At 63.1% G+C, this 449,336-nt stretch carries 454 protein-coding genes, 2 tRNA genes, 5 pseudogenes and 1 riboswitch (1 of these 462 running past the window's edge); of the genes and pseudogenes, 194 read left to right on the top strand and 267 right to left on the bottom strand.

Annotated elements, in window-relative coordinates; genetic code table 11:
* Both KUL25_RS02305 and KUL25_RS02300 read left to right on the top strand, forming a co-directional pair.
* Positions 1–973: the 3' portion of a flotillin family protein gene (locus KUL25_RS02305; RefSeq protein WP_257891449.1), read on the top strand. It extends 734 nt beyond the left edge of the window; 973 of the gene's 1,707 nt are visible here — the last part of the coding sequence; its start codon lies beyond the left edge, outside the window; its stop codon occupies positions 971–973.
* The gene (locus KUL25_RS02300; protein WP_257891448.1) at positions 970–1,401 is read left to right on the top strand and encodes a cupin domain-containing protein; all 432 of its coding nucleotides are present in this window, start codon (positions 970–972) and stop codon (positions 1,399–1,401) included. Before KUL25_RS02305 ends, KUL25_RS02300 begins: the two co-directional genes overlap by 4 nt.
* 9 nt (positions 1,402–1,410) lie before the next feature.
* Here the strand turns inward: KUL25_RS02300 and KUL25_RS02295 are convergent, their stop codons facing one another.
* A complete protein-coding gene (locus KUL25_RS02295) occupies positions 1,411–2,547 on the bottom strand; it encodes an anhydro-N-acetylmuramic acid kinase (RefSeq protein ID WP_257891447.1) in 1,137 nt (378 codons plus the stop codon).
* Between the two features lie 58 nt (positions 2,548–2,605).
* Between KUL25_RS02295 and tyrS the strand changes: the two genes are divergently transcribed.
* Both tyrS and KUL25_RS02285 read left to right on the top strand, forming a co-directional pair.
* The gene (gene tyrS, locus KUL25_RS02290) at positions 2,606–3,859 is read left to right on the top strand and encodes a tyrosine--tRNA ligase (RefSeq protein WP_257891446.1); all 1,254 of its coding nucleotides are present in this window, start codon (positions 2,606–2,608) and stop codon (positions 3,857–3,859) included.
* Positions 3,860–3,917: 58 nt separating this feature from the next.
* A complete protein-coding gene (locus tag KUL25_RS02285; protein ID WP_257891445.1) occupies positions 3,918–4,862 on the top strand; it encodes a GNAT family N-acetyltransferase in 945 nt (314 codons plus the stop codon).
* Positions 4,863–4,964: 102 nt separating this feature from the next.
* Here the strand turns inward: KUL25_RS02285 and KUL25_RS02280 are convergent, their stop codons facing one another.
* From KUL25_RS02280 to KUL25_RS02270, 3 genes are all read right to left on the bottom strand, one after another.
* Positions 4,965–5,699 (bottom strand): hypothetical protein, encoded by a 735-nt coding sequence (locus KUL25_RS02280; protein ID WP_257891444.1) that lies wholly within the window; start codon positions 5,697–5,699, stop codon positions 4,965–4,967.
* A gap of 82 nt (positions 5,700–5,781) precedes the next feature.
* Entirely contained in the window at positions 5,782–6,513 is a 732-nt protein-coding gene (locus KUL25_RS02275) for a GNAT family N-acetyltransferase (RefSeq protein ID WP_257891443.1), read from the bottom strand.
* Positions 6,514–6,589: 76 nt separating this feature from the next.
* Complete coding sequence (locus KUL25_RS02270; protein ID WP_257891442.1) at positions 6,590–7,063, bottom strand: outer membrane protein assembly factor BamE; 474 nt, start codon at positions 7,061–7,063, stop codon at positions 6,590–6,592.
* Positions 7,064–7,272: 209 nt separating this feature from the next.
* On the opposite strand from KUL25_RS02270, the gene KUL25_RS02265 reads away from it, so the two are divergent.
* From KUL25_RS02265 to KUL25_RS02230, 8 genes are all read left to right on the top strand, one after another.
* Positions 7,273–7,821, top strand: a complete 549-nt coding sequence (locus tag KUL25_RS02265) for a YceD family protein (RefSeq protein ID WP_257891441.1) — start codon at positions 7,273–7,275, stop codon at positions 7,819–7,821.
* Positions 7,822–8,061: 240 nt separating this feature from the next.
* The gene (rpmF, locus tag KUL25_RS02260; RefSeq protein ID WP_082916384.1) at positions 8,062–8,268 is read left to right on the top strand and encodes a 50S ribosomal protein L32; all 207 of its coding nucleotides are present in this window, start codon (positions 8,062–8,064) and stop codon (positions 8,266–8,268) included.
* 31 nt (positions 8,269–8,299) lie between these two features.
* The gene (gene plsX / locus KUL25_RS02255; RefSeq protein WP_257891440.1) at positions 8,300–9,397 is read left to right on the top strand and encodes a phosphate acyltransferase PlsX; all 1,098 of its coding nucleotides are present in this window, start codon (positions 8,300–8,302) and stop codon (positions 9,395–9,397) included.
* Positions 9,394–10,386: a beta-ketoacyl-ACP synthase III gene (locus KUL25_RS02250; protein WP_257891439.1), complete on the top strand. Its 993-nt coding sequence runs from the start codon at positions 9,394–9,396 to the stop codon at positions 10,384–10,386. The genes plsX and KUL25_RS02250 overlap by 4 nt, the downstream gene beginning before the upstream one ends.
* 99 nt (positions 10,387–10,485) lie before the next feature.
* On the top strand, positions 10,486–10,788 hold the full coding sequence (gene ihfA, locus KUL25_RS02245) for an integration host factor subunit alpha (protein WP_068353431.1): 303 nt from the start codon (positions 10,486–10,488) through the stop codon (positions 10,786–10,788).
* A 141-nt stretch (positions 10,789–10,929) separates the two neighbouring features.
* Positions 10,930–11,802 carry a MerR family transcriptional regulator gene (locus KUL25_RS02240; protein ID WP_257891438.1) on the top strand — a complete coding sequence of 291 codons (873 nt, stop codon included), beginning with the start codon at positions 10,930–10,932 and terminating at the stop codon, positions 11,800–11,802.
* Positions 11,803–11,860: 58 nt separating this feature from the next.
* Positions 11,861–11,937, top strand: a tRNA-Pro gene (locus KUL25_RS02235).
* A gap of 73 nt (positions 11,938–12,010) precedes the next feature.
* On the top strand, positions 12,011–13,096 hold the full coding sequence (locus tag KUL25_RS02230; protein WP_257891437.1) for a 2'-deoxycytidine 5'-triphosphate deaminase: 1,086 nt from the start codon (positions 12,011–12,013) through the stop codon (positions 13,094–13,096).
* Positions 13,097–13,182: 86 nt separating this feature from the next.
* Here the strand turns inward: KUL25_RS02230 and KUL25_RS02225 are convergent, their stop codons facing one another.
* Complete coding sequence (locus KUL25_RS02225) at positions 13,183–13,989, bottom strand: heme-dependent oxidative N-demethylase family protein (RefSeq protein WP_257891436.1); 807 nt, start codon at positions 13,987–13,989, stop codon at positions 13,183–13,185.
* Positions 13,990–14,066: 77 nt separating this feature from the next.
* Here KUL25_RS02225 and dddP point away from each other — a divergent pair, with 77 nt between their 5' ends.
* Positions 14,067–15,392: a dimethylsulfonioproprionate lyase DddP gene (gene dddP, locus KUL25_RS02220; protein ID WP_257891435.1), complete on the top strand. Its 1,326-nt coding sequence runs from the start codon at positions 14,067–14,069 to the stop codon at positions 15,390–15,392.
* A 63-nt stretch (positions 15,393–15,455) separates the two neighbouring features.
* Here the strand turns inward: dddP and KUL25_RS02215 are convergent, their stop codons facing one another.
* Positions 15,456–16,334 (bottom strand): endonuclease/exonuclease/phosphatase family protein, encoded by an 879-nt coding sequence (locus KUL25_RS02215; protein WP_257891434.1) that lies wholly within the window; start codon positions 16,332–16,334, stop codon positions 15,456–15,458.
* A 145-nt stretch (positions 16,335–16,479) separates the two neighbouring features.
* Between KUL25_RS02215 and KUL25_RS02210 the strand changes: the two genes are divergently transcribed.
* Positions 16,480–17,712 carry a bifunctional alpha/beta hydrolase/OsmC family protein gene (locus KUL25_RS02210; protein ID WP_257891433.1) on the top strand — a complete coding sequence of 411 codons (1,233 nt, stop codon included), beginning with the start codon at positions 16,480–16,482 and terminating at the stop codon, positions 17,710–17,712.
* On the opposite strand, the gene KUL25_RS02205 is transcribed toward KUL25_RS02210, so the two are convergent.
* Positions 17,669–18,145, bottom strand: a complete 477-nt coding sequence (locus KUL25_RS02205; protein ID WP_068353421.1) for an Lrp/AsnC family transcriptional regulator — start codon at positions 18,143–18,145, stop codon at positions 17,669–17,671. The genes KUL25_RS02210 and KUL25_RS02205 overlap by 44 nt on opposite strands.
* A 140-nt stretch (positions 18,146–18,285) precedes the next feature.
* Between KUL25_RS02205 and cysG the strand changes: the two genes are divergently transcribed.
* The 6 genes from cysG (at position 18,286) to KUL25_RS02175 (ending at position 23,780) form a co-directional block, all read left to right on the top strand.
* Positions 18,286–19,680 carry a siroheme synthase CysG gene (gene cysG / locus KUL25_RS02200; RefSeq protein ID WP_257891432.1) on the top strand — a complete coding sequence of 465 codons (1,395 nt, stop codon included), beginning with the start codon at positions 18,286–18,288 and terminating at the stop codon, positions 19,678–19,680.
* Positions 19,680–19,976: a DUF2849 domain-containing protein gene (locus KUL25_RS02195; RefSeq protein ID WP_257891431.1), complete on the top strand. Its 297-nt coding sequence runs from the start codon at positions 19,680–19,682 to the stop codon at positions 19,974–19,976. Before cysG ends, KUL25_RS02195 begins: the two co-directional genes overlap by 1 nt.
* A 68-nt stretch (positions 19,977–20,044) precedes the next feature.
* Positions 20,045–21,706, top strand: coding sequence for a nitrite/sulfite reductase (locus tag KUL25_RS02190; protein ID WP_257891430.1), 1,662 nt, complete (start codon positions 20,045–20,047; stop codon positions 21,704–21,706).
* Complete coding sequence (locus KUL25_RS02185; protein WP_257891429.1) at positions 21,696–22,409, top strand: phosphoadenylyl-sulfate reductase; 714 nt, start codon at positions 21,696–21,698, stop codon at positions 22,407–22,409. Before KUL25_RS02190 ends, KUL25_RS02185 begins: the two co-directional genes overlap by 11 nt.
* A gap of 22 nt (positions 22,410–22,431) precedes the next feature.
* Complete coding sequence (locus KUL25_RS02180; protein WP_257891428.1) at positions 22,432–22,854, top strand: DUF934 domain-containing protein; 423 nt, start codon at positions 22,432–22,434, stop codon at positions 22,852–22,854.
* A 68-nt stretch (positions 22,855–22,922) separates the two neighbouring features.
* Complete coding sequence (locus KUL25_RS02175) at positions 22,923–23,780, top strand: ferredoxin--NADP reductase (protein WP_257891427.1); 858 nt, start codon at positions 22,923–22,925, stop codon at positions 23,778–23,780.
* A gap of 98 nt (positions 23,781–23,878) precedes the next feature.
* Here the strand turns inward: KUL25_RS02175 and KUL25_RS02170 are convergent, their stop codons facing one another.
* The gene (locus KUL25_RS02170) at positions 23,879–24,613 is read right to left on the bottom strand and encodes a hypothetical protein (RefSeq protein WP_257891426.1); all 735 of its coding nucleotides are present in this window, start codon (positions 24,611–24,613) and stop codon (positions 23,879–23,881) included.
* Between the two features lie 135 nt (positions 24,614–24,748).
* On the opposite strand from KUL25_RS02170, the gene infC reads away from it, so the two are divergent.
* Together infC and KUL25_RS02160 are read left to right on the top strand one after the other, a co-directional pair.
* Entirely contained in the window at positions 24,749–25,345 is a 597-nt protein-coding gene (infC, locus tag KUL25_RS02165; RefSeq protein ID WP_257891425.1) for a translation initiation factor IF-3, read from the top strand.
* 126 nt (positions 25,346–25,471) lie between these two features.
* A complete protein-coding gene (locus tag KUL25_RS02160; protein ID WP_257891424.1) occupies positions 25,472–25,732 on the top strand; it encodes a hypothetical protein in 261 nt (86 codons plus the stop codon).
* Positions 25,733–25,762: 30 nt separating this feature from the next.
* Here the strand turns inward: KUL25_RS02160 and KUL25_RS02155 are convergent, their stop codons facing one another.
* The 10 genes from KUL25_RS02155 to KUL25_RS02110 all read right to left on the bottom strand — a co-directional run bounded on the left by KUL25_RS02155 (position 25,763) and on the right by KUL25_RS02110 (position 36,368).
* Complete coding sequence (locus KUL25_RS02155) at positions 25,763–26,317, bottom strand: sugar O-acetyltransferase (protein ID WP_257891423.1); 555 nt, start codon at positions 26,315–26,317, stop codon at positions 25,763–25,765.
* A gap of 3 nt (positions 26,318–26,320) precedes the next feature.
* Positions 26,321–27,106, bottom strand: a complete 786-nt coding sequence (locus tag KUL25_RS02150; RefSeq protein ID WP_257891422.1) for an FAD binding domain-containing protein — start codon at positions 27,104–27,106, stop codon at positions 26,321–26,323.
* A gap of 89 nt (positions 27,107–27,195) precedes the next feature.
* On the bottom strand, positions 27,196–29,562 hold the full coding sequence (locus tag KUL25_RS02145) for a xanthine dehydrogenase family protein molybdopterin-binding subunit (protein ID WP_257891421.1): 2,367 nt from the start codon (positions 29,560–29,562) through the stop codon (positions 27,196–27,198).
* Between the two features lie 131 nt (positions 29,563–29,693).
* Positions 29,694–30,179: a (2Fe-2S)-binding protein gene (locus tag KUL25_RS02140; protein ID WP_257891420.1), complete on the bottom strand. Its 486-nt coding sequence runs from the start codon at positions 30,177–30,179 to the stop codon at positions 29,694–29,696.
* 164 nt (positions 30,180–30,343) lie between these two features.
* Positions 30,344–31,321, bottom strand: a complete 978-nt coding sequence (locus KUL25_RS02135; protein WP_257891419.1) for a molybdopterin-binding protein — start codon at positions 31,319–31,321, stop codon at positions 30,344–30,346.
* Positions 31,318–32,271, bottom strand: coding sequence for an XdhC family protein (locus tag KUL25_RS02130; protein ID WP_257891418.1), 954 nt, complete (start codon positions 32,269–32,271; stop codon positions 31,318–31,320). Before KUL25_RS02130 ends, KUL25_RS02135 begins: the two co-directional genes overlap by 4 nt.
* 105 nt (positions 32,272–32,376) lie before the next feature.
* Positions 32,377–33,633 carry a vWA domain-containing protein gene (locus tag KUL25_RS02125; protein WP_257891417.1) on the bottom strand — a complete coding sequence of 419 codons (1,257 nt, stop codon included), beginning with the start codon at positions 33,631–33,633 and terminating at the stop codon, positions 32,377–32,379.
* 110 nt (positions 33,634–33,743) lie between these two features.
* Entirely contained in the window at positions 33,744–34,631 is an 888-nt protein-coding gene (locus KUL25_RS02120; RefSeq protein WP_257891416.1) for a hypothetical protein, read from the bottom strand.
* A 261-nt stretch (positions 34,632–34,892) separates the two neighbouring features.
* The gene (locus tag KUL25_RS02115) at positions 34,893–35,306 is read right to left on the bottom strand and encodes a hypothetical protein (protein ID WP_257891415.1); all 414 of its coding nucleotides are present in this window, start codon (positions 35,304–35,306) and stop codon (positions 34,893–34,895) included.
* Between the two features lie 156 nt (positions 35,307–35,462).
* Entirely contained in the window at positions 35,463–36,368 is a 906-nt protein-coding gene (locus KUL25_RS02110; protein ID WP_257891414.1) for an AAA family ATPase, read from the bottom strand.
* A gap of 233 nt (positions 36,369–36,601) precedes the next feature.
* On the opposite strand from KUL25_RS02110, the gene KUL25_RS02105 reads away from it, so the two are divergent.
* Positions 36,602–37,486 (top strand): hypothetical protein, encoded by an 885-nt coding sequence (locus tag KUL25_RS02105; RefSeq protein WP_257891413.1) that lies wholly within the window; start codon positions 36,602–36,604, stop codon positions 37,484–37,486.
* Here the strand turns inward: KUL25_RS02105 and ureG are convergent.
* From ureG to KUL25_RS02035, 14 genes are all read right to left on the bottom strand, one after another.
* Positions 37,461–38,072 (bottom strand): urease accessory protein UreG, encoded by a 612-nt coding sequence (ureG, locus tag KUL25_RS02100; RefSeq protein ID WP_257891412.1) that lies wholly within the window; start codon positions 38,070–38,072, stop codon positions 37,461–37,463. The two genes, KUL25_RS02105 and ureG, sit on opposite strands and share 26 nt — an antisense overlap.
* 106 nt (positions 38,073–38,178) lie before the next feature.
* Complete coding sequence (locus tag KUL25_RS02095; protein ID WP_257891411.1) at positions 38,179–38,817, bottom strand: urease accessory protein UreF; 639 nt, start codon at positions 38,815–38,817, stop codon at positions 38,179–38,181.
* On the bottom strand, positions 38,814–39,323 hold the full coding sequence (locus KUL25_RS02090; protein WP_257891410.1) for an urease accessory protein UreE: 510 nt from the start codon (positions 39,321–39,323) through the stop codon (positions 38,814–38,816). The genes KUL25_RS02095 and KUL25_RS02090 overlap by 4 nt, the downstream gene beginning before the upstream one ends.
* A gap of 141 nt (positions 39,324–39,464) precedes the next feature.
* Positions 39,465–39,686, bottom strand: a complete 222-nt coding sequence (locus KUL25_RS02085) for a hypothetical protein (RefSeq protein WP_257891409.1) — start codon at positions 39,684–39,686, stop codon at positions 39,465–39,467.
* 150 nt (positions 39,687–39,836) lie between these two features.
* Positions 39,837–40,451, bottom strand: coding sequence for a hypothetical protein (locus KUL25_RS02080; protein WP_257891408.1), 615 nt, complete (start codon positions 40,449–40,451; stop codon positions 39,837–39,839).
* A 191-nt stretch (positions 40,452–40,642) separates the two neighbouring features.
* Positions 40,643–42,352, bottom strand: coding sequence for an urease subunit alpha (gene ureC / locus KUL25_RS02075; protein ID WP_257891407.1), 1,710 nt, complete (start codon positions 42,350–42,352; stop codon positions 40,643–40,645).
* Positions 42,353–42,769: 417 nt separating this feature from the next.
* Entirely contained in the window at positions 42,770–43,165 is a 396-nt protein-coding gene (locus tag KUL25_RS02070; protein ID WP_257891406.1) for a carboxymuconolactone decarboxylase family protein, read from the bottom strand.
* On the bottom strand, positions 43,165–43,989 hold the full coding sequence (locus tag KUL25_RS02065; RefSeq protein WP_257891405.1) for a cyclase family protein: 825 nt from the start codon (positions 43,987–43,989) through the stop codon (positions 43,165–43,167). The genes KUL25_RS02070 and KUL25_RS02065 overlap by 1 nt, the downstream gene beginning before the upstream one ends.
* A 50-nt stretch (positions 43,990–44,039) precedes the next feature.
* Positions 44,040–44,402 carry a lysozyme inhibitor LprI family protein gene (locus KUL25_RS02060; protein ID WP_257891404.1) on the bottom strand — a complete coding sequence of 121 codons (363 nt, stop codon included), beginning with the start codon at positions 44,400–44,402 and terminating at the stop codon, positions 44,040–44,042.
* Positions 44,399–44,704: an urease subunit beta gene (locus KUL25_RS02055; protein ID WP_257891403.1), complete on the bottom strand. Its 306-nt coding sequence runs from the start codon at positions 44,702–44,704 to the stop codon at positions 44,399–44,401. Before KUL25_RS02055 ends, KUL25_RS02060 begins: the two co-directional genes overlap by 4 nt.
* The gene (locus KUL25_RS02050) at positions 44,701–44,967 is read right to left on the bottom strand and encodes a hypothetical protein (RefSeq protein WP_257891402.1); all 267 of its coding nucleotides are present in this window, start codon (positions 44,965–44,967) and stop codon (positions 44,701–44,703) included. The genes KUL25_RS02055 and KUL25_RS02050 overlap by 4 nt, the downstream gene beginning before the upstream one ends.
* Before the next feature lie 26 nt (positions 44,968–44,993).
* Positions 44,994–45,296 (bottom strand): urease subunit gamma, encoded by a 303-nt coding sequence (locus KUL25_RS02045; protein WP_068353338.1) that lies wholly within the window; start codon positions 45,294–45,296, stop codon positions 44,994–44,996.
* 10 nt (positions 45,297–45,306) lie between these two features.
* Complete coding sequence (locus KUL25_RS02040) at positions 45,307–46,107, bottom strand: urease accessory protein UreD (RefSeq protein ID WP_257891401.1); 801 nt, start codon at positions 46,105–46,107, stop codon at positions 45,307–45,309.
* A 77-nt stretch (positions 46,108–46,184) separates the two neighbouring features.
* Positions 46,185–46,745, bottom strand: coding sequence for a hypothetical protein (locus KUL25_RS02035; protein WP_257891400.1), 561 nt, complete (start codon positions 46,743–46,745; stop codon positions 46,185–46,187).
* A gap of 52 nt (positions 46,746–46,797) precedes the next feature.
* Here KUL25_RS02035 and pyrC point away from each other — a divergent pair, with 52 nt between their 5' ends.
* The 3 genes from pyrC to KUL25_RS02020 all read left to right on the top strand — a co-directional run bounded on the left by pyrC (position 46,798) and on the right by KUL25_RS02020 (position 50,373).
* Positions 46,798–47,838 carry a dihydroorotase gene (gene pyrC / locus KUL25_RS02030; RefSeq protein WP_257891399.1) on the top strand — a complete coding sequence of 347 codons (1,041 nt, stop codon included), beginning with the start codon at positions 46,798–46,800 and terminating at the stop codon, positions 47,836–47,838.
* A gap of 88 nt (positions 47,839–47,926) precedes the next feature.
* Positions 47,927–48,607 (top strand): orotate phosphoribosyltransferase, encoded by a 681-nt coding sequence (locus KUL25_RS02025; protein ID WP_257891398.1) that lies wholly within the window; start codon positions 47,927–47,929, stop codon positions 48,605–48,607.
* A gap of 260 nt (positions 48,608–48,867) precedes the next feature.
* Positions 48,868–50,373: a replicative DNA helicase gene (locus KUL25_RS02020; RefSeq protein ID WP_257891397.1), complete on the top strand. Its 1,506-nt coding sequence runs from the start codon at positions 48,868–48,870 to the stop codon at positions 50,371–50,373.
* A 66-nt stretch (positions 50,374–50,439) separates the two neighbouring features.
* Here the strand turns inward: KUL25_RS02020 and KUL25_RS02015 are convergent, their stop codons facing one another.
* Positions 50,440–50,982 carry a hypothetical protein gene (locus tag KUL25_RS02015; protein WP_257891396.1) on the bottom strand — a complete coding sequence of 181 codons (543 nt, stop codon included), beginning with the start codon at positions 50,980–50,982 and terminating at the stop codon, positions 50,440–50,442.
* A gap of 315 nt (positions 50,983–51,297) precedes the next feature.
* Here KUL25_RS02015 and alr point away from each other — a divergent pair, with 315 nt between their 5' ends.
* From alr to KUL25_RS01985, 6 genes are all read left to right on the top strand, one after another.
* Positions 51,298–52,326: an alanine racemase gene (alr, locus tag KUL25_RS02010; protein WP_257891395.1), complete on the top strand. Its 1,029-nt coding sequence runs from the start codon at positions 51,298–51,300 to the stop codon at positions 52,324–52,326.
* A complete protein-coding gene (locus KUL25_RS02005; protein WP_257891394.1) occupies positions 52,323–53,105 on the top strand; it encodes an MlaE family ABC transporter permease in 783 nt (260 codons plus the stop codon). Before alr ends, KUL25_RS02005 begins: the two co-directional genes overlap by 4 nt.
* A gap of 112 nt (positions 53,106–53,217) precedes the next feature.
* Positions 53,218–53,961 (top strand): ABC transporter ATP-binding protein, encoded by a 744-nt coding sequence (locus KUL25_RS02000; RefSeq protein WP_257891393.1) that lies wholly within the window; start codon positions 53,218–53,220, stop codon positions 53,959–53,961.
* A gap of 42 nt (positions 53,962–54,003) precedes the next feature.
* A complete protein-coding gene (locus KUL25_RS01995; protein WP_257891392.1) occupies positions 54,004–54,432 on the top strand; it encodes a hypothetical protein in 429 nt (142 codons plus the stop codon).
* Positions 54,433–54,804 (top strand): hypothetical protein, encoded by a 372-nt coding sequence (locus tag KUL25_RS01990; protein WP_257891391.1) that lies wholly within the window; start codon positions 54,433–54,435, stop codon positions 54,802–54,804.
* Between the two features lie 146 nt (positions 54,805–54,950).
* Positions 54,951–55,400, top strand: a complete 450-nt coding sequence (locus KUL25_RS01985; RefSeq protein ID WP_257891390.1) for a paraquat-inducible protein A — start codon at positions 54,951–54,953, stop codon at positions 55,398–55,400.
* Positions 55,401–55,519: 119 nt separating this feature from the next.
* Here KUL25_RS01985 and KUL25_RS01980 read toward each other — a convergent pair whose 3' ends face one another.
* Positions 55,520–55,645 (bottom strand): hypothetical protein, encoded by a 126-nt coding sequence (locus KUL25_RS01980; RefSeq protein ID WP_257891389.1) that lies wholly within the window; start codon positions 55,643–55,645, stop codon positions 55,520–55,522.
* A 168-nt stretch (positions 55,646–55,813) separates the two neighbouring features.
* Positions 55,814–56,656 carry a hypothetical protein gene (locus tag KUL25_RS01975; protein WP_257891388.1) on the bottom strand — a complete coding sequence of 281 codons (843 nt, stop codon included), beginning with the start codon at positions 56,654–56,656 and terminating at the stop codon, positions 55,814–55,816.
* 395 nt (positions 56,657–57,051) lie between these two features.
* Between KUL25_RS01975 and radA the strand changes: the two genes are divergently transcribed.
* Together radA and KUL25_RS01965 are read left to right on the top strand one after the other, a co-directional pair.
* Positions 57,052–58,419, top strand: coding sequence for a DNA repair protein RadA (gene radA, locus KUL25_RS01970; protein WP_257891387.1), 1,368 nt, complete (start codon positions 57,052–57,054; stop codon positions 58,417–58,419).
* A 50-nt stretch (positions 58,420–58,469) separates the two neighbouring features.
* Positions 58,470–59,036 carry a CvpA family protein gene (locus KUL25_RS01965; RefSeq protein WP_257891386.1) on the top strand — a complete coding sequence of 189 codons (567 nt, stop codon included), beginning with the start codon at positions 58,470–58,472 and terminating at the stop codon, positions 59,034–59,036.
* 31 nt (positions 59,037–59,067) lie between these two features.
* On the opposite strand, the gene KUL25_RS01960 is transcribed toward KUL25_RS01965, so the two are convergent.
* Positions 59,068–59,523, bottom strand: a complete 456-nt coding sequence (locus tag KUL25_RS01960) for a hypothetical protein (protein ID WP_257891385.1) — start codon at positions 59,521–59,523, stop codon at positions 59,068–59,070.
* A 147-nt stretch (positions 59,524–59,670) separates the two neighbouring features.
* Between KUL25_RS01960 and purF the strand changes: the two genes are divergently transcribed.
* A complete protein-coding gene (purF, locus tag KUL25_RS01955; RefSeq protein WP_257891384.1) occupies positions 59,671–61,164 on the top strand; it encodes an amidophosphoribosyltransferase in 1,494 nt (497 codons plus the stop codon).
* The gene (locus tag KUL25_RS01950; RefSeq protein ID WP_257891383.1) at positions 61,161–61,772 is read left to right on the top strand and encodes a DUF2199 domain-containing protein; all 612 of its coding nucleotides are present in this window, start codon (positions 61,161–61,163) and stop codon (positions 61,770–61,772) included. The genes purF and KUL25_RS01950 overlap by 4 nt, the downstream gene beginning before the upstream one ends.
* Before the next feature lie 282 nt (positions 61,773–62,054).
* Here the strand turns inward: KUL25_RS01950 and KUL25_RS01945 are convergent, their stop codons facing one another.
* Positions 62,055–62,657: a biotin transporter BioY gene (locus tag KUL25_RS01945; protein WP_257891382.1), complete on the bottom strand. Its 603-nt coding sequence runs from the start codon at positions 62,655–62,657 to the stop codon at positions 62,055–62,057.
* Between the two features lie 102 nt (positions 62,658–62,759).
* On the opposite strand from KUL25_RS01945, the gene KUL25_RS01940 reads away from it, so the two are divergent.
* Positions 62,760–63,425: an SDR family NAD(P)-dependent oxidoreductase gene (locus KUL25_RS01940; protein WP_257891381.1), complete on the top strand. Its 666-nt coding sequence runs from the start codon at positions 62,760–62,762 to the stop codon at positions 63,423–63,425.
* Between the two features lie 108 nt (positions 63,426–63,533).
* Here the strand turns inward: KUL25_RS01940 and KUL25_RS01935 are convergent, their stop codons facing one another.
* Together KUL25_RS01935 and KUL25_RS01930 are read right to left on the bottom strand one after the other, a co-directional pair.
* Positions 63,534–63,971, bottom strand: coding sequence for a cell division protein ZapA (locus KUL25_RS01935; RefSeq protein WP_257891380.1), 438 nt, complete (start codon positions 63,969–63,971; stop codon positions 63,534–63,536).
* The gene (locus tag KUL25_RS01930; RefSeq protein ID WP_257891379.1) at positions 63,964–64,935 is read right to left on the bottom strand and encodes a coiled-coil domain-containing protein; all 972 of its coding nucleotides are present in this window, start codon (positions 64,933–64,935) and stop codon (positions 63,964–63,966) included. Before KUL25_RS01930 ends, KUL25_RS01935 begins: the two co-directional genes overlap by 8 nt.
* 318 nt (positions 64,936–65,253) lie before the next feature.
* Here KUL25_RS01930 and tkt point away from each other — a divergent pair, with 318 nt between their 5' ends.
* Positions 65,254–67,269, top strand: a complete 2,016-nt coding sequence (tkt, locus tag KUL25_RS01925) for a transketolase (protein WP_257891378.1) — start codon at positions 65,254–65,256, stop codon at positions 67,267–67,269.
* A gap of 237 nt (positions 67,270–67,506) precedes the next feature.
* On the opposite strand, the gene KUL25_RS01920 is transcribed toward tkt, so the two are convergent.
* On the bottom strand, positions 67,507–68,475 hold the full coding sequence (locus KUL25_RS01920) for a DUF808 domain-containing protein (protein WP_257891377.1): 969 nt from the start codon (positions 68,473–68,475) through the stop codon (positions 67,507–67,509).
* Between the two features lie 230 nt (positions 68,476–68,705).
* Here KUL25_RS01920 and gap (KUL25_RS01915) point away from each other — a divergent pair, with 230 nt between their 5' ends.
* Positions 68,706–69,710 carry a type I glyceraldehyde-3-phosphate dehydrogenase gene (gene gap / locus KUL25_RS01915; RefSeq protein WP_257891376.1) on the top strand — a complete coding sequence of 335 codons (1,005 nt, stop codon included), beginning with the start codon at positions 68,706–68,708 and terminating at the stop codon, positions 69,708–69,710.
* Positions 69,711–69,880: 170 nt separating this feature from the next.
* On the opposite strand, the gene KUL25_RS01910 is transcribed toward gap (KUL25_RS01915), so the two are convergent.
* On the bottom strand, positions 69,881–70,291 hold the full coding sequence (locus KUL25_RS01910) for a hypothetical protein (protein WP_257891375.1): 411 nt from the start codon (positions 70,289–70,291) through the stop codon (positions 69,881–69,883).
* Between the two features lie 226 nt (positions 70,292–70,517).
* Between KUL25_RS01910 and KUL25_RS01905 the strand changes: the two genes are divergently transcribed.
* The 9 genes from KUL25_RS01905 (at position 70,518) to KUL25_RS01865 (ending at position 78,980) form a co-directional block, all read left to right on the top strand.
* Positions 70,518–71,003, top strand: a complete 486-nt coding sequence (locus KUL25_RS01905; protein WP_257891374.1) for a cupin domain-containing protein — start codon at positions 70,518–70,520, stop codon at positions 71,001–71,003.
* Between the two features lie 38 nt (positions 71,004–71,041).
* Entirely contained in the window at positions 71,042–71,185 is a 144-nt protein-coding gene (locus tag KUL25_RS01900) for a hypothetical protein (protein ID WP_201178830.1), read from the top strand.
* 113 nt (positions 71,186–71,298) lie between these two features.
* On the top strand, positions 71,299–72,300 hold the full coding sequence (gap, locus tag KUL25_RS01895) for a type I glyceraldehyde-3-phosphate dehydrogenase (RefSeq protein ID WP_257891373.1): 1,002 nt from the start codon (positions 71,299–71,301) through the stop codon (positions 72,298–72,300).
* A 180-nt stretch (positions 72,301–72,480) separates the two neighbouring features.
* On the top strand, positions 72,481–73,671 hold the full coding sequence (locus KUL25_RS01890) for a phosphoglycerate kinase (RefSeq protein ID WP_257891372.1): 1,191 nt from the start codon (positions 72,481–72,483) through the stop codon (positions 73,669–73,671).
* A gap of 71 nt (positions 73,672–73,742) precedes the next feature.
* The gene (locus KUL25_RS01885) at positions 73,743–74,633 is read left to right on the top strand and encodes a fructose bisphosphate aldolase (RefSeq protein WP_257891371.1); all 891 of its coding nucleotides are present in this window, start codon (positions 73,743–73,745) and stop codon (positions 74,631–74,633) included.
* A gap of 158 nt (positions 74,634–74,791) precedes the next feature.
* Positions 74,792–75,085 (top strand): FtsB family cell division protein, encoded by a 294-nt coding sequence (locus KUL25_RS01880; RefSeq protein ID WP_068353237.1) that lies wholly within the window; start codon positions 74,792–74,794, stop codon positions 75,083–75,085.
* Between the two features lie 157 nt (positions 75,086–75,242).
* A complete protein-coding gene (gene pdhA, locus KUL25_RS01875) occupies positions 75,243–76,271 on the top strand; it encodes a pyruvate dehydrogenase (acetyl-transferring) E1 component subunit alpha (protein WP_068353234.1) in 1,029 nt (342 codons plus the stop codon).
* Positions 76,272–77,648, top strand: a complete 1,377-nt coding sequence (locus tag KUL25_RS01870) for a pyruvate dehydrogenase complex E1 component subunit beta (protein WP_257891370.1) — start codon at positions 76,272–76,274, stop codon at positions 77,646–77,648.
* A 12-nt stretch (positions 77,649–77,660) separates the two neighbouring features.
* Complete coding sequence (locus KUL25_RS01865; protein WP_257891369.1) at positions 77,661–78,980, top strand: pyruvate dehydrogenase complex dihydrolipoamide acetyltransferase; 1,320 nt, start codon at positions 77,661–77,663, stop codon at positions 78,978–78,980.
* 218 nt (positions 78,981–79,198) lie between these two features.
* Here the strand turns inward: KUL25_RS01865 and KUL25_RS01860 are convergent, their stop codons facing one another.
* From KUL25_RS01860 to polA, 4 genes are read right to left on the bottom strand one after another with little or no spacing between them, the layout of a single operon-like run.
* Positions 79,199–79,732, bottom strand: a complete 534-nt coding sequence (locus KUL25_RS01860; protein WP_282563136.1) for a pseudouridine synthase — start codon at positions 79,730–79,732, stop codon at positions 79,199–79,201.
* Complete coding sequence (locus tag KUL25_RS01855; protein WP_257891367.1) at positions 79,732–80,148, bottom strand: hypothetical protein; 417 nt, start codon at positions 80,146–80,148, stop codon at positions 79,732–79,734. The genes KUL25_RS01860 and KUL25_RS01855 overlap by 1 nt, the downstream gene beginning before the upstream one ends.
* Positions 80,148–80,516 (bottom strand): MmcQ/YjbR family DNA-binding protein, encoded by a 369-nt coding sequence (locus tag KUL25_RS01850; protein ID WP_257891366.1) that lies wholly within the window; start codon positions 80,514–80,516, stop codon positions 80,148–80,150. The genes KUL25_RS01855 and KUL25_RS01850 overlap by 1 nt, the downstream gene beginning before the upstream one ends.
* Before the next feature lies 1 nt (position 80,517).
* Positions 80,518–83,307, bottom strand: coding sequence for a DNA polymerase I (gene polA, locus KUL25_RS01845; RefSeq protein WP_257891365.1), 2,790 nt, complete (start codon positions 83,305–83,307; stop codon positions 80,518–80,520).
* Between the two features lie 87 nt (positions 83,308–83,394).
* Between polA and KUL25_RS01840 the strand changes: the two genes are divergently transcribed.
* Positions 83,395–83,748 (top strand): hypothetical protein, encoded by a 354-nt coding sequence (locus KUL25_RS01840; protein ID WP_257891364.1) that lies wholly within the window; start codon positions 83,395–83,397, stop codon positions 83,746–83,748.
* Positions 83,749–83,832: 84 nt separating this feature from the next.
* Here the strand turns inward: KUL25_RS01840 and KUL25_RS01835 are convergent, their stop codons facing one another.
* The 3 genes from KUL25_RS01835 to KUL25_RS01825 all read right to left on the bottom strand — a co-directional run bounded on the left by KUL25_RS01835 (position 83,833) and on the right by KUL25_RS01825 (position 86,052).
* The gene (locus KUL25_RS01835; protein ID WP_068353208.1) at positions 83,833–84,015 is read right to left on the bottom strand and encodes a zinc-finger domain-containing protein; all 183 of its coding nucleotides are present in this window, start codon (positions 84,013–84,015) and stop codon (positions 83,833–83,835) included.
* 69 nt (positions 84,016–84,084) lie between these two features.
* Entirely contained in the window at positions 84,085–84,459 is a 375-nt protein-coding gene (locus KUL25_RS01830; protein WP_257891363.1) for an HIT domain-containing protein, read from the bottom strand.
* A gap of 15 nt (positions 84,460–84,474) precedes the next feature.
* Positions 84,475–86,052, bottom strand: a complete 1,578-nt coding sequence (locus KUL25_RS01825) for a beta-1,6-N-acetylglucosaminyltransferase (protein ID WP_257891362.1) — start codon at positions 86,050–86,052, stop codon at positions 84,475–84,477.
* A 166-nt stretch (positions 86,053–86,218) separates the two neighbouring features.
* Here KUL25_RS01825 and KUL25_RS01820 point away from each other — a divergent pair, with 166 nt between their 5' ends.
* From KUL25_RS01820 to KUL25_RS01810, 3 genes are all read left to right on the top strand, one after another.
* Positions 86,219–87,037, top strand: coding sequence for a sulfotransferase family protein (locus KUL25_RS01820; RefSeq protein WP_257891361.1), 819 nt, complete (start codon positions 86,219–86,221; stop codon positions 87,035–87,037).
* Positions 87,038–87,174: 137 nt separating this feature from the next.
* Positions 87,175–88,395 carry a tetratricopeptide repeat protein gene (locus tag KUL25_RS01815; protein ID WP_257891360.1) on the top strand — a complete coding sequence of 407 codons (1,221 nt, stop codon included), beginning with the start codon at positions 87,175–87,177 and terminating at the stop codon, positions 88,393–88,395.
* Positions 88,396–88,397: 2 nt separating this feature from the next.
* Positions 88,398–89,228, top strand: coding sequence for a FecR family protein (locus tag KUL25_RS01810; RefSeq protein WP_257891359.1), 831 nt, complete (start codon positions 88,398–88,400; stop codon positions 89,226–89,228).
* Here the strand turns inward: KUL25_RS01810 and KUL25_RS01805 are convergent.
* Positions 89,225–91,432 (bottom strand): CHASE2 domain-containing protein, encoded by a 2,208-nt coding sequence (locus KUL25_RS01805; protein ID WP_257891358.1) that lies wholly within the window; start codon positions 91,430–91,432, stop codon positions 89,225–89,227. The two genes, KUL25_RS01810 and KUL25_RS01805, sit on opposite strands and share 4 nt — an antisense overlap.
* A 109-nt stretch (positions 91,433–91,541) precedes the next feature.
* Here KUL25_RS01805 and KUL25_RS01800 point away from each other — a divergent pair, with 109 nt between their 5' ends.
* Positions 91,542–92,315 (top strand): cyclic nucleotide-binding domain-containing protein, encoded by a 774-nt coding sequence (locus KUL25_RS01800; protein WP_257891357.1) that lies wholly within the window; start codon positions 91,542–91,544, stop codon positions 92,313–92,315.
* Positions 92,316–92,333: 18 nt separating this feature from the next.
* Here the strand turns inward: KUL25_RS01800 and KUL25_RS01795 are convergent, their stop codons facing one another.
* Genes KUL25_RS01795 through nth form a run of 4 tightly spaced genes read right to left on the bottom strand, consistent with a single transcriptional unit; the run spans position 92,334 to position 95,093 of the window.
* The gene (locus tag KUL25_RS01795) at positions 92,334–93,026 is read right to left on the bottom strand and encodes a cyclic nucleotide-binding domain-containing protein (RefSeq protein WP_257891356.1); all 693 of its coding nucleotides are present in this window, start codon (positions 93,024–93,026) and stop codon (positions 92,334–92,336) included.
* Between the two features lie 10 nt (positions 93,027–93,036).
* Positions 93,037–94,032 carry an adenosine kinase gene (locus KUL25_RS01790; RefSeq protein ID WP_257891355.1) on the bottom strand — a complete coding sequence of 332 codons (996 nt, stop codon included), beginning with the start codon at positions 94,030–94,032 and terminating at the stop codon, positions 93,037–93,039.
* A gap of 3 nt (positions 94,033–94,035) precedes the next feature.
* Positions 94,036–94,425, bottom strand: coding sequence for a RidA family protein (locus tag KUL25_RS01785; protein WP_257891354.1), 390 nt, complete (start codon positions 94,423–94,425; stop codon positions 94,036–94,038).
* Complete coding sequence (gene nth, locus KUL25_RS01780) at positions 94,422–95,093, bottom strand: endonuclease III (RefSeq protein ID WP_257891353.1); 672 nt, start codon at positions 95,091–95,093, stop codon at positions 94,422–94,424. The genes KUL25_RS01785 and nth overlap by 4 nt, the downstream gene beginning before the upstream one ends.
* A 118-nt stretch (positions 95,094–95,211) precedes the next feature.
* On the opposite strand from nth, the gene KUL25_RS01775 reads away from it, so the two are divergent.
* The 3 genes from KUL25_RS01775 to KUL25_RS01765 all read left to right on the top strand — a co-directional run bounded on the left by KUL25_RS01775 (position 95,212) and on the right by KUL25_RS01765 (position 97,794).
* On the top strand, positions 95,212–96,066 hold the full coding sequence (locus tag KUL25_RS01775; RefSeq protein ID WP_257891352.1) for a bifunctional helix-turn-helix domain-containing protein/methylated-DNA--[protein]-cysteine S-methyltransferase: 855 nt from the start codon (positions 95,212–95,214) through the stop codon (positions 96,064–96,066).
* 167 nt (positions 96,067–96,233) lie between these two features.
* Positions 96,234–96,893, top strand: a complete 660-nt coding sequence (locus tag KUL25_RS01770; RefSeq protein ID WP_257891351.1) for a YiaD family glycine zipper/OmpA-like lipoprotein — start codon at positions 96,234–96,236, stop codon at positions 96,891–96,893.
* Between the two features lie 133 nt (positions 96,894–97,026).
* Positions 97,027–97,794 (top strand): FadR/GntR family transcriptional regulator, encoded by a 768-nt coding sequence (locus KUL25_RS01765; protein WP_068353157.1) that lies wholly within the window; start codon positions 97,027–97,029, stop codon positions 97,792–97,794.
* Positions 97,795–97,880: 86 nt separating this feature from the next.
* On the opposite strand, the gene KUL25_RS01760 is transcribed toward KUL25_RS01765, so the two are convergent.
* Both KUL25_RS01760 and KUL25_RS01755 read right to left on the bottom strand, forming a co-directional pair.
* Positions 97,881–99,101 carry a mandelate racemase/muconate lactonizing enzyme family protein gene (locus KUL25_RS01760; RefSeq protein ID WP_257891350.1) on the bottom strand — a complete coding sequence of 407 codons (1,221 nt, stop codon included), beginning with the start codon at positions 99,099–99,101 and terminating at the stop codon, positions 97,881–97,883.
* 82 nt (positions 99,102–99,183) lie between these two features.
* On the bottom strand, positions 99,184–100,266 hold the full coding sequence (locus KUL25_RS01755; RefSeq protein ID WP_257891349.1) for a Zn-dependent alcohol dehydrogenase: 1,083 nt from the start codon (positions 100,264–100,266) through the stop codon (positions 99,184–99,186).
* Positions 100,267–100,397: 131 nt separating this feature from the next.
* Here KUL25_RS01755 and pcaD point away from each other — a divergent pair, with 131 nt between their 5' ends.
* The 3 genes from pcaD to KUL25_RS01740 all read left to right on the top strand — a co-directional run bounded on the left by pcaD (position 100,398) and on the right by KUL25_RS01740 (position 103,895).
* Positions 100,398–101,189: a 3-oxoadipate enol-lactonase gene (gene pcaD / locus KUL25_RS01750; RefSeq protein ID WP_257891348.1), complete on the top strand. Its 792-nt coding sequence runs from the start codon at positions 100,398–100,400 to the stop codon at positions 101,187–101,189.
* Positions 101,186–102,499, top strand: a complete 1,314-nt coding sequence (locus KUL25_RS01745) for a lyase family protein (protein ID WP_257891347.1) — start codon at positions 101,186–101,188, stop codon at positions 102,497–102,499. The genes pcaD and KUL25_RS01745 overlap by 4 nt, the downstream gene beginning before the upstream one ends.
* A gap of 154 nt (positions 102,500–102,653) precedes the next feature.
* Positions 102,654–103,895: a TCR/Tet family MFS transporter gene (locus KUL25_RS01740; RefSeq protein WP_257891346.1), complete on the top strand. Its 1,242-nt coding sequence runs from the start codon at positions 102,654–102,656 to the stop codon at positions 103,893–103,895.
* Here KUL25_RS01740 and KUL25_RS01735 read toward each other — a convergent pair.
* The 7 genes from KUL25_RS01735 to fabA form a co-directional block, all read right to left on the bottom strand.
* Positions 103,892–104,881, bottom strand: a complete 990-nt coding sequence (locus KUL25_RS01735) for a threonine ammonia-lyase (protein WP_257891345.1) — start codon at positions 104,879–104,881, stop codon at positions 103,892–103,894. The genes KUL25_RS01740 and KUL25_RS01735 overlap by 4 nt on opposite strands.
* The gene (locus KUL25_RS01730; protein ID WP_257891344.1) at positions 104,878–105,711 is read right to left on the bottom strand and encodes an alpha/beta fold hydrolase; all 834 of its coding nucleotides are present in this window, start codon (positions 105,709–105,711) and stop codon (positions 104,878–104,880) included. The genes KUL25_RS01735 and KUL25_RS01730 overlap by 4 nt, the downstream gene beginning before the upstream one ends.
* Entirely contained in the window at positions 105,711–106,397 is a 687-nt protein-coding gene (locus KUL25_RS01725) for a haloacid dehalogenase type II (protein WP_257891343.1), read from the bottom strand. Before KUL25_RS01725 ends, KUL25_RS01730 begins: the two co-directional genes overlap by 1 nt.
* 171 nt (positions 106,398–106,568) lie before the next feature.
* Entirely contained in the window at positions 106,569–107,357 is a 789-nt protein-coding gene (locus KUL25_RS01720) for an enoyl-ACP reductase FabI (protein WP_257891342.1), read from the bottom strand.
* A gap of 9 nt (positions 107,358–107,366) precedes the next feature.
* Positions 107,367–108,596 (bottom strand): beta-ketoacyl-ACP synthase II, encoded by a 1,230-nt coding sequence (locus tag KUL25_RS01715; protein ID WP_257891341.1) that lies wholly within the window; start codon positions 108,594–108,596, stop codon positions 107,367–107,369.
* Between the two features lie 93 nt (positions 108,597–108,689).
* Positions 108,690–109,364: a M50 family metallopeptidase gene (locus tag KUL25_RS01710; protein WP_257891340.1), complete on the bottom strand. Its 675-nt coding sequence runs from the start codon at positions 109,362–109,364 to the stop codon at positions 108,690–108,692.
* Positions 109,364–109,873, bottom strand: a complete 510-nt coding sequence (fabA, locus tag KUL25_RS01705) for a bifunctional 3-hydroxydecanoyl-ACP dehydratase/trans-2-decenoyl-ACP isomerase (protein WP_257894807.1) — start codon at positions 109,871–109,873, stop codon at positions 109,364–109,366. The genes KUL25_RS01710 and fabA overlap by 1 nt, the downstream gene beginning before the upstream one ends.
* A 247-nt stretch (positions 109,874–110,120) precedes the next feature.
* Between fabA and irrA the strand changes: the two genes are divergently transcribed.
* The 4 genes from irrA (at position 110,121) to KUL25_RS01685 (ending at position 114,498) form a co-directional block, all read left to right on the top strand.
* Positions 110,121–110,540, top strand: coding sequence for an iron response transcriptional regulator IrrA (irrA, locus tag KUL25_RS01700; protein ID WP_257891339.1), 420 nt, complete (start codon positions 110,121–110,123; stop codon positions 110,538–110,540).
* A gap of 8 nt (positions 110,541–110,548) precedes the next feature.
* Entirely contained in the window at positions 110,549–111,694 is a 1,146-nt protein-coding gene (locus KUL25_RS01695) for a sensor histidine kinase (RefSeq protein ID WP_257891338.1), read from the top strand.
* Positions 111,695–111,791: 97 nt separating this feature from the next.
* Positions 111,792–113,609, top strand: coding sequence for a translational GTPase TypA (gene typA, locus KUL25_RS01690; RefSeq protein WP_257891337.1), 1,818 nt, complete (start codon positions 111,792–111,794; stop codon positions 113,607–113,609).
* Positions 113,610–113,811: 202 nt separating this feature from the next.
* Positions 113,812–114,498, top strand: a complete 687-nt coding sequence (locus KUL25_RS01685; protein WP_257891336.1) for a hypothetical protein — start codon at positions 113,812–113,814, stop codon at positions 114,496–114,498.
* A 36-nt stretch (positions 114,499–114,534) separates the two neighbouring features.
* Here the strand turns inward: KUL25_RS01685 and KUL25_RS01680 are convergent, their stop codons facing one another.
* The 25 genes from KUL25_RS01680 to KUL25_RS01560 form a co-directional block, all read right to left on the bottom strand.
* Positions 114,535–114,960: a hypothetical protein gene (locus tag KUL25_RS01680; protein ID WP_257891335.1), complete on the bottom strand. Its 426-nt coding sequence runs from the start codon at positions 114,958–114,960 to the stop codon at positions 114,535–114,537.
* Between the two features lie 207 nt (positions 114,961–115,167).
* Positions 115,168–115,986 (bottom strand): serine O-acetyltransferase, encoded by an 819-nt coding sequence (gene cysE / locus KUL25_RS01675; protein WP_257891334.1) that lies wholly within the window; start codon positions 115,984–115,986, stop codon positions 115,168–115,170.
* Between the two features lie 91 nt (positions 115,987–116,077).
* Entirely contained in the window at positions 116,078–116,785 is a 708-nt protein-coding gene (locus KUL25_RS01670) for a DUF2793 domain-containing protein (protein ID WP_257891333.1), read from the bottom strand.
* Positions 116,778–121,223: a baseplate multidomain protein megatron gene (locus KUL25_RS01665; RefSeq protein WP_257891332.1), complete on the bottom strand. Its 4,446-nt coding sequence runs from the start codon at positions 121,221–121,223 to the stop codon at positions 116,778–116,780. Before KUL25_RS01665 ends, KUL25_RS01670 begins: the two co-directional genes overlap by 8 nt.
* A 1-nt stretch (position 121,224) precedes the next feature.
* A complete protein-coding gene (locus KUL25_RS01660) occupies positions 121,225–121,659 on the bottom strand; it encodes a C40 family peptidase (protein WP_257894806.1) in 435 nt (144 codons plus the stop codon).
* A complete protein-coding gene (locus KUL25_RS01655; RefSeq protein ID WP_257891331.1) occupies positions 121,656–122,534 on the bottom strand; it encodes a DUF2163 domain-containing protein in 879 nt (292 codons plus the stop codon). The genes KUL25_RS01660 and KUL25_RS01655 overlap by 4 nt, the downstream gene beginning before the upstream one ends.
* Positions 122,531–123,163 (bottom strand): DUF2460 domain-containing protein, encoded by a 633-nt coding sequence (locus KUL25_RS01650; protein ID WP_257891330.1) that lies wholly within the window; start codon positions 123,161–123,163, stop codon positions 122,531–122,533. Before KUL25_RS01650 ends, KUL25_RS01655 begins: the two co-directional genes overlap by 4 nt.
* Before the next feature lie 12 nt (positions 123,164–123,175).
* Positions 123,176–123,841, bottom strand: a complete 666-nt coding sequence (locus KUL25_RS01645) for a phage tail tape measure protein (protein ID WP_068353095.1) — start codon at positions 123,839–123,841, stop codon at positions 123,176–123,178.
* Positions 123,825–124,010: a phage tail assembly chaperone gene (locus tag KUL25_RS01640; protein ID WP_427854382.1), complete on the bottom strand. Its 186-nt coding sequence runs from the start codon at positions 124,008–124,010 to the stop codon at positions 123,825–123,827. The genes KUL25_RS01645 and KUL25_RS01640 overlap by 17 nt, the downstream gene beginning before the upstream one ends.
* A gap of 35 nt (positions 124,011–124,045) precedes the next feature.
* Positions 124,046–124,363 carry a gene transfer agent family protein gene (locus KUL25_RS01635; RefSeq protein ID WP_257891329.1) on the bottom strand — a complete coding sequence of 106 codons (318 nt, stop codon included), beginning with the start codon at positions 124,361–124,363 and terminating at the stop codon, positions 124,046–124,048.
* Between the two features lie 2 nt (positions 124,364–124,365).
* Complete coding sequence (locus KUL25_RS01630) at positions 124,366–124,779, bottom strand: phage major tail protein, TP901-1 family (protein ID WP_068353088.1); 414 nt, start codon at positions 124,777–124,779, stop codon at positions 124,366–124,368.
* Between the two features lie 40 nt (positions 124,780–124,819).
* Positions 124,820–125,230, bottom strand: coding sequence for a DUF3168 domain-containing protein (locus tag KUL25_RS01625; protein WP_257891328.1), 411 nt, complete (start codon positions 125,228–125,230; stop codon positions 124,820–124,822).
* A complete protein-coding gene (locus KUL25_RS01620) occupies positions 125,227–125,553 on the bottom strand; it encodes a phage head closure protein (protein ID WP_257891327.1) in 327 nt (108 codons plus the stop codon). The genes KUL25_RS01625 and KUL25_RS01620 overlap by 4 nt, the downstream gene beginning before the upstream one ends.
* Positions 125,550–126,137 carry a head-tail connector protein gene (locus KUL25_RS01615; RefSeq protein ID WP_257891326.1) on the bottom strand — a complete coding sequence of 196 codons (588 nt, stop codon included), beginning with the start codon at positions 126,135–126,137 and terminating at the stop codon, positions 125,550–125,552. Before KUL25_RS01615 ends, KUL25_RS01620 begins: the two co-directional genes overlap by 4 nt.
* Positions 126,138–126,304: 167 nt before the next feature.
* Complete coding sequence (locus tag KUL25_RS01610; RefSeq protein WP_257891325.1) at positions 126,305–127,486, bottom strand: phage major capsid protein; 1,182 nt, start codon at positions 127,484–127,486, stop codon at positions 126,305–126,307.
* Positions 127,487–127,534: 48 nt separating this feature from the next.
* Positions 127,535–128,086, bottom strand: coding sequence for an HK97 family phage prohead protease (locus KUL25_RS01605; RefSeq protein WP_257891324.1), 552 nt, complete (start codon positions 128,084–128,086; stop codon positions 127,535–127,537).
* Positions 128,087–128,095: 9 nt separating this feature from the next.
* Complete coding sequence (locus KUL25_RS01600; RefSeq protein ID WP_068353076.1) at positions 128,096–128,344, bottom strand: GTA head formation protein, RCAP_rcc01685 family; 249 nt, start codon at positions 128,342–128,344, stop codon at positions 128,096–128,098.
* Positions 128,341–129,501, bottom strand: a complete 1,161-nt coding sequence (locus KUL25_RS01595) for a phage portal protein (protein WP_257891323.1) — start codon at positions 129,499–129,501, stop codon at positions 128,341–128,343. The genes KUL25_RS01600 and KUL25_RS01595 overlap by 4 nt, the downstream gene beginning before the upstream one ends.
* Positions 129,502–129,590: 89 nt before the next feature.
* Positions 129,591–130,934 (bottom strand): DNA-packaging protein, encoded by a 1,344-nt coding sequence (locus KUL25_RS01590; RefSeq protein WP_257894805.1) that lies wholly within the window; start codon positions 130,932–130,934, stop codon positions 129,591–129,593.
* Positions 130,935–131,660: 726 nt separating this feature from the next.
* Positions 131,661–132,818, bottom strand: a complete 1,158-nt coding sequence (mltG, locus tag KUL25_RS01585) for an endolytic transglycosylase MltG (protein ID WP_257891322.1) — start codon at positions 132,816–132,818, stop codon at positions 131,661–131,663.
* Positions 132,819–132,824: 6 nt separating this feature from the next.
* A complete protein-coding gene (fabF, locus tag KUL25_RS01580; RefSeq protein WP_257891321.1) occupies positions 132,825–134,081 on the bottom strand; it encodes a beta-ketoacyl-ACP synthase II in 1,257 nt (418 codons plus the stop codon).
* A 253-nt stretch (positions 134,082–134,334) separates the two neighbouring features.
* Complete coding sequence (locus KUL25_RS01575) at positions 134,335–134,571, bottom strand: acyl carrier protein (RefSeq protein ID WP_068353065.1); 237 nt, start codon at positions 134,569–134,571, stop codon at positions 134,335–134,337.
* Between the two features lie 221 nt (positions 134,572–134,792).
* Complete coding sequence (gene fabG / locus KUL25_RS01570; protein WP_257891320.1) at positions 134,793–135,530, bottom strand: 3-oxoacyl-[acyl-carrier-protein] reductase; 738 nt, start codon at positions 135,528–135,530, stop codon at positions 134,793–134,795.
* 12 nt (positions 135,531–135,542) lie between these two features.
* On the bottom strand, positions 135,543–136,496 hold the full coding sequence (gene fabD / locus KUL25_RS01565; RefSeq protein WP_257891319.1) for an ACP S-malonyltransferase: 954 nt from the start codon (positions 136,494–136,496) through the stop codon (positions 135,543–135,545).
* A gap of 187 nt (positions 136,497–136,683) precedes the next feature.
* Positions 136,684–137,574 carry a Flp family type IVb pilin gene (locus KUL25_RS01560; RefSeq protein ID WP_257891318.1) on the bottom strand — a complete coding sequence of 297 codons (891 nt, stop codon included), beginning with the start codon at positions 137,572–137,574 and terminating at the stop codon, positions 136,684–136,686.
* Positions 137,575–137,948: 374 nt separating this feature from the next.
* On the opposite strand from KUL25_RS01560, the gene rpsF reads away from it, so the two are divergent.
* From rpsF to KUL25_RS01540, 4 genes are all read left to right on the top strand, one after another.
* On the top strand, positions 137,949–138,302 hold the full coding sequence (gene rpsF, locus KUL25_RS01555; protein ID WP_257891317.1) for a 30S ribosomal protein S6: 354 nt from the start codon (positions 137,949–137,951) through the stop codon (positions 138,300–138,302).
* A gap of 32 nt (positions 138,303–138,334) precedes the next feature.
* Positions 138,335–138,562: a 30S ribosomal protein S18 gene (gene rpsR / locus KUL25_RS01550; protein WP_011454743.1), complete on the top strand. Its 228-nt coding sequence runs from the start codon at positions 138,335–138,337 to the stop codon at positions 138,560–138,562.
* Positions 138,563–138,574: 12 nt separating this feature from the next.
* Positions 138,575–139,195 (top strand): 50S ribosomal protein L9, encoded by a 621-nt coding sequence (rplI, locus tag KUL25_RS01545; RefSeq protein WP_257891316.1) that lies wholly within the window; start codon positions 138,575–138,577, stop codon positions 139,193–139,195.
* 96 nt (positions 139,196–139,291) lie between these two features.
* Positions 139,292–140,497, top strand: coding sequence for a PQQ-dependent sugar dehydrogenase (locus KUL25_RS01540; protein WP_257891315.1), 1,206 nt, complete (start codon positions 139,292–139,294; stop codon positions 140,495–140,497).
* Between the two features lie 185 nt (positions 140,498–140,682).
* Here KUL25_RS01540 and KUL25_RS01535 read toward each other — a convergent pair whose 3' ends face one another.
* The 5 genes from KUL25_RS01535 to tig form a co-directional block, all read right to left on the bottom strand.
* A complete protein-coding gene (locus KUL25_RS01535) occupies positions 140,683–141,138 on the bottom strand; it encodes a hypothetical protein (RefSeq protein WP_257891314.1) in 456 nt (151 codons plus the stop codon).
* Between the two features lie 258 nt (positions 141,139–141,396).
* Complete coding sequence (locus tag KUL25_RS01530; protein WP_257891313.1) at positions 141,397–142,962, bottom strand: hypothetical protein; 1,566 nt, start codon at positions 142,960–142,962, stop codon at positions 141,397–141,399.
* A 225-nt stretch (positions 142,963–143,187) separates the two neighbouring features.
* Positions 143,188–143,715 carry a hypothetical protein gene (locus KUL25_RS01525; protein ID WP_257891312.1) on the bottom strand — a complete coding sequence of 176 codons (528 nt, stop codon included), beginning with the start codon at positions 143,713–143,715 and terminating at the stop codon, positions 143,188–143,190.
* A gap of 78 nt (positions 143,716–143,793) precedes the next feature.
* Complete coding sequence (locus KUL25_RS01520; protein WP_257891311.1) at positions 143,794–144,435, bottom strand: hypothetical protein; 642 nt, start codon at positions 144,433–144,435, stop codon at positions 143,794–143,796.
* A gap of 240 nt (positions 144,436–144,675) precedes the next feature.
* On the bottom strand, positions 144,676–146,001 hold the full coding sequence (tig, locus tag KUL25_RS01515; RefSeq protein ID WP_257891310.1) for a trigger factor: 1,326 nt from the start codon (positions 145,999–146,001) through the stop codon (positions 144,676–144,678).
* Positions 146,002–146,446: 445 nt separating this feature from the next.
* On the opposite strand from tig, the gene KUL25_RS01510 reads away from it, so the two are divergent.
* Complete coding sequence (locus tag KUL25_RS01510; RefSeq protein WP_257891309.1) at positions 146,447–148,474, top strand: protein kinase domain-containing protein; 2,028 nt, start codon at positions 146,447–146,449, stop codon at positions 148,472–148,474.
* A gap of 7 nt (positions 148,475–148,481) precedes the next feature.
* On the opposite strand, the gene KUL25_RS01505 is transcribed toward KUL25_RS01510, so the two are convergent.
* The 15 genes from KUL25_RS01505 to KUL25_RS01435 all read right to left on the bottom strand — a co-directional run bounded on the left by KUL25_RS01505 (position 148,482) and on the right by KUL25_RS01435 (position 164,276).
* Positions 148,482–149,132 carry a phosphatase domain-containing putative toxin gene (locus tag KUL25_RS01505; RefSeq protein ID WP_257891308.1) on the bottom strand — a complete coding sequence of 217 codons (651 nt, stop codon included), beginning with the start codon at positions 149,130–149,132 and terminating at the stop codon, positions 148,482–148,484.
* A gap of 130 nt (positions 149,133–149,262) precedes the next feature.
* A complete protein-coding gene (locus tag KUL25_RS01500) occupies positions 149,263–149,712 on the bottom strand; it encodes a hypothetical protein (protein ID WP_257891307.1) in 450 nt (149 codons plus the stop codon).
* A gap of 13 nt (positions 149,713–149,725) precedes the next feature.
* Positions 149,726–151,732 (bottom strand): FHA domain-containing protein, encoded by a 2,007-nt coding sequence (locus KUL25_RS01495; RefSeq protein ID WP_257891306.1) that lies wholly within the window; start codon positions 151,730–151,732, stop codon positions 149,726–149,728.
* 9 nt (positions 151,733–151,741) lie between these two features.
* Complete coding sequence (locus tag KUL25_RS01490; RefSeq protein WP_257891305.1) at positions 151,742–152,605, bottom strand: hypothetical protein; 864 nt, start codon at positions 152,603–152,605, stop codon at positions 151,742–151,744.
* Positions 152,595–153,224: a hypothetical protein gene (locus KUL25_RS01485; protein WP_257891304.1), complete on the bottom strand. Its 630-nt coding sequence runs from the start codon at positions 153,222–153,224 to the stop codon at positions 152,595–152,597. Before KUL25_RS01485 ends, KUL25_RS01490 begins: the two co-directional genes overlap by 11 nt.
* Before the next feature lie 63 nt (positions 153,225–153,287).
* Complete coding sequence (locus KUL25_RS01480) at positions 153,288–154,073, bottom strand: PP2C family protein-serine/threonine phosphatase (RefSeq protein WP_257891303.1); 786 nt, start codon at positions 154,071–154,073, stop codon at positions 153,288–153,290.
* The gene (locus KUL25_RS01475; RefSeq protein WP_257891302.1) at positions 154,070–154,630 is read right to left on the bottom strand and encodes an FHA domain-containing protein; all 561 of its coding nucleotides are present in this window, start codon (positions 154,628–154,630) and stop codon (positions 154,070–154,072) included. Before KUL25_RS01475 ends, KUL25_RS01480 begins: the two co-directional genes overlap by 4 nt.
* A 111-nt stretch (positions 154,631–154,741) precedes the next feature.
* Positions 154,742–155,299 (bottom strand): DUF3726 domain-containing protein, encoded by a 558-nt coding sequence (locus KUL25_RS01470; RefSeq protein WP_257891301.1) that lies wholly within the window; start codon positions 155,297–155,299, stop codon positions 154,742–154,744.
* Complete coding sequence (locus tag KUL25_RS01465) at positions 155,296–156,978, bottom strand: hypothetical protein (RefSeq protein WP_257894804.1); 1,683 nt, start codon at positions 156,976–156,978, stop codon at positions 155,296–155,298. The genes KUL25_RS01470 and KUL25_RS01465 overlap by 4 nt, the downstream gene beginning before the upstream one ends.
* The gene (locus KUL25_RS01460) at positions 156,978–157,949 is read right to left on the bottom strand and encodes a dipeptidase (RefSeq protein ID WP_257891300.1); all 972 of its coding nucleotides are present in this window, start codon (positions 157,947–157,949) and stop codon (positions 156,978–156,980) included. The genes KUL25_RS01465 and KUL25_RS01460 overlap by 1 nt, the downstream gene beginning before the upstream one ends.
* A gap of 100 nt (positions 157,950–158,049) precedes the next feature.
* Positions 158,050–159,594, bottom strand: a complete 1,545-nt coding sequence (locus KUL25_RS01455) for a trimethylamine methyltransferase family protein (protein ID WP_257891299.1) — start codon at positions 159,592–159,594, stop codon at positions 158,050–158,052.
* Positions 159,587–160,417 carry an isocitrate lyase/PEP mutase family protein gene (locus KUL25_RS01450; RefSeq protein WP_257891298.1) on the bottom strand — a complete coding sequence of 277 codons (831 nt, stop codon included), beginning with the start codon at positions 160,415–160,417 and terminating at the stop codon, positions 159,587–159,589. Before KUL25_RS01450 ends, KUL25_RS01455 begins: the two co-directional genes overlap by 8 nt.
* Positions 160,414–160,833, bottom strand: a complete 420-nt coding sequence (locus KUL25_RS01445) for a DUF2867 domain-containing protein (protein ID WP_257891297.1) — start codon at positions 160,831–160,833, stop codon at positions 160,414–160,416. Before KUL25_RS01445 ends, KUL25_RS01450 begins: the two co-directional genes overlap by 4 nt.
* Entirely contained in the window at positions 160,830–161,720 is an 891-nt protein-coding gene (locus KUL25_RS01440) for a homocysteine S-methyltransferase family protein (RefSeq protein WP_257891296.1), read from the bottom strand. Before KUL25_RS01440 ends, KUL25_RS01445 begins: the two co-directional genes overlap by 4 nt.
* A gap of 105 nt (positions 161,721–161,825) precedes the next feature.
* Positions 161,826–164,276, bottom strand: coding sequence for a GcvT family protein (locus KUL25_RS01435; RefSeq protein ID WP_257891295.1), 2,451 nt, complete (start codon positions 164,274–164,276; stop codon positions 161,826–161,828).
* A gap of 222 nt (positions 164,277–164,498) precedes the next feature.
* On the opposite strand from KUL25_RS01435, the gene KUL25_RS01430 reads away from it, so the two are divergent.
* Entirely contained in the window at positions 164,499–165,344 is an 846-nt protein-coding gene (locus tag KUL25_RS01430) for a LysR family transcriptional regulator (protein WP_257891294.1), read from the top strand.
* Positions 165,345–165,449: 105 nt separating this feature from the next.
* On the opposite strand, the gene KUL25_RS01425 is transcribed toward KUL25_RS01430, so the two are convergent.
* The 3 genes from KUL25_RS01425 to KUL25_RS01415 all read right to left on the bottom strand — a co-directional run bounded on the left by KUL25_RS01425 (position 165,450) and on the right by KUL25_RS01415 (position 168,271).
* Positions 165,450–166,394 carry an NAD(P)-dependent oxidoreductase gene (locus KUL25_RS01425; RefSeq protein ID WP_257891293.1) on the bottom strand — a complete coding sequence of 315 codons (945 nt, stop codon included), beginning with the start codon at positions 166,392–166,394 and terminating at the stop codon, positions 165,450–165,452.
* Between the two features lie 66 nt (positions 166,395–166,460).
* Entirely contained in the window at positions 166,461–167,189 is a 729-nt protein-coding gene (locus tag KUL25_RS01420) for a hypothetical protein (protein WP_257891292.1), read from the bottom strand.
* Entirely contained in the window at positions 167,189–168,271 is a 1,083-nt protein-coding gene (locus KUL25_RS01415) for an alcohol dehydrogenase family protein (protein WP_257891291.1), read from the bottom strand. The genes KUL25_RS01420 and KUL25_RS01415 overlap by 1 nt, the downstream gene beginning before the upstream one ends.
* Before the next feature lie 296 nt (positions 168,272–168,567).
* On the opposite strand from KUL25_RS01415, the gene KUL25_RS01410 reads away from it, so the two are divergent.
* The 7 genes from KUL25_RS01410 (at position 168,568) to KUL25_RS01380 (ending at position 174,451) form a co-directional block, all read left to right on the top strand.
* Complete coding sequence (locus tag KUL25_RS01410) at positions 168,568–170,280, top strand: BCCT family transporter (RefSeq protein ID WP_257891290.1); 1,713 nt, start codon at positions 168,568–168,570, stop codon at positions 170,278–170,280.
* A 75-nt stretch (positions 170,281–170,355) separates the two neighbouring features.
* Positions 170,356–170,733, top strand: a complete 378-nt coding sequence (locus KUL25_RS01405; RefSeq protein WP_257891289.1) for a carboxymuconolactone decarboxylase family protein — start codon at positions 170,356–170,358, stop codon at positions 170,731–170,733.
* 83 nt (positions 170,734–170,816) lie between these two features.
* Complete coding sequence (locus tag KUL25_RS01400; protein ID WP_257891288.1) at positions 170,817–172,313, top strand: FAD-binding oxidoreductase; 1,497 nt, start codon at positions 170,817–170,819, stop codon at positions 172,311–172,313.
* A complete protein-coding gene (locus KUL25_RS01395) occupies positions 172,310–172,714 on the top strand; it encodes a hypothetical protein (RefSeq protein WP_257891287.1) in 405 nt (134 codons plus the stop codon). The genes KUL25_RS01400 and KUL25_RS01395 overlap by 4 nt, the downstream gene beginning before the upstream one ends.
* The gene (locus KUL25_RS01390) at positions 172,711–173,760 is read left to right on the top strand and encodes a hypothetical protein (protein WP_257891286.1); all 1,050 of its coding nucleotides are present in this window, start codon (positions 172,711–172,713) and stop codon (positions 173,758–173,760) included. Before KUL25_RS01395 ends, KUL25_RS01390 begins: the two co-directional genes overlap by 4 nt.
* Positions 173,750–174,058, top strand: a complete 309-nt coding sequence (locus KUL25_RS01385) for a hypothetical protein (RefSeq protein ID WP_257891285.1) — start codon at positions 173,750–173,752, stop codon at positions 174,056–174,058. The genes KUL25_RS01390 and KUL25_RS01385 overlap by 11 nt, the downstream gene beginning before the upstream one ends.
* A gap of 9 nt (positions 174,059–174,067) precedes the next feature.
* Positions 174,068–174,451: a DUF1801 domain-containing protein gene (locus tag KUL25_RS01380; protein WP_257891284.1), complete on the top strand. Its 384-nt coding sequence runs from the start codon at positions 174,068–174,070 to the stop codon at positions 174,449–174,451.
* Between the two features lie 150 nt (positions 174,452–174,601).
* Here the strand turns inward: KUL25_RS01380 and katG are convergent, their stop codons facing one another.
* Positions 174,602–176,803, bottom strand: a complete 2,202-nt coding sequence (gene katG / locus KUL25_RS01375; protein WP_257891283.1) for a catalase/peroxidase HPI — start codon at positions 176,801–176,803, stop codon at positions 174,602–174,604.
* Between the two features lie 133 nt (positions 176,804–176,936).
* Here katG and KUL25_RS01370 point away from each other — a divergent pair, with 133 nt between their 5' ends.
* Positions 176,937–177,833, top strand: a complete 897-nt coding sequence (locus KUL25_RS01370) for a hydrogen peroxide-inducible genes activator (RefSeq protein ID WP_257891282.1) — start codon at positions 176,937–176,939, stop codon at positions 177,831–177,833.
* 18 nt (positions 177,834–177,851) lie between these two features.
* Here the strand turns inward: KUL25_RS01370 and KUL25_RS01365 are convergent, their stop codons facing one another.
* The 6 genes from KUL25_RS01365 to KUL25_RS01340 all read right to left on the bottom strand — a co-directional run bounded on the left by KUL25_RS01365 (position 177,852) and on the right by KUL25_RS01340 (position 183,185).
* Positions 177,852–178,502 carry a hypothetical protein gene (locus tag KUL25_RS01365; protein ID WP_257891281.1) on the bottom strand — a complete coding sequence of 217 codons (651 nt, stop codon included), beginning with the start codon at positions 178,500–178,502 and terminating at the stop codon, positions 177,852–177,854.
* Between the two features lie 69 nt (positions 178,503–178,571).
* On the bottom strand, positions 178,572–179,969 hold the full coding sequence (locus KUL25_RS01360) for a PucC family protein (protein WP_257891280.1): 1,398 nt from the start codon (positions 179,967–179,969) through the stop codon (positions 178,572–178,574).
* 134 nt (positions 179,970–180,103) lie between these two features.
* A complete protein-coding gene (locus KUL25_RS01355) occupies positions 180,104–180,430 on the bottom strand; it encodes a light-harvesting protein (RefSeq protein ID WP_257891279.1) in 327 nt (108 codons plus the stop codon).
* A gap of 15 nt (positions 180,431–180,445) precedes the next feature.
* Positions 180,446–180,601 carry a light-harvesting antenna LH1, beta subunit gene (gene pufB, locus KUL25_RS01350; RefSeq protein WP_068357824.1) on the bottom strand — a complete coding sequence of 52 codons (156 nt, stop codon included), beginning with the start codon at positions 180,599–180,601 and terminating at the stop codon, positions 180,446–180,448.
* A 704-nt stretch (positions 180,602–181,305) separates the two neighbouring features.
* Positions 181,306–182,790 (bottom strand): tetratricopeptide repeat protein, encoded by a 1,485-nt coding sequence (locus KUL25_RS01345; RefSeq protein WP_257891278.1) that lies wholly within the window; start codon positions 182,788–182,790, stop codon positions 181,306–181,308.
* Positions 182,791–182,933: 143 nt separating this feature from the next.
* Positions 182,934–183,185: a hypothetical protein gene (locus KUL25_RS01340; RefSeq protein WP_257891277.1), complete on the bottom strand. Its 252-nt coding sequence runs from the start codon at positions 183,183–183,185 to the stop codon at positions 182,934–182,936.
* Positions 183,186–183,233: 48 nt separating this feature from the next.
* On the opposite strand from KUL25_RS01340, the gene KUL25_RS01335 reads away from it, so the two are divergent.
* From KUL25_RS01335 to KUL25_RS01325, 3 genes are all read left to right on the top strand, one after another.
* A complete protein-coding gene (locus KUL25_RS01335) occupies positions 183,234–184,238 on the top strand; it encodes a phosphatase PAP2 family protein (protein ID WP_257891276.1) in 1,005 nt (334 codons plus the stop codon).
* Positions 184,239–184,273: 35 nt separating this feature from the next.
* A complete protein-coding gene (locus tag KUL25_RS01330; protein WP_257891275.1) occupies positions 184,274–186,325 on the top strand; it encodes a S8/S53 family peptidase in 2,052 nt (683 codons plus the stop codon).
* A gap of 153 nt (positions 186,326–186,478) precedes the next feature.
* Entirely contained in the window at positions 186,479–187,519 is a 1,041-nt protein-coding gene (locus tag KUL25_RS01325) for an aromatic ring-hydroxylating dioxygenase subunit alpha (RefSeq protein ID WP_257891274.1), read from the top strand.
* A 5-nt stretch (positions 187,520–187,524) separates the two neighbouring features.
* Here KUL25_RS01325 and KUL25_RS01320 read toward each other — a convergent pair whose 3' ends face one another.
* Genes KUL25_RS01320 through KUL25_RS01305 form a run of 4 tightly spaced genes read right to left on the bottom strand, consistent with a single transcriptional unit; the run spans position 187,525 to position 192,427 of the window.
* Positions 187,525–188,487 (bottom strand): ABC transporter permease, encoded by a 963-nt coding sequence (locus tag KUL25_RS01320; RefSeq protein ID WP_257891273.1) that lies wholly within the window; start codon positions 188,485–188,487, stop codon positions 187,525–187,527.
* On the bottom strand, positions 188,487–189,983 hold the full coding sequence (locus KUL25_RS01315) for a sugar ABC transporter ATP-binding protein (protein WP_257891272.1): 1,497 nt from the start codon (positions 189,981–189,983) through the stop codon (positions 188,487–188,489). Before KUL25_RS01315 ends, KUL25_RS01320 begins: the two co-directional genes overlap by 1 nt.
* Positions 189,984–190,022: 39 nt before the next feature.
* A complete protein-coding gene (locus tag KUL25_RS01310) occupies positions 190,023–190,931 on the bottom strand; it encodes a substrate-binding domain-containing protein (RefSeq protein WP_257891271.1) in 909 nt (302 codons plus the stop codon).
* Positions 190,932–190,960: 29 nt separating this feature from the next.
* Entirely contained in the window at positions 190,961–192,427 is a 1,467-nt protein-coding gene (locus tag KUL25_RS01305; RefSeq protein ID WP_257891270.1) for a xylulokinase, read from the bottom strand.
* A gap of 155 nt (positions 192,428–192,582) precedes the next feature.
* Between KUL25_RS01305 and KUL25_RS01300 the strand changes: the two genes are divergently transcribed.
* Positions 192,583–194,742, top strand: coding sequence for a DEAD/DEAH box helicase (locus tag KUL25_RS01300; RefSeq protein ID WP_257891269.1), 2,160 nt, complete (start codon positions 192,583–192,585; stop codon positions 194,740–194,742).
* Between the two features lie 42 nt (positions 194,743–194,784).
* Here the strand turns inward: KUL25_RS01300 and KUL25_RS01295 are convergent, their stop codons facing one another.
* From KUL25_RS01295 to KUL25_RS01255, 9 genes are all read right to left on the bottom strand, one after another.
* A complete protein-coding gene (locus tag KUL25_RS01295) occupies positions 194,785–195,039 on the bottom strand; it encodes a hypothetical protein (RefSeq protein ID WP_257891268.1) in 255 nt (84 codons plus the stop codon).
* On the bottom strand, positions 195,036–195,494 hold the full coding sequence (locus KUL25_RS01290; protein WP_257891267.1) for a hypothetical protein: 459 nt from the start codon (positions 195,492–195,494) through the stop codon (positions 195,036–195,038). Before KUL25_RS01290 ends, KUL25_RS01295 begins: the two co-directional genes overlap by 4 nt.
* Positions 195,495–195,497: 3 nt before the next feature.
* On the bottom strand, positions 195,498–196,490 hold the full coding sequence (locus KUL25_RS01285; RefSeq protein WP_257891266.1) for a fatty acid desaturase: 993 nt from the start codon (positions 196,488–196,490) through the stop codon (positions 195,498–195,500).
* 265 nt (positions 196,491–196,755) lie between these two features.
* Positions 196,756–197,679, bottom strand: coding sequence for a metal ABC transporter substrate-binding protein (locus KUL25_RS01280; protein WP_257891265.1), 924 nt, complete (start codon positions 197,677–197,679; stop codon positions 196,756–196,758).
* A 4-nt stretch (positions 197,680–197,683) separates the two neighbouring features.
* Positions 197,684–197,986 carry a type 2 periplasmic-binding domain-containing protein gene (locus KUL25_RS01275; protein WP_068363093.1) on the bottom strand — a complete coding sequence of 101 codons (303 nt, stop codon included), beginning with the start codon at positions 197,984–197,986 and terminating at the stop codon, positions 197,684–197,686.
* Between the two features lie 29 nt (positions 197,987–198,015).
* Positions 198,016–198,786 carry a DUF4198 domain-containing protein gene (locus tag KUL25_RS01270; protein WP_257891264.1) on the bottom strand — a complete coding sequence of 257 codons (771 nt, stop codon included), beginning with the start codon at positions 198,784–198,786 and terminating at the stop codon, positions 198,016–198,018.
* Positions 198,787–198,820: 34 nt separating this feature from the next.
* Complete coding sequence (locus tag KUL25_RS01265) at positions 198,821–199,978, bottom strand: ABC transporter permease (protein WP_257891263.1); 1,158 nt, start codon at positions 199,976–199,978, stop codon at positions 198,821–198,823.
* Complete coding sequence (locus KUL25_RS01260; protein WP_068363102.1) at positions 199,975–200,649, bottom strand: ABC transporter ATP-binding protein; 675 nt, start codon at positions 200,647–200,649, stop codon at positions 199,975–199,977. The genes KUL25_RS01265 and KUL25_RS01260 overlap by 4 nt, the downstream gene beginning before the upstream one ends.
* Positions 200,646–201,257 (bottom strand): hypothetical protein, encoded by a 612-nt coding sequence (locus KUL25_RS01255; RefSeq protein WP_257891262.1) that lies wholly within the window; start codon positions 201,255–201,257, stop codon positions 200,646–200,648. The genes KUL25_RS01260 and KUL25_RS01255 overlap by 4 nt, the downstream gene beginning before the upstream one ends.
* A gap of 255 nt (positions 201,258–201,512) precedes the next feature.
* Positions 201,513–201,626: riboswitch (TPP riboswitch) on the top strand.
* On the opposite strand from KUL25_RS01255, the gene KUL25_RS01250 reads away from it, so the two are divergent.
* From KUL25_RS01250 to KUL25_RS01235, 4 genes are all read left to right on the top strand, one after another.
* Entirely contained in the window at positions 201,621–202,229 is a 609-nt protein-coding gene (locus tag KUL25_RS01250; protein WP_257891261.1) for a YkoF family thiamine/hydroxymethylpyrimidine-binding protein, read from the top strand. (Overlaps the previous riboswitch by 6 nt.)
* A gap of 1 nt (position 202,230) precedes the next feature.
* Positions 202,231–203,019, top strand: a complete 789-nt coding sequence (locus KUL25_RS01245; protein WP_257891260.1) for an ABC transporter permease — start codon at positions 202,231–202,233, stop codon at positions 203,017–203,019.
* A 2-nt stretch (positions 203,020–203,021) separates the two neighbouring features.
* On the top strand, positions 203,022–203,771 hold the full coding sequence (locus KUL25_RS01240; RefSeq protein ID WP_257894803.1) for an ABC transporter ATP-binding protein: 750 nt from the start codon (positions 203,022–203,024) through the stop codon (positions 203,769–203,771).
* Entirely contained in the window at positions 203,768–204,754 is a 987-nt protein-coding gene (locus KUL25_RS01235; protein ID WP_257891259.1) for an ABC transporter substrate-binding protein, read from the top strand. Before KUL25_RS01240 ends, KUL25_RS01235 begins: the two co-directional genes overlap by 4 nt.
* A 308-nt stretch (positions 204,755–205,062) precedes the next feature.
* Here KUL25_RS01235 and KUL25_RS01230 read toward each other — a convergent pair.
* Positions 205,063–205,147: transfer RNA gene (locus KUL25_RS01230), tRNA-Leu, on the bottom strand.
* Between the two features lie 277 nt (positions 205,148–205,424).
* Between KUL25_RS01230 and KUL25_RS01225 the strand changes: the two genes are divergently transcribed.
* Positions 205,425–205,916, top strand: coding sequence for a Hint domain-containing protein (locus KUL25_RS01225; protein WP_257891258.1), 492 nt, complete (start codon positions 205,425–205,427; stop codon positions 205,914–205,916).
* An 80-nt stretch (positions 205,917–205,996) separates the two neighbouring features.
* Here KUL25_RS01225 and KUL25_RS01220 read toward each other — a convergent pair whose 3' ends face one another.
* Positions 205,997–207,589 carry an NAD(P)H-hydrate dehydratase gene (locus KUL25_RS01220; RefSeq protein WP_257891257.1) on the bottom strand — a complete coding sequence of 531 codons (1,593 nt, stop codon included), beginning with the start codon at positions 207,587–207,589 and terminating at the stop codon, positions 205,997–205,999.
* A gap of 174 nt (positions 207,590–207,763) precedes the next feature.
* On the opposite strand from KUL25_RS01220, the gene KUL25_RS01215 reads away from it, so the two are divergent.
* Both KUL25_RS01215 and glnA read left to right on the top strand, forming a co-directional pair.
* Positions 207,764–208,102 (top strand): P-II family nitrogen regulator, encoded by a 339-nt coding sequence (locus tag KUL25_RS01215; RefSeq protein ID WP_068358983.1) that lies wholly within the window; start codon positions 207,764–207,766, stop codon positions 208,100–208,102.
* 59 nt (positions 208,103–208,161) lie between these two features.
* Positions 208,162–209,568, top strand: a complete 1,407-nt coding sequence (gene glnA, locus KUL25_RS01210; protein ID WP_257891256.1) for a type I glutamate--ammonia ligase — start codon at positions 208,162–208,164, stop codon at positions 209,566–209,568.
* 116 nt (positions 209,569–209,684) lie between these two features.
* Here the strand turns inward: glnA and KUL25_RS01205 are convergent, their stop codons facing one another.
* The 10 genes from KUL25_RS01205 to KUL25_RS01160 all read right to left on the bottom strand — a co-directional run bounded on the left by KUL25_RS01205 (position 209,685) and on the right by KUL25_RS01160 (position 218,267).
* Entirely contained in the window at positions 209,685–209,879 is a 195-nt protein-coding gene (locus KUL25_RS01205; protein WP_257891255.1) for a hypothetical protein, read from the bottom strand.
* 162 nt (positions 209,880–210,041) lie between these two features.
* Complete coding sequence (locus tag KUL25_RS01200) at positions 210,042–210,944, bottom strand: hypothetical protein (RefSeq protein ID WP_257891254.1); 903 nt, start codon at positions 210,942–210,944, stop codon at positions 210,042–210,044.
* Between the two features lie 108 nt (positions 210,945–211,052).
* Positions 211,053–211,250, bottom strand: a complete 198-nt coding sequence (locus tag KUL25_RS01195) for a hypothetical protein (protein WP_068358889.1) — start codon at positions 211,248–211,250, stop codon at positions 211,053–211,055.
* A gap of 57 nt (positions 211,251–211,307) precedes the next feature.
* Positions 211,308–212,006, bottom strand: coding sequence for an SMC-Scp complex subunit ScpB (scpB, locus tag KUL25_RS01190; RefSeq protein ID WP_257891253.1), 699 nt, complete (start codon positions 212,004–212,006; stop codon positions 211,308–211,310).
* Positions 212,003–212,797 (bottom strand): segregation and condensation protein A, encoded by a 795-nt coding sequence (locus tag KUL25_RS01185; RefSeq protein ID WP_257891252.1) that lies wholly within the window; start codon positions 212,795–212,797, stop codon positions 212,003–212,005. Before KUL25_RS01185 ends, scpB begins: the two co-directional genes overlap by 4 nt.
* Positions 212,790–213,788, bottom strand: a complete 999-nt coding sequence (locus KUL25_RS01180; protein WP_257891251.1) for a glycoside hydrolase family 3 N-terminal domain-containing protein — start codon at positions 213,786–213,788, stop codon at positions 212,790–212,792. The genes KUL25_RS01185 and KUL25_RS01180 overlap by 8 nt, the downstream gene beginning before the upstream one ends.
* Position 213,789: 1 nt before the next feature.
* Positions 213,790–214,845 carry an SPOR domain-containing protein gene (locus tag KUL25_RS01175; RefSeq protein WP_257891250.1) on the bottom strand — a complete coding sequence of 352 codons (1,056 nt, stop codon included), beginning with the start codon at positions 214,843–214,845 and terminating at the stop codon, positions 213,790–213,792.
* Between the two features lie 78 nt (positions 214,846–214,923).
* Positions 214,924–216,651, bottom strand: coding sequence for an arginine--tRNA ligase (gene argS, locus KUL25_RS01170; RefSeq protein WP_257891249.1), 1,728 nt, complete (start codon positions 216,649–216,651; stop codon positions 214,924–214,926).
* A gap of 56 nt (positions 216,652–216,707) precedes the next feature.
* Positions 216,708–217,073 (bottom strand): hypothetical protein, encoded by a 366-nt coding sequence (locus tag KUL25_RS01165; protein ID WP_068358905.1) that lies wholly within the window; start codon positions 217,071–217,073, stop codon positions 216,708–216,710.
* A 21-nt stretch (positions 217,074–217,094) separates the two neighbouring features.
* Positions 217,095–218,267, bottom strand: a complete 1,173-nt coding sequence (locus tag KUL25_RS01160) for a deoxyguanosinetriphosphate triphosphohydrolase (protein ID WP_257891248.1) — start codon at positions 218,265–218,267, stop codon at positions 217,095–217,097.
* 112 nt (positions 218,268–218,379) lie between these two features.
* On the opposite strand from KUL25_RS01160, the gene KUL25_RS01155 reads away from it, so the two are divergent.
* The 3 genes from KUL25_RS01155 (at position 218,380) to KUL25_RS01145 (ending at position 221,002) form a co-directional block, all read left to right on the top strand.
* Entirely contained in the window at positions 218,380–218,709 is a 330-nt protein-coding gene (locus tag KUL25_RS01155; RefSeq protein ID WP_068358911.1) for a HesB/IscA family protein, read from the top strand.
* A 65-nt stretch (positions 218,710–218,774) separates the two neighbouring features.
* Positions 218,775–219,956, top strand: a complete 1,182-nt coding sequence (locus KUL25_RS01150; protein WP_257891247.1) for an acyl-CoA dehydrogenase family protein — start codon at positions 218,775–218,777, stop codon at positions 219,954–219,956.
* On the top strand, positions 219,953–221,002 hold the full coding sequence (locus KUL25_RS01145) for an acyl-CoA dehydrogenase family protein (RefSeq protein WP_257891246.1): 1,050 nt from the start codon (positions 219,953–219,955) through the stop codon (positions 221,000–221,002). The genes KUL25_RS01150 and KUL25_RS01145 overlap by 4 nt, the downstream gene beginning before the upstream one ends.
* Here KUL25_RS01145 and choV read toward each other — a convergent pair.
* From choV to choX, 4 genes are all read right to left on the bottom strand, one after another.
* On the bottom strand, positions 220,985–222,016 hold the full coding sequence (choV, locus tag KUL25_RS01140; RefSeq protein ID WP_257891245.1) for a choline ABC transporter ATP-binding protein: 1,032 nt from the start codon (positions 222,014–222,016) through the stop codon (positions 220,985–220,987). The genes KUL25_RS01145 and choV overlap by 18 nt on opposite strands.
* Positions 222,013–222,423 carry a GFA family protein gene (locus KUL25_RS01135; protein ID WP_257891244.1) on the bottom strand — a complete coding sequence of 137 codons (411 nt, stop codon included), beginning with the start codon at positions 222,421–222,423 and terminating at the stop codon, positions 222,013–222,015. Before KUL25_RS01135 ends, choV begins: the two co-directional genes overlap by 4 nt.
* Positions 222,420–223,316, bottom strand: coding sequence for a choline ABC transporter permease subunit (gene choW, locus KUL25_RS01130; protein ID WP_257894802.1), 897 nt, complete (start codon positions 223,314–223,316; stop codon positions 222,420–222,422). The genes KUL25_RS01135 and choW overlap by 4 nt, the downstream gene beginning before the upstream one ends.
* A gap of 182 nt (positions 223,317–223,498) precedes the next feature.
* The gene (choX, locus tag KUL25_RS01125; protein WP_257891243.1) at positions 223,499–224,443 is read right to left on the bottom strand and encodes a choline ABC transporter substrate-binding protein; all 945 of its coding nucleotides are present in this window, start codon (positions 224,441–224,443) and stop codon (positions 223,499–223,501) included.
* A 93-nt stretch (positions 224,444–224,536) separates the two neighbouring features.
* Here choX and betI point away from each other — a divergent pair, with 93 nt between their 5' ends.
* The 3 genes from betI (at position 224,537) to betA (ending at position 228,443) form a co-directional block, all read left to right on the top strand.
* Entirely contained in the window at positions 224,537–225,109 is a 573-nt protein-coding gene (betI, locus tag KUL25_RS01120; protein WP_257891242.1) for a choline-binding transcriptional repressor BetI, read from the top strand.
* 217 nt (positions 225,110–225,326) lie between these two features.
* On the top strand, positions 225,327–226,772 hold the full coding sequence (gene betB / locus KUL25_RS01115; RefSeq protein ID WP_427854381.1) for a betaine-aldehyde dehydrogenase: 1,446 nt from the start codon (positions 225,327–225,329) through the stop codon (positions 226,770–226,772).
* Positions 226,773–228,443 carry a choline dehydrogenase gene (gene betA / locus KUL25_RS01110; RefSeq protein WP_257891240.1) on the top strand — a complete coding sequence of 557 codons (1,671 nt, stop codon included), beginning with the start codon at positions 226,773–226,775 and terminating at the stop codon, positions 228,441–228,443.
* On the opposite strand, the gene KUL25_RS01105 is transcribed toward betA, so the two are convergent.
* Genes KUL25_RS01105 through KUL25_RS01095 form a run of 3 tightly spaced genes read right to left on the bottom strand, consistent with a single transcriptional unit; the run spans position 228,444 to position 231,136 of the window.
* Positions 228,444–229,661, bottom strand: coding sequence for a vWA domain-containing protein (locus KUL25_RS01105; protein WP_257891239.1), 1,218 nt, complete (start codon positions 229,659–229,661; stop codon positions 228,444–228,446).
* Positions 229,658–230,752, bottom strand: a complete 1,095-nt coding sequence (locus KUL25_RS01100; RefSeq protein WP_257891238.1) for an AAA family ATPase — start codon at positions 230,750–230,752, stop codon at positions 229,658–229,660. Before KUL25_RS01100 ends, KUL25_RS01105 begins: the two co-directional genes overlap by 4 nt.
* Before the next feature lie 3 nt (positions 230,753–230,755).
* Positions 230,756–231,136: a hypothetical protein gene (locus KUL25_RS01095; protein WP_257891237.1), complete on the bottom strand. Its 381-nt coding sequence runs from the start codon at positions 231,134–231,136 to the stop codon at positions 230,756–230,758.
* Positions 231,137–231,847: 711 nt separating this feature from the next.
* Here KUL25_RS01095 and hydA point away from each other — a divergent pair.
* The 14 genes from hydA to KUL25_RS01025 all read left to right on the top strand — a co-directional run bounded on the left by hydA (position 231,848) and on the right by KUL25_RS01025 (position 247,512).
* The gene (gene hydA / locus KUL25_RS01090; protein ID WP_257891236.1) at positions 231,848–233,227 is read left to right on the top strand and encodes a dihydropyrimidinase; all 1,380 of its coding nucleotides are present in this window, start codon (positions 231,848–231,850) and stop codon (positions 233,225–233,227) included.
* Entirely contained in the window at positions 233,228–233,623 is a 396-nt protein-coding gene (locus KUL25_RS01085; RefSeq protein WP_257891235.1) for a VOC family protein, read from the top strand.
* Positions 233,624–233,629: 6 nt separating this feature from the next.
* A complete protein-coding gene (locus KUL25_RS01080; RefSeq protein WP_257891234.1) occupies positions 233,630–234,316 on the top strand; it encodes an aspartate/glutamate racemase family protein in 687 nt (228 codons plus the stop codon).
* Positions 234,309–235,217: a dihydrodipicolinate synthase family protein gene (locus KUL25_RS01075; RefSeq protein ID WP_257891233.1), complete on the top strand. Its 909-nt coding sequence runs from the start codon at positions 234,309–234,311 to the stop codon at positions 235,215–235,217. Before KUL25_RS01080 ends, KUL25_RS01075 begins: the two co-directional genes overlap by 8 nt.
* A gap of 82 nt (positions 235,218–235,299) precedes the next feature.
* Positions 235,300–236,052, top strand: coding sequence for a glycosyltransferase family 2 protein (locus KUL25_RS01070; RefSeq protein WP_257891232.1), 753 nt, complete (start codon positions 235,300–235,302; stop codon positions 236,050–236,052).
* A 2-nt stretch (positions 236,053–236,054) separates the two neighbouring features.
* On the top strand, positions 236,055–236,387 hold the full coding sequence (locus KUL25_RS01065) for a lipid-A-disaccharide synthase N-terminal domain-containing protein (RefSeq protein WP_257891231.1): 333 nt from the start codon (positions 236,055–236,057) through the stop codon (positions 236,385–236,387).
* Positions 236,384–238,027 (top strand): ArnT family glycosyltransferase, encoded by a 1,644-nt coding sequence (locus tag KUL25_RS01060; protein WP_257891230.1) that lies wholly within the window; start codon positions 236,384–236,386, stop codon positions 238,025–238,027. The genes KUL25_RS01065 and KUL25_RS01060 overlap by 4 nt, the downstream gene beginning before the upstream one ends.
* 122 nt (positions 238,028–238,149) lie before the next feature.
* Complete coding sequence (locus KUL25_RS01055) at positions 238,150–240,552, top strand: GcvT family protein (RefSeq protein WP_257891229.1); 2,403 nt, start codon at positions 238,150–238,152, stop codon at positions 240,550–240,552.
* Positions 240,549–242,075 carry a trimethylamine methyltransferase family protein gene (locus KUL25_RS01050; RefSeq protein ID WP_257891228.1) on the top strand — a complete coding sequence of 509 codons (1,527 nt, stop codon included), beginning with the start codon at positions 240,549–240,551 and terminating at the stop codon, positions 242,073–242,075. Before KUL25_RS01055 ends, KUL25_RS01050 begins: the two co-directional genes overlap by 4 nt.
* A gap of 2 nt (positions 242,076–242,077) precedes the next feature.
* Positions 242,078–242,740, top strand: a complete 663-nt coding sequence (locus KUL25_RS01045; protein ID WP_257891227.1) for a TetR/AcrR family transcriptional regulator — start codon at positions 242,078–242,080, stop codon at positions 242,738–242,740.
* Positions 242,737–243,987 carry a sarcosine oxidase subunit beta family protein gene (locus KUL25_RS01040; protein ID WP_257891226.1) on the top strand — a complete coding sequence of 417 codons (1,251 nt, stop codon included), beginning with the start codon at positions 242,737–242,739 and terminating at the stop codon, positions 243,985–243,987. Before KUL25_RS01045 ends, KUL25_RS01040 begins: the two co-directional genes overlap by 4 nt.
* Positions 243,988–243,995: 8 nt before the next feature.
* Positions 243,996–244,244, top strand: a complete 249-nt coding sequence (locus KUL25_RS01035; RefSeq protein ID WP_257891225.1) for a sarcosine oxidase subunit delta — start codon at positions 243,996–243,998, stop codon at positions 244,242–244,244.
* Complete coding sequence (locus tag KUL25_RS01030; protein ID WP_257891224.1) at positions 244,241–247,021, top strand: 2Fe-2S iron-sulfur cluster-binding protein; 2,781 nt, start codon at positions 244,241–244,243, stop codon at positions 247,019–247,021. The genes KUL25_RS01035 and KUL25_RS01030 overlap by 4 nt, the downstream gene beginning before the upstream one ends.
* Entirely contained in the window at positions 247,021–247,512 is a 492-nt protein-coding gene (locus KUL25_RS01025) for a hypothetical protein (RefSeq protein ID WP_257891223.1), read from the top strand. Before KUL25_RS01030 ends, KUL25_RS01025 begins: the two co-directional genes overlap by 1 nt.
* Here the strand turns inward: KUL25_RS01025 and KUL25_RS01020 are convergent.
* The 8 genes from KUL25_RS01020 to KUL25_RS00985 form a co-directional block, all read right to left on the bottom strand.
* Positions 247,506–248,291 (bottom strand): creatininase family protein, encoded by a 786-nt coding sequence (locus KUL25_RS01020; protein WP_257891222.1) that lies wholly within the window; start codon positions 248,289–248,291, stop codon positions 247,506–247,508. The genes KUL25_RS01025 and KUL25_RS01020 overlap by 7 nt on opposite strands.
* The gene (locus KUL25_RS01015) at positions 248,288–248,917 is read right to left on the bottom strand and encodes an NAD(P)H-dependent oxidoreductase (protein ID WP_257891221.1); all 630 of its coding nucleotides are present in this window, start codon (positions 248,915–248,917) and stop codon (positions 248,288–248,290) included. The genes KUL25_RS01020 and KUL25_RS01015 overlap by 4 nt, the downstream gene beginning before the upstream one ends.
* A complete protein-coding gene (locus KUL25_RS01010; protein WP_257891220.1) occupies positions 248,918–249,499 on the bottom strand; it encodes an NAD(P)H-dependent oxidoreductase in 582 nt (193 codons plus the stop codon).
* Positions 249,500–250,906: an FAD-binding oxidoreductase gene (locus KUL25_RS01005; protein ID WP_257891219.1), complete on the bottom strand. Its 1,407-nt coding sequence runs from the start codon at positions 250,904–250,906 to the stop codon at positions 249,500–249,502.
* The gene (locus tag KUL25_RS01000; RefSeq protein ID WP_257891218.1) at positions 250,903–252,171 is read right to left on the bottom strand and encodes a cytosine deaminase; all 1,269 of its coding nucleotides are present in this window, start codon (positions 252,169–252,171) and stop codon (positions 250,903–250,905) included. The genes KUL25_RS01005 and KUL25_RS01000 overlap by 4 nt, the downstream gene beginning before the upstream one ends.
* A 2-nt stretch (positions 252,172–252,173) precedes the next feature.
* Positions 252,174–253,037, bottom strand: coding sequence for an ABC transporter permease (locus KUL25_RS00995; RefSeq protein ID WP_257891217.1), 864 nt, complete (start codon positions 253,035–253,037; stop codon positions 252,174–252,176).
* Entirely contained in the window at positions 253,037–253,777 is a 741-nt protein-coding gene (locus KUL25_RS00990; protein ID WP_257894801.1) for an ABC transporter ATP-binding protein, read from the bottom strand. The genes KUL25_RS00995 and KUL25_RS00990 overlap by 1 nt, the downstream gene beginning before the upstream one ends.
* A 120-nt stretch (positions 253,778–253,897) precedes the next feature.
* A complete protein-coding gene (locus KUL25_RS00985) occupies positions 253,898–254,896 on the bottom strand; it encodes an ABC transporter substrate-binding protein (RefSeq protein ID WP_257891216.1) in 999 nt (332 codons plus the stop codon).
* A gap of 223 nt (positions 254,897–255,119) precedes the next feature.
* Between KUL25_RS00985 and KUL25_RS00980 the strand changes: the two genes are divergently transcribed.
* Complete coding sequence (locus KUL25_RS00980; protein ID WP_257891215.1) at positions 255,120–255,509, top strand: RidA family protein; 390 nt, start codon at positions 255,120–255,122, stop codon at positions 255,507–255,509.
* On the opposite strand, the gene KUL25_RS00975 is transcribed toward KUL25_RS00980, so the two are convergent.
* The 10 genes from KUL25_RS00975 to KUL25_RS00930 form a co-directional block, all read right to left on the bottom strand.
* Positions 255,499–256,512, bottom strand: a complete 1,014-nt coding sequence (locus KUL25_RS00975; RefSeq protein ID WP_257891214.1) for a Gfo/Idh/MocA family protein — start codon at positions 256,510–256,512, stop codon at positions 255,499–255,501. The two genes, KUL25_RS00980 and KUL25_RS00975, sit on opposite strands and share 11 nt — an antisense overlap.
* An 87-nt stretch (positions 256,513–256,599) precedes the next feature.
* Positions 256,600–257,721: a Gfo/Idh/MocA family protein gene (locus KUL25_RS00970; protein WP_257891213.1), complete on the bottom strand. Its 1,122-nt coding sequence runs from the start codon at positions 257,719–257,721 to the stop codon at positions 256,600–256,602.
* Entirely contained in the window at positions 257,718–258,791 is a 1,074-nt protein-coding gene (locus KUL25_RS00965) for a Gfo/Idh/MocA family protein (RefSeq protein ID WP_257891212.1), read from the bottom strand. Before KUL25_RS00965 ends, KUL25_RS00970 begins: the two co-directional genes overlap by 4 nt.
* A gap of 2 nt (positions 258,792–258,793) precedes the next feature.
* Positions 258,794–259,822 carry an ABC transporter permease gene (locus tag KUL25_RS00960; protein WP_257891211.1) on the bottom strand — a complete coding sequence of 343 codons (1,029 nt, stop codon included), beginning with the start codon at positions 259,820–259,822 and terminating at the stop codon, positions 258,794–258,796.
* Positions 259,819–260,757: an ABC transporter permease gene (locus KUL25_RS00955; protein WP_257891210.1), complete on the bottom strand. Its 939-nt coding sequence runs from the start codon at positions 260,755–260,757 to the stop codon at positions 259,819–259,821. The genes KUL25_RS00960 and KUL25_RS00955 overlap by 4 nt, the downstream gene beginning before the upstream one ends.
* Positions 260,754–262,244, bottom strand: a complete 1,491-nt coding sequence (locus KUL25_RS00950; protein WP_257891209.1) for a sugar ABC transporter ATP-binding protein — start codon at positions 262,242–262,244, stop codon at positions 260,754–260,756. Before KUL25_RS00950 ends, KUL25_RS00955 begins: the two co-directional genes overlap by 4 nt.
* A gap of 110 nt (positions 262,245–262,354) precedes the next feature.
* Positions 262,355–263,377 carry an ABC transporter substrate-binding protein gene (locus KUL25_RS00945; protein ID WP_257891208.1) on the bottom strand — a complete coding sequence of 341 codons (1,023 nt, stop codon included), beginning with the start codon at positions 263,375–263,377 and terminating at the stop codon, positions 262,355–262,357.
* Between the two features lie 48 nt (positions 263,378–263,425).
* Positions 263,426–264,340, bottom strand: coding sequence for a sugar phosphate isomerase/epimerase family protein (locus KUL25_RS00940; RefSeq protein WP_257891207.1), 915 nt, complete (start codon positions 264,338–264,340; stop codon positions 263,426–263,428).
* Positions 264,341–264,342: 2 nt separating this feature from the next.
* Complete coding sequence (locus KUL25_RS00935; RefSeq protein WP_257891206.1) at positions 264,343–265,503, bottom strand: Gfo/Idh/MocA family protein; 1,161 nt, start codon at positions 265,501–265,503, stop codon at positions 264,343–264,345.
* A gap of 9 nt (positions 265,504–265,512) precedes the next feature.
* Positions 265,513–266,220: an SDR family NAD(P)-dependent oxidoreductase gene (locus KUL25_RS00930; RefSeq protein ID WP_257891205.1), complete on the bottom strand. Its 708-nt coding sequence runs from the start codon at positions 266,218–266,220 to the stop codon at positions 265,513–265,515.
* A 145-nt stretch (positions 266,221–266,365) separates the two neighbouring features.
* On the opposite strand from KUL25_RS00930, the gene KUL25_RS00925 reads away from it, so the two are divergent.
* Entirely contained in the window at positions 266,366–267,388 is a 1,023-nt protein-coding gene (locus KUL25_RS00925) for a LacI family DNA-binding transcriptional regulator (protein WP_257891204.1), read from the top strand.
* On the opposite strand, the gene KUL25_RS00920 is transcribed toward KUL25_RS00925, so the two are convergent.
* The 3 genes from KUL25_RS00920 to KUL25_RS00910 are packed head-to-tail and all read right to left on the bottom strand — an operon-like array spanning position 267,385 to position 269,516.
* Positions 267,385–268,107 carry an oxidoreductase gene (locus tag KUL25_RS00920; protein WP_257891203.1) on the bottom strand — a complete coding sequence of 241 codons (723 nt, stop codon included), beginning with the start codon at positions 268,105–268,107 and terminating at the stop codon, positions 267,385–267,387. The genes KUL25_RS00925 and KUL25_RS00920 overlap by 4 nt on opposite strands.
* Positions 268,104–268,415: a MocE family 2Fe-2S type ferredoxin gene (locus KUL25_RS00915; protein ID WP_257891202.1), complete on the bottom strand. Its 312-nt coding sequence runs from the start codon at positions 268,413–268,415 to the stop codon at positions 268,104–268,106. Before KUL25_RS00915 ends, KUL25_RS00920 begins: the two co-directional genes overlap by 4 nt.
* A complete protein-coding gene (locus tag KUL25_RS00910; RefSeq protein WP_257891201.1) occupies positions 268,416–269,516 on the bottom strand; it encodes a fatty acid desaturase family protein in 1,101 nt (366 codons plus the stop codon). It lies immediately after the preceding gene.
* 187 nt (positions 269,517–269,703) lie between these two features.
* Between KUL25_RS00910 and KUL25_RS00905 the strand changes: the two genes are divergently transcribed.
* Complete coding sequence (locus KUL25_RS00905) at positions 269,704–270,702, top strand: LacI family DNA-binding transcriptional regulator (RefSeq protein WP_257891200.1); 999 nt, start codon at positions 269,704–269,706, stop codon at positions 270,700–270,702.
* Positions 270,703–270,723: 21 nt separating this feature from the next.
* Here the strand turns inward: KUL25_RS00905 and KUL25_RS00900 are convergent, their stop codons facing one another.
* The 8 genes from KUL25_RS00900 to KUL25_RS00865 all read right to left on the bottom strand — a co-directional run bounded on the left by KUL25_RS00900 (position 270,724) and on the right by KUL25_RS00865 (position 280,173).
* Complete coding sequence (locus tag KUL25_RS00900; protein ID WP_257891199.1) at positions 270,724–271,677, bottom strand: dihydrodipicolinate synthase family protein; 954 nt, start codon at positions 271,675–271,677, stop codon at positions 270,724–270,726.
* Entirely contained in the window at positions 271,674–273,800 is a 2,127-nt protein-coding gene (locus KUL25_RS00895; RefSeq protein ID WP_257891198.1) for a xanthine dehydrogenase family protein molybdopterin-binding subunit, read from the bottom strand. Before KUL25_RS00895 ends, KUL25_RS00900 begins: the two co-directional genes overlap by 4 nt.
* Positions 273,801–273,893: 93 nt before the next feature.
* On the bottom strand, positions 273,894–275,156 hold the full coding sequence (locus KUL25_RS00890) for a TRAP transporter large permease (RefSeq protein WP_257891197.1): 1,263 nt from the start codon (positions 275,154–275,156) through the stop codon (positions 273,894–273,896).
* The gene (locus tag KUL25_RS00885) at positions 275,153–275,701 is read right to left on the bottom strand and encodes a TRAP transporter small permease (protein WP_257891196.1); all 549 of its coding nucleotides are present in this window, start codon (positions 275,699–275,701) and stop codon (positions 275,153–275,155) included. Before KUL25_RS00885 ends, KUL25_RS00890 begins: the two co-directional genes overlap by 4 nt.
* A gap of 75 nt (positions 275,702–275,776) precedes the next feature.
* Positions 275,777–276,760 (bottom strand): TRAP transporter substrate-binding protein, encoded by a 984-nt coding sequence (locus KUL25_RS00880; RefSeq protein WP_257891195.1) that lies wholly within the window; start codon positions 276,758–276,760, stop codon positions 275,777–275,779.
* Positions 276,761–276,856: 96 nt separating this feature from the next.
* Positions 276,857–277,399: a 3-hydroxyanthranilate 3,4-dioxygenase gene (locus KUL25_RS00875; RefSeq protein WP_257891194.1), complete on the bottom strand. Its 543-nt coding sequence runs from the start codon at positions 277,397–277,399 to the stop codon at positions 276,857–276,859.
* Between the two features lie 93 nt (positions 277,400–277,492).
* On the bottom strand, positions 277,493–278,863 hold the full coding sequence (locus KUL25_RS00870; RefSeq protein ID WP_257891193.1) for a glutamine synthetase family protein: 1,371 nt from the start codon (positions 278,861–278,863) through the stop codon (positions 277,493–277,495).
* Positions 278,860–280,173 (bottom strand): aromatic ring-hydroxylating dioxygenase subunit alpha, encoded by a 1,314-nt coding sequence (locus KUL25_RS00865; RefSeq protein WP_257891192.1) that lies wholly within the window; start codon positions 280,171–280,173, stop codon positions 278,860–278,862. Before KUL25_RS00865 ends, KUL25_RS00870 begins: the two co-directional genes overlap by 4 nt.
* Positions 280,174–280,387: 214 nt before the next feature.
* On the opposite strand from KUL25_RS00865, the gene KUL25_RS00860 reads away from it, so the two are divergent.
* From KUL25_RS00860 to KUL25_RS00810, 11 genes are all read left to right on the top strand, one after another.
* On the top strand, positions 280,388–283,177 hold the full coding sequence (locus KUL25_RS00860) for a molybdopterin oxidoreductase family protein (protein WP_257891191.1): 2,790 nt from the start codon (positions 280,388–280,390) through the stop codon (positions 283,175–283,177).
* A gap of 136 nt (positions 283,178–283,313) precedes the next feature.
* Positions 283,314–284,108, top strand: a complete 795-nt coding sequence (locus KUL25_RS00855; protein ID WP_257891190.1) for a 4Fe-4S dicluster domain-containing protein — start codon at positions 283,314–283,316, stop codon at positions 284,106–284,108.
* A 3-nt stretch (positions 284,109–284,111) separates the two neighbouring features.
* Positions 284,112–284,984, top strand: coding sequence for a dimethyl sulfoxide reductase anchor subunit family protein (locus KUL25_RS00850; protein ID WP_257891189.1), 873 nt, complete (start codon positions 284,112–284,114; stop codon positions 284,982–284,984).
* A gap of 54 nt (positions 284,985–285,038) precedes the next feature.
* Positions 285,039–285,584, top strand: a complete 546-nt coding sequence (locus tag KUL25_RS00845) for a YdeI/OmpD-associated family protein (RefSeq protein WP_257891188.1) — start codon at positions 285,039–285,041, stop codon at positions 285,582–285,584.
* A gap of 97 nt (positions 285,585–285,681) precedes the next feature.
* Complete coding sequence (gene hmgA / locus KUL25_RS00840; RefSeq protein ID WP_257891187.1) at positions 285,682–287,037, top strand: homogentisate 1,2-dioxygenase; 1,356 nt, start codon at positions 285,682–285,684, stop codon at positions 287,035–287,037.
* Positions 287,038–287,091: 54 nt separating this feature from the next.
* Positions 287,092–287,445: a DUF1428 domain-containing protein gene (locus KUL25_RS00835; RefSeq protein ID WP_257891186.1), complete on the top strand. Its 354-nt coding sequence runs from the start codon at positions 287,092–287,094 to the stop codon at positions 287,443–287,445.
* The gene (gene maiA / locus KUL25_RS00830) at positions 287,442–288,104 is read left to right on the top strand and encodes a maleylacetoacetate isomerase (RefSeq protein WP_257891185.1); all 663 of its coding nucleotides are present in this window, start codon (positions 287,442–287,444) and stop codon (positions 288,102–288,104) included. Before KUL25_RS00835 ends, maiA begins: the two co-directional genes overlap by 4 nt.
* A gap of 73 nt (positions 288,105–288,177) precedes the next feature.
* A complete protein-coding gene (gene fahA / locus KUL25_RS00825; protein ID WP_257891184.1) occupies positions 288,178–289,428 on the top strand; it encodes a fumarylacetoacetase in 1,251 nt (416 codons plus the stop codon).
* Positions 289,429–289,539: 111 nt separating this feature from the next.
* The gene (locus KUL25_RS00820; protein ID WP_257891183.1) at positions 289,540–290,490 is read left to right on the top strand and encodes an MBL fold metallo-hydrolase; all 951 of its coding nucleotides are present in this window, start codon (positions 289,540–289,542) and stop codon (positions 290,488–290,490) included.
* A 92-nt stretch (positions 290,491–290,582) separates the two neighbouring features.
* Positions 290,583–292,220 carry an FAD-dependent oxidoreductase gene (locus KUL25_RS00815; protein WP_257891182.1) on the top strand — a complete coding sequence of 546 codons (1,638 nt, stop codon included), beginning with the start codon at positions 290,583–290,585 and terminating at the stop codon, positions 292,218–292,220.
* Complete coding sequence (locus KUL25_RS00810; protein ID WP_257891181.1) at positions 292,217–292,405, top strand: DUF2783 domain-containing protein; 189 nt, start codon at positions 292,217–292,219, stop codon at positions 292,403–292,405. The genes KUL25_RS00815 and KUL25_RS00810 overlap by 4 nt, the downstream gene beginning before the upstream one ends.
* Positions 292,406–292,457: 52 nt before the next feature.
* Here KUL25_RS00810 and iolB read toward each other — a convergent pair whose 3' ends face one another.
* The 5 genes from iolB to KUL25_RS00785 form a co-directional block, all read right to left on the bottom strand.
* Positions 292,458–293,231, bottom strand: a complete 774-nt coding sequence (iolB, locus tag KUL25_RS00805) for a 5-deoxy-glucuronate isomerase (RefSeq protein WP_257891180.1) — start codon at positions 293,229–293,231, stop codon at positions 292,458–292,460.
* The gene (locus tag KUL25_RS00800; RefSeq protein ID WP_257891179.1) at positions 293,228–294,403 is read right to left on the bottom strand and encodes a phytanoyl-CoA dioxygenase family protein; all 1,176 of its coding nucleotides are present in this window, start codon (positions 294,401–294,403) and stop codon (positions 293,228–293,230) included. The genes iolB and KUL25_RS00800 overlap by 4 nt, the downstream gene beginning before the upstream one ends.
* Positions 294,403–295,203 (bottom strand): ATP-binding cassette domain-containing protein, encoded by an 801-nt coding sequence (locus KUL25_RS00795; RefSeq protein WP_257891178.1) that lies wholly within the window; start codon positions 295,201–295,203, stop codon positions 294,403–294,405. Before KUL25_RS00795 ends, KUL25_RS00800 begins: the two co-directional genes overlap by 1 nt.
* Complete coding sequence (locus KUL25_RS00790) at positions 295,203–296,333, bottom strand: ABC transporter permease (RefSeq protein ID WP_257891177.1); 1,131 nt, start codon at positions 296,331–296,333, stop codon at positions 295,203–295,205. The genes KUL25_RS00795 and KUL25_RS00790 overlap by 1 nt, the downstream gene beginning before the upstream one ends.
* 99 nt (positions 296,334–296,432) lie before the next feature.
* Complete coding sequence (locus tag KUL25_RS00785) at positions 296,433–297,380, bottom strand: sugar ABC transporter substrate-binding protein (RefSeq protein WP_257891176.1); 948 nt, start codon at positions 297,378–297,380, stop codon at positions 296,433–296,435.
* A gap of 192 nt (positions 297,381–297,572) precedes the next feature.
* Between KUL25_RS00785 and KUL25_RS00780 the strand changes: the two genes are divergently transcribed.
* The gene (locus tag KUL25_RS00780) at positions 297,573–298,571 is read left to right on the top strand and encodes a LacI family DNA-binding transcriptional regulator (RefSeq protein ID WP_257891175.1); all 999 of its coding nucleotides are present in this window, start codon (positions 297,573–297,575) and stop codon (positions 298,569–298,571) included.
* A 114-nt stretch (positions 298,572–298,685) separates the two neighbouring features.
* Here KUL25_RS00780 and KUL25_RS00775 read toward each other — a convergent pair whose 3' ends face one another.
* From KUL25_RS00775 to KUL25_RS00765, 3 genes are read right to left on the bottom strand one after another with little or no spacing between them, the layout of a single operon-like run.
* Positions 298,686–299,819: a Gfo/Idh/MocA family protein gene (locus KUL25_RS00775; RefSeq protein ID WP_257891174.1), complete on the bottom strand. Its 1,134-nt coding sequence runs from the start codon at positions 299,817–299,819 to the stop codon at positions 298,686–298,688.
* A gap of 12 nt (positions 299,820–299,831) precedes the next feature.
* Positions 299,832–300,725, bottom strand: a complete 894-nt coding sequence (locus tag KUL25_RS00770) for a sugar phosphate isomerase/epimerase (RefSeq protein ID WP_257891173.1) — start codon at positions 300,723–300,725, stop codon at positions 299,832–299,834.
* Positions 300,722–301,840: a Gfo/Idh/MocA family protein gene (locus KUL25_RS00765; RefSeq protein WP_257891172.1), complete on the bottom strand. Its 1,119-nt coding sequence runs from the start codon at positions 301,838–301,840 to the stop codon at positions 300,722–300,724. Before KUL25_RS00765 ends, KUL25_RS00770 begins: the two co-directional genes overlap by 4 nt.
* A gap of 120 nt (positions 301,841–301,960) precedes the next feature.
* Between KUL25_RS00765 and iolD the strand changes: the two genes are divergently transcribed.
* Genes iolD through iolG form a run of 5 tightly spaced genes read left to right on the top strand, consistent with a single transcriptional unit; the run spans position 301,961 to position 307,491 of the window.
* Complete coding sequence (gene iolD, locus KUL25_RS00760) at positions 301,961–303,832, top strand: 3D-(3,5/4)-trihydroxycyclohexane-1,2-dione acylhydrolase (decyclizing) (protein ID WP_257891171.1); 1,872 nt, start codon at positions 301,961–301,963, stop codon at positions 303,830–303,832.
* On the top strand, positions 303,832–304,812 hold the full coding sequence (gene iolC, locus KUL25_RS00755) for a 5-dehydro-2-deoxygluconokinase (RefSeq protein WP_257891170.1): 981 nt from the start codon (positions 303,832–303,834) through the stop codon (positions 304,810–304,812). The genes iolD and iolC overlap by 1 nt, the downstream gene beginning before the upstream one ends.
* 12 nt (positions 304,813–304,824) lie before the next feature.
* Complete coding sequence (locus KUL25_RS00750) at positions 304,825–305,664, top strand: 5-deoxy-glucuronate isomerase (protein ID WP_257891169.1); 840 nt, start codon at positions 304,825–304,827, stop codon at positions 305,662–305,664.
* The gene (locus KUL25_RS00745) at positions 305,661–306,512 is read left to right on the top strand and encodes a class II fructose-bisphosphate aldolase (RefSeq protein WP_257891168.1); all 852 of its coding nucleotides are present in this window, start codon (positions 305,661–305,663) and stop codon (positions 306,510–306,512) included. Before KUL25_RS00750 ends, KUL25_RS00745 begins: the two co-directional genes overlap by 4 nt.
* Positions 306,505–307,491 (top strand): inositol 2-dehydrogenase, encoded by a 987-nt coding sequence (gene iolG, locus KUL25_RS00740; protein WP_257891167.1) that lies wholly within the window; start codon positions 306,505–306,507, stop codon positions 307,489–307,491. The genes KUL25_RS00745 and iolG overlap by 8 nt, the downstream gene beginning before the upstream one ends.
* Here iolG and KUL25_RS00735 read toward each other — a convergent pair.
* The 6 genes from KUL25_RS00735 to KUL25_RS00710 form a co-directional block, all read right to left on the bottom strand.
* Positions 307,488–307,676, bottom strand: coding sequence for a hypothetical protein (locus KUL25_RS00735; protein ID WP_257891166.1), 189 nt, complete (start codon positions 307,674–307,676; stop codon positions 307,488–307,490). The genes iolG and KUL25_RS00735 overlap by 4 nt on opposite strands.
* 13 nt (positions 307,677–307,689) lie before the next feature.
* Complete coding sequence (locus KUL25_RS00730; protein ID WP_257891165.1) at positions 307,690–308,616, bottom strand: hypothetical protein; 927 nt, start codon at positions 308,614–308,616, stop codon at positions 307,690–307,692.
* The gene (locus tag KUL25_RS00725; protein WP_068356585.1) at positions 308,613–309,926 is read right to left on the bottom strand and encodes a TRAP transporter large permease; all 1,314 of its coding nucleotides are present in this window, start codon (positions 309,924–309,926) and stop codon (positions 308,613–308,615) included. The genes KUL25_RS00730 and KUL25_RS00725 overlap by 4 nt, the downstream gene beginning before the upstream one ends.
* 4 nt (positions 309,927–309,930) lie before the next feature.
* Positions 309,931–310,467 carry a TRAP transporter small permease gene (locus KUL25_RS00720; protein WP_257891164.1) on the bottom strand — a complete coding sequence of 179 codons (537 nt, stop codon included), beginning with the start codon at positions 310,465–310,467 and terminating at the stop codon, positions 309,931–309,933.
* Between the two features lie 71 nt (positions 310,468–310,538).
* The gene (locus KUL25_RS00715; protein WP_257891163.1) at positions 310,539–311,525 is read right to left on the bottom strand and encodes a TRAP transporter substrate-binding protein; all 987 of its coding nucleotides are present in this window, start codon (positions 311,523–311,525) and stop codon (positions 310,539–310,541) included.
* Positions 311,526–311,574: 49 nt separating this feature from the next.
* Positions 311,575–312,822 carry an NAD(P)/FAD-dependent oxidoreductase gene (locus KUL25_RS00710; protein ID WP_257891162.1) on the bottom strand — a complete coding sequence of 416 codons (1,248 nt, stop codon included), beginning with the start codon at positions 312,820–312,822 and terminating at the stop codon, positions 311,575–311,577.
* Positions 312,823–312,953: 131 nt separating this feature from the next.
* Between KUL25_RS00710 and KUL25_RS00705 the strand changes: the two genes are divergently transcribed.
* Positions 312,954–313,469, top strand: a complete 516-nt coding sequence (locus KUL25_RS00705) for a winged helix DNA-binding protein (protein WP_257891161.1) — start codon at positions 312,954–312,956, stop codon at positions 313,467–313,469.
* Between the two features lie 5 nt (positions 313,470–313,474).
* On the opposite strand, the gene KUL25_RS00700 is transcribed toward KUL25_RS00705, so the two are convergent.
* On the bottom strand, positions 313,475–314,590 hold the full coding sequence (locus KUL25_RS00700; RefSeq protein ID WP_257891160.1) for an enolase C-terminal domain-like protein: 1,116 nt from the start codon (positions 314,588–314,590) through the stop codon (positions 313,475–313,477).
* Positions 314,591–314,689: 99 nt separating this feature from the next.
* On the opposite strand from KUL25_RS00700, the gene KUL25_RS00695 reads away from it, so the two are divergent.
* Positions 314,690–315,628, top strand: coding sequence for a LysR family transcriptional regulator (locus KUL25_RS00695; RefSeq protein ID WP_257891159.1), 939 nt, complete (start codon positions 314,690–314,692; stop codon positions 315,626–315,628).
* Here the strand turns inward: KUL25_RS00695 and KUL25_RS00690 are convergent.
* Positions 315,573–317,264 carry a thiamine pyrophosphate-binding protein gene (locus tag KUL25_RS00690; RefSeq protein ID WP_257891158.1) on the bottom strand — a complete coding sequence of 564 codons (1,692 nt, stop codon included), beginning with the start codon at positions 317,262–317,264 and terminating at the stop codon, positions 315,573–315,575. The two genes, KUL25_RS00695 and KUL25_RS00690, sit on opposite strands and share 56 nt — an antisense overlap.
* An 80-nt stretch (positions 317,265–317,344) precedes the next feature.
* On the opposite strand from KUL25_RS00690, the gene KUL25_RS00685 reads away from it, so the two are divergent.
* Together KUL25_RS00685 and KUL25_RS00680 are read left to right on the top strand one after the other, a co-directional pair.
* Positions 317,345–318,010 (top strand): GntR family transcriptional regulator, encoded by a 666-nt coding sequence (locus KUL25_RS00685; RefSeq protein ID WP_257891157.1) that lies wholly within the window; start codon positions 317,345–317,347, stop codon positions 318,008–318,010.
* Entirely contained in the window at positions 318,007–318,741 is a 735-nt protein-coding gene (locus KUL25_RS00680; protein WP_257891156.1) for an aspartate/glutamate racemase family protein, read from the top strand. Before KUL25_RS00685 ends, KUL25_RS00680 begins: the two co-directional genes overlap by 4 nt.
* Here KUL25_RS00680 and KUL25_RS00675 read toward each other — a convergent pair.
* Genes KUL25_RS00675 through hisD form a run of 7 tightly spaced genes read right to left on the bottom strand, consistent with a single transcriptional unit; the run spans position 318,716 to position 324,431 of the window.
* Positions 318,716–319,837, bottom strand: coding sequence for an alpha-hydroxy acid oxidase (locus KUL25_RS00675; RefSeq protein WP_257891155.1), 1,122 nt, complete (start codon positions 319,835–319,837; stop codon positions 318,716–318,718). The genes KUL25_RS00680 and KUL25_RS00675 overlap by 26 nt on opposite strands.
* 1 nt (position 319,838) lies before the next feature.
* Positions 319,839–320,393 carry a sulfopyruvate decarboxylase subunit beta gene (gene comE / locus KUL25_RS00670; RefSeq protein ID WP_068356557.1) on the bottom strand — a complete coding sequence of 185 codons (555 nt, stop codon included), beginning with the start codon at positions 320,391–320,393 and terminating at the stop codon, positions 319,839–319,841.
* On the bottom strand, positions 320,390–320,896 hold the full coding sequence (comD, locus tag KUL25_RS00665) for a sulfopyruvate decarboxylase subunit alpha (protein WP_068356554.1): 507 nt from the start codon (positions 320,894–320,896) through the stop codon (positions 320,390–320,392). The genes comE and comD overlap by 4 nt, the downstream gene beginning before the upstream one ends.
* Positions 320,897–320,949: 53 nt before the next feature.
* Complete coding sequence (locus KUL25_RS00660) at positions 320,950–321,363, bottom strand: universal stress protein (protein WP_257891154.1); 414 nt, start codon at positions 321,361–321,363, stop codon at positions 320,950–320,952.
* Positions 321,364–321,386: 23 nt separating this feature from the next.
* On the bottom strand, positions 321,387–322,373 hold the full coding sequence (locus KUL25_RS00655) for an alcohol dehydrogenase catalytic domain-containing protein (protein WP_257891153.1): 987 nt from the start codon (positions 322,371–322,373) through the stop codon (positions 321,387–321,389).
* A complete protein-coding gene (locus tag KUL25_RS00650; RefSeq protein ID WP_257891152.1) occupies positions 322,370–323,131 on the bottom strand; it encodes an SDR family NAD(P)-dependent oxidoreductase in 762 nt (253 codons plus the stop codon). The genes KUL25_RS00655 and KUL25_RS00650 overlap by 4 nt, the downstream gene beginning before the upstream one ends.
* Positions 323,124–324,431: a histidinol dehydrogenase gene (gene hisD / locus KUL25_RS00645; RefSeq protein WP_257891151.1), complete on the bottom strand. Its 1,308-nt coding sequence runs from the start codon at positions 324,429–324,431 to the stop codon at positions 323,124–323,126. Before hisD ends, KUL25_RS00650 begins: the two co-directional genes overlap by 8 nt.
* A gap of 158 nt (positions 324,432–324,589) precedes the next feature.
* Here hisD and KUL25_RS00640 point away from each other — a divergent pair, with 158 nt between their 5' ends.
* Positions 324,590–325,612 (top strand): LacI family DNA-binding transcriptional regulator, encoded by a 1,023-nt coding sequence (locus KUL25_RS00640; protein ID WP_257891150.1) that lies wholly within the window; start codon positions 324,590–324,592, stop codon positions 325,610–325,612.
* Here KUL25_RS00640 and KUL25_RS00635 read toward each other — a convergent pair.
* From KUL25_RS00635 to KUL25_RS00625, 3 genes are all read right to left on the bottom strand, one after another.
* Entirely contained in the window at positions 325,609–326,004 is a 396-nt protein-coding gene (locus KUL25_RS00635) for an FGGY-family carbohydrate kinase (RefSeq protein ID WP_257891149.1), read from the bottom strand. The two genes, KUL25_RS00640 and KUL25_RS00635, sit on opposite strands and share 4 nt — an antisense overlap.
* On the bottom strand, positions 325,968–326,612 hold the full coding sequence (locus KUL25_RS00630; protein WP_257891148.1) for an HAD family hydrolase: 645 nt from the start codon (positions 326,610–326,612) through the stop codon (positions 325,968–325,970). Before KUL25_RS00630 ends, KUL25_RS00635 begins: the two co-directional genes overlap by 37 nt.
* A gap of 388 nt (positions 326,613–327,000) precedes the next feature.
* The gene (locus tag KUL25_RS00625; RefSeq protein ID WP_257891147.1) at positions 327,001–327,678 is read right to left on the bottom strand and encodes a GntR family transcriptional regulator; all 678 of its coding nucleotides are present in this window, start codon (positions 327,676–327,678) and stop codon (positions 327,001–327,003) included.
* A gap of 128 nt (positions 327,679–327,806) precedes the next feature.
* Between KUL25_RS00625 and KUL25_RS00620 the strand changes: the two genes are divergently transcribed.
* From KUL25_RS00620 to KUL25_RS00590, 7 genes are all read left to right on the top strand, one after another.
* Complete coding sequence (locus tag KUL25_RS00620) at positions 327,807–329,948, top strand: extracellular solute-binding protein (protein ID WP_257891146.1); 2,142 nt, start codon at positions 327,807–327,809, stop codon at positions 329,946–329,948.
* Positions 329,948–330,262, top strand: a complete 315-nt coding sequence (locus KUL25_RS00615) for a type 2 periplasmic-binding domain-containing protein (RefSeq protein WP_257891145.1) — start codon at positions 329,948–329,950, stop codon at positions 330,260–330,262. The genes KUL25_RS00620 and KUL25_RS00615 overlap by 1 nt, the downstream gene beginning before the upstream one ends.
* A gap of 72 nt (positions 330,263–330,334) precedes the next feature.
* A complete protein-coding gene (locus KUL25_RS00610) occupies positions 330,335–331,249 on the top strand; it encodes a carbohydrate ABC transporter permease (RefSeq protein ID WP_257891144.1) in 915 nt (304 codons plus the stop codon).
* Between the two features lie 3 nt (positions 331,250–331,252).
* Positions 331,253–331,984 (top strand): carbohydrate ABC transporter permease, encoded by a 732-nt coding sequence (locus KUL25_RS00605; protein WP_257891143.1) that lies wholly within the window; start codon positions 331,253–331,255, stop codon positions 331,982–331,984.
* Positions 331,985–332,026: 42 nt separating this feature from the next.
* Complete coding sequence (locus tag KUL25_RS00600) at positions 332,027–332,188, top strand: hypothetical protein (protein WP_257891142.1); 162 nt, start codon at positions 332,027–332,029, stop codon at positions 332,186–332,188.
* Positions 332,189–332,192: 4 nt separating this feature from the next.
* The gene (locus KUL25_RS00595; protein WP_257891141.1) at positions 332,193–333,347 is read left to right on the top strand and encodes a Tm-1-like ATP-binding domain-containing protein; all 1,155 of its coding nucleotides are present in this window, start codon (positions 332,193–332,195) and stop codon (positions 333,345–333,347) included.
* Positions 333,340–334,023: a class II aldolase/adducin family protein gene (locus KUL25_RS00590; protein ID WP_257891140.1), complete on the top strand. Its 684-nt coding sequence runs from the start codon at positions 333,340–333,342 to the stop codon at positions 334,021–334,023. The genes KUL25_RS00595 and KUL25_RS00590 overlap by 8 nt, the downstream gene beginning before the upstream one ends.
* A gap of 55 nt (positions 334,024–334,078) precedes the next feature.
* Here the strand turns inward: KUL25_RS00590 and KUL25_RS00585 are convergent, their stop codons facing one another.
* The 7 genes from KUL25_RS00585 to KUL25_RS00555 form a co-directional block, all read right to left on the bottom strand.
* The gene (locus KUL25_RS00585; protein WP_068356508.1) at positions 334,079–334,834 is read right to left on the bottom strand and encodes an ABC transporter ATP-binding protein; all 756 of its coding nucleotides are present in this window, start codon (positions 334,832–334,834) and stop codon (positions 334,079–334,081) included.
* 47 nt (positions 334,835–334,881) lie between these two features.
* Positions 334,882–335,640 carry an ABC transporter ATP-binding protein gene (locus KUL25_RS00580; RefSeq protein ID WP_257891139.1) on the bottom strand — a complete coding sequence of 253 codons (759 nt, stop codon included), beginning with the start codon at positions 335,638–335,640 and terminating at the stop codon, positions 334,882–334,884.
* Between the two features lie 12 nt (positions 335,641–335,652).
* Positions 335,653–336,855, bottom strand: coding sequence for a branched-chain amino acid ABC transporter permease (locus KUL25_RS00575; protein ID WP_257891138.1), 1,203 nt, complete (start codon positions 336,853–336,855; stop codon positions 335,653–335,655).
* 4 nt (positions 336,856–336,859) lie between these two features.
* Positions 336,860–337,891 (bottom strand): branched-chain amino acid ABC transporter permease, encoded by a 1,032-nt coding sequence (locus KUL25_RS00570; RefSeq protein ID WP_257891137.1) that lies wholly within the window; start codon positions 337,889–337,891, stop codon positions 336,860–336,862.
* Positions 337,892–337,993: 102 nt separating this feature from the next.
* Complete coding sequence (locus KUL25_RS00565; RefSeq protein ID WP_068356492.1) at positions 337,994–339,352, bottom strand: substrate-binding protein; 1,359 nt, start codon at positions 339,350–339,352, stop codon at positions 337,994–337,996.
* Positions 339,353–339,662: 310 nt separating this feature from the next.
* Entirely contained in the window at positions 339,663–340,337 is a 675-nt protein-coding gene (locus tag KUL25_RS00560) for a spermidine synthase (RefSeq protein ID WP_257891136.1), read from the bottom strand.
* 112 nt (positions 340,338–340,449) lie between these two features.
* On the bottom strand, positions 340,450–342,558 hold the full coding sequence (locus KUL25_RS00555; protein WP_257891135.1) for a GumC family protein: 2,109 nt from the start codon (positions 342,556–342,558) through the stop codon (positions 340,450–340,452).
* A 459-nt stretch (positions 342,559–343,017) separates the two neighbouring features.
* On the opposite strand from KUL25_RS00555, the gene KUL25_RS00550 reads away from it, so the two are divergent.
* The 5 genes from KUL25_RS00550 (at position 343,018) to nagA (ending at position 348,219) form a co-directional block, all read left to right on the top strand.
* Positions 343,018–344,271, top strand: coding sequence for an adenylate/guanylate cyclase domain-containing protein (locus KUL25_RS00550; RefSeq protein WP_257891134.1), 1,254 nt, complete (start codon positions 343,018–343,020; stop codon positions 344,269–344,271).
* 126 nt (positions 344,272–344,397) lie between these two features.
* On the top strand, positions 344,398–345,270 hold the full coding sequence (locus tag KUL25_RS00545; RefSeq protein WP_257891133.1) for a glucosamine kinase nucleotide-binding domain-containing protein: 873 nt from the start codon (positions 344,398–344,400) through the stop codon (positions 345,268–345,270).
* The gene (locus tag KUL25_RS00540) at positions 345,267–346,016 is read left to right on the top strand and encodes a GntR family transcriptional regulator (protein WP_257891132.1); all 750 of its coding nucleotides are present in this window, start codon (positions 345,267–345,269) and stop codon (positions 346,014–346,016) included. The genes KUL25_RS00545 and KUL25_RS00540 overlap by 4 nt, the downstream gene beginning before the upstream one ends.
* Positions 346,017–346,036: 20 nt before the next feature.
* Positions 346,037–347,068, top strand: a complete 1,032-nt coding sequence (locus KUL25_RS00535) for an SIS domain-containing protein (protein ID WP_257891131.1) — start codon at positions 346,037–346,039, stop codon at positions 347,066–347,068.
* Positions 347,065–348,219: an N-acetylglucosamine-6-phosphate deacetylase gene (gene nagA / locus KUL25_RS00530; RefSeq protein WP_257891130.1), complete on the top strand. Its 1,155-nt coding sequence runs from the start codon at positions 347,065–347,067 to the stop codon at positions 348,217–348,219. Before KUL25_RS00535 ends, nagA begins: the two co-directional genes overlap by 4 nt.
* A gap of 28 nt (positions 348,220–348,247) precedes the next feature.
* Here nagA and chrA read toward each other — a convergent pair whose 3' ends face one another.
* From chrA to KUL25_RS00510, 4 genes are all read right to left on the bottom strand, one after another.
* Positions 348,248–349,522, bottom strand: coding sequence for a chromate efflux transporter (chrA, locus tag KUL25_RS00525; protein WP_257891129.1), 1,275 nt, complete (start codon positions 349,520–349,522; stop codon positions 348,248–348,250).
* Positions 349,523–349,525: 3 nt separating this feature from the next.
* The gene (locus KUL25_RS00520; protein ID WP_257891128.1) at positions 349,526–350,359 is read right to left on the bottom strand and encodes a chromate resistance protein ChrB domain-containing protein; all 834 of its coding nucleotides are present in this window, start codon (positions 350,357–350,359) and stop codon (positions 349,526–349,528) included.
* A 154-nt stretch (positions 350,360–350,513) separates the two neighbouring features.
* Positions 350,514–352,472, bottom strand: coding sequence for a bifunctional 2',3'-cyclic-nucleotide 2'-phosphodiesterase/3'-nucleotidase (locus KUL25_RS00515; protein WP_257891127.1), 1,959 nt, complete (start codon positions 352,470–352,472; stop codon positions 350,514–350,516).
* Positions 352,473–352,647: 175 nt separating this feature from the next.
* Positions 352,648–353,073 (bottom strand): Lrp/AsnC family transcriptional regulator, encoded by a 426-nt coding sequence (locus KUL25_RS00510; protein WP_257891126.1) that lies wholly within the window; start codon positions 353,071–353,073, stop codon positions 352,648–352,650.
* 85 nt (positions 353,074–353,158) lie between these two features.
* Between KUL25_RS00510 and rocF the strand changes: the two genes are divergently transcribed.
* Together rocF and KUL25_RS00500 are read left to right on the top strand one after the other, a co-directional pair.
* On the top strand, positions 353,159–354,130 hold the full coding sequence (gene rocF / locus KUL25_RS00505) for an arginase (protein ID WP_257891125.1): 972 nt from the start codon (positions 353,159–353,161) through the stop codon (positions 354,128–354,130).
* A gap of 67 nt (positions 354,131–354,197) precedes the next feature.
* Positions 354,198–355,247, top strand: a complete 1,050-nt coding sequence (locus KUL25_RS00500) for an ornithine cyclodeaminase (RefSeq protein WP_257891124.1) — start codon at positions 354,198–354,200, stop codon at positions 355,245–355,247.
* Here the strand turns inward: KUL25_RS00500 and KUL25_RS00495 are convergent.
* Positions 355,244–355,489 (bottom strand): hypothetical protein, encoded by a 246-nt coding sequence (locus KUL25_RS00495; RefSeq protein WP_257891123.1) that lies wholly within the window; start codon positions 355,487–355,489, stop codon positions 355,244–355,246. The two genes, KUL25_RS00500 and KUL25_RS00495, sit on opposite strands and share 4 nt — an antisense overlap.
* Positions 355,490–355,655: 166 nt before the next feature.
* On the opposite strand from KUL25_RS00495, the pseudogene KUL25_RS00490 reads away from it, so the two are divergent.
* Positions 355,656–355,874, top strand: a pseudogene (locus tag KUL25_RS00490) (transposase); the annotation flags it as partial.
* A 23-nt stretch (positions 355,875–355,897) separates the two neighbouring features.
* On the opposite strand, the gene KUL25_RS00485 reads toward KUL25_RS00490, so the two are convergent.
* Positions 355,898–356,368 carry a GbsR/MarR family transcriptional regulator gene (locus KUL25_RS00485; protein WP_257891122.1) on the bottom strand — a complete coding sequence of 157 codons (471 nt, stop codon included), beginning with the start codon at positions 356,366–356,368 and terminating at the stop codon, positions 355,898–355,900.
* A gap of 102 nt (positions 356,369–356,470) precedes the next feature.
* Here KUL25_RS00485 and KUL25_RS00480 point away from each other — a divergent pair, with 102 nt between their 5' ends.
* The 3 genes from KUL25_RS00480 to KUL25_RS00470 are packed head-to-tail and all read left to right on the top strand — an operon-like array spanning position 356,471 to position 360,776.
* Positions 356,471–357,178, top strand: a complete 708-nt coding sequence (locus KUL25_RS00480; RefSeq protein ID WP_257891121.1) for an ABC transporter ATP-binding protein — start codon at positions 356,471–356,473, stop codon at positions 357,176–357,178.
* On the top strand, positions 357,175–359,538 hold the full coding sequence (locus KUL25_RS00475) for an ABC transporter permease (protein WP_257891120.1): 2,364 nt from the start codon (positions 357,175–357,177) through the stop codon (positions 359,536–359,538). Before KUL25_RS00480 ends, KUL25_RS00475 begins: the two co-directional genes overlap by 4 nt.
* Positions 359,539–359,543: 5 nt before the next feature.
* Positions 359,544–360,776 (top strand): efflux RND transporter periplasmic adaptor subunit, encoded by a 1,233-nt coding sequence (locus tag KUL25_RS00470; RefSeq protein ID WP_257891119.1) that lies wholly within the window; start codon positions 359,544–359,546, stop codon positions 360,774–360,776.
* A 35-nt stretch (positions 360,777–360,811) separates the two neighbouring features.
* Here the strand turns inward: KUL25_RS00470 and KUL25_RS00465 are convergent, their stop codons facing one another.
* Genes KUL25_RS00465 through KUL25_RS00405 form a run of 13 tightly spaced genes read right to left on the bottom strand, consistent with a single transcriptional unit; the run spans position 360,812 to position 374,207 of the window.
* Positions 360,812–362,485, bottom strand: a complete 1,674-nt coding sequence (locus KUL25_RS00465; RefSeq protein ID WP_257891118.1) for a M14 family metallopeptidase — start codon at positions 362,483–362,485, stop codon at positions 360,812–360,814.
* 13 nt (positions 362,486–362,498) lie between these two features.
* Complete coding sequence (locus tag KUL25_RS00460; protein ID WP_257891117.1) at positions 362,499–363,860, bottom strand: M20/M25/M40 family metallo-hydrolase; 1,362 nt, start codon at positions 363,858–363,860, stop codon at positions 362,499–362,501.
* On the bottom strand, positions 363,857–364,567 hold the full coding sequence (locus tag KUL25_RS00455) for an SDR family NAD(P)-dependent oxidoreductase (RefSeq protein WP_257891116.1): 711 nt from the start codon (positions 364,565–364,567) through the stop codon (positions 363,857–363,859). The genes KUL25_RS00460 and KUL25_RS00455 overlap by 4 nt, the downstream gene beginning before the upstream one ends.
* Entirely contained in the window at positions 364,567–365,649 is a 1,083-nt protein-coding gene (locus tag KUL25_RS00450) for a Gfo/Idh/MocA family protein (RefSeq protein ID WP_257891115.1), read from the bottom strand. Before KUL25_RS00450 ends, KUL25_RS00455 begins: the two co-directional genes overlap by 1 nt.
* Positions 365,646–366,686 carry a Gfo/Idh/MocA family protein gene (locus KUL25_RS00445; RefSeq protein WP_257891114.1) on the bottom strand — a complete coding sequence of 347 codons (1,041 nt, stop codon included), beginning with the start codon at positions 366,684–366,686 and terminating at the stop codon, positions 365,646–365,648. The genes KUL25_RS00450 and KUL25_RS00445 overlap by 4 nt, the downstream gene beginning before the upstream one ends.
* Entirely contained in the window at positions 366,683–367,606 is a 924-nt protein-coding gene (locus KUL25_RS00440) for an NAD-dependent epimerase/dehydratase family protein (RefSeq protein ID WP_257891113.1), read from the bottom strand. The genes KUL25_RS00445 and KUL25_RS00440 overlap by 4 nt, the downstream gene beginning before the upstream one ends.
* Positions 367,603–368,502 carry a dihydrodipicolinate synthase family protein gene (locus KUL25_RS00435; RefSeq protein WP_257891112.1) on the bottom strand — a complete coding sequence of 300 codons (900 nt, stop codon included), beginning with the start codon at positions 368,500–368,502 and terminating at the stop codon, positions 367,603–367,605. The genes KUL25_RS00440 and KUL25_RS00435 overlap by 4 nt, the downstream gene beginning before the upstream one ends.
* Before the next feature lie 36 nt (positions 368,503–368,538).
* Positions 368,539–369,024 (bottom strand): ureidoglycolate lyase, encoded by a 486-nt coding sequence (locus KUL25_RS00430; RefSeq protein ID WP_257891111.1) that lies wholly within the window; start codon positions 369,022–369,024, stop codon positions 368,539–368,541.
* The gene (locus tag KUL25_RS00425) at positions 369,021–369,932 is read right to left on the bottom strand and encodes a polysaccharide deacetylase family protein (protein WP_257891110.1); all 912 of its coding nucleotides are present in this window, start codon (positions 369,930–369,932) and stop codon (positions 369,021–369,023) included. The genes KUL25_RS00430 and KUL25_RS00425 overlap by 4 nt, the downstream gene beginning before the upstream one ends.
* A gap of 24 nt (positions 369,933–369,956) precedes the next feature.
* On the bottom strand, positions 369,957–370,955 hold the full coding sequence (locus KUL25_RS00420) for a succinylglutamate desuccinylase/aspartoacylase family protein (RefSeq protein ID WP_257891109.1): 999 nt from the start codon (positions 370,953–370,955) through the stop codon (positions 369,957–369,959).
* Positions 370,952–371,443, bottom strand: a complete 492-nt coding sequence (locus KUL25_RS00415) for a VOC family protein (RefSeq protein WP_257891108.1) — start codon at positions 371,441–371,443, stop codon at positions 370,952–370,954. The genes KUL25_RS00420 and KUL25_RS00415 overlap by 4 nt, the downstream gene beginning before the upstream one ends.
* Positions 371,444–371,455: 12 nt before the next feature.
* The gene (locus tag KUL25_RS00410; protein ID WP_257891107.1) at positions 371,456–372,658 is read right to left on the bottom strand and encodes a pyridoxal phosphate-dependent aminotransferase; all 1,203 of its coding nucleotides are present in this window, start codon (positions 372,656–372,658) and stop codon (positions 371,456–371,458) included.
* Between the two features lie 13 nt (positions 372,659–372,671).
* Complete coding sequence (locus KUL25_RS00405) at positions 372,672–374,207, bottom strand: carboxypeptidase M32 (protein ID WP_257891106.1); 1,536 nt, start codon at positions 374,205–374,207, stop codon at positions 372,672–372,674.
* Between the two features lie 214 nt (positions 374,208–374,421).
* Between KUL25_RS00405 and KUL25_RS00400 the strand changes: the two genes are divergently transcribed.
* The 10 genes from KUL25_RS00400 to KUL25_RS00355 are packed head-to-tail and all read left to right on the top strand — an operon-like array spanning position 374,422 to position 387,422.
* A complete protein-coding gene (locus KUL25_RS00400) occupies positions 374,422–375,285 on the top strand; it encodes a DUF4438 domain-containing protein (protein ID WP_257891105.1) in 864 nt (287 codons plus the stop codon).
* Between the two features lie 3 nt (positions 375,286–375,288).
* On the top strand, positions 375,289–376,167 hold the full coding sequence (locus KUL25_RS00395) for a DUF4438 domain-containing protein (protein WP_257891104.1): 879 nt from the start codon (positions 375,289–375,291) through the stop codon (positions 376,165–376,167).
* On the top strand, positions 376,164–377,264 hold the full coding sequence (locus tag KUL25_RS00390) for an Ldh family oxidoreductase (RefSeq protein ID WP_257891103.1): 1,101 nt from the start codon (positions 376,164–376,166) through the stop codon (positions 377,262–377,264). Before KUL25_RS00395 ends, KUL25_RS00390 begins: the two co-directional genes overlap by 4 nt.
* On the top strand, positions 377,261–378,427 hold the full coding sequence (locus tag KUL25_RS00385) for a M24 family metallopeptidase (protein ID WP_257891102.1): 1,167 nt from the start codon (positions 377,261–377,263) through the stop codon (positions 378,425–378,427). Before KUL25_RS00390 ends, KUL25_RS00385 begins: the two co-directional genes overlap by 4 nt.
* A 12-nt stretch (positions 378,428–378,439) precedes the next feature.
* On the top strand, positions 378,440–379,666 hold the full coding sequence (locus tag KUL25_RS00380) for a metal-dependent hydrolase family protein (protein WP_257891101.1): 1,227 nt from the start codon (positions 378,440–378,442) through the stop codon (positions 379,664–379,666).
* Positions 379,666–380,847: a pyridoxal phosphate-dependent aminotransferase gene (locus tag KUL25_RS00375; protein ID WP_257891100.1), complete on the top strand. Its 1,182-nt coding sequence runs from the start codon at positions 379,666–379,668 to the stop codon at positions 380,845–380,847. Before KUL25_RS00380 ends, KUL25_RS00375 begins: the two co-directional genes overlap by 1 nt.
* On the top strand, positions 380,844–382,274 hold the full coding sequence (locus KUL25_RS00370; protein ID WP_257891099.1) for a family 10 glycosylhydrolase: 1,431 nt from the start codon (positions 380,844–380,846) through the stop codon (positions 382,272–382,274). The genes KUL25_RS00375 and KUL25_RS00370 overlap by 4 nt, the downstream gene beginning before the upstream one ends.
* Entirely contained in the window at positions 382,271–383,659 is a 1,389-nt protein-coding gene (locus tag KUL25_RS00365; protein ID WP_257891098.1) for a dihydroorotase, read from the top strand. Before KUL25_RS00370 ends, KUL25_RS00365 begins: the two co-directional genes overlap by 4 nt.
* A gap of 59 nt (positions 383,660–383,718) precedes the next feature.
* Positions 383,719–385,539 (top strand): ABC transporter ATP-binding protein, encoded by a 1,821-nt coding sequence (locus KUL25_RS00360; RefSeq protein WP_257891097.1) that lies wholly within the window; start codon positions 383,719–383,721, stop codon positions 385,537–385,539.
* Positions 385,536–387,422, top strand: a complete 1,887-nt coding sequence (locus KUL25_RS00355; RefSeq protein WP_257891096.1) for an ABC transporter ATP-binding protein — start codon at positions 385,536–385,538, stop codon at positions 387,420–387,422. The genes KUL25_RS00360 and KUL25_RS00355 overlap by 4 nt, the downstream gene beginning before the upstream one ends.
* Here KUL25_RS00355 and KUL25_RS00350 read toward each other — a convergent pair.
* The gene (locus KUL25_RS00350) at positions 387,419–388,357 is read right to left on the bottom strand and encodes an ABC transporter permease (protein ID WP_257891095.1); all 939 of its coding nucleotides are present in this window, start codon (positions 388,355–388,357) and stop codon (positions 387,419–387,421) included. The genes KUL25_RS00355 and KUL25_RS00350 overlap by 4 nt on opposite strands.
* A gap of 11 nt (positions 388,358–388,368) precedes the next feature.
* Complete coding sequence (locus tag KUL25_RS00345) at positions 388,369–389,343, bottom strand: ABC transporter permease (protein WP_068356365.1); 975 nt, start codon at positions 389,341–389,343, stop codon at positions 388,369–388,371.
* Between the two features lie 334 nt (positions 389,344–389,677).
* On the opposite strand from KUL25_RS00345, the gene KUL25_RS00340 reads away from it, so the two are divergent.
* From KUL25_RS00340 to KUL25_RS00325, 4 genes are all read left to right on the top strand, one after another.
* Positions 389,678–390,700 carry an ABC transporter ATP-binding protein gene (locus tag KUL25_RS00340; protein WP_257891094.1) on the top strand — a complete coding sequence of 341 codons (1,023 nt, stop codon included), beginning with the start codon at positions 389,678–389,680 and terminating at the stop codon, positions 390,698–390,700.
* The gene (locus KUL25_RS00335) at positions 390,697–391,665 is read left to right on the top strand and encodes an ABC transporter ATP-binding protein (protein WP_257891093.1); all 969 of its coding nucleotides are present in this window, start codon (positions 390,697–390,699) and stop codon (positions 391,663–391,665) included. Before KUL25_RS00340 ends, KUL25_RS00335 begins: the two co-directional genes overlap by 4 nt.
* A 353-nt stretch (positions 391,666–392,018) precedes the next feature.
* Positions 392,019–392,711 carry a GntR family transcriptional regulator gene (locus tag KUL25_RS00330; RefSeq protein ID WP_257891092.1) on the top strand — a complete coding sequence of 231 codons (693 nt, stop codon included), beginning with the start codon at positions 392,019–392,021 and terminating at the stop codon, positions 392,709–392,711.
* 130 nt (positions 392,712–392,841) lie between these two features.
* Positions 392,842–394,392: an ABC transporter substrate-binding protein gene (locus KUL25_RS00325; protein ID WP_257891091.1), complete on the top strand. Its 1,551-nt coding sequence runs from the start codon at positions 392,842–392,844 to the stop codon at positions 394,390–394,392.
* Positions 394,393–394,478: 86 nt separating this feature from the next.
* On the opposite strand, the gene KUL25_RS00320 is transcribed toward KUL25_RS00325, so the two are convergent.
* The 3 genes from KUL25_RS00320 to KUL25_RS00310 are packed head-to-tail and all read right to left on the bottom strand — an operon-like array spanning position 394,479 to position 396,947.
* Positions 394,479–395,222 carry an SDR family NAD(P)-dependent oxidoreductase gene (locus tag KUL25_RS00320; protein ID WP_257891090.1) on the bottom strand — a complete coding sequence of 248 codons (744 nt, stop codon included), beginning with the start codon at positions 395,220–395,222 and terminating at the stop codon, positions 394,479–394,481.
* Positions 395,219–396,238, bottom strand: coding sequence for a ketopantoate reductase family protein (locus tag KUL25_RS00315; protein ID WP_257891089.1), 1,020 nt, complete (start codon positions 396,236–396,238; stop codon positions 395,219–395,221). The genes KUL25_RS00320 and KUL25_RS00315 overlap by 4 nt, the downstream gene beginning before the upstream one ends.
* On the bottom strand, positions 396,231–396,947 hold the full coding sequence (locus KUL25_RS00310) for a creatininase family protein (protein WP_257891088.1): 717 nt from the start codon (positions 396,945–396,947) through the stop codon (positions 396,231–396,233). Before KUL25_RS00310 ends, KUL25_RS00315 begins: the two co-directional genes overlap by 8 nt.
* A gap of 98 nt (positions 396,948–397,045) precedes the next feature.
* On the opposite strand from KUL25_RS00310, the gene KUL25_RS00305 reads away from it, so the two are divergent.
* Together KUL25_RS00305 and KUL25_RS00300 are read left to right on the top strand one after the other, a co-directional pair.
* Positions 397,046–398,080, top strand: coding sequence for a 2,5-dihydroxypyridine 5,6-dioxygenase NicX family protein (locus KUL25_RS00305; RefSeq protein ID WP_257891087.1), 1,035 nt, complete (start codon positions 397,046–397,048; stop codon positions 398,078–398,080).
* A 169-nt stretch (positions 398,081–398,249) separates the two neighbouring features.
* On the top strand, positions 398,250–398,711 hold the full coding sequence (locus KUL25_RS00300; RefSeq protein ID WP_257891086.1) for a hypothetical protein: 462 nt from the start codon (positions 398,250–398,252) through the stop codon (positions 398,709–398,711).
* Here the strand turns inward: KUL25_RS00300 and KUL25_RS00295 are convergent.
* The 7 genes from KUL25_RS00295 to KUL25_RS00265 form a co-directional block, all read right to left on the bottom strand.
* Positions 398,708–398,959 carry a hypothetical protein gene (locus KUL25_RS00295; protein ID WP_257891085.1) on the bottom strand — a complete coding sequence of 84 codons (252 nt, stop codon included), beginning with the start codon at positions 398,957–398,959 and terminating at the stop codon, positions 398,708–398,710. The genes KUL25_RS00300 and KUL25_RS00295 overlap by 4 nt on opposite strands.
* Positions 398,960–400,459, bottom strand: coding sequence for a hypothetical protein (locus KUL25_RS00290; RefSeq protein WP_257891084.1), 1,500 nt, complete (start codon positions 400,457–400,459; stop codon positions 398,960–398,962). It lies immediately after the preceding gene.
* Entirely contained in the window at positions 400,452–401,255 is an 804-nt protein-coding gene (locus KUL25_RS00285; RefSeq protein WP_257891083.1) for a SagB/ThcOx family dehydrogenase, read from the bottom strand. The genes KUL25_RS00290 and KUL25_RS00285 overlap by 8 nt, the downstream gene beginning before the upstream one ends.
* 8 nt (positions 401,256–401,263) lie before the next feature.
* Positions 401,264–402,589 carry a YcaO-like family protein gene (locus KUL25_RS00280; RefSeq protein WP_257891082.1) on the bottom strand — a complete coding sequence of 442 codons (1,326 nt, stop codon included), beginning with the start codon at positions 402,587–402,589 and terminating at the stop codon, positions 401,264–401,266.
* Positions 402,586–403,611 (bottom strand): TOMM precursor leader peptide-binding protein, encoded by a 1,026-nt coding sequence (locus KUL25_RS00275; RefSeq protein WP_257891081.1) that lies wholly within the window; start codon positions 403,609–403,611, stop codon positions 402,586–402,588. The genes KUL25_RS00280 and KUL25_RS00275 overlap by 4 nt, the downstream gene beginning before the upstream one ends.
* 69 nt (positions 403,612–403,680) lie before the next feature.
* Complete coding sequence (locus tag KUL25_RS00270; protein WP_068356320.1) at positions 403,681–404,130, bottom strand: hypothetical protein; 450 nt, start codon at positions 404,128–404,130, stop codon at positions 403,681–403,683.
* A 238-nt stretch (positions 404,131–404,368) separates the two neighbouring features.
* Positions 404,369–404,893 (bottom strand): TetR/AcrR family transcriptional regulator C-terminal domain-containing protein, encoded by a 525-nt coding sequence (locus KUL25_RS00265; RefSeq protein WP_257891080.1) that lies wholly within the window; start codon positions 404,891–404,893, stop codon positions 404,369–404,371.
* 178 nt (positions 404,894–405,071) lie between these two features.
* Here KUL25_RS00265 and KUL25_RS00260 point away from each other — a divergent pair, with 178 nt between their 5' ends.
* From KUL25_RS00260 to KUL25_RS00250, 3 genes are all read left to right on the top strand, one after another.
* Complete coding sequence (locus KUL25_RS00260; protein ID WP_257891079.1) at positions 405,072–405,404, top strand: hypothetical protein; 333 nt, start codon at positions 405,072–405,074, stop codon at positions 405,402–405,404.
* Positions 405,405–405,631: 227 nt separating this feature from the next.
* Positions 405,632–406,573 (top strand): efflux RND transporter permease subunit, encoded by a 942-nt coding sequence (locus KUL25_RS00255; protein WP_257891078.1) that lies wholly within the window; start codon positions 405,632–405,634, stop codon positions 406,571–406,573.
* Positions 406,560–406,829: a hypothetical protein gene (locus KUL25_RS00250; protein WP_257891077.1), complete on the top strand. Its 270-nt coding sequence runs from the start codon at positions 406,560–406,562 to the stop codon at positions 406,827–406,829. The genes KUL25_RS00255 and KUL25_RS00250 overlap by 14 nt, the downstream gene beginning before the upstream one ends.
* On the opposite strand, the gene KUL25_RS00245 is transcribed toward KUL25_RS00250, so the two are convergent.
* From KUL25_RS00245 to KUL25_RS00230, 4 genes are read right to left on the bottom strand one after another with little or no spacing between them, the layout of a single operon-like run.
* Entirely contained in the window at positions 406,826–407,659 is an 834-nt protein-coding gene (locus tag KUL25_RS00245) for a sulfite exporter TauE/SafE family protein (protein WP_257891076.1), read from the bottom strand. The genes KUL25_RS00250 and KUL25_RS00245 overlap by 4 nt on opposite strands.
* Before the next feature lies 1 nt (position 407,660).
* A complete protein-coding gene (locus KUL25_RS00240) occupies positions 407,661–408,530 on the bottom strand; it encodes an NAD(P)-dependent oxidoreductase (protein ID WP_257891075.1) in 870 nt (289 codons plus the stop codon).
* Positions 408,527–409,144 (bottom strand): RraA family protein, encoded by a 618-nt coding sequence (locus KUL25_RS00235; RefSeq protein WP_257891074.1) that lies wholly within the window; start codon positions 409,142–409,144, stop codon positions 408,527–408,529. Before KUL25_RS00235 ends, KUL25_RS00240 begins: the two co-directional genes overlap by 4 nt.
* A complete protein-coding gene (locus KUL25_RS00230) occupies positions 409,141–409,839 on the bottom strand; it encodes a fumarylacetoacetate hydrolase family protein (protein ID WP_257891073.1) in 699 nt (232 codons plus the stop codon). Before KUL25_RS00230 ends, KUL25_RS00235 begins: the two co-directional genes overlap by 4 nt.
* 229 nt (positions 409,840–410,068) lie before the next feature.
* Between KUL25_RS00230 and KUL25_RS00225 the strand changes: the two genes are divergently transcribed.
* Genes KUL25_RS00225 through KUL25_RS00210 form a run of 4 tightly spaced genes read left to right on the top strand, consistent with a single transcriptional unit; the run spans position 410,069 to position 413,466 of the window.
* A complete protein-coding gene (locus KUL25_RS00225) occupies positions 410,069–411,100 on the top strand; it encodes an ABC transporter substrate-binding protein (RefSeq protein WP_257891072.1) in 1,032 nt (343 codons plus the stop codon).
* Positions 411,101–411,105: 5 nt separating this feature from the next.
* Positions 411,106–411,918, top strand: coding sequence for an ABC transporter ATP-binding protein (locus KUL25_RS00220; RefSeq protein WP_257891071.1), 813 nt, complete (start codon positions 411,106–411,108; stop codon positions 411,916–411,918).
* Positions 411,915–412,775 carry an ABC transporter permease gene (locus tag KUL25_RS00215; protein ID WP_257891070.1) on the top strand — a complete coding sequence of 287 codons (861 nt, stop codon included), beginning with the start codon at positions 411,915–411,917 and terminating at the stop codon, positions 412,773–412,775. The genes KUL25_RS00220 and KUL25_RS00215 overlap by 4 nt, the downstream gene beginning before the upstream one ends.
* Before the next feature lies 1 nt (position 412,776).
* Complete coding sequence (locus KUL25_RS00210; RefSeq protein WP_257891069.1) at positions 412,777–413,466, top strand: GntR family transcriptional regulator; 690 nt, start codon at positions 412,777–412,779, stop codon at positions 413,464–413,466.
* Positions 413,467–413,650: 184 nt separating this feature from the next.
* Here the strand turns inward: KUL25_RS00210 and KUL25_RS00205 are convergent, their stop codons facing one another.
* Positions 413,651–414,847, bottom strand: a complete 1,197-nt coding sequence (locus KUL25_RS00205) for a DUF4331 family protein (RefSeq protein WP_257891068.1) — start codon at positions 414,845–414,847, stop codon at positions 413,651–413,653.
* A gap of 76 nt (positions 414,848–414,923) precedes the next feature.
* Positions 414,924–416,813: a di-heme-cytochrome C peroxidase gene (locus KUL25_RS00200; RefSeq protein WP_257891067.1), complete on the bottom strand. Its 1,890-nt coding sequence runs from the start codon at positions 416,811–416,813 to the stop codon at positions 414,924–414,926.
* A 435-nt stretch (positions 416,814–417,248) separates the two neighbouring features.
* Between KUL25_RS00200 and KUL25_RS00195 the strand changes: the two are divergent.
* The 3 genes and pseudogenes from KUL25_RS00195 to KUL25_RS00185 form a co-directional block, all read left to right on the top strand.
* Positions 417,249–417,461, top strand: a pseudogene (locus tag KUL25_RS00195) (transposase); the annotation flags it as partial.
* Between the two features lie 317 nt (positions 417,462–417,778).
* Positions 417,779–418,258, top strand: a complete 480-nt coding sequence (locus KUL25_RS00190) for a hypothetical protein (protein ID WP_257891066.1) — start codon at positions 417,779–417,781, stop codon at positions 418,256–418,258.
* A 69-nt stretch (positions 418,259–418,327) separates the two neighbouring features.
* Positions 418,328–418,636: pseudogene (locus KUL25_RS00185) on the top strand (transposase); the annotation flags it as partial.
* 971 nt (positions 418,637–419,607) lie between these two features.
* Here KUL25_RS00185 and KUL25_RS00180 read toward each other — a convergent pair.
* The 5 genes from KUL25_RS00180 to KUL25_RS00160 all read right to left on the bottom strand — a co-directional run bounded on the left by KUL25_RS00180 (position 419,608) and on the right by KUL25_RS00160 (position 423,882).
* Complete coding sequence (locus KUL25_RS00180; protein WP_257891065.1) at positions 419,608–419,898, bottom strand: copper-binding protein; 291 nt, start codon at positions 419,896–419,898, stop codon at positions 419,608–419,610.
* Between the two features lie 18 nt (positions 419,899–419,916).
* Entirely contained in the window at positions 419,917–420,348 is a 432-nt protein-coding gene (locus KUL25_RS00175; protein ID WP_257891064.1) for a cupredoxin domain-containing protein, read from the bottom strand.
* Positions 420,349–420,409: 61 nt separating this feature from the next.
* A complete protein-coding gene (locus KUL25_RS00170; RefSeq protein ID WP_257891063.1) occupies positions 420,410–421,750 on the bottom strand; it encodes a multicopper oxidase family protein in 1,341 nt (446 codons plus the stop codon).
* Positions 421,751–421,764: 14 nt separating this feature from the next.
* The gene (locus KUL25_RS00165) at positions 421,765–423,222 is read right to left on the bottom strand and encodes a TolC family protein (RefSeq protein WP_257891062.1); all 1,458 of its coding nucleotides are present in this window, start codon (positions 423,220–423,222) and stop codon (positions 421,765–421,767) included.
* Between the two features lie 303 nt (positions 423,223–423,525).
* A complete protein-coding gene (locus KUL25_RS00160; protein ID WP_257891061.1) occupies positions 423,526–423,882 on the bottom strand; it encodes a hypothetical protein in 357 nt (118 codons plus the stop codon).
* A 265-nt stretch (positions 423,883–424,147) separates the two neighbouring features.
* Here KUL25_RS00160 and KUL25_RS00155 point away from each other — a divergent pair, with 265 nt between their 5' ends.
* Complete coding sequence (locus KUL25_RS00155; RefSeq protein WP_257891060.1) at positions 424,148–424,795, top strand: hypothetical protein; 648 nt, start codon at positions 424,148–424,150, stop codon at positions 424,793–424,795.
* Positions 424,796–424,925: 130 nt separating this feature from the next.
* Positions 424,926–425,213, top strand: coding sequence for a hypothetical protein (locus KUL25_RS00150; protein ID WP_427854380.1), 288 nt, complete (start codon positions 424,926–424,928; stop codon positions 425,211–425,213).
* Positions 425,214–425,279: 66 nt separating this feature from the next.
* Here the strand turns inward: KUL25_RS00150 and KUL25_RS00145 are convergent, their stop codons facing one another.
* From KUL25_RS00145 to KUL25_RS00115, 7 genes are all read right to left on the bottom strand, one after another.
* A complete protein-coding gene (locus KUL25_RS00145; protein ID WP_257891059.1) occupies positions 425,280–425,945 on the bottom strand; it encodes a L,D-transpeptidase in 666 nt (221 codons plus the stop codon).
* 37 nt (positions 425,946–425,982) lie between these two features.
* Positions 425,983–426,711, bottom strand: coding sequence for a DsbA family protein (locus tag KUL25_RS00140; protein WP_257891058.1), 729 nt, complete (start codon positions 426,709–426,711; stop codon positions 425,983–425,985).
* A gap of 4 nt (positions 426,712–426,715) precedes the next feature.
* Positions 426,716–427,204 (bottom strand): c-type cytochrome, encoded by a 489-nt coding sequence (locus tag KUL25_RS00135; RefSeq protein WP_427854379.1) that lies wholly within the window; start codon positions 427,202–427,204, stop codon positions 426,716–426,718.
* Positions 427,204–428,598: a multicopper oxidase family protein gene (locus KUL25_RS00130; RefSeq protein WP_257891057.1), complete on the bottom strand. Its 1,395-nt coding sequence runs from the start codon at positions 428,596–428,598 to the stop codon at positions 427,204–427,206. The genes KUL25_RS00135 and KUL25_RS00130 overlap by 1 nt, the downstream gene beginning before the upstream one ends.
* Positions 428,599–428,642: 44 nt before the next feature.
* The gene (locus tag KUL25_RS00125) at positions 428,643–429,581 is read right to left on the bottom strand and encodes a c-type cytochrome (protein WP_257891056.1); all 939 of its coding nucleotides are present in this window, start codon (positions 429,579–429,581) and stop codon (positions 428,643–428,645) included.
* A gap of 2 nt (positions 429,582–429,583) precedes the next feature.
* The gene (locus KUL25_RS00120) at positions 429,584–430,183 is read right to left on the bottom strand and encodes a c-type cytochrome (protein ID WP_257891055.1); all 600 of its coding nucleotides are present in this window, start codon (positions 430,181–430,183) and stop codon (positions 429,584–429,586) included.
* A gap of 391 nt (positions 430,184–430,574) precedes the next feature.
* Positions 430,575–431,030: a c-type cytochrome gene (locus tag KUL25_RS00115; protein ID WP_257891054.1), complete on the bottom strand. Its 456-nt coding sequence runs from the start codon at positions 431,028–431,030 to the stop codon at positions 430,575–430,577.
* A gap of 166 nt (positions 431,031–431,196) precedes the next feature.
* On the opposite strand from KUL25_RS00115, the gene KUL25_RS00110 reads away from it, so the two are divergent.
* The gene (locus KUL25_RS00110) at positions 431,197–431,961 is read left to right on the top strand and encodes a DsbA family protein (RefSeq protein WP_257891053.1); all 765 of its coding nucleotides are present in this window, start codon (positions 431,197–431,199) and stop codon (positions 431,959–431,961) included.
* Entirely contained in the window at positions 431,955–434,093 is a 2,139-nt protein-coding gene (locus tag KUL25_RS00105; protein WP_257891052.1) for a protein-disulfide reductase DsbD family protein, read from the top strand. The genes KUL25_RS00110 and KUL25_RS00105 overlap by 7 nt, the downstream gene beginning before the upstream one ends.
* Positions 434,094–434,114: 21 nt before the next feature.
* Here KUL25_RS00105 and KUL25_RS00100 read toward each other — a convergent pair whose 3' ends face one another.
* From KUL25_RS00100 to KUL25_RS00090, 3 genes are read right to left on the bottom strand one after another with little or no spacing between them, the layout of a single operon-like run.
* Positions 434,115–434,339 (bottom strand): SHOCT domain-containing protein, encoded by a 225-nt coding sequence (locus KUL25_RS00100; RefSeq protein ID WP_257891051.1) that lies wholly within the window; start codon positions 434,337–434,339, stop codon positions 434,115–434,117.
* A 4-nt stretch (positions 434,340–434,343) separates the two neighbouring features.
* Positions 434,344–435,855, bottom strand: a complete 1,512-nt coding sequence (locus KUL25_RS00095) for an ATP-binding protein (protein ID WP_257891050.1) — start codon at positions 435,853–435,855, stop codon at positions 434,344–434,346.
* Entirely contained in the window at positions 435,852–436,577 is a 726-nt protein-coding gene (locus tag KUL25_RS00090) for a response regulator (protein WP_427854378.1), read from the bottom strand. Before KUL25_RS00090 ends, KUL25_RS00095 begins: the two co-directional genes overlap by 4 nt.
* A gap of 167 nt (positions 436,578–436,744) precedes the next feature.
* Here KUL25_RS00090 and KUL25_RS00085 point away from each other — a divergent pair, with 167 nt between their 5' ends.
* Positions 436,745–436,939 carry a hypothetical protein gene (locus KUL25_RS00085; RefSeq protein WP_257894922.1) on the top strand — a complete coding sequence of 65 codons (195 nt, stop codon included), beginning with the start codon at positions 436,745–436,747 and terminating at the stop codon, positions 436,937–436,939.
* Here KUL25_RS00085 and KUL25_RS00080 read toward each other — a convergent pair.
* Positions 436,906–437,232 (bottom strand): annotated as a pseudogene (locus tag KUL25_RS00080) (IS5 family transposase); the annotation flags it as partial. The gene KUL25_RS00085 and the pseudogene KUL25_RS00080 sit on opposite strands and share 34 nt — an antisense overlap.
* A 99-nt stretch (positions 437,233–437,331) precedes the next feature.
* Between KUL25_RS00080 and KUL25_RS00075 the strand changes: the two are divergent.
* Positions 437,332–437,646, top strand: a pseudogene (locus KUL25_RS00075) (transposase); the annotation flags it as partial.
* A 22-nt stretch (positions 437,647–437,668) separates the two neighbouring features.
* Here the strand turns inward: KUL25_RS00075 and KUL25_RS00070 are convergent.
* A complete protein-coding gene (locus tag KUL25_RS00070; protein WP_197919133.1) occupies positions 437,669–438,097 on the bottom strand; it encodes a MerR family transcriptional regulator in 429 nt (142 codons plus the stop codon).
* 207 nt (positions 438,098–438,304) lie between these two features.
* Between KUL25_RS00070 and KUL25_RS00065 the strand changes: the two genes are divergently transcribed.
* From KUL25_RS00065 to lnt, 10 genes are read left to right on the top strand one after another with little or no spacing between them, the layout of a single operon-like run.
* Positions 438,305–438,871 (top strand): SCO family protein, encoded by a 567-nt coding sequence (locus KUL25_RS00065; protein ID WP_257894798.1) that lies wholly within the window; start codon positions 438,305–438,307, stop codon positions 438,869–438,871.
* A gap of 5 nt (positions 438,872–438,876) precedes the next feature.
* Positions 438,877–439,299, top strand: coding sequence for a disulfide bond formation protein B (locus KUL25_RS00060; RefSeq protein ID WP_257891048.1), 423 nt, complete (start codon positions 438,877–438,879; stop codon positions 439,297–439,299).
* The gene (locus KUL25_RS00055) at positions 439,296–439,955 is read left to right on the top strand and encodes a DsbA family protein (protein ID WP_257891047.1); all 660 of its coding nucleotides are present in this window, start codon (positions 439,296–439,298) and stop codon (positions 439,953–439,955) included. The genes KUL25_RS00060 and KUL25_RS00055 overlap by 4 nt, the downstream gene beginning before the upstream one ends.
* Before the next feature lie 23 nt (positions 439,956–439,978).
* Complete coding sequence (locus KUL25_RS00050; RefSeq protein WP_008889344.1) at positions 439,979–440,446, top strand: copper chaperone PCu(A)C; 468 nt, start codon at positions 439,979–439,981, stop codon at positions 440,444–440,446.
* The gene (locus KUL25_RS00045; RefSeq protein WP_257891046.1) at positions 440,446–441,072 is read left to right on the top strand and encodes an SCO family protein; all 627 of its coding nucleotides are present in this window, start codon (positions 440,446–440,448) and stop codon (positions 441,070–441,072) included. The genes KUL25_RS00050 and KUL25_RS00045 overlap by 1 nt, the downstream gene beginning before the upstream one ends.
* Positions 441,069–442,442 (top strand): M23 family metallopeptidase, encoded by a 1,374-nt coding sequence (locus KUL25_RS00040; protein WP_257891045.1) that lies wholly within the window; start codon positions 441,069–441,071, stop codon positions 442,440–442,442. The genes KUL25_RS00045 and KUL25_RS00040 overlap by 4 nt, the downstream gene beginning before the upstream one ends.
* A 3-nt stretch (positions 442,443–442,445) precedes the next feature.
* Entirely contained in the window at positions 442,446–442,901 is a 456-nt protein-coding gene (locus KUL25_RS00035; protein ID WP_257891044.1) for a DUF411 domain-containing protein, read from the top strand.
* Positions 442,902–442,913: 12 nt separating this feature from the next.
* Complete coding sequence (locus KUL25_RS00030; protein ID WP_257891043.1) at positions 442,914–443,696, top strand: ZIP family metal transporter; 783 nt, start codon at positions 442,914–442,916, stop codon at positions 443,694–443,696.
* Between the two features lie 28 nt (positions 443,697–443,724).
* Positions 443,725–444,183: a signal peptidase II gene (gene lspA / locus KUL25_RS00025; protein WP_257891042.1), complete on the top strand. Its 459-nt coding sequence runs from the start codon at positions 443,725–443,727 to the stop codon at positions 444,181–444,183.
* Entirely contained in the window at positions 444,150–445,757 is a 1,608-nt protein-coding gene (gene lnt, locus KUL25_RS00020) for an apolipoprotein N-acyltransferase (RefSeq protein ID WP_257891041.1), read from the top strand. Before lspA ends, lnt begins: the two co-directional genes overlap by 34 nt.
* On the opposite strand, the gene KUL25_RS00015 is transcribed toward lnt, so the two are convergent.
* Together KUL25_RS00015 and KUL25_RS00010 are read right to left on the bottom strand one after the other, a co-directional pair.
* Complete coding sequence (locus KUL25_RS00015) at positions 445,738–446,250, bottom strand: L,D-transpeptidase family protein (protein ID WP_257891040.1); 513 nt, start codon at positions 446,248–446,250, stop codon at positions 445,738–445,740. The genes lnt and KUL25_RS00015 overlap by 20 nt on opposite strands.
* A gap of 62 nt (positions 446,251–446,312) precedes the next feature.
* On the bottom strand, positions 446,313–448,661 hold the full coding sequence (locus KUL25_RS00010) for a heavy metal translocating P-type ATPase (protein WP_257891039.1): 2,349 nt from the start codon (positions 448,659–448,661) through the stop codon (positions 446,313–446,315).
* A 162-nt stretch (positions 448,662–448,823) separates the two neighbouring features.
* On the opposite strand from KUL25_RS00010, the gene KUL25_RS00005 reads away from it, so the two are divergent.
* Complete coding sequence (locus KUL25_RS00005) at positions 448,824–449,108, top strand: hypothetical protein (protein WP_257891038.1); 285 nt, start codon at positions 448,824–448,826, stop codon at positions 449,106–449,108.
* Positions 449,109–449,336: the final 228 nt, after the last annotated feature.

Genomic DNA, 449,336 nt, shown 5'->3' with positions numbered 1-449,336 from the left:
CGCCATCGCCCAGGTGCAAGAGATCGAGACAATGAAGGCCGCCCAGGAGATGGAGATTGCGCTGCGCCGCGAGGATTCCCTGCGCGAAAGTGAGCGCGCCCGGATCGCCCGGGAAGAGCAGGTCCGCGCCACCGAGATCGCCCGCGAGAAGAACATCCGCGCTGCCGAGATCACCAAGGAGCGCGAGCTGGAAGTGGCCGAACAGGAACGCCAGATCATCATCCAGCAGAAGTCCGAGGAAGAAAGCCGCGCGCGCGCCTCTGCCGATCTGGCGCGGGCCGAGGCAACCAAGGCGACCGAGGCCGTGCAAACCGCCCGTGATGTGGCCGAGGCCGAACGGACCAAGCAGATCGCGCTGATCGAAGCCGCCCGCGAGGCCGAGCGGGAGGCCACCAAGATCCGCCTTGCCGCCGCCGCCGAGAAGGACGCCGCGCAAGACCGCGCCGACGCCCGCCGGGAAGAAGCCCAGGCCGAGGCCGACGCGATCTCGATCCGGGCCGAAGCCAAGAAGAAGGACATGCTGGCCGAAGCGGAAGGCACCCGCGCCATCACCGAGGCCGAGAATGCGCTGTCCGAGCAGATCGTTGCGATGAAGGTCGACATGGCCCGGATCGCGGCCCTGCCTGGCATCATGGAGCAGATGGTCAAGCCGGTGGAAAAGATCGGAGAGATCAAGATCCACCAGGTCGGTGGCCTGGGTGGCATGAACGGCGGCGGAGGCGGCGGCCAGTCGGGCGACAAGCCCGTTGTCAATCAGGCGCTCGATTCGATCATGGGCATGGCGGTGCAGATGCCCGCCCTGCGCAAGTTGGGCGACGAACTGGGTCTGAGCCTTGAGAATGGCGTGGAAGGTCTGGCCGACAGCGCCCTGAACGCGCGCCCGAAGTCCCCGGCCACGCCCCCGACGCCAGAGGCGATTGATCCGCCGGTCCAGACACCTCCGGCAGCCCAAGGCAATGGCGCGGCGGAATGACAGCAGACGAGATCATCGAAACGCTTGGCCTGGCCCCCCACCCCGAGGGGGGCCACTACCGCCAAACCTGGGTCGCCGACAATGCGACAACGAACGGGGGCCGCCCAAGCGGCACCTGCATCTACTTCCTGTTGAAGGGCGCAGAGGCCAGCCATTGGCACAGGGTCGATGCGACAGAGATCTGGCTGTACCATTCCGGCGCACCCCTGGTCCTGTCGATGGCCGCAACCGATGAAGGCCCCGCGCGCGATCACCTGCTGACCCCGGATCTGAGCCGGGGCGCGCCCCAATTGATCGTGCCGGAAGGCCATTGGCAGGCGGCGCGCACCACGGGCGACTACACGCTGGTCAGTTGCACCGTCTCGCCCGGGTTCCAGTTCGAGGGCTTCACCTTGGCGCGGGACGGCTTCGACATTCCCCGTGCCTAGGGGGAAGGATCAGGGGATGGCGGCAACACCCGGCCGTGATCTGCGCCCCCCGCCCACCACAGCCGCCACACCCGTCGTTCCCGGCGCCGAGGTCGGCAGGCCCCGCGCCACGCGCACCGCGAGATAGGCGAAGGCCTGCGCCTCCAGCGCGTCGCCGTTCAGGCCCACCTCTTCCACGACGCAAACCTTGCAGCCCAACGCCTCGGCCAGCATTCCCATCATCGTCGCGTTCTTGCGCCCGCCCCCCGCGACCAGCACCTGCCTTGGGCGCGCGGGCAAATACGGCAATCCCCGTGCCACAGCCCCGGCGGAAACCGCCGTCAGGGTCGCCGCCGCGTCAGCGTCGTTCAACCCGGCGACCGCGTCCAGCAGTCCCGAGAAGGCGTCGCGGTCCAGAGACTTCGGCGGCACCATATCGAACCAAGGCCCCTCCAGTGTCGCCTCCAGCACGCCCAGATCAATCTCGCCTTGCGCCGCAAGCGCGCCGTCCGCGTCAAAGGCCCCAAGGCCGCGCGCCGCCATCAGGTCATCGATCGGCGCATTGGCAGGCCCGGTATCGAAGGCGACGCATGCGCCGGGCAGCTCGGGCCCCTCAACACTTGGATCGACCCAGGTTATGTTGCCGACGCCACCAAGGTTCAGGAACGCCACCGGTCCCGTCGCCCCGATCCAGCGCGCACAGGCCCAATGGAAGAAGGGGGCCAGCGGCGCACCCTGCCCGCCCATGCCCATATCCGCACTGCGGAAATCCCAGATCACCTCGACCCCCAGCGCCGTCGCCAGCGCGGCGCCGTCCCCCGCCTGATGCGTGCGTAGCCCCGCCGGATCATGGGCCAGGGTCTGACCATGAAACCCCAGCAGTTCCACCGGCGGCAGATCCACCAGCGCCGCGATATGCGCAGCTTCAACCACCCGCGCGGCGGCCTCGGCCCGCGCCTCACCGGGCCAAGCCCCCATGGCGACGCGCAGGACCTCACGGTCTGCCGCTGAATAAGCCACGCTTCGCGCCTCTCCGAAATCCGTGATGCTGAGCCCATCGGTGCACACAACCGCCACATCGACGCCGTCGAAGGACGTGCCCGACATCGCGCCCGCCGCCCAAACCGCGCCCTGTTTCGCCCCGGGCCTCTTTTCCTTGCCTGCCATTCCCGCTAGACCCTCCCGGCCCCCTCTTGTTCGGGGCCAACTCTTGCGCGGACATCCCATGACCTACCAGCCCAAATCCGATTTCCTCCGTATCATTGTCGAGCGGGGGTTCCTTGCTGATTGCACCGACCTGCAAGGCCTTGACGAGCGCCTGCTTGAAGGGCCGATCACCGGCTACATCGGCTTTGACCTGACCGCGACCAGCCTGCATATCGGAAACCTCGTGCAGATCATGCTGCTGCGCTGGCTGCAAAAGACCGGGAACCGCCCGATCACGCTGATGGGCGGCGGCACCACCAAGGTCGGCGATCCTTCGGGCAAGGACGAGATGCGCAAGATCCTGTCGGTCGAGCAGATCAACGCCAACGCCGATGGCATCCGCACCGTCTTTGCCAACTACATTTCGTATGGCGACGGCCCCACGGACAGCCCGCTTGTTAACAATGCCGAATGGCTGGACAAGTTGGGCTACATCGACTTCCTGCGCGATATCGGCAAGCACTTCACCATCAACCGCCTTCTGGCCTTTGACAGCGTGAAATCCCGGCTGGACCGCGAGCAGGCGCTTAGCTTCATCGAGTTCAACTACATGCTGTTGCAGGCCTACGATTACCTCGAATTGTACCGCCGCCATGGCTGCGTGTTGCAGATGGGCGGATCGGATCAATGGGGCAACATCGTCTCGGGCGCGGACCTGATCCGGCGCGTGGATGCGGGCGAGGCCTTCGGGCTGACCACGCCGCTGGTGACGCGGGCGGACGGCAAGAAGATGGGCAAATCCGCCGATGGCGCCGTGTGGCTGAACGAGGACCGGATGTCGTCCTATGAGTTCTGGCAATGGTGGCGCAACGTGGACGATGCCGACGTAGCGAAGTTCCTGAAATTGTTCACGGAATTGGACGTGGCCGACTGTGATCGCCTGGGCGCGCTGGAAGGGGCCGAGATCAATTCGGCCAAGATCATTCTGGCCAATGAAGTCACGACCCTGTGCCACGGGGCCGAGGCGGCGGCCGCGGCGGAAGCGACGGCGAAAGAGGTCTTCGAGAAGGGCGGCACGGGCGATGATCTGCCCACGCTGACGCTGTCCGGCGACGACCTTGGCGACGGAATTTCCATCGTGCAGCTGATCACCCGGTCGGGCCTTGCGAAATCCGGCAAGGACGCCAAGCGCCTGATCGCCGAGGGCGGCGCGCGGATGAATGACGCCCCCATCACCGATGCCGGCCTGATGGTTGGCGCGGGCGATCTGGGTGCGCCGATCAAGCTGAGCGCTGGCAAGAAGCGCCATGCCCTGGTGATTTTGCAGGAATAAGGCACCGGACGGCGCGGCGTTAACCCTAGATTCAGGGATTCAGGGAAATGTTCATTCTATGTTCGATTTCTCGTCAGAACCTTTGCGCGCCGCCACGCCCCGGCAATTCGCCGTTCCCCAGCCCGGCGTTTTGACGACGGGCGCCGTGCCGTTGCAGCAAACCATGCTGTGGCTGGAAGCCACGCGCCTTCTGGGCAGTGACGCGGCGATGGTGGACATCGGCACGCGGCGCGCGCTGGTGTTGCGGCGCAAGCTGCCCGTCGTGGGTGACATGGCCCTGCTGTCGCGGGCCGAGTTGAAAGTATCGCGGGATGAGGCGATGGGATTGCGCGATCGCCTTCGCGCGCAGCACCTCGTGGTAAATGCAGAGACGGCTGCCGATGCGGACGCTTTGGCCGACGCCGGGTTTCATCGGATCTTCGCGCCGCGCGTGATGGCCGAGCTACCGCTTGACCCCTCCCCCGATGTCATGGCCGCACGGCTGAACCAGAAGTGGCGCAACAGGCTGCGCCATGGACAGGCTCAGGGCCTCGTGATCCGCCGCCGCCCCATGCCGCCTGACAAAAAGTTCTGGCTTTTCAAGGCAGAAGCCCTGCAATCCCTTCGCAAGTGGTATCAACCCCTCCCGCCCGAGATGATTGCGGCCATGGCCGCCTGCAAGCCCGGTGCCGTTCAGGTCTTCACCGCCTATCATCTGGGGCGTCGGGTTGCGGCGATGCTCTTCCTGCGCCATGGCAAGGACGCCACCTATCAGATCGGGTGGAGCACGCCGGAAGGGCGCAGGCTTTCGGCGGGACCCGCGTGCATGTGGCGCGCGATGGTAGAGTTGCAGGCGATGGGCGCAGAGCAGATTGACCTAGGTGCCGCAGACAAGGATCTTGCACCTGGCCTGGCGCATTTCAAACGCGGCACCGGGGCCGAGCTGCGCACCCTCGGGGGCACATGGATCGATACGACATGGACGCGCCGCAAGCACCAGCGGCGGCTGCGCCAAGCTGCCTGACGGCGGCCGGTCAGGCCACGCGGGGCCCACGGCGTCAGGGCCCCGCGCCGCTGTCAGCGCCCCCCAACACGGCGCGTGGCATTTACGGGAATGGCCGTGTGCTCACGCCCCGAAGTCCTGCACAAGGCTCAGGCCTGTTTCTTTGGTCAAGGCGTCAACCAAGGCCTCCACCTGTAGGTTGCGCGTATCCCCGGCAGCCGCCACCACATCGTCTTTGCGGCCCTCCCGGCCCGCCTTGACCATATCCGAAAAGCTCATGTTCCCCAGTATGACCTTGCGCGTCCCGCTTACATAGATGGTCTTGGCCGGATCCGGGTGCCGCAGCAAGATGACTTCCAACTCGAGCCCGTCGCCGTCGCCGTCCGGCGAACTGAGCCAAACGTAGCTTTGGTGAACGTCTGTGTATTCCGAAATCGGCGCGGTCCATGTCGCCGTGACGGAACCGGCGGTATCCGTGACCTCAACCCGGTCGGCAAATATCTGTGCGGTCCGCCGCCATTGCCGCGTGCCATCCTTGGCCCGAAACAGCGCGGGACCTGCAATGAAAGCCGCGATGACCAGCGGCAGGCCGATCCCCATGCCGGAATTCATCGTCACCCCGCCGTTGCGCAGCGCGCTGATCGCAACGATCAGCGAAAGCAGAACAAGCCCCGCACCAATGATCAGCGGCACCATCGCCCCGGTTGTCTTCCCCGATCCCGGCCGACCCACCCCGTATTGCGCCACAAAGGGCCGGGCGCTGGCCTCTGGCAGCAAGGTGCCGCCCACCAACGTGGGGGCAGAGGACCTGGCCAACAGGTCCATGACGGGGTTTTTGGGATCTGACGTTCGGGGCATGGGCTATTCTCCGCAAAAAGGGATCAAGACCTGAGCTATAGGCAACACCGTGGGGTCGGCCTAATGAGGAAATCCTCCACCCTTATCCCGCGACACTGCGCAACAAGCGCGCGCGTGTGGGCGGAACGGCGCGGATCTCCAGCCCCGTGAAGACATGCAGCGTCCCCATGTGCTGATCGATCACCGCATGGTCACTGACCCAGCCGCCCATCAGCAGATAGGTCCGCAGCAGCGGCGGCATTGCGGCCTGGGCGGCCTTGAGGTCCGGCTTGCGGCGCACCCGGCGGGCGAATTCGAACACCGTCGGGGCCTTGACCCGGGGCAGCCAGCGCTGCGGCGCCAAATGACGGTCCCGCAGAAGCGCGAAGGCATCATGGTAGGCACCGGCCTCGGTGCCCGGAAAGGAGGCGCATCCGAAAAGCATCTCGACGCCGTGGGCATCGACAAAGGCCGTCAACGCGCCCCAGGCGACGCGCAGGATATCGGCGTCGCGGCGCTCTGGATGGATGCAGAACCGCCCCATCTCGACCATCGGGCCCGCGAAATCCGCCAGCGCCGACAGATCGTAGAATTGGGCGGAATAGCTGCGCGCGATCTCGGCACCGCTGCGTAGGGGCAACAGGCGGAAGCAACAGACAAGCGCGCCATCGCGTTGGTCTTCGATCAAGACATGGGTGCACTCGGCGTCATGGGGATCAAGATCGATGCCGACCGCCGCGTGAAAAGCCAACGCCCGAAGGCGCTGCGCCGCCTCTCGGTCCGCATCCGTTGCCGCGGTCCGGGCCAGGTAACGGCCTTTGCGAAGGGTCAACATCGGCTCGTTCACAGCACCCGCCCCGCCAAATGATTACCCTCAAGATGGGCGCATCGGCGCTTCGCCACAAGCAAGATCAGTTGTCGGTTGCATCACCCAGACTGATCCGGCCGAAGTTCGACAGGATCGAGCGCAGGAACCCGATGTCGCGCACCGAGCTTTCGGTGACCCGGCGCGACAACTGCACGACCTGGCCGTCTTCCAGCCCGAAACGTTCGATATTCGTGACCCGGCCCGCATCGCTGAACGAGATCGCGACGATGTCGCGTTCGATCACCTCCGGGGCGTTGTAGGTGAAATTGCGCACGCGGTATTGGGTGTAGAACCACGCCTCATCGCGCATCACGCCGCCGGTGCCGGGGGCGCCCGCGATCTCGGCCACCTGCTCGCGTGAGCTGCCGATGCCGATTTCGTCAAGCAATTCGGGCGGCGGCACGTAGCCGTGGTTGGTGAAGGTGGCCGCGCAGGCGGTCAACCCGGCCGCAAGGGCCAAACCAAATCCAACGCGCCGGACTGCCGGGCGGATGGCGGAGAAGAAAGACTGACGCATCACGAATGGTCCTGCCTGAACATGCTCTGGTGGCCCCATTGGAGGCTCTGTTTTGCTCAAATCGCGCGGGGCGATCCAAACGGTGGCACCGTACACGACTTGCGAACGCACACGAAGCTGAATATCGGCTTAACGCAGGGGCGCGCTTGGGGCAAGCAAAGCGCCCTCCGGATCTGTTACCGCCCCACACTTATTGAGACGGAGGCCCGATGACCCCCCATGTACTGCCCCTTGCGCGGTTGAGCCGCGCCTCGGATACCGAATTTTCCATGGAGCCTGACGCAGAGACGCGCAAGCGGATCGCCGAGGCCCTGTCTCTGCGCGGCTTGAAGAAACTGCGCTTCACGGGGCGGCTGACGGCGGTTGGCAAATATGATTGGCACCTGCAAGGCCAGCTTGGGGCGACCGCGGTGCAGGAATGCGTCGTGACGTTGGAGCCAGTGACGACCCGCATCGATGTGGCGGTCGAGCGCAGCTACCTGGAAAACATGCCCGAGCCCACGGTGGAAGACTTTGAGATCCCAGAAGACGACACGGCCGAGCCCCTGCCCCAAACGCTTGACCTGCACGACCTGATGACCGAGGCGCTGGCCCTGGCCCTGCCCGATTACCCCCGCGCCGAAGGGGTCGCGTTGGGACAGGCGGTTTTCGCCGCCCCCGGCGTGAAACCGATGACCGATGAAGACGCCAAGCCCCTTGCCGGGCTGGCAGCGCTGCGCGATAAGCTGGCCAAGGATGAAAATGACCCTGAAAAGTAGGGGTAATTGCCCATCACCCATTGCCCCGAGAGGCCGCAGGGAATAGGGCTTGCATGGCTGCGGAATCGGAGTATGTTCCCGGCCTCATTCGCACCCCGGTTTCGATGTCGCCTGGGCCTTGCCGCGAAGCTTCGCGGTTGGTCTGAATTTGGCACCAAAGTGATCGGCACGCGAGACGAATTTTGATACGTGACGCAAGGCCCTGCAAGGGCGGCGCGGTCCTAAACCCGAGGTTGTGACATGGCTGTCCCCAAGAGTAAAATTACGCGGTCCCGCCGTGGTCAACGCCGCTCCCACGATGCGTTGGTTGCAGCAAACCCCAACGAATGCCCGTCCTGCGGCGAGCTGAAGCGTCCCCATCATGTCTGCCCTTCGTGCGGCGTGTACAACGAGCGTGAAGTTGTGGCTCAGGCCGACGAAGTCGATCTCGACGAAGACGCGGCCTAACTGCCGCCTGACCTAAGGCGGGCCGGATTACATGAGCGACGGTGCAGCGTTGACGGAAGATGCGGTGGTACACACCGTCTTGTCCATTGACGCGATGGGGGGCGATCTTGGCCCTACGTCCGTTGTTGCCGGCCTGTCGAAAGCTGCCGCCAAGAACCCGCAGTTGCGCTTCATCGTGCATGGCAACAGGCCCGAGATCGAGCGTCTGATCGCCAAGAAGCGCGGGTTGGCCGAGATCTGCGAGATCCGGCACGCCGAGGGCGTGGTCACGATGGACGCCAAGCCGTCCCACGTTATGCGCAATGGCAAAGACACCTCCATGTGGTCGACGATCGAGGCCGTGCGCGCCGGCGAGGCCTCTGTCGCCGTGTCCTGCGGCAACACCGGGGCCTTGATGGCGATCAGCACGATCCGTCTGCGCCGGTTGGAGGGCGTCAATCGCCCCGCGATTGCCTGTCTGTGGCCCTCACGCAACCCGTCGGGCTTCAATGTGATGCTGGATGTGGGCGCGGACATCCGCGCCGATGCCGAGGATTTGCTGCAATATGCGCTGATGGGGGCCAGCTACGCGCGCAACGGCCTGGACCTGCCCCGGCCCCGCATCGGGTTGCTGAATGTCGGCACCGAAGAGCACAAGGGCAAGGCCGAACTGAAGGTCGCCGCCGATCTGATCGCCCGCGCCGCCCCTGCCGCAGATTTTGAATTCGTGGGTTTCGTGGAGGGCGGTGACCTGCCCTCGGACCGCGTCGACGTCATCGTCACCGATGGGTTCACCGGCAACATCGCCCTGAAAACCGGCGAAGGCACCGCGCGCATGATCCGCGAGCGCCTGAGCGAGGCCTTCAAGAAGACCCCGTTCTCGCGCATTGCGGCGTTGCTGGCCTATACGTCCCTGCGGCGCCTGATCAAACGCATCGACCCCCGCCGGGTGAACGGCGGCGTGTTCCTGGGCCTGAACGGCACGGTGGTCAAATCCCACGGCTCGGCGGACGCCACGGGCGTCGCCGCGGCGATCAACCTTGCGGCACAGCTGTCGGCCACCGGGTTCCACAAAAGATTGGCGGCGCGCATCGCGCAGTCGGAAGCGGCGGCCAGTCTTGCCATACAGAAAGAGGAATTGCCTCAATGACACCGGGTCTTACGATACGGGCGGTTCCTGTTGGCATCGGCCATTACCTGCCCGAACGCATCGTCCCCAACGCCGAGTTCGAGGCGATGGAGGGTCTTGAGACCTCGGACGCCTGGATCAAGTCCCGCTCCGGGATCGAGCGGCGCCACTTCGCCGCCGAGGGTGAGACTACCAGCCAAATGGCGATTGCCGCCGCGACCAAGGCCTTGGCCCACGCGGGGCTGGAGGCGGATGACATCGACGCCGTCATCGTGGCCACATCGACCCCCGATCTGACGTTCCCCTCGGTCGCCACGATGGTGCAGGCGGGCCTCGGGATGGCGGGGGGATTCGCATTTGACGTGCAAGCGGTCTGCGCTGGATTCGTCTATGCGCTGGCCAACGCCGATGCGCTGATCGTCTCGGGCCAGGCCAAACGGGTGCTGGTCATCGGCGCGGAAACCTTCAGCCGGATCATGGATTGGACCGACCGCACCACCTGCGTCCTGTTCGGCGACGGCGCGGGCGCGCTGATCCTTGAGGCGCGCGAAAGTGCGGGCACGTCGGACGACCATGGCATCTTGTCGACGGACCTGCATTCCGACGGCAGCCACCGCGACCTGCTTTATGTGGATGGCGGTGTATCGAGCACCGGGACCGCCGGTGTCCTGCGCATGCAGGGCAAGGAGGTTTTCCGCCATGCCGTTGAAAAACTTACGAAAACTGCCGAAGCAGCCTTGGCGAAGGCGGGTGTGGGCATCGCGGATGTCGACTGGATCGTGCCCCATCAGGCCAACATTCGCATCATCACCGGGACGGTCAAGAAGTTCGGCCTGCCGATGGATAAGGTCATCGTGACGGTCCAGGATCACGGCAATACCTCTGCTGCCTCGATCCCCTTGGCGATGTCTGTGGGCGTGGGTGACGGGCGCATCAAATCGGGCGATTTGCTGGTGACGGAAGCCATTGGCGGGGGCCTTGCCTGGGGCGCCGTGGTGATGCGCTGGTAGGCGTTCAGGTGCCGGTGAAACGTCACCGCGCAACACACTGGATTGACTAAATAAACCGCATAATTCATCCTGTCTCTCAAACATGGGGGACGAAACAATATGTCGGCTAAGACTTTGACGCGTATGGACCTGAGCGAAGCGGTGTTCCGCGAAGTGGGCCTGTCGCGAAATGAAAGCTCGCAACTGGTCGAGCGTGTGCTGGAAATGATGTCGGACGCGTTGGTCGACGGTGAGCAGGTGAAGATCTCTTCCTTCGGGACGTTTTCGGTCCGCTCCAAGACGGCTCGCGTCGGCCGCAACCCCAAGACCGGTGAGGAAGTGCCGATCAGTCCGCGCCGCGTGCTGACGTTCCGGCCGTCACACCTGATGAAGGACCGTGTTGCCGCAGGCAACCGCAGCTAAAGGCTCGCCGCAGGCAACCGCAGCTAACGCCCGCGCCACGGCGCAAGACGACGCTGCATCGCCCCGCCAGAGGGTGAGCAGCCAGAGGCACAGACAATCGGCCCTCCGGCCAACGGGGGGCTTGAGCAGAGGACCGCACCCATGCCCAAATCCGCCCAAGCTTTCCGCACGATCCGAGAGGTCGCAGATTGGCTGGATGTTGCGGCCCATGTGCTGCGGTTCTGGGAATCGAAATTCAACCAGATCAAGCCCGTGAAACGCGCCGGGGGGCGGCGTTATTACCGCCCTGCCGATATGGAATTGGTGGGCGGAATCAAGGTGTTGCTCCATGATCGCGGCATGACCATTCGGGGCGTTCAGAAACTGATCGCCGATGAGGGCCTGGAGGCCGTGACCTCGCTGTCGCCTTCGATCGATGAATTGGTCGAAGATGCCGAGGTGGTCGAGCTGGACGCCTCTGATGTCTGGGATGAGGACGCTGCTGCCGAAAGCGAAGAGGCACAAGAGGCCGATGAGGCCGTTTCGATCGACGCGCCCGAGCCTGAACAATCCGCGCCCCCGGCCCCAGAACCGGACCACCCGATACCAGACCACCCGATATCGTCCGAGCCTGAAATCACGGCCCCCGAAGCGGCCCCGATCCCGGAAGACGCCCCCCTCCCGGACGCGGCTCCCGCCCCCGAGGAAGCCCCCGCCTTTGAAGAAGCCGCTGCCGTCGCCGAGGCCGCGCCGACACCCGAGGAAGACACCGAAGACACCCCCGCCGAGCCTGAGGCCGCACCGGTCAAGGCACCGCTGCCCACTGCCGCCCCCTCGCCCGAGCCGACAGCCCCGGCAATCGCATCGGCAGCGGTGGCGGTTCAGATTCCGCCCGCCGACCCCGCCGAAGGCGCCCTCGGCGCTCTCGCGGCCCTGTCTCAACTTCCCGGCCCGCAACGCGCCGTCCTGCGTCCGCAGATCATGGCGCTTGCCAAGCTCCGCGACCGGATGTCCTCCGGCGCGACCATCGGGTGAACGCAACTGCGAACAGCCCCTTGCGCCGCCCTCAGAAATCCTTAGAAGGGCCGTCAGTCGGGCTATGGCGCAGCCTGGTAGCGCGTCCGTCTGGGGGACGGAAGGTCGCAGGTTCGAGTCCTGCTAGCCCGACCATTTCTTCGCTCTACCTCCCTGCCACCTCTTGGAATTGTTGAACCCGCGTGGCCCGTGTATCAGCGGTGACACCATGACTGATTCCTTTTCCCCCACCGCCCCCCAGGGCGTCCTGCCCGATCACGCGATCTCCGCGATGATCGACGCGGGCGCGATTTACGCCACGCCCGCCATCCCCGATGGCCAGGTTCAGCCCGCCAGCCTTGATCTGCGCCTGGGGACCCGCGCCTACCGTGTCCGCGCCTCGTTTCTGACGGGCGCTGGCCGCACCGTGGCCGACCGCCTGCCCGAGTTCACCATGCACGAAATGGACCTGACCCCCGGCGCGGTGCTGGAGAAGGGCTGCGTCTACGTGGTGCCGCTGATGGAAGGCCTCGCCCTGCCCGAAGACATCACGGCAGTGTGCAACGCCAAGTCATCGACCGGTCGCGTGGATTGCCTGACCCGCGTGATCGCGGACGGCGGCGTGGAATTCGACCGCATCCCGGCGGGCTACAAGGGCCCGCTTTATGCCGAGATTTGCCCCCGCTCCTTCTCGGTAAAGATCGAGCCTGGCTTGCGCCTGAACCAGATCCGCTTCCGACGCGGCCAGGCGGTCCTGTCGGACGCGGCCCTGAAGGCGCGCCATGCCGACACCCCGCTGGTCGACCAAGAGCCGCTGATCGACGACGGCCTTGGCTTCTCTGTCGACCTCTCGCCCAAAGATACCACGCTTGTGGGCTACCGCGCCAAGCCGCACACCGGTGTCATCGACCTGACCCAGATCGGCACCCACAAAACGTCTGAGTTCTGGGAAGAAATCCACAGCGACAACGGCCAGATCATCCTCGACCCCGGCGCTTTCTACATTCTCGTCAGCCGCGAGGCCGTGACGATCCCGCCTGATTGCGCCGCTGAAATGGCACCGTATCTGGCCATGGTCGGCGAATTCCGCGTCCACTACGCAGGTTTTTTCGACCCCGGCTTCGGGCATGGCGTGCCTGCGCGCGGCGTCCTGGAAGTGCGCTGCCACGAGGCGCCTTTCGTGCTGGAACACGGCCAGACCGTCGGCCGCCTTGTCTACGAGACCATGGCCGCCGCCCCCACCCAGCTTTACGGCACCGGCATCGCGTCGAATTACCAGGGCCAGGGCCTGAAACTCTCCAAGCACTTCAAGTAGAGCGCTGCTCCCCGCTTCATCTTGCCAAATACAACTCATATCCCGCACCGGGCCACATGCGCGCGGCTTGGACGGGGCGCGAAACGTCACGCCCCCTCGCCCTGCTCCGCCAACCCCGCCCGCTGCGCCTGGGTCAGATCCTCCAGCCGCACGATGTAGGTGTGGATGGAGAAGACCACTGCCCGCGTCTCGACCAGGCGCAGCAACACCTGCTTTTCTGATCGCAAATACCCACCGCCCTCGTGATCGTCGCGCGGATCATCTTCCAGGCGCGGATGATACAAGTCCGGCTTTTGGTAGATCATCGCATTCTGCCGCCACAGGGGCGTGTCATCGCGCAGATTGTCGAAGAGCCGTTGCACGCGCCTGGCCATTTCCGCGTCGTAGGGGGCGACCGGATCATGGATCGCAGACAAAGGGCGCCCGATCTTCTGCGCCAGCGTCCAGGACGCCGGGAAACACAGTACCGCCGCCGTCAGCACGTGCTCATCGGCGCCTTCAGGCTTTTCCATCAGGCACAGATCCTGTTGCACCAATCGCGCCAAGGTCCCAAGCTTGTCGTGTGAATTCAGCGGCACGACGACGCCATCGGGGCGGGTGCACGTACCCTCAAGGCCCCCTGAGTGCCACGCGTACCAGGCACGCCCCGCAAGGGCATGAAGCACCTCTTCATACAACTCATCCACCGCCGCCTCGGACCCCGGAGAGGTCGCGATCACATCGCCGCGCCGCTCTGCCACCAAGCGATCACGCAGGGCCATTTGACCCGCAAATGCCTCATCGCGGGCCAACCACTCGTGATATCCCGCCAAGGGCTGAACGCCGGGCAACCGCCGCGTCGCCTCGGCCATCCAAGGGGCCGTGGGCAAGTGATCGTGGAAAACATGGTTCATTTCCGACCTTTTCGCGCCGCGATCTGACAGGCGGGCGCGCGTGTCCCGCGTAACGCTGATCCCAAGGGAGAGCGACCATGAACCAAGCCTATCGCCGCGACATCCGCAAGATCGACCCCACCAAAGGCGTCATGCTGCCCGATGGCACCCTCAACGACAATGATCGGATCGAGATCGGGCCCACGGCGCTGGCCTATGCCGAGTGGGAGGCCGCAGGCCTGATCCTGCCCAACCTTCAAACCATGCGCCAATTCCGGCTCGATCGTTTGGTGGGTCAATTGCAGGCCAATGACTACGGCGGCGTGCTGGTCTTCGACCCGCTCAACATTCGCTACGCCACCGACAGCACCAACATGCAGCTTTGGAACGCGCACAACCCCTTTCGCGCCTGCCTTGTCTGCGCCGATGGGCACATGGTTCTGTGGGAATACAAGAACGCGCCGTTTCTGGCCGATCACAACCCGCTGGTGCGCGAGGTCCTTTCCGGGGCGTCGATGTTCTACTTCTCCACCGGCGACCGGGGCGATGTCGCGGCCGAGAAGTTCAGCGGCCAGGTGGCCGAGATCATGGCGGCCCATGCGGGCAGTAACAAGCGCCTGGCGGTCGACAAGATCATGCTCCACGGCGCCCATGCGCTGGAGGCGCGCGGGTTCGACCTGAAGGACGGTGAGTTCATCACCGAGCACGCCCGCAAGATCAAAGGCCCTGACGAAATCCTCGCCATGCGCTGTGCCGTGGATGCCTGCGAAAAATCCCTCAAGGCGATGGAAGACGCCATCGCGCCCGGCAAATCCGAGGATGAGGTCTGGGCCGTCCTGCATGCCGAGAACATCAAACGCGGCGGCGAATGGATCGAGACGCGACTGTTTTCCAGCGGCCCGCGCACAAATCCATGGTTCCAGGAATGCGGCCCCCGCACGTTGTTGCCCAATGAAATCAGCGCCTTGGACACGGATCTGATCGGCTGCTACGGCATGTGTGTCGACATCTCGCGCACATGGTGGACCGGTCCCGACGCCCCGCGCCCCGACATGATCGCGGCCATGCAGCACGGCCACGCCCACATCATGGAGAACATGGCACTTCTGGCCCCCGGCGTCTCGATCAAGGAACTGGTTTTCGGCGGGCACCAGTTGGATCCGAAGTACGACAAGCGCAAGTATTCGTGCCGGATGCACGGTGTGGGCCTCTGCGATGAGTGGCCCCACGTCGCCTACGGTGATCACTTCAACGAGGCCGCTTTCGATTACGTACTGGAGCCCGGCATGATGCTGTGTGTGGAGGCCCTGATCGGCGAGGAAGGTGGCGATTTCTGCATCAAGCTGGAAGATCAGGTGCTGATCACCGAAGACGGCTACGAGAACCTGACGACCTATCCGTTCGACGCGGCGTTGATGGGGTAGACCGGGCCTTGGCCCGGGTTTGCGTCACGGGCCCCGGGCCTTGGCCCGGGTTTGGGTCACGGTCTACGGTGCGATTTCGAACATGCCGACAACGCCCATGTGGTCAGATCCCAATCGCGGGCGGACCGAATGAAGACCGCCCACACCGGGCAGAAGGACGTGGTCTATCGGTGGGGCAAGCCAGCCATCGAACAAGTGGATCGTGCCGCTGATCGGGCGCGGCACCTGAGAACCGCTCGCCTGCGCGAACTCTCGCAATACCCACGACCATGGCACCATGTTGAAGTCTCCGCCGATCAGGATCGGCCCTTCCAGCGCGGCGATCACAGGCACCAGCTCTTCTACTTGCGCTCGTTGCTCGTAGGGAAACGGCCAACGGAGGTGCACCGAGATTACCCAAAGCGGCCCCTGCGGCGTTAGCACCTGAAACCCCGCCATGCCATGCCCCTGAACGCAGAATTCACTGCCTTCCACAACCTCGTGGCGCGACAGCACGGCAACGCCACCGACAGAGGAATAGCCGCAATAATGCCGCGCGTAGTGGGACGGCAAGGCGCTCAAGACCTGCTGTCGGTTGTTAGCGTTCAGCTCTTGCAGGGTGATGTGATCGGGATCGATTTCAGCGATGTCGGCCAGGATTGCACCGGCGTTTGGAAGGGCGAACAACAGGTTTTTCTGGTAAATCGTCTGGGGCCGCACAAACGCGCTTGCGTGCAGCGCAGCCGGCGGGATGGGCGTCGCTCCCAAAAGCGCGATGCCCGCACCAATCGAGACAAGCATACCAAATCCGCGGGGTCGCACCAATATCATCACCACGGCGCAAGCCAGCAAAAGCCCCGCAATCCAATTGCGGAACACCGCCAGGGAATCGCCCAACGGATGCAGTGCCCCCAGATAGCTGCCCAACAGGACAAGCCCGCCCAACCCTGCGCAGACGCGCATGAAACCTCTGAAAAAACGCACGTTAACGCCCTTAACCAATCACACCTTCCGCACGTGGGTGCACGGCCCCGTGAAAACAATGACACAAGGGTTGCCGCAAGCGCACCTCTGCCCACATGGTCAAGGCAACAAGGGGACCCCGACCATGTCAACTGAACGTTTCACCTTTCCCGGCCACGCGGGCGACCTGCTGGCCGCGCGGCTCGACCTGCCGGATGGGCCACATCTGGCCACGGCGCTGCTGGCGCATTGCTTCACCTGCGGCAAGGATATCGCCGCCTCGCGCCGGATCGCGGCGCGTCTCAACGCCCATGGCATCGCGGTCCTGCGCTTCGATTTTACCGGTCTGGGCCATTCCGACGGAGAATTCGAGAACACGTCCTTCACCTCCAACGTTACCGATCTGATCGCCGCCGCCGATGCGCTGAGCGAACGCGGCATGGCCCCCTCCCTCATCATCGGCCACTCCCTTGGGGGCGCGGCGGTGCTGCGTGCGGCGGGACGGATCGCCTCGGCCAAGGCCGTCGTGACCATCGGCGCGCCCTTCGATCCGGCCCATGTCACGCATAATTTCGGCGACGCTTTGGCCACCATCGTGCGCGATGGCGTGGGCGATGTGCAACTTGGCGGGCGGTCCGTGCGCATCGGACGGGACTTCGTTAACGACGTTAACGAAGAGAAGCTGGCCAAAGATATTGCGACCCTGGGCAAGGCGCTGCTGGTCCTGCACGCCCCGCGCGACACCATCGTAGGCGTTGAAAACGCGGCAGAAATCTTTGTGGCCGCCAAACATCCCAAGAGTTTCGTCACCCTAGATGACGCCGACCACCTGATCACCCGGCCAGCGGACGCCGACTATGCCGCCGACGTCATTGCGTCCTGGGCGGGCAAATACCTGGACCTCAAGCACCCTGCCCCGCCCATCGGCGCGCCCGAGGGCGTGACCCGCACGTCAGAAGTGGACCCGGACGGTTTCTTGCAAGACATCAACGCCGGTCCCAAACACCATGTCCACGCGGACGAGCCTGAAAGCTACGGCGGGACGGATCGCGGTATGACCCCCTATCAATTTCTTGCCGCAGGCCTTGGGGCCTGCACCTCGATGACCATCCGGATGTACGCGCGACGCAAGAAATGGCCGCTGGATCACGTAGCGGTGGACGTGACCCACAACCGGGTGCATGCGCAAGATGCTGGTGTGGAAATCGGGCCGTTGGACCAATTCACCCGCACCATCACACTCACCGGCACCCTTGATGACGCGCAACGGGCGCGCCTGATGGAGATTGCCGACAAATGCCCGGTTCACCGATCACTGGAGGCGGGCGCGCATATCAAGACGGAACTGATGCCAGCGGCAGAAGCGGCGTTGACTTGATCTCCTCCATGCTCAGAAGGGCGGTGACGTTGTAGATCCGCACTTCCGAGATCAGCGCCTGGTAGAATTCGTCGTAGGCCCGCGCGTTCGCGACGCGCACTTTCAGGATGTAATCGATGTCGCCCGCAAGGCGGTGCGCCTCCATCACCTCGGCCCGTTCCTGAAGCGTTTTCAGGAACTTGTTCTGCCACTCCGCCTCATGTTCGGAGGTGCGGATCAGGACGAAAAAACAGGCCTCCAGCCCCAGCGCCTCGGCATCCAGCAGCACCGTCTGCTGGCCGATGATCCCCGCCTCCTTCATCTTGCGAATCCGTGACCACACCGGCGTCTTGGACGACCCCACATGTTTGGCGATTTCCTCCAGGGAACGGCTTGCATCCTCTTGCAGCGCGATGAGGATTTTCCGATCGAGGGCATCGATTTGGACAGGCATTCGGGGGGACTCCGATTTTGGGAACGGGGGTTCTGACCTGAACCGGATACAGAACATATGTCCCTTTCCACAAGTTCTATCTGCCACTTTGCAGGAAATTGTCCTACAACTGAAGGGCAATCAGCCTGTGAGGTTCTTCCATGCGCCACTTCCCCATCTTCCTTGACCTGCGCGGCCGTCGCGTTGTGCTGGCCGGTGGCGGGGATGCCGCCCTGGCGAAACTGCGCCTGATCCTGAAATCCGAAGCGCGCGTGACGGTCTTCGCCGCCGATCCCGCGCCCGAGATCGCGGATTGGGCGGCGGAGGGCAAGCTGCGCCTCGTGCCCCGCGCCTTCGCCCCCGGCGATGCGCTTTGCGCGGCGCTGGCCTATGCCGCCTCCGAAGACGCGCAGGAAGACGCGCGCGTCGCGGCGCTGGCCCGCGCGGATGGCGCATTGGTTAACATCGTTGATAATCTGGAAGGCTCAGCCTTTATTACCCCCGCGATCGTGGACCGTGACCCCGTCACCATCGCCATCGGCACCGAAGGCGCAGCCCCGGTCCTAGCGCGCCGGATCAAGGCCGATCTGGAAGCGGCGCTGCCGTCCTCCCTGGGCCTTCTCGCGCGCATCGGCCAAGGCTTCCGCACGGCGGCCAATGCCCTGCCGATGGGCCGCAAACGGCGTGAGTTCTGGGCGGACTACTACTTCAACAAGGGCCCGGAAGTCCTTGCGAAAGAGGGGAAAACCGGCGCCGAACTTGCCCTTGGCGATCTGTTGGTCAGCCATCTGCACAGTGACATGTCACCGGGCCGCGTGGATCTTGTGGGCGCAGGCCCCGGCGACCCCGACCTGCTCACGCTCAAGGCCCGCAAGCTGCTCGATCAAGCGGATGTGGTAATCTACGACCGCCTCGTCTCGGCGGAAATTCTGGAGCTGGCCCGGCGCGAAGCCACGATGGTTAACGTTGGTAAGAAAGGCTTCGGCCCCTCCACACGGCAAGAAGATATCGCCGCCGCGATGGTCGAACATGCGCAACGCGGTGCCCATGTGGTGCGCCTGAAATCCGGCGATCCGGGCGTCTATGGCCGCCTGGATGAAGAGATCGACGCGCTGGATGCCGCGGGCATCGATTGGGCGATTGTGCCGGGCATCACCGCCGCCAACGCCGCAAGCGCCCAAATCGGGCAAAGCCTGACGAAACGTGGACGTAACGGCGCGATGCGGTTCCTGACCGGCCATGACGTGAAGGGCTTTGCCGAACACGATTGGCGCGGCTTGGCCAAGCCCGGTCAGGTCGCCGCGATCTACATGGGCGCTGCGGGCGCACGGTTCCTGCAAGGCCGCCTGATGATGCACGGTGCCGCCCCCGACACCCCTGTGACCGCCGTGGAAAACGCATCGCGCACCGACAGTCGCGTGATCTCCTCCACCCTCTCGCGCCTGCCTGCTGATTTGGAGGCCGCGGCCCCCGACGGCCCCGTCATCCTGATGCTTGGCTTGGCGCCGCGCGCAGCCGTTGCTCAACTCCCTGCCCTGCAAGAGGAATTTGCCTGATGTCCCGTCAGTTCACCCCCAAAGTCGTCACCGCCAACGCGCTGTTGGAAGGCGACGTCGTCTACCTCACCAAGCAGGGCCATTGGACGCGCCAGCACGCCGAAGCTGACCTGATCGAGGACGCCGTCACCGCCGAAATCCGCCTTCTGGAGGCGCAGGCCCTCGCCCACGAAGTCGTGGGCCCCTACCTCGCCGATGCCGTTGCGGGCAAGAACGGCCCCGAACCGGTCCATTTCCGCGAAGCGTTCCGCACGCGCGGCCCGTCCAACTACGCCCACGGCAAACAGCCCGTGTAGTTACGGAAAAAAGACACTTTCTCGCACCCCGATTTGCCCCCGATACGCCCTGTCAAAGGAGCCCCGCCATGTACGCCTATACCGATTTCGACCGAGATTTCCTGGCCGAGCGTAACGCCCAGTTCCGCGCCCAGGTGGAACGCCGCATCGACGGCAGCTTGACCGAGGATGAGTTCAAACCCCTGCGCCTGATGAACGGTCTTTACCTGCAATTGCACGCCTATATGCTGCGCGTGGCGATCCCCTATGGCACTCTGAACGCTGGACAAATGCGGCAACTCGCGATGATCGCGGACCGTTGGGACAAGGGCTATGGCCACTTCACCACGCGCCAGAACATACAGTACAACTGGCCACAACTGCGCGACGTGCCCGACATGCTGGACGCACTGGGTGAGGTGGGGATGCATGCCATCCAGACCTCTGGCAACACGATCCGCAACGTCACCGCCGACCATTTCGCAGGCGCAGCCGCCGAAGAGGTCGCAGACCCCCGCCCCGTGGCCGAGTTGATCCGCCAATGGTCCACCGACCACCCGGAATTCCAGTTCCTGCCGCGCAAGTTCAAGGTCGCAGTGACGGGATCGGATCAGGACCGCGCGGTCACGGCGGCCCATGACATCGGGTTGCGACTGGTAGAACGCCACGGAAGACTTGGCGCGACGGTCCTGGTCGGTGGTGGCCTTGGGCGCACGCCGATGATTGGCAAGGTGCTGTCGGACTACGTGGCACTGGACGACTTGCTGCCGTATCTGGAGGCGGTCGTCGCGGTCTATAACCTGTTGGGACGGCGCGATAACAAGTACAAAGCGCGGATCAAGATCACCGTGCACGAGAACGGGATCGAGGAGATCCGCCGCTTGGTCGACGCCGAATTCGCGCCCCGGAAAGCCGCTTTCAACGGCGCCGACATGGCGCTGCTGGACAAGATCAAGGCGGATTTCGCCGCGCCTGATTTCACCCCCGGCGCAGGTGATTTCCAAGCCCACTACACCGACGATCCGGTCTTCCGTAGCTTCGTGGACACCAACACGGTTGCCCACAAGCACCGCGATTACGCCATCCTGACCGTGTCCCTGAAGGCTCACGGCGCGACACCGGGCGATGCCACCAGCGACCAGATGCGCGTTCTGGCGGATTTGGCCGAGACCTACGCCCATGACGAGTTGCGCATCTCGCACGAACAGAACGTGATCCTGCCCCATATGCCCAAGCGCCACCTGCGCGCGGTTTTTGACGCCCTGTCACAAGCGGGCCTTGGGACTGCGAATATCGGGCTGGCCTCCGACATCATCGCCTGCCCCGGCATGGATTATTGCGCGCTGGCCACGGCCCGTTCCATCCCTGTGGCGCAGGAAATTGCCACGCGTTTTGAAGAACTTAAGCTGGAACACGCGGTTGGGCCACTGAAGATCAAGATCTCGGGCTGCATCAATGCCTGCGGGCACCATCACGTGGGACACATCGGAATTCTCGGCCTCGATCGTGCGGGGGTCGAGAACTACCAGATCACCCTTGGCGGTGACGGCGGACCGGACGCCGTGATCGGCGAACGCGCCGGACCGGGATTTGCCTATGATGAAGTGGTCGATGCCGTTGAGCGGCTGGTGCGAGCCTATCTGGACCTGCGCGACCACGCTGATGAGACCTTTCTCGACACCTACAAGCGCTTGGGAGCAACGCCCTTCAAGGCCGCGCTCTACCCAGAGGTCAAAGCCCATGCCGCTTAAGGAACTGGCCGAACGCCGGGCACTGCTGCATCGCAAAAGCGAGGCCGACGCGGTGCTGCGCCATGCCGTAAGCGATCTGGCCATCGGCCCCATTGCGATGGTGTCCAGCTTCGGCGCGGACTCTGTGGTGCTGTTGCATATGCTCAGCCAGATCGCGCCCGCGACGCCGGTGCTGTTTGTCGACACCGAAATGCTGTTTGACGCGACCCTTACCTATCAGCGAGAGGTCGCCGAACACCTTGGCCTAAGCGATGTGCGCGTCGTCAAACCTGCCCGCGAAGCGTTGCTGGAACGGGACGTTGACGGTGTTCTGCACCATTTCGACCCGGACGCCTGCTGCGCCCTGCGCAAGACCGAGCCGCTGGAGCGCGCGTTGACTGGTTTTGGCGGCTGGATCACCGGGCGCAAGCGCATCCACGGCGGCGAACGGGCGTCCCTGCCGCTCTATGAGAAAAGCGGCTCGCGGATCAAGGTGAACCCCTTGGCGACTTGGACTCAGGCACGGGTGGCGGACTATATCACGCATCACGGCCTACCCCGACACCCCATGGTGGCAGGCGGTTTCCCCTCCATCGGGTGCCAGCCCTGCACGACGCCCGCCCAGTCCGATGAGGACCCGCGCGCCGGGCGTTGGCGCGGCCAGGCAAAGACCGAATGTGGCATTCATTTCAAGGACGGCGCCGTGATGCGGCGCGCGTCCTGACATCTCAACGAAAGGGCCGAACATGGGCCAGACGATTGTAACAGACACGGGCTTTGCGCCCGACGATTGGACCGGTCACGCCGCACCTTTGGTCGAGGGCGTCCCGGCAAATGGAACCGCGGTGGACATCGCGCCCTCGGACGATGTGGCGGTGCTGGCGGGAGTCTTGGCGCGCTTGACCTTTATCCGCGTAGCCTTCCCCTCCTCCGCCGATGGGCGCGGGTTCACCTTGGCCAAGCGCCTGCGCGCGATGGGCTACAGGGGACGTTTGCGCGCGGCGGGGCACGTTCTGGCGGACCAATACGCCATGGCGCGCCGCGCAGGTTTCGATGAGGTGGAAATCGACGCAGCACTTGCCGCCCGCCAACCAGAGGCGCAATGGCTGGCCCGCGCCGATTGGCATGCCCACGACTATCAGGCCCGCCTGCGCGGATCTGCGGCCTAAGCGGCCTTTCCCTGATCCAGATCAACGACTACGCTATAGGAGCAGGTGCACAAAGCGCCTGAACAAGGATGACCGAGCAGAGCCCCGTGACCCATACTGATGCCGCGCCCGTCAAGGCGACACCCACCCTTCCCGATGCGCAAACCGTGACCGAGGTGAAGCATTACACAGACCGCCTGTTCAGCTTCCGCTGCACGCGGCCCGCGTCGCTGCGCTTCCGCTCGGGCGAGTTCGTGATGATCGGCCTCATGGGCGAGCCGCACCCGGAGACGGGCAAGCAGAAACCGCTTCTGCGCGCGTATTCCATCGCGTCGCCAAGCTGGGATGAAGAGCTGGAGTTCTACTCCATCAAGGTGCCCGATGGCCCCCTGACATCTCGGCTGCAACACATTCAGGTCGGCGACCAGATCATCCTGCGGCCCAAACCCGTCGGCACCCTTGTCCACGACGCGTTGATCCCCGGCAAACGGCTGTGGTTCTTTGCCACCGGCACCGGGTTTGCCCCCTTCGCCAGCCTTCTGCGCGAGCCGCAGACCTATGAGGATTACGATGAGATCATCATCACCCACACCTGCCGCGAAGTGGGCGAGCTGACCTATGGCCGCGACCTGATCGAGGCGTTGCAGCATGATGATCTGCTCAACGAGGTTATCGGGGAAGGGTTCTGGAAGAAGATCAAATACTACCCCACGACCACCCGCGAGCAGAGCCCCAAGATGGGCCGCATCACCGATCTGATGCGCAGCGGAGAGGTTTTTGCGGACCTTGGCGTGCCGCCGCTGAACCCTGAAAGCGACCGCGCCATGATCTGTGGCAACCTCGCCTTCAACTTGGAACTGAAGGACATGTTTGAAGAGTACGGACTGGAAGAAGGCGCGAATTCCAAACCCGCACACTACGTGGTCGAAAAGGCGTTTCTGGATTAAAGCATCACTTTAACATCACCTCACAGGTGTCTGTCAGACATAGAAAAACCCCCGCTGGATCAGCGGGGGTTCTTTTGTCTCATCGATGGGCGTTTGGCTTATTCGAGGCCAAGCGCCGCGCGGGCCGCTTCAAGGGCGGAGCCCAGAAGCTCGGGGTTGTCACGGGCGCCCTCAAGGGCGGTCGTTACAGCCAGGCGCACCGGTGCAGAGATGTCGGCGTTCTCGACGGCAGCCAAGGCGGCGTCCATGTCGAAGCCGTCGGCCGAAAAGACGTCGGCCAGGTTGGGAGCCTCGGCAGCGGCTTCTGCGGCGGCGGCAGCTTCGGCGGCCTCATCAGCACCCTCAGCGGCTTGCACTGCGTCATCCACGGCCTCAGCAGCGGCTTCCGTCGCTTCTTCGGCGGCAGCAGCGGCAGCGGCAGCTTCCGCTTCGGCAGCAGCGGCGGCTTCTTCTGCGGCGGCAGCGGCTGCGGCAGCCTCGGCCTCAACAGCGGCGGCAGCTTCAGCAGCGGCGGCCTCTGCGGCTTCAGCAGCGGCGGCAGCTTCTGCTTCAACGGCGGCGGCGGCTTCTGCGGCCTCTGCTTCAGCGGCAGCAGCGGCTGCGGCAGCCTCATCAGCGGCCTCATCTGCAGCACCGGTCACCTCTTCAACGGCGCCTTCAACGGCCTCGGCAGCGCCTTCCACGACGTCGCCCGCAGAATCCGCTACGTCACCGGCTGCGTCGCCAATGGCCTCGACGGCCTCCTCTACGGAGGGCACATCGCCCCGCGTCAGGAAGTAGCCGCCCACGCCAAGGGCTGCGAGAATCACGATAATAATAAAAGCACGACTCATGTCAGTTCCCCACTGGGTCATTCAAAATTAACGCTTGGCGCATACCGCGCACGTCCGCCCCGCGCAATGGCACAGTTCGCAATTCATTCCCCATAAACCCCGTTTGGGCCGATATCCGCCTTGAAGAACAGGCCCGTGAAGGATATCTTTCAACATCGACTTGAAGGCTACAAAAGGACAAACGCCATAGCCCGCAGACCCCATAACGCGCCGCCGCAACGTGATACCGGCCCCCGCGTAAATGACCGAATTCGCTCTGACAGTGTTCGCCTGATTGGCGCGGAAGGTGAAAACCTCGGCGTCGTGACGCCCGAGCGCGCCATGGATCTGGCCGCCGAGGCCGACCTGGATCTTGTTGAAATTTCTCCGAACGCCGATCCGCCCGTGTGTAAGATCATGGACTTCGGCAAGTTCAAATACGAGACTCAGAAGCGAGAGGCCGAGGCTCGAAAAAAGCAAAAGACCATTGAAATCAAAGAGATCAAGATGCGTCCGGGAACGGACAACCACGATTTCGAGCGGAAGGTGACAGATGCCAAGAAGTTCCTGGAGAACGGCGACAAGGTCAAAGTGACCCTGCGGTTCCGGGGACGTGAGATGGCGCACCAGAACCTGGGCCGCGAGATGCTGGAAAAGGTCGTCGACGAGATCGAGGGCATCGGCAAGATCGAATCCATGCCCCGTATGGAAGGCCGCCAGATGGTCATGATGATCAACCCGGTCACCAAGTAACGCTTCGGGACCTGCGCCGGATAAGGCGCGGGTCCCCCACACGATCCAGGGCCAAACAACGGTCAAGGGCCAAACGGTCAAGGGCCACACGATCCAGAGCCACACGATCAGGCGAAAGTCATCAAGATGAAGACTGCTTCTTTCTCCCTTGCCCTCGCTCTGGTCGCATCCCCCGTCTTCGCCATCGACATGGGTTTTTCCGGCACCGTCAGTATGGGCCTGTTCGGCACGTCGTCGGGCAGCGAAACCGGCGTCACCCCCTATCTGGGGATAGAGGCCGAGGCCACGATCTCGTTCGGGATCGGGGATGATGCCCTTACCGTCGGGGTCATTCTGCCGATTGACGTCGACATCGTGGACGAGAGTTTCTTGCCGTCCCACCGCTAGGGCCAATTGACCGCCAGGGCCATCCCGCCGTTAAGTCGAGATCGCCCGAGCCGGATTGCCGACAACCGTTGTGCCCGCCGCCACGTCTTGCGTGACAACTGCGCCCGCGCCGATGATCGCGCCATCTCCGACGGTGACGCCCGGCAAAATGATCGCCCCGCCCCCGACCCATACATCGCGCCCCAAGGTGACCGGCAAAGCCCGTTCCATGCCCGCCGCGCGCTTCGTGACGTCGCGGTGGTGATCGGCGCAGTAGATCTGCACCGCCGGGCCAAGCATCGCGCCGTCGCCAATGGACACCGGGCCCGTATCCAGGATGACGCAGCCCGCGTTAAGGTACACGTTCCGGCCCAGGGCGATGTTGTGCCCGTAGGCGCAGTGAAACGGCGCCTCCATCAACGCCCCCGCGCCGACCTCTGCCAACAGGGCCGCCAGCAAGGGCGATAGGGCGCCCCGTGCGTCTGGAGGGGTGGTGTTGTGCTGAAAACAAGCGGCGCGCGCCGTGTCACGCATCGCGCCAAGCTCTGGATCAAGGCAGGTGTACCACGCGCCTTGATCCCGTTTTTCGCGTTCGCTCAGGGCCAATGCCTAGGCGGCCGCTTCGACCGCACGCCCCGTCAGGACCTTGACCAGATGCGCCCGGTACGCGGCCGTGCCATGCAAATCGGCGATCATGTCACCCTCTGGAACCGCCAGCGCATCAACCGCCGCCTTGGAGAAATCGCCCGAAAGCGCCGCTTCCGCCTCGGCCCAGCGGAACACGCCGTCACTGGACGCCCCGGTGACGGCCACGCGCACCCCGTCGCTGAACTTGGCCACGAAGACTCCAACCAGCGCAAATCGAGAGGCCGGCTGCACGAATTTCTGGTAGTTCGACGCCTCGGGGACCGGGAAGCGCACCTCGGTGATGATCTCTCCATCCTCCAACGCGGTCTCGAACATGCCTTGGAAGTAGTCATCGGCAGCGATCTCGCGGGTGTTGGTCACGATGGTCGCATTCGACGCAAGCGCCGCCGCAGGGTAGCAGGCCGATGGGTCGTTATTGGCCAGAGAGCCGCCGATGGTCCCACGATTGCGCACCGCCGGATCGCCAATGCGCCCCGCCAGCGAGGCCAGCCCCGGATAGCGCCCGTCCGCGGCCACCGCCGCGTGCGTCGTCGCGCCGCCGATACAGACACGGCCATCGTCGTCGCCACAGATCCCGACCATATCGGAGATGCCGTTAAGGCTGACCAGAACGTCCATCTGTGCCAGCCGTTGTTTCATGGTGGGGAGCAGCGTCTGCCCCCCACCCAGCGCTTGCGCCTCCTCCTGCGCGAGCGCCGATACCGCATCTGCGATGGTTGTGGGTTTGGTGAATTCGAAGTTGTACATGTTGACCTCCGTGAAGGGTCGCCCCTTCCCTGTTCTCTAAATATCCCGGGGGGTCCGGGGGGCTGGCCCCCCGGCGCCGACCGTATTGCTCACCCCTGCATCGCCGCCCATACGCGCGAGGGCGTCAGCGGCATATCGATATGGGTGACTTTGGTGTGGCCGGCCCGTTGCAGCGCGTCCACGACCGCGTTCACGATGGAGGGCGGCGATCCGATCGCACCCGCCTCGCCACAGCCCTTCACGCCCAATGGGTTATGCGTGCACGGCGTCTGGCTGGAGTGATCCACCTGGAACATCGGCACATCATCGGCGCGTGGCATGGTGTAATCCATGTAGCTTGCTGACAAAAGCTGGCCGTTTTCGTCGTAGCTGACGTTCTCCAACAGCGCTTGACCGATCCCTTGCGCAATCCCGCCATGGACCTGACCTTCCACGATCATCGGGTTGATTACGTTGCCGAAATCATCCGCCGCCGCGAAGGAACATACGGTGACTTTGCCGGTATCGGGGTCCACTTCAACTTCGCAGGCATAAGCGCCCGAGGGGTAGGTGAAGTTGTTGGGGTCGTAGAATGCGGTCTCTTCCAGGCCGGGCTCGATCTCTTCCAGCGGGTAGTTGTGCGGCACGTAAGCGGCCAGCGTCACATCGCCCCAAGCGACTGATTTATCGGTGCCCGCGACGCTGAATGCGCCGTCCTTCAACTCGATATCGCCTTCACCGGCTTCCAGCAGGTGAGCCGCGATCTTCTTGGCCTTGGCGATGATCTTCTCTGTCGCGCGCACCATGGCCGAGCCGCCGACGGCAATGGAGCGGGATCCATAAGTGCCCATACCCATCGGCGTATTCGCCGTGTCCCCGTGGACGATTTCCACCTGGTCCTCGGGAATACCGATCATGTCGGCCACGACCTGAGCAAAGGACGTCTCATGCCCCTGCCCGTGGCTGTGCGACCCGGTCATTACGACCAGACCGCCCGTGGCGTTCACACGCACGGTGGCGCTCTCGTACAAACCAGCCCGCGCGCCCAACTGCCCCACCAAGGCCGACGGCGCGATCCCGCAGGCCTCGATATAGCAGTTCACGCCAAGCCCGCGCAGCTTGCCGTTCTTGGCGGATTCCGCGCGCCGGGCTTCAAAGCCGTCACGGTCGATCATCTCCAAGAGCTTGGTCATCGTGCCTTCATAATCGCCGGTGTCATATTCCACCGCCACCGGGGTGGCGTAGGGGAACTCGGTGATGAAGTTCTGACGGCGCAGCTCGATCGGGTCGACGCCCAATTCCCGCGCCGCCTTGTCGATCACCCGCTCCAGCTGGTACGTCGCCTCCGGGCGTCCTGCGCCGCGATAGGCGTCGACGGGCACCGTGTTGGTGAAAACGGCCTTCACGTTCACGTAGATGTTGGGCGTCTTGTAGTTGCCCGCCATCAGCGTGCCGTGCAGCCACGTGGGGATGGACGGCGCAAAGGTCGACAGATACGCGCCCATGTTGGCGTAGGTATCGGTGCGAATGCCGGTGAAGTTGTTGTCCGCATCCAGCGCCAGCTCGATCTTGGTGACGTGATCGCGGCCATGGGCGTCGGTGATGAACGCCTCACTGCGCGAGGATGTCCACTTCACGGGGCGACGGCAGGCCTTGGCGGCAAAGGTGCAGAACGCTTCTTCCACATAGTGGAAGATTTTGGAGCCAAATCCGCCCCCCACATCGGGCGCCACAACGCGCAGCTTGTGTTCGGGGATGCCAAGCACGAAGGCCCCCATCAGCAAGCGGATTACGTGGGGGTTTTGCGAGGTCGTGTAGAGCGTGCTGTCATCGGTGCCCTGATTGTAATCCCCCACGGCGACCCGAGGCTCCATCGGGTTCGGCGACAGGCGGTTGTTCACCAACTCCAGCGTCGTGACATGGGCCGCCGCCTCGAAGGCGGCATCCACGGCGGGCTTGTTCTCTTCCACGAAGCCCCAATCGTAGCAAAGGTTCGATGTCAGATCGTCGTGAACCTTGGTGGCGCCGTCCTTGACGGCCTCCTTCATGTCCACTACAGCCGGAAGTTCTTCGATGTCCAGCACGATCGCTTCGGCCGCATTGCGCGCCTGCTCCAGGCTGTCGGCCACCACGGCGGCAATCGCGTCGCCCACGTAGCGCACCTTGCCCTGGGCCAGCACCGGATGCGCGGGTTCCTGCATCGGCTCGCCGTGCTTGTCGGTGATCTGCCAACCGCAAGGCACACCGCCCACGCCTTCGAAATCCGCACCGGTGAAAATGCGCACCACACCGGGCATGGCTGCCGCCGCGCTGGTGTCCACGTTGTTTAACCGACCGTGCGCCACGTCCGAGCGCAGGAAGTACACATAGGCCTGCCCGTGCAGGTTGATGTCGTCCGTATAGCGCCCCTGCCCGGTCAGAAACCGAACATCCTCGCGCCGCTTGCTACTTGCACCAATGCCATGATCTTTGGGCATGATCGTTCTCCCTTTCACCCCCGCCGCTCACCACCATAGGGAGCGCTCCGGGTCGACAGGGCCTCCCGCCCCATCCTTGTTCCTCAGATATGCAATTCCAACCGCCTGCCCTTGCGGGCACACGCCAGTTTTTATTCCGCCGCCATCGGCGCCACATCCTGCCCGGACGCTGCCATGATCGCCTTGACGATGTTGTGGTAGCCCGTGCAGCGGCAGATATTGCCCTCCAGGTACTCACGCACCTCGGCCTCGGACGGCTTGGGATTGTCCTTGAGAAGTGCTGCAGCCGACATCACCATGCCCGGCGTGCAGAACCCGCACTGAAGCCCGTGATGGTCCTGGAATGCCTGCTGGATCACGCCAAGCGAGCCATCGGCATTCGTCATGCCCTCGATCGTCTTGACCTCGGCCCCGTCGATATCCAGCACCAGCGTCGTGCAGCTTTTCACCGCCTCGCCGTTCACATGGACGACGCAGGCGCCACATTGGCTGGTGTCGCAGCCCACATGGGTGCCGGTCATCCGCTGGCCTTCGCGCAAGAATTCGCTTAGTAACGTGCGCCCTTCGACGTCCCCGGAAACGGCTTTGCCGTTCACCGTCATCGTAACCTGGGTCATGGAGTCCTCCCTTTGTGATTTTCTCCATCCAAGCACGGATTTGGTGATTCACAAACCCAAAGTTTCACTCCAATCACCCCTTTTCGGCGGCTCTGCGCATGCTGCAACTGCAGCATTTTCTGCAACCTTTCCAACGATGTGCAGGAAACGCTGGGAAACATCTCCTATCCCTCCCTTGGTCTTGGGCGGCTGGGGATCTCTTTCAATAGCCCTCCAACGCCCATGGCCGGGATATCGATATCTTCTGGGGCGACGCCGCAGATCATGCGCTCCAACACCCAATCCGCCCCATTCAGCGCGGGTGAGCGTGCGCAGCCCGGCAAGCCGATGACAACCTTGCTGCCAAGCCGCCCGATGAAAAGCAGATTACCCGGGTCCACCGGCATTCCGTAGTGCAGCACCTGCCCCCCCGCCACGCGTACAGCCGCAGGCGCGGTATCCGCGATATCCGACGTGGCCGAGCCTGTCAGGATCAGCAGCACCTCCCCCGACGCGGCGCGCAGGGCCGCCGCAATGTCCGCAACCTCATGGGGCACGACCACCCGTTCACTCAGGGCAACGCCAAACCGATCCAGCCGAACTTGCACCGCGTCCCGGCCCTTGTCCGAGCGCGCGGCACCGCCCACGCTTTCAATCAACGTGGCCGATGTGACCGAGGGCTCTCGCAGCCGTACTGCCGCGTGCGCTCGTGCGCAGGCCTCCGCCACATCTTCCTGGGCCACCGCGAATGGAATGATCTTCACTGTCACCGCCAGCCCCCGCGCGCCAAGCCGCGCCCAGGCGGCCACCGTCGCCACCGTGATCGCTGGGTTGACGCGGTTAACCGTTTCGATCGCCGGGACGTCCACCTCCACGATCCCCGCAGCACGTGCCCGCAGGTTCACCCGTCCGGTCGCGGCGCCATCGGCCAACAGCCCCGGCCCTCTCAACGCCTCCGCAATCTGCATCGCCGCCGCATCTTCATGGACGTCGCCCGGCGCCAACCGGGCGACCACCACCTCGGTCGCTCCGGCTTCCATCAGATCGGCGATATGCGCTGCCGTCAGCCATGTCCCCTTGGGGATTCGCCCCGCCGCGACCCTCTCGGAATGCGCCAGGATGGCCCCCTCGGCCTCGCCTACCGGAACCGGACCGAACTTCATCCTTTCCTCAGGACCTGTGTGACCTGCCCCATGATCGACACCGCGATCTCTCCGGGACCGCGCGATCCGATATCAAGGCCCACCGGTGCGTGAATGCGCCCGATCTCGGCCTCGGGAAACCCCGCCTCCTGCAACCGCGCCACACGCTTGGCGTGGGTCCGCTTGGACCCCAGGCACCCCAGGTAAAAGATGTCGGACCGCACTGCGCGCTCAATCGCCGGGTCATCCAGCTTCGGGTCGTGCGTCAGCGTCACAACGCAAGTGCGCGCGTCCAGCCCCAGGGCGTCCAACGCCTCGTCCGGCCAATCCTCGACAATCCGTTCGCCCGGAAACCGCGCTGCCGCCGCGAAGGCCGGTCGAGGGTCCACGATCACCGGATCGTACCCCGCAAGCCGCGCCATCGGCACCAGCGCCTGCGCCACATGGACCGCCCCGACGATGATCATCCGCAACGGCGGATTGTGGATATGTACGAACACATCCCCCTCCATCCCCGATTGATCGGCCCGGAACCGCTCTGCGTGCCCGTTTCGCACTACCTCGCGCTCGCCCGTTTCCACGTTCACGCAATAGGCCACCGCCTCGCGCGCCGCTCGGGAAGCCACGACCTCCTCCAGAAGCGCGCCCATCGCCGCGACCGGCTCCACCCACACACGGATACGCCCGCCGCAGGCCAAACCCACCGCGAAAGCCTCATCGTCCGACACTCCGAATTCCAGCATACGCCCGGCATCAGCCGCGCCCATCTCTATGGCCTCGACCACCACCGCGCCCTCGACACAGCCCCCCGAGACCGAGCCCGCCATTTCGCCATCGTTTGACACCACCAACTGCGCCCCGACGCCCCTCGGCGCCGAGCCCCAGGTCTCCACCACGGTGGCCAAGACCGCGCCCCGGCCCGCCCGGTGCCACTCCAACGCCACCTCCGGCATCCGTTCCAGATCATCCATCAAAAGCGCCTCCCTCACATCAGCCTAGCGGCCCGACACCTGCGCGCAACCCGCCCCATCTTTGTTCACCGAAAATGCCGGGGTCTGGGGCAGAGCCCCAGGAATTCACCCCGCGCGCAACGCTGCCATCAGCCGCGCCTTCTCTCCCGGATCATCGGGCCGGGCCACGGCTTCGGCCAATCCCGCCAAAGCCGCGATGTTGTGCCCCGCCCGGAAGCTGCCCACATGGGGCAACATCGCGCGAATACCGGCCGCTTTCGGCGCGAAACCGTCCCAGCGCAACAACGGATTGACCCAGATCACCCGGCGCGAGGACAGCGACAGCCGCTCCATTGCCGCCTCCAGCCGCTCCGGCTCGTCCCGATCCAGCCCGTCGGTGATCAGCAACACCACCGCGCCGCGCCCCAGGACGCGGCGGCTCCAGTCGCGGTTGAAGCTTTCCAGACAGGCCCCGATCCGCGTGCCGCCTTCCCAATCCTGCGCCTCGGCCCCGGCGGCGGTCAGCGCTGCGTCGACGTCTCGCGCGCCCATGTGGCGCGTGATGTTGGTCAGCCGCGTGCCAAAAGTGAACGCATGGACCTCGGCCCATCCCGCGCCCTTCTGGTTCGACACCGCATGGAGGAAATGCAGCACCGCGCGGGAATAGCTGCTCATCGAGCCGGAAATATCGCACAGCGCCACCAGTGACGGCCAACGCTCCCGCCGGGACTTGCGGGCGAATTCCACCACATCCCCCCCACGCCGCATCGCGATCCGCATCGTGCGCCGCCAATCGGCCTGCGCGCCCTGCACCGAGGCCACGGTCCGCCGCGACACCAGGGGCGGCACAGACAACGTCATCTGTGCGATCAGCCGCTTGGCCTCTGCCATCTCGGCCACGGACATCTGCTCGAAATCGAGCGTTTTCAGCCGCTCTTCGCGGGACATCGTCAGGGTCGCATCAACCTCGATCTCCGTGCCCGCCTCACCCTCAGGAAGATCCGGTGCATCGCGCTCCACCCCGTGCAACAGGGCCTCGGCGGCGCGCTTTTCGCCCGCTTTCAACTGCCGTTCTGCCGCCACGCCGCGTACGGCAGGCGTCAGCATTGACATCATGTGTTCCAGATACTGCGGATCGCGCCAATAGAGCCGGAACACCTGATCATAAATCGCCCGATGCTCGGGCCGGGCGGTGAAACAGGCGCGCAGGGTGTAGTAGAACTCTGCCTTCTCGCTGAACCCTACGGCGGCAACGGCCGAAATCGCATCGGCCACCCGCCCCGGCCCCGCAGGCAGCCCTGCCACCCGCAGCGCACGGGCGAAATGGGTGATGTTGCGGGTCAGTTGCGGGTTTTCGGGCAGCTCGAGGGGGGCGTGTTCCATGGTACTGAACAGAAAACGCCCCCGGCCTCGACGTCAAGACCGGGGGCGAGAAAGCCTCAGAAAGGACCTCGCGCTCAAGTAGCGAAGCTTTAGCGCACAGAGAGCATCGCTTATTCGTAGATCCACAACTCCGCCGGGTTGTTCGACGAGTTGTTGTAGGCGCCCGCCCAGATATCATACTGGCCCTGCAATACCGGAGAGAACGTCAGCGTCGAATTGAACGTGCCGTTGCTGTCGTCGTTGAAGAACCACTGGCCGTCGGGCGTGTTGATCAACAGGACCGTGTCCACCCGGTTTGATGTCAGTTGGAACGTCAGACGGTTGGTGCTCGACACGCCTTGATAGAAGAAGCGGAAGTCAGGCCGGGTGATCGTGTAGCCACGCCAACCGGTGCCGGGGAAGCAGTTGGTCAACGGAAAGCGCCCGCCCGCGGTGATCCGGGGCACCCGGTAGCTGCCCTGGCCCGCATACATCGTGGCCTGCCCGAACGCCGTACGCCCGATGGTGTAGTTGGGGCAACCGGAATAGCCGCCGCCCCCGCCGTGCACGAAAGCCCCGGGGCTGACGGCAGTCATGGCGCCGCCACCAGGCACCGGTTGCGGAACTGGTTGTGGTGTCGGTGTCGGCTGCTGGCCGTTGGCATAGATCCCGGCGAAATACCCCGCGCCCGAGCCGTAGTTGGAATTCGGGTTGGAGCAATCATTCCGATCCGAGCCCCATTCACAAAGGTTCAGGCCGTTGGGTTCATCGCAGTCACCATCGTTGGTGTAGGGACAGGCCGCCGGAACCGGTTGCGGGATCGGCTGTGGGATGGGGACCGGCACCGGCGCCGGGGTTTGCGCGACATAGGCTCCGGCGGAAAAACCCGCACCCGCGCCATAGTTGGCGTTGGGATTGGAGCAGTCGATCGGATCGGTGCCCCAGGCGCAGAGGTTCAAGCCGTTGGGTTCATCACAATCGCCGTCCCCTGCCCATGCCGCCGGGCACGGATTGCGCAACCCTTGCGCGCTCGCATCCTGTGCCCATCCGCCAACGGAAAGGCACGAGGCTACAATGACAAATTTTATAAAACTCAGTCGCATAATTGGTGTCCCTGTTTGCAGCGTTATTCCTGCGATTAACCGCGCTAGCGCGACGCGAGTCAAAGGAAACGTGCGTGGGGGACGATCATGGGGGGCACCGACAAGAACCAATGTGTCCGCGTCGGCGCCCATCTTGGCAGGGTGTCAGTCCATCAGGTCGATCTCATGAACCTCGGTTCACACATCGTCCGTCGGTTCAATCTGCGGATCCTCGGTTTCCGGCTCCTCCGGCTCGGGTTCCTCGGGATCTTCAATCTGTGTCTCCTCGGCCGGTTCTTCACACTCCTCACATGGAAGACCGCAAACGTACCCCGAATAGTTGTTGAAAACGGTGCCATCGGGGTAGATGCCCTGCGCCGCGATCCATTCCATCGCCGCAGCCCTGTTGAAGACGATGTCCTCTGTCAGGCCGTTTTCACCGAGAGAATGAAAGGTACGCGTGCCGTCCGCCTCGACGGTCAGAAGGCCCGGGCGGAATACGCCATCGGCCTCTTGGTCGCATCGACTGACCCCCACCGTATCCGCCATTATCGGCGCTGCGAGCAAAGCCAAGACGGCCGCCAGACCGGAAATCTTCAATTGGTGTCGCATGATCGGACTCCTTTCCGTTGCTATTGCTCAAGCATAGGTCAGGCGTCTGGAGCAAAATTGATCTGTGTCACTTCCGTGCGGCAGGAATTGTCAAAAAACCAGAAGACCCTGTGCCTTGCGGGACTGGTCCGTGAGCTCGGCTGCGCTTTTTGCGTCTCAGGCCGGGGTGCCGCTGCGCACCTCGTCCAGAATGCGCTTGGCCTCGGAGCCCTGCAACTTCTGGATGTCGTCCTGGTATTTCAGGATCGCCCCCAGCGTATCGGCGATCACTTCGGGGCTAAGCTCGATCACGTCGAGGGCCAACAGGCACTTCGCCCAATCCAGCGTCTCGGCCACGCCGGGGCGCTTGAACAGATCTTCCGTGCGCAGGCGTTGCACGAACGCCACGACCTCGCGGCTGAGGGTCTCGGCGGCCTCGGGCACGCGGGCGGCCAGGATTTCCATCTCGCGGGCCATGTCGGGATAGTCGACCCAATGATACAGGCACCGTCGCTTCAATGCGTCATGGACCTCGCGCGTGCGGTTGGACGTCAGAATCACGATCGGTGGCTCCGGCGCCTTGATCGTGCCCAACTCGGGTATCGTGACCTGAAAATCGCTCAGCGCCTCCAGAAGAAACGCTTCGAACGGCTCGTCCGTGCGGTCGATCTCGTCGATCAGCAGCACCGGCGCGCCTGCCGGGTCGGGCCGCATGGCTTGCAGCAAGGGACGCTCGATCAGGTAGTCGGCGGAAAACAATTCCGCCTGCAGTAGCTCTTTGTCGGCATTGCCCTCCGCTTCCGCCGTGCGGATCGCAATCATCTGTGCCGCGAAATTCCATTCGTAGACGGCGCTGGAGGCGTCCAGCCCTTCGTAGCATTGCAACCGGATCAGGCGCCGACCCAAAGCCGCCGAGATCGCCTTGGCGATTTCTGTCTTTCCGGTGCCGGCCTCCCCTTCAAGAAACAGGGGCCGTCCCAGTGTCAGCGCCAGAAACACGACCGTCGCCAGGGCGCGACCACAAACGTAGCCCTCCGCCGCCAGGGCCTCTTGCACATCATCGATGGATTGAAACGCTGCCATGTCACCTCCGCTCTTTCGCCCATCAAGGCCCCGCAGAGCGCCGGGGTCAAGCCACAGCCTCTCGATAGCCCCTCTTGCAACGAACCTTTGACCAACGGCTGTTAACCAAAAATTCACCATTTCCCACGGAATTGCCCGGCGTCTTTCGCATCCCCGCCACAGTCTTTCCCGATAGCAGTCCGCGTGGCACAGTCGCCACGTGCACCCTTACTTCAGTTCCCGAGTTCGCCGCCATGCCCGATACCCTCGCCCCCACAGATCCCCGCCACGCCTGGCTGCGCCATCTTGGGCGCATCGGGGCCGATCACGGGTTTTTCGACCGCCTTTCCGCGCGCCACATGGCGCTGTTTGTGGATGAAGGCGATACGCTGGTGCTCAGCTTCGACCGCGCGGATCGGACCTGGGATCAAGGCGACGCAGGCTTGCCGCTTGGCTTCGATTGCGTGCGCGCGCTGGAAGTATCTCTTCTGTCGATCCTGTCAATCGACCGAACATGGTTTCGGGACGCGGGGGTCGAGGATTTGTTGCAAACCCTCGCCAAAGAGGGTTTTTTCGACAGCTATGCGCAGGTGCTGATCCTCGCAACGGGTCCCGATTGCGGCCATGCCGCCGCGCGCGCAGCCCGTCATGTGCCCGGCGCGCGGGTTCTTCTCTCGCGCCCTGCCGCCGCAATCAGCGCCACCCACGCCCCGTTCGAGCGGCGTTTCACCGATGATCGCGCCAGCGATCCCGACACCCCACCGCCGCTGGGGCCCGAGGCGCTGCAAAGTGCTGCCACCACCACGATTCTCTTTGATCCCGCCCGCGCCCCCGAGGCCGCCCAGGCCGCCCTTTTCCGCGCGCCCGGCACCACGCGCATCGCCCTGCCTCACACCGGCCCGGCCCTCGACCGCGCCGTCGCGCGCGGCGAAGTGCTCGTGCCGCTGACCCGCCACTTGGCGGCAGACACGCTCACAGCGCAAACAACCCGAAAGGTCCTGCGCCCGATCCTGCGCCGTGATCACGGCTACCTGGCCCGCCTTGCCAAAGCCGCCGAGACATCCGGTCACCCGGAGCGCGCCGCAAGGATCACAACGACGGGATCACAGCGCCCTAAAGCCCGCCCGCGTCCTCGATAAATGCCACGATCTCTGCAACGCCCCGCGCGTCCCTCAGGCTAGCCATCACATAGGGTCGGCTGCCGCGCGCGACCTGTGTGTCGGCCTCCAACTGCGCCAGGTCCACCCCCACATGGGGCGCCAGGTCGACCTTGTTGACGATCAGAAGGTCCGAGCGCGTCAGCCCCGGTCCCTTCTTGCGCGGGATGTCCTGGCCCGCCGCGGTGTCGATCACGTAGATCGTAAGATCCGCCAGTTCCGGCGAAAAGGTCGCCGCCAGATTGTCCCCGCCACTCTCGATGAAGATCACATCGAGATCCGGCAGGCTCTTGCGAAACGCCGCCACCGCCGCGAGGTTGATCGAGGCATCTTCCCGGATCGCGGTGTGCGGGCAGCCTCCTGTCTCGACGCCCTTGATGCGCTCGGCGGGCAAGACCTGCGCGCGCAACAGGAACTCCGCATCCTCCGACGTGTAGATATCGTTGGTGATCACCGCGACCGAGTATTTCTGCGCCATGACCCGCGCCACTTCCGCCGTCAACGTCGTCTTTCCCGCGCCCACCGGCCCGCCAATCCCAACCCTCAAAGGCCCATTCACCGATCCCATTGCTCTCTCCAATCACCCTGAAATTGCGCGCGCGCCCGGCCCACAGTGCACCGCTCCGTGCTTCATCTTGCCCAATACAACTCAATCCCGCACGCTCCCCACGTGCTCACGTCCGAAAGATCCGCACGTCCAGCAACTCATGCTCCATCGCCGCCAGATCGGCTCCGAAGACCGCCTGCCCGATGTCGTCCAAACCGCAGCCCAAGGCTTCCTGCGCCAAGCTCGCGACGTCCTCCTGCAACCCCGCCAGGATCATCTGCCCCTCTGCCTGCCCAAGTGGCACGAAGCGCACAGCAGCCGAGACCAGGTTTCCCACGAACCCTTGCAAAAAATGCGCCACCACCACGTCTCTTGCCACGCCAAGCCGCGCCGCAGCCGCGCCGAAGGCAACCGGATAGGCCCGTGCCACGCCATCGCCCTGCCCCAGGGCCGCCAGCGTCGCGGCCAGTGCCGCGCCCTGGTCGCGGGTCTCTTCCCAGCGCTCGCGAGAGCCTACCAGGGCCCGCGCCCAGTCGTTCAGTCCCTCCAGGTCCGCGCCCTCCTCCATGGCCGCCACCACCAGGATCGCATCGGTGCGGCCCGCGCCGCGCCGCAAGACACCCCGGATCCACGCCGCCACGGCCACCCCGTCAGGGACACGGCCCGCAACAATCTCTGCCTCCAAGCCATGGGAATAGGCATAGGCCGAGACCGGAAAGGCCGGTGACAGCCATTGGCTCAGCCGCAAAAGCCCCAAGTCGCTCAATGCCCGTGCCTATGCTCGTGTTCATGGTCGTGCTCATGTCCGCGGGATTGCTCTTCGGGGCCATGGGAATGCCCATGGGTGCGTCCATGCCCGTAAGCGCCGCCCTCGGGGCGAAACGGCGCGTCGATGGCTTCCACCTCGGCACCCAGATGCGCCAGCATGTTCGCCAATACGTGATCTGCACGGATCAACAAATGATCCCCCGCCACCTCGCAGGGGGTATGGCGGTTGCCGATGTGCCAGGCCAGCCGCACCAGATTGCCCTTGATCCGCAATAGCGGCTCAGCCGCCGCAGCAACCTCGATCACGCCCGCTTCTACGCGCAACCCATCGCCCGGCTCCAATGAAACAGTCTGCGGCAGGTCAACCAGCACGTCGCCCCCGCCCTCAACAGCCAGCCGCTTTCGGCGCAGGAACCTGCCTTCATAGTCCAGCACGACCCGCGCAACAGCTTCACCCTGCCATGTGCCCGCCCGCACCACTTCTCCGGCCGTACCAAATCCCAAGTCTCGCCCTCCACGCCGCTTCGGCGTGACCAAAACCTGCGTGCCACCGGGTCACAATCCCTGGCCCGGCCCCAGACACAAAAAGCCCCGCCGGACCGAAGGGCCAGACGGGGCTTTTGCATGAAAGATAGGCAAAATGCCCTAAAGATAGGCACGCGCTGCATGGCGTACGAGCGTTTGGCGGGTCAGCCCGCGGGCCTCCAGTTGCGCGTCACTCAGGGCCGACAGATGCTCGATCTCCTGTGCGCAGGTGCGCGCCTTGGCGATTTCCGTGAACAGCGTGTCGAGGCGTGCGAACCACGTGCGACCCTGGGGTTTGACGGCGGCGGAGGTCGAGAAGACGTTGGTGGAAAATACGGCCATCTGAATGGCTCCTTCGGCTGTGGGTCCTGCTGATTACCTCCAATATAGGTCAGCAAATCAGACCTACGCCTGCCAATTCCACAACCCCGCCTTGCGCCTTGCGCAATGCCACATCCCAAGCGTCCCGCGCACGTTGCGCCGCCCCACAGGTCAATTCGCCTCTGCGCGCACCGCGACGTCTTCGTAAGTCGTCGGCCCTGCGGTGTCGGTGACAGCCACCAGAACCGCCGTCCCAAGATCAGGCAGATACATCATTTCCTCCGTATAAAGCGGCCCATCAACACCTGAGACGACCATGGTCGCCGGTAGCGCCGTCAGGGCACAGGTGCCCAAAGTCCACGTCGTGGCAACCTCCACCGTCAAAGCGCCGGACTCGCCATAACTGCCGGTCGCATCGGTGAACATATAGCCCCCTTCCCACGCGAGGCCCGGCGCTGGCATCGGCAGCGTCGAGAACTTGTCAGGGCGGGCGAACACCCCGCCCGAACCGGGCACAATCGCCCCCACCCCGTCGATGTCGCCGTACCAGACGATATAGACCCCATGGGCGAGGATCGAGCGGCTCGTCGGCTGGTTTTCGACCACATAGTCGATCTCGATCCGTTCGGCGTCGAGACGGCGGTGAACCTCATCGGCCCCGTCCGCGCCGATGAAGCGAATGCCCCCGCCGTCAAGATCGGCGGCGGTGGGACAGGCCAGCGTCGCGCTTGCGGTCAGGGCGTAAAGAAGCCCCGCGCCTTGGGCGGTTTGTGTTTGGGGTCGCATGGGTGTCTCTCTCCGTCGTGTCGAAAACTGCGGCTCTCTGCGGGACGGGCCCCTTTTGTGGGTGCCCCTTTGGGATGGCTCTTAGCCCCCCGCGCACGCCGACTCTCGTCATCAACGGCCTCAAGGGACATGATCGCGGCATCGGCCGCCAGTTTCCAACGCAGGGATCCAACGTATGGACGCGTACCGCCTCAAAACATGAAATACCGCTGTGCCATGGGCAGTTCTTGCGCGGGCTCGCATGTCAGGATTTCTCCGTTCGCGCGCACTTCGTAGGTTTCGGGATCGACATGGACCTCAGGCCGGAAAGCGTTGTGGATCATGTCGGATTTCTTCACGTGCCGGGTTCCTTGAACGGCGAGCGTCTCCTTGGCCAGCCCCAACGACGCGCCGATCCCCGCCGCCTGCGCCGCTTCGCTGACGAACAACACGGCCGAGCGTTCGACGGACCGCCCGAAGGCCCCGAACATGGGCCGTGAATAGACCGGCTGCGGCGTCGGGATGGAAGCATTCGGATCCCCCATCTGCGCCATCACAATGGTGCCGCCAATCAGTGACATCTCGGGCTTCACACCAAAGAACGCGGGGCTCCACAATACCAGATCGGCGCGCTTGCCTTCTTCGACGCTGCCGATCTCGCGCGACATCCCGTGCACGATCGCAGGGTTGATGGTGTATTTGGCGACATACCGCTTCACCCGGAAGTTATCGTTATCGCCTGCCTCTTCCGGCAGGCGCCCGCGCTGCTTGCGCATCTTGTCCGCCGTTTGCCACGTCCGGATGATCACCTCGCCCACGCGGCCCATGGCTTGGCTGTCGGACGCCATGACGCTGAATGCCCCCATGTCGTGCAGGATATCTTCTGCGGCGATGGTCTCCTTGCGGATGCGGGATTCCGCGAAGGCCACATCCTCGGGGATGGATTTGTCGAGGTGGTGACACACCATGAGCATATCCAGATGCTCCTCCAGAGTGTTGATCGTGTAGGGCATCGTGGGGTTGGTCGAGGACGGTAGGATATTGTCGTACCCCACCACCTTCATGATGTCGGGCGCATGGCCTCCGCCCGCGCCCTCGGTGTGAAACGCATGAATGGTGCGGTCGCCAATGGCGGCCAGCGTGTTTTCCACGAAACCGCTCTCATTCAGCGTATCGGTGTGGATCATCACCTGCACATCCATGTCGTCGGCCACCGACAGGCAGCAATCAATCGCGCCGGGCGTCGTCCCCCAGTCCTCGTGCAGTTTCATCGCGCAGGCGCCTGCGGTTACCATTTCCACCAGCGCCTCGGGCTGGCTGGCGTTGCCCTTGGCAGAGAGCCCGAAGTTCATCGGAAACGCATCAAGGCTTTGCAGCATCCGCCCGATGTGCCACGGCCCCGGCGTGCAGGTGGTGGCGAGCGTGCCGTGGGCCGGACCCGTGCCGCCACCAAGCTGCGTGGTAATGCCCGAGTGCAGCGCATCCTCGATCTGTTGCGGGCAGATGAAGTGGATATGGGCGTCAAAGCCCCCCGCCGTCAGGATGCGCCCCTCGCCCGCAATCGCCTCCGTTCCCGGCCCGATGATGATGTCTACATTGGGCTGCGTATCGGGATTGCCTGCCTTGCCGATCTTGTGGATGCGCCCGTCCTTGAGGCCCACGTCCGCCTTGTAGATACCACTATGGTCCACGATAAGCGCGTTGGTGATCACGGTATCCACGGCGCCATTTGCTCGGGTGACTTGGCTCTGCCCCATCCCGTCCCGGATCACCTTGCCGCCGCCGAACTTCACTTCCTCGCCATAGGTGGTGAGATCGCGTTCAACTTCGATGATCAGGTCGGTATCGGCCAGCCGCACGCGGTCGCCGGTCGTGGGGCCATACATGGCGGCGTAGTCATTGCGGGGGATTTGGGTGGGCATTTCGGAGAACCTTGTTTGAGGCTTGGAAAGAGTTTCAAAGCGGTGAAGGGACTACTTCGACATTGCGGAGCCAGATTGGCTCAACGAAGCTGGGGCACGAAAGCTGTAAATCGATAGTACGATTGCGAGGTCCGCCAAGGCTATATCCACGACACCACTCGCCATCCGGCCCAAGACGCCAGCTGCATCCGATTCCACAAACATGCAAATGCCCACGCATGATGGCGTATTCATCTGTGCGGTTTGGAGTTTCAAAGAGGTAACCAGAGCAAACGGCAAGAAGACCAGTCGCTCCCAGAACCATCCAACGCCCCGCCCGGCTCCAAGGCCGGGCAGCCCCCGACCGCCCCCCCGGGCGGGGGCTTCTCCCCCACCCGCGGTCGCGGGCAGCCCTCAGTTCTCTGCAAACGACGTTACTCACGCCTCGAACACCTCATCCACCGGCACTTGCAAGCCCGTCACAATCCCGTTCGTCTGCATCGCCATGCCGATCACGGCCAGCAGCTCTCCGTACATCTCATCCGTCATGCCCTTGGCCTTCGCCCCCGCCGTGTGGGAATGCACGCAATACGAGCACCCATTGGCCGTCGAGACCGCCACGTAGAGCATTTCCTTCACCAACGGGTCCAAAGCCCCCGGCGCCATGACGACCTTCAACCGCTCCCACGTGGCCTTCAACAGCGCCGGGTCATGGGCCAAAGCGCGCCAGAAGTTGTTGATGAAATCGGTGCCACGAACGGCCCGGATGTCGTTGAAGACGGCCAGCGCCTCGGCGCTGACCTCCTCGTCACTCAAAAGCGCAACGGTTCCCATCAGGCCAGCGCCATGACCCGCGCGGGCCCCCCGGTGCCGCCGCGCACCTTGGGTGCGCCGACCATCAGGGTCGCGCCTGCTGCGGGCAGCGCATCCAGCCCGGCCAGGCATTCAATCCCGTAGCGCCCCGCAGGCAGCCATGCATAATGCGTCGCGAAATCCGCCGACGGCCCATGGTCAAGCGATAGAGTATCGACGGCCATGCACACGGCTCCGGTTTCCTCCAGCAACATCTGGGTGGCCTCGATATGGAAACCTGGAAAATGCAGGCTGCCGCCGCGCGCCGCGTCCGCGCCGCGGAAGCCATCGGTGCCCACCTTGTCGGACCATCCCGAATTCATCGCCACTGCCGCGCCATCGGGGATCTCGCCGTGCTCTGCAATCCAGGCGCGCAGATCATCCGGGGTCACTTGCGTGTCCCGATCCTCCGAAGCGCGCGCGCGGATGTCGATGATGCACAACGGACAGGCGAGGTTTTCCACCGGGATTTCAGCCACGGATTGGCCGTCGGCGCTGAAGTGCAGCGGCGCGTCGATATGGGTGCCGGTATGCTCATTCACCGACAGGACATAAAGGTTGTAGCCATCGGCCGCAAAATCGAACTGCTTGTCATAGCTGATCCCGGGCACGCCGCCGAAGGTGGGGAAGTCCTCCGACAACTCATGGGTCAGGTCCACGATCATGCGGGCCGGCTGCGCCAACACGGGCCCGGTTGCCGCCCCCAACGTTGCCGCGCCCGCCGCAGCCGCGATCCCGCCCTTGAACAGCGAGCGGCGCGAGAGCATCCGCTCCTTCACGGAATTCATTACACAGATATCACACATAGCAATCTCCTTTGGGTTGTCCCGCTCGACGGGGCCTGAATGGCAGGGCCTCAATTCTGCAAATACGTCTCCAGATCGCGGGCGCGGCGCTCGGTCAGGCGCGCCAGGCAATCCAGCTCGATCATCGGCGCGATGGAGCCGCCCTGAAAGCGAGCGCTCTCCATGTCACAGGTCAGATCGCGGAAGGTGATCCAGGCGCGCTGCGCCGCGCGCAGGTTCTCTTCCTGCGCCCCGTCCAACGTCGCAATCACCTGCTGGTAGGCGTTGTTGAGCAGCCCGTCCCAGAACGCCAGATCGCGCCCGGCACATTGGGTCAACGCGCTTTGCGTCAGGGCCGCACGGTCGGTGCAATCCAGATCCTGCGCCGCCACCGGGGCGGACCAAAGCAGGGCTAAGACAAGGGCGATCCTCACAAATCACCCATGATCTGCTGATTGAACCCAAACACCCGTCGCCTGCCACCGTAGGGCACCAGATGCACCTCTCGGGTCTGGCCCGGTTCGAACCGCACAGCGGTTCCGGCGGCGATGTCAAGCCGTGTGCCCCGTGCTGCGGCACGGTCAAACGACAACGCGTTGTTGGCCTCTGCAAAATGGTAGTGGCTGCCCACCTGCACCGGCCTGTCGCCGGTATTGGCAACCTCCAGCGTCACCACCTCCGCGCCCGCGTTCAACTCGATCATGCCGTCTTCCGGCATCACTTCACCTGGTATCATTCCCTGTTCTCCCCCTTCGCCAACGCCACAATTCGTTTGCCGAACACCCCCAAAAGCGCCCCGGCAAGAAGCGCCAGAGACGAGCCGCCGCCCGTCAAGACGGCCGCGACCAGCAACAGCAGGACAAGCGTCAGCAAGTCGAACTCCGTCTCGGAAATCGGGATCTTCGCCAGCGCCACCTGCTCCATCGCGGCGCGCACATGAGGTTCCATGTATGGCGTCGCAAACCCCGCCAAAGCCCCAAGAACAAACGTGAAAATCATTGCATAGCCCTCATCTGCACGCCCCCCTACCGGATCGGGTGGTGAACCGTCACCAGTTTGGTTCCGTCGGGGAAGGTCGCTTCGACCTGCACGTCGTGGATCATCTCGGCAATCCCCTCCATGCATTCATCCGCCGAGATCACATGGGCCCCCGCCTCCATCAGATCCGCGACACTGCGCCCATCCCGCGCGCCCTCCACCACGTAATCGGTGATCAGTGCAATCGCCTCGGGGTGGTTCAACTTGCACCCGCGCGCCAACCGACCGCGCGCGACCATGGCGGCGAGGCTGATCAGAAGCTTGTCTTTTTCACGTGGCGTCAAATTCATTCGTGGTCCCTTATATCTGCCAAACCCGCGGCAGTGCCCCGCGTGTCACCTGTTCCACGGCCCGCGCGACCGCGCGCCGCAGCGGATAGGCCTGTGGCGCGCTGAACCGGGCCGTCAGCCGCCCGTCCCACGCGCTTGCCGCCGCGCGCACATCGTCGGGCAGAACCGCGCGCAGGGCGTCCAGGCGGTCTTCCGCATCGCGCGCCATCAGCGTCAGCGAGGCAATGGCCAAGGCCCCATTCAGCCCCGCCGCATTGTCCCCGGCCAGATCTTCCGGCCCCAGCGCGATCGCCTCCACCATCGCCAACCGCCCGCCCCGCGTTACCTGACGCAAGTCGTGCAGACGGATATCGTGTAGCACTTCGCCCATGGCGGCCCGGCCCAGAACAAGCGTTTCCAGCAGCACCAGCTCTGCATCCTCGGCCATGTCCACATCCAGGCGGCGCTCCAGCGCGGCACCCTCGAACAAGATCAGCTCTTGCGGCACCCAATGCAGGCAGGCCCCCGGTCCCACGCGCAACCGGGTCTCGACGATCCCCGGCGCGCCGATCGCGCGGTACGCGCGCTCTGCCGTCTGGGTCGTGGCAAGGCACGCCCCCGTCTCGACACACAGCGCATAGTCCAGCCGATCCCCGCCGGTTATGCCGCCCGCCGTGTTCAGGAACACGACCTCCGGCGCGCGTCCGAAGACACGCGGCATCAAGACCTTGGCCGAGCCGCTTTGGTGCAGATCGCGCAAGCGTCTGCCGTCCAGCCGAACAGAGGCCCGGCCATGGACCCGTTGATGAGAGGGCGCGGCAGCGTCAAACATAGTCGAAATCCTAGGCGTGCGCGCCCGGCACAGGCAAGCTTTCGCGCCGCAACAAAGCCCACCGCCCGGAGTTCTGCCTAATTTGCAGGCAGTTCACCCTCCCGCCCTTCGCGCTTTGCAAAGCCCTCCCAATCCAGGCGCGGGGGCGGGCCGGTCCGAGAGTAATATCGGTTGATCGCGACGCCAACGCCGGATCCCACCGCGCCGATCCAGACCGCGAAGAGAACACCAATGAAAGAGGTGGAGGCCAGGAACACCGCACCCATGATTGCCAAGGACACGCCAGCAACTGCCAGGCCGATCCATCGCGCCGCCAACTGTTCCCGGGCGTCCGGCCCGTCGCGCACGTCCAGATCAGGCCGTTGCCGCGCGGCCATCTCGGCAAAGGCGACCAACATCTGACGCCAGGCCGCCCGCTGTTTTCTCGGCCCCGTCCAGCGCAATTTGCGACGCTCGGTTTCACCAAAAAACAAGGTGAATTCCTCATTCGCCCCTTGCCGCGTCTGGTACCTGACGAAGCCTGCATCGGTCAGCCTGGACCAGGGAAAAACCGTTTCCCCGATCCAGATGCCCTGGGGGGACAACCGAACGGATTGCGTGCCGTCCAACAGCGAAACGCGCCATTCATAGAGCATCATTTGGGGCCTCTCCATCTTGTCGCGACCGCGCGCAGGGTGTAGCGCGGGGACCATGACCACAAGTATCACAATCCGCCGTCCCGACGACTGGCACCTGCATTTGCGCGACGACGCCATGATGCGCGCGGTGTTGCCGGAAACGACCCGCCATTTTGCGCGTGCGATCATCATGCCCAACCTCGTGCCGCCCGTGGTGACGGCCCGGGACGCCGCCGCCTACCGCGACAGGATCCTGGCCGCCCTGCCCCCGGGCGCGGACTTCCAGCCGCTGATGACCCTCTACCTTACAGAGCACACGGACCCCGACGACGTCGCCGCCGCCTTTGCCGAGGGCCTGATCCACGCTGTCAAACTCTACCCTGCCGGGGCCACGACGAACTCTGCCCTTGGCGTCAAGACACTCAAGAACGTCTACCCGGTGCTTGACCGCATGGTCCAGGTCGGCCTGCCACTGTGCATCCATGGAGAGGTCACGACCCACGATGTCGACATCTTTGATCGTGAACAGGCCTTCCTCGACCGCGTCCTGATACCGCTGCGCGCCGATATGCCGGCGCTGAAGGTCACGCTGGAACACATCACTACCGCCCAGGGCATCGACTATGTGGCCGAGGCCGATGGCGACATCGCCGGTACGATCACCACCCACCACCTGATGATCAACCGTAACCACATGCTGGTGGGCGGCATCCGCCCTCACTACTACTGCCTGCCGATCGTCAAACGCGCATCCCACCAACAGGCGCTGCGCCGCGCCGCCACCTCGGGCAACCCGCGCTTTTTCCTCGGCACGGATTCCGCGCCGCATCTGGACGGGGCCAAGGAATCGGCCTGCGGCTGCGCGGGTGTCTTCTCTGCCACCAACACGATGTCCTGCCTGGCCCATGTATTCGAGGAGGAGAACGCCCTCGACCAACTCGAAGCCTTCACCTCGCTCAACGGCCCCGCCCGCTACGGCCTCGCGCCGAACGAGGACACGATCACCCTCGAAAAGCGGCCCGAGCCAACGGCGTATCCTGCCAAATTCGACACCGATGATGGCCCCCTCACCCTTTTCGACCCCGCCACGCCACTTCACTGGCACGTCACCTAGACGCGCAAGGCCTCCCCTTCATCTTGCCAAGAAAACTCCCGCCGGAGGCTCCGACATCAGCCAAAGGCACCGCCCATAGGACACCGCCATGATCCCCGCCAGCTACCCCACCGACGCCACCATGGCCGCGATGACCGCGCGTATGCTGCTTGATATCAAAGCCGTGCATTTCAACACAGCCGAGCCGTTTACCCACGCCTCAGGCCTGCAAGCCCCCACTTATATCGATTGCCGCAAGCTGATCTCCTACCCGCGCATCCGGTCGACGGCGATGGATTTCCTGACCTGCAAGGTCATGCGCGACGCCGGGCTGGAGGCCTTCGATAATGTCGCGGGTGGCGAGACGGCTGGCATCCCCTTCGCCTCTTTCGTGGCCGAGCGGATGGCCCTGCCTATGTCCTACGTCCGCAAGAAGCCCAAGGGCTACGGCAAGACCGCCCAGATCGAAGGCGAGATGCCCGAGGGCGCCCGCGTCCTTCTTGTAGAAGATCTTACCACGGATGGCGGCTCCAAGTTGAAATTTGTCGATGCGATCCGCAACGCGGGCGCGCACTGTGCCCATACCGCCGTTGTCTTCTCCTACGGCAATCTGCCCGATACCGAGGCCAATCTGGCCGCCCACGGCCTGACGCTGCACGCCCTCACCACCTGGGCCGATGTCATCGCCGAGGCCCGGCGGGGCGGAGACTTCGATGAGGCCACCTTGACCGAGGTGGAGCGATTCTTGTCCGACCCCGGCGGCTGGCGCGCCGATCGTGGGCTCACCTGACGTTCACCCTGCGATGAATTATCTTTGTGCGTGGCGAATACGTCACGTTCGGCGCGCGCGACATCCATATCTTGCCGTGCGCGCGGCAGGCCTCACACGATGTGGGTGTCTCTATAGACAATCGTCCGGTTCAGACTTACTCACAGACTTACCCAGATTGACGGCCCCGCAAGGCCACCCGCTATACCCATCCCCAACGTCGCTCCGGGCCTCTCAGCTCGTTGAAGCGCCGCTCACGAAACAGCATCCGGGGGGAGCACATGAACGAAATCGCAGCCCTTAATCCGTCCCTTCCCGCAGTGCCCGACACCGCAGATCAGGCCTCCGTCCTGCCCCACAACATCGAGGCCGAGCAGCAGCTTCTGGGTGCGATCCTCACGTCCAACGACGTGCTCGACCGCGTGGATGATCTGGTGAAGCCCGATCACTTTCACGACCCCGTCCATGCCGAAATCTTCACGATGTCAGCCTCTCGCATCGCCAAAGGCCTGCAAACGGATGCCACGACCCTGAAGACCTTCGCGTCCGACATTCCCGGCCTGAAAGAGCTTGGTGGCCCCGAATACCTCATCAAACTGCAACTCTCGGCCATCGCTACCTCTGCCGCGCGCGACTACGCGCAGCTGATCCACGACCTTGCCGTGCGCCGCGAACTGATCGAGCTTGGCAACCGCGTCACCGACCGCGCCCGCGCCATGCGCGATGACGTCGCCCCCGACGATCAGATCGTCGAGGCGGAAAGCGAACTATTTGCGCTGGCCTCGACCGGGTCAACGAACAAGGGCTTCCAGTCCTTCCTGCATGCGCTCCACGACGCGGTGCATATGGCGAACGAGGCGTTCAACCGCCAAGGCGGGCTCGCGGGCGTCTCCACCGGCCTCACGGACCTCGACCGGATGCTCGGCGGCTTGCACAGATCGGACCTTTTGATCCTCGCGGGGCGCCCGTCGATGGGCAAGACCTCGCTTGCCACCAACGTGGCCTTCAACGTCGCCAAAGCCTACCGCGAGGGGGTGAAGGACGACGGCACCACCGGCACTGTCGACGGCGGTGTGGTGGGCTTCTTCAGCCTCGAGATGTCATCGGCCCAATTGGCGCAACGGATCCTGTCGGAGGCCGCAGAAGTCCCCTCGGAATTGATCCGAAAGGGCGACCTGAGCGAGCAGGAATTCCAACGCTACCTGAAGGCGGCGGGCGACCTGGAACGCTGCCCGCTTTATATCGACGACACGCCTGCGCTGCCGATCGCGCAGGTCGCGGCCCGTGCGCGCCGCTTGAAACGCTCGCCCAAGGGGCTCGACCTGCTGATCATCGACTACCTCCAACTGCTCAAGGGCTCGGGCAAATCCGACAATCGCGTAAATGAGGTTTCCGAGATCACCCAGGGCCTCAAGGCCATCGCCAAGGAATTGGACATTCCCGTCATTGCACTGTCGCAGCTGTCACGTCAGGTGGAAAGCCGCGAGGACAAGCGCCCGCAGCTCTCGGACCTCCGTGAATCCGGCTCGATCGAGCAGGACGCGGATGTCGTCATGTTCGTCTACCGAGGTGAATACTACAAAGAGCGAGAGAAACCCGGCGAGGAAAACCTGGAAGCCATGACCAAGTGGCAGCAGGATATGGAGCACCTCCACGGCAAGGCCGAGGTCATCATCGGCAAGCAACGCCACGGCCCCGTGGGCTCGGTGGAGTTGAGCTTCGAAGGCCAGTTCACCCGCTTCGGCAACCTCGCCAAGCCCTGGCAGGGCGAGCCCGAGGGATACTGACGCCCGGCATCTTCACAATGGGAGACGCTGCTTGGACAGCAGCCCCGTCTTCAGGTCGTTTTGGCGTCACGCCCGGCGGCGCTGCCGGACAGCAATTCCAAGCGCGCCCAAAGCCCCCAGCAAAAGGGGCAAGCCCGCAGGCACAGGCACGGCAGCCGGTGGGTTCAGCGCGTCGAAATGGAATACCGTCGGCGTGAAATTGGGGCCAAGCGCCCAGTTCCCCATCGGCGTCGTCGACGGCGCATGACCGGTCCCCGTCGCCCGCAACCCCGTGATCGTGCCATAGGCGAAGGCAAGGGTCGGGATATTGTTGATATAACTCGTCCCGGTGGTGGTGTCGCTGTAAATGCTGGTCCAGAGCCCGTCCAAAAGAACCTCCAGCTCGAAATCCACGGGGTAGAGCGCCCCGTTGTTGGTCGCGAAATAGCCCTGACTGGTGACGTTCACCAATGTGTCGGCCTCAAACCCCGTGAAATTGATCGTGGCGGTGGTGAATGCGTTAAGCCCACCTTCGTCGCCCCAATTCACCGACGTGGCTTGGGCAGGCGCAGACAGAACCCCTAGAAATAATGCCACCGCACCTGCGGTCGCTTTGAATAAATACGTCATATACATCACCTTGCTATGGGTGCTCGATTTACGACGTTTCTCGCCTGACCCACCATGGTTGCCGCGTGCACCCACAATGGACCGCCTCGGTTGCACTATACCGCACAAATCCACATCAGGATAGCATCTTGGCTTTGACCCGCGGCCCGGATCCCGCAAAGGGCTGTTGGATTCCGGCTTTTCACCAAGCGCGCGCCGGTCAAGGGGCACTGATCTGGCCAGCCGCAAGTTGTCACTCGGGCGCGGGCGTGCCATTGGTCGGACTTTCAAACGTCCTCTCTTGACCCGGCCCGGACAAACCCGCACGAACTGCCCATGGCTAGCGGAAACCTCACCATTGACCTGCGCGCGCTTGTCGCCAATTACCTCGCGCTCGCTGCAATGACTGCGGGCGAGACGGCCGCCGTGGTGAAAGCCGACGGCTATGGCCTCGGGGCCGCGCTTGTGGCCCAGACCCTTGCCAAGGCAGGCGCGCGACGGTTCTTCGTGGCCACCGCCGAAGAAGGTGCAACGCTTCGCCAAGCCCTTGGCAACACGCCCGAAATCAACGTCTTCTCCGGCCATATGGCGGGCGACACGGCCTTGATCCGCGACGCGTACCTTGTGCCCATGCTCAACTCACCCGCGCAGGTCCACCGCCACCAAGAAGCCTTGCCGGGCCACCCCTTTGGCGTGCAACTTGACAGCGGCATGCACCGCCTCGGTGTGCAGCCCGCCGATTGGCCCGCGCTCCGCGATGCGGCCCGGAATGCGACCCTGCTGATGTCCCATCTGGCCTGCGCGGATGAGCCTGATCACCCCCAGAACGCCGCGCAACTGGCGGCCTTCCACGCGCTTACCGCCGATAGCCAAAGCCCCAAATCCCTTGCCGCAACCGGGGGCACGCTTCTGGGCCGGCCCTATCACTTCGACCTGATTCGCCCGGGCATCGGCCTCTATGGTGGGCTGCCCTTCGCGCAGGCCCAACCCGTTGTCCGCCTGTCCCTGCCCGTGATCCAGATCCGCACCGCTGTACCCGGTGCCAAAGTTGGCTACGCGGCCTCCTACACCGCGCCCGGACCGCGACAGATCGCAACGCTTTCAAGCGGTTATGCCGATGGCCTGATCCGCGCCATGTCGTCTCGTGCCACCCTCTGGCACGGCGACACGCCCTGCCCTCTCGTTGGTCGCGTTTCCATGGATTTGCTGACGGTCGACGTCACTGATTGCGCCGAGCCGCCCGAGGTGCTCGACATCCTTGGTCCCCATCAAACCGTCGACCAATTGGCCGAGGCCGCTGGCACCATCGGCTATGAAATCCTCACCTCCCTTGGTCCCCGTTACCGCCGCGAGCTGATCCAATGACACTGCTCGCGCCGCTCGGCGCTTTTGGCCGCACCGTCCTTGGCATCCTCTCCAGCATCGGCCAGGTTGCCCTCTTTGCGCTGCAAGCCTTGCGCCACCTCGCCACGCCGCCGTTCTACCTGCGGGAGATGGCGCGCCAATTCCTCACCATAGGCTGGCTGTCCCTTCCCGTTGTGGGCCTGACGGCATTGTTCACCGGCGGGGCCCTCGCGCTGCAAATCTACGCCGGCGGCGCGCGGTTCAACGCCGAGGCCGTGGTTCCCCAAATCGTCGCCATCGGCATCGCGCGCGAGCTTGGCCCCGTTCTGGGCGGCCTCATGGTCGCAGGCCGCGTCGCCTCCGCCATCGCGGCGGAAATCGCCACGATGAAAGTGACCGAACAAATCGACGCCCTGCGCACCCTGTCCACGCATCCGATGAAATACCTCACCGCCCCGCGCCTTATCGCGGCAACGCTGTCCCTGCCCCTTCTGGTGGCTGTGGGGGATTCCATCGGCATCTTCGGCGGCTACCTCGTCTCCACCTCTCGCCTGGGCTTCAACGAGGCCGCATACCTCGCCAACACCTCCGATTTCCTGACGACGTGGGACATCACCTCGGGCCTTATCAAGGGCGCCGTCTTCGGCTTTCTCGTGGCCCTCATGGGCTGCTACCACGGCATGAATTCAGGCCGCGGCGCACGCGGCGTGGGCCGGGCCACGACGTCTGCCGTCGTCTCTGCCTCCATCCTCATCCTCGCCGCGAATTACCTCCTGACCGAAGCGTTCTTCTCCGCATGATCCAGACCACGCCGCCCCTTCCCCGCCCTGACGCGCGCCCGGCCCCCCGAGGTTGCGGCGGCAGGCAGGGGTGGGTGGATGGGACGCCCGCCGCCGCAGCCTGGCCAATCCCATGACGACACCGCCGAAAATCGCCCTGCGCGGCCTCAGCAAAAGCTTCGGCCCCAAGTCCGTCCTTGACGGCATCACGCTCGATATCGCCACGGGTGAAAGCCTCGTGGTCATCGGCGGCTCGGGCAGCGGGAAATCGGTACTGCTCAAATGCATCCTCGGGTTGATCACGCCCGACGCGGGCACGATCCAGATCGACGGTGCCGACAACACCGCCGACTTCCTCGACAAGTTCGGCATGCTGTTCCAGGGCGCCGCCCTGTTCGATTCCATGCCCGTCTGGCAAAACGTCGCCTTCCGCCTGTTGCAAACCCGCATGCCCCGCAAAGACGCCCGCGAGTTGGCGATCGAGAAACTTCGCCGCGTGGGCCTCAATCCCGATACCGCGGACCTTTACCCCTCAGAGCTTTCCGGTGGCATGCAGAAACGCGCCGGCCTGGCCCGCGCCATCGCCGCCTCCCCCGAGATCATCTTCTTCGATGAGCCGACCACCGGCCTCGATCCGATCATGTCCGGCGTCATCAACGACCTGGTGCGGGAAATCTCGACCGAGATGGGGGCGACGACCGTCACGATCACCCACGACATGTCATCCGTGCGCGCCATCGCAAGCACTGTCGCCATGCTCCACAACGGCAAGATCCGCTGGCACGGCCCCGTATCGGCCATCGACACCGCCGACGACCCATACTTGCACCAATTCATCTCCGGCAGCCCCACCGGCCCGATCGAGACCCTGCGCTGACACCCCCTTGCGCCCCCGCGCCGCCCGCGCCAAACCAAAGCCATGGAAACCGACCCCATCACCGGCTACGCTGACTTCGGCCTCGCCTTCAGCGGGCCACAATTTGCGCTGGTCCTCGTGGGCGCCGCCCTGATCCGCCTAATCCCCCTGCTCATCTTTGTCAGCGCGATCCTGAAGCTCCGTCGCTTTCCCGAACAGCGGCCCCTGCATTGGATCGTGCTTGTCGCAACGCTCCTCGTCGCGGCCCTCGGCCTGATCGAGACTCTTGCCCCCGGCGCTGTGCCCCAAAGCTGGCGCACCTCCGGCCTCTGGTCATTCCTTTGGATCTTCGCCGTTTCCTGGCTGGCGGTCAGCTGGACCCGCTCTGCGATCAAGACCGGGCTGCGCCCTCGCGGTCTCGACATTGCCACGCTCGTTGCTGCGGCCGCGCTGCTCGTCGCCCTCGCCCTTCCCCTTGCGGTGGTCTGGTAGATGACCGCCATCGCCCTGATCGAGGCCTTGGCCACCCTCCTCTGGAGCTACACCGCCCTGACCGGCACGGTTTGGGCCCTGCACCTGCGCGCGCTGCCAAAGGGGGCCCACATCGCCGCCGGGGTCGAGCTGCTTACCCACCTCGTTCCCGCCATGATCGTCCTTGTCGCCGTGGTTCTGATTGGCGCGCTCATCGGCCTGCCTAGCGTCGTGGCCTTCATCGCGATCCTGTTTCCTGCGGGCTGCGCCTATGGCACCCACATGGCCCTGGTGGAGGTCCGCGACGCGCCAAGCAGCCGTCGCGACCTGCCTCGTCTCGCCCTCACGGTGTTTGTCGCTGCGGCCATCGTCACCTACCGCCAACTGATCTGAACGCCCCACTTGTTCCACAAACATGCGCTATTGCTTCCTATGCCCCACCACTCCGGCGCCGTCCTTATGAAGGAACGCACCGCCAGATCCTTGAACCGTCTCAGCAAACCGCACAGATCCCGAACAGACTCCGAGAAAGGCCTGCCATGCCCAAAGCCCTGATTGCCGCCAACCTGTGCCTGCTGGTGCTGTTTCCGGTCTCGTGGATGGCGCCGCTGATGCGCGCGGGTTTGTTGCCGTTGTTCGGTCTGTCGGAAATTTCCATCCTGTCGGGCCTCGCAGCCCTTTGGGACGATGGGGAATATGCGCTGGCGGCCCTTGTGGCGGTTTTTGCGCTGGTCTCTCCGATGGTCAAGACGATCGTGCTGACCCTCATCCACCTGTCCCGCGCCCCCGCTCGGCTGCTGCCTGCGCTAGAGATTGCAGGCAAGCTGGCGATGGCGGATGTTTTCCTGATTGCCGTCTATATCACGCTCGCCAAGGGGCTGTCGGTGGGACGGGTCGAGACGGCGTGGGGGCTGTGGCTGTTTACGGGCAGCGTGCTGGTTTCCCTGGGCATTTCGATGCTGACGAAACGGGCCGTGATCAAGGGCTGAGAGGCGGTGAGCGGGGGTGCTCAAGCTTGAGCACCCCCTCATGGCATTGATATCACTCAACAAAAAGGTTAACGGGTTGCGCCGTTAACCATTTTCCCCGTCGTCAGACAGCGCCCAATTCAGAACGTGAGCGCCACCCGCAGGCCGCCCGAGACGGTGCGCATCTCACCGCCGAGGCCGCGAACCTCTACGCTGGTGTTGAGGCCAAGGCCCCGGCCCAGGTCCGTCTGGCCGCCGAATTCCACCCGACCGGTTCAGCCTTCGCCCGCCAACAGATCCTGGGTCAGCGCAAGGTTTGTGCCCCGGGTCAGGTGATCGGCGTGGAAGCCCGCGAAGTAGGATCCACCCTCGACATCAAGGCTGACCTCCATCCCGAGGGAGGCCTGCGTGAACCTCTGGGTCTGGGTCCCGCTTCACAGCAGCGTGCCGCTGGTTCCCGTCACCTCCGTATGGCCAAGCGAAATGCCCGCGATGACATGGGGCCCCAGCGCCACGTCGGCACCGATTTGCACGCCGCTGCCGCGCACATCCGGGGCGTTGCCGCGATGTTCGCCGTAAAAGCCCGTGATTTCCGCCCAGGTGTAGAGGTTGCCCGTGAGGCCCGGCATGGACCGGGTCGAGACCAGGACATCCGTGGTCCCCTGCACCCGCGTCAGCGACACCGCCGCGTTGCGCGTCGCCTGCGAGACGGGTGATGCGCCCTGCGTCGCAGAGGTGGCGGTTGAGACCACATGATGCGCGCTTTGATGGGCGAGGTATTGCACCAGCGCCTGCACGGCGCTTGGCGTGATGTTGACCGCACCATCCAAGGTGACGAAAACGCTGAATTGGTCCACGCCGTAGCAGTTGCCACTGGGATTCACGCAATTGGCAAAGACCACCAGGTTGAGCGCGTAGAGCCCATCATCGAGATCAAACGTGGTTGGCGTACTTCTTTCGAGGACCGCACTGGGGTCCGGATAAGGAGAGACGGCCGTTGTCAGCGTGTCGAAAACATCGTCGTTGGGGCCGGTCGCAAAGACCACGAAGGTGAGTTCCGGGGACGTGTCAAAGAAGCTGGTTTGTGCATACAGGCTATCGCTCGGTTTCAGGGTGAAGCCATGCCCGCCCCGAACCCAGACAAATTCTTGCGCGACACGGCCGAAGGGGACGAAGTTCGCGTCTGCGCCGAGCCCGATCGGGCCGGTTCGAATCGTGCTCCACAACGAATCGAACACGAATTCCGAGGGCCAGGCCAGTGCCGCGCTGCTTGCCATCTACGTCGCGGCCACTGCAACGCTTGCGCCGAGTTTTCTCATGGTTTCACATCCTCAATCATTGGGTGGGGGCCGCGCGAATGGGCCATCGTCGCGGCTGTGTTGGGGCACGCCTTTGGCGGCGCATCAAAGGGGGGGCGTCAGACCCTGAGGGTCATGCGCAGCGCGCATGGGCGATGTCGCCGGCGCGCTTGCCACCACGACCGCGCCGGCGGCGCGTTTGACGTGTTGCATCGTTAACCCCTGCGTCGTTGCCTGCTTTCTTATTGGCCCGGTGATCGCCATTGGCGCGGGCCAAAACAAGATCTGTCGGGGGCAATTTGACGGAGAAATGACAACAATTCCTGAACGCGCGCCCTATTCCCCTTCCCCGCGCCCTCGGCTAAACGCACCCCATGGCCAAACCTGTCACCCAATTCACCTGCTCGACCTGCGGCGCTGTCCACAAGAAGTGGTCGGGGCGCTGTGATGATTGCGGCGAGTGGAACACCATCCGCGAGGAGACGCCCCTTGGCACGGGCCCCGGCAAGGGGGCGTTGGGATCGGCCAAGGGCCGCAAGATGATCCTGAAGGATCTGCGCACCAAGGAAACGCCGCCGCCGCGTCAATCGGCGGGTGTGGCGGAGTTGGACCGGGTATTGGGCGGTGGCCTTGTCCCGGCCTCGGCCACGTTGGTGGGGGGCGATCCGGGCATCGGCAAATCCACGCTGCTGTTGCAGGCCGCCGCCGCCTTTGCGCGTCAGGGCCTGAAGGTGGTGTATGTGTCCGGCGAGGAAGCCACGGCGCAGGTGCGCATGCGCGCCGACCGTCTTGGGCTGTCTGATAGCGCCGTGATGCTCGCGTCCGAGACCAACCTGCGCGACATCATCACCACGCTGGAGGCCGAGCAACCTGATCTGGCCATCATCGATTCGATCCAGACGATGTGGCTCGACACCGTGGATTCTGCGCCGGGAAGCGTCAGCCAGGTGCGCGCGTCGTCCCACGAGTTGACGACTTTCGCCAAGCGGCGGGGCACGTCGGTGATGCTGGTGGGCCATGTCACCAAGGAAGGCCAGATCGCGGGCCCCCGCGTGGTGGAGCACATGGTCGACACGGTGCTGTATTTCGAGGGCGAGCGCGGCCACCAGTTCCGCATCCTGCGGTCGGTGAAGAACCGCTTCGGCCCCGCCGATGAGATCGGCGTGTTCGAGATGACGGGCCGGGGCCTGGCCGAGGTGTCCAACCCCTCTGCCCTGTTCCTTTCGGACCGTGAACAACCCGCGCCGGGGTCGGTGGTGTTTGCGGGCATCGAGGGCACGCGCCCGGTGTTGGTGGAGTTCCAGGCCCTTGTCGCGCCGTCGAACCTGAGCCAACCGCGCCGCGCGGTGGTGGGGTGGGACGGGTCGCGCCTGTCGATGATCCTGGCCGTGCTGGAGGCGCGTGCGGGCATCAGTTTCCAGGGCCTCGACGTCTATCTGAACATTGCAGGCGGCATGCGTATATCCGAGCCTGCCGCCGATCTGGCTGTGGCCGCCGCCCTGCTGTCGGCCCGCGAAGACAGCGCCTTGCCCGTTGAGACCGTGGTATTTGGGGAACTTTCGCTGTCTGGCGCGCTTCGTCCGGTGTCTCAGGCGGAAAATCGGTTGAAAGAAGCGGTGAAACTTGGTTTTTCAACTGCAATCGCGCCTGCGGGGTGTCGCATTACCGACAACGCGGGCGTAAACGTGAAGTCCTACTCGGACCTGCCCAGTTTCGTGGGCGACATCTTCGGGGCAGGCTGACACGCAAAAAAGGCCCCAAAAGCGGGACGAGTTGAGGTAAGAGGGCAAACATGGACGGATTTACCATTTTTGACGGGATCGTGGGCGGCGTGATCGTGATCTCTGCCATCCTCGCCTATGCGCGCGGCTTCATCCGCGAGGTCATGTCGATCGTCGGTTGGGTCGCGGCGGCATTCATCGCCTTCATCTTCGCCCCCAACGCCCTGCCGCTGATCTCGGAAATCCCGATGCTTGGCGATTTCATCGGTGAATCGCGCGAACTGGGGATCCTCGCCAGCTTCGCCATCGTTTTCGTGGTGGCCCTTGTGGTGGTCTCGATCTTCACGCCGCTGCTTTCATCGGTCGTGCAACGCTCGGCGCTTGGTGGGATCGACGCGGGGCTTGGTTTCCTGTTTGGCGTGGCGCGTGGCGTGTTGCTGGTCGTGGTGGCCCTGATCGCCTATGAGCGTATCGTGGGCGACGAGCCCATCGCCGCGATTTCGGACAGTCGCTCGGCCGCCGTTTTCGCCAATATGCAAGCCACGATCGAGGCGCAGATCCCGACCGATGTCCCCGGCTGGATCCTGGAGCGTTACGAGACCCTGATCGACGGCGCCGAGGTGCCTGCTGCCGAATAGGCACGGCGCAGCCTGCTGTGGCGCACGAGACCTAGCGCCCGGCGGATCGCCCGGCCAGACCGGCAAGCAGCAAAACGACTGCGCCGCCCAGGTACATCCACAGCCCCGCGCGGATGAAATCACCCAGCAAATCGTAGACCTGCCCGAGGTCTTGGAAGTTCACCGAAAACGGCAGGCCGAAGTCGGCGCGCACGTCCTCGGCGCGCAGATAGTAGTGCACGCCCAAAACCACCGGCGAGATCCCCGCCAGAAGCGCAAAGAACGAAGGCGTGCGCCCCAATACCGCCAACAAGGCCGAAACAGCCGCAAGGGCGAAGCCGGCCAGAAAGACCCGGGCCTGCCAGGACCCCTCGGTTACAAGGCTTTGCAAATCATCACCAATCAGCACCGACGGCGAAATCTCTTGCCCCGCGAACGGCGGCTCGACCCACGTCACGACGTAGCTTCCCGCCATCGCGACCCCGGCCAGTAAAATCAATAGACGCATGGATCTGCTCCGCCTGTTCTTGCTTTTGTTTGTGCGCCATCCTAGCGCAAATTCCCGCACCGGTCCATTTGAAGTATGATCGTTTCGTGACACCGCAGCAAAGGCGTCCTATGTGTCCCCTGACGCCAAGGACCAAGGATTCGCCCGATGGACGAGACAGTCTTCCCCGCCCCCGAATTTCCATGGCATCCCTTCGATGCGCGCGACGACGACAAGTTGCGCGAGGAATGTGGGGTCTTCGGTGTCATCGGTGTATCTGACGCTGCCAATTTCGTGGCCCTGGGGCTGCACGCCCTGCAACATCGCGGACAGGAAGCGGGTGGCATCGTCACCTATGATCCCGAGGCCGGTTTTTCCGAGGCCCGCCGCTTTGGCTACGTGCGCGACACCTTCACGTCTCAGAAGGTGATGGAAACGCTTCCCGGCTCCATCGGCATCGGCCATGTCCGCTATTCCACCGCCGGATCGAAGGGCGCCACCCAGATCCGCGACGTGCAACCCTTCTTCGGCCAGTTCTCCATGGGCGGGGCGGCGATTGCGCACAACGGCAACATCGTCAACGCCGATGAGTTGCGAAAGGAATTGATCGACCGCGGGTCGATCTTCCAATCCTCCAGTGACAGCGAATGCATCATCCACCTGATGGCGCGGTCCTTGCAACGCAACATCCCCGAGCGGATGAAAGACGGTCTGCGCCGGGTGGAAGGCGCGTTTTCCATCGTCGCCATGACCCGCACCAAGCTGATCGGGTGCCGCGATGCCCTTGGCGTGCGGCCGCTGGTGATCGGCAAGTTGGGCGAAGGCTATGTGCTGTCGTCCGAGACCTGCGCCCTCGACATCATCGGCGCAGAGCTGATCCGCGAGGTCGCCCCCGGCGAGATGGTGGTGATCACGGACAAAGGCATTGAATCCTCAAAACCGTTTGAGCAAAAGCGCCCCCGCTTCTGCATCTTCGAGCATGTCTATTTCTCGCGCCCCGACAGCATCATCGGCGGGCGATCTGTCTACGAGACGCGCCGTCAGATCGGGGTGGAACTGGCCAAGGAAGCGCCGGTGGACGCAGACCTTGTTTGCCCGGTGCCTGACTCAGGGACGCCCGCGGCGATTGGCTATAGCCAGGAAAGCGGCATTCCCTACGCGATGGGCATCATCCGCAACCAATACATGGGCCGCACGTTCATTGAGCCGTCCGAGCAGATCCGCAACATGGGTGTGCGCCTGAAGCTGAACGTCAACCGGGCCCTGATCAAGGGCAAGCGCGTGATCCTGGTGGATGACAGCGTCGTGCGCGGCACAACCAGCCGCAAGATCAAGGAGATGATCCTGGATGCGGGCGCGGCGGAGGTGCATTTCCGCATCGCCTCTCCGCCCACGGAATGGCCGTGTTTCTACGGTGTCGACACGCCCGAGCGGTCCAAGCTGCTCGCCGCGACAATGACGCCTGATGAAATGTGCAGCTACCTGGGCGTTGACAGCCTCAAGTTCATCTCGCTCGACGGTCTTTACCGCGCCGTGGGCGAGGCCAAGGGCCGCGACCCGGCCAAGCCCGCCTATTGTGACGCCTGTTTCTCGGGCGAATACCCCGTCACGCCGACGGACCAGATCGCGAAAGGGTTCGAACTGGTGGAGGCCGCGGAATGATCCGCAAGATCTTCCGCCGCTCCAAACCCGCCCGCGTCGTCCCCGAAGCGGAACTCGCCCGCCGATTGGTGGACCCCGACAATGTTTGTACCTGCTGCGGCACGGACGTGGTCGTGGCCAAGGCCGTGCGCCCCGAGGCGCCGTTCAGTTGGAAGAACCCGCCAGAGCCCGCCGAGGATGCGGCATTCGAGGCCGGCGGGATGGAATTGTTCACCGAGAACTACGCGCGGCGTGACGGCAACAACCTGTTGCGCGCTTACCTGCCCATCCCGGTCCAGGGGACCGAAGGCACCGTGTTCCTTGGTGTTTGGTGTTCTTTGAAGGCCGGTCTGCACGCGCGGTTTCGCTCTGCCCAGGTTCGCGGCGATGCCGACAAACTGGGTGAGATGCCCTCTTGGCTCTACACTCAATTGCCCCGCCTGACGGGCCCCCTGCTGACCGAGGGCGTGGTCGTACCCTACTCGGAGGGGCGCACGCCGCTTTATTGGATCACGACCCCCAAACACCCGTTCTACGCGGCGCAACAAGAGGGCCTGACCGCCACTCAAATCCTTGAAATTTACGAGAGTTTCGGCTGCGGCGACGTGGCCGACCACCTCAGGGCCTAGCTGCCCCCGAATTGCAGGATCAACCGCTGGGTCCCCGCATCGGTGCGCACGACGACGTAAAGCGGCGAGATCCGCCCCAGCAAATCGGTTTCGGACGGCAAGCGCCCCTCCGCCGTGCAGGTGCGCGAGGCGGCATCGACCTCCAGGCAAGGGCAGCAACAAGGGCAAGGATGCGCATGGGACGTGTCCTGTAAAAGGCCCCCCTGAAACGGAAGCGACCGGCCCCTTGATCGGGGGCCGGTCACACATCTTCAACGGCGGGAACCCGCCATTGCGGGGATGTCAGCGGCGCGCCAGCGCGGCCCAACCGCCGGTCACGACGAGGGCAGCCAGAATGGCCTTCACCGCGTCGCCGATCAGGAAGCTGGAGATGAAGTAGGTCCAGTAGTAGCCGAAGCCCTGGCCGACCCAACCGGCCTCGATGCCGGTGACGCTGGCAACGGCCATTGGCCAAGCAATGCCCGGCACGTAAAGCAGCGCCGAGATCACGATGCCCGCGACCGCCGTGCCGAGGAAACCGCGCGCCAGGCCGCGTTCAGCGGCGAAACCCGCCGCCCAGGCCATGGCCACGAAGCCCAGAAGGAAGCCCGCCGTGGGACCGGCGAAGGCCAGCGGTCCCATCATCGTGGAGGGCGTGAAGACCGGCAGACCCGCGAAGCCTTGCGCGAGGTAGGCCAGGACGGTGATCGCGCCCAGGCGTGAGCCGAACGAGAAGCCGACCGCCAGGATCGCCAGCGTTTGCAGCGACATCGGCACCGGGAACATCGGCACCGAGGTGCGCGCCGCCAGCGCGATCAGGATCGTGCCGCCAAGCACCAGCAGGGCTTTGCGTACAAGGCCCTCTTGCCCAAGCGTTGCGGAAAGTAGTGTTGCGTTGCCACCCATATCGGAAATCCCTTGTCCCGTGTCACTTGCAGGGCGCCACCGCCCGTTGCCGCAAAGGTATACCCCTTGCGCTTGGGCGCGCAAGCAGGCAACAGGCGCGCCATGACCGAAAAACTGCTCTCAGGAAAAATCGCACTCGTGACCGGTGCGTCCCGTGGCCTCGGTGCCGCCTCTGCCCTGTGGTTGGCCGAAAACGGCGCCCATGTGGTCGCCGTGGCGCGCACCATCGGCGGGTTGGAGGATCTGGACGACCGGATCAAGGCGGCGGGCGGGCAAGCCACGCTGGCGCCCATGGACCTGACCGATGACGGGGCCATCGCGCATCTGTGCCGCTCGGTCTACGACCGCTGGGGCCGCGCCGATATCTGGGTCCACACGGCGATCCATGTCAGCGCCTTGACCCCTGCGCCCCATGTGCAGGCCAAGGACCTGGACAAGGTCATCGCGACGAATATCCGGGGGATTTCCCGTCTGATCGCGAATGTAGAGCCGCTGATCACCCCGTCGGACGCCCCCACCGCGATCTTCTTCGATGACGATTGGGATGAGAAATACGCCAGCCCCTACGCCATGTCGAAGGCCGCGCAGCGGGCGCTGGTGCAAAGCTGGCAGGCCGAAACGGCCAAGGTCCCGACCGCAGTTCACCTGTTGCGGCCCAAGCCCATGCCCACCGCCGTGCGCGCGCGCTTCTACCCCGGCGAGGATCGCGCCCCACTGGCCGATCCCGCGCAAGAGGCCGGGCGGCTGTTGGGTTCCGTCTTTTCCTAGTTTTTCTTGCCCGCGAAGCGGGCCACCGCGCCCGAAGGGCGCAACCGCCGCGCGAAGCGCGCGCGGGCGACGCCGAAGGCGGCGCAATCCCGCTGATCTGCGATGTAATCAGTCCCCCGAAGGGGCCTCACCAGCGGCTTCCATCGCTTCCGCCATCGCCTCGGCCCGGGCCGCCAATTCGGCAAATCCGGCGCTCAGCTCTTCCGGGATCGCCACCGACGCCCCCTCGCCACCGCTTTGCTGCATCTCGGCAATCTTGCGGCCCCGGTCCGCCAACCGCTCTTCCGCCGAGCGCAGGGCCCGGTCCTGGGTCGCGATCTTGTCCTGCAACTCGCGCAGGTCATCCTCCAGCGCCGCCGTCTTGTCGGCCAGCATCAGGCCCGCCATCAACAGCATCCGCTCGGGCGGCATGCGCCCAATCTGCCCCAGGACCACCGCAGCTTCCGTATCCAGCATCTTTGCCGCCGAGCGCAGGAACGGCTCTTCACCATCCTGGCAGGCGACACTGAAGACGCGGGTGCCGATCTCGATTTCCACCTCAGGCATTGGGGCCTCCATCCACTGTTTCCGGCGCTGCCCTTTCCGAGGCCGCCATATCCAATCCGGCCTGCATTTCCTGCACGATCCGGTCCAGTTCCGCCGCGTCCGTGTCACGTAGCTGGCGCAGGGTCTCCACCTCGGCCAGCAAGCCCTGGTCAAGCAGCGTCGCGTCGACACTGGCCCCGCTTTGCAGCAACGACACCTGTGCCGCCAGATCCTCGGCCCGGGTCCGCATCAGGCGCAACTGGCGGCGCAGCGCCAAGATGCGCTCGTCAACGACCGCGCCGGTCGCTTCCTTGATCTCGTCCAGGGCATCCGTCGCGGCGTCGCAGGCCATGCGGGCCTGATCGCGCTCGGCGCGGGCGCGTTCCACCCGGCGGCCCATCACGGCCAGGGCCTTCTCCATATCTTCGGTCTCTGCTTCGGGTTCGGCGTCCATCCCAGATGCCGACGCGTCGGCGGCCTCTGCCTGAGCCGCCTCCAGCGCCGCCTGCAACTCGGCCAGGGCCGCGTCTTTCTCGGCCAGTTCATCCGCCCGCGCCGCAAGGTCCGCCTGCGCCATCCCGCGTGAGGCCTCTGCCGCCGCCAAGCGCTGTTCGAGTCCGGCGAGCGTGGCCGCATCGGTGCCCGGCGTCTGCGCCGCGTGCACCCGCGCTGTTTCAGCCTCCGCGCGTGCGACGTCGGTTTCGGCGCGCGCCGATGTGACCTCTTCCAGCGCGTCGCTCAGGGCGTCCTGGGTCTCGGCCAGCCGGGCCTCCAGCGCGCTCACCCGTTCTTCCGCCTCGGTGGCGCGGGTCTCTGCATCCTGAATTGCGGCTTCCGCCTCGGCCTGAGCGGCCGCGACATCGGCCGCCACATCCGGTCCAGACCCGGTGTCCGCCGCCGCCACGCCCGCCGCGATCCGGTCCAGGGCCTTTGACAAGCGCCGTTCCAGCGCGCTGAGTTGTTCAAAATCGGCTACGTCGCCCATGACTGCCGGTGCCCCCTCGTGGTCCACGCAAACGCGCGGTGTTTAGATTTCCCGACATCCCGCCCTGACGCGCTTGTCGCGCGTTCTATCGCAGATGTCGTGTGTCCTGCCTCTAACGTAAGCCTATTTGGGGGTCAAATGGCATCGGTTTGCAAGGTTTTCCGCGCCTCACCCGGCGATTTTGGCCAGATTCAGCCCGCCAAAGCCCCTCAATCACGCTCAAAACCCGTTCAGCGCCTTGCACTTCATCCGGCCTTTGATATCACGCCTGCAACCAACGCCCCAAGCACGACCATAGCTGCCACAAAGGATCCCTCGATGGATATCAAAGCCCTCGCCAGCGCCAATCCCGACCATTGGGCCCGCGCCGCCTGCATCCGCACCCTGACGCTGGACGCCGTGGCCGCCGCCAATTCCGGCCACTCCGGCATGCCGATGGGCATGGCCGATGTCGCCACGGTGCTGTTCGACAAGCACCTGTCGTTTGACGCCTCTGCCCCCGATTGGCCCAACCGCGACCGCTTCATCCTGTCGGCGGGCCATGGGTCGATGCTGATCTATTCGCTGCTGCATCTGACCGGCTACAAGGACATGACGCTGGAGCAGATCAAGAACTTCCGCCAGTTGGGCGCGATCACGGCGGGCCACCCGGAGTATGGCCACGTGAAAGGCGTGGAGACAACGACCGGCCCGCTGGGTCAGGGCATCGCCAATGCCGTGGGCTTCGCCATGGCCGAAGAGCATCTGCGCGCGGTCTGGGGCAAGAAGATCATCGACCACTACACCTATTGCATCGCCGGTGATGGCTGCCTGATGGAGGGTGTCAGCCAGGAGGCGCTGGCACTGGCCGGCCGCCAGGAGCTGTCGCGCCTGATCGTGATGTGGGACGACAACGGCATCACCATCGACGGTAACGTGTCGATGTCCGACCGCACCGACCAGAAGGCGCGCTTTGCGGCGTCGGGTTGGGATGTGTTTGAGTGTGACGGCCATGATCCCGCCGCCATCGACGCGGCGCTGACTGCCGCCAAGGCTTCCAGCGGTCCTGCGATGATCGCCTGCAAGACCCACATCGCCATCGGCTCCAGCGCGCAAGACACCGCCAAGGGCCACGGCGCGTTGACCGACGACAAGGTGGTTGCCGACACCAAGGCCGCCTATGGCTGGAGCCATGCGCCCTTCGAGATCCCGTCCGACCTGAAAGCATGGTGGGAAAGTGTCGGCGCCAAGGGGGCGGACGCCCGCACTGAGTGGGAGGCCCGCTTCGCCGCGCTTTCAGCCAACAAGCAGGCCGAGTTCACCCGCACCTTTGCCGGTGAGGCGCCCAAGAAGCTGTCGGCCACCATCAAGGCGCTGAAAAAACAGATGTCCGAAGAGCAGCCCAAGGTTGCGACCCGCAAGGCCAGCCAGATGGCGCTGGAGGTGATCAACACGATCGTGCCAGAGACCCTTGGCGGCTCGGCGGACCTGACCGGCTCCAACCTGACGAACACCGGCGGGCTTGGCGTCTTCTCGCCCGAGGATCGCAAGGGCCGCCACATCCACTACGGCATCCGCGAACACGCGATGGCGGCGGCGATGAACGGCATGGCGCTGCACGGCGGGGTGAAGCCCTATGGCGGCACCTTCTTCACCTTCACCGATTATGCACGCCCCGCAATGCGCCTGTCGGCCTTGATGAAGATCGCGCCGGTCTACGTGATGACCCATGACAGCATCGGTGTGGGCGAGGACGGCCCGACGCACCAGCCGGTGGAACACCTCGCCATGTTGCGCGCCACGCCCAACATGAACGTCTTCCGCCCGGCGGACGCGGTGGAAACGGCCGAGGCCTGGGAGCTGGCGCTGACGTCCACCACCACACCCTCCACCCTCGCGCTGAGCCGCCAGGGCCTGCCGACGGTGCGGACCGAGCACAAGACAAAGAACCTGACCGCCCAGGGCGCTTACGTTCTGGCCGACGCCGAGGGGAAACGTCAGGCGATCCTTATGGCCACCGGGTCCGAGGTTGCCATCGCCATGGCCGCGCGCGACTTGTTGCAGGCCGAGGGCATCGGCACCCGCGTTGTCTCCATGCCGTGCTGGGAACTGTTCGAAGAGCAGGAAGAGGGCTACCGCAAGCGCGTGCTTCCGGGCGGCCCGGTGCGTGTGGCGGTAGAGGCCGCGATCCGCTTCGGTTGGGATCGCTGGTTGTATGGTGAGCGCGGCAAGCGCGAAAAGGGCGGTTTTGTGGGGATGCACGACTTCGGTGCCTCCGCCCCCGCGGAAGAGCTTTACGCCCACTTCGGCATCACTGCCGAGGCGGTTGCCGCCAAGGTCAAGGCGCTGCTGTAAGCGACATGGCAAAAGAACCCGCCCGCTCCTTGCGCGTGGGCGGGCGGGTTTTTTCCTACCAGTTGCGGGTGGGAAGCGTCCGCCCCCGGCAGGGTCCAGACCGCCGGGGGCTTCGCTTAAATGGATCAAAAGCCAATCGGCTATTCGACCCTGCGTCGTGGTTAACACACAAATCTGAACAAATGATTAACCGCCTTGTTTTGAAGGGTCGCTATAGCTGCGCGTTGCCTCAAAGCCTTAATGGGCGGCATCCCCGCCCATGCCCACCGCGCGCATCGTGGGCGCGATCACATAGGTGACGACGGGGATGATCAGCATCCCCAGCACGATGCCGAAGACACCATCGATGGCGGCCTTCACCAGCCAGATGATCAAGCCACTCTCGCCGCCCACGGCGTGGGCGACCCCGTCGATCCAGTCTTCGGGGCCATGCCAACCCAGTTCGGCCAGGCTATGCACGATGATCGAGCCACCAACCCACAGCATCGCCGCCGTGCCGACAACCGTCAGGCCCGCCAAGAACCCCGGCATGCCGCGGACGATCAACTCGCCCGTCTGGCGCGTGACCCCGGCCCGACCGTTTGCGGCCATGTGCAGACCCACGTCATCGGCTTTCACGATCAGGGCGACGGCGCCGTAGACCAGCATGGTGATCCCGATTGCCACCACCGCAAGGGCACCGGCGCGGAACCAGATGTTGTCGGTCTCCAACGCGGCCAAGGCGATGGTCATGATCTCGGCCGACAGGATGAAGTCGGTCTTGATCGCGCCTTTGACCTTCTGCTCTTCCAGGTGGGCGCTGTCCTCATCCGACATCTTCTTCTGGGTCAGCTCCTCCACATCGTGGTGGGCGGGCGACAGCCAATGGTGGATCTTCTCGGCCCCCTCGAAACACAGATACGCCCCGCCAAGCATCAACAGCGGCGGGATCATCCACGGCGCGAAAGCCGACAGCAGCAGGGCCACCGGCAACAGGATGACCAGCTTGTTGAAGACGGAGGCGCGCGCGATTTTCCACACGATGGGCAGCTCTCGCTTGGCCTCGAACCCGTGGACGTATTTCGGCGTGACAGCAGCGTCGTCTATCACCGCGCCCGCCGCTTTCGCGCCCGCCTTGGCCGCCTGACCGATGACATCATCCACCGAGGCCGCCGCCACCTTCGCAATCGCTGCCACGTCATCCAGAAGGGCCAGAAGTCCGCTCATGTCAGTTCCTTAAAATCCGCGCGTTGAGCGCACCATACGTCAAAGGCCAACGGCGTCCACCCGTCGCGGGTTCCACAACGGTCCGGCGCGGGCCGCACACTTGTTAGCGCAACCACCCGATGTTTGCGCCAACGTTTCCGCTAACATGCGGAATTCAGGGCTCTTTCGGGTTCACACGCGGCGCTTGCCTGCCTATCCAAGGGCCAATAGCGACCAATAGGAGAGCGTCCATGACCATCACCCTCGGCATTAACGGTTTCGGCCGCATCGGACGTGCAACGCTGGCCTATATCGCCGAAAGCGCCCGCAATGACGTGCAGGTGGTGAAGATCAACGCAACCGGCCCGGTCGAAACCTCTGCCCATCTGCTGCGCTACGACTCGGTCCATGGCCGCTTCCCCGGGGAGGTTCGCGTTGACGGTGACACGATGGATCTGGGACGCGGGCCGATGAAGGTCTTCTCGACCTATGATCCGGCCGAGCTGGATTGGGAGGGGTGCGACGTGGTGCTGGAGTGCACCGGCAAGTTCAACGATGGGCTGAAATCAGCGGTGCATCTGGAGCGGGGCGCGAAGAAAGTGCTGATCTCGGCGCCCGCGAAAAACGTCGACCGCACGGTCGTTTACGGCGTGAACCACCGCGACATGCGCGCCGATGAGCGGATGATTTCCAACGGCTCGTGCACCACCAATTGCCTGGCCCCCCTTGTGAAGGTCCTGAACGAGGCCATCGGCGTGGAGCGCGGCATCATGACGACGATCCATTCCTACACCGGCGATCAGCCGACGCTGGACCGCCGCCACAACGACCTTTACCGCGCGCGCGCTGCTGCCATGGCGATGATCCCGACCTCGACGGGCGCGGCCAAGGCGCTGGCCGAAGTGCTGCCCGAGATGGAAGGCCGCCTGGATGGCACCGCCCTGCGGGTTCCCACGCCCAACGTCTCGGCCGTGGACCTGACGTTTGAAGCCGCCCGCCATGTCACGGTCGCCGACGTCAACGCAGTGGTGGCCGAAGCCGCCGCCGGTCACATGGGCGCGGTGATGTCCTATGATCCCGAGCCCAAGGTCTCGGTCGATTTCAACCACACGACCCATTCGTCGATCTTCGCCCCCGACCAGACCAAGGTCGTCGGCGGGCGCACCGTTCGGGTGCTGGCGTGGTATGACAACGAATGGGGTTTCTCGGCCCGGATGGCCGACGTGGCTGGCGCCATGGGCCGGTTGATGCACTAGATTATTGCGCTACCGCCCTTCGGGCTACTTGAGCGCGGGGTGCCTTTCTGCGCTACCGCCCTTCGGGCTACTTGAGCGCGGGGTGCCTTTCTGCGCTACCGCCCTTTGGGCTACTTGAGCGCGGAGTCTCTTTCTGCGCTACAGCCCTTCGGGCTGCTTGAGCGCGGAGATCAGACGACGGGAAGTCCCATCAGCAAACGCGATTTGGCGGGCGAAATGATCTCTGCGGTGATGCATTGAAGGCGTCCGGGCGATGTTTCGCGCACAATATAAGTGGCATCCACCGCGCTGATGACCGCGCCTTGATCATTAAGGTGGCGCCACGTCAGGAATGCCTGCCACCGGTCGTGGCGGTCTGTCATCACGTGGTGCATCTCCAACTCCGTCCGGCTGTAAGCCTCCACATCAAGGTTGCGGCGATAGGCGGTCAGCATGTCCAGAAGCAGCGGACGAGACCCGATGTGGATTTGCCTGTCGCCCACGTGGATCGTCGAGGGGATCGCAAGCGTATCGGCGCAGGCCTCCATATCACGAGCCGCAAAATCGGCGGCGTTCTTCTGGAAAAACTCTTTGACCGTCATTGGCGCTTCCTCTGGGTGTGTGTGAAGCGTGGCCCCCTTGCAAAAGTTGTGTGTAGCGTCAACGCAGGTGCAGGCAAAAAGTTCCCTGACGCAAAGGCACGCCGCGGCCCTGTGCGTTGCGGCCTTGTGCGTTGCGGCCCTGTGCGTCTGGGCCCTATGCGTCCCGGCCTTGTGCGTCTCGCGTCGCTGGACCAAGCTGCCAAGGTCCTGAACCCGGAGCGCCAAGATGACCGACATCTACCTGATCAAAGCCGCCGACATCGCCGCGATGGAGGGGGTGGCGAAGGTCCACTTCGTGAACCCCGCCGCAAAGCGGATCAACAAGTCACTCGGCGACGTAACCGGCCTGACCGGCCTTGGCATTCACCTGATCGAGGTTGCGCCCGGCGACGAGACCACCGAATACCACGTCCATCACCATGAAGATGAGGCCGTCTACATCCTGTCGGGCACCGGCACGGCAACGATCGGAGAGGAACATCACCCCATCGCGCCGGGCGATTTCATCGGCTACCGCGCCGGTGGCCTCCCTCATACCATCGTGAATACCGGCACCGAGACCCTGCGTATACTTGTCATGGGCCAACGCCTGCCGCACGACGTGGGCGATTACCCCCGCAAAAAGCAGCGCATTTTCCGCAACCAGGGCCTGCCCTATGATCTTGTTGCCCATGATGCGATTGAAAACCCGGTCATGGGCGCCAAGAAATAGCCTTCCGCCTGCACGCGCTCCGTGGCAGGAAGGCGCCAATGACAAACACGCTTGCGATATGGATCTGCATCCTCATCGCCGCCTTCCTGGCGGTGGACGCCGTCCTGTTCGACTGGAACACCTCGCTGTTTCTGGGGCGGAAGTTTGCGGACCTTTTGTGGTGGATGGCCTTCTGGCGCTAACCTTGCAGCCCCTTCCCAAGCGTCGCGACACACGTTAAGACGGCGCTGTTACCGCTAACATCAACTCGGCACCCAAGGCCGCCCGCGCGGCCCATCCATCAGGAGGCATTCCCATGGCCGTCAAAGTCGCCATCAACGGATTTGGTCGTATTGGACGCAACGTACTTCGCGCCATCATCGAATCCGGTCGCACCGACATCGAGGTTGTGGCCATCAACGACCTCGGGCCGGTGGAAACGAACGCCCACCTGCTGCGCTACGACAGCGTCCATGGCCGCTTCCCCGCGACGGTCACCACTACGGAGACCACCATCGACGTGGGCCGGGGCCAGATCGCCGTCACCGCGATCCGCAACCCCGCCGATCTGCCCTGGAGCGATGTGGACGTCGTGATGGAATGCACCGGCATCTTCACCTCGAAAGAGGCCTGCCAGGCGCATCTGGAAAACGGCTCCAGCCGTGTGCTGATCTCGGCGCCTGGCAAGGACGCCGACAAGACGATCGTCTACGGCGTTAACCATGACCAGCTGACGGCGGACGATATCATCGTCTCCAACGCGTCGTGCACCACCAACTGCCTGTCGCCCGTGGCCAAAGTGCTCAACGATACCGTGGGCATCACCAAGGGTTTCATGACGACGATCCACTCCTATACCGGCGACCAGCCGACGTTGGACACGATGCACAAGGACCTCTACCGCGCCCGTGCCGCGGCAATGTCGATGATCCCGACCTCGACCGGCGCCGCCAAGGCCGTGGGCTTGGTGCTGCCCGAGTTGAACGGCAAGCTCGACGGCGTGGCGATCCGCGTGCCCACCCCCAACGTTTCGGTCGTGGACCTGACGTTCGAGGCCTCCCGTGCCACGACCGTAGAGGAAATCAACGCCGCCATCACCGAGGCCGCCAATGGTCCGCTCAAGGGCGTGCTCGGCGTCACGGATGAGAAACTGGTGTCGATGGATTTCAACCACGACCCCCATTCGTCGATCTTCGCCACCGACCAGACCAAGGTCCTGGACGGCACCATGGTGCGGATCCTGACGTGGTACGACAACGAATGGGGCTTCTCCTGCCGGATGAGCGATACCGCCGTGGCGATGGGCAAGTTCCTGTAACGCCTTACAAAAAGCCGCGCGCATTTGTCTGAAATTGCGCGCGCGCCCCTTCCCCGTTCCAAAAATATCCTGGCCCACTGCCCGATTGGGGGCGTTGCCCCCAGAAGGGGAGGCATCTAAACCCTTTTGGCGGACCCTTCGGGCATGGCACAACACGTCCACCACTCAGGGAGACCTTCGATGCGCTTCAACACCCTCGACGACATGGATCTGGCGGGCAAACTCGTCCTCACCCGCGTGGATATCAACGTGCCGGTGGAAGACGGCACCGTGACCGACGCCACCCGGATCGAGCGCATCGTGCCCACGATCAAGGACATTCTGGCCAAGGGTGGACGCCCGGTGATGCTGGCCCACTTCGGTCGCCCCAAGGGCAAGGTCGTCCCCGAAATGAGCCTGCGCGTGACCCTTCCCGCCCTCGAAGACGCGCTCGGCCAATCCGTCACCTTCATCGAAAAGCCCGACCGCGCCACGCTGGATGCCCTGCCTGAGGGCACCGTGACCCTGATCGAGAACACCCGCTTTACCGCCATGGAAGAGGCCAATGACCCGAAAATGGCGGGCTTCCTTGCCTCCCTTGGCGATGTCTATTGCAACGATGCCTTCTCGGCCGCGCACCGTGCCCATGCCTCGACCGAGGGGGTCGCCCGCCTGCTGCCCGCCTGCGCGGGTCGCCTGATGGAGGCGGAACTCAGCGCCCTTGACGCGGCACTCGGCACGCCCCTGCGGCCGGTCATGGCGGTCGTGGGGGGGGCCAAGGTCTCCTCCAAGCTGGATCTGCTCAGCAACCTGATCGAGAAGGTCGACCACCTTGTGATCGGCGGCGGCATGGCCAACACCTTCCTTGCCGCCCAAGGCAAGCCTGTCGGCAAGTCGCTGTGTGAACACGACCTTGCCGACACCGCACGGGCCATCATGGCCAAGGCCGAAACCACGGCCTGCACCATTCATCTGCCCGTCGACATCGTCGTTGCCCGCGAATTCAAGGCCCATGCCCCCTCCGAGATACTGCCCGCCGACGCCTGCCCCGACGATGCCATGATCCTCGACGCAGGCCCCGCCACCGTCGCGGCCTTCGATACGCTGCTTCAGGAATGCACCACCTTGGTCTGGAACGGCCCGTTGGGCGCGTTCGAGATGCCGCCGTTTGATGCCGCCACCGTGCGCGCGGCCAAGCTGGCGGGCATCGCCACCACCGCCGAAGACCTGATCTCGGTTGCGGGCGGCGGCGACACTGTTGCCGCGCTCAACCACGCGGGCGTCGCGGACCAATTCACCTACGTCTCCTCCGCAGGCGGCGCTTTCCTTGAATGGATGGAAGGCAAGACCCTGCCCGGTGTCGCGGCGCTGGAGGCCGCGAAGACCGCCTGATAGCGCAACCACAATGGACGCTCCCGCGTGCGGGCCTTAAACCGGGTCAAGCACGTCAAAGGAGGCACCTCATGGCCAACGCAGAGCAGATCGCACAAATGCAGAAGGGCGCGGGTTTCATTGCCGCGCTGGATCAATCGGGGGGCTCCACGCCCAAGGCGTTGAAACAATACGGGGTGGACGAGACGGCTTACGCCTCGGATGCCGAGATGTTTGACCTGATCCACGCCATGCGCGCGCGCATCGCCACGGCCCCCGCCTTCACCGGCGACAAGGTCATCGGCGCGATCCTGTTCGAGATGACCATGGACCGAGAGATCGAGGGCCGCCCCGCCGCCGAGTACCTTTGGTCCGAGCGTCACGTCGTCCCCTTCCTGAAGATAGACAAGGGCCTTGAAGACGCGGGCGACGGCGTCCAGATGCTCAAGCCGATCCCCGAACTGGACGCCCTGCTGGAGCGTGCCGTTGCCAAGGGCATTTTCGGCACCAAGGCGCGCTCTGTCATCACCGAACCCAACGCCAAGGGGATCAAGGCCAACGTGGCGCAGCAATTCAAGCTTGGCGCACAGGTGTTGGACCACGGGCTTGTCCCGATCCTGGAACCCGAGGTGTCCATCACCGCGCCTGCCAAGGCCGAGATCGAGGTGCTACTGCGCGACGCTATTCTGGCCGAGCTGGACGCCATGCCCGGTGACCGCCAGATCATGTTGAAGCTGACCCTGCCCGACGTCGCGGATTTCTACGCGCCACTGATCGCCCATCCCAAAGTGATGCGCGTCGTCGCGCTTTCGGGCGGCTACAGCCGCGAAGAGGCGACCGCCAAGCTGGCAAACAACCATGGCATGATCGCCAGCTTCAGCCGTGCCCTGACCGAAGGCCTTTCGGCACAGCAGGACGAGGCGACGTTCAACGCCAAGCTGGAAGCCTCCATCGACGCGATCTTCGAGGCCTCGATCACCTGAGCCACCCGGTACTTGGGGTCCCCCGGCACCTGACTTCTGCACGGTTTTCCCCCACAAAATGTGGGGGATTCCCAAAGCCCCCGAAATATGCGAATCTGTCTGCGACGGATCCACAAGAGGTCCGCGGAACGGGCCCTTTCGGGCCAAGAGGCAGAAACATGTTGCGGACCCTATCCCTGACCCGGGCCATCGTGCCGGGCATCCTGTTCCTTGTGGGCTTCTACTTCACCTTCGCTGCGGTGCAGGGGGACAACGGCCTGTTTCAGCGCATCCAGGTCGAGGCCGAACGCGACCGCCTGACCGAAGAACTGGCCCGCCTTCAGATGCAGACCGAGCGGATGGAGATCCTGACGCGGCGGCTCTCGGATGACTACCTCGACATCGATCTTCTGGATGAACGCGTGCGCAACGTCTTGGGCTACGCCCGTCCGGACGAGCTGATCCTTCCCTGACCCCGCCCCCGGCAACCCTTTGCAAACAAGGCATTCAATCCGCGCATGGCGGATCTGTGCCCCTGCGTCAGCATTACCCCAAGACTCTGCGCGAAACCTCTGCTAATAGATTGTTCAACGTTAAACTATTCCCTTGCCGGGAGAGGAGTGGCGCAGAATGGCTGCACGCAAGACAACCGCCAAAGCGGCAACTTCGTCGAATGTTTCGGCGGAAGAGCTCAAGACCTATTACCGCGAGATGCTTTTGATCCGCCGCTTCGAAGAGAAGGCGGGCCAACTCTACGGCATGGGCCTGATCGGCGGTTTCTGCCACCTCTATATCGGTCAAGAGGCCGTCGTTGTGGGCCTTGAGGCCGCCGCCGAGGAAGGCGACAAGCGCATCACCTCGTACCGCGATCACGGCCACATGCTGGCGTGTGGGATGGATCCCAAGGGCGTGATGGCCGAGTTGACCGGCCGCGAAGGCGGTTATTCGAAGGGCAAGGGCGGCTCCATGCACATGTTCTCGAAGGAGAAACATTTCTATGGCGGCCACGGCATCGTCGCAGCCCAGGTGCCGATCGGCGCGGGCCTTGCGTTTGCGGATAAGTACCTTGGCAACGACCGCGTGACCTTCACCTATTTCGGCGACGGTGCCGCCAACCAGGGCCAAGTCTACGAGGCCTACAACATGGCCGAAATCTGGGGCCTGCCCTGCATTTTCGTCATTGAAAACAACCAGTACGCCATGGGCACTTCGACCAAACGCTCCACCCATTCGCCGTCTTACTGGGAACGGGGTGCCGCCTACGGCATCAAGGGCGAGGAAGTGGACGGCATGGACGTGCTGGCCGTGAAGGCCGCCGGTGAAAAGGCCGTCGCCCACTGCCGCGCAGGCAACGGGCCGTACATCCTGGAAATCAAGACCTACCGCTATCGCGGCCACTCCATGTCGGACCCGGCGAAGTACCGGACCCGCGAAGAAGTGCAGGAGATGCGCGAAAAGCGCGACGCGATCGAACACATCCGCCAGATGCTGCTGACCGGCGGCCACGCGACGGAAGATGACCTGAAGGCCATCGACAAGGAAATCAAAGAGGTCGTCAACGCCTCGGCCGAGTTCGCCAAGGAAAGCCCGGAACCCGCGCTGGAAGAACTCTGGACTGACATCTACGCCGATGAGGCACCGCAAGGGGAGGCTGTGTAAATGGCTGTAGAAATTCTGATGCCCGCCCTCTCCCCCACGATGGAAGAAGGCACGCTGGCCAAATGGCTGGTGAAAGAAGGCGACACCGTGCAATCCGGCGATATCCTGGCCGAGATTGAAACCGATAAAGCCACGATGGAATTCGAAGCTGTCGACGAAGGTGTGATCGGCAAGATCCTTGTAGAAGAAGGCACCGAAGGCGTGAAGGTGAACACCGCCATCGCGATCATCGGCGAAAAGGGCGAGGATATGTCTGCCGCCGAAGCGGAAAGTGCACCCGCGCCTGCCGCGCTGAACGGTTCTGAAGGCAAGTCCGACCCTGCGCCTGCGACCACCGCCCCTGCCCCCGCCGCGCCAAAGGCGAACACCAGCCCCGATTGGCCCGACGGCACGCCGATGAAGACCCAGACGGTGCGCGAAGCGCTTCGCGATGCCATGTCCGAGGAAATGCGCGCCGACCCCAACGTTTTCGTGATGGGTGAGGAAGTGGCCGAGTACAACGGCGCCTACAAGATCACCCAAGGCATGCTGGATGAGTTCGGCGAGAAGCGCGTCATCGACACGCCAATCACCGAGCACGGCTTTGCCGGCATCGGTGTGGGCGCGGCCTTCGGCGGGCTCAAGCCCATCGTCGAGTTCATGACCTTCAACTTCGCCATGCAGGCGATTGACCACATCATCAACTCTGCCGCCAAGACGCTTTACATGTCAGGCGGCCAGATGGGCGCGCCCATGGTGTTCCGGGGCGCCAACGGTGCCGCCGCCCGCGTGGGCGCGCAGCACAGCCACGACTACGCGACGTGGTATTCCCAAGTGCCCGGCCTCAAGGTCGTCATGCCCTATTCGGCAGCCGACGCCAAAGGCCTGCTGAAAACCGCCATCCGCGACCCCAACCCGGTCGTATTCCTTGAAAACGAGATCCTCTACGGTCGCTCGTTCGAGGTGCCGGACATGGATGATTTCACCATCCCCTTCGGCAAGGCCAAGATCTGGCGCGAGGGCACGGACGTCACCATCGTCTCCTTCGGCATCGGCATGACCTATGCGTTGGAAGCCGCTGACAAATTGGCCGAGGACGGTATTTCGGCAGAGGTCGTGGACCTGCGCACCCTGCGTCCGTTGGACTACGATACCTTGCTGGCTTCGGTGATGAAAACTAACCGCTGCGTGACCGTGGAGGAAGGCTTTCCGGTCTGCTCCATCGGCAACCACCTGTCCGCCTACCTGATGCAGAACGCGTTCGATTACCTCGACGCGCCGGTCATCAACTGTACCGGCAAGGACGTGCCCATGCCCTATGCGGCCAACCTTGAACGCCACGCGCTGATCACCACCGACGAGGTGATCGAAGCCGTCAAACAAGTCACCTACCGGTAAGGAGCGTCCGCGATGCCCATTGAAATCCTGATGCCCGCCCTCTCGCCGACCATGGAAGAAGGCACCCTTGCGAAATGGCTGGTGAAAGAAGGCGACACCGTCTCTTCCGGCGATCTGCTGGCCGAGATCGAGACCGACAAGGCCACGATGGAGTTCGAAGCCGTCGATGAAGGCGTGATCGGCAAGATCCTTGTGGCCGAGGGCACCGAGGGCGTGAAGGTCAACACCGCCATTGCCCTGATCGGCGAGGAAGGCGAAGACTTCTCCGCCGCGCCTTCCGTGGCCCCCGCCGCTGAGGCGGCTGCCCCGGCAGCGGAAGAAGCGGCCCCGGCGGCTGCGGCTGCGGCTGCTGCTGCGACCCCTGCCCCGGCAGCCCCGGCAAAAGCCGATGGCGGACGTATCTTCGCCTCGCCTTTGGCGCGCCGGATCGCTGCCGACAAGGGTCTGGATCTGGCCACGATCACGGGCTCCGGCCCCCATGGCCGCGTCGTGAAGGCCGACGTGGAAGGTGCGAGTGCTGCGCCCAAAGCCGCCGCAGCCCCGGCCGCCGAGGCGCCCAAGGCCGCCGCAGCGCCCGCTGGCGGTGGGTCGATGCCCACGGGTCCGTCGACCGAACAGGTCCTCAAGATGTACGAGGGCCGCGAGTTCGAAGAGGTCAAGCTCAACGGTATGCGCAAGACCGTTGCCGCGCGCCTGACCGAGGCAAAGCAGACCATCCCGCACTTCTACCTGCGTCGCGATATCCAACTGGACGCGCTTTTGGCGTTCCGCTCGCAGCTCAACAAGCAGCTGGAAGGCCGGGGCGTGAAGCTGTCCGTCAACGACTTCGTCATCAAGGCCTGTGCCTTGGCGCTGCAAGCCGTGCCCGACGCCAACGCCGTCTGGGCGGGTGATCGGATGATCAAGCTCAAGCCCTCAGACGTGGCCGTGGCGGTCGCCGTCGATGGTGGCCTGTTCACGCCGGTCCTGAAAGACAGCGATACCAAGTCCCTGTCGGCCCTGTCGGCCGAGATGAAGGATCTTGCGGGTCGTGCGCGCGATGGCAAGCTGGCACCGCACGAATACGTGGGCGGCTCTTTCGCCATTTCCAACCTTGGGATGATGGGGATCGAGAACTTCGACGCGGTCATCAACCCGCCCCACGGCGCGATCCTCGCCGTCGGCGCAGGCGTCAAGAAACCTGTCGTGGGTGCGGACGGAGAGCTGGCCGTGGCGACAGTCATGTCGTGCACGCTGTCGGTGGATCACCGTGTGATCGATGGTGCCTTGGGGGCCGAGCTTCTGGCCGCGATCAAGGAAAACCTTGAAAACCCGATGGTGATGTTGGCCTGAGTTGGAGAGCGCCCCGCGTCGACGGCGCGGGACGAAAGTAGCGAGGGACCTGCCCCTTGCGCCAAAGGCGCGGGTCAATAAGCGAGCGAGGGGCCAGTCCCTCGCGCCGACGGCGCGGGACCAAAGAAGCGAGGGGCCAGCCCCTCGCGCTCCCCGGGATATTTAGAGAACAGGGAAGAGGGGCGCCGGGGAAACCGGGTGCTCCTTTTTCAATTGCGTCAACCGACGTGGCGCCACGCGCCGGGGGCGAGGGTTTCAAGGGTGTGGGGACCGATGGAATACCGAATGAGGCGGATCACCGGATAGCCCACAGCGGCGCACATGCGGCGAACCTGGCGGTTCTTGCCCTCTGTCAGGGTCAGGCGCACCCAAGTGTCGGTGATTGTTTTGCGGACCCGCACGGGCGGGTCGCGGTCCCAGATCCAATCGGGGGTATCGACGGTTTCGGCCTCACAGGGGGCGGTCTTGCCGTCTTTCAGCGTGACGCCCGCGCGCAACCTGTTCAGGGCATCGCCGTCCGGCACCCCCTCGACCAATGCGAAATAGACCTTGGGGGATTTGTATTTCGGCGAGGAGATCCGCGCCTGCAGGCCGCCATCATCGGTCAGAAGCAACAGCCCTTCGCTGTCGCGATCCAGACGACCGGCGGCGTAGATCTTCTTCGGCAATCCGAGCGTGTCGAGCGCGGGCCATCCGCCCTCGGACGTGAATTGTGACAGCATGTTCATCGGCTTGTTGAGCGCGATCAGCATCACCACCAATCCTCGGGCATGCGTTTGGCCATGGTCATTTCCTTGCGGAACCCGAAGGCCCCGACCCAGAACGCCGCCCCGAAGGCCGCGCCCACCAACGGGCTGGTCAGCGAGATGGCAAAAAGCGCCAGCAGTTCCCCATCCGCCACGCCCGCCAGCACCGAGAGGCTGAAAAACACTGCCGCGCAGAGCGCCATCGCCTGCAACGCCTTCACGCGGGCGCTGTTGGCCACCAGAACGCCCCAGATGACAAAGGTGATGATCAGCATCGGGATCAGTGCGAAGAGACCAAAAAGCGCAACGAACCCAAAGGCTTCAGGTCCGTCCCCCTCGGCGCCCATCATCGCGAGAGTTATCACGATCACGCCCGCCGCATAGGCCGCGAGGCAGCCCCGTAAGACATAGAGCGCCTGCATCAGCCTTGCCCCGCATCATGGCTGGCGAGCCAGCGTTTCGGAGCCATATCCCGCCACGTGCGTCTCAGCCGCGCCTCCGCCCAATCGGGGTCGATCCGGCCCGCCGCCACGAGGGTCAGCCCGGTGTTGGCGTAGTGCGGATGCATCACGAAGGTGTCAGGGTTGGCGTCCAGCAGTACCTCGCGCTCCTCGCGGGTGCCCTTGAAGATCGCCGCATCGACGTAGGGCGACCACCAGCACCACATCTTGCCGTGAGCTTTGAGGTTCGGGTTGCCCCATGACACCGCGTCTTCAACCTTGGGCAGGCCAAGCGACAGGGCGAAGGCGCGCAACTCGGACCAGGTGCGGATGCCGGGTGGGTGGGACATATCAATGCGCCTCTGCCCAGTTCGCCCCCTGCCCGGCATCCACCGTGATCGGGACGCTCAGGTGCACCGCCGGATGGGCGGCGCCTTCCATCACTTCGCGCGCACGCGCGATCAGGGCGTCGGTGGCGTCTTCATCGACCTCGAACACCAGTTCGTCGTGGACCTGGAGAAGCATCTTTGCAGGGATGCCTTCAATCGCGTCCTCCATCCGTACCATGGCCCGGCGGATGATGTCGGCGGCTGTGCCCTGGATCGGCGCGTTGATCGCCGCGCGCCCCGCGAAGCCCGCGCCGGGCCCCTTGGCGTTGATCTCGGGCGTGTGGATTTTGCGGCCAAAGAGCGTCTGCACGTAGAGGTTCTCTTTCGCGAAGGCCTTGGTGTCGTCCATGTAGGTGCGGATGCCGGGGAAACGTTCGAAATAGCGGTCGATGAAGCCCTGCGCCTCGGCCCGCGGGATGCGCAGGTTGCGCGCAAGGCCGAAGCCCGAAATACCGTAGATCACCCCGAAGTTGATCGCCTTGGCCTGACGACGCACGTCGGAGGTCATGTCTTCAAGCGGCACGTTGAACATCTCGGACGCCGTGGCGGCGTGAATGTCTTGACCTTCCTTGAAGGCCTCTTTCAGGGCGTCGATGCCCGCGATATGGGCAAGGATGCGCAGCTCGATCTGGGAATAGTCCAGTGCCACCAGCACCTTACCCGGTTCGGCCACAAAAGCTTCGCGTATCCGGCGGCCTTCCTCGGAACGGATCGGGATGTTTTGCAGGTTCGGATCGGTGGAGGCGAGCCGCCCGGTGTTGGCGCCCGCGATAGAATACGACGTGTGTACGCGGCCCGTGTCCGGGTTGATGTGGTCTTGCAGCGCGTCGGTGTAGGTGGATTTCAGCTTCGACAACTGCCGCCAGTCCAGCACGCGGGCGGGTAGATCATGTTCGGTGGCGAGATCTTCGAGGATATCGGCACCGGTGGAGTATTTCCCTGCCTTGCCCTTCTTGCCGCCGTCCAGACCCATCTTGTCGAACAGAATCTCGCCAAGCTGTGCGGGCGAGCCGACGTTGAAGGTCTCTCCGGCCAGCTCGTGAATTTCGGCCTCCAGCCCTGCCATTTTCTGGGCGAAGGCGTTGGACATGCGCGACAGGACCTCGCGGTCGACCTTGATGCCCGAGCGTTCCATGCGCGCAAGGACGGGAACCAGCGGGCGTTCGAGCCGTTCATAGACCTTCGTGACCCCGACCTGGTGCAGCTTGGGTTTGAACAGTTTGTGAAACCGCAGGGTGATATCGGCGTCTTCAGCCGCATAGGGGGCGGCGTCCGCAATCGCGACTCGGTCGAAGGTGATCTGGGATTTCCCGCTTCCGATCAGCGCCTTGATCGGCAAAGGCGTGTGACCCAGGTAGCGTTCGGACAGGGCATCCATGCCGTGATTGTGCAGACCCGCGTGCAGCGCGTAGGACAGCAGCATCGTGTCGTCGATGGGCGCGACGGTGATGCCGTAGTTGGCCAGCACCTTCACATCATATTTGGCATTCTGGGCGATCTTCAGGACGCTATCGTCCTCCAACATCGGCTTGAGCACGGCCAGCGCGTCCTCGAACGGGATCTGCCCCTCGGCCAATGCAGTGTCGGCGAAGAGGTCATCACCGCCGCCCCGGTGCAGAAGCGGGATGTAGCAGGCTTCGCCTGGTTCAATGCAGAGCGAGACCCCGACCAGTTCTGCCACCATCTCGTTGAGCGAGGTGGTTTCGGTGTCGAACGCCACTTCGCCCCGGGCCACGGCCCGGTCTACCCAGTCCTGCAATGTCTTGACGTCGTTGACGATCTCATACTTGGAATGGTCGATCGCGGGCATCTCAGGGGCGTCAGGGGCCGCTTCGGGCGTGGGCTCGGCGATGGTCGGGGCCTCGGCGCCCATCTGCTCGGCGACACGTTTGGTGAGCGTGCGAAACTCCATCTCGGCCAGGAAGGACAGAAGTTGTTCCGCGTCAGGCTCCCGCACTTCAAGGTCATCGAGGCTTTCTGCCAGATCCACGTTTTCATCCAGCAACACCAGTTGTCGCGACAGGCGGATCTGGTCGGCGTGATCGATCAGGGTCTGTCGACGCTTGGGTTGCTTGATCTCGTCCGCACGCGCCAGAAGCTGGTCCAGATCCCCGTATTCATTGATCAAAAGTGCCGCCGTCTTGATCCCGATGCCGGGTGCACCGGGGACGTTGTCAACGCTATCGCCTGCCAGCGCCTGCACATCCACGACCCGTTCAGGCCCGACGCCGAATTTCTCCAGCACGCCGTCGCGGCCGATGCGGTTGTTCTTCATGGCATCGAACATCTCGACCCCGTCACCGACCAGTTGCATCATGTCCTTGTCGCTGGAAATGATCGTGCAGCGCCCCCCAGCTTCCCGCGCCATGCGGGCGTAGGTGGCGATGATATCGTCGGCCTCGAACCCCTCCATCTCGATACAGGCGAGGTTGAAGGCCCGCGTCGCATCGCGGGTCAGCGGAATCTGCGGCCGCAGATCCTCGGGCATCGCCTCGCGGTTGGCCTTGTATTGGTCATAGAGGTCGTTGCGGAACGTATGGCTGCCCTTGTCGAATATGACGGCGGCATGGGTCGGCGCATCGGGGCCGGTGTTGGCCTCGATCATCCGGTAGATCATGTTGCAAAATCCCGCGACCGCCCCAATTGGAAGACCATCTGACTTGCGCGTCAGCGGCGGCAGAGCATGGTACGCGCGAAAAATGAACGCTGACCCATCCACGAGGTGAAGATGATGTCCTTTTCCAAATGCCATGGTGCTTTCCCTCGTTTGCTGATCTGTGTCTACCTTGCCGGGGCAGGTACTGCATCCGTGTTTTTCACAAATTCCGCCAGCGCGTAGATGCGGCTTGATCCCGACTGCGTGCATCAAGAGGGCAGCCCGCAAAGCTGTAGCCATGTGGTGGGCTGCATCGGGGGCGATACGCTGTTTGTGGGCGGCTCCATCGGCTGGGACCGCGGCACCCTGCGGGGGGAGCTATACACCGGCGAGGCCTGCACCGGCACCTGGGACAACGAGACCGGCATGGCACGGTTCGATTGCGGCGACGGGGTGGAAGGGACGGTGCAATACACGGTCTTCGACGGGGCAACGGGCACCGCCCAGGGGACCGGAGAAATGCTGGACGGCCGCCCGACGAGGCCTGGAGCGGCAACAACATCGCGGATTACGTTCAGGCCGAAACTGGCCGCGTGACCCTGCAATGCGGGGTTCAGGAAATCCCCCTCAGCTAAGCGCCCCAAGGGGCAGCCCAGCGCCATGCGCCGACGCGGCGACGGATCACCCGGTCTTGTCGACGAAATCCTCATGCACGAACTTCTTGTCGCAATAGCCGCATTCGACGAAGCCGGTGTCGGGGTCGATCATCAGCCAGACGCGCGGATGGCCCAAGGCGCCTTCGCCGCCATCACAGGCCACGCGGGTCGTGGACACGATTTCTGTCTCGGGGGCGTCGATGGCCATGGTCTTGATCCCTTGCGATGGTTTCTTGCGCCTCTATCGCACCTCACCTGCGGGCAGACAAGCGTGCGACTATGCCTTTGCCAGCATCCGCCCCAGGGGACGCCCGCCCAGAATATGCATATGGTAATGGGGCACGTCCTGCACACCGTCGGTGCCCGCGTTGGAGATCGTGCGGTACCCTGCCCCGCCTGCGCCGGGTGAGATCCTGGCGCAGATCTGTGCCGCGACCCGGTGGAAATCGACGATTTCCGCGTCCGAGGCTTCCGCCGCGAAGTGATCGAAGCAAACGTAAGGTCCCTTGGGGATCACCAGCACATGGACCGGCGCTTGCGGATGGATGTCGGCGAACGCCAGCGTATGCTCGGTTTCCGCCACGGTTGTGTTGGGAATTTCACCGCGCAGGATCTTGGCGAAAATGTTCTGGTCGTCGTAGTCGAATGCCATGTGTCAGGCCCCCTCTCAATCCGCAAACAGGTGCTGGGTCTCGGCCAACTCGCGACCGCGGTCCTGATCGATCCCGAAAAACTCTGCCAGCACCGTGCCGTTTTCCTCGGGCGAGCGGCCTTCCTTCAGGCGCCAATGCTGTTTGAACTCCGCCTCGCGGATCTCCATCTGTTCATCGAGGAATTCGTGGCGCAGTGTCGGCAGCATGCGCTGCAAGACCTCGCCCGGCGTGTCATCTGTCGCAAGTCCCACGCGATGGGCATGGCCAACTAGATATTGATCGTCGAAATTGCACTGCACTTCCAGAATCCTCGCATTGGCACGATCCGACATGAAGTCGCGCATCAGGTCAAGATTGGCAGGGTCGAGGCAGATCATCAATTGCTCTGTCCCGTAGTAATCGAACAGCATCCGCATCAGCGCCCGACGGTGGCGGTTGCGCTTTTCCATCGTCCGTTCGATTCCGCCCAGATGCGGCACGCGGCAGCCCGCCTCATCGAACAGATACTCGACGCCCCGGATGTCCAGCTTTTCGGACGAAGCCTTCAACAGGCGCTTGGCGACGTGCCATTTCTTGCACACCAGCATATAAAGATCGCGGTCCGCGCCCAATGTGCTTTCGCGCTCCCAAAACCGGGTGCCGAAACGTTTGCCGACCCGTCCGCGCCCGGTCAGGAAAGCGTGCAGCTTGGGCCCCTCCTGGGATGTCGCGAAGTCCTTGCGCGAAGAACTCCACAGCGCACCGAGACGCTCTTTGAGCAGCGTGGCCTCAGCCGAAATCTTCCGGGCGAACAGGTAGTCCTGGCTGATCAGCAGATCGTACTGGTCGTTGTAGAAGGTCACCGGCATGCCGTAATCGCTGAACATCTTGAAGGTCAGCGTGCGACTCTCGATCTCGCGCGCGGGGACGAGGTGGCGCACAAGTGTCTGGAAGAACGTCTCATCGGGGATCCATGTGGTCTGGAAGAAGCGGATCACATCCGGCCGCTCACGGCAGAAGGCGAGGATGGCCTCGATCGTGTTGCGGCGCAGGCACCACCATTGGCTACCGATCATCACCTGGATGTCGTCGGGTATCCTGCGTTCCAGCCGCAGTTTGCGTTGCAGGTTGAAGGAGGCATAAAACAGCGTCTTGTGGTTTCGTTCGTTGAAGAAGTGGCGGTAAAACAGCCGCTCACCCTTGAAGCCGGTCTTGATCCAGTCCGAGTGGAAGAAATCGAACGACTCCACATAATCCATGTCCCGGTCATCGAGGAACTTGTGCGCATAGGCCGCCGACTTAACCGAGGCACAATCGCCCGAGAGCATGTAGAAGTGGGTGGCCTTGGGGAACGCTTCGACCGCGGCTTCGATCGCGTTCAACGTGGCTTGGCAAAGCGACCATTCCCCCCAGCCGCATTTTATGCGCTTTTTTGCAAAAGTGACGCCCGCGTTGTCCTTCAAGGCGCTCTGCAATGCCGCAAACTCCGCCGCCTTGGCACTTGCGTCAAAGTGAATCGACACATAATCACCTGTCGCCGTCAGACGCTCGGCCTGCCGGATGATGCTTGGCGCATCCTTGTGACACAGGAGAATAAAGGCGATTTTTGCCATTCTGGAAACGATTGCCTCGGATCTTTGCGCATTGTTGCGCCTTGTTGTTAACTCATTAATACCCGAAAGACATTGATGCGACATCAAATGTTTGCAATTTATATCTTTAGATTTGGTGAGCGATCCGTCGAACGACACGCCGGGCAGCACGTGAGGTAACGAGCATATGGGTTTTCCAGGCACTTGGATGACGTCGAGTGAAAGCATGGTGTACCGCGTGGTGCCCAAATGCGCCTGCTCGACGATCGGCCAGATCATGTACTACACCGACAATGGAGCGTACTTCGACGGCGACATTCATGACGCCCAGGGCGGCATGCACAAATGGGCCTTCGATGCCAGCCAGCCGCTGATCGAGGCCAACGTCACCACCAACAAGAGTTTCGCCTTCACCTGCGTGCGCAACCCCTACACCCGCATCCTGTCGTCGTTTTTCGACAAGATCTGCGGCATCCAGCGCAACGGGAAGCGCTATCGCGGCAACCTGGTGCCACTTCTGATCCAGAAATACGGCATCGAAGTGGGCGGTGAGGACGGCAAGGGCGAGTTTGACCAGATCGCCAGCTTCCGCCGGTTCCTGCTGTTTACCCGTGACACCATCCGCTGGCGCAAGCCGATGGACCCGGACATCCACTGGTCCGCGATGGCGGGCCATGTCTCGACCTTCATCGTCAACGGCGGGCGCTACGACAAGATCTTCTGGACCGAAAGCTTCAACGACGGCATGCAAAGCGTTCTGGATGCAACGGAAAACGCCCATCCGATCAAGCTCAAGGACGTGCCCCGTTTCAACGAGTCCGAAGGACACGGCCCCAAGCGCCTGCACCCGGTCGAGGACTACTTCGACGATCTGTCAATGCATCTGATCAAGGAAATCTACCACCGCGATTTCGAGCTCTTTAAGTACGATTTCGACAATCCCAGCAACAAGATGCCCATCGGCGAAATTGATCTGGAAGAGGTGCACGCCAAGCTGGGCGGCTGATACAGGGTTCGGGACCGTTGCGACAATGCCGCGATCCGGGCCGTCTGGTGCGCAACACGTTGTAAAATGGGCCACGCAGTCCTAGGATCGCGCCTATTGAGACGACCTTATTTTTCCCCTCGTGAGGCCCCCCTGATATGTTTCGCGCCCCTCTTCTGGCGTCCGTCGCCGCTCTGACCTTGATTTCCGCGCCTGTCGCGGCCCAAACTGCGGCCGCTGACGCGCAGCGCCAAGACGTGTTCGAGCAACTGCTGGTCGATCCCGCCAACCGCCAGTTGATGCGCGACTATGCTCGCCTTTCGGTTGCGGCCCGCGATTTCGAGGCCGCCGCCGCAACCCTGGAGCGCCTGGTTGATCTGGAGCCCAACAATACCACCGCCCGCGTAGAGCTGGCCGTGGCCTACTTCGCGCTCGGCTCCTACGCTGTGGCCGAATACCATTTCGCCGCCGCCCAGGCCTCGGGGACGCTGACGCCCGAGCAAATGACCGAGGTCGCGCGTTACCGCGAAGAAGCGCAAGAGCGCGATGACCGCTCGGACTATAGCGGGCGGTTGCAGGTGGGCTATGCCTTTGCCGACACCAGTGACGAGCAAGGGGCCTTCGTGAACGGTTCCGTGGATTGGCGCATCGACATGGGCGACGCCGATGTGACGCAATGGGTCACGGAATTCGCCTTCAGCACCTACCAGCCCGGGGATGCCTCGATCAACGAACGCACCAATGCGCGCCTGCGCACCGGACCGCAGTGGCGCCTTGCATCCGATGCCTACGGCCCCCGTCTACAGGCCTACGCCGAATTGGGGTGGTTCCAGAACGACGACACTCTGTCCGGTGATTACACCTCCTGGGGCGCAGGTCTGGCCTACGCCAACCCGATCAACGAGCGCTTTACGGTCTACGCCGATCTGGGTGTGGGCCGCGAGATCGCGATGGACGCGGGCGATCCGGATTTCGATTTTTACGAGTTTGACCTAGGCGTGACCTACCGCCCCTCTCGCGACACGCGCCTGCGTCTGTCGGGCACATGGAGCGCCCACACCGAGGTGGATGCGGCAACACCGATCGAATTCACCGAAGCCTCGGTCCGGTTGGCCGCGCAGCACGCCTTCGATGTGGAATGGGACAACCTGCCTAACCGCTGGGTCGCCGGCGCATTCGCCGAGATGGGCCAGACGGAACAGGACGTCGGTGGCATAACCACGGATTTTGACGAGTACAGCTACGGCCTGTGGCTGCGCGCTTTCGTATTTGAAGACATCTACATTGAGACGGCCGCAGCGCAGGTCCATGAGGACACGACGCCCGGCGGCACACGGGAAGAAATGATTTACACATTCCAGGTCGGTTGGGAGTTTTAAGCATGCCCTTCAAGACATTAGCACTTGTCGCAACGGCGGCCCTCGCCCTCGCAGCGCCCTTGGCGGCGCAGAACATCGGCACGGTCGCTTCCAGCGAACCGACCCTGCGCGGTACACCGCCGGGCGCAGGAACGCGCCCGTTGAACCTGGGCACAGGCGTCGTGCAGGACGAGACGATTGCGTCGTCGGCTTCGGGCCGGGGGCAAATCCTGTTCGTCGACCAGACGACCCTCTCGCTGGCGCCCAACACCACCATCGTGCTGGACCAATTCGTGTTCAACGCGAACGGCACGGGCCAGATGGGCCTGCAAATGACCGAAGGTGCGCTGCGCTTCATCGGTGGCACCCTGTCGCGTGAGCAAGAGGCGACGGTGACGACGCCGACGGCCACCATCGGCATCCGCGGATCGAGCGCGCTGATCGTGCACCTGAACGGCGAAACGATCGCCGTATTCCTTGCCGGAGAGCGTCTTTGCATTTCCACGCGCAACGGTCGCCGCGCCTGCACCAGCCGCCGTGGCGGCGTGTTGACGGAAGACGGCTACCAGGGCCGGGTGAACCCCGCATACCTCGCGCAGATCCTTGAACTGATCGACGGCGCCCCCCGTGGCGGTGGTGGAGCGGGCCTCGGGTCGGGCGTCGGCAACCCCAACCCATCGGATCGGGGCCCCGTCTCGACCACGGGTGAAGAGTTCGACCCCGAAATCTTCGACGATGATCTTCGCTTCGACGATCTGCTGGATGGCCTGCCGGAGATAGAATTCGAAGAGTTCGATCTCTGCAATCCATTGGACCCGGGCCCGTTTTGCCCCTCCCCGCCGATCACGCCCTAACGCTTTGACAGCGCGACATATTCCCCCGCCCAACCCTCGGGCGGGGGATCTTCTTTGTGGGCCGCGATCCGATCCAGATAGAGCTGCGCCAGAAGGCCCGTGTTGCACGTGGGCACCTTGATTTTGGCCACGTTCAGGAAGGCTGCTTCCGCCCCCGTCCAGTCGCGGGCGATGTAGGTGGCGCGGGCTTTGGCGAGCGCGTCGGCAAACCCCTCCAGCCCCGGCGTCATGCGCGGCAGCACCGTGGCCACCTCGACGGCCCGCGCAAACCCCTTCACAGCGATCAAATCCAGCGTCACGGCCTGCAAATGCGGCGGGCATTCGGCCACGGCATTCGGCCCCACGCAGTTGCGCGTGCCATAGATCCGCGTCAGCCCCTCCAGCCTTGCGGCCAGCGTGACGCTATCGCCGATACAGGTATATGACAGACGGTCCCGTGAGCCCATCAACCCCACGGATGCGGGCCCGGTGTTCAGCCCCACCCCAAGGTTCACCCGTGGCAGCCCTTGCGAGGTCAGCATGAAATTCGCCTGCTCCGCCGCGTCGTTGACCGCGTGCAGCGCGCCGAGGGCGGCGGCCGCGTGGTCCGACCGCTCGATGGGGGCATTCCAGAAGGCCATGACTGCGTCGCCCATGAATTTGTCGATGGTGGCGCCGTGATCCACAAGGGTCTCGGCCACGGCGGACAGGAACGTATTCACAAGCGTCACGACCCGGTCCGGCGACATGCCTTCGGTGACGGTCGAAAAGCCGCGCATGTCCACGAACATCACCGTCAAATCACGCTCGGCCCCCTCGGGTGTCAGGGCGGCGGTGGGGTTCTTTTCGATCTCGGCGATCAGATCGGGCGGCAGGAAGCGGGCGAACCGCTCGCGGATGGAGCGCCGCGCGCGCTCCTTGGCGAGATATCCCAGAGTCGTGCCGGGGATATAGACCAGAACCGAGGTCAACACCGCCATCAGCGGGTTGAAAAGCACACCCATCTGCGTGAAGGCGAGAATACCCCCGAGGACCGAACCGCCACTGACACTCAGCGCCGCGCTTAGGCCCAAAACGGGCCGCTCCAACCGGTTGAGGATCGTCAACGCGATGCCGGCAAGCGCCACGATCAGGATCTCCAGCCCGCGCATCCAGTCCGGGCGCGACAGAAAGGCGCCTGCCACGATCTGCTCGATGATTTCGGCGTGCAGCGTGACCCCCGCAATTTGCCCGTCCAGCGGCGTGGTGCGGATGTCGAACAGCCCCTGCGCGGAGGATCCTACAAGAATGATCCGCCCCGCCAGCCGCTGTTGCAGGGCGGGGTCAATGCCGTCCGCCTCCAGCAGATCGCCCACGGGCGTCACGCGCTGGGGCTGGTAGCCCGCGAAATAGAGGCGAAAGCGCCCGTCGGCCTCCAGCGGAAATGCCAACCCGCCGACTTGCATCGCCGTCGCCGCGACCGTGCCGCCCGAGACCTCGCCCGAGGCCTGCGTGGTCCGCAACACATGGCCCCCTGCCCCTTGCGCCACGCGCAACAGCTCGGCCGACAGCGACGGGATCAGCACGCCCCCGAAGTCCGAGACCATGGGAACGGTCCGAGTGATGCCATCAGCGTTGCGCCCAAGGCTGATCGTGCCAATGCCGCTGGCCGCCGCCGTCAACTCTGGCAGATTGCCGATCGCGCCGGGGTAGGTTGTCAGCGTCGTAGGGGTGGCGCCGGTAACGGCGAAGCCCGCGACGGCCTCGGGCATCGTGCCCTCAAGGCCGCCGGCGACCGAAAGGACCACCGATCGCCCCTCCATCGCTTGGGCAAAACGGGTGTCATGGGGGGTGAAGTCCACATCGGCCCCCAAATCGGCCAGCCCCGGCACAGGGCCGTCGCTGAACCGTGCCCAGGACTCGACGATCAGTTCCGGCGAGGTTCGATCCGGTTCGGGGAAAAGCACGTCGAAGCCTATTGCAGCGGCGCCGTGGTCGAACAGGCGGTCGGTCATCTCGGCCATGTAGCTGCGCGGCCAGGGCCACTGGCCATAGACCTCCAGCGCGGTCTCGTCAATGTCGATGATATGCACTGGCGCGGTGGGGTCATAGGGACGCGGCGCGCTGCGCTGGTAGCCATCGAAAACGGCATCGCGTGCACGGTCAAGGATCGGCGGCGGGAAGGCCGTCAATCCTACCATGGCCGCGGTCACCGCCAGACCCAGAACGACAGTCACCCGGGACATCGGGCCGCCCTTGGTTGTTGCGCTGCGTGTCTTGGCACGGTTTCCCCCTCGGCTCGCGATGGATCGTGGCGGATTTTCCGTGTCGTCGCAAACCCTTCTGGTGTCGAAGATGGATTTGACAGGGACACTGTGGCAGGCCACCCTTTGGCGTCTTACCGGGCGTCGCTTCGGTTTCAAGGAAATGCTGCCCATGGAATTTTCGATCTGGTCAACGTCCGGTCTTGTCGGGGTCGCCCTCTACCTCTCGGCGTATGGAGGTTTGCAGTTGGGACTGCTGCGCGGCAGTTCGGTCACCTATACGGTGATGAACATGTTCGCCGCGATGGCGGTTCTGCTCAGCTTGGTGGAGGCGTTCAACCTGTCGTCGCTGCTGATCCAGATCTCCTGGATCACGCTGTCGCTGGTGGGTCTGGGGCGGATGGCCTGGGTGCGTAGTCAGGTCCGCTTTTCGGATGAAGAACGGGCGTTCCTGAGCACCCATTTCAGCACGCTCTCACCGCATCTGGCGCGCAAGTTCCTGCGGCTGGGACGGTGGCAATCGGTCAGCCCCGGCACGGTCCTGGCCCGCCAGGGCATGCCGGTCCATGAATTGGTCTATGTGGGCCACGGCAACGCCGAGGTGCGCGCCCATGGGGTCGTGGTGGCGCAGATCGGGCCAACAGCCCTGATCGGAGAGATGACGATCATGCACGGCGGGGAGGCGACCGCAGATGTGGAGATCACGTCCGAGGCGCGCATCTTCACCCTGCCCCGCGCAGCGTTGATCCGCGAGTTGGACATCGACCACGAGTTTGCCCTGGCCGTGTCGAATGCCTTGCAGATCGAGGCGCAACGCAAGATCGAGGCCGCCAACCGCAACCGGGCGGGCCTGTCGGCCAGCTAGAGGTTAATACCGTTAACCCTACCGCTCTGCGGCGCGCGCCATCGGCACGGAATCCGCCACCTTGCGGGCCAATTCGGCCCCGAATAGGGCCACCAGCGCATTGTTGAACGCGGGCGAGCGCGACATGCGTTTGCGTAGCGCTGCGGAGTTGATCCGCACCACTGTCCCCCCTTCAGGCAGGGTCACATCGGCGCTGGACGGGTTACCCGTGAGGAACGCGATCTCGCCCACGAAGGCAGGGCCCGCGATCGGGAAGCTTTCACCGCGTTTGGTGATCATGATCGTCTGGGCGAAGACCAGCATCAGGTCCTCCACCGCCGCCCCCTCGCGGGTCAGGACCGCGCCGCGCCCTGCGATCTCGGCAGAGAGCATCTTCTTGAGACGCCGGAACTGGCCCGGCGTGAGGGTCGGGAAATGGGCGAAGGTCTTTCTGTCTTCGTCCGACATGCGCCAAGTCGTCCGCTCGGACGCGATAGCTGCGATCAGAATCACGTTGATCGTCAAAAGCGCGATGTTCGACATGACCGACGGCAGGATCGGATCAGCCCGGAAGAAGTAGTAGGCGGCATCACAAATGAACCCGCAGACCACGAGAATCCGCAACATCAATTCGTCGCGGACCGCGAAGCCGGTCAGCTTGAACACGAGGCCCACCAACAGGATCGCGATGGAACCGGTGCCCGTACTGAGCTGTGCTAAAAGGTCAGACATCGCGCCAACCCTATATCAAGCCTTGCTCGGCGAAGACGTCACGCAGGGGGCGTTTGGGACGGGGCCCCACGTGGGCGATGACTTCGGCAGCTGCCGCAACGCCCATTTTTCCCGCTGTCTCAAGGGTTTGCCCCGTGGCCACGCCATAAAGGAACCCAGCAGCGAACTGGTCCCCCGCGCCCGTGGCGTCGACTGGCGTGACCCGCACGACCGGCACTTCGACACGCGTGTCGCCCTGGATCAGGATCACCGGATTGCCCGAGCGCGTGCAGACGATCAGGTCACACACCGCTGCCGCCTGCGAGAGCGCGTCCTGGAGATCCTCGGTCTGGAACAGCGCCAGCCACTCTTCTTCATTGCCAAGGGTGAAGTCCATTTCCTCCGCGATCAGGCGACGGAAATCGTCGCGGTGGCGGTCGACGCAGAAGGGATCCGACAGCGTGACACCGGCCTGGCCGCCACCGTCGTGACAGGCCTGCGCGGCTGCGGTGAAAGCGCGTTTGCCCTCGTCCTTGTCATAGAGGTAGCCCTCCAGAAACAGGTAACGTGTGTTGCCCGCGACAGAGGCGTCCACGTCGCCCTCATCGAAATCCGCGCCCGCGCCGAGGTAGGTGTTCATCGATCGCTCGCCATCGGGGGAGACGAAAATCATCGACCGTGTCGTGGGCGCGATCCCAGCGCCGGAGACCGGCGGATTGGGGAAATCGATGCCGTCCGCCGCCATGCCATTCTGATAGAAGATCCCCAGCGCGTCGTCCTTCACCTTGCCCAGAAACGCCGTCTTCAACCCCAGAGAGCCCGCGCCATAGACCGAGTTGCCGACTGACCCGCCGGGCGCCTGCACCCGATCGGTCATCGCGCCGTAAAGGATCTCGGCGCGCTCGCGCTCTACCAACTGCATGATGCCCTTCTGGATGCCCATATTGTCGAGAAAGCTGTCATCGGCGTGGGAAATCACATCAACAACAGCGTTGCCAATGCCCACGAGGTCGTAGGTTTGGGTCATGGTTCAGTCCTTTGCAATGGCATCGATTTCAATCTCGACCAACCAGTCGGGATCGACGAAAGCGGTGACCGCCATCACCGTCGTGACGGGGCGGATGTCGGTGAAGACTTCGGCGTGGGCACGCGCTGCCTCTTTGAAGTCATTGATATCCTTAAGGATTATACGGGTACGGATGACATCTTCTGCCGTGCCACCTGCCTGGGTTAATGCCGTTAACGCAATCTCCAGGCAGCGTTTTGTCTGTCCGTAGGCGTCCCCGACGCAGTCAGTGCCGCCCCCCGCCGCGATGGGGGCTGTGCCGCCGATAGCGACCATATTGCCGATGCGCACGGCCCGCGAAAACCCGATCTGCGGCTCCAGGTAGGAACCGGAGGAAACGTTTTGCCGTGTCATATCTTCCCTTTCTTGGGCAGCGGGTCAGGCGTCTTGTCCTCGAACACACACAGATCCCGGATCAGGCACGCGCCGCATTTGGGCTTGCGCGCCACGCAGATGTAGCGGCCATGCAGGATCAACCAGTGATGGGCGTGCAGCTGAAATTCGGCCGGAATGTTATCCTCTACCGCGCGTTCCACCGCGTCCACGTCCTTGCCCGGCGCGATCCGAGTCCGGTTGCCGACGCGGAAAATGTGGGTATCGACGGCCTGCGCGGGCATCCCCCACCACATGTTCAGAACCACGTTGGCGGTCTTGCGCCCCACCCCCGGCAATGATTGCAGCGCCGCGCGCGAGGATGGCACTTCGCCCCCGTACTCATCCACAAGGATCTGGCTTAACTTGATGACATTCTTGGCTTTATTGCGGTAGAGGCCGATGGTCTTGACATGCTCGGTCACCGCGTCCAGCCCAAGGTCGAGCATCTTTTGCGGCGTGTCCGCAATCTCGAACAAGCGCCGCGTCGCCTTGTTCACGCCCGCATCCGTCGCCTGCGCGGACAGCGCCACGGCGACCACCAGCGTATAGGCGTTGACGTGGTGCAACTCTCCCTTCGGCTCGGCCTCGGCCTCCCGGAAACGGGTGAATATCTCGTGAATCGTATGATAGGGAAGTGGTTTGGCCATGGCGTCCCTTTTGGCGTGCCGGGCGCGGGCGGGCAAGCCCCCCGCACATCCCGCAAGAAGCGGGTCGCGCCCCCCAGCATGGCCGCGGTAGGTTAACGGCGTTAAGGAGAGCCGAGCCATGTCACATGTCCCCCCCCACGATCCCTCGGGAAGTTACCACTTCAACGTGATGCGTCGGGCGTTGGACCTGATCGATGCCAATCCGCACCAGAGCCTCGATGACCTGGCGCGTGCCCTCGACATGAGCCCGGCGCATTTTCAGCGCACGTTCAGCGGCTGGGTCGGCGTCAGCCCCAAGCGCTATCAGCAATACCTGACGCTGGATCACGCCCGGCGCTTGTTGGCAGAGCGCTTCACCGTGCTCGACACGGTGGGCGAGACCGGGCTGACCTCGGGCGGGCGGCTCCACGATCTGTTCCTGCGGTGGGAGGCGATGAGCCCCGGCACCTACGCATCCGGCGGCAAGGGTCTGACGATCCGCTGGGGCTGGTTCGATAGCCCCTTCGGTCCGGCGCTGCTGATGGCCACCGAAAAAGGCATCTGCGGCATCGGCTTTGCGTCCGAGACCGGGCCAGAGCCGGCCATGGCAGACCTGCGGTCGCGCTGGCCCAATGCCACCTACGTGGAAGATACCATCGCCCTCAAAGCCCTGGCCGATGCAGCCTTTGGCGGCGGCGGCGATCTGCACCTGTCGCTTATCGGGGCACCCTTCCAAATCAAGGTGTGGGAGGCGCTCTTGTCGATCCCGACGGGCCACGTCACCACCTACAGCCAGATCGCGGGCGCCATCGGCAAACCCCGCGCCGTGCGCGCGGTGGGCACTGCCGTGGGGCGCAATCCGATCAGCTGGCTGATCCCTTGCCACCGCGCCTTGCGCAAATCCGGCGGGCTTGGCGGTTACCATTGGGGTCTGCCCGTCAAACGCGCCATGCTGGCTTGGGAAGCCGCCACGACAGAGGATGGCGCAGCTTAGTCACGACAGAAGATGGCGCAGCCTGAAAAAGAACGGCAAATCGGCGCTGTCCTGCCCGTGCCGCGCCGCCCGCCGTTTTCCCCCTGTGCCGCACGCACGGGACTGATATACACGCAGGCAACAAGTCTCGTCGGGAAACGGGGCACAGGCTTAAAGGGCATGCACTCATGGCACTTCTGAATAAATCACTTCTTCTGGCTACCGCCGCGTCACTGGCGTTGACCGCCTGCGTCGGCAACACCGTGGCGCCAGCCGATCCCAACGCAAACCGCACCCGCGACGGCGCAATCATCGGCGGGCTTCTGGGCGGCTTTCTCGGGGCCACTGCGGACGACGACAACCAGGGTCGCAACGCGATCCTCGGTGCGGCCGTCGGTGCGGCGGCGGGCGGGGCCATCGGCAACGCGTTGGACCGTCAGGCCCAGGATCTGCGCGGACAGCTCAGCAATGATCGCATCCTGATCGAGAACACCGGCTCTGAATTGATCGTCACCATGCCCGAGGGTATCCTTTTCGACGTCGACTCGGCCGCGATCCGTGCCGGCCTGCAATCGGATCTGCGCGCCTTGGCCGCGAACCTCAACCAATACCCCGCCACGGGCGTGGAGGTCGTGGGCCATACCGACAACACCGGATCGGCGGGCTACAATCAGGACCTCTCCACCCGCCGCGCGCAAGCCGTGGCCGGTGTGTTGCTGGAGGCGGGCGTCGCCCCGTCCCGCGTCCGCTCAATCGGGCGCGGTGAAAGCGCACCGATCGCCACCAACCTGACACCCGAGGGCCGTCAGCAAAACCGCCGGGTCGAGGTGATTATTCGCCCGCGCTAGCCCTATTTTACATCCTGAAATCAACGGCCTGCCCCTTGGGGCGGGCCGTTTTTGCATGTGCCACACCGCGATCTTGGGTGGACAGGCCTACCCGGTGGTCATATCGTTTGACCAATTCTGAAGGAGGCGCCCCATGCCTTTCCAACGTATCGAAGCAGAGAAACTCTCACGCTCCGTCGTCAAGCAAATCGAGCAACTGATCCTGCGCGGCATCCTGCGCCCCGGAGAGCGTTTGCCCTCGGAACGCGAGTTGAGCGAGCGCCTCAGCGTGTCCCGCCCCTCCTTGCGCGAAGCGGTTGCCGAATTGCAGGAAAGGGGCCTTCTGGCGACCCGCGCGGGCGCTGGCATCTATGTGGCCGACGTGATCGGCTCGGCCTTTTCGCCGGCCCTGATCGATCTTCTGTCGGCCCATGAAGAGGCAGTCTTCGACTACATCTCGTTCCGGCAAGACCTGGAAAGCATCGCAGCCGAGCGCGCCGCGATCCATGGCTCGGACACCGACCTGAAGGTGATCGACACGATCTTCCGGAAGATGGAAGTCGCCCACCGCAAGCGAAACCCCACAGATGAGGCCGAGTTGGACGCCGAGTTCCATCTGGCGATCATCGAAGCCAGCCACAACGTCATCCTGCTGCACATGATGCGCGCCAGCTTCAACCTGCTGCGCCAGGGCGTGTTCTTCAACCGCCAGCAAATGTTCAAGAACCGCACCACGCGCGACATCCTTCTGGATCAGCACCGGGCGATCAACGCGGGCATTCAGGAACGCGACGCCGAGGCCGCGAAGGCCGCTGTGATCCAGCATCTGGATTATGTGAAGGAAGAGATGAACGCGCTGAAAGCATCCGAGAGAAACGAAGAAATCGCGCGGCTGCGCTATGCCCATGAGCGCGAGAGGTAGGTCCGCGTCTGGGGCGTGATGCCCGGTCTATATCTTACCGCATCCCCGTAGACCGGGTTGCACGCCACGGGTCCTAGGGGATTGCCTCAATCGACAGCCCCACCGCCAAAGCTGTTACCGTTTTGCCAATCGCACGGCGCCTCCTGCATCTCCAGATGCAGGCGATCACCCGTGTAAAGGTGGGCGTTGGCCACCGCGTCGTTCAGCGTGATACCAAGGCCCGGCGCTTCCGGCGCGGCAACAAACCCGTTTTCCACCTTCGGACGCCCCGTCACCAACGCCTCGTGGAATGGCGTCTCGATGGCTTCCACCATCAGCAGGTTCGGGCAACTGACACCAAGATGAACATTCGCGGCCCATTCTACCGGGCCCGCATAAAGATGCGGCGCGATCTGTGCTCCGAAGGCGGCAGCGATGGTGGCGATCTTCTTGCCCTCCCAAATGCCCCCTGCCCGACCCAGGGCCGGTTGCAGGATACGGGCACCATGGCGCAGCGCCTCGGTGAATTCCGCCACGGTTGTCAGCCGCTCGCCGGTGGCGATGGGGATGGAGGTGTGGGCCGCGACCTCGGCCAGTCCGGGGAGGTTGTCGGGCGGGATCGGCTCCTCGTACCAGAGTGGATCATGGGGTTCGATCGCCCTGGCCAACCGGATCGCGCCAGAGGGGGCGAATTGGCCGTGGGTGCCGAAAAGCAGATCCGCCTTGGTGCCGACCGCATCGCGAATGGCGGCACAGAACCTCGCAGAGAGATCAATATCGCTAAGCGCAGGCATGTGCCCGCCACGCACCGTGTAGGGGCCAGCGGGGTCGAATTTCACCGCCGTGTAGCCCTCGGCCACGCGAGCGACGGCGGATTCCGCAGCCATCCCGGGCGAGGTCCAGAAGGCCTCCGCATCGTGGTGCGGCTCGGGGTAGAGGTAGGTGTAGGCGCGGATCCGGGCATTCATCTTGCCCCCCAGAAGCGCGTAAACCGGGCAGTCGCGGGCTTTGCCAAGGATGTCCCAGCAGGCCATTTCAAGGCCCGAAAAGGCGCCGAAAACGGTGGGATCAGGGCGTTGCGTGAACCCCGAGGATTGGGCGCGGCGCGACATCAGTTCGACATTTTCCGGGTCTTCGCCCTGCATGTGGCGCGTGAAGACATCCCCTATGACGGCGCGCATCGCCTCGGGCCCGACCCCTGCGGCGTAGACCTCTCCCAATCCCGTCAGCCCGGTATCGGTCGTGACGCGCACGATCAGCCAATAGCGCCCGCCCCAACCGGGCGGCAGCGGGGCGATGGCGAAGATTTCAAGCGTGTCGAGTTTCATGGGGACCAGAAGTTGGGGGGCCAGCCCCCCAAACCCCCCGGGATATTTACGGAACGGGGAATGAAGGGGGGTGGCGTGTGGATCAGAAGGTGATGACGTTGCGGCGGGCCTGGCCCGAGTTGGTGTCGGCGATGGCCTCGTTGATCTGATCGAGGGACCAGCGGGCGGAGACCAGCTCATCGAGTTTCAGGCGGCCTTGGGAGTAGAGGTCGACCATCCACGGGATGTCTCGTTTCAGGACGATTTCGCCCAGGAAAGAGCCGCGGATGCCCTGGCCGGTGGCGGCGAAGATGACCGGCTCGTAGGGCGTGGTTTCGCCATTGTGGGTCATGCCGACGGCGTAGGCGGTGCCCCGCGGGGCGAGTAGGCGCAGGGCAACCTCATAGGCGGGGATGGCGCCGACGGAGACGAAAACGTGGTCGGCCAGGGTGCCGCCGAGGATTTTCTCCAGCGCCACCCAAGGCTTCTGGGTTTGGGCGGGAAGCGTATCGGTCGCGCCGAATTCCAGCGCATCAGCCAGCTTTTTCTCTTCCAGATCCATCGCCACGATCCGGGCCGCGCCTGCTATCCGCGCGCCCTGAATTGCATTGAGGCCCACACCGCCTGCGCCGATGACGACCACCTTGTCACCCGGCTTGACCTTGGCGGTGTTGATCGCGGCACCCACGCCCGTGGGCACGCCGCAGGCCAGCAGACAGGCGACATCGGACGGGATATCATCGCCAATGGGCGCGGTTTGGCTGGCATCGACGACGACGACCTCTGCAAAGGCCCCGCAGTTCATCGCCTTGACGATTGGCCCACCGTCCGAGGTCGTCAGGACCTGGGCCTCGGGCCTGTTGCCGCCGCAATACATCGGTTGCGCGGAGGCGCACGACGGGCACTGGCCACAGGATTTGGCCAACGTCACGATCACCCGATCGCCAAGTTTCAGGGCCACGCCATCGCCCACCGCCGTCACGCGGCCGGCCGCCTCGTGGCCGTAGACCGCGGGCAGATCGCCGCCCCAGGCGCCCTCCATATAGGAGATGTCGGAATGGCAGATCGCCACCGCGTCCAGCGTGACCTCGACCTCTCCGGGCCCGGCGTCGCGCAGGGTGATCTCTTCCACGATGAGGGGCGCGCCGTGGGTGTGGCAAACGGCGGCGCGGATGGTCTTGGGCATGGCTTTCTCCGGTAGCTTGGCAACCACCATTGCGGGTCACGCGCCGGATTGCGAGGGAAAATGCGCCATCCGGGCAGCCAGTTGCGACGCTGACCTTGCGAAAGGCGCGCGGATCGGGGAACAACCCAGGCATGGATGTTTTGACCTTTGATGATGTGGCCTTGCATGTGCAGGTCGATGGACCCGACGATGGCCCCGCGGTGGTGTTCGGCAACTCGCTGGGGACGGATCTGCGCCTTTGGGACCCGGTCGTGCCGCTATTGCCCAAGGGATTGCGGCTGATCCGCTATGACAAGCGCGGCCACGGGTTGTCGACCTGTCCCGCCCCGCCCTACGGCATGGGCGCGCTGGTGCGCGATGCCGAGAGGGTGATGGATGCCCTGGAGGCGCGCGATGCCCTTTTCGTTGGGCTTTCAATTGGCGGGCTGATCGCGCAAGGGCTGGCGGCGAAGCGGCTGGACCTGGTGCGTGCGGTGGTCCTGTCGAACACGGCGGCCAAGATCGGCACGCGCGCGATGTGGGACGAGAGGATTGCCGCGCTGCGCGCTGGTGGCTTGGCGTCCATGTCAGACGCGATCATGGAGCGCTGGTTCTCGCCCGCGTTCCGCAACAGCCCCGCCGTGGCCCCGTGGAAACGGATGGTAGAGACCTGTCCCGAGGACGGCTACGCGGGCTGCTCGGCCGCGATTGCGGGCAGCGATTTCTACAGCACGACCGCCGCCCTGCGCCTGCCCGCGCTGGTCATCGCGGGGGACCGCGACGGGGCCACCCCCCCTGACCTGGTACGTGAGTTGGCGGATCTGATCCCCGGGTCCCGGTTCGAGTTGATGCGCGGCGCGGGGCATCTGCCCTGCGTGGAACAGCCCGAGGCCTATGCCACCCACCTCACAGCTTTCCTGAACGATATCGGTCACTTGCCATGAGCGCTTCCATTTTCGACAGTGTGATCCACCGCGATCTGTTTGGCGACCCGGAGGTGGCGCGCCTGCTGTCCGACAGCGCTGAGGTCCGCGCGATGATGCTGGTTTTGGGCGCTTTGGCAAAGGTGCAAGGTGCTGCCGGGGTGATCCCCGAAGTGTCCGGCGCGTTCCTGCATCGCGCCACGATGGAAATCCAGATCGACCCCATGGGACTTGCAGGCATGAACGGCGTCACCATCCCCGGCCTTGTGCATGCGATGCGCGAGGCGCTGGAAGCGCCGGAGCACGCCCATTACCTCCATTGGGGCACGACGTCGCAAGACATTCAGGACACGGCCCAAAGCCTGCGCCTGCGACAGGTTCTGGTGCTGATGGAGGCGCGGCTGCGCAACCTGTTAACGACGTTAACCGAATTGGCCGAGGCCCATGCAGAGACGCCAATGGCCGCCCGCACCTATGGGCAAGTGGCCGTGCCCAGCAGCTTCGGCGCGCTGGTGGCAAGCTGGGGTTGGCCTGTGATCCGCCTGCTCGACCGCCTGCCAGACCTGCGCGCGCATGCGCTGTGCGTGTCGCTTGGCGGGGCAGCGGGCACCGCCAGCCAACTTGGCCCGGACCCCGTCGCCCTGCGCCGCGCGCTGGCCGAGGCCTTGGGCCTCAACGATCCACAGAACTCGTGGCACACCGAGCGATCACGTATTATCGAGTTAGCGCAATGGCTTGCCGGCGTCAGCGTCGCAATGGGCAAGATCGGCGAAGATGTCCTGCGCCTCAGCCGTTCGGACGTGGGCGAGGTACGGATCGGCGGTGCCGGGGCGTCCTCCACGATGCCCCAAAAGCAAAACCCGGTTGCGGCCTCGGCCCTCGTCGCCCTGTCGCGAATGGCCCCCGCCCAAGCCGCCGTCCTGTCTGTACCCCACGGCGAAGCCCGCGATGGCGCAAGCTGGTTCACCGAATGGCTGACCTTGCCGCCGTTGGTCGCTGCCGCGGCGCGCGCCAGCACGCTGGCCGGGGATGTGGCGCGCAGTGTCGCGCCCGATGCCGCCGCCATGGCCGACCGCCTGAACGACCCTCTCGGCCTGATCCATGCCGAGGCGCTCTCCTTCGCCCTGACAGCCACCCTCCGCCGCCCCGATGCGAGCGCCGAGGTAAAACGCCTGACGCAAGCGGCCCTCGCCACTGGCCGCCCGCTTGCCAGTTTGGTGGCCGAAGCACACCCCGACGCGCCGCTGCCGCCCCTTACGGGGCCCGCAAGCCTGGGCCAAGCCCCGACCGAGGCCCGTGCCTTCGTCAAGGCCGCCCGCGCCCTCGCCTGACGCAGCCCCGAGGAGGGGCAGAACCACTGGCAGTCGCCCCCGCCAGCAGGGCACCAACCCCATCGGCACGAGAGGACGAGGGGGGGGGCGCATCCCCTCTTGCGCCGTTGCAACTGTCAATCTAGCTTGACACATCCAAGCACGATTGCCCTCCATGCGCCTGCCCACCCTCTTCATCCTGATCACCGTGACCATCGATGCGATGGGCATCGGCCTGATACTGCCCGTCATGCCCGCCCTGATCACCGAGGTTCGGGGGGCGGACCTTGCCAACGCGGCGCTTTGGGGGGGCGTGCTGTCCTCGACCTACGCGGTGATGCAGTTCCTCTGCTCGCCCACATTGGGCAACCTGTCCGATCGCTTCGGACGCCGCCCGATCCTGCTGGTCTCTCTCGCCGTTCTATCCGCCGATTACGTCGTCATGAGCCTTGCAGGCACCATCTGGCTTCTGATCATCGGACGCATCATCGCGGGCATCGCCGCAGGCACCCATGCCACGGCGCTGGCCTATATGGCCGACATCACCGCGCCTGAAAAACGCGCCCAGAACTTCGGCCTGATCTCGGCCGGCTTCGGTATGGGATTTGTCCTGGGGCCCCTCGTTGCGGCCTTCTTGGGGGATATCGATCCGCGCGCGCCTTTTGTCGCCGCCGCCTGTCTTGCCGCAGCCAACTTCGCCTTCGGCTACTTCATCCTGCCCGAAAGCCTTCCCCGCAACCGCCGCCGCCCGTTTCAATGGCGCCGTGCCAACCCGGCGGGCGGCTTGATGCAGATCAGCGCCCTGCCCGGCGTGCGGCTTTTGCTGGTCGTGATGCTGGCCTACCAGATCGCCAACTTCGTCTACCCGGCCATCTGGGCCTACTACGGCCAGGCGGCTTTCGGCTGGACCAGCCGCATGGTGGGCCTGTCACTTACTGTCTACGGCGTCGCCATCGCCGTCGTGCAGGCCGGTCTCATCCGCCTGATCCTGCCCCGGTTGGGCCTTCGGCGTACGGTCTATTGGGGCCTGGTTCTGAACTCGGTCTGTCTCATCTGTTATGGATTGGCGTCGGACGCCTGGATGATCTGGGTGCTGATCCCGATCTCGGCCATGGGCGCGGTTGTGGCGCCCGCGATGCAAGGCGTGATGAGCCAGGCCGCTGGTGCCGATCAACAAGGTGAGCTGCAAGGCGTTCTGGCCTCGATCTCATCCCTGTCGATGATCCTGAGCCCGCTGATTATGACGCAGGCGTTCTTCTGGTTCACCCGTGAGGGCGCTACGCTATGGCTGCCCGGCGCGCCGTTTCTGCTGGCCGCCGTGCTCATGGGCGCGGCTTTCGCCATCTTCGCCACCCTCCACGGGCGCTCTGGGGGCACGATGCAAGAGGCCAGTGCACCCCAAAATGGCGACGCCTAGCCTGCCTCTGCCAAGATCCGGGCGAATAGCGCGGGGTCCACATTGCCGCCCGACAATGTCGCGATCACCGGGCCGACAGGGCCTTCGGCATCCAACGCGTCGCCATGGAACAATGCCGCCGCCAAGGCGACCGCGCCGCCGGGTTCCACCACCAGCTTCAATCGGCTCGCCGCGACCCGCATCGCGGCTTTGACCTGCGCGTCGCTGACAGCAATGCCCGCACCGCAAAGGCGCTGCATCACAGGATAGGTCAATTGCCCCGGCGCGGGCGTCAGCACGGCATCGCATAGCCCCACCTCCGGGCCGCTGTTGGACAGGATCTTGCCTGCCTTCAACGAACGGGCCGTGTCGTCGAACCCCTCCGGCTCTACCGGGCGCACCTTCAAACCCGGCGCTTTCGCCGCCAAGGCCGTGGCAATGCCCGATGTCAAACCGCCGCCGCCGCAGCAGGTGAGAACCGTTCCTTCCTTGATCCCCGCGTCTCCGGCTTGCGCGGCAATCTCCAATCCACAGGTCCCCTGGCCCGCCATCACGTTTTCGTCGTCGTAGGGCTTCACCAACGTCAGCCCGCGTGCATCGGCAAGCCGCGTTCCGATCGCGACCCGATCCTCGCCACCCGCCCGATCATATAGCACCACTTCCGCGCCCATCGCACGGGTGTTCTCGATCTTCAGCGCAGGCGCGTCGGCAGGCATCAGGATTACCGCCGAGACACCCAGTATCTGCGCCGCACGCGCCACCCCCTGCGCATGGTTGCCCGAGGAATAGGCGATCACACCGCGCTTGCGTTGGTCATCGGTTAACGCCGTTAACGCCGACCACCCGCCCCGAAACTTGAACGATCCCGTGTGCTGCAACACCTCGGCCTTGAGGAACACAGGCCGCCCCGCGATCTCGTCAATGAAGGGCGAGGACAACAGCGGCGTGCGCCGCACCACGCCCAGGGCCCTTGCGGCCGAAGCCTCGATGTCATCGATCGTGATCATGCACAGCGCTCCAGGACATCGTCAATGACGGCCCGTGCGCCAGGTTCATCAAGGAAGGGCACATGGCCCCGGTCGCCCAATTCCACGAAGGCCATGTCAGGACGGCGCCGCCGCATCTCGGCGGCGGTCTCAGCCGACAGGATGTTGGATTGCGCCCCCCGGATCAGCCCCAGGGGCGCGCCGTCCAGCGCATCAAACAAGGGCCACAGATCGGGCGCCTCATACTCTGGCGCAAAGGCGGGCGCCACGGCATCGCGCAACTTGGGGTCATAGCGCAGATGCAAGCGCCCCCCCTCTTCTCGCCAGACCCTGCGGGCGAAATCAGCCCAAGTGGCCGTCGGCACATTTCGGAAAACGCCTTCATAAAACACCGGCAATGCCGCTGCCGCTTCCACCAACGAGCTATAGGCTGGCGCGCGCCCGATATAGTCCATGATCGCCGAAAGCCCCTCTGGCATGACCTCCGGTCCGATGTCGTTGAAAATCACCCCCGAAAGCCGGTGCCGCGCCATCACCGCCAGCATCAGCGCCACCAAACCGCCCCGCGACGTGCCCAGAACGCAAACCTTGTCCAACCCCAGATGGTCCAGCAACGCCACCACATCCTGCGCCTCCTGCATCGGCGTGTAGGTGGCGAAATTCGCGTGGTCCGAGGCTCCACGCCCCCGAAAATCCATCCGAATGACCCGCGCACGGTCACGGTAATGGGCCAGAACCGGCTCGAAATCATCCATGTTCCGCGTCAATCCCGGCAGGCACAACAACGCCACACCCTGCCCTTGATCGTCGTAGGCCAACCGGATCCCGTCTGCGGCCGTCACGTAGTCCATCACACGCCCGCCAACTCTGGCACGCCGGTCAAATCCCGTGCCTCTCGTCGCGGCTTCCCGCTCAACCGGTCCATCGGCTCCCCGCCCCGGTTCACCCACAACGTGTCAAACCCGTAGGCCGTCGCGAAAGAGGCGTCCCAACCGTTGGCCGAGACGAACAACACGTCACCCGGCGCGCAGCCAAACCGCTGCCCCACCATGTCATAGACCCGCACGTCAGGCTTGAAGACCCCCACATCCTCGACGCTCAAAACCGCATCCAGAACATCGCCGATCCCCGCGCTGTCCACGGCACCGCTCAACATCTCCGGCGAGCCATTGGACAAGATCCCCGTCTGCATCCCCGCGCCCTTCAAGGCCGCCAGCATGTCCGGCACTTCAGGATAAGCAGACAAATTCCAGTAAAGCCCCAATAACGCTTCACGCAGCTCTTCATCCTGCAAGCCTGCACGCTCCAGCGCCCAGTCCAGCCCATCCCCCGTCACTTTCCAGAAATCACAATGATCCCGCGCCACCGCCCGCAGCCACGAATACTGCAACTGCTTGAGCCGCCAATCATTGGCCACCTGTATCCAAACCTCCGCGAAGGCCTGTCGCCCTGGCTGTCCCGCCAACTCCCGCGCCGCCGCCGCGACATCGAACAACGTGCCATAAGCATCGAAAATGCATGTGGTGATCCTGGTCATGAAAAGCTCCTCTTCCCATGAAACCTGCCACGCCCCCAAGGCCTCCGCAACGGCCTTCATCTTGCCCGAAAAACTCCGGGGTATGCGCATCCCAAAGGATGCGCATAAGGGGCAGCGCCCCTTCCTTCTTGATAAAAGGAATGCGCCCTTGGGCGCTCTATTTGCTTGGAATCACAGGTTTTCGGGTTGCGCCATGCTCAACACATGGAAGCCGCCATCGACCATCACGATCTCACCTGTCGTGCACGCGCCGTAGTCCGAGGCCAGGTAGACCGCCGTGCCGCCGACCGCCTCCAGCGTCGCATTCGCGCGCATCGGCGCGTTCATCTCTGTCGTCTTGAACGTCTTGCGCGCGCCCCCGATGGCGGCCCCCGCCAAGGTCTTCATCGGCCCCGGTGAAATCGCGTTTACCCTGATCCCTTGCGGCCCCAAATCGTTCGCCAGATAGCGGACCGAGGATTCCAACGCTGCTTTCGCGACGCCCATCACGTTATAGAACGGCGTCACCCGGTTTGACCCTTGATAGGTCAGCGTCAGCAAGGTGCCCCCGTTCGGCATCAGCTCGGACGCCCGTTTGGCCACGTCGATGAAAGAATAACAGCTGATCGTCAGCGAGTTCTTGAAGTTCGCCCGAGAGGTATTGATGAAGCGCCCCGTCAGTTCGTTCTTGTCGGAATAGGCGATGGCGTGAACCACGAAATCAAGGCTTCCCCATTCGTCCTTCAGCGTCGAAAAGCATGTGTCCATGGACTCGTCGTTGTTGACGTCCACATCCACCATCACCGTGCTCCCCAGCGATGCCGCCAGCGGCTGCAACCGCTTGCCGAATGCCTCACCCTGATACGAGAACGCCAGTTCCGCCCCCTCCGCGTGCAGCGCCTTGGCGATGCCCCACGCGATCGAGCGCTCATTGGCGACGCCCATGATCAGGCCCCGCTTTCCCGCCATCAATTCAGCCATTTCGGAGTCTCACTTCTCAAATCGGCTGAGCAGCATGGAGCCGTTCGTGCCGCCAAAACCAAAGGAATTCGTCATCACGGTATCGAGGCCCGCGTCCGCCTTGAATGCGGTCGCGATCTCTGCCGGGTCCAGCGCCGGATCAAGGGTTTCCACGTTGATCGACGGGGTAATGAAATCGCCGTCCAGCATCAGAAGGCAGAACGTCGCCTCCAATGCGCCTGCACCGCCTTGGGCATGTCCGGTCATTGATTTTGTTGAAGAAATCGGCGGTGTGCTGCCTTGACCGAAGACCCGGCGCACGGCCTCGACCTCACCCACATCGCCGACGGGCGTCGAGGTGCCGTGGGCATTGATGTAGCCGACCTTGCGGCCCTCGGGCAGCGTTTGCATTGCCAGGCGCATCGCCCGCTCGCCACCCTCACCGCTTGGCGCGACCATGTCGTGTCCGTCGGACGTGGCCGCAAATCCGGTCACTTCCGCGTAGATCTTCGCGCCGCGCGCCACCGCGCGCTCCATCTCTTCCAGCACAAGGATGGCCCCGCCGCCGCCGATCACGAACCCGTCGCGATCCGCGTCGAACGCGCGCGACGCACGCTGCGGCGTGTCATTGTACTTGGACGACATCGCGCCCATCGCGTCGAACAGGCAGCTTAGCGTCCAGTCCAATTCCTCGGCCCCGCCCGCGAACATGACGTCCTGCTTGCCCATCATGATCTGCTCGGCGGCCGATCCAATGCAGTGCAGCGACGTCGAACAGGCGCTGGTGATCGAATAGTTGATGCCCTTGATCTTGTAGGCCGTGGAAAGGTTCGCACTGATCGTGGAGGACATGCACTTGGGCACCGCGAAGGGCCCGATCCGCTTGGGAGAGCCTTTTTCCAGAACCGTCTGATGGGCCGCGAACATGGCCGATGTCGATGGCCCGCCCGATCCCGCGATCAGGCCCGTGCGCTCGTTCACCACGTCACCTTCCTCCAGCCCCGCGTCGGCAATCGCCTGGCCCATGGCGATATGGGCATAGGCCGCCCCAGGCCCCATGAACCGCAAGGCGCGCTTGTCCACATGCTCGGCCACGTCGATCTTCAGCGTACCCGCCACCTGGCTGCGGAAGCCATGCTCGGCCATCACCGGCGACGCCTCGATCCCCGAGCGACCTGCCTTCAGGCTTTCCGTCACTTCGGCGGCGTTGTTTCCAATGGGGGATACGATGCCCAATCCCGTCACGACGACTCGTCTCATGTGCAAATCTCCGGTCCGACCCGACGCATGGCGCGCTCCTGTTACTGACGTATCGGGGGTATCTAGGCGGTCGCCGCCGCCTCGTGCAACCCGTTAGCGTGCGAACTTCACGTTGCTGTCGCGCCCAAGACCCCGTCGCAGGCACCAGAAAATCACGGCAAGGCTGATCACCAGCCAAAGGGCGCCCCACATCATCGTGGTGCCCCCGATTTCCTCGGCCAGCATGCGCGCGTCCGAGTTCAGCGAGGCGCGGCGCAACGTGTCGTCGAAGATGTCGTAAGGGACGTAGATCAGAGAGCTCAGGCCAATGACCCGCAGGATCAAATCGCAGATCGGCGCGGAAAGGAACCGCGACGCCGCCAGAAGTGCCGCGCCCGTCGCGCCGCAGATCAGCGCCGCCGGGATGTCGCGGACATAAAGCACCAGCACCACCAGCATCAGCACGCCCAAGCCCATCAAGACCGCCCGGTCAGCCCACCCCCTGAGTGCCGTGAACAGCAGCCCCGCCCCAATCGCCAGCGACCCGAGGTATCCGGCCGTGAGAATGACAAACCGAGATCCGCCCCGCGTCCACGCCTCTCCGCCTTGTTGGAAATTGACGGAAATCGACTCGATGGCGCCCCCTGTCAGGACCGCGGCAAGGCCGTGGGACAGCTCGTGAAAGAACACGACCAACAGTTTGAGGGGCAGGACGACAGGCGTCGACCACAGGGCGAAGACCACGACGGTTAACGCGATTAACTGCCAATGGCCGCGCAGGAAGGCCATCAGCTCTCGCTCAACGCGACCTTCATGTCCTTGACCATGTAGATGACTTCGCCATCGGCCTCGACCCGGCCATCGGCGACACCCATGGTCAGGCGGCGCGTCTGGATCGCCTTGGTGAAGTCCACATAATACGTCAGCATCTTGCGGTCGGGGCGGACCATGCCGGTGAGCTTCACCTCGCCCACGCCCAACGCATAGCCGCGCCCTTGCCAGCCGCGCCAGCCAAGGTTGAAGCCCGTCAGCTGCCACAACCCGTCAAGGCCCAGACAGCCGGGCATGATCGGGTTGCCGGGGAAGTGACACTCGAAAAACCAAGCGTCCGGCTTGATGTCGAATTCGGCCACAACATGGCCCTTGCCATGTTCGCCACCATCGCCCGAGATGTCGGTAATCCGGTCCATCATAAGCATTGGCGGCTCGGGCAGTTGCGCGTTGCCCTCGCCAAACAGCTCGCCGCGCGCACAGCGCAGCAGGTCTTCACGGTCGAAACTTGTTGGATACTCGGACATGTCAGCCCCCTGCTCGTCTTGTCTGGTGCCGCGCACGGCTTGCATCCCGTCTATCATCCGCGCCTTTTCCGGCGCAAGGGCACGGGCATCCGCGCCTTTTCCGGCGCAAGGGCACCGCCTTATGCATCAAAGTGCACGAAGCTCGCCGCAAAGTGCGCGAAGCACGCCGCGACACACTTCGACATTTGCAAAGCGCTCGCAAAAAGCCATATATAAGACGCAGACCTAATAGAAAGCCCCGGGACCCATGACCCCCGAAGCCCTCGAACGCTCGCAATCTTGGCTTGGAAAAGCAGAACTGCGCCCCACCCGCCAACGCCTTGCGCTGGCGTCGTTACTTGTGGGCGATGGTCAGAACCGCCACGTCACGGCGGAAGGTCTGCACGAGGCCGTGCTGGGAACCGGTGACAAGGTATCCCTGGCGACGGTCTACAACACCCTGCGCGCGTTTTGCGACGCGGGGCTGATGCAGGAAGTCACGGTTGATGGCAACCGCAGCTATTTCGATACCCGTGTCGACGACCATCCGCATTTCTACCTTGAAGGCTGTGGCACGTTGACCGATGCGCCGTCAGCCGAATTGCAGATCAAATCCCTGCCCGACGTCCCCGAAGGCTATGAGGTCGCAAAGGTCGACGTCGTTATCCGCTTGCGCAAAACGTCCTGACACCCCCGATGGCCAACGCGGGGGAAAAGCAGGTGGCCGACGGGACGCAAAAGGACTACGTGGCGGCGCCGCACCCCGACAACGACAAGCGCGTGAAAGCGCTGCACAACAGCCGTATCCTTGATACCGAACGCGAGGCCGATTTCGACGAGATCGTCGAGTTGATCGCCAAGATCTGCGATGTCCCCTTCGCCGTGGTCAATTTCATCGACACCAACAGGCAATGGTTCAAGGCGGAAGTGGGCCTTGGCACGCGCGAACTGCCGCTGGACGAATCGATCTGCGCCCATGCGATCTTGCTCGATGACTACATGGAAATTCCCGACACCCTTGAAGATCCGCGCATGGCCACGAACCCGCTGTGCCTGGGCGCGCCGAACCTGCGCTTTTATGCGGGCGCCTTGTTGAAAACCGCCGATGGCCTGCCCCTGGGCACGCTGTGTGTGCTCGATAGCCACCCGCGTGTGCTGGATGAACTTCAACGCGAAAGCTTGAAGGTGATGGCGCGGCAGGTCATGCGTCAGCTGGACCTGCGGCAATCCCTGCGTCAGGCCGAGGTCTTGCGGCAGGAAGTCGACCACCGCGTCAAGAACTCTCTGCAATCGGTGGCTTCGCTGGCCCGGATCCACGCCCGCCGGTTGGAGGATGAGCAGGCGCGCGACGCCATGACGCTGATGGTTCAGCGCGTCGAGGTGATCGCAGATCTGCACCGCGCGCTCTACGAGATCAGCGCGGAAGAGCGGATCACGCTGTCAGACTACCTGACATCGGTCGCGGATCTGTTGCGCCGCAGCTTGCCTCCGTCCCTGACGCTGACGGTCGCTGCCGATTGCGGCGATGCGACCGTCTCGTCGAAAGAGGCAGGGTCTGTGGGGCTGATCGTGGCGGAACTCGCGGCGAACGCCGTGAAACATGGCTTTCCAGACGGCACGCCGGGTCAGCTGACCTTGTCGATCGACCGCGCCCAGAATGGCGCGCTGTCCGTCGCGCTGCGCGACAACGGGGCGGGCTCCGCCGCGGTGTCAGAGGTACAGGGCAGCGGGTTGGGCAACACCATCATCGCGATGCTGGCCCAACAATTGGACGGTGAGATTTCGACACAGGTCGACACGTCGGGATATCACGCCACGTTGCGGTTCCACGCCAGCGACTGAAACCGGAATTGCGCTGGCCATTTGGGGGAAAACCCCCTAAGCGCCCCACAAACCCTACATAACAACCCGATCCCATACCCGTATAAAGGCCATTCCAATGGACCTCCGTAATATCGCGATCATCGCGCACGTTGACCACGGCAAGACCACCCTCGTGGACGAGCTTCTCAAGCAATCCGGTGCCTTCCGCGAAAACCAGGCCGTGGCCGAACGCGCCATGGACAGCAACGATCTGGAGCGCGAGCGCGGCATCACGATCTTCGCCAAGCCGACCTCGCTGGAGTGGAAAGGCACGCGGATCAACATCGTCGACACCCCCGGCCACGCCGATTTCGGCGGCGAGGTCGAGCGCATCCTGTCCATGGTCGATGGCGTTGTCCTGCTGGTCGATGCCGCAGAGGGCCCGATGCCCCAGACGAAATTCGTCCTGTCCAAGGCGTTGGCCCTTGGCCTGCGCCCCATCGTGGTGCTCAACAAGGTCGACAAGCCCGACGCTGAACCCGACCGCGCGCTGGACGAAGTCTTCGACCTCTTCTCCAGCCTCGACGCCAACGAAGACCAACTGGATTTCCCCCATATGTACGCCTCGGGCCGCAATGGATGGGCGGATCATGAGCTGGACGGGCCGCGCAAACATCTGGACGCGCTGTTCAATCTGATCGTGCGGCATGTGCCCACGCCCAAGCAGATCCACCACCAGGACGACGATTTCCGCATGCTCGCCACGACCCTTGGTGCCGACGCCTTCGTCGGTCGCCTTTTGACAGGCCGGGTCGAGTCCGGCCGCCTGAAGGTGGGCCAGACGGTGCAGACGCTGTCGCGTCTTGGCGAGAAGATCGAACAGTTCCGCGTCACCCGCATCCAGGCCTTCCGGGGTCTGGCACAGCAGGACATCGACGAAGCGCTGGCAGGCGACATCGTGTCCCTCGCGGGGATGACGAAATCCACCGTGGCCGACACCATCTGTGCGCTGGCCGTGGATGAGCCGCTTCACGCGCAACCCATTGATCCGCCTACCATTACTGTCACCTTCGGCATCAACGACTCACCCTTGGCAGGTCGTGACGGCAAGAAGGTGCAATCGCGCGTGATCCGTGAGCGCCTGATGAAAGAGGCGGAATCAAACGTCGCCATCAAGATCAGCGACACGCCCGGCGGTGAGGCCTTCGAGGTTGCCGGTCGCGGCGAACTCCAGATGGGCGTCCTGATCGAGAACATGCGCCGCGAGGGATTTGAACTCAGCATCTCCCGCCCGCAGGTTCTCTTCCGCGACATCGATGATGTGCGCCACGAGCCGGTGGAAGAAGTCACGATCGATGTGGATGATGAATATACCGGCGCCGTGATCGAGAAGATCACCGGACCGCGTAAAGGCGACCTGGCCGAGATGAAGCCGGCAGGCGCGGGCAAGACCCGCATCATTGCCCATGTCCCGTCGCGCGGCCTGATCGGCTACCACGGCGAATTCCTCACCGATACACGCGGCACCGGCGTGCTGAACCGCGTGTTCCACGAATGGGCGCCGTTCAAGGGCCCGATGGAAGGGCGTCGCCAAGGGGTTCTGATCTCGATGGAAAACGGCACCTCGGTGGCGTTTGCCCTGTGGAACCTGGAGGATCGCGGCAAGATGTTCATCGGCGCGCAGGCGCCTGTCTATACCGGCATGATTATCGGTGAGCATAGCCGCGACAACGATCTGGAAGTGAACCCCTTGAAGGGCAAGAAGCTGACCAACGTGCGCGCATCGGGCACCGACGAAGCGGTCAAACTGACCACCCCCGTCACCATGTCGCTGGAGCAAGCCATCGCCTATATCGATGATGACGAGTTGGTCGAAGTGACCCCCAACGCCATCCGCCTGCGCAAACGCCACCTCGACCCGCATGAGCGCAAGCGCGCCTCGCGCGCGGGCTGAGCCACGCCATGGAACCGGGCGTGACAAGACATGTCACGCCCGATCAATCTGCCGGTAACGATAGAGAAACCTTAGGGTATTTCGAAGGTTCAACACCCGGCGCGAATTACCCGAATTTCCGTTGTCTTGGCCCTCAGGGGCGAAACAGTCAGGCTTCTTTGACGGGCTAGACTTCCGTTCGGCCCTTACACAGGGTTTGGCGATGTCGAAGACGTACCCGGGACGCGCTGGTTTTGGCCTGGCGCTGGTGATCGTGGTCTCTGCGCCGGGAAATGCGGATCCTGTGGCCTGCCCAGATGCGCGTTTCCAAACACTTGGCGCGGATGACGTCGCCGATCAGATCTGCGAAATCGCCACACGTACGGCCGCGCAATTGGCGACCTGCAATCTCGACGTCAAAGGCCCCGTGCTTTTCGAATTGGTGGACATGCTTCCTGATGAATGCCTCGGTATCTTTCATTGCGGAGATCAGCGCATCGAGATCGAGCACCCCGATGCCTACGCGACCCGCTTGGCGCACGGACGCTCCGGTGCTTTCTCGCCGGTATCGCCCGAGGCGTTTTTCGAAAGCGTCATCCGACACGAGTTGGCCCATGTCGCGCTGCAATCACTGCCCTGCCCGTTCGACAATTGCATCGTACGTCAGGAATACATCGCCTATACCATGCAGGGCCGGTTCATACCGGCGGCCGATATCGCGGCGTTTGAAGCTGTCGATCCCGTCGATGGGCCGGTCTCCCGCGATACCCTCAACCCCATCATCCTGATGATGGCACCTGATCTGTTCGCGCGTCGCGCATGGCAACATCTGACAGAACGCGATGATCCCTGCGCCTTCATCGGACAGATCGCAAGCGCGCAGGTGCTACTGGATTACGAACGCCCCTAAGTGCCGTTGGGAGGGAGCAGAGCGCTTCAGAAGGCGTCATGCCGCCCTGACGAAAGCAAGCATTCGCTGCCGACGGTCCTGATCACGCTCGGCAACCAGATCCGCAAATTCGCTGAACAAGCTGCTGTCCGCCGCGCGGTCCCGCACACCTTTGCTTCCCTCGAATGCGTCGCCTTTCATATCTGCAATGGCTTCGATCACCGCATCCGTGCCGCCTTTGGCCAGGGTATCGGCCAAAGTGCCGCCAATGCCCGCCAAGTCACCCGCCACGGCAAGGTATTCAGCGGCGTCATCGCCCATCGCGTCCAGCAGACCCGCAACCATATCGGCGTTCGTGTCGGCGTCGGCTGCCATTTCCTTCAGCCGCTCTTTCAGGTCATCGGCCAGAAGGATCTTCACTTCACCGGTCTCCGACGAAACGGTCAGCGTGTAGGATTTGGTTTGGTTCACAAAAAGGGTCATAAGAAATATCCAAATTAGAAATGAAAGGGTCGTGTGAATGGCCGATAACTAGCCCCACAAACCCCTAGCGTGCAGTCAGGAAAACGCGCCGTTTTCGGGGAAGCCTGGTGCGGAATTCCCCCGCTCTGCGCGCCCGACCAAACGCAAAAAGCCCCCGCCGGTGGAACCGACGGGGGGCTTCTGAGAAAAGTAAATAGCGTTAAGGGGTCAGAGCCCCGTTGCGGGTCCGCCAAACAGGTGATCCATCGCCAGCGACGGCTGATCACAGCCCGCCTCGCCCACGATCTTGGCGGGCACGCCTGCCACGGTCTTCATCGGCGGTACGGGATGCAGAACAACCGACCCCGCGGCAATGCGCGAACAATGGCCAACCTCGATGTTGCCCAAGACCTTCGCCCCTGCCCCGATCAACACGCCATCTCCGATCTTGGGATGGCGGTCTTCCTCTTCCTTGCCGGTGCCGCCCAAAGTGACGGAATGCAGCATGGAAACATTGTCGCCCACGACGGCTGTCTCTCCGATCACGATGGAATGGGCGTGATCGATCATGATGCCCTGGCCCACGCGAGCCGCGGGGTGGATATCGACGCCAAAGACTTCGGACACACGCATCTGGATGAAATAGGCCAGGTCCTTGCGCCCCTCGCGCCACAGGTAGTGGCCGACGCGGTAAGCCGTAATCGCCTGGAAACCCTTGAAAAACATCAAGGGTTGCAAGAACCGGTGGCAGGCGGGATCGCGATCGAAGACCGCCACGATATCCGCGCGCGCCTGCGCCCCAAGCCGCAGATCCAAGGCGAATGCCTCATCCGCAATCTCGCGCAGAAGCTGCTCGGACATCTCGGAGGATGCCAGTTTTTGCGCGACGCGGTAAGCCAGCGCATTTTCAAGGGAGGGGTGGTGAAGGACGCAGGCGTGAACCAGCCCCCCGAGCAATGGCTCGGAATCGACGGCCGCCTGCGCCTCTTCCGTGATCCGGCGCCAGACCGGATCGACTTCGCTGACATGTTTTTGGGTGCGCGCCATGGGCCGCCTCCTTTGCGATGCTGTTCTCCTCAGAATAGGTGAGAGCACCGCAAAGGTCCATGCAACGAAATGTGTAGACTGTCAGCTCAACTTACACAGGATCCGGCAACGCCAGCGTCGCGTAATGGGCGACAAGGCGGATCGAGCCGCCCGCGAAGTTTCCGCCCTGGGCCGTGATTTCCAGTGCGCTAGGTGCCCAATAGACCTGCGGCGCGGCCGGCCCGCTGACCCAGGAATTCAACGCCACCCCAAGGCCTGCGCCATAGCGCTGCAAATCACCGGTCACACCGATGTCCCACGTCGTGGCCGCGCCAGTGATGGCCGAGGTTACGCGCCCGGTGATCCCGTAAGCAATTGCACGCGCAGGGAAAAGCACCGGCGTGGTTACGCTTGTGCCGGCGGTCAGGGGCACATCGAACTCGGCCGACGTCAGCGCGACCGAGGCGCCGCCCGGCGTCAACGTCTGCGCCCCGATCCGCCATGCTGCCCCGTCGAAAATCGCCAGCGATCCGGCGTCCAGAACCACTGCACGCCAGCCGCGTTGCGCGGGCACGAAAACCCAGCCCCCGCCCGACGCGATGGCGACCGAGCCCTCCTGCCCTGCCCAGGCATTCACCGCACCCGAGGGCACCCCGTAGGCGAAGCCGTCCAAGGCGGCTGGCGGCGTGGTTTGCGTCACCGATTGCAGGCGCAATTGCGCCAACCCGTCCAGGCGCACCAGCGCCTCGTTCACGGTGACATGCTTTTGTGCTTGTGCGGGCGCCAGCAGCGGCAGGGCCAGTTCGGGTGTGTCAGTCATTGATCTGAATCCTTGCAATGGGCCCCGCCCCGAACCGTTCGGAGACTTGAGCAACCTCGATGGAGTAGTCTGGAAGCGTGCCATCGCTGGCGCGCATCGCGTCGGTGTAGGTGAAAGTCGGCGCGCTCAGCACCTCTTCCCGGCGGATCGTCGTGGCGTCCGTGACGCGTAGAATGTACTGCTCGGACGCCTCGCCCAGCGGCACGTCGGTGCCGTCCCACGTATCCGCGTCGATCCGCGAGCGGCGGATCCAGCTGACGTCACGGCCCGCGCCGTTGCGGGGCGCGCGCAAGTGCACCGGGCTGTAGGGCCTCAGGCCAATACCATGAAACGCCACAACCTTTTCCGTGTAGCTGGCATCATCGACAGACCGGCGGGCGGGACCCACGCGCCAATAGCGCTCCAACCCGCGGGCAGAGCTGGCCAGTTCCACCTGCCCGACAGCCCCATTCAGAAGCACGAACACGCTCCCCACGGGCCAGACATCCGGCATAACCGCGTCCGTGCCCTGCTGGCCCCGCAACCTCAGGCCGATCTCCCAGGTGTCCGGGCCGACCAGAGTGGCTTGCGCGAACTGCATCACCTCCCAGACGTCATCCTCGCCCGATCCGATGGCAGCCACATTTGCCCCCGCTAGAACCGAGGCGACCTCTGCCGAGGACAAGCTCCCCGTTTCCAAGCGGATCTGCACCGCACCTGAGCGGTCCCACACGCCCGGCGCCTGCGCGAACATCGGCTGCAAAAGCGTGCCCACGATCGCCGGTTGCTTCACCAATTTGTTGAGCGTGAAACCATTTGCCGATGGCGCCGAATAGACGGCGGCGGAACCCGGCCAAGGATCTGCGGCAACGGCCAGATGCGGCGCGTGTTCGACCTCATCTCCGGTCAAAAGTGGTAGGTCGAGGAAGATCGGCGTCACCGGCAAGGGCGGCACGAAAGCCTCGAAACTCGCCACCTCTTCCACCTCGTCCGACGGGATCGCGGCCGAAGGTTCGACCCGCACCGCCTCCATCTGCCGAAAGCCCCGATCTTCTACACGATCCACCCGCCAGGTGTGGCCGTCTTCCGTGGCGATCAAGGCGCCCGCACCTACTACGCGCTCGGACGGCGGCAGCGCAAAGCGCAGTGTGTCTTGCGCTACACGGCCCTCCGCCAGCCAACGCTCTGCCATGCCCTGCCCTTCGGCGGTCGTCAACGCCAGCGGCAGGTCAACGTCGTTGACCTGATCTGCCCCATCGCCGGGGAAAATCGCCTCGGCCACCTTGTCGTCATAGGCGCCCTCTGCCTCGGTATAGCCGATGCGCAGGCGACCGACCGTCTCGGCCTCTGGCGCGCGGACATGGGTGAAGCCGCCCTCTCCATCGTCGTCACGCGCCGTCAACGGTGCGGAAATCACGTGTTGAGGGTGTTCGGGCACGGGCAGGAAGACAATCTTGCCGTCACGCTCAACGGCGTGGAAACCATAGGCCAGCATCAGCGGTTGCAACCGTGCCCGTGCGCTTTGCGTCTGGGCCGAGACATGACCCCGAACCAACCCGTAAAGCCCCGAGACGTCGTAGTTCGTCACGCCCGCCTCTTCGCAGATTTCCGCAACCACAAGGTCCAACGGCTGCGCATCCAATCGGCCCGTCAACCAATGCCCCCGTGCCCAGTTCACGCCATCGCTCCAGCGCTCCCGGTCATTGGGGAACGTCGGCCAAACCCGCGCATCCCACGCCCAGGCATGGGCGCGGCCCATGTCCAGCATCGGCCCATCATATTGATCGGATTGTGGGTTTCGTCCCTCCTCCGCCCAGTAATCCATGATGGCGCGCAGGTATTGTGCCTGGATCAGATCATCGCGGCGCCCGTTTGAGTACTTGGGGATGCCGCTCTCGGATGATTTGGGATCAAGGAAACGGTTGGGCTGGTTGGTGCCCTTGTCGATCGCCGCGCAGCCGAACTCGGTGAACCAGATCGGTTTGGACCGTGGCACCCAATCGGTGTAGCCGTTCTCGACCGACACATTGACTTCCGAGACCTGAATGATCGCCCCATCGGGCGAACCGCTGGTCGGCCCGTTCAGGGCCAGCATCAATCGCCAATGGATCGAGTCCGGCCAAACCGAGCCGACACCGACCATGTCTTCCGGCACGACCGTGGCGGTGTGCTCTACCCAACCATCCGCCACCGTCTGTCCAGCCGCCGTAATCAGCAGATGTGCACCACCCGGATTGCCGTTTGCGCGGTTGAACGCCAGGTAAACGTTGGTCTGATGAGGTTGCCCATCGTCAGGTTCCGCCAATAGACGCATCCGGATCGTGACGCGCACCTCCTGCCCCGGCACGATCGGGCGGTAGCCCCGCTCGGACGCCGTCAGGTACGAGCCCGAAACCTGCAGCACATCGCCCTCGGTCGGCAGAGTCTGCACGGTGGCCGAGCCATAATAAGTAATCGGATCCATCCCCGCGAGGACCGAGATCTTGTGGTTGAACAGCCGTACCCAATACCCAGAGGCCCACCCTTTGGCTTCGAAAGCGGGCTCTCCCAGGATCGGCAAGTCGCGTATACGAACTCCGTCGATGCGGTTGGAATGGGGCTGATCCCACCAATTGCGCAGATCCTTGAAGCGGAAGATCCACGGCTCATCCATGCCGTCGGTGATCGACTCACGCCGCTGCGCCGCTTCGGCCTCGGGGCCTGTGTAGTACCAGTCATACCCCTCGCCGCCTTCGACGGCGGACTTCAGATAATCAAGTGCGTGGATCGGCCCTTTCTCGTAATCCAGATGTTCCGTCCCATCGCGCCAATCGCTTATCGGCATGTAGTTGTCGATGGCGATCATATCGATGTTGTCGTCCCCCCAAAGCGCATCAAGGTGGAAGAAGACATCGCCCGAGCCATCTTGCGGGTGATAGCCAAAATACTCCGACCAATCAGCGGCATAAGTGATCTTGGCGTCGGGCAGCAACGCGCGCACTTCGGCGGCCAGTGCGATATAGGCCTCCACCGCCGGGAAGCCTTGATCGTCGCGCATCTGCGTCAGTCCGCGCATTTCGGAACCGATGCAGAACGCCTCCACTCCGCCCGCCTGTGCGCACAAGGCGGCGCAGTGCAAAATGAAGCGGCTGTAGCTCCATTCCTGGGGGCCACTGTATTGGACGCCCGCAAGACCGGTGCTGAAATCAGACGCGGTGGCGGTCCCAAAGAAGGCTTCCACCGCAAGGCGGTTGGCCGCCGTCCCGTCCGGCGATCCCACCTGTCCCGGCGCCAGCTCGCCGGTGATCCGCCCACGCCACGGCAAAGCGACCTGTTCCGCTCCGCCGTAGGGGTCCGGAAGGCCGTTGCCTTCCAACATCTCCATCAACAGAAACGGATAAAAAGTGACCTCTTGGCCGCCCGCGTGAATCGCCTCGATCGCCTCCAGCACCGAGCCATCCGCAGGCGTCCCGCCATAGACCGGGCGTCCGTCGACCTGCGCGATCTCTTCGGCCATCTGGCGGTTGATCCCGCCCGCACGCCACGCCATCTCCAAGCCGTCATAATCCCTCTGCTCGACTTTCGGACGCACAATGCACTGGCCGGCCCGCAGGTCATCGCCGAACCAGGAGTAGATTAACGAGACTGACTCGAGATTGGGCAGCGTGTCCCGCAAATGCCCAAGGGATTGAGCAAAATCGGTGACGCCCCCCTCCGCGCTCACGTTGCTGGAAGAGCCCGAAGCCAACCCCACGCGGCGGCTGACCGGCGTCGTGGCCAGTGCATATTCGCCCGTGCCCGGCATCAAGGCGACAGCCCGAACAGATTCCGCCGCGCTCGGGACATGGGGGACCTCGGGCTGCGCAGGGCGCACTACCTCAAAGGCAAACTGCGGCACGCGATTGCCGTATGGCGACAGATCGAGATCCTCGAAGACGATATAGGCGGTGCCCCGATAGGCAGGCACGGCGCCATCGCCTTCCACGGCCTCAAGCAGGGGGTCGGGCATCTGGTTTTTCGTGCCCTTGTAAAGCCGCCACGTCATCGCTTCACGGTCGATCTCGACCCCGTCCGCCCAGATCCGGCCCACGCGTGAAATCTCGCCCTCGCACAGGGCGACGGCAAGGCTGACGCTATAGGAATAGGTCGTGGTTTGCGGCTGCGGCGGCGCGCCCTTACCGCTGCCGCTTGTGTTGGCGCGCTCCTGGAACTGCGTCGCCCAGATGACGTGGCCACCCAAACGCATACGCCCATAAAGCTGCGCAATCGGCGCACCTTCGCCCGCGCCGGTGATCCGAAGACGATCCGTCTGGCCCACCTCGATCGGGTCCGAGCCGGTGCCCATGAGGCGCTGGTCGATGACCCGCCCGATGGTCGCACCCACCGCGCGACCCAGGACAGCGCCGGTCATGCCCAGAATCGGAGCCTGGATCAGGCCGCCCACTGCGGCGCCGGCTGCTGAAAGGAGAAGGGTTGCCATATCAGTTTTTCCTTTCGGGGAAGGTGAAACGCGCCACAACGCGCCTCGCCCAAGGGGGCGTCAAAGCGCCTTCGGTGACGCCGCGCCCGGAATAAGCATGCAAGAACCGTGGGTTATCGCCCGCCTGCGTTTGGAGGCCGACGTGTTTGGCCACGGCGCCCGCACGCATCCGGAAGATCAGGATGTCGCCCTCGGCGGCGTCGCCAAGGGCCCTTTCAACCATGTGAGCGCGGGCAGCCTGTAACAGCCGCTCCTCACCCGAGATCTCGGACCAATCGTTGGTGTAGGCTGGCACAGGTGCTGGCAACGTGCCGTGAAATTCTCGCCACAGCCCCAACAATAGGCCAAGGCAGTCACATCCCGCGCCCTTGCAAGACGCCTGGTGCACATAGGGCGTACCCAGCCATTCCCGCGCAGCAGTCACCACCGCGTTCATCGGCGTGTCCCACCATTGCGAGACGACAGCCGTGTCGGATGAGCCACCTGCCAATCCTCGTTGGGGATGTCCGGGAAGCCCTGGAAGTTAACGAGATTAACGAATTTCAGACGGCAGGTTTCCATCCACTTGTCACATCCGGCAGTCAAGCGGACCGCATCGCCCGGCGCAATATCATCGCGCAGGCTGTCCCATAACTCCACCATGCGCAGATTGTCCGCGATCCGATCCAGTTTGACTGCCCCGGACAACCCCGCCGCAGTCCCCGTGAGAACCTGCATACGGCCGCGCTCGAACCAGCGCGGCTCAAACCCGGTAAGGCCGTCAAATGTGAACCTGCGCCCGTCTGTCGTTGTCACGTCGGCCTCGGCCACATAGCCCGTCGTCGCCAAATCGAAGCCGCATTCCGCGTCACCCAGCACCGCCTGACAGGTCCTTTGATAAACGCGTCCGGTGGGCACGTTCATCCGTTCCGCCAAACCGCGCAATTCAGCCGAGAACGCACCATTCGCACGCGTGATCTCGCCCAAGCTGCCGCGAAACTGCAGCACCCGGTTATCGGGATTCGCCCATTGGACCAGCCACGCCTCGACCTCCGCCCCGTCAAAGCGGCCCGCGAAGATGTCCGCCTCGGTGATCGACAGATCCGACAGCGCGCCCACGGCCTCGGTATTGTCGACCGACAGGCCGGTCGTCTGGCTCAAGGCGGCCGCGCTCAATCCCGTGCCCGCGCGAAACGTAGTGCCGTCAAAGACCAGGTCACAATCGTGATCTGTGAAGCCGAACTGCGCGGCATCCATACGCGTCACCCGCCAACAGCGAGAGACCCCCGTCGCCCCGGTTTTCAGATGCAGATCAAGGTCTTGAACGCTCATATCCGGATCTCCACGATGGGAACATTGGGCACTTCACCGGCCTGAAACGAGGCGACAGACGTCTGGATGATGTCGGTGTCAAAGCGCACCGGGACGTCGAATTCATAACCCGCCGTGACCTCCACATCCTTCGGTGGGGCATCTACGAAGGTGATCTCGCCAGTCGTGTAGTTGATGTCGAAATGCACGCCCGCGACCTGCTCATCGACGGAGACGCCCGCCAGAACCGTCGACATCACAGGCTTGGTTAACGGTCGCGCGTACGAGTTGATGCCGGATTGGTAGGTCTTGGTCAGTTGAAACGTCTGCGTCACGCCGTCCCCCGTCCCGATCCGCTGATCGCGGAAGGACGGCTCGGACGAGGGCGCGCAGGATTTGTAGTCGGACCAATCCTTCCAGCGAAAACCGAAAAGCTGTCCTCGACGGGCCTCGAAAAAGTCGATCAAGAGCGCGATGTCATCGAGTGATCGCATTGAAACGCCCGCATCATACCGCCTGCGCGAATGCGCCCAGGGCGTGTTGCGCTCTTCGAAACCGTTGGTCAGCGCCACGACTTCCGTGCGCCGCTCGGGTCCACCGACCGACCCGAAGCTGAGGTTTGCGGGGAAGCGAACTTCATGAAATCCCATGGTTTTTCCCCTTTACCGATTACGTTGGCCACGCGCCAAGGCACGTTGCATCTGCGCGGCTACCTGGCTGGAGGACCGCTGGAACCCGGCCACATCGGGCGAGGTGATGTTCATCGTGACGTGCACCGAGCCGCCGCCGCCCGCAGCCGCAACGCCAAGTTTTCCGTCCGCGCCACGGCGCAGCGGCATGATTGCTTCCGGCCCCGCCTCGCCCATCAGGCCCGTTCCCCCGCGCATCGGGAAGGTCGTGGGGCTGCTGACCACGCCACCGCGTGCAAAGGGCATCACCCGACCCTGGCTGATCGCGCCGCCTTTCTCGAACGGTAAGATGCCGCTCAAAAGGCCATTCATGCCGTTGCTGATCGCGGTTCCGAAGGCGTTTTGCACCGGCCGCATCGCCGTGTTGTAGGCCGCGTCGATCATCGACGAGGCCACGTTTTGAAGGGCGTCGGACAAGCGCATGCCGTCGAAAACAACGCCATCGAACGCACGGCGCAATCCGCCGCCGATCGCTCGGCTCATCGAGTTTACTTCGCGCCCCGTGTAAAGCATCGTGCCTTGCATCTCGCGCAGCTCGCCCTGGAACGCCGCTGCCATGGAGGTCGCGCCCGCAAGGCTCGTCTCCAGCTCCGCAATCTCGGCATCAAAGCGGCTGAGAGTGTCATCCATCTCTGTCATGTCCGTCCTCGTCTCTCTTGTCTGGGAACCGCGCCAAAAGCGCGTCAAATGCGTCACGACGCAAAGGCGCGGCCCCGTTCTCGGGGCCGAGCAGGATCAGGAATTCCGTTGGGGTCATCGCCCAGAACGCTGCAGGCGTCAGGCCAAGCCCTTGAAAAGCAACGCGCATCAGCGCAGGCCAATCAAAGCCAGAAGGTCCGTCATTCATGTCGGCACGGGCCGGAACGCTAGGATCAGAAGCCGCGCGGCCACCCGCGCGGCCTCCAGGATGCCACCGTCGATCTCGGCCTCCATCAGGTCCTCCATCTGGCCCCGCCATCCGCCACCCCGCAGCCCAGCACAGACCAGCCCCAACACGTCGGCGGACTTCAGACCGTCCCCCTCGAACCGGGCCACCATCTGCGTGAGGGACCCCGCGCCAAGCCATTCTTCCAGCTCCGCCAACGCACCCAGCGTCAGCTTTGCCATGTGCCGCTCTCCGTTCAGGGTCAGCGCCACTTCGCCGGTCCAAGGGTTCGCCATGATCAGATCGCCGTGAAGGTCAGTGCGCCTGCGGACGCCATGGAAATCTCGTAGGTCGCCTCACCATCATGTGTGCCCGCATATTCGATGGAGCTGATCTGGAAAGCGCCTTCCACGATGCCGAAGTCGGGGATTACAACCTGGAAGTCAGGCATGCCGCCTTCGAAGAAGATGTCGCGCGCCCGCTCGTCGGTGGAGGCATCGCGGAAGATGCCTGACCCGCTGATCGAGGCCGATTTCACGCCCGCGCCGCGCAGCAGTTCGCGCCAGCCGCCGGTGCTCTCCAGGCTCGTGACGTCAACGCTTTCGCTGTTGAAAGAAAGGCGCGAAGCACGCAGGCCTGCCATCGTCTCGAACACGCCGTTGCCGTCCATGTCGACCTTCACGAGAAGGTCCTTGCCATTCTGTGCTGTCATGGGGATTCTCCATTATTGTCAGTGCTTTGTGAAGCGAAGCTCATGCATCACTTGAATCAATGTAGGCGCGAAACCAGATCTCGATTTCGCGGCCATTCCCCACCCGCCGTGCGCGGGCGCGAAGGAAGTTCAGGCCGGTCAAGGTCCCTCGGGACAGGGTCAGATCAGCGTCGCTCAGCGCGTCCGAGATCGCAGCAGCGATCGTTTTGGCCGTATGAAACCCCGCCCCGTCCGAGATGACGATGACCGGGAAGTCATGGACCGCGCCGTCGCCCACCACGTCCGAGGCATCGCGGACCCGCTCCGGCCCAAGGCTCACGTAGATCGTCGGCACCGGACCCGGCGGCAGCGCGTCGTAGATCGCGCCTCCGGTTAACGTGTCGACGGCGGCATCCGATGTCAGTTTGGCATAGACCGCCTCTTGCAAGGCGGCAGTCGCGGCGTAGCTCATGCGCCCACCTCCTCTTTTGCGAAACACACCAGATAGCGGCCTGCTGCATCCGTTTCGGTCACCGCCTCGATGCGGTAGATCCGGTCGCCATCGCGAAACCGCATCGCCGCCGTGGGCCGCGAGGGCGCCCCTTGCGGTACAGCTCGAACTGTAATCTTCAGCTTCAGCTCAGAGGCCTCGACCTCGCGCCCTGCGCCTCGGGGCAAGACCTCGGCCCAGATGATGCCAAGCGCCTGCCAAACCTCGGAAAACCCACCCGCGCTGTCGCTTGCGCGATTGGGCGCCTCCAGCACGAGTTTTCGGTTGAAATGCGGGATGCTCATGCCGTGCCTCCCCGCAGGCGGATTTGCCGATAGGGCTCGATCAACGCCGTCACCTGAGGGGGCATATGCCGCGATCCGCTGTCGACCTGGCCGTAATACTCAGCCGCCAAGACCAGCAGCGCGCGCTGCAAATCCGCCGGAACATTGGACCAATCCGGCCCGTATCCCGCCGTCACGGTGACCTCGACGGTGCCGCCTTTGGCAGGCATCGGAAACGATCCCGCGACCATTTCGATGCAGGGACGATGGGCGTCCGGCAGCAGCGTGTAGCGCGCCTCATCAACGACGCTCTCGTCGCCGTTGCGCGCGATCAACTTGATGCAGTCGATCTGGGTGACGGGGGCAATCGGCAAGGCGTAGCTGGCCGACACCGGCGAGGAGACCATCGTCAGTGCGAACTGACGTTGCATCAGGACCTTGCCGATACGTGCCTCGATCGCGGCCATGGCGGACCGCAGGCAGCTTTCCAACTGCGCATCCTGGCTGCCGTCATCGGCAAACCCGGAGGACAGGCGCAGGTGATCCGACAGCGCACTCACCGGAAGGGATGCACTGGGAACGGAGGTCAATTCGACCATCATCATGTTGAAATCTCCGGGAAATTACGAATAGGAGTAGAGGGCTGGGGCGTGCCGCCGACCTCCGCGCTGCTCATGCGGAGAGACGCGCAGCTGGACCCGCAAAGGTCCGCACGCACGCCCCACCCGCCCCAGCACCCCGAGGGCGCCAGGGCAGGATCGATGATCTGAGATCAGCTGGTGCCGAACTTCATCAGCTTGATCGCTGCGAAGTCCGTCACGTCACCGCCCACGCGCTTGGTGGCATAGAACAAGACATGGGGCTTGGCCGAGAAGGGATCGCGCAACACGCGCAGATCCGGACGCTCGGCGATGGTGTAGCCGGCGCCAAAGTCACCGAAGGCAATTGCCATCGCGTCAACAGCGATGTCGGGCATGTCCTCGGCGATCAGGACCGGGTAGCCCATAAGGCGCGCGGGCTCACCGGCGGCAAGACCGTCGGACCACAGGAAGCGGCCATCGGCGTCCTTCATCTTGCGAACGGCCCCAGCCGTCTTGGAATTCATGATGAAGTTGGCGTTGGCCCGGTAGCGGGCGCCCAGGGCGTAGACCAGATCGACAATGGCGTCGGCGGGGTTGGTGCCGTCGAAATCGCCTGCGGTTCCCGTGGCGACATAGCCAAGGTTGCCCCAGGTCCAGCTGCCGTTATCAGCCGTCGGGTGGGTCAGGACACCCTTGGGTTTGCCCACGCCGTCACCCGAGATGAATGAGGATGCTTCGGCACGGGCGAACTTGTCCGCGATGCGACCGGCCAGCCAGCCCTCGATGTCGAAGGCCGCATCGTCCAGCAGACGCTGGGATGCCTTGGGCAACGCGGACAGCTCATGCAGCGGGATCGAGATACGCTCGATGCTCGGCGTATCCGTTTCAGCCGTGTTGGAGACTTCGTCAGCCCAACCGGCACCCGTGTCGGTGCTGTCGATCAGCACGTCGAACGAGGACGCCTCGACGTTGACCACATTGGCCACGGACCGCAGCGAAGAGGACGACCGCAGAACCGATTGGATCATCTCGGCAGTCTGCGGATCGACCAGGTAGCCACCCTCGGCATTGACGGCGGTGTTCATCGCCTTGCCTTCCAGCTCCAGGCCCCGCAGCGCGTCATCGTCGCCGCAACGAAGATAGGATTTCAGCGCCAGCTTGTGCGGCGCGGTGGTGTCGATGTCCGCGGACAAGGCGGGGCGTGCGAAGTGGTTTGTCTTGGTGTTCAGCATAGCGATACGCTCTTCCTGCTTTTGAAATTTTGCATTCATGTCGTCTTGGAATTGGTTGAATTCATTCAAGAATCCGCCGATCGCGGTCTTGACTTCAGCCATAGGAGCGCTGGCCGCGCCCCGTTCGTGGGTCTCGGTCATGAGAATTCCCTTGTGGTTGAGTTTGACCCCCGGCATGGGGGCCCGAGATCAGCGGGCCTTGCGGGCCGCCAGGGTTTGGCGGGCGTTCTCGAACACCTGCGCCAGGTCTTGAAGCGTGTCGGATTTACCCTCGCGGCCATCCAAACGCGCCTCTGGAAGCATCGGGAAAGTGACAAGCGACACCTCCCAAAGCTCCACTTCCGAAAGGCACCGAAGGCCCCTCTCGTTCTTGTGGGACTTCACCGTGCGATACCCGATGGATAGCCCGTCAATCGCACCCGCGCGGGTTAGCGCAGCCGCCTCACGGGCGCGCGCCACGGTCTCCAGCAGCCGCCCCTTCACGTAGAGTCCGCGCTCGTCTTCGCGGATCTCGTCCCAGATACCGATGGGTTCGTTCGGGTCATGCTGCCACAGCATCTTGACCTTGCGACCGTCCCCTAACGACTTTGCATAGGCGCCCTTTTCCACGACGTCGCCGCCCTGGTCCTTTGCGCCGAACAGCGAGGCGTAGCCCTCGATGACGAATTCATCGTCAAGGGTCAGATCCCTGTCGAACTTCTGGAATTTCACTTCCAGTCCACTTGCCGAGAATGCATTCATATCAATCTCCTAAACGCCGACGTTCAAGTTAAGTAGCTGGCTGATCCCCTGCGCAAGGATCACCGAGACCACGCCGAAAACGGCGAGCCATAGGCGCTTTTCCAGCCGTTGAAGCGCCACCTCGATTCCTTCGAGGCGAAACGCCAAGGCGGCCCATCTCTCTTGCTGCACCCGCTCATTCGCTTCGATCTGCGCGTTGGCAGCGTCAAATGGCGCGTACAGATAGCGAGAGCCGCCTGCAGGGCGTGTCACGCTCATTCCTCCGGCTGCTCCGACAGGCCCAACATCCGACGCTTTTCGGCGTCTGTCAGGAATGCGGCCTCGCTGACGCGGCGCCACTGCGCCTCGCGCTCGGCGGACAAGGCGGGTACACCGTCGAGGTCAGGCGTGACCTCCACCACATCGCCCGTCAGCCCAGAAAGCCAATAGGACATCGATGCCCAAACCTTCTGCGCCAGCGGCAGGACCGTCAGGCGATAGAACGCTCGATTGGCCTCGGCGTAGTTGGCGTAGGTCGCGTCGCCGGGGATTCCCAGCAGCATCGGCGGCACGCCGAAGGCCAGTGCGATGTCGCGCGCGGCGGCGTCCTTGGTCTTCTGGAATTCCATGTCAGAGGGGCTGAACCCCATTGGCTTCCAGTCCAGTCCGCCCTCCAGCAGCATCGGACGCCCGGCATTGCGCGCGCCCTGGTGGTGGCTTTCCAACTCCATCTGGAGGCGGTCGAACTGGTCCTGGCTCATCGTGCCAGACCCCTCCAGGCCGTTGTAAACAATGGCACCCGAGGGACGCGCAGCGTTGTCCAACAGCGCCTTGGACCATCGCGCCGCCGAGTTGTGCACATCAATCGCCGTCGCCGCCGCCTGGATCGGCGCCAATCCGTGGTGGTCGTCCTGGGGGTGGAAATTGCGAATGTGGCAGATCAACTCCGCCGGATACCGATGCGACCGCGCCCCGACCGTGTAGTCATAGGCCTTGGGCCAGCCATCGGCACCGGGGATCAGGCTCATTCGGTCGGATCGCAGCACGTGAAGCTCTGCCGGATAGCCCTCTTCCGGCATCAACGCTTCCACATAGGCATTGCCCGACAGCATCAGCTGCGCGAAGGCGGCCTCCAGCAGATCGGCCCGGGTCTGACCCGCGTTCGGGCGCCCCAACAGCGCTAGGACGGGATGTGCCTCATAACGGCGCTCTGCGTCACGGCAGATCACCGGCAAAGCCGCTGCGGCTTCGGCAATCACCTTGACCGCACGGAAGCCCACCGGGTTTCCCAGAAAGCCGTTCTTGGTCAGTGACCCCACGTCCCGGGGGCTCCACACCACGCGGCCGGACGATCCCCAGACCGCCAGCTTTGCACTCGCAGAGGCCTTCGCCTCTGGTGCCGCGGGTGTAGATTTCTTTAGGAAATCCAATACCATATGAGCCTCTCCTCAAGTCATACAAAAAGAACGGGCAGGCCTGCGCCTCCCGGTCTCAAATCGCCGATGGCGACCTGTCTAGGTTGTTGTCAAAGGTTGCGAATACCGGGGTTCAGCCGGTTCTTGGCGGGCACCAACATGCCCTCTGTCAGCGCCCAGACCAGCGCATCCACTCGGTCAGGAGAGCCTTGGCCCTCGTATCCCGTCAACGCCATCTTGCACATCTCATCTTCCAGTTCAGCGTGGGTGCCCACATGGGCCACCTTCCCCTGCTCGTACAACGCCGCCACAGGCTCTGCCCGTGCCACCTTGCCGGTGGAGGCATGGACCGTCCGCAGGTTGATCGTGGGGTCGACCGTGCGGATCGTATCCGCCACCATGACGCCGCCCTGGTTGACCTCTGCCACCATCCGGCTTGCGCCGTGACGATGGTAGGCGGCAACGGCCGCGTTCGCCCATTGGTTCGGCGACACGCCCTGGACCGAGCAATCCTCCAACACCACCGCACGCCACTGCGCCGGATCGCCACTTTCAACGATACCGACCACCACGATCCCACAAGCATCCGAGCCCGCGTGCCCCGTCACCGGAGGATCAACCGCCACCAGCACCCGCGTCACCTCAGGCGATTCGGCCAAACGCCCCTCGTCCAGCGTGCCACGTATCCACAATGCGTTGTCGACGTCGTCCAGCAACACGCCGTCCAGCTCTTGCCGTCCCAACCGTGTGTCTCCGTAGCGTGACCGAACCTCCGTCAGGAACGAGTCCGCCAGATAGGCCGAATTCGCCTCTGTCGGGGCATGGGTGTGCGCCACCCCATCCCGTGCCAACAATTCCTTAAGGACGTTAACGTTTCGCGGCGTGGTCGTGACGATCTGCTGCGGGTGTTGACCCAGCCGAAGGCCGAACTGCAACATGTCCCATGTTTCCTGCGCCTTTGGCCACTTCGCCAATTCATCGGCCCAGGCCAAATCAAACTGCGGTCCCCGCAGCGCCTCGGGATCATTGGCCGAAAAGACCTGCGCCTCGGCCCCATTGGGCCAGACCAGTTTACGTTCGCCCGAAATCCAGCGCGGCACCCGATCGGGTGGACAGCAGGCGATCAACCCGCTTTCTCCCTTCACCATGACGGCCGTCGCCTGATCGTAAGTCTCTCCGATCAAGGCCACGCGTTTGGCCCGTCCCGGCGCTTCTGGCGTGGCGCCCTCGACCATGGACCGGACCCATTCGGCCCCGGCCCGCGTCTTGCCTGCGCCCCGGCCGCCAAGCACCACCCAGGTGGTCCACTTGCCCTCAGGGGGCAATTGGTGCGGCAACGCCCAGAACTCGAACAGCCACGGCAAAGCCGCCAGGGCGTTCTCATCCAGACTGTTCAGAAACGTCTCTTCCGTGTCCGGCCCCGCGGAGGCAAGCCAGGCGGAGCCCGATTTCAGCCCTTGCTTTGTCAAGGTCGAGCTGCCCTGCGCCGCCAACCCCGAACCGTTTGCAACCTGCTTCACGTGCCTTCTCCCGCATTTCCATCGTATAAATGAATGCGCCATTCATCTGGCGCACTGCTTTCGTAACTTCACCCTCACCGACGTCCGGCGCCTGCTCCAACTCGCGGCAAGAGGCTTGCAATGCCCGAACGGCGCGGTCGAACGCATCTTGCGCCTGAAGCAGCAGCTTCTCGGCACGCGCCTCGTTCTTGGGGGCGATATCATTTGTAGTGGTCATGTTCGTAATTCCCGTGTCCGTGATGGCTCTCGGTCACGAGCAGAATGCAGGTGTCGTCTTGAAACCATTCCGTCCGCCGCGGCCCCCTGCAAAGGAAGGACCCCGTCTCACCCGGACAAAAAGAAACGGCCCCCAGGGCGTTACCCTGATTGGCCGTTGAACCCACATCTTCCAGCGTGCCTAAAGAGGTGCCATGGGCCGTTCGGTGGGTCAACAAGTATTGTATTTTCAAAGGGTTAACGGGCGCACCGCGCGGTAACACTTGATTAACCCGCTGCCAGATGCGCCTTGAAAATCAAGGGTGTCGGATGCACCAAAGCTGCCGCCCCCACCGAACGCTCCGCGCAAAGTTTTTGCGCGAACGACATCGCATTTCGACGTGCCACCCGCACAAGGCTCACGAAATCGCCGTGATTACCGCCCGAAAGGAAGTGAGGCGCGCCTCAATTCCCGTTGCGCTCTGCCTCGATTTCACGCCACCGCGCCACATTGCGGTTATGCTCGTCAAGCGTCACCGCAAATGCGTGGCCCCCGGTGCCATCGGCCACGAAGAAGATGAAGTCCGTGCTGTCGGGGTTCACCGCCGCCTCGATCGCAGCCTGTCCCGGGTTGGCAATCGGCGTCGGGGGCAAGCCGTTAATGACGTAGGTGTTCCAAGGCGTCTCGGCCCGCAGTTCTGATTGCCGCAAGCCACGGCCCAGAATGCCGCGCCCGTTGGTGACGCCATAAATGACCGTCGGGTCCGTTTGCAGGCGCATGCCCTGGTTCAAGCGGTTGGTGAACACGCTCGCAACCCGGCCCCGTTCTTCCGGCACGCTTGTCTCTTTCTCGATGATCGAGGCCAAGATCAGCGCCTCTTCCGGGGTCGAGATCGGAATGCCCTCTGCCCGGTTCGCCCAAGCCTCCGCCAGGATCCGCTCCTGCGCGGTTTGCATCTCTGCCAACAGATCCAGACGGCTATCGGCCCGGTTCACTTCGATAGTGGTCGGCGCCAGCATCCCCTCGGGAGGGATGTCCACGATTTCTCCGTCAAGGAAATCCGCCGCCATCAGCCCCTGCACCACCTGCCACGAGGTCAACCCTTCGGGGATCACCAAGCGGTACAGCATCGGCGTGCCCTCATCGACGAGGGTCGCATATTCGACCGGAACGCCCTCTTCATAGGCGAAGCGAACGATCTCTTCGACCTCCCCCGTGGTGGGGTTGCGCTCGCTCAGACGCAATTGCCCGGTGCCCGAGTTCCGCAAAACGTAAGTCGCACGGTAGCGGAAAGAAGACGGGCCGCCCGCCGTGACGATCTCCAGCACCTGCGCCATATTGGCGCCTGCCGGGATCTCGTAGTTGCCGAAGCGCAAGTCGCCCGCACGATCCGCCGCGCGCACACCCACCCGAAACACGGTGGCCGAGCGGATGGCGCCCGCCGCCTCCAGCCGTTCCGAGACGCGGCTCAGGGTGTCCCCTTGCTCCACTTCAAAGAACGTGGCCTGCGCCAGCGGGCCTTCGCCCTGCCATTGCCGCTGTCCCCAGCCCAAGGCAGCCGCCGCAGCGATCAGGACAACGATCAGGAACGAGATGCCGTTGGCGGCGATATGTTTCCACATGCGCGTCTACACCCGGCCCATGATCAGGCAGGCGTTTGTCCCGCCGAACCCGAACGAGTTCGATTGCACGACGTTGATCTCGCCTTCCTGCTTGGCGTTGGCGCACAGGTTGATCGCCGTCTCCGCCGCAGGTGTGTCTAGGTTGATCGTCGGCGGCGCCACGTTATCGCGGATTGCAAGAATGCTGAAAATCGCCTCGATCGCGCCCGCTGCCCCCAGAAGGTGCCCGGTCATCGATTTGGTCGAGGACATCCGCAACTTGCTCGCGTGATCGCCCATCAGGCGCTCTACCGCGCCCAATTCGATGGTATCGGCCATGGTCGACGTGCCGTGCGCATTGACGTAATCCACCGCCGAAGGGGGCAGTCCAGCCCGCTTCAGCGCCGCGCGCATCGCGCGTTCTGCGCCCTCATGGTCGGGCGGCGGGGCGGTGATGTGATAGGCGTCGCCGCTCAACCCGTAGCCCAGGATTTCTGCATAGATCGTGGCACCCCGCGCCTTGGCGTGCTCGTATTCCTCCAGCACCACCACACCGGCGCCCTCGCCCATCACGAAGCCGTCGCTGTCCGCATCCCAGGGGCGCGAGGCCTTTTCGGGCTCATCCGCACGCTTGGTCGACAGCGCCTTACAGGCGTTGAACCCGGCAATACCGATGGCGCAAATCGGGCTTTCCGCTCCGCCCGCGATCATCACATCAGCGTCGTCGAACGCGATCAGCCGCGCCGCATCGCCAATGGCATGTGCCCCGGTAGAACACGCCGTCACCACCGAATGGTTCGGCCCCTTGAAGCCATAGCGGATCGAGACCTGCCCCGAGATCAGGTTGATCAATGCGCCCGGCACAAAGAATGGCGACACCCGCCGGGGGCCACGCTCGTTCAACACGATGGAGGTATCGGCGATGGACGATAATCCGCCGATGCCCGCGCCCAAAAGGCACCCCGTCCGCTCCAGGCTCTCGCTATCGGTCGGCGTCCAGCCTGCATCTTCCACGGCCTGTACCGCGGCGGCCATGCCGTAGAGGATGAAATCGTCGACCTTGCGCTGCTCCTTGGGCTCCATCCAGGCGTCGGGGTTGAACGTCCCGTCGCTGCCGTCACCGCGCGGCAACTCACAGGCGTAGGTCGTGCCAAAGCCCGTAGGATCAAAGCGCGTGATCGGACCCGCGCCCGATTGCCCCGCCAGAATACGGCTCCACGTTTCGTCCACGCCCGATGCCAGAGGTGTCACCAACCCCAGACCCGTTACAACCACTCGCCGCATGCCCAAACCCCTTTAATCGTCTTTGCCAGATCAATTACCGGAAACGCCCCCCTAGGCGCAATCCCCTGCCCCATTCGCACCCGCGGGACGGCGGGAGGGGCGAGGCTTGCGCTTTTTTGCCGGGCAAAAAACCGCAAGCCAGCGTCTCCCCCGTCCAAGCCCCATCACGTCTCTCGGGCCAAACGGAAAACGGCGCCCGGATTGCTCCGAACGCCGCGCTAAATCATCCGCCCAAGCGGATAAGGTCCGCCTATCAGGCTGTCGCCTCAGAGATGAACTTCGTCGCGTCGCCGAAAGTCTGGATCGTCTCGGCGGCGTCGTCGGGGATCTCGATCCCGAACTCTTCCTCGAACGCCATGACCAGCTCGACGGTGTCCAGCGAGTCTGCGCCGAGATCGTCGATGAACGACGCGCCCTCAACCACTTTCTCTTCGTCGACGCTCAGGTGCTCAACAACGATCTTTTTCACGCGGTCTGCGATGTCGCTCATACTAGGTTCCTTATCGTAGTTTCAGGGCCAGCCCCGACCTGGGACCTTTCCGGTTAAATAAGTGCCATTTCGGCCGCTCGAGTTGCCTAACCCCACCCGTTACAGGTGGGATAGGCCTGCCATCGGGACAAGCCCTCCGGTGAAATCTGCGCCGCCTATAGCATATGTTGCGGCCATGGCAATGCCCTGTCGCCGCCTTTCTGACGCAGCGTCAACGGCGATCATAGCATCGCCATGCCGCCGTTCACATGCAACGTCGTGCCCGTCAGGTAGGCCGCCTCGGGGCTGGCAAGGAACAGGGCCGAGGCCGCGATCTCGTCGGCCGAGCCCATGCGCCCTGCCGGGATCTGCACCAGGATCTTGTCTTTCTGGTCGTCCGTCAGCTTATCGGTCATCGCCGTTTCGATGAACCCCGGCGCAATGCAGTTCACCGTGATGCCCCGGCTGGCCACTTCGTAGGCCAAGCTTTTCGACATCCCCACCATGCCTGCCTTGGAGGCCGCATAATTTGCCTGTCCCGGGTTGCCCGTGGCCCCCACGACCGAAGAGACGTTGATGATCCGCCCCCAACGGGCTTTCATCATGCCCCGAAGCGCACCCCGGCAGAGCCGCATCGTCGAGGTCAAGTTGACCTCCAAAACGCTGGCCCATTCGTCGTCGGACATGCGCATGAACAGGTTGTCGCGGGTGATGCCCGCGTTGTTGACCAGAATATCGAGGCTCCCCATCGCGGCAATCGCGGCCTTGGGCAAGGCTTCCACTGCTTCGGCGTCGCTCAGGTTGCAGGGCAACACATGGGCGCGCTCGCCCAATTCGGCGGCCAAGGCCTCCAACGGCTCGGTGCGCGTGCCAGATAGGCCGACAACAGCCCCCGCCCCGTGCAACCGGCGCGCAATCGCCGCGCCAATTCCGCCAGAGGCGCCCGTCACCAACGCATTTTTTCCTGTCAGATCAAACATATGCCTCTCCCTCTATCCCTTGATTGCCGCTACGGCGGCGGCCACGTCGTCTGGCGTGCCGACCGCATGGGTCGCCACCGTGCGGTCAATGCGTTTGACCATGCCCGACAGCGCCTTTCCGGCCCCGATCTCGAACACCTCCGTCACCCCCTGCGCCGCCATCCACGCCACACTCTCGCGCCAACGCACACGGCCCGTCACCTGCGCCACCAGGTTATCGCGGATCACCATGGCCGAGGATTCGGCGCTTGCGATCACATTGCCGACCAGCGGCACGATCGGCGCTTGCATGTCGACCTGCGACAATGCCTCCGCCATCGCGTCGGCGGCAGGCTGCATCAGCGCGCAATGGAAAGGGGCCGAGACCGGCAGCATCAGCGCCCGCTTGGCACCGCGCGCCTTGGCGATCTCGCACGCTCGCTCCACTGCGGCTTTCGCGCCGGAAATCACCACCTGGGCCGGGTCATTGTCGTTGGCCGCCTCGCAGACTTCGCCCCCCTTGAATTCAGCAGAGGCCTCAGAAGCCACTTCTTCCACCGTCGCCAAGTCTAGCCCGAGGATCGCCGCCATGGCGCCCTCGCCGGCAGGCACGGCCGCCTGCATCGCTTCGCCGCGCAACCGCAAAAGGCGCGCGGTATCAGCCAGGGACAACGCCCCCGCCGCCGCCAGGGCCGAGTATTCGCCCAGCGAGTGTCCCGCCACGTAGGAGGCGGCAGTGACTTCGACCCCCTCCGCCTTCAGGGCCGCCATGGCGGCCAGGGACGTGGCCATCAACGCGGGCTGCGCGTTGCGCGTCAGGGTCAGGGCCTCGATCTCTCCCTCCCAGATCAGGGTGGACAAGGCCTCCCCCAGCGCGTCGTCCACCTCGTCGAAGACGGCTTGGGCAGCCGGATACGCCTCCGCCAGGGCGCGGCCCATGCCGATGGTCTGGGCCCCTTGGCCAGGAAAGATGAAGGCTCGGGTCATGGTGGGGCTCTCCCTTGGATCAATCGCTGGAAGGGCGCGCGTCCACCGCGCCCAAAACATGGTCTCCTTGGGCTACCCCAAGCCCGCGCCCATCGCAATGTGGCACGCGCAAAGGGGGGCAAACGCGAAACAGGCGGCACGCCTGCGCGCACCGCCTGTGATTTGCAAAACTCCAGCACTCTGGCTGTCAGCCGCCGGTTCGGATCTCCAACTCGGCAGTGCACGTGCCGCCGGAATAAACGCCCAGCCAGACATCCACACGTCCGTTGAGGTCGTCGGTGTCATAAAGTCTTAGCCGCGACAGCAAACGGTTTCCGCCATCGTCGTCGAAATGATAATTGCCAGCCGCATCACGCACGAGAAGCGTGGTGTCACAATTGGCGGATTCGACGTCGAACTGTAGATAGTCGTAGCTCTCCATATCAGACAACGTCAGCGTGAACGTCGGGTTCGCATCGAAATGCGCCCAGCGGTTCGGCAAGCCGGCGCAGCCCCGGATATTGGTGTAGCCCGAATAGCGCACCTGGTAATCCGAGTTGTTCGTCAGGTCCGAGCCGTCCGAGACGATCGGGATGCCGAAATAATTGGTCGACGGGCAACCTGCCGCAGGCGGACTCGCGGTTTGCGGCGGGTCCGGCGTCGGATCTGGATCTGGGTCGGGATCAGGATCGGGGACCGGATCTGGATCAGGATCGGGGTTCGGATCAGGATCCGGGTCGGGGTATGGATCGGGATCGGGATCAGGATCGGGGTCCGTCCCAGTTCCGGTTCCAGTGCCCGTACCTGTGCCAGTCCCCGTATCCGTGCCGGTCCAAAGGGTCGGTCCCGGGTCGCAAGTCGATCCACCCGTGCAGCTATCGCCCGCCTCTTCATCAGGTTGAACGGCCAATTGGCTGTCCCAGGCCGTTTCGAACATGCCGTCCTGCAACTCGCCTTGAATGGTGCTGGATTCGGTGGTCAAGGCGTCGCCCGTCTGCTCGGAGACAAAGACACCCATACCCACCAAGGCCGCCATCACGACGACCCAGTCGATCGTCGCGGCGCCACGTTCATCCGTCAAAAACCGTTGGTGCGCCACGGGGGGCCTCCATTCTTGTTCCTGCATGGGCCCTGAGCCCTTGATTCCTTGCGGTCTGCCAGGTCCAAACGGCCTGCCCGCCGGTGCCCTCCTGATCGCAGGACGGCACTCTCCGACGCCGTCGTGCCTGCGCAACATGGTCAGAATGGGGCAGAAACCGGAAATCCCTGTGGCCATTGGGCGAGAACCGCCCTCATGCCTTGGCATATCGGCCCCCACCTTGGCGGCACACAGGGTAGACAACGGCAGCACGGAAGCGTAACAGCGCGCATCCTTGCCAAGTTACCCATTGGCGTGATCCCTCGTGGCCGGGGAGCAAGGATGCACATGCCCGGCCTTTGAAATGCGCCCGAAACGATAGAACTGGAGTTCCCATGGCTCTCTACGAGCACGTGATGATTGCGCGTCAGGACCTGTCCAACACGCAAGCCGAAGCGCTGAACGAGCACTTTGGCACCGTCCTCGCCGACAACGGCGGCACTGTTGTTGACACCGAATATTGGGGTGTCAAAACAATGGCTTACAAGATCAACAAGAACCGCAAGGGTCACTATTCCTTCATTCGCACGGACGCACCGTCCGCCGCGATCCAGGAAATGGAACGCCTGATGCGCCTGCATGACGACGTGATGCGCGTTCTGACCATCAAGGTCGACGCCCACGAAGAGGGCCCCTCGGTCCAGATGCAAAAGCGCGATGAGCGTGAACCCCGTCGCGAGCGTCGTTGATTCGACCGCTGACCGTTTGAAAGGACCAAACCATGGCCGCTAAACCATTCTTCCGCCGCCGCAAGACCGACCCGTTCGAGGGCGAGAACGCGCCGAAGATCGACTACAAAGACACCCGTCTTCTGCAACGCTACATCTCCGAGCGTGGCAAGATCGTCCCCTCCCGTATCACCGCTGTTGGTGCCAAGAACCAGCGTGCGCTCGCCAAGGCGATCAAGCGCGCGCGTTTCCTGGCCCTTCTGCCCTACGCCGTAAAATAAGGAACGCACATCATGGACGTTATCCTTCTGGAACGTGTGGCGAAGCTGGGTCAAATGGGCGAAGTGGTCTCTGTCAAAGAGGGCTACGCGCGCAACTTCCTTCTGCCGCAAAAAAAGGCGCTTCGCGCCAACGAAGTGAACCTCAAGACTTTTGAGAACCAAAAGGCACAGCTTGAGGCGACGAACCTCGAGACGAAGAAAGAAGCGCAAGCAATGGGCGAAAAGCTGGAAGGCCAGCAGTTCGTCATCATCCGCTCCGCCTCTGACAGCGGCTCGCTCTACGGCTCCGTCACGATCCGCGACGCGGCCGAAGCGGCAACGGCCGAAGGCTTCACCGTGGATCGCAAGCAGGTCGCCCTGATCGCACCGATCAAGGATCTGGGCATCCACAACGTGCTGGTGAAACTGCACCCCGAAGTCGAGGTCGAGATCGAGCTGAACGTCGCCCGCTCGCCTGAAGAGGCCGAGTTGCAAGCCTCCGGCAAGTCCATTCAGGACCTGGCCGCCGAGGAAGAGGCACAAGCCGAGTTCGAGATCGCTGAACTGTTCGACGACATCGGGGCCGCTGGTCTGGATGAAGACGACGACGCAGCACCCGCACCGGCGGCGGAAGAGACCTCTGACGAGGAATAATTTCACCTGTCGCGACGTGATCACGAAAAAATGGGCCGTCTCCTTGCGGGGGCGGCCTATTTCTATGGAAACCATAGTTTTCTGGAAGGTCTTCCCATGCGCCGCACGCTTGCTCTCGCCCCCCTCCTCGCTGCGCTCCTCGCAGGTGCGTCATTCGCCCAGGCCCCCGTTGATGATGGCACCGGGAATTTCCCGGCGACCGTAGCGGCCTTTCCAGGGCAGACCGAGGCGCCCCTGACCGCCTCCGGTGTGACCTTTGCCGAAGAGGTCATCACCGGGGCACTGGCCCGCCCCTGGGGCCTCGCGGTCCTGCCCAACAACGCCGGATACATCGTGACCGAGCGTGGCGGCACCCTGCGTCACATCACCCGCGATGGCACCATGGGGCCGGAAATCAGCGGCGTGCCCGACGTGCGCGCCATCCGACAGGGCGGACTGCTCGACGTGGCGCTTGCCGCTGATTTCGCAGACAGCCGGGTGATCTTCCTGACCTATTCGGCGCCCGAGGGGCTTGCCGCATCGGCCACTGCCGTGGCACGGGCCGTCCTGTCGGAAGACCATGGCGCCCTTACGGACGTCGAAGAGCTGTGGCGTCAAACCCCTGCCTCCGCGGTCCCGCTGCACTTCGGCAGCCGGGTGATCGTTGCGCCGTTCGGATCGCTGTTCGTGACCACCGGCGACCGCTTCACCCCTGAAAACCGCCAATTGGCGCAGGATCCGGTCGGCGCAAGCTACGGCGTTACAATTCTGATCGATACCGAGGGCGCGCCCTCACCCGTTCCAGTCATCGACGGCGCACGCCCGGAAATCCTGAGCTACGGACACCGCAACATCCAGGGCGCGGCCATCCATCCCGAAACCGGCAGTATCTGGACGCTGGAACACGGCCCGGCGGGCGGCGATGAACTCAACATCATATGGCCCGGCGGCAACTATGGCTGGCCCGAGGTGAGTTATGGCGTGAACTACAACGGCTCTGACGTTGGCAGCGGGGAGCAGGCCCACGCGCCGCAATTCCGTGAGCCAATCTACTACTGGGACCCCTCCATCGCGCCGTCGGACATGGTGTTCTACGACGGCGAAATGTTCCCTGACTGGCAGGGCGACATCCTCTTGGGCGCGCTTGCGGGACAAGCCCTGGTACGGCTCGACATGGACGGTGACAGGGTGGTCGGAGAAGAGCGGCTGCGCCAAGGCGCTGGCCGTGTGCGCGATGTGGACGTCGATGCGAACGGCGCGATCCTGATCCTGATTGACGATGATCCGGGCGCCTTGATCCGCCTGACCCCGGCAGCGGAATAGGCATGCCGGGCGTGCCACCGCGCGCCCCTGGTATCAACCGAACCACACCTACGTCCCACGGGACGGCGGGTGGGGCGTCGCTGACGGGTTTGCTTCGCAAATCCCGTTGGCCAGCGTCACCCCCGTCCAAATGCAAACGGCCCGCCTGGAAGGGCGGGCCGTTCGTCTGGAAATGAAGTGTCAGATCAGAACGTTTCCATCTGCAGCGTCGCGCCGCAAAGGTTTTGGCCATAGGTGCCGACCCAAATGTCATAGGTGCCGGAACGCGGGTTCTGCAGGTTGATCAGCGGGTTCAGGTTGCCCCAGCCGTCGTCGTTGAAGTACCAGTTGCCCGTCGCGTCATTGACCAGCAGAACCGTGTCGCAGGACCCGTTCACGCGGATCTCAAGGCGGCGGTACTGTTCAAGACCATCGATCTGGAACTCGAAATCAGGGCGCGAGATCACGTAACCCGAATGGTTCCAACCGCAGTTGCGCAGGGATTGGTCGCCGCCCGCGGTGACCGAATAGCTGTTCGGCGTCCAAAGGTCCTGACCGGTGGTATAGCCGGTCTGCACGCCCGCGTTTTGCCAGGCGGGGCACGCGGCGGCGACGCCAGCGGTGGCGATCAGGGCAAAGGCGGCTGCAAGTAGCTTTTTCATATCGTGTTACTCCAGAATCTTATTTTATTAGAAGGGGTTAGTATTTGCGACGGTATCTGTGTCGATAGGATGATCCTCACTCATTCGAAAAGCCAACGAAAGGCGGGGAATCCATACCATTTGCAAAAACCGACGCGGGACAAGGTTGATTTCGGTCAGCCTCGCCCCCATCGAAAGGACAAGATGACAAAGGACGCACCTGTGTGGCGCGCCCTCCATCGGTCTTGGTCCTCACGCGCGACACGCGCGCCACCCGGATCAGAAGTTCCAGGTTTCCATTTCCAACTCGGCAGAGCAGGAGATGGAGTTGCCGTAAGTCCCGACCCAGACATCCACCCGGCCGTTCAACGCGGCCGTGTTCGTCAGGTTCAGCTCGGGCTGAAGCCCGCCGCCGGAGTCGTCGTCGAAGTGCCAGTTGCCCTGGGCATCATTGACCAGAAGCGTGGTGTCGCAATCGCTCGTCACTTCGATTTCCAGGCGACCATAGGTCTCCATACCCGAGAGGTAGAAGGAGTAGTGCGGGTTGGCGTTGGCCACACCTGCCCCCACGGGGATGTCCGCGCAGGTCGACAACGATGTTGCGCCCCCGGCTTGCACGGTGAAGCGATCCGGGCCGTACAGCGCAGAGCCGTCGGTGGTCACAACGATGCCTTCCAAGGTGGTCGTGGGGCATCCCGCGGTCGGCGTCGGCATGGGCACCGGCTGCGGGACCGGCTGCGGCACGGGAACAGGTGCCGGGGCAGGCGCTGGTGCGGGTGCTGGGACCGGCACGGGCACGGGTACGGGTACGGGCGCAGGTACGGGGACCGGGGCAGGTGCAGGGACAGGCACCGGCACGGGTTGCGGAACAGGCTGTGGTGTCACGGCCACGGGGATCGCCTGCAGCGTGAAGGTGCCAGGGCAGACCGTGTCGTTGTAGGTGCCGACCCAGACATCGACCCGGCCATTCAGGGACGCGGGATTGGTGATGTCGAGTTGCGGCTGCAAGTTCCCCTGCCCGTCATCGTTATAGTACCACGTCGTATCGGCACCGTTCACCAGCAAGGTCGAGTCGCATTCTGCATTGGCCAGAAGGCGCAGGCTGTAGCCGTCCATACCGGTCAGTGAGACCGAGAACTGCGGCACCTGGCTGGCATAGCGGCGGCCATCGATGCCGGGGCAGGTCGTGACATCCGTCCCGCCGGTCGCCTGGGCGACATAGCTGAGCGGTTGCAGGATCTGGCTGGCGTCAAACGCCAATGCGGGGCCAGGCACTTCCCAGGAGGGGCAGGCGCTGGCAGGCAGCGGGACCGGTTGTGGCACGGGCTGCGGCACCGGCACGGGTTGCGGCACGGGAACAGGCTGCGGCACGGGCTGACCCGCACCGGCCAAGGCCTGAACCGACAAGACAGCGGGACAACCGCCGCCCGCAAAAGTGCCAAGCCAGATGTCGACACGGCCGTTCGCGGCACCGGCGGGCAGCGTCAGCCCGGGCTGGAGGCTATTGCGGTCATCGTTGAAGTACCATTGTCCGTTGGCGTCGTTCACCAACAGCGCGGGATCACAGCTGGAGGTCGCAAAGACGTCCAGCGGACGCCCGGCCATGCCGGTCAGGTTCAGGGTCAGGTCAGGGGCAGAGCGGAACTGCCCGTAGCCAAGGTTCCCAAGGCCACATTGGTCCAGCGTGAAATCACCGCCAGCGGACACGGAGAAGCCTTGGGGCATCGCGGTGATCTGGGACGCATCATAGCTAAGCGCGCCGGCCGAAAGTTGATAATTGGGGCAGGCCAAAGCGGCTCCGCCCATTGCGAACAGCGCAATTGCACTCGCAGTCATTAGACGCATTGTGTTGGGTTCCTTCCTGTTTGGCGGGGGGCAAGGGGGGCCAAAACCGCCTTAGATAGACACTATGAGGTCATAGTAGGGCTAAAAATACACCCGCAGAACTGCGGAAACCCTGACCTTTGTCAATTCACGATAGCCAAGCGCGCTGCCTGACCAAAGTATTTTTTTGGAAACGATTTATGCGCAGGCCCTTACCGGAGCCTGCGCAGGGGCCTGCTTTCCAGATCAGATCCCGAACAGGCGCTGCCAAAGGCTGAGGCGCGGCGCCTCTGCCGTGCCGGGGCCGGACTGGATCACGGCGGTGTTGGAGCCGTTGATCACCAGCGTAGTGGCGCCCGCCGGGGCGGCCTCGGCGGCATCTGCCATGGCGGCGACCAGATCCGTGCCCCGCTCGGGCGTCCCATGGGCGATCGTCGGCGCAGCTTCGGCGGTCGGAACAACGATCCGCGCGATCATGCCACGCGGCACCGGCGCGATGGAGGTCAGCGGCGCAAGGCTGCGCACCTCGGGCCGGACGACGGGGGCCAGGGCCGCGACCTGCCCCGCCAGCGCCGGGTTCAGGCGCGCGGCTGCGTTGGGGCCCTGAAACAGGCCCGACATGTCGGACGGCAGATTGGCCATGGCGGGGTTTGCGCCGGTGTTCAACCGCGCGGCGAAATTGCCGGGGTTCAGGATCGAAGAGATGTCTTGAGCCGCCACAGGGGCAGCCAGCGTGGCGGCCAGAACAGCCAGGAGGGGGAGAGTGCGTTTCATGATTTTTCTACTCGAATGAATTTGGGGGAAAAGAAGCGCCCTGCCCCATCTGCACGACGGGGCAAAGCAAGGGCGGGGTCAGAAGGCGCGCCACGGGAACGAATGCCGCGGGAGCATGCCGCGCGGGATCACGGCGGGATTGTTCAGGCGGCTGTAGAAGCCCGAAAGGTCGTGGATACGTGGCGCAACCGAACGCGGCAGCACCATGTGCGGGACGGTGTGGCGTGGCACCGGACGGAACAACTCGTCGAAGTTGAACGGACGCGGGGTGGCGTGGGGCACACCAAACGGCGTGTTCCAACCGAAGTTCAGGCGCGGCACGATGGGAAGCGTTGGCACAGGCAGCGTGTCGAAATGCTCGGACAGCGCCTCGGCATAGGCCTCGCGGTCCTCGATCATCTGCGCCAAACGCTTTTCGGCATCGGCACGGTGGCCGGGTGTCCAGCCGGGGTCGATGCCGCCCAGGGGCGTCACACGATCAGGCCCGCAAGCCATGCCGAGGGTGTCACACATCTCGGCCATACGGTGGAACGCCGGATCGTTGAGGACGGACGGCGCGAGGCCCGGCAGAACCGGGACATCCCCGCGAGTGATGCCCCGATCACCAGTGATGATGAGCGGTTCAAACGTGGGTGTGCCTTGGTAGATGATCGTGTCGGCATGGGCGGCGGATAAGCTTGCCGTGAGGCCGATCACCGCTGCGATGGGAAATCTGAACATGGGATTAAGCCTTTGAAAAATGAGAGGTCGAATGAAAAGGGTCTTGGTGGAAGGGTGAAAAGGTAGAAAGAAACGTTCTGAAAAATGCCGGGATGCGGCGATGGGCCAAACATGCCCCCATGGCCATCTGATTTTCAAAAGCGGCCCCCGGTTATCCGATAACAGGGCCCGCTTTGCCCAATAAAAAAAGGCGCCCCGCGCGGGACGCCCTTGTCTTTCTGTTGCCGATGGCAGTGGGGATTATTCCTCGTCAAGGGCATCCACAGCGGCCTTGAGATCATCCTTGGAGACCTCTTTCTCGGACACTTCGGCCATCTCGCCGATGAAATCGACAACCTTGTCCTCGAACAGTGGCGCGCGGACCTGCTGTTGCGCGGCCTGGTTCTGCTGGATGAACTCGAAGAATGCGCGCTCTTGACCCGGATACTGACGCGCCTGGTTCATGATCGCCTGAGTCATCTCGGCGTCGGAAACGGTGACGTCGTTCTTCTGGCCCAACTCGGCCAACAACAGACCCAGCTTGACGCGGCGGGCGGCCAGCGAGGTGTGCTCTTCGGTGGTCTCGATCTCGGGGTGGTCATGGCCTTCCACCTCTGGGTTTTCCTCGTGCCACAGCTGATGCGCGATCTGCTTGGCTTCCGCGTCGACCAGCGACGGCGGCAGATCGAAAGAGACAACCTCGTCCAACTGATCCAGCAGGCTGCGCTTCATCACCGCGCGGGCGGCACCCTTGTACTCCGCGCCCAGACGCTCGGAAATCTGACCCTTCAGGGCCGCAAGGTCCTCTGCACCGAACTTCTTGGCCAACTCGTCATCCACTTCGGCGGCGACGGGCTTCTTCACCTCTTTGATGGTGCAGGCGAAAACGGCGGCTTTTCCGGCCAGATGCTCGGCCTGATATTCCTCGGGGAACGTGACTTCCACGTCCTTCTCTTCGCCCGCTTTCACGCCGACCAACTGCTCTTCAAAGCCGGGGATGAACTGGCCGGAGCCAAGCTTCAGCGGGAAATCCTCGGCAGAGCCGCCCTCGAACGCTTCGCCATCCACGGTGCCGACGAAGTCGAACACGACCTGATCGCCATCGGCAGCCTTGCCCTTCTTGGTGGCGAAGCTCTCGGCGTTCTCGGCCAGGTTTTTCAGCGCCTCGTCGATTTCTTCGTCGGACGGCGTCACGACCAGCTTTTCCAGCTTGATCGCCTTGTAGTCCACGTCCGGGATCTCGGGCAGTTTCTCGTAGGACATGGAGACAACGATATCGTCGCCCTCTTTCCAATCCTCATTGGTCATCTTGACCTCAGGCTGCATGGCGGGGCGGTCGCCGCTTTCGTCCAGGTGGCCCTGCATGGCCTCATCGACCGATTCCTGCATCGCTTCGCCCATGATCCGGGGGCCGAACTGCTTTTTCAGCAGCGCCATGGGCACTTTGCCCTTGCGGAAGCCCTTCATCTCGACTTCGGGGCGGGCCTCTTCCAGCTTGGTGTTCACGCGCGCCTCAAGATCGGTCGCCGGAACGGTGATCGTGTATTCGCGCTTCAGGCCCTCGGCCAGGGTCTCGGTGATTTGCATCGGGGCATCCTCTTTGGCTCTCGCGCGCACGGAGCACGCGCGGGCATATTCGTCTTGAAAATCGCGCTCCTTCTATGGGGGCAAGGCCTGAGGCGCAAGGGGGAGGAGGCCCGGCACGAGGTCCCGTAGGCACATTTGCCTAAGGTAAACCGGAGGTTTACAAAATAAGCGTGGAATCGCCACATTCAGAGGGCATGTCGACGCCCGCCCTGCCCCGCCCAAAGGCCCGAATTCAATGTCTGACGACGCCCCCCTCGATCCGGCAAAAACCCGGATCCTGCCAGACGCCCCGCCGGAGAGCTTCCGGTGGGTGCCACCCTGTCACAGGGCATGTATCGGATCACGAGCCGCATCGCGGCGGGCGGCTTTGGCATCACTTACGAGGCGCGCGACAACCTTGATCGCAAAGTCGCCATAAATAGAGTGCTTTCCCGCAGGCCTTGCCTTGCGCGCGGGCGATTTCACCGTCTCGGCCGCCAGTGCCTCAACGGCTGAACCGTTCGAGACCGCCCGCACGTTATTCCTGCGCGAGGCCCGCACGCTGGCCACCCTGCGCCATCCCAACATCGTTCACGTCCAGACCCTGTTCGAGGAGAACGGCACCGCCTATATGGCGATGGACTATGTTGAAGGGCGCGACTTGCAGCATGTCATCGCCCATGAGCCCGAGTTGCTGACGCCTGCATACATCATGGAGCTGGCTCGCGCGCTTCTGGCCGCACTTGATTATCTGCACCGGGACGCGCCGGATCGCGGCAAGGAACGCCTGCTGCACCGCGATATCAAGCCCGCCAACATCCGCATTGATCCGCTCGATACGCCCGTGGTGATCGATTTTGGCGCGGCGCGACAGGAAACCAAGGCACAATCGCGCGCCGCTGGTACGTTCCGGGTGGTCTCGGACGGCTACAGCCCTAATGAGTTCTACGTCGCCGGGGCCGAGCAGGGACCTGCCTCGGACCTCTATTCGCTTGCCGCGACGCTCTATCATTGCATCAGTGGTGCCGCCCCGGCGCCTGCGGATGAACGGGCGCAGAAGGTATCGAACGGTGACGACGACCCCTACGCGCCCCTAGCGGGCCGCTTCCCCGCCCATGATCCACGCCTTTTGGCGCTGATCGACCGGGCGATGGCCCGGCCCCTGCGCGAGCGCCCCGCCGACGCGGCGGCGTGGTTCGCGGCCCTTCCAGACGCAACGACACGGATCATCACGCCCGTCACGACCCAGCCCCATACCCCGGCCCACACGCCGACCCCCGCCCCGGTGCCCTCCAACAGCGGCGTCTGGAAAGGGGCTGCGATTGCCGGCGTCTCAGCCCTCGCCCTTGTGGGCGTCGGCGTCTACGCGCTGAGCGAACCGCCCGCCACGGACCCGGAATTGCGCCGCCAGTTGAACGAGGCGCAAACCGCGATGACCGCGATGGAGAGCGAACTGGCCCGCATGTCCAGCGCTGCCGACGCGTTGCAGACCGATGTGGATGCCGCCGTCGAAGCGCGCGCCCTCGCCGACCAGCGGGCCGACGACCTGGCGGAAACGGTGGCCGACCTGCGCGCGCAGCTACGCGCCGCAGGCGATGGTGACAGCGCGCAAACGGCCGTCCTGCGCAGCCAGTTGAACCAGGCGATTGCCGATCAAGGCGCGGCCGAGGCGGAACGACGGACCTTGCAGGCGCAAATTACGAGCCTGCAAGCTGAGTTGGAGGCCGCCCGCACGGGCACCGATGTGCCCGCCGAAATGGAACTGGTCCTAGCGTCCCGTGCGGCGGCGGAGGCCGCGCGCGATGCGGCACTGGCCCGCGCGGAAAGCCTTGCCACCGACGTCTCGGACCTGGAAGCGCAGATCGCGGCCCTGGGCAGCGACGGCCCCGATGCCGCCATGGTAATCGCGCTGCAGGCCGAACGCGACGCTGCGCTGGCGGCCAACCTTGAAGAGGCCGAGGCCGAAGCCGCGCGCCTGAACCTGGAATTGCGCACCGCCCGCGCCGAGATCGAGCTGATGACGGCGGGCGCTGCGCTGCCCAACCCCGGCCCGGCCCCGACGCCTACCCCCACCACCCTCTGCCCCGATCCCGCCGCCCGGGGCGAAGAGCTGCGCTACACCGGGACCGACATCTACAGCCCACAGGCCCTGATCACCCAACCCGGCGTTACCGCCGATCTGGCCGCCTGCGAAGGCCTGCCGTTCAACGCCACCGGGCGGGTCGGCGTCGCGCCCACCTACACGCTTACCCTGTCGGAGATGGCGCAGTTCCGGCGCGTCGAATTGCAGGTCGTCTCGGTCTGCGACACGACGCTGCTCGCCCACACGCAGGATGGCGCATGGCATTTCGACGACAATAGCAACGGGGGCATCCTGCCGATGCTGAACCTGACGGGTCAGGAAGCGATCGAGGGCCAAGTGAGCATCTGGATCGGCACCGCCGACGGGTCCAGTTGCACCGCGGATCTTGAGCTGGAAACCTGGCTGAACTGACGCGTTGTCAGAGGCTTGCGGGATCGTACTCGGTTTCGACCCAGGTGCGCAGATCGATGGGGCCTTGCGTCAAACGCGCCTCGTAAGCCTCCAGAAACCGATCCAGCACGCCGGTCTTGGAGGCGCGGATGTGCAGGTGCTTGAACCCCAGCGCCTTCTTGGCTTCCGCCACCGGCTTTCCCTCCACATGGATTGCCCAGATCGCCGCTGCAAGGCCGGTCCGGTCGGCGCCGGACTTGCAATGGAGCAAGGCGGGCTTCTGGATCGTGTCGAAGATATCCAACAGAAGCAACAGGCCCTTCACGCGCGGTGCTTCGCGCGAGGTCAACGGCGCGTTGCGAAGGGTTAGCCCGAGGGCGGCGCAGGTTTCGGCCTCAAAATTGTGCACTGCGCCGCTGGCGCGGCGCAGGCTGATGACCTCTTTGATCCCGCGCGCTTTCCACGCGGCCAAGGCGGCCGCATTGGGATGGTTGGAGCGGTAGAGGTCCTCGGCGATCCGGCCCTCATTGGTCCACCGCCGTCGCAGCACGCCATGGTCCACCGTTGCCGCATAGAACTGCCCTTGCCAGCGCCCCCGCGCGCTATCGATCCGCTGATCATAGCGGTCGGTCAGGACCTCCCATGCGGCGGCGAATTTCTGTGAAAGGCGTAACGTCATGCCCCCAAATGTTGCAGCAGACGCAGGATTGCAAGGGCGCGCGCGTTCCCCCGTCGGCCAAGCGGCAGATTGATGGCCGGAAACACCAAGATCCACACCTTCACCTCGCGGGCCATGGTCGAGGGGCCGATCAAAACCTGCCCAACTGGCCGCCCTTGAAGTGCCACCGCACGAACAGCACCTGCATCGGCCCCAAAAGCGCAAGGAACGTGGGCACGAAGACCAAGGCGAAGTGCAAGACCGGCGTCGAGAGGCTTTGGAACGCAGCCTCTGGCAAGAACGGCAAGAGGCCCGCACGGGCCACGAAAAGGGCGATGGCAAACTCGACCCACGCGAAGAAGGCTTGGAACAAGAAAGGCCAATCCCTTTCCCACCGCAGGGATTGTACGAAGATGTAGAGAGGGTCAAGCAGCAGGCCCACACCGGTGATCGTACACAGGAACCAGACGTAGACCTGGACCGTGGCCCAGTCCCACTGCCAGCCCACGCGCGACAGACCGAACAGGAGCGTTACGGGCAGACCAATGAAAACAAACAGGAAAAGCCGCGTTTGCAGGCGGCCTGCGAGGGTTGGGATCATCGGGCGCTCCACTTCATGGTTTGGCCCCCAGCATCCATTTGCTCCAACCGAAAGCCGAGCGGAGGGGGCCGAGACGGCGCACTTTATGGGCCCCTTCCGCCGCCAGATGATCGACCGAGCGCAGGGCAGCGTATTGCAGGCCAAGAAAGCTGTCGACGGCCAGATACGGCCCCCCGGTGGTGATCGTACCCGCCGCATAGACACGGCCCGCGCCGTTGCGCAGGCCTTCGATCTCGAAATCATTCGACGCAGCAAGGCCTGTAGCGGGGCCTTGAACGGACGTGTCGCCGTCCAGCCCGTAGGAATGATTGCGCGCCAGATCAAAGGTGTCGAGCAGATCCGCCAGGAAAGGCGACCGCCGGATATCCGCGATCAGCCCTGTGCAATCGATAAGATAATCTGCGTTGAATTGCTCGACCTTGCCCTCTGGCGTGTCGATGCTAATGTGCACGCCCTCGGGTTGGTTTGGTTGCGCGGCCAGCGGCTGCAACGCGCGGATCGTGCCGAAAACAGGGCTGTACCAGCCTTCCTGCGTGCCGCGTTCGATCAGGTTGATCCAGTCGGCACGCTCGGCGGTGGTAGTGACGCCAAGCTGCGCCAGCAGGGCACCCCGCTTGGGGGCATCGGCGGCCTCATACTCGGCGCGGAGGTCTCCGCCCCAACAGGCCTTGGGCCAGTTGAAGGGCTGGATTTCCACGTTATTGCGCACGCGGCGGCGGGAATTGCGAAAGCGCGCGCCGTCACCCGCCCCAAGGGGGCTGCGCATGGAATGAAGGATGCGGATTTGCGGGTTCTTCTGCCGCGCCTCCCATAGCCGCTGGAGGATGCGGGACGCCACGATGCCCCTGCCCCGCACGACAAACTGCACGGGTCCGCCGCGCCGCTCGGCCTCCAGATACATCTGGTCATGGGGCTCATAGGCATTGGCCACTTGCCCGCGTGCATCCGGATGATTGGTGATGAACGTCTGGAAATCCTCGACAAACCGGGTCGCGGGATAGCCGGTGGACAGGTGCAAGACATCGGCGATCAGGTAGCGGTTGCGCGCCTCGCCAATCGCCTCTCCGCCCCAAAGTTTATAGGCGACGGCATAGCGCCCATCATCGGTTTTGCGCAGGCTCAGAACCTGTGCCTTGAGCCTCATATCGGACCAGCCGATGCGCGCCGCCTCTGCATCCAGGCTGTCGAAGACATCGCCCGCGCGCGGCGTGTAGGATTGCGCCAAGGCGGGTTCTGCCAGCACTTGGAACAGGCCCTTGAACCCGGTGCCTTTGCCCGCTTCGCGCAGGGCATAGCCGGGAAAGCCCCAGATGTTGTCGGGGCGGCTGAGCGAATTGGACCGCAATCGCTCATGATCCGGTATCTGGCTGTTTTTGCAGTATCTTTTATAGGTTTGATAGCATGCAGCTTCGGTGCCGATCGCCCGAATGTCGCCCGGCTTGACGCCGTAGCAGCGCAGGTGGTCGACCCAAACGAAGCTGCCCAGACCGCCGCCGATGGTGCAAAAGCGGGTGTCCTCCACCGGGTGGCCGGAGGCGCGCAGCGCCTCGACCGTCACCGTATCGCGGTTGCTGAATTCGGCATCGGGAAAACTGCGCCGCGACGGCGGCGGCGTGGCGTCATCGGCGATGATCAGGCGCGACACAAGGCTGGCATCGACCTCCACTCCGCCGATACGAGAGACCTCGGCCAGGGTCTTTGCGGGGGCCAGAAGCTCCAACATCCAACCGGGGATCGAGACCTGATCCCCAACCGCAAGCGCCGCCTCATCCACACGGGTGCCGTTGACGTAGGTGCCGTTGGTGGACCCCTCATCCCGGATGCGGATGTCGTCGCGGTCAAGCACCAAAGACATATGCCGCCGCGATACCGCATCGCCGGGCAAGGGCACGTCGGCATCGTCCGTCTTGCCAACCAGGAACGCGCCCGGTTCTTCACACAGAAGGATGCGCGAAGGGCCGGTGAACGTGCCGTCAATGCCGATCTGGCGCACCCGAAAACGGACAAGAAACACAATCATGCCACCACCTCAGGAGTGTACCCAGTAAGAGGTGCCATCGCCCAGACGCTGCCCGCAATACCGGCAGTTTTCGCACGGTAGATAGGGGTTGAGTTGGCGACAGGCCGCGTTGGTACACGACAGGCCCTTGCCGTCCTCAGCGGACATGATCCGCAGCATTTGCCCCCGGATGTCCATCGTATCCAGGTGGTCCATCTGCACCACCTCATCGGCGGCCAACTGGCGACGGTTGTGAGAAACCTCTGCGCCCAGACCACCAATCGCGACGATCCCGCCCGCGCTATCCGGGCCGACCACGACAAGGCACGTCGCTGCCTCGGCGCGCAGGGCCGCCAGCACGTCGCGCGCCGCGCCAGAGCGGCGGCGCATCAATACCTCGCGCCCCTCGGCCACCAGGGCGATGGAGACACCGTCGAGGTCAAGCGCCTTGAGCCGCCCGGTGGAAGAGCTGTCGTAGACCAAGTGCAACGGCTGGCCAATCGCATCAACGCGCGCCTCTTTCGGGGCGCAGATCGTGATGCGCAGGCCGACCGTCTGGAACGCGCGCATGGTTCCGGGGGACATGGCCACCGTGCCGCCGCGCCCCATCGCCACCGGGGCCGAGCCCGCCTGCCCGATCTGTGCCACACCGTTGGACGAGACATCGGTGACGACCAGCGCGCCATCGGGGGATTGGGCGACCGTCATATGCTGCCGCGAAAGGGTGCCGAAGCCATCGCCAAAATGGACGACCTGCCCATCGCCTGCGCTAACGCGGCCCACGTTGTCGGCCCCAAAACGCCCCACTTCCACCGGCAAGCGGAGGGTCTGAGGTGCCAGAAGCACGGCATTCGTGGCGATCTGATGGATCGAGATTTCGACGTTATCCACCATCGCGTAGCCCCCCGTCGTCCGGTCGCGGCGTGCGTTGTGATTGCGGCGCCAGGACCGGCTGCTGCGGATCCTGCGCGGCATCGGGGGCGCTGCTGCCTTCGCGCTGGGGCGTCAATTCACCGATGCCGATGGCGCCCGGCGCTTGCACCGTTCCTGTGCCCGCGCTGGTGGCGGTTCCCGGCGTTCCGAATTGGATCGTGGCACCGCTGACCGCCGGGGCTCCGGTAGCTGCGCCCTGGATCGCCAACTTGTCGGGGATCAACGCGGGAGGCGTCGCGGTATCGATCAACCCCGCAGCTAGCGCAGACGCCCCAATGGCGTCAGCGGCATCATCTGCGCCAGGAGCGGGGACAAGCGACCGCATGGGCGCGGTAGCGGCGGGGGTGGGCGCGGCGGGGGGCAATGCGGGGGGCAATGCGACTAGCGGGGCCAGCGCCGCCGTCTCGACCGTCGCGGGCACCTGGCGCCCCGATTGCAGGGCGGGCAGGCCGAAGATCGCGCCAACCGCCACCGCAGCAGCGCCCAGAAGGCCTGCGGGCACGACCCATCGACGCGCGCACGCAGGTCGGGTGACGGTCGCAGGCGTGGGGGCGCGGGCGGCGCTTGCACCCGGGGCCAACGGTGTGCCAACGGCCCGCTCCGTGGCGTCCGAGGTCGCGCCGACCGGGGCCGCGTCCCTGGTCTACTCGGGGCCCATTTGGGCCAGTTGCAACACCAAAACGGCAGTGTTGTCCTGCGCCGGATCGTTCGACTCGCGCAAGGCACCCATCAAGGCCTCGACGATCTCGCGGCTGCTGCCCGCCTCCGCCAGAACACCGGAAATGCTTTCATCGTCAAGGTATTGCAACCCGTCCGAGGCCTGTATCAGCACATCACCCGGATCCAGAACCGTCGCCGTTTTCGGCACATCCATGGCCTTCAGCGCACCGCCCATCAGCACCGAGGTCAGCGCGTTGCGATCGGGGTGGTTGGCGGCGTCGGCTGCCGTGATCTCTCCGGTTTTGGCCATCTGGTCGATGACCGGCGCCATGGAATGATCTTCGTTAAGTTGCCGCAATTTCCCTTCGCGCCAGAGATACAGGGGGCTGTCGCCGACCGACGCCCAATAGAGGCGATCCTCGAACAGGACCGTGGCAAGGAAAGTGGCGCCCATGCCCCGCAGACGCCGATCCCCGGCGGCGCGGTCCTTGAGCACCTCATTCGCGGTCTCGATAGCCGAAGTCAGCTCGGCCACCAGTGATTTCTCCAGCGCCGCGCCATCGTGCATCAGGAATTTCAGATGGCTGGCGGCATCGATCACCACAAGCCGGGATGCAAGATCCCCTGCCGCATGGCCGCCCATGCCATCGGCCAGCACCGCGAATCCCCGGTCCATGCCGCCGTGGAAATCGGCCAGCAGGGTATCCTCCTGATACGGCCGCGCGCCCTGCCAAAGGGCGGTGGCCACGTCGTAGGTGATCCCGCTCATGGGTCGGACCAGTCGAAGTCGGGGCCGCAGAGGGCCACGAAACGCAGGGACGTCGCGCCGATCCGCAGGGTGTCGCCGTGGGATAGCCCCTCTGTCGCGAGTACGGCGGCATCGTTCAACCGCACAAGGTTGGTCTTGCCGCCATGGCTGACGAAAAAGCGCCGCGCGGCATCGTCGTAGGTCACATAGGCGTGGGCATCGCGGCTGATCGCGTCGTCGCCGAAATCAAGCTGCACCTGCAGGTCATCGCCCCGCCCGATGCCGTTCATGCCCGACATCAGCGCCAGCGAGGTCCCGCGCCCCGGCCCGGCGATGACAACGAGCCAGCCCACGGCAGGCGCGTCGGTTTGCGTGGCATCCGACGTCGCCGGGGCGCCATAACCCAGGATGCGGGTCTTGGGCCGCGCATGGCCCGAGGCGTCGCGGCCAAAGGCCGGGGCCTGCGCCGGGCGCGTCGGCTCGGACGGCATCGGCGCCGTGACGGGGCGCGTCGCCCCAACGGGTGCCGCATCGCCGCCGTCCATGGGGTCATCGGTCAGGATGGGCTTTTTCGCCATCGTCATCTTCTCGCTCTCAACGGCGGCTCGCATCGCCCGTGGCGTCAACGTGGTAGCACATTCCGTCCTTGTTTGAAGGAATTTGGCACCTTGGACGAGTGGCGGAAACCCTCAGTCGTTGTCCGACACGCCAGCTCCTGCCCCGGCACGGCTTTGCGCGGTCGCAGGCGCGTAGGTACGCGCGGCAAAGGCGAGTAGCGTCTCAAAGGTCTCTGGCGCAACGCAGGCGCGGGCCTGCGAGATCACGCGCGGCGCTTCGCGGCGGATGAGGCGCAGAGGTGTCGGGTCGTTGACCGCTTCAGGGGCAATCTCGACCCCGTTTGGGGCCAGCTCAGCAAGGAACGGCAGCAGGAGGATGGGCGCCCAGACAGGGCCGATGGGCCCCTCCGGCAGATCCCCAACATCCGAAAGGTATCCGCCAAGAGCCAAGGGGCAAATTGCCTGACGCTTGGGAGCAAAGGCGGGAAGGTCCGGGATCATGTCGCCCGCGCAAAAGCCATCGGTGGCCGTCAAAAGCCGCACCAACGCGCCTGCGCCGTCTTCGCCGCGCACCGTCAGCCAACGCACGACATGGCCCGCGTCCTCGGCAACCCCGACGGCGCGCCCCGCCCCACGCGCAGCCCTTGTGCATAGCGATTGCAGCTCTCCCAGCGAGAGATCCTGGGTCACGGGGCGGCGTCCGCAAGGGGCGGATAGCTCCAGCCATCGGGGTCGGCGTGGGCCAGCTCATCCGGATAGGGCGCGTTTTGGAACATGGTGATCCGCAGCCATCGGTCCGAGCGGGGATCGAACCGCGTCGCCCCGAAAAAGCTGAGCTTGGCGCGCAGCAGGTCGATGGGGGCCATATCGGCGTGGGTCGTGTTGTCGCGAATTTCGGCATAGGGATGGGTCGCGGCCAACTGCAGGCGACGGACCGTGTGTCGATGCTCGGGCGCATGCAGCAGGAAGGCCGCGACGGGGCCTTGGGCACCCTCAAGCGCCGCATAGAGTTTCGCCGCATCATGGGCTGGACACAGCGCATTGGCATAAGCGTCGAGGTTTTCTTCGGCGCGCTCGCCCAATCGCGGCTCCAGCTTCTCGGCAGAGGTGTACCAGACCCGCGCGCAGGCCTCGGGTGCAGTCCAATCGGTGCCAAGCGCGCGCGGGTGGATGCGTTCGATCAGGGTCCTGAGGGTGTCGATGTCCATGCGTCCGTCGATGCGCGCGGGCGTCTCATCGGCGGCCATGCATCCCGCTGCATCGTCGATCAGCGGGCCATAGGGTTCCAGCAGAAGGGCGGCAAGCTGCTCCTGCCCCTCAAGGCCAAGATGGGTTTCGGCCCAACGCCACAAAGCGTTCCAGGGTCGGTCAGCGCTGAAATCGAATGTCGTCAGATGGGTCTGCAACGCGGCCATATCGGCGCGCAACTGGGTCAGTTTGACCTGCTGGATCGGGTGGGCCGAGTGCCACTTTTGCGCATTGAGCGCGGCGCGGTCGGTGAAGCTGCGGAAGATCGCAACTTCGGCGGCAGAGGCTCGGGCAAGGCCCCGCACCTCGGCCAACGCCCATTCGCGTGCCGCGATCCAGTTGTGGATCAGCCGCGGGTGATTGACGAGGAACGGCGCCATGCCAAGCCCCGTGGAATTGCCGATCCCGAAGCGGCGTTTGAGGGCCGGATCAAGGCGCGCGGCGGCGGTGCCCTGCGTGCGGGCCATGTGCTCGACAAGATCCGCAACGAACGTCCGGATCAGATAGACGGTCAGCATCTCGGCCTGAAAGGGCGCATTCAACTCGGGGCGGTTTTCAATTGCGGCGCGGTCGGCAGCGCCGAACTTGGCGGACCCGTAGACGGCGGTCGTGCGCATCAGGTAGCCCACCGCGTCGATCTGTGCGGCATCGGGCTGCTGGCCCTTGGCCAGCGCCCCGACGACATGATCCCACAGCCGAACCGAGCGGTTGGCGCGACTGAGTGTCAGCACGCGGTCACACACGCGCCCCGCCTCTTGCTTCGGCACATTGGCGCGCAAGTCCTTGATATCGCTTTCGGTGGGCACCCCATCGAACAGCACGAAGGTCGCATCCCAAGCGGTGGCGATCACCCGGTCACTGCGCTGATCTGCGGGCAAATCATGGGCGAAGGCGACCAGTGAATAGGCGCGGTTGCTGGCGCGGGCAGTATAGACGGCGTGGCCTTCGCCATTGGCATTCACGGACCACTCGGGACGGAAAAACTGCCAGCCTTCCCCTTTCATCCGCCGCAGCAGAACCCGCATGAATGACAACCGCGATTGGTGCATGGAGCCCATGCGCGCCAGGGTCATCACCTCTTGCGGGTCACGCATCGCGATATCTTGCGGGGCGGGCTGCATCACAGGGGCCCGAAGTTTTTGTCGAAGAAGTCGTACCAATTGCGCCCCATCAGCGCCGCCACACCGGCGTCGTCGAAGCCCACGTCTCGCAGGCCGCGCTCCAGGTTGGGGAAATCCGCGTTCGACGCGAACCACTCCGGCTGCGGCGGGAAACCTGCGTTGTCGGCGGACCCCTCGCCATAGTCGATCTGCTTGGTCCAACGCCCCACGCGCATCCATTCCACCACACTATCGGGCTGGTCTTGGCACAGGTCGCTGCCGATGCCGAAATGCTGCACCCCGTAGCGCTCAGCCATATCCGCCATCATCGCGCAAAAGCCATCCAGCGTGCAGGCGCTGCCGTCCTTGAGGTGATGGGGGTACAGCGAAAATCCCATCATTCCACCGCTCGCAACGACGGCCTCGATCACCTCGGCCCGCTTGTTGCGACGGGCGGGGTGCCAGTCGAACGGATTGGCATGGGTGATCGCGATCGGGCGGGCGGAATGCTCCGCCGCCTCAATGGTCGATCGGTCGGCAGAATGGCTCATGTCCACCACCAGCCCGACGCGGTTCATTTCGGCCACGACCTCGCGCCCCATGCGGGTCAGGCCCGGATCTTCGACCTCATAGCAGCCCGTCGCCAGCAGCGACTGGTTGTTATACGTCAGCTGCATGAACCGCAGGCCAAGGGTGTGCAGGATTTCCACGAGCCCGATATCGTCTTCGATGGGCGACGGGTTTTGCGCCCCAAAGATGATCGCCGTCCGCCCCGAGGCGCGGGCCGCGTCGACATCGGCGGCGGTCCTGGCAGGGACGATCAGATCGCCATGATCCTCGAAATATCGGTTCCAGCGCTCGATCTGCAGGACCGTTTCGCGGAAGACCTCATGATAGGCGATGGTGACATGGACCGCGTCCACCCCCCCTGCCCGCATTTCCTGGAAAATACGGCGCGACCAGTTGCAATACTGAAGACCATCAATGCGCATGGCAGCGATCTGACCGATGCCGTGCCCCAAGGTCAAGGGCGAAGGATTGCCCGGCGCGACGGGGTGGGTGGGTGGGCGGCGCGTCGGGCAATCCGTTCTCTCAACTCTCGAAATACATGGCGTATTTTTCGCGTACCCGACGATCCAGATCCGGTGTGACAAGGCAGCGCCCCTCGGCCAGGATCTTCTCCTTGCGCGCCCGGGCGTTCACGATCAGGTCTGGCTTTTGGTTCTCGTCCCATTCCTTGGGGCTCATCCGGTTACCGAGGGTCGGATAGACGAAATCCCGCTGCATCAAAGCCAGCGTCTTGTCGGTGCCCAGATAGTGGCCATTGCCGCCCAGGCAGACCTCGGCCATCTGGTCCAGTGCCAGCGTCTCCTCATTCACCTCGATCCCGCGCACACAGCGCATGGCCTGGCCGATCAGGTCATCGGCCAACACCAGGCTGTCCAGGCAAAATCCCAGAAGTGAGGCATGCATGCCCGCCGCCTCATAGACCAAGTTTAGCCCCGACAGCCCCGCCATCACATTGGAGCACATCTGCTCCCACCCCGCCTGCATGTCGGGCATCTTGCTGTCCGACGCGCCGCCCGCCGCCCCACCGGGGAGGCCGTAGAACTGGTGCATCTGCGCGCAGGCTGATGACAACAGCGCCTGCTCGCCGGATCCCAGGCACATCGCCCCCGTGCGCAGGTCCAGCCCGAACGGCCAGGTTCCGAAGATCGCCGGATAACCCGGCGACAGCGCATTTACGTAGACCAGCCCCGCAAGGCATTCCGCCGTTGCCTGCATCACTGCCCCCGCGATGGTCGAGGGCGCGGTGGCCCCAGACATGCCCGCCGACAAAAGCAGCACCGGCATGCCCGCGCGGATGCAGTTCTCCATCGTCTCGCAGCTTTCCGTGGCGAACTTCATCGGTGGCACCACGAAGCAGTTCGAGTTCGAGATGAACGGCCGCGCGCGCCACGCCTCTTCGCCGCCTGCCAGCATATGGATCAGGTCCATGCAGGGCGCCACATGGGTGGGGTCGCTGAACGACATCCCGATGTGTTTGGTCGTGCCCGACACCGACGCGTAGATGGAGTTCATGTCCATCTCCAGATTGTCGAGCACATCGCGACAGACCATGGGGCGTTGGAAGAAATGCACATTATCAAGGGCTTGCATTATGCGGGCCGCATCATGGAGGTCCTGCGCCGTACTTTCACGGTAGCTGTTGGTCGCGCTGTCCACGACGTGCACCGCAGCACCCGCGGTGCCGTAGTGCACCTTGGTGCCGGACAGTTCCATGTCGTGGACCGGATCGCGGCCCATCAGCGTGATGTTCCGGGCGGCCTTGCCAAGGGCATCCTCCACCACCTGGCGCGGAAAGCGCAGGCGGCCATCAGTGCCGAAGATCGCGCCCACACCGACCATCAGATCGATGCCCGATTGCGGCGCATCGGCCAGTCCAATCGTTTCCAACGCCTTTAGCGCCGCCTCGTGGATCTGGGCCACCTGAGCCTCGGACAACACCTTGAGCGTGCCGCCTTCCATCCCGGCGCGGATCGGGCGCATGTCCTCTGGCAATGCCGCCGCCCTTGCCGCCACGCGTGCGGCACGGCCACCGCCTCGACGGCTCTTTTTCTCCAGTACATCAGTCATTTGCGCTACCCTCCCTTAGCATCGCATCAACCTCTGCCCCTGAAGCGCTTGCCTTCAGGGGTGTGAAATCCCCGGCCAGAACGTGGCGCATCGTGTCGCGGATCACCGCATGGGTTACCCGCGCCATCTGGCTGCCCAAGGACACGCGCCGCACACCCATGGTGGCCAGATCCGCCAACGACACGTCCTGTAGCGCCCCCACCGACAGCGCGTTCACGGGCGCCGAGACCGCCGCCAACACCCGGGCCAATTCCGCCCTGCCCGGCGGCACCGGCAGGTAAAGGCAATCGGCGCCTGCCGCTTGATACGCCTGCAAGCGGCGGATGCCCTCGTCCAGATCGTAGAGGCCATTCATCACCCCATCGGCCCGCGCGGTCAGCACAAAGGGCCGCCCCAGCGCGCGCGCAGCGGCCACGGCGGCGCGGATGCGCGCGACCGCCAGATCGAAGTCGTAGGCGCGCAAGCCCCCCTCAAACCCCATGTCCTCGATCCCGCAGCCCGACAGCCCCGCCTCGGCCGCCATTCGGATCGTTTCGGCAACGGTGTCGGGATCATCGCCAAAACCGTTCTCGAAATCGCCCGATACCGGCAGCGGCGTGGCGGACACGATGTCCTGCGCGTGGGCCAGGGCCTCGTCCCGCGTGACGCCGCCCATGTCCGGTCGCCCAAGAGTGAAGGCATGGCCCGCCGAGGTGGTCGCCAGCGCCACCGCGCCAGACGCCGCCATCATCCTGGCCGAGCCGCGATCCCAGGGGTTGGGCATGACGAAACACCCCTGCATGTGGAGGCGCGCAAAGGCCTCGTGTCGATCAGCCATAGTCATGCCAGCCTCCTGAGGGACAGTTTCACGATGATTTTATGGGGGATCAGGACCACGGCGAGGTACACCCACCCGGTCCAATGGTTGAACCAGATCCGCGTAATCAGGCGGGCTGTGCCGCGCTCGCGGATCGTTTCCAACGTGAATGTCAGGTGGCGGTCGATGAGGCCAAGCTCGTATGCCTCGGGCGTCTCGGAGACGATGGGCAGGTCCGCCATTCCCTTCCCCATCGTGGGCGTCCTCAGGCCAAACCGCCCCACCACCCAATTTCGTACCTTCATCGCCCCTTGGACCCAGGGCGGCATCTGGCCTAGCGCCGCCTCATAGGCCGCGCGCGCCGTTGTCAGCTCTGCCCGCAGGGGTGCTGTGTGCATGTCGGACCAATCGGGTGGTCGCAGCGGGCGCTTGAGGCCCGTCATGTCGGACCACGCCCCAAGGCGTTCACCCGGCGGGCGATTTCCGCGATATGTGCGGGGCTCACTTCGCAACAGCCGCCGACGATCGTGGCGCCCTGATCGATCCAGCCCATAACGTGATCGGCATAGGCCTCGGGCCCCATATCGGTGCGCGAGGTCAGGGCATCAACGGTGGGCGCATCGCCCAGAAAACCCGCGCTGATCTCGGTGAAGCCGTTGGCGTAGGCCCCGAACGGCAGGCCCGCGCGTGACAGGATTTCCAGTGCATCGGGCATTACTTCGGGCACCGAGCAATTGGCCAGAAGCGCCGCCGCGCCCCCCACCATCGGCAGGACGTCGGCCAACGCCTCGCCCGAGCGCAGGCGGGTGCCGTCCTTGTCATCCACGCTGAAGGCCAACCACACGGGCACGCCAAGGCCAAGCACACCGTCCACAAGCGCCTCGGCCTGGGCCAGGGACGTGATCGTTTCGCAGATCAGCAGATCCACATGGGGCACGTGCAGCGTGGCAATTTCGGCATAAAGCGCCACGGCGGTGCTGTGTTGGGGCGTCAGATCGGCGCGGTAAGAGGCCCCCAGTGGACCAATCGCCCCCGCCACCCGCCCCGCGCCATGGGCGTCGCGGGCCTTCAGTGCCTGCTCAAGCGCGGTTGCGTGCAGTGCTGCAAACTCATCCTCGGCCTCAGCGCGGACCAGACGATCCCGGTGGATGGCATAGGTATTGGCAGTGGCGATCTGCGCGCCCGCACGGAAGAAATCTCGGTGAATCTCACCCACCAAATGGGGCTGCGCGCGCATCACATCGGTGGACCACAGCGCCGTGGGCGCCATGCCAGAGCGTGCCACCAGTTCCTGCCCCATGCCGCCGTCGAGTATCGTGATTTCCGTCATTGCCTTGCCTCTCCCGTAAAATACTGGCCGGCAGGTATCACGGCGGCGGCCCGTATCAAGCCTCCGGTGACGTGGGTGAGGCAGACGGTCATCGAAACAGGCCAGTCATGCACGGATCCGTTCATTCGCAGCGTCCCAGATCGGCCCATCGCCCTGAACGGTGGCTTTGCAGATCTCTCCGTAAATATTGACGTTCAACTCCGTGCCGGGGGTGGCCAGATCGGCGCGCACCATGGCGAGCGCGACAGAGTGGCCGACGCGGTAGCCAAAGGCGCCGGACGTCGTTTCACCCACCACTTTTCCGTCGTGGGTGATCGTGGACATGTAGGGCGCATCCGCGGCCCCTGCGTCGACGCTGAGGACCACGAATTTCTTGGACGATCCGCGCTGCTTCTCGGACAAAAGCGCCGCCTTCCCGGGGAAATCCTGCGGCTTGTCGAACTTGATGAACCGCTCCAGCCCCCCTTCCAGCAGCGAATAATCCGTCGAAAGGTCGCCCTTCCACGCCCGATACCCCTTTTCGATCCTGAGCGAGTTCAGCGCCCACATTCCGAAGGGCGTGGCCCCCGCCCCGATGACCGCCTCGTAAACCGCGGGCATATCGGCGTTGGCGGCATGGATTTCCCAGCCAAGTTCCCCGGCAAAGGACACCCGCGCCAGCGCGCAAGGCACGCCCGCTACCTTGGCGGGCTGATGGCTCAACCAGCCAAGCGACAGGTCTGCCTCGGTTCCAAGCGCCTCGAACAGATCGCGCGCCTTGGGGCCGGTGACGATGAGGGTGGAGTATTCCGCCGTGTGATCCGTCAGGCTGACGCCCTCGGGAAGACCATCCCGCCACAGCACTTCATAATCGTGCCACTGGGCCGGGGCGGCGGTGATCAGCGTAAACGCATCCTCCGCGTGACGCATCAGCGACATCTCCGTCAGGATGCGGCCCCGCGTGTCCGGGAAATAGCCAAGGTTCATGCGACCGATCTTGGGCAAAGCGCCCGCGATGCGTCCACGCAGCCACTCCGCCGCGCCCTCACCGTTCAGGTTGAAGCGCGAGAACCCCGGCAGGTCCAACACGCCAACGCCATCGCGCACGGCCTCGCATTCTGCGCGCACGCGCGGCTCCCATGGGCCATGTCGCTCCCACGTCTCCGTTGCCTCAAGCGAGGTGTCATCGCCGGGCTTGGCGAACCAATTGGCCCGTTCCCACCCCGCATAGGCGCCCATCTGGCCACCCAATTCACGCACGCGTCCATCATTGGGCGACAGCTTTTTGTTGCGCCCCGCAGGCCAGGATTTCCAAGGGAAATGCATCCCGTATTCGTGCCCGTAGGTCTCCAGCGCCTTGTCTAGGCAGTAGGAATGGTCGGTGTAATCGGTATAGCGGCGCGGGTCGACCGCCCACATGTCCCACTCCGTCTCACCATGCATGATCCATTCCGACAGCACCTTGCCCGCGCCACCGCCCTGCACGATGCCGAAGGTGAAGGAATGCGCCTCGAAAGCATTCACCACGCCGGGCATCGGGCCAATCATCGGCAATCCGTCGGGCGCATAGGGAATGGGCCCATTGATATTGCGCCCCACACCGCCCTCGCCCAAAAGCGGCACGCGCGCCATGGCGTCCTCGATGTACCACTCCAGCCGGTCCAGATCGTCGGGATAAAGCTGAAACGAGAAGTCTTCCGGCATCGGATCGTCGGGCGTGATCCAATGGGCCTTGCAGTTGCGCTCATAGGGGCCAAGATTCAGGCCGTTCTTGTCCTGGCGCAGGTAATAGCTGCTGTCCACGTCGCGGATCAGGGGCAGCTTCTTGCCGTTGGCCGCCGTCCATTCCTTCACCGCCGGGATCTCTTCGGTCAGGAAATACTGGTGGCTCATCACCACCATCGGCACCGTGCGCCCACCATGGGACTTGAACCATTCGCCCACGCGCTGCGCGTAGTAACCAGCCGCATTGACGACGAATTCACAGCGGATCTCGCCCTTTTCCGTCTCGACAATCCATTCGCCGCCTTCACGGCGGACCCCCGTTGCTGGCGTGAACCGGTGGATCTGCGCCCCCAGATCGCGCGCACCCTTCGCCATGGCCTGGGTCAACTGCGCGGGGTCGATGTCGCCGTCGTAGGGGTCGTAAAGGATGCCGGACAGGTCGTGGGTCTCAAGGAACGGATACATCTCCTTGGCCTCTTCGTTCGAGACCATGCGCATGTCGATGCCCTGATATTCAGCCATGCCGAGGACGCGTTGAAATTCCTGCGCGCGCTCTTTCGTGTGGCCCAGACGCAGGGAGCCCGTGACGTGGTAGTTCATCGGATAATCAACGTCATCCGCCAAGGTCCGGTACATCTCCAGCGAATAGCGCTGCATGTTCAGCACCGCCCAAGACGTTGAGAAATTGGGGCAATTCCCCGCTGCGTGCCAGGTAGAGCCCGCCGTCAGCTCGTTCTTCTCCAAAAGCACGCAATCGCTCCACCCGCCCTTTGCTAAATGGTACAGCGCCGAGGTCCCCACGACCCCGCCCCCGATGATGACAACCCGTGCGGTGCTTGGCAGATCAGCCATGAAATCCTCCCCTCAAGGCGGTGCGAAGTTCGCGCGCCTGAAACCTCTGTTGCCCGCAAGTATCGTATCGGAATTCCAGGACTTCAATTCGCGCGCCACATCTGTTTCAATCGAAAAAACCGATTAGATACCCCGCGCCGCGCCCCCCATTCCCCGTTCTTCAAATATCCCCGGGGGAGTCCGCAGGACGGGGGTGGAACCCCCAAAGAGGGCCAACTTCCCATGCAAATCGACCAGATCGAAACCTTCCTCGACCTCCTCGATACCCGCTCCTTCAACCGCACCGCCGACCGGCTGGACGTGACACAATCCACCGTCTCGGGCCGGATCAAAGCGCTAGAAAAGGCGCTAGGCGAACGGCTGTTCGAACGCTCCCGCGCAGGCACGCAGCCCACCACCGCCGCCCTCCGGTTCGAAACCCACGCCCGTGTTCTGCGCCGGGCCTGGGCCGACGGGCGCGCCGACGTGAAGCCCTATGGCTCCGCCGTCATGCTGCGCATCGGCATCCAGCACGACCTGATAGACAACCACGTCGCCGATTGGTTGGCCGCCCTTCGGCAGGCCCTGCCCGACTGCGGCTTCTACGTGGATGGCGATTACTCCACCCAGATGTGCCGTGATCTTGAAACCGGCGCGCTGGACCTCGGCGTCGTTTTCACGCCCCGCCCCTCCCCGGACCTCTATTTTGAAAGCATGGGAGAGGTCGCCTACCAGATGATCGCCACCGAGCCAACGGCGCTGTCCGACGTCAAACCCACCGATTACATCCTGCCCAACTACGCCCCCGCCTTCACGCAAACCCACGCGGCGCTTCTGCCCGGGCTCAGCCTTGGGTCTGTCTCCAGCGGTCAGGCGGCGGCGGTGCGCGGCCTGTTGGTGGCCCTTGGCGGCACCACCTATCTGCCGACAGAAATGGCCGAGGGCCTGATCGCAGAGGGCACGGCCCATGCCGTCCCGGACGCACCGAGGATCACCCAGCCGGTCTTCGTGGCGATGCACCTGCGCAACCGCCACCGCGCGGGATACCGGCGCATGGCAAAAGTGCTCAAGAACCGCATTGGTCCCTAGGGGCTCCCTCGTTCATCTTGCCAGGAAAACTCCGGGGGGCAAGGGGGCAGAGCCCCCAAAAGGGGTGGGTGGGCGGGCCCACCCGCCCCCTCCAACAACACCACGTCACCGCTTGACCAATACCTCATACCCGGGCTCTTCCGGCTCGTCGTCGACCAATTCCACCGGGAAGCCATCGGCGCGCACGTCCAGACCCGTCGCCGCCTCCAGCAGCTCGATCATCCGGTCAGATTGCGCGGCGTGCCCCAGCACGCGCTGGCCCTCTGTCAGCATCTCGATCATCTTCGGGCTGATCTCCAGCGGCACGTTGGTCCGATCCGCGATGGTCTGGAACAGCCCCACATCCTTCTGGATCAGATCGAGGGTGAAATTCACATCGCGAGAGCCCGACAGGATCAACTGGCTTTCCGTCTCGTGGACAAAGGAATTGCCCGAGGAGACGGCAATCGCCTCAAAGGTTGTGGCCATGTCCACGCCTGCCGCGCGCATCACTGTCAGGGCCTCGCACAACATCAAAAGGTGTCCTGTCGCCAGATAGTTGGTCATCACTTTCAGCGTGGACGCGGCGCCCAGGGACCCGGTGTGCAAGATCCGGCGGCCCATTTTCGTGAGCAGCGGGAAGACCGTATCAAAGACCGCGCGGTCCCCGCTCATGTAGATCGAAATATTGCCCGTATCGGCCCGGTGGCACCCGCCCGAAACCGGGCATTCCGCAACCGCGCCGCCCTTCGCTGCCACCAGCGGCGCGATGCGCAGGATCTCGGCGGCGTCGGTGGTGGACATCTCCATCCAGATCTTGCCGGGCGCGACCTCGGGCAACATGGCGTCGACCACGGCGGCGGAGGCGGCCGGCGACGGCAGGCAGGTGATCACCACGTGGCAGGCGGCCATCATCGCCGCCGGATCGCCCCCCGCCCGTGCGCCACGCGCGACAAACCCCGCGACGGCCTCGGCGTCCAGATCATGGACAACCAGATCCACCCCGTTGCGCATGAGCGAGCCCGCCAGCTTGCCGCCGACGCTGCCCAATCCGATAAACCCTACTTGCATCCCGGCCTCCATCCCGTTCGCGACCCCGCCAAATGGCAGTTCCCGCAAGCGGGCTGTCTTGCGCGTTTACGACAAGCTGCCCCCATGATCCGTCAGGATCTGCGCAAAGCGGCCGTGGGCGGGGGCGCCGTGGGCCACAAGGCTGACCGTTATGGCGAGCCCACCGTCTTCCTGCTCGACCAGAAGGGCCATCGCGGGGCTGCGGATCGGGGGCCAGTAAGCGACGACAGACTGGGCGGTCAGCAAGATTTCACCCTCCTCAGAGAAGTCGTCTTGTTCGGCCAAATCCTCGATCAGCGCGTCGGGCACCGTCGCCGTCAACGGCGCTCTGCCCCATGCGACCGTGATCTGACGGCTGAGCGCTTCGACCATGCGGTCAACTTCCGCGTCGATATCATCGTACTCCGCCGCGATGTCACCGGTCGGGTGGGTCATGGCGAGGGCGAGCGCGACAGAGAAAACGACATCGTCTGGCGGCGGCGCCTCAACCGGCTCGACCCGGCCTTCCCACCAATCAAGCAGGTCATAACACTTGTCGGACAACCGATCCCGGAGGGAGCCGCGCAACATCGCGTCAACATCCATGTGGATGCCCTTGGCCCGCAACCCGGCGGCGACCTGCCTTGCGTCCGCAACGGTACGATCACGCTCGGCCTCTATGGCGTCCAAGACGGCGCCCTGATGTGGGCCGGTGGCAGCGGCAAGCTCGGCCAGGGTCTCGGCCTCCAGGATGTGGGTCAGGTCGGGCACCGCGCCACGTTTGGGGAAACTCCAGAACTGGGAAGGCTCGGACATCAGGGGATCACCACGATATTTCCGGTATGCTCCTTGGCGATGAAGGCGGTTTGTGCCGCGCGCAAGTCACGCAGCGGATAGGTGGCGGCAAGCACCGGCTTGATCGCGCCCTCCTCGATATAGCGGATCAGGTTGGGCATGACCTGGGGCCCGATGACGGTGGAACCGGTGAAGGTCAGGTCCTTGAGGTAGAGCGTGCGCAGGTCCAGATCGACGACCGGCCCGGCAATGGCGCCGGAACACGTGTAGCGCCCGCCGCGTTCAAGGACCTCGATGAAGGCGCTGAATTGCGGCCCGCCGGTGATGTCGGCAACGACCGTCACACGTTCATCCCCCAAAGCACCGCGGAGGTTTGCAGGCGCGCGGGGCAGGATGCGGTCGGGGCCGAGGGTGGCCACGGCGGCGTGCTTGGCCTCGGACGCCATGGAGATGACGCGCGCGCCTCGGCGCTTGGCCAGTTGCACCAGCGCACCGCCCACACCGCCGGACGCACCGGGCACCAGGACAGTGTCGGCGGCGGTGACATGGGCCCGCTCCAGCATGCCTTCGGCGGTGGAGTACGAGCATGAAAATGTCGCCAGTTCCGCATCGCTGAGCGCGCTGTTGACCGCCAGCGCATTGCGCCCGGGCATGGTCGCGAACTGTGCATAGCCGCCGTCCCTCTCAGACCCGTAGTAGCCGGTCTTGTCAAGGTTCCCCAGATCATCCGCGTCACGCAGCCAGTTGTCGGTGATCACCCGCTCGCCGATGCGGGCGGGGTCCACGCCCTCACCCACGGCCACCACGCGGCCACAGACATCCGCGCCCTGAATGCGCGGGAAGTGGATCGGCGATCCCCCCCAGGCCGGATCTTCTTCGCCTACCTCGGCATAGGCGCCCCCGGTGGTGGCTTGCGTCACAGCCTTGGAGTACCAGCCGGTACGAGTGTTGACGTCCGTGTTGTTGAGACCGGTCGCGCCGACTTCCACAAGAACGTCACCCGCAGCGGGGACCGGTACAGGCCAATCCTCGTGCCAGGCGTAGGCGTCAAGATCGCCATGGCGCGTCAGCACCATCGCTTGCATTTTGGTCGGAAGCGTCATTGCTGCAGGTCTTTCTATGGGCGCACACGCGGGCCGCGGGGAAACGGAACCGGCCCATTTGGCGTGCCCTGACGCTGGGGCGCAACCCCTCCGATCCCGGCTTGCAAGGGCCCGCCTTCCGCGCATTAACCGTCCCTATCCAAATTAACGCCCGAATTAATTGCTTTCGAAACACGGTAGAATCACGCGAGGCTTATCCGACACGCGATAATGCCCGCAAAATGGGCAATAGACCGAAAGGAAAACGCACCCCTCTGGCGTGGAAATTCCGGGTCACAATAAGGGAGTGACAGAACATGGCAATCAAGCCCCCTCTGACGGACCTGCCAATCAAAACAGCAGATTCCGGCTTCTACCAAGGTTTCAGCAAGAACGTCACCATCATCAGTAAGGCGATCATCAGCATCCTTGTGGTGTGGTGTATCTTTTGGCCCGTTCAGGCCGGTGCAACGCTTGGCACCTGGAACGCGGTCATCCTCAACAATTTCGCGGCATGGTATATCTACGTGGTCGCCGCCTTCGTTATCGTCTGCCTAAGCCTTGCGATCTGGCCGACGGCCGGCCGAATGAAGCTGGGAACGCCGGACGAAGTGCCTGAATTCTCAAACTTTTCATGGTTCTCGATGATGTTCGGCGCCGGGATCGGGGTCGGCATGCTGACCTTCTCCGTGGCCGAGCCGATCTCGCACTTCCAAAACAACCCCTCGGTGATCCAGGGGCTGACGACGGCAAACGGGGCGGACAACGTGCGCCAAGCCTATGTCTGGTCGTTCCTGCACTGGGGTGCGGGCGCCTGGGCCTGCTATGCGATCATTGGCCTGGCGCTGGCCTTCTTCGCCTATCGTCGCGGCCTGCCGCTGACCATCCGCTCGGCGCTGACGCCGATTTTCGGAAAGGCGCTGTCGGGCACCTTGGGCCATATCATCGACATCGTGGCCGTCGTCGCAACCATCCTTGGCGTTGCACAGACCCTCGGTTTCGGGGTCGAGCAATTCGTCGCCGGCCTGACCCGCATCGGCATCGGGGGCCTGACCTATGGCGCGAACGCTGTGAACGCGGATGGCGAAAGCATCGCCGGGGCGGTGAACTTCCTAGGCATCGTCGTGGCCCTTCTGTTCATCATGGGCGCCTCCACCTTGTCGGCCCTGTCGGGCGTGGGCAAGGGCATCAAATGGCTGTCGAACATCAACATGGTCCTGTCGATTGTCCTGTTGGGCTTCTTCATCATCTTCGGGGCCACGTGGTTTGGCTTCACGGCGATGTTCGTGGGCTTGTGGGACTACCTGACCGCGCTGCCAACGCTTAGCTTCAACGTCTTCCGCTCGGACGGGGTCGAGGGATCGGAAGCCTTCCTTCTGGCGCAGTGGCAGGGCTGGTGGCCCGTTTTCTACTGGGCCTGGTGGATCGCCTTCGCGCCCTTCGTGGGCCTGTTCCTGGCACGGATTTCCAAGGGGCGCACGATCCGGGAATTCGTCCTGGGTGCCATGATCGTTCCGGCCCTGATGTGCTTTGTCTGGTTCTCCTGGGCAGGCGGGACCGCCGTCGACCTGGAATTGAACGGTAACGCCAATGGCGCGATCCTGAACGCCGGGTTCGGTGACATGATCTTCGCCACTACCGAGTTGATCTTGTTGCCCATCGCCGAGATCCTGGCCTGGGGCATGGCGGTGCTGATCGTTGTTCTACTGACGACGTTCCTTGTTACCTCGGCAGACTCGGCGGTACTGATCGTCAACACGATCAACGCAGCCGGTGACGAAGGCCCCAAGGCACGGCCCCACATCCTGTTCTGGGGTGCGGCCTTGGCGCTTGTGGTGGGCGGATTGCTTCTGTCGGGGGGCACCAGCGCCATTCAGACCGCGATGGTGATCGGGGCGCTGCCCTTCTCGATCGTCATGGTCTTGATGTGCCTGTCGCTGATCAAGGCGATCTGGAACGATGGCCGCCGGGAGCGCGCGGGCGTGGCCACGACCGTGCATCCTTCGGAGCGTGCCGTTCCGGCGGAGTAAGCGATCATCACAGCGATACGACGGGCCGCTCCCAAAAGGGGCGGCCCGATTTTTCATGTCAGACAGGAGGATCCCATGGACGACTTTTTCAAGCTGGGGCTGGAGCAGCGCAAAGCCACTCTGGGCGCGGACTACGTAGAGGCGCACCTTGCCGCCGCCGATGATTTCACCCGCCCCTTTCAGGAAGCCATGACCGCGTGGTGTTGGGGCTTTGGTTGGGGGGATGAGGCGATTGACGCCAAGACGCGCTCGATGATGAACCTGACGATGTTGGCCGCCTTGGGCCGGATGGCCGAATGGGAGACCCACTGCAAAGGCGCGCTGAACAATGGCGTCACCAAGGAGGAATTGCGCGCGATCATCCACGCCGTGGGAATCTACTGCGGCGTGCCGATGGCGCTGGAATGCTTCCGCGTCGCGCGTCGCGTGTTGGAAGACGCCGGAGACTCATGACCCAACGTCACGGGTTAAGCCATTTACAAATAAATGAACATCGTTCATGAATGGTGTCAGAGTTGATCTCAAGGGGTTGAGACATGAGCGGCAAGGGGACGATTTCACGCCGGGCGTTGCTGTTGGGCGCGGGCGCTGTCGCAGGCTACGGCCTTGGCAACGTTTGGGCGCCGGGTCTGTCGCAACTGGACGGTGTGGCGCGGATCGGGGGCACGCCGGACGCGCCCCTGATGCTCAACGACGCCTCCGAACTGTCGGCCACGCCGATCCATGTCCACACGCGCCCCGCCGCCCACGGCGATGCGCTGATCGAGGCGTTTCGGGCCGAACTTGCCGCCGCACAATCCGAAAACCGGCCTGTCTGCGTCAGCGCCGCGCGCCACTCCATGGGAGGGCAAAGCATTCCCCGCGATGGCCACGCGATCACCGTAGATGACGCCACGATCGAACCCGACACCGCGCGGGGCACCTACCGCGTCAATGGCGGCGCGCGCTGGCGCGATGTGATCGCGGCGCTGGATCCCATTGGCTTTTCGCCCGCCGTCATGCAATCCAACCACGACTTCGGCGTTGCGGCCACCTTCAGCGTGAACGCCCACGGCTGGCCCGTCCCTTATGGTCCCATGGGGGCTACCGTGCGGGAATTCCGTATGGTGCTGCCGTCGGGTGACCTCGTCACCGCCTCGCGCACGCAAAATGCCGACCTCTTCAACCTGGCCGTGGGCGGCTATGGGCTGGCGGGCATGATCGTGGATATGGAGGTCGACATGGTTCCAAACCAGCGCCTCTCCCCGTCGTTCACGCCCCTGCCCGCCGCTGATTTTCCCACCGCCTTCCGCGCCGCCGTGGACGACCCAACGATGCCCATGGCCTACGGGCGTCTCAACGTCAGCCGCGACAGCTTCTTCGAAGAGGCGCTTCTGGTCACTTATTCCCCGACGCCGGATCAATCCGACATCCCGGCGGCTACGGAAAGCGGCTGGATGTCTTACGCCGCTTCCTATCTGTACCGCGGCCAAGTGGGGCGCGAAGGAATGAAGGACTGGCGCTGGTGGATGGAATCCTCTTTCGCGCCACGCCTCGCGAGCGAAAGCACGCGCAACTCGCTGATGAACGAGCCGGTCATCACGCTGGATGACCGCAACCCCACCCGCGTCGATATCCTGCACGAATACTTCGTGCCTTTCGACGCTTTTGACGGCTTTCTCAGCGCATGTCAGGACGTCATTCCCGACGCTTTCGTCGAATTCCTCAACGTGACCCTGCGCTTCGTGGACAGCGATACCGACAGCCTGCTGCCCCATTCGCCCACCCCGCGTATCGCGGCCGTGATGTCTTTCACCCAGGAAATGACCGCGCGGGCAGAGGCTGATCACGCCCGCATGACGGCAGCCCTGATCGAGCGTATCATAGCTATCGGCGGCACATATTATCTGCCGTACCGTCCCCATGCGAGCCTTGATCAATTCACCCGTGCCTACCCCCGCGCGCCGGAATTCGCCGCCGCCAAACGCGCCCTCGACCCGCAACTTACCCTGCGCAATAATCTGTGGGACACATATCTGGAGCCCCTGACATGAGCCTGATCCGCCGCCTCTGCCTGGTCTACGCCGTCATCCTTCTGGGGTCCGCCGCGATCAACTACATCCCCGGCCTGACCGATGACGCGGGCCTGGCCTTCGGGACCTTCGCCCTCGATCCCTTCGACGATGCGCTGCACCTGGTCAGTGCCATCTGGGCCTTCCTCGCAGGCCTGATCTCCAACCGTTCCGCGCGGACCTTCCTGATCCTGTTCGGTGCCGCTTACCTTGGCGACGGCATTTTCGGCATCTTCACCGGCTGGGGCTACCTCGACTTCGGCATCTTCACCAATGAAGCCCTTGGCATGGACTGGTCCTTCCAGCGCATCATGGCCAACCTTCCCCACATCGGCTTGGGCTTCGTGGCCCTGGCCGCAGGCGTCGCGGCGCGCCGCGCATGAGGGCCCTGGGGCGTGTCATAAGGCGCATCTTGCAGGCGCTTTTGATCCTTGTGGTCGTGCTGGCGTCGCCCGTGGTCTACGTGGAGACCATGTGCCGGGGCAGCGCCACACCTGCGTCCTCCACGCCACTATCGGCTGAGACCCGCCCGGAAATCCGCACCCTGCTGACCTACCCCGAGTGGCACATCGTCCACGCCTATGACGACTACGCGCAGGTGATCCGTGACGGCGACCCCCATGATTTCAGCTACTTCCGGGCGATTTTCGGGTATTGGTCCTCGCTCTGCACGCTCACGACCGAAGCCGCGGCATTGGGTGAGATCGACGGCGGCACCCGCCAACTTGTCTACGTCATCGGTGTCTCCTTCACCTTCGAGATGTTGATGAAGGCCGCCTACGAGGAAACCATCGGACGTGTCGCCACAATCATCCGCGGCCCCCAACACGCGCGGCTCGACAATCTGTCGGCGCAACAGGCCGCCGAATATGCCGCCTTCCTGCAGCAGGTCCCGTGGTATCGCTACGACTTTCGCGGCGATGCGGCGGCCCTGAACCAGGTGGCCACCGACGCCTTCCGCGATCAGGAACGCGCGTTTTCCCTGGGGCTGGAACACCTCGCGCGCGCGGCCTATGCGGGCGTCATCACCAACGCCGTCGCGGCAACGACGGGCTTTGACGATCTGACCCTTCAAATGGTCGTCATCGGCCTGCCAGAGGAGGCCTTCACAAACGTCGACGGCGTCAGCCTCATCGCGCAGACCGACGCGGGGCTGGAGATCGAGACGCCGCGCTACAGGGAACTTACCGGCCTGCTGGCCACCTGGGCCGATCAGGGGGCCGAGTTCATCGACATGGCGGGCAACGATCAGATCATGTTCACAGCCACCTCGGACGCGGCCACGCAGCCCGGTGCCTTGGCAAGCCTTGCGCGGCAAGGCTATGGCGACACACGACACCTGTTCCTGGTGCCTGTGCGTGAGCTTGCCACGGTGCTTCGGACGCTGGACGCGCGCGGCCTGCGGCTGGAACACATCCATGACTATTAAACGCCTCGCCGTTGCACTGCCGCTTGTTCTCATCGGCTGGATCGCCACCCTGGCCATCGTCATGCGCGCGGGCGGCGAGGCACCTGCCGCCTTCGTCCCGTTTCCCACCGCCGCGCTGATCGAAAACCTGCCCGCCGACATTGCCATCACCGGCCGCTCGCCGATCTCCTTGACCCTGCGCAGTGACGCCGAAGACCTGCCCGCGCGGCTCTACCAATTCGGTGCCTGGCTGGTGCTTCCGGCGGGGCTGGAGGCCTGCATCCCGAATTTCCTTCGCGAGACGCCTACCGCCAGCTAGGCTATTGCCATGGAAGACCCGCCCCCCGATGTAGCCGCGGCCCTTGCGGCCCTGCCCTCCCGCGTGATGGACCTGCGCGCGCTGATCTTCGCCGCCGCCAATGCGACGGGCACGGCTCCCCTGACCGAGACGCTGAAATGGGGCCAGCCCGCCTACCTGCCCGCCAAACGCGCGGGCACCACCCTGCGCCTGGGCGTGGATGCAGGCCAACCGACCCTCTTCGTGCCCTGCTCCACCAATCTGCTGGACCGCTTTCGCGACGCCTTCCCGACCGAGTTCACCTACTCCGGCGCCCGTGCCGTCCATCTCCCTGCGCAAGGCCCCTTTCCACAGGCCGCCTTCCAACAAATCGCCGCCATGGCCCTCACCTACCACCGCGACAAACGCCGATAAGGCTCCGCGCCTATCCTTCACCGTTCTCAAAATATCCTAGGGGGTCTGGGGGATGAAATCCCCCAGCTGGTCGGCGCGCCTTGCGCGTCGACACATAAAAAGGGGCGCGCCAGTCCCCCGGCGCGCCCCAAACCTCAGGATTACATCAAATCAGCGGTGCAGATCGAAGCGGTCGTTCTCCATCACCTTGACCCAGGCAGCGACGAAATCGTCGACCATCTTGGCCTCCGCATCGGCGCTGGCATAGACTTCGGCGAAGGCGCGCAACTGGCTGTTGGAGCCGAAAACCAGATCCACCACCGTGGCGGTCCACTTCGCCTCTCCGGTCGTGCGATCGCGGCCCTCAAGAATGCCGCTCTCAGTCTGCTCCCAAACCGTGTCCATGCTCAACACGTTCTTGAAGAACGCGTTGTTCAAGGCGCCGGGGGTCTCGGTCAGCACGCCGTGCCTGCTATCGCCGTAGGTGGCGCCAATGGCGCGCAAGCCGCCGACCAGCACCGTCATCTCGGGCGCCGTCAGCCCCAGAAGCGCCGATTTGTCGACCAGCATTTCCGCAGGCTCCCGCAGTGAGAACGTCGCGTGGTAGTTGCGGAAGCCGTCGGACGTCGGCTCCAGCACGTCGTAGGCCTCGATATCCGTCTGCTCTTGGGTCGCGTCACCGCGTCCGGGCGTGAAGGGCACGTGCACGTGATGCCCCGCCTCGCGCGCGGCCATCTCGATCCCTACGCCGCCTGCCAGCACGATCATGTCGGCCACCGTGACCTTGATGGTGTGCTCGGCGTTATGCGCCTCCACGAGGCCTTCCAGCACAGGCAGAACCTTGTCCAGCTCTTCCGGGTTGTTCACCTTCCACCCGCGTGCGGGCTGCAAACGGATGCGCGCGCCGTTGGCCCCGCCCCGCTTGTCGCTGTCGCGGTAGGACGCCGCCGAGCCCCAGGCCACGCGCACCAATTCCGCCGGCGTCAGATCAGAGGCTACGATCGCCGCTTTCAGCTTGGCGATTTCCTCATCGTTGATGCGCGGGCCCTGGGGCACCGTCACCGGATCCTGCCACAGCAGCTCTTCCTGGGGGACTTCGTCGCCCAGGTAGCGCTGGATCGGCCCCATGTCGCGGTGGGTCAGCTTGTACCAGGCCCGCGCGAAGGCATCGGCGAACTTGTCGGGATTGGCGTGGAAATCCCGGCTGATCTTCTCGTAAGCCGGGTCCATGCGCATCGCCATGTCCGCCGTCGTCATCATCAGCGGCACGGTGCCGTTGCCGTCCACCTGCGGGGCCTGGTCGTTTTCAAAGTCCACGGGCCGCCACTGGTTGGCGCCTGCTGGGGATTTCGTCAGCTCCCACTCATGGCCGAAGAGCACGTCGAAGTAGGACATGTCCCACTGGGTCGGCGTCGGCGTCCAGGGGCCTTCGACGCCCGAGGTCGTGGTGTGCACGCCCTTGCCGCTCTCGAAGCCATTCTTCCAGCCCAGACCCATCTCGGTCACGTCCGCGCCCTCGGGCTCTGCGCCCACCAACTCGGGATCGCCAGCACCGTGGGCCTTGCCGAAGGTGTGACCACCTGCAACCAGCGCGACCGTCTCTTCGTCGTTCATCGCCATGCGTGCGAAGGTGTCGCGGATGTCAAAGGCCGAGGCCAGCGGATCGGGGTTACCGTCGGGGCCCTCGGGGTTGACGTAGATCAGGCCCATCTGCACGGCGGCCAGCGGGTTGTGCAGCTCACGCTTCTCACCGTAGCGGGTGTTCTCCATGTCCGATGTGGCCAGCCACTCGGTCTCGGGGCCCCAGTAGATGTCCTCCTCGGGCTCCCACACATCAGCGCGCCCGCCCGCGAAACCGAAGGTCTCAAAGCCCATGTCTTCCAGCGCGACGTTACCGGCCAGGATCATCAGGTCAGCCCAGGACAGGTTGCGGCCATACTTTTCCTTGATCGGCCACAGGATGCGGCGCGCCTTGTCGAGGTTGCCGTTGTCGGGCCAGGAGTTCAGCGGCGCAAAACGTTGCGTGCCGGTGCCTGCGCCACCACGGCCGTCAAAGGTGCGGTAGGTCCCGGCAGAGTGCCACGCCATGCGGATCATCAGTGGGCCATAGTGGCCGTAATCCGCAGGCCACCAATCCTTGCTGTCCTTGAGACATTCGGCGATGTCCGCCTTCACGGCGCACAGATCCAGCTTCTCGAAAGCTTCCGCGTAATCAAAGCCTTCGCCCATCGGGTTCAGCTTTTCGGAGTTCGCCGACAGCGGCTTGAGGTTCAATTGGTTCGGCCACCAATGCTGGTTGGCGGTGGTGCCCATGGGGCGCTGGCCTTCGCCATGCATGACCGGGCAGCGACCTGAAATTGGGGATCCGTCCATCATATTCTCTCTCCACTGATTGCGTCTTTTGGGTGCGCCTCCCGCAGGGGTGAGTCGCATTATAGGACCATTCTAACACCGCAAATCGATTAGCTACAGTTGGATATTCTGATAGCCGTGATAAGGTCACCTGATGATAAACCTGACCCTCAAGCAATTGCGCTACGTCGAAGCGCTGGCACAGCACGGCCATTTCGGCCAGGCGGCGGCGGCCTGCAGCGTGACGCAACCCGCGCTTTCCATGCAGATCAAGGAGTTGGAGGAAGCCTTCGGGCTGCCGCTGTTTGAACGCACCCCACGCAGCGTGCGCCTGACGGGGTTCGGAGAGGCCGTGCTGACCCGCGCCAAGGCAATCCTGCGCGCGGTCGACGAGCTTGGTGACCTCGCCCGCGCCGCGCGGGGCGGGCTGACGGGGCGCTTGCGCCTGGGCGTGATCCCCACCATAGCCCCCTACCTGCTGCCCCGCATCATAGGCGCCCTGGCCCTGCATTACCCCGACGTCGACCTGCACATTCGCGAAACCCTGACACCGCGCTTGCTGGAGGATTTGTCCGCCGGGCGTCTGGATACGGCAATCCTTGCCCTTCCGGTATCCGAGCCGACCCTGACCGAGGTACACCTCCATGATGAGGAATTCGTGCTGGTCCGTCCCTCGGGCGATGAGGGCAGACCCGTGCCCGATGGTGAGGCACTGGCGCAGATGCGCCTGCTGTTGCTGGAAGAGGGTCACTGCTTCCGCGACCAGGCCCTGAGTTTTTGCAACGTGCGCACCAATCTACCGCGCGAGGGGCTTGATGGGTCCAGCCTGTCGACGCTGGTGCAGATGGTCGGCGCGGGCATCGGCGTGACGCTGATCCCGGATATGGCTGTGGGGGTCGAGACACGGTCCGCCGACGTCTCGGTCGCGCGGTTCACCCATGTCCGGCCAAAGCGCACAATCGGCATGGTCTGGCGCAAGGCCAGCCCCTTGTCGGGTCAATTGGAAGGGATGGCCGACGTGGTGCGGTCGGCCATCATGCCCGCCGCCTGACGCGGGCGCGCCCTGCGGTCAGTTCGTCAGACGGAAGTGCGAGGTCTGACGGCGCGGCGTGCGGTTCCAGATGTGGGGCAGCGCAAAGCGGGCGAAGAACTTGTCGATCAGCGGTCTTTTGGTCATCAGACCTCGGCGCGTGAGCAGCGGGAAAAACAGGTTCCCGAAGCGCTTGTCGATGGTGACCGGGCGCATGCGCTTACGCTCGTGGCTATAAGATAGCGTCGGGATGCCGAAGGCCGCCGAGATACCGCGAGGCTTCAGGCCATTGTCCACGTCAAGATGGTTGGTCAGGAACAGGCGGTGGCTTGACAGGATCGACAGGTATCGCCGGTCGTCGAACTCTTCGGGAGTGTGGATATTTTCATTCGCGACACCCGCGTCGAACGAGGGATGCATATCCGCAGTCTCGATCGCCGTCTTCGCGGCCCCGAAGGGCACGAAAGGCGCGCGCACCACCAGAAGGCCCCGGCCCACGGACAGATGTTGGGCATATTGCTGCGCAACACTGGCGGGCACACCGGCTGCGATGATCGTTTCCTCGGCAGAGCGCCCGCCCTGCTCGATCACATCCATGGTGCTTTCGGGGAAGCCCTCGGCTTTCAGCTTGGCGACGACATCATCGGCATGGGCCGCGTTTTCGTAAAGCCGTGTTACAATCGTGGTCATCTCAGGTGAGCCTCCCCAACTTTGTTACCTGGGCCCCGCATCCATTGGACACATGGCGATTTCACTATTTTAGGGCGCTTCGCCCAGATTTCGAGACCTCATGACGTGAAGACGCCAAATTACGCAAAGAGCCGCCACCAGGAAGATGACTTCCAGCAAGAAGACCGGGATATAGGGCGTCGCCGGGCGCAGGTCCGCGCCGCCAGGCAAGGCCAGGATGATATCCCGAATGATACCGCCCGCCGCGATCGCGATGCCCGCAGCCGTCGCCTGCACCGCCCCCCATGCGCCGAGCGCCAGGCCGATCTGTTCGCGCGGCGCGCGCCGCATCGTCGCCGTCAAGGTGCCGTGGCCGAAAAGGCCCGCCCCGACGCCAGCGGCAAAAACGCCGGCCGTAAACAGCACGATGCCGCCCAGTTGCGCAGCCGCGGTGATGGCGATGAAGCCCGGCACGCCGATGGCGGCACCATAGGTGGCGACGTTCAGCGGCTCGGCCCCGCGCAGCAACACGTAGCTGGCAAACCAGAATCCCAACAGGCTGCCCGCCGCCAGCACGGCGGTCAGGCGCGTGGTCATCGCGACCGACATATCAAGGACCTGGCCGCCATAGGGCTCCAACAAAACCTCGGCCATACCGTAGGCCATCGTGCCAAGGGCGATGACGATCAGCAGGCGTTTGGTGCCTTCGCGCGACGCGAAGACAGACCAGGCGGCCAGAAACGTCTCGGTCGGCGGCGGTGAGGCCGCGCGCCCCCGGTCGCGGGGCTCTTGCTTCCAGAGCGCGGCAAGGTTCAGGGCCACGGTCACAACCGCCGCCCCTTGGACCACCTGTGCCAAGCGACCTGCGGTGTAGTCGGCGAGCAGCCAGCCGAATACGATGGCGCTGACGATCATGCCGACCAACAGCATCACATACATCAGGCCCACGACCTTTGGCTGATCCTCCTCGGGCACCAGATCGGTGGCCAGCGCCAGCCCGACGGTCTGGACGGTATGCACCCCCGCCCCCACCAAAAGGAACGCAATCGCCGTGAAGGTGTGGCCGATCCACAGCGGCGCGTCAGCGGCCTGATCGTAGCCCGAAAGGACCAGAAGCGCGAAGGGCATGATCGCGAAGCCGCCGAATTGCAGCATCGTGCCTTTCCAGATGAACGGCACCCGCCGCCATCCCAATGCGCTGCGGTGTTGGTCGGACTTGAAGCCGATCAGCGCGCGAAACGGCGCGAACACCAACGGCAGCGCCAGCATGATCGCCACCAGCGAGGCCGGAACCCCCTGCTCGACAATCATGACACGGTTAAGCGTGCCCACCAGCAGCACCAGCGCCATACCGACCGAGACCTGAAACAGGGACAAACGAAGAAGACGGGAGAGCGGGACATCGTCACTGGCCACATCCGCGAACGGCAGATACCGGGGCGTGACCCCGGCGATGCGTTTCAGCAGATTGTTCTTGAAACCGGACATACAGCCCCTTGCGACGGCGCAGGTAGGGGCCGCCATAACTCTTGAAAACCGGGCCGGGTCAAGAAGCGTCTCGCGCTTCTATCCCCCGGTCGTAAAAGACGAGCCGCCCACGAAGGCGCCGCGTCCGAGGTCAGTCAGTTGGAGGCAAGCGTGATCGGGTCCTCGATCACAAGCCGAGCTGTCCGGCCATCGGGCAGGACAACCGTTGCGCCGTCGGTCAGGGCGGCGTCAAGATACATCGGCGTGTCAGCCGTCACGGCGCTTGCAGGAATAACCTGCGCGTCGGTCGCAAGCGCGGCCATGCCGGATCCCAATTCCTGTCCAGACAGGAAATCGGACACCCAGGAGGTGTTGCTTACGACAGCGACGTGCACTGCGAACGAACCGACGGCAACCGCTGACAGAAACAGCGGAACACCGACAGTGGGCTTCACGACGAGCCAGATCTTTGAGTTATTCATGTGATCTTGCTCCCGTTAGCCCAGCCAAGGCGTGGAGACGGCGACGAGGAAGTGGGCGACCAGAGCGATCCCCCCAAACACGCGTGTACCGTCGATGAGGTAGCTATGCACCTCTTCGGCCTCTTTGAGGGTCAGACCCGTGGGCCAGACTTTATCTGGATCATCAGTCATGATGTTCCCTTCCTCTTGCTATAGAGTTTTGGCCTTGGAACTCGCGCCCCAAAACCGGCGAGCGAGGGCCCCGGCAAAAAAGACTTCGGGCCGGGTCCTTCACCCGACAGAATGTCACATATAGCTGACAGGTCAACTGTAAATCACAGTTGACACATAGGTTTTGACTATTAGGTGATGCGGGAATGGCGTGCCCTTACGCGTCTGCGACGGGCAAGCGGAGATGCTCGCGGGCCTCACGGTGGCGCGATGCCCTCCACATTGCCGCCCCGCAAGCCCCTCCGCAGAACGACCAAACCGACCGCCACGGGCCGTGTCCTTGCCGAACGCGGGCGCGGCGGCGCGTGAAGCGTCGCAAGCCGCTAATCACAATGCCAGAAGGATATCCCGGACATTTGGGGCCCGTCCCCACCCCTCCGATGCCCGCAAAGGGAGGGCGCTTGTGCGACGTGTTTCAAATCTGGCGCAGGGGGGCATTCGGCGCGTCACCCACCGGCCCGCACCCGCAATGCGTTCTGGTACAACACTCACCCCGCGCCCTGTCGCAGACATCTGGTCCGGGATAGTGGTGGACGTGCGCGCGATATCCCGGAAAGGGGCACCGAGCCCTGCGGCAAACCCCGGAATGGCTGCGATTCTCTTGAGGATTTCACTTGCAAACGCGGGTCGGGTGGCAGGTTTCCAACAACCGCCACGCAAGCCTGTTACCCGGTTTTGCCCAGCTTGGAGCGGTGCAACAGAGGTGAGGCGCGGAAAGCGTCGCGCATCTTCTCCATGCTGTAATCATGCTCGTGGACACGCAGGGTCTCGACCATGGCTTCCGCATCCGCGACCCGTCCACACTTCATGTAGAGCATCCCCATCAACCGCTTGGGCGCCAGGAAATGCGGCGCGTCACGGCCCAGGGCCTCGCCGATCTTGATCGCCTCCGTATAGCGCCCCGCGCAAGCGGCCGAGCGCATGGCGACATAGCGGATCGAGGATTTCGCGCCGCGCGGCACCGCCAATGCATTCGCCCGGCGCGTCAGGCGGTAGCCCTCTTCGAAATTACCAAGGTGCGTGTGGACCATGCCAAGATACGAGATCCCGTAAGGATTGCTGGGGTTGAGCGTATGGCTGCGCTGCGCCAGCTCCAGCGCCTCTTCATTCGACAACAGCCACATGGACCGGATGAAGGCGGCCAGCGACAGAACGATGGAATTGCCGGGGTCTTGTTCCTCGGCAAGGCTGATGAACCGCTCCATCTCTTCGCTGATTGCCTGCGCGTTGCCGCCGCCGCCCTCGCCCAACAGAAAGGTGCGCAGATAGGCGCGCCAGGCCAAGAACACTGGCTGCGCGTCGACCTCGTAGGCCTTGGCGATCAGATCGTCGGCCGCCGCGATGGTGGCGGGCGCGTAGTCCGTGACCGACCGCATCGCCCGGAAGCACATCGCCGTGGCGATCCGCGCGACGGGCAATCGCGCATCGTAGCTGGCGATTTCGTCAAGCGATTGCTCCACCGCTTCATTGACCAGATCAATCATGTCGATGGTGTCAGACAGGCGGATAAGGTTGGTGAAGATCGTTCCATCAAGCGAACGGGTCAGGTTGACCGACACCCCCTTGGCACCACCCGCATCGACCGAGCTGACCTGCACGCGAAAGGCGCGCTCCGCATCCGCGCGGGAAAGGCCGGGCATCGAGGTTTCATCAAGCAGATGCACCTTGCCGCTGTCGTCGATGCTTTTGCAGATCAGGTCTTGCAGCACCGCATTGTAGATCTGCGCCTGCGCCGCGCCATCAGGGCGCCCCCGAATGACGATGGGCCGCTGCAGGGGCGGTGGCGTCGGCGCGGGAACGGGCGAGAGGCGACGCTCGAAATAGGCGCGGCGATCCGCCAGCCAGCGCGCGAACGCGGGATCGCGGATCGTCAGATCGGCAAGGAACTGCGGCGCTTCGCCGGGGATCGCGGCCAATCGGGTCAGATGATCGTCGTCGGCGGCATCCGCCCAAAGGCGGTTCGGGTCCAGCCCCAGCATCTGCGGGCCCGCCACCAGAAGGTCGCTATCGGCCCCCAGCGCCCGGCGGATTTCCAGAATGCACTGGCGATAGCTGTTAGCCGCCTGCGAGGCGCCCCTGTCACTCCAGAGATGCTCTTGCAGCCACGACCGCGCCCGCGCCTGGTCGCGTCCCGTGCCCAGCGCGGCCAAGATTGCACGCGACTTTTTTCCTTTGATTTCAATGACGCCACCGGCAGGAGACTCAAGCCGGAAAGGGCCGATGAGGGTGAGTTTGTAGGCGTTTTCCGTCATCATCCCTCCCCTCTGGCGTCTTCAGGTCCCCATGAAGACCGTTAAAAAAGTGTTAAATGCTCCCCGTTTGTAACACGCAAATTAACGCTTTGTTGACAAAAACCAGAGCGCACGGCCCGTTTGCCTGACGTTAGGTAAATTTTGAGTGGGATGCGATGACGACGAGCAGCTTTTCCTCCTTGGCGCATGGCCATCATGGTCAGCACGGCCAACACGGTCAGCACGGCCAACATGGTCAGCATGGTCAGCACGGGCAACATGGTCAGCACGGGCAACATGGCCAGCACGGGCAATTTTCGTCCTCCTCTGGCGCGCCAAGTTCCGCCGCCGCGGCGCTGATCATGGGGCATGCCACGACGGCGGGGCCCTGGACCTGGGATCAGGCCGGCCCGCAACCCAAACCGCTTGCGTTCAACGACCCTGCCAACCTGCACACCTGGTCGGCGGATGTGCGCGTGATGATCATCGTGCAGGAAATCGCGGCGACGCTGGCCGTGCGTCCCGTCAGCGGCACACCGGACGCCGTCAGCGTCGGCCTGCACGACGGCACCGAGATTGCACGACTAGATCGCCCCGGCGTCGAGACTTTCGCCAAGCAACTGAACTACTTGGAGTATTACGCCGATCAACGTTCGGAACGGACGGCGGAAATCCTGTCGGAACTGACCGACCTGATCACGCCCTTCGGCGCGGTTCTGCCGCTGCATCCGGGCCGCCACCGCTGGACCTATGAGTTGATCCAGACGGCGCTGGAGGCGATTTCCCTGATCGAGATGCAATGCAAGCACCTGCTGGCCTGCCGCCGTCCCAATGAATTCTCGGCGCAGATCCAGCCGATGATACAAACGCCTGGCCACGGCAGCCTGCCGTCCGGCCATGCGACCGAAGCGTTCCTCGTCGCGACGATCTTGCGTGATCTCTCCCATTGCGCGCAGCATCGGCCCCATCTGGCGGACCAGCAATTGCTCCGCCACGCCGCCCGGATTGCCCAGAACCGGACGGCGGCGGGTGTCCACTTTCCCGTGGACAGCGCGGCGGGGGCGACCCTTGGGGTCTCTCTCGGCGGCTACATCCTGGAGATGGCGGGCAGCGCAGGTCATGCCCATGGCTGGCACTGCGCCAGCGACACCTACGGTGGGGCGGATTTCACGTACGAGAGTGTGGAAGGGATTTTCGGGTCGGACCCCCTTAACGTCGATGATCCTTCTACCAACACCTCTGTCACCTATGCCACGCCCGTCAGCTATTCGCTGCAAACCCATCCCGCCACGCTGGCCCTGACCCAGCTTTACACACTGGCCAAGGCCGAATGGACCACCGCCACAGCCCCCCAGGCACAGGGATAGCGGGTATGGTGTGGTCCTGGGGCATAGCAACGCGCATGGACGGAGGCGGCAAGGCCGACACCGTGCAATCGCCCACCAGCGACTGGTGGCAGCGGATGCTGGCGGGCGACCTGCCCCCCCCCGTGGTGACACCCGTGGACCGCGAGGTCTACACGGCCCATCCCGATGAAACCGCGCCCGTGCTTCCCCATGCCTGCTGCATCGATCCGCGCAAGGATCAAGGCGATGTCCCCCCCCTCGACCCTCTGCCACAAACGGTCATCATGGGGATCATCGATGACGGCCTGGCCTTCGCCAACGCGCGGTTTCTGAAGCCCGGCCCGAACGGTCAGTACCAGACCCGCATGGCCGCTTTCTGGAACCAGGACGCCACCTGCGGCAACACCCGGGTCGGATCAGGCTCTGCAGACGGATACACCCTGCCCTTCGGCCACGACTGGACCGAGGCCGAGATCAACACCAGCCTTTTCACCTATCCTGACGGGGCCTTCCCCGACCCGGACTTTGCCTACCGCAACTCCGAAATGTCGCGTGCCGTCGCCCGGGCGTTAACCCATGGCACCCATGTGATGGACCTCGCGACGGGATACGACTGTGACGACACCCGCGCCAATGATCTTGGCGAGGTTCCCGCCGACATGGCCTTGCGCCGCCCCATCGTGGCGGTGCAACTGGCGCGTCACGCGACGCAAAACGCCTCGGGCGCTTTCATGGCGCCATTCGTGACCCATGCCATGGCATACATCCTCGACCGGGCCGTGCGGTTGCAGCCCGCGGACGGCGACCGGGTGCCCGTGGTGCTCAACTTTTCTTACGGGATCTACGCCAGTGCCTTGCGCGGTCGCGCAGCCTTAGAGGAATGGATCGACGACGCCGTGAAGGCCATGTGGAAAGACCATGGCATTCCCGTCTGGGTCGTGCTGCCGTCAGGCAACAGTCACATGGATCGCACCCACGGCGAGCAGCAGGTCAGCGCGACCCAGGCCGAGGTGCCCGCGCACCCGCTCATCGTGCGGCATCAACCTGAAAACAAGGCACCCACCGTGGTCGAATTCTGGTGGCCGGAACGCACCACCAGTTCTGAGACCTACGGGCTGGAGGGGGTGAAGGGCGTCAAGGGCGGGCTGAATGCCAAACAGCGTCGGCAAGTAATCGAGTCTCTGTCCGCCCTGCCCTCCCCCCTCCGGCTGGAATTGCGCCCGCCCCAGGCGCGCGACTGGATCGAACTGCCGCCGGACCCGGTGAATTTCTTCCACGGCGTACCGCTGACGGATGGCGACCGCACGGTTGCCATGACCTACCACGAGGCGCTTGTCAGTTTTGGCCGCAAGACCATGGACAAGGACAGCCGCGAGATCAGCGTGCAGTTGAAACTGACCCTTGTGCTGGCGCCATCGGTGTTTGAACAAGCGCTCGACGCCGCTGGTTTCGCCCAAACCGACGCCACCCTGCCTGCGGGCAATTGGGAGGTGCGCCTTTGGAATGAAGACACCGCCGCACCCGAAACCGTGACCGTGCGGTGTCAGCGCAATGACACCCCTTTCGGGTTCCGTCCCTACGGTCGCCAGTCGCGTCTGGAAGACCCGCGATACCGCGCCGTGCGCCCCGACGGGCGCGCCGATCAGGCCGACAGCGACGACGCGTGGGTCCTGCGCCGAGGCACCTTGAGCGCGATCAGTTCGGGCGCCCATACCATTCGCGTGGGCTCCGTGCGGGCCTCCAACCTCGACCGCCGCGAGATTGCCGAAAACCACACCATCGCGGCGTCGGTCTTCAGCGGTGCAGGCGACCCCGCCAATCCCTTCGACGGCGTCGATATCGCCGCCGTCTCCGAACTCAGCGCCGCCTTGCCCGGCGTTCTGGGCGCGAGCACACATTCCGGCGCGCGCATGCGCCTTTCCGGCACGTCCGCCGCCGCACCCCAGGTGGCGCGCTGGATCGCGCAGGAACTTGCGCAGCCCGGTATCTCTCCCCTGCGCGACGCACTTGTCGCGGAGGCCGCAAATTCAACCGCAAGTTATTTCAAGGACAGCTACACACCCGAACGCTCAGGCGCGCGGGTGCTATTGGGACCCGGTGCCCGTTAATTCCAGTGGGGCATCGGTTCATAGGCGCGCGACCTCTTCACGTGCTTCTTATCCGCCCGGCAGTCATCCCCTTGACTGCCGGGCAATTTTTTGGCGCCGATCCCTTGCGCGCCTGCCCACCCAAAGGCACCTTGTGCGCTGAGGGAGAACCCGATGTTTCTGAAAAACGCCTGGTATGTGGCCGCTTGGGACCACGAGGTCACGCAGGATCTGCAACAGATCCTCGTGCTGGGGGAAAAGGTGTGTATCTTCCGCACCCAAGGCGGTGACCTCGTCGCCCTGGAAGACGCCTGCCCCCACCGCAAGCTGCCGCTGTCCAAAGGCCGGATCAAGGGCGATACGGTCGAATGTGGCTACCACGGGCTGACGTTCGACTGCGCGGGCCAGTGCGTTTGGGCCCCCGGCGCGGGCCGCATCCCGTCAAACGCCCGCGTCCACGCCTATCCGCTGGCCGAGAAATACGGGTTGATCTGGATCTGGATGGGCAATCCGGCGCTTGCCGATCCCTCGGACATCTTCGAGATCGAGAACTACGACAACCCCGACTGGGGCATCAACCGTGGCGCCGCCATGGAGCTGAACTGCAACTACCTACTGATGTGCGACAACCTGCTGGACCCCACCCACGTGGCCTGGGTCCACCAATCCAGCTTCGCCGCCGCCGCCACCAAGGACACGCCCCTGCGCGTGACGAAAACCGACACGGGCGTCATCGTGCACCGCTGGATGATGGATCACGAACCCGCGCCGTTCTACAAGAAGGTGGTGGAGTTCGAGGGCAACTGCGACCGGCTTCAGCATTATGAGGTGCGCTATCCCTCGCACGCGCTGGTGCGCGCGGTCTTCACCCCCGCAGGGACCGGGGGGCCGGACGGCCCGCTGCACCCGCAGACCTTCATCATGGACAGCTACAATTTCATGACTCCAACCACGGAGTCAGAGACCCGCTACTATTGGTTCCAATTGCGCAACATTCGCCCCGATGACGCCGAACTATCCCAGATGATGAGCGACGACGTCCAACACGCCTTCGAAGAGGATCGCGAGGTCCTCAACCAGGTGCAGATCGGAATGAGCACCAAGACCTCGCCCCATATAGATTTGCCCATCGATGGCGGGCAATTGCGGTTTCGGCGGCAGTTGCAGGCGCTGATCAACGAGGAACAGCAGGTCGACGCGCAGATGGCGGAGTAGTAGCCCTAGCGGCGCGCCTTCGACAGCGACGCCACGGCGACGGCGGAAATAACGATAAGGCCGACCAGGATCTCACGCACATAGCTGTCCACCTGCATCTGCGTCAGCCCGTTGTCGAGGATCCCCAGCATCAACACCCCCACGAGGGTGTAAAGGACGCGCGGCTCGCCCCGGCGGCTCATGGTCATGCCAAGGAAAACGGCGGCAATGGCGTCCAGCATCAGGCCCGAGCCCTGCGTCGGATTGGCAGAGGCCACGCGCGCGGCAAACATCAGCCCCGCGATCGCCGCACCAAGGCCGGTAAGGCCAAAGGCGATCAGGCGCAAACGTTTCACCTTGAGACCCGCCAGATGCGCGGCCTCGGCATTTCCGCCGATGGCGTAAAGGCGACGGCCGAAGGTCGTATGCTCCAGCGTGAACCAGCAAATCGCGATGACGCACGCCGCGGTAAGGGTCAGGAACGGAAGGCTGATGCCTTCAAGACCGATGGCATCAAGTGGCACCCCGCCGCGCGCAAAGCCTGAGAACGCAGACGGGATATCGCGGCCAAAAATCGTGCGGCCATCGCTGATCAGGAAAGCGGCCCCGCTGAACACCGTGAGCGTGCCAAGGGTGGCCACGAACGGCAATATCCCGATCAGAGAGACGAGAACACCGTTGAACAGGCCCCCAAGCAACCCGACGCCAACAGCCGCCAAAAGGCCTACCCAAATCGGATAATCGGCGGCGAACAGCATCGCCGCGACAATACCCGACAGGCTTGCCATGGAACCCACCGAAAGGTCGAAATCGTTCATCACCATCACGATCGTCATGGTCGCGGCCACGACCGCCAACATGGAAAGCTGCTGGGTAATATTGATCAGGTTGCGCGGGGTCAGGAAGGTCTCGGGCAGGTTCCACGCGAAGAACACGATGATCGCGACGAAGCCTGCAAGCGTGCCGGATTGGCGAAGCGTCTTTGTCATCAGGCGACCTCGGGGGTGTAGAAAAAGGACAGAAGATCAGAGCTGTGCAGCCCCTCGGCCTGCAACAGATGGGCTTGCCGCCCACCCTGCAACACAAGGATCCGGTCACACATGCCAAGCACCTCGGGCAGGTCGCTGGACGTCAGGATCACCGGGCAGCCCTTGGCACTGAGGGCGCGCACGAGGCTATAGATATCGTATTTCGCCCCCACGTCGACGCCGCGCGTCGGCTCGTCCAGCAGCAGCAGCTTTGGCGTTCCGTGCAGTGCCCGGGCGAACACGACCTTCTGCTGGTTGCCACCGCTCAGTTGCCCCACGGGCTGGTCGGGGCCATCGCACTTGAGGCGCGTCTTGGACGACATGTCCCGGGCATCGCGGGTCTCGGCCCGTTTGTTGGCCAGCGCGCCGTAGTCGCGCAGATGCGGCAAGACGATGTTGTCGCGAATGCTGCGGTCCAACATCAACGCCTCCGCGCGCCGTTCGCGCGGGATGTAGGCAACGCCCGCGTCCCAGGCCCGCGCCGGGCTGCACTGCAAAGGCGCTCCGTGAAACGTCGCCTTGCCTGTGACGACGCGCTCCTGGCCCAGAAACAACTGCAGGAACTGGCTTTGCCCGGCCTCCGACAGGCCGGTGACGCCCAGGATCTCCCCCTCGCGCAAATCGAAGTTAAGGCCAGCAAGGCGTTTCGTGCCGACATTGCGCACCCTTGCCACCACCTTGTCCCCGATCGCCGTGGCGCGGGCGGGGTAGGTGTCCGTCCCCTCGCGGCCCGTCATGTCGTGAATGATCTGCGCCTTGGAGGTCTGGGCCACCGGCCCCGTCGAGACATGGCGCCCATCGCGCAGGACGGTGACATCATCGCAAATCCGCAGCACTTCATCCAGACGATGGGACACGTAAAGCACCGCTGCGCCCCGCGCCTTCAGGCGGGCGATGACGTCAAAAAGCATCTCGGATTCCGCCCCCGTCAGGGCTGCCGTCGGCTCATCGAGCACATAAAGCGACGGTGCCGCGCCGTCAGACACAAGTGCTGCGGCGATCTTGGTCAGCATCTTCTCCCCCGCGGGCAGATCCCCGGCCAGCGTGCGCACGTCGATATGATCGGCGCCCAGCGTAGCCAAGGCCTCGGACGCTGCCGCCCGCACCGCGCGCCAGTCGACGGCAAGGCCGAAACGGCGTGGAAGGCGCTGACCCAAAAGAATATTCTCGGCCACCGAGATCTGGGGGACGATGTTCAGCTCTTGATGGATGAAGCGAAAGCCCGCCGCGTGGGCATGTTGGGCATGGGTCAAGGGCACGGGCACCCCGTCGCGCGTCACCTGCATCCGATCCGCCCGCACGACACCCGCGAGAAGCTTTATCAGCGTCGATTTGCCCGCCCCGTTTTCGCCCATCAAGGCATGCACACGACCGCCCCGCAACGCCAGCGACACATCGCTGAGCGCAGGCACCCCGGCGTAGGACTTCGACAAATGTTCCAAAGATATCAGTGACATGGAGAACAGCGGGGCCATATAGCGGCCCCGGCTTGTGCCCTATTCAGTGGCGTTGGCGACTGTCACGAACTGCGTTGGTACGAAAATCACGCTTTCACGCTGGTCCTCACCGGCCAAAAGCCCCTCGACCACCTGCGCTGCTGCCGCACCGATCCCGGTGAAGTCCTGCGCGATGGAGGCCTCGAAATTGCCCCCCATGGCGATGGCATCGCGGGCCTGCGGATTGGCATCGATGCCGGTGATCACGATACCCTCGTCGGCGCGGCCCGCGTCCTCGATAGCTTGCAGCGCGCCCAAGGCCGGTTGATCCCAGGCGGCCCAGACCCCGGCGATGGAGCCCGGCTCGGGATTGGCGGCAAGGATGGCTTCCATCCGCGCGCGGCTGTCGGCGATACCGCCATCGGACACGTCAGGGGTCACGCGATCCAGCACTTCGATATCGGGGAAGTTGCCAAAGACCGCATCGGCCACCACGCCGCGAAGCTGCACGGGCGGGAAAGCGTCGAAGACAAACATCACGACCGCCCCTTCACCGTCGATCCGGTTGGCGAGGTAGACCGAGGTTTCCGCCGCCATCGCGTAGCCATTCGACGTGACGTTGACCGCCACCAACGGGTCGCTTCCGGCGTCCATGCCGACCACGGGAATGCCCGCATCCGCCGCCGCCAAAAGGCCTGCGGTAACCTGCGCCGGATCGACGTTGATCACGATGGCGTCGACGCCCTGGACCACTGCATCCTCGATGCGGGCGATCGCGGCGGCCACGTCACCGGCGGTGTCCACGACGTTGACATCCCAGCCACGCTCGGCGGCAGAGGCCTCAAACCCCTCCACATAGGCCTGCGTGCCGGGCTGCGCGAGATAGGGTGTGATCACGGCCACGTTCTGCGCAAGGGCGCCGCCGGCAGCAAGCGCCAGCATGGATGCCGCGATAAGGGTCGTCTTCATGGGTGTCTCCTCCGAGGAATTATCCGGCGTTAACGCCGTTCGCCCAACGGTATCCTAGACAGACGCGCGGTCAATCCCGCGATCCCCTCAATGGCATCTTTGTAGAGCGCGAAGCGATCGTCGTAGCGGGCGTGGGCCTTCGCATCCGGCGCGAAGCGGCGCCCGAACCGCGCAAGGGCGGCCTGCGCGTCCGCCGCGTCCGCATAGTCGCTTGCGCTGATCGCGGCGATTGTGGCCGCGCCCAGCACACCGGGTTCCGCCGCGTCCAGGACATGTAATTCTGTCCCCAGAACATCAGCGCGGATCTGCGCCCAGATGTCCGACCGAAAGCCTCCGCCGCCACAGGTAATCGTGTCACTGCGTGTGTCGGCAGAGGTTTGCAGCGCCTCCAACCCGTGCCGCGCCGAGAAGCTCACACCCTCGAACACAGCGCGCGCAAGGTCGGCTTGGCTGGTCTGGCGCGAGACACCAAGGAAGGCGGCCCGCAAATCGCCGTCCCAAAGCGGCGCGCGCTCCCCCTCCAGCTGCGGCAGGAACAGCGGCGACGTTGTGGCCCGCGCGGCCATCGCAGACATCTGTTCAAGGCTGATCCTTGCGAGGGCCGCGAACCATGCGGCCGCGTCGCCGCCCGATTGCGTCGGGGCCGCATGTAGCCGGATGCCTGCGCATTGCGGGAACACGATCACGCCGGGGGTCGGCACAACGGTGCGCGACGAGATCCCAAGGATCTCGCTGGTGCCGGAAAGATAGACGGTCGAGCCCTCCTGCGCGCCCCCTGCCCCCACCAAGCCCGCCCAGGCGTCCATCGTTCCCGACGCCACGGGCCGCCCCTTAAGCAGTCCGCGCGCGATCCCGGCACTGTCGGTCACCGGGATCAGGGGTGCCATCCGCTCGGCCGCGCCGGGGACGAGGGCCAAGACCTCGGGGATATAGTGCAAATTGCTGTCGACAAGGCCGATAGCGGACAAAGGGTCCGTTGAGGTGTCGCCGGTCAGATGCGCGATGCAGTAATCCTTGGGCAGAAGCACCCGGGCGGTGGCGTCCCAAACCTCGGGCCGATGCCGCGCGACCCACGCCATTCGCGACAGCGCGTGGCTGGCATCGATCGGCATCGGCGCGCCCCACCAACCGATCTTCTGGTCTGCCGTAACGCGGGCATCCAATGCGGCGGCCTCGGCAACTGCACGGGTGTCCTGCCAAACCACTGCAGGCATCAACGGCACGCCGTCCGCGCCCACGAAAACGTGGGTGTTGACCTGCGAAGTCAGTCCGATCGCCGCGATATCGGGTCCGAAGCCCGCCCCGACGAACTGCGCGATGGCCGCATCGATCAGGCGCGTCCAGTCGCGGGGGTCCTGTTCTACTACGTTGTCGCCCGACCGCGCGGTGTCATAGCGCTCGGAGAACGCCGCGACCTGTGCACCATTCGTGTCCAGCAGCCCCGCCTTGACAGAGGTCGTCCCGACATCAATTCCCAAGATCAATCTGCGCGCCATCGTTCCCTCCGCTTGCGTATCGCTATCCTTTCGCAACCGCCCGCCGCCTTCCATCGCTTTTTCCGCATGCTCTATACTTCCCCCTCACAAGCCGTTACGCCCCGCCCTTTGCAGGCCATTCGTCTGCGCGCGGATATGTGAAAAGTGGATCAGACGTGAAACAGGCCCTCCAGAAAGCCCTCGACGCCCAAGGGTACGACACCCTCACCCCGGTGCAACAGGCAGTCACGGACCCGGAACTGACGGGCAAGGACCTGTTGGTGTCGGCGCAGACCGGGTCGGGCAAGACCCTGGGGTTCGGCCTGGCGATCGCGCCGGGCATGTTTGGCGAGGCCGAGACGTTTGACAGCGCGGGCGCGCCCCTGGCCCTTGTCATCGCGCCGACGCGCGAATTGGCGATGCAGGTAAAACGGGAACTGACGTGGCTTTTCGCCCACGCCGGCGCGACGCTTGCCTCTACCGTTGGCGGCATGGACATGCGGGATGAGCGCCGCGCCCTGGCGCGTGGGGCGCATATCGTCGTGGCCACCCCGGGCCGCCTGAAGGATCACATCATGCGCGGGTCGATTGACCTGAGCGCGCTGAAAGCCGTGGTGCTGGACGAGGCCGACGAAATGCTGGATCTGGGCTTCCGCGAAGATCTGGAATTCATCCTAGATGAGGCCCCTTCTGATCGTCAGACGTTGATGTTCTCGGCCACCGTGCCCGCCGCCATCGCCAAACTGGCGCAGAACTATCAGAAAGACGCCGTGCGCATCGCCACGACAACGGGCGAAAAACAGCACTCGGACATCGAATATCGGGCCCTGACGGTTTCGGCGCGCGACAGTGAGAACGCGATCATCAACGTGCTGCGCTACTACGAGGCGCCAAATGCCATCGTCTTCTGCAACACCCGCGCGACGGTGAACCGGATGACGACGCGGTTGTCGAACCGGGGCTTCTCGGTTGTGGCGCTGTCGGGCGAGTTGACCCAATCCGAGCGCACGAATGCGCTGCAAGCCATGCGCGACGGGCGCGCGCGGGTGTGCGTAGCCACGGATGTGGCGGCGCGCGGCATCGATTTGCCGAACCTGGAATTGGTCATCCACGCAGAATTGCCCACGAACCAGGACACGCTTCTGCACCGGTCGGGCCGGACCGGTCGCGCGGGTCGCAAGGGTGTCTCGGCGTTGATCGTGCCGCCTGCGGCGCGCAAGAAAGCCCAACGCCTTTTGGGGTGGGCGAAGCTGACCGCCGTCTGGGCCGACGCGCCCTCGGCCGAAGAAGTCACCGCCAAAGATGATGAGCGGATGATGGAGGGGTCCGATTGGGAGGGCGAGGTAGAGGAATCCAACCGCGCCACCGTGGATCGCTTGGCGCAGATGTATTCCGCCGAGCAACTGGCCGCCGCTTTCGTCCGCCTCTACCGCGAGCGCCGCTCGGCCCCTGAAGAGCTATCCGAGATCACCGCCGCGCCCGAGCGCAAGTCGTTCGGGCCAAGCGTGTGGTTCTCGCTGGCGGGCGGCCAAGCCGTGGGCGCCGAGCCGCGCCGCCTGTTGCCGATGCTGTGCAAGATGGGCAACATCACGCGCGACGACGTGGGCGCGATCCGCATCCACCACGAGGCCTCGTTCATCGAATTGCGCGAAAGCGCGGTGGACGGGTTCCTAGCCGCCATCGGAGGCAAAATGACGGTGGAGGACGGCGCGACCCTGACCCGCCTGGACGCCGCGCCCAATCTGGATCGCGGCCCGCGCCCGCCCCGCGCCGATGGTCCGGTCGAGCGCAAACCGCGCACCAACAAATCCAACGACCGCCGAGCAGGCAAGGCTCAGACGTTCGAAGCCGCTGATCCGGGTCCCTCAAGGGCACCAGAAGCGCCCAAGTCCGGCACTACGAAGCCGGTGGAATGGAATGACGCACCGCCGCCACGCCAAAAGAAGCCGAAGAAACCTGCGCCGGGCGGGAAACCCGCCCGCTATGGGAGTGCTGACGGGAAACCCGCCCGCCATCGGGGTGCTGACGACAAGCCAGCCCGCCACGGGGCATCCGACACCAAGCCCGACCTGCCCCAGGCCGAGCCCTGGAAGGCCCGCAAGCCGCGTCATAAATCGAAAGCGGCGGGGGACGGTTTTGAACGCCCATCCCGTCCCGGTGGCAACCCCGCAACAAAGCCGGGCGCCCGGCTTGGCGCACCGACAACGGGCAAAGCCAACAGCAAGAAGAACAAGGCCCGCGCGGCGGCAGCCGCGGCAGAGGCCTCGGCCAAAGGCGCACCAAAGCCGCGCAAACCCCGCGCAGCGAAGCCGAAGAAGAAACGCGATCCGTCCTAGAGCGACGGCTCGTTTGGCGATCTTATGACGTAGGCCACTCGGTTACCGGGGGGCCGCGGGCGGGTCCGCCTTGAAGACATCGTGGTATCGGTCGAGATCCACCCCCATGCGCCCGCGCCGCCCCGCAAGGGGCAGGACGATATCTGACCGAGCAGAGCCCTTGAGGCGCTTGTGCGCCTCCCAGAACTCCACTTGGGTCCGCGCGCCCTTATAGAGGGGCATCACCAGATCGTTTGGCAGGATCCCACATTCCGCGAGCGTTTGCAGGATACCGTGGCGCTTGTATTTGTCAGTCATGGGCAAAATGCGGCCTTTGCGATGCGCTTTTCCAACGCGCCCGGTGTCTCGTCTTCCGGTGCCTCTTCGATGAGCCTCAGAAGCGTTCCAAGAACGGCATGCTCTGCGGCGGTGGCAGGACCGGGGATAAGGGTAAGAACCTCTTCCCAACGGGGGGACACGGTCTCTGGCATCTCGTTCGAGGAATGCCCCGCTTGGGCACTTGCCAAAACCGCGTCAGCCCGGATTTCCGCCTCTCTTGGAAGACCGCAGATGTCACAATGCATGTCCCCTTCAAAGTCATGGGGCTGAAACCGATGCAGCCGCAGGTAGTCCAGCAGCACGCTCCGCCCTCGGGGAAAGGTGCCCGCGACCCCTTTCACAAAGGCATCCGTTGCCGTTTTCAAAGGATACGGGGTGCCGTCGCGCAGGGCGATCAACTCGGTCAGAAGCGCACCATGGCTGACACGCCGCATCCTTCAGGCGATGCGGCGTGCGTCCGAGAAGGACAATAGTTTGCGGCTGTCCTCGTCCCACAGATGCAGGCGGGCACATTTGAAGCTTTCCCACAGGGTGATCCGCTGGGATTGCGCCAGAACGTCATGGTCGCGCACAACCTCAGGCAGTCGATAGAACGGGATGCGGCTGGCAAGGTGATGGACGTGGTGCACCCCGATATTTGCGGTCATCCAGCGCAACACACCCGGCAGGTGGTAGTGGGAACTGCCATGCAGCGCGGCATCCTGCACCGTCCAATCGCCATCCCGGTCCCAGACCGTATCCTCGAACTGGTGCTGGATATAGAACAGCCACATGCCGACAACTGCGGCCAGAAAAACCGTGGGGAAGAAGACCAGAAATACGACCTTGAGGCCACCGAACCACAACAAGACGCCCACGATTGCGGCAATCGCAAGATTGGTGCCCTGGGCGCTGATCCAATAGCGCCAGCCCCCGCGCATGACGCCCAAGGGGATGCGGTTTTGCAGGAAGAAGGTATAGAACGGGACGATGCCGAACAGGAACAGCGGGTTGCGCACAAGGCGGTAGAGCCCGCGCCCGACCCAGCCCTTGGCGCGAAATTCGCGTACTGTCAGCGTCGGCAAATCACCCGTGCCGCGATGATCGAGATTGCCCGTTGTGGCATGGTGCATCGCATGATTGCGCCGCCACACGTCATAGGGCGTCAGCGTCAGCACGCCGATGAAGCGTCCCAGCCAGTCGCCCACACGGCGGTTCTTGAAGAACGCCCCGTGGCCACAATCGTGCTGGATCATGAACAAACGCACAAGGAAAAGCGAATTCGCGACCGCAAGCCCCAGACCCAGCCACGCGCTGATCGACAAGGACCACCACGCCAGCGCCCAGATTGCGGTAAACGGCGCGAGAGTCACGGCCAGCTCAAACCAACTGCGCGAATGGCTTGGTTCGCGGTACTTGGCCAGAATTCGGGTCCAGTCAGAGGGTTTCAAATGAGTCTCCTGATCCAGCGGGACGTCACACGCCCGCGCGCGTTAGTGGCAGTTTCCACACGCCGTTGATAGCCCCTAACGCCGCCACTGAGGGAAGAACGGCATTTAGTCCGTTCCGATATCTTGACGCGATCACCAAGCGCAGGGTCCCTCAAAAGCATGAAAACCAGGTAAACACGGCATACGCGGCGATAGCGCCGCTCTTTTTGGGCAAGGACGGCGCGTCTGACGGGGGCAGTCTGCCCGCACGCCGGATGGGTGCCACCTAGCCCCCGGTCAAGGACAGCGTGGCCTGGTGGACTTGCGCCAGGGCCTGGGTCATTGCGCTGATGAAATCGCCGTCCGATGGACGATTGGCCAGCGGTGGCAAGACGGCGCTTGTAAGCCCAAGGCTTTCGACACGGGAACGGGAGGCCGCGTCCGGTTCTGCCTCCCAGATGAACAATCTTGCGCCGCTTGCCGCCACACGTTCTTCCAACGCGGCCAGTTGCGCGTCGTTCACCGGCTCTCGTGGGTCCCACTCCATGGCATCGATGTCGACGCCATAGGCGCGGGCGAAATACTGGTAGCGCGGGTGCGCGGCGATCATCCGCACCCCCTGCGCGGCCGCTCCGATCGCACGGGCGTCAGTATCAAGCGCACCAAGGTCGGCGATAAGCGCGTCGAGGTTTCGTGCGATGTCCGCCTCTGCATCGGGGGCGCGGCGTGTCAGGGCGGCGGCGATGGCTTCGGCCTGCATCTGGGCCTGCGCGAAGTCCAGCCAAAGGTAGTTGGCCGTGCCCGTGTGGGAATGCGCGCCGCCGTCCCCGTGGGCATGGGTGATCGTCTCGGTTGCGATGAAGGCATCCTCGAACGCGGCAGAAGTGACGACGCTGCGCGCACGCGGCAACGTCGTGCGCGCCGTCCAATCCGCGAACCCCGCGCCATTGAGCAGCACCAGATCCGCTGATTGAATGGCCGTGATATCTGCAATGCCGGGCCGCCAGAACGAGGGGTCGACGTCGTCGGGAACCAAGAAGCGCACATCGGCAAGATCGCCCGCGATCCGTTCAGCAAAATAGGCCAGCGGGTAATTCACCGCCGCGATGGACAGCCGCTCTTGTGCAAAGGCGCGGCCAGCAAGGGTGGTGGCCCCCAAGGCGAGCGTCAGTTGCCCCAGTCGGCGGCGGGTCAAAGCGGATGCGGTCATGTGATCAACTCCCCGATCCCCGAGCGATATCCTCAGGCGTCAGTATCCAATAGTTGTCGTGCCCTTCGCCGGTTCTGACTTCGATCAACAGGCCCGACTCGGCGTGCGCCGGATCCAGCACGAAGCGCACCGTTCCGTCACTTTCCAGCGGCAACAGCATCAGCGGCTCCCCCTGTCCGTCAAGCACGCTGACCTCGCCCACCTGTGGCGGGTTGCCGTTGGAGAACCGGCTTTCCACGATCACGACGCCTGCTTCGACATAGGCGAAGACGTTGAGCTGATGGGCCAACGCCGCAGTGGTGGACATCACAACCGCAAGTACGGCAAGAACTCCCCTCATTGCCCGGTCCATTCCTCGAAATGGACCCAGATCACGGCACCCAGTTCGACGGCCCGCGGCGTCCCTTCGAAATCGAGGGTTTCGGGCGCGGTGTTGAGCGCGGCAAAGCCCCACCATCCGGCGTTCGGCGTCGAATAGCTGAACACGCCGTCGGCATCCGCGACGATGGTCTGGGTGATCATAAGGTCAGAGGGCGCCGTGGCCGACAGATCCTCGTTGTAATACTCGACCTCGATCTCGGCGAAGGGCACCGGCTCCCCTTCCAGAAGGACGCGGCCTTGAAAGACGTTGCCTTCCCAGATGCCGAACGGGCGTGTCAGAGGCTCGATCTCGGTGCGCAGACCCAGCAGAGCGTCCCAGCCTTCGTCATCATCATAGGCGCTGACGTAGGTCTTGGTATAATGCACGATGTAGCTGTCTTCCGCCGGTTCCCAATAGGGTTGCGGCTCCATCGCGAAGACATAGGTGCCGGGCCGGGACAGGTCGTACTCCATAGTGAAGCCCGCGGCTTCCATGATCGTGGCCGGCTGCAAGGCATCCATCAAATCCGTGGTGTCTCCCTCATGGGTGACGGAGAACGAGACGGGCGCCACAAGCTCCATCCCAACCAGCTCGAAGGGATGCGAGAATGAGACATCAAGCGTGACAGAGCGGCCATCTTGCTGAGAGACCATCGGATCAGAGGGGATGATCATCCCGTAATGCGCCAGCGCCGCTGTAGTGCTAAGCGCCGTTGTCGCCAAGATCGTCGCAAGTGTCTTCTTCATTTTCAATCTCCCAGTTCGGTCTTTGGTTTCTTATTTAGGTCGCCAACAGCCATGCCACAATTGTATCGCCCGATGATTGCACGGCCATGACGATGCCGAAAGCGATCAATCCAGCGCAGGCCAGCAGAATAATCGTTTCAGAGGCCAGCAGCCGCAGAATCATGCCGGGCCGGGCCCCCAGTTTGAAAGCCGTCTGCATCTCTCGGGCGCGCAAGCGGTAGCTCAGGAACACTGCAAGCCCAACGGCGGCCAATGCGGCCACCCCCACGATCAAGGTCACGGCATCGAGCAATGACTTAATGCGGAAAATCCGGTCGACCAGTTCGCCCACGACCTCTTGCGGAACGATGATCTGAAACGGGTTGGCCGCATCGAGGTAGCGCCCCCGCAGGATCGTGCCCGCCCGGTCGTCATCGGGGACCACGAGGATGCCGGACACGGGGTAGCTTTCCGGGTCGCCATGGAAATGGAAGCTGTCGATGTTCTCGGGCGTGATGCGGTTGAATTCGACGATGGCGGCATTGGCCACGACCACATCGGTATCGGCGTCGGCGGCCACGACGCCGTCGTGGCCATGGCCGATGCCGGAAATCACCCAGGTGGTGGCGATATCGACAAAGACCGCCTCATCATCCGGAGTACCATTGGGCGCAAGAACGCCCACGATGGCCAACTCCAGCGGATAGACCCCATCGAGGTCGAAAAGGTTTTGCGGCGCGGAGACCACCGTATCACCGGGCCCAAGGCCAAGCCGCTCGGCCACGGCGGCGCCCAACACGGCCTCGCCCAGAACCGCAAGCTGGCGACCGTCTGCCACGACCAGATCGCGGAAGTCGAAATAGTCCAGCGTGGTGCCGACAATCCGCGCGCCATTGGTCTCGAACGCGGTGTTGAGCGGGATCGGAATGGCAAGCGCGGCATCCCAGATCTCTTCGCTGGCGGCCATTGTGACCGGCTCTGCCCGGTCATCGGAGAAGTAGAGCGCGTTCATCACCAGGTCGAGTTGACTGCCCCGGTTGCCAAGCACCAGGGGCGTGGCCTCTGCCCGATCCGTCAGCGACGTCCGCGCCCCGTCCAACAGCACCTGGCTGACCAGCGGCACCGACAGAATCATCGCCGCCACAAGCACAAGGATCAGCGACCGCAGACGATGGAACTTCAGATAGGCGAGGGCCAGGAACAGCGTGTTCATGCGCCCGCCTCCGTCGCCACGCGAAAATCTGCAAAGTCGATCACCCGGTCGAAGCGTGGCAACAGATCATGGTCGTGCGTCACCGCCAATAACGCGGCCCCGGCCTCGCGCGTGCGCGAAAAAAGCAGATCGAGGATCGCGACCTTGTTGTCGGGATCAAGGTTTCCGGTCGCCTCGTCGGCCAGGATCAGCTTGGGCTGGCGCACCAGGGCACGGCACAGCGCAACCCGCTGCTGCTCGCCTTGGCTAAGCGCGCCGGGGCGGCGCCCCAGCTTCCCCTCCAACCCGCAGGCTTTCGCCAATTGCTCGGCCCGCGCGCGTGCCTCGGCGTCCAAGGGTGCGCCTGCGGTGATGCGATAGGGATAAAGGATGTTTTCGCGCGCCGTCAGGTAATCGAGCAGCGCGAAATCCTGGAAGATAAAGCCGATGTTATTGGCCCGAAACGTGCGCCGCGCGCTATCGGACAACCCCGTGATCTCTTTGCCGTCGATGGTGATCCGCCCCGCCTGCGGCACCGCGATCCCCGCGATCAGGTTCAAAAGCGTCGTCTTGCCGGTGCCACTGGGCCCCACCACGGCCACCCGTTCCCCATCCGCCAGGGTGAGGTCGGGGACGGACAGGCGAAAATCGCCACCGGGATAGGAAAAGGTGATGCCGCTGAGGTCGATCATGGCTCGGCCGCCACCATTTCTCCGGCCTCGGAGCGGTCTACGTCCGTCAGATCGAACCCGGTCACCCGCCACGCGCCCTCTACCGGCTCCACCGTCAGGATCGCGGCATATGTGTTGCCCCTGACATGCATGTGCGTCGCATGGCCGACAGTTCCCACGACGCGCCAGCGGGCGTTCCAGGTGAAACGCTCCCCCTCCCGGCTCTGGTCGATGCGCAGCATTTCCATGGTGTGGATCTGCTGGTCCGCCTCCTCAGAGGGGTCCAACCCCCCACCGACCATGGCGCCCACCCGTTCCAGGTAAAGCTCTTGCAGCGCGTCGCCTGCCGCGACCGTGGCAAGGCTATCGTAAATCTCGGCTTCCCCCGTTTCATTGAACGCGCGGTAGACGACGGTCAGAAGCTCTGGCGCGACAAGAAAGAATTCCTCGGCCAGGGCATCGGCGGTCATCGGCTCGAACCCCGCCACTTCATAAGGCGCAGGCTCTTGCGGCGCGCGGAGGAAGAGGGTCCAGACCAAGGCGGCTATGACAACGCAACACGCACCTGCCAAGGCTGCTGCCGCAAGCCCTTTTCTGGCAGGTCGATCATGGGTCAGGGAATCCGTCATCGCCACAGACAAGATAACAATAGTGCCGCGATTTCCAGATCAGAACGTACAAATCTGCGTCAGGTCTTGGGGACTGACGGTCTTTGCCTGTCCGAACCCCTGATCCCCAAAAAACGAGCGACACAAAGGGTGACGCTGCGCGGAGCCCCCTGAAACGCCCCCTCGGCCCTATTCGCCCCAAAGCAGTCGCCAGCGGCGCAGGGTCGAGCCGCGCGACGAAACCGCTTGCGTTCCCTCCCGGCCCACGCCATCCTCTCAATACCACAGGGGTGCTGCGTAATGTCGTGGCTGAGATGTGGGCGCCAAGCCCACTGTCCCTCAAAGCTGATCTGGGTAATGCCAGCGTAGCAAGGAGGAATAAACATGTTCTCAGGGGCACAAGTCTCCCTTTATCCGATGACTGACGGCTTTGTTGACGTCATTTTGAGCGCGCTCAACGCGCTTGATCCGTGGCGCGACAGATTGCGGATCGAGACGGACGATATCTCTACCCTCATCGTCGGGCCGCCCGAGGTCTTGTTCCCGGCCCTGCGGGATCTTTATGCGACCGCCGCCGCGTCCGGCCACCACATCGTGCTGCGTGCCACGTTGTCACGCGGCTGCCCCGGTGAACCCGATGACCCGATTTGCCAGACATCGACATTGGCCAATCCCGCGCAGCCCTTGGCTGAGCGGCAATCAGAGGCATTGGCAGCGCTTGCCGCAACGCCCGAGAAGGGGCAAATCGCCGACGCCCAGTTCTCGCTTTACGTCATGGGTGCAGGCGACCACATGGCCGAGATCATGGGCTGCATCGACTTCCTGAAGCAAAGCGGCACATTCGATCGGTCCAAGAACTTCTGCACCCGCCTGACGGGCGATGCCGGCCCGGTTTTCGCAACAGTGCAGGAAGCGTTTTGCCGCTTCGGCCCGCCCAATGGCCATGTCACGATCGACCTGACGGTTTCCGCCAACAGCCCCAGCACACGCTGACATGTCACGCCCTGTCCCCCGCCCGTCCGGCGGAGGGTTGGCCCGCGGCGTGCCTGCCGTGGTAAGCGTGGCCAGCGCCTTCGTGATCTGGGAACTCTATGTGCATCTGTCCGGCATTTCGCCGCTGATGCTGCCCGCGCCCTCGCGCGTGCTCGATCAGATGTGGCTGAACCGCGATCTCCTTTGGGCCAACACGATCCCCACCCTTCAAGCCACGTTCACGGGCTTTGCGCTGTCGCTGACCGTCGCCTTCACCTTGTCCATCGTGTTGGATTTCATGCCTCGGGTGCGCCGGGCGTTGTTTCCGATCTTCGTGGTCAGCCAGACGCTTCCCCTGGTCGCGATCGCGCCGCTGGTGGTGTTGTGGTTCGGGTTTGATCTGACGCCCAAAGTGCTTCTGGTAGCGCTGGTCACGTTCTTTCCGATGCTGGTGGCGCTGGTGGACGGATATGCCGCCACAGACCCGGAAATCGAGGACCTGCTGCGGTCCATGGGCGCCAGCCGTGGCAAGGTATTTCGCGCCGCGCGCCTGCCATCGGCGATGCCATATTTCTTCGCCGGCCTGCGCATCTCGATCACCTACGCCGTCGTCGCTGCAATCTTTGCGGAATATGTCGGCGCGCGGGCGGGGCTGGGGATCGTGATCCTGAACGCAAAGAACAGTTTTCGCCCCGATCTGGTGCTGGCGGCCGTTGTCATCAGCTCGGCGCTGACACTGGTCCTTTTCGCCCTGACGGCCGTGCTTCAACGCGTCGTCCTGCGCTGGCGTGATGCGGGAGAGGACCATTGAGCGTGCTGAAGATGTGCAGCGTGGGTGTCACGCGCGGCGCATCACGGGTTCTGGATGACATCTCGTTGCATGTGGCCCGCGGCGAGTTCGTCTCTATCCTCGGGCCCTCGGGTGCAGGGAAATCCACGATCTTCCAATTGCTGACCGGCGCCTTGCGGCACGACACGGGCGTGACCACCTGCAACGGACGTCCCGTTGACGGAGCCAGCCGGGACTTCGCCTTCATGCCCCAGCGCGATGCGCTGATGCCGTGGCGGCGGATCATCGACAACGTGACCCTGGGGCTGGAGGTACAGGGAATGACCCGCAAAGACGCGCGGGAAAAGGTCCTGCCGTTGCTGCAGGACTTCGGCCTCGACGGGTTTGCGCACCGCTACCCGGCGCAGCTTTCCGGCGGTATGCGCCAACGCGCGGCCTTGCTGCGCACCGTTGTGCAAGGTCGCCCCGTACAGCTTCTTGATGAGCCGTTCGGCGCGCTTGATGCGCTGACCCGCACCCGGATGCAACGCTGGTTCGAAGACCGTTGGCAAACCGCCAAGTGGACCACGTTGCTGGTAACCCATGACGTCCGCGAAGCGGTGGCCCTTTCAGATCGCATCTACGTGCTGTCCGCCCGCCCCGCCCGCGTGATTGCCGAAGTCGCCATCGCCACGCCACGCCCCCGCATGGGGCGCCCCATTCCACCCCAGGCCCATGCCCAAGAGGCAAAGCTTCTCGACATCCTTCTGACACAAACCGGAGACTCCAGATGAAACACCTCGTAACCGCCGCCTTCCTGTGCGCGGCCACCCTACCCGCTTCGGCGCAAGAAACCCTCAGCGTCGCGCTCGACTGGACGCCCAACACAAACCACGTCGGCCTCTACGTCGCCCAATCGATGGGCTGGTTTGAAGAGGCGGGCCTGGACGTCGACATCCTGCCCTACACCGACACCTCCTCTGGCACATTGGTCGCCGCCGGCGTGGCCGAATTTGGCATTCTCAGCGCCGTGGGCTTCCACAGCCAGCGCGCAACCGGGGCCGATATGACCGTGGTCATGGCCGTCGTGCAGCACGAAACGGGACGGCTGGTATTCAACGGCGACCGAGAGGATATCCAACGCCCGTCTGATCTGGACGGCATGATTTACGCAGGCTTCGGGTCCGCATGGGAAGAGGCGTTGATTTCCACCATCATCCGCAATGACGGCGGCGAAGGGGTGTTCGAGACCGTGACCCTTGGCACCTCGGCCTATGAAGCGCTGGCAAACGGGCGCGTGGATTTCACCCTCGAAGTCAGCACATGGGAGGGCGTGAACTCTGTCCTGCTTGGCCGTCCCCAACGCGCGTTTCGCTATGCGGACTTCGGCGTTCCGGATCAGCACACGACATTCCTGGGCGGAAATGCCACCTGGCTGACGCAAAACCCCGACGTCGCGCGCGCGTTTGTGCAAGCGGCCCAACGGGGCTACGCGTTTGCGGCCGACAACCCCGAGGAAGCCGCAGAGATTCTGATCGCGGAGACGGCTGGTATGCTCTCCAATCCCGACCTCGTCCGCGCGTCCATGACCGCGTTGGCCGAGGGGGGATACCTGCAAGATGAAGCGGAGCCCGTCGGCCTGATTGATGCCGGCATGGTCACAAACATCACGACCTTCCTGTTTGAGGCAGGCATCCTGCGCGGTGAAGATGGCAATCCGTTGGAGGCGATGCCGGACGTGTCGACATGGTTCACGAACGACTATCTGCTGCAGTGACCACCGCAGCACGCGCGACCGGGCGATGCCCTAGCGTCACCTGGTCGCGCCTTGATCAAACCTGACAGGCTAAAAAGCCGTGCGAACGCACATCGCAAGACACGCGCAATCCCGCATGGGTCGACGAACGGCGCAAGCGTGGATCCGATGCACCTCCACAGTCGCAAAGAGATGCCCCCATTTCGCAAGGCAGAGGTGCTTGAACTTCGCATCGAATGATCGGTCCCCCCTGCCGCGCGTGGGAAGAGCAACCTGGAACTTGCACGGCTTCAAGCAGCCCGAAGGACAGTAGGCCAAATACTAAAAAATGGTGCGGGTGAAGGGACTCGAACCCCCACGCCTCGCGGCGCCAGAACCTAAATCTGGTGCGTCTACCAGTTCCGCCACACCCGCATTGAGGCAGCACTTAGCAGGGCATTCAAATCAAATCGAGACCAAAAATCACCCTAGCATTAACCCACCCATAACCTCGTTTCGCCCAGTTTGTGCCTTAATTCGACGCGAGAACCTGTGCATCACCGGGCTGCCACCCGGACAACCTGAGGGGAAGACGATGACTGACACCGCTTTGATCATTCAAGAAAACGCTCGCCCGATGGGCTTGGATGACGTAAACTCGCAAACACAAACACGAGGCATCAAATGCCCGAACGAGCGAGCAGTAGCACCCATGACCAATTCCACCCCGCGGCCAACGGCCCGCGCGGGCGCCAAGACCGATGCCTGTGAGGCTGGCCTTGCCCCCGGAACCACCGTTCTCACCATGGACGGGGCGATCCCCGTTGAATTCCTCAACCCCGGCGACCGCATCATCACCCGGCGCGGTGTGCGCAAGCTGATAGCGGTGATGCGCCATACGCTGCCCGAAGGCACGCCTCGCGTTGTTGTCTCGGCCGATGCGCTTGGTGGCAAACCCTCCACCGACATCACCTTGATGCCCGGCCAGCGTGTTCTGGTCCGCGATTGGCGCGCACAAGCTATGTGGGGCAAGGACATCGCCGCGCCCCAGGCAGCCCGTCTGGTCGATGGCCAATTCATCCGGACCGTGACGACCGGCTCGCAGATCATGCTGTCGCTCTACTTGGGCGCCCCGGAAATCATCTACGCAGACGGCCTTGAACTGGCCTCTGCCGACAAGCCGAAGGTGGCAGCCAAGGCTTGATCGGAAAGGGCGCCGAAGCGCCCGACACAAGAGTTCCCCTCACCCAAAAGCGGTGCCCCAACGGGTGCCGCTTCTGCATGTTACAGACCCAAATCGCGAAACACCTGCGGCAGCATCTCGGGCAAATCTTCGGCAATCAGGCCGGGACCAAACGCCCGAGCAGCCTCCACATGGAGCCAGGCGGCGGTCTCGGACGCTTGCATTGGTGACAGTCCCCGCGCGATGAGCCCTGTGATCAATCCCGCCAACACGTCGCCCGATCCTGCGGTGGCAAGCCAGGGGGCCGCACGGTCATAAACGGCGGCATTGATTGCAAAGGCGCCATTAGGATCGGCAATGACCGTATCGGGCCCCTTGAAAAGGACAACACATCCGGCCCGCTCTGCGGCGGCACGCGTTGCATCGACCTTCGAATAGGCGGGGCCGGTTGTGGCCGGGGCGTTCAACTTGTCGGCAATGTCCGGGAACAGGCGCGCAAACTCACCTGCATGGGGCGTCAGAACGACCTTAGGATGGAGCATTGAAAACAGGGCGTTTGGGTCGTCGGCGAAAGAGGTCAGCGCATCGGCGTCCAGCACCACCCCTCGCGCCGGATCGGCCAGCGCCGCCCCCACAAGATCGCGGGTCTCCTGCCCCACGCCCAACCCCGGCCCGAGGCACAGCGCGTTCAGGCGTTTGTCTTCCAACAGTGTTGCCAGCCCCTCCGCCCCCTTGCACTTGCGCAGCATAATGGCAGTGAGCTGCGTGGCGCATTCCATCATTGCCGAGCCCGGTGCAGCCACCGTCACCAGCCCCGCCCCGACCCGCAAGGCGGCGCGCGCCGCCAATCTCGCGGCCCCGGAACGCCCCATCGCCCCGGACAGAACAACCGCGTGGCCGTGGTTGTATTTGTGATGGCCCGACCTTTTCACGATCCCGGCGACGCAATCGACGTCCGCAAGTTCAATCGGAGCTTCCAATTGGCCAGGCGGGCGGCCCTCAATTCCTATGGATGCGACGACCGCCTTACCGCACCTGGACGGGCCTTCCGCGAGGATATGCCCATGTTTCATACTGTGAAAAGCAACCGTCAAATGCGCAACGGCCGAACTTGGAAGACCTGTCTCAAGGCCCGCATCGGTTTCGCCAAGTACTTTTCCGCTGTCCATATCAAGGCCGGACGGCGCATCCACTGCAACTATGAACGGCGGGCCTTCCAGTATCGTGGGAGAGGCCGTATCCATACCCATACGAAGCGTCCCAAAGAGATTACTGAGGTTCTGTACTGGGCGCACAAGCCCCGTTCCGAATAGAGCATCAACCACAACATCGAAATCGAAGATCTCAGCGTCGTTGACGTCAAAGAGGCTTCGCGTCGGAGAATTCCACCGCTCATAATTCACCCGAGCGTCCGGCGGCAGCTTGTCGGGGTCGCCGTAAAGGTACGCCTCCACCTCCCAGCCCCACTCCTTCAACAGACGCGCCACGACAAAGCCGTCGCCGCCGTTGTTTCCCGGCCCGCACAGGACCACGGCCCTGCGGGAGGTTGCGGCCAGTTCGGGCCACTCCTCGAAAATCGCCTCCACCACGCCGCGACCGGCGCGCTCCATCAACTCAAGGCCCGTGACGCGCCCGCTGGCGATCGCCTCGGCCTCGATCGCGCGCATCTGGGCGGCGGTGATCAGTTCTGCCATGGACCTCTCCCCAGAGATTCACTAATGCTTATTTTTTAGGCGCCACGCACAATGAATAGCCAGCAAGCGCAGATTCAATCGGGCAACCTCAAGCTGCACGCCGTCCCGCATGGACGCGGCCTGCGCAAAATGATGTCACGGCGCAAAGCCTTTGGCGAGGAGGACGACGGCAACATGAAGAAAATCGAAGCAATCATCAAACCGTTCAAGCTGGACGAAGTGAAAGAAGCCCTCCAGGAGATCGGAATTCAGGGCCTCAGCGTGACCGAAGTCAAAGGCTTCGGGCGTCAGAAGGGTCACACGGAACTGTACCGTGGTGCAGAATACGTCGTGGATTTCCTGCCCAAGGTGAAGATTGAAGTCGTCCTTTCCGACGACATGGCCGATGCCGCCATCGAGACGATCATCGCCGCCGCCAAGACCGACAAGATCGGTGACGGAAAGATCTTCGTGTCCGACGTCAGCCAAGCCATCCGCATCCGGACAGGCGAAGCGGGCGAAGACGCGCTGTAAGACACCTGTGCAGGCGTGCACAATCTACTAACCCCTTACGAATCCAAGGAAAGTTTACAATGAGCACAGAGAGCTTCTTGAAAATGATGAAGGACGAGGATGTCGAGTACGTCGACGTTCGTTTCACCGACCCGCGTGGCAAGTTGCAGCACGTGACGCTGTGCGCCGACCAGGTGGACGAAGACTTCATCGAGGAGGGCTTCATGTTCGACGGCTCCTCCATCGCCGGTTGGAAGGGCATCGAAGCCTCTGACATGAAGCTGATGCTGGACACCAACTCGGGCTACGTTGACCCGTTCTACGCTGAAAAAACGCTGTGCGTGCATTGCTCGGTGGTAGAGCCCGACACGGGCGAGGCCTACGATCGCGACCCGCGCGGCACTGCGGAAAAGGCTGAGGCCTACCTGATCTCCTCGGGCATCGGCGACAAGTTCTACTGCGGCCCCGAAGCTGAATTCTTCATCTTCGACGACGTGCGCATGTCTGTTGAGATCAACAAGGTCTCCTACGAGGTCGACGCCCAGGATGCCTCCTGGAACGGAGATACCGAGTACGAGATGGGCAACATGGGCCACCGTCCCGGCGTGAAGGGCGGCTATTTCCCGGTCAACCCGATCGACGCTTCCCACGATCTGCGGTCCGAGATGCTGTCGACGATGAAGCGCATCGGCATGAAAGTCGACAAGCACCACCACGAGGTGGCGTCCTGTCAGCACGAGTTGGGTCTGATCTTCGACAGCCTGACCAAGCAGGCCGATGAGCTTCAGAAGTACAAGTACGTCATCCACAACGTGGCCCATGCCTACGGCAAGTCCGCAACGTTCATGCCCAAGCCCATCGCGGGCGACAACGGCACTGGCATGCACGTGAACATGTCGATCTGGAAAGACGGCAAGCCCTTGTTTGCAGGCGACAAATATGCCGACCTTTCGGACGAGGCGCTGTATTTCATCGGCGGCATCCTGAAGCACGCGAAAGCGCTGAACGCCTTCACGAACCCCTCGACGAACTCTTACAAGCGTCTGATCCCGGGCTTTGAGGCCCCCGTTCTGCGCGCCTATTCGGCCCGCAACCGCTCGGGCTGTGTGCGTATTCCGTGGACGGAAAGCCCGAAGGCCAAGCGCGTGGAAGCCCGCTTCCCCGATCCGGCGGCCAACCCCTACTTGTGCTTTGCGGCCCTGCTGATGGCCGGCCTTGACGGCATTCAGAACAAGATCCACCCTGGCGATCCGTCGGACAAGGACCTTTACGATCTGCCCCCGGAAGAACTGGCGGGCATCCCCACGGTTTGTGCCTCGCTTCGTGAGGCCCTGGACGAGCTGGAAGCCGATCACGAGTTCCTGCTGAAGGGCGACGTGTTCACCCGCAGCCAGATCGACGGCTATTGCGCCCTGAAGTGGGAAGAGGTTTACGCCTACGAGCACACGCCGCATCCGATCGAGTACAAGATGTACTACAGCTGCTAATTAGCTGATCCTGAACGAGAAAGAGGCGCCCCTGGGCGCCTTTTTTTGTCGTACGTGCCGCGGAAATGAAAAAGGCGCCCGGGGGCGCCTTTCCTGATCCGTGCGTTGGGGGCGTTCTACTTTGACCCGCGCTTGGTGGAAAAGGTTGCCCCGTCCTGGCGGCTGGCGACCTTGGCTTGCTCGGCCTTGAAGGCGGCCAAGGCCCGGTCGTGGCTGCTGCCCATCGCGATCCGATTGACGTGAATGTTTGTTGGTTTTTCGCCGTCGCGCCCCGCGACAAAGCGCAGGAAGTTGGTAACGAGCCGCTCCATGGTACTGCCTCATTTGTTTTTGTTTTTGACTTATCCACAGGGTTGGCGGGCAAATAAGGCAAAATCTAGGCAGCGTGGCACGGGCGGCGGCGAAGGGGCCACAAGTGTGGCCCCAATGCCATGGCTTCAATCAGCCGTGTAGTCGAGCAGCACGCTTTCGGCTCACCGACCGCCCTCGCCGGTGATGGTCAGGGCGGCCATGCCCTGCCCCGCCGCCGGGTTGGTCAGGTAGAAGCTGGCGGCGCCCTGGATGCCCGCGGTATAGTCGTGGAACCAGCCCGTGCCTTGGTAATCGCCATCGCCGCGCTGACTGAGCACAACACTGTGCAGGCGAATGTCGCGCCGCTGGTTCGATAGCGTGGGGCCGAAAAGCGGAACGCAGGCGTCCATTTGCAAGGTTGCCGACCCGCCGGTGAACGCCAGCGAGCCCAAGGGCGCGGCGGGCGGCTGCGCATAGATTGTCCAGGGCGCGGTCGCCGCGTTGGATATGCCGGAGGTGGTCACATAGGGGTTGTTGCTGGCGCTCAGGCCGGTGTCCATCGCGACATTGGGGCAGTTCGCGTTCACTGTTGGCGTGGGCGTGGGCTGCGGCATCGGGGCCCAAGTGACCGGGCCGAACCAACCGCTGCGCGACAGGGCGTTCAGGTCGAATTCCTGCGGCCAAACAATGGCGGCATCCAGCCCCTCGGGGAAATAGCCAGGCGAGATTCTGGCCCGCGTGCCGTCCCAATTGGTGCCGTCCTCAAACGCGAAGGTGGTCTGGTCCTCAACCCAGGACCCGTCGAAGACGCCGGGGGCGGTCAGGCGGAATTCCAACGCGCCCCAGCGGTCACTGTTTTCATGCACCCAAGCGCCGCGCAGGATCGTGCCGCTGGGATCAGTGTAGCCGATGATCCAGCCGCGATCGACGTATTCGCCAAACACAAGGTTGCCGTCCTGAAGCAAATTCAGGTCACTGTAGGAGGTATCCCAATTGCCCTGCCACGGCCCGTCGGCAAGCGCCGCGAGGGGGGTCAGGGTCAGGGTTAAAGCGGTGGCAAGGCGGGAAAAGGTCAGAAGGGGCATTGCATAAAATCCTAAATCAATCACGGGGATGTGATGAAGTTAGGTCGCCCCGCCCCCCAAGGCGACAGCGGAATTCCTTACGGGGAAAACCTGCCGCTAGTCGACGGGCTACATCCGCCCGATGCGCCGAAACATCCGCATCGCGCCGCGCGCTTGACGCACCGCGCCCTTTGCCTGTCCGCGCTGCTGCTGGTTCGGAGCCGCGCCGTTACGCCCGCGCGTCGCCATGTCGATGCCCGCATCGACGCCCTTGTTCACCACGCGCCCGATGGCACGGCGCAAGATCATGTTGAGAATTCTGTCCATGGAAAGGAACCTCTTTCTGCCTGTGTTAATGCCGTTAAGGAATGACTTGGGCGGAATTCAGGCGTCGTCTTCAAAAAGCGGATCGTCATCGTCCAGGGCGGCATCGGCATCATCGTCGAACATATCGCCGGTGTTCTCGTCGCGGGTGTCCGGGGCCTCTTCCGTCTCGGGCGGGCGCGATTCCAAAAGGCCCGCGTCGCGCAACTCCTTGAGGCCGGGCAGATCGCGTGCGGATTCCAGGCCGAAGTGATCCAGAAACACCTGTGTAACAACATAGGTCACGGGGCGTCCGGGCGTCATGCGGCGGCGGCCGAACTTGATCCAGTCCAGCTCGATCAGCTGGTCCACGGTACCTCGGCTGACGCTAACCCCTCGGATTTCCTCGATTTCTGCGCGGGTGACTGGCTGGTGGTAGGCCACGATGGCCAACGTCTCGATCGCGGCGCGGCTCAGCTTCCGGCTTTCCACCTGCTCGCGCGCCATAAGAAAGCCCAGGTCAGCCGCCGTACGAAACGCCCAGGCGTCCCCCACCTTGGTGACCTGTACCCCGCGCCCCTCATACCGCTTGCGCAACAGATGCAGCGCCTCGGCCGGGTCCGAACCGTGGGGCATGCGCGCCTCCATCTCGGCCAGGCTTACCGGCTCGGCGGAGGCGAAGAGCAGCGCTTCCACCATGCGTTCCTGTTCCGCCAGAGGAGGGGCGCGAAACAGGCTTTCTTCAGCACGCCCAGGGGCGCTATCCGGGGTCTTTGTCATGGGTCTTTCCGGCGCATTTGGATGGGTGAGAACGTCTCGGATTGGCGGATTTCCACGCGGCCCGCTTTCGCCAGTTCCAGCGCCGCCGCGAAATTCGCCGCCGCCGCCGAGCGGCGCTTTGCCGGGTCCGTCGTCCAACCGTCAGGCAAATAGGACATCAGATCCGCCCATTCACCCATGTAGCCAACCATGCCGCGCAAGCGATCCAGCGCCTCTTCCATGGTTAGAACCGCCTCGCGGTCCATCACGTAGGGGCGGAATTCATCCTTGGTGCGGATGCGGGCGTAGGCCTGCATCAGATCCAGCAATCCGGCGGTGTAGGTCACTTTGCGGTTGGTCGTCATGGCTTGCGGCTGGCCCCGCACGAAGCGGTCGCGGCCCAGACGGTCCCGCGCCATCAGACGCGCTGCACAATCGCGCATCGCGGCCAAACGCTCTAGCTGGAAAGCCAGATGCGCGGCGAGATCTTCGCCCGAGGGGCCCTCATCACCGGGTTCCGGCGGCAGCAGCAGCTTGGACTTCAGAAACGCCAACCACGCGGCCATCACAAGGTAATCGGCCGCCAACTCGATTCGCAATTGGCGGGCTTTTTCAATGAAAACAAGATATTGCTCGGTCAGAGCAAGGATCGAGATCTTGCGCAGATCCACCTTCTGGGTGCGCGACAGGGTCAGCAGAAGGTCCAGCGGTCCCTCATACCCATCGACGTCAATGATAAGCGCCTCCGCCTCGCGGCGGGCGCTGACCGCATCCCAATCGTCGGTGTTGGCTGGTTGCCCGCCTTCAGACATAGACCTCTCCGCCCAGACGGTCGGAAAGCTCTTGCTCTATGGCGTCAATGTCAAGCGGCTCGGGCGATCTGCGCAGGGCAAGCGCCGCATCCGTGCGCGCTTTGGCGGCCCCGTCAAGCGCACCGGACTGTGCCACGACGTCCTGCATTTCCGGCAATTCGCCGTTGCAATGGAGGATCAAATCGCACCCCGCCGCCTTGGCCCGCGCCGCACGTGCCCCGATCGGACCGGGCAACGCGCCCATCGAGAGGTCGTCGGTCATCAGGGCGCCTTGGAAGCCGATGTCATCGCGGATCAGGGCGATCACGTCCGGGTCCATGGTCGCGGGCAATGTGCCGCCAAGCGCCTTGTACACGATATGGGCTGTCATGCCCAAGGGCAGCGATGCGACGGCGCGAAACACGGCAAAATCCGTCGCATCAAGCGTCGCGCGATCCACGCTGACGCGTGGCAGGTCCTTGTGGCTATCGGCCACCGCCGCGCCATGTCCGGGGATGTGTTTCACCACAGGCAATACGCCCCCCGCCAGCAGCCCATCGGCCACGGCGCGGGCCGTCTGGACAACGCTTTTCACATCGCTGCCATAGAGGCGATTGCGCAGGAAGGGATGCGTGTCGTCGCGCGCGATATCGGCGGTAGGCGCACAATTCACGTCGATCCCGACGGCGCGCAATTCGTGAGCGATCAGCCGATATCGCAGCGCCATGGCACGCGGACCGGCTTTGGCCATCTGGTCCAGCGGCGCCATCCACTCGCGCCAAATGGGGCCCCGCAACCGCTGCACGCGGCCCCCTTCCTGATCGATCAGGATCGGGGCGTCATAACCAACTGCCGCACGCAATTCCTTTGTCAAAGCATAGACTTGCGCGGCGTTCTTGATGTTTCGCGCGAAGAGGATGAACCCCCAAGGCGCCGCCTCTGCGAAAAAGGCGCGCTCGTCTTGCGACAGGGCCACCCCCTCACAGCCGAGGATTGTAGCCGATTGCGTCATTTCAGCGAACAGTGACCGGGATACAGGCGGCACCCTGGGCGACAAGGCCCGCGCAGAAGCGGCGCGACGCCGACAGATCACCGAACCCATGGGCACGCAGGCGGTAGAAGGTGGCTCCGCCGGACGAGGCCTCTTCGATCACACGTGCACGGCCAAGGAAGAAGTCAGGGAAGTTGCGCGACAACCGTTCCCATTCCGTGCGGGCAAGGTCTGGCGTGTCGAAGGCACCGAGCTGCACAAGGCGGGTGCCTGTCTCCAACTCGGAGGCGGCGATCTCGAAGCCCTCGTCATCTTCGGTGATGCCATCTGCCACAACGCCCTCTGTTGTTGGGGTGGGCGCCGCAGCGGCCCGCGCCGAGAGGCCAGCGGGGCGCAAGGCCGGGCGTGGCGAGCGGCGCACGCCGGGGACGGAAATCGGGATCGTTTCGGCGCGCGCGACCAAGTCGACGGACGGCTCGCCCAAGGTTTCCGACGCAGGCTCGCCAAGCGATGGCGCGTCCATGTCCGTCAGCGGCGTCGCCTCTTGCAAGAGGCGCGCGATCAGGGCGTCGGTATCGACCTCCGGGACGATCTCGGGTACGATTTCGGCATCGATGTCCGGCAAAGCGGCAGAGGCGTTTTCGAAGGCCTGTTCCGCGGGTTCGGCGTCAGGTTCCGGTGTGAGATTTGCCGCGCTCAGATCCTGCGGCGGCGGGGCAAGCAACAATTGGTCAGGGACCGGGGCCGCTTCGGCCCCTTCGGCCAAGCGGTTCACCGCAAGGCCCTGGTTTTCAGCGACAGAGCCGCCCGGATTTTCCGGCGCGATGCGCATCGGCCCGTCCAATGCGCGGATGACCGGCACGTCCGCCACGTCGCGGACCAGCAATTGAAACGCCCAGACACCCATGCCGATGACAAGGCCCATCGACACCAGTGCGCCCGCCCAGTTGATCAGTTGTGTGACCCGCGATGCGTCAACTGAGGCCGCCGTGGGAGCGGCCTGATCATAGCCGTACTCAAAGTTGCCCTCATAGGAATACGCATCGGGGGCGCCCCCGGAATATTGGATATCTGCCATGCCCGCCTCATCGCCCGTGGACCGATTGGGCCCTTGGGTCTATTGCCTGTGACGTCCAGCCGGGAGAGGTCTTGCGCCTCACATCTGATCGACCGGAGTGACCCCCAAGATACCAAGACCGTTCGAAATGACAATCGCCACGGCGGAAATCAGGCACAATTTCCCAGATGTTGCCGATGGATCATCTTCTTGGAAGAAGCGTAGATGCGGATCAGCGTTGCCCTTGTTCCAAAGCGCGTGGAAATCCGACGCCAGATCATAGAGGTAGAAGGCCACGCGGTGCGGCTCGTGGCCCTTGGCGGCAATCTCGATCAGGCGCGGGTATTCGGCGATCTTGGCGGCCAGCGCCAGTTCAGACGGATCATTAACGGCGTCAAGGTTTGCGGGGTCGGGGGTCATCCCCGCCTCTGCGGCCTTGCGCAGGACAGAATGGATGCGCGCATGGGCGTATTGCACGTACCAGACGGGGTTGTCCTTGGATTGTTCGCGCACTTTGTCGACATCGAAATCCAACGGCGCGTCGTTCTTGCGGGTCAGCATGTGGAACCGGGTCACGTCCAGGCCCACCATCTCCACCACGTCCGCGAGGGTGACGAAGGTCCCTGCACGCTTGGACATTTTCAGTTCTTCATCGCCGCGTCGCAATTTCACCAGCTGGGTCAGCTTCACATCAAGCGGCACGCGGCCATCCGACAAGGCCGAGACAGCCGCCTTCATCCGTTTCACATAGCCGCCGTGATCGGCGCCAAAAACATCGATCAGCTCGTCGAAGCCCCTGGAAACCTTATCAAAATGATACGCGATGTCGGGGGCGAAATAGGTCCAGGACCCGTCCGATTTCATCACCGGGCGGTCCACGTCATCGCCGTGCGCCGTGGACTTGAAGAGCGTCTGTTCACGCGGTTCCCAATCATCGGGCTTCTTGCCCTTGGGTGGTTCCAGATAGCCTTCGTAGATCAGGCCCTTGCCGCGCAGATCATCAATCGCTGCCTCGATCCGGCCCGTCCCATAGAGTGATTTCTCGCTGTAGAATACGTCCATCTCCACGCCGAGCATCGCCAGATCCGACCGGATCAGATCCATCATCTGTTCGGTAGCAAACTCGCGGATTTCCGCCAGCCAGAACTGCTCCCCCTTGTCGACGAAGGCGTCGCCGACCTTGTCTTTCAGCGCCTGTCCGACCTCGATCAGATAGTCGCCGGGGTAGGTGCCATCCTCGAACGCGACCTTTTGGCCGTGGGCCTCCAGATAGCGCAAATAGACGGACCGAGCGAGCACATCGACCTGCGCACCGCCGTCGTTGATGTAGTATTCCCGCGTCACGTCATAACCCGCGACATCCAGAAGCGAGGCCAAGGCATCGCCGAAAACGGCGCCCCGCGTGTGGCCTACGTGCAACGGGCCAGTAGGATTTGCGCTGACATATTCGACGTTTACGCGCTTCTCCGCCCCAATGGTGGAGCGCCCGTAGCCCTTCCCCGCCGAAAGGACCTGCGCAACAATCCCGCGCCAGACGTCGCCCGACAGCCGCAGGTTCAAGAACCCCGGCCCCGCCACCTTGGCCGTATCGATCCGTGCATCATCGGCCAGCTTTGCGGCCAATGCCTCTGCGATATCGCGCGGCTTCATGCCTGCGGACTTCGCCAGCACCATCGCCGCATTCGTCGCCATATCGCCATGGCTTGCATCGCGCGGCGGCTCGACCGTCACGGCTCGCGTCTCCAGCCCATCGGGCAGCACACCATCGGCAACCAGCGCACCAATGGCGGCCAGAACGGTTTCGCGGATCTCGGCGAAGAGGGTCATGTCACGGGTCCTTCAAAGATTAGGCCTGCGTCTATCACGACCCGCGCTGTCGTCAATCAGGGCTCGCAGCGCGTGTAGGTATAGGCGTTGTTGTTGAGGACGACGACGATCCCGTCGTTGGACGACTCGCCCACCAGCAAGCGCGCATCGAACGCACTGCCTTCCGCCGTACACGCGCCGTCGTAGAGGAAGATCTGATCCATATCACGCACGTTGACCGGGTTGGACAGATCACAGCACTGCTCGAACAGGCACAGGGTCGGGAATGACAACGAGGCCGTGCGCTCTCCGCCCGGCACAAAGCCGTCTACGGGGCAGGTAAATCCTTGATAAAAAAGACCATCCTGGGGGAAAGCCTGAACCGGCGAGAGGAATGCAATGAAGGCAATCGCCGGGGCGGCGAGGCGGATGAATGGGGGCATGATCGGGCTCCGGAATTGAGCTTAGTGGGGCACCCACACCTTGCCGCCATCGCCGTCACCGATCAACCTTTGGTGGCTTTGCAGGGCAAATCTGTCGGTCATGCCCGAGATGTAATCCGAGACGATCCGCGCAAGCTGGGTCGCATCGCCTGCGACCTCCTCCACATCCTTGCGCCATTGCTTTGGCAATTCATCGGGGTTTTGCAGGAAGAACGGGAACAAATCCTCCACCACTTGCGTCACATCTGCCCGCATCTCGACCACGGAGGGGGCGCGATACATGCGTTTGAATAAAAATGTACGGATGACGTGAAGATCGTCGAACAACCCTTTGGAAAACCGAATAACGGGACGGCCGGCGGTGCGGATATCCACAGGGGTCTGTGGATCGATTTCCGCCAAAGTGGCGCGGGCGTTGGCCAAGACATCCTCGACCAAAACGCCAAAAAAGCGCCGCAGGGCTTCGTGCCTGCGGCGGTAATAGTTGAGGCCGGGATAGAGCTGATCCACGGCCCCAAAACACCGATCGAGGATCGGCAATTCGGCCAATTCGTCCGTCGAAAACAGCTCGGCCCGCAACCCATCATGCAAATCGTGGTGATTGTAGGCGATGTCATCGGCCAGCGCGGCGACCTGCGCCTCGGCCGAGGCATGGGTGGACAGTTCCAAGTCGATATCGCGGCAGCTGACCTCCAGCGCCCAAGGCAAGGGGGCGCCCACGGGGCCGTTGTGTTTTGCGATGCCTTCAAGCGTTTCCCACGTCAGGTTCAAGCCGTCGAACTCGGCGTAGTGACGCTCCAGATGGGTCACGATCCTGAGCGCCTGCGCGTTATGGTCGTAGCCACCATGGGGCGCCATCAGTGCCTGCAACGCATCTTCGCCAGTGTGACCAAACGGCGGGTGGCCCAGATCATGGGCCAGGGCGACGGTTTCTGTCAGGTCCTCGTCCAGGCCCAAGGCCCGCGCCATCGTTCGCGCGACCTGCGCCACCTCCAGCGAATGGGTCAGACGGGTGCGGAAGTAATCCCCCTCATGTTCGACAAACACCTGTGTTTTATGCTTCAAACGCCGGAATGCGCTGGAATGAATGATTCGGTCGCGATCCCGCTGGAACGGGGAGCGGTGGGCGCTTTCTTCTTCCGCGACCGCGCGTCCGCGCGTGGCCATCGGGTCGCATGCATAGGCTGCGCGCATAAATCTTGCCTCCAGCGGGGCGATCTTGTGGTGTGTCTTGTGGCGTGTCTTGTCCGGGGCCCCTGCCCCCCATATATTGCAGGTATTCGCGATTTACGACAGGTGAACGCCCATGCTTTCGATCCCTCCCAAAGTCACGGACCGCGCCTTCGCGCGTCTTGCCGAGATCAATGAGGACGCCGACACCCCGCAAGCCCTGCGCGTGGCCGTCGAAGGTGGCGGCTGTTCAGGATTTCAGTATGAAATCAAGCTCGATACGCCCGCAACGGACGACCTCGTGCTGGAAGGCCAAGGCCAAAAGGTCGTGGTCGACACGGTCTCATTGCCGTTTCTTGCGGACGCGGTGATCGATTTCACCGAGGAGCTGATCGGCGCGCGGTTCACGATCGACAACCCCAATGCCTCGTCCTCCTGCGGTTGCGGGACGTCGTTTTCGATGTAACGCTACGTTCTCGCTGGCGCTTTTGCGATCGGCTGCTACCCTTTCGTTAACCACGGGAGGGCACGATGGATCTGACACATTCACCGAAAGAGCAGGCATTCCAGGACGACGTCCGCACCTTTCTTGCCGAGGCCCTGCCCCCTGACATCGCCGCCCGCGTCGCGTCTGGAGCGGGAGCGACCCGAGACGACATGGAGCGCTGGCACGCGATCCTCGCGCAAAAGGGCTGGCTTGCGGGCACATGGCCAAAGGCCCACGGCGGCTGCGATTGGGGCCCGATCGAGTTGCACATTTTTGAGGAAGAATGTGCGCTGGCCAATGCCCCCCGGATTGTGCCGTTCGGCCTGAAAATGCTGGCGCCGGTGCTGATGCAATTCGGCACGCCTGCGCAACAGGCCGAGTATCTGCCCCGTGTTCTGGACGGCCGCGACTGGTGGTGCCAAGGCTACTCCGAGCCCGGCGCGGGGAGCGATCTGGCCTCGCTGAAAACCCGCGCGGAGCGGGACGGCGACACCTATGTCATCACCGGCCAGAAGACATGGACAACCTATGGCCAATACGCCAACCGCATTTTCTGCCTCGTGCGCACGCAGTTCGAGGGCAAGCCGCAAGCGGGCATCAGCTTCGTTTTGATCGACCTTGACACGCCCGGCATCGAGATGCGGCCGATCCGCCTGATCGAGGGCGGCTATGAGGTCAATGAGGTCTTCTTCACCGATGTCCGCGTGCCCGTCGCGAACCGTGTGGGTGCGGAGAACGAGGGCTGGAGCATTGCCAAATACCTTCTGGGGCATGAGCGGGCCAACATCGCCGGCACGGGATTTTCCGTGCAGGCGCTGGAGCAGGTGAAAGCACTGGCGCGTCAAGTCACGCGCGGCGGCAAGCCTTTGATCCAGAACCCTCTTTTCGCAGCGCGCCTGGCCGAGATCGAGGCGGAATTGGAAGCGATGAAGATCACCAACCTGCGGATGCTGTCGAAGGCGGCCCAGGGCGGGCAGTTGGGGGCGGAGCCGTCGATGCTGAAGATCAAGGGGACGGTCCTGCGACAGGCGTTGAACGATCTGGCGCGCCGGGCCTTGGGGCCAGCTGCGGCCCCCTTCCCGTCCGAGGACCTCGACAATCTGGCGATCGCACCTGCCGGTCACGCCCACAACGCGGGTGGCTATTTCAACAACCGAAAGATCTCCATCTACGGCGGCTCGAATGAGATTCAGCGCAACATTCTGGCCAAAGGGCTGATGCAATGAATTTCGAGCAATCCGACGATCGGCGCATGTTGTCCGAGACCCTGCGCCGCTACCTGGCCGATGCTTACGGCATCGAGCACCGTAACGCCGTAGCTTACGCCGACCCATTCCATGACCCCGAAAGATGGGCGGAATTGACGGACCTGGGCCTTTTCTATGCCCTCGTCCCCGAAGCACGTGGCGGCATGGGGGGCCACGGCTTCGACATCGTCACCGTCTTCGAAGAACTGGGCCGTGCGCTGTGTCCAGAGCCTGTCCTGGGCCAACTCCTCGCCGCCGCCCTTTTGGCGGACACGGACGCCCTGATGACAGGCACACGCTATGCCCTCGCGATCAGCGAGACCGACGCGCCCTATGGTATCCATGACATCACCACGACAGCCGTTCAGGATCGCTTAACGGGACGAAAGACCGTGGTCTACGGCGCCCCGACTGCCGACGTCCTGCTGGTCGCCGCCCGCGACGGCGACAGCATCGGATTGTTCCAAGTCACTGCTTCTGAGGCAGAAATCACCGGTTACGCCATGATCGACGGCGGCCCTGCGGGAGAAGTCTTCTTCGACGAAACCCCGGCGCAGCAGGTCATGGAAAACGCGGAAGACCTCCTTCAAACGGCCCTTGATCGCGGTGCCCTGGCCCTGTGCGCCGAAGCGCTTGGCGCGATGGACGTGGTGCAAGGCATGCTGGTCGACTACCTCAAGACCCGCAAACAATTCGGCCAACCCCTCGGGGCGTTTCAGGCCCTGCAACACCGGGCCATCGATCTTGCCATCGAGATCGAACAGGCGCGCTCCATCGTGATTCTTGCCGCCTCCGCTGACGGCACCGAGGCCTTTGCAAAACGCGCTGCGCAAGCCAAACATCTGGTGGGCAGGATCGCGCGGCAGGTGTCGGAAGAGGCGATCCAGATGCACGGCGGCATCGGCATCACATGGGAGTACCCGCTGTCGCACTACGCCAAGCGGCTGGTGATGATCGACCACCAGTTGGGCGACAGCGATTGGCATCTGGAACGGCTGATGGCGGACCTAGCCGGGGGTGCCTAACCGCGCGGCGATGGACTCCGTTGTGACCGTTCCGATGACTTCTCCGTCCTCCTCCACGGCCAAGGGTGCCGCGCTTTCGGCGAACCGTTCGAGGATGTCCTTGACCGGCATCTCGACCGGGATAAGCGGCCCGACTGTGGGCCCGACTGTGGGCAGGTCCTTCATGACGTCGCGCGCGGTCAACACGCCCAAGGGGTTCATATTGGACACAAATTCCGCAACATAGTCCGTCGCGGGTTCCGAGAATATTTGCCGCGGCGTGCCGACTTGCACGATCCGCCCGCCCTCAAGGATCGCAATGCGATTGCCGATCTTGAACGCCTCGTCCAGATCGTGACTGACGAAGATGATGGTACGCTTGAGGTCCCGTTGCAGGTCCAGAAGCTCGTCCTGCAACTTGCTACGGATCAGCGGGTCGAGCGCGGAGAACGGCTCGTCCATCAGCAGGATCGGCGCGTCGGTGACAAAGGCGCGGGCAAGGCCCACGCGCTGCTGCATCCCGCCCGAAAGCTCGCCGACCTTACGGTCCGCCCACTCACTGAGGCCAACCAATGCCAGTTGCGTATCAACCGCCGCCTGCCGCACGGCGGGGGATTGGCCCGCCAGTTCCAGGCCAAGGCCCACATTCTCGCGCACCGTGCGCCAGGGCAGCAGGCCAAATTGCTGAAACACCATCGAAACGCAGGTCTGGCGCAGGTAGCGAAGGTCCGCCTTGGAGGCCCCCGGCAAGGTGCAAGACCATTCCCCGTCGTGGATCTCCACTTGACCGCGCACCACGGGGTTAAGGCCGTTAACCGCCCGTAGAAGCGTGGATTTGCCCGAGCCCGAGAGCCCCATGAGCACAAGGATCTCGCCCTCCTCCACATCGAGCGAGCATTCGTGAACGCCCAGAACATGGCCCGTGGCGGCCTGAATCTCGGACCGGGTGTCACCCGCGTCGGCCATCTTCAGGGCAGCCGCCGGGCGGGGGCCGAACATGATGCAGACATCGCGGAAGGAAACGGCTGTGCTCATCGATAAGCCTCATAGCGCAGGATGCCTGCGACACCGTTTGGCGGGCCGCCGTCGTTGGGGTGTTGTTGGCCGTCGTTGACGGTAATCTCGGGCAATTGCCACGGCGATTGACCTTCCAGACACGCCAGGTTCACCCCATATTCATTGGGGTTCGAGCGCCGCCTGTGATGGGTGTAGATGCCGCAGGTCTTGCAGAAATAGTGCTCGGCCACGCGGGTGTTGAACTGGTAAAGCGTCAGGTTGTCAGCGCCTTGCGTGATTGTCAGACCGTCCAGTGCCGCCGAGACAGCAACCGCGCCGCGCATCGTGCACAGCGAACAATCGCACCGCCGCGCGCTGGCCAACCCGTCCGTCAAATCGGCCGTGAAGCGCACCGCGCCGCAATGACATTGTCCGTTCAATTTCATGTCTTTACCCTCAAGGTGCGTTCGAGCACGATGGCCACGACGACGATGACAAATCCGCTTTCGAACCCCAGCCCGGTGTTCACCTGGTTCAGCGCCCGCACAACCGGAACGCCCAATCCGTCGGCCCCCACAAGGGCCGCGATCACCACCATCGAGAGCGACAGCATGATGGTCTGATTCAGGCCCGTCATGATCTGCGGCAGGGCATAGGGCAGCTCGACCTTCCACAGCTTTTGCGACGGCGTGGCCCCAAACGCATCGGCGGCTTCCAGCAAGGACTGCGGCGTGGACGAAATGCCAAGATGGGTCAACCGGATCGGCGCAGGCAGCACGAAAATCACCGTGGCAATCAGGCCCGGCACCATCCCGATGCCGAAAAATACAATGGCCGGAATAAGATAGACGAAGGTCGGCAGGGTCTGCATCAGGTCCAGCACGGGCCGCATCCAGGCGTAAAGCCGGGGTCTGTGGGCCACCGCGATCCCGATGGGAACACCCACGCCCATGCAGACGACGCAGGCCGAAAGGACGAGGGTCAGGCTTTCGGTCGTCTCTTCCCAGTAGCCCTGGTTGACGATGAACAGGAAGCCGACTGCCACCAATGCAGGCACCTTCCAGCCGCGGTGCAGCCACCACGCCAGCGCGGTGAAAATCGCGATAATCAGGAACGGGTGCCATTCCTGCGGATACAGAAAGGCCGCGTCGCGCAACCGGATGTCCTGGATCCAGGACGTGTTGGGCGGCTCTTGCAGGAGCGCGAGGAAGAGGTCGATCATCACCTCCAGCGCGACCGCCATGGCGTCAAAGAGGAAAGCCCCGTTACTTTGCAGCCAGTCGAATGCCGCCTCTGCACCGTCACCGATGCGCAACTTGCATTCGGTCAGGAAGGTGATCGGGCCTGTCACGTCCGGATCATTGGGGAAAGAGCATTCGGAAATGCCGTCCTCACGCCACCATTGGCGGATTTCTTGAAACCAATTCATATCTTGGCCTTCCCAATGGATGAGGTGCGGCCCCCCCAGAGCGGATGGCCCACCGAAAACGGCGGACCATCCAAAGGGTAAACGCCGTTAACTTAAAGACCCAGAGCTTCGGACACGGCAGCGGTGGCATCGCCCCCGTCGAAGGTTGTCACACCGTCAAGCCAGGCCATCACGGCGTCAGGGTTGGCCACCATCCACGCGGTCGCCGCATCGGCGGGCTCTTCACCGTCATTCAGGATCGCACCCATGATCTCGTTCTCCATGGCAAGGCTGAACTGCAAGTTCTGCAACAACGCGCCCACGTTCGGACAGGCCGCCACATAGCCAGCCGAGGTATTGGTGAAGACGGTCGCCCCGCCCAGATCGGCGCCGAACCAATCGTCGCCGCCCTCAAGGTAGGTCAGCTCGAAATTGGCGTTCATCGGGTGCGGCTCCCAGCCGAGGAAGACGATCGGCTGCTCGCGGTCGCTCTGACGGGCGACCTGGGCCAGCATCCCCTGCTCCGAGGACTCGACGACCTCGAACTCGCTCAGGCCGAAGGCGTCCGCTTCGATCATATCCATGATCAGGCGGTTGCCGTCGTTGCCGGGCTCGATGCCGTAGATCTCGCCGTTCAGTTCATCGGCGAAATTGGCGATGGAGGCGAAATCGGTGATCCCAAGCGCGGCGCCTGCCGCATTGGTGGCCAGCGTGTACTTCGCGCCCTCAAGGTTGGCGCGCACGGTGTCGACGGTCCCGGCCTCGCGATAGGGCGCGATGTCAGCCTCCATCGTGGGCATCCAGTTGCCAAGGAAGATGTCGACGTCACCGGCGGCCAGCGACGTGTAGGTGACGGGCACGGACAGGACCAGGATGTCGGTCTCGTATCCCAGCGCCTCAAGCACCACGGTCGTCGCAGCAGTGGTCGCCGTGATGTCGGTCCAGCCCACGTCCGAGAACGTCACGGTGCCGCAATCGGCATGAGCATCGGCCATGGCGGTCCCGGCGCTAAGCGCAAGGGCCAATACAGATGTCGCCGTCGAGCGATAAAGAGTCATTTTTTGGTCTCCCACAGGTTGCTGATCTTTTTGTTGATTGACCAGTCAATTAAAAAACTATTTCTGGTGCACGGCAACATGGAAGGTCTCGCGATGCCCCGCACAGGTATGATGGCTATACGGAAGGACGCGCTTGTCAACGCGACTATCACGGAAATCGGGCGGCGCGGGTCGCTGGACGTGACCATGGGACAGATCGCGAAGGCAGCGGGCGTGTCCTCGGCGCTGGCGCACCACTACTTCGGATCCAAGGACGATTTGCTGCTGGCGGCGATGCGCGCGATCCTTGCGGAATTCGGGGCCGAGGCGCGGGCTCAACTGGCCCGCGCGGACACCCCGATGGAGCGTCTGACCGCCATCGCCCGCGCTTCTTTCGGGGGGCAGAACTTCTGCCCTGATGTTGTGTCGGCCTGGCTGACCTTCTACGTCATGGCCCAACGCGACGCGCAAGCCGCGCGTCTGCTACGCGTCTATCAAAACCGCCTCGTTTCCAACCTGACCCATGCGTTAACGCCGTTAACGCCTGACGCGCCACGCATTGCTGCGACGGCGGCGGCGCTGATCGACGGCCTCTACATCCGGCACGCTTTGGCCGATGTCGGTCCACCCGACGCCGAGGCCGCCATCACACGGGTCACGGATTTTCTGGAGCTTGCGATCCGATGAACCCGCTTAACGCTTTGTTTTTGATCGCGGATCGACTGAACGCGACGCCCATTCGCGAAGGCCCGTTCGACCGACCTCACACGCCCATGCTCGACCGCCTCGCCGCTGGATCGACACGTTTCGCGACCACCTGCATGGGGTGCGAACGCCACATACTTAACCATATGAACCTCAATGTTCTTGAGGAAGATCAACACCATCCTGGAGGGGAATGACAATGCAGCCGACCGCAAGCCACTTCGTGAACGGCGCGTATCTGGAAGATACAGCAGGTGACGCCATCCCCGTGATCTTCCCCGCAACCGGCGAGGAGATCGCCCGCGTCCATGCCGCCACCCCTGCGGTGGTGGAAGCTGCAATGACCGCGGCAAAGGCGGCTCAAGCGCAATGGGCGGCGCTTATGGGCGTGGAGCGTGGACGCATCCTGCGCCGGGCTGCGGACATCATCCGGGAAAGAAATCAAGAACTTAGTGAGTTGGAAACCCTCGACACCGGCAAGCCGATCCAGGAAACGTTGATCGCCGATGCAAGCTCTGCCGCCGACAGCCTGGAGTATTTCGGCGGCCTCGCCGCATCCCTGGCCGGCGAACACATGCAATTGGGCGGCGATTGGGCCTATACCATGCGCGTGCCGCTTGGTGTATGCGTCGGTATCGGCGCGTGGAACTATCCCACCCAGATCGCCGCGTGGAAAGGCGCCCCGGCACTGGCATGCGGCAACACGATGGTCTTCAAGCCGTCTGAACAAACGCCCTTATGTGCCTTGAAATTAGCAGAAATTCTGGTCGAGGCTGGCGCGCCCCCAGGCGTCTACAACGTGATCCAAGGGGCCGGAGAGGTTGGCAAAGCGCTGGTCGAAGACCCACGCACCGCCAAGGTCTCACTCACCGGGTCCGCCGCGACCGGCAAGAAGGTCTACGCCTCTGCCGCTGCGCACATGAAGCACGCAACGATGGAGTTGGGCGGCAAATCCCCCCTCATCATCTTCGATGACGCCGATCTGGAAAATGCAGTTTCGGGCGCGATCAACGCCAATTTCTATGCCTCGGGTCAGGTGTGCTCGAACGGTACCCGCGTGTTCGTCCAAAGCGGCATCAAGGTCGCCTTCCTTGCACGTTTGGCCGAGCGCACTGCAAATGCCGTCATCGGAGACCCCCGCAACGAGGCCACGAATTTCGGCCCGATGGTAAGTGAAGAACAGCTGGCAATTACCTGTAATTACATCGAAAAAGGCATCGCTGAGGGCGCGCGCCTGGTGCACGGCGGCAAGCGCTTGGATCGGCCCGGCTGCTTCATTGAGCCGACGATCTTCACGGATGTGACAGACGACATGACCATCGCGCGCGAAGAGATTTTCGGCCCAGTCATGTCCGTTCTCGACTTCAAAACGGAAGAGGAAGTCGTGACACGAGCCAACGCGACCGACCTCGGCCTGTCCGGCGCGGTATTTACCGCGGATATCACCCGTGCTCACCGCGTCGTGCACGCGATTGAAGCAGGCAGCGTATGGATCAACCAGTATAATCTGACGCCCGTGGAAGTGCCCTTCGGAGGTATGAAGGGTTCGGGCGTAGGGCGCGAAAATGCGCGTGCGGCGATCGAACATTACTCTCAACTCAAGACGGTTTACGTCGGAATGTCACCGGTGGAGGCCGCCTTTTAGATGGAAGCTGATTACGTCGTTATTGGTGCAGGATCAGCGGGTTGCGCGGTGACCTTCAGGTTGACTGAGGCCGGGAAGTCCGTGCTTGTCATCGAGCATGGGGGCTCTGATTGGGGACCGTTCATCAACATGCCTGCCGCGCTGAGTTACCCGATGGGGATGAAGCGGTATGACTGGGGCTATCTGACCGAACCCGAGCCGCATATGAACAACCGCGTCATGGCCTGCCCGCGCGGCAAGGTCATCGGTGGGTCGTCATCGATCAACGGCATGATTTACGTGCGCGGCCATGCGCAGGATTTCGACATATGGGCCGAAATGGGCGCGGACGGCTGGTCCTACGCCGACGTCCTGCCCTACTTCAAGCGCGCCGAGACGTGGCACGGCGACGCCGGCGACCCCGCGTTCCGCGGCCATGACGGCCCACTACACATCACGCGAGGGGAACGGAAAAACCCTCTGTATCAAGCTTTTATCGAGTCCGGTGCGCAAGCTGGCTATGGCAGAACCGACGATTATAACGGCTATCGGCAAGAAGGCTTCGGAGCCTTCGAGATGTCGGTCTGGAAAGGCAAGCGCTGGTCCGCGGCAAGCGCCTATCTGAAGCCCGCTCTCGCTCGATCGAATTGCGACATGGTGAGGGGTCTAGTGCAACGGATCGAGTTCAAGGAGGGGCGTGCCACGGGTGTTCGCCTGTCAGACGGAACCTTGATCCGAGCGCGCGCTGAGGTGATCCTGTGCGCCGGTGCGATCAATTCGCCTAAAATTTTAATGCTTAGTGGAATTGGACCCGGTAACCATCTGGCAGATAAAGATATTCCCATCGTCGCGGATCGTTGCGGCGTTGGTCAGAACCTTCAGGATCACTTGGAGCTTTATGTTCAATACGCGGCCTCTCAGCCCGTCTCCATCGCCCCCTATTGGTCGCTTTGGGGCAAGGCACTGGTGGGCGCGCAATGGCTGTTCAACAAGACCGGGCTCGGGGCGACCAACAATTTCGAGGCTTGTGGCTTCATCCGCTCGAACGCCGGGGTGCAATACCCCGATATTCAGTATCATTTCCTTCCCATCGCCGTGCGTTATGATGGCAAAACGCCCCCCGGCGGCCATGGATTTCAAGCCCATACCGGACCCATGCGCTCTCCCTCCCGCGGTGACATCACGCTTGCAAGCAATGACCCCGCTGCCGCGCCAAAGATCCGCTTCAACTACATGTCGCACGCCAAGGATTGGGAAGACTTCCGCCGCGCGATCCGCCTGACACGAGAGATCTTTGCAACCGGTCCGATCAAGGATTTCGTCGACCATGAGATCCAACCGGGGAACGCCGCACAAACCGACGCGGCGCTGGACGCGATCATTCGCGAGCACGCGGAATCAGCCTATCACCCCTGTGGAACAGCCCGAATGGGGCAACGAGACGACCCCATGGCCGTGGTGGATCCAGAGAACAGAGTGATCGGCGTGAAGGGTCTACGCCTGGCGGACAGCTCGATTTTCCCATTGATTCCGAATGGTAACCTGAATGCCCCTTCGATCATGGTCGGTGAAAAAGCCGCAGATCACATATTGGGGCGCCGCCTGCCTGCAGAAAACAGAGAGACTTGGATCGCACCAGATTGGCAAGCCGCCCAACGCGAGAGCCATGCCAAGGCCGCTGCGGCGGAGTAATCATGCGTCGACCTCAAGCACCCGTCCGAAAGGAACTTCCTTGGCACCCCGCGCCGGAACGACCCAAAGGACGGGAAATCGGGGGGCCGGTCCGAATGGCGCATCGAGGTCCGTCAATATCACCAGGATCGAGGGGTGCAGCCGCATGGCAGCCTCAAACACCGGTGCGTAATCGGTCCCGCCACCGATTCGAACAGGGTTTTGACGAAGCGAGCGCCACCCTCCTGCATCCAGTCGGCGTGCTGCGTGCACACATTCGTCGAAGGCCAAAAGATGAACCTCCGCGCCGGACCTGCGGCTAACACCTTCTGTTTCTTGACAAAACAGTAACAGGGTCGTCGCCTCAATCGAGCTGGAGGTATCCAGACCGACAACGACCCGAGGGCGAAAGGCGTCCCGCGTCTTCCCCGGCTGGAACACCGGCTCTGGCGTCCCGGCCTTCCGCGCCTGAGACGCCATCGCGATCCATCGCGCGGCGGGTCGACGGTACGACGTTTGCGAAACGTCACTCAGCGCGGTGCTCAAGAGGCCGCGCAATTGCACTTCCCAAGGGATGCGCGACGGGGCGAGATCCGCCAATATCCCGCCAAATCGGCCAATCCCGGTGCCCGCCCGGCGCCCTGCTTCCAAGGCATGGACCATTTGGCTTCGCCAATCTGCAGCACTTGGCGCCTCATCTTCATCCCCCGCAGTGCCTCCCACAAGGTCCGGCGAAAAATCCCGCGATCGTCCGAATTTTCGAGCTTTTTCCGACTGTTCCACACTGGCATGCAAGGCCATCGTAAGCCTTTCCGTGTCCCATTCTGTCAAAGCCTGAACGGATGACGCGGCGGGCTTGCCAATTTCTTCCAACAGATCCGTCACGAGAACCGCAGGCCGAGGCAGGGCATGGCCCGCCAACAGAAGTGTCTCGTTGATCAACCCGTCCGCCGCCAGCCCGAAAAGGGTTGCGTCGAATGTAGGACCTAAGCGCTCTGCAAAGGCGACCTGTCGGTTGGAATGCCGCAGCGCCACATGCAGGACATGATGCGCCATCAGGCCCACTTGCTCGGCCACGCCAAGAGACATGAAGGACGGCCCGTAAATTATTGTATTTCCATAGGTTCGCGTCGCGCCTTCTGCGTCGCGGTGCTTGCACCACAGGGCGAGGACGCCGAGCGCCGGGTCGACCTCTCCGAGGTGGGACAGGGCTGCCCTCGCACGCAAACTGTGGCTCACGGGAGCCATGCCGCCGCCCGATGCCGGGCGTATTCCGCATAGGCGTCTGATGTAGCGAAAGCGGCCTGCCATCCTCGCGCCATCGCCCGGGCGATCAGCATTTCAAACCCGAAAGTGGCAAGCTCTGACACTGGCAGGCCGGTACGCTCCAATGATCTGAGATCGTTCAGGATTTCGATCGCGGCCGGTAGCCGCTTCTCATCCACGGCGCCAATGATGCCATAGATCAGCGCCGTCAGACCGTGCAATGTGCTGGGAAACAACGCCGCGCGGTCCGCGCGCGACGCGTCCAGCATCGTCTCGACCTGAACCGTCGCGGCAATTTCATCGGCCATCAGGGCGAATTCGGCGGCGACGGCCTCGCCGACGGTGCCCGCGATCATCACGTGCCGCGTGGCCCGACGGATCGAAAGCCCCATGATGTCACTGACCCGCGCCCAAGACCTGGGCGTGCAGGCCACGGCCTCTCCACGTCGCAACGAGGCTTCCGTCGTTTCGAACAGATCCGGGCGCGTTCGCAGAAACGCCGCAACGGTTGGATGGATGCCCGCGTTCGGGGCATAGGACTTGAGCCAATCCTCCGTGTCAGCCAGCACAACGATATGGACCAGACGATCCGACAGCGCGGTGCCCATTTCGTAGGCCACTGCGCCATCGTCGACGGTGTTTCCAGCCGCAACGATGAAGACGGTGTCCGGCAGAACATGCCGCCCCACGCGGCGTTCCTGAAGCAGGCCATAGACCGTCGGTTGCAAGCTTGGTGACGCGGCCGTCAACTCATCGAGAAACAGGATCGCAGGCGCCTCCCGATCGGGCAAATCCTCGGGCCGATACCAGACTGTCTTTTGGGACGCGTGATCGTAGAAAGGAAGACCGCGCAGATCTTGAGGCTCGATCGTGGTGAGCCGCAGGTCAAACAGCTCCGCCCCAATTTCAGTCGCAAGCTGTTGAATGATCTCTGTTTTTCCGACGCCTGGGCGACCGTGAAGCATCCACGACGCCGTCATTTTCCCGGCCTCCTGCGCCTCCCACGCCGCACGCAGAACGTCCAATGCCGCACCGGCCGAGATACGGGTCGCGTTGATCGTCATCGCTTACGCCTCCACCGCTTGCGCATCCATCCAGGCCGCCAAACGGGCGTGAGCTGACACGCCCTCTGCATCAAGACGCACATCCCTCAACGCATCATCGACGCGCAGATTGGCCCGGTGCAAATCGTGCTCGGACAGGGACTCGTCGAAAAGGCCGCGCAGGATCTCGCGATCCTCCGGCGCCAGAGCCACGATATGCGGCGAGGGGTCTGCCGACTGGATGGAGACGAACGTCAAGGGGGCCACGCGTGCCAGCTCGGATTGGTCCGCTACCAACCGCAACTCGCCCGCCACGATACCTCTGCGCGCAGCGATCCGCCGCAATAACGCTTTGGCGCGAAAAGCAAAAGCGTCGTGGATGCGGTCGGCATCAGCCTGCGTCATCAGGCGTTCTCTGGCCGGTTTCGAAAGGCGCAGAACCCTCAATTCTACTACTCCGATCACAAGGATCATTGCCAATGGCGCTTGGGTAACCGGCAACGCAAGGTCCCTGGAAAACAAGATCAATGCCAGAAAAGGCAAGAGCGCGGACAAGTAACGCAGAAACTGAATCTCGAAAATCAGTCGGATCCAAGTCGAGAGTGCGGCCCCTCTTGGCAGGATCTGAACGCGCCCAATGACCTTCTTGGGCAGCGATCGCGTTTCAAGCACCGAGGGGTTTAGGACGGTCTCTGGACTCAGGATGATCATCAAGGCTTTCCACGTGACGGATGAGAAGACGGTAGTGCTTCTTCGTCGATTTCCCAGTTCTCAGAGATGCGGCCAAACCTCATTTGATTGCGTAGTTGCGCCTCTTTTCGCCTTGAAAGGTCGGCTCTGGTACGTGGTTTCCGACCATCAGAAACGCGTCCAGAACGAACGCAAAGGAGGGCCTGTGGACAGATGAATGGATGTTTCAAAAAGACATCTTTTGCCGGCTAGAAGCTGCAAAAGCGAGAAAATTCATGGCAAATAGGAAAGCATTCTTGAGATCGCGACAGTCGGTGAATCCGAATAACTCACAAACTTATCCACATCAGCGCTCCCTATCGCCTTGGGTATGCCCTTGCCAGACCCCAGGTTGACGGACAATCTGCCCTCAATCGGGGATAATGAATGTCAAACGCCTTCGTCATTCGGAATGCAACCCTGCTGCAAGGGGAGGCTCAGGTCCGTGCCGACCTCGCCGTTGCGGACGGGAAACTGACGGCAATTGGACCAAACCTTCCGGATCTGGGCAAAAATATTGACGCCGAGGGGATGATCGCGACGCCCGGCGGGGTCGATCCCCATGCCCATATCGAGCAGCGATCTGGCATGGGCTTGATGAATGCGGACACCTTCGAGACCGCAACGCGGTCAGCCGCTCTTGGCGGAACCACGAGTGTTATTTCCTTCGCGGCACAGGCAAAAGGGCAGCGTTTGCAAGATGTTGTGGATGATTACGCGGCCTGCGCAACGCGCGGCGCGATGATCGACTATGCCATCCACCTCAGCCTCTCAGACCCGAGCGTGCCGCGGTTCGAGGATGATCTGCGCACCCTCATCGCGGCAGGCCACCGATCCGTAAAGGTTTTCACCACCTACGACATCGCACTTTCTGAAGACCAGATCGAACGGATTCTGCAGATGACCGGCCCAGCGGGTGCCTTGACATGCATTCATGCTGAAGACGATACGACTTTAAGGTCCGCCCGCAATGAATTGCTTTCATTGGGAAAGATTTCTCCAAAGCACCATGCTTTGGCACGACCGGAAATTGCCGAGAAACGCGCCGTCGCGCGGATCTGCACCATGGCTGAGCGGATCAATGCACCGGTCATGATCTTTCATGTCTCCTGCGCTTCGGCCGCCCGAGAGGTCTTGGCAGCCCGCAGCAGGGGCGCTCCGATCAAGGCAGAGACCTGCCCTCACTACCTGTTCATGACAGCCGAGGTTCTCGACAAACCGGGTGTGGAAGGCGCGAAATGGATGTGCTCTCCCCCGCAACGCAGCAAGCAGGATCAGGAAGCACTTTGGACCGCATTGGGCAACGGAACGCTGGACGTCATCTCATCAGATCACGCTCCTTACAGATTTGATAATACGGGGAAATTACACAATGGGCCGACTCCGGCATTTCCCGATATCGCCAACGGGCTTCCCGGCCTCGAAACGCGAATGCCCTTGATGTTTGATGCAATCATCAACCGGTCCAAGTTGCCGCAAACCGCGTTTGAGACCCTTACTGCGACTGCCGCCGCAGACATCTACGGGCTGCCTGGCAAGGGACGCCTTGTTCCCGGCGCCGATGCAGACATCGTGTTGTGGGATCCGACCAGGACACATACCTATGGGGCGGACGACTTGCACGACAATGTCGGCTACAATCCCTATGAAGGTCACTGCGTAACCGGTTGGCCCGTCGATGTTTTTCTGCGTGGAAATCGGATCGTTACAGATGGAAAACTCACTACTGACCCCGGCCAAGGCCGCTGGATTGATCGGAGCCCCTGAATGACGCAACGCCCTGACGCCGCCAATGAACTGGCCATCACTTTCCTCTACTACAAGGATCTGGCTCGAGCGGAGGCGTTCTATCGTGATGTGATGGGATTCCCCCTCGTGATCGACCAGCGCGGCCTCGCCAAGATCATGCGGGTTTGTCCCGGCGCCCATATCGGCCTCGTGGACGAGGCCCACGGCATGCACAAATGGGCCGAAACGCGTCCAGTGCAGTTTTGCGTTCGCGTCCCTGATGTGGACGCCTGGTACAGCTACATCCAGACCCAAGGCGTTGAAAACCTGAGTGAAATGTTTGTGAACGATGCCATTGGCATCCGGGCCTTCGTGTTTGACGACCCCGAGGGCTATCAGCTGGAAATCCAGACTGCCACGCGGCCGGGCGCCTGACCTGACATGGACGAGAAACAAAACCTTTACGTGATCAACCCAAACTCTTCCGAGGCTGTCACTCTCGGGATTCAAGCGGCCGTCGCGCCTTTGGAAAGCATGGGGCGCATTATCTGCCTCACCAACCCCCTTGGGCCCAAAGGCATCGAAAGCCAGGCGCAGGCGGATCAGACAATCCCGCAGACCCTCGCCCTCGCCGCACAGGTCGAGGAGCAGGCAACCGCGTTCGTGATCGCTTGCTTCGGCGATCCGGGCCTACATGCGCTGCGGGACCAGACCGCAAAGCCTGTCCTGGGCATTCAGGAAAGCGCCATCATGACGGCCCTGACCCTTGGCCAACGCTTTGGGATCATTGCGATTTTGCCGACGTCTATTCCACGCCACTTGCGCAGTATCGGGGCCATGGGCGTGCAAAGCCGCCTTGCGGGTGATCGCGCGTTAAACCTTGGTGTCGCCGACCTGCAAGATGCGGGCAAGACACAGGAGCGGATGATACAAGTCGGTCGCGACCTGATCGAGAAGGACGGCGCAGACGTCTTGATCATGGGCTGCGCTGGCATGGCACGCTTTCGCTTGCCCCTGGAGGAGGCGCTTGGCGTCCCGGTGGTGGAGCCCTGCCAAGCCGCCGTCGCCATGGCTCTGCCCCGTATCCCTTTGAAACAATACCATAAAGTCGGAGACCGACATGCTTGATGAGACCACCTCCGGCGTTTTCACCATCGTGGCGACGCCCTTTTTGCCCGACGGCGCACTGGATCTGGATAGCATCGACACCATGGTCGATTTTTATGCCAACACGGGCGCCACGGGCATTACGATCCTCGGCATCATGGGAGAGGCCGGCAAGCTTTCCGCAGCTGAGTCTGAGGCCGTCATTCACCGGGTTGCGGCCCGAACCCGCATGCCCGTGATCGTCGGCGTTTCCGCCCCCGGCCTTTCCGCGATCCAAGCCCTCAGCGCCACGGCGATGGACAACGGCGCAGCGGGTGTCATGGTTGCCCCGCCAAAAACCTTACGCACTGATGATCAAATTATCTCTTATTTCCAACTGGTTGCCGAAACGCTTGGCCCCACCCCCTGGGTCTTGCAAGACTTCCCCCTCGACACGGGTGTGCAGATCACGCCCCGGGTACTGCGGACCATTTTCGACACCTGCCCCACTTGTAAAATGCTCAAGCACGAGGATTGGCCAGGGTTGGAGAAGATCACCGCCCTTCGCACCCAAGAAGCCGAAGGCGCGCGCAGGATGTCGATCCTTTGTGGCAATGGGGGCCAGTTCCTGTTCGAAGAAATGCAGCGCGGTGCGGACGGCGCGATGACCGGTTTCGCCTACCCCGAGATGATGCGTGACATCACTGCACTGACCCTAACAGACCCGGCCCACGCGCGGGACATCTTCGACGCATACCTGCCGCTGATCCGCTACGAATGCCAGCCCGGCATGGGTCTTGCGGTTCGAAAGCACATCCTCGCAAAACGCGGTGCGATTGCCCACGCCACCGTGCGCAAACCTGGCCTCGTCATGAGTGACACCACCATTCGAGAGATCGACGCGTTGATCGAGCGCCAAGAGGCGCGGCTTTCCGCCTTGTGACGCCCCGATAATTCAAACGCCTCTTCCGGCCCGCGCTGTTTCCGCCTAAACCGTTGCGAAATCGCCCGAGAGGAGCGCCACGATGACCACGCCCCGGTTCGCGATTGCGATCCCCATGCTGAATGAGGCCGAAACGGTGCCGCATTTGCTTGGTGCTTGCGTGGCAGCGGCTGAGCCGCTCGGCGCGTTCGAGATTTGCGTGACCGATGACGGATCCACCGATGGCACGGCGACCGCCCTGCGCGCGTTCGGCGCGGCCCATCCGCAGGCGAACCTGACGATCCTCACGCATCCGCGACCGGCCGGGCAATCGGCGGCGGTGCACGCGGCAGTGCGCGCCGCCCGCGCGCCGATCATCGCGACGTTGGACGGCGACGGCCAGAACCCGCCAGAGGAACTGCCCAAGCTGTTGAACGCGTTGTTGGACGGGCCCGAAAGCCTGGGCCTCGTGGCCGGCCAGCGCGTGAAACGCGATGATCCGCTACCCAAACGTCTCGCATCGCGGGCGGCCAATGCGATCCGGGGCGTCTTGCTGAAAGACGGCACGCGGGACACCGGCTGCGGGTTGAAGGCGTATCGCCGGGATGCCTATCTTGCCCTGCCCTATTTCGACCATATGCATCGCTATCTACCCGCGCTTTTTCAACGAGATGGCTGGCAGATCGCCCATGTCGACGTGGCCCATAGACCGCGTGTGGCGGGGGCGTCGAAATATACCAACCTCGGCCGCGCCATCGTCGGGTTTTTCGACTTGATGGGTGTCGCCTGGTTGATCCGTCGCCGTCGCAAGGTCTTGCCGAAAGAGACCGACATCTCGCGACCGGAGGAACGCTGACCATGGAAGATTGGCTCTTCGGTTTCTTGAACATCGACAATTGGTTCGAATTCTGGTGGGTCGCGCTTGGCTTCCTTGCTCAAGGCATTTTCGCGTCGCGCTTCATCGTTCAATGGATCGCCTCTGAGAAAGCGGGGCGGTCCTATGTCCCCGTCGCGTTCTGGTATTTGTCGATAAGCGGCGGCCTGTTGATGTTGGCCTATGCGATATACCGCCAAGACCCTGTCTTCATCCTCGGCCAATCCACTGGCGTCATCGTTTACGCCCGCAACCTGGTATTGATCCACCGCAACAAACACGCCGGGCCTGATGACGCGGTACACGACCAGACATGAATGATCTGACAGCCCGCGTTGCACCGCTTTTGGTGCTGATTCTGGCGCTTGCAAGCTTCGGGGTGGGGCTGGCAGAGCTTCCGGTCCAGGACCGTGACGAGGCGCGGTTTGCGCAGTCCGCACGGCAAATGGCGGCGACGGGCGATCTGATCGACATGCGCGTGCAAGAGGCCCCGCGCCACAACAAGCCAGCTCTTATCTATTGGGCGCAAACGGCCGCGATTTGGATCACGGGTGTCTCGGGTGAGACACCGATCTGGGTGCACCGCTTGCCGTCTTATCTGGCAGGGGCGTTATCGGCCTTGGCGTTGATCTGGGCTGGAACGCCCGTTGTCGGACGACGCGCCGCGGTGATCGCGGGGGTGATCTGCGCGACAGTCTACATGATGCACGCCGAGGCGCGGACCGCCAAGACCGACGCAGCCTTGGTCCTTTCGGTGATCCTTACCATGGGCGCCCTCGGCCGTGCGTGGCTCGACATGGCTCGTCCCTGGTTAACGCCGTTAACCTTTTGGACGGGGCTGGCGGCGGGCTTCCTGCTGAAGGGCCCAATGGTTGTCCTACCCGTCGTGGGCGCGATGGTGTGGATTGCACTTCAGTATCGAAACCTCACCTGGCTGACCCGCCTGCGCCCCCTGCCCGGCCTTGCCCTTTTCATGGCCCTCGTCGCCCCGTGGTTTATCGCCATCAGTATTGTCACCGACGGCGCATTCTGGAGCGCGTCCCTTGGCGGCGACCTGAGCGACAAGATCACCGCCGGGGGCGAGCATGCCGCCTCCCCTCCTGGCCTTTACCTGATCACGATCTGGCTGACGTTCTTCCCGTGGAGCCTTTTGATTCCAATGGCGCTTTCCTTCGCATGGGCCACCCGCAAGGACCCGAAAACAGCGCTGCTTCTGGGCTGGCTTATCCCCGGCTGGATTGTGTTCGAGGCGGTGCCCGTCAAGCTGATCCACTACACGCTCCCCCTCTATCCCGCCCTCATGTTGCTGTGTGGCGCAGCACTGGTGCGCCTTACGAAAGCGGAGATGCCATTCAGCCGCTGGGGCGCCGCTGTAGGGACCGTCGGCTGGACGCTCGCCCTCGTGTTCTTCAGCGTCGTGGCGGTCGCCGCCCCGGTGGCTTACGGCCCGGCGGAGCCGATTCACATCCCATCGGTCGTCGGGGCGACAGCGTTCGTGTTGGCGGGCCTCACCGGCGTCACGCTGTTGTGGAGGGGCGCAGTGGCCAAGGCGGTCGCGGCAATGGCGCTCTGCGGCGTAGCGATGGGCTGGACTTTGACCGCCGTCAGTCTGCCCGCTGCCCGTGACTTCTGGATCGCGGACCGTCTGGTCGAAGCTTCCGCGCGGTATAGCTGTGTCGAGGGCCCCATCGCGCTGGCGGGATATGCCGAACCCTCCGCCGTCTTCCGCCTCGGCACCGACACGATCCTGACCGATGCCGAAGGTGCGCTGGCCTACCTGGCCGAAGCGCCGAACCGCGCCGCCTGGATCTCGCCCGCGTTGATCCCCGGCGCAGAAAACGCTTTCTCAAACGTGCCTCAAATCACGGGGATCTCCATCGGCAATTTTCGGCCCGTCACCTTGCGCCTCTACGTTTCCCCGGGCGTCTCGGCTGAAACCCTTCCCTGCGGGCCTTGAGCACCCTTTTCTGCCGAGCACGTCGCATAATGGCCAGAAGGGCGTCGCAAACGCTCTGGACAGAACTGTCCAATCCTTCCTACGCTCCGTGAAGTCACGTCCACCTTTCGGAGACCCGCCCCATGAAATCCCACTATCGTGCCGTCGTCATCGGGGGGGGCGTTGTTGGATCCTCCGTCCTCTATCATCTGGCGAAATTCGGTTGGAAAGACGTGTGCATGCTGGAGCGGAGCGTACTGACCGCAGGCTCCAGCTGGCACGCAGCCGGCGGCATCCATGCGTTGAACGCGGACCCCAACATGGCGGCGCTGCAAGCCTACACCATTGATTTATTGTCGGAAATTGAAGCCGAGTCCGGCCAGAACATTGGCCTGCACATGACCGGCGGCCTGACGCTTGCGGGCACACCGGAACGTTGGGAATGGCTGCAATCGGCTTATCGCACGTTTCAGGCGATCGGAATCACCGACTGCCATCTCATGACCCCTAAAGAGGCGCAAGAAGCCTGTCCGATCATGTCCACCGACGGCGTCATCGGCGCGTTGTGGGCCGACCGGGAGGGGTATGTAGATACCACCGGCACCGTCCACGCTTACGCCACCGCCGCCAAGATGCGCGGCGCGGAATACTATGAACACACCAAGGTGGAAGAGCTGATCCAGACAAAAGACGGCTGGAAAGTTGTGACCGACAAGGGCGTCATCACCTGCGAACACGTGGTTAACGCGGGCGGCCTTTGGGCAAAGCAATTGGGCCGCATGGCGGGCATCGAGCTGCCCGTCAGCCCGCTGAAACATCACTATCTGATCTCGGACACGATCCCCGAATTGGCGGCGCTGGACTTCGAGGTTCCCATGACCGTGGACCTGGAAGGGTTCACGTACATGCGGCAGGATCAAAAGGGTTTGCTACTGGGAATATATGAGGTTGACCATGAACACTGGGCCATGGACGGCGCGCCTTGGGACTACGGGATGGAGCTGTTCCAGGAGCAAACCGACCGCATTGAGAATGAGCTGATCCTGGGGTTCGAACGCTATCCCGCGCTGCAAACCACGGGCGTGAAGACCTGGGTGAACGGTGCCTTCACCTTTTCACCCGATGGCAACCCGTTGGTGGGTCCGGTTAACGGCGTTAATGGGTACTGGTGCGCCTGTGCCGTGATGGCCGGATTCCTTCAAGGCGGGGGCGTCGGCAAGTCGCTGGCCGAATGGATGATCCACGGCGAGACCGAGGCCGACACTTATTCCATGGATGTCGCGCGCTACGGCACGTTCGCGGAAAACCGCGAATACATCCGCCAGACCACAGGTCAGTTCTACTCGCGCCGCTTCGTGATGTCCTACCCGAACGAACAGTTGCCCGCAGGCCGCCCCTTGAAGCGCGCTTCGGCCTACGAGGGCATGACGGCGGCGGGCTGCCGCTGGGGCCAATCCTGGGATCTGGAGGTGCCGCTGTACTTCGCGCCCTCCGAGGAGTTCGTGGAAAACCTGACCCTCAAGCGGTCCAACGCCCATGACATCGTGGCCGAGGAATGCCGCGTCGTGCGCGAAGGCGTGGCGCTTCTGGACATCACGGGCTTTTCCCGGTTCGAGGTCTCCGGCCCCGAGGCCGAGCCTTGGCTGAACACTTTGATGGCCTGCAGATTGCCAAAACCCGGCCGGGCAAAACTGGCGCCGATGCTCGCGGAAAGTGGCCGTCTCATGGGCGATCTGACGATGTTCAACTGGGGCGACGGCACCTGGTGGATCATGGGCAGCTACTACCTGCGCGCGTGGCACATGCGGTGGTTCAACGACCATCTGATTAACGGCGTTAACGTTCGTGACCTTGGCGAAGAGATTTGCGGCTTCGCCCTCGCCGGGCCGAAATCGAAGGACGTGATCGACAAGTTGGTACACGGCGGAGTCGATCTTCCTTTCATGGGGTGCGCGCGAATGGACGTGGGTTTGCTGCAAACCAATGTCGCGCGGATGAGCGTTACGGGGGAGCGCGGCTATGAGATCAATTGCCGCTACGGCGACCACATCAGCTTGCGCCACATGCTGCTTGAGGCTGGCGCCGAAGCAGGCATCAAAGAGGTCGGATTCAATGCGCTTCTCTCCACCCGCTTGGAGAAGTCCTTCGGCATCTGGTCGGCGGAATTCACCCAAGGCTACACGCCGGCGCAAACCGGCATGGACCGCTGGATCGACTGGGAGAAAGACTTCATCGGCAAGGCGGGCGCGGTCGCGGAACGGGACGGCAACGGGCCGGATCAGAGGATCGTAACCCTGGAAATCGACAGCGAGGGCGCGGACCCCATCGGCTATGAGCCTGTATGGCAAAACGGCGAAATGGTAGGGTTTGTCACCTCCGGTGGCTACGGTCATACGGTCCAGAAATCCCTTGCTATGGCAATGGTTAGCGCGGACGCCGCCAGCGAGGGGACAGCCTTGACCGTCCATGTCGTGGGCGTCGAACGGGGGGCGAAAGTCATCCCCGCCTCGCCCTATGATCCGGCTGGCAAAGCGATGCGGGGATGAGCCAACCCACGCGGAATCGCGGACGCAACCGCGCGGGGCCGCGTCCCTCGGCGCGCGTCACCAACTATGGCCAGCTGCGTAACCCCTTCCCATCAATGGACGTCTTCTCGGCGGACCGGATCGAGGCGATGCACGAGGCCGCGTTGGACATTCTGGAGCGTCTCGGCATGAGGGTCTTGCTGCCGGAGGCGCAAGCGATTTTCGCGGCAGGCGGCGCGATCGTGAAGGACGAAATGGTTCGTATCGGGCGCGATATGGTGGCCGCTGCCGTCGCCTCTGCACCCACCCGGATCGAGGGGCGCGCGGGCGTCGCCCATCGCGATATCGTGCTGGAATTGGGGTCGCTGGTCTTTCAGCCCGGCGCGGGCGCCCCCCATGCGACCGACGAGATCCGCGGGCGTCGTCCCGGCTGTGCACGCGACTTCAAGGAGTTAATCCAGTTAACCCATCACTTCGACGTCTTCCAAATGCTCCCCCCTCTCGTGGAGCCGCAAGACGTCGCCACCAACATCCGCCACTATTTCACGCTGGAAGCCCAGTTGACGCACAGCGACAAATTTCCATTCATTTTCTCACGCGGTACGCCGCAAGTGATGGACAGCTTCGAGATGCTGCGTGATTTCCGCGGCCTTACGGACGAGGCGTTCTCAGACCAGCCAAGGTGTTACACGATCATCAACACCAATTCCCCGCGCACGTTGGACATTCCGATGGCCCAAGGACTGATCGACTTCGCGCGGGCAGGCCAGATCTCGATCGTCACGCCCTTCACGCTTATGGGGGCCATGGCGCCGATCACGGTTGCAGGCGCAATCACGCTTTCCCACGCCGAGGCCTTAGCCGCGATAACCTTAACGCAGTTAACCAAACCCGGCGCGCCGGTGTGCTACGGCACCTTCACGTCCAACGTCGACATGAAGTCCGGTGCGCCAGCTTTTGGCACGCCATCGCATTTCCAAGCCTCCCTGGCGGCGGGCCAATTGGCCCGCTTCCTCGGCCTGCCGTGGCGGTCGGCGGCGGGGTCCGCCGCCAACCTGAACGACGTGCAAGCCGCCAATGAAAATCAATTCGGCCTCTGGGGCTGCCTCATGGCGGGGGCCACGATCGTCATCCATTCTGCCGGTTGGCTCGAAGGTGGGCTCAGCGTCAGCTATGAAAAACTGATCACCGACGCTGAAGTCCTGAACATGGTGGCCGAGCTTTGCGCGGGCGCCGAGGCGAATGATGCGGAGATCGGTCTCGACGCCATCGCAGAGACTGCTCCAAGCGGCCATTTCTTCGCGACCGCTCAAACCATGGCCCGGTTCCAAACCGAATTCTACGAGCCCATCATCCATGATTATGCCAACTTCGGCACCTGGACGGAGCGTGGCGCGAAGGACGCCTCCAACCGCGCTCGGGACGTGTGGCAAGGCATCCTGGCCGATCCGAAAGGCCCAAAGGTCGACCCCGACCGGCTTGACGCGCTACAAGCCGATATTGCCCGCCGCACCCAGCGCGGCGGCGCTCTGCCGGAGAGCTGAACATGCGTACCGTCCCGCCGCTACACCGAGACGACCCAGGCAAAGATCCACTTGTCGGCCATGTCAAAGTCACCCGTGAGGATTGGCTGAACGCGGCACGCGACGTGCTGGTCAACGCGGGCGTGGCACAGGTCAAGATCGCGGCGCTGGCGACGCGTCTCGGAGTCTCAAGATCTTCATTCTATTGGTATTTTAGTGATCGGGATAAGTTGCTTAGCGCTTTGCTTCAGGATTGGCAGACGCGCAACACGCGCTCCATCATCGACCATTGCGCGCGGCCGTCGCGGTCCATTGCGCAGGCGCTATGCAACTTTTTCCGGTGCTTTGTGGACTCGAGCCACTTCGACCCCGGCCTTGATTTCGCCATCCGTGAATGGGCCCGCCGCGATAAAGGCGTACGCGACGCAATCGACGCTGCCGACACCGCCCGCCTTGAAGCCATTCGCGCCATGTTTGACCGCCATGACTACCCCAATGGCGAGGCTGAAGCCCGCGCGCGCATCCTCTATTTCATGCAGTTGGGCTATCACGCGTTGGACCTGCATGAAGACATCGACACACGCATGTCCCGCGTCGCCGCCTACATCGATGGTTTCACAGGTCAAACCGCTGATCCTGCCGATATTGCGGAGTTCATCACATACGTTAATGGCCTTAACCAATGAAGCGGCATTCAGCTTTCACCCTTGCGCAACAGGCGCTGCGCGGCCACAAGGACTGGCCGCAGACCTGGGCCAAGGGCACCCTGAAGCCCAAGTACGATGCGGTGGTCATCGGCGGCGGCGGTCATGGTCTTGCAACCGCCTATTACCTTGCAAAGACCCACGGGATCACTCGCGTGGCGGTGCTTGAGAAGGGCTGGATCGGCGGCGGCAACACGGGGCGCAACACCACCGTGATCCGCTCAAACTACTTTTATCCCGAAAGCGTCGCGCTCTATGATCTGGCCCTCCGACTCTATGAAGGGCTGAGCCGCGAGCTGAATTACAACATCATGCTCAGCCAACGCGGGATGCTGATCGCCGCCCACACACCCGCCCAGATGGAGATCTGCGCCCGTATCGCCAATGCGATGCAAATCAATGGCGTCGATGGCCGATTGATGGATGCCCAAGAGGCCACAAGACGCGTACCGCTTGCGAACCAATCCGCCGACGCACGTTACAGACTTACGGGCGGAATCTGGCAAGATCGCGCAGGGGTAGCACGCCACGACGCCGTCGCCTGGGGCTACGCACGGGCCGCCAGCGCCCTTGGCGTCGATATCATCGAGAATTGTGAAGTCATTGATATCATTGTGGAAGCGGGGTGCGTTACAGGAGTTGAGACAACCCACGGCCGCGTCAAGACCAGTGCCTTGGGTCTGGCCACGGCGGGCGCCACGACAGGGCTGACCGCGCCGCACGGCATCTCGCTGCCGATCCAGACCTATGCGTTGCAGGCCTTCGTGTCCGAGCCGGTCAAACCCGTGCTCGACACAGTATTGCTCTACCTTGGCACCGGCACCTATCTGAGCCAATCGGACAAGGGGGAATTGGTTATCGGCGGTGGCCTCGACCGAGTGCCGACCCATGGGAAAACCGGAAACCTGCCGATGCAGGAACAGATCATCTCTGGCCTTTTGGAGATGTTTCCCGCCTTCGGTCAGCTGAAACTGCTGCGCCAATGGGCTGGCGTCGTGGATGTGGTGCCCGATAGCTCTCCAATCCTCGGGCCTGCCGGGCCGAAGGGCCTCTTCCTCAACTGCGGTTGGGGGACGGGCGGGTTCAAGGCGATCCCCGCGGGCGGCACCTTGCTGGCGCATATGCTCGCAACAGGCGGTCACCACGACATCTCGCGGCCCTTCGACCTGACCCGGTTCATCACCGGCCGCTTGATTGACGAGGCCGCTGGCAGCGGCATCGCGCATTAGGAGGGACCATGCAACTATTCCCCTGCCCCTTCTGCGGCCTTCGCGCCGAGGCCGAATTCCACTTTGCCACCACGGCAGGCCGCGCTCGCCCCGAAGGCGCGCCGGATGACGTGGCGTGGGCGCGTTACCTTTACGGGGAAGACGCCCCAAAAGGTCTGACGACAGAAATCTGGCTGCACACGACCTGTGGCGAATACTTCCTACTGACACGCAATTCGTTAACGCGATTAATCACCGGGTCGGAGGCGTTGCGATGACCGGTTGGCGCCACCCCACTCTCGGCTCCGAGATTGACCGCACAAAGCCCTTGCGCGCAAAGGTGGATTGGGAAGTTATCGATGGCTTCCAGGGCGATACCCTCGCCTCTGCCCTCCTCGCCTCTGGTCCCCGAACCATCGCGCGCAGCTTCAAGTACCATCGCCCTCGCGGCGTGATGGGCTTCGGCGCAGAAGAGCCGAACGCCCTTTTTGACGTCACCCGGAACGGCACGACGACACCCAACGCCCGCGCCACACTGGTACCACTGACCGACGGCCTCAAAGCCCGCGCCGTCAATGCGCAGCCTACGGCCCAAAAAGACCGCGCTCGATGGCTTGATCTGCTGCACCGCGCGATCCCCGCCGGGTTCTACTACAAGACCTTCATTGCAGGGGGCTGGCACCTCTACGAGCCGCGCATCCGCAAGATGGCGGGCCTTGGGCAATTGGATCCGACCACCACACCCCACGCTGACACCCCCATCCGCCACGCACGCTGCGACACGCTGGTGATCGGCGGCGGCGTGGCCGGCCTCATGGCGGCAAGGACGGCCCTTGAGACGGGAGGGACGGTATGGCTGATCGAGCAATCCCGCCACCTGGGCGGCACGCTGCGGTGGCGTGGAGGTGAGGTTGATGGCCAAGCCTGGCCGGATTTCGTGGAAGACACCCGCAAGGCGATCCTCGCTTCAGGTGGACGGATCCTTATCAATACAAATGCCTGGGGCGCTTTCGACCACGGCCTCATCGCCGCTTATCAGAGGTATGTGACGGATATCCACTGGCAGATCCGTCCGCTGAACACAGTGCTGGCAACCGGCGCGACCGAGCGCCCGCTTTGGCCTGCGGGCAATGACATTCCCGGTGTGATCTTGGCCGAAGCCGCCCATCACTACCTTATGCTCTACGGCGCTGTCGTCGGCCGCCGCATCCTTCTTGCCACCGGATCAGACGCCAGCTACGCCACGGCGGCAGCCTTGGCCGAGGCTGGCGCAGATGTGACGCTGGCCGACCGCAGGGCCAAGACCCCACCCGCGCCAGAAGGCGTCCTCCTTCTGAAATCGCAACAGTTACAATCGGTTCAAGGGCGGACCGAGATGTTCGGCGCCACCTTCAACGATACTTTCCTGACAGCTGACACCCTGCTGATGTCCGGCGGGTGGACCCCGTCAGTTCAGCTTCATTGCCAATCCGGCGGCAAGCTGGATTGGGATGCCGACAAAGATGCCCTCGTCCCACGCCCCGGCACCGGGCACATGCGCGTTGTCGGGGCTGCGAACGGCACGTTCGGTCTTGCCGCGACACTTATTGAGGCGGGCCTGCCCCCCCAAACTGGCCCTGATTGGCATTGGGAAACTGCCCGCCCCAACCCCCTGATCAAAGGCCGCGTCTGGATTGATTTCCAAAACGATGTGACCTTGAAAGATGTCACCTTGGCCGCGCGCGAGGGCTTTACATCGGTCGAGCATCTGAAGCGCTACACAACCCTTGGCATGGCCACGGATCAAGGCCGAACATCCAATTTCGCGGGCCTCGCGGCCATGTCTGAAGCCACCGACCGCACGATTCCAGAAACCGGCACGACCACCTTTCGCCCCCCGGTCCAACCCATCCCCTTCACGGTCATCGCGGGCCGCAGACGGGGCGATTTGTTCAATCCCCTCAAGCGTTTGACCTTGGAGGGCCAGCACAAGTCCCGCGGCGCGCAGTTCCGGGAATACGGTGGCTGGCTACGCCCCTCCGCTTACGGAGACGATGAAAGATCCTCCGCCCAGACAGAAGCGAAGGTAGCCCGAGAAACCGTCGGGATTTACGACGCCTCCCCCCTCGGCAAGCTCGACGTCATTGGTCCCGGCGCCGCTGCGCTGCTGGATTTCGCCTTCTACACACGCCTCTCCACCCTCAAACCGGGCCGAGCGCGCTACGCCTTGATGCTGCGCGAAAACGGGATCGTCTTTGACGACGGCGTGGTGATGCGCGTGGCAGAGGATCACTATGTCGTCTCGGCCTCGTCCTCCCACGCTGAGGCGGTGCGCTTTGTGCTGGAAGACCCCCGCCAAGACCGCTTCGATCCAGGCCGGGTCGCAATCCATGACGTGACACAAGCCTGGACCACGTTGACCGTCACCGGCCCCCGCGCAAAGGCGCTTCTGGACGCCGCAGGCCTGCCCGTCGATTGTCCTGCCATGGGCCTAACGCGGTCCACCTGGAACGACATGCCCGTGCGCATCGCGCGGATCAGCTTAACGGGCGACATCTCTTTCGAAGTGTCGGTGCCCACGTCTGACGGTGCCGCACTTCACGCCGCGTTGGAGGCGGCGCGCATCAAGGTTGGCGGGCATTGGATTGGGCTGGAGGCCGTCATGATCTTGCGAGCCGAGAAAGGGTATATCGTGGTCGGGAAAGATACCGATGGGTCGACCATGCCGCACGATCTGGGTTGGGGCGGGCCACGCTTGAAGCGCTCGGATGCGTATCTAGGAAAACAATCCCTCTTTACCGAGGCCGCAACAGCTTTGGACAGGCGGCAGTTGATAGGCTTGGAAAGCGCCGAGGTGCTGGCGACGGGCGCGCATTTGGTGCCGTTGGACGGGCCGCGCCGCTCACTCGGCTTTGTGACGTCAAGCTACATGAGCCCAAATCTGAACCGTCCCATCGCGCTGGCAATGGTGGAGGCCGGCCACGGCTCGGAGGTAGGCATTTTCCATGACGGCACGGTCACCCGCGCCCGCGTCACACCCGCCTGCGCCTTCGATCCGAAAGGAGAGCGGCTATGATGTCCGAGCGGGAATGGACGGATAATCGGTTGATCGAAGGGGCCGCCCTTGAACATGCGGGGCTGATGATCCGGCGAGCCGTCACAGAGGCCGCCTGCCTGATTTCTGGAAACCTTGCCAAAGGGCTAGAAGCTTGCTCGCCAATATCCCAGATGGTCGGGCTGTACCAACTCCGCCGGGCCCATGACGGTATTCGCATCGCCCGGGATCGGGCGCTTCTGGTAGGTGTTGCGGGCCCTGAGGGCTGGCACGACGGCTACGCCTGCAGCCCGGCAACGGGCCTTTACACGCGGTTTGACCTGTCAGGCCCCGCACTGGACGACGCTTTGGCCGAGGGCACGAGCGCGGACCTGGCAGACGGATCGCCTTCTGCCGCTGTGCTTTTCGCAGGGCTTACCTGCCTGCTTACCCGCAATGAGACCGGCGCCGAACTATGGGTCGAGACCGCCTTCACGACCTATATGACAACGTGGTTCGCGCGCCGTCAGTAGGGTGTCTTGACCGGGTCAAACCGGTCCAACGGCTGCGCGGCAATCTTGCGGAGCACGTCGATCACCCCATCAACGTAGTGCGCGGCAGTCACACGACCCTTCTCGGCGGTGGCCAGGTGCGCCTCTCCGGCGACGCCGTCGGGGTTCACATCCGAAGCGATCCAACCGTGCGCGATGGGGCCAACGGGCGGGATCTCTCCCTGGCTGTGGGTCCAGCGGAAATCATGGGCCTTTGACATATCCACCGTGTCGGGCCGGAAATGCAGCATCAGCGACGTCTCATTGTCGCCTCCATGGATGCCTTGGGCCGCCTCCTGCGCCGAGTATACGCCCTCGGGCGCGCCGCCTGCCCCCCACCCCATGCGCACGCAGTACATGCCCGCACGCACACGCAGTTCACGCGAAACGATTGAAATCAAATCCATATTGCCACCATGGGAATTCACGATAAGCATCTTCCGCACGCCCGCGCGCGCCACGGACAGTCCGATCTCTACCCAGGCCTTCATCGCCGTCTCGGCGGTCAGGGTCAGTGTCCCAGGGGCCCACAGATGCTCGTTCGACTTGCCGATGGCTTGTAGGGGCAGAAGCCGCATATCAAGCGCATCAGGGCATCGCGCCACCAACTCGTCGCAGAGGCCCTGGTTGATCATCGTGTCGACACCCACGGGCAGGTGCGGCCCGTGCTGCTCGACGGCGGCGACAGGCAGCACCGCAATCGTCCTGTCGGGGTCTATGCGCAGGTCAGGAGCGGGATAGTCGATCCAATAGCGGCTCATTGGGCGGGCGCTCCTTCCGGGTTGGTCGAGGGCCCGATGAGTTTATCGGTCTTGGTGGCGACCGTCACGAGGTGCTTTTTCAGCGCCTCTGGCCCTGCGCTGTCCATCAGGTAAGTGGCCGCAAAGACCTTCTTCGCACGGGGCTTCAACAAGAAGCCCACCCCACGCAGCAATGTGCGACGGCCCGGCGCACCGACCAGGCGCGTCAACCACCAAGACGCGCCGCAGGTGGTAAAAACACCCATCCTTTCAATGTGGTGAAGGCCGGGGCGGATGGTCTCTCCCTCCGATTTCGGCATCAGAAAGGCGACCTCAGGCAACAGCACGCGGTCCAACCAACCCTTCAACATTGCGGGCAAACCGTACCACCAGGTGGGGTAGATGAAGATCAGCGTATCGCACCATTCGAGGTCCGTAACATGATCTTCGACGGGCGCCCGATTGGCGGGCGCGTCGAGATAATCGGTCCATTCGGACGGGGTCAGGACGGGCTGGAACCCTTCGGCATAGAGGTCTCGCACCCGCGTATGCGCGCCTGACGATTGCAATCGATCCAGCACCGTGTCGCGGACAGCAGAGGCGAAAGAGCCCTCTTTCGGATGACAATAGACGACCAACGCGCGCATTCAAAATGCCTCCATCTCGCGGGTGACGCGGGCCAGGAACGCGTCGCAGCCCGCCGGGGTGATATTATTCATGTCGTATTGAACAATATAGCGGGTTTTCTCGGGTCGCAGCGTGCCGAACACCACGCGCTTGACCAGTTTCCTGGGCGGATCTCCGGCCAGGAATGCGCGCCACGGTGTGCTGCCATAGGTGGTCACGGCGGCGAGTTTGCGGATGTTCTTCAGGCAAGGCGTCAGCTTTCCGTCTTGAAGGTCGAATGACACACCCGGCAGCATGACCCGGTCAAACCAACCCTTCAGGATTGCGGGGTAGCCAAAGTTCCAAACCGGGAAACAAAGGACGAGCGCATCAGCGGCACGCAAACGGTCGACATAGCCTTGCACCTGCGCCGTATTGGTGGCGGTGTCATGGTAGCCACGCCGCTCTTCAGCGCTGAGGACGGGGTCGAAATGTTCTGCGTAAAGGTCGCAATCATCGACCTCCCACCCCTTATGATTAAGGGCGCTGATCACTGCCTTGTGCGCCGCCCCACCCAAGCTTTCAGGCACGGGATGGGCGTAGATGACCAGCGCCTTCGCCATTCATTCCGCCGCCGGTTTGGCCTGCAATCCTGGCCAGGCATACATCTGGTCGAAGCTATAATCCGGGTCATCCCAAGAGATCATCTTGCCGGGATTGAGCAAGCCTTTGGGATCCGCCTCGCGCTTGAAATCCAGTTGGCGGGCGTCGACGGCCTGGCGCCCACCTTCCTCCAACGTGTAGCGGTGCGGGTTGAAATTCATGGCGCCGTTGGCCTCATGCAGGGCGATGATCTCATCAAGACGCGCCTCGGATTGGAACTTCACCAGGGTCAGACCAGCCATCGCGATGCGACCATTTTGGCGCATGACTTCAATGTGTTGCAGGCACTCGGGGCTAAGTTCATCGCGCATTTTCCTGGCAAGGGCGACAGGATCGTCGGTGCCGTAGGCGATCTGAAGATAGGTGATGGACGGGTCGACTTTGAGGGCACGCAGAGTGGTGTGGTTCCAGCCGTATTCGAAGACGTGGCCGGGGTCCTTGCGCCAATCGCTCTTGTCACTGCGGTAGATCGGGCGCGCCGCGTAGCCGGCGGTAAACGTCTCCCACCCCGGCATCCCGTGGGGGGCCACCATAAGGGCAACAAGGGCATCACCCTGGGTGACGTGGGGGGCGATCCGTTGGAAGTAGTCCTTTGCGATCGGGGCCTCGAACACCGTTGCAAGCTTGATCAGAATGCCGTCGCACGACGCCAGATCGTAGGAGTATTGCAGCGCCTCGTCGAAGCTGTCAAAGGCCACGAACACGCCGATCCAATCATAGGCGGGGGCCAGCGGAATCTCGATTTCCGTGATGATCCCGTTGGTGCCGTAGGCATGGGAGACGCGGTGCAGATCGTCGCCGCTGATATCGAGGACGCGCGGTTCCTCCTCCATCGTGACGACGCGCAGGCGGATGATGTTACCGGGATCACGCAGCGCGCCCCAACGAACAGAGCCCACCCCGCCTGAGCCGCCGGCGATGAAACCACCGATGGTGGCCGTCGCCCATGTGCTTGAGAACATGCGAACTTCCTGGCCCGAGTCGGCGATGCACGCGGCATCCAGATCTTTCAGCAGGCACCCGGGCTCGACCACCACGCGCCCTGGCGCGATTTCCTTGACAGCATTCATCTTATGCAGATGCAACACGCAACCACCCGCAAGCGGCATCGCCTGGCCGTAGTTTCCAGTCCCCGTTCCGCGTGTGGTGACGGGGACGTCGTGGGCATAGCAGGTACGCAAGATATCGATGACCTGCGCCTCAGTTTGGGGCGTAGCGACGAAATCGGCGACGACATGGTCAAGACGGTCCTTCAAGACCGGCGAATACCAAAAGAAGTCACGGGATTTCGATTTGACGGAGGCCGCGTTGAGGTCGACGTCGATGTCGGCCGCTTGCAGGGCCTCAATGGCTGCTTGAATGTTCATTTTGCCTCCATCAAGTGGTCTAGTTCTGCGTAGTCGGGAAGTGTTCGATCGATCTGAACGCCGCCGCGGATGACAATTCGGTCGGCCTGCGGACGCGAGAAAAGCTCGGTCCATTCGCGGGCGCGGCAAATCACCAGATCGGCAGGGGCACCGGGTGCAAGTGATGGCACAGGCATGCCGCAAGCGCGTGCGGGGTTGCCCAAGAAAGCATGGGTCCAATCGTCGTCGGAATGGTCCAGATGGCCAATGCGCGTGGCCTCGCGCATCACCTCGATCACGTCCATATCGCCGTACGCATAGAAGGGATCGCGGGTGTTGTCGGAGGCGAAACTGACGTTGATGCCGCGCGCCTTCATCTCATGCACCAGGGTGATGCCACGGTTGCGCGGCGTACACGCGCCAATGCGGTCTTGCAGGTACATGTTGCACATCGGCAAGCTGACAACGTCCATGCCCGCTTGCGCCACAAGATCAAGGGTCGCCATGGCGGTGGCTTCGGGCATCACCGAAAGTGAGCAAAGGTGCCCCACGGTAGTCTTGCCTTCGAAACCGGTCTCCAAAGCGATCTCGGCGATATCCTTAAGTGTATTAACATTTGCGTCCATCGTCTCATCGACGTGGAAGTCGAGGTTCATTCCACGCCTGGCGGCGGCATCGAAATAGGTCATCAGCCAGTCACGCAGGTCCGGCTCGGGATAGGTAACGGCCCCAAGAATGCCATTGTGGGCGGCGACCAGATCAGCGCAATCGGCAACGGCGGCGGGATCGGCCGCCATATCGATGCCCGTCAAAACGGCGGCTTGCAGGTCAATTCGGCCAGCCCAGTCGGCACGGATCTGGGCGAAGACATCCCAGCTGATGCGGGCGTCATCGGTTTCACCGAAGTAGTCCAGATGTGTGCGGATCGCGCGGGTGCCATGGGCGTAAGCGCACTTGAGGCTGAAATCCATCCGGGGCGGCAGATCAGTCGCGTCCCAACGACCTGGCTTGTCGTCTCGCACCGCCTCCAGCGCGCCCATGAAGGTGCCATCGGGATTGGGGGAGCGGGGCCAGATGTGGCCTTTGTCCAGATGTGTGTGCATATCGACGAAGCAGGGAAACACCATGGCACCGCCCATATCCACAGGCGTGCCACCGTCTGGTGCGATTACGCCGTCGACGATGCTGACGGACGTGCGCACCAGCCCCGATTGCCCGATCAGGCAACCGGGAAGGGTCACGTTTTCAAGGCGGATACTGCCGGAGGGCAGCGTCTTGAAGTCCATACTCATTCTCTTTTTAACGCGGATTCATGCCACTTTCGCAGCGCCAGATGCGAGATCAGCGAGGTTGCTGCGTAGATCACGACACCCGTGACCGCGATCAGGATGAGGGCGGCGAACATTCGAGGGATGTTGAGGCGGTATCCCGCCTCCAGAATACGGAAGGCAAGGCCCGAGGCGAGGCCACCAGACCCCGCGACATACTCCGCCACTACGGCGCCGATCAGGGCAAGCCCCCCGGCAATTTTCAAGCCGCCAAGAAAGTAGGGCAGTGCCGAGGGCAATTGCAGATGGATCAACCGCTGCCAGCGGCTGGCACGGTAAATTCTGAACAAATCTCGCAAGTTGTGGTCTGCCGACTTCAACCCAAGCGTCGTGTTCGCAAGCACAGGGAAGAACGCCACGATCCACGCGCAAAGTAAAAGGCCGACGAGGCGGCTTTCGATATAGATGAAGATCAGCGGCGCGATTGAGACGATGGGCGTGACCTGAAGGATCACCGCGAAGGGCGAAAACGACATCTCCGCGAACTTCGACTGGGCAAACAGGATCGCAAGCCCGACGCCGCCCACAATGGCGATCAAGAGCGCCAGAAAAGTGATCCTGAGGGTCACCAGAAGCGCCGGGAACAGGATTTCACGATCGGTCCAAAGTGTCTCCAACACCAGGCCGGGGCCGGGCAGCACGTAGTGGGGGATCTCGTTGACCACGACCACGCGGTGCCAAGCGTAAATCGCGATGGCCATGACCACGAGCGGGATAACCCAGCGCGCAATGGCCTCGGTCTTCTTGCGGCGCGCGATCCGCTCTTCTTCGGCATCGAAAAGCGGGCCCCGATCCTGTGCGGGGTTCTGTTCGGTGACAGCCATCAGTGCGCGTCCTCCACCATGGTGGTTTGCAACGTATCGGAAGTTTCGCGTGCAAGGCGCGCGTATTCCGGAGAGGTGCGCCAGTCGAGTCCTCGGGGGTAGGCCTCGGGAACCGCGATTTCAGCGATCACGCGGCCCGGACGGGCGGCCATCACGAGGATGCGGTCAGAGAGGAAGACACTCTCAAACACCGAATGGGTCACGAAAATCACTGTCGCATTGGTCTTGGCCTTCAAGGCCAATAGATCGTCGTTTAGCTTTTGGCGGGTGATTTCATCGAGGGCGGCGAAAGGCTCGTCCATCAGAATCAGGCGCGGGTTGGTCACCAGCGCGCGGGCGATAGAGACGCGCATCTTCATGCCGCCCGACAGCTCTCTTGGATAGCGATCCTCAAAACCGGTAAGGTCTACAAGCGCCAGCGCTTCGCGGATCTGCTCACGGCACGAGGCCAGCGATTTGCCGCGCAGCCGAAACGGCAGCCAGACGTTTTTTTCGACCGTGGCCCAGGGCATCAAGGTGGGTTCCTGGAATACGACGCCAAGATCATCGACGCTGGCGTCGCCTTCCCATGTGATGCGCCCCAGCGTCGGCCGCATAAGGCCTGAAATCAGACGAAGGGCAGTGGATTTGCCACAGCCCGACGGCCCCAGAAGCGAGATGAAATCGCCTTGCCGAACCTCCATCGACATGCGCCGCAGCGCCACGACATTGCCGGTAAAGGTTTTGTCGACCTCCTGCATGCGCAGGATCGTGGGCCGGTCGAATGTGGGGGAGGGCGCTGGCGCTGTCACGGATATAGACTTGATCTCAATAGGAAAATCCCCGCGCGATGAATGCCGCGCGGGGTCATTGCGCGCCGCTCAGGGGCGCAGTTCGAGGCCAAGACCCTGATTTACGAACTCGGTCGTGTAAGCGCCCGAAATGTCGAGCCCAGCGGGCACGACGCCCGAGTCGACCATGGACGCGTAGAAATCGGCCATCCGCTCGTCCGTCATGGCGCCGATGCCCAATTCCAGGGTGTCGCCGCTGTCGACGATGCCGTTCTCAAGCATTGCGGCGACGGCGTAGTCGATCGCCTCCTGCGTCATGTCGGGATTGGCCTCCATAATCAGCGCGTTTGCCGCCGTTCGATCGCCGTACATGTAGTTGTACCACCCAAGGATGGAGCCGTTGACAAAGCATTCCACGACCTCTGGGCGTTCCTCGACAGTCGCGGCAACGGTCTGGATCGTGGTGGAATAGGCGCCGAAACCGGCATCGGCGATCAGGTAGACGTCGGGTGCCCATCCTGTCTCGCGCTCTACCGCGAAGGGCTCGGACGAGAGGTAGCCTTGCTGCGCGGCGTCCTCGTTCACGAGGAAGGGCGCGGAGTTGAAGGTGTAGGTCTGGCGCTGGTCATCGGTGAAGCCGTAGGCCGAGCGCATCCATTCATAATAGGGCGCGCCGTCCTGAACGATCATCGTCAGCTCCGTCATTTCGGCGAAAGACGACACGCGGCCCGGGTGGGTGATCAACACCTGTGGGTCCTTCTGGAACGAGGCCATGACGTTGACCAGCGGCAGATCCTCGGCCACGCCGAAGAGCACATCCAAAGTGCCGCCCATGTAGAAATCGATCCGGCCCGCCAACATCAGCGCGGTATTGTTCACCTGTGGGCCGCCGGGCACGATCGTCACATCGAGGCCGCATTCGGCGTAGGTGCCATCGGCCACGGATTGGTAGAACCCGCCGTGTTCGGCCTGAGCGACCCAGTTTGTGCCAAAGGACACGGGCGTCAGATGCCCGTCCGCCAAAGCGGGCGTTGTGGCAAGGACGCTGGCAGCAAAAAGGCTGGCGGTCTTGGTGGTGCGGTTGGTCATGGATTCCCCCTGTTACGGCTCCGGCTCAGTTGGACAATCGAGACGGAGCAGCAGCAAGACATGGGCCTGTCAGAGCCCCTATTCCGGGGTATCTGCACATTTCTTGTGCACTGATTACGCGCTATGATGAAAACGATAGCATGACCCGGCGGTATTCCAAGCGGGAATTGCCTGCGCCCGTTCCAGCGCGTTTAGCTGGGATGAGCCAACTGGAGGACCTCAGATGCGCATGCTTGCCCCCCCCACCATCGCCGCGCCGTTTGCGCGCTACGCCCATGGGGTCGAGGTGCCCGCGGGACACCGCTGGGTGGCGACGTCGGGGCAGTTGCCCCTGGCCGCAGACGGCACCGTGCCCGAAGGCGCAAAGGCGCAAGGGACGCTGTGTTTCGCCAACTGCGCCGCGATTCTGGCCGAGGCTGGAATGGGCCCAGAAGATGTGATCCGCGTCAACGCCTTCGTGACGGACCGCGCCCACATGGCGGGCTACATGGCCGCGCGGGACGCGTGGTTGCAGGGGGTGACACGGCTTCCGGCCTCTACCCTTGTGATCGTGTCGGGCTTCACACGGCCCGAGTTCTTTGTCGAGGTGGAGGTAACGGCCGCTAAAGCGTAACGCGTTGGCCCGTCCGAATGCTTTCATCGGCGGCGAGGCAAATCGCGAGCGATCGCACGGCGTCCTCCATATGGCGCTCAAGGTCGAGATCCTCGACAATGGCGCGCCGCAGGAAAGCTTGCTCTGCATCGCACAGCGCCTGGTGGCCGGGTTCATCGGCAAACTCGATCATCCGGTCATCGCCGGGGCGATGCACCAGAACGCCGCCCACCTTTGTGTGCCCATCAATATCCGCGCTGTCTGCCTTGTCGCCCTCGGTGATCGACACGGCGCCGTTTGGGCTGATCACATCTTTCACGAAGAACGCTGTTTCCGACATCATCGGGCCCCAGCCTGCCTCGTACCAACCGACGGACCCATCGTCGAAAAACACTTGAAACTGCCCGTAGTTGTACATGTCGGGCGATATCTCATCGCTCAGGCGCAGGCCCATGCCATGCACGGCCACGGGCTTGGCGTCGGTAATCTGGCACCAGACATCGACGTAATGTACGCCACAATCGACGATCGGCGAGGTCGTCTCCATCAGGGCCTTGTGGGTGTCCCAGGCCGCGCCTGTCGATTGCTGGTTCAGGTTCATGCGAAAGACATAGGGGCCGCCCAAGACGCGGGCCTCTTCAATCAAGCGCATCCAACTGGGGTGGTGACGCAGAATGTAGCCAACGACCAGTTTCCTGCCTGTTTCTTGCGCCACGGCTACGACGTGCTTGGCATCCGCGACATTGGTCGCGAGGGGCTTTTCCACGAAAACGTGAGCGCCCGCGCGCATCGCGCGCACAGCCAGTTCCGCGTGGCTATCGGAATAGGTGGCAATCACTACAAGATCGGGCTTCAAGGCCAATGCCTCCGACACCGTCGGGATCATCGGATAAGCGTGCAGTTCTTCCGGCAGATCACGTGGAGATCGATTGACGAGGCCAATGATCTCTACCCCCGGTGCCGCGTGGTGGGCCAGTGCATGGCTTTGCCCCATGCCGCCCAACCCGATGATCACTACGCGCATGCGTTCTTCCCTTCCAAAGCCGCCGTTGGGGTACCTACACCAGCCCCATGTAGCCCAAAACCCTCACCGAAAGCCTAACGCCCTGCCCTAGCTTTCCAATCGCCGCGCCCCGCCGATTTCGACTTCGCGTCCCGTCATCCGCGAGCGTACCGCCGCGAAGGCCATCGCCAGGCTGCGCAGGTTCTCCGCCGCGCCATTGGAGGGCTCGCGGTCCTCTTCGATGGCGCAAAGCAGCTCACCCATCGTGCCCTTGAAGCCATCGTTGAACCATTGCCCCGCCAGCTTGGGGTGCGCGACGCCTTCGGGCGTGGTCAGGGTAACGGTTTGCTGGCTCAGGTCCGGCCCGTCCGACACCATCGAACCCGCCGTGCCGCCCACAAACGTCGTGTCGCGGGGACCGTGGGGGATGCCACCATCGAATACAAGCGAGGCCTGCCCCCCATCCACCCGCACCATCGCTTGCGCCAGAAGCGGCACCTTGTTGGCCTGCCCCTGTGCGCGGGCCGCGCTGGCAAACACCGCTTCGGCCCGGTCCCCCACCAGTGAGTTGACGAAATCGAACCAATGGACCCCGAAATCATATAGGATCAGATCCTCGATCTCATCAAAGGGCGTTCCAGCCGTCCAGCCGTGGGTCCAATGGATCGCCAGATGAACGGACAGAACGTGTCCGATATGTCCGGCGCGTGCCGCTTCGCGCATGAAGGCAAAGTGCGGTGCCCAGCGGCCATTTTGGTTAACGGCCAGCTTCACGTCCTGGTCCTGCGCCAGTTTCACCAGATCGATCCCGGTATCCAGATCGGTCACGAAGGGCTTCTGGCTCAGCACATGTTTGCCGGCCTTCAGCGCGGCCTTGATGATTTCTGTCCGATGCTCCGGGTGCAACGTGATGTCGACGACATCGATATCGGGATTGGCAAGGATCGCCTGCCACTCATCCTCGATACGCGCGGCGGGGCAGTATTCAACGGCCTTTGCCTCCGCCTTGTCGCGGGTGCGGTTCCACAGTGCGGCCACCTCCCACCCCGCATCGCGGTAGGCGTCGAGGTGAGAGCCCGATATCCCACCGGTCCCGATCATCCCGATCCGAGGCTGGTATGTCTTGGGCATCGGCGGGCGATAGGCCACATCGGGCGCCGCGATTTCAGGCAGATCGGCGGCCTTGAGAGCATAAGTATCGCTGTCCGCTGCGTCCTTGGTATCGCTCATGGCAACAACTCCAACGTGCGTTTCTGCGCGGCAGAGGCCGCGGCGGTGTCGACAATGCGCTGCGCCGTCAGGCAGAGCGTCGGATCAAAGGGCCCGTCAGGCTTGGCCCCTTTGTCGATGAGATTGATGATATAGGCGATGGCATCACTGCGACCCTCGGGCAAGGGATCAACCGGGATGTCATGTTTTTCCGGTCGAACGCGGGTTTGAACCGTCACGGCGGGCGCGTAATCCGGGCTGCTGATGGTGCCTTCGCTGCCGACGAAGACAAAGCCGCACGTAGGCTGCGGGTTCACCGTCCAAGGGTCCGTAAAGGTGCCCCACCGCGTCTCCATCTTTGACAGGCCTTTGGCATAACGGATAACCGCGATGGCGTGCTGATCGACCTCGATCCCCGGCGTGTCGTCCACGGTACACGTGACCTCCAGCGGCGCCTCCCCCCCCATGTACCAAGTGCCAAGCGTTGCGCCGTAGCCCATGTAATCCAGCAAGCTGCCTCCGCCGGATGCGGCCTTGTACCACCAACTGTCGGGCTTCTGCGCCTCGACCTCCTCGGCGCTGACCTCTACCTTGTCGGCAAGGTGATAAAGGGGGCCGCGATTGCCGTCATAGAAATGCACTTCGCGCAACTCTCCAATCATGCCCTCGTCGATCAGGCGCTTGGCGGTAAGGTGTGATTCCACCCAAGCCAGCGGCCAGTTGATCGACATGATCTTGTCCGTCCCCGCCATCGCCTTGATCATCCGACGCGCGTTGTCCGCGCTATCGGCGAAGGGTTTTTCGACGTGGATATGGACACCGTGCGGGGCGAGACGTTCCGTCATCTCGGCATGATCCGCCGTCGCGCAACACAGGATCGCAAGATCATAGGGTCCAGCGGCCATGCAGGCATCGAAGTCGGTGAAAAGCGCGGGGGCGGGGACGCCAAAGGTCTCCGCCGCCGAGGCCATTTTCGCCGCATCCGGATCGTAGAGCGCCGTGATTTCCGCGTTCGGATGCGCGTCCACCATGCGCAGCAGATCGCCCATATGCATGTGGTCGAAACTGATGCCGACAACCTTGTATACCATGATTAACGCGTTCCTGTGATGCGCACGTAAAGTGCGGTGACGAGAAGGATGATCAGCCCGAAAAGGGCGATCCTTGCGCCCTCGGGCATTTGCAGCAGGGTCAGCATGGTGTCGATGACGCGCAGGATCAAGGCGCCGACGATGGCGCCGGCAAAACTTCCCCTTCCGCCGAAGATGGACGTGCCTCCGATGACCGCAGCAGCAACCGAGGGCAGCAGGAGCGGGTTCGCCAGCGACAGCGACGGCGTGCGGATCATGCCGAGATAAAGCAGACCCGCCAGCGCCGCGATCAGCCCCGACAGCGCATAGAGCGCAAGGAAAACCTGCCACGAACGCACACCGCTGAGCTTGGTGGTCGCCTCATTAGAGCCAAGAGCGAACAGGAGCCGCCCGAACCCGGTGTAGCGCATGAGGTAAAGCACCGCAGCGGCGAAGGGGATGAAGACGAAAAGCCCGTTGGGCATACCCAGCGTGCGCCCGGTGCCAAGCCACTCCAACGTCTCGGGGATCAGGGTGCCGGTCGAGATCACGAAGCGCTGATAGACCTGCAAGCAACCGGTCGCGATCAACCCGGTGCCAAGCGTCATGATCAGTGGATGCACCCGCACGACACCGACCCCGAAGCCATTCACCAAGCCCGCAACAACGCCCGTGGACAGCGCGACAAGGACGGCGGGCGTAGGGCCGATCAGCGGCGACAGAGTGGCGCAAACAAAGGCCGACACGGTGGCCAGGATGCCCGCGCTCATATCGATGCCCGCGGTCAACATCGTCAAGACTTGGCATGCGGCAAGCATCGCGAGGGGGATAGCAAACTTGATCAGGTTCCCGACCCAGAAGGTCGAGATGATCCCGTCACGCCCCGCACGGAAGGGCGTCACGATGCCGGGGCGCATGATCTCCAGCACGGCGATCAGCAGGAACAGGAAGGCGATCAGCGGGATGACCGGATTGTCGGCAAGAAAGCGGCCAAACCGCTTGAGGTCCGTCTCGACGCCTGCGTCGGCGTGAATGCGCGGTTGGTCGCTCATCTCTGCGCCCCCCTGTAGGTCAAGACGGCACCAAGCATCACGACGGCTACCATGATGACGCCCTCGACGATGGTCGTGACGTTGGGGTCAACGGCGGCTAAAGTCAGGATCGTGCGGATAATACGCAGAATGAACACGGCGATGATCGGGCCAAGCAAGCCCCCACGCCCGCCGCCCAGGACCACCCCGCCCAACACCACGGCAGCGACCGAGGCCAGCAGGTAGGGACCAGGCACCGGCTCTCCGATCCCGGTTAACATGATTAACGAAAGACCGCCCATGGCCGACAGGACGCCCGCCAAACCATAGGCGATGATCTTGGTTCGCGCCACGTTGACGCCGGATCTGAACGCCGCCAACTCATCAGAGCCGACCGCATAGATGGACAGCCCCAGCTTGGCACGGCGGATCGGCACCCAAACCAACGCTACCGCAACGCCCATGAAAATCAGGGCGTTAGGCACGCCCGGGATCATCGCGCCCGAGATCAACGTGCGCAAGGATGTGGCCACGGTGCCGCCCGGCGAGGTCAGGATCAACAACGCCACCCCTTCCCACACGAACAGCATCGCAAGCGTCACGACGATGTCGGGCACGCGTGTCAAAACGATTAACGCCCCGTTCAGCGCCCCCATGGCAAGCCCTACGATCAGCGTGATCAGTACCGCCGGCACTGGCCCCATGCTTTGCATCAGGACCGCCGCCGTCACACCGCAAACTGCCATCATCGAGGCGATGGAAAGGTCGATCCCGCCCACGATCACGACGATCGCCATGGCGGCGGTCGCAAAGGCGAAGGGCAAGGCCGCCCGCGCGAGGCTTTCAAGGCCGTTCGCCCCGAAGGTGGGTTGGATCAGCTTCGTGATCACCAGAAGGACGCACAACAGTGCGAGCAGGCCCAGCATCCACGCGTTTTTGCGCAACAGCCGGCTCATGAGGCGGCGTCCATCTCGGACAGCCCATAAGCCGCGCGCATCAGCGCCTCTTCCGTGGCCTCGGAGGCGTCGATCATGTCGACCACCCGACCGTTGAAAATGACGATGGCGCGGTCACAGGCCAACGGGATTTCCTCAAGTTCGGAGGTGTAGAACAACACCGCGGCGCCCTGCTCGGCCAACTCTCGAACCAAGGGATAAATCTGCCGCTTCGTGCGCACGTCAATACCGCGTGTGGGGTCGAACAACAGCAGCGTCTGCACCCCATGCGCCAGCCATCGCCCGATGGTCACCTTCTGCTGATTGCCGCCCGAAAGGCGCTGCACCTCACCTTGGGCGCGTGTGTCGATCTGTAGCTTTTCTATCGCATGATCAACGCGTTGACGTTCATGTTTGGACCTCAACGGGCCCCAGTCCCGCAACCGTGCAGAAAACGGCAAGGCGATGTTTTCACGCACCGAACGCTCCCGCAGAAGCGCCTCGGCCCGGTCACCAGGCACATAGCTCAATCCTGCCGCGATGGCATCGGCAGGGTGCGAGAAGTGCATCGGCGCACCATCCACCTCTAGCGTCCCGCTCGTGGGTTTGCGGTGGCCCGAGAGGACGTCAAACACCTCATCCTGCCCCTGCCCTTCAAGCGCAACGACGCCCAGAACTTCGCCGGGAAAAAGCTCGAATGACACGTCTTTGACCACCGGCGCCACCGCGATCCCCGCCGCACGCAGGCGCGGCACGCCCTTGTTCTGACGCGCCGCCCCGGTATCGCGTTTGTCGAGGCTCAACTTCGCGCCAAGCATCATCTCGACACAGCGATCTTCCACGCCCGGCTCGATCTTCAGATCGCCGACGGTCCGGCCGTCGCGCAGCACCGTGGCGCTGTCGCAAAGCTCGGCAATTTCGGTGAAGCGGTGTGAGATGTAGATGACGCCGCACCCCTCATCCGCCCGCGCCCGCACCACACGCAGGACGTTTTCCACAAGGTCCGTAGGCAAGGCGGCGGTCATTTCGTCCAACAGAAGGACATCCGGGTCACTGGCCAGCGCGCGGGCCAAATCAAGGATGCGCAGCGTCGCCAGCGGCAGGTCAGAGATCATGTCGTCAAGGCGTAAGCCCTTGATCCCCAACTCGTTCACCCAATGCAGAACGGCGTCGCCGGGCGTATCGCCAAGGCGCAAGTTGTCCGCAACGTCGAGGTCCGGGATCAGCGACGGTTCTTGATAGACCGGCACCAGCCCCGAGCGCCGCGCCTGCGCGGGGGAGCCGACGCGCGCGTCGTGCCCCCGGATCAGCACACGTCCCGCATCGGGCCGTAATGCGCCCGTCAGGATCTTCACAAAGGTCGATTTGCCTGCGCCATTGGCCCCCATCAGAGCCACGACTTCGCCGGGGGCCACACGCAGGCTAGCGTCGGTCAGCGCACGAACGGCGCCAAAGCTCTTGGCGACGCCCGTGGCATCCAACAGTGCCGTCTCATCTGAGCTGCCCATGAAGCCTCTGATTTTTATAAGTTTCTGGTCTGCCCGCCACATTATGACACGTGGCGGACAGAAGATCAGGACGTGTCAGCGACATCGTCACGGAACGTCACAAAGTCAGATCACCCCTCGCAGGCAATGATTTCGGCCATGGAGTAGTCGGTCCACCCGGGGATCGATACCGACACCGGCCACTCCGGGTCGAGATCGGGGTTCAAGGCGCCTGCGATGGTCTCTTGCCCCTCGGCGGTGGCATTCTCCCACAACACGGGGTCGACCAGGACGGTCGTCTCTGCCGGCGCATTGCCGTTCAGGATATCGACCGCCAGCGCGATGCCCGCGCCGCCCACGGAACCCGGGTTGGTTACGGCCGCCCCGGACAGGCCTTCGACTTCTGCCAAGTATTGCACGAAACCGGCATTATCCGCGCCCACGATTGGCACCAAGGGCGCGCCGGATTCCAGGAAGGCGTCCACGATCACGTTGTCGATGCCGCTTGTCCAGACACCGTCGAAGGGGATGCCGGTGGCCAGGAAATCAAACATCTGCTGCTTGCCCTGGTCCTGCTGCCAGCCGGTGAACACCTCGTGCACGACGCTGACGCCGGGGAATTCGGCCAAGGCGCGCTGGAAGCCGTTGTCGCGGTCCGTGTCAGCCGAGACACCCGCGATACCGCGCATGTAGACGACCTCGCCCTCGCCGCCGATCTGCTCGAACAGCCAGCGCGCGCCGAGGTAGGCATATTCTTCCTGGTTGTTGGACAGGATGTAAGCGCCCTCGGCGGTGACGCCTGCGTCAACGGCCACCACGACGATGCCAGCCGCAATCGCGGCATCCAGCGCCGAGTTCAGGGCGTCGGGGTTGGCGGGGTTCAGGACGATCGCGTCGACGCCCGCCTCGATCAGGTTGTTGAGGTCCTCCAACTGGCCTGCCGCGTCCGTGTTGCGGTGCGCCACGATCAAGCCCTCGACGTCGGCTTCCGCCGCCGCCTGCGCGCGCATGGCGCAAATCATCTGTTCGCGCCAGCCGTTGCCCTGCACGGTGTTGGACACACCGATGGTGTAGGGCCCTTCAGCCAAGGCCATTCCCGACATCGCGGGGATTGTCATCGCCACGACGGCGGTGGTTGCAAGAAGTCTCTTCATGTCTCTCTTCTCCCTGTTTAATTCATATTTCGCAGTTACTTGCACCGCTTACTTGATGTACGGTGCCAGCAAGTCCCGGGCCAGAAGGAAGCCGCGTTTTACGCGTTCCTCCGTGCCCTCGAAGTCTCGATCCTCGTGTTCGATGATGACGGGTCCGTCGTAGCCAGCACGGTAAAGGCCCGAGAAGAAATCGCCCCAGTCGACGTCGCCAAGGCCGCACAGCCGCGGGATCTGCCACCCCATGCCGGTCGACATTGTCCCGTTTTCATAGAGCCCATCGCGGTCGACCATGACGTCTTTTGCGTGCACATGGGCCATCTGTCCCCCAAATTCCTTGATGAAACGGGTCTGGTCGATGAACTGCCAGATCAGATGGGACGGATCGAAGTTCATACCGACCGCGTCGCCCCATTGCTCGAAAATACGCCGCCAGATCCTGGGGCTGTAGGCGATGTTGTGCCCGCCCGGCCATTCGTCATAGCTGAAGATCATCGGGCAGTTCTCAAAGCACAGCCGCACGCCCGAGGCCTGGGCATGGGCGACGATCGGATTGAAAATCTCGATCGCGCGCGTCCAGTTTTCATCGACATTCAGGCTGCGGTCACCGCCGACGAAAGTATTAACGACTGGCACCTCCATGGTGCTTGCCGCCGTGATCACCTTCATCAAGTGGCCAGTGACCTCTTCGCGGTGACCTGAATCCGCATGAAGCGGGTTGGGATAATAGCCAAGGCCCGAGATACTTATCCCCCGATCCGCCAACCCGGATTTGATATCAGTGGCTTGGCCTGTGGATAGTCCATCCACATCAATATGCGACGTACCGGCATAACGTCGTTTCTCTCCGCCCGAGGCGGGCCAGCAGGCGACCTCCATGGCGGAAAACCCGCTTTTCCCCGCCCAGGAAGCGACGTCCATCAAGTCCATGTCCTCGAACGGAGCGGTTAATATCCCCAATTCCATTGCTATCCCCCAACCTCGTCCAAACGCACCCAACGCTCTTCTCGCGCGGACATTACCACCGCATCGCAAAACCGCATCTCGTAGTGGCCATCTTCAAACGTCGCCCAGGTACTGCCATCCTGCCGGGATCCAACTTCAACGTCCGCGTACACTGCCTTGAAAAAATTGAAGAAGCTGTCGGCAAAACCTTCGACATGGCCCGGCGGCAAGGTCGCAGCCGCGGTGCCCGCGGCATTCATCAAGGTGAAGTCGCGCATCAATGTCTCATTGGCGCGATCCCGGTGGCCGATGAACAGATGATCCGGCGTCTCGCTGTCCCAAGCGGCGCTGGCGGCAGATCCCGCGACGTCCCATTGCAACGAATTCTTCCGTCCCATGTTGATCTGCGAGGTGGACATCACCCCCCGCGCGCCGTTGGCATATCGGATCACGATCATCGCCGCATCGTCGGTGGCAATCGGCACGGCTTGCGTCGCGCCTGCCGCCGCACTGAAGGTTTCGACCGGGCCGGTGGGCCGCGCGCGTTCGGGGATGAAGGTCGCCAACTCCGCCATCACCGCTTCGGCTTTCAGGCCCGTGACAAAGCTGGTCAGGTCCACCCAATGGGTGCCGATATCCCCGACAGATCGCAAGGCACCGCCCTCTTCCGCCACCAAACGCCAGTTCCAATCGGTCGGCTTTGCAAGCCAGTCCTGATGGTAATGCCCTGAGATAAAACGGATATCCCCAAGGTCTCCGGCGGCGACCATCCCGTGGGCCTGCTGGTTCAACGGATAGAAACGGATGTTGTAACAAACCGCCGCGACCTTGCCCGAGGCACGGGCGACCGCGACCATGTCGGCGCTTTCCTCGGATGTCATGGCGAGGGGTTTTTCGCAAATCACGTGCTTGCCAGCACGCAGGATCGCCAGAACCTGTGCGTAATGGGCGTGGTTGGGGGAGGTCACATGGACAACATCGACCGTATCATCGGCCAGCAGTTCAGCCAGATCGCCATAGGCCTTGGGCACCCCCATCTCGGCCGCGCGTTGGGCGCCTCGGGCGGCCGAAGATCCCAGCACGCCGCGCACCTGGACGCCCAGGCGAAGCAAGGCCTGCGTGTGGACCGTGCCGATGAAACCTGTCCCGATCACCGCCGCGCCGATCTTCGCGAAATCTGTCATAAGCTCCTCTCAAACAACGGAATAACCTCCGTCCACCGGGATTGTGGCCCCGGTCATGAAGCAGGCCGCATCGCTGGCCAGGAACAGGGCCACCCCGGCGATATCCTCGGGCTTGCCCCAACGTCCCATAGGGGTGCGCTCCTCGATCGCGGCGGTGAACGCCGCGTCCTCGCGGGCGCGGGCCGATTGTTCGGTCACGATGAAGCCGGGCGCTATGGCATTGACGCGGATATTGTCGTCCGCCCAGGCGATGGCGAGGGATTTGGTCAGTTGCTCTACCCCCGCCTTGGACGCGCCGTAGGCCGGGTTCCGAGGAGAGCCGAAACGGGCATACATCGACGCCACGTTGATGACGCAGCCGCCCTTCAGCGCGCCGTGCAACGCTTCGGCGCAGCGCAGAGATCCGACCAGATTGACGTCAAGGACATGGGCAAAGAAGCCCGGATCCATCTCTTCGCCACGCTTGGTAATGGCAGCGCAATTCACAAGGATATCAAGTTGTTGCACGCGCGCTGCAAAGGCGCGAACGGCGTCGGTGTCGGTGACATCCAACTGCGTGTATCCGAACCCCTCATCAGGGTCCGGCGCCGCTTCAACGCCCGTGATCTGCACCTCCGCCCCCGCATCGCGGAAGGCCTGCGCAATGGCCGTGCCTATTCCGCCGCGGCTGGCACCTACGACCAGCACCAAGGCACCGTCAAACGCGCCGTCACTCATGTGTTGGAATGGCTGATCAAAGCCTCCCCCCTCTCCCTGATTCCTGCCACGCGAATTTTCCGCTTTGTCCGCAATGAAATCGATTACATACTCGAACCACACAGAGATTCGAGTCAAGATGTATTTCCCTCTTTGCGAAGGCCCGATGGCTCAGAAAAGCGCAACCATTCAGGACGTGGCGACAGTGGCCAAAGTCTCGACCGCCACGGTCAGTCGGGCATTGTCGAACCCGGGCCTTTTGTCGGACAGCACCCGCGAGGCGGTGCTGGAGGCCGTGCGGACGACCGGTTACCGCGTCAATCTGGCCGCGCGGAATCTCAGGATGCAGCGCGCGGGCGCGGTCCTGATCCTTGTGCCGAACCTTGGAAAACCCTTCTATTCCCAGATCTTGCAAGGTATTTCCGATGGTTTCGCGGGCAGCGATTATGCCGTGCTGATCTCGGACACCGAAAGCCGACCGCTCCATGAGGCCGAGCTTGCCGGCAATTTCACCAGCGGCCGGATCGACGGCGTCGTATCGCTTGACGGCGGCTTGAGCCCTGCCGTGCTGGATGCGTGTCGGGCGGCGGATGTGGACGGGCGCATCGTCTTCGCGTGCGAATGGGTGGACGGCTATGCCTTCCCCTCGATCCAATCGGACAACGCCGAGGGCGCACGATTGGCGATCCGGCATCTGGCGGATCTGGGCCACCGCAAGATCGCCCATATCACGGGGCCGGAGGGTAATGTACTTACAGCCGTCCGACGGCGCGGAATGATGGAGGAACGCGCGCGGCTGGGACTTCCGGCGCGCGAGGATTGGATCATCCGGGGGGACTTTTCTCTGCAATCGGGCCATGAGGCCGCCACCAAAATCCTTGCCATGAAGGATCGCCCGACGGCTGTCTTTTGCGCCGCCGATACTGTTGCCTTCGGGCTGATCGCCGGGTTGCAGGCGGGGGGCGTGAGGGTGCCCGCTGATATCTCCGTCGTAGGCTTCGATGATATTGATATGTCGGAGTTTTATGTGCCCGCCCTTACGACGATCCGGCAGGATCGCGTGCGTTTGGGCCGAACCGCCGCCGCGCGGCTGCTGGAGCGGATCGAAGCACCACAAGACGCGCCCCAAGCGGAGGTTCTCTTGCCGGTAGACCTTGTGGTGCGCGCCTCCACCGCGCCACCGCCCTAGGGCGGTGCGCCAGGCACCCATTGTTCAAGATCGACGCTGACGCCCGTCATCGGGATCGAGGCATCCGACAGCATCCAGATCGCTTGCGCCGCGCATTCCTGCGCCGTCACAAGCTGCCCAAGCGGCTGCTGCGCAGCCTGTTCGTCCAGCCATTCCGCGCCCTTTGGCGCGTGCAAGGCACGCTCCGTTTGAGTTGCAACCCAGCCGAGATTAATGCCGTTAACCCGTATGCGCTCCGCCATATGGGCCTGCGCCGCGTTCTTCGTCAGCACCTGCAACGCGCCCTTGCTGGCGGCGTAAATCGCCAGATCCGCCGCGCCACAATGGGCGTTCATCGATTGAATATTCACGATCGCCCCCGGCGCGGCCCGCGTGCGCAAATGGGTGATCATCTCGGCCATCAAGAAAAACGGCGCGCGCAGGTTCACCGCCATGACCGCATCAAACCGCGCGAGGTCCGCATCGACAAACGACGCGCGCGTCGTAACACCCGCCGCATTCACCAACCCATCCACCCGGCCAAAGCGCGCCACGGCCTTGGCGAAAACCTCCGCCGGGGCCTTGGGCGTCGCCAGATCAGCCGTGATGCCGCCGGGCACCTCGTCTCGATCCACGCCGATCACCTTGGCCCCTGCCCCTTCGCAAGCCTCCGATATTGCCGCCCCGATACCGCGCGCAACGCCCGTCACAAGCACCACCTTGTCGCGCAGATCCGTCACAGTTGAACCTGGATCCGGCCGTCCTCTACCCGTGCTGGATACGTCGCCAAGGCCACGCAAGCCGGCGTGCGCAGGGCCGCGCCAGTCTTGTAGTTGAAGCGCCCGTTGTGCTTGGGACACTCGATCTCATCTTCCAGCACCAACCCATCGGCCAGATGCACCTGTTCGTGGGTGCACAGCCCATCGGTACAGAACGGCGCGCCGTCCTCGTCACGGTAAACGGCAAAGGTCCGCCCGCCGTGATCGAAGCGGATCACGTCTTCCTCTTCCACATCATCCAGCGCACAGACATCGATCCAATCGCTCATTCAACTTACCTCCGGTAGGGCATCGGTTCCGTGGAATTCCTCTCGGTACGGGCGCGCCGTAGGCGGTAGCGCGCGCCGCACGAAGTAGCCGGGCTCTGTCCGTTGTCGACGCAGGGCCTCCAACATCTCGGCATAGGCATGGGGGATCGAGGGGTTCGCAGGCGGCAGATCATCCTTGATCAACTCATGCAGCGCGGGCAGCGCGTGGTAAGGGACCATCGGGAACATGTGATGTTCGACGTGATAGTTCATGTTCCAGTAAAGCCAGCGGCTGATCGGGTTCATGTGGACGGTGCGCGAGTTCAGACGGTGATCCAGCACATCCTCAGCCAGACCGCCGTGTTGCAACAGGCCCACCAGCACCATGTGCCACGTCCCGTAGATGCGGGGGCCGCCGATCAGCATCAGCGGCAGAAGGGACCAGCTGAGCAGCGCCCAAAGCACCGCCGCCAGATGGATCGCCACGAAGATGCGCGCCCAGTGGGTGACCTGCGGGACCTCACTGGACGGGATGTAATTCGCCTCGTCCGGCGTCAGCCGTCCCCGGGCTTGCCGTACCAGGATCGCGAAATGCTGGAACACGTCGGGCAGGCCGATGAACGCAAGCGCCTTGCGGGCGATGTCGGGCGGGCGCATGAACGCGATCTCGGGATCGCGGCCGACGATGATGGTGTCGGTGTGGTGACGCGCGTGGCTCCACCGCCACGCGATGGGGTTTCGCATCACCATGAAACTGGCGAGGGTGTAGACCCAATCGTTCTTCCACTGGGTCTTGAATGCCGTGCCGTGCCCACACTCATGCCAGCGCGAGTCGCAGGCCGAGCCATAGAGCACACCGTAGACCGCAAAGAACGGCACGCACCACCAAGTGCCCCAAGTCAGAACGCCACATAGACCGGTCAGCGCCATCAAACCCAGCCAGATCAGTGTATCGCGGGTCGCCACGGCGTCGTTGCGGCGCATCAGGCCCTTCATGACCTTGCGCGGCACCTCCGTGTGATACCATTGCGCAGACGCCAGCCCCAACTCGATCGCTCGGGCACCCTCGGCTCCGGTCAGCCCATAATCGCGTGCGGGCGCGGTCGTTGTTTCGGCCGTCATGTCGGCATGTCCTCCCCTGAGGGGGCCAGTATATGAGGTAATTTGACGAAATCAAATCATCATTGATCGCGGTCGCCAGGCTGGTGAAGTCGCTCTGTTACAAGACAGATGTCGTTTTATGAACGCACAATAGCGCGATCTTCAACTTTGTGTTGCGCAACGCATCACATCATTTTACATCATTCCTATGAGACCAACCCTTGCAGATCTGGCGGAAGAGGCGCGCGTTTCCACGGCAACGGTGGACCGGGTTCTGAATGATCGGCCCGGCGTCTCGGCCCGAACGCGGCAGCTGGTGCAAAACGCTGCGCGCGCCATCGGCTACCTTCCTGCGGCAGAGCCCGCGCTCACTCCCGCCAGACTGGTTGCCTTCCTGCCCGAGGGGACGAACGATTTCATTGCAGAGCTTCGCGACCACATGATCGCCGAGGCCGAGGCCATGCCGGGTGTCCATCTGACTCTACCCCCCATCGCCGGCCTGGAAGCAAGCGCCATGGCCGAGGCCCTGACCGATGTCGGAGACGTCGATGGGGTGGCGCTGGTGGCGATCAGCCATCCGCGCGTCCACGACGCGCTCATGCGCCTGTCAGCGCGCAACATCCCCGTCGTCACGCTGCTCTCGGATCTGCCCGACACGCTGCGCCGCGCCTATGTCGGCATCGACAACCTGCGCGCGGGTCGGTTGGCGGCCGAGGTCATCACACGGTTCCTTGGCCGCAACCCTACCGGGAAAGTCGCCCATTTCGCGGGGTCTTTGACCTATCGTGGACATCAGGAACGGGACGTCGGCCTGCGGCAGTACTTGGCCGAAGAGGCGCCGAAGTTGGAGCTGCTGGAGGTGCGCGAAAGCGGTGACGATCCTGACCGTGCCTTCGCGCAGGCCGCCGAGAACCTGGCGCGCCACCCCGAGATCTGCGCGATTTACAACGCCGGGGGCGGGACCACCGGCATCGCCCGGGCACTGCAAGACAGCGGCCATGCCGCCCGCATCGTGTTCGTCGCCCATGATGCGACCGACGCCAACAAGGCGATGCTGTTGGACGGCACCCTTGACGCGGTCATTGACCAGAATGCCAAGCGCGAGGCGCATGAGACCCTTGCGACGTTGGCCGCCGCCGCACGCGGCCAAACCCGCATCCCGACCCAACCCCGGTTGCACTTGATTCTGAAAGAGAACATCCCCTAACGCGCGGTGCCGCCGATGGCGTCAGACCCGCAAACCACTGGCCGCGAATGCCGCCCGTGTGGCGGCCTTTTCGGCCTCGGTCAGATCCAGCATCGGCGGACGCACACCGCCGCCGACTTGCCCCAAAAGCTCCTGCCAGTATTTGCCGTGGGCTTGCGGCTTGTCCGCTGGTTTCGTGCGCCGAAACGCCTCGCGCACCGGATCAAGGCTGTCACGGACCCGCCGCGCCTCGGCAAAATCGCCAGCGAACGCCAGCCGGGTGTATTCGTTCATCCGCTGATCCGCCTTGGTCTGGATCTGGTAGGGTGGCGATGAACAAAGATAGAGCTGCCAACCCAACTCCTCGATATTGTCCAGCCACGCGCCCTCATCGGCGGTGGAGACATGGATCTTGTCCCCGGCCAACTGCGTCAGCTCTACATACAAAGGGCGCGGAACCGAGTATTTGATCGCCACGATATTAGGTAGTTCCGCAATCCGCGCGCATAGCTGGGGGGACATCACATAGCCGCTGTCCGGATGGCTCCACATCGCGATGCCGATGTCGACCCGCTCGCAGATCGCTTTGTAGTATTGATACAGCATTTCATCCTGCTGACTGACGAAATGCAGTACCGGCGCATGGACCACGACATAATCGGCACCGCAGTTCTGGGCATGCAACGCCAGTTCCACCACCGTCTCGAAGTTCTGGTCCGAGGCCGAAAAGATGGTGCCCGCCGTGTCGCCACATTCGTCCACCGCCACCTCGATATTCCGCTTCCGCTCCTCCAGCGTCATCGAGAAGAACTCCCCCTGCTTGCCCGCAATGAAAAGCCCCGCGATGGACAGGTCATCCACCCAATGGCGAATGTTTGACCGGAAGCCCTCCTCATTGAAGGACCCGTCCTCGCGCCATGGGTTCAGACAGGCGGCCCAAATGCCCTTGAAGTGCTCTCGGGCGTGATCCTTGGCATCCAAGCGTCTGTATTTCATCGGATTTCCTTCTCTGCGGTGGCGATGGCCGACCAAACCTTGCAGGGCGTCAGCGGCATGTCCAGATGCTGCACCCCAAGCGGTTGCAGCGCATCCAGAACCGCGTTCAGGATTGCGGCTGGCGCACCGATGGTGCCCGCCTCGCCTACGCCCTTCACGCCTAGCGCGTTCAGCGGGCTGGGGTGTTCCGACCCCTCGATGGAGAGGGGCGGCATATCGGCGGCGCGCGGCAGGGCGTAGTCCATCAGGCTTCCGGTCAGAAGTTGTCCGTCCGCGTCATAGGCCACCTGTTCCATCAGCGCTTCCCCGAGGCCTTGGGCGAAACCGCCACGGATCTGCCCCTCCACGAAGGCCGGGTTCAACACGCATCCCACGTCGTCGAAACAAGCGGCCTTGGTGATCGTCACCGCGCCCGTCTCGCGGTCCACATCGACGGCGACAATCGTGACGCCGTAGCCCCACGCCTGCCCCTCATTTTCATAGCGCACGTCTTCGATCATCGGCAGCGCTTCGCCGCCGAGGCGCCGTGCGTACAAGCGCTCACAGGCCACGAACACCGCGCTGCCGCCAACGGCCGTCCCGCGTGAGGCCACCGCGCCGATCCCCGCCGGGCACGTCGCCGTATCGCCCTGCCGGATGACCACGTTGTCGGCCGAGACCCGCAACACGTCCGCCGCGATCTGCGCATAGGCCGTTTCGCGTCCCTGGCCTTGACTGGACGAGCCGCTGGCCACCTCGACGCTGGTCTCGGACCAGGTGACGCGCGCGGTCTCGAACCCTTCGCCCGACGGCTCCAGGTAGAAGGCGACACCGATCCCAGACAGCCCACCGCCGTCGCGCTTGCGCGCCCGACCCGCAACCAGCGCAGGGTAATCGACCGCAGCCGCGGCATCTTGCAACACAAGCGGATAGTCCCCAGAATCGAGGAGGTTTCCAGTGGCGGTCCGCACCGGAAGCGCGCCGGAAACATGCACGTTGCGCGCCCGAAGGGTGAGGGGATCCAGCCCCGTGGCACAGGCGGCCTTGTCGACCAATCGCTCCATCAGGCACGCCGCCTCGGGGCGCCCTGCCCCGCGATAGATGCCCACGGGCGCGCGCGTGTCCGTTGTGGCAACGGTCTGGATATCCACTGTCGGAATGTCATAGCCCCCCGGCAGGATGCGCGCCGCGTTCCACGCCGGCACCAGCCCCGAATTCGGCACCCAGGCGCCCAAGGGCGCATGCACCCGTGCCTCCAACGCCAGAAATGTGCCGTCGGCCGCCACGGCCAACCGGCCCCGCGTCTGCAACCCGCGCCCGTGGGTGGCTGATAGAAAATCCTCGCCCCGCGTCGCCGACCACCTGACCGAGCGGCGATGGTACACCGCCGCCCAAACCGCGAAAACGTCCTCTGGATAGAGGGACCCCTTCATGCCGAACGCCCCACCCACATCCGGGGCGATGACCCGCAAAAGGTCTGGCGACACACCTAGGATCTGCGCCAACTCGGACCGGGCCCGATGCGGTGTTTGCGTGGAAAGCCAGACCGTTACCCCCTCGGACGTCCAATCCACCGCAATCGCCCGAGGCTCCAGCGGTGAGGGCGCAAGCCGTGGGTGCTGAATGCTGACTTCCACCACGTGGGCCGCCTGCGAGAAGGCCAGCATAGGGTCGCCCGTGCGCCACTGCCGGGTGGCGACAGGGTTGCGCGGCGGCGCGTCGGATTCCGCAATATCGACCCAAAGCGCCTCGACCCCGTCCTGGGCCGCATGGGGCGTTTCGGCCAGAACAGCGGCAATCGGTTGCCCCAGGCCGTTGACCACGGGCCCGGACAGGATCGGATATTCCGGCGTGCGGTGCAGGGGTAGCACGGGGTTGATCGTCAAGGCACCCAGATCGCTTACATCCTGTGCGACATGAACGCCAACAACGCCGGGGACCGCCAGCGCGTCAGCAACGTCGAGGGGCGCCAGCGTTCCATGGGGGATTGGACTGCGCAAGAAGGCCAGGTGCAGCACATCATGCAGCCCCACATCACCCACGTAACGCCCTTCCCCCCGCAGCCGATCAGCGGCGCGGCGATCCACCGGTGAGGTGCCCATTGCGTAAGAGGTGCGGTCCAGCATCGCGCGCAATTCAACCACGATATCCGGGCGATTGGAAATCTATTGTCCGATGCCCGCCCATCCTTTTCGGGCATCGTGAGCAGGACACCATTTACGTGCCGCCCCCCGTGCCTAGTCGATCAACGCCGTCGACAGCGCCGGGAAATAGCTCAGCAGGATCAGAACACCCGTGACGGCCAGAAGGAACGGCCACAGGGCGCCCAGGATTCGGCCCGTCGGCGTCTCGGACATTGCGCTTGCGATGTAGAGGCCGACGCCCACGGGCGGCGTCAGCAGCCCCAGCACCAGATTCAGGGAGATCACGACGCCGAACTGATAGGGGCTGATCCCGTAGCTGTCGATTGCGATGGGCAGAAGGATCGGCGTCACCAGAATGATCGCCGCGATGCCGTCGATCAGCATCCCCACGAACAGCAGAGCAAGGTTCACGATCAACAGGAACACGAAGGGGTTCTGGGTGATCGTGGTGATCAATTCAGCCAGTCGCTGCGGCAAGGCCTCGTAGATGATGACCCAGCCAAAGACGTTGGCGGCGGCGATCATGAAGATGATCAGCGCCGCGTTCAGCGCCGTGCGCTTGAACATTTCGAACAGCTTTGCAGGCTTCAATTCGCGATAAAGCAGCCACCCCAGCAGAAATGCCACCACGCTTGCCACGGCAGCGGATTCCGTCGGCGTGGCGATGCCGCCGATGATGCCGCCGATGATCGCCGCCGGGATCAGCATCGCGGGCAGCGCATATAGCACCGCGCGCCGGGCCTCGCGCGCGACCATCCACTCGCCTTTCGGGAACTGCTGGCGCAATCCGATCAGGGCTATGACACCTGCGAAACAGGCCGACAGGATCAGGCCCGGAATAATGCCCGCCAGGAACATGTTGCCGATGGGGATCTGCGCCAACACGCCAAAAATCACGAACAGCATCGAAGGCGGGATGACCGGCGCCAGAAGGCCGCCTGCCGCCGTGGTGGCGGCGGCGAAGCCTCGATCATAACCCTCTTTCTCCATCGCGGGCACCATGGCGCGTGACATCACGGCGATCTGCGCGGCGGCTGATCCGACAATCGCCGCCATGAACATGTTGGCCAGCAGGTTGATATAGGCCAGCCCGCCCCGAAACCCGCCCACGAAGACGCGCGCGGCGTTGATCAGGCGGCGGGTCATGCCGCCCTCATTCATCAATTCGCCGGTCAGCATGAACAGCGGAATGGCCAGCAACCCGTAGCTTTCTATCCCCGAGAACATGCGCTGCGCGAAGCTTTCATAAAGGATCGTGTTGTCGCTCTCCCAGATGTACCAGATCGCCGTCAGCGACAGCACAATGGCGACGGGAACGGCCAGCAGCAGCTTGACGAAGAAAAGAACGGGGGTCACGCCTGCACCTCTGCCTTGGTCGTGCCCGGCGGGCTGAAATTCAGCAGATGCGCTGTGGCGTGCAAGAATACCCCAAGGGAAAACAACGGCATGACCAGCCAGATGATCCATTTCTGGATACCGATGGTGCTGGTCGGTTCCGCGTAGATGAAGTTGAAGGTGGCACGCTGAAAGGCCATCGTTTCGAAGCCCGCCTCTGCCAAGGCCAGCGGCATGTACCAGCGCCAGCAGAAATAGATCATCGCGCAGGCGAACGCGAAAACGGCCACATCTACCAGCTTCGCCGCCACCCGTTTCGCGCCCTCTGGCAACGGGTCCGTCAGGACCGTGATGGCGACTTGCTGGCGCGACGCGATCGCCGCCGAGGCGCCCAGAAAGGTCATCCAGACCATCGTGTAGATCGCCGCCTCATCCACCCAGTAGATCGCGTTTCCGGCGGAACGTGTCACGACATTCAGCAAGATCAGAAGCGTCACGCCAACGGCAAGGACGGCGGCGACTGCCAACTCCACCCGCGCCCACGCGCCAGAGACTCTTTGCAACATCCCGTCAGCCCTTCCGCAGGAAAAAGGATGCGCAGACCTTGGCCTGCGCATCCCCTAAGCACTTGCAAATGCGAATTATTCCAGCTCTGCCGCCGCGGCACGCAGGGCGGTCAGCGTGTCGCCCGCCCGGTCGATCCAGGTCGCCTCCCACACGGTGATGGCGTCGCCGAAGAATTCGGGCCCGGCCTCGATGTAGGTGATGCCGGTGCCGCGGATCTGCTCCAACCACGGCCCGTCACGCTCGGTGTAGGTGTCGAGCGTGCTGTCAACGGCGGCGGCCATCAACTCCGAGATCATCGCCTGATCTTCCGCGCTCAGCCCCGCCCAGACACGGCCCGACACAAGCGCCACCATCGGAAACATCATGTGGTTGGTCTCGATCATCGTGTCGGCATGCTCATAGTAGTTGAGGCCCCAGATCAGCTCGGCGTCCATGTCGATACCATCAACCTGCCCGTTGGCCAGCGCGTCAAAGACGGCGGGCAGAGGCATCGGCGTGGGCGCGGCCCCCAGCGCGTTGTAGAAATCGAGGTTCGCCTGGAACGGCGTGATGCGGATCTTCTGCCCCTCAAGGCCAGAGGCATCGGCGACATCGCCGTTCGTCAGGATCTGCCGCATGCCCGCACTGCCGTAGCCAAGGCCCACGACGCCGACGGCTGCAGGCAGCGTGTCCAGCATCGCCCGCGCCGTGTCCGAGCGCAGAAGCGCGGCGGCGTGGGCGATGTCATTCGTCAGGTAGGGCGCATAGAACGCGCCAAACTCTTCCGCGCGGTTGGAAACCTCGGCCACCGTCATGAACGCCATGTCAAGCGCGCCGGTTTGCAACTGCTGCAACATCTCGGCCTCATTGCCCAACTGACGGGCGGGGAAAACGGTGACGGTGTGCGCGCCGCCGGAGGCCTCGGACAGCGCCTCTCCGAAGTCCTGCGCGGCCAGCGTCCAGACGTGGGGTGGAGGCGTGATCAGACCAAGCCGGAATTCCTCGGCCCCGGCCTGACTGGCCGCGACGCCGGCGATGGCCATCGCCGCAGACGCCATGAGTGCGTTGATATGTTTCATGTTTCTCTCCCTTTCGGCCATGGGGTCTTGGCGCCCCGACCTTTCGTTAATGCGATTAACCAGCACGGTGCCGCATTTCCGGCACCCGCGCAATGTTCAGAGCGTGACCCACCCCTCGGGTGGTTCCTTGCCGGGATGCACCTCGCCGCAAGACCCACAGGTCCGCGCCTCTTCGGAGGTATAGAACGCCTGATAGACCGGGGGCAGATCATCGACGATGGATTTCAGCATCAATTCGGCCCGATGCACGAGGGATCCGCAATTGAAGCAATACCACTCGATCGCGTCAGCCGAGCCCTCTGGGCGCTTTGGCTCGATCACCAGACCAACGCTGCCCACCTGCGGACGCTGGGGCGAGTGGCGGACATGGGGCGGCAGAAGGAAGATCTCGCCCTCGCGGATCGGGACGTCGTAGAATTCCTCCCCGTCAAAAATCTTCAGGACCATGTCGCCTTCAAGTTGGTAGAAAAACTCTTCCACCGGGTCGTCGTGGTAATCGGTCCGCTTGTTCGGCCCGCCCACGACGGTGACCATCAGGTCCGCGTCCTCAAAGACCATCTTGTTGCCAACGGGCGGTTTGAGAAGGTGGCGATGTTCGTCAATCCAAGCCTTGAAGTTGAACGCGCGCAATTGGCTCATGTCGGGGCTCCTTTTGAGGTCAGCATCAGGTTTGGCCGGATCGCCATGCGGATCAAGGCAGTAGTTACGGGATAACTACAGAATCTTGCACCCTTACAACGTGGCGAAATACTCCGCCTGCTCCCAGTCCGAGATATGGGCCAGGTAGCGCTCCCACTCCGCGCGTTTCAGGGTGACCAGCCAGCGGGCCACCACCGGGGTCAGGGCCGTGCGCAGCATGTCAGAGGCCGCGAAGGCGTCAATCGCCGCGCCAAGGGTCGACGGCAGGTGTTGCCCCGTATCGCCGTAGGGTGTGGTCATCGGCGGCGGTAGCGTCCGGCCCGCGCGCAGCCCGTCGAGGCCCGACAGTAGCTGTGCAGCAAAGGCGAAATACGGGTTGGCGGAACTGTCTGGCAAGCGGTTTTCGACCCGGCTGGCGGGATCACCCGCTGCCGTGATCGCACGCACCATCGCGCCGCGATTGTCATGGGCCCAGCCAATATGGTTGGGGGCCAGTTGATGCGGCACGAAACGTTTGTAGCTGTTGACGGTGGGGTTGGTCAGCAAGCAACACGCATCGGCGTGGATCAGCAGCCCGGCAATCCAATGTGCCGCCATATCGCTTAATTCATTGGTCTTGGGCGTGAACAGATTGATGCCCGTCCGGTCGCACAGACTTTGGTGGATATGCCAGCCATTGGCCGCCGCATTGGGCAGCGCGGGCTTGGCCATGAAGCTCGCCAGCAGCCCGTAACGCGCGCAAATCTCCTTGGCCAGCGTCCGGAAATTCACCGCCATTTCCGCCGTGACACCGGGGCCTGCGGGCGCGAAGGTGAACTCGTATTGCGAGGGGCCCATCTCGATCTCGACCGAGCGGACGTCCATCCCCATCTCCTGCGCGGCGCGGCGCAGGCGGTCCAGCATCGGCTCGACCTCGGCGTAGCGGGTCTCGGTCAGGTATTGGGTGCCTTGGGTGGTGTTTTCGACCTGTGGCGGCGTGCCAGGCATGGTGGCGTCGCGCGGCGCCATCTGCGGATCAAGGACGCGAAAGATCTGGAACTCGATCTCCAACCCAAAGGTCGCCGCCAGCCCCTCCTCGGCCAAGGCCTCCTCGCAGCTTTGCAGCAGGGTGCGCGAGGCGAAGGGGATCGGCGCGCCGTCCAGCGTGGTGACATCGCAGTGGATAAGGGCTGAATGGGGCGCGTGCGGCCAGCGTTTGAAGCTGACGGGATCGGGGCGCAGCAGCACGTCCGAGGCCCCCTGCATCGGGGCCCCGCCTTCTGCCCAGACAGGGAATACCGTGCGGTGTGACATATCCTTCAGCAGCAGTGTCGAGGGCACACGGATGCCGTTTTTCAACGCCCCCTGCAACGCCGAGGCGGTGATCGTCTTGCCGCGCAAGATACCGTGAGGGTCGGTGAAGACGGTTCGGATCGTCTCGATCCCTTCCGCCGTTACAAAGGCCGAGATGTCAGAAGGCGTCAAACGCTTGCGTCCCAGCTGCACTGTCCACGACGCTCAAGATCCGCCGCCTCGCTGGCAGCGACCCAGTTGTCGTCGGGCGCAATGGCGTCGTTGGACAAGGGCCCGCGAATGGCCTCCGTGCCGCCGTTCTGCATCTTCAGCCCGCTGGCGTCCCCGGCCTCCACGGCCGCAATCGCGGCGCGCAACATGCGGCGGTATTTCACGATGCCCACGTCTGTCTTGCCAAGGTGCTCGAACCGCCGATCCTGAATGCGGCCCATCGATTCCACCGCCCATTGGTCATGGACGTTGATGTCCAACCCCATGCCCGTGTAAGTCAGTTTGCCCTGCTCCTCCGCGTCATAGCCGTAGTTATTGCGCGCGTTCTTGAGCGGCGCGTAATCGGGCAGGCGATGTTCTTCCAGCCGCTGATCGCGCATCTTCGCCTTGTCGACCGGCGCGCCGAAACTGGTGAACATGGAGTACCAATAACAGGTCTCATCATCGACGGGGACGTGCCACTGGGTGATCGTCATCTCGCGGCTCATCGGGATGCAGATCGCCTGAGGGAATATCTGGTTGGTGACACGCACATGGGTGCGTCCGTCGTCCAGATGGCGCAGGGCGGTCAACTTCAGGCCATAATCCGTCTCGTCCACGGTGATGTCGGGGCGGGGGTAGTCGCGCAGCAGTTTGGTCATGGGTATCTGCGTGTTGCCAGCGCTATCGCGGAACTGTTTGCCATAGCTGTCCGCCGGGTCCTCATCCTGTAGAAAACGGTGCAGGAACGAGGCATGGGCCGGGTCGATTCCCACCTCCATTGCTTGCAGCCAGTTGCACTCCCACAGACCCTTGAAGGCAAAAACGTGGCTCTCGGGCGCGCGGAAGCAGTCGAAATCTGCGAACTGCGGCGGGTCGCCCGGCCCCATATAGGCCCAGATGATCCCGTTCATCTCTCGCACCGGATAGGACACCGCGCGGATGTTCTCGTGCATGCGCGAGCCCTCGGGCTCTCCGGGTTGCTCCACACATTGGCCAGAGCAATCGAAGTGCCAGCCGTGAAACGGACAGCGCAATCCGTTGTCCTCCAGCCTGCCATAGGCCAGATCGGCGCCCCGGTGTGGGCAATGCCGCCCGATCAGACCCAGGGTGCCCCCCTCATCGCGGAACAGCACCAACTCCTCCCCCAGCAGTGTGACCGGCACCACGGGTCGGGCCCCCATCAACTCATCCGACAAGGCCGCCGGTTGCCAGTAGTGGCGCAGCACCGCGCCTGCGGGCGCCCCCGGTCCGACCCGTGTGATCTGGTCGTTCATCTCTTGGCTCATCATCGGCAGCAGGCCTCCCCTTGACTGAGCCGCAGCTTTTCCACGATTGCGGCCCATGTCAACGCGAGACAACGCGGATCACGCTTGCCATTTGAGACCATAAGTCTCAAAAACGACCAAGTGGTGGCCTTAAGGGCCGCGCGTTTTGGTCATATGGCTCAAGACGGCATGCGCGAATAAAGCGGATGCACTAATGTCTTTGGAGGGGACGACACCCATGGCACAACCCGAACTGGACCTGTCCCCGAAAGTCTCGGACGAAATCCGCAAAACCACCTGCTACATGTGCGCTTGCCGCTGCGGGATCAACGTGCATATGAAGGACGATAAGGTCGCCTATATCGAGGGCAACCGTGACCATCCGGTCAACAAGGGCGTCCTCTGCGCCAAGGGCTCGGCCGGGATCATGCAGGTCAACGCGCCCTCGCGGCTGAAAGCGCCCTTGAAGCGGGTCGGTCCTCGCGGCTCGGGCGAGTTCGAGGAGATTTCCTGGGACGAGGCCTATGGAATCGCTGAAGGCTGGCTGCGCCCGATCCGCGAAGAAGCCCCGGAAAAACTGGCGTTTTTCACCGGGCGCGACCAGTCGCAAAGCTTCACGTCTTTCTGGGCGCAGAACTTCGGCACGCCCAACTATGCCGCCCACGGCGGCTTTTGCTCAGTCAATATGGCGGCGGCGGGCATCTACACCATGGGCGGGGCGTTCTGGGAATTCGGCCAGCCCGATTGGGACCACACCAAGCTGTTCATGCTATTCGGCGTGGCCGAGGATCACGACAGCAACCCGATCAAGATGGGTCTGGGAAAGATCAAAGCACGTGGTGCCAAGGTGATCGGCGTTAACCCCATTCGCAGCGGGTATAACGCCGTGGCTGACGAATGGGTCGGCATCACGCCGGGCACGGACGGGCTGTTCATCCTGGCGCTAGTTCATTGCCTGATGAAGGCCGGCAAGATCGACCTCGACTACCTCGCGCGCTGGACCAACGCGCCGGTGCTGGTGGACAAGGACACCGGCCTGCTGTTGCGTGACAAGGACGGCAAGGAACTGGTGATTGATCGCAAGACCGGTAAGCCCACAGCGTTCGACAAGAACGGCGTGCAGCCCGACCTTGCCGCCACGCACAAGGACGGCCACAAGCCCGTCCTCCACCACATGGCCGAACGCTACATGTCCGACGACTACGCCCCCGAGGCCGTGGCCGAGCGCACCGGGGTCGAGGCCAGCCGCATCCGCGCCATCGCCGCCGAACTGGCGCGCGTGGCGTTCGAGGAGTCGTTCGAACTGCCCATCGAGTGGACGGACTTCCGGGGTGAAAAGCACACCTCCATGACCGCGCGCCCCGTCTCCATGCACGCCATGCGCGGGATCTCGGCCCACGCCAACGGCTTCCAGACTTGCCGCGCGCTGCATGTCCTCCAGATCATGCTTGGCACGGTGGAAGCCCCCGGCGGCTTCCGCTTCAAGCCGCCCTACCCCAAGCCCTCCAAGATCCACCCCAAGCCGCACTGCAAGGTCACCCCCGGCGCGCCGCTCGACGGCCCGCACCTAGGGTTCGTGCACGGCCCCGAGGATCTGGCTCTGAAAGAAGACGGCACCCCCGCCCGCATCGACAAGGCCTTCACGTGGGAAAACCCCATGTCCGCGCACGGGCTGATGCACATGGTGATCTCCAACGCCCATGCGGGCGATCCCTACAAGATCGACACGCTGTTCATGTACATGGCCAACATGTCGTGGAACTCGTCGATGAACACCGGCGGCGTGATGCAGATGCTGACCGACAAGACCCCTGACGGCGCATACGTCATCCCGCACATCATCTATTCCGATGCCTACAGCTCCGAAATGGTCGCCTACGCCGACCTGATCCTGCCCGATACGACGTACCTTGAGCGGCACGATTGCATCAGCCTGTTGGACCGCCCGATCTGCGAAGCAGGCGGTCTGGCCGACGCCATCCGCTGGCCGGTGATCGCGCCTGACCGCAACGTCAAAGGCTTCCAATCGGCGCTGTGCGATCTTGGCGCGCGGCTGGGTCTGCCGGGCTTCGTGAACGAGGACGGCACCCAGAAATATACCGATTACGGCGACTATATCGTGAACCACGTCCGGAAACCGGGCATCGGCCCGCTGGCCGGGTGGCGGGGCGAGAACGGCGACCAGCATGGCCGGGGCGATCCCAACCCCGATCAGCTGAACAAGTATATCGAGAACGGCGGTTTCTTCCACGCTGACGTGCCCGAGGGCGCGACATACATGAAACCGTGGAACAACGCGTACCAGGATTGGGCCGTCGAGATGGGCCTTTACGACGCCCCCCAGCCCTATCTCTTTTCACTTTATGTGGAGCCGATGCAAAAGTTCCGCCGCGCCGCCGAAGGTCATGGCGACATCCAGCCGCCGGAACACCTGCGCGCGCGGGTGGCCGAGAATATGGACCCATTGCCCTTCTGGTCCGACCCGGCCCCCGCCAACCACGTGGACGATTTCCCCATCACCGCTCTGACCCAGCGCCCGATGGCGATGTACCACTCCTGGGGCACGCAAAATGCCTGGCTGCGCCAGCTCCATGGCCACAACCCGCTCTATCTGCCCACAAATCTGATGCGGTCCAACAACCTGCAAGACGGCGACTGGGCCCGCGTCACCTCCCCCCACGGCGAGATCATCGTTCCCGTGATGGAGATGGCCGCGCTCAACGAAAACACCGTCTGGACATGGAACGCCATCGGCAAACGCAAAGGTGCCTGGGCGCTGGACAAAGGCGCGCCCGAGGCCACCAAGGGCTTTCTCCTGAACCACCTCATCCACGAGTTGCTGCCCGCCAAAGGCGACGGCCACCGCTGGATCAACTCGGACCCCATCACGGGCCAGGCCGCGTGGTTCGACCTCAAGGTCCGCATCGGAAAAGCCTCCGCCCAGACGGAATCGCAACCCGCCTTCCCGCCAATCAAATCGCCCGTGGGCACAGGCCCCAAAGACCTCGCATGGAAGGTCGGAAAATGATGACCGCGACCCAACTCCTCTCGCGCACGCCCCTCATTCCCCGTTCCTTAAATATCCCGGGGGGTCTGGGGGGCTGGCCCCCCAGCGCGGTCGCTCACGGCAGTGAGCGAAATACCCCTCAACGCGAGGCCCACACATGACCCAGCTTCCCACCAGCACCGCCAAGAAACTCGGCCTCGTCATCGACCTCGATACCTGCGTCGGCTGCCATGCTTGTGTGATCTCCTGCAAAGGATGGAACACCGAGAACTATGGCGCGCCTTTATCCGACCAGGACCCCTACGGCGCCAACCCGACGGGCACGTTCCTCAACCGCGTCCATTCCTACGAGGTGCAGCCGCTGGCCACCTCCGCGAAACCGCACCCAACCGCGCAAACCATCCACTTCCCCAAGTCCTGCCTCCATTGTGAGGACGCTCCCTGCGTCACCGTCTGCCCCACCGGGGCCAGCTACAAGCGCGAGGAGGACGGCATCGTTTTGGTGAACGAGACCGATTGCATCGGCTGCGGTCTGTGTGCCTGGGCCTGCCCCTATGGCGCGCGCGAACTCGACGCCGACGAAGGCGTGATGAAGAAATGCACCCTCTGCGTCGACCGGATCTATAACGAGAACCTGCCCGAGGTGGACCGGGAACCTGCCTGCGTGCGCACCTGCCCCGCCGGTGCGCGCCACTTCGGCGACTTCGCGGACCCGGACAGCCACGTCAGCCTTCTTGTAAAAGAACGCGGCGGGATCGACCTGATGCCCGAACAGGGCACCAAGCCCGTCAACCAGTACCTGCCGCCCCGCCCCAAGGACGCGCTACCCCAATCTGAAGGGGCCGGGTTCGACATCCTCTCCCCCTACCTGGAGCCCGTTGCGGAAAACCCCGGCGGCTTCATCGGCTGGCTGGACAAGGCGCTCGACAAACTTCCAAGCAAAGGGGCCTGACCCATGCATCCAGCCCCCTCCGTCATCATCTTCACCACGCTCTCGGGCCTGGGCTTCGGCCTCCTGGTCTTTCTCGGCCTCGGCATGCCCGCAACCACGGGCCTGAACGCCTTCATCTTCTTCGCTATCGCCTATGTGCTGGCCGTGGGCGGGCTGCTGGCCTCCACTTTCCACCTCGGCCACCCGGAACGCGCATGGAAGGCCTTCTCGCAATGGCGCTCCTCGTGGCTGTCGCGTGAAGGCATCTGCGCCGTCGCCGCGCTTCTCGTCATGGCGGTTTATGGCGCGGGCCTCGTGTTCTTCTCCACCCAATGGGTCATCTTGGGCTGGGTCGGCGCGCTGTTGTCGCTTGGCACCGTCTTCACCACCTCGATGATTTACGCGCAGATGAAAACCGTCCCACGCTGGCACATGCCCTGGACGCCCGCCTACTTCCTGACCCTATCGCTCGCGGGCGGCGCGCTTATGGCGGGTCAGGTCACGCTGGCCATCGTGATGCTGATCCTGTCGGGCGCGATCACCGTGGCCACATGGATCATCGGCGACAGCCAATTCGCCAAATCCGGCACGGATATGGAGACCGCAACGGGCCTCGGCGCCATAGGTAAAGTCCGCGCGTTCGAGCCACCGCATACCGGCACCAATTACCTGATGCGCGAATTCATCCACGTCGTGGGCCGCAAACACAGCACCAACCTGCGCATCATCGCAGGCCTGCTGGCCTTTGTGCTGCCCATCATCCTGCTGCTGCTGCCGTTCAACCACGTCCTCGCAGCGCTCGCCGTGATCAGCCACATCGCAGGCGTCGCCGTGGCGCGCTGGTTGTTCTTTGCCGAGGCCGAGCATGTGGTGGGGCTGTACTACGGCAAGCGGTGAGCGGTGTCGCAATCCTCGCCATGACTTCAGTCTCCGCAACACTATGTCTGGCGCATGGAAGATATCGACATCGACGGGCCTACCGCCCTTTGGAAATGGCTGGATGCCAATCACACCCGCACCGAGAGCGTGCGGATCGTGACATGGAAAGCCGCGCACCCGGATAAATACGTCAGCCGCGAACAGGTTCTTGATGCGCTCATGGCCTACGGCTGGATCGACGGTCGGCGCTTTACAGTCGACACCCAGCGCACCGCACAGATGATCTCACCCCGTAAAACGCAGGCATGGTCGCAAAGCTACAAGACGCGGGTTGAAGACCTGCGCCGCGAAGGGCGCATGCATCTGGCAGGTGAGGCTGCCGTTGCCGCAGGAAAGGCTTCGGGTCTTTGGGATTTCTTCGATGATGTCGATAAGCTGATCGTGCCGGACGACCTCGCCCTGGCGCTGGATGCCGCACTATGGGAGGCGCTCCCGCCCGCCTACCGGCGCAATGTGCTGCGGTGGATCAAATTGGCGAAAACACCGGCTACACGTCAAAAGCGGATTGATCAGGCTACGACGGCAACACGAACTGGGCAACGCATTCCCCAAATGTAGTCAAGGACGCCCTCCTGTGCATCCGACCGAGCGACACTGCACCGCTTGTTAGTTACAAAAGCAACTGTTATTCCTCCCTCAACCCGGAGGTCTCGCCATGAACGAACAATCCAATCCCCGCCCGATGATCCAGGCCCCCAGCCATCCCGGTCCTCACGAAGGCTACATGCCCGGCTTCGGCAATGACTTCGAGACAGAGGCGCTTCCCGGTGCCCTGCCGCAGGGCATGAACTCGCCCCAGAAGGTCAATTACGGCCTCTATGGAGAGCAGCTTTCCGGCACCGCCTTCACCGATGTGCGGCCCGAGCGGACCTGGTGCTACCGCATCCGCCCCTCCGTCAAGCACTCGCACCGCTATACGAAGATCGACCTGCCCCACTGGAAAAGCGCCCCTTGCGTGGACCCCGATGTGATCTCTCTCGGCCAGTACCGCTGGGACCCGGTGCCGCATCAAGACACACCCCTGACATGGCTGACCGGCATGCGCACCATGACCACGGCGGGCGACGTGAACATGCAGGTCGGCATGGCGACCCACGTCTACCTGGTCACGCAATCCATGCAGGACGAATACTTCTTCTCCGCAGACAGTGAGATGCTTGTAGTCCCGCAAGAAGGCCGCCTGCGCTTCGCCACGGAACTGGGCATCATCGACGTCGAACCTCAGGAAATCGCGATTATCCCGCGCGGCCTCGTCTACCGGGTGGAGGTGCTGGACGGCCCCGCCCGCGGCTTCGTCTGCGAAAACTACGGCCAGAAGTTCGAGCTTCCGGGCCGCGGCCCGATCGGCGCCAACTGCATGGCCAACCCGCGCGACTTCAAGGCCCCCGTGGCCGCTTACGAGGACCGCGAAGTCCCCTCCACCATCACCATCAAGTGGTGCGGCCAGTTCCACACCTCCAAAATCGCTCAATCCCCGCTGGACGTGGTGGCCTGGCACGGCAATTACGCGCCCTACAAATACGACCTGAAAACCTACTGCCCCGTCGGCGCGATCCTGTTCGACCATCCCGATCCGTCGATCTTCACCGTTCTCACCGCGCCCTCTGGCCAGCCGGGCACCGCCAATATCGACTTCGTGCTGTTTCGCGAACGCTGGATGGTGGCCGAGGATACATTCCGCCCGCCCTGGTATCACAAGAACATCATGAGCGAGTTGATGGGCAACATCTACGGCCAATACGACGCCAAACCGAAGGGCTTCGTGCCGGGCGGCATCTCGCTCCACAACATGATGATCCCCCATGGCCCCGATCAACAGGCGTTCGAGGGGGCGTCAAACGCCGACCTGAAGGCCGAGAAGCTCGACAACACAATGTCCTTCATGTTCGAGACCCGCTTTCCCCAACACCTCACCCCCTTCGCCGCGACCGAGGCGCCGCTGCAAGACGACTACATCTACTGTTGGGAGACGCTGGAGAAGAAGTTCGACGGCACGCCGGGGAAGAAGTAGCCTAAGCCCAGACCGGGCCTCAGCTTGGGCCGCCCTCAACAGGATACATCAAAGATGCACATCGACGGCTTTCTCATCCCTGTCAAAACCGCTCGCAAGGACGAATACGTCACTGCGGTCAAACAGATTGCTTCCCTTTACCTCAAACACGGCGCGACCCGCTGTGTCGAAACATGGGGACCAGGCCTTGAACCGGGTAAGCGCACTTCTTTCCCTCGCGCGGTTGAGGCCGCGGCCGATGAGACGGTCGTTTTTTCCTGGATGGAATTCCCCGACGCAGCCACCAGCGCCGCCGCGCATGAGGCCGTCTGGGCCGAGCCTGAGATGGGCGAGGTGATGCAATCCGACCTGGTTGACGGCAAACGCATGGTCTTCGGCGGCTTCGAAATGCTTCTGGACGCCAAATGATCCTCTATTCCTACTGGCGCTCCACCACGTCTTACCGCGTCCGCGCGGCCTTGAACCTCAAGCGCGTTGCCTATTCACAACGCACCGTGGACCTCGTCACAGGCGACCAACGCGCGCCCGATTACGCCGCCTTGAACCCCGGCAAAGGCGTGCCGACCCTGCAACTGGACGACGGCACCATCCTGACACAAAGCCTTGCGATCATCGACTTTCTCGACGCCACCTATCCCGACCCGCCCATGCTCTCGGGCGACCCGGCGGCGCGTGCCAGGCAACTCGCCGTCGCGCTGACAGTGGCCACCGATATCCATCCAGTTAACAACCTGCGGGTCGTGGGCCAGCTGAAATCCCGCTTCAACGCCACGGCAGATGACGCACAAGACTGGATGTGCCACTGGATGGCCGAGGGCTTCGCCGCCATCGAGGACCTGCTGCCCGATACCACTCATGAGCCCGCCTCTGGCGCGACGCAAACCTTCGCCTTCGGCGATACGCCCGACCTCGCAGACCTCTGCATCACCGCGCAGGTCTATAACGCCCACCGCTGGGGCGTTGACCTCACCCCCTACCCCAAGATCGCCCGGATCGAAGCTGCATGCCTCGCCATCCCCGAAATCCAAGCCGCCGCGCCGGAAAACCAACCCGACGCCCCACGCTGACCCGTCCCTTCATCTTGCCCGATACAACTCGCCCCGCAGGGCCGACCTGTCCCACGCAAACCGAAAGCCACCCATGTCCGACCTGATCCAAAGCTGGCTCCCCTCCGCCAACACCCCCGAGGCCGAGTTTCCCCTCAACAACCTGCCCTACGGCGTCTTTTCCGTGGACGACGGCGACCTGCGGTGTGGCGTGGCCATCGGCGACCGCATCGTGGATGTGACGGGGCTGGAGGCCGCGGGCCACCTGCGCGCCGACCCCGACGCCGACGTGCTCGACGCGCCATTCTGGAACGATTTCATGGAGTTGGGTCCCGATGTTTGGCACGCCTACCGCCTGGCCCTGACCGCGATCCTCGCCCAAGACGCCAGCGAAGAGGTTCAGGACCTCATCACCACCTTTTCCGTCCCAATGGCACAGGCCACGCTGCATATGCCCTTCAAGGTCGCGGAATACACAGACTTCTACGCCGGGCGACACCACGCCACCAACGTCGGCACCATGTTCCGGGGCGCGGAAAACGCGCTGCCCCCGAACTGGCTGCACATGCCCATTGGCTACAACGGCCGCGCGTCGTCCGTCGTGGTCTCTGGCACCGACATCCGCCGCCCTTGGGGCCAACTCAAAGCCCCCGACGCCGACACCCCTACCTTCGCCCCCTCTCGCCGCTTCGACATCGAACTGGAACTGGGCGCCATCGTCGGGACGCCCTCGGATGGCCCCCTGACCGTCGACCAAGCCGATGCCAATATCTTCGGCTACGTCCTGCTCAACGACTGGTCTGCACGCGATATCCAGGCCTGGGAATACCAACCCCTCGGCCCGTTCCAGGCCAAAGCGACAGCCACCACGATCAGCCCCTGGATCGTGACTGCCGCCGCCCTCAAACCCTTCCGCACCGCGACCCCACCGCGTGAAGTGCCCCTTCTTCCGCACCTCGCGGACACCACGCCGATGAACCATGACATCTCCCTGCGCGTAAGCCTGAACGGCGAAGACATCGCCCACACCAACGCCAACGAACTCTACTATTCCTCCGCCCAGCAACTGGCCCACCATGCCACCGCAGGCTCTCCGATGCGCACCGGCGACCTGCTTGGCACCGGCACCATCTCCGGCCCCGAAAGACAAAACCGCGGCTCGCTGCTGGAACTCTCCTGGGGCGGCAAAGAGCCTCTCGAAACTCAATCCGGCCCTCGCACCTTCATCGAGGATGGCGACACCCTCGCGCTGCACGGTGCCGCCAAGGGTGACGGCTACCAGATCGGCTTCGGCCCTTGTGTCGGAAAAGTCCTGCCCGCCCTCGATGATCCCTTCCAGACCTGACCCCTTCCCCGTTCTTCAAATATCCCAGCCCATTGCCGGAAGGCGGGTCCCCCGCCGATAGGGGCGGCTCCCTCCCCCGGCCCCAAGCACAACCCTTAAAGGAAAAGTCCCATGGCCAAAGCCTTCGCATCCCAAGGCGACATGACCGAGAAAACCATCACCTTCGATGAAATCGGCGACGGCCTCTATGCCTTCACCGCCGAGGGCGATCCCAACTCCGGCGTCATCATCGGCGACGACAGCGTCATGATCGTAGAGGCGCAGGCCACGCCCCGCCTCGCACAGAAAGTCATCGATTGCGTCCGTACCGTGACCGACAAGCCGATCAGCCACCTCGTCCTCACCCACTACCACGCCGTCCGCGTTCTCGGCGCCTCCGCCTATGACGCCGACCAGATCATCATGTCTGATGTCGCGCGCTCCATGGTGGTCGAACGCGGGCAGGAAGATTGGGACAGCGAATTCCAACGCTTCCCCCGCCTGTTCGAAGGCCACGAAAGCATCCCCGGCCTCACCTACCCCACAACAACCTTCTCAGATGCCATGACCGTCTACCTCGGCTCCCGCCGCGTCGATATCTCCCACATCGGCCGCGCCCACACCGCAGGCGACGCCGTCATTCACGTGCCTGATGCCAACGTTCTCTTCACCGGCGACATCGTCGAGGATCACTCCGCCTGCTACTGCGGCGACGGCCACTTCGCCGACTGGGGCAACACCCTTGACAACATCGCCGCTTTCCAACCCGACGCCATCGCACCCGGTCGTGGCGGCGCGCTGATCGGGTCCGAGGCGACGACCCGCGCCATCGCCTCCACCCGCGATTTCGTCAACTCCACCTACGCCCCCGCCGCCCGCGTCGCGGCGAAAAACGGCACCCTGAAAGACGCCTGGGACGCCGTCCGCGAGGCCTGCGACCCCAAATTCGCCGATTACGCAATCTACGAGCACTGCCTGCCGTTCAACGTCGCCCGCGCCTACGACGAGGCCCGCGGCATAACCCACCCCCGCATCTGGACCGACAAACGCGACCTGGAGATGTGGGAGCAATTGCAGGGCTGACCCCAACCGGAAACCAGGTTAGCGCTCCAGCGGCGAGCTTCCCGGTTTACCCAAAAAGAAATCCGCCCCAACCCCTTCAGTCGGAGATCCCCATGGTCGGAGCCACCTACGCCCTCGCCCACAAACTCTACCCCTACGCGCCCGTCCCTGACCAACGGCGCACGGCCCACCACCCCGTCATCATCATCGGCGGCGGCCCCATCGGCGTGGCAACCGGCCTCGACCTGGCGCAAAAAGGCACGCCTGCGCTGATCCTCGATGATCACGACGGCGTCGGCCAAGGCTCACGTGCCATCTGTTTCGCCAAGCGCACGCTGGAAATCGCCGACCGCCTCGGCGCGGGCGCCCCCATGCGCGACAAGGGCGTGGTCTGGAACGTCGGTCGCGTGTTCCACGGCGCGCATGAAATTTACGATTTTAACCTCCTGCCAGAGGACGGCCACCGCAACCCAGCCTTCATCAACCTGCAACAACCCTACTTCGAGAAATTCCTTGTCGATGCCCTGCGCAATGCACAGTCAAAATCACAACCCATTGAAATCAGGGGCAGAAATCAGGTGCTCAAGCTTGAGCAGGACGCGGATCGCGTCACCCTGACCATCGACACGCCCGACGGGCCATACACGGCCACGGCGGACTACGTCATCGCCTGCGACGGCGCCCGCTCCCCCACCCGTGACATGATGGGCCTCGATTTCAAAGGCCGCGTGTTCGAAGATAATTTCCTCATCGCCGACGTCAAAATGACCGCCCCCTTCCCGACCGAGCGCTGGTTCTGGTTCGAGCCCCCTCTGTCGAACGCGCCCCAATCCGCCCTCCTTCACAAACAACCCGATGACGTCTGGCGCATCGATTTCCAGCTTGGCTGGGACATCGACCGAGCGGCGGAACTCTCGGAAGAAAAGATCCGCAACCGCATCGACGAATTCCTGCCCGCAGGCACGCAGTACGATCTGGTCTGGACCTCGATCTACACCTTCCAGTGCCGCCGGATGGAGCGTTTCCGCCACGGGCGCGTGATCTTTGCCGGTGACGCCGCCCATCAGGTCTCTCCTTTCGGGGCGCGTGGGGCCAATTCGGGCATGCAAGACGCCGACAACCTCGCGTGGAAACTGGATCTCGTCCTGAAGGGTCAGGCCCCCGAGGCGCTGCTGGACAGCTACCACGAGGAACGCGCTTACGGCGCCGATGAGAACATCCTCAACTCCACCCGCGCCACGGATTTCCTGACGCCGAAAACCGAGATGTCGAAGATCTTCCGCAACGCCGTGCTCACGCTGGCGAAGGACCACGCTTTTGCCCGGCCGATGGTGAATTCGGGCAGACTCTCGGTGCCTTGCACCTACGACGGCCTGTCCCTCAACACCCCCGATGCGCTGCCCCATGGGCCCGCCTGCACCCGCCCCGGCAGCCCCTGCCCCGATGCGCCGTTGCATACCGCAGGCTCCCTCGGTGAAACCCACCTCTTGGACCTTCTGAACGCTGGATTCACTCTGCTGGCGCTCAACACCGACGCCCCCAATACCGGCCTGCGCATAGATGGGATCAGCCTCAACACCATCCGCCTATCCGGCCCGGCCATTACCCCGGAGATACGCGACCGCTACCTGGGCGACGCGCCCCATGCGCTCTACCTGATCCGCCCGGACCAACACGTCGCCGCCCGCTGGGACACCGCCACGCCCGCGCAGATCACCTCCGCCCTCAAAACCGCAACGGCCCAGACATGACGCTGAACACGCTACCCAACATCCCCGACCCCGATGGCTTCTATGATGAGCTTCTTGCCGCCCACGAGGGCCTGTCGAAAGAGCAATCCGACGCGCTGAACGCCCGCCTGATACTGATCCTCGCCAATCATATCGGCGACCGCGCCACCCTGCGCGCGGCGCTTGACGCCGCCCGCGCCACCTAGCGCCCAAATTCCTTGCAAGGGTTTGCACAGATCCTTGCAAGGATCTGGCCGCTTACATCAGATGTTCATAATCCAGATGCGCAGCAAAGCGCCACTTGCGCAGCGGTCCCGCCATGACGTTCAGGTAGTACATCTCCACCCCGTAGGGCGCGCCGCAGGGGTGGTGACCACGCGGCACCAGCACCACGTCGCCGTCGGCCACCGCCATCGTTTCATCCAACGTGCCGTCCTCGGTGAACACCCGCTGGATGCCGAACCCCTTGGCCGGGTTCAGGCGATGATAATAGGTCTCTTCCAGATGCGTGATCCGGGGATAGTCGTCTTCATCGTGACGGTGCGGCGGATAGCTGGACCAATGGCCTGCGGGCGTGAACACTTCGGTGACCAACAGGCTGTCGGCCACGTCGCGGCCCTCCATGGCGATATTGTGAATATGGCGCAGGTTCGTGCCTTCGCCCCGGTCCTCCATTACGATTCCCTCCGGCCCCAGGGCCTGCGCGGGTCGCGCTCCGTCACCAGGAGCGGAACACACCGCCAGCACACAGTCGCTCAGCGCCTCCACACGCCAGGGGCCCGGCATGTAGGCGCAGGCTGGCGGGGACTTTTCCCAGACAGACATTCGCTGGCCCATCTCGCCCAATCCATCCACGCGCACCCGGCCTTCCACGACCACAAGGATCACCTCGCGGCTCGCCTCGCCCCCCGATGCAACCTCACCCGGCGCCAGCTTCCACAGATCGAACCCCACATAGGTCCAGCCCGCGCTTTCCGGCGTGATCGCGTGGACCTTTCCGTGCGCCCCATCGGGTTTGCGTAACAATGTCATCCGGCTCTCCTTGCTGCCAATTCGGTCAGGGCCACCTCGAACGCCTCCGGGACCATGCCCTCTTTCAGCGCCCGGCGGAAAAGAAGCAGCATGCTTTCCGGTGCCAGCCCCCCGTTGGGCGGATCACTATCGAGATGCGTGGGAAACGCATAGCCCTCGGCCGCGGCATTGATCGCGGCATCCATGCCCCCCGGCGCGAACTGGCCCGTCACCGAAAGCCGTTGCACCACGGGGTAGAGCATCCGGCACATCGCATCCCGGTCCACCATCTCCATCGCGCGGCCCATGCACGACGAGACCTGAAACAGGTTCACCATGCGCTGCACATCTTGCGTACGGTTCGCACCGGCCCCGTGGAACAGCGCCGGGTTGAAGAAAATCAGATCGCCCTTGGCCAGGGGAAGCTGCACATGGCGGTCCTCGAAAATCTGCCGGAACGGCGTCCGGTGAAACGCCAGGTAGCCGGGCAGGAACGCCTGCGAAAACGGCAACAGCTTCGTGGGCCCCGCCGCCACGGGCACCTCGCCATGGGCGACGCCGCCTTGCAACGTCAACATCGGTGACAGCGCGTGGGCATGGGGCGGGAATGTGCCCGCGTGCCCCTCCGACATGAAGCCCAGATGATAATCGCGATGTGCCGTCTGCGCCGCCCCCCCGGGCCGCACCACGTTGACCTGCGCGGTCATCTGATACCACGGGCCGAGCCATGCTTCCGACACCGCGTCGATGGCGGCGCAGCCGTGGTAACGGGCGAATACCTCCGGGTCCGCGCGACACAGCTTTTCCAGCGCGTTCCAGATCCTTGCGTTATGTCCCGCCTTGGCAAAGTGATCGCCGCCGCCCATTTCGGCTTCGGCCTCCTCCGTGATGATCCGCTCGAAAATGGCCGTGGCCGCGTCGATCACGCTCGGGTCGCGGTAGGAGTTTTCGATCTTCAGCACGCCCGGACCGTCCCGCAGGACCCACATCCACTCTGCCATCAAAGCCCAGCGCGCGGATTGGTTGAGCACGCCGCCGTCCGCTGCCCCTGCCTGCACATCATAGACCGGAACATTGGCCTCGATCCGGGCCGCGTGGGGCACCTGCGCGGGGGCAAGGCGTTGGCCCACCAGCGCCAGGAACGCCTCGGCCGAGACGTCGGCCTCAGAAAACCAATGCCCGCCCGGCGTCATCAGACTGTCCCACCCAGTGAGCCTTCCAACTGCGCCATCTCCTGACCTCCGGCCATAAGGTCCTGCAACTCTTCCGGGGTGATCTCTCCGCGCGCGGCGGTGCCTAGCGTCTTGCCCCGGTTCAGCACCGTGAAACGGTCACCGACCGCCATCGCGTGGCGCACGTTGTGGGTGATGAACACGACCCCGATGCCTGCCTTGCGAACCCTGTCCACCGTCGCCAGAACGTTCGCCGTCTGGCGCACACCCAGCGCCGATGTCGGCTCGTCCAGGATCAGCACCTTGGCGCCGAAATAGACGGCGCGGGCAATGGCGACCGTCTGCCGCTCTCCGCCCGAAAGGGTGCCCACGGCCTGATCCGGCGAGCGCAGGTTGATCCCCATCTTCTTCATCTCGGACATGGTCGTCGAATTGGCCCTGTCGAAATCGATCATGCCAAAGCGCTTCACCGGCTCCCGGCCCATCCAGAAGTTGCGCGTCACACTCATCAGCGGGATCATCGCCAGATCCTGGTACACCGTGGCAATCCCCGCTTCCATGCTGTCACGAGGAGAGTTGAAGTTCATCTCCTGCCCCTCGAACAGGATCTGGCCCGCCGTGGGTTTGTGCACCCCCGACATCGTCTTGATGAACGTCGATTTACCCGCACCGTTGTCGCCCAGAAGGCAGTGGCATTCCCCCGCTTTCACGTCAAAGCTTACGCCGCTCAGCGCGATCACCGGGCCGAAATGCTTCTCGATATCGACCATTTTGACGATGGGCTCAGCGCTCATCTCGGCCTCGTGATGGAACGTAGTCATCAGCGCTCTCCCGTGATGATGCGGCGGACGTAGGTGTTCAGGATCACCGCGAACAGCAGGATCATTCCCAGGAACACCCGGAACAGCGAATTCTCGACCCCGGCAAAGAACAGGCCCTGCTGAACAACACCGAAGATGACCGCCCCCAGCGCCGCGCCCACGACAGAGCCATAGCCCCCCGTCAACAATGCGCCGCCGATGACGACCGCGATGATCGCCTCGAATTCCTTCAGGATGCCCCGGTCCGCCGCGGCAGTGCCGAATTCGAACACTTGGCAGCAAGCGAAAACGGTCGAACAGAACGCCGTCATCATGAACATCAGGATCTTCACCCGATCTACCGGCACGCCCACATAGCGGGCCGCCTGCGCATCGCCGCCAGCGGCGAAAATCCAGTTGCCGAAGCGGGTGCGCGTCAGGATTGTGTGGCCGATAATCACCAGCACGATGGCCCAGACGATCAGCATCGGAATGCCTGTCACCACGGGCTCCCCCTCGCGGGTGCCACGCTGGAAGGTGTCCACAAGGCCGATATCGGCCAGCCAGATGAAGAGCCACTGCATGATGTCGACGTAGAAGATGGAGGCCAACCAGTCGCCTTGGGCTGCCTCTTCGATGCCGCCGATGATCGTGCGGGATTCCACAGTTTGTGGGATGAAGATGGTGAAGCCGCGCAGGATGAACAGGAACGCCAGCGTGACGATGAAACTCGGCAGGCCGGTGCGCACCACGATCAACCCGTTGATCGCCCCGATCGCGATACAGATCGCGAAGGTGATCAGGATCGCCACCCACATCGGCAGGCCCCAGACCACCCCGAACATGGCAATGGAGATGCCCGCGAAACCGATCATCGAGCCGACGCTCAGGTCAAATTCGCCTGCGACCATCAACATGCAGGCACCCACGGCAATGATCATGAACTGCGCGCTGACCTGGCTCCAGTTCAGGATACCCTGCGCATTGAACATACCGCTATCGCCCGCCAGCACGCCGAAGAAGGCGAAGACGGCGATGATGCCCACGATCCCGCCCAGTTCCGGCCGGATCAGCCATTTGCGAAAGCCGCCCTGGTCCTTGATGCGCTCGTCATCGGGGCCGCCTGCGGCCACTGGTTCCGTATCACTCATTCGCCTGTCTCCCCGGTCATACATGCGTGGTGCTGGATGGAAAAAGGGCAGGCAGCGTCTCCGCCGCCTGCCCTGAAAGATCAATTATGGATCAATCGGTTAGCGGTACTCGCCCGCCAGCGCTTCCACCATCTCCAAGCCGTCTGCGGTGATGAAACCGGGGCCCGAGTTGATGTTGTTGCCGGGCAGAACGCCGTAGCGGTGATAGTTGGTCAGGACGACGACCGGCAGGTAGGCCTGCAGGAAGGGCTGCTGGTCGATTCCCCACTCGATCACGCCGTCGCGAATGCCCTGGACGATGTTTTCACCCAAATCGAAGGTGCCGAAGTAGATGTCGCCCGCAAGGCCCATCTCTTCCAGCGCCAGGATCGTCGGGTCCGCGCTGGTCGGCCCAAGCGTCAGGATGCCGTCCGTCTCAGGGTTGGCCGTCAGGTAGGCGATGACCCGGTTCTGGATCTCGGCCGGGTCCTGGCCCGCATCGATCATGCTGTCGCCCAGATCCACACCCAGACCGTCCGCGAAGCCGTTGCAGCGCTCGGCCACGACGGGGTTGGAGATCACGTGGTTCACGCAGAGGAAGCTAGTGACGCCGTCACCGGCCGCGCGCTGACCGGCGGCAAAGCCCGCGTCATACTCGGGCTGACCCACGTACATCAGGGCGCCCACTTCGCGCGCCTGCTCCGGCGTGCCGGAGTTCATGATGATCACGTCGATGCCCGCATCAACCGCCGCCTGAATGCTGTCGGACAGAACGGTCGGATCGGCCAGCGTGGTGATGATGCCGTCGGGGCCAGAGGCCGCCGCCTGCTCGATCAGACGCGCCATGTCTGCGATGTCGCCAGTGGGCGGGTTGCGGTATTCCACTTCCACGTTCATCTGCTCGCCGGCCAGAGCCAGAGCGTTGCGGATCGTGTTCCACCAGCTGTCGCTGTCGGGCGCATGGCTGACCAGCACGTAGCGTTCGCCTTCCGCATGTACGGCCGTGGCGCCCATCAGGGCCACGGCGGAAACGGCGGTCACAGCCATGGTTTTGATTAATGCGTTCATAGTTTCCTCCCAAAAGGTCTTGCCCTTAACAGGCCGGGGGCGGGTCGAAAGACGCATGTCATGCCCGCCTTGCGAAAACCGTAGCCGCGATTCGACATTTTTGCAACCGGTTGCAAAATTTATCAGAGCACATCAGGATGGCCCTTGTTTCGCAGGCGATGTACGACAGCGCAGCAAGGAGAAACGGATCAAATGGCGGTGACCCTGAAGGATGTAGCGACGCGGGCCGGTGTCTCGACCTCTGCGGTATCGCGCGCCTTCACAGAAGGGGCCTCGGTCTCGCCCAAGACCCGCGCCAAGGTCGAACGGGCCGCCAACGAGTTGGGGTATTCGCCCAATGCGCTGGCCTCGTCGCTGACAACGGGGCGCACGAAACTGATCGGCCTTGTCTCCAACAACTTCCATAACCCGCTGTTTCTAGAGGTTTTTGATCGCTTCACGCGGGGCCTGCAAGACCGCGGCCTGCGCCCGCTTCTGGTCAACCTCTCAGATGAAACAGACCCCCTCAACTCCGTCAGCATGATGCGCCAATACTCCGTGGACGGCGCCATCATCGCCTCTTCCACCTTGCCACCCAGCTTCGCCGAGGCCTACCGCGCGGCGGGCATTCCCGTCGTCCATTCTTTCGGCCGTTACACCACCGCGCCGCAGGTTCACGTCGTCGGCATCGACAACGTCGCCTGTGGCCGAATGGCCGGAGAGGCCTTGATATCAAGAGGTTACAAACGCGTCGCCTTCCTTGGCGGGCCGGAGAACGCCACCTCAACCCAGGATCGTGCGCTGGGATTTCTGGGGGTGCTGCACGAACACCCTGAGATCGCGGTCTCCGTCAGCTACGCCAGCGCTTATTCTTTCGATGCAGGCCGGGTCGAGATGATCAAACGCCTGATGGAAGACCCCGCCGAAGCCTACTTCTGCGGCGATGACGTCCTGTCCGTCGGCGCCCTGTCGGCAGTGCAAGAGGCGGGTCTGTCGGTGCCTGGGGACATCGGGATCATCGGGCTTAACGATATGGAGATGGCCGCCTGGCAGAACATCGATCTAACGACGATCCGCCAACCGATTGCCGAGATCATCGGCGCCTCCATCGACCTTGTCGTCGCGACGGTCGAAGACCCCGCTCGCCACCCCGAGACGCGGCTCTTCCCTTGCCGGGTTGTGGAACGCGGCACGTTGCGTCCCATACAGTAGGTCGGATTTGCCTCTCTGCGGACACGCACCGAGCCGACACCGCCGTGCAGGATTTGTGCGCAAGTCGTGTACTTTTGACATGACTACGGGTTCACTAAAGGCGCATTACAGCGCCTACCGGAACATCGGTGGACGGGCGTCGACCCATTTTCCACGCTCTTTAGCCGAGGCCACGGCAGCATAAACCGCCGCCATAGACCGAACTCCATCCACAGCGTTCGGCAAATTGCCCGACGATCCGCCCCGGATCGCCGCCGCCAGATCGACATAGATATTCGCGACCGCCAGCGGGAATCCTTCTGGATGCGCAATCGCCACGCGGCTCAGGCGTGTGGCCTCATCGGAAAGGCCGTTTTCGCCCTTCTCCATGATCTGCGTGCGACCGCCCACGGGGGTGTAGTAGACTTGGTTCGGCTGCTCGCTTGCCCAGCGGAATCCTCCAGTCTCTCCAAACACTTGGATGTCGAACCCGTGTTGGCGACCAATGGCAACGGACGAGGTCCAAAGCCGCCCCACCGTGCCGCCTTCCATCCGGAAATTAACCATGGCGTCGTCTTCCAGAACGCGGCTGTCGATGGCGCTGGCGAAGTCGGCCGACAGCTCCCGCACCTCGTCTCCGGCAATGAAACTCGCCATATGAAGCGCATGGATGCCACAATCGGCGAATTGCCCGGAAACCCCTGCCATTTCAGGGTCATAGCGCCAGCGGACCCGCGGATTGTCGGCGTCCGTGGCATCCCCGTGGTGCCCGTGGCTGAAGTTCGTGACTACCAGACGCACTTTGCCGATCTCGCCCTGAGCCACCATGTGGCGCATCTCGCGCACCATCGGATAGGCCGAGTAGCAATAGTTAACGGCGCAGATTTTTCCGGCCTCTTCCGCGACTTGGACGATCTCCTCGCCTTGCTCGACGGTCATCGTCATGGGCTTTTCGCACAGCACATGAAAGCCCGCATCAAGGAAGGCCTTGGTGATCTCGAAATGAGTCGCGTTCGGTGTTGCCACCGTGACCAAGTCTACTCGGTCCTCTCGTGCGCTCTCAGCGGCTAACATGTCGCGCCAGTTCCCATAGGCGCGATCTGGCGATATCCCCAGTGATTCCGCGTATTTACGCCCCTTCTCTGCATCGTGATCCAACGCCCCGGCGACCAGTTCAAAGTTCCCGTCCGCCTGCGCCCCAAGGCGGTGCGCCGGCCCAATCTGAGAGCCTTCTCCGCCCCCAATCATGCCCCATTTCAGCTTCATCATCGCATCTCGCCTTCAATTAAAGCCAATAGATTCAAGATATTCACGGTTCGCCCGTGCATCATCCAGGGGGCGCACATCCAGCAGCGGATCGCAATCCTGCTCCACCGTGCACCAACCCTCAAACCCCGCATCCAACAGAATCTGCCGTACGCTGGGGAAATCCACATCACCCTGGCCCAGGTTGCAGAAAATACCCTGCCCGCAGGCATCATAGAACCCGGTGCCCTCGGCGATGACATCCGCTTTGACGGTCGGGTCGATATCCTTGAAATGCATATAGGAAATGCGGTTGATGTAGCGCTTCATGAAGGCCACCGGATCGAAACCCGCGTAGGAGTGATGGCCGGTGTCGAAGCAGATCTTGAGGATATCTTCAGACACCTCGTCTAGCAGTCGTTCCAGCTCGGGTTCAAAGTCCATGAACCCTGCCGCATGGGCGTGAATACCCACGCGCAGCCCGTATTCGTCCGTGCCCATCCTGGCGATGGTTGCGATCCTGTCACGATAAGCAGCCCATTCCGCCGTGTCCATCTGCTCGGCCGCATCGGCGCGGCCCGCCGTCGGCGCCCGACGCGAAGATATTGAGTCAATCAAAACAAGATGTTGCGCGCCATGGGCGGTCAATGCCTTGCATGTTCGCACAGCCCCATCCATCACGTCATCCCAGGCATCGGGGTCATGGAACGCACGAAAGACGACGCCCCCGATCAGCTCCAGTTCATGCTCTGCCAAAGCATCGCCCAGGACCGCTGGATCCTCTGGCATGAAGCCTACAGGCCCCAGTTCGATTCCTTTGTAACCCGCCGCCGCGCAGTCGGCCAAAACCGATTGCCACGTCGGATTTCGCGGATCGTCTGCGAATTCCACCCCCCAGGAACAAGGCGCGTTGCCGATACGAATAGTCATGATTTTCCCTTTCCAACCAGAGGGATAGAAGTCCAACCGCCACATTCGGCGGCCATGAAGGCGGTGTCGATAACGCGGCTGACGGCCAGCCCATCGCGGAAGGTCGGCCAGACAGGTTGCCCGATTTCAATGGCCCGCAGGAAGTCGCGCGCCTCTATGATGATCTGGTCCTGGTATCCCGTGCCGTGCCCCGGGCCCTGACAGAACGGCAAGTAATCAGGATGCTCGGGCCCAATCAGGATTTTCACGAAACCCCGCGTGGCCTCCGGCCCCTCGGCACGGTACAGGTGAACGGCATTTTGATCCTCTTGATCAAACCGGATTGCCCCTTTTGTACCATGTATTTCATAGGCATAACCCATTTTTCGCCCTGTCGCCGTGCGGCTGAAATAAAGGTGCCCCATGGCGCCATTGGCAAAACGAACCATCATTTGAGCATGGTCATCGTTGTCCACGGCCACGCCGCCCCGGCTTTTGTGAACCGTCTCGATCGCGGCTGATACTTCGGCCATAGGCCCCATCAGCGCCAGGGCACAGTTGATCATATGCGGCGCGAGGTCGCCCATGCAGCCGTTCGCGCGCCCCGTCGTCCGCCAATTGGCGGGCTCATCGGGATCAGCCAGGAAGTCTTCGGTATGTTCACCGCAAAACCATGTCACGTCGCCGATCGCACCCTCGGCCAACAGCTGCCGAACGAACTGGGTCGCCGGTGTCCGGACGTAGTTGAACCCGATCATATTGGGCAAACCAGCGGCCTCAGCCGCGGCGACCATCGCCTGCGCGTCTTCAAGCGAGGCCCCCAGAGGTTTCTCGCAGAATACTGGTTTTCCAAGAGAAAAAGCGGCCTCTGCGATGGCGCGGTGCGTGGTTTGGGGGGAGGCAATGACCACGGCCTCAACCCTCGGGTCCGCGACCAAAGAGTGCCAATCCCCCGTTGCCCTCGCGAATCCATACGCAGCGCGGTAGCGTTCCGCCGAGGCATCGCTGGACGCGGCAATCATCTCCAAGCGCGGGCGCAGAGTGGTGTCGAACACCGCGCCAACGGAAGCCATGGCCACCGCATGGGCCTTGCCCATATAGCCGCCGCCGACCAGACCAATGCCGATCTCTGTCATGGCGCACCCTCCCTCGCTCAATCGTGTTGCAACCGGTTGCAAAACACGTATCCTGAGGATCACAGCTTCGCAATATCCAATCTGAGCGACGCCACTAGCGCGTCGTACCGGAGAATGACCATGACCGAACCGAACGCCACCCTGCGGCTGACCGTGGCCCAAGCCATCGTACGCTATCTGATGAACCAGTTCATCGAGATCGACGGCGTCGAGACACGCATTTGCGGCGGTGGCTTCGGGATCTTCGGGCATGGCAATGTGCCGTGCCTTGGCGAAGCGCTCTACCCCGTGAAGGACGACCTGCCGCTTTATCGCGGACAAAATGAGCAAAGCATGGGCTTTGCCGCTGCGGCCTATGCCAAGTACCACCTGCGGCGTCGCTTCATGTTCTGCACCGCCTCCGCCGGGCCCGGCACGGCGAATCTGCTGACGGCCTCTGCCCTCGCCCACGCCAACCGCTTGCCGATGCTGATGCTGTGCGGGGACACCTTCCTGACCCGTCTGCCTGATCCCGTCCTGCAACAGCTGGAGCATTTCGGAAACCCGACGCTTGGTGTGAACGACGCCTTCAAACCGGTCACGCGCTTTTGGGACCGGATCACGCATCCCGCTCAAATCATTCAATCTTTGCCCGCCGCCTTGGCGACCATGCTTGACCCCGCCGACTGCGGACCGGCGTTCCTTGGGTTGCCGCAGGATGTGCAAGGATGGGCCTATGATTACCCCGAAGTCTTCTTCGCCCGTCGCGTGCATCGCATCCGACGCCAGGCGCCGGACGCTGCAGAAATCGCCGATGCGGCCGCAATGCTGGCAACCGCCAAGCGCCCGATGATCATCGCGGGCGGCGGCGTTCAATACGCGGGTGCCGTGGCCGAGCTGACCCATTTCGCGGAAGCTCACAACATCCCGGTCGTCGAAACCATCGCCGGACGTGCAAACTTGCTGGCGGAAGATGCGCTGAACATCGGGCCCCTGGGCGTCACCGGGTCAAACTCGGCCAATGCAATTGCGGAACAGGCCGACGTGATCCTTGCGGTCGGCACCCGGTTGCAGGACTTTACCACCGGCTCCTGGACCGCCTTCGCCAAGGACGCAAAGATCATTGGGATGAACGTGGGCCGCCACGATGCGGCCAAACACCTGTCCATGCCCGTTGTGGGCTGCGCGAAGCTGAGCCTTCCTGCATTGGCCAGTGCGGTGGAGGGCTATGCGGCCCCCGCCGAATGGACGACAGAAGCGCAGGCCGAACGTGCCAAGTGGGACGGCTATGTCGCCGACAACGTGGCGGCTGGAAACCGGCCGAACTCCTACGCGCAGGCTATCGGTGTTGTGAACGCGCTTTGCGACAAACGCGACCGCGTGGTGACCGCTGCCGGCGGATTGCCCGCCGAGGTCACGGCCAACTGGCGCACCCTGGACGTAGGCACCGTGGATGTGGAGTTCGGCTTCTCTTGCATGGGCTATGAGATCGCTGGTGGATGGGGCGCGCGGATTGCACAATCCGAGCATGAGCCCACAGCAGATACCGTTGTTTTTGTAGGTGATGGTAGCTATCTCTTGATGAATTCCGATATTTACTCAAGTGTGTTGACGCAGAAGAAACTGATCGTTCTTGTGCTTGATAACGGCGGTTTCGCGGTCATCAACAAGCTGCAAAACAACACCGGAAATGAGAGTTTCAATAACCTCATCGCCGATTGCCCGACAGTGCCCGAGCCCTTTACCGTGGACTTCGAAGGCCACGCCCGCGCCATGGGGGCGGCGACGGAAACCGCCTCCAACCCTGCGGAATTGGCCGAGGCGTTCAAGCGCGCGAAAGCGGGTGACAAGACCTCCGTCATCGTGATGAAGGTTGACCCCTACGAAGGCTGGACGACCGAGGGCCACACCTGGTGGGAGGTCGGGACGGCAGAGGTATCGGACAACGCAAATGTCCGCGAAAAGCACGCGGAACAAGAGGCCGACCGAGTCAAGCAAAGGCAGGGCGTGTGATGCGGCTGAGGGGTAAGAACTTCCTGATCATCGGGCGCGCGGGCATGGATTTGTACCCCGATCCGCCCGGCACCCGGACCGAGGACGCGACGCAGTTTTTCACCTGCCTCGGCGGGTCATCGGCGAATATCGGCGTTGCGATCACGAAGCTCGGTGGGCGGGCCTCACTTGTGACACGCGTGGCCGATGATGCGATTGGGCGGTTTTGCTGCAATCAACTGGACCATTACGGCATCGATCGGACCCACGTGCATGCCCAGGGCGGCGAAGCGCGAAATTCGCTTGCGGTGGTCGAGACCCGGATCGAGGACCATCAATCGGTCATCTACCGCAATGGCGCCGCTGACTTCGAAATGACGATAGCCGACGTTGAGGCCGTGGATTATGCGGCTTTCGACGCGCTGATCACTACCGGCACCGTCTTCGCGGCGGAACCCTCGCGCAGCGCGGCGTTCCGGGCGTTTGAACTGGCCAAAGCGGCAGGCTTACCGCTGATCTTCGACGTTGATTACCGCCCCTATTCCTGGCCCTCGGCCGAGGTGGCGGCAGGTGTGTACTCCCGCGCAGGCGCGATGTGCGACGTCATCGTCGGCAACGACGTGGAGTTCGGCTTCATGGCCGGTGACTACGACCAAGGCCTTGAAAAGGCGCGTGATCTGGTCGCCAACGGCGGCACGATAGCAGTCTACAAGATGGGCGAAGAAGGCGCCGTCACCATTATCCGCGACGCAGAGGTACGCACCGGCATCTATCGCACGGAAGCTTTGAAACCCACCGGCGCGGGCGACAGCTTCATGGGTGGGTTTGTCTCGGGCCTCGCCGATGGCTTGTCTGTGACGGACGCCGTTTTGCAAGGCTCTGCCGCGGCCGCCATGGTCGTCGCGCGCGTCGGTTGCGCCCCCGCCATGCCCTCACGCGCCGAGCTTGATGCGTTCATGAAGAAGCACCCCGCGCCGACCTCTCCCGGTGATCTGGCCTGAAAGGACGAAACGATGCATATCCCCCCCTTCGACAACCAGAACAAGCCCATCGTGGATGAGGGAGATGCCCATGTGCCCCTTACCTACTTCAATATCGTGAAATTGAAAGCGGGCGAGGCATTCGAATACCGCTTGAAAGGCTATGAAAGCTGCATTGTTCCAGCCACCGGGACCGTCACCATAGAGGTCGGAGGCGAGACCTTCGCCGATATTGGCAACCGGGGCGCGGATGTCTGGGACGGCGACCCAGAGGGGGTCTATGTGCCCACCGATACAGGGGCGCGGATCACCGCGCGCACCGATACGGAGGTCTTCGTGGCCGGGGCCCAATTCGCGGAGACTTTGACGCCGTTCGCCGTACGCTCCGCCGATCTTGACCTTGTACAATACGGATCAGACGACACAAAAACGCACCGCAAAATCAAGCACATCCTCGGTGCCGCGCATCATGACCGTGTCGGGCGCTTGTTGGTGAGTGAGCTGTTCACCGTGGGTACCGGGGGATGGTCTGGCTTCCCATCGCATAAGCATGACACCGACCGCCTGCCCGACGAAACGCGCCATGATGAGTGTTACAACTTCCGCTTTAAGCCGGACTACGGCTCGGGCCTGCAAATGCTGCAACGGATCGATAATGAACCGGGCGACGCGTACCACATCATGAACGGCTCTACCGTTTTGATCGACAAGGGCTATCATCCCTGCTGTGTTCTGCCGGGGTATGAAATGTACTATTTCACCATCCTCGGCGGCCTGTCCCAGCGCAGCTTGAAACAATACTTCCAGCCGACCCATGCCGAGCAGCTTCACACGATCCCCGGCATCATGGATATGGTGGCGAAGTTCAAATGACCCTCGCCACGCTTGCTGATGTTGTACGCCCTGCGATGACGGGCGGCTATGCGGTTCCAGGCCTCGTGTGTCTTGGGTGGGAGGACATGCGCGCCTTTGCCATGGCCGCCGAAGCCGAAGGCGCGCCTGTCATTCTGCAGGCCGGACCGTCGTGCCGCGAGCACACGCCGCTTCCGATTTTGGGGAAGATGTTCCGACATTTGGCCGACAGCGTCTCGGTCCCCGTGGTTGCGCATCTGGATCACGGCTACACGATGGACGACTGCAAGGCGGCGTTGGATGCGGGCTTCACGTCGCTGATGTTCGACGGCTCCAGATTGCCTCTGGCCGAGAACATCGCTCAGACTCGGGCGGTGGTGGAATTGGCCCACGACGCGAGCGTCTCGGCGGAAGGTGAAATCGGGTTCGTCGGCTATTCCGGCGGCGAAAACAGCGCCGGTACGGACCCCGATGATGCGGCCCGTTTCGCCCAAGAGACCGGCATCGATGCGATGGCGATCAGCGTCGGCAACGTTCATTTACAACAGGACCGCGAGGGCGGTCTCGACGAGGCCCGTATTCGCGCGATCGAGGCCGTAACCGACGTGCCCCTGGTGATCCACGGCGGCTCTGGCGTGCCCATTGCGCAGCGCAGGGCATTGGCGACCGGGTCCAAAATCGGTAAATTCAACATCGGCACCGAGCTGCGTATGACCTTTGGCGCCGCGCTTCGCGACGCGGTCAATCGTGACCCGGAACGGTTCGACCGCGTGCAGATCTTGCGCGACACCCATGAGCCCGTATTCAACGCCGCCCGTGCCGTGTTTCGCGGGATGAATGCCTCTGGAAAGGGAATGAGCGATGCTTAAGATTGGACTTCTGGGATGCGGACGCATCGGGCAGGTTCACGCACGGACGATCAAGGGGCTGGAGCACGCGAAAATCGTGGCGGTCGCCGATGCCGTGCCCGCAGCGGCGGAGTCCTTGGCAACCGCTCTAGCTGCAGAAGTTCGTGAACCGGACGCTGTACTGTCTGCCACGGATATCGACGCCGTCATCATTGGTACGCCAACCTCGACCCATTTCGAGCAAATCCAAGCAGCGGCAGAGAGTTCCAAGGCGATCTTCTGTGAAAAACCTGTGGATATGTCTGTGGACAATATTCGCATTCTGATGGATGTGACGGCCAAGGCCAACGTCCCCTTCTTCACCGCCTTCAACCGCCGTTTCGACCCCAATTTTGCCGCGCTCCAGGCCCGTCTTCGGGCTGGCGAAATCGGCGCGGTAGAGCTGATCCAGATCACCTCTCGCGATCCGTCGCCGCCCCCGATCGGTTACATCAAGACCTCGGGCGGGTTGTTCAGGGACATGATGATCCATGACTTCGACATGGCGCGGTTTCTGATGGGCGAGGAGTTCACAATGCTTAGCGCCGTCGGCTCTTGCCTTGTGGACCCGGAAATCGGCGAAGCGGGCGATGTGGACACCGCCGCCGTCATCCTGACGACCGCGTCGGGCCGCATTTGCCAGATCTCCAACTCCCGCCGGGCCAGCTACGGCTACGACCAGCGGATCGAGGTACACGGAGCACTGGGGATGCTGCGGGCCGAGAATATCCTGGAGACCTCAGTCGAGGTGGCGACCGCCGAGGGCTTTCGTCGCGCGCCCACGCTGAACTTTTTTCTGGAACGCTACGAGGCCGCTTATGCCGCTGAAATGAAGGCGTTTATCGACTTCGTCAGCAGTGGCACCAAGCCGGAACCATCGATCGAGGATGGGCTACAGGCGCAAATCCTTGCGGACGCGGCAACGCAGTCCCAACAGACAGGCCAGCCGGTCGCCCTTTAGTCCTTGTTGGGCCATTTCAGGATCAGATTCCACGCCAGGAACCCGCCAATTCCCGCCGAGAAGTAGGCCCAGATGTCATTGCCGTAGGACATCTCCACAAAGGCCCAGACAAAGGGGATGGCGACCAACAGCAACCGCCGCCAGAGCGGTTGGAAGAATGGGTGGTCCGGGTCAAGTAAGTGCATGGCCTCTACTGCCTCAGCCCGCGTGCGGTCGCAAGCGGTAGAGGCGCGCCATGACAAGGGGCGTCAGGTACATCGGCAGTTGGTAGCAGCCGATGAAGGGCAGCAGACGGTCGGTAAGCTCTGGCGGCAACGCCAGCAAAAAGAGGGCGACATTGCGGTTGCCCGCGATCAAGCTGAAGGGCACAGCGCGCGGGCCGCTTGGAACAAGGGTGAAGGTCAGGATTTGAAGGCCGAAATTCGCCGCGAAAACCAAGGCGATCCAGCCTGCCAAGGCAAACGGCGATTGGGCGAACACTGGGCCGATACCCGCCATCAGGCCGATCACGATGACCACCAGGGCGACGACCCCTGCCCCATCAAGGCTCTGGATTTGCGCCGGCGTGGCCTTGGGCAAGAGTAGGGCACGGGCGGCGAATCCAAGGCCGGTGGCGGCGAAGATGACGATGATCAGGCGCAGGCTTGTGGCCAGGACGCCACTAGCGTCTCCGAGCTCCGGGCCAAGCAGGAACAGGACGGGCAAGATCGTCAGCGGAAACAACGCCATGCCCATGACCATGATCTGCATCGCTGGCGCCGGGTCATGGCCGACAAGCACCGCGAAGTTGGGCGAGCCACTGATTGAGGGCGCCGAGAGCATCAGCACAATCGCCAGCGCGGCCGTGGTGGCGGAGAGGCCGAAGGCAAAGACCACAGCGAGGCCCAGAAGTGGTAGGAGCAGTTGCAGCACCAACACCTCGGCCAGGACCCGCGGGGCGGCACGCAATTGACCGACCGATCCGCGATAGCCGACGCGGAAAGCGGTAATGAGCAGGAGCCCGGCCACCATATGCGGCAGCCATGGCCGCATCGCTTGAGCGAGGCCCGGCAAGGCCAGCCCCGCAACGAGGCCGACCACCAACCCCCAGCGCCCATGGCGGGCGCAGAAGGCAAGCACGCTCATCCGCCGGGCGTGGAGCGCATGGTTTCAGGCAACCACATGGCGAGGTCCGGGAACCAGATCAGCACGAAGCACATCAGCACCATGATCATGAACATCGGCAAGGCCGCCTTGGCGATGTAGCCCATCTCGTGTCCCGTCATGCCTTGCAGCACGAAGAGGTTGAAGCCAATGGGCGGCGTGATCTGCGCCATCTCGACGACGACGATCACGAAGATGCCGAACCAGATCAGGTCGATACCGGCCTCGACCACCATTGGCTCGACCACCGCCATGGTCAGCACCACCGAGGAAATCCCATCAAGGAACATGCCAAGCACGATGTAAAACACCAACAGCATCATCAGCAGCTGGAACCGCGTGAGGTCCAGCGCGCCGATGCCGTCGGCAAGCGCTCGCGGCAGGCCGGTGAAGCCCATCGACAGCTTCAGAAAAGCCGCGCCTGCGAGGATCAGCATGATCATGGCGCTGGTGCGCGTGGCCCCCATCAGGCTTTCGCGGAAGCTGCCCCAGTTGAGCGAGCCCTGAGAGGCCGCCAGCAGCAGCGAGCCGATGACTCCGATCGCCGCCGCCTCCGTTGCCGTAGCGGTCCCGGTGTACATGGACCCGATGACAACCATGATGAGCAGGATCACCGGGATCAGAAAGCGCGAGTTCTTCAGCTTTTCGCCAAAGCTCATCGCCGTCTCCAGCGTCGGTTGCCAGCCCTTGGACAGAACGGAATAGGCCGCGACGTAGCCCATGAACATGAGCGCCAGAACGAGGCCCGGGAAGACGCCAGCAAAGAACAGCTCGGTGATGGATTGGTTCACCGCGACGCCGTAGACGATCAGCGCCAGCGAGGGTGGGATCATAAGGCCAAGGGTCGCGGCTCCGGCGAGGGTGCCGATGACGATGTGTTCAGGATACTTGCGCGCGCGCAACTCGGGGATCGACATCTTGCCAACGGTCGTCAGCGTGGCCGCGCTTGAACCAGAGACGGCCGCGAAAACCGTGCAGCCTACGATGTTGGTGTGCACGAGGCCCCCGGGCAGGCGCGCCAGCCAGGGGGACAAGCCGCGGAACATATCCTCGGACAGGCGGGTGCGATAGAGGATCTCTCCCATCCAGATGAACAGCGGCAGCGCGGTGAGGGTCCAGGACGACGAGGTGGCCCAGATCGTCGTGACCATGACGTCGCCCACGGGCCGTGTCGTGAACAACTCCATCCCCACCCACGCGACGCCCATAAGCGCCACACCGACCCAGACACCGGTGCCCAAAAGCATGAAAAGGACGAACAAAAACAGGATGATTGCATAGACTTCGGTCATCAGATCATTCCCCGAAGCTTTGGTCGACGGTGTTATCGCCGATGCGGTGATTGCCCTTGAAGAGCACGGAAATCAGGTTGTCGAGGAAGGCGATCAGAAGAATGCCGCCACCCACGACCATGACAGATTGCGGGATCCAAAGCGGCGTGGCGTCCTGTGCCTGGCTTACTTCGTTGAAGCGCCACGACCAGTAGACGAACCAATAGGCATAGTAGACAAAGTAGGCGATCGTGGCGGTCGCGATGCCGAAGCACCAGACCTCTAGCGCCCATTTGATTTTCTCTGGCACAGCATTCAGCAGGATCGACACGCGAATGTGCGCCCCCCCGTTCAGGGCCGCAGCGAAGGCAAGAAAACTGGCGGCGGCCATCATGTAGCCCGCGTAATTGGGCGCACCCGGAAAGATCTCTCCGGTCCAGCGGGCGACCATTTGGGCCACGATCAGCAAAAGGATCGCGATCAGGCACAGGGCGGCGGCAACGCCCGATGCGAAATAGAGCCCATCGAGGGCACGGCGCAGGAACCCGGGTTTGTCGGACATGAAAGATCGCCTTCTTGTCAAAGGACGTGGCAAGGGAAAGGGACGCCCCCGGAAGGGGCGCCCCGATGGTGCTATTCGGCCGTTGCTGCGGCTGCTTCGCGGTAGGCGTCGATGATGGCTTGGCCTTCTTCGCCCGCGGCCTCCAACCATTCGGCTGTCATCGTCTCACCAATGGCGCGCAGTTCTTCCATCAACTGTTCCCCTGCGGGCTCAACGGTCATGCCGCCTGCTGCAAGACCCGCCAGCGTGAAGCCGGTGTATTCCCGTGCGCGCCATGTGCCCGCGTATTCGGCCAGTTCGGCACAGCCGTTGATGACGTTCTGGTTGGCCTCAGACGTGCCTTCCCAGACCTCCGCGTTCACCATGATGTAGTTGCGCGGCAACCAGGCGTCGACCTCATAGAAGTGGCTCAGGCTTTCCCACACGCGGCGATCATAGCCCGTGGCACCGGACGAAACCATCGACGACGCGACACCCGTCGCGAAGGCCTGGCTGATTTCAGCGGCCTCGATCGTCACCGGCAACATGCCCGTCAGTTCCGCCAAACGGTTGGTCGCATTGTTGTAGGAGCGGAAGCGAATGCCCTCCATATCTGCGACCGAGTTCACTTCCTGGTTGAAGTAGAGGCCCTGGGGCGGCCACGGTACGGAATAGAGCAGGTGCAGGTTCTGGCTTTCCAGAAGCTCGCGGATCGGGCCTTCCGCTGCCTGCCACAGCATGTCGTGCTCGTCAAAAGAGCCGACGAGGAAGGGGATGGAATCAAACCCGAACAGCGCGTCTTCGTTTTGGTGACCCGACAGCAGACGTTCGCCGATCTGGACCTGACCGGTCTGGATCGCGCGCTTGATGTCCGCGCCCGCAAACAGCGAACCGCCGGGGTGGGTGACGATCTCGATATCGCCGCCGGTGCCGGTGGTCACGCATTGGGCAAACTCGGCCCCCGTGACGGAATGGAAGTTGGAACCGGAGTACGCCATCGGCATATCCCAGGTCTCGGCGGCAGCCGGGAAGGCAACTGTGGCGGCTGCCATGCAGACCGCGATGTGGGTGATTTTCATGGGTAGTTCTCCTTGTTGAATGGGTCAGTTTCTTGGTCTTGTTATCTGTTCACCGAGCGAAGCGTGCCGGATCATACGGGGTCATGTCCATGTTTGGACGCTGCCCCGTCATCAGTTGTGCGATCAGACGGCCCGTTTTGGGGCCACCCGTCAGCCCGATATGGTGGTGCCCGAAACCGACATAGACGCCAGTGTTGCGTACCTGCCCAATCAGCGGCAGGCTGTCCGAGGGCGCGGGACGGTGACCTTGCCATTCGACTTCTTCGGTCGCTTGTAGCGTCGGAAACGCCTGTTTCACTTGTTTGCGGAGAAGCGCAAACGGAGCCTTTGACGGCCCCGCCTCCAACCCGCCGAATTCCACTACACCCGCGCAGCGCAGGCCCTCGGCCATGGGCGTGGCAACGAACTTTCCGGACGCCACCATGATCGGCACCTTTGGCGCGTTCCGGGCATTCTTGTAGACGATGTGGTAGCCGCGTTCCGTCTCGAGCGGGATGGTCAAGCCAAGGCGCTTCATCAGCGGCTTTGACCAAACGCCCGTCGCCAGCACGACCTCGGAACACGGGATCGGGCCGGTAGAGGTCTCGATCGCCGTGACCTTGTCGCCGGTATAGGCAAAATCATGGACATTGGATTGCCGCCACTGGCCACCAAGGGCCTGAAATTCTTCGGCCAAAGCAGCGACATAGCCGCCGGGGTCGCGGATGAAGCCGTGATCTTTCATCACCGCGAGACACCCGATATCAGGCCCGAGGTTGGGCTCATATTCCGCGACGGCCGGCCCCTCGATCAGCTCTGGCACGAAGCCCGCATCGCGGCGCAACTCCCAGACATAAGCATCGGCTTCGAAGGCCGCGCGGTCGGTGTAAGCGAAGGTGTAATCGCTATGTGCCATCCAATCGGCCGCCCGCGTGCCGCCGGACAAAGCGCCGTGTTGCTCCACCCCATCGCCCACGATATCCGTGAGGCCGCGCGCGATGCGCCTTGTGTCTGCATCGTTGGCATTGCCCAGGTATTTCACCAGCCACGGCAGCAATTTGGGCATGTAGGACCACCGCAAGAAAAGCGGGAAGTTCGGGTCCAAGGCCAGTTTCGGCCCCTTGCGGATCAAACCCGGCGTCGTCACAGGCACGACCGAGCAATTAGCAATCACGCCCGCGTTGCCATAAGACGTGCCCTGCCCCGGCGCACTGCGGTCGACCAGCGTGACCTCGCGTCCCGCGCGCTTCAGCCAGATCGCGGTCGACACACCGACGATCCCGGCGCCAATCACGACGATCGGATGCTCTGCGCTCATGTCGCGCCCTCCGGTGATCTAATCCCTGAAATCATCGCATCCGCCCTCATGTCAGGACCTACCCTTGTTCGCGATTCGCATTTCGTCAACAATTTGTTGACATTTTGTCGATGAGCGTGCGGACTGGGAATATGAACGAAACTGATCTCAGCCACGTCGTCTCGTCCGCGCATCTTGCCGACAGCGGCTTCCCGGAACTCTCGGAATTCGAGTTCGGCCTGACCCTGTCCAACCATGCGTTTCACCGCTGGATGATGCGCGCCATGGCGCTGGCCGGACACCCGGACATGTCGGCGCTGGACATCTTGGTCCTGCATTCGACGCACCACCGCGGGCGTCCGAAAACGCTGGCCGATATCTGTCTTGTGCTGAATATCGAGGACACGCACACGGTGAACTACGCGGTCAAGAAGCTGCGCAAGGCGGGGTTGGTGGCCGAGGGGCGGTTGGGCAAAGAGAAGACCGTAACCACGACGGAAACGGGCGCGGAGGTCTGCGCACGCTACCGCGATATCCGCAATGCGCTTTTGCTGGAGGCGCTGGACGAGTTGGGGATCGAGCGCGACCAAGTCAGCCGTCTCAGCCGCCTGTTGCGGCTGATGGCCGGGCAATACGATCAGGCGGCCCGAGCGGCAGCGACGTATTGATCGGGTCATTGCGCCACCTCGAATCGTGCCAACGCGTCTTCATTGACACTCACGCCAAGGCCTGGCGTATCGGGCAAATGGACATGGCCGTCCACTACCGGAAACGGCGCGGCCAATATGTCTTCGCGCAGGAAGTATGTCGCTTGGTAGAACTCGCACCCCAGCGTTATTTCCGGGGTCGCCGCGATCATATGTGCGCCCGCGAGATGCGCCAGACCGGACTCGAACATGTCGCCGCCATAGGCTGACATCCCTTGCGCCGCCGCCATCCGCGCCACGGTTTGGGCGCGCAACAGCCCGCCCGACTTCATGATCTTGATCGACACGCCATCCGCGATTCCGGGATGCCCGGCCATATCCTCCGGGCCAAAAATGCTCTCATCCGCCAGCAGAGGCACGTCCACGGCGTCCCGGATCCGCGCCATCAGCGCGCGCAGATGGGCTTTAACGGGTTGTTCGATGAACGTGGGCTTGAACGTGGCTACGTCGCTGACGCACGCCAAGGCCGTATCGTGGTGCAAGCCTTGGTTGTAATCGACGCGAATGTCGAATTCGGGGAAATCGGCGCGCAACCGCTCTAGCCGCATCATGTCGAACGCGTGATCCTTGAATCCCGTCTTGAGCTTTATCATCCTCACGCCGTCGGCGCGCAGACGGGCCATCAATACCAGATCCTTGTCGAAATCCGGGTCGGCGATGGAGCAGCTGAGCGGGATCGCATCCCGGCATTTGCCCCCCAGAAGCGCCCAGACCGGCACGCCCGCAATCTTTGCGCGCAAATCGAATAGTGCACTGTCCAAGGCCGCTTTCGCCTCGGTGCAATGGGCCACGGCGGCCCGGGCCTCTTCCATGATCAACGCGTGATCGCCCACGCGCCGCCCGACGACCAAGGGGCGCAGATATCGGTCCAATGCGGCATATGTCGCCTCTGCTGACCCGGTGAACACGACCCAGGGCGAGGCCTCGCCATACCCCGCCGTACCACCCTCGGCCTCCAGCCTCAGCACCACGATTTCCACCGCGCCTGCGACCGAGCCGATGCCATGGTCCCGCCGCGCGTTCACCGGCAACGAAAGGTGCCAAAGCTTGAAGCCTGTGATGGTCTGGTTCTGGTCTGACATAACGCTCCCCCAAAGCCCGCACAGCGTGACCGGGAAATAACATCATTTCAAATATGCAATTCTTCCCAAGACATCACGAAAAGTGATATTCCTTCCTTCATGTCGATCCGCTTTCGCCAATTGCAAGCCTTCCACGCCACCTATGAAACCGGCACCGTCACCGGGGCGGCGGCGCTTTTGGGCATCTCGCAGCCCGGCATTTCAAACCTTTTGGCCCAGCTGGAAAGAGAGACCCGGTTCAAGCTTTTCGAGCGTGTCAAAGGCCGCCTGATCCCCACGCCCGAGGCGGGCGTTCTGTTTCAAGAGGTCGATACCGTCGTGCGCGGCCTCGATCATGTGGGCCAGGCCGTCACCGATTTGCAGAACAAACAGGGCGGACAGCTACAGGTCGCCTCGCAACATGCGATGTCGTTCGGGTTCATGCCGAAACTCATCGCGCAATTCGCGCGGGCCCGGCCCGATATGTCGATCTCGTTCCAGTCGCAGTATTCGTCGAAGGTGCAGGAATGGGTGATGTCGGGGCTGTTCGAGATCGGCGTTTGCGAGACGCCGCAGCTTTACGACGCCCTCGATACCTACCCCTTCCGGGTCGAGATGGAACTGACCCTACATCCGGACAATCCCTTGACACGCTATGACATTCTGACCCCGGCGCTCTGCGGGTCAGAGCCGTTCATCGTCATGGGGCCCGACCACATGACGCACCGCCGCACGCGAGAGGCTTTCGAAAGTGCAGGCGTGCCGTGGAACACCCGCGTCCATACGCACTTGTTCAAGAATATGCTCAGTTTCGTGCAAGAGGGGATGGGTGTCGCGATCCTTGACCCCTTCATGTTGGCGCATGACGAGAGTGGCAGCTTCGTCACCCGCCCCTTCGCGCCCGCAATTCACATGGACATGATGGTCATCACCTCGGCAACGCGCCCGCTGTCGGCGTTAGCACGCGATTTCCTCGCACTGCTGTTGGACGAGATCGGCCGGGTCATCCCATCCAGCGACGCACCGGGGCGGCTGCTTCCTCCAGCGGCTGCGCGATGATGTCCACCAGGGTCGGGCCGTCATGGGCGATGGCCTCTTTCAACGTGGTCTCCAGGTCTGTCGGGTCCTCCACCCGCCATGCCTTTACGCCGTAAGCGGTGGCCACGGCAGCGTGGTCGACGCGGTTGAAATCCACGTTGTAATAGCGACTGCCCTTGTCGGCCATCTGGCTTGCCTTGATCCAACCGAAAGTGGCGTTTGAGAAAACGATGAAGGTGATGTTGGCGCGCGACCGTGTGACGGTCTCCAACTCCCCACATGTAAAGCCGAAGGACCCGTCCCCCATCAGCGCCACGGTCTTGGAAGTTGGCCGCCCGTACCAAGCGCCAAGGGAGGCCGACAGAGAATACCCAAGTGCGCCGTGGGCGCGGTTGGTAATGAAGAAGCGGCCCGCCTTCGCCTGCTGGTAATAGGCCGAGAAATACGGGCAAGAAGTGCCGGGGTCGGATACGATGGTGGCATCCTCCGGCAGGATGCGATTGAGCGTCGCCACGACACGCTCGGGCCTGATCGGGGTCTCGTCGCTTGTTGCGAGCGCGTTGAAGCGTGCAAATTTGCGCGCCTTGATGTCGGCCACGGCCTTGGCCCCGCCGAAGGTCGCCGCGCCCTGCCCGCGCGCATCGAGCACCGCGTTGACCGCCGCAAGGGACAACTTCAGGTCGCCGACAACGCCCACTTCAGTCGGATAATTCGCGCCAATCACCATCGGGTCACTGTCGAAATGCACGATGCGGGCGCCGGGCTTGGGGGCCTCCCACCGGGCGGTGGTGGTGGAGCCAGCGCGTGCACCCATGAAAATCACTAGATCGGCGGCCTCCATCGCTTCCCACGTCTCGTCAGTGCCACCATTGGACCCGACGACGCCAAGCGACATCGGGTCCGTGTCCGCAAGGCTGCCCTGCCCGCTGATCGAGGTCGCAACCGGAATGTCGAGGCGGTTAGCCAGCCGCGCCAACTCTGCCATCGCGCCCGCAATCACCACGCCGCCGCCGCAGACGATCAAAGGTTGCTTGGCGGATAGGATGGCCTCTACCGCCGCCTCGGCCGCACCGGGTTCGGGCGCTTGGGGATAGGCCGGATAGCTGGTGTGCTTGGGGTCGGCCCAGATATCGCCGGGCTCGACAGGGTCATATTGGATATCGTAGGGAAGGCCCAGATGCGCGGCCCCGGCGCGGCCCGTGGTCATGGCCCGAAACGCCTTGCGCACCATGCGCGGAATGTGGGCGGCCTGCACGATGACGCTGTTCCACTTGGTCACCGGCGCCATCAGGGCGTTTTGATCCACCTCTGTCAGGGGATATTTTCCGTAGGTCCCGACGCTGATGTCCGTGGTGATGCCGAGGACAGCGTAAGAGGACTCCGACGCTTCAATCAGACCCGGCAAGATGTATGTCGCGCCCCCGCCCGACGGTCCCTCGGCCACGCCAGGACGGCCCGTCACGCGGGAATAGCCGTCGGCCATGTAGGTGGCAGAGCGTTCGTCCCGGGTCAGGACATGGGTAATGTCACCGCCGTGGGACCGCATGGAATCATAGAACGGCAAGCTGGTATCGCCGCAAAGCCCGAAGATGTGCCGCACGCCGTGGGCTTTGAGCATGGCGACAAGCGCGTCGGCCCCGTTCATCTGATTATCCATCTTGCGACTCCCCTGCATTAACAACTGTATACAGACCAATATATCTTGCAATACTCAAGCGTCGATTTCATGGTGCCGCCATGGAAAGCACCCAAAGCAATGTCGATCGTCTCACCGCGCAGCTGCGCCGCATGGCCGCCGACTTCGAGATCAAGCCGGAAGAACGCATCGTGGAAGGTGAGATGGCCAAGCGCCTCAACGTCAGCCGTACACCCCTGCGTGAGGCCCTGAACCGTTTGGTGTCCGAGGGATATTTGACCAACACCGGCGGGCGCGGTTTTTTCTGCCGCGCGCTCACGCCAGCGCGGATCATGGACCTTTACGAGACGCGTGCGGCGCTGGAATGCGAGGCCCTGCGCCTGACCATTGCACGGGCGTCAAATGCCGATATCGCGGCGCATTCCGCCACCCTGCAAAGCGCAGCGCCAACTGCAGACCGGCTTGCGCTGCTGGAGATGGACGAAGCCTTTCACCTTGGACTCACGTCACTCTGTGGAAATGCAGAGATCATGCGGCTTCTGGAGAACATTAACGGGCGCATCCGGTATGTTCGGATGATCGGGCTGGATGCAAGCGGCGGCGTAGCGGCGCAATCGGATGCCCATCGTCAGATCATGCAAGCGGTCCATGCCCGCGACGTTGGCGCTGCGCTGGCAGCTTTGCGGTCGCATATCCAATTGCGCAAAGAGGACGCGACCCAAGCCGTCCGCGATGCCTTCTCGGAAATCTATGTGAGGGCCGGATGAGCGTTCGAGGCGGCAAAACGGTCTTCGGGGCCAGCGTCGGTATCTTGATGCTGGAAACGCAATTCCCCCGCATTCCGGGCGATATCGGCAACGCGCTGACGTGGGAGTTTCCGGTGCATTACCGCGTAGTGAAAGGTGCCACGCCGGACAATATCGTGCGCGGCGACCCGTGGACGCGCGCGCAGGATTTCATCGCTGCGGGGCGTGAATTGGTGGCTATGGGCTGCGACGGGATTGCCACGAACTGCGGATTTCTGGCGCTTTTGCAGGACGAGCTCAAAGAGGCCTTGGGCGTGCCCGTCGCCACCTCGTCCTTGATCCAGGCGCCGATGATCGCGGCGACATTGCCGCCGGGAAAACACATGTCGATCCTGACAATCTCGGCCGACACGTTGACCAAGGCGCATCTGGACGCTGCCGGGGTGCCCGACGGCACGCCCGTGGTAGGCACCGATGGCGGCCAGGAGTTCACCCGCGCCGTCCTGGGCGATGAGATCGAGATTGATTTCATAGCCGGCCGCGCCGATCTGCTTACCGCCGCCCAGGCGCTTGTGGCAGCCCATCCCGACACCGGAGCGATCTTGCTGGAATGCACCAACATGGTGCCCTATGCCGCTGATATCAGGCGCGAAACCGGGCTGCCGGTTTACTCCGTATACAGTCTGCTCACGTGGTTTCAGGCGGGCCTTGTGCCGCGGCGCTTCCCTAGCGACCTGGATGACCCACGCTGATCGCACCCCGCAACTGGTTGTGTCCCAGCGACGTCGCGCCGATCTGCGCCAGGGTGATGCTGGTCTCGTCCTTCAGGACGGACCATAGCTGCGCCAGCCCCTCTTCCCCGCCCGCCGCGATTGCGAATTGCAGGACGCGGCCCAGGAACGTGAAATCCGCGCCTTGAGCGTAAGCCTTCACAACATCCTCGCCGCCGCGCAACCCGGTATCGAAGAACAATGGGTATTCGGGGCCGACGGCCTCGCGGATCGCAGGAAGGACGCTGATCGGCACCGGCGCGCTTTCCAGCTGTCGCGCACCGTGGCTGGAGACCTGGATCGCGTCGACGCCCGCTGCCTTGAGAAGCCGCGCATCCTTTGGATCAAGGACGCCTTTCACGACCAGATTGCCGGGCCACATGTCCCGCAGCTTCGCCAGTGTTCCAAAATCTGCCTTCGCACGGCTGGCTTTGCGGTCGAACTCAAACCCCTCCATCTGGAAATTCGCCATGTCGGGTTTGCCCGCCAAAAGCGACGAGATCGACCAACGAGGATGCAGGGCGAAATCGATGAATTGGCGCGGACCGATCTTGAACGGCATGGTGAAGCCGTGGCGCAATTCGCGCGGACGACGGCCCACCTCGGGGACATCGACCGTCAAGATAAGCGTCTCATATCCGGCGGCCTTCGCGCGTTCCACAAGCTTGAACGTGCCCGTCCCATCGCCGGTGAAATAGAGTTGAAACCACGCATTCCCCTCGGCCTCTTCGATCAACGGCTCCATCGCCGTGGAGGCGACCGTCGACACGCCAAGCGGCACCCCTTCGCGGGCCGCAAGCCGTGCCAACATCATGTCCGCGCCGGACCTCGACAGGTTGCACATGCCCATGGGGCTGATCCCGAAGGGGGCCTTGGTGGCCTGCCCGAAGACCGGCGCCCCCAGATCACGCGAACTCACGTCCCGCAGCACGCGAGGCCGCAGAACCAGATCATCAAAGGCCGCACGTCCCCGCGCGGCCCCGGTCTCGGCGCCTGCGGCACCGTCGATATAGTCAAACACCATCCAGGGCAGACGTCGCTTTGCCGCGCGCCGCGCATCTGCGCTGGAATGGATCATCTTAGCTGGCCACCGCCGTCATGAAACGGTCGCGGATCACGACCGGGTCCTTGGTGATGACGGGCAGCTTGATGTTGCCGCTGTCACACTTCGAGACGATGATGGTCATCTGCTTGCTGTCGATGGCCGCTTGCAACGCGGCCCCGGTATCGACGTCCTGACAAACGACGACATTTTCGCACCCGCAGGCGGTCGCGACATTTTCAAGCTTCGTCTTCTTGCCCGCGTAGGTCGGCTGGTCGCCGGTGGACCCGTAAGAGCCATTGTCGATGATCAACAGGATATAGTTGTTGGCCACGTTGTTGGCGATGGTCGGCAGCGTGCCAAGGTTCGTCAGAACCGAACCGTCGCCGTCGATGGAAATAACCGTCTTGTCTTGCGCCAGCGCAAGGCCAAGGCCGATGGAGGACGACAGGCCCATCGTGCCGAGCATGTAAAAGTTACGCTCATTGTCGTCGATCATGTGCAACTCCTGGCTAGGCAGGCCGATGTTGCAGACGACAAGGTGCGGGTTCAGAATGGGCGCGATTTCGCGCAGGATTTCAGAACGGATCATTGGTCGCCGTAGCCTCCCCAGAAGGACGCATCGGTCAGGATGGCCACAGGTTTGTTGCACATGAAGGTATATTTCAGGATCGCATCCAGCTCATCCGCGTCGCTTTCCTTGTGGAAGTGATACGTGGGGATGTTCATCTGCGCCAAAAGCGCCTTGGTGTGGACGGCCATCTCGACCTGGCAGGCCACAGGCTCGCGCAGCTCACCCCGGTAAGAGATCAGCATCGGCAGCGGCATGCGGTAATACTGCGTCAGCGTCGCCAGCGTGTTGATCGTCACACCAATCGCGGTGTTCTGCATGATGATCGCCGGGCGTTTGCCCCCCATGAACGCGCCGGCGCACAGACCCATCCCCTCATCTTCCTTGTTGGATGGGATGTGAAAAATCTCGGGCCGGGCTTCGACCTCATCAATCACCCCGGCCAGCTGCTTGCAGGGCACGGTGGTGATGAAGGACACGTCGTTGGCGACGAAATCATCAACGATCTTCTTTGAAATACTCACGGCTCTTACAAGCTCCTGTGCTGAGCGGCCCGGGGCGGGCGCAGGGTGAAATCTTAGGTTGCGTCGCGCAGAACATGCACGGCGCAGGGCGCGTGGCGGACCACTCGCGCGGCGGTGGAACCCAGCAGGTAGTCGATGAGACCGGGTTTGTGAGAGCCCATGACGATGCAATCGGCGCCATTGTCGGTGGCGTAATCGATGATCGTCCGGCCCGAATGGCCCTTCACGAGAACGCCAGTCACATTGGCCGTCCCTTTCAGGCGCGCGACCAGCTTGGCATCGGCATCGGCATAGGCTTTGTCGACCATACCCGCGTCCAGATAGGCGTTCGCGGTACCGGTTGGCATCTCGTAGACATGCAGCGCAGTGATCCGTCCGTCGGGGTTCAACAGCTTGGCCGCAAGGGCCAGCGCCGTGTTGCTGAAGCCATGGTCGAGGGCCAGGGGAACCAGAACATGATCATACATGGTCGTTTGCCTTCCGTGTGGAGTCAGTCATTGGGGCGCAGCACCATCTTGGGGGCTGCGGTGGTCCCGGCACGGATATCGGTGAAGGCGGACGCTCCGTCGGCCAGAGCGCGCTGCTCCGTCCAGTCGAGGCGGCCAAGCCGGCCGTCGAAAATCGCCTGGGCCGTATCGCGGAAATCCTGCGCAGTATAGGTGTAGGTGCCGAAAAAGGTGATCTCTTGCAGGGTCATGCGGCGGATATCGAGGCCGCCGGTGGCTTCCCCCAAACCAATATGCGCAATCACGCCGCCGGGCCGCGCATGGGCCGAAGCGGTGGCGCGCGTCGCGCCGTAGCCGACACCGTCGATAACAAGATCGAACATCGCGTCGGCGGGCAGATCATCGGGTGACATGGATGTCTGCATACACTGGCCGTTCAGAACACCGCGCCGGATGTCGTTCGGCTCCAGAATGATGATCTCCGTGATCCCCTGCGCCGACAGCGACAAAGCCGCCCCAAGGCCAATGGCCCCCCCGCCGATCACCAGCGCGGTCCGCGCCTCGGGTAGCGCGCGCCTGGCCAGACGGACTGCGTGCCATCCGCAGGCGATCGGTTCCGCCAGCGAGGCCGCATCAAAGGACACATGATCCGGCACCGTCACGAGGTTCTCGTCCCGCATCGCCACCATCTGCGCAAAAGCACCCTCGCGCGGCGGCATGGAGATGATCTTGCGCTCGGCGCAGAGGTTATCGTGGCCGCGTGCGCAGGCCGCGCAGGTACCGCATGCCACCAAGGGGTTCACCGTCACCCGCTCTCCATCGCGCATGCCGCCGACGATCACGCCCGCCGCCTCGTGGCCCAGGATCAGCGGCGCGGGGCGGCGGTCATCATGGCCCAGGTAGGCATGCATGTCCGACCCGCAAACCCCCACGGACATCACCTTGATCAACTGCTGGCCAGGGCCAGCCACCGCATCGGGCACATCGCGAAACCCAAGGGCTTCCGGCCCGTCGTACACAAGCGCTTTCATTTGGCGGTATAGCCTCCGTCAACCATGAGAACCTGCCCCGTCACGAAGGACGACGCGTCCGAGCACAAGAACAGAAGCGGCCCGTCGATATCTTCCATCACACCATTGCGCCCCACACAGGTTTGCGCGGCATTCCGCGCGGCGCGTTCAGGGTCTGCAAAAACCGGGCCCGTGAGTTCCGTTGGAAAGAATCCCGGACCAATGGCATTGGCGTTGATGCCATCGCGGGACCACGCCTCGGCCATGGCGCGGGTGAGTTGCCCGATCCCGGCCTTGGACGCGCCATAGGCCACACCGCCCGGAAACGCCCGCGATGTCTGGAGCGAGGCGAAATTCACCACCCTGCCCCAGCCCTTCGCCTTCATCGCAGGCACCAGGGCCTGCGTCAGGAAGAACGGCGCCGCGAGGTTGAGGTTCATCGTGATGTCCCAGCCCGCCTCGGTCACCTCATCGGCCACTTCACGGGTGTTGATGCCCGCCGCGTGAACCACGATATCGGGCGCGCCGAACGGCACGCAAATGTCCTTGGCGATCTGGGCGATCGCGCCTCGGTCCGACAGGTCGGCTGTCACGGCGGCGGCGGGCTTGCCGATGCGTTCCACCCATTCCTCCAACGCGTCAGCGCGGCGCGCCACACCCACCACGCGGGCGCCTGCGTCTGCCAAAATATCGGCTGCCCGTTGCCCCAGACCTGCGGAGGCCCCGGTGACGCAAGCCACCCGGCCGCGCAGGTCAAACAGGGCAGAGGCATCACGCATCGGCGGACAGATCGAAGTTTTCGCCGGGGAAGTATTTGGCCAGACGCACATCCGCTGAACGGGCGTGCCCCTCCATCCCCTCAAGACGCGAAATCCGGGCCGTCGCAATTGCCACATCGCGCGAGCCTTCGCGCGTCGCCTGCTGCCACGTCACAATCTTCATATATTTGTGGACCGACAGACCGCCGGTGTAGCTGGCCGCGCCAGAGGTCGGCAGCACGTGGTTCGTGCCCGCCGCTTTGTCGCCGTAGGACACTGTCGTCTCCTCCCCCAGAAACAGCGAGCCATAGCAGCTCAGGCGGTTTTTCCACCAAGGCAGATCCTCGGCCTGAACCGTCAGATGTTCCGGCGCATATTCATCGGAGCATGCGGCCATGTCTTCACGGTCTGCACAGACGATGACCTCGGCATAGTCGCGCCATGCGGCAGCGGCGTTTTCGCGGTTGACCTCGGGCAGATCGTCGATCAACGCAGGGATGCGCGCCATGACATCCTCGGCCAGATCCTTGCTGTCCGTCACCAGCCAGACCGGAGAGTTGTACCCATGCTCTGCCTGGCTCACGAGGTCCGTGCCAACCACATGGGCGTCGGCGGTCCTGTCGGCGAGGATCAGGCTATCGGTCGGGCCCGCGATCATGTCGATGCCAACACGGCCAAACAGGTGGCGCTTGGCTTCGGCCACGAACTGGTTGCCCGGCCCCACGAGGATGTTGGCCTTTGGCAGACCGAAAAGGCCAAAGGTCATCGCCGCGATGCCCTGTACGCCACCAAGCGCCATGATCGTGTCCGCGCCGCAGATATGCGCTGCGTAAACAATCGCCGGGGCGACGCCTACGCCGGGGCGCGGCGGGGAGGTCGCGATGATGTGGTTGCAGCCCGCGACCTTCGCGGTCGTCACCGTCATGATTGCGCTGGCAATGTGGCTGTAACGCCCGCCCGGCACGTAGCAGCCCGCCGCATCCACGGGGATCGCCTTTTGCCCGGCGATCAGGCCTGGCACGACCTCTATCTCTACGTCGCTGACGGTGGCTTTCTGGGCCTCGGCAAAGCGCTTGACGTTGGCATGGGCGAATTGGATGTCGGCCTTCAGCTTGTCGGGCACCAGCGCCGCCGCTGCCTCGATCTCTTCCGCCGTCAGGATGATGTTGCCCTCGTACTTGTCGAACTTGGCCGCGTACTCGCGCGCGGTGTCGTCGCCGCCCGCCTCGATGTCCGCCAGGATCTTGCGCACAGTCTCCTGCACATCCGACGCATCGGAGGCAGAGGTAAGTGACGCTTTCTTGAGGTATTCTCTTGTCATCTTGGGACGTCCTATCGGTGAATCTCTGGGCGGAAGACGGTTCGGGGCACCTGCACCCCTGCGATTCCATTTGACCTTTTGTAAGCGCTTACATTATGCCCATGCAAGCCATTACATTTTACTAAATTGAAATATGTTTCCCAAGGACCCTCTGCTCGATGATGCCAACCCGCCCCGCCCCCACGCTTTCCGATGTCGCGAAACGCTCGGGCTTTTCGACGGCGACCGTGTCGCGGTGCCTGAATTTCCCCGATCAGGTCTCTGACAAGACCCGCATGACGGTCATGGCGGCAATCGCGGACCTGGGCTATTCGCCCAACTTCGGCGCCCGCGCGATGGCAGCGCAGCGCACCAACACGATCGGCGCGATCATCCCGACAATGGAGAACGCGATCTTCGCGCGCGGCATTCAAGCCTTCCAAGAAGAGCTGAACGATCACGGCTACAACCTGATGGTGGCCAGTTCATCCTACCGGATGGACCTGGAAGAAAGCCAGATCCGCTCACTCGTGGCGCGCGGGGCCGACGCGTTGTTGTTGGTTGGGTATCAGCGCGACCCCGCGATCTACCAGTTTCTAGAGGCCCAGAACGTTCCCGCACTGGTGACATGGGCCTACGCCGCCAACGGCCCCCGCCCCTCTGTCGGGTTCGATAACCGCCGGTCGATGGAGAAAATGGCAAAAGAGGTACTACGCCTCGGCCATCGACGCCTGGCGGTGATCACGGCGGAAACCGCCAGCAACGACCGCGCCGCCGCGCGTTTGCAGGGCATCCGTGACGCCATGGGCGCGGCGGGTCTGGCCGACGACGATCTGCGCGTCATCGAAACGCCCTACGGCATCGATACAGGGGGCGCGGCCTTCGCAAGCCTGATGCAGGAAAGCCAGCCCCCAACGGCGGTATTGTGCGGCAACGACGTGCTGGCCGTCGGCGCCTTGGGGCGTGCCCGGGACCTGGGGGTAGACGTCCCGGGCGACGTCTCCATCGTGGGGTTTGACGACATCGAATTGGCGCAAGTGGCCTACCCGAAGTTGACAACGGTCCACGTCCCGCACCGCGAAATGGGGCGCAAAGCCGCCCGCGCCCTGATCGGCTTTTTGCAAGGCGGGACACCGATCGAGGCCGAAGAGTTGAAGGCAGAGGTCTATCGGCGCGAAAGCCTTGGCCCGGCGCCTCGCTAGATTCGGGACTGGATCAGCCGCGCGGTGCCGACGGCGGCCTCCGCATGCTGCGCGGGGGCAAGTGGCATGCCAAGAACCCGCTCTCGGATCGCGGTCCATGTGGGGTTCGACGCGCCGCCGCCGGCCGTGAATACGGCCTCGGGCCAGACAGCGCCGCGCGCGACCATGGCCTCGTAACACTGCCGCTCGATCCAGGCGATGCCTTCCAGCAGACCGTGCAAATAGGCAACGTCATCACTGGGGCGGGGCGTCATGCGGGGCGCCAGCGCCGGGTCGTTGATTGGAAAGCGCTCTCCGGGCTTAGGAAGCGGATAGTAGTCGAGGCCTAAAGCCACGCCCGCGTCGATCTGCTCGGTCAGAGCCGCAAGTTGCCCTGGATCGAAAGCTTGCAATAGCACGCGCCCCCGGTGTTGGAGGTACCGCCCACTAACCAGCCCTCCCCAAGCCGATGGGAATAAAGCCCGATCTCGGGGGCATCGATGCGATCCGGGCCAAGCAGTTTGATCGCCAAGGTGGTGCCAAGGGACGTTACCGCCATGCCCAAACGCAGTGGCGCCGCCGCAAGGATCTGTTCAGCCGCGTCGGCGTCACGATCCGGCAAGCCCATCAGCAAGACCGCATCAGCGGCGGCGACGTCTGGTGTCAACACCACATCGAGCCCCTTGACCCACGTTTCCGCATCACCCGGCCCGCGCGTGATCGGGCACAGGATTCGATGCGCCACGCGTCCGGTAGCGATGCCCTGCCACAGGGCCTCACCCAAGGTCATGACACATTCGAACATCCGTTCGGGGAACCCCATCCCGGTAATCCGCGAGGCATTCGGGCCAGCGCGTTTGCCCGAGTTGGACAGGACCGCCAGCCGCTTGTTCACCCCGCAAAGCGCCGTAATTGCACCCGGATAGAGCGTGGTGCCGTCATGCAGCACGCCCCATTGATACAGAACGATCGCATCAAAGCGATCAGAAATATCCGACAGATTTTCAATGACTTTCGTCATGGGGTTTCAATCTGGCGTAGTCGGCACAAGGCTGGCGAGGTAGTCCCAAGCCTCCTCCGGCGTCAGGGCCGGGGCGGCCTTTGACGTGGTGCCCGCAGGCATGTCCCCGAAGTAGAACTTGAAGCCCGGAATGTGCTGGCGGTATCGATCAGGATCTTGTGGGTGCCGGTGTCGACGTAGTGGCAATAGACGGGGTTCCAGATCTTCTTACCCGCCGTCCCTTTCCAAAAGATGTATGCTTCAAGATCAGGTTTAAGCCAACCGGTGTTGATCGGATAAATCTTGGTCTCTTCTACGCCATGGGGGGTCTTCCTTCGCTGCACGATTCATTTTTGCATACAAACTGACAGACTCGTGTACAAATGCAGCCCGAAAAACAACCGTAGCGTTAGTTCGCAGCCAAAGTCGCGCGGAAGCTTTGGGCCATGTGGGCGCGCATACCGTCCGAAGCGGCTTCGGAATCCTCCGAGAAAATAAGAGCAATAAGGTCCTCGTGACTCTGGGCGGACGCGAGAAGATCTTCAGGGGTCGCGAACTTCTTCGCCCGGGCCGCACCGGTGCGATTACGGAACTCTGATGCGATTTCAGCCATGTAGGGATTGCCCGTGACGCGGTAGATCGTCAGGTGAAACGCCTCATTCGCTTTCAGGTAAGCCGCGCGGTCTCCGGCTTTGGCCGCAGCAATGCATTCGGCCTGCGCGGCCTCGATCTCAACGCGGGCCAAGAGCGACAGCCTTTGCGTCGCCACACGGGCGCAAGCAGCCTCAATTTCATGCATGGCTTCAAAGATTTGCGCCAATTGCTCCCGGGTGTAATCGGCGACGCGCACGCCCCTTTTCTCGCCCGGGATCAGGAGGCCTTGAGCAACCAATCGCGACAGCGCTTCGCGCACAGGGGTGCGCGACACGCCGAAGCGTTCGGTCAAGGTCACTTCGTCGATACGCTCCCCCGGGGCCAACTCCCCCGCCGCGATCGCTTGCGTCAAGGCCGCCTCGATACGGCCCACAGTCGAGCCACGCATTTTCGTCAGCGTTTGATTGGGGGGCTGCGCAGAAGTTCTTGCCATGACACAGGCGCCTTTCGAGATAATTCCACCCGAGTCCTATCCCTTTCCAGAGGGAATCACAACAATTTGGATATTTACAATTCACTTTGCATACAGAATGCTATGACGAACAGCGGAAGAGGGAATCGATGCCAAACATCCATCTCGACAAGCTGGTGAAGCGCTATGGCGCCGTGGAGGTCCTTCATGTGATCGATCTCGACATGGCCGAGCATGAATTCACCGTGCTCGTCGGCCGCTCCGGCTGTGGGAAATCCGCGACCCTCCGCATGCTTGCGGGGCTTGAGGCGGTTTCGGACGGCGAGATCTATATGGATGGAAAAGCGATCAGCACTTTCGACCCCAAGGACCGGGACATCGCCATGGTGTTCCAGGATTACGCGCTTTACCCCCACATGAACGTCACGCGGAACATGTCCTTCTCTCTCCGGCTGCAAAAGCGCCCGCAGGCCGAGATTGACAAGGAGGTCGGCGAGGTCGCTGAAATGATTGGCCTTTCACCATTCCTTGGGCGCAAACCCGGCGAGCTTCCCGGCGGTCAGCGCCAGAGCGTTGCCATGGGGCGTGCGCTGTGCCGGGACGCAGGCACTTTGCTGTTCGACGAACCCCTCAGCAACCTCGACGCCAAGCTGCGCGGACAGATGCGGGTCGAACTGGCGCTGATGCGCCAGAACGTGAAGAAGAACATGGTTTATGTCACCCACGACCAGATCGAAGCGATGACGCTGGCCGACCGGATTGTGGTGATGAACGGTGGCTATATTCAACAGCAGGGTACGCCGGCGGAATTGTTCAAGAACCCAGTCAACAAGTTCGTGGCGGGCTTCCTTGGCTCGCCCCCGATGAATTTTCTCGACGCTGACCTGATCGAGCATGATGGGGCCTTGCATGCAAAAGGCGACGGCTTCGACATCCGCCTGCCCGAAGCTCTGGCCCACCGCGCGAAGCAGAAGGCGCACAGCAAGGCGACCCTGGGGGTGCGCCCCAGCGACCTGGAGTTCGACGCGGATGCCGCGATGGACCAATCCATCGAACTGAACGTCGTCGTGTCCGAATACATCGGCGCGCAGTCAGTTCTGATCTGCGCCTGTGGCGACGCAAAAGTGACGGTCGAGTTGAAATCAGAAACACCCATAGCGCTTGGAGAAACCCTGCGTTTCAAGGTGCGGCCGGAGGGGCTGCATCTGTTCGATCCGAAAACGGAAGCGGCGCTTCAGGACGCCGCCGATAATCAGCAACTTGGGAGGAAAAGGTATGCTGAAGACTCTGATGACATCCACGATGCTCGCGGGGGGTGCCCTTGCGGGTACCGCCGTGGCGCAAGAGGGGCCCTATGCCCCCTACGCGGGGGAGACACTGATCGTGAACTTCCCCGCGCATCCGCATTACAATGCCGTATTGGAAGTCCTGCCGCAGTTCACCGAAGAGACCGGGATCGAGGTCGAAGTCGACATGCTCCCCTACCTCGACATGCGCGAGCGTCAGACGCTGGAGCTTTCCCTTGTGACGAAGGTGCCTACGACCTGATCGCCTATGTGGTCTTCTCCAAGGCCGATTACGTCTACGCGGATCAGATCTTGAACCTTGCGCCGTTCTTCATGAACCCGCGCCTGGCCGACCCGAACTATGACGCCGAGGACCTGATCGACGGCTACGTCCAGAACATCGGCGTGGCCGGTGGCGAGCGGGGCTATCTGCCCGGCCCGACCGGCTCCCTTTACGGATTACCCTTCGGGTCCGAGACCTCGGTGATGTATTACCGGACGGACGGTTTCGAAGAGCTGGGGCTTGAACCCGCGCAGGATTACGACACGCTGCTGGATCAGGCCTGCGCCATTCCCGAAGCCATGCCCGGAATGGGTGGCGTCGCGCCCCGCGCGGCCTCCGGCCATCAGGCGTCGCCCGCTTTCCTGTTGCACTTGGCCCCCCTTGGTGGCCGCGTGTTCGGAGATGGTTGGGAGCCGACCATCAACTCGCCCGAAGGCGTTGCGGCGGCGGAAGCCCTGCGGACCATCGTGGAATGTGGTCCTGAAGGGTCCAGCGCGTTCGGCCCAAGCGAGGCGGCCAACGCCTTCGCTCAAGGCCAAGCCGCGATGTTCATCGACTCCATCGCCTTTGCGGCCACCTTCGAAGATGAAAGCCGGTCCACCGTGGTCGGTAACGTCGGATGGCACCGCATCCTTGCGGCACCGCCTGCGCATCCCAGACCGGCGGCTTCGGCCTTGCGATCCCGCGCAACGGCGCGAACCCGGAAGCGGCGTTCCTGCTGATGCAGTGGTTGACATCGCGCGAGGGCGACCTGGCCGTGGCCATGGCGGGCGGCAACCCGTCGCGGTTCTCGACCTACGCCAATGAAGAGCTGAACGCGCCGTACCCCTGGTCCGCGACGTTTGGTGAGGCGTTGGCCGATGCCGACCCGGACTGGCGTCCGATTATCCCGCCATGGGGCCGGATCAACGCAGACATCGGCACCACGATGTCCCAGGTCCTGACCGAGGGTCTGGACCCGCAGGAAGCCCTTGATGGCATCGCCGAGCGGACGCGCACGCTGATGGAAGAAGAAGGCTACTACACCTGGCAGTAGTGCCGATCGGTCCGCGCGCGTCAGGCGCGCGGACCACCCTAGTCAACAGCCGTAGCAGAAGACGACGCCGACGTGTCACAGCGCCAAAACCTCAATCGCCTCACGCCCTACCTGTTCGTCGCGCCCGCCGCGCTGATCATAATCCTCGCGCTGTTCTACCCCATCGGCTACATGGTCTGGGGCAGCTTCCGCTCCTGGGACCCAAGCCAGAGCATATCCGAGACCGAATTCGTTGGTATGGCCAACTATGTCCGCCTGTGGATGGACGCGAGTTTCTGGGAAAGCTTCTCGGTCACCTTGATACTCGCGTTCACGGTCGTCGCCGCCGAGATGGTCATCAGTGTCGGATTGGCGCTGCTGCTGGACCGCAACATTCGCGGCATGAGCGTGTTGCGCACCCTGTTTATCCTGCCGATGATGATCGCCCCTGTCGTCGTGGGCCTTGTCTGGCGCTACATGTTCCACGCCACCTACGGCACGTTCAACCGGTTCCTGGAGTCGGTGGGCCTGCCGACGGTTGACTGGCTGAGACAAAACCCGCTGCTGTCGGTGATCATCGCCGATATCTGGCAATGGACACCGTTCATCTTCATCCTGTCACTGGCCGCGTTGCAGTCCATGCCCCGCTCGGCCCTGGAGGCCGCGCGCATCGACGGTGCGACGGGATGGCAGCAGATCATCCACATCAAGCTGCCGCTGATGGCACCGGTCTTGATCGTCACGATGCTGTTGCGCCTGATCGATGCCTTCAAGGTGCTGGAGGTGATCCTGGTGCTGACCGGCGGTGGCCCCGGCCTGAGCACCGAGATCCTCGCCCTGCGCATCGCCCGCACCGCCCGAGAGTTCCGGGAACCGGGGGAAGCCGCCGCCATGCCGAACTATCTGCTGATGCTATTGATGGTTCTGACTCTTGGCATTCTCGCCTTCACCCGCTGGCAAGAGGCCCGGGCGCGGCGCATCAAATTCGCCGCAGAGCAGGAGGGTTAGCAGATGGCCGACACCAACTATGACCGTCAGAACCCCGCCTACTACGTGCTGATCGGTATTCTGATCTTCATGTCCATCGGCCCGGTGATCTTGTTGCTGGTGAATTCGTTCAAGCTGGACGTGGACATCACCAGCGGCGCCGGTGGCCTGCTGTTCATGCCCACGATCCGCAACTACGAAAACGCACTGTGCGATATCCTTTGGTACGAGCCCGACCATCTGCGCTTTTGCACAATCCGGTTCGGGGGCGCGTTCATCAACTCACTGATCATCGCGTTGGTCTCTACCGCGCTGACACTGGTCTTCGGGTACATGGCCGCCTACGCGCTGGTGCGGTTCAAGTTCATGGGGCGTGACAGCCTGTCTTTGACTACCCTCGCCGTTCGTATGATCCCGCCCGCGGTGCTGCTGGTTCCGGTGTTCGGGCTTTGGAACAACTCATTCTGCCTCGACAATGACTACGGCCTCGGGGCGTGGATCCGCGATATGGTGGGCGGGCGCGGCGACGTCTGCCTTGCGGGCACGCACTCGGGCATCATCCTGGTCTATGTGGCGATGAACCTGCCCTTCGTGATCTGGATCCTGCAATCGTTCATCGTCCAAGTCCCGCGCAGCCTGGAGGAAGCCGCCCGCGTCGATGGTGCGGGGCCGTTCCTGGTTTTCTTCCTCGTCGTCCTGCCGCTGATCAAGCCAGGTCTTGCGGCCGTCTCCATTTTCACCTTCCGCATCGCGTGAAACGAATATCTTCTGGCCTCTGCCCTTGCCGATCGGGACACGATGACCGTGGCCATTCTGATCGTGAACAACGCCTCGGAATTCGACGGGTCGGGCACCATCATGGCCACGGGCATGCTGTTGGCGATCCCACCGATCCTCTTTACCCTGTTCGCGTCGCGCCACATCATAACCGGCATGACGGCGGGGGCCGTGAAGGGCTGACACGATGGCGCGCGTTCTTCTGATCGGCACGTTCGAGACCAAGCAGGCCGAACTCGGGTACCTGGCCGATGCGCTGCCGCGCAACGGAGTGGACGTGGAAGAAGTCGACGTGTCCCTTGGCTCGGGCGGGGTCATCTGGTCAGGCACCGAGAAGCTGGCGCGCATGGCCGAGAAGGCCCAGATCGCCGCCACCCGGATCGCAGCGCGCTGCGGGGCATGCGACGTGGCCCTTGGCGTCGGCGGTGGCACCGGCGGAGAGATCGTGCTGGCGGCCCTCAAGGGGCTGCCCGCCGCCTACCCCAAACTGCTGATCACAACGCTGGCCTTCGACCCGCGCGCGGCTTTGGCCGATACCGCGATCACCCTGATCCCGACGCTTTGCGATATCGAAGGGCTGAACCCGGCGCTCAGGCAGGTGTTCGAGAACACCGCCGCTGCCGTGGCGGGCCTTTGTGCCGCACCGCGGGCCCCGCGCAGTGATGCGCTGTCGGTTGCCGTCACGACCCTGGGCGCGACCAACCGAGCGGGCGTTGAGGTTACGCGCCTGCTGGCCGAAACGGGCCGCGAGGCCACGGTCTTTCACGCCAACGGCTACGGCGGCGCGGCTTTCACGCGCTTCGTGGCAGAGGGGACGGCAAAAGCCGTCATCGACCTCGGCGTGCAGGAATTGGGCCGCCTCCGATTGGCTGGCGCCCATGTGCCGATGCCTGCGCGGTTTTCCTGCGCTAACGCCCTGCCCCGCGTGGTTCTGCCCGGCGCGTTGAACTTCATCGGCCTGGGCGCGGTCGAGACACTCTCGACGGCCCACTTGGCGCGCGCCCATTACCGTCATTCTGGCCAGTTCACCCATGTCAAGCTGACCGAGGATGAGATGGCGGACCAGGCCAAGGCCCTGGCCGAGGCCCTGAACGCAGCTACAGCCCCGTGCCGCGTCCTCGTCCCCATGGGCGGGTTCAGCCACGAAGACCGTCCCGGCGGCGCCATCGAAGATCCAAACCTGCGCAATGTCGCGGCTGACGTGCTGGAGGCAAACGCGCGGGCTTTCGACGTGACCCGCCTGCCCCGCCAAATCAATACGCCCGAAACCGCACGTGCGGTCATCCGGGCCCTTGAAAACGCGCTGAATACGGCGACAACCCAAAGGACCCAACATGTCTGAGTTCCCCGACCTATCCGAGGTGATGGACGCCCTTATCGCCACCGCAAAGCGCTGCTTCGTGGCGGACTTGCAGACCAATGCGGGCGGCAACCTCTCGGCGCGGCTGGCACGGCGGGATGCGATCGTGATCAAACCGTCGGGCGCAGGGTTCAATGAGTGTACGCAAGAAAACCTTCAGGTGGTGATGCTGGACGGGACGATCTTGCCCTCGGAAGTCGCGTTAAAGCCCTCCAAGGATCTGGATTTCCATCTTGATCTGTATCGCATCCGCGACGACATCAACGCGATTGTCCATTGTCACAGCCCCTGGGCCACGGGCTATGCTTCGGCCGGGATCGAGATCCCGTGCCTGACGGTGCAAACCATCGAAAAGATCGGACGCATGCCCCTGATCCCGCTGTCTGCCAATGGCGGCCCCCAGACCGAGGTCGAGATCAGCCCGGTGTTCCGCGACCCCAGTATTCGCGCTGCCGTGCTGGCCAACCATGGTACCATCGGTGTCGGGTCAAGCCTGATGGCCGCCCAGTATCTGGCCGAGATCATCGAGGAAACTGCTCACATCGCCTACGTCCGCGATACCCTGATGGCCGCCCACGGCAAGACTTCGGCGGACCTGCCGCAGTACGGCACTGCGGCGGAAGCACGCGCGTCGGTGTCATCCACCGCGAAGGCATGAAAAAACCGCGCGGGATCTTTCCGGCGCGGTTTATGGGGTCGCGTCAAAGGCCCCCTCAGATCGCGAGGTATTCCTCGCGCAGGGCCTGATTTTCCAGCACTTCCTTGGCATCGCCGTCAAAAACGACGCTGCCGGTATCGAGGATCACGGCCCGATCAGCGAGTTTCAGGGCAGCGACGGCATTCTGCTCCACGATGATTGTCGTGATGCCTTGGTCACGGATCATGTTCAGGGTCTTGGCGATTTCCTGCACGATAACCGGCGCGAGGCCCTCGTAGGGCTCGTCCAGCAGCAGAATCTTGATGTCGCGCGCCAAGGCCCGCGCAATCGCAAGCATCTGCTGCTCGCCGCCCGAAAGCGTCACACCCTCTTGCTTGCGCCGCTCGCCCAATCGCGGGAACAGCTCGTAGATACGATCTAACGACCAGCCATGGGGCGGGGCGATCTGTGCCAACCTCAGGTTCTCTTCCACCGTCAGGCCCGGAATGATCCGGCGATCCTCGGGCACCAGCGCCACGCCCGCGCCAGCGGCCTGAAAGCTTTTCATCTCGTGGAGCGGCTTGTGGTCCAGCCAAACCTCGCCATGGCGCACCTCGGGATCGTCGACGCGCGCAATTGCGCGCAAGGTCGAGGTCTTGCCTGCGCCGTTTCGGCCCAGAAGGGCCAGGATCTCACCCTCGTGGACATTGAAGCTGACCTTTTGGACGATGTAGCTTTCGCCGTAGTATGCATCGAGTTCCCAAACCGACAGAAACGCAGGCGCCGTGGAGGCATGGTTGGCGTTGGGATCGAATGGTGCAGTGGTAGTCATGTATGATCTCCGATCAGGCGGGCAGCCCCAGGTCTAGCGAACAGAACTCAAACCTCTGCATCGCCAAGATAGGCTTCGCGAACTTTGGGGTGGCCTTTGATATTCTCTGGAATGTCTTCGACCAGCGGCGTGCCCTGAGCCAGAACCGTGATCCGGTCCGCAAGGCTGAAGACCACGTGCATGTCATGCTCGATGATGCACATCGTGATGTTGCGGTTGGTCCGAATTTCCTTGAGCAGGTCGATGGTGTTGTTCGTATCAGCCCGCGCCATGCCTGCCGTCGGCTCATCGAGCAGTAGCAGCCGGGGGTTCTGGACCAGCGACATCGCCATCTCCAACCGCCTTTTGTCCCCGCGAGATAGCGAGCCTGCCAGCATCTCGGTCTTCTTCTCCATATTCACTTCGCGCAGCATTTCCATCGCCTGGGTGACGATGTCCGTCTCCTGGCCGACGGATTCGTAGGCATGCATCCGGAATGATCCATCGCGGCCCGCGAAGCACGGGATCAAGACGTTTTCCAACACCGTCTGATCGGCGAAGATCTCGGGCGTCTGGAACACGCGGCTGATGCCCATCTGGTTGATCTGGTGCGGCTTGCGCCCCAGAACGCTCTGGCCGTCAAACGTGACCGTTCCGCTGTCGGGGATCAGCTTTCCGACCAACACGTTGAGCAGTGTCGATTTACCGGCCCCGTTGGGGCCGATGATCGCGTGACAAACGCCTTCTTGCACATTGAGGTTCACATCCCCCAAGGCCTGCAGGCCGCCGAAGCGTTTGTTCACGCCCGTTACTTCAAGGATACCCATACCCGTGTTCTCCTATTCGCCCGGCTCTGCGGCGGTCTTGGTGTCAGATGGCTCGTTGTTCTTGCGCCGGAATATGCCGCCGATGCGCTTGCCGCCCTCGACGATGCCGCCCGGCAGGAAGATCACCACCAGCATGAAGACCAAACCCAGCGTCAGGTGCCAGCCAGAGCCCACGAAGGGATAGATGATATTCACGAGGAACGTGGACAATCCCTCGGGCAGGCCACTGAACCAGTTGTACAGAACGGTCGAGCCGATGGTGGAGATGATGGACTCCAGATAGGCGATGACGCCCGCCCCCAGGATCGGGCCGATCAAGGTGCCCGCGCCGCCAAGGATGGTCATCAAGACAACCTCACCCGACGCCGTCCAAAGCATCCGCTCGGACCCGGCCAGCGGATCCATCGCCACCATCAGGCCGCCCGCAAGACCGGCATACATGCCGGAGATCACGAAGGCCGCCAAGGTGTAGGGACGCGGGTTCAGACCAGTATAGCTCATCCGGGTCTGGTTCGATTTGATCGCCCGCAGCATCAGGCCGAAAGGCGACCGGAACAGACGGATCGAGAAGTAGAAGGCAAAGCCCATGATCACCGCAGCGAAGTAGTAGCCCGCGCTGAAGGTGAAGTTCCACGCCCCCACATCGATAGTCGTGGCGGCGCTCATATCGAGCCCGAAGAGGTTCGGAACCGGGATGTTGCCGGTCTCGGTCTGGCTCACGCCAAGGATCCGAGGATCATCCAGCGACAAGGTCAGGCCCGTCTCACCGCCGGTGATGGGTGTCAGCACCGAATAGGCGAGGCTGTAGCACATCTGCGCGAAGGCCAGCGTCAGGATCGAGAAGTAGATGCCCGAGCGCCGCAAGGACACGTACCCGATCGCCAGCGCAAAGACGCCCGAAACCAGCATAGCGACCAGAAGCGCCGGGATGACGTTCATCGTCAGCAGCTTCATCACCCACACACCCGAGAAAGACCCGATGCCCAGGAAGGCCGCGTGACCGAACGAGAGGTATCCGGTGAGGCCGAATAGGATGTTGTAGCCCACCGCAAAGATGCCGAAGATCACCAGCTTTTGCATCAGGTCGGGATAGCCCGCGTTGAATTGCGCCATACCGGACCCCTCGGGAAAGGGGTTCAGAAGGAACGGTGCAAGAACCAGCATGGCGACGACGATCAGGTATAGACGGGCGTCAGCTTTGTTGAGACCAAGCATGGTATTACTCCTCCATCACGCCTTTGCGGCCCATCAGGCCACGGGGACGGGTCAATAGAACGACGACGGCAACGAGGTAGATGATGACCTGGTTGATGCCGGGGACGATCTCGATGATTTGCGACATCGATGCGAAGCTTTGCAGGATGCCCAACAGGAAGCCTGCGGCGACGGCGCCGGGCAACGAGCCCATGCCGCCGACCACGACCACGACAAAGCTGAGGACAAGGAAGTCCATGCCAATGTGATAGTTGGGCGACAGGATCGGCGTGTACATGACACCCGCAAGACCCGCGACGATGGCCGCGATGGCGAACATGATGACGAAGCGCCGGTCGATGTCGATGCCCAGAAGGCCCACCGTTTCCCGGTCCGCCATGCCTGCGCGCACGACCATCCCGAAGGTCGTGTACCGCAAGAAGGCGAAGACCGCGCCGATGATGACGGCCGAGAAGCCGAAGTAGACCAGGCGCCAGTAGGGATACATGATCGAGAACGGATCAAACCCAAGCAGGACACCGAAATCGAAAGAGCCGATGAAGGCTTCGGGGGCGGGCGTGGGGATCGGGTTGGCGCCGTAGAAGGCTTTGATGATCTCTTGAAGAACGATGGCGAGGCCGAAGGTCACAAGGATCTGGTCTGCATGGGGGCGCTTGTAGAAGTGCTTGATAAGGCCGCGTTCCATGATGACACCAACAAGGCCCATGATGGGGATGGCGACCAGGACCGCAAGGGGGACGGACCAGTCGATGATGGTGCTGCCCACCTCGGGGCCGAACCAGTGTTCGACGTAGGGTGTGTTGACCGTCATCGCGTTGCCCAGGAAGTCTGTCCGGGTCTCATCGATGGTCTGGAACGACAGGTTGAAGACGCGCCGCAGTGTGACGGCGATGAACGCCCCCAGCATGAATAGCGCGCCGTGCGCAAAGTTGACCACTCCAAGCGTGCCGAAAATCAGCGTCAAACCCAACGCAATCAGCGCATAGGCAGAGCCCTTGTCGAGGCCGTTCAGAACTTGCAGGATGATCGCTTCCATGGCTTTCCCCGTCCGTTTGCCAAAAGAAGTGCCCCCCACCGAAAGCGGAGGGCACGTAGAAGACCTGCCTCGGACGCATGGCCCGGGGCAGAGGATTTCGGATTACGCGCCCGGGTTGCAGGTGCCGAGCTGGCCTTCGACGAAGTCAGGGTGATCGACCGGGTAGGTAACGGCCTCACGAGGAGTGACTTCCACGATTTCCAGAAGGTCATACTCGTTCTCGGGGTTCTCTTTACCCCGCACGACCAGCACGTCTTTGAAGCACTGGTGATCGTCGGCGCGGTAGAGGGTCGGGCCGTTGCCCATGCCGTCGAATTCGAAGCCTTCGAGGGCCTCGACAACGGAGCAGGGGTTGAACGAGCCGCCACGCGCCACGGCATCCGCATAAAGCAGCGTCTGGACGTAGCAGGTGTGCGCGGCCTGGGACGGCGGGAAGCCGTACTCGGTACCGAACGACCGGACGAAGGCTTGGCTGCCCTCATCGGGAAGCGACCAGTGCCAGTTGGTGGAACCGTGGATGTTCGCAATCGCGGGGCCCGCACCACGCGCCATGAGACGCGAGAACAGCGGCACTACGATCTCGAAGTTCTTGCCGTTGGCCTGCATGTCGCGCAGACCGAACTGAACGGCTTGCGTCAGCGAGTTCACCATGTCCCCACCGTAGTGGTTCAGGATCAGCACGTCGGCGCCCGAGTTCGCCACCGGCGTCAGGTAGGACGAGAAGTCACCAGCCCCAACCGGCGTCAGCACATTGTTGACCGTCTCCCAGCCCATGCCTTCGGTATAGGCGCGGATGGAACGCTCTTGCGACCAGCCCCAGTTGTAGTCGGCGGTCAGGTGGTAGACCTTGCGGTCGGTGCCATAGAGGCCTTCCAGGATCGGCGCCAGCGCGCGACCTGTCATCTCCGTGTTGAAGAAGTGACGGAAACCGTTGGCGCGCATGTCCTTGCCGGTGGTGTCGTTCGCGTGGGTCAGACCCGCCATGAAGATCACACCCGCGTCCTGGCAGAGCGATTGCACGGCCACGGCCACGCCCGAGGACGACCCGCCGGAGATCATGATCGCGCCATCACGCTCGATCATCGAGCGTGCGGAGGACCGCGCCGCGTCAGACGACGTCTGCGTGTCACCGGTCACATATTCAACACGGCGACCAAGGATACCGGTGCCGTCCAGTACTTGCGACGAGAAGGTGTTCAGCATCCCGCCATCGCCTTCGCCGTTCAAGTGCTGAACCGCCAGCTGGAACGCGCGCAATTCGTCCGCGCCTTCATCGGCGTAGGCGCCGGTCTGGGGCACGTTGAAGCCAAGCGTTACGGTGTCTTCACCCGGCGCGTTGGTGAATCCGGTGTGACCATCGGCCCAAACACGGCCGGTGAAAATGGTTGGTACTGCGAGGGCTGCGCCGGTGGCGACGCCCGTCTTGAGCATGCTACGACGGGTAAAATTACCTTTCGACATGTCTTCCTCCCTGAACTGTTGAAAGACCCGGACCTCCCAATCCGAGCAAGGGTAACTACTACCCACGGTGACGTTCGCAGCGTTGTAGATAATTATCAACGCGGGCGATTGAGTGAAATTTTGTTCTGTCACTAAATTTACAAAAATTTGAAAAACTGAAAAGAAAATTTCACAGCACACGTTTTTCACTTGGAAAAAAGGGCCGAAATGCAGGGCCATGTCCAACGTCGCGGCACACAAACCAGCGCCGAACGCGGCCCCGACCACTCCCGCGCGCGTCGTCGCGCCAAATCGGCGGGACTAAAATGCGTCAGACAGCGCGCGCGATCCAGATTGTGTGGCGGCTGCCCCGCTTGGCCCGACTGGCCCGCACCGCGTGGACCTGCGCATCGAAACCACACTGCGACAACCGTTTGGTAAATGCCGTGTCCGGATGCGCGGACCAGATCGCCAGTATCCCGCCATTCGCCAAAGCCCGGCGTGCCGCATTCAGCCCTTCGACGGCATAAAGCCCATCGTTCCCCGCCCGCGTCAGCCCATCGGGCCCATTATCCACGTCCAGCAAGATCGCGTCATAAGCCCCGCGCGCCGCCCGGATCAGGACCGCGACATCCTGCGTTTCGACGCTGACCCTGGGATCGGCAAGGCACTCCCCGAAAACCGGGGCCATGGGCCCCTGGGCCCACGACACCAGTTCGGGCACAATCTCGGCCACCGTGATCTGCGCGGTAGGGGGTGCTACCTCTTGAGCGGCGCGCAAGGTAAAGCCCATCCCAAGACCGCCGATCAACACCCGAGGAGCGGCGCGGTCGGTCAAATGCTCGAACGACAACGTCGCCAAGGCCTCTTCCGAGCCACTGAGGCGCGAATTCATCAACTCGTTCCCGCCCTCCAGGCGAATGGAATACTCGGTGCCACGCCGCAACAGGCGCAGGTCACCGCCCTGAGGCGTCTTTGCCGTGGCCAGATGAATCCAGGGTTGCATGCGGTATCCTCTCTCGGCGGGTCATACCGCCGTAGCGGATCTTGGCCCGCCCGCCTTCTGCCGGTTCTTGCAAGACCTCTGCGGCTGATGAGAGGCCCCTACCCCGTGCCTGTCAATCCTTGGCGTAGTAGCCCGAGGAATACCCGTCATAGCCGTATTGGCCGCCGTACCCATAGCTCTTCATCTTGCGCTGATCGACCTGCGTCAAGACGGTTCCATCCGCCGGATGTCCGACGGAATCCAGCATATCAAGACCCTGCCGAACTTGCGTGCGCGAGGTGTGGCCCCAGCGGATCGCAAAGATGGTCGCATCCGCATAGCGCGTCAAAACGCGGGCGTCCGGGACGGCAAGGACAGGGGGGCTGTCGATGATGATGTGGTCATAGGTATCGCGAAGGCGCGTAATCAGATCACCGAAGCGACGCGATTCAAAGAGGTCCGCCGCATTGTATTCGCCCCCCGACCCCATCAACACTTCGACGCCAAGATCCGCATCGAAAAGGTCGGCATTCTCAAGCCGGGCCTTGCCCAACAACACATCGAGCAGCTTCACGCCCTCGGGTCGCTCATCATCGACATAGGCCCGCAGGGTCTGGCGGCGAATATCAGCCTCGAGCAACAGAACCCGCCGACCTTCCAGCGATCCCATATAGCGCGCAAGCGACAGCGACATCGTCGTCTTGCCTTCGCCGGGGATGGACGACGTCACAAGGATCACCTGCGGCTCCTTGTCCGGGTTCACCATAAGGATCGATGTCCGCAGGTTTCGAACGGACTCGGCGAAAACCGAGTTCGGCTTGTCCTTGAGGTACTTCAAGACTTCCTTGCGGCCGCGCACCGCCATGGAGGGCAACGCACCAAGGACAGAGCTTCCGGTGATGCTGCGTACTTCATCGGTGGTGCGGAAACCGGCAAAACGCCACTCGCGGAACATTGCAATCGCAGCGCCGATCACGCCGCCAAGGAACAGGGCAACCGCCGTCAACCGCACGATACGCGGGCTCGACCGCCCGCGGGGCACGGCGGCGGACAGCACGCTGCTGTCGGCAGTTTCAAGACCCTGCTGAATGCTGGCCTCCTGAAGACGCGTCAGGAAGGTCTCGTAAAGAAGACGCGATGCCTCGACCTCGCGCTCCAGCTGCTGGATGGCGATCAACTCGTCCGATTGCAAGGCCAGCTGCGACGACAACTCATCAGCGGAGGCTTGCAGCGACGCCAGTTGGATCTGCGTGCGGCGAATGTCGTTTTCCAGGTCATCCGCGATCCCCTCCAAGGCCACACGGGTCGCCTCTTCTCCGAGGCGTCCGGCACGGTAGCGCTGGATGATCCCGATGAAGCGGGTGTCACGGGTGCCTTCGAGAAGCGTTACCAGCGCTTCGAAATCATCAGCCTCCGCAATCGCCACCTGAAGCGACCGGTCTTCCGCCAACCGGACCTGCGCATCTTCCACCCGCGAACGCAGATCGCGCAGCTGAATGTTTTGCGCCTGCAAAAGTTCCGCATCGATAACGTCGGATTCCTCCATCCGGCGGGCAAGATCCTGCTCCAGCGCTTCCACACTGGCCTCCAGCTCGGTCGTGCGCTCGGAAAGGAACTGGATGGCACGCTGCGCCTGATCCAGCTTTCTGCGGATCTGGTTGTCGATGTAGATCTCGGCCAAGGTGTTGACCATGTCCATGGATTTCGTGGGATCCGTTGTCGTGATCTCGACGTTGAACGCCATGGAAAGGCGGATGTTGCTGATCGACAAACGGCCAATCACCCGATCAATGACCCGGTTGCGCAGGCGATCCGGGTCCGGGGGCGTCGGCTCCCAATCGGTCCAGGACATCCGCAGCCGGGTCAGGAGGCCGGGCTCGGCCAGGAAGGGATTGAACTCGGGGTCTTCGGTCAGGTTCATCTCATCGACCAAGCGCCCGATCAGGGTGCGCGAGCGCAGGATTTCGAATTCGGTATTCATCGTGAAGGGGCTGACATCGCCACCGCCGAAAATGCTTTCGATATCGCCGATGACTTGCTGCTGCTGCGCATCCATCGCCAGCGTGACGCGCGCCGGATACATGGGAACCGCAACACGCGTGCCATAGAAAATCGCCAACGCACCGAAAATCGCAGCGACGAGCATGATCCAAAGCTTCCCGCGCCATAACACTCCCAGAAGGGCCATCAGGTCGATTTCGTCAGAGGCTTGATTGGACGTCGCTTCGGCTGCTCGGGTCATCATTTACTTCTGCTTTTTCGGGTTCCGACCGTGTTTATGCCGCCTCAGGAAACAATGCCAGAGCATTATCGCCCACCCATATCCAGCCCGCGCGACCGCCTGCATTACCCCGGTTCTCAAGCCAAGAGACTGATATCACTGAAAACAACAGCCCCGTTCCTGCACCACATCCATTTCTGAAAACAGATGAATTCAAGGCCGAAATGGAAAGGGATTACGATCCAACTGCCTTCCTTATTTGGCATCCATTCGAAAGCGCATCCGCAAAACGACTGCAAGAGGAACTCCACGTTGGATCAGCGGGCTTTTGCTTGCCCGCCGGGGACAAGGGAATATCCCGGCGAAGGCGACCGCCGCTGTCCGTCTGGTCGCGCGCCTGAAAAGAAAAGGCTTGGCGCGTCGCCCAAGGTGCATATCCTGCCAACAAGCGACAGGCCGTCGCCGATGGGAGGGGCCAAGATGCAGACGCACGTCAACGCGGGCTGGTCGAAAATACCAAGCTGGCTGACGTGGTACATTGATTACGGGACTGAAGGCCTTAGCGGGCCCGAGCGGCGGCAACGGCGTACACTCAAAACCCTTTCGGCGTTTATTCCGATGTCGGGTCTCTCCTATGCCTCGCTCTATCTTACCGTTGACCCCGCAGGCCTATGGCCCGTCGCGCTGGCCGTGTCGCTGTTTTGCCTGTTCGTGATCTGGCCGATGATCGCGGCACGTGATGAGTTGACCGCATGGCTCTTCGGGGCGGCGCTGGCTGTGGGTGTGCAGGCCCTGCTGGTCTGGCTCTTGGGGCCGGGATCGGGTTTGCACCTTTATTTCCTCGGCATTCCGGCGATCGCCATCGTCTGTTTCGGCACCAGGCGCATCGGATTGCTGATCGGTCTTGCAGCGATCTGCGCTGTGGCGCTTACCCTGTCGGAAACCATGTTGACGGGGCCTGCCGCGTTCATTTCGGTCGATGAATGGCTTCTGCGGTTTCTGCAAGTCAGCGCCTTTATTGTGGTCACGGGCTTTGTGACCTTTGGCGTCTATGTCGGGTTCCTGCACGCCGACCGGGCCGAGCGCGCGCTGGAGGTGGAATATGCCCGGTCCGAAGATCTGCTCTACAGCCTGCTCCCCCGGGAAATCGCCGGGCGCCTGAAGGCCGAGCCACATGCAACGATTGCCGACAGCCTGCCCGATGTTGCCATCGTCTTCGCGGACATCGCCGAGTTCACGCCGCTGGCGGCCCAACTCGATCCACAGCAGGTGGTTGGGTTGTTGAACACCGTCTTCACGAAGTTCGATGCCTTGGCCGACAGCCACCAGATGGAAAAGATCAAGACCATCGGGGATGCCTATATGGTCGCGGCGGGGATGCCGAACTCTGTCGTTGATCCGGCGCATCGGGCCGCCGCCATGGCCCTTGATATGTTGGAGGTCGCCCAGGCCGCTGACATACCGCTGCCCGAGGGGTTCGAGATCCGCGTGGGCCTGCATGTGGGACCCGTCGTGGCCGGTGTGATTGGCAATCGGAAGCTGTTTTACGACGTCTGGGGAGAGACGGTGAACACCGCCAGCCGGATGGAGAGTTACAGCGCCCCGGGTCGAATTCTGCTAACCCCGGCTGCGCGCGCGATGTTGGGCGACGATTTCACTTTTGAGCCGCGCGGAGAGATCGAAGTAAAGGGAATCGGCATTCTCGAAACATGGTGGTTGGTCGGCCGCGCCTGAGCGACGCAGCATAAATAAGACCTACAAGGATCAGCCGCCGCCCATTCGGCAGAGATCGGGACTTATCAGAAGGGTAATTCTGCGTCCCCTCTGGCAAGTCTCCAATTGGTATTGTATTGGACTTACATGAGCGACCAACCCCTCCCCTCTGTCATCGGCATCGACGGCGGCGGCACGCATTGCCGTTTTGCGCTAACGCACAGTGGCCACCGCTTCGATGTGACACTGGCCGCGGCCAATGCCTCAACCGACCCGGAAGGCACCCTCGCGACGCTGAAACAGGGGTTGGCGGCGCTGGCCAAAGCGGCAGACGTGCCGCTTGCCACGCTGGCGCAAGTGCCCGCGTATCTTGGCCTTGCCGGCGTCATGGATGCCCAGATGGGCGCAGAGATTGCGCGCGCGCTTCCGTTGCACCGCGCGGTGGTCGGCGATGACCGACGCACCGCGATGGTCGGCGCCCTCGGCGATGCCGATGGCTGCGTGATCGGCATCGGCACCGGGTCGTTCATGGGTCGCCGTACGGGCGGGGTCGACCGCTTGATCGGTGGTTGGGGCTTCGTCCTTGGCGACGACGCCTCGGGCGCGGTCCTTGGGCGGCAAGCCTTGCGCTGCGTGTTGGATGTTCACGACGGCCTGCGCGCGGCGACACCACTGACTCGGGCCCTCTCGGCGCGCGTGGGCTCGCCTGCTGACATCGTCGCCTTTGCCAGCCGCGCCAAACCCAGCGATTTCGCCGCATTAGCCCCCGACATCACCGCTGCCGCCCAAGAGGGCGACCCGGTGGCGCTAACCCTTATGCAGGAAGGCGCCCGGCACATCGACCACCGGTTGCGCCACCTCGGCTGGCAACACCCAGAGCGGATTTGCCCCCTTGGCGGTCTTGCCACCCACTACGCCCCGTACCTTTCGCCCGACCTCGCGGCACAATTGGCGGCCCCCGCAGGCACGGCTCTCGACGGTGCTCTCGCGCTGGCCGCGCAGATGGACCCGGCGCGATGACGATCACCGAATACCTGCGCGACGCCCCGCCTATCCTGTCCGGCACCGGCCCACGCTATATGCAACTGCGCGCCCGATTGAGCGATGCGATTGACGCGGGCATCCTCGCTCCCGGAAACGCCCTGCCGTCGGAACGTGCGATCTGCGCGCTCACGAACCTGTCTCGCGTGACGGTCCGAAAGGCCATACAGGCGTTGGTGGAATCGGGCGATGTGATCCAGCGCCAAGGTTCTGGTTCGTTCGTCACAGAAAAAGCCGAGCGGTTGCAGCAATCGCTGTCGCATCTGACCTCCTTTTCGGAAGAGATGGCGCGCCGCGGAATGACAACGAGCGTACAGGTGCTCGACCAAAGCGTCAGCCGCCCGTCGCGGGACGAGCGCGCGGCCCTAGGGCTCGGCGCGGATGATCTGGTCTCGCGGCTTTCGCGCCTGCGCATCGCAGACGGACGCCCTCTGGCCATCGAACGCGCCGCCCTGCCCCATGACATCTTGCCGAACCCGGCGGCGGTGACGGCCTCGCTCTATGATGTGATGGAACGTTCCAACAGACGACCCGTCCGGGCGACCCAGAAGATCTCGGCGATCAATCTGGCCGAATCCGATGCGGCGTTACTGCGGGTGCCCGTCGGGGCGGCGGGCCTGCAAATCGAGCGGTTGTCCTATCTCCCTTCGGACCGGGTCATCGAATTCACCACCTCCATTTTTCGCGGGGACGCCTACGATTTCGTGGCCGACCTGCGCCTGTAAACAAGAAAGGCAGCCAACCAATGACCGAGACGCTCACCCAAATGCGCCAAGAGGTGTTGGAGATCCCCGACGCGGTGGAGCGGTTGCTGTCACGCGGCACGCCCCACATCGCGCAAATTGCCAAGGCAGCCGCCGAGGCCGATCCCCGCTTTGCCGTGACGGTCGCACGCGGGTCCTCGGACCACGTCTGCACGTTCCTCAAATACGCGTTGGAGTTGGAACTGGGCCTGCCCGTCGCCTCCATCGGGCCGTCCATCGCCTCGATCTACGGCGCAGAGCTGAAGCTTGCGCAGTCGATCACCCTGTCGGTCTCACAGTCCGGCCAAAGCCCCGACATCGTTGCGATGACTGCTGCGGCAACCAAAAGCGGCAGCTTTACCGTCGCCATCACCAATGACGCCCGCGCGCGCTTATCCACGGCCAGCACCCAAACCATTGACATCCACGCAGGCCCCGAGCGGAGCGTCGCAGCGACCAAGACCTTCGTGACCTCTGCCGTTGCAGGCCTTGTTCTACTGGCGGAATGGAAGGGGTGCGACGCCCTCCGCACCGCCCTGCGCACCCTGCCCCAGCGTTTGTCGGACGCGACCAACCACGACTGGCCCGAATTGCGTGCGGCCATTGGCCCTGCCTCTTCACTGTTCACCCTGGGGCGCGGACCAGCTTGGGCGATCTCCAACGAAGCCGCGCTGAAGTTCAAGGAAACCTGCCAGATCCACGCCGAAAGCTATTCCTCCGCAGAAGTGCTGCATGGCCCCGTCTCCATCGTCGGCGGCGGCTTTCCGGTGTTGTGTTTCGCCAGCGCCGACGCGGCGGAGGCCTCCGTCACGGAGGTTGCGGACCAGTTGGCCGCCAAAGGCGCGCAAGTGTTTGTCACCTCGTCCACCGCCGACGTTGCCCATAGCCTGCCCCACGTGCGAACCGGCCACCGGCTGACCGACCCGCTGGCGCTGATCGTGTCCTTCTACACGATGATCGAAAAGGTCGCGGCCGAGCGTGGCGTGAACCCGGACGCCCCGAGGCATCTCAACAAAGTGACCCAAACCCTATGACAGATTCCCTGCAAGCCTTTATCGGCGCTGACATTTTTGATGGAGAGGTGCGGTGGACAGACCATGCGCTGATCGTCGATGGGGCGTTTATCCGAGGGATCGTGCCAGAGGGCGATGTCCCTGCGGGGGCAGAGGTTCTTCGCCTGCAGGGCGGCGTACTTTGCCCCGGCTTCGTGGATCTGCAAGTCAATGGCGGCGGCGGCATCATGCTAAACGATGACCAAAGCGTCGACACCCTGCGCGTCATGGCCGCCGCCCACGCGCGCCTTGGGGCAACCTCGATCCTGCCGACACTGATCACCGACACCCCCGCCCATACGGAGCGCGCGATCGACGCCGTTGACGCGGCGATCAAGCAAGGCGTGGCGGGCATTATCGGCCTGCACCTGGAAGGGCCGCACCTGTCCATCGCGCGCAAGGGGGCCCATGATCCGGAATTGATCCGGCCCATGGACGCAGCGGATCTGGACGTTCTGCTAAATGCGGCCGAGCGGTTGCCGATGTTGAAGATCACCGTGGCCCCCGAAACCGTCACGCCCGCCCAGATCGACCGGCTTTCACAAGCCGGAGTCCTCGTTTCATTGGGCCACAGCGATGCCTCCTTCGCGATGTGCGCGGCTGCGGCGGGTGCCGGAGCCCGTTGCGTGACACATCTGTTCAACGCCATGAGCCAGCTGACCAACCGCGAGCCAGGCCTGGTGGGCGCAGCGCTGACCAACGGGGCGTTGCATGCGGGGCTGATCGCCGATGGCGTGCACGTCCACCCCGAAACCCTGCGCGCCGCGATGGCCGCGAAAGCAGGCCCCGGGCGGATCTTTCTGGTTAGCGATGCCATGGCGGTCGCAGGGTCGGACCGGACCGAATTTCTGCTCAATGGCCGTAAAATAATCCGCCACGATGGGCGCCTGACCCTCGACAACGGCACACTTGCGGGGGCCGATCTGGACTTGGCAACGGCCGTGCGCAACCTCCAGGCGTGGGGCGTGGCAGACGAAGACGAGGCGCTTGCCATGGCAACGTCGATCCCCGGTTCCCTGTGCCCAGGCAGGCCGCCGCTTCTTGGCCATCTGACCCGCGGCGGGCGGGCGGATTTTCTGCACCTGTCAGACCGGGCTCTGGCCGTATGGCAAGCCGGACGCGCCGTGACATAGGCGCCGTGTCGCGAATTTGGGCCGCGCCTCAAAGCAGCAACCGCAGCGCCGCCCCCAAGACCGAGGCGACCAGCAGGATCCGCAGGATGCCCCAGCGAAGGCGGAACGCCAACACGCCGCTGAGGGCAAAAAGCCCCAAGGCGAGCCATTCGATGGTGGCCAGGGTGGGTTGCCACAGGATCAGCGGACCCACGTGTATGGGCTGGACCTCGGCGAACAGAACGTGAAGCGCGAACCAGATCGACAGGTTGAGGATCACGCCCACGACCGCCGCTGTGATCGCGTCGAGCGCGCCTTTCAGGCGCGGCTGGTTGGAAATCCACTCGATATACGGCGCGCCAGCGAAGATCCAAAGGAAGCAGGGCGCGAAGGTGACCCACAGGGCGACGAGGGCGGCAGAGAAGCCCAAGACCAGGCCCCCCTCCTTGAACCCCGCCAGAAAACCCACGAATTGGGTTACAAGAATGAGGGGGCCGGGGGTGGTCTCGGCAAGGCCCAGGGCATCGACCATCTCGCCCGCGCTGAGCCAGCCGAACTGAACCACCACGTCCTGAGCCATGTAAGCCAAGACAGCATAGGCGCCACCAAAGGTGACGACCGCCAGGGTCGAGAAGAATTGACCAACCTCGACAAGCAGTTGCGGCGCGCCAAGGGCCATGAGCGCCGCGAGGGGCAGAACCCAGATCGCCAACCAAAGGGCGATGGTGGCAAGCGTCTTGCGCGCAGAGACATGGGTCATGTCGGTGATCTGCGGGGCCTCGGTAGACGCGCCGATGGCCGCGCCGACAAGGGCCGCAAGCAGAACGATCACCGGGTAAGGCACCGTAAAAAAGAAGATCCCGATGAAGGCCAGCGCCGCGATGACCCAATGGGCGCGACGCGACAAGGCTTTGCGGCCCACACGCAAGAGCGCCTCGACCACGATCACGAGGACCGCCGCCTTCACGCCGTAAAACAGCGCCGCAACCAAGGGGACGTCACCAAAGAGAGCATAGACCGCGGCCAGTGCCATGATAACGACGGCGCCGGGCAGCACGAACAACAAGCCCGCAATCAACCCGCCAAGCGTCCCATGCAGACGCCACCCGGCATAGGTGGCAAGCTGCATCGCCTCAGGCCCCGGCAACAACATGCAAAAACTCAGCGCGTTGAGGAACTGGCGCTCTGACAGCCAGCCGCGCGCCTCGACCACCTCTTTATGCATCAGAGCGATTTGTGCCGCAGGCCCGCCAAACGACAAAAGGCCGATCCTGGCCCAGACGCGGGTAGCGTCCGCAAGGGAGGGGCGGGTGTTGGCATTCATCTCCTACGCTCCCTTGCCTATTCTGCTTCCCGGTGTGCCGGGCCAATCGTGGCCCCCGTCCACGGCATCTCGCGCCCAGCGGAAGAAGGCGTCGTAGAGCGTCATGCCTGCCTCCAGTTGTTCCAGATCATCGCGAAACATTCGTGACAGGCCCAGGGAAGCGGCCAGAAGGCCGGCGGCCTCCGGTGCCAGATCGTGGGCGTTGGTATCGGCGCCGCGCACGATTGTGGCAAGTCGTTCAAGAGCCGGGCTGGAAAGGCCAAGCTCGGCAATCATCGTGTCGAACGTGCAGGCGCCGCCGCGATGGCTCCAGAAGGTATCAGTAATGTCAAAAGGCGTTGCGCTGAAGCGCTCGGCCACGTTTGTGACTTGAGAGGGGGCTACGAAAAGGAATTGCGCATCCGGATCGATGAAGCGCCGGATCAGCCAAGGGCAGGCGATGCGGTCGATCTTGGGTCGGTGGCGGGTGACCCAACGCGTCCGTCCCTGCGGATCGCGGGGCGGCAACTTTTCCAACGGCACCATCGGCAGGCCGGCGTCGCGCCACGCGACGTGCCCGCCCTCCAGCACCTCGGCGCGGATACCAGCGGCGCGCAGCAAGGCCGCCGCCCCTTGGCTGATCTTGAGGCCCTTTTGGCAATAAACCACGACAGAGCGACCGGCCAGCGCAGGGACTAGATCCACCACATCGGCGAACGGATGCCGCACGGCGCCGGGGATCAAGCGGGGGTCATCGTCGACATCGTCGTCAAGGCGAACGTCAAGCAGCACGGGGCAATCGGGCGTGCCGATCAGCCGGGCCAACGTGGGGGTGGAAATCTCGTTATATGACGCCATTAAGCATCCTCCTTGAACAGGTGTGGAAGGATGCAAGATTGGGCTGGCGCCTCACGGGGGTCTTGCCCACCCCAGATCTCAATGGGTAGGGGCAATCGGTTTTGCTGTCAAATGGGGGTGCAAGGCCCCCGGGTGGGGCCTTGCCAGAGGCGCTTTACAGCGCGATGCGGTAGCGGGCGAAACCGTCTGGCCCGTCACCTGCCGCCTCGATCGAAACGCCCTCGGCCCCGTCCATGAACTGCGCCGCCGCAGGCCCCGTGTCGAAGAGAACGCTGGTGCCCTCCATCGGCGCGAAGGTCCAGTTAGCGTCGGCAGAGGGGCTGACGGTGCCCTGTTCGACGATGTAGCGCACGATCACGTCGCGGTTGGTATCGGGCCCTTCGAAGATGGTCGTCTCGGGCGAAGCGCCGGGGAAACTGCCGCCGCCGCCCGCGCGGTAGTTGTTTGTGGCGACGATGAATTCCTGTGCCTCGTCAATGGGTTCTCCCTCGTAGGTCAGGTTGATGATCCGATGCGCATCCGGGTTCACCACCTCACCGTCGTTGTTGTAGCGAGAGGGTTGCGACAGATCGATCTGGTAGGCGACCCCGTCGATCACATCGAAGTTGTAGGAGGGGAAATCAGGGTTCAGCAGCACCTGATCGACCTCGCCCGGTGTGATCTGGTTGAACATCCCCGCGCTGCGTTCCAGCCATTCGCGCACCTCCGCCCCGGTGATGCGCACGGCGCGCACGGTGTTGGGATAAAGGTACAGATCGGCCACGTTCTTGATCGCAATCGGCCCGGCGGCGACGTCGGTGTAATACTCCGGCCCCCCGCGCCCGCCTGCCTTGAAGGGGGCGGCCGCAGACAGGATCGGCAGGCCTTCGTGTTCCGTCCCCGCCATCATCTGGGCGATGTACCAGGTCTGCGCGTTTGACACGATCTGGACCGAGGGATCATCGGCGACCAGCGCGAAATAGCTGTGCAGCGGTGCATCGGTCTGGCCCACTTCGGCGCGGATATAGGCCAGCGTGGCCTCATGTTCGGCCTCGACGGAGGCCAGAACTTCGGCATCGCTTTCCACCAGTGGCGTCACGGAACGGTCTTCCTCGCGACGCGAGATCGGTCGTGCCTCGGACGTGTGCGACGCGATGCGCCAGGTATTGCCATCACGCTCCAGCATCAGGTCGACCAGCCCCATGTGACTGCCCCAGAACCCGGCCATGACGCCCGGTTTGCCCATGATTGTCCCCGCCTCGGTATCGACACCGGGGGTGTCGGCATAGTCCGGGCCAGGGAACACACGGTGATGGTGGCCGGTCAGGATCACGTCGATCCCATCAACGCCCGCCAGCGGGATGGACGCGTTCTCCATCATGTCGGAATGATCTGCCGCCCCGATGCCGGAATGGCTCAGCGCGATGATGATCTCGGCGCCGTCTTCGCGCATTTGCGGAACGTAAGCCTGCGCGCTCGCCACGATATCGCGAACCTCGACGTTGCCTTCCAGATGGCGGCGGTCCCAGGTCATGATCTGGGGCGGCACGAAACCGATCACGCCGATGCGGATCGGATGCGTTTCGCCCGCGCCATCGGTCAGCGTCCGATCGATCATCACATAGGGCGGCACCAGGGTCGTGTCATCCGTGGCGCTGGCCCCCATGCCCGTGGCAACGTTCGCGCATACGACAGGGAAGGCCGCGCCGGCGACAGAATTCATCAGGAACGACAGTCCGTAGTTGAATTCGTGGTTGCCAAGGGTCGAGGCCTCATACCCCAGCGTATTCATTGCGGCGATCATCGGGTGGACATCGCCCTCGGACATGCCCCGCTCGTAGGCCATGTAGTCGCCCATCGGGTTGCCTTGCAGGAAATCACCGTTGTCCAGAAGGATGGAGTTGGTGGATTCCGCCCGTACGCCGTCAATCAAGGACGCCGTGCGCGCAAGGCCCACGGTATCGACGGGGCGGTCGCCATAGTAGTCGTAGGGGTAGACGTGGACGTGGATATCCGTCGTCTCCATGATCCGCAGGTGTGCCTGTCCCGCCTGGGCGCGCAGGGAAAACGGGTGGAGGGCCACAAGCCCAGCGGTCGAGGCCAGGAAAGCGCGGCGGTCAAATAGAATCGGCATGGTTGAATATCCCCCTGTCTGACAGGCCCGAGACCGCATCGGCCCTACAGATATGTGTTTGATATCAATGAGGCCGTGGGGTGCATCGAGTGTCGGCACCGCCATTCTGGCGAGCCTTCGGGACAAGTATGGAACCGGGAAGACGTGCGGATCAAGTCCGTCGGCGGCGCAGCGCCTAGATGGAACTGAGCAGGATCGAGGTTTCGCTGTTCACGATCCCCTCGACCTCACGCACCTCGCGCAGGACCCGGTCGAAGTCGGCCAGGGATGCCGCCGTCATATGGGCAACCAGATCCCATTTGCCGTTCGTCGAATGCAGTTGCCGCAACTCCGGCAGGCCGCGCAGGCTGCGGATGGTCTTGGCGGTGGATTGGCCTGCGACCTCGATCATCATGATCGCCCGGACGCCGTCGCTGCCCACATCCTCCAGCGCACGGATGGTGAAGCCTAGAACGGCACCGGTATCCAATAGCCGGTCCAGCCGGTTCTGCACCGTGGCGCGCGAGACGCCCAGAAGCGTGGCGAGTTTCGCCACGGGCGCGCGACCGTCCTCGCGCAGGATGGTGATCAGGTCGCGGTCGAGTTTATCGAAGGCTTGCATGGCAAAACGTATATCATAGCTGCACAATATGTCTATTCAAGCATGCCGTTTCAAACAATGTGGCGAAGCACCCTGACGCGGGCGCATGTTACGCAACGAGTGCTACGTGCGGTTGAAGGAATGCCAGATGAAACAGATCACCCTCCTCGGCGTGCCGATGGAAGAGGGCGCGGGGCGGCGCGGCTGTGTCATGGGGCCAGCGGCCTACCGCACCGCTGGCCTGCGAGAAGAGCTTTGCGCGCTGGAGTACGACGTGGACGATCTGGGCGATGTCACCCCGTCCCCCGTCACGGACATTGCGACCGGGCACACCCATCTGAAGTACCTGCCCGACGTCGCGGGCTGGACCCGCGCGCTTCACGCCCACGCTCATACCTTGGCCCAAAAGGACAGCATCCCGATCTACATGGGCGGCGATCATGCGCTAAGCTTGGGAACAGTCACGGGCCACGTCGCCGCCGCCGCCGACCTCGGCCGTCCGCAATACGTGCTGTGGCTGGATGCGCATTCCGATTTCAATACGCCCCAGACCTCCCCCAGCGGCAACATGCACGGCATGCCGCTGGCCTTTGCCTGCGGTCTCCCCGGTTTTCCGGACCTTCTTGGCAAGCCGCTGCCAGCGACGCTCGACCCCAAGAAGCTGTGCCTTCTGGGCCTGCGGTCGGTGGACGGCGGAGAAAGGGCGCTGCTGCAAGCCTCGGGCGCGCGCGCCCACGACATGCGCGCAATCGATGAACGCGGCGTGGCGGCCCTGCTCTCGCCCTTCCTCGACGCGGTCGCGCGGACAAACGGCTTGCTGCACGTCAGCCTGGATGTCGATTTCATCGAGCCCGACATCGCCCCCGCCGTCGGCACGACCGTTCCCGGCGGGGCCACCTTCCGCGAGGCGCATCTGATCATGGAGATGTTGCACGACAGCAGCCTTCTGACGTCGCTGGATCTGGTGGAACTGAACCCGTTTCTTGATGATCGCGGCCGCACCGCACGCCTGATGGTGGATCTGACCGCCAGCCTTTTCGGGCGCCGAGTGCTCGACCGTTTCACATCCAGTTACTGATTTTTAACGCGCAATTTGATCCAGATACCGGTTCCCACTTTTTGGATTGCGCTTGGAGGATTCCCTCATGCCCCCCCTGCCCTCTGAACTTGCCTATGTCCCTTTCGTCTCGGTCCAGCACATGATGAACCTTGTCCATCACCTCGGGATCGAGACAGTCTTGCGCGCGCTGGCCGATGAGATCGAGGCCGACTTCAAGCGCTGGGAGATGTTTGACAAGACCCCCCGCGTGGCCAGCCATTCCGAGGTGGGCGTGATCGAGTTGATGCCAACCTCGGACGGCGAGATGTATGGCTTCAAATACGTCAACGGTCACCCCAAGAACACGCGCGAGGGCTTGCAGACGGTTACAGCCTTCGGGCTTCTGGCGGATGTGAACACGGGCTATCCGAAGCTGCTGTCTGAAATGACGCTGCTGACCGCCCTTCGCACGGCGGCGACCTCGGCCATGGCCGCGCGTCACCTCGCGCCCAAAGATGCCAGCACCATGGCGATGATCGGCAACGGCGCCCAGTCCGAGTTCCAGTGCCTTGCCTTCAAGGCGATTTGCGGTATCGACACGGTGCGCCTTTACGACACAGACCCTGCCGCCACCGCCAAGGCTGCCCGCAACCTTGTGGGGCATGGGCTGGACGTCATCCCCTGCACCAGCGCCGAGGACTGCATCGAGGGGGCGCAGATGATCACCACCTGCACTGCCGACAAACAGAACGCGACCATCCTGACCGACAACATGATCGGCCCCGGCGTCCACATCAATGCCATCGGCGGCGATTGCCCCGGCAAGACGGAACTGCACCGTGACATCCTGATGCGGTCATCGATTTTCGTGGAGTACCCCGAGCAGACTTGGGTTGAGGGCGAGATCCAGCAGCTTGATCGCACCCACCCTATCACCGAGTTGTGGCAGGTGATCGCGGGCCATGCGACGGGCCGCACGTCGCCGACCCAGATCACCCTGTTCGACAGCGTCGGCTTCGCGATCGAGGATTTCTCGGCTCTGCGCTACGTGGAGGGTGCGATCAAGGGCACCGAGTTCTTCACGATGCTGGATATGCTGGCCGATCCCGACGACCCGCGGGACCTGTTCGGGATGCTACAACGATCCACGGCCTAGGCCGGAGGGTCGGACAGTAGGTAGGCCTGCCCACTCTCGAAGCGCCAGCCGGAAGGGAGTTGACTGACGAGGTTCGTGAACGCGATGCCGCTGTAGGTGTCTGCCACTTCCATGCTCAACACATTGAGCACCGCGACAACGTCGACGAGTTCCCCGCAGAACACGAGCGTGAAATCGAACGACGCCGTGCCCGCGGTTTGGTCATGGGAGAAGGCGCATGAATTGGAGGTGATTTCCCTCACGGCTTGCCCGCGTTGAACACGCACCACATCATCATTTCACTGGTCTGGGTCACTCCCAGCGTGGTCACGTGCTCAATCGTACCCAGTGAACTGAACTCCCCAATGGCTTTTTGATGACTCGACTGATGCGACTCACTGTATGAATCCAGCATGGTAGCTGGAGGGTATGAGCAGTTGGGCCCCGACGAAGTACAAGACCGCAAATTGGTCATCTTACAATGACAGCTTGAAGCGGCGCGGATCGCTGTCGAACTGGTTTGATCCTGAGATGGGTTGGACGCCGCCGCCGAGCTGCAAGCGCGGTCGGCAACAACAATTCAGGGACGCCGCCACTCAGACTTGTCAGACGCTGAAGGTCTTATTTGGTATGCCGCTTCGGCAGACATTGTGACTGCTGGTGCCGCTTTTTCACCGGCGCAGCTTCTTGGCCGTTGTGTCCAGCCCCTCACCCATGGCCCGGTAAAATGCGGCATATCCGGCGACGCGCGCGCGTGGACCTGCTTCGGACGCAGGAATGGCTTGCAATGACTCTTCGATGTCCTCTGCGGCCCGTCTTGCCCGTGCGACGGACGCCTCGACCATGTTGGCGAAGGCGTGGTCGACCATCTGGAAGTAATCCTGCCGGTCGCCCGGCTTGGCGACGCGCTTGATCAGTTGCTGGCTCTCAAGCATCCGTACGCTGGAACTGACGCTGCCCCGGCTCACTTGCAAGGCATCTGCCAGTTGCCCGAAGGACACACGTTCACCGTCATAGAGCAGCATCGCCAGAACGCGGCCCGCGATCCGCGGCAACCCTTCGGTTTGCGCAATCACGCCGATCTTCTCGATGAAATCCGCGCGGGCCGACTCTGCGGCTTTCGCGTTTTCCACTTTACTCACGTCTGGCCTCCACGTCCGCGGGAATGTTGACAAACTAGCCCGCATCGCCGTATCTGTCTAGTGCGTTCAGTCAAAATTGAACGCACTGATTGCGAGTGCTACATGACAATGAACACCTTTTCAACCAAGGGCATCACCAAGGTTTACGGTGAAGGGCGGTCCGCCGTTCATGCGTTGCGTGGCGTGGATCTGGACATTCCAAAGGGGGAAATCGTGGTGCTTCTCGGGCCGTCTGGCAGCGGCAAATCGACATTGCTCAACATAATCGGCGGGCTGGACCGCGCGACGGAGGGCGATGCGTTCTTCCAGGATCAGAACCTGAGCGAGATGACGGACAAGCAGTTGACGCAATATCGGCGCAACCACGTGGGCTTCGTGTTCCAGTTCTACAACCTGATGCCAAGCCTCACCGCCCGCGAGAATGTAGAATTGGTGACCGAGATCGCCCGCGATCCAATGGACCCGGACGCGGCGCTGGCCATGGTCGGCCTGCGCGAGCGGGTCGATCACTTCCCGGCGCAGATGTCGGGCGGCGAGCAGCAGCGCGTGGCGATTGCCCGGGCTGTCGCGAAGAACCCCACGGTGCTGTTTTGTGACGAGCCGACGGGCGCCTTGGATAGCACCACCGGGCGCGCCGTGTTGAATGTGCTCAAGGACGTGAATGAGAAACTGGGGGCGACGGTGCTGATCGTGACCCATGCAGCAAGCCAAGCCGCCATGGCCGACCGGGTGATCCACTTCGCCGACGGCGCCATTCGGGAAATCGTGGTAAACGACAAGAAGCTGACCCCCGAAGAGATCACCTGGTGAGTCCGCTGGACCATAAGCTTCTGCGCGATCTGTGGCGCATGAAGGGGCAGGCCATTGCCATCGGGGTGGTGATTGCCGTGGGCGTCGGCATGTTGGTGATGATGCAAGGGCTGGTGACGTCGCTGAACGAGACGCGTGCCGCCTATTATGAACGCTACCGCCTGGCGCAGGTCTTCGCCCCGGTCACCCGCGCACCCGATCGCCTGGCCGCCCGGCTCGCTGCGATTGACGGCGTCAGCGCGGTGGAGCCGCGCGTGGTGGGCGCGGCATTGATCGACGTGGCGGATTTCGACCTGCCGGTGCAAGCGCAGGCCGTATCCCTGCCCGATCTGCGCGCGCCCCGCCTCAACGATGTGTTCCTGACTGACGGGCGGATGATCGACAGTGATCATTCCGACGAAATCCTGTTGCTGGAGGCCTTTGCCAACGCCCATAACCTCGAACCCGGGGACCGCATCAACGCTACGATGAACGGCGCGCGGCGCAACTTCCAGATCGTGGGCCTCGCGCAAGCGCCGGAGTTCCTCTACACCACCGCGCCGGGGGAGTTGATCCCCGACGATGCCCGCTTCGGCGTGATCTGGATGAGCCGATCCGCGCTTGCCGCCGCCTATGACATGGACGGCGCCTTCAACGAGGCGCTTCTGTCACTGTCGCGCGGTGCGAATGAACCCGCCGTGCTGGACGCCGTGGACCGCATCCTGGACCCCTATGGCGGCACCGGAGCCTATCCGCTGGCCGATCAGGCCTCCAACACATTCGTCAGCGAGGAAATCGGCGGGCTGGAGGCAGCGGCGGTCGGCGTGCCGCCCATCTTTCTGGCCGTGGCGGCCTTCCTTCTCTACATTGTGATCAACCGCATGGTGCAGTCCGAGCGCGAGGAAATCGGGCTGATGAAGGCCTTCGGCTATACCAACACCGAGGTCGGCGCCCATTACTTCAAGCTAGTCCTCGCCATTGCCATCGGCGGCGCGCTGGCCGGGTGCCTGATGGGCATCGCGGGCGGGCGGGCGCTGATTCAGGTCTATGTGGCCTATTTCAAGTTCCCGTTCCTGGTGTTCCAGCTGGACCCGGCCTCGTTCGTTACGGGCGTGGGCGTCAGCATCCTGTCGGCCTCGGCGGGGGGGCTTCTGGTCCTGCGCAGAATCTTTGCGCTCACCCCCGCTGCCGCCATGCGTGCCCCCGCGCCTGCCGATTACAGCCGCACGGGGGCCATCGGGACGGCACTGAACCGGTTCCTCGATCAACCCTCCCGTATGGTCTTGCGCCGGATCACCCGGCAACCAGGCCGAATGGCCGGCGCGATGATCGGCATCGCCTGCGGTATGGCACTGAGCGTGTCGATGATCACCATCTACGCGGGCTTTGACCGCACAATCGACCTGACATTCAACGTGATCGACCGCAGTGATGTGACCGTCAGCTTCACACATGCCGCCTCCGAGGCCACGATCTTCGAGCTGGCCCGGATGGACGGCGTCACCCTGGTGGAGCCGGTGCGCCACGTGCCCGCTGTGCTGCGCCACGGGTTGGCCACCCATCGCGGTGTAGTCAGCGGGTTAACCCCCGATGCCCGCCTCAGCCGCGCGCTGGACAGTGACCTTGCCGATATCCCGTTAGAGAACGGCGGCATCGTCCTATCCACCGCCCTGGCCGAAAATCTGGACATCGCGCCCGGTGACATCCTGACCGTGGAAGTCCGCGAAGGCCGCCAACCCGTGTTGCAAATTCCTGTCACGGCCGTCGCCGAAAGCCTTCTGGGCGCGCCGTCCTACATGGATCTGGAGGCACTCAACCGCGCCTTGCGTGAACCCAATCGTGTCTCGGGGGCGTATCTGTCGATTGACGAGGCCCATGCCACCGAGATCTACCGCGCCCTGCAAGACATGCCGACCGTCGCAGGGGTCAGCCTGAAATCCCAGGCGGAAATCGCCTTCCAGACCCTGATGAACACCGGCGCGGGCGCGATCCGCTACGTGATGGGGGCCATCGCCTTCGTCATCACATTCGGCATCGTCTACAACGCCGCCCGCATCGCCTATGCTGAACGGGCCCGCGATCTCGCCAGCCTGCGGGTGATCGGCTTCACCCGGGGGGAGGTGGCCTTCGTTCTCTTGGGTGAATTGGCCATTGTCACGCTCATCGCCCTGCCGATCGGAAGCATCCTGGGCTATTACCTGTCCTTCGGCATCGCGGCGGGCTTCTCTAGCGACCTCTACCAGATCCCTGCCATTTTTGACCCCGCAAGCTATGGCTTTGCGGCGATGGTCGTGCTGGGGGCGGCCATCGCCTCGGGCTGGCTGGTGAAACGAGATATCGACCAGGCAGACCTCGTCTCGGCCCTGAAAATAAGGGAGTAGCCGTTATGGCGAAAGCGAAGAAACGATCCCGTCTGATCCTGACCGCCGTCACGGTACTGCTCGTTGCGGGCGCCCTGACGGCTGCCTTCTGGCCGCAGCCCACGATGGTGGACATGGGCGTGGTGACACGCGGCACGATGCAGCTGACCATTGACGAAGAAGGCCGCACCCGGGTGCGCGATGCCTACATCGTCTCCACCCCCGTCGCCGGGCAATTGCAACGGGTCCGCGTCCAGCCGGGCGACCCGGTCGTGCGCGGCGAAACCATTGTGGCCCACATGCGCCCGACCAACCCCGCCGCGCTGGATGTGCGCACCCGCGAACAGGCCCAGGCCGTCGTGACCGCCGCAGAGGCGGCGCTTCGCGTGGCCCGCGCCGATCTGAATGCGGCACTCGCCAACCGTGACCTCGCCGATACGGAACTGTCGAGAGCCCAACAATTGTTGGATCGGGGCATCGTCAGCCAAGCCGCCCTTGATAGCGCCCGGCAGTCTGCCCGTGTGGCGCAGGCCAACGTGGACACCTCCGAGGCGGCGATTGCCATGCGAGAGGCCGAGATCGCCAATGCCCAGGCCCAACTCATCGGGTTCGACGACCCCCGACTTGCTGCCGCCATCGGCACGTCGGACGACGATATTCCGCTTTATGCGCCCACCGATGGCCGCATTCTGCGTGTCATCCAGGAAAGCGAAACCTCCCTGCCCGCCGGGGCACCGATCCTGGAGATCGGCAACATAGAAAGCGATCTGGAGGTCGTGGTCGAACTTCTGTCCACAGACGCGGTGCAGGTCGAAGTTGGCGACCCCGTCATCATCGCGGATTGGGGCGGGCCAACACAATTGGCCGGGGAAGTGACCCGCGTCGATCCATTCGGCGTGACCCAGTTCTCGGCCCTGGGTGTCGAAGAACAACGCGTGAATGCCGTTATCACCTTCAGCAGTCCGCCCGAGGACTATGCCGGCCTGGGTCACGGGTTCCGCGTGGAAACCCGCATCGTCGTCTGGCAAGAGGACGAGACCCTGATCGTGCCCGCCAGCGCCCTGTTCCGAAGCGGCGAGACCTGGGCCGTTTTCCTCGTCGTCGACGGCACGGCCCAACTCCGCCCCATCGAGATCGGCCCCAACAACGGCATCCAAGCGCAAGTCACCGGCGGCCTGTCCGAGAACGACCGCGTGATCCTCTACCCCTCATCCGGCCTGTCGGAAGGCATGAACGTCGCAGAACGCGTCGTGAATTGAGGGCACGCGCGCCCCTGGAAGGCCGACACTTCACCTTAGCTCAGAGCGGCAACCTTGCGATGAGTTCCGCCCTTCTCGGAGGCCACGGTCACGGTCACGGCGGCATCGGACCCCTTGGCCTTGACGAGCCATTCGACCTTCCGCGTCACGGGCGACCACTGCTGGCCCCAATTGGAATAAGCATAGCGCCGCTCGTTGCGCCCCGCGAGGTTGCCCAGTTTCACATCAGCGGGATTCATCACCACTTCAGCCCCCTCACATGCGATCTTGAGTTCCACGGGTTTGGCCACACCGTTCTTCACGGCCACGTCCGAAAGGTTGGTGGGCAGGTAGCCGTGGTTTGAGGCCACCGCCGTGACCCGGAACAGATCAGCGCCCAAGGCTTCGACGTCGACAGTGTCAACGGCCACACGCGGCGCCGCCGCGGCGTGCTTGAGGTTGAACATCACGTTGTTGTGGCACATTTCTTCCAGCAGCTTTCCGGGCGGGTTGCGGTAGCTCCAGATATAGACCATGCCGCCGACTTCCACGGGGCCAAGCTGCGGGTGATCGAAGGCTGTCCATGGGCGGAAACCGTGATCGCCCACGTTGTCGACCACCCATTTGTGCACAAGACGCTGCGTCGCCGCATCGCGCGGCCCAAGGTTGTAATACCCTTCCTTCGGCACACCCGCCGTGCGCTCCAGATCCCACAGCTCTGTCCCGAAGGTGATGATCCCCATCTCCTCGTAGGTCCAATCGGTCAGGGTGCCATGGCGGGCCTTGGACTTGTCGGGGGTGAATTCTTCGTAGACCGAAATCGTGGGGTAGCCCGTTAACCGTTCGCCAACTTCGCCAAGCGCCTTGTACAGCGCAAGATCCGGGGGGCTCATCTCACTATCCATTTGCAGCATGGAGGGACGCAGGATGATACCGCCATGGGTGTGGTAGGCGCACATGCCGGTGATGTTGGGGTGGGCCAGGATCACGTCGCGCATACCCGCTGTCTCAGGCTCTGAAAACGGATACTCCCCCGCGCCATATTCCTGCGGCGTCCAGTTGGTGGGGAAGTTGCGGTTCATGTTGCCGTCTTCCTGCATCTCGATATGCACATGAACGCCGTCGTAGTTGCGGATCATCCCTTCGGGGTAGAGGCGGAAATATTCGCCCCCCTCCTCGCCAGGTTCGCGCTGCACCATGATGTCGGGGTTCTCGCTGTCGCATTTCCACTCGCCCTTGGTGTCGGGCACGCGCATTTGCACGATATAACCGTCTCCGGTGATATCCTGGGGGATCAGGCCTTCCAGACGGTCCTCGCCGGGAAGGAATCGGCCGTTGCCGCACCAGGGATGATAGGGCGCGGTCATGGCGTTCTCGGCCCCGTCGGGATTGATGCGGGGGATGATGTAGAACACCATCTGATCGACAAGGCGCGTGACCTCCTCATCGCTGCCATAGTTGTTCAAGAGGTAGGCACAGGCATAGAGCGCCGTGGCGCTGGTTGCGTGTTCCTCCGCATGGATCTGCGCGTCGATGTAGAAGCCCGGCTTTTCCAGCCCGGGGCCGGTGTCAGGGTTGGTGATGGTGACGAACCAGACGTCGCGGCCTTGAAAGCTTTTCGCGATGGAGGTCAGCGTGCAAAGCTTCGGATAAGCCTTTGCCAGCGCCTGCAAATGCGCGGTCATGGCCTGAAAGGTGTGGTAGGTGTCGAAGGCGATATTGACGGTCATGAGATGGGCTCCTTCACGAGCGGCCGAAATGTTCCATGATGGCGGCGGCGTATTTGATGCCGAGGATGTATTTGTCGACGTGGATGTTCTCGTCGGGCGCGTGCAGGTTGCAGCCCGGATTGGCGAAACCTGTCAGCACGCAGGGGATCCAGACGTGTTTCAGGATCGCACCCTCGGCGCTGACACCGTTGACGATGGGCGGCTCGCCGTAGACCTCATGGGCGGCGGCGATGATGGATTGGCTGATGTCTTCGCGGGCCGAAATTTTGTAGGGCTCTTCAACGCGCGGCTCACCGATCACTTCGATGTTGTGGAAGCCTCGATGCTTGAGATGCGCTTTCAGTTTCGCCATCGCCTTGGCCGGAGAGATGTTGGGGATCAGACGGAAATCCATGCGCACGCGCGCCTCGGCCGGGACGATGGTTTTCGTGCCCTTGCCGGTGTAGCCGCCGGTGATGCCCTGGATGTTCGCCGTCGGCTCATAGGTGCGGGCGCGCAGGGCATCGATACCGTCGCGGCCTAGGGCAAACGCATCCACACCCATCTCATCCTTGAGCATATCAAAATCGATCCGCGCCGCCTTGTCTTCCAGATATCCCATGTCCTCGGACGTCGGCTCATACAGGCCCTCTGCCCAATCAGGGATAAGGATGTTCTTTTCGCGGTCCATGATCGTTGCCAGTGCGTGCACCAGATCCCAGACCGGGTTGGGTACAAGCGGCGCATTCAGGGAATGCACGTCCGTGCGCGGCCCACGCGCAACCAGTTCAACAAACAGCACGGACTTCAGGCCAAGGGACACATCCGGCACCTCTACCCCGATCTCCAAAGAGCCGTCGAGGCAATGCATCCCGTCGGCCTCCAGCATCTGCGCGTTCTTCTTTGCCCAAGGTCCGAGGTTGGGGGAGCCGATCTCCTCCTCTCCTTCTATAAGAAGTTTAAGGCCCACGGGCACTTCGCCGCGCACCGCAAGGAACGCCTTGGCGGCCTTGTTAAACGCCAGCACGCCGGATTTGTTGTCCGTCGCCCCGCGCCCGTAAAGCACGCCGTCCACCACCGCACCGGACCAAGGGCCGCCGTGGGTCCAGGCCTCGATCGGTTCGGGGGGCTGCACGTCGTAGTGGGAATAGCACAGCAGCGTCTTCTGCGACTTCGACGGCACCTCGCCATAGACAACGGGGGGGCCTGCTTCCAGTTCATGAAACTCCGCCGGAAGCCCGTCGCGGTGCATCATGTCGCGGATCAGCGCCGCGCAGTCGCGCAACCCAATGTCCTGGGCGGAGATGGAGGGTTGCTGCACGAACGCCTGCAAATCCGCGACAAACTCATCTGCGTGGGCGTCGATATAGGCGTAGATGGCCTGCATATCACTCATAGGGGATGCTCCTGTGACAGAGCCCACGCATTCAAGCGCTGGCCCGAGAGCGCCGGGTCGCGGCTGGTGGCAATGTGGACGAAGGCGGGGGCCAGGTGTTCCGGTTCGATCCACTGAGCTTTCAATTCGGGGGGATAATTCCGCTCGGACATGGGCGTGTGCATCGCTTTTCCGGGGGTAATGGTGCACGAGATGATGCCATGGGCCTCGCCTTCCATGGCGAGGCATTTGGAGAAACCTTCAAGGGCATGTTTGGCTGCGCAATAGGCGGTTTCGTCCACGAAGCCCTTGATGCCCGATTGCGATGACACAAAGATCAGCGCCCCACCTTTGGCTTTCATCGCGGGCCAGATCGCTTGGGACAGCTGAAAGCCCGCCTGAATGCCCACGTCCATCGTGGCCTGGAAGGTCGCCAGACTGACGTCCTCCAACGGCTCAGGCCGCAGGATCGCCGCGTTGTGGATAAGTGTATCGACCGGCCCGGGAAGCGCTGCAATGGCGCTTTGCGTGGCGCTTGCGTCGGCGAGATCCACGGTCATCAACATGGCCTTGCCGCCAATCTGATTGTTCACGGCGGCCAGACTGGCCTCATCCACATCCATCAGGATCAAGTCCGCCCCCTGTGCCGCAAAGACCCGCGCGATTGCAGCCCCCAGCCCCTGCCCGGCCCCGGTGATCAGCACCCGTTGATCCTTCAGCGCGGGCATCAAACCGCGCCTGACATGTCGAGGTCTTCCCACTTCCGGCTTTTGGTGGACGCGAAGACCGCGTCTACGACCATCTGGTTGCGCAAGCCGTCCACGAAGCTGGCGCCCTGCTTCAACCCGCGATCCTCCCGGATGGCGGCGCACAGCTCTTGCAGCGCCCCGGTGACAGAGACGTTCCAGATGCCCTTGTTCAGGCCTGCAAGCGCGGCGTTCGGGTCCTCCACGCTGATGTCCTCGAACGATTGCCCGGCGCGGGCGAAATACAGCTTCTCGTCGCTGTTGCTTAACGTGATGGTCCCCTTGGTGCCGAAAATCTGCGTCTCATTGCCCATGTTCGCGGCGGCCACACCGCTCATGAAGACCTGCGCCAGCGCGCCGGATCGCATCTCCAGCGTCATGTGCGACAGATCGTCGGATGTCGCGGTCCACGCCTCTCCGGTGTGTTTGCACACCCGGTCCGGCACGACGGTCAGCGCCTGCCCCACCACGGACGCGGGCTCGCCCAACCACCAGCGCAACATGTCGACCTGGTGAGAGCCGTTGGCCCCCATGCGCCCGCCGCCCATGGACGCATCAGACCACCAATCCCCCTTTGGGCGAGACGCAGGATTAGCCCAGGACGCGCCGATATTGGTGATATTCACATGCCGGATCTCGCCCAGATCGCCGCCGTGGATCAGCTCGGCAATCCGCATCCGCGTGGGGTTGAAGCGCAATTCGTGATCGATCATGTGCAGGCGGTTTGCCTTGCGCGCCGCGTCCAGCATCTGCCGCGCCTCGCCCGCGTTCATCGCGGTGGGCTTTTCGCACAACACATGGGCGCCCTTGGCGATCGCGGCCAGCGTCATCGGCGCATGCATCACCGTGGGCGTGGCAATGCACACCAGATCAAGCTTGTGATCCGCCAGCATCTTTTTCCAATCGTCATAGACAGCCGTGATGCCATAGGGCTCCGCCGCGGCTTGGGCGCTTTCCATCCGGCCCGAGGCGAGGGCAACGACCTGGGCGTCCTTGATATGAGCAAACGCAGGAAGATACGCGTCGCGCGCGAAACTCGCGCCGATGATACCGACATTGATCATGGGGTCTCCTTTGATTGGGTAAGCGCGCGGACCTCGTCGATGGTGACGGCCGCGCGGCGGCAAGAGGCCAGGATGCAGGCCTCCAGCATGAAAAGAGATTGCAAGTGGTCGCGCCCGGTGCATTCCGGCGGGGTTTCGCCCCGCAAGCCTTGGACAAAACTACGTAGAAGTGCCTCGGCGTCGGTAATCCACGCGACATGCTCGGGCAGTGGGATCGGCGTCAATTCCGGCTCCATCCGCTTAGCCCAGGCCAGATCGCCGAACATGGCGCGTTGCTCCACGATCCCTTCCGATCCATCGGTGCGCCATTTGAAGTTCATCGGATCATGGCCCGCCTGCCAGGTGCCTTGGTAGTTCACGCTCATCCCGTTCTCGAACGCGATCAGCGCCGAGACATTGGTGTCGCCCTTGTACATTGTCCAACTGGGGTTGAACGTGTGGGCTTGGATATGCGCGGGCTCGGTGTCGTAGACATAGCGCATCAGATCGAAGTGGTGGATCGACTGTTCCCACAGCATCGGGTGATCCATGGTCAGCGGGTATTTGTTCAGCCAATCCTGCGTGCCGTCGCGCCAACGCTCGTAGATGAAGCGTCCGAATTCTGGCGTACCGATAGCGCCGCTTTGCAACAGGCGGCGCATCTCCTGCGTGACGGCAAGGTAGCGGAAGTTGAGGCCCACAATCAGGGGCACGCCCGCGTCCTCGGCCATCTCGACGAAGCGCGCGGCGGTGACGACGCTATCTGAAAGCGGCTTTTCGGCAAGGATCGCAAGACCCGCCTTGCACGCGGCCTCCATCTGGCCTTCGCGCCCGCCCGGTGGCGTGGCCAGCAAGACGGCATCGGCTGCGGTGCCTATGATCTCGGTTATGTCCGCACCGATCGGCAAACCGGGGAACTGCTCTGCAGCCTTGGCGCGCGCGGCGGGATCGGGATCGCAAAGCGCCACGATCTCCAGATCGGGATTGGCCCGCACCACCTGTATCCAGGTGCGCGCGCGGGCACCGAGGCCCACAATGATCAGGCGCAGCGGTGTCATGGCGCGGCCTCCAACGGGATCAAGTGATCAAGGGCGTCGTCCATCACGGTCCATGCCGTATGCGTCAACGCGGTCTCAAACCCGCTGGACATGGGGGGGCGGATTGCGGCGTGGGGCGGGGATGCAAGGCGGATCGTTGTGCCCGGAACACGCGCCGCCACCGCCCGCGCCAGATCGAGGTCTCCCATGACAGGCGGCGCGCCTGCATGCAGGACAGGCTGCGCCCAATGATCCGTCATGAGCCGTGCGATGGCATCGGCCAGATCCGGCAACCACGCCCATTCGCGCCGCGCGTCGGGCGTCTGCACGGTGATAATACCGCTCGCGCGCGCCTCCGCTACCATCCGCGCGACAACGCAAAGGTGCTGACGGCTTTCGCGCACAGCCTCATGGGGGCCAAAAATATTTCCAAGTCGCAGGCTGAGCGTCTCGAAACCGGGCATCGCCGCTGACGCGGTCAGCAACTCGCCCGCATGTTTAGCCGCGCAATAGGTGCAATCAGCGGTCGGGCGCGTGGCCTCGGTCACGCAGCCGCCGGGGGTCGGCGTGTCATCGGGCTCGAACACGCCCATTGAACTGACGAAAAGGAAGCGCGACGCCCGCGCGCTTTGAGAAAACTCCAGCGTCGCGGTCAGAAGGTCCATGTTGCGGCGAATATGCGCGGCGCGGGTGATCCCCAGCCTCTCGGGCGAGGCGGTAATGGCTGCACCATGAACCACCGCAGCGCAGGGTCCCAGCGCGTCCAAGACCTGTGCAAGCTCGCCCTCCACCCTGCGGATCCCATTCAAACGGTCTGACGTTGCGGCATCGAACGCACGGTCCAACGCCACAACCTCCCGGCCCGCCCGGTGCAGCGCCAGCGCCAACTCGGAGCAGACAAAGCCGCCCGCCCCGGTCACGAGGATGGGACCTGTCGTCATGATGGCCTCTGCGGGCCCGCGATGCGGACAGCCTCGGCCACGGCATCGGCATGGGCGTCGCCCAAGTCGACGAACGGCGGGCGTACGCGGGCATAGTCGACCTCTCCGGTCTGGGCCGCGATGGCAGCCTTGATGGCGGGGATCAAAGGGATGCCTTCAAAGATGGTGCGCACCGCGCTGACCTGCGCATGTAACGCGTCGTGATTCGGGCCATTCAACCCATCGACCAAGGCACGAATGCCGGTGGGGTTCACGTTGAGGCTGGCGCTGATGCACCCTGCCCCGCCCGCCGCGATATTCTGCGGGATCATCGATTCCGAGGCCGAATAGGTATCGATCTGCGGAAATGCCGCGATCACGGCCGCAGTGTTGTCCCACTTGCCGGAGCTGTCCTTCAGGCCTGCGATCTGGTCGCCGAAACGAGCGATCAACCGCTCGATCAGAGGCAACGTAATCGCCACGCCGGACATTTGCGGGATGTGGTAGAGGTAGACGCGCAGATCCGGGCCCACGGCCTCGATCACCTGTGCATAGGCATTGAACACGCCCTCATCGCTGACGCCCTTGTAGTAGAACGGCGGCAACATCAGCACACCGCGACAGCCGCGTTGCGTTGCGTGGGCCGACAGGGCAATGGTTTCGGCGGCGTTGCAACAGCCCGTCCCGGGGATCAACAGCGACGCATCAAGGCCGCTGTCGATCAGGGCATCCAGCGCTTCCATACGCTCGGCCACCGACAGGGAATTGGCCTCACTCGTGGTGCCGAAGGGGGCAAGGCCATGGGCACCGTTCGCGATCAAGCGGTGGGCGTTGGCGACGAACCGTTCCGTGTCGACCGAAAGGTCGGCGGCAAAGGGCGTAATCGCGGGGACAAACAGTTCAATCTTGCGAGGCATCTTGGTCTCTTTCTTCTGGCACGGCAGTCAAGCGCGCTAGGGTTGGGCGACGAGGGTCATCGGCGCGATGGTGCGGAATTCGTCATCCTGTTGCGGTCCACCACGCCACATCAAGACGGCGAAATGGCCGGGCCTGTCCAGGACCGTCGCCCCCAGGTGCCAAACGCCGGGATTGTAGCTGATCCCCATGGTGCCGGGCATCAGGAAAGCCAGCGCACGTTCAGGCGCGGGCTGGCCCTGACCGTCCGAGGGCATCACCATCACCACGTAGCGCGCCACGTCGAGGGGCAGAAAACACTGGGCCGCGTGGGGATGCCGCTCGATCCCGCTGACCTCAACAGGAAGGCTTTGGGGCAGGACGTGATTGACGTGAAGCACCGGCGCACTGCCCGCGGGCCGGGTGTGAAGGGTATCGCTGTAGAACTGGCGCCTGCCGGGGACATCCGGGGGCACCACAAGGTGGCCATAGGGCGCAAAGGCCGCGGCGTCGGGGGGCAACAAGGGGACCTTCGGCGGCATCATGGGCGGGCCGGTGGCGGTTGGACCTCGCGCCAATGCTGCGCGATCTCGTCGCGGCGGCAGACCCAGACGTCATCATGTTTTGCAAGGTGATCCATGAATCGGATCAGCCCTGCCAGACGGCCCGGATGGCCGATGATCCGGCTGTGCAGGCCCACAGACATCATGCGGGGTTTGGCCTTTGCCTCGGCGTGCAGAACATCGAAACTGTCGATCAGGAAATCGCCGAAAGCTCCGCCCGAGAACACATCCCCCGACAGGAACTTCGCGTCATTGGTGACCATCGTATAGGGCACCACGAGGTGCGGCTGGCCCGCCACGTCTGTCCAATAGGGCAGATCGTCGTTGTAGGCGTCGCTGTCGTAGGCAAATCCCCCGTGGGCCACGACTAATCCCCGTGTCGCCGTCGACGCGGAGTAGCGACAGTAAAAGCCTTGCGGCGCGCGCCCGACGGTAGCCAGAAGACTGTCGTAGGCGCGGGCGATGTGATCAGCCTCGACCTCTGGGGTCTGGTGATAGGCCTCGATCCAGCGGTAGCCGTGGGCGCAGATATCCCACTGCGTCGCGGCGATGGCGGCGGCGATGTCTGGGGTCCGTTCCAACGCAAGGGCACTGGCGAAGATGGTCATCGGCAGGTTGCGGGCGCGGAACAGATCGTGGATCCGCCAAAAACCCACGCGACTGCCGTATTCATACATCGATTCCGCCGCCAGATCGCGCGACCCTTGCGGCACACGAGAGGCGCGGACTTCGCTAAGCGCGCTCTCGGATCGGCCATCGCCGTCACCGATGGAATACTCGGAGCCTTCTTCGACGTTGAGCACGAAGTTCACCGCAAGTCCCGCGCCGCCGGGCCAGCGGACATCGGGCGGATGCGCGCCGTATCCGGCCAGATCGCGGGCGCGGTTCAAAAGAGGGCTCCGGTTTCGAAAGGGTCAGTCACGGGGGCCCTCCACCTTGTTGAAGAAGCAGCACCAATCGCCCTGGTTCACGTTAGGCAACGCGCGCAGACCGAAGAACATGCCGTCGGCAGGGGCGTGCAGCACGCCGACCTCATCACCGAAGATGTTGATGATCCGCGCGATCGTGTCGCCCTTCTTCATCATCGTCAGGAAATCGACGCCCGGCTCCGGCAGGAAGATGCCCGACGCTGGTGCAAGCAGCGCCTCTTGCTGGCCCTTGGTTGCGTCACTCGGATAGGTCGCCGTGCCGTCCAGCATGTCGTAGTGGTAGCAGATGTTGAGGATGGATTTCGCCAGTTCCTTACCCACATACCGGAACCGCTCGGGCGACGTGTAGGAGCGCCCACCAAGCTCCACGGTGATGCCCACTTTTCCTGCGTTGTTCATCGCAGCCATCGGGCTTCCGGCCTTGGTGAAGTTGGACATGATGCAGCCCCAGCCCTCGCCCATGGCCTTCGCCAACTCGACGCTTTCGGGGCGCTCATCCACGAAAATCGCCTTGTCGAGGAAGCTATGCGCGCCACCGGAATGGATGGAGATTTCCAGATCCGCGACGTCTTTCATCGCTTGCCAATGGGCGTCGGCCACGCGGTCACTGAAGTAACCATCGGGCTTGCCGGGATAGATCCGGTTCATGTCGTAGGTGAAGGTATCGAGGGGGTTGCCCCGCTCTGCCGCTGAAAACGCCAATGGGTTCACGCAAGGCACCATGACGACCGCGCCGCGCAATTTGCTGGCGTCGATCTGCTTTGCGGCCAAGGCGCAGGCCAATGGCCCTTCAGGCTCATCCCCGTGAATGGCAGCGTTGACCCAGAACGTCGGCCCCGGCCCTGCGCCGTTGATCACGACGACGGGGATTTCCACCTTCACGCCGCCCGCAAGATCGCCCGCCGCAATCGCGCCGCGGACCATTTCGCCGGGCGCCGCCGTGGCCGTGCCGACCGTTACGCTTTCTCCGCTTTTCGTGCTCATACCGCTTCCGCCCCCGATGCCTCATAGGCCGCCAGTTGCTCGGGCGTATAGACCTGCATGAACTCGATCTCGATCCCGCCCGCATCATTGTCGAGGAACGCGACCCAGCCTTCAGGATGCGCATGGGATCCGGTCTTCTTGCAGGCCTTGCATTCACGCAGGGACGCGCCTTGTTCCTGCGCGTGGGCCAGAGCGTCGTCGATATTGTCGACCTCGTAGCAGATGTGGTGCAGGCCCTCGGCCCCACGCTCCTTGATCCAGGCGTCAAACCGCCCGCCTTCCTGAGTGGATTGGCACAGCTGGTATTCGATCCCGCCCAGATAGAACAAGGCGACCTTGTTGCCGGATTTGGGGAAATGAATGACTTCGGTATCGGCAGGCACGTGGAGGAATTTGGCGTAAGCCTCCAACGCCTTTTCCGCATCGCTAACGGCAAAGGCCATGTGCTTGATGCTTTTCACATTCGGGTTGTCAGATTTCACGTTCATGGTGCGGTCCTCTTATTCGGCGGGCTGTTTGTGCTCGGTGCGGAAGCTGTCCACGACCTTTGCCATGCGCTGCATGGCAATCTCGATCCGGTCGACGGGCTGGGTCATAGACATGCGCACGAAATCGTCGGTGTGATCACCGTAGATCGTGCCGGGGTACATCATCACCTGACCCTCGGCCAAAAGCCGTTCGCAGAAGGCACCGGCGGTGATGCCAAGACCAAGGGACGCAACATTGGCATAGACGTAGAAGGCCCCCTGCGGCTCCGCATATCCCATGCCGATGGCGTCCAGCCCCTTGCAGATCGCCGCGCGGCGGGCGTCATAGGTCTGGCGCATATCCTCCACGCATTGCTGAGAGCCCGTCATGGCGGCCAGCGCCGCGTGCTGGCTGACGGCGGCGGTGGAGATGGCGAAGGCGTGGTTGACCTCGGACATCGGCATGATGAGGTCACGCGGTCCGGCAAGGTATCCGATGCGCCAGCCGGTCATGGCATAGGCCTTGGAGAAGCCCGACAGCGTGATCGTGCGTTCTTTCATCCCGGGCAACGACGCCACCGGCAGGACCGTGTTGTTGCCGAAGGTCAGGCGGGCATAGATCTCGTCCGAGATCACGATCAGGTCGTGTTTCTTGGCGACCTCCGCAATCTTGCGCACCTCGTCGGGGGGCGTGACGGAGCCCGTGGGGTTGTTGGGATTGATCAGCACGAGGATCTTGGATTTCGGCGTGATGTGCGCCTCGACCATTTCGGCGGTCAGGGTGAAGTTCGTCTCCATCGTCATCGGCACTTGCACGACCACGGCGTCGGACATCTCGGCCGCTTGGCCGTAGGGGTTGTAGCCGGGGCATGGCACGATGATTTCGTCGCCCGGGTCCAGCAACGACAGCGCAATGATGAACATCCCCTGCTGGCCGCCGGGGGTGATCATGATCTCATCCGCCGCATAATCCGCACCGCCATATTCGCGGATATTGTCGGCAATCGCTTCGCGCAGCGGCAAAATGCCAAGCGGGTGCGTGTAATGGGTGGCGCCATTGGCCAGCGCGTCCTGGCCCGCCTTGATGATGTGGTCCGGCGTGTCCAGATCCGGGTCGCCGCGCCCCAGCTTGATCACGTCATCAAGGCCCTCCGCGATATCGAGCATCTTGGTGATCAGGGCGCCGTCGGACAGTTTGACCCGTTTGGCGAGACGCGCAGTGTTGTCAGTTGTCATGGTTCGGTGTCCTTCAGGCCGCCGCGAGGCTGTAGATGTCAGTGTATTTCCGGGTGAGATGCGCCAGGTAAGGCTCAGGATCCAGGGCACGGCCCGTGGCGTTTTCCAGCAATTCATCGCGGCTGAAGCGGCGCCCATGCTGCGCGACATTGTCGGTCAGCCAGGTGCGCAGCGGCGTATAGTCTCCACCGTCCAAGGCGGTCTGGATGCCGGGGTTCTTCGCTGTCGCCGTGTCGAATAACTGCGCAGCCATGATGTTGCCGATGGTATAATTGCAGAACGTCCCGATCTGGCCCGAGGACCAATGCACATCCTGCAAGACACCCTCTTTCCCATCATCGGGCACATCGACGCCCAGATACTCCTTCATGGTAGCGTTCCAGGCCTCGGGCAGGTCGGCCACGTCAAGCGATCCGTCAACCATCTTGGCCTCCAACTCGCAGCGCACCATGACGTGGAAGTCATAGGTCAGCTCGTCGGCCTCGACCCGCACGAAGGACGGCTCGGACCTGTTCACGGCGCGGTAGAATTCCTCTTCGCTCACATCATCGAGCGTGCCGGGATAGGCGTCGCGAATGTCATCCATGTGGTTGTTCCAGAACGCACGGGACCGGCCTACGTGGTTCTCCCACAAGCGTGATTGTGACTCGTGCGCACCGAAACTGACGCCCCCCACGGCGTAAAGGCTGATAAGGTCCGTGGCCAAAGGGGTGCGCGTGTAGGCCGGATCAACGCCCTGTTCATACATCGCGTGGCCCGCTTCATGCAGCGCGCCGAACAGCGACATCGGCATGTAGTTGCGATTGACCCGCGTGGTGATGCGCACGTCGTTGCGGGTGAACGACACCTCGAACGGGTGCACCGTCGTATCCAGACGACCCCGGTCGGTGTCATAGCCGATCTTCTTGGCCATATTCAGCGCGAATTCCATCTGACCATCCACAGGATAGTCGCGGAAAAGGAAATCCGAGCGCGGCTTTTCCGCCTCGCCAATCGCGCGCACCAGCGGGATCATCCCCTCGCGCAGGCGGGCGAACAGCTTGGCCAGACCCGCGTTCGTGGTCCCCGGCTCGAACCGGTACATCAGCGCATCATAAGGGTGGTCCTCAAAGCCGATGGCCTGCGCCATTTCCCGGTTGATATCGACCATCGTCGTCAAGGCCGGCGCGAAGAGCGAGAAATCAGCCTTTTCGCGCGCCTCGGCCCAGACTTCATGGGCGGAAGATCCCAATTCCGTTTTGCGGCGCAACAGTTCCGTCGGGATGCGTTCGTGGTAGTCGATCGCCTCCCGCACCTGGGCCACGATACGCGCTTCGGGGCTGTCGTCCGCCTTGTTCGCCACGTCCGATGCCGCGCCGTCCAGCGCACGCTTCGTCTCGTCCGAGCACAAAAGGTTGCGCGCCGCGACCGCAAGGGTCGCCAATTGCTTGGATCGCGTCTCGGCACCGCCCTTGGGCATCATGGTGCGCGCATCCCACGACAACACCGATCCTGCGTTGAGCAGATCGTTCACCCGGCCCGTCACTTCAATCAAATTATCATAGCTCATCTCGGGCCTTCCTTCGTTTCCAACCGTATGCGGAACGCCTTGGGTCCGGGACACCAATGGCCTTTGCGCTGGGTGCTTGACACTCCATTTCGCTCGTGTAACTCATTCCTACAAGCACAATGTCGACAATATACTGATGGCAAGGAAGCCACCGGGAGTCAAACCAAAACATTGTCTCTTTCTGCCGCCCCTGCCCGCAAAGGACGCGTTGCCTATGTCCAGTTTGAAAACCAATGAGGACGCCTTGGTCGAGATGGCCGTATCGGGTGTCATTACTACGCCTGCGGTTCGTCCCGGGCAGTACATCCCTCATCCCGATGGCACCGCGACGGTCCTGCCGGGGATGTACGGGATCACTTACAACGTACGCTGCGGCGATCGGGCCTTCGGGTGGGCGGGCGACCATGTGGAGCCGGGCGTGTCCATCGACGATGACACCGATCAGGGGCGCCACCACGCGCTGCACTACCTCAACTGTATCGGCAACGAGGCGATGGTGACGTCGGGCATGGCGGCGGGCGAACGCGGCATCGTGGTGGGTGAGCACGCGCGCATCCTTGTGCAATTCTCGCCTGAGGCGCACGAGCTGATGGCCCCCGGCGACCGCATTCAGGTGATGACCAAGGGGCAAGGTCTGGCGTTGACCGACTACCCCGGCGTGGCGCTGAAGAAGATGAGCCCGCGTCTGTTCCATGCCTTGGGGATCACCGAGGATAACGGCCGGTTGCACGTCAACGTCGCGATGGAGCTTCCCATACGCATCATGGGATCGGGGGCGGAACTGAACTCCGAATATGTCGATCAGGACCTGATGTCCGGCGACCGCGCGTTGATGGCGGAACTGGGCATCGACCAGATGCGCCTTGGCGATGTGATCGCCATCCGCCACGCCGACCATCACTGGGGCCGATCCTATCGGAAGGACGCGGTGTCCATTTGCCTCTGCATTCACGGCGACAGCGTGATGACAGGCCACGGCCCCGGCATCCTGACCCTGATGACCGCGCGAAACGGTGAGATTGATTTCACCATCGACCCCGCCGCCAACCTTGCCCAATTGCTGAATATCGGAGCCTGAGCCATGAGCATCCAAACCAACGCCGCCGATATCGTTACTGTCTCTGTCATGGGACAGGTTGCCAACCCCTCGCTCTCGGGCCTGCCCGCCGAGCCCTACCGCCTGGATGCGGACGGCAAAGCCTTCCTCTGGCCCACCTTCGGCGGCATCGTCTATAACGTCAGCGTCGGGGACTCAGCTTTTGGGTGGGCGGGCGATTGCATCCACCCCTCCGTCTCTATCGCCCATAAGGACGCCAACAAGAACCGAGGCCTCAACGTATTCGCCTGCGTCGGTAACGAGGCGATGATCGTCAGCGGTGCGGCCAAGGGCGCGCGCGGCGTTGTGACCGGCAAATCAGGACGGTTCAGCGATCAAGTGATCGTGCACTTCGACATGGAGACCCGGCGCAAGATCGCCGTCGATGACCAGATCCTGGTGAAAAGTGAAGGCGTGGGCCTTGCCGTGCCGGATCACCCCGATGTCGCGTTTAAATCACTGTCGCCCGCGTTGTTCGACAAGCTGCCCAAGCACACTGAAGGCAACGTTCTGAAGATGGGCGTCGTGGCGACCGTGCCGCCGCACTTCGTGGGCGCGGGCGCGGGGCTGACGTCGGAGGGCGGATCGCTGCACATCCAGTCCACCGACCGCGCGGCTCTGGCAGAACATGGGCTGGACGCCCTGCGCCTGGGTGATGTCGTGGCGATTCAGGACACCGACAGCCGCTATAACCACGGCTACCTACGCGGCGCGATGAGCATCGGCATCGTCGGCCAAACGGACGGCCCGCGCGCCGGATATGGCCCCGGCATGACCATCGTGATGACCGCGCCCGCAGGCCAATTGGGCTGCTTCGGCGCACCCGGCACGAACATCGCCGACATTCTGGGGTTGTCCGCATGAGCCAGAATATCCCCCAGCCCATTCCGATGACCAACGTCGACCGCGCCCAACTGCGCGCCTTCGTTTCCGAAGGGTTCGAAGCGTTGGGCCTGACGGCGGAAGACGCTCGCATCTTCGCCGACGCGCTGATCTTCTCGGAGTTGCGCTTTCACCCCGGCCAGGGCCAGGGAGTCGCCCGCCTGCGCCGCTATCACGAGCGCATCGGCAATGGCGAGGTCAACCCCCGCGCGGGCTGGTCTGTGATCAAGGAAGGCCCCGCACTGGCGCTGGTGGATGCACACAATGGAATCGGTACTGTCGCGGCGTCGAAGGCCATGGCGCTGGCGATCAAGAAAGCCAAGGAAGGCGGGATCGGCACCGTGATCGTGCGCAACTCGACCCACTATGGCTCTAGCGCGGTGCATGCCTGCCAAGCCCTGGATCATGGTTGCATCGGCATCGCCTTCACCAACGCAGGACCCGAAATGGCCCCCTGGGGCGGACGCGAAGGCGTCACAGGCACCAACCCATGGTCCATCGCCGCGCCGTCCGATCAAGGCTTTCCCACTGTGCTCGACATTGCGATCACGACCGCCGGTAAAGGCATGATGAACTGGCTGATCCGCGAGGGGAAAAAGATGCCTTTGGATTGGGCGATTACGCCCGAGGGGCATGAAACGGACGACCCGGCAGCCGCCCTGAAGGGGCCTTTGCTGGGGATCGGCGGGCACAAGGGATACGGTCTGGCCTTCATGACCGAGGCGCTGACGGGCGTTCTATCGGGTGGCGGCTTTGGCCTGACGCCCTATGCCGACCCCAAGAAGTTGGACGTGAGCCATTACTTCCAAGCCATTGATATTTCTTGGTTCATGGATCCTGAAGACTACGCCGCGCGCATGGGTGAATTCGTCCAGATGGCCAAGACCCGGGCGCTGCGTCCCGGCTTTGACGAGATCCTCGTGCCTGGTGAGCAAGAAGCGCGGCGCACCGCCACCAAGTCCGAAAACGGTGTACCCATCGATGACGTGGTGCTGGCCGACATGCAGGCGCTGGGACGGGAGTTGAACCTGAAAACCCCGCTTGAGGGCCTTGGCCCCTACACCGGCGGCACGTTGTGAAACCGCCCGAGCCAAAACCGCTGGACGCCAGCTTTCACGCCAGAGCCCGCGACCGTTTGCGCACCCGTGCAGAGGCGGCGGGACTGGACGGCCTGCTGCTGCTGCGCGCGCCCAACCTCGCCTATGCCACCGGTCTATTCCTGTCCGCCAACGAACGCCCCATGGGCGTATGGCTTCCAGTCGAAGGAGACCCAATCCTGATGCTACCGGGGCTGGAGCGGGAAAACGCGGAAGGCATCGGGATCAGTGACGCGCGCTTCTACGACGAATTCCCCGGAGAAATCCCCGCCGTCCTATGGATGCTGGACCAGATCGGGCGCAAACGCATCGCCATCGACGCGCTGGACGCCACCCTTCTGGACACCGCGCGCAACAAGCTGGAGCGTCTGGACCTGCACGACCATGCCATGGACGCGCGCACCATCAAAGAGCCGGAAGAAGTCGCCCTGACGGTGGAGGCCGCGTCCTTCGCAGACTTGTTTCTGCGCCGTATCCATGCCGCGAGTGCTGACATCATCAGCCAAGGCGGGACTGAGGCTGATCTGATGGCCGACGCGATGGCCCACGCGCGCGGCGCGCTGCTTGCCAAGCACAAGAAGGCTTTTGCGGGCACGCCTATGGGCATCACTGCCTCGGTCCATTCCGGCCCCCGCGCCGCCCTGCCCCACGGGGCGGTGCTGGAACGCACCCCGCAGCCGGGTGAAACCTTGATCGCAGGCATCGGCGCCAGCCTCGGCGGCTACCACGCCGAAAGCGGCGTAACGTTGATCGTGGGCGAGATCAGCCCCGAACAGCGCCGGATCATGACCGCGATGGAAGCCTGCAACGACGCCGCTGTCGCCGCCCTCGCGCGCCGCACGACCTGCACGCAGGCCAATGACGCGGCGCTCGACGCCCTGCGCAACGCGGGCCTGGGTGACGCGATCCGCCACCGGATCGGCCATGGAATGGGGTTGGAGGGCCACGAAGCCCCCTGGCTTGCCCCCGGAGACGCGACACCGATCCAGACCCACATGATTTTCTCCAATGAGCCCGGGGTCTACCGACCCGGCCTCGATGGCTACCGAACCATCAACACGATGATCGTGACCGAGGACAAGATAGACATCCCCTCTCGGTTCCAAGCCGATACACCGATTTCCGCCCGAACAATCCCCATCTGAGGAGCCTGCGCCATGCCCGAACCCGCCGCCTGGAAATATCAGAAGATCACCAAGCCGATGTTTGAGGCTCCGGCCGTCGATTGCGTCTTCCTCGGTCGCGTCATTACCTGCGTGGGCGATGAGGTGATCGAGGATGGTTTCGTGCACCTCAAGGACGGCAAGATCGCCGCCGTGGGCGCGCTGGGCGATGCCCCCTCCGGGATTGAGACGCTGGATACCCACGGCAAGACCCTGATGCCCGGCATGATGAACAGCCACGCGCATCTGTCATGGGACGGCATCCATGAACTCAGCCAGCAGTCCATGTTCGATGCCCCCGAAATTCGCGCCTACAAGGCAGCGGGCAACATGCTCAAATCGCTTCGCGCAGGGATAACGCTGGTCCGCGACCTCGGCGTGCACGACGCCAACCTCTTCACCAAGCAGGCCGTGGCGCAAGGCATCTTCCCCGGCCCGCGCCTTCTGGTATCGGGTGAGAGCATCATTCAGACCGGCGGCCACACCTACTGGGTCTGCCGTGAAGCCTCAGGCGCCGATGAGATGCGCCGCGCTGTGCGCGATCAGGTCAAGGGCGGCGCCGATCTGATCAAGATCATGGCTTGTCACGACACACTGGAATTCACCGATGATGAGCTTCACGCCGTCATTGACGAGGCCCACCGCAACCGCCTGCCGATCACGGCCCATGCGACGTACAACGACTGTATCGCCCGCGTGGCGGAGGCCGGCATTGACTGTGTCGAACACGGCGGGTCGATGACGGACGCGACGATCCAGCTGCTGCTCGACAAGAAACTGCCGATTGTCACGACGTTCTCGGCCCTTGTTATTCAGGCCAATGAAGAGATCGCTCGCGCCTTCGGCATCCCGGAATGGAAGATTGAAGAACGCAAAAAAGCTGTCGCCGACAAGTCCCGCTTCGACGGCTTGGTGCGCGCGGCGAATGCGGGCGTGCCGATTGTCTTTGGCACCGACGCAGGCAGCCCGGCGGTAGAGCATGACCGGATCGTGCCGGAACTGGGCTTTATGGTGGAGGTGGGCGTTTGCCCAGACAACCTCGACGCGTTGCGCGCCATTACTGCACGGGCCGCGGTGCTGAATGGGTTCGGCGACACGCTCGGCACGTTGGAGGCCGGAAAACTGGCCGACATGATCGTGGTGGACGGCAAGCCCGACCAAGACCTGAAAGCACTTGAGAAGGTCGAAATGACCTTCATCGATGGAAAGAGGATGCACTGATGGGATCGCTTCTGCACGACCGCACGGCCCCGCGCATCATCGAGGACGACGGCGCGTTTCGCACCAAGATGCTGGAGATCGCCAGCGGCCTCGACAACGTGATCGCGCTGGGGCGTGGTGACCCGGATTTCCATACGCCCAAGCACATCGTGGAGGCCGCGAAAAAGGCACTGGACGACAACCAGCACCACTACACTGGCCCCACCGGCCTGCCGCCCTTGCGCCAGGCCATCTGCGATAACCTGCGCGCGGAATACGGGCTGGATTACACGCCGGACGAGGTCATCGTGACGGCGGGTGTGCAGGAATCCATCATGCTGTGCATGTTGGGTCTGGTCGCGCCGGGAGACGAGGTTCTGATCACCTCGCCGCGCTTCACTACCTACGACACCGCCGTGCAGATGTGCGGCGGCGTGCCGATCCCGGTGCCGACGTATCCGAAGGACGATTTCGCGCTGGACGTGGATGAGATCGAGAAGCGCATCACCGACAAAACGCGCATGTTTGTCCTGGTCTCACCCAATAACCCCACGGGTGCTGTGACCCCACCTGATGTGATCCGCAAGATCGCGGACCTCGCGATCAAGCATGACATCCTGATCATCGCGGACGAGATCTATGCGGCCCTGATTTACCCCCCCCATGAGCATCTGTCGCTGGCGACTTTGCCGGGCATGAAAGAGCGGACGATCACGCTCAACGGCTTTTCTAAAACCTACGCGATGACCGGCTGGCGCGTCGGCTATATGGCAGCGCCCGCCGATTTCGTCGAAAAGCTGACCGAGCCGCGCCATACGCTCTCGATCAACACCTGCACCGTGTCCCAACACGCCGCATTGGCCGCGCTGACAGGCCCGCAGGATGAGATGCAGGCCACCTTCAAAGCCTACGCTGAACGGCGCGATTACCTGATGAGCGCGCTGTCTGACGCGGGCCTCAGCTACGGCGCGCCGGGCGGGGCGTTCTACATCTACACCAACATCGAGGCGACAGGCATGAAGGCCAAGGCCTTCTGCGAAACCCTGCTCCGTGAGACGGGCGTGATGGTGTTTCCAGGCGACATGTTCGGTGAGCCCGACAGCGATTTCATCCGCATCAGCTACCTGCAGCCCCTGCCGGTGATCAAAGAGGCGATGGGCCGTATCAAGCGATTCATCGCCAAGCACGGAGCCTCCGCATGAGCAACATGACCCCCGATCCAACAGAGAAATTCGTCGGCATTCAGGTCTCGCCCATCAGCTTTATCGACGAAGGCGTGGATGTGGTGCTCGATACCCTGAAAGACCGGGTGGGCGTCAACGTCCTGATGCTTGGCACCGTGTCGTGGCTTGGCCTCAAGACCGGGCGCAGCATTGCGCATAAACTGGACGGCTGGCCCGATCACGGCGTGCCCGAGCCGTTCACCATGAAGGGCGGCGCCTATTACAACCCCGATCCGCGTTATTACACGAAGACGCTGATCAAGGATTTCCGCGCCACGGATAAGGAGATGGAGGGGGTCGATATCCTCGATCTCGTTATCCCCGAAGCCCACAAGCGCGACATGAAAGTCTATGTCGAACTGATGGAGCCGTTCTTCAAATACGCGGGCCATGGGTCCGTGAACAACATCGAGATCCCCAATTTGGCGACCTGTATGGAGGTCGACGTCTTCGGCGTCCGCAAGGATGAGCCCTCCACCTCAAACCCCGATTACCGCAACTGGATGCACGCGATCATCGAAGACCAGGTGCGCAACTACGACATCGACGGGATCATGTGGTGCAACGAGCGCAACAGCCCGCTGGACCAGATGATGCAGGGCCAGGCGCCCGGCGATTTCTCGGACGCCGCGCGGTCGGAAGCGATTGCTCGCGGCATCGATGTAGAGGCCTGTCGCCGGGGCTGCATCGCAATGTACGACTTCATGCAGGACGCGCTTGGCGGCAAGGAGTTCGACGACGGTGCCTTCATCACCTTCATCCGCACCCTGCTCGCCAACCCCGAATTCCTGATCTGGGAAAGGTTTTGGCTGGAGCGCAACAAGGACCTGGACCGCGAACTTTACGGGCTGGTCAAATGGTGCAAACCCAACCTGCCGTTTGGCCTGAACGTCTGGAACCGCAATCATTTCAACCTCTTCCGCCGCGCCCAATGGCCGTGGGAGGAACAGACAATGTATGCCGATTGGGTCAAGCCGATCACCTATCAGCACCAATCCGGTGAGATCTGGCACAAGGAATTCGGCTTCTTCCAAAAGACCATCCTGCGCGATTTCGACCCCGCCGTGGCGATGCAGATCATGGACGGCATTCTTGGTATCAAGGGCTCCGGCATCGACACGGTGATCCAAGACGGCCTGGACCCCGATACCTACGTCTACGGCCAATGCGAGGCCGCGCTGACCGGCGTTCACGACAAGGCGAAGGTCTTCATGGGCCTTGGCATCGACGCGCCGCGCGTTCGGGCGGATCAGGCGAAATGCACGCCGGATATCGCCTATCGCTCGGTCATGGCAACGTACCGCGCGGGCGGGCACGGGGTGGTTTTGTCGCCCAACTATGCCTCCATGCATCTGACTAACCTGGACGGCGTGGCCAAGGCGCTGGAAGAGTTGGGCCTGAAATGAGCGCTCTGGACACCCTGATCATGGGCGGAGAGGTGCTGTTGCCCGATGGGCTGGCGCGCGTTGACCTCGGCCTGAAAGATGGCAAGGTCGCGGGCGTCTACGCGCCCGGCTCCGCACCAGAGGCAGAGGCCACCATCGACGCCAAGGGCAAAACCGTGCTGCCCGGCATCGTCGACATCCACTTTCACGTCCGCGCGCCCGCCTACCCCGAACGCGGCACCGTCCTGTCGGAAACTCGCGCCGCGGCGGCGGGCGGCGTCACCACCCTGTTCGAGATGCCAATCTCCAAACCCTGTTGTTCGACCCCAGAGGAACTCGCCCGCAGGCGCGATCACTTCGCGGAAAATGCCGTCATCGACTTCGCCCTCTATGCCGCGCCGGGCGATCTGACCGAGGCCAGCCGCGACAAGATGATGGCGATCGGCTGCATCGCCTGGAAGATCTTCACCACCCCCTCCCCCGCTGGCCGTGCCGATGAATTCGAAGGCCTGGCCTTCCCGGACGAGGCCGACCAGCTGCGCGCGCTTACGCTTTTGGCCGACACCGGCCTGCCCATCGTGGTCCATGCTGAAAGCGCGCAGCTTCTGGCGCATTTTGAGGAGGCCGCGAAGGCCCTAGACCCTTCTGATGCCGCCACGCACAACAAGTCGCGCCCGGCGATCTGCGAATCCGTCGCCGTCGCCAAGCTTTTGACAATGAACATGACCGCGCAGGCGAAACTGCACATTGCCCATGTCACCAACGCGCAAACGGTCGCCGTTCTGCGCGCCTTCAAGGGCACCAGCGACTTCACCGCTGAAACCTGCCCCCAATACCTCTTCACCACCGAAGATGACGTCGCGAAGGCGGGCATCTACGCCAAAGTGAACCCGCCGATCCGGTTCCAATCCGACCAGGACGCCCTGTGGGAGGCGATCGCCGACGGCACAATCAACTATGTCACCACCGACCATGCCCCCTTCGCCAAGGCCGAAAAACAGGCGGCCGAAGGGAATTTCCCTGCCGCCCCCCCTGGCGTGCCCGGGATCGAATTCATCGTGCCCGCGATGCTGGACGCCGTGGCGCAGGGCAAATTGACCTTGCAACACGCCCATGATCTGATGTGTGCCAATGGGGCGAAGCGATACGGGCTTTACCCGTCCAAGGGTGCCCTTTTGCCCGGAAGTGCGGCCGATGTGACCATCGCCGATCTAGCGGGCGAGACGACGTTTTCTCCCGAGACGCTGCACACCCATGCCCGCGAGGTGGCGCATCTGTTTTATGGGCGCCGCCTGCGCGGGCGCGTCACGCAGACGATCCTGGCCGGAAACACGGTGTTTCAGGATGGCACCGTGACCGGCTCACAGAGGGCCGGAGCATACGTCACGCCGCAGCGCGCGCGCTGACACACGAACCACCAAAACGGCAGGCCCCGCGTCGGGGCAGGCCCCACAGGAGCACCGGAATGCCCTCGCCGACCGAGATCATGCGCCCGACCGATACGGTTAGCTGGAAAAGCGGGCTGGCGACGATCAAGCGGGTCACGGCATTGGCATGGCGGACGCCCGGCATGGTCATCATCGCGATCGGCTCGACGATCATCGCGTCGGGCTTGCAGTTGCTGGTCCCTCTGCTTCTGGGCCGCGCGGTGGATCAAACGCAGACGCTTGTCTCCGATCCTGCCAATGCCGAGGCCGCGACCTCTGCCCTCTGGGCCACGGCGTGGCTGGTGCTTGGCGTCTGGATCGCGCGCGGGACGTTCACGGTCTTCCAGAACTACTTCAGCGAAAGTGTCGGCCACAACGTCGGCTACTCCCTGCGGCTGGCCTATTACGAGAAGATCCAGCGGCTCAGCTTCGGGTTTCACGACCGCATGCACTCGGGCGATCTGATCACGCTTGGCATGCTGGATCTGGAGGCGGTACGGATGTTCTTTTCCACCGGCCTTATTCGTATTGTCCTTCTGAGCATGCTGATCGGCATTGGCGGCTATCTGCTGCTGTCGACCGACCTTGTGCTGGGCCTTCTGGCGCTTAGCTTCGTGCCGTTCGTGGCGTGGCGGTCGTCCGTGACGCAACTGAAGCTGCGCGGGACGTGGCTGGAGCTGCAAAATCGCCTGTCCGTTCTTAGCCGCGTGATGGAGGAAAACCTGGGCGGTATCCGCGTCGTCCGCGCTTTTGCCGCCAAACCCCATGAGATGGCGAAATACGCTGTAGCCTCGGAAAGCGCGCTGGAGCTGGCGCACGAGCGCGTCGATATCCGGGTGCGCAACACCTCGATGATGACGTTCTCGTTCCTGGTCGCGATGGGGCTGGTTCTGTGGATCGGCGGCGGCAAGGTCATGGCCGATGAGATCACCGTCGGTACGCTGGCTTCGTTCTTGACCTTCATGACGATCCTGCAAATGCCGGTGCGGCAGCTGGGGATGCTGGTCAACTCTTTCGCCCGCACTGCTACCTGTGGCGAGCGGGTCTTTGCGCTGCTGGATCTGGACCTTGCCATCACCGATGCGGCCGGTGCGCAAGACGTGGAGATCAGCGAAGGCGTGCTGCGCTTTGACAACGTAGGCTTCACCTATCCCGGCGCGTCGAAGTCGACGCTGAAGGGTGTTAGCTTCACGGCAAAGCGCGGCGAGACCATCGGCCTGATCGGGCCACCCGGCAGCGGCAAGTCGACCATCGCGCACTTGATCCCGCGATTCTATGATGTGACGGAGGGCGCGATCACCATCGATGGGCAGGATATCCGCGATGTCACGCTGGCGTCCCTGCGCCATGCTGTCGTGGCGGTGCAGCAGGATGCCTTCCTGTTTACCACCAGCCTTGAGAACAACATCGCTTACGGAGATCCCTGGGCCCCGCCCTCGCAGATTGCGGACGCCAGCGCCTCGGCGCAATTGCACCAGTTCATCGCCACCCTGCCTGCGGGATACGAGACCGTGGTCGGCGAGCGCGGCGCGTCGCTTTCAGGTGGGCAGCGCCAGCGCATGACCATTGCGCGCACGCTGATGCTGCGACCCTCGGTCCTGATCTTCGATGATAGCACGGCAGCCGTGGACGCGGGCACCGAGCAGCGGATCAGAACCACCATCCAGGCCCAGGCGAGCGAGCGTGTGACGATCATCGTGGCGCACAGGTTGAACTCGTTGATGCACGCCGACCGCATCCTGTTCGTAGAGGACGGCCAGATCGTGGAGCAGGGCAGCCACGCCGAATTGCTGGCCCTAGGCGGCCGCTACCGCGCGCTGCATGATCTGCAGATCCGCCCGGAGGAGCCCACCCCATGAGCGAGGAACTTGAAGTCGAACGCGGCGATATCCGCGACAATGGCCGCCGCCCGCCGCGCGCCGTCGTAGGCTCTCAACGGGTCGAGGAAGAGATCTTCGGCCGCCTTTTCGACCGCACCATCGTGTCGCGGATCTGGGATTTCGTACGACCCTATCGAAGCAAGCTGATCATCTCGGTCATTGCCGTTCTGGTTTTCACGGCAACGCAAATCGCAATTCCGTTGATCATCAGCTATGCCATCGACAACGGCCTTGTGGCGGATGCGGCGGGGCAAGCCGCCCTGCGCACGGCTATGATCGCCTTCGCCTGCGCCATCGCGCTGAATTACGGCGCGGCCTGGGTGCAGGAAAGCGTCGTGGGCAAGGCGGCGGAGAACGTGTTGTTCGACATTCGCACCGCCATGTTCAGCCATTTGCAGGACGTGTCGCTCAGCTTCATGGACAAGACCGAAGTAGGCCGCCTGATGTCGCGCCTGCAAGGCGATGTGAACGCGATGCAGGAGTTTCTGGAGACCTCTGTGCTGTCGGTGGGCGATATCGTGCTTCTATTCGGCATCATCGCCTCCATGCTGTGGCTGAATGTGCAGCTTGGGCTTCTGACCCTGTGCGTGCTGCCGATCCTGTTTCTGGTGCGCATCGTCTGGTTGCCGCGCGCGCGCGTCGCGTTCATGGATGCCCATATCGCCAATTCCGTCACCAACGGCGCCCTGGCCGAGGCGATCCACGGCGTGCGCACGGTGCAGGGCATGGACCGACAGCAGGTGAATTTCGCGCTCTACACCGACAAGGCCCACGCCACCCTGATGGCGCATCGCACCGCGTCGAAGTTCGCGCAAGTCATGGTGCCCATCGTCGATAGCTTGACAGGCATCGCCATGGCGGTGGTCGTGGTCGTCGGCGGATCAATGGTGCTGGACCAACGGCTGGAGGTCGGCGTGATGGTCGCCTTCCTGTTCTACATCCAGCGCTTCTTCGATCCGATCCGGTCGCTGACCATGCAGTATTCGGTGATGCAGCGGGCCATGGCCTCGGGCCAGCGGTTGATCGATGTGCTCGATGTCCCGGTTGATATCGCCGACGCGCCTGACGCCGTGGACCTGCCCCACAGCACGAAAGGCGCGGTCGAGTTTCGCAACGTGACCTTCGGCTACAACCCGGCCCATCCGGTGCTGAAAAATGTCAGCTTCACCATCAACCCCGGCGAGACGGTGGCCCTTGTCGGCCCCACGGGATCGGGAAAATCCAGCGCGATGTCGCTGCTCAACCGCTTCTACGACGTCCAGGGCGGTCAAGTTCTGGTCGATGGCACCGACGTGCGCGACCTGACGCTGGCCTCGCTCGGGCGCGAAATCGCGATGGTCCTGCAAGAGCCATACCTGTTCAGCGGCACGCTTCTGGAAAACATCCGCTACAACAAGCAGGACGCGACCGAAGAAGACGTCATAGCCGCTGCCAAGGCCGTGGGCGCCCATGATTTCATCATGGCCCTCCCCTTGGGCTATCAGACGATGATGGGCGAGCGGGGCGGCACCCTGTCGTTGGGTCAGCGCCAATTGGTCAGCTTTGCACGCGCGCTGGTGGCCGATGCCCGGATCTTGGTTCTGGACGAAGCGACTGCCAGCATCGACAGCTATACCGAGATGCTTATCCAGAAGGCGCTTGTGACGCTGCTCAAGGGCCGCACGGGCCTTGTGATCGCCCATCGTCTCGCCACCATTCGAGACGCCGACAAGATCATCGTCCTGCAAGCGGGCGAGGTGTTGGAGCAGGGAAACCATGACGCGCTGATCGCCAATAAGGGCCTTTATGCGCAGCTCTACAGCGTCAATTATGGCTCCTTCGACGACCTGCCCACAGACGCGGGCGAGGCGCAATCGTCTTAGCCGTTTTCTTTCAAACGTGGGTCAAGGAAGTCGCGCAGCCAGTCACCGATGATATTGAAGGCCAGCACCGTCAGCACGATTGCGAGGCCCGGGAACACCGCCATCCACCACTTGTTGGACAACAGGTGATCGCGGCTTTCCGACAGCATGGAACCCCAAGTCGGCACATCGGGTGGCACGCCCAGGCCAAGGAACGACAGCGCCGCCTCCGACAGGATCACACCGGCCACGTTGAACGACGCGATGACGGTCAGCGGCGCGATGATGTTGGGCAAAATGGTGCGGAACAGGATGGAGAAAGTGCTGTCGCCCATGGCGCGTGCGGCCTCGACGTATTCCTTTTCCCGCAGACTGAGGGTCTGCGCGCGGACAATTCGGGCATAGGTGATCCACTGCCCGATCCCCAGAACAAGGATGATGTTCACCAGGCCCGGCCCCAGAACCACAAGAAACATGATCGCCAGAAGGATGAAGGGAAACGCCAGCTGGATATCGCCCAGACGCATGATCACATCATCAATCCACCCGCCGAAGTAGCCAGAGACAAGGCCCGCGATCGTGCCCAGCGTTCCGCCCACGGCAATCGCCGCCACGCCGACCAGCAATGACACCCGCGCGCCGTATAACAGCCGCGACAGCACGTCCCGGCCCAACTGGTCAGACCCCAGCCAATAGGTCAGGTCGCCCTGCCCCGGCATTCCGGGTTCACGCAGGCGCATGATCAGGTTCTGCCGATTGGGATCGAACGGCGCAAGCCACGGCCCGAAGATCGCCACGAAGGTGACCAGCAACAGGATCAGCATCCCGATCAGGGCCCACCGGCTGGTGAGCATGCTTTGGAACGCGCGGCGCAGCTCCTTGCGACGGTAGGACGAGGCCATGCCGCCTACCGCCTGGGTCGACGCGGCACTGGGCGCAGGTGTTGTTTCAGCCATGGCGCACGCCCCTATAGTTTCACGCGCGGATCAAGCCGCGCATAGATCAGATCGACGATCAGGTTCAAAAGGATGAAAATTCCCGCCAGCAAGATGACCGAGGCCTGCACGACCGGGATATCACGCTGGTTGATCGCGTTGAAAACCAGCCGCCCGATGCCGGGATAGGAGAACACCGTTTCCACCACCACGACACCGCCCAGAAGGAACCCGAACTCCAGCCCTATCATGGTGACAACGGGCAGCCAGGCGTTGCGCAGGGCGTGGTTCACGACCACGCGGCGCTCGGAAATGCCCTTGGACCGCGCGGTGCGCACGTAATCCTGTTGCAGCACCTCCAACATCGACGAGCGCACCAGCCGCGCGTTACGCGCCAGCGTGTAGGTGCCAACCGCCAGCGCGGGAAGCACCATGTGGTGCAAAGTGCTGGGAAGATTGGTGAAAGCCTCGCGGAACTCGCCTTCGAAAAGCGGCTCCAGGAATGGGACGTTGCCCGAAATTGGGAACCAGTCCAGATAGAGGCCGAAGTAGAGGAACATCATGATCCCCATCCAGAAATTCGGGATCGATTGCCCCAGCATCGCGACCGTCATGATCCCGCCATCAACCGGCTTGCCCCGATTCAGCGCCGCATAGATGCCCAGCGGGATCGACAGGCCGATCGCCAGCACGAGGGAAAAGAACGTCAACTCGATCGTGGCCGGCATCGCCTCCAGCACGACTTCCATGGCGGGCATGCGATAGCTCAGTGAATTGCCGAAATCGCCCTGAAACACGTTACCGATGTAGCTGAGGTATTGCACGTAAAGCGGGCGATCAAAGCCAAGGGCAATACGCGCGGCCTCGATCTCTTCGGTGGTGGCGTTCTCGGACACGAAAAGATACGTCGGATCGCCGCCGATCTGGAGTGAGATGAAGCTGATCAGCGTCACGCCGATCATCACGATGATACTTTGTAGCAAGCGCCGGACCAAGAATGTCCACATGTCCTAAAACCTCCGCCGCAGGCCGCGCGGCCCCGCCCAAGCCAAAGTTGCGCAATTGGGCATCATATCGATGCCCCCGACATCGCCGGTCTTTTGGTCGTCGTGCATTTCCAAATTCACTTCTCCGGGACGCTTGACAATCAATTGGACGATCTCTCACAGTAGGTTATAGATTGTCGACAGTATAACAACCAAATCATGCAGGTGCCAATGCGTCAAGCGGGCAAATCGGGAAACGCAGAGCGGTCAGGCCAATCGTTTGAGTTGCATGACCAAGGGGCACGGGTGATGAAAAAGACAGCAGATCGAACAGCGATCAATAGGGACCGACGCCATGGCGCCTGAACAAACGGACGCGCCCCTCCTGGAGGTCCGCGACCTGCAAACCACCTTCGACCTCAGCAAAAAGCTGTCGGTTTGCGCCGTCGACGGCGTCAGCTTCGACGTCCACGCCGGCGAGACGCTGGCCATCGTTGGCGAAAGCGGGTCAGGTAAATCCGTCACCAGCCTGTCGATCATGGGCCTTCTGCCGAAGGACGTGGGGCGCGTGTCGGGTGGCAGCATCAAGTTGCACGGGCAAGAGATCACCACCCTGAGCGAGCATGAGATGCGAGAGATTCGCGGCAAGGAGATCGGCATGATCTTCCAGGAGCCGATGACCAGCCTGAACCCGGTGCACACCGTGGGCCAGCAGATCGCGGAAATGGTGATCCGCCATGAAAAGCTCTCGCGCCAGAAAGCCCGCGCGCGCGCGATTGAAATGTTGCACCTCGTCGGCATTCCAGAGCCCACCACCCGCGTCGACAATTACCCGCACGAGATGTCGGGCGGCATGCGCCAGCGCGCGATGATCGCCATGGCGCTGGCCTGCGAGCCGCGCATCCTGATCGCGGACGAGCCGACGACGGCGCTTGACGTGACCATTCAGGCGCAAATGCTGGAACTGCTCGATGACCTGCAAAAAAAGCTCGGCATGGCGATCATCTTCATCACTCACGACCTAGGCGTAGTGGCCGAAGTCGCGGACAGGGTTGTCGTCATGTACGCCGCACAAGTGGTCGAAACGGCCAGCGTGGAGGACATCTTCAACAATCCGCGCATGCCCTACACGGCGGGGCTGATGAACTCGATCCCGCGCCTGGGATCCTCGATCAACAAGACCCGACTGGAAGCGATCCCCGGCACGGTGCCCGCCCTGACCAGCTTGCCGGACGGGTGCCGGTTCCACCCGCGCTGCGCCTTCGCGACCGACGTCTGCCGTGCTGCCTTGCCGCCGCTGGAAACCGCGACGCCAACCCACCAGATCCGCTGCGCCCGCTGGCGTGAATTATCCCTTAGCGACAGGCAAGCCTCATGAACGCCCCGCTTCTCAAGGTTGAAAACCTTCGCAAGTATTTCCCGATCCACGGCGGCGTGCTGCAACGGGTGGTCAACAACGTGAAGGCCGTTGATGACATTTCGTTCGACATCAACGCAGGCGAAGTTGTGGGCCTTGTGGGGGAAAGCGGCTCTGGCAAGACCACCGTGGGCCGCACCATTCTGCGGCTGGAAGAGGCCACGGAGGGCGGCGTGCAGTTCGACGGCACCGATGTCATGGGGCTGAATACAGCGGACCTGCGCAGCTACCGCAAGCGCATGCAGATCATCTTCCAGGACCCCTACGCCAGCCTTAACCCGCGCGAGAAGGTGCGCGATATCCTGACCCATCCCCTGCGACTGCACCGGATCGGCACCGTGTCCGAGCATGATGACCGCGCCGCGGCGCTGTTGGAAAAGGTTGGCCTGTCACGCGATCATCTGGACCGCTTCCCACACGAGTTCTCCGGCGGTCAGCGGCAGCGCATCGGCATCGCCCGTGCCCTGGCGGTGGAGCCGGAGTTCATCGTCGCCGATGAGCCCGTCTCGGCGCTGGATGTGTCGATCCAGGCGCAGGTCATCAACCTTCTGGAAGACCTCAAGACCGACCTCAACCTGACAATGCTGTTCATCGCCCATGACCTGGGTGTGGTCGAGCATATCTGCGACCGGGTCATTGTGATGTACCTAGGCCGTGTGATGGAAATCGCCTCGGTCGCCGATCTGTATGCGCGGCCCAATCACCCCTATACCAAGGCGTTGTTGTCCGCCGTGCCGATCCCCAGCCCCGGCAAGCGCCGCGACCGGGTGATCCTGAAGGGCGATATACCAAGCCCGATCAACCCGCCGTCGGGCTGTGTGTTCCGCACCCGGTGCCCTCTGGCTACCGAGGATTGCGCCAATATCGTGCCGCCCCTGAAGTCCGTGGGCGAGGGCCACACCAGCGCATGCATCCACACCACCTGAGCTTACACCGCTTCGCCGGCCACAAAATGCAGCGATCGGCGGAATCCGTGCCAGCATAGGCCCACTTGCCCGCATGAATGCTTGACAAGTCTTTTGTCGGTGAAGCAGTGTCTACTTATGGATTGTCGACAACACACAACAGAACGGTATGCAGCGCCTCTGCTGGCGCCTGTTCTGAAGATTGTCCCGGATTGTATGCAATCGACCCTTCTATTGCTGATCATGGTTGCACAAAGCGTGAAGCGCTCTTTTAAGTATCGCCACTCTACTCTTGGCCCCCTTTCCGGCGCGATTTCCGCGTCCGTGGGTCAAAGGGCAGGAAGCAGACACTTGAAAGGCACTTTCCGATGACAATGGCGACACCAAAGGCTTCGGCCAACCCGACGGTCCACGATATGCAACCGATCGAGAACGTGCCCTTGCGCGTTCAAGTGGCCGACCGGCTTCGCAGTGCGATTCTCAGCGGCCGCCTCAAGCCCGGAACCGGACTGGTGGAAACCGCCCTCGCCGAACAGATGAACGTATCGCGCGCGCCAATTCGTGAAGCGATCCAGATCCTCGAAAACGACGGCCTGGTGGAAACCATCGCCTACAAGGGCAAGCGCGTGAAACCATTGACCGCCCGCGAGGTGGGCGAGACCTATTCCCTGCGCGAGGTGTTCGAGGTGATGGCCGTGCGCCGTATCCTGGAAAACGGCGCGCCGCTTGATGACTTGCGCGCCCATTGCGATGAGATGATCGCCGCCGCCGAGGCCGATGACTTCGCCGCCCTCGTGGCGGCCGACGAAGCCTTCCACCACGCCCTGATCCGGCTGGCCGACCATGACCTGCTGCTGGCGTCGTGGAAGAACCTTTACCTGCGCATTCACCAGATCATGGCGCTGCGCAACCGCGACGAACGCAACCTTGCCGAGGTTGCCAGCAATCACCCGCCCATCGTGCAAGCCATTGCCGACGGAGATGCCGACCGCGCCATCAAACTGATTTCTGACCACACCCGCATTCTGGCCGCCTTTGACCCGGCGACCATTGCCGAAGCCCTGTAACCTTCGAAGACCAGACAAGACGCGCCTGCCGCCGATGGATGGACTTCGAGGTTGCCACAACCCGGACTGAAAAGACTGCCAAACAGCGAAACAGTCCCCGAAGACCACTCAACAGGTGAAAGGAAAGCGAATGCCTAGACTACACCATATGCTTGCAGCCAGTGCTGCAAGTCTTGCCCTGACCACGGGGGCTTTTGCGCAAGTGGAAAACACGATTGTCGTGGGCCTCAGCACCGACATCAGCACGCTGGACCCTGCTCCAATCTCGTCGCGGGACAACTCCAACGTCGCGCGCCACATCTTCGGGACGCTCTACACGATGAGCGGCTCGGGCGAGGCCGTGCCGGTCCTGGCCAACAACCTCGAAATCACCGAGGATGGGATGGGCTATATCTACACCCTCAACGAGGGGCTGACCTGCCACGACGGCGAAGCCTTGACCGCCGAAGATGCGGCCTACTCGTTCAATCGCGCCGCTGACCCGGAAAACGCCTTCACCGGCAACACCCCCGGATTCGTGTTCTCCTCCATCGATTTCCAAAGCGCCGAAGCGCTGGACGAATTGCGGGTGCAGGTCAACCTTGGCGCCCCCAACCCCATCGCCTTCGGCTTGATCGCCGAAGTGATGATCCACTGCATGGACAGCTACGAGGCGATGACCCTCGATGAGGCTGCCAGTAACCCCGTGGGGTCCGGCCCTTACCGCCTTGTCGAATGGCGTCGCGGCTCCGAGGTCGTGCTGGAAGCCGTTGAAGGCGCTGACGTCGGCGTGCAGAATATCATCTGGCGGATCATCCCCGAAGCCTCGACCCGGGCGGCAGAGCTGATGGCGGGCAACGTCGACATCATCACCAACGTGGCCCCCGATCAGATGGACGTCATCAACGCCTCTGGCGTGGCGGAAGTGAACCCGATCCAGGGCACCCGTCGCATGTACGTCGGCTTCAACCTGTCCGAGACCATGGCACAGGAACCCGGTGGTGACGCGATCCAGGATCCGAACGTGCGCCGCGCCCTGCAATATGCGGTCGACGTGCCGACGATCTGCTCCGCGCTCCTGAACTTCGAATGTGAGCGAATGACGGGCATTGTGAACCCGTCCAATGCCCACCCGGACATCGAGCCTTACCCCTACGATCCCGAACTGGCCGAACAGCTTCTGGACGAGGCCGGCTGGCCCCGTGGCGATGATGGCACCCGTTTCTCCATCGCGTTCCAGGCGGGCCAGGGCCGTTACCTGAACGACGCCAACGTGGTGCAGGCGATTGCCCAGATGCTGGGGGATGTGGGTCTGGATGTAGATTTGCAGATCATGGAATGGTCCAGCGTCTACATTCCGATCATCCGCGAGCGCAACGCAGGGCCCCTCTACTTCATCGGGTCCGGTGGCGCACTCTGGAGCCCGCTTTACGACATGACGGACCTCGCGGCCGTGGACTCCGGCACCAACTACACCCACTGGGATGATCCGCGCTGGTTTGACCGGTGGGAAGACATCCGCAACGCCGAGTCCGAAGAGGAAACGCGGCAGATCGTGAATGAGATGTTGCAGGTCTTCTACGACGATGGCCCCTGGCTGCACCTCTACTTCCAGCCCGACTTCTATGGCGTGTCCAACCGCGTCAACTGGAGCCCGCGCCCGGATGAAAAGGTCTACCTGTTCGACGCGACACTCAACTAAACAGGCGAAACCTCTCCCGCTTGTGAAGGATGGGCGTCGGATCTTCGGATCCGGCGCCCATTTTCCTTGGCATCACGGGACGCGCGTCAGCTGATCCCGCCATCCACGCTCAGGATTTGGCCCGAGATCCAACTCGCTTGATCCGAGGTCAAAAAAGCGGCGGCGGCAGCGATATCTTCGGGCGTACCCAGGCGCCGGGTGTGGATCCGTTCCACCAGCGCTGCCTGCTTGTCAGGGCCGAGGGCGTCCCATTGGGCGTGCGTTGCGGGGTTGGAGAGGATGAATCCCGGTGCAATGGAATTCACGCAGATCCCGTGCCGTGCCAACTCCTGGCTCAGCTGTTTGGTCAGTCCAACCAGCGCGTGTTTGGCGGCAGTATAGGCGTGAATACCCGTCAGGCTGGGGCGCAGGCCGGCGCCGGAACTGATAGTGACAATCCGCCCCCACTCCGCCGCCTTCATGGCTGGCACAAGGGCCTGCGACAAGTACAGCGTCGCATCCACGTTGATCGCAAACAGGCTTCGCCATGCGGCAGGGTCCACGTCCTCCAACGGCGTGCCGACCTGACCGCGCACACCGCCCGCCGCGTTGACGAGGATATCTACCGCCCCGTGGTCGACGGCGATCCGGGCGATCATCTGCTTGACTTCTGTCGGATCACCCAAGTCGGCCCCAAGGGCGGGAAGACCCAACCGCCGCGCCGCGTCCTCGAACCCCGCGCCGGGCAGGTCGCTGACCACAACCTGCGCGCCCTCATCGTGCAGGCGTTGCGCAATGGCGGCCCCGATACCGCCTACTACGCCAGTCACAAGGGCCAGCCGCGCGGTCATGTCCACCCCTCTGTCAGGGCGTGAAATGTCGCCTCCGACATCTCTCTGCGGTCGTCCTCTATGTCATGGATCAACGCGACCAGCCGCGTCAGAAGTGGCACCGCGATCCCGTGCCGCGCTGCGATCTCCACCACCGCGCCCACCTGCGCGTCGACCTCGGTCCGCCGCTTGCGCACGGCCAGGTCGCGGTAAATACCGGAATGGGACTTGGCAGTCGTCGCATTGAACGCGGCGAGATCGGCGATGCTTCGGCGCGCCTCCGCCTCCGTCGCGCGGGGCATGAAGGCGGCGGGCTCGAACCCGTTGAACGCCTTGGGCGTGACCCCTTCCGCCTGCGCGACCCGCATCACTTCGCGCCCCAGACCGATCAGCGCGGGCCCCCGCGAAGGATCGGCGAAATTTGCACTCATGCTGTCAGGCGTCAGGGCCGTGGCGAACAGCATCGCGCCATACCCCAGCTTGCCCCAGAGGTAAGCCCAAATGTCCTCAGTCAGCACGGCGGCGGGCTCGAACACTTGCAGCAGCTCGAACATGTCCTGCGTGCGAGGGCGGACAGTGCCGTCAATCTCCCCCACCACGACCGCGCCGCGATTGCCGAACAGGATGCGCCCTGGCCCCAGCCAATCCGCACCGAAATTGACGAAGGCCCCCATTGTGCGCCCTGCCCCGGCCGCGCGCGCGATGACATGTTCGTTCAACCCGTTCTGCGCCGACAGGACATAGCCGTCCTCGGCCAAATGCGGCAGAAGCTGCGCCATGGCGGCCTCGGTCCCGTGGGCCTTCACCGCCAGCACAATGCGCTGGAATGTACCCAAGACCTGATCCGGCGTGACGCAGGGCACCACTTGTCGGAACGTGTCCACCGGGCCTTCGACGCACAATCCCGTGCCCGCGCAGGCCGCCGCATGCTCTGCCACTATATCCACCATTAAGACCGGCACACCCGCCCGTGCCCAATAGGCCCCCAGAAGGCCACCGATGGCCCCCGCGCCCCAGATCAGGACCGGCTCATCCATGGCTCAAATCCGGCCACGGCCCCTCCAGCACCGCGCGGGTTTCCGCCACGCCAGTATCCCAGATCGCCTGCATTTCGCTGTCGGGGCGCTGCCAGCGCCCGCCAAAGGACCCATCCTCCAGCAACGCGCGCACTTGCGCGGGGGACGAGGCCTTCATCAGGTCCATATCGACCATCGGCTTGTCGCCTGCGGGCGCAGCGGCATGGGCCAGCCGCGTCCAGGGGAAATTCTCCATCCAGTTCGCGTGGGAGGCGGTGACGTCCGTTTCCTGCGCCTTGGCCCAAGTCTGCGGCGCATTCCACCAGTTGTGAAATTTCACCGATAGCCCGTCGTGCTCTGCCATTAGTTCTTGCGCCAGCGCACCAACTGGGTTGTTCCCGCCGTGCCCGTTCACGATCAGCACGCGCCGGAACCCGGACTGCGCAAGCGATCCCACGACATCGCGCACCACCGCCAGAAGCGTCTCGACCCGCAGGGAAATCGTGCCGGGATAGGCGGTGAAATAGGGCGCCAAGCCGTAGGGCATCACCGGGAAGACGGGAACACCCAAAGGGTCCGCCGCCTCGGCCGCCACACGCTCGGCCAGAATACTGTCCACGCAAAGCGACAATTGCGCGTGCTGCTCGGTCGAGCCGATGGGCAGAATGCAACGCGGATCGCGCGCGACCGCGGCCTCCACATCGCGCCAGTTCATATTCGATACCTTCATCACGCCACCCCTTTCGTGCTGCCCCTGCGATGTCGACAATCTACTTTCCCACCCGTACGATGCCAGCGCAATGTTGTCATCCCGTCGGAGATTGCCCCATGGCCTATGCGCGCAACTACGATGGCCCCGGCTTTGCCACCGATCTGGCCGCGCTGTTCCGCCATCAACTGAATGCCTGTGCGCTTCAACCCGGCGAGCTCTGCGTCTGTGTCACCGATACCGCCTGGATGCCCGCCTATGCCGCAGCCTGCATGGGCGCGGCCGAAGCGTTGGAGGCAAAGGCCGTGCAGGTGACATTCGGCTGGAACAAGCCGCCCGACGCCCGCGCCCTTGCCGCCCTGTGCGAGGTCGCTGACCTCATCGTCTACATGACCGCCCACACCCTGCACTATCGCCCCGAGATCGCCGCCGCCCTTGCACGCGGCGCGCGGGTCCTTTGCTGCATGGAGCCCCCCCATGTGCTGGACCGCCTGCGCCATGACGCGGGCGTGCGCGGCTCGGCCCTCGCGGGGGCCCGCTTGCTGGACGCGGCCTCAAGGCTGCACCTGACATCGGCCGCAGGAACCGACCTGACCATGGATCTGAACGGGCGGCGGGGGCTGGCCAATCATGGGGTCGCCGATACCGCCGGTCATTTGGATTTCTGGGGTCTTGGGGCCGTGCAAACCGCCCAAAACGAGGGCACGACCGAAGGCATTCTGGTGCTGGACGTGGGCGATTGCGTCTTTCACCTGGCCCGGTTCATCGAGGCCCCCGTGCGTCTGATCTTCGAGGCGGGCCGCGTCGTGTCCATCCAAGGCGGCCTTGACGCCTTCCTGATTCGAGAAGCGCTGGCAGCAGCCGGGGACGACGGCGCATGGGCCGCAGGACACATCGCCTGGGGCGTGGACCCACGCGCGATCTGGACGCAACCGATCAATCAGACGCCCAACTCCGGGGGCGGTGGCGCGGATATCGAAAGCTTCGCGGGCGCCTTTCAGGTTCAACTCGGCAGCAACGATGATGTCGCCTTTGGGGGCGCAAATCGCAGCCGCGCGCATCTTGGCCTGTGTATGCGCGGGGCGACCGCCCATCTCGACGACGCATTGATCATTTCCGATGGCAAACTGACCGAAGCGCTGACCGGTTCGTAAGGCTGCCTCCTTTCAAGATCAATCATCACCGTTTCATGTTTGCGCCGGTTCAGCCATTTGCGCGGCGATACCCGGCGTCTGCCGCGAATTCCAGCCCCCCAACATCGATCATTGATACCCCCGATTCCCGTGCTTTGCCGTTCGGAGGTTCTTCTTCAACACCTTGGTTTTGTTGCTGAAAGAAGTTCGCCCATGCTGCGACGCCTCGGCTGGTGGCCCTATCGCGGATGTTTCCAAAGATGCGGTACAGTCTTTAAACATGTCCCTTCTTTCCTATCCCATCACCTTGATATCCTTGGACAAGGACGTCACGATATCGGAACCTAAACGACCCTCGCCGATGGTCCACTTCGGGCTGGGTTTTTGTCCGAGAGAAAGAACCATGCACGCGGTCATCAAACAGATTCTCCACAATCGCTATTTACACCTGCTGGTCGGCGTATTGATCATCGTCAGCGCCTCGACCGAAATGGTGGAGGACTTCCGCGCCTGGGAGGAACACGACGGGCTTCAACCATACCATGGCGTCGCCCTCATCGGGATATGGCATGTAATCAAGGCGCTGGCCGAAATCTACGAATCCATAGTCGTGATCGAAGAGGACCAATCGCAAGCCGGGCCCCGGACCTAACGGCTACGGAACTGGCCCTTTGCTACGTACCGCACGCCGTTGACGACGCCGAAGCACGCGAAAAGGACCACACCGCCCACAACAGGTGCCGCCAGGATCTCCACAATGGTGATCGTCCAGACGGAAACCCTGTTTTCCTCGGAAATGAAATCGCCCCAATTCCACCAGTAGCTGAGCGCGTAGTAGGCGCCATAGATGATCCACAGAGCCGAGAGCAAAAGCCACCCATTTATCAATTTGCGTCGCATCTATGCCCCTTCCGCGATCGGCGCATGGGCGCGCAACGCCTCTGCGACCGCAATTTCCCGCATTTCGAACGGACGCGGCGGACGCGAGACGAGCTTGCGAAACGCGCGCATCGAAATGGCGCCGGGGTGGGTTTGAGCAGCGAACACTTCAGCGGCAGCGGCCCAGTGTCGTGCCGCCAGATCATCCGTTTCCGCGACATCGGCCAATAGGACTTCTCGATAAAGCGCATCATGCTCGCTGACCTGCTCACCGCGGGCGGCGAAGGCTGCGGCAATTAACTCCGCTGCACGGGAACTGTCGCCTTCGGCCCGCGCCAGCCGCCCCATGTTAAGGTTATTGATGAAAATCAGATGTCTGGAGGGGTTCGGATCCGCCTCCAACGCGGCGCGGATCGACAGTTGTTTGGCAAGCGCGACCTCTGGCTTGCCAACGCGGAAGTCGGCCAGCGCTGAGATGTTGCGCAAGTAAAGGCCCATCGCGCTGGTGTCGTCGGCATCCGCCGCCGCTTGAAACGTCGAGGCCGCCCCTTGCGCGCTGCCCGCCAGGGTCTCTCCCCAGGCGCGGTTCAGGTTACTGTCCTCTCCACCGATCCGCGCCAGTTCTGCGAAGGATTGTGCAATGATCAGGATCGTGGCCAGCGCCGACGTCGCGAAGGCCTTGTCCCCGGGCCGCTCGACCGCAAGCCGCGCCAGATGGATCGCCAGATCCGCGTCACGTGCCGCCAGCGCGCGCCAGGCAAACCGCGCCAGTGTACCCGCGTCGGCGCTATCGATCAGGAACGGCAACCCGCTCCACCCCCATTGCGCCGCATAAGGCGCGACCGCGTCCGGCTTGAAATCACCGCCTTCGAACCGAACGTTGGGCGGCAGGTAAATCTGGCCATTCGGGGCCGCCACGCCCTGCGGAATGCCGCTGCCCAGTAGCGCCAGTTTGCTCTGCATCTGAACGCTCATGGACCCCGGCGGGAACCGCGCTGCGCCTGCCATGGTGCGAGGCATCGTGGCGATCACCTCTACGCCCAGATCGTCAGGCAGCACATATGCGCCGCATGAGAACCCAAGGCTTATTCGCGCAGGCAGCATCGCTGCTAGGCGCGCCAGCAGAAGGCAATCGGCGCGGGTCAGATCCTCTGCCGTGTGGGGCATCAGGATCAGAATGCGGTCAGGGTTGTGCTTTGTCACCCGCAAGGCGACCCGGTCTGCAAGGATACGCGCGGGATCGCCGAAAAGCTCGAAATCGATCCAAGAGCCGATGTGCTCAGCCGCAACCCCTTCAGCGTTGGGCAGCAGAACGGGAGGCAGATCCGACAGCAGGCCTTCGATGGTTTCGCCGATCTGCGCAGTCACCTGATGGGCGGCTGCAAAGGGCGCAAGCCCTCGCCGCGTCAGGTCGACGATCAGGCTCTGTGCCGCGCACCGCGCAAGAGCATCGCGCAACTGATCTTCCGACCAGATCTCAACGACCTCAGGGCCGCCCGCACATCCTTGGGTGTCATGCATCCTGATCTTTGCCGACAAACGTCATATAGGCGGCGACATGGTTCACGCCGTCGATCCCCAGCAACCTTTCCAGTTCTTCATCGCGGTACCCGCCTACCGGCAGCGCGTCATAGCCCATCCCCCGGCTGGCGATGATCGCGTTCTGCGCAGCGTGCCCGGCTTCCATAAGCGCAAAGCGATAGCCGCGATTGCCATATTTCAGAACCAGCCGCGCCGGGATCATCGTGAACATCACCTGAACCGAGGTGTCGACCGGCAGATCCGGCTGCACCACGATCTTCGAAAGCCGCTCGGTCTGATCGCCCGGCACATGCAAGCGCAGTCCATGCTCCAGCGGGTCATAATGGTAAATGCCCGCGTCCAGCCCCGTGACGTCCTTGCAATGGACATAGACCTCCAACGGATACAGGGCCCCGCCCGACGGAACCACGCGAAACGGACGATCGGCCTGCGCCTCTTCCGCGCTGCGGTTCTGGCCCGCGCAACTGTAAAGCAGCGTCGCAAGTTCGGTCAGTGTCAGCGCGGGGGCCACAAGGTTTTGCGGCGTGCTGCGCTCCAGCATCGCCTCGGCCAAGTCCCGTTTCGGGCTTTTCAGCGCATCGGGCGCCGGCAAGGGGATGACGGATTGCGATTCCGCCCGGAACGACAGCGGCATCTGCCGCATCGTCTCGGCGATCACGGTGGAGGGCGCATAGAGGTCCGAACTGGTGATCTTGGAGTTCATGTTGAAAAGCTCCCAGATCTCTCCTTCGCCCCCCAACAGCTCGTGCGCGATGGTAATTTGGTCGGTGTCCATATCTCTGCTCATGGGAAGGGGTGCGGATAATCGTTGAGGGTCGCATCGGGCTGTGCCTCCTGCCGCTCGGCCAGACGCTTCAGAAGGCGCGGGTTCGTCCGGCTGCGCAGGTTGTGGCCCATGAACAGCGGGTTATAGCCCGGCACCAACGCACGCGTGACATGGAACCCGAATTCCGCCACATCAGGCGTCGTCAGGTCGACGAATAGCGGCGTGTAGCCGGTTGCCCTTACGCGCGCGTCGGCGTCAAGCAACTGTGCCTCTGGGGTGTCGCCATTGATGCCCGTGATCGTATCATAGGCCACCTTGTCGCCGGACCAGAGGAACTTCGTCCGGTGACGGTTGGCGATGTCGCACCACAACAGCAGGTGCGTTTCCTGGTCCACCACGTTCGAGAATTCGGCGTCGGGCGTGAAATCCCGGCGGCTGAAATTCAGCCGCGCCATCCAGCGGAAGGTATGGACCAGCTCTTCCAGCGCCTTGCGTACGGCGTCGGCGGGATCCGCCCCGGCCGAGGCGGCAAGAGAGAACGCCGGCATTCGCCCGCTGTCGATGGATTGGGCGGCGATGCATACGGGAATACCGTGATCTGTCGGCACGAAACCGATGCGCACGCTGGCCCCGGTGGCGGTGATCCGGCGCAGGATCTCCGTGCTGTCGGGCGGCAAGGCATCCGTCGCGATCTCCGTCAGGGGGGTGCGGGTCTGCCAAAGGGATGTAAAGGCGTCGCGCTCCACCACCTCCATCAATCCGCCTAGTCGCGCTGCCGCCTGCGAGCTATGGCAGGCCAGCCCGGTGGAAATCGGCTGAAACAGTGGCGTCTCGCCCGTGGCCAGTTCGTAGTACCATGGCACGAAGACGCCTGCGCAGGGCACATGCGTCTCCTCTCCATCGAGCGTTTGGGCCGGGCACCAGCGGATCAGGGCTGCGTCATCCACCGCATCGAAGGGAAAGTCGTCGGAGGCGGTGATCTCCTCGGGGTACAGCGACAAAAGCGACAGGTCGACGGTGTCGAAGGGCGCCTCGGCGCGAGTGCACATGGGGTAATCCGTCGGTTCGTAGATCGCGGCGCAATAGCGTTCGATCCCCTCCCCCACCGCCTTGATCCAGGCACCATCGCGGTCCAGCGACGCACCACCCACGTGGCGAAAATTGTCCGGGCCGCCGAAGGCTGCGGTATCGCAGGCCATCGCGGCATATTGGAACAGGTCCGCATATCCAGCCAGCCGCGGCTGTTCCCAGACCCCGTTCAGGATGCCCGAAACAGGGTTGATCAATTCGCCGTTGGTCCATTTCGCCGGGAACTTCAGCCCGGGATTAAATGCTTTTGTCATCGGTATTCATTGATCAAGGCGGCGTTGCGGTCCTCGGAATCGACGACCATCGGGGCGGAGTGGCGCTTGATTGGGCTGCACACCGGGCACCTTGGCAGACGCAGTACGCCATGGCGGGTCACCGTGCCGGTGCCAATCGGGTCAGCGACGATATGATCCGGACGCATCGCCGGAAGCGCGCCGACGGCTTGGCGCAGAATTTCTGCGGTCGCCAGGGACGCGGCAGTATCCAACAGCATCGGGTGCCAGCCGAACGCGTGGGGCACCTCGGGCCGGTATTCTTCATCGTCACGGTCCAGCGTCATGACGTTGGCGTTGATACGCCCCCGCGTACATTCCAGGCAGGCATTCTCGAACGGGCGCACGTAGGGGCCCATGGCGATTCTGTTGTCTTTAAGCGAGATCGGCAGGAAATTCAGTCGGTTGTCGACGCAGAACTCGTTCCAGGGGCGCAGATGGGTCTCTGCGCCGATATCTGTTGCGGCGACGAGCAGACTCAGCGTGCCGTCCTCGGCGTCGGGCACGTCCAGGCCCGAGATCTCACGCCAGGGCGCAGGTGCCAGCGTCTGGATCGCGGGGCCGCGCAGCTTCGGGTCATCGATCCATTGGTCGATGGTCAGGCCCGCCGCCGTCAATGCTTTGGCCACCCGCTCGGTCAGGTGATTGCGGCCCACCATCGTCAGGTGAAGGCGCGTGGCGCCGTCCTCGATCGCGGTGCGCGATTGGCCGTAGTCCATCCAGAAGACCGTTTCGGGATCGTCGAGGTCGACTGTATCCGGGACCAGGAACCGGGCCATTTTCATCTGCTCGATCAGACCTGAGACCGCCTCTGCGGCGGCAGGGTCGAGCTTGGCAAGGAACGTCTCCGGGTCCAGGCCCGGCGCCTTGAACGCTTGCAGTATGTCGATGCAGGCCTTCGCCTGGAAGGGGGCGTTGAGCCGGACGAGGGTCGTGCCCCTCTTCAAGGTTGCGCCGCCGGTATCGTCGAACAGCACAAGGACAGGGGTCGCGATCAATTTCATGTGGGAAGGGGCCTTTGCGAAGGAGGGTGAACCGCGCGCCAAAGCAAGACGCGCGGTTCTGTTTGCGGTTCAGGCGATGCGGCGGGACCGGCTATCGACCGATTGCGCAGCCGCGCAGCAGCACGAGGCCGGCGTACAGCAGCAGCAGGCATCCCCAGCGTGGGCCGTGGCCACCAGCGACGGCGCCAGCGAGCCGAGTTCGAAGGTGTTTTCATGCGTTGTCTGGAACGCAAGGTGCAGCGATTGGATATCTGCGTGGGTCAGGTTTTGCAGATGTTCGGGCAGTGGCGAGTCGGGATCACGCAACGACGCGTTCAAACGCACAGCGTCGCCTTCGGTCAGCGCCCGTGCGGCATCGGTCAGCAGTGCAGCCGCGTCTTCGGAAAGCGAGTCGTCGATCGCAGTCGCCGGATCTGACGTGTTGTTCGCCAACGCCGGGGACGCCATGGCGGCAAGGCCGATGGCGGCGGTGGTGCCCCCGACAAACATGTCGCGGCGATTAATGGGTTGTTCTTCCATAGGCATATCTCCTCTTGTTATGGCACGGAGTGGACAGACTTCCGCAGCGTCAGCATGGCGTAGCAAACGCTTCGTTCACAAGGAACAAATTGCGAAGAAGCCAGTTGTTGTTTTTGGCTTTTGTTAATCAATGATCTGCGCACCCCTACAAGGGACCGGCTTTTCGATATTCTCATAGTGAAAGCTATGATAATTCCGCAACATACGCCCCTCTTCACCCACTTTTCGCGCACGTAACTTAATAAATCGTTTCTTCCCACAAATCGACGTGCACCGGGATCGCTGGCTCAATTCTGCATCTCCCAAAGACCAAGTCGCATCTGCCATCTTCAACATAACGTATCGGGCAAATAGACGACCCACTTTTCGCTTGCCGAGGAAGGGACCCCGCCAGGAAAAGATTGACCGCCGCGGCGATCTGATCTTGGACTTCATCCTCACTCACGTGGGTACAACGGCCCATGAAAAGCTCCACTTGGAGGCTTCCATGAAAGATTTTCGGCAGCAGTTGTGCCATGGTTTCCGGATTATCAAAGTGCAACCTCCCGGCGTCGTGCTGTTGCTTCAGCCATGTCTCAAGCATTGGTTGAATCCGCTCAGGACCAGCCTGCCATAGCTTCTCTGCTTCTGCGGGATCCGCCCCGCCCGGTGCGATGAATTTCCCGAGAACGGCGATCACTTCGGCGGACACCATCTGTGGCACGAATGCCATTGCAACTACCGACAAGAAGTTGCGTGGATTGTCCGGCAATGCCGCGATCAAACTGGGCCCCGCCGACGAAACTGTTTGCAGTGTCAGAACGGAGGTTGCGGTTCACGCTGACCCGACAGTGACGCGCCGTTCTGAAGCCGCCACAGATCACGCCGCTGGCCTTGCAGGCTGGGGCCGGTCTCGCTGCAAATCGGCCAGATTGTGGAGGCGGGCCAGATGCTGGCGACGATTGAAAAAAGACGATCGCGAACTTGGCCTGCATCTTCGCCAAGGCACAGGCGCCTCTCGCCAACGCGCCAGAGGAGACAGCCCGTTAAAATTACCTTTCCGCGCGCGGATGCAACGGCACAACCGAAGCCTAGACTTGGTCGAGGAAAGCCTAGCCGACACATCCCTGCGCGCGCCTTTTGACGGCATCGTCAACGGCGTGGAGGTGCAGGGGCTTGGCGACACACCGGTCTGCGGAGCTTTCGACACCCAGTGCACCCAGCGCAGAGATCATGGTGTTCTCGCCCGCTTAAGGACGACAGAAGCTACATCCATTTCCGATCCGTTGCGCTGAGCGCAGTAAAGAAAGACCCCCTGATTGTCCGGGACGGACTTGACGCGGGCGAGCGTGTCGTGACCCTCGGCGTGCCCTTTCTTGATGAGGGGCAGAACGTCACGATGCCGCCCGGTACGTCGTGACAGGCGACATCCGCGTGTCGCATGAAACATCGGGCGATCTGTAGAGTGTGGCGGAGCATGAGAACCTACTGATCGAAGTCCCGGTCCTTGGGCTGATCTGCCTTGGCGACAAGATTCCTGAATGTCGCCTTGGCCATCGTTCTTGGCATACAGATGCAGGATGATCACGACATCAAGCGACTTGGCCCGGTCCTACAGGATGCCGTCGATGGTTTCATCACCGATCAGCCCATCGGCATTGAGGCCCATTTCAGCACGTTCCAACCGGAATTCGCCAGCGCAAACGTCAACACCGCATTGACCAACATGGCACAAATCTTTGCTGTTGTGGTTGCGGTCATGCTTTTGTTCATGTGCGAGCGCGAGGCGCTGGTGATCGCCTCCATCATGCCCTTCGTGGTAAGCTTCTCATTCGTATTGATGGGGCCGGTAGGGGTGGAATTGCCGGAGGTTTCAATCGCTGCAATCAACATCAGCCTCGGGCTTCTTGTCGATAACGGCGTGGCCATCGTGGAGGACCTGGGACGCCGCATCCGCGCGGGCGAGGAACGAACGGACGCGCCCCTGGTCGCGGGCAAACAGTACACGATACCGCTTCTGATCGCGTCGATCATCACCGTCTCGGCCTTCTTGCCGTTGTTCCTGCCTGACGGGCTCGGGGGGCAATATCGCTACTCACTTGGGATCGTCGTGATGTTGATGCTGACAGGCAGCTTTCTGTCAGCCTTCTACCTGCTGCCGCGCCTGGCGGTTTGGATCATTCCCACGCCCACGGCCAGGAAAACCCGGCGCGGCCTTTTCGACAGGCTGGCCAAGGGCTACGCGCAGGTCGTGCACGGGACTTTCCATGCGCCCTTGGGGTCATCGTGGTCGTGCTTGGAACCGTCGTGGCCTATGCATCACAGATGCCGCGCGTGGCCAGCCAGATCTCCCCCTGTCGGAACCTGCGCAGATCATGGCCCAAGTCGATCTGCCCCGCGACACGGAGATCGCCGTGACTTAAGCCACCACCTTGCGGCTGACGGAATGGTTGGACGCACATGAAGAGGTCACGGGCACGACCACATTCAGCAGATCCGGAGGGCCGCGGTTTGTCCTGTCGCTTGGTCCCGCAGGCGCGAGTCCCGCCTCGGCGTTTACGGTCATCAACACGACGATTTTCGAGGCCACTACCGCCGAGATCGTGCAGAACCGCCACGACTGGGGCGCGCGCAAACGGTCCCGGCCCATCGTGCTGACCCAGCCGATTGAAGGAATCCGTTCAGCACAACCGTCGCGTATTCGTGAACCCGGCCCCTAACCCGAAACAATCGCCCACAAGAACCGAAGGACGACCAGGATCAGGAAGCATCCGAATGCGAATTGAAGCGTGCGACCTGAAAGGCCATGGGCCAGCGCCACGCCGAACCGTGTCGTCACCAAACTCGTGGGGATCGTCAGTGCGAACGCCACGAGCGAGACGAATCCAAGAGAGCCCGGCGGCAACCCCAGCTGCCCCAGCCCGGCAAAGACGTAGCCGATCGCGCCAGGGACCGAGATCAACACGCCAACGCCCGCCGAAGTCGCGATCGCGCGGTGAATCGGTGTTCCAAAGAGCGTCATAAAAAGGTTCGAGATCGCCCCGCCGCCGATGCCCATGATGGCAGAGACAAGGCCGATAACCCCGCCCGCAAGGCGCATCGCGAAAAGGCCCGGCAAGCTATCGCCCAACTGCCAACCCGTGCCCCCGGTCAGCAACTTCAAGGCGACAATCGACGCGACGATGGCGAAGACCGCCTGGAACACGACCGGCGATGCAAATCGTGCAACGATGGCGCCAATGACCACGCCCAGAAGGATCGGGACCGCCCACATCCGAAGGATCTCGGCATCAAGTGCGCCCTTTGCATAGTGCCCTCGGGCAGAGCTGATCGAGGTTGGCACGATCACCGCAAGCGAAGTGCCCACAGCCAACGGCATTGCGACCTCGGGATCATAGCCCAAACCGCCGAAGATATCGAAGAAGATCGGGACCGAAATGGCCCCGCCCCCAACCCCGAAAAGGCCGGCCAGAAATCCTATCGCCATCCCCGCAAAAGCAAGGGCGGCGATGAGACCGATCAGGGTCCAGGGATCGGCAAACAGCTCCAACTCAATCTGCGGACAGTAGACGTGTCAGGGTTGCGCCGTCAAAGCCGCCAAGGTCGCGGTCAAGCGCTTCGGCGTAGCTTTTTCGCGCCGCCTGCGAGAGCGGCAAGTCCGCACCGACCAGTGCAGCCTGACGCAGGGCCAGATCAAGGTCCTTGGCAAGCCCGGCGATGTCGAAGGTGCCGGGTTGATCCGTCCCGTTGAGGGTATCAATCACCACTTGCGCCCGGTTCTTGAGAACGGCCGGGCCAGCCGAACTGTCGGAGATAACGGAAATTGCAGTCTCGGCATCGATGCCAGAGCCTTTCAGAACCGCGAGCGCTTCGGCCAGGGTCTTCCAATAGAGCGCCAAGGGCAGGTTCACCGCAAGTTTCATGCTCGCCCCCGTGCCGACCAGCCCCATGTGTTCGACGCGTTTGCACAACTGTTCCAGCACCGGGCGGGCGCGGGCGACGGCGGCGTCTGTGCCGCCTGCCATCCCCAGCAACATCCCCTTTAGGGCCGGGCCCACCGTGCCCCCGACCGGGCAATCCACGAACTCGGCGCCGGCATCCGCGACACGTGCACCGACCTCCCGGCTTTCGTCGGGTAGCAGCGTTGACAGGTCGATCACCAGCTTTCCGGTAATACCGGCCTTGCTCAGCCCAGAGACGACAGCCTGCACCGCTTCGGCATTGGTAAGCGATATCAGGATGATATCAGCCGACACCAGATCCGTCAGATCAGCGGCGCGCCTGGCGCCTGCTGCCACGGCGGCATCCGCTCGCGCAGGGGTCCGGTTCCAAACGACCACCGACTGGCCCTGTTCGATCAGACGCTTGGCGAAGGCAGTGCCCATCCGCCCGGTGCCCACAATCGCGATTGTCGTTGTCATGCCGTTATCTCCTTGTCCAAGCCAAGCAAATGCAAGGTGGTTTCTCCCGCCCGAATGCGTTCTATCATCCCGGCTTCCTTTCGGATCCGTGCATCGACTGCCCGAAGGGTAATTTCGACCGCGCCCGCTGGTACGATGATCACCGCGTCCGCATCGGCCACAACGATATCTCCGGGTGACACCAGCGCGCCACCGATCTTCAACGGCGCGTCAAGCGTAACAGCATCAACTTTCTTCGTGCCCCGGATATTCAATCCACGGGCAAAGACCGGCAGTCCAAGGGCCACGATCTCGGTGCTGTCGCGCACCGCGCCGTCGATGATCACACCCGCTATACCGCGCACCTGGCAAGCGATTGACATCACCTCACCAAACGGACCGCTCTCAATGCTGCCGCCATAGTCAATGACAAGCACCTCGCCCGCTTCCGCCGCCGCTATGGCACGGTGGAGCGCCAGGTTGTCACCCGGTAGACAGCGGACCGTCCTCGCGGGGCCACCAACCCGCAACCCTGAATCAATCGGGCGGATCGGGGCGTCGACAAGACGTGCTTCAGGGGCAGCCTCGCCGATCGTTGCCGTCCCCGCGCGCGCCAGACGAAGACCGGCGTTCACGTGGCCATTTCGCCAATGCGCACCTGCATCGGCTCCAGCCCATCGACCGAGCAATCCAGCACATCACCCGTCACCACGGGACCAACACCGGCTGGCGTACCAGTCATGATAATGTCACCCGGCATCAGCTTGTGCTGCTCGGACAGCTTTGCGATGATTTCGTCGATCTTCCAGATCAGCAGCGAGATATCCGCATCCTGCTTGGTTTCTCCGTTGACCTTCAGCTTCACATGACCGCTGGTCATGACGCCTATCTTGCTTACCGGGGTAATCGGCCCCACGGGGGCGGAATGGTCGAACGCCTTGGTGATTTCCCAAGGCATGCCCTTTTCCATCACCGACACCTGATGATCGCGCCGGGTCATATCAAGACCGACCGCGTAGCCGTAGATATGCGAGGACGCATCCGCTTCCGAGATGTTGTAGCCACCCGATTTCAGCGCCACGACCAGTTCACACTCGTAGTGGAAGTTGTTGGTGAACACGGGGTACGGGATTTCACCTCCGTTGCGGACCAGCGCATCCTTGGGCTTCATGAAAATGACGGGCGGGTCACGCTCATCCTGCTGCATCTCCCGGACGTGGGCGATGTAATTCTTGCCGATGCAGTAGATCCGACGCACCGGAAACTTTTCGTCCGTGCCCACGACATCCAGATACGCAGGCGCGGGCGGTGTGACGGTGAATTCAACCATGGGGGCAGTCCTTCAATGAGCTGTTTGCTGACGTTGCGGCGACGTTCGTCAATCGATGGCTTCATATATTCTAGGAGAAGTATTCCTCAAGCAATACATTATATCGACCTCATGCCTATTTCATATATTATCTTGCATTGATGCTCAAACCATATAGCATTTGCGCATGGGCACAGTTCCGTCTTGAGCGAGCGGAGAGCGCCCGATTGACAACTGGGAGGTTACTCAAATGACTATTCGTACCAAGATGTCCCGCCGACAGTTCGGCGCCCTGACGATGGGAGGCGCGGCCGTTGCAACGCTTGGCACCCCTGCTATCCTGCGTGCCCAAACCGCGATCACATTTGCCGTACCGAACCCCTCGGCGCTGACATGGCTGCCGTATTGGGTGGCCGTCGGCGAAGGCTATTTCGGCGAAGAGGGATTCGACCCGACACTACAAGCGATTGACGGGTCGTCCGCCGTATTGCAGGCAATGGCTGCGGGGCAGGCCCAGATCGGCGCGCCCGGACCGGGACCCACGCTTGGCGCGCGCTCGCGCGGGATTGATGTCATGTTCCTCTATAACCTCTATCCGAAATCCGTCTTCGGTCTACTTGTAAAGTCTGACAGTGGCATCACCAGCCCGGATCAACTCGCGGGGTCGGTCATCGGTGTCGGCACCGCTGACGGCGCTGAAGTCTCGTTCACGACGGCAATCATGTCCGATCTTGGTATGACGGCAGGAGAGGACTTCGAATACCTGCCGGTTGGGGATGGCGGCACGGCAGCCGTCGCGTTCCTGCGCGATGAAGTCAGTTCCTATGCGGGGGCGGTGTCCGACGCGGCCATTCTTGCCTCTCGTGGGATCGAGCTCACGGAAATCACGCCCGAGGCGTATCTGGGCTTCTTCGGCAACGGAATTGCCATGCTGGAAAGCACGATGGCCGAAATGCCTGACCTCGCACCGTCCTTTGGCCGGGCCTTGGTGCGTGGCATGCGTTTTGCCATCGACCCTGCAAACAAGGAGACCTGCCTTGCCCATTGTGCTGCGGGCAACCCCCAAGAGGGTGAGCAGGACTATGCCTCTTCGCTGTTTGATGGCGTCGTCAACAGGATGACACCGACGGCGGCCTACATGGATCAGGGGTTTGGATATCAGCCGGCCGAACACTGGCAGGCGATCCATGACTCGGCCGTCAGTTCTGGCGCGCTTTCCGAGCCCTTGGCGGACCTTGATTCGGTCTACACGAACGAGTTCGTGGCGGGCTGGAACGCATAAGGGCAATGGTTCAAGCTCACCCAAACGACGCTCGACAGTCCTTGCCCGTGGCGAGGACTGTCTACGAGATCGAGCGCCTTTCAAAGACCTATGCCCGCAACGCACTGGTGGCGCTGCGCGACGTTCACCTGACCATTCACAAAGGCGAGTTCGTATCCGTTATTGGCTCGTCCGGGTGCGGAAAATCGACACTTCTCAAGATCATGGCAGGTCTCATGCCCCCCACAACCGGGCGTGTGGTCCTTGAGGGAACGCCCGTTGTCGGGCCTCGGCCGGACATCGGGATGATGTTCCAGCAAGCCACATTGCTGCCATGGAAGACCACCCTTGAAAACGTCCTGATGCCGATCGAGCTGCGCGAAGGGCGCGCGACGGCAAGGCGCGCCAAGGACAAGGCAATGGACCTGCTGGAACTGGTGGGGCTTGGCGATTTTGCGCATGTCTATCCCGGAGAACTCTCTGGCGGGATGGCGCAACGCGCCTCCATCTGTCGGATGCTGATCTCCGATCCCGCCATGCTCCTGCTCGACGAGCCCTTTTCCGCGCTCGATGAATTGACCCGCGACTTCATGAACATGGAATTGCAACGCATATGCCTTGAACGCGGCTCCACGGCATTTCTCGTGACCCATTCGCTGGCAGAGGCGGTCCTACTCTCGGACCGGATCCTCGTGATGCAGGCGCGGCCCGGGCACGTGGTCGAAGATATCACCATCGACCTGCCCCGCCCCAGAACGCTCGACATGGTTAACACGCCGGAATTCGGCGACATCGTCGGGCATATCCGCGATCTCTTGGGAAAGGAGGCCAACGAATGACCGATGCGACCAGCACAGGCCTGCCGTCGACCGCTGAAGACACCGTCTGGGTCGAACGCGAAGCCTTCATCGACCGGATCCCGCGATGGCTGGCGATGACCCTGCTTTTCGTGGCCGTTGTGGGGTTGTGGGATCTTGTCACGCGCATGGGGTGGGTGTCGGCGATTATCCTTCCGACCCCGGCCGAGACCCTGAGCGACGTGATCTTCGTCGGACAGAACATCGCGTCAGGCGGCTATATGCTCGAAGCGCTCTGGACCACGACCCTGACCGTCTTCTACGCCTTCGCGATCGCCATCGGGATCGGTGCCTCGCTTGGCATCCTTGTCGGCGAGACCAAGTTCGGCGAGCGCGCCGTGATGCCCTATCTCGTGGCCATCGATACCATGCCCAAAGTAGCCTTTGCCCCGCTCTTCATTGCGTGGCTTGGGTTCGATATTGCCTCCAAGGTGGCGCTTGCGGCCTTCATTGCGACCTTTCCCATCGTCGTCTCTACCGCCGCCGGGCTATACGCGGCGACAGAGAATGAACGGATGCTTTTCAAATCGGTTGGCGCCACGCGGGTACAGATCCTGATGCGGTTGAAGATTCCCACAGGCCTGCCCTACTTCTTCACCGGCCTGAAGATCGCGGCCGTTGGCGTTATGGCCGGTGCCATCACGGGCGAATTTTTGGGGGGCGGCCAAGGTTTTGGGGCCTTGATCCGCCAATCGGCCAGCACATTGGACACACCCCGTGTCTTTTCGCTCATCCTGTACCTGAGTCTCCTTGGGTTAGCGCTTTACTTCATCGTCGTGGGATTGCAGCGTCGCTTCGTATTTTGGAACAAGTCGAGCGGCCCCGGGGGAATGATGTAGCATGAGCAAGACTTCGGGGCCCCCGAATCTGTCGGAACGGGCCTATGACAAGATCCGCCGCGACATCCTGAATTGCATCCTGGTCCCTGACGAACGGCTGCAGATCGATGCCGTGTCCAAGCGATATGACATCGGCGCGGTTCCCATCCGCGAGGCCCTCAACCGGCTGTCCTCCGAGGGGCTGGTTGAGCGGCGTAGCCATCGCGGGTTCTGCGTTGCGGCGATCTCGTTGGCGGATATGACCGAACTGGTCCAGACGCGCATCTGGCTTGAAACGCTTGCGCTGCGGCAATCGATTGAGAACATGGACGAAGCACTGGAGGAGGCGTTGGTCCTCAGCTACCACCGCCTGGCGCGCACCCAGCGCTTGATGAAGGAAGATGTCGACGCGAAGGCCAGCGAGAAAAGGGAGCGGCTGCACAAAGCGTTCCATATGCTTCTTCTGGATAATTGCGGGTCGTCTCTGCTGCTTGGCTTTTGTTCGCAACTCATGGATCAGTCGGTGCGCTACCGGAACCTGTCGATGAACACCGCGCCCAGTCGGTTGCGGCGCGAAGGGGCCGCCGCAGAGCACAAGTCGATCCTGGATGCCGTCCTGGACCAAGACGCCGACCTGGCGTGCAAACTTCTAGAAGATCACTATCGGATAACGCTTGAGGGACTGGAGAAACAAGCGCTTCCGGCGATGTGACCCGGTTCCTCCAGTCTTCTTGGATCGTGGGCGCGCCATCCTCTGATGACCCTGTCTGGATTAGCCACGAAGGACGCGCCGATGGGACCTGTCACAGTTCTGTGCCGGTCCAGTGCCGGTGTCGGCGGCGCAATTAGCGATTCCCCCAACCTTGCCAGTTGCAGCCCGACAAACCGCCCGGTCGCTAGCGTCGCCTTGCGATCAGCCGTCTCAACCCGACAATGATCACCGTCAGAACAACAAGTAGGAAGACGCCGCCAAAAACGGCGGTCTGTATTCGTTTCGGACCGGGCGCGGAGACGTTGGCCAAGGCTCTTGCGGCACGTGCACGTAGGGCCGACTGCCACCCGGTATTCGGCGGGGCGAGATAGGGGAACGCGGCAAGCGGTGGATGCGTAGCGGTATCCGCGCCGTCGGGCACCTCTTGGGCAGTGGTCCCGTGGATGAGCAGGCCGTAGACCGCATCAACGACGTCTTGATCCAGCGGCCGTCCGCCGCAGTGCGTCGCCGACGTGCCGGACAGCAGCGCGGTTTCAAGGTCGAAATACCGCGCCCCGGAACAGGGTAGCCTTGGGTCAATCGTCAGAAAATCATCCGCAAGCAGGCCGGCAAGGGCATCCTTGTCGGTTTGATACGGCTGTGGATCGTAGGCGTCATATCGGTCGAGATCCGCGCGCAGAAGCCCCGCGATCTGGTCCCGGAAGGCCGCGGACATGTAGGGGGCGGGTTCACGGTTCAGCCCGTCCCTCATGTCATCGTTTCCGGGCATATGAAGCGCGATGTTTGCGATCTCTGGCCGCCCGATGCGATCCTGAATCTCTCCCGCGCCAGTGTGGACATCCGCGCCGACGGCCAGCACGCTGTCGCGCAGATCCGGCAGCACACTTGCAATGTCGATCTCAAGTACAAGGGCATAGACGTTCAGCCCAAAAATCATGTTGGATTCATATGGAGCCGGGATCGTTGTCCCGCTTTGCAAGGCGACAGCCCATCGGCCGTTCAGCACGAATGGGTCAGAGCGCAGCCCGGCAAAAATTCTCAATTCCGCGGGATCGCTGACTGCCGAAAACGCCGTCTCGATCTGGCGACCGGAGGACGTCGTGCATCGGGCCCCAGTGTCATGCCACGTGCAGCTGATCCGAAACGGGGCATCGCCTACTGGCTGAAACCGCACGCTTTCTTCATCGGGTGCCACACTGTCGATGAAGATGTTGAACGTCGCATCAGACGCGGGGCGCGCGCCATCGGTCGCGGCGGTCACCGTGTTGAGGATGATCACCAGCCTTTGCGCGTCCTCGGCGGCGGTAAAGGCATAGAGGTCTGTCAGATCGGTGGCGGGTTGATCGACTGACATGCCCCCATCGATGTGATCGGTCGCCACTGCCGCCGACGCGGCAAGGGTAGCGCATGCGACAAGCGAAAGAAGCACCGCGTGGTGGGGCGCGCGCTTCACCGGTTCAGAGGCTCTTGAGATATTCAAGCAGGGCACGGCGATCTTCCTCGCCCAGATCGACCCCGTATTCATGCCCGGTATTCGCATTCCCCGGAAGCGTCGTATCCAAAACAAAATCCGTGCCGTCGCCATCCTCGACGAAGCCCACATGCTCTGGGTCGAACCGTGCATCGCTGACGGCAAAGCTTGTGGGACGCTCTGCCGCGGGACGCAACAAGGCATCCAACGTCGGAACCGATCCGTTGTGCAGGAACGGGCCTGTCGCCCAACTGCCATTGAGCGGTCGGGCCCGATATTGGGCAGTTTGCAACGTGATCCGGCACGTCTCTTCCGAGCCATGGAAATCGAAATGATCGCGCACAAGCACATCGAAAAGCGCAGAGGCATCATTGCTGGTTGCGGCGAGGCGTGCGGCGATCTCATCCTCGGACAAGCCCTGCGCGGCAAGCGCGTCGATCATGGTGTTGTAATCGGGGGGCGTGACATCATCTTCGACCTCGAACCCAAGCGTGGAACGGATCGAATTTCCCAGCCCGACAAGCCGCCTGTGGATGCTGTTGCCAAGCGCGTCCCCGCGCGCCTCGACAATCGCGCTGCCATCATCGCCGATGTGATTCAGCATGACCCCGGCCACGACATGGGCCAGGACGGCGTTACCGTGGGACACGTCACAGAATTCCGGGCCACCGATGATGCCGACGGAACGCCCCTCGATCGGGCCGGTCACGACCTCGCGCTCGGCGAAGCTCAAGGCGGCGGAGGGATCGGTGCCGAGTGTTTCCAGATCGAAGGTCTGGATCGGGATGGAGGCCAAATCGCCCCGATTTTCCCGGTCTATCACGGCGTGACAGCTGGCGCATTCAGCCTGATAGATCGCCGCCCCCGCCGTGACGAGGTCATCATCCAGCGCGGGCAGCACGCCAGCTGCGACGAAATCCTCCCATGCCGGAGAGGTCAGCGTCTGAAGCCGTTCTTCCAACGCCATCAGATGGGTCACGTTCACCGAGGAATTGTACCCTGGTGGTAGCATTCCCTGGCCAAGGTCGACCTGCCCGAAGACACCAAGCACCTGGCCGACATTGCGCGCGATAGCGCCCGCTCCGGCATTGGGCACGACGCCGTTGTATTGAACGAATTCAAGATAAGGCGCATCCCACAAGACGGGATAGCTGACGGGGGCATCGGGGCGACGGGCGTTCTCAGGACGCTCCAGCATGCCCGCCGTGACCTGGTTCAGGATCACGTTGAGGGCGTCGACGCGCCCCGGCCCCGGCATGATTTCGGTATGGTTACGGGCTTGCCACTGTGCGCGGTCCGCGATGATCTGGCGAAGTCGCGCCAGCACCTGATCCGGCTCTGTCACAAGGTGCTCGCGCTCGGTCAACCGATCAACGAAGCGCGCCAGGCGATCCTCGTCCTGCGCGGTCTGTGTAAGCGCCGCTTCCAGATCGGTCATGAACGTCCAGAAATCGAAATGCGACACGCCCCCATCCAGCAACGTAACGGACGAGCCTACCCGAACCTCGGTCACGTGGCAGGCCGAGCAATTCATGCCAAGCTGCGGCTCTGAACCAAGCCGCCCGGTATCGACGGTCAGCCCGATGGGAAGGCCTTCGGGGTTGGCATCGGGGTCGTCCCAGAAGATCAGCCCCATGGCGCGAAGATAGTCGCGATCCAGAAAGGGCGCGTCGCTACCGGGTTGCTCCAGCGACATGAAATAGTCCAGCGGCAGGATCGGAGAGCCCTGTGGCGCGAAGTAGAAAAAGGCGCGGTCGGCATCCGTCCATCCCTGATCTACGACAACCACGTCGTTGTCGTAAGCATCAGCAAGGACGGGAGAAACAACCGATAGGAGGGAAAGAAAGCTCCCATAGACGCCGTCGAGTACTTTCATACTTCATCCTTTGCAAATAAGTGCAGAACATTCCTAGAACGCGGGCCCTGAAAAGGAAAGAGGTCGTGCGCGGTGAATTCGAACGGCGTTTTGCAAAAAATCTTTCTCACACAGTCCAAGTACTGCCACCGTTCCACCAAGACGGTCGGCGTGCGACAACGCCCCGTGGCAAGGGTGTTGCGCGTCGAAGACTGCGCGCTAACCCGATGCAATGCGCGGCGACTATCTGCTTCCCGCCTGATCCTGCCAGCCGTCGGCCCGACACCACCGCCATCAGGATCGCCGCCAACAAACAGCTGATTACAGAATTAGTCTTGAAGATCGATTAATCAGCAGAAACCGCCATCTTCTGGTTTTCGCTCCCGAGCCGGCGTTGTTGCAAAACTCTGACTTATGAGGAATCACAACACGAATCCAGTCGGTTAAGTGAGCTTCATGACAAAGCCACCTCCCGCCCGCTACCGCACCACGAACTGGTCCGATTACAACGCCGCGCTCAGGAAGCGCGGCTCGCTGCTGGTTTGACGCGACAAAGATATGACTTGGCTTGCACCGCATGAAGGACGCCCAGGTCGTCCGCCGGTCTTCTCGGACGCGGCAATCCAGTTTTGCCTTTCGATCAAGGTGCTGTTCAGGCTCCCACTTCGATAGGCTGCCGAGATCGTCCGCGTCGCCTGACATCAATGGGCTAGAGGGCCGTCACGCCTCATGCCGTCGTTCTGCAACAATGCCTTGTTGGTGTTACATCCTTTCAAAACGCGATCGTCATACGAATGCATCGAAGTGTATAATCAAAAGAGTGGCTTGCAGTCTGATAAAACAACTGCCTTGCGCTAGTTTTCAGACACCCAAGTTGCGTGGCACAGAAAAAAATACCCATTGTGTGATGACATGATATCAGCGATTAGAGTACCAGTGCTTTTTCTGACGTCAGCAGGCACAGTAGCTTACAAAGGACTTGACCAATGAACCATTTCTACACGCACGTTGCAGCTTTAGCGTTGGTAGGCTTGGTTGCCATTCCCGCTTCAGCGGATCAGACGTTTTCCATTCTGCAGGAATTACCAGCCATCACGCATGTGGACATTGGTGCACAAGGTTCGTCGCATGGTGACGTAATGGCATTTGAGGCGGAATTTACTGCAGATGATGGCACATCTGGTGAGATGCATGGCGTCATCATTACAGTTTCAATTCCAATCGGCGAAAATGAATTGTTTCTGGACCGTATCGCGCAGATTGTCGTAAATTTTGGTAATACAGATACACTGGTGATAGCTGGAACGGCAGCATATCCTAATGGGCAAGCTGAAATGGCGCCAGATTCGCCGCATGTCAGGGCTGTAATTGGCGGTACGGGCCGATTCATTGGAGCACGCGGTCAAATGGTGACGACACGGCGCGATGCCGGTCACTACGAACATACGTTCACATTGGTGGACTGACAGGGCGTTGTTGCAAAACTCTGACTTATGAGGACTCACAACACGAATCCAGTCGGTTAAGTGAGCTTCATGACAAAGCCACCTCCCGCCCGCTACCGCACCACGAACTGGTCCGATTACAACGCCGCGCTCAGGAAGCGCGGCTCGCTGCTGGTTTGACGCGACAAAGATATGACTTGGCTTGCACCGCATGAAGGACGCCCAGGTCGTCCGCCGGTCTTCTCGGACGCGGCAATCCAGTTTTGCCTTTCGATCAAGGTGCTGTTCAGGCTCCCGCTGCGACAGGCTGCCGGGATGGCCGCGTCGCCTGACATCAATGGGCTAGAGGGCCGTCACGCCTCATGCCGTCGTTCTGCAACAATGCCCCCCCGTTGGCCCAGCGGCATTACTCTTTCCCGGCAGGGGGCGCACCGCGACATTAGCCGTGTCGTTTGTCGGTTTTGTCAGAACCCTGAAATACCCGAATTTTCTGTGACAGGGTGATAAGGAAAATCCCGCGCCGCGCGGGGTAGGCCGGGGGGTGGGCCGGGTGTCCGGACTAACTCTTGCCTCCAGCAAATCCGCACCCCTTCCGTGCAGCCCCTACCAAGTCGCCGCCACGCCCAACACCTATCAAGTCCTCAACCCGCCCACCTTCTAGACTACGGTGGTCACGTCCGGGCCACGTCCGGGCCACGTCCGGGGCGTAGGGCAGCAAGACAGCAAGACAGCAAGACAGCAAGACAGCAAGACAGCAAGACACCAAGACACCAAGACACCAAGACACCAAGACACCAAGACACCAAGACACCAAGACACCAAGACACCAAGACACCAAGACACCAAGACACCAAGACACCAAGACACCAAGACACCAAGACACCAAGACACCAAGACACCAAGACACCAAGACACCAAGACACCAAGACACCAAGACACCAAGACACCAAGACACCAAGACACCAAGACAAGATACGCGACATAACGTCAAGCAAGGTGGCGCACCCCCCTCCTGCCGGGACCAACGCAACACGCGAAGGGGGCACATAAGGGGGCAGGCCCACTATGTCATTACAACTACCATTTAAAATCAGATACCTAATGATGCCGATTGGCGGAGGGGACGAGACTGGAATCCAACGTTCTCCGGGCTCTAAGTCATTGTTTTAATTGATGTGAAGGCTGGTCCGAATTTTCATCTACTGAAATCGCGACTGGCAGCTAACCATGGGTTTGCGAAAATATCCAATTGAGACAAACGGTAAGATATCTCGGCGGCTAGCCGAGGGCTCTCTTCTCAGCAGACAAAATGAATTTTCGACGGGATGCGGGGCCGGATCGGCCCCGCAATATCGTCGGTGCAATTGGGATTACGATGGATCGCGCAAAGCAGTAACGGTCAGACGACCATTGACGCGCTCTGCCTCGAACTCGATCGCCTGTCCAACGCTCAGGCCGTCCAGCATCTCGGGATCGGCGACACGAAACACCATTGTCATGGCCTCCATCTCGAGGTTCGGAATCGCGTCATGCGCGATGGTGAGCCTTTGCGGATCGGTGGTGATTTCTTCCACGACGCCCCGCACGAAGCCCTCTGCAGATGCAGGCAGAGCGATAAGGCCGAGGGCTGCGGCAAACGCCGCGGTCTTAAGGGTCTTCATTTGTTTACTCCTCGCAGATCAGTTGACGTTCAGCGGTCCGTGCATGCCCGCTTCCATGTGGCCGGGGATCAGGCAGGCGAACTGGAACGTTCCGGCCTGACTGAATGTCCAGATCAGTTCACCAGTCTCACCCGGAGCGAGCGAGACGGCGTTCGGATCGTGATGCTTCATATCGGGGTTCATCATCATGACTTGCATGTGCTCCATGTTCGCCTCGACCGTATCGATGACCATTTCGTGGTCGAGCACCCCGCGGTTGGTGACGACAAAGCGCACCGTCTCGCCGCGCGCGATCGTCAGTTCGGCAGGCGAGAATGCCATGCCGCCACTATCGGGCTCGAACATGTCGACTTCGATCGTCCGGGTTACATCGGCCGCATTGCCCGGGCGACCGATCTCCCAGTCGTCGGCATGGGCATGCCCGCCGTCGGCGGCTGCGACACTGCTCATGAGAAGCAAGGCAAGAATGGAAAGAGAAGCGCGTTTCATTGGGTCTCCGTAGCTGAGAAGTTCAAGCCCGCGATCGCGGGGTAAGTGTGGTCCTGGGGCTGTCGTTGCGCGCAATCTCGGGCAGGTCGCCTGTCCATTCGTGCGCCTCGGTTCCTGGCGGGTTCTCGTACCAGCCGGGATCGCTGTAGTCGCCGGGCGCGATGTCGGGCCGGACCTTCACGACCGAGAACATGCCGCCCATTTCCAAGGGGCCATGCGGTCCCCATCCGGTCATCATCGGCACCGTGTTGGCGGGCAGTGGCATTTCCATCTCACCCATCTCGGCCATGCCGGCACTCCCCATGGCCATGTATCCGCGCTGGTGCTGGCGGATCAGTTCGACCGAACGGCGCTGGTCCGCACCGATCATCGTGGGGATGTCGTGGCCCATCGCGTTCATCGTGTGGTGCGATTTGTGGCAGTGGATTGCCCAGTCGCCTGGATGGATCGCATCGAACTCATAAGCGCGCATCGCTCCCACCGGGATATCGATGGAGACCTCGGGCCAGCGCGCTTCCGGCCGGACCCACCCGCCATCTGTGCCCGTCACCTCGAAGTCGTAGCCGTGCATGTGGATCGGGTGGTTGGTCATCGTCAGGTTGCCCACCCGCACCCGCACCCGGTCGCCCTGACGCACGACAAGTGGGTCGATGTCGGGGAAGATCCGGCTGTTCCAGCACCAGAGATTGAAGTCCAGCATCGTCATCGTGCGCGGGACCGCAGAGCCCGGCGTGATGTCGAAAGCGTTGAGCAGAAAGGCGAAGTCTCGGTCCACGGCCATGAAGGACGGATCCCGCGGATGCACGATGAAGAGCCCCATCATGCCCATCGCCATCTGTACCATTTCATCGGCATGCGGGTGGTACATGAACGTGCCCGACTTGATCAGGTCGAACTCGTAAACGAAGGTCTTGCCGGGCGGGATGCCGGGATGGCTGAGCCCCCCCACACCGTCCATGCCCGATGGCAGGATCAGCCCGTGCCAGTGGACCGAGGTGTGTTCGGGCAGGTGATTGGTGACGAAGATGCGCACCCGGTCGCCCTCCACCGCCTCGATGGTCGGGCCGATCGAGCTGCCATTGTAGCCCCAGAGCCGCGCGACGGTCCCTTCAGCGAGCTCCCGTTCCACCGGTTCGGCGATCAGGTGGAACTCTTTCACGTTCCCGTTCATCCGCCAGGGCACGGACCAGCCGTTCAGGGTCACGACCGGGTTGTAGTCTGGCCCTGAACTCGGGCGCGGGGGGACCTGTGTCGCCGCGGCTCCGGCCACCGGGGCTTCGGGTGTCTGCGCGGTTGAAGTCCGGGCAAGGAGCGAGGCGCCGACGAGGGTGGCACCTGCACCAAGCATTTGACGTCTGTTCATCCTGTTGTCCTTTCTCAATGTCCGGGTGCGCCGCCAGCGGCCATTTCCGGAGCGGCACCGCCGCCGCCGCCCTCACCGCCGCCGCCATAGAGCGCTGCCGTCATGAGCGCCTCTGCTCTCCAGTAGTCTGCCCGCGCCGACACCTCCGCCATCTGAGCCGCCTGCCGCGCCCGGATGGCATCGAGAAGTTCGGTGTAGGACTCGATCATCCCGTTGTAGGCACGCAGCGTCTCGCTCTCGACGAGCGCCCGCATGGGTACGAGGTTGTCGCGGTAGTGGCGCGCAATCTGATGCGCACCGGCCAGTTCGGCCTGAGCAGCGCGTGCCTCGGACCTTACAGTTACGGCGCGTTCCGCAAGCTGGTGTGCCGCGCGCAGATAAGCCATCTCGGCACGTCGCAGTCTCGCTTCGCCGCTGTCGAAGATGGGAATTGCGAACTCGAGCTCGACCTGCGGTGTCGTTTCGCGTTCGATTCCTGCGCCAGTGTCCTCGCGCTCGAGTTCGAAGCCTGCGATCAGCTCGAGATCGGTGACAGACCTCGTTGCATTCACCAGCCCGTGCTCCTGAGCGACAGCCTCCAGTTCCAGTCGGGCGAGGATGAGATCCACACGCCGCGCGAGAGCCTGAGCTTCAGCGTCCCGGGGCGCACCGGCCCGGCCTGGCAGTGCCGGCAAGGCGTCCGGCACATAGTACTCGGTCTCAGTACCCCAGAGACCCATCAATCGGGTAAGCCGTTCCTTCGCGATCTGAGCATCCAGACGCGCACGCGCCCTCTGCCCAGCCAACTCCGCGAACAGGGCCTGATCACGCGCCTGTGCCGCCCGGTTCAAGAAGCCCGTCTCTCCAAGCTCACGCGCGAGGTCGGACTGCGCGTTGGCCGTGGCTTCCGCGTCTCGTACGACACTGGCGGCCTCGAAGGCCGCCACAGCCTCGATCCAGGCAAGCCGGGTTTCCGTCGCGACCCTCAGCGTTTCCTCGGCAGCGCGCAACTGCGCTTGCCTGAACCTTGTCTCCGCAATCCGACTGCGGCGTTCGCTTGTCGTCAGGGCCAGAATATTGTTGGCGATCATTCCCTCGAGCGCACGCCATGCGAGACCCTCGGCATTGATACCAAGAAGACCAAGAGACACCGTCGGGTTGGGTTGCAGCGTCGTTTGCCAGATATCTGCAGCCGTCATGCCCAGCTCGGCGTAGCTCGCCTGCAACCCGCGATTGTTCAGAAGAGCGACCTGGACCGCCGTGTCGGCTGACAACGTCCGGCCGTGGACCATCTGGTGCACGCGTTCGGAATTCGCGCGGATAGACTCGGCATCCTGCAAGAAGACTGTTTGTGCTCGGGTCGCCGCAGAAGTCGTGTTGCGAACCGTCTCGAAACCCGGTTCGCGCGCAGCAAGTCCAGCAGTCAGTTCGGGATTGGCACATGCCGACAAGGCCATGGCACTCAACGATAAAAAAAGGCCGGCCCGCTTCATTCGAGTGCTCCTTCAGGCGCTTGTGAGCGATTCAAGTCGCTCCAGTCGCCCGGCTGAACGACAGGACGGGCCTCGAAGTCGGGGAAGAGTGCCACAAGGGCAGACCTGCTCTGAACCGATTGATTGTTCGCGGCGCCAAGGCCGAGGACTTCCTGGTCAGGCAGGACAGATGGCGGCGCGCACGCAGCCAAAGCGAGCGGCAGCAGTGCCGCATGAACTATCTTCATGTTGGTATCCGATCGTCTGAGTGAGAAAAGACGGCCCCACAAAGAGCCGCACTCCGGCGTCGCCGGTTATCAGCGATCAGACATCAGGGGGGCGATACAGGCTTTCGGGGCGGCTCAGACAGGAGATGCTGGTGTCTGCCGGCCTATTGGCGACGGGAACCGCCACCTGTTCTCTCGGGTTCTCGACTGAAGAAATGTAGACGGAGCAGAGATGCTGGGAACACTCTGCAAAGCCGAGGTCCGCGGCCAAAGGAATAGCTTCTTGGTCAGGCACTTCGGCGTGTAGCGCGACATGTCCGCCGTGATCATGCTCCGCGAGCCGCCCTTCTGACCCCGTCGCGTCGCAATGAACGGCGTGGTGCGCAACGGCACCGCCGACGCTGGTCGCCAGCGCAAAAACTGCAACCAAAAGTGCGCGAAGAAGACGAATCATACTGCTGTCTGTGAAGAGCCTGCAGCGCACGAAAGCGCGTAGTTCGCTGATCGCGCAAGCAGAATCCGGCATCAAAAACCGCGCATAACAAAGGCGTGATCGATTGGCCTGACTTCGCCCCCCTCCCACACCTGAATGACGTTACGTTGGATCTTCGAGAGCGAGAAGATCAGTGTTCGCCCCCACGCCATGTCGAGGAGGAATGAACGCAAGATGCGACGATGGGCCAGATCAGCTTTCCGATAGAAGGTGTCAGAAAGTGAGCATGCAACGCTTCTTCTCCCCCGAGATGCCGTTCTCGCGATTTGCATGGAACACCATGCTTGTCAGCCTCGCAGGGCTGCTGCCGCTCCTTGCGATCTTCGTCGCGCTGACGCCAGGCTTCGCGACCGCATTGTCCGAGAACCAACAGGCGCTCGAGCGGTTCCTGCGCCAGGTTGTCACCAACGGCCTACCGGTGGTCTTCGTTGTGAATTATCTCGCCTTCTTCCTCTACGCCTCGACCAACGCGCGCGGAAACCTTGAGCGACGACCAGGCTTGGTCCTGTTCCTTGACGTTGCCGCAAGGCTCGTTGCCTTCATCGTGCTGCACATCTTGATCTACGTGCTTTCCGCTGACTGGTTCGGGTCTTTCGGAGGCAGTCGCGCAACGGCGGTTCGCGTTGTGGCGCCAACCCTCGCGCGCTCGGCTTTCTTCGAGAATATCTCGGGGGTCTATCTCTACGCGACGCTGGTCAGCGCAATTCCACTCTATGTCTCCGTGATCGAGGGTTGGCTCGCGCAGCGCCGATCATTTGCGCATAGCCGTTCTCGGGGAACCGCTGTGTTCTTGTCGCTCGTGCTCTTCGGCGCAGTCGTCGTGCTTTTGACCGGCATCGGCCATCTTGTGTCCGCGCTCCAATCATCCAGCTGATGCATTTACGCAGCCCAGTTGAGGATTGGGCCACGCATAACGCGAAATTCATATGGCCATCGTTGCTACCCGGGGCCAGATTGTTCACTCTGGGAACAACAAAAAAATCTACTGGCAGAGGGCAGTACGCGTGAAGTCGAGACATCTTGCGCAAGGAAGTCTGGTATTGGTCCTTGGCGGATGTTCGCCATCGTTCGATCAGGGAGGCCGCGAAACTGAACCTGCCGCAGCGCCAGTGCCCGAAGCCGTCATCCAACTCGCAGCCCCTTACCAGGATCTCACGACGGCCCGCCTTCAAGCGGAGGACGGATGCTACTGGTATCTCCATTCGGGGCCCGTTGAAACGACCCTCCTGCCGCTTCGAACGGTAGAGGGCCGCCCGATCTGCACGGCATCCAGCCCGGCAGTTTCCGGCTAATTCAAGTTGGCGACGGCGCGGTTGAACGGGCTCACGTCCGTTCGTATCCCTCGGGCGCCGGGCACTTCAGGTCCGTGAGCCGAGGGAATTCTCGGCCGGGTAAAGACGCGCAGTGACACCGATTGCGACTTGATCGAATAGTCCGTTGATATGCGCCATGACCATTCGGACGCAGCCCGAGCTGGCTCTCGATCCAATCGATCTTGGATACGGCGTACCATGTATACGAAGATAAGTGTCCCGTTCACCCACATAGAGATATAGCGCGCGAGATCCCAAAGCGTTGCTCGGTCCGGGCTCCATCCCGTCTTCGTACTGCGCGTAAAGATCGGGCTCGCGCTCGATCATGGAACGGGTCGGCGTCCAGTGCGGCCAGCGGACCTTGCGGCGGATCGTGTAGGTGCCAGGCTCATAGAGATCGCCACGCCCGATAGCCACTCCATATCGCATGGCCGTTCCGCCTTCTTCGATGTGGTAAAGGTAGCGCGCGACCGCGTCGACATGGATGTCTCCCGGTCTCAAACCATCGTTTGCGATCACCCGGGTTGGCAGGAAGCGCGGATGAAGGCCCCACGGGTTTGACGTGGCCGGATCGTAGTTCACAGGCGTGACCTGCGCATCCCATTCGGCTTTCTGTGCCTCGCTCGGCCAGGTGCTGGCAACCAGCGGACCGTTGATGGGCGGCGAGAACAAAGCGGCCGTAGAAGCGATGAAATGGCGGCGGGTCAGCATCGCGCGTAACTCCGGTCAGTGGATGGCAGGCTTGCGGTCATTCGGACCCATCACGCACCTGCGCGACCAAGGCCTGCAACTGCTCCTGTTCGACGAGACCCGGAACGAGCGCGTCGCCGATCACGAAGGACGGAGTGCCGTTGAACCCCAGGGCCTGGCTGAGGCGCATGGAGGTTGCGATATGCTCTTCGATTTCGGGCGCCGCCATGTCCCGACGGAGCTGCACGAGATCGAGCCCGACTTCTTCGGCCACCCGCATGACGGCTGCTTCCTCCGCCCGGCCGTTCATCCCCATCAGAGCCCAGTGGAATTCCTCGTAAAGGTCCTGTTCGCGCGCGGCGAGTGCCGCCCGTGCGGCAAAGACGGATCCCTCGCCCAGAATGGGCCACTCGCGATAGACGAGTCGAACGTTTGGATCGGCGGCCAACAAGGCCTCGATCTCCGGTTTTACCCGCCTGCAGTAGGGGCAATTGTAGTCGAAGAACTCGACGATGGTGACGTCGCCATCCGGATTTCCGAGTACGGGCGCGTTCGGATCCCGTTCGAGAAGATCGCGCTCGTCCTCCAGAACCTGCGCTTGTGCCTCGGCCTGTGCGTCGGCCTCCTGACGTTGCAGGATGGCGACGGCCTCCATCACGATTTGCGGGTTCTCGCGTATGGTCTCGAGGACCAGCTCGCGTACCCGATCCTCCGACAGGTCGTCCGCGGACGCGGCGACTGGCAGAAAAACAGCCAATACCGTGGCGCAGAGAATGGATTTCTTCATTGGGTCAACTCCCTTCGTTGGCGAAGCTCGCCTCCGTACGGGCAGCCTGCGCGGCACGCGCGCGCTCCGGCCACGTCGATCGGATGTAGGCGAGAATGGTCCAGATTTCCTGATCGCTCAGCTGCCCGGAGAAGCCGGGCATGCCGCTGTCGAACTCGATGCCCTGCGTGGCCAGCGTCTCACGGCCGCCAAGCTTCGTGTATTGGAACAGGACACTGTCGGGGTGGTGCCATGTATGCCCGGTCTCGTCGTGAGGGGGCGCCGGCAACCGGCCGTCGGGCCCCGGGCTTTGCCAGTCAGGCTGCCCTTCCAGGTTTGCGCCATGACAGGACGCGCAGTACTCGCCGTAGAGCACCTCACCTTGTGCCAGGTCGAGACCTTCTGGAATGACCATTGCAGCCTCAGACTCCGAGCCCCCGCCCGTCCACCAGAAAGCAACCAGCGCGACGGAGACGATGGCGGCAGCAGCTACCGCGACGACACTCCTCCGCATCAGGTCACCCTGACCCAAGTCGTCATCCCTGACGCGGCATGGGAAAGCATGTGGCAGTGAAACAGCCAGTCGCCGGGATTATGCGCCGAAAACGCGATCTCGCGCGTCTCGCCCCCGAATGTCAGGACGGTATCCCGGAGCGGTCCCAGCGTGCCGTCTGCCGCGATCTCGCGGAAGTGCATCCCGTGGAGGTGCATGGCATGCGGAAAGGAGGTGTCATTGACGATTTCAAGACGGACCGGCTCATCGCGTGCCAGAACGGCCAGTGGGTCATCCGTCATACCGATGACGTCATTGAAGGCCCAGAACTGGTTGGCATCTACCAGTTGGCGAAAGGTTCTCCGCTCCCCGTTGAACTGGGCCGACTGCAGGCGGCCCATCGCGCCCCCACCCATGTGAAGGCGCACATGCCGGGCTTGTGAGAGATCCGGAGGAGCCATGTTGGCGTTTGGGGCCAACGCCTGCGGAGCATCCCTGCGCGCGCCGGACGATGCCCCGACCACCGGGAAGGCCGACTGAACGAACCCCTCGCCATTGTCGACACGAACCAGATAGGCCGTCTCACCTTGCTCCGCCACGACGTCCACAAGGAGGTCGGCCCGCTGCCCCGGCCCGAGCAAAACCGTATCGGACACGGGCTGCGGCGCCTCCAGCGGCATGCCGTCGAGCGCCATCACCCAGCCTTCGAGGCCGGCCAGCGCCAGTTCGAAGATCCTGGCATTTGCCGCGTTCACGAGGCGAAGCCGCAGCCGCTCATGGCGGCGCACATCGAGGCTGTGCCCGTATTGTCCGTTCGTCGCGATGAAGTTCCCGACCCGGCCCCCGTGACTGCGATCATGGCGCGAGGTGAAGTCGGGATCGATCTGGGCAGTGTCAGGGTTCAGGAGCCAGTCGTCGAGGATCAGGACCTCGTCGCGATACACGTCGGGCCCCTCCGGCTCTTCGACCACGAGCGCTCCGTAAAGACCGCGCGCGACCTGTTCAACGGAGCGATTGTGGGCGTGGTACCAGTAGGTGCCGGCATCGGGCGCGACGAAATCAATGTCGAAGGACGCGCCTGGGGCGACGGCCTCCTGCGTCAGGCCCGCGACACCGTCCATCGCATTGTCGATCCGGACGCCGTGCCAGTGGAGCGACGTGGCCTGAGGCAGTTCATTGACCAGCCGGCGCGTGACACGACCGCCCTGCCGAACCCGGATCACCGGTCCCGGCATGGAGCCGTCAAAGCCCCAGATGGCGGTCTGCGGATAGTCCGGCGGCGCCAGTTGCAGGCTGGCTTCGCGGGCCGTCAGCGGCACGGCCGAGTTGCTCTGCGCGAACAGATTGGACGGTGCGGTCGAGGCGAACCCCGCGGCCGCACCGATCTTCAGGATATCGCGTCTTGAGTAGATCATGTCATCTTCCTCGGGGGCGCACGCCAGGATCGGATCGCGCCATCTCAGTCGGCCTCGCCTTCCGTCGTATTCACACCTGCCATCTCGATCCCGGCGACATCGCTGTCGAGCAGGTATGTAGCCATCGCTTCGAGATCCGCGGGTGTCAGGAAGCTCGTCCCGTACATGACGACCTCTCCCATCGAGCCTCCGAAAGCGTCGCCGGAGGGCGTGATGCCCGTTCTGAGAGCGTAGGCGAGGTTGGAGACGGTCCAGCCGCCCGCAATCAGGTCGGGGGATCTGATCGACGGAGCGTCGTTGCCGCCGGGAAGCGCATCGTTGCCGGCGAACACGGCGTCGAGCACGCGCGCACCCGCAAGGTTCCGCTCCGTATGGCAGGCGCCGCAATGCGTCGCGCCCCGAACCAGTTCCCGCCCGCGGTTCCACATCTCACTCTGCCCATCGACCGGCTCCGTCTCAGGATCATCGAGATAGGCCGCCCGCCAGAGCTTCAGACCCCAGCGCTGATCGAAAGGGAACACCACGTCATGCGAGGGCGCATTTTCGGCCACCGGAGGAACAGTCTGGAATGCGGCCCAGAGGTCGGCAATTTCCTGGTCGGAAAAGTCAGCGTAGAACGGATAGGTGAATGTCGGATAGTAGGGCGCGCCATCCGGCCCGATGCCTTGCCGCACCGCGCGCGCAAAGTCCTCGACAGTCCACGCTCCGATGCCAAAGTCGGGGTCAGTGGTAATATTCGGCGGATAGAACGTGCCGAAATCAGTTGGAAGCGGCGCGCCGCCGGCAAGCGGCGCGCCTCCGTCCTCGAAGTTGGTGTGACAGGCAATGCAGCCGCTGGCGCGGGCCAGATAGGCCCCGCGCTCGATATCTCCGACCAGCTCGATCGGTTCCGGCTCTACCCCAACCGGCCATGCGGCCAGCGCAGCGACGGTGGCGACACCAAGCACCGCAGTCGCTGCGCCGAATTTCAGGACCGGTCGCATCGTCACTCGTCCTCGGCGCGAAACCGGGTGTGGCAGGCCGAACAGACCTGGCTCGCCATCGCGAAGGCCGCATCGGCGGGCATGGCGCCGATATCAGCGGCCGTCATGCCACTCATCATGCCGCCGCCCATCATGCCGCTGCCACTGCCCATCATGGCGCTGCCGTTTCCACCCATCATGCTGCCGCCGCCCATCATGGTGCCGGTAGACATCCCACCTTGCTCATGAGCGAGGCCGTTGTCTGCGGCTAGGGCGAGACCGCGTGCGGCCACCTGCATCTGCTCAGCGAGGGCGGCGAACCTGTCCCACTCCTCCCAGATCAGATCGCGGGCCTCGGAGGGATCGCCGTTGCTGCCTTCGGGGAACAGGTCCGTCATTGCGCTGCCGGAATGCGCCCCGATGGTTTCCGCCGCGCGCCTCAAGGCGTCTGGATCGTATTCGCGTTCGCCGCGCATCATGGGGGCGACGGCCTGCACCGCATCGCCCATAGCCTTCATGCCTTCCATGCGCTCCAGGACGACGCCGGTGGCGCCCGTGTGCGCCAGCGCCGCCGCACCGGCGATGACACTGGCAAGAGCAATGCTCGTCAGTCTGATGTTCATGGGGTTTCTCCTCGTCTCGGGGGTCGAAATTCTTGAAAGACTCACGACCCATTTCGGGGAGGCGGTAGATCAAAAGGTATCGTCAAGCTTTGGCCATCGCTTCTAGTCAAAGCAAAGCGATGGACGAATTCCGCAACTTGGATTTCGAACCGGGGACTATTCAGAAACACGGATACGGTCTTGCAATCGAGCCCCGGATGACAATGCCGGTCCACCGCTGCGTTTTCATCCTCGGCATGGCCTCGATGAGCGTCCGCATGGTCGTGCAAGTGTACTTGCTCGAACACTCCGCCCATTGCGGCAGCGGTATCGGGCAAAGACGAGAGGGCCATCGACAGCATGACGCAGACGACGAGAATGGCTCTGGCCAAGGTGCGATGCCCGGTTCGCATCAATTGATCCCGTTCGCACGCTGCAGTTCACGGACATACGCGGTGATGGCCATGACATCGGCGCGCGTGACGCCTTCAACCGGCGGCATGTTCCCGAAATTCCAATGATGCGCCCTCACGCCGTTCTGGGCAGCCAGAAGAAACGCGGCATCTGCGTGGTGGCTGGGTTCATAGATACGGTGAACGAGCGCCGGCCCGATCCCCTGACGTCCGGCCGCGTTCTCGCCATGACACTGGGCGCACAGACCCTCGAACCCGCGTTGCCCGATCTGCGCCTGTCCCGAGAGTGTTTCAGGCACCTGCACCTCGACCATGGGCGAGCCTTGTGCGACAGCCACTGCGTCCGAGGCAGCCGTTGGATTTTGCTCGTTGCCGCCCGGCGCGAATAGCCACCAGCCAACTCCGACGAAAGCCGCAATGAATGCGATCGCGACCGTGACAGTCTTTGAATTCATTCTGCTCTCACATCTTGTCGTGTGCTCGGTTTGGCGCCCATGAATTTCTTACCCGCTTCGCGCTATCCATCAACCTGACAAGGCGGTGATTTTTGTATCGGTATGTATCCTTGACCTACCGGCGGTGATGGACTGCAAATGGTTTCGACGGTTCGGGAACGTTTTGATGGCCGACAGGCGCACACTTCTCTTGATGCTTGTTGCAGGCGGCGCCGTGATCGGCGGATTTCGCGTGCTGCCTTCCCTGTTCGAAGGTTTGCCCGAGTTTGAACCCCTCGATGACCCGCCGGGATTTCGACGGGTCGCGGGCGGATCCGTCTCTTCGGGCCTCAATCCGTTTGCGGGTCTGAGCGTTGGCGGATCAGAGGAAACACCGGCGCGAGTGAGCCCTGACAGCCTCCGCGCAGATCTGTGTTCGCATCTCTTCGGGACTGCGGCGAGATCCGAAGGCGTGGTCCCGATTGCGTCTTTCGCCGACTACTACTGTCCATATTGCAGGGTGCAGACCAAGCGTCTGTCAGAACTGGGATCCGAACTTGGCTCAGAGGTCGCCATCGAGTGGCATGAGCTGCCGCTTCTTGGCGAAACCTCGATCCTTGCAGCGCGCGCTGCGCTCGCCGCAAAGCGCCAGGACACCTACATAGCGTTCCATGAGAGCCTTCTGACAAGCCCGTTCCGCGCGAACGCGGAATACCTGTCCCTGCTGTCCGAGCGGATTGGCGTAGACCACGATCGACTGATCGCAGACATGGAGAGCGAAAGCGTCTCTCGCGAACTTGAAATCAGTGCCGCGCTCTCGCGCCTGTTCGCTTTCGTGGGGACGCCTGCAATGGTGGTCGGCCGTACCGTGATCCAGGGAGAGATCTCGGATCGAACCTTGCGCCGGATCATCAGCATGGAGCGAGAGGAAGGCTGGTCCTCGGTATGCTGACCCGTTTCAGGGCAGACTGTCTCCGCATTCTGGCGGGCGCCATGCTCGCGGCCATCTTCCTTTCCGCCGCCTCGTCCCAAGTCGGCGCCGCCAGTTCTGATCCCGTCACGACACCGGCAGTGACCGCGCGGCTGCTGACCGTCGAGAACGGGATTGCGCCAGGGGCCGGCACGCTTTCGGCCGGGTTGGCGCTGGATCTCGCCGAGGGCTGGAAGACCTACTGGCGCACGCCCGGGGAGGTTGGCTTTCCACCGGAGATCGACTGGTCGGGATCGCAGAATATTGCGTCGATCGATTTCCAGTGGCCGGCGCCGGACCGCTTCACCGCATTCGGCATCGAGAACTTCGGCTATCACGACGAGGTTGTCTTTCCGATCCGCATAACGCTGGAGGAACCGGGCGCGCCGGTTCGGCTTTCTGCGGACGTGACGCTGCTCACGTGCTCGGACATCTGCGTTCCACAGGAGTTCACCTTGTCCCTCGATGTGCCGACCGGAATCGGTATTGACGAGGCGAGCGCGGCACGCATCACGGCGTTTGCCGATCGGGTTCCTGTCGATGCATCGGCGACAGGTATCACCGACATCTCCGCTTATGTGGATCCGGCCATGAGCGCGGTGGTGGTCTCGATGCGCGCCGAAGCGCCCTTCACCGCACCGGACATCTTTGCCGAGCTTGGGCCGTTTGCCTCTCTCGGCCGCCCGGACATCCGCCTTGGCGAAGATGGATATCTCCTCTGGGCCCGCGTTCCGATCCTCTCTGCGCCGGACAGCCCTTTGCAGGACATCTCGGTGACGGTGACTGACGCGGGCGGGTTCGCCGTAAGCGCAGCCCCCCGATCCCTTTCGGAACCGCCTGAACCGCCATTCGCTGTCGCGACCTCAGGCGTCAATCTTGCGGCGCTGGTCTGGATCGCTGCCACCGCGTTCATTGGAGGCCTCGTTCTCAACGCGATGCCTTGTGTCCTTCCAGTTCTGTCGATCAAGCTCGCTTCCGCCATGCGGCTGGGTGGCGACGACAGGATTGCGGTCCGACAGGGGTTTCTCGCTTCGGCCGCGGGCGCGATGGCATTCATGTGGGGCCTCGCTGCCGTTCTTTTCGTGCTGCGGGAGATCGGCGTCACGGTGGGATGGGGCCTTCAATTCCAGAACCCGCTCTTCCTCTCCCTGATGTTGCTGGTTGTTGGGGTATTCGCAGCCAATCTCGCAGGCGCGTTCGAGATTGTGCTGCCGTCTCGCCTGCAGACGCGGCTGGCGAATGCAGGCTCAGAGCAAGGCCTGTCCGGGGATTTTGCCGCGGGGGCTTTCGCAGCCATCCTCGCGACCCCGTGTTCGGCCCCCTTCCTCGGAACGGCCGTCGCCTTCGCGCTGGCAGGTCGCGGCATCGACATCGCGGTCGTCTTCACGTTCCTCGGCCTTGGACTGGCAGCCCCGTACCTGGTCATCGCCGCGCGGCCCGGATTGGTCCGGCGCCTCCCGAAACCAGGGAGGTGGATGAGCCTGCTACGCGCGGTTCTCGGTCTCCTGCTCGGCGGGACCGCTCTTTGGCTGGTGTGGGTCATGATTGGCGTTGCAGGACCGATCGCGACCCTCGCGTCCGTTTCACTGACCGCCGTCATCGTCGGGGTTCTATCTATACGCGGTCTGAGCGGTACGGTGCGGAGTGCAACCGCAGCCGCTCTCGCCTTCGTGATGCTGTTGGCCACCGGAACCCTTTCCGATCACCTTTCGTCGCCAGGAATGATTGCATCCGAGTCGGGCGGAATTGCCTGGCTCCCGTTTGAACGGGCCGAAATCGCCCGACGCATCTCCACGGGGGAAGTCGTCTTCGTCGACGTGACGGCGGACTGGTGCCTGACATGCAAGGCCAACAAGGCGCTTGTGCTGGACCGAGACCCGGTCGCGGCTTTGTTGGTCTCTCCCGGGGTCGTAGCGATGCAGGCCGACTGGACCCGCCCGGACGAGGCGATTTCCCGCTATCTCGAGGGCTTCGGCCGCTTCGGTATCCCGTTCAACGTCGTCTATGGGCGGGGTGCGCCGGAGGGTATCGTTCTGCCGGAACTGCTGACAGCCGACGCAGTCATGGACGCCCTGGATCGGGCCGGAACCCGCGAGTTCAGCCGAACCGAGTGACCGGCCCGACGGGGTGATGCTTCAGCGTTCCAGCGCCTTCTTCCGGCGTTCGAATTCCTCTTCGTCGATCTCGCCCGCGGCGAAGCGCTCGCGCAGGATATCGACTGCATCGCGCCCTCCACGAGAGCCACCGGCCTGGTTGTCGGTGAACCATTTCACGGCAAGAACGATCAAGACGATGACGACGCCCCAGAAAAGAAGCATCATCAGGCCGCCCACCATGCCGTAGCCGCCGCCCCACATCATGTGATCATACCTCCCCTGCCAATCCGCCGGAGGATCGGCGGCCACTGCCGTCGGAAGCATGGCGAACGTCGCCATTATCGCTATCGATCTCAGCATTCTTCCACTCCTCTTTCGCCGATGACGTCTTGTGAGATCGCCTGCCCGCGAGCGGGACGACCATGGTCGCCACGAGTCCGCCGTCCCTGCGGTTCGCGAGATGGATCTCGCCGCCATGCGCACGGACGATGGATCGGGCAATGGAAAGCCCCAGACCATGCCCGCCGGTCTCAAGCGAACGCGAGCCTTCGAGCCGGAAGAACGGATCGAAGACCTGCTCGAGCTTGTCGGACGGGATGCCCGGGCCCCTGTCGCGTATCTCGATAAAGAGGGTATCGTCCTCGGACCGCCAGGCGATCTCGGCGCTCCCCCCGTAGCGGAGCGCGTTCTCCGCGACGTTTCGCACAGCGCGGCGAAACGAGACCGGGCGCAGACGCGCATGAACGTCGGGGCCACCCTGGATCTTCGGCGGGTCCAGCATGTCGGATGCCAGGTCGTGAAGAAACGTACCGACATCGACCTCTCGCGGCTCTTCAGTTCCGGTCAGGTCCTCGGCGAAGCTCAACGTCGCCTCCGCCATGGTCTGCATTTCCTCGATCGACTCGATCAGGCTTTCTCGGGTCTCGTCGTCGTCCACCATCTCGGCACGCACCCTGAGCGCTGTAAGCGGGGAGCGCAGATCATGGCCCACGGCGGCAAGAACACGCGTCCTGTCGGCCACGTATCTGGTCAGGCGTTCCTGCATCAGATTGAACGCCCGCGTCAGGTCCTCGACCTCTGCGGGACCCACGAGAGGCAACGGTACCGCGTCTTCACCTCGCCCGAGCCGCTCGGCCGCACCGGCCAGCTTGCGCAATGGCCCGGTAAGGCGCGTGACCAGAAACCAGCACACCGTGACGAGGATGAGCGCCGCCGTCAGCGCGAAGGTGAACGTGGAAAACAGGGGCCATTGCAGCGGCGGCCGCTCGAACCGGGTCCCGACGTTCAGCCACTGCCCTCCGGCGAGCGCAATGGACAGCGTCATTTCCAGCGCCGCCATTTCGCCCCGCATCATCGAGCGGTGCATTTCCGCCATCTCCGGCGAGAGGTTGGGCAGCGGCAGGACCGGCGTCTCGATATCATCGAGTTGGACACGGATATCGCGGCTGTAGCTGTCGCCAAGAAGGGCCCGCACGCGGGCTTCCACGGGCGCCGCATGGTGGTGGTCCGGCTCGGTCACGCTCGGTGCGTCGGATAATTCGAAACGGACGAGCGGCGAGTTCGCGGCACGCAGGATCGACGCCTGAAGGTCGGGCGGCGCTTCTTCCAAGAGACGGGCGACGTTGGCGGCCCTGCCGGCGGCCTCGAAGCCAAGCGCCGCGCGGATCGCCAGGCTGCGCTCGTCCACGAAGAGCCACAGGCTGATGGCCTGCGCAACGACGAGTGCGGCGACGATCAGAATGACCAGTTGTGCGCGCAGGCTTCGGAACGGCCGTCTCATTCGACGACCTCGACATCCGTTGCGAGGCAGTAGCCGCCGTTTCGGACCGTCGTGATGATCCTCGGCCGCAGGGGGTCGGGCTCGATCTTGCGCCGGAGCCTGCTGATCTGGTTGTCGATGGTCCGGTCCATGGGGCCGGCGGCCCGGCCCGAGGTCAGGTCGAGCAGCTGATCCCGGCTCAGGACCTTCCGGGGGCGCTCCAGGAGGACCGTCAGCAGGCGAAAGTCCGCGGTCGTCAGCAGCAGACGTTCCCCGCCTGGCGTCTCGATCGCATGTCCATCCGTGTCGAGGGTCATGCCGGCGAAGCGCACGCGTTTTCCTGCGAGTTCCCCGGCGTGGTTCTCGGCGGATGAACTCCTGCGCAACACGGCCTTGATGCGCGCCAGCAGCTCACGGGGGTTGAAGGGCTTCGGCAGGTAGTCGTCCGCACCGAGTTCCAGGCCTACAATCCGGTCCGTCTCCTTGCCGAGCGCGGTCAACATGATGATTGGGAGACTCGATTGCCTCGCAAGCCTTCGGCAGATGGAAAGACCGTCCTCGCCCGGCATCATCACATCCAGCACCAGCAGATCGTAATGGCCAGAGGCCAATTGGGCGTCCATTTCGACCGCGTCCTTGGCCGCGGTTGCGCGCATGCCGTTTTTTTCCAGGAACCGGGTGACCGACTCCCGGATCTGCCTGTGGTCATCCACGACCAGGATATGAGGGCTGCTGGACATCATTTTCTTGTTTAACGAACGGGCTTTCCACGGTCAGAGGCTGTTTTGTCTCCATTTGTATCAGATCGGCTGCCTGCGACACGCGGATACAAATCCCTGAATGACGCCCGTTCCGATTTGCGCTGTGACTACCGACATGAGGCGTGCAAGGCAAAACGGAGGATATTCGAATGACGTTGCGTGGAAAGATGGCAGCTTCCGCGGTGGCAGTCCTGTTGGCGGCAGGAGCGGCAATGGCGGACAGCGGGCCGCATCATGGGGATGCTCGCGGCGCGGGCATGGGCGGCGAGCACGATATGATGGAGATGATGATGCGCATGCACGGCATGATGGGCGCTGATGGCGCAATGCCGGGCAATGGATGATGGGCGCGAACCACGGTGCTATCGATCATTTGAAGGGCGTGTGGGACCGCGCCGCTCTGGTTCAGGGCGTCCATGATGACCTCCCACAACCCTGCCAGCGTCCAGCGCCGGAATTGACGGTAAACGCTCGACCATTTTCCGAACTCATCAGGCAGGTCGCGCCAAGGAGCACCCGTCCGCGCGATCCAGAAAACACCATCCAAAACAAGGCGATGGTTGGTGGGTTTGCGCCCATTCGGGGCGCGGGCGGCCAGAATGAAGCGTTCAAAAAACGTCCACTCTTCGTCCGACATCAGGTCTCGTGCCAAGCTGGTCTCCGTCGTAGATACCAGCTTGAATCACGCTCGACGCACGATGGGAATCCCTTTTGTCAACACGGCCTAGCACGATAGTTGGATGGATTTAGCAATTGGGCCACTACGAAGTACAAGACCACGAACAGGTCGTCCTATAACGAAGTGTTGAAGCAACGGGGCTCGCTGACGATCTGGTTCGATCCCGCCATGATGTGGGGAGCCGCGCCCACCGGCAAGCGCGGGCGCCAACCAGACGACAGCAACGCCGCCATCCAGACCTGCCTGACGATGAAGGTGCTGTTCGGCATGGCCCTGCGCCATACAACCGGGTTCGTCGAGAGCCTGCTGCGCCTGATCGGCCTGGACTGGGCTGTGCCCGACTTCAGCACGCTGTCGCGGCGCCAGAAGACGGCTCTGTTGCAACAGAGCCCAATCAGGCCCCAATCTCGTCGTGCTCGGTCAGACATTCAGAATGGTCCCGCAATACCTCCAGCACCCGGCAATCCGCTGTCCGCCCGCCGCTGCACTCGTGGACCATGCGTTTCAGTTCCGTGCGCAGCGCCTTCAGGCGGGCCATGCGCTGCTCCACCTGTTTGAGCTGGCGACGCGCGATGGCATCTGCCTCGTCGCAGGGGCGGTTGGGATGGTCGCTGAGGTCGAGCAGCTCGCGGATCGCATCGAGCGAGAAGCCGAGTTGCCGCGAGTGGCGGATGAAGGACAGTCGGTCGAGCTGTGCATTGTCGTAGCGCCTCTGTCCGCCTTCGGTCCTGCCAGGTTCGGGCATTAGCCCGATCTGCTCGTAGTACCGGATGGTCTGCACCTTCGTGCCGGTCTTCTTTGACAGAGTACCGATCGTGAGCATTCTCGCCTCCATGAAAAAGATACAGTTGGTGTAGGTTTTGCCGTCGGAATAAACAAGTGTCGGATTCACAAACGCGTGAGTTCAAGCGATACCATGATTTCGTGCTTGAACCTCTAGCGGCTAGAGGATGTACCCGCACACGCAATAAGAATCAAAAACAGGCGAACAGGATTGTCCCTTACATCGGCACAGAAGTTTCTTTGGGTTTTGGCAGGCGTGGCAGCGCTTGCCTTCGTATGGCTTTTGCTCTGGTCCGACTATCGTGCCGACCGCGCCCGAACCGACGCCGAACCGCCTTTTTTCGCTCAATTCGAACTAACGGACCACCAGGGTATGGTTCGAACCGAGGAGGACTTTGCGGGGCGCTGGATGCTGGTGTTTTTCGGCTTCACCAACTGTCCCGACGTCTGCCCGACGACCCTGTCAGAGGTCGCGGCGGTGATGGACGGTCTGGGCGACGATGCCGCCAAGGTCCAGCCGATTTTCATAACAATCGACCCCGAACGGGACACGCCCGCCGCACTCGCCGAATACGTCCCGCTGTTCGATGCGGGCATCATCGGGCTGACGGGCACGCCGGAACAGATCGCCGCCACGTCCGAGACGTTTCCAATCTTCTTTGAGCGCGTCGAAGAGGCCGCAGCGCCGGATGGTTACACGATGGGCCACACGTCGCATCTGTTCCTCTTCGATCCCGACGCGGGCTTCGCCGACTCGTGGCCCTACGGCACCTCCGCCGAAGAGATCCTCGCCGATCTGGAAGAGAGGATCTGACCGAAATGAACCGCATATCCGGAGAAACAGCCCTCGGGCTAGCGTGGATCATCGCACTCGTCGCCTCGCTTGCCGTGCTTTTCATCGGCGAGGTGCTGGGGCAGACGCCCTGTTTGCTGTGCTGGTTCCAGCGCGCCTTCATGTTTCCCTTGGCCATTGTCCTCGGGCTGGGCCTTTGGTGGCGGGACGGCCGTGTGGGGCGCTACGGCATCGCATTGGCGCTTGGCGGCGGCGCAATCGCCCTGTGGCACATGGGGCTGTACGTCGATCTTGTTCCCGAACGCGTCCAGCCCTGCACGGCCACCGGCCCCTCTTGCACCGATGACAACCAACTGGTCTTCGGCATCCCTATCCCGCTGATGGCGCTCGCCGCCTTCGCGCTGATCGGGGCGCTGTCGGCCCTTTCATTAAAGGACACACGAACATGAATCGACGCGGCCTGATCCTGTCCGTTCTTGCCCTCGGCGCCGCCGGTTTCGGCGGAGCCACCTGGTTTGCAAACCGCCCCGGCCCAGTGGCCGAAGCGGAGCCCGTTGCTCCGGAACTTGCGGAGGCGATGATCCGCCCCTACTCGCCCATCCTCGGGCCTGCGGATGCGCCCGTCACGATCGTCGAATTCTTCGATCCGGCCTGCGAGGCCTGTCGCGCCTTTCATCCCATCGTGAAGGACATCATGGCCGAGCATGGGGAAGCTGTCCGCGTCGTGATCCGCTACACGCCCTTCCACGGCGCGGCATCCGAGGAAGCCATACGCGTGCTCGAGGCGGCGCGCATGCAGGACGTTTACGTGCCGGTGCTCGAGGCCGTTCTGCGGGAACAGCCGAGATGGGCGTCACACGGTGCCCCGGCGCCCGGCCTGATCCTACAGGTCGCCGCCACGGCCGGACTCGATGCCGAGGCCGCACGCACGCAAATGCTGGCACCGGGTGTAGTGGCGATCCTGAATCAGGATCGTGCCGATGTAGAGACCGTGGGAATTCGCCAGACGCCCACATTCTTCGTGAACGGCAAGCCGCTCGATCCGTTCGGGGAGGCAGAACTGCGGCGATTGGTGGCTGCCGAAGTCGCTTCCGCGCAAAAATGAATGGAAAGGGCAGGATCAAAACGATGAAAAAGTATATTTTAACCAGCACACTGGCGGCGCTTTTGACCCTTGGAGGGCTCTCGGTGCCCGCGCTGGCCGGACCCGAGGATGTCGTCGTCGAGAACGCGTGGTCCCGCGCCTCCATCGGGATGAACCGTCCCGGGGCGGCCTACATGACGATCCGCAACGCTGGCGACGAGCCGGTAACGCTGATCGGCCTTAAGACACCGCTCGCGATGATGCCCGAGATCCACGAGACGAAGACCAATGCCGAAGGTGTGAGTTCGATGAGCCCGGCGGGCGAGATCACAATCGCCCCGGGCGAGAGCGTCGCGCTCGAGCCGGGGGGCCTGCACGCAATGCTGATGCGGCTGCAAGAACCGATGACGGAAGGGGAAACCTTTCCGCTGACCCTGCTCTTCGACGGCGGAGGCGAAGTGACGGTCGACGTGCCGATCCTCGGCATCGCCGCGAGGGGGCCGCAGGACTGATGCGGCGACGGGCGATCCTGGGGTATGGTGCGGCTGGTGTCGGGGCGGTCGCCCTGATGCTCTTCGTCGGTTGGTGGCGGGTCGACGGACCCGGTGCACCCGCACCTGTCGGGCAGCTGCCTGTGGCCCTGACCGAGATGGACTTCCGTCTGACGGATCATGAGGGCAACGCGGTCGGGCCGGAAACCCTCATCGGGCGACCGACGATGGCGTTCTTCGGCTTCACCTACTGTCCCGATGTCTGCCCGACCACACTCTCTGACATTTCGGGATGGCTCGACGATCTGGGAGACGAGGCCGACGAGATGAACGTGGTTTTCATCACGGTCGATCCCGAGCGCGACACTGTCGAAACGATGGCCGAATATGTCGGCTACTTCCATCCTGCGATCCGTGGCTGGACGGGGCCGGAGGAGCAGATAGCGCGCGTCGCGGACGGCTTCCGCGCCACCTACGAAAGGGTGCCGACGGAGAGCGGCGATTACACGATGAACCACACCGCGAGCGTCTTCCTGTTCGCAGCCTCCGGGCGGTTCGTCACCATGATCGACTATCACGAAGCCAGAGAATTCGCGGTGCCGAAGATCCATCGCGCGCTGGCAGAAGAAATGGAGGGGGCGACATGAGGCTCAGAACTCTGGCGGCTTGTGTTGCAATTGCGGGGACGGTTTCGGGTGCGGCTATCGCCATCTCCGATCTTTTGTCGAAAGAACCCGTGCCGCCGGAACTTGCCCAGGCAGGTAGCTGGATGCCCCAACGTCTTGAAGCCCCCCTGAACGTTGACATTCCCGTGACGCTGCCCGCGACGGCATGGGCAGAAGATGCATCCGACCTCGGCCCGCTGCCCCTTCTGCAGGTCGCTGTTGCCGACGTGCCGGTACGGGCGATCGAGCCACCGCTGTCGACGTGGTCGCGCGACATTGCACCCGGCGAGACGCTCGATTTCTTGCTGTCCGAAGCCGGTCTTGCGGCACCTGACAGAGCGGAAGTTGCCCTCGCGCTCGGTGCCGAATACGATCTGCGACGGCTGCGGCCGGGGCACTCGGTCACTGTTGCTTCGACCATGGACGGCAGCCCCCGCACCGTCGCACTTGCCGTCGAGGACGGGGTTCGGATCGAGGTGGTTTTCGGCGAGCAGTTGTCCACACAGGTCGTGACTCCGGATCCGGAGATCGTAACCCTTGCCGGCGAAGCGGTGATCGACAGCTCGATCTTCGCGGCACTCGAAGAAGCCGGCATACCCGCCCGTTTTTCCGTGGACCTTGCGCAGATGCTGGGTGGGACCGTGGATTTCCGCCGCGAGATGGCCGGTGGCGAGACACTAAGGCTTCTCTGGCGCGAGGCGCGGGTCGGCGAGGACAGGATCGGACAGCCCGAGCTCGCCTTCGCCGCACTGGAGATCGGCGGTTCGCTTTACGAGATCGTATGGCCGGACGACGGCAGCGGTCAGGCGACGATCTACGTCGATGGCGAGGTGCTGCGCGTCTTCGCACAGCCGGTCGAGGGCGCGCGCCTCAGCTCGGTGTTCGGACGCCGCACGCATCCGGTCTTTGGCAACGTCCGGATGCACACCGGCGTTGATTTCGCAGCGGCACGTGGGACACCGGTTCAAGCGACGGCACCGGGGCGGGTCAGTTTCATCGGCTGGCGCGGCGGCTATGGTCGCGTGGTTGAAATCTCGCACGGGTCCGACACCATGACGCGCTACGCGCATCTGAGCGCCGTGCCGGAGGGCCTGGTACAAGGCCAACGCGTGGCGGCGGGAGATGTGATCGGCCGCGTCGGCGCGACCGGCACGGCGACAGGCCCGAACCTGCACTACGAAGTCCTCGTGGATGGGCGCCCGACTGACCCCCTCACTGACGACCGGCTCGCCGAAGCAGCCGAGAGCGAAGCGGATGATACCGCCGCGCTCTCGCGTCTGGCCGAGGCGCGGGCGCTTCTGAATGAAAACCTCGGCAGCGAGATTGCCGAAACGACAACCGAAAGGCTCTGACCCATGAAACGCATGACCCAAGCTCTTGCCATCACGCTCGCCCTTTTCCCGGCGGCCCAGGCCCTCGCAGAGGCAACGGCGATCGACGTCCGCAAGACGAACGGATGCGGCTGCTGCCTCTCGTGGATGAACCATCTCGAAGAAAACGGTTTTGCGCCGACCGGCCAGGACATGTTCGGTGGATCGCTGGTTCGCTTCAAGCTCGACAACGGCGTGCCGCAGCGCATGGTCTCCTGCCACACCGCGCTAATCGAGGGCTACGTGATCGAAGGCCATGTCCCGGCCGCTGACATCCGCCGCCTTCTCGATGAGCGCCCGGACGCAGTCGGTCTCGCCGTGCCTGGGATGCCCTATGGCTCGCCCGGCATGGGGCCAGAAGACGACCGCGAGGCCTATGATGTCTTCCTCATCCGCAAGGACGGGTCGACGGAAGTCTTTTCGAGCTACGCCGAAGGATAATCTGGCCCGCCCATGGAAAATCTGTCTCCGATAATGCTCGGCTTTCTCGGAAGTCTCGCCGCCGGTTCGCTCACGGCAGTCGGAGCAGCTCCCGTGCTGTTCGGGCGCATCCCGTCCCGGGCCACGCGCGACCTGTCGCTCGGCTTCGCTGCCGGTGTCATGCTGTCAGCCTCGTTTTTTTCGCTGATCATCCCCGCATTGGATGCGGCCGAGCCGATGTTCGAAAACGGCGCGATGCCTGCGGCCATCGTATGCGTCTCGATCCTTCTGGGCATGGGGACTGTCGCCCTGATGAACGAAAAGCTGCCGCACGAGCATTTCAAGACGGGACGCGAAGGGCCCGAAGCGGCGTCATTGCGGCGGGTCTGGCTGTTCATCATCGCGATCACGATCCACAACTTTCCCGAGGGTCTCGCGGTCGGGGTCGGGTTCGGTTCCGGTGGCATGGAAGGTGGCCTCCCACTCGCCATCGGCATCGGCTTGCAGAACGCGCCCGAAGGATTGGCCGTCGCGGTGTCGCTGCTGGGCGAGGGATATCCGAAGCTGCGCGCCTGGGGCATTGCGGCGCTGACTGGCATGGTCGAGCCGATTGGCGGTCTGCTCGGGGCCGGCATCATCACACTGTCGGAACCGCTGCTTCCATGGGGTCTGGCCTTTGCCGCGGGCGCAATGCTCTACGTCATTAGCCACGAAATCATCCCCGAAACCCATCGCAGCGGCCATCAGAACAGGGCGACGCTCGGTCTCGCAGTCGGGCTCGTTCTGATGCTGTTCCTTGATGTCTGGTTGGGATGAGGCAATGTCACTAAACAAGGTATCTCCGATGATCGGCGTCTTCGCAGCACTTGCTGCGTTCGCGATCGATCAGATCACCAAAGCCATTGTCGTTGCGAATGCCGTCACTTTAAGCGCCGGGATTCCCGTGTTTCCGGGATTCAACCTCGTCTTTTATCGTAATGACGGCGTGACTTTCGGGATGTTGGGCGGCGCGCCGTGGTGGAGCCTCATCGCTCTCGCTCTTGCCATCTGTGTCTGGCTTGCTGTCATGCTGTTTCGCGTCGAAAATGCGGCCGAAACACTTGCCTACGGCGCGATCATTGGCGGAGCGCTGGGCAATGTCATCGATCGTGTGCGCTATCGGGCTGTAACAGACTTTCTCGATTTCTACATTGGCACAACACATTGGCCTGCCTTTAACATGGCCGATGTATTTGTCGTCGGTGGCGTAGGGCTCTTGCTCGCCGCGCCATGGATCAGCGCGCGGCGTCCGATCAAGTCGTGAAGACGGAAATTCTGAACCGCATCGCTCTGCGCCCCTGTTTGCTTTCGCGGATGACGCTTGGTTTCGCCGCCGGGGCGCTGACGGTTCTGACTTTCCCGCCTCTTTCGATTCTCCTGCTCGTTCCCGTTGCCTATTCCGCGCTGTTTGTCGGGCTTCGCGATCTCTCCTTCGGGCGCGCTTTCCTCGTCGGCTGGGCGTTTGGTCTCGGCCAGTTCGGTTTCGGGATTTCGTGGATTGCAGAGAGTTTCTACGTCGAGGCCGAGCGGTTCGGGGCGATGGCGATCCCGGCCGTCGCGGGATTGTCCGCAGGTCTCGCGATTTTCCCGGCCATTGCCACCGCGCTTTTCGCCGAAATCGCGCGGCGTGGAGCCATGGGCAGTCTCTTGGCCTGCCTCCTGTTCGCGACCTCCTGGACCGCTGCCGAGTGGTTGCGAGGTCACGTTTTGACAGGATTTCCGTGGAACCTCGCCAGCTACGCTCTGGTCGATTACGCCGCTCCTCGCCAACCCGCCGCCTGGGTCGGAAGCTATGGCCTAAGCTTTCTCACCGTGTTCGTCGCGGCACTTCCCGGCGCGGCTGTCATGGCGTCCGGGCGGCAACGATTGACCGTTTCGCTCATGGCGCTGGCGGGCATCGCGACGATGTGGGCTGTCGGCACGCTTCGCCTCCAGTCGGATGCACAACAGCCACCCGGTGTCGACCTGCGCATCGTCCAGGGCAACATTCCACAAGAGGAGAAATGGGCGCCCGAGAACCGCGAGGCGACCTTCGCGCGCTATCTTGAGCTTTCAACCCAGCCCGGCGATTTCGACGTTCTTCTTTGGCCGGAAACCGCCTTTCCGGGTTTCCTCGATGAGGATACGGAGGCACGGGATCGCATTGCCGCTGCGCTACCAGACGGCAGGGTGCTGCTCACCGGTGTGCCGGACCGTGTACCGAGCGAAGATGGCACCCGATATTTCAACACGGTCCAGGCTTTTGGCGCGACCGGCAGAATCCTGACCGGATACGCGAAACACCATCTCGTACCCTTCGGCGAATATGTGCCATTCCGCGGCTGGTCGCCCATCGAGCGGCTCACGGCGGGGCTCGGCGACTTTACGCCCGGACCAGGCCCTCGAACGCTTGCGCTTCCGGGTTTGCCGCTGGTCGCCCTGGCGATCTGCTATGAGATCATCTTCCCAGGCCATGTGGTCGACGACCTGTTCCGACCTGACTGGATTTTCAACGCGACGAACGACGCCTGGTTCGGCACCAGCATCGGACCGGAGCAGCATCTGGCTTCCGCACGGATGCGCGCCGTAGAGGAAGGCCTTCCTGTCATCCGAGCCGCGAATACGGGCATCTCCGCGGTCATCGACGCGAACGGAGAGATCGTTGCGCGGCTTGATACCGGCGAAACGGGCATCATCGACGCTAGGATGCCCTCCGCGCGACCGCCGACCCTCTACGCGAGCTTCGGGGACTGGATGCTGTTGGCGCTCATCTTGGCTTCGTGGAGCTGGGCAATGGCGGCCAATGCGACGGCTCGCTACCGCCACATGAGAAAGACCGTCATGCAAAGATGTGGATAGGTGTTCCGTCCTTCACCATTGCATAGATGTCCTCGATCTGCCGATCTGTGACCGCGATGCACCCAGCTGTCCAGTCGCGGACGGCCGTTGGGTCGATGCCCGGGCGTGGACCACCATGAATGAAGATGTCGCCGCCGGGGGAAAGGCCCTGCGCTTCGGCAAAGGCGATGTCGGCCTCATTCGGATAAGAGATGCCAACCGAAAGATGATAAGTGCTTTCAGGGTTGCGCTTATCGACTACGTAGTCGCCCTCCGGGGTCCGACCGTCTCCCTCGAATTGCTTGTGATCTTCGGGCGCGAAACCCAGCCCGACCGGATAGGTTTGCAATACCCGGTCGACTCCGTCGAGAACAAGCAAGCGCTGCCCCTTGTAAAGCCGAACACGGGTCACCTCGGGTCCGCCATAGCTGCGGAACTTGCTGGCACAGCCGGACAAAAACGCTGCGAACCCGCCCAACAGGACGGCGCGGCGGGGAAATCGGATGGTTTTCACTGCTCATGCCTCTTTGGTGAGGTCTGATATGGATATTACGGTACCTTGCAAATGCTGCGTGATCAATGTGCATGGGCAAGCGCGGCCTTTGTCATCTGTGGACCAACCTGTTCACCGCCGGACGGAGGCGCCTTGGCCTCTTGGCTGTTCAGCAGGCGCAGGGCGTTGGCCACCACCAGCAATGACACTCCTACGTCGGCTGCAATAGCGCCCCACATCGATGCCACTCCAAACGCGGTAGCGACAACGAAAACGCCCTTGGTCGCCAAGGAAATACCGATGTTCTGATGGATAATCGACATTGTCCGGCGCGAATGACCGATCAGCCAAGGCACCTTGCCGAGGTCGTCGGTCATCAGGGCAATATCCGCAGCCTCGATTGCCGCGTCCGAACCAACAGCACCCATCGCGATGGCGTAATGCGCCCGCGCCATGGCGGGGGCGTCGTTCACCCCGTCGCCGATCATGGCCACCATGTCATGCGTTTCGACCAGTTCTTCGATGGCTGTCACTTTGTCTTCGGGCAGAAGCTCGGCGCGGACCTCGTCGATGCCGACCTCGGCTGCAACGGCGCGCGCCGTCCGCTCGTTATCGCCCGTCAGCATGACGATGGTCTTCACGCCTTGCGCGTGGAGCTGTGCCACGATGCCCTTGGCGTCGGGGCGGATACGGTCGCGCAATTCCAGGATGCCGGTCACGCCGGTGTCGTCGCCCACGGCAACAAGGGTGCTGCCAGCCCCTTCGATGCGGTCGCGCAAATCCTTCGGAATGGCGTCGCCGAAACCCTTCTCCTCGGCAAACCGGTCCGACCCTAGCCAGATCGACCGGCCGACAGTGCGTCCTTCAAGTCCCCTACCAGGAACGGTTCGGGTATCTTCTGCGGCGGACACCTTGATGCCGTCGGCTTCTGCCCGCGCGAGAATGGCGCGCGCCAAGGGATGCGAGGAACGTGCCTCGAGCCCCGCGGCGAGGGTCATCAGATCCTGCGCCGATGCTCTACCCAGCGGATGCACCGCCGCCACCTCGGGCTCGCCCATGGTGATCGTGCCGGTCTTGTCCATGGCCAGTGCAGTGGTCTTGCCCGGTGCCTCAACATATGCACCGCCCTTGATCAGCACTCCGGCCCGCGCTGAGGCGGTGAGTGCGGCGACGATGGAGACCGGTGTTGAGATGACCAGAGCACACGGGCAGGCGATCACCAGCAGCACGAGTGCATTGTAGAACCAATAATCCCAGGCCCCACCGAAAATGAGCGGCGGCAGCAGGGCAATTGCAATGGCGAGAGCCATGACGATAGGCGTGTAGATGCGGGCGAACTTCGCCACCCATTGCTCCACCGGCGCGCGGCGGGCATGGGCGTCGCCGACCATGCGGATGATCTTGGCCAAGACGGTGTCCGAGGCGGCCTTCGTGGCGCGCACCGTCAATGTGCCTTCGCCGTTGATCGTGCCAGCATAGACTTCGTCGCCTCGTTCCTTTGGGACCAGCGCACTCTCTCCGGTGATTGGCGCCTGATCGACCGCGCCCGCGCCGTCCGTCACCTCACCATCGAGCGGGATACGGTCGCCACCGCGTACTATGAAGCTTGAGCCTACGGCGACTTGAGCCGCCGGAACGTCGGCCTCGCTTCCGTCTTCGCGGATCATGCGCGCCGTCGGTGGTGCAAGATCCAAGAGCGCCGAGACCGCATTCCTCGCACGCCCGACGCTCCAGCTTTCGAGGTAGAGCGAGAGCGAGAAGAAGAACGCGACCGTCGCCGCCTCGAAGAATTCGCCAAGCCCGATGGCACCGGCCACGGCGACAACCATGAGCAGGTTCATGTCCGGCGACAGCCGCCGAGCGGACGACCATGCCTTGGGTGCCACGAGCCAGACACCGAACAGGATCGCAACCGCGAACAGCCCTGCCTCGACCAGCGGCATCGGCGCTTCGCCGTGCCCCGCGAAAAGGCCGAACGCCCCGCCCATGCCCGTCTCGATGATGTGCCAAAGGAATCCCGCGGCCCAGAAGCCGCCGCTGAGCGCCGTAAACAGCCACTGTCGTGCAAGATGGGCCGCCTGGTCGACCGACGCGTTTTCGGCATCCCAGGGCTTGGCGGTCATGCCGGTGCTTGCCACCAGTTCTGCAACTTCGCCGTCCGATACCTTCATTGCGCTGTCGAGGATGGTCATCCGTCCATTGATCACGTCGAACGCGAGATGCTCCGCCCCGCCGATCTTCGGGCCGACCACCTTGTTCAGGATCGCGACCTCTTCGGCGCAATCGAGGCCTGAAACCTGAAAGCTGCGCCCGGCATACGGCGCGGGCGTTACTGGAGCGACGTTGCCACAGCTTCGACTGCCTCCGCAGCAGCCGTCGCCGGATGCCTGCGGAGCGTCGGTATCATCATGGCGGTGGATATAAGACGGCATGAACGGACCTCGGGATTCGGACAGTTCAGATCGACATAGCACCTACAGCAACTAGAGCTTCAAGTGAAAAATCGGTTGGTCTTCATGTTCTGTTTTTTGGTAGGACTGACAGCGGATTGCCCCGTTTTGGCGAGGCAGAAAGCAAATGCGAAAGGAAACTCAATGCAATCGACCATGCAAAAACGTAACATGATGGTCCTGCCCACGTTAATGCTCGCCGCCGGGTGTGCCATTTCACCGAGCGACAGCAGCGATACCGCAAACGCGATCGGGAACGTGCCCGAAAGCGTGGTGGCGATGGCGGCACCCGATCAAGACGTTTCGACCGCCCGCCTCAGGCCGGGAGACGGCTGTTATTGGTACGAGCACAACGGCCCGGTGGAGGTGACCTTGCTCCCCCTGCGAACAGCGAACGGCAATCCGATCTGCGCCGCGCGCCCAACCTGAGATCGCTCGACCGACCGCAAGAAGCGTCACGGCTTACTGATCGAGCGCGCGCTCATTTATGCAATCAATAAGCTGCCGCATTGGCAGGCCATGAAGGAACAGATCCCAGTCGCAGGAGGCAAGGCCCATCTCGACTGCCTTGCACTCAATACCAATTCCGGCAAGCTTTTCGTGTTTGAGTGCAAACGTGGTCACGGATCATTCGATGGTGACAAAATCAGCGCAATT

Origin of the sequence: Gymnodinialimonas phycosphaerae, assembly GCF_019195455.1 — a bacterium.
In the GTDB taxonomy this organism is placed as follows: Bacteria; Pseudomonadota; Alphaproteobacteria; order Rhodobacterales; family Rhodobacteraceae; genus Gymnodinialimonas; species Gymnodinialimonas phycosphaerae.
This window is presented reverse-complemented; position numbering and strand designations above follow the sequence as displayed.

Excerpts from the sequence above, each read along its gene's own strand:
- KUL25_RS02300 (WP_257891448.1), top strand. The coding sequence starts at position 970 with ATGACAGCAGACGAGATCATCGAAACGCTTGGCCTGGCCCCCCACCCC.
- KUL25_RS02295 (WP_257891447.1), bottom strand. The coding sequence starts at position 2,547 with ATGGCAGGCAAGGAAAAGAGGCCCGGGGCGAAACAGGGCGCGGTTTGG.
- tyrS (WP_257891446.1), top strand. The coding sequence starts at position 2,606 with ATGACCTACCAGCCCAAATCCGATTTCCTCCGTATCATTGTCGAGCGG.
- KUL25_RS02285 (WP_257891445.1), top strand. The coding sequence starts at position 3,918 with ATGTTCGATTTCTCGTCAGAACCTTTGCGCGCCGCCACGCCCCGGCAA.
- KUL25_RS02280 (WP_257891444.1), bottom strand. The coding sequence starts at position 5,699 with ATGCCCCGAACGTCAGATCCCAAAAACCCCGTCATGGACCTGTTGGCC.
- KUL25_RS02275 (WP_257891443.1), bottom strand. The coding sequence starts at position 6,513 with ATGTTGACCCTTCGCAAAGGCCGTTACCTGGCCCGGACCGCGGCAACG.
- KUL25_RS02270 (WP_257891442.1), bottom strand. The coding sequence starts at position 7,063 with ATGCGTCAGTCTTTCTTCTCCGCCATCCGCCCGGCAGTCCGGCGCGTT.
- KUL25_RS02265 (WP_257891441.1), top strand. The coding sequence starts at position 7,273 with ATGACCCCCCATGTACTGCCCCTTGCGCGGTTGAGCCGCGCCTCGGAT.
- rpmF (WP_082916384.1), top strand. The coding sequence starts at position 8,062 with ATGGCTGTCCCCAAGAGTAAAATTACGCGGTCCCGCCGTGGTCAACGC.
- plsX (WP_257891440.1), top strand. The coding sequence starts at position 8,300 with ATGAGCGACGGTGCAGCGTTGACGGAAGATGCGGTGGTACACACCGTC.
- KUL25_RS02250 (WP_257891439.1), top strand. The coding sequence starts at position 9,394 with ATGACACCGGGTCTTACGATACGGGCGGTTCCTGTTGGCATCGGCCAT.
- ihfA (WP_068353431.1), top strand. The coding sequence starts at position 10,486 with ATGTCGGCTAAGACTTTGACGCGTATGGACCTGAGCGAAGCGGTGTTC.
- KUL25_RS02240 (WP_257891438.1), top strand. The coding sequence starts at position 10,930 with ATGCCCAAATCCGCCCAAGCTTTCCGCACGATCCGAGAGGTCGCAGAT.
- KUL25_RS02230 (WP_257891437.1), top strand. The coding sequence starts at position 12,011 with ATGACTGATTCCTTTTCCCCCACCGCCCCCCAGGGCGTCCTGCCCGAT.
- KUL25_RS02225 (WP_257891436.1), bottom strand. The coding sequence starts at position 13,989 with ATGAACCATGTTTTCCACGATCACTTGCCCACGGCCCCTTGGATGGCC.
- dddP (WP_257891435.1), top strand. The coding sequence starts at position 14,067 with ATGAACCAAGCCTATCGCCGCGACATCCGCAAGATCGACCCCACCAAA.
- KUL25_RS02215 (WP_257891434.1), bottom strand. The coding sequence starts at position 16,334 with ATGCGCGTCTGCGCAGGGTTGGGCGGGCTTGTCCTGTTGGGCAGCTAT.
- KUL25_RS02210 (WP_257891433.1), top strand. The coding sequence starts at position 16,480 with ATGTCAACTGAACGTTTCACCTTTCCCGGCCACGCGGGCGACCTGCTG.
- KUL25_RS02205 (WP_068353421.1), bottom strand. The coding sequence starts at position 18,145 with ATGCCTGTCCAAATCGATGCCCTCGATCGGAAAATCCTCATCGCGCTG.
- cysG (WP_257891432.1), top strand. The coding sequence starts at position 18,286 with ATGCGCCACTTCCCCATCTTCCTTGACCTGCGCGGCCGTCGCGTTGTG.
- KUL25_RS02195 (WP_257891431.1), top strand. The coding sequence starts at position 19,680 with ATGTCCCGTCAGTTCACCCCCAAAGTCGTCACCGCCAACGCGCTGTTG.
- KUL25_RS02190 (WP_257891430.1), top strand. The coding sequence starts at position 20,045 with ATGTACGCCTATACCGATTTCGACCGAGATTTCCTGGCCGAGCGTAAC.
- KUL25_RS02185 (WP_257891429.1), top strand. The coding sequence starts at position 21,696 with ATGCCGCTTAAGGAACTGGCCGAACGCCGGGCACTGCTGCATCGCAAA.
- KUL25_RS02180 (WP_257891428.1), top strand. The coding sequence starts at position 22,432 with ATGGGCCAGACGATTGTAACAGACACGGGCTTTGCGCCCGACGATTGG.
- KUL25_RS02175 (WP_257891427.1), top strand. The coding sequence starts at position 22,923 with ATGACCGAGCAGAGCCCCGTGACCCATACTGATGCCGCGCCCGTCAAG.
- KUL25_RS02170 (WP_257891426.1), bottom strand. The coding sequence starts at position 24,613 with ATGAGTCGTGCTTTTATTATTATCGTGATTCTCGCAGCCCTTGGCGTG.
- KUL25_RS02160 (WP_257891424.1), top strand. The coding sequence starts at position 25,472 with ATGAAGACTGCTTCTTTCTCCCTTGCCCTCGCTCTGGTCGCATCCCCC.
- KUL25_RS02150 (WP_257891422.1), bottom strand. The coding sequence starts at position 27,106 with ATGTACAACTTCGAATTCACCAAACCCACAACCATCGCAGATGCGGTA.
- KUL25_RS02145 (WP_257891421.1), bottom strand. The coding sequence starts at position 29,562 with ATGCCCAAAGATCATGGCATTGGTGCAAGTAGCAAGCGGCGCGAGGAT.
- KUL25_RS02140 (WP_257891420.1), bottom strand. The coding sequence starts at position 30,179 with ATGACCCAGGTTACGATGACGGTGAACGGCAAAGCCGTTTCCGGGGAC.
- KUL25_RS02135 (WP_257891419.1), bottom strand. The coding sequence starts at position 31,321 with ATGAAGTTCGGTCCGGTTCCGGTAGGCGAGGCCGAGGGGGCCATCCTG.
- KUL25_RS02130 (WP_257891418.1), bottom strand. The coding sequence starts at position 32,271 with ATGGATGATCTGGAACGGATGCCGGAGGTGGCGTTGGAGTGGCACCGG.
- KUL25_RS02125 (WP_257891417.1), bottom strand. The coding sequence starts at position 33,633 with ATGGAACACGCCCCCCTCGAGCTGCCCGAAAACCCGCAACTGACCCGC.
- KUL25_RS02115 (WP_257891415.1), bottom strand. The coding sequence starts at position 35,306 with ATGCGACACCAATTGAAGATTTCCGGTCTGGCGGCCGTCTTGGCTTTG.
- KUL25_RS02110 (WP_257891414.1), bottom strand. The coding sequence starts at position 36,368 with ATGGCAGCGTTTCAATCCATCGATGATGTGCAAGAGGCCCTGGCGGCG.
- KUL25_RS02105 (WP_257891413.1), top strand. The coding sequence starts at position 36,602 with ATGCCCGATACCCTCGCCCCCACAGATCCCCGCCACGCCTGGCTGCGC.
- ureG (WP_257891412.1), bottom strand. The coding sequence starts at position 38,072 with ATGGGATCGGTGAATGGGCCTTTGAGGGTTGGGATTGGCGGGCCGGTG.
- KUL25_RS02085 (WP_257891409.1), bottom strand. The coding sequence starts at position 39,686 with ATGGCCGTATTTTCCACCAACGTCTTCTCGACCTCCGCCGCCGTCAAA.
- KUL25_RS02080 (WP_257891408.1), bottom strand. The coding sequence starts at position 40,451 with ATGCGACCCCAAACACAAACCGCCCAAGGCGCGGGGCTTCTTTACGCC.
- ureC (WP_257891407.1), bottom strand. The coding sequence starts at position 42,352 with ATGCCCACCCAAATCCCCCGCAATGACTACGCCGCCATGTATGGCCCC.
- KUL25_RS02070 (WP_257891406.1), bottom strand. The coding sequence starts at position 43,165 with ATGGGAACCGTTGCGCTTTTGAGTGACGAGGAGGTCAGCGCCGAGGCG.
- KUL25_RS02065 (WP_257891405.1), bottom strand. The coding sequence starts at position 43,989 with ATGTGTGATATCTGTGTAATGAATTCCGTGAAGGAGCGGATGCTCTCG.
- KUL25_RS02055 (WP_257891403.1), bottom strand. The coding sequence starts at position 44,704 with ATGATACCAGGTGAAGTGATGCCGGAAGACGGCATGATCGAGTTGAAC.
- KUL25_RS02050 (WP_257891402.1), bottom strand. The coding sequence starts at position 44,967 with ATGATTTTCACGTTTGTTCTTGGGGCTTTGGCGGGGTTTGCGACGCCA.
- KUL25_RS02045 (WP_068353338.1), bottom strand. The coding sequence starts at position 45,296 with ATGAATTTGACGCCACGTGAAAAAGACAAGCTTCTGATCAGCCTCGCC.
- KUL25_RS02040 (WP_257891401.1), bottom strand. The coding sequence starts at position 46,107 with ATGTTTGACGCTGCCGCGCCCTCTCATCAACGGGTCCATGGCCGGGCC.
- KUL25_RS02035 (WP_257891400.1), bottom strand. The coding sequence starts at position 46,745 with ATGATGCTCTATGAATGGCGCGTTTCGCTGTTGGACGGCACGCAATCC.
- pyrC (WP_257891399.1), top strand. The coding sequence starts at position 46,798 with ATGACCACAAGTATCACAATCCGCCGTCCCGACGACTGGCACCTGCAT.
- KUL25_RS02025 (WP_257891398.1), top strand. The coding sequence starts at position 47,927 with ATGATCCCCGCCAGCTACCCCACCGACGCCACCATGGCCGCGATGACC.
- KUL25_RS02020 (WP_257891397.1), top strand. The coding sequence starts at position 48,868 with ATGAACGAAATCGCAGCCCTTAATCCGTCCCTTCCCGCAGTGCCCGAC.
- KUL25_RS02015 (WP_257891396.1), bottom strand. The coding sequence starts at position 50,982 with ATGACGTATTTATTCAAAGCGACCGCAGGTGCGGTGGCATTATTTCTA.
- alr (WP_257891395.1), top strand. The coding sequence starts at position 51,298 with ATGGCTAGCGGAAACCTCACCATTGACCTGCGCGCGCTTGTCGCCAAT.
- KUL25_RS02005 (WP_257891394.1), top strand. The coding sequence starts at position 52,323 with ATGACACTGCTCGCGCCGCTCGGCGCTTTTGGCCGCACCGTCCTTGGC.
- KUL25_RS02000 (WP_257891393.1), top strand. The coding sequence starts at position 53,218 with ATGACGACACCGCCGAAAATCGCCCTGCGCGGCCTCAGCAAAAGCTTC.
- KUL25_RS01995 (WP_257891392.1), top strand. The coding sequence starts at position 54,004 with ATGGAAACCGACCCCATCACCGGCTACGCTGACTTCGGCCTCGCCTTC.
- KUL25_RS01990 (WP_257891391.1), top strand. The coding sequence starts at position 54,433 with ATGACCGCCATCGCCCTGATCGAGGCCTTGGCCACCCTCCTCTGGAGC.
- KUL25_RS01985 (WP_257891390.1), top strand. The coding sequence starts at position 54,951 with ATGCCCAAAGCCCTGATTGCCGCCAACCTGTGCCTGCTGGTGCTGTTT.
- KUL25_RS01975 (WP_257891388.1), bottom strand. The coding sequence starts at position 56,656 with ATGGCAAGCAGCGCGGCACTGGCCTGGCCCTCGGAATTCGTGTTCGAT.
- radA (WP_257891387.1), top strand. The coding sequence starts at position 57,052 with ATGGCCAAACCTGTCACCCAATTCACCTGCTCGACCTGCGGCGCTGTC.
- KUL25_RS01965 (WP_257891386.1), top strand. The coding sequence starts at position 58,470 with ATGGACGGATTTACCATTTTTGACGGGATCGTGGGCGGCGTGATCGTG.
- KUL25_RS01960 (WP_257891385.1), bottom strand. The coding sequence starts at position 59,523 with ATGCGTCTATTGATTTTACTGGCCGGGGTCGCGATGGCGGGAAGCTAC.
- purF (WP_257891384.1), top strand. The coding sequence starts at position 59,671 with ATGGACGAGACAGTCTTCCCCGCCCCCGAATTTCCATGGCATCCCTTC.
- KUL25_RS01950 (WP_257891383.1), top strand. The coding sequence starts at position 61,161 with ATGATCCGCAAGATCTTCCGCCGCTCCAAACCCGCCCGCGTCGTCCCC.
- KUL25_RS01945 (WP_257891382.1), bottom strand. The coding sequence starts at position 62,657 with ATGGGTGGCAACGCAACACTACTTTCCGCAACGCTTGGGCAAGAGGGC.
- KUL25_RS01940 (WP_257891381.1), top strand. The coding sequence starts at position 62,760 with ATGACCGAAAAACTGCTCTCAGGAAAAATCGCACTCGTGACCGGTGCG.
- KUL25_RS01935 (WP_257891380.1), bottom strand. The coding sequence starts at position 63,971 with ATGCCTGAGGTGGAAATCGAGATCGGCACCCGCGTCTTCAGTGTCGCC.
- KUL25_RS01930 (WP_257891379.1), bottom strand. The coding sequence starts at position 64,935 with ATGGGCGACGTAGCCGATTTTGAACAACTCAGCGCGCTGGAACGGCGC.
- tkt (WP_257891378.1), top strand. The coding sequence starts at position 65,254 with ATGGATATCAAAGCCCTCGCCAGCGCCAATCCCGACCATTGGGCCCGC.
- KUL25_RS01920 (WP_257891377.1), bottom strand. The coding sequence starts at position 68,475 with ATGAGCGGACTTCTGGCCCTTCTGGATGACGTGGCAGCGATTGCGAAG.
- gap (WP_257891376.1), top strand. The coding sequence starts at position 68,706 with ATGACCATCACCCTCGGCATTAACGGTTTCGGCCGCATCGGACGTGCA.
- KUL25_RS01910 (WP_257891375.1), bottom strand. The coding sequence starts at position 70,291 with ATGACGGTCAAAGAGTTTTTCCAGAAGAACGCCGCCGATTTTGCGGCT.
- KUL25_RS01905 (WP_257891374.1), top strand. The coding sequence starts at position 70,518 with ATGACCGACATCTACCTGATCAAAGCCGCCGACATCGCCGCGATGGAG.
- KUL25_RS01900 (WP_201178830.1), top strand. The coding sequence starts at position 71,042 with ATGACAAACACGCTTGCGATATGGATCTGCATCCTCATCGCCGCCTTC.
- gap (WP_257891373.1), top strand. The coding sequence starts at position 71,299 with ATGGCCGTCAAAGTCGCCATCAACGGATTTGGTCGTATTGGACGCAAC.
- KUL25_RS01890 (WP_257891372.1), top strand. The coding sequence starts at position 72,481 with ATGCGCTTCAACACCCTCGACGACATGGATCTGGCGGGCAAACTCGTC.
- KUL25_RS01885 (WP_257891371.1), top strand. The coding sequence starts at position 73,743 with ATGGCCAACGCAGAGCAGATCGCACAAATGCAGAAGGGCGCGGGTTTC.
- KUL25_RS01880 (WP_068353237.1), top strand. The coding sequence starts at position 74,792 with ATGTTGCGGACCCTATCCCTGACCCGGGCCATCGTGCCGGGCATCCTG.
- pdhA (WP_068353234.1), top strand. The coding sequence starts at position 75,243 with ATGGCTGCACGCAAGACAACCGCCAAAGCGGCAACTTCGTCGAATGTT.
- KUL25_RS01870 (WP_257891370.1), top strand. The coding sequence starts at position 76,272 with ATGGCTGTAGAAATTCTGATGCCCGCCCTCTCCCCCACGATGGAAGAA.
- KUL25_RS01865 (WP_257891369.1), top strand. The coding sequence starts at position 77,661 with ATGCCCATTGAAATCCTGATGCCCGCCCTCTCGCCGACCATGGAAGAA.
- KUL25_RS01860 (WP_282563136.1), bottom strand. The coding sequence starts at position 79,732 with ATGCTGATCGCGCTCAACAAGCCGATGAACATGCTGTCACAATTCACG.
- KUL25_RS01855 (WP_257891367.1), bottom strand. The coding sequence starts at position 80,148 with ATGCAGGCGCTCTATGTCTTACGGGGCTGCCTCGCGGCCTATGCGGCG.
- KUL25_RS01850 (WP_257891366.1), bottom strand. The coding sequence starts at position 80,516 with ATGTCCCACCCACCCGGCATCCGCACCTGGTCCGAGTTGCGCGCCTTC.
- polA (WP_257891365.1), bottom strand. The coding sequence starts at position 83,307 with ATGGCATTTGGAAAAGGACATCATCTTCACCTCGTGGATGGGTCAGCG.
- KUL25_RS01840 (WP_257891364.1), top strand. The coding sequence starts at position 83,395 with ATGCGGCTTGATCCCGACTGCGTGCATCAAGAGGGCAGCCCGCAAAGC.
- KUL25_RS01835 (WP_068353208.1), bottom strand. The coding sequence starts at position 84,015 with ATGGCCATCGACGCCCCCGAGACAGAAATCGTGTCCACGACCCGCGTG.
- KUL25_RS01830 (WP_257891363.1), bottom strand. The coding sequence starts at position 84,459 with ATGGCATTCGACTACGACGACCAGAACATTTTCGCCAAGATCCTGCGC.
- KUL25_RS01825 (WP_257891362.1), bottom strand. The coding sequence starts at position 86,052 with ATGGCAAAAATCGCCTTTATTCTCCTGTGTCACAAGGATGCGCCAAGC.
- KUL25_RS01820 (WP_257891361.1), top strand. The coding sequence starts at position 86,219 with ATGGGTTTTCCAGGCACTTGGATGACGTCGAGTGAAAGCATGGTGTAC.
- KUL25_RS01815 (WP_257891360.1), top strand. The coding sequence starts at position 87,175 with ATGTTTCGCGCCCCTCTTCTGGCGTCCGTCGCCGCTCTGACCTTGATT.
- KUL25_RS01810 (WP_257891359.1), top strand. The coding sequence starts at position 88,398 with ATGCCCTTCAAGACATTAGCACTTGTCGCAACGGCGGCCCTCGCCCTC.
- KUL25_RS01805 (WP_257891358.1), bottom strand. The coding sequence starts at position 91,432 with ATGTCCCGGGTGACTGTCGTTCTGGGTCTGGCGGTGACCGCGGCCATG.
- KUL25_RS01800 (WP_257891357.1), top strand. The coding sequence starts at position 91,542 with ATGGATTTGACAGGGACACTGTGGCAGGCCACCCTTTGGCGTCTTACC.
- KUL25_RS01795 (WP_257891356.1), bottom strand. The coding sequence starts at position 93,026 with ATGTCTGACCTTTTAGCACAGCTCAGTACGGGCACCGGTTCCATCGCG.
- KUL25_RS01790 (WP_257891355.1), bottom strand. The coding sequence starts at position 94,032 with ATGACCCAAACCTACGACCTCGTGGGCATTGGCAACGCTGTTGTTGAT.
- KUL25_RS01785 (WP_257891354.1), bottom strand. The coding sequence starts at position 94,425 with ATGACACGGCAAAACGTTTCCTCCGGTTCCTACCTGGAGCCGCAGATC.
- nth (WP_257891353.1), bottom strand. The coding sequence starts at position 95,093 with ATGGCCAAACCACTTCCCTATCATACGATTCACGAGATATTCACCCGT.
- KUL25_RS01775 (WP_257891352.1), top strand. The coding sequence starts at position 95,212 with ATGTCACATGTCCCCCCCCACGATCCCTCGGGAAGTTACCACTTCAAC.
- KUL25_RS01770 (WP_257891351.1), top strand. The coding sequence starts at position 96,234 with ATGGCACTTCTGAATAAATCACTTCTTCTGGCTACCGCCGCGTCACTG.
- KUL25_RS01765 (WP_068353157.1), top strand. The coding sequence starts at position 97,027 with ATGCCTTTCCAACGTATCGAAGCAGAGAAACTCTCACGCTCCGTCGTC.
- KUL25_RS01760 (WP_257891350.1), bottom strand. The coding sequence starts at position 99,101 with ATGAAACTCGACACGCTTGAAATCTTCGCCATCGCCCCGCTGCCGCCC.
- KUL25_RS01755 (WP_257891349.1), bottom strand. The coding sequence starts at position 100,266 with ATGCCCAAGACCATCCGCGCCGCCGTTTGCCACACCCACGGCGCGCCC.
- pcaD (WP_257891348.1), top strand. The coding sequence starts at position 100,398 with ATGGATGTTTTGACCTTTGATGATGTGGCCTTGCATGTGCAGGTCGAT.
- KUL25_RS01745 (WP_257891347.1), top strand. The coding sequence starts at position 101,186 with ATGAGCGCTTCCATTTTCGACAGTGTGATCCACCGCGATCTGTTTGGC.
- KUL25_RS01740 (WP_257891346.1), top strand. The coding sequence starts at position 102,654 with ATGCGCCTGCCCACCCTCTTCATCCTGATCACCGTGACCATCGATGCG.
- KUL25_RS01735 (WP_257891345.1), bottom strand. The coding sequence starts at position 104,881 with ATGATCACGATCGATGACATCGAGGCTTCGGCCGCAAGGGCCCTGGGC.
- KUL25_RS01730 (WP_257891344.1), bottom strand. The coding sequence starts at position 105,711 with ATGGACTACGTGACGGCCGCAGACGGGATCCGGTTGGCCTACGACGAT.
- KUL25_RS01725 (WP_257891343.1), bottom strand. The coding sequence starts at position 106,397 with ATGACCAGGATCACCACATGCATTTTCGATGCTTATGGCACGTTGTTC.
- KUL25_RS01720 (WP_257891342.1), bottom strand. The coding sequence starts at position 107,357 with ATGGCTGAATTGATGGCGGGAAAGCGGGGCCTGATCATGGGCGTCGCC.
- KUL25_RS01715 (WP_257891341.1), bottom strand. The coding sequence starts at position 108,596 with ATGAGACGAGTCGTCGTGACGGGATTGGGCATCGTATCCCCCATTGGA.
- KUL25_RS01710 (WP_257891340.1), bottom strand. The coding sequence starts at position 109,364 with ATGGCCTTCCTGCGCGGCCATTGGCAGTTAATCGCGTTAACCGTCGTG.
- fabA (WP_257894807.1), bottom strand. The coding sequence starts at position 109,873 with ATGTCCGAGTATCCAACAAGTTTCGACCGTGAAGACCTGCTGCGCTGT.
- irrA (WP_257891339.1), top strand. The coding sequence starts at position 110,121 with ATGACCCCCGAAGCCCTCGAACGCTCGCAATCTTGGCTTGGAAAAGCA.
- KUL25_RS01695 (WP_257891338.1), top strand. The coding sequence starts at position 110,549 with ATGGCCAACGCGGGGGAAAAGCAGGTGGCCGACGGGACGCAAAAGGAC.
- typA (WP_257891337.1), top strand. The coding sequence starts at position 111,792 with ATGGACCTCCGTAATATCGCGATCATCGCGCACGTTGACCACGGCAAG.
- KUL25_RS01685 (WP_257891336.1), top strand. The coding sequence starts at position 113,812 with ATGTCGAAGACGTACCCGGGACGCGCTGGTTTTGGCCTGGCGCTGGTG.
- KUL25_RS01680 (WP_257891335.1), bottom strand. The coding sequence starts at position 114,960 with ATGACCCTTTTTGTGAACCAAACCAAATCCTACACGCTGACCGTTTCG.
- cysE (WP_257891334.1), bottom strand. The coding sequence starts at position 115,986 with ATGGCGCGCACCCAAAAACATGTCAGCGAAGTCGATCCGGTCTGGCGC.
- KUL25_RS01670 (WP_257891333.1), bottom strand. The coding sequence starts at position 116,785 with ATGACTGACACACCCGAACTGGCCCTGCCGCTGCTGGCGCCCGCACAA.
- KUL25_RS01665 (WP_257891332.1), bottom strand. The coding sequence starts at position 121,223 with ATGGCAACCCTTCTCCTTTCAGCAGCCGGCGCCGCAGTGGGCGGCCTG.
- KUL25_RS01660 (WP_257894806.1), bottom strand. The coding sequence starts at position 121,659 with ATGAACGCGGTGGTGACTGCTGCGCGGGAATGGCTGGGTACGCCCTAT.
- KUL25_RS01655 (WP_257891331.1), bottom strand. The coding sequence starts at position 122,534 with ATGAGCGTTCAAGACCTTGATCTGCATCTGAAAACCGGGGCGACGGGG.
- KUL25_RS01650 (WP_257891330.1), bottom strand. The coding sequence starts at position 123,163 with ATGGGATTTCATGAAGTTCGCTTCCCCGCAAACCTCAGCTTCGGGTCG.
- KUL25_RS01645 (WP_068353095.1), bottom strand. The coding sequence starts at position 123,841 with ATGACAGAGATGGATGACACTCTCAGCCGCTTTGATGCCGAGATTGCG.
- KUL25_RS01640 (WP_427854382.1), bottom strand. The coding sequence starts at position 124,010 with ATGCGCGTTGCTTTTCAAGGGCTTGGCCTGACGCCTGCAGCGTTCTGG.
- KUL25_RS01635 (WP_257891329.1), bottom strand. The coding sequence starts at position 124,363 with ATGGCGAACCCTTGGACCGGCGAAGTGGCGCTGACCCTGAACGGAGAG.
- KUL25_RS01630 (WP_068353088.1), bottom strand. The coding sequence starts at position 124,779 with ATGACAGCACAGAATGGCAAGGACCTTCTCGTGAAGGTCGACATGGAC.
- KUL25_RS01625 (WP_257891328.1), bottom strand. The coding sequence starts at position 125,230 with ATGAGCTACGCCGCGACTGCCGCCTTGCAAGAGGCGGTCTATGCCAAA.
- KUL25_RS01620 (WP_257891327.1), bottom strand. The coding sequence starts at position 125,553 with ATGAGCATCCCGCATTTCAACCGAAAACTCGTGCTGGAGGCGCCCAAT.
- KUL25_RS01615 (WP_257891326.1), bottom strand. The coding sequence starts at position 126,137 with ATGATGATGGTCGAATTGACCTCCGTTCCCAGTGCATCCCTTCCGGTG.
- KUL25_RS01610 (WP_257891325.1), bottom strand. The coding sequence starts at position 127,486 with ATGACCGAGACCCACGAACGGGGCGCGGCCAGCGCTCCTATGGCTGAA.
- KUL25_RS01605 (WP_257891324.1), bottom strand. The coding sequence starts at position 128,086 with ATGAATGCATTCTCGGCAAGTGGACTGGAAGTGAAATTCCAGAAGTTC.
- KUL25_RS01600 (WP_068353076.1), bottom strand. The coding sequence starts at position 128,344 with ATGAGCGTGACACGCCCTGCAGGCGGCTCTCGCTATCTGTACGCGCCA.
- KUL25_RS01595 (WP_257891323.1), bottom strand. The coding sequence starts at position 129,501 with ATGGTATTGGATTTCCTAAAGAAATCTACACCCGCGGCACCAGAGGCG.
- mltG (WP_257891322.1), bottom strand. The coding sequence starts at position 132,818 with ATGTGGAAACATATCGCCGCCAACGGCATCTCGTTCCTGATCGTTGTC.
- fabF (WP_257891321.1), bottom strand. The coding sequence starts at position 134,081 with ATGCGGCGAGTGGTTGTAACGGGTCTGGGGTTGGTGACACCTCTGGCA.
- KUL25_RS01575 (WP_068353065.1), bottom strand. The coding sequence starts at position 134,571 with ATGAGCGACATCGCAGACCGCGTGAAAAAGATCGTTGTTGAGCACCTG.
- fabG (WP_257891320.1), bottom strand. The coding sequence starts at position 135,530 with ATGTTTGATCTGACAGGAAAAAATGCGTTGGTGACGGGCGCCTCTGGC.
- fabD (WP_257891319.1), bottom strand. The coding sequence starts at position 136,496 with ATGACCCGAGCCTTCATCTTTCCTGGCCAAGGGGCCCAGACCATCGGC.
- rpsF (WP_257891317.1), top strand. The coding sequence starts at position 137,949 with ATGGCTCTCTACGAGCACGTGATGATTGCGCGTCAGGACCTGTCCAAC.
- rpsR (WP_011454743.1), top strand. The coding sequence starts at position 138,335 with ATGGCCGCTAAACCATTCTTCCGCCGCCGCAAGACCGACCCGTTCGAG.
- rplI (WP_257891316.1), top strand. The coding sequence starts at position 138,575 with ATGGACGTTATCCTTCTGGAACGTGTGGCGAAGCTGGGTCAAATGGGC.
- KUL25_RS01540 (WP_257891315.1), top strand. The coding sequence starts at position 139,292 with ATGCGCCGCACGCTTGCTCTCGCCCCCCTCCTCGCTGCGCTCCTCGCA.
- KUL25_RS01535 (WP_257891314.1), bottom strand. The coding sequence starts at position 141,138 with ATGAAAAAGCTACTTGCAGCCGCCTTTGCCCTGATCGCCACCGCTGGC.
- KUL25_RS01530 (WP_257891313.1), bottom strand. The coding sequence starts at position 142,962 with ATGCGTCTAATGACTGCGAGTGCAATTGCGCTGTTCGCAATGGGCGGA.
- KUL25_RS01525 (WP_257891312.1), bottom strand. The coding sequence starts at position 143,715 with ATGAAACGCACTCTCCCCCTCCTGGCTGTTCTGGCCGCCACGCTGGCT.
- KUL25_RS01520 (WP_257891311.1), bottom strand. The coding sequence starts at position 144,435 with ATGTTCAGATTTCCCATCGCAGCGGTGATCGGCCTCACGGCAAGCTTA.
- tig (WP_257891310.1), bottom strand. The coding sequence starts at position 146,001 with ATGCAAATCACCGAGACCCTGGCCGAGGGCCTGAAGCGCGAATACACG.
- KUL25_RS01505 (WP_257891308.1), bottom strand. The coding sequence starts at position 149,132 with ATGACGTTACGCCTTTCACAGAAATTCGCCGCCGCATGGGAGGTCCTG.
- KUL25_RS01500 (WP_257891307.1), bottom strand. The coding sequence starts at position 149,712 with ATGATCCCAACCCTCGCAGGCCGCCTGCAAACGCGGCTTTTCCTGTTT.
- KUL25_RS01495 (WP_257891306.1), bottom strand. The coding sequence starts at position 151,732 with ATGATTGTGTTTCTTGTCCGTTTTCGGGTGCGCCAGATCGGCATTGAC.
- KUL25_RS01490 (WP_257891305.1), bottom strand. The coding sequence starts at position 152,605 with ATGGTGGATAACGTCGAAATCTCGATCCATCAGATCGCCACGAATGCC.
- KUL25_RS01480 (WP_257891303.1), bottom strand. The coding sequence starts at position 154,073 with ATGAGCGGGATCACCTACGACGTGGCCACCGCCCTTTGGCAGGGCGCG.
- KUL25_RS01475 (WP_257891302.1), bottom strand. The coding sequence starts at position 154,630 with ATGGCGAAAAAGCCCATCCTGACCGATGACCCCATGGACGGCGGCGAT.
- KUL25_RS01465 (WP_257894804.1), bottom strand. The coding sequence starts at position 156,978 with ATGCAGCCCGCCCCGCAAGATATCGCGATGCGTGACCCGCAAGAGGTG.
- KUL25_RS01460 (WP_257891300.1), bottom strand. The coding sequence starts at position 157,949 with ATGCGCATTGATGGTCTTCAGTATTGCAACTGGTCGCGCCGTATTTTC.
- KUL25_RS01455 (WP_257891299.1), bottom strand. The coding sequence starts at position 159,594 with ATGACTGATGTACTGGAGAAAAAGAGCCGTCGAGGCGGTGGCCGTGCC.
- KUL25_RS01450 (WP_257891298.1), bottom strand. The coding sequence starts at position 160,417 with ATGACTATGGCTGATCGACACGAGGCCTTTGCGCGCCTCCACATGCAG.
- KUL25_RS01445 (WP_257891297.1), bottom strand. The coding sequence starts at position 160,833 with ATGACGGGCCTCAAGCGCCCGCTGCGACCACCCGATTGGTCCGACATG.
- KUL25_RS01440 (WP_257891296.1), bottom strand. The coding sequence starts at position 161,720 with ATGACGGAAATCACGATACTCGACGGCGGCATGGGGCAGGAACTGGTG.
- KUL25_RS01435 (WP_257891295.1), bottom strand. The coding sequence starts at position 164,276 with ATGGCTGATCTGCCAAGCACCGCACGGGTTGTCATCATCGGGGGCGGG.
- KUL25_RS01430 (WP_257891294.1), top strand. The coding sequence starts at position 164,499 with ATGCAAATCGACCAGATCGAAACCTTCCTCGACCTCCTCGATACCCGC.
- KUL25_RS01425 (WP_257891293.1), bottom strand. The coding sequence starts at position 166,394 with ATGCAAGTAGGGTTTATCGGATTGGGCAGCGTCGGCGGCAAGCTGGCG.
- KUL25_RS01420 (WP_257891292.1), bottom strand. The coding sequence starts at position 167,189 with ATGTCCGAGCCTTCCCAGTTCTGGAGTTTCCCCAAACGTGGCGCGGTG.
- KUL25_RS01415 (WP_257891291.1), bottom strand. The coding sequence starts at position 168,271 with ATGACGCTTCCGACCAAAATGCAAGCGATGGTGCTGACGCGCCATGGC.
- KUL25_RS01410 (WP_257891290.1), top strand. The coding sequence starts at position 168,568 with ATGGCAATCAAGCCCCCTCTGACGGACCTGCCAATCAAAACAGCAGAT.
- KUL25_RS01405 (WP_257891289.1), top strand. The coding sequence starts at position 170,356 with ATGGACGACTTTTTCAAGCTGGGGCTGGAGCAGCGCAAAGCCACTCTG.
- KUL25_RS01400 (WP_257891288.1), top strand. The coding sequence starts at position 170,817 with ATGAGCGGCAAGGGGACGATTTCACGCCGGGCGTTGCTGTTGGGCGCG.
- KUL25_RS01395 (WP_257891287.1), top strand. The coding sequence starts at position 172,310 with ATGAGCCTGATCCGCCGCCTCTGCCTGGTCTACGCCGTCATCCTTCTG.
- KUL25_RS01390 (WP_257891286.1), top strand. The coding sequence starts at position 172,711 with ATGAGGGCCCTGGGGCGTGTCATAAGGCGCATCTTGCAGGCGCTTTTG.
- KUL25_RS01385 (WP_257891285.1), top strand. The coding sequence starts at position 173,750 with ATGACTATTAAACGCCTCGCCGTTGCACTGCCGCTTGTTCTCATCGGC.
- KUL25_RS01380 (WP_257891284.1), top strand. The coding sequence starts at position 174,068 with ATGGAAGACCCGCCCCCCGATGTAGCCGCGGCCCTTGCGGCCCTGCCC.
- katG (WP_257891283.1), bottom strand. The coding sequence starts at position 176,803 with ATGGACGGATCCCCAATTTCAGGTCGCTGCCCGGTCATGCATGGCGAA.
- KUL25_RS01370 (WP_257891282.1), top strand. The coding sequence starts at position 176,937 with ATGATAAACCTGACCCTCAAGCAATTGCGCTACGTCGAAGCGCTGGCA.
- KUL25_RS01365 (WP_257891281.1), bottom strand. The coding sequence starts at position 178,502 with ATGACCACGATTGTAACACGGCTTTACGAAAACGCGGCCCATGCCGAT.
- KUL25_RS01360 (WP_257891280.1), bottom strand. The coding sequence starts at position 179,969 with ATGTCCGGTTTCAAGAACAATCTGCTGAAACGCATCGCCGGGGTCACG.
- KUL25_RS01355 (WP_257891279.1), bottom strand. The coding sequence starts at position 180,430 with ATGAATAACTCAAAGATCTGGCTCGTCGTGAAGCCCACTGTCGGTGTT.
- pufB (WP_068357824.1), bottom strand. The coding sequence starts at position 180,601 with ATGACTGATGATCCAGATAAAGTCTGGCCCACGGGTCTGACCCTCAAA.
- KUL25_RS01335 (WP_257891276.1), top strand. The coding sequence starts at position 183,234 with ATGGGGCATGCCACGACGGCGGGGCCCTGGACCTGGGATCAGGCCGGC.
- KUL25_RS01330 (WP_257891275.1), top strand. The coding sequence starts at position 184,274 with ATGGACGGAGGCGGCAAGGCCGACACCGTGCAATCGCCCACCAGCGAC.
- KUL25_RS01325 (WP_257891274.1), top strand. The coding sequence starts at position 186,479 with ATGTTTCTGAAAAACGCCTGGTATGTGGCCGCTTGGGACCACGAGGTC.
- KUL25_RS01320 (WP_257891273.1), bottom strand. The coding sequence starts at position 188,487 with ATGACAAAGACGCTTCGCCAATCCGGCACGCTTGCAGGCTTCGTCGCG.
- KUL25_RS01315 (WP_257891272.1), bottom strand. The coding sequence starts at position 189,983 with ATGTCACTGATATCTTTGGAACATTTGTCGAAGTCCTACGCCGGGGTG.
- KUL25_RS01310 (WP_257891271.1), bottom strand. The coding sequence starts at position 190,931 with ATGAAGACGACCCTTATCGCGGCATCCATGCTGGCGCTTGCTGCCGGC.
- KUL25_RS01305 (WP_257891270.1), bottom strand. The coding sequence starts at position 192,427 with ATGGCGCGCAGATTGATCTTGGGAATTGATGTCGGGACGACCTCTGTC.
- KUL25_RS01295 (WP_257891268.1), bottom strand. The coding sequence starts at position 195,039 with ATGACTGACAAATACAAGCGCCACGGTATCCTGCAAACGCTCGCGGAA.
- KUL25_RS01290 (WP_257891267.1), bottom strand. The coding sequence starts at position 195,494 with ATGCGGCGTGTCAGCCATGGTGCGCTTCTGACCGAGTTGATCGCCCTG.
- KUL25_RS01280 (WP_257891265.1), bottom strand. The coding sequence starts at position 197,679 with ATGACCGCATCCGCTTTGACCCGCCGCCGACTGGGGCAACTGACGCTC.
- KUL25_RS01275 (WP_068363093.1), bottom strand. The coding sequence starts at position 197,986 with ATGTCCACCACTGCGGCGTTGGCCCATCAGCTCAACGTCTTCGCCTAT.
- KUL25_RS01270 (WP_257891264.1), bottom strand. The coding sequence starts at position 198,786 with ATGAAGAAGACACTTGCGACGATCTTGGCGACAACGGCGCTTAGCACT.
- KUL25_RS01265 (WP_257891263.1), bottom strand. The coding sequence starts at position 199,978 with ATGAACACGCTGTTCCTGGCCCTCGCCTATCTGAAGTTCCATCGTCTG.
- KUL25_RS01260 (WP_068363102.1), bottom strand. The coding sequence starts at position 200,649 with ATGATCGACCTCAGCGGCATCACCTTTTCCTATCCCGGTGGCGATTTT.
- KUL25_RS01255 (WP_257891262.1), bottom strand. The coding sequence starts at position 201,257 with ATGACGGATTCCCTGACCCATGATCGACCTGCCAGAAAAGGGCTTGCG.
- KUL25_RS01250 (WP_257891261.1), top strand. The coding sequence starts at position 201,621 with ATGTTCTCAGGGGCACAAGTCTCCCTTTATCCGATGACTGACGGCTTT.
- KUL25_RS01245 (WP_257891260.1), top strand. The coding sequence starts at position 202,231 with ATGTCACGCCCTGTCCCCCGCCCGTCCGGCGGAGGGTTGGCCCGCGGC.
- KUL25_RS01235 (WP_257891259.1), top strand. The coding sequence starts at position 203,768 with ATGAAACACCTCGTAACCGCCGCCTTCCTGTGCGCGGCCACCCTACCC.
- KUL25_RS01225 (WP_257891258.1), top strand. The coding sequence starts at position 205,425 with ATGACCAATTCCACCCCGCGGCCAACGGCCCGCGCGGGCGCCAAGACC.
- KUL25_RS01220 (WP_257891257.1), bottom strand. The coding sequence starts at position 207,589 with ATGGCAGAACTGATCACCGCCGCCCAGATGCGCGCGATCGAGGCCGAG.
- KUL25_RS01215 (WP_068358983.1), top strand. The coding sequence starts at position 207,764 with ATGAAGAAAATCGAAGCAATCATCAAACCGTTCAAGCTGGACGAAGTG.
- glnA (WP_257891256.1), top strand. The coding sequence starts at position 208,162 with ATGAGCACAGAGAGCTTCTTGAAAATGATGAAGGACGAGGATGTCGAG.
- KUL25_RS01205 (WP_257891255.1), bottom strand. The coding sequence starts at position 209,879 with ATGGAGCGGCTCGTTACCAACTTCCTGCGCTTTGTCGCGGGGCGCGAC.
- KUL25_RS01200 (WP_257891254.1), bottom strand. The coding sequence starts at position 210,944 with ATGCCCCTTCTGACCTTTTCCCGCCTTGCCACCGCTTTAACCCTGACC.
- KUL25_RS01195 (WP_068358889.1), bottom strand. The coding sequence starts at position 211,250 with ATGGACAGAATTCTCAACATGATCTTGCGCCGTGCCATCGGGCGCGTG.
- scpB (WP_257891253.1), bottom strand. The coding sequence starts at position 212,006 with ATGACAAAGACCCCGGATAGCGCCCCTGGGCGTGCTGAAGAAAGCCTG.
- KUL25_RS01185 (WP_257891252.1), bottom strand. The coding sequence starts at position 212,797 with ATGTCTGAAGGCGGGCAACCAGCCAACACCGACGATTGGGATGCGGTC.
- KUL25_RS01180 (WP_257891251.1), bottom strand. The coding sequence starts at position 213,788 with ATGACGCAATCGGCTACAATCCTCGGCTGTGAGGGGGTGGCCCTGTCG.
- KUL25_RS01175 (WP_257891250.1), bottom strand. The coding sequence starts at position 214,845 with ATGGCAGATATCCAATATTCCGGGGGCGCCCCCGATGCGTATTCCTAT.
- argS (WP_257891249.1), bottom strand. The coding sequence starts at position 216,651 with ATGACCCTCTTCGCCGAGATCCGCGAAACCGTTCTGGCCGCCATTGGT.
- KUL25_RS01165 (WP_068358905.1), bottom strand. The coding sequence starts at position 217,073 with ATGCCCCCATTCATCCGCCTCGCCGCCCCGGCGATTGCCTTCATTGCA.
- KUL25_RS01160 (WP_257891248.1), bottom strand. The coding sequence starts at position 218,267 with ATGCGCGCAGCCTATGCATGCGACCCGATGGCCACGCGCGGACGCGCG.
- KUL25_RS01155 (WP_068358911.1), top strand. The coding sequence starts at position 218,380 with ATGCTTTCGATCCCTCCCAAAGTCACGGACCGCGCCTTCGCGCGTCTT.
- KUL25_RS01150 (WP_257891247.1), top strand. The coding sequence starts at position 218,775 with ATGGATCTGACACATTCACCGAAAGAGCAGGCATTCCAGGACGACGTC.
- KUL25_RS01145 (WP_257891246.1), top strand. The coding sequence starts at position 219,953 with ATGAATTTCGAGCAATCCGACGATCGGCGCATGTTGTCCGAGACCCTG.
- choV (WP_257891245.1), bottom strand. The coding sequence starts at position 222,016 with ATGAGCACAGCCGTTTCCTTCCGCGATGTCTGCATCATGTTCGGCCCC.
- KUL25_RS01135 (WP_257891244.1), bottom strand. The coding sequence starts at position 222,423 with ATGAAATTGAACGGACAATGTCATTGCGGCGCGGTGCGCTTCACGGCC.
- choX (WP_257891243.1), bottom strand. The coding sequence starts at position 224,443 with ATGACTCTTTATCGCTCGACGGCGACATCTGTATTGGCCCTTGCGCTT.
- betI (WP_257891242.1), top strand. The coding sequence starts at position 224,537 with ATGCCCCGCACAGGTATGATGGCTATACGGAAGGACGCGCTTGTCAAC.
- betB (WP_427854381.1), top strand. The coding sequence starts at position 225,327 with ATGCAGCCGACCGCAAGCCACTTCGTGAACGGCGCGTATCTGGAAGAT.
- betA (WP_257891240.1), top strand. The coding sequence starts at position 226,773 with ATGGAAGCTGATTACGTCGTTATTGGTGCAGGATCAGCGGGTTGCGCG.
- KUL25_RS01100 (WP_257891238.1), bottom strand. The coding sequence starts at position 230,752 with ATGACGATCAACGCGACCCGTATCTCGGCCGGTGCGGCATTGGACGTT.
- KUL25_RS01095 (WP_257891237.1), bottom strand. The coding sequence starts at position 231,136 with ATGACGCAGGCTGATGCCGACCGCATCCACGACGCTTTTGCTTTTCGC.
- hydA (WP_257891236.1), top strand. The coding sequence starts at position 231,848 with ATGTCAAACGCCTTCGTCATTCGGAATGCAACCCTGCTGCAAGGGGAG.
- KUL25_RS01085 (WP_257891235.1), top strand. The coding sequence starts at position 233,228 with ATGACGCAACGCCCTGACGCCGCCAATGAACTGGCCATCACTTTCCTC.
- KUL25_RS01080 (WP_257891234.1), top strand. The coding sequence starts at position 233,630 with ATGGACGAGAAACAAAACCTTTACGTGATCAACCCAAACTCTTCCGAG.
- KUL25_RS01075 (WP_257891233.1), top strand. The coding sequence starts at position 234,309 with ATGCTTGATGAGACCACCTCCGGCGTTTTCACCATCGTGGCGACGCCC.
- KUL25_RS01070 (WP_257891232.1), top strand. The coding sequence starts at position 235,300 with ATGACCACGCCCCGGTTCGCGATTGCGATCCCCATGCTGAATGAGGCC.
- KUL25_RS01065 (WP_257891231.1), top strand. The coding sequence starts at position 236,055 with ATGGAAGATTGGCTCTTCGGTTTCTTGAACATCGACAATTGGTTCGAA.
- KUL25_RS01060 (WP_257891230.1), top strand. The coding sequence starts at position 236,384 with ATGAATGATCTGACAGCCCGCGTTGCACCGCTTTTGGTGCTGATTCTG.
- KUL25_RS01055 (WP_257891229.1), top strand. The coding sequence starts at position 238,150 with ATGAAATCCCACTATCGTGCCGTCGTCATCGGGGGGGGCGTTGTTGGA.
- KUL25_RS01050 (WP_257891228.1), top strand. The coding sequence starts at position 240,549 with ATGAGCCAACCCACGCGGAATCGCGGACGCAACCGCGCGGGGCCGCGT.
- KUL25_RS01045 (WP_257891227.1), top strand. The coding sequence starts at position 242,078 with ATGCGTACCGTCCCGCCGCTACACCGAGACGACCCAGGCAAAGATCCA.
- KUL25_RS01040 (WP_257891226.1), top strand. The coding sequence starts at position 242,737 with ATGAAGCGGCATTCAGCTTTCACCCTTGCGCAACAGGCGCTGCGCGGC.
- KUL25_RS01035 (WP_257891225.1), top strand. The coding sequence starts at position 243,996 with ATGCAACTATTCCCCTGCCCCTTCTGCGGCCTTCGCGCCGAGGCCGAA.
- KUL25_RS01030 (WP_257891224.1), top strand. The coding sequence starts at position 244,241 with ATGACCGGTTGGCGCCACCCCACTCTCGGCTCCGAGATTGACCGCACA.
- KUL25_RS01025 (WP_257891223.1), top strand. The coding sequence starts at position 247,021 with ATGTCCGAGCGGGAATGGACGGATAATCGGTTGATCGAAGGGGCCGCC.
- KUL25_RS01020 (WP_257891222.1), bottom strand. The coding sequence starts at position 248,291 with ATGAGCCGCTATTGGATCGACTATCCCGCTCCTGACCTGCGCATAGAC.
- KUL25_RS01015 (WP_257891221.1), bottom strand. The coding sequence starts at position 248,917 with ATGCGCGCGTTGGTCGTCTATTGTCATCCGAAAGAGGGCTCTTTCGCC.
- KUL25_RS01010 (WP_257891220.1), bottom strand. The coding sequence starts at position 249,499 with ATGGCGAAGGCGCTGGTCATCTACGCCCATCCCGTGCCTGAAAGCTTG.
- KUL25_RS01005 (WP_257891219.1), bottom strand. The coding sequence starts at position 250,906 with ATGAACATTCAAGCAGCCATTGAGGCCCTGCAAGCGGCCGACATCGAC.
- KUL25_RS01000 (WP_257891218.1), bottom strand. The coding sequence starts at position 252,171 with ATGGACTTCAAGACGCTGCCCTCCGGCAGTATCCGCCTTGAAAACGTG.
- KUL25_RS00995 (WP_257891217.1), bottom strand. The coding sequence starts at position 253,037 with ATGGCTGTCACCGAACAGAACCCCGCACAGGATCGGGGCCCGCTTTTC.
- KUL25_RS00990 (WP_257894801.1), bottom strand. The coding sequence starts at position 253,777 with ATGCAGGAGGTCGACAAAACCTTTACCGGCAATGTCGTGGCGCTGCGG.
- KUL25_RS00985 (WP_257891216.1), bottom strand. The coding sequence starts at position 254,896 with ATGACCAACCGCACCACCAAGACCGCCAGCCTTTTTGCTGCCAGCGTC.
- KUL25_RS00980 (WP_257891215.1), top strand. The coding sequence starts at position 255,120 with ATGCGCATGCTTGCCCCCCCCACCATCGCCGCGCCGTTTGCGCGCTAC.
- KUL25_RS00975 (WP_257891214.1), bottom strand. The coding sequence starts at position 256,512 with ATGCGCGTAGTGATCATCGGGTTGGGCGGCATGGGGCAAAGCCATGCA.
- KUL25_RS00970 (WP_257891213.1), bottom strand. The coding sequence starts at position 257,721 with ATGAGCGATACCAAGGACGCAGCGGACAGCGATACTTATGCTCTCAAG.
- KUL25_RS00965 (WP_257891212.1), bottom strand. The coding sequence starts at position 258,791 with ATGGTATACAAGGTTGTCGGCATCAGTTTCGACCACATGCATATGGGC.
- KUL25_RS00960 (WP_257891211.1), bottom strand. The coding sequence starts at position 259,822 with ATGAGCGACCAACCGCGCATTCACGCCGACGCAGGCGTCGAGACGGAC.
- KUL25_RS00955 (WP_257891210.1), bottom strand. The coding sequence starts at position 260,757 with ATGAGCCGGCTGTTGCGCAAAAACGCGTGGATGCTGGGCCTGCTCGCA.
- KUL25_RS00950 (WP_257891209.1), bottom strand. The coding sequence starts at position 262,244 with ATGGGCAGCTCAGATGAGACGGCACTGTTGGATGCCACGGGCGTCGCC.
- KUL25_RS00945 (WP_257891208.1), bottom strand. The coding sequence starts at position 263,377 with ATGAAGAGACTTCTTGCAACCACCGCCGTCGTGGCGATGACAATCCCC.
- KUL25_RS00940 (WP_257891207.1), bottom strand. The coding sequence starts at position 264,340 with ATGGAATTGGGGATATTAACCGCTCCGTTCGAGGACATGGACTTGATG.
- KUL25_RS00935 (WP_257891206.1), bottom strand. The coding sequence starts at position 265,503 with ATGACAGATTTCGCGAAGATCGGCGCGGCGGTGATCGGGACAGGTTTC.
- KUL25_RS00930 (WP_257891205.1), bottom strand. The coding sequence starts at position 266,220 with ATGAGTGACGGCGCGTTTGACGGTGCCTTGGTGCTGGTCGTAGGTGCC.
- KUL25_RS00925 (WP_257891204.1), top strand. The coding sequence starts at position 266,366 with ATGGCTCAGAAAAGCGCAACCATTCAGGACGTGGCGACAGTGGCCAAA.
- KUL25_RS00915 (WP_257891202.1), bottom strand. The coding sequence starts at position 268,415 with ATGAGCGATTGGATCGATGTCTGTGCGCTGGATGATGTGGAAGAGGAA.
- KUL25_RS00910 (WP_257891201.1), bottom strand. The coding sequence starts at position 269,516 with ATGACGGCCGAAACAACGACCGCGCCCGCACGCGATTATGGGCTGACC.
- KUL25_RS00905 (WP_257891200.1), top strand. The coding sequence starts at position 269,704 with ATGAGACCAACCCTTGCAGATCTGGCGGAAGAGGCGCGCGTTTCCACG.
- KUL25_RS00900 (WP_257891199.1), bottom strand. The coding sequence starts at position 271,677 with ATGAAATACAGACGCTTGGATGCCAAGGATCACGCCCGAGAGCACTTC.
- KUL25_RS00885 (WP_257891196.1), bottom strand. The coding sequence starts at position 275,701 with ATGTTGCAAAGAGTCTCTGGCGCGTGGGCGCGGGTGGAGTTGGCAGTC.
- KUL25_RS00880 (WP_257891195.1), bottom strand. The coding sequence starts at position 276,760 with ATGAAACATATCAACGCACTCATGGCGTCTGCGGCGATGGCCATCGCC.
- KUL25_RS00875 (WP_257891194.1), bottom strand. The coding sequence starts at position 277,399 with ATGAGCCAATTGCGCGCGTTCAACTTCAAGGCTTGGATTGACGAACAT.
- KUL25_RS00865 (WP_257891192.1), bottom strand. The coding sequence starts at position 280,173 with ATGATGAGCCAAGAGATGAACGACCAGATCACACGGGTCGGACCGGGG.
- KUL25_RS00860 (WP_257891191.1), top strand. The coding sequence starts at position 280,388 with ATGGCACAACCCGAACTGGACCTGTCCCCGAAAGTCTCGGACGAAATC.
- KUL25_RS00855 (WP_257891190.1), top strand. The coding sequence starts at position 283,314 with ATGACCCAGCTTCCCACCAGCACCGCCAAGAAACTCGGCCTCGTCATC.
- KUL25_RS00850 (WP_257891189.1), top strand. The coding sequence starts at position 284,112 with ATGCATCCAGCCCCCTCCGTCATCATCTTCACCACGCTCTCGGGCCTG.
- KUL25_RS00845 (WP_257891188.1), top strand. The coding sequence starts at position 285,039 with ATGGAAGATATCGACATCGACGGGCCTACCGCCCTTTGGAAATGGCTG.
- hmgA (WP_257891187.1), top strand. The coding sequence starts at position 285,682 with ATGAACGAACAATCCAATCCCCGCCCGATGATCCAGGCCCCCAGCCAT.
- KUL25_RS00835 (WP_257891186.1), top strand. The coding sequence starts at position 287,092 with ATGCACATCGACGGCTTTCTCATCCCTGTCAAAACCGCTCGCAAGGAC.
- maiA (WP_257891185.1), top strand. The coding sequence starts at position 287,442 with ATGATCCTCTATTCCTACTGGCGCTCCACCACGTCTTACCGCGTCCGC.
- fahA (WP_257891184.1), top strand. The coding sequence starts at position 288,178 with ATGTCCGACCTGATCCAAAGCTGGCTCCCCTCCGCCAACACCCCCGAG.
- KUL25_RS00820 (WP_257891183.1), top strand. The coding sequence starts at position 289,540 with ATGGCCAAAGCCTTCGCATCCCAAGGCGACATGACCGAGAAAACCATC.
- KUL25_RS00815 (WP_257891182.1), top strand. The coding sequence starts at position 290,583 with ATGGTCGGAGCCACCTACGCCCTCGCCCACAAACTCTACCCCTACGCG.
- KUL25_RS00810 (WP_257891181.1), top strand. The coding sequence starts at position 292,217 with ATGACGCTGAACACGCTACCCAACATCCCCGACCCCGATGGCTTCTAT.
- iolB (WP_257891180.1), bottom strand. The coding sequence starts at position 293,231 with ATGACATTGTTACGCAAACCCGATGGGGCGCACGGAAAGGTCCACGCG.
- KUL25_RS00800 (WP_257891179.1), bottom strand. The coding sequence starts at position 294,403 with ATGACGCCGGGCGGGCATTGGTTTTCTGAGGCCGACGTCTCGGCCGAG.
- KUL25_RS00795 (WP_257891178.1), bottom strand. The coding sequence starts at position 295,203 with ATGACTACGTTCCATCACGAGGCCGAGATGAGCGCTGAGCCCATCGTC.
- KUL25_RS00790 (WP_257891177.1), bottom strand. The coding sequence starts at position 296,333 with ATGAGTGATACGGAACCAGTGGCCGCAGGCGGCCCCGATGACGAGCGC.
- KUL25_RS00785 (WP_257891176.1), bottom strand. The coding sequence starts at position 297,380 with ATGAACGCATTAATCAAAACCATGGCTGTGACCGCCGTTTCCGCCGTG.
- KUL25_RS00780 (WP_257891175.1), top strand. The coding sequence starts at position 297,573 with ATGGCGGTGACCCTGAAGGATGTAGCGACGCGGGCCGGTGTCTCGACC.
- KUL25_RS00775 (WP_257891174.1), bottom strand. The coding sequence starts at position 299,819 with ATGATGAAGCTGAAATGGGGCATGATTGGGGGCGGAGAAGGCTCTCAG.
- KUL25_RS00770 (WP_257891173.1), bottom strand. The coding sequence starts at position 300,725 with ATGACTATTCGTATCGGCAACGCGCCTTGTTCCTGGGGGGTGGAATTC.
- KUL25_RS00765 (WP_257891172.1), bottom strand. The coding sequence starts at position 301,840 with ATGACAGAGATCGGCATTGGTCTGGTCGGCGGCGGCTATATGGGCAAG.
- iolD (WP_257891171.1), top strand. The coding sequence starts at position 301,961 with ATGACCGAACCGAACGCCACCCTGCGGCTGACCGTGGCCCAAGCCATC.
- iolC (WP_257891170.1), top strand. The coding sequence starts at position 303,832 with ATGCGGCTGAGGGGTAAGAACTTCCTGATCATCGGGCGCGCGGGCATG.
- KUL25_RS00750 (WP_257891169.1), top strand. The coding sequence starts at position 304,825 with ATGCATATCCCCCCCTTCGACAACCAGAACAAGCCCATCGTGGATGAG.
- KUL25_RS00745 (WP_257891168.1), top strand. The coding sequence starts at position 305,661 with ATGACCCTCGCCACGCTTGCTGATGTTGTACGCCCTGCGATGACGGGC.
- iolG (WP_257891167.1), top strand. The coding sequence starts at position 306,505 with ATGCTTAAGATTGGACTTCTGGGATGCGGACGCATCGGGCAGGTTCAC.
- KUL25_RS00735 (WP_257891166.1), bottom strand. The coding sequence starts at position 307,676 with ATGCACTTACTTGACCCGGACCACCCATTCTTCCAACCGCTCTGGCGG.
- KUL25_RS00730 (WP_257891165.1), bottom strand. The coding sequence starts at position 308,616 with ATGAGCGTGCTTGCCTTCTGCGCCCGCCATGGGCGCTGGGGGTTGGTG.
- KUL25_RS00725 (WP_068356585.1), bottom strand. The coding sequence starts at position 309,926 with ATGACCGAAGTCTATGCAATCATCCTGTTTTTGTTCGTCCTTTTCATG.
- KUL25_RS00720 (WP_257891164.1), bottom strand. The coding sequence starts at position 310,467 with ATGTCCGACAAACCCGGGTTCCTGCGCCGTGCCCTCGATGGGCTCTAT.
- KUL25_RS00715 (WP_257891163.1), bottom strand. The coding sequence starts at position 311,525 with ATGAAAATCACCCACATCGCGGTCTGCATGGCAGCCGCCACAGTTGCC.
- KUL25_RS00710 (WP_257891162.1), bottom strand. The coding sequence starts at position 312,822 with ATGAGCGCAGAGCATCCGATCGTCGTGATTGGCGCCGGGATCGTCGGT.
- KUL25_RS00705 (WP_257891161.1), top strand. The coding sequence starts at position 312,954 with ATGAACGAAACTGATCTCAGCCACGTCGTCTCGTCCGCGCATCTTGCC.
- KUL25_RS00700 (WP_257891160.1), bottom strand. The coding sequence starts at position 314,590 with ATGTCAGACCAGAACCAGACCATCACAGGCTTCAAGCTTTGGCACCTT.
- KUL25_RS00695 (WP_257891159.1), top strand. The coding sequence starts at position 314,690 with ATGTCGATCCGCTTTCGCCAATTGCAAGCCTTCCACGCCACCTATGAA.
- KUL25_RS00690 (WP_257891158.1), bottom strand. The coding sequence starts at position 317,264 with ATGGATAATCAGATGAACGGGGCCGACGCGCTTGTCGCCATGCTCAAA.
- KUL25_RS00685 (WP_257891157.1), top strand. The coding sequence starts at position 317,345 with ATGGAAAGCACCCAAAGCAATGTCGATCGTCTCACCGCGCAGCTGCGC.
- KUL25_RS00680 (WP_257891156.1), top strand. The coding sequence starts at position 318,007 with ATGAGCGTTCGAGGCGGCAAAACGGTCTTCGGGGCCAGCGTCGGTATC.
- KUL25_RS00675 (WP_257891155.1), bottom strand. The coding sequence starts at position 319,837 with ATGATCCATTCCAGCGCAGATGCGCGGCGCGCGGCAAAGCGACGTCTG.
- comE (WP_068356557.1), bottom strand. The coding sequence starts at position 320,393 with ATGATCCGTTCTGAAATCCTGCGCGAAATCGCGCCCATTCTGAACCCG.
- KUL25_RS00660 (WP_257891154.1), bottom strand. The coding sequence starts at position 321,363 with ATGTATGATCATGTTCTGGTTCCCCTGGCCCTCGACCATGGCTTCAGC.
- KUL25_RS00655 (WP_257891153.1), bottom strand. The coding sequence starts at position 322,373 with ATGAAAGCGCTTGTGTACGACGGGCCGGAAGCCCTTGGGTTTCGCGAT.
- KUL25_RS00650 (WP_257891152.1), bottom strand. The coding sequence starts at position 323,131 with ATGCGTGATGCCTCTGCCCTGTTTGACCTGCGCGGCCGGGTGGCTTGC.
- hisD (WP_257891151.1), bottom strand. The coding sequence starts at position 324,431 with ATGACAAGAGAATACCTCAAGAAAGCGTCACTTACCTCTGCCTCCGAT.
- KUL25_RS00640 (WP_257891150.1), top strand. The coding sequence starts at position 324,590 with ATGATGCCAACCCGCCCCGCCCCCACGCTTTCCGATGTCGCGAAACGC.
- KUL25_RS00630 (WP_257891148.1), bottom strand. The coding sequence starts at position 326,612 with ATGACGAAAGTCATTGAAAATCTGTCGGATATTTCTGATCGCTTTGAT.
- KUL25_RS00625 (WP_257891147.1), bottom strand. The coding sequence starts at position 327,678 with ATGGCAAGAACTTCTGCGCAGCCCCCCAATCAAACGCTGACGAAAATG.
- KUL25_RS00620 (WP_257891146.1), top strand. The coding sequence starts at position 327,807 with ATGCCAAACATCCATCTCGACAAGCTGGTGAAGCGCTATGGCGCCGTG.
- KUL25_RS00615 (WP_257891145.1), top strand. The coding sequence starts at position 329,948 with ATGCAGTGGTTGACATCGCGCGAGGGCGACCTGGCCGTGGCCATGGCG.
- KUL25_RS00605 (WP_257891143.1), top strand. The coding sequence starts at position 331,253 with ATGGCCGACACCAACTATGACCGTCAGAACCCCGCCTACTACGTGCTG.
- KUL25_RS00600 (WP_257891142.1), top strand. The coding sequence starts at position 332,027 with ATGACCGTGGCCATTCTGATCGTGAACAACGCCTCGGAATTCGACGGG.
- KUL25_RS00595 (WP_257891141.1), top strand. The coding sequence starts at position 332,193 with ATGGCGCGCGTTCTTCTGATCGGCACGTTCGAGACCAAGCAGGCCGAA.
- KUL25_RS00590 (WP_257891140.1), top strand. The coding sequence starts at position 333,340 with ATGTCTGAGTTCCCCGACCTATCCGAGGTGATGGACGCCCTTATCGCC.
- KUL25_RS00585 (WP_068356508.1), bottom strand. The coding sequence starts at position 334,834 with ATGACTACCACTGCACCATTCGATCCCAACGCCAACCATGCCTCCACG.
- KUL25_RS00580 (WP_257891139.1), bottom strand. The coding sequence starts at position 335,640 with ATGGGTATCCTTGAAGTAACGGGCGTGAACAAACGCTTCGGCGGCCTG.
- KUL25_RS00575 (WP_257891138.1), bottom strand. The coding sequence starts at position 336,855 with ATGCTTGGTCTCAACAAAGCTGACGCCCGTCTATACCTGATCGTCGTC.
- KUL25_RS00570 (WP_257891137.1), bottom strand. The coding sequence starts at position 337,891 with ATGGAAGCGATCATCCTGCAAGTTCTGAACGGCCTCGACAAGGGCTCT.
- KUL25_RS00565 (WP_068356492.1), bottom strand. The coding sequence starts at position 339,352 with ATGTCGAAAGGTAATTTTACCCGTCGTAGCATGCTCAAGACGGGCGTC.
- KUL25_RS00560 (WP_257891136.1), bottom strand. The coding sequence starts at position 340,337 with ATGCAACCCTGGATTCATCTGGCCACGGCAAAGACGCCTCAGGGCGGT.
- KUL25_RS00555 (WP_257891135.1), bottom strand. The coding sequence starts at position 342,558 with ATGACCCGAGCAGCCGAAGCGACGTCCAATCAAGCCTCTGACGAAATC.
- KUL25_RS00550 (WP_257891134.1), top strand. The coding sequence starts at position 343,018 with ATGCAGACGCACGTCAACGCGGGCTGGTCGAAAATACCAAGCTGGCTG.
- KUL25_RS00545 (WP_257891133.1), top strand. The coding sequence starts at position 344,398 with ATGAGCGACCAACCCCTCCCCTCTGTCATCGGCATCGACGGCGGCGGC.
- KUL25_RS00540 (WP_257891132.1), top strand. The coding sequence starts at position 345,267 with ATGACGATCACCGAATACCTGCGCGACGCCCCGCCTATCCTGTCCGGC.
- KUL25_RS00535 (WP_257891131.1), top strand. The coding sequence starts at position 346,037 with ATGACCGAGACGCTCACCCAAATGCGCCAAGAGGTGTTGGAGATCCCC.
- nagA (WP_257891130.1), top strand. The coding sequence starts at position 347,065 with ATGACAGATTCCCTGCAAGCCTTTATCGGCGCTGACATTTTTGATGGA.
- chrA (WP_257891129.1), bottom strand. The coding sequence starts at position 349,522 with ATGAATGCCAACACCCGCCCCTCCCTTGCGGACGCTACCCGCGTCTGG.
- KUL25_RS00520 (WP_257891128.1), bottom strand. The coding sequence starts at position 350,359 with ATGGCGTCATATAACGAGATTTCCACCCCCACGTTGGCCCGGCTGATC.
- KUL25_RS00515 (WP_257891127.1), bottom strand. The coding sequence starts at position 352,472 with ATGCCGATTCTATTTGACCGCCGCGCTTTCCTGGCCTCGACCGCTGGG.
- KUL25_RS00510 (WP_257891126.1), bottom strand. The coding sequence starts at position 353,073 with ATGCAAGCCTTCGATAAACTCGACCGCGACCTGATCACCATCCTGCGC.
- rocF (WP_257891125.1), top strand. The coding sequence starts at position 353,159 with ATGTTACGCAACGAGTGCTACGTGCGGTTGAAGGAATGCCAGATGAAA.
- KUL25_RS00500 (WP_257891124.1), top strand. The coding sequence starts at position 354,198 with ATGCCCCCCCTGCCCTCTGAACTTGCCTATGTCCCTTTCGTCTCGGTC.
- KUL25_RS00480 (WP_257891121.1), top strand. The coding sequence starts at position 356,471 with ATGACAATGAACACCTTTTCAACCAAGGGCATCACCAAGGTTTACGGT.
- KUL25_RS00470 (WP_257891119.1), top strand. The coding sequence starts at position 359,544 with ATGGCGAAAGCGAAGAAACGATCCCGTCTGATCCTGACCGCCGTCACG.
- KUL25_RS00465 (WP_257891118.1), bottom strand. The coding sequence starts at position 362,485 with ATGACCGTCAATATCGCCTTCGACACCTACCACACCTTTCAGGCCATG.
- KUL25_RS00460 (WP_257891117.1), bottom strand. The coding sequence starts at position 363,860 with ATGAGTGATATGCAGGCCATCTACGCCTATATCGACGCCCACGCAGAT.
- KUL25_RS00455 (WP_257891116.1), bottom strand. The coding sequence starts at position 364,567 with ATGCCCGCGCTGAAGGATCAACGGGTGCTGATCACCGGGGCCGGGCAG.
- KUL25_RS00450 (WP_257891115.1), bottom strand. The coding sequence starts at position 365,649 with ATGATCAATGTCGGTATCATCGGCGCGAGTTTCGCGCGCGACGCGTAT.
- KUL25_RS00445 (WP_257891114.1), bottom strand. The coding sequence starts at position 366,686 with ATGACACCGCTGCGCCTGATCATTGTGGGCCTCGGTGCCCGCGCGCGC.
- KUL25_RS00440 (WP_257891113.1), bottom strand. The coding sequence starts at position 367,606 with ATGACGACAGGTCCCATCCTCGTGACCGGGGCGGGCGGCTTTGTCTGC.
- KUL25_RS00435 (WP_257891112.1), bottom strand. The coding sequence starts at position 368,502 with ATGCCTCGCAAGATTGAACTGTTTGTCCCCGCGATTACGCCCTTTGCC.
- KUL25_RS00430 (WP_257891111.1), bottom strand. The coding sequence starts at position 369,024 with ATGATGCCGCCGAAGGTCCCCTTGTTGCCCCCCGACGCCGCGGCCTTT.
- KUL25_RS00420 (WP_257891109.1), bottom strand. The coding sequence starts at position 370,955 with ATGAGCACGAAAAGCGGAGAAAGCGTAACGGTCGGCACGGCCACGGCG.
- KUL25_RS00415 (WP_257891108.1), bottom strand. The coding sequence starts at position 371,443 with ATGAACGTGAAATCTGACAACCCGAATGTGAAAAGCATCAAGCACATG.
- KUL25_RS00410 (WP_257891107.1), bottom strand. The coding sequence starts at position 372,658 with ATGACAACTGACAACACTGCGCGTCTCGCCAAACGGGTCAAACTGTCC.
- KUL25_RS00405 (WP_257891106.1), bottom strand. The coding sequence starts at position 374,207 with ATGAGCTATGATAATTTGATTGAAGTGACGGGCCGGGTGAACGATCTG.
- KUL25_RS00400 (WP_257891105.1), top strand. The coding sequence starts at position 374,422 with ATGTCCAGTTTGAAAACCAATGAGGACGCCTTGGTCGAGATGGCCGTA.
- KUL25_RS00395 (WP_257891104.1), top strand. The coding sequence starts at position 375,289 with ATGAGCATCCAAACCAACGCCGCCGATATCGTTACTGTCTCTGTCATG.
- KUL25_RS00390 (WP_257891103.1), top strand. The coding sequence starts at position 376,164 with ATGAGCCAGAATATCCCCCAGCCCATTCCGATGACCAACGTCGACCGC.
- KUL25_RS00380 (WP_257891101.1), top strand. The coding sequence starts at position 378,440 with ATGCCCGAACCCGCCGCCTGGAAATATCAGAAGATCACCAAGCCGATG.
- KUL25_RS00375 (WP_257891100.1), top strand. The coding sequence starts at position 379,666 with ATGGGATCGCTTCTGCACGACCGCACGGCCCCGCGCATCATCGAGGAC.
- KUL25_RS00370 (WP_257891099.1), top strand. The coding sequence starts at position 380,844 with ATGAGCAACATGACCCCCGATCCAACAGAGAAATTCGTCGGCATTCAG.
- KUL25_RS00365 (WP_257891098.1), top strand. The coding sequence starts at position 382,271 with ATGAGCGCTCTGGACACCCTGATCATGGGCGGAGAGGTGCTGTTGCCC.
- KUL25_RS00360 (WP_257891097.1), top strand. The coding sequence starts at position 383,719 with ATGCCCTCGCCGACCGAGATCATGCGCCCGACCGATACGGTTAGCTGG.
- KUL25_RS00355 (WP_257891096.1), top strand. The coding sequence starts at position 385,536 with ATGAGCGAGGAACTTGAAGTCGAACGCGGCGATATCCGCGACAATGGC.
- KUL25_RS00350 (WP_257891095.1), bottom strand. The coding sequence starts at position 388,357 with ATGGCTGAAACAACACCTGCGCCCAGTGCCGCGTCGACCCAGGCGGTA.
- KUL25_RS00345 (WP_068356365.1), bottom strand. The coding sequence starts at position 389,343 with ATGTGGACATTCTTGGTCCGGCGCTTGCTACAAAGTATCATCGTGATG.
- KUL25_RS00340 (WP_257891094.1), top strand. The coding sequence starts at position 389,678 with ATGGCGCCTGAACAAACGGACGCGCCCCTCCTGGAGGTCCGCGACCTG.
- KUL25_RS00335 (WP_257891093.1), top strand. The coding sequence starts at position 390,697 with ATGAACGCCCCGCTTCTCAAGGTTGAAAACCTTCGCAAGTATTTCCCG.
- KUL25_RS00330 (WP_257891092.1), top strand. The coding sequence starts at position 392,019 with ATGGCGACACCAAAGGCTTCGGCCAACCCGACGGTCCACGATATGCAA.
- KUL25_RS00325 (WP_257891091.1), top strand. The coding sequence starts at position 392,842 with ATGCCTAGACTACACCATATGCTTGCAGCCAGTGCTGCAAGTCTTGCC.
- KUL25_RS00320 (WP_257891090.1), bottom strand. The coding sequence starts at position 395,222 with ATGACCGCGCGGCTGGCCCTTGTGACTGGCGTAGTAGGCGGTATCGGG.
- KUL25_RS00315 (WP_257891089.1), bottom strand. The coding sequence starts at position 396,238 with ATGGATGAGCCGGTCCTGATCTGGGGCGCGGGGGCCATCGGTGGCCTT.
- KUL25_RS00310 (WP_257891088.1), bottom strand. The coding sequence starts at position 396,947 with ATGAAGGTATCGAATATGAACTGGCGCGATGTGGAGGCCGCGGTCGCG.
- KUL25_RS00305 (WP_257891087.1), top strand. The coding sequence starts at position 397,046 with ATGGCCTATGCGCGCAACTACGATGGCCCCGGCTTTGCCACCGATCTG.
- KUL25_RS00295 (WP_257891085.1), bottom strand. The coding sequence starts at position 398,959 with ATGCGACGCAAATTGATAAATGGGTGGCTTTTGCTCTCGGCTCTGTGG.
- KUL25_RS00290 (WP_257891084.1), bottom strand. The coding sequence starts at position 400,459 with ATGCATGACACCCAAGGATGTGCGGGCGGCCCTGAGGTCGTTGAGATC.
- KUL25_RS00285 (WP_257891083.1), bottom strand. The coding sequence starts at position 401,255 with ATGGACACCGACCAAATTACCATCGCGCACGAGCTGTTGGGGGGCGAA.
- KUL25_RS00280 (WP_257891082.1), bottom strand. The coding sequence starts at position 402,589 with ATGACAAAAGCATTTAATCCCGGGCTGAAGTTCCCGGCGAAATGGACC.
- KUL25_RS00275 (WP_257891081.1), bottom strand. The coding sequence starts at position 403,611 with ATGAAATTGATCGCGACCCCTGTCCTTGTGCTGTTCGACGATACCGGC.
- KUL25_RS00270 (WP_068356320.1), bottom strand. The coding sequence starts at position 404,130 with ATGGAAGAACAACCCATTAATCGCCGCGACATGTTTGTCGGGGGCACC.
- KUL25_RS00240 (WP_257891075.1), bottom strand. The coding sequence starts at position 408,530 with ATGACAACGACAATCGCGATTGTGGGCACCGGGCGGATGGGCACTGCC.
- KUL25_RS00230 (WP_257891073.1), bottom strand. The coding sequence starts at position 409,839 with ATGGTTGAATTCACCGTCACACCGCCCGCGCCTGCGTATCTGGATGTC.
- KUL25_RS00225 (WP_257891072.1), top strand. The coding sequence starts at position 410,069 with ATGACTATTCGTACCAAGATGTCCCGCCGACAGTTCGGCGCCCTGACG.
- KUL25_RS00220 (WP_257891071.1), top strand. The coding sequence starts at position 411,106 with ATGGTTCAAGCTCACCCAAACGACGCTCGACAGTCCTTGCCCGTGGCG.
- KUL25_RS00215 (WP_257891070.1), top strand. The coding sequence starts at position 411,915 with ATGACCGATGCGACCAGCACAGGCCTGCCGTCGACCGCTGAAGACACC.
- KUL25_RS00210 (WP_257891069.1), top strand. The coding sequence starts at position 412,777 with ATGAGCAAGACTTCGGGGCCCCCGAATCTGTCGGAACGGGCCTATGAC.
- KUL25_RS00200 (WP_257891067.1), bottom strand. The coding sequence starts at position 416,813 with ATGAAAGTACTCGACGGCGTCTATGGGAGCTTTCTTTCCCTCCTATCG.
- KUL25_RS00190 (WP_257891066.1), top strand. The coding sequence starts at position 417,779 with ATGAACCATTTCTACACGCACGTTGCAGCTTTAGCGTTGGTAGGCTTG.
- KUL25_RS00180 (WP_257891065.1), bottom strand. The coding sequence starts at position 419,898 with ATGAAGACCCTTAAGACCGCGGCGTTTGCCGCAGCCCTCGGCCTTATC.
- KUL25_RS00175 (WP_257891064.1), bottom strand. The coding sequence starts at position 420,348 with ATGAGCAGTGTCGCAGCCGCCGACGGCGGGCATGCCCATGCCGACGAC.
- KUL25_RS00170 (WP_257891063.1), bottom strand. The coding sequence starts at position 421,750 with ATGAACAGACGTCAAATGCTTGGTGCAGGTGCCACCCTCGTCGGCGCC.
- KUL25_RS00165 (WP_257891062.1), bottom strand. The coding sequence starts at position 423,222 with ATGAAGCGGGCCGGCCTTTTTTTATCGTTGAGTGCCATGGCCTTGTCG.
- KUL25_RS00160 (WP_257891061.1), bottom strand. The coding sequence starts at position 423,882 with ATGATTCGTCTTCTTCGCGCACTTTTGGTTGCAGTTTTTGCGCTGGCG.
- KUL25_RS00155 (WP_257891060.1), top strand. The coding sequence starts at position 424,148 with ATGCAACGCTTCTTCTCCCCCGAGATGCCGTTCTCGCGATTTGCATGG.
- KUL25_RS00145 (WP_257891059.1), bottom strand. The coding sequence starts at position 425,945 with ATGCTGACCCGCCGCCATTTCATCGCTTCTACGGCCGCTTTGTTCTCG.
- KUL25_RS00140 (WP_257891058.1), bottom strand. The coding sequence starts at position 426,711 with ATGAAGAAATCCATTCTCTGCGCCACGGTATTGGCTGTTTTTCTGCCA.
- KUL25_RS00135 (WP_427854379.1), bottom strand. The coding sequence starts at position 427,204 with ATGCGGAGGAGTGTCGTCGCGGTAGCTGCTGCCGCCATCGTCTCCGTC.
- KUL25_RS00130 (WP_257891057.1), bottom strand. The coding sequence starts at position 428,598 with ATGATCTACTCAAGACGCGATATCCTGAAGATCGGTGCGGCCGCGGGG.
- KUL25_RS00125 (WP_257891056.1), bottom strand. The coding sequence starts at position 429,581 with ATGCGACCGGTCCTGAAATTCGGCGCAGCGACTGCGGTGCTTGGTGTC.
- KUL25_RS00120 (WP_257891055.1), bottom strand. The coding sequence starts at position 430,183 with ATGAACATCAGACTGACGAGCATTGCTCTTGCCAGTGTCATCGCCGGT.
- KUL25_RS00115 (WP_257891054.1), bottom strand. The coding sequence starts at position 431,030 with ATGAATTCAAAGACTGTCACGGTCGCGATCGCATTCATTGCGGCTTTC.
- KUL25_RS00110 (WP_257891053.1), top strand. The coding sequence starts at position 431,197 with ATGGCCGACAGGCGCACACTTCTCTTGATGCTTGTTGCAGGCGGCGCC.
- KUL25_RS00105 (WP_257891052.1), top strand. The coding sequence starts at position 431,955 with ATGCTGACCCGTTTCAGGGCAGACTGTCTCCGCATTCTGGCGGGCGCC.
- KUL25_RS00100 (WP_257891051.1), bottom strand. The coding sequence starts at position 434,339 with ATGATGTGGGGCGGCGGCTACGGCATGGTGGGCGGCCTGATGATGCTT.
- KUL25_RS00095 (WP_257891050.1), bottom strand. The coding sequence starts at position 435,855 with ATGAGACGGCCGTTCCGAAGCCTGCGCGCACAACTGGTCATTCTGATC.
- KUL25_RS00090 (WP_427854378.1), bottom strand. The coding sequence starts at position 436,577 with ATGATGTCCAGCAGCCCTCATATCCTGGTCGTGGATGACCACAGGCAG.
- KUL25_RS00085 (WP_257894922.1), top strand. The coding sequence starts at position 436,745 with ATGACGTTGCGTGGAAAGATGGCAGCTTCCGCGGTGGCAGTCCTGTTG.
- KUL25_RS00070 (WP_197919133.1), bottom strand. The coding sequence starts at position 438,097 with ATGCTCACGATCGGTACTCTGTCAAAGAAGACCGGCACGAAGGTGCAG.
- KUL25_RS00060 (WP_257891048.1), top strand. The coding sequence starts at position 438,877 with ATGAACCGCATATCCGGAGAAACAGCCCTCGGGCTAGCGTGGATCATC.
- KUL25_RS00055 (WP_257891047.1), top strand. The coding sequence starts at position 439,296 with ATGAATCGACGCGGCCTGATCCTGTCCGTTCTTGCCCTCGGCGCCGCC.
- KUL25_RS00050 (WP_008889344.1), top strand. The coding sequence starts at position 439,979 with ATGAAAAAGTATATTTTAACCAGCACACTGGCGGCGCTTTTGACCCTT.
- KUL25_RS00045 (WP_257891046.1), top strand. The coding sequence starts at position 440,446 with ATGCGGCGACGGGCGATCCTGGGGTATGGTGCGGCTGGTGTCGGGGCG.
- KUL25_RS00040 (WP_257891045.1), top strand. The coding sequence starts at position 441,069 with ATGAGGCTCAGAACTCTGGCGGCTTGTGTTGCAATTGCGGGGACGGTT.
- KUL25_RS00035 (WP_257891044.1), top strand. The coding sequence starts at position 442,446 with ATGAAACGCATGACCCAAGCTCTTGCCATCACGCTCGCCCTTTTCCCG.
- KUL25_RS00030 (WP_257891043.1), top strand. The coding sequence starts at position 442,914 with ATGGAAAATCTGTCTCCGATAATGCTCGGCTTTCTCGGAAGTCTCGCC.
- lspA (WP_257891042.1), top strand. The coding sequence starts at position 443,725 with ATGATCGGCGTCTTCGCAGCACTTGCTGCGTTCGCGATCGATCAGATC.
- lnt (WP_257891041.1), top strand. The coding sequence starts at position 444,150 with ATGGATCAGCGCGCGGCGTCCGATCAAGTCGTGAAGACGGAAATTCTG.
- KUL25_RS00010 (WP_257891039.1), bottom strand. The coding sequence starts at position 448,661 with ATGCCGTCTTATATCCACCGCCATGATGATACCGACGCTCCGCAGGCA.
- KUL25_RS00005 (WP_257891038.1), top strand. The coding sequence starts at position 448,824 with ATGCAATCGACCATGCAAAAACGTAACATGATGGTCCTGCCCACGTTA.